Origin of the sequence: Agrobacterium bohemicum (assembly GCF_002896715.1) — a bacterium.
GTDB lineage: Bacteria > Pseudomonadota > Alphaproteobacteria > Rhizobiales > Rhizobiaceae > Agrobacterium > Agrobacterium bohemicum.
Map to the genome: position 1 here is coordinate 230685 of NZ_PGEL01000027.1, position 416405 is coordinate 647089.

General features: G+C 56.0%; 398 protein-coding genes, 9 tRNA genes and 11 pseudogenes (1 of these 418 only partly in view). 189 read left to right on the forward strand and 229 right to left on the reverse strand.

From position 1 onward, the window contains the following. The 12 genes from lipA to kdsA form a co-directional block, all read right to left on the reverse strand. Positions 1 to 49: the beginning of a lipoyl synthase gene (gene lipA / locus CUC55_RS16550; RefSeq protein ID WP_103088552.1), read on the reverse strand. The gene continues 923 nt to the left of window position 1, outside the view; only the first 49 of its 972 coding nucleotides appear in the window; the start codon lies at positions 47 to 49; the stop codon falls past the left edge of the window. A 29-nt stretch (positions 50 to 78) separates the two neighbouring features. After that, positions 79 to 327: a GlsB/YeaQ/YmgE family stress response membrane protein gene (locus CUC55_RS16555; protein ID WP_003502608.1), complete on the reverse strand. Its 249-nt coding sequence runs from the start codon at positions 325 to 327 to the stop codon at positions 79 to 81. Positions 328 to 342: 15 nt separating this feature from the next. Next, positions 343 to 597 carry a GlsB/YeaQ/YmgE family stress response membrane protein gene (locus CUC55_RS16560; RefSeq protein ID WP_067643105.1) on the reverse strand — a complete coding sequence of 85 codons (255 nt, stop codon included), beginning with the start codon at positions 595 to 597 and terminating at the stop codon, positions 343 to 345. A 55-nt stretch (positions 598 to 652) separates the two neighbouring features. Further along, a complete protein-coding gene (gene lpdA / locus CUC55_RS16565; RefSeq protein WP_103088553.1) occupies positions 653 to 2098 on the reverse strand; it encodes a dihydrolipoyl dehydrogenase in 1446 nt (481 codons plus the stop codon). A gap of 61 nt (positions 2099 to 2159) precedes the next feature. Continuing rightward, positions 2160 to 2804, reverse strand: a complete 645-nt coding sequence (locus CUC55_RS16570) for an SGNH/GDSL hydrolase family protein (RefSeq protein ID WP_067643112.1) — start codon at positions 2802 to 2804, stop codon at positions 2160 to 2162. A gap of 59 nt (positions 2805 to 2863) precedes the next feature. Then, positions 2864 to 4255, reverse strand: coding sequence for a pyruvate dehydrogenase complex dihydrolipoamide acetyltransferase (locus CUC55_RS16575; protein ID WP_103088554.1), 1392 nt, complete (start codon positions 4253 to 4255; stop codon positions 2864 to 2866). 2 nt (positions 4256 to 4257) lie between these two features. Next, positions 4258 to 4545 carry a hypothetical protein gene (locus CUC55_RS16580; RefSeq protein WP_170063903.1) on the reverse strand — a complete coding sequence of 96 codons (288 nt, stop codon included), beginning with the start codon at positions 4543 to 4545 and terminating at the stop codon, positions 4258 to 4260. 11 nt (positions 4546 to 4556) lie between these two features. Beyond that, on the reverse strand, positions 4557 to 5978 hold the full coding sequence (locus CUC55_RS16585; RefSeq protein ID WP_103088555.1) for a pyruvate dehydrogenase complex E1 component subunit beta: 1422 nt from the start codon (positions 5976 to 5978) through the stop codon (positions 4557 to 4559). A 19-nt stretch (positions 5979 to 5997) separates the two neighbouring features. Continuing rightward, a complete protein-coding gene (gene pdhA / locus CUC55_RS16590; protein WP_067643123.1) occupies positions 5998 to 7044 on the reverse strand; it encodes a pyruvate dehydrogenase (acetyl-transferring) E1 component subunit alpha in 1047 nt (348 codons plus the stop codon). 151 nt (positions 7045 to 7195) lie between these two features. Continuing rightward, positions 7196 to 7513: an FtsB family cell division protein gene (locus CUC55_RS16595; protein WP_103088556.1), complete on the reverse strand. Its 318-nt coding sequence runs from the start codon at positions 7511 to 7513 to the stop codon at positions 7196 to 7198. A 144-nt stretch (positions 7514 to 7657) separates the two neighbouring features. Further along, positions 7658 to 8932: a phosphopyruvate hydratase gene (gene eno / locus CUC55_RS16600; RefSeq protein WP_103088557.1), complete on the reverse strand. Its 1275-nt coding sequence runs from the start codon at positions 8930 to 8932 to the stop codon at positions 7658 to 7660. Between the two features lie 224 nt (positions 8933 to 9156). Then, positions 9157 to 10005 (reverse strand): 3-deoxy-8-phosphooctulonate synthase, encoded by an 849-nt coding sequence (gene kdsA, locus CUC55_RS16605; RefSeq protein ID WP_103088558.1) that lies wholly within the window; start codon positions 10003 to 10005, stop codon positions 9157 to 9159. Between the two features lie 270 nt (positions 10006 to 10275). Between kdsA and lexA the strand changes: the two genes are divergently transcribed. Then, the gene (gene lexA, locus CUC55_RS16610; protein ID WP_067643136.1) at positions 10276 to 10998 is read left to right on the forward strand and encodes a transcriptional repressor LexA; all 723 of its coding nucleotides are present in this window, start codon (positions 10276 to 10278) and stop codon (positions 10996 to 10998) included. A 384-nt stretch (positions 10999 to 11382) separates the two neighbouring features. Next, on the forward strand, positions 11383 to 12060 hold the full coding sequence (locus tag CUC55_RS16615; protein WP_103088559.1) for a glutathione S-transferase family protein: 678 nt from the start codon (positions 11383 to 11385) through the stop codon (positions 12058 to 12060). Between the two features lie 95 nt (positions 12061 to 12155). Here CUC55_RS16615 and CUC55_RS16620 read toward each other — a convergent pair whose 3' ends face one another. Further along, positions 12156 to 14375, reverse strand: coding sequence for a ComEC/Rec2 family competence protein (locus CUC55_RS16620; RefSeq protein WP_157940976.1), 2220 nt, complete (start codon positions 14373 to 14375; stop codon positions 12156 to 12158). Between the two features lie 522 nt (positions 14376 to 14897). Between CUC55_RS16620 and gltA the strand changes: the two genes are divergently transcribed. Together gltA and CUC55_RS16630 are read left to right on the forward strand one after the other, a co-directional pair. Beyond that, the gene (gltA, locus tag CUC55_RS16625; protein WP_103088560.1) at positions 14898 to 16187 is read left to right on the forward strand and encodes a citrate synthase; all 1290 of its coding nucleotides are present in this window, start codon (positions 14898 to 14900) and stop codon (positions 16185 to 16187) included. A 118-nt stretch (positions 16188 to 16305) separates the two neighbouring features. Next, a complete protein-coding gene (locus CUC55_RS16630) occupies positions 16306 to 16659 on the forward strand; it encodes a cupin domain-containing protein (RefSeq protein WP_067643145.1) in 354 nt (117 codons plus the stop codon). Between the two features lie 6 nt (positions 16660 to 16665). On the opposite strand, the gene CUC55_RS16635 is transcribed toward CUC55_RS16630, so the two are convergent. The 19 genes from CUC55_RS16635 to CUC55_RS16725 all read right to left on the reverse strand — a co-directional run bounded on the left by CUC55_RS16635 (position 16666) and on the right by CUC55_RS16725 (position 34719). Further along, entirely contained in the window at positions 16666 to 17397 is a 732-nt protein-coding gene (locus CUC55_RS16635; RefSeq protein ID WP_103088561.1) for an amino acid ABC transporter ATP-binding protein, read from the reverse strand. Continuing rightward, entirely contained in the window at positions 17375 to 18034 is a 660-nt protein-coding gene (locus tag CUC55_RS16640; protein WP_103088562.1) for an amino acid ABC transporter permease, read from the reverse strand. The genes CUC55_RS16635 and CUC55_RS16640 overlap by 23 nt, the downstream gene beginning before the upstream one ends. Continuing rightward, complete coding sequence (locus CUC55_RS16645; protein WP_067643154.1) at positions 18031 to 18702, reverse strand: amino acid ABC transporter permease; 672 nt, start codon at positions 18700 to 18702, stop codon at positions 18031 to 18033. Before CUC55_RS16645 ends, CUC55_RS16640 begins: the two co-directional genes overlap by 4 nt. Positions 18703 to 18773: 71 nt before the next feature. After that, a complete protein-coding gene (locus CUC55_RS16650; RefSeq protein WP_067643157.1) occupies positions 18774 to 19559 on the reverse strand; it encodes a transporter substrate-binding domain-containing protein in 786 nt (261 codons plus the stop codon). Between the two features lie 11 nt (positions 19560 to 19570). Further along, on the reverse strand, positions 19571 to 20275 hold the full coding sequence (locus CUC55_RS16655; RefSeq protein ID WP_067643160.1) for a GntR family transcriptional regulator: 705 nt from the start codon (positions 20273 to 20275) through the stop codon (positions 19571 to 19573). A 126-nt stretch (positions 20276 to 20401) separates the two neighbouring features. Beyond that, positions 20402 to 21607, reverse strand: a complete 1206-nt coding sequence (gene lpxB / locus CUC55_RS16660; RefSeq protein ID WP_103088563.1) for a lipid-A-disaccharide synthase — start codon at positions 21605 to 21607, stop codon at positions 20402 to 20404. Then, entirely contained in the window at positions 21604 to 22470 is an 867-nt protein-coding gene (locus tag CUC55_RS16665) for an LpxI family protein (protein ID WP_103088564.1), read from the reverse strand. Before CUC55_RS16665 ends, lpxB begins: the two co-directional genes overlap by 4 nt. Before the next feature lie 3 nt (positions 22471 to 22473). Further along, positions 22474 to 23286, reverse strand: a complete 813-nt coding sequence (gene lpxA / locus CUC55_RS16670; RefSeq protein ID WP_067643169.1) for an acyl-ACP--UDP-N-acetylglucosamine O-acyltransferase — start codon at positions 23284 to 23286, stop codon at positions 22474 to 22476. After that, positions 23283 to 23750, reverse strand: coding sequence for a 3-hydroxyacyl-ACP dehydratase FabZ (gene fabZ, locus CUC55_RS16675; protein ID WP_103088565.1), 468 nt, complete (start codon positions 23748 to 23750; stop codon positions 23283 to 23285). The genes lpxA and fabZ overlap by 4 nt, the downstream gene beginning before the upstream one ends. After that, on the reverse strand, positions 23743 to 24807 hold the full coding sequence (gene lpxD, locus CUC55_RS16680; RefSeq protein WP_103088566.1) for a UDP-3-O-(3-hydroxymyristoyl)glucosamine N-acyltransferase: 1065 nt from the start codon (positions 24805 to 24807) through the stop codon (positions 23743 to 23745). The genes fabZ and lpxD overlap by 8 nt, the downstream gene beginning before the upstream one ends. Positions 24808 to 24855: 48 nt before the next feature. Continuing rightward, entirely contained in the window at positions 24856 to 27180 is a 2325-nt protein-coding gene (bamA, locus tag CUC55_RS16685) for an outer membrane protein assembly factor BamA (protein WP_103088567.1), read from the reverse strand. Between the two features lie 201 nt (positions 27181 to 27381). Then, positions 27382 to 28515 (reverse strand): RIP metalloprotease RseP, encoded by a 1134-nt coding sequence (gene rseP / locus CUC55_RS16690; RefSeq protein WP_067643180.1) that lies wholly within the window; start codon positions 28513 to 28515, stop codon positions 27382 to 27384. Positions 28516 to 28542: 27 nt separating this feature from the next. Further along, positions 28543 to 29379 carry a phosphatidate cytidylyltransferase gene (locus CUC55_RS16695; protein ID WP_103088568.1) on the reverse strand — a complete coding sequence of 279 codons (837 nt, stop codon included), beginning with the start codon at positions 29377 to 29379 and terminating at the stop codon, positions 28543 to 28545. Next, positions 29379 to 30122, reverse strand: a complete 744-nt coding sequence (locus CUC55_RS16700) for an isoprenyl transferase (protein ID WP_103088569.1) — start codon at positions 30120 to 30122, stop codon at positions 29379 to 29381. Before CUC55_RS16700 ends, CUC55_RS16695 begins: the two co-directional genes overlap by 1 nt. Positions 30123 to 30183: 61 nt before the next feature. Beyond that, a complete protein-coding gene (gene frr / locus CUC55_RS16705; RefSeq protein WP_103088570.1) occupies positions 30184 to 30741 on the reverse strand; it encodes a ribosome recycling factor in 558 nt (185 codons plus the stop codon). 65 nt (positions 30742 to 30806) lie between these two features. Beyond that, positions 30807 to 31529: a UMP kinase gene (gene pyrH, locus CUC55_RS16710; RefSeq protein ID WP_103088772.1), complete on the reverse strand. Its 723-nt coding sequence runs from the start codon at positions 31527 to 31529 to the stop codon at positions 30807 to 30809. Positions 31530 to 31727: 198 nt separating this feature from the next. Next, positions 31728 to 32654, reverse strand: a complete 927-nt coding sequence (gene tsf / locus CUC55_RS16715; protein ID WP_103088571.1) for a translation elongation factor Ts — start codon at positions 32652 to 32654, stop codon at positions 31728 to 31730. 244 nt (positions 32655 to 32898) lie between these two features. Further along, the gene (gene rpsB / locus CUC55_RS16720; RefSeq protein WP_067643195.1) at positions 32899 to 33678 is read right to left on the reverse strand and encodes a 30S ribosomal protein S2; all 780 of its coding nucleotides are present in this window, start codon (positions 33676 to 33678) and stop codon (positions 32899 to 32901) included. Between the two features lie 192 nt (positions 33679 to 33870). After that, positions 33871 to 34719, reverse strand: a complete 849-nt coding sequence (locus CUC55_RS16725) for a cell envelope integrity EipB family protein (RefSeq protein ID WP_103088572.1) — start codon at positions 34717 to 34719, stop codon at positions 33871 to 33873. A gap of 115 nt (positions 34720 to 34834) precedes the next feature. On the opposite strand from CUC55_RS16725, the gene CUC55_RS16730 reads away from it, so the two are divergent. The 4 genes from CUC55_RS16730 (at position 34835) to CUC55_RS16745 (ending at position 37675) form a co-directional block, all read left to right on the forward strand. Further along, positions 34835 to 35305 carry a RidA family protein gene (locus CUC55_RS16730; RefSeq protein ID WP_067643199.1) on the forward strand — a complete coding sequence of 157 codons (471 nt, stop codon included), beginning with the start codon at positions 34835 to 34837 and terminating at the stop codon, positions 35303 to 35305. After that, positions 35302 to 36042, forward strand: coding sequence for a glycerophosphodiester phosphodiesterase family protein (locus tag CUC55_RS16735; protein WP_067643202.1), 741 nt, complete (start codon positions 35302 to 35304; stop codon positions 36040 to 36042). The genes CUC55_RS16730 and CUC55_RS16735 overlap by 4 nt, the downstream gene beginning before the upstream one ends. Further along, on the forward strand, positions 36039 to 37229 hold the full coding sequence (locus tag CUC55_RS16740; RefSeq protein ID WP_103088573.1) for a GNAT family N-acetyltransferase: 1191 nt from the start codon (positions 36039 to 36041) through the stop codon (positions 37227 to 37229). Before CUC55_RS16735 ends, CUC55_RS16740 begins: the two co-directional genes overlap by 4 nt. 26 nt (positions 37230 to 37255) lie before the next feature. Continuing rightward, positions 37256 to 37675 carry an HIT family protein gene (locus CUC55_RS16745; RefSeq protein WP_067643208.1) on the forward strand — a complete coding sequence of 140 codons (420 nt, stop codon included), beginning with the start codon at positions 37256 to 37258 and terminating at the stop codon, positions 37673 to 37675. 23 nt (positions 37676 to 37698) lie between these two features. Here CUC55_RS16745 and CUC55_RS16750 read toward each other — a convergent pair whose 3' ends face one another. The 6 genes from CUC55_RS16750 to cckA form a co-directional block, all read right to left on the reverse strand. Then, positions 37699 to 38649: a phosphatase PAP2 family protein gene (locus tag CUC55_RS16750; RefSeq protein WP_103088574.1), complete on the reverse strand. Its 951-nt coding sequence runs from the start codon at positions 38647 to 38649 to the stop codon at positions 37699 to 37701. Positions 38650 to 38702: 53 nt separating this feature from the next. After that, positions 38703 to 39050, reverse strand: a complete 348-nt coding sequence (locus CUC55_RS16755) for an AzlD domain-containing protein (protein WP_170063904.1) — start codon at positions 39048 to 39050, stop codon at positions 38703 to 38705. Next, positions 39047 to 39802: an AzlC family ABC transporter permease gene (locus CUC55_RS16760; RefSeq protein ID WP_103088575.1), complete on the reverse strand. Its 756-nt coding sequence runs from the start codon at positions 39800 to 39802 to the stop codon at positions 39047 to 39049. Before CUC55_RS16760 ends, CUC55_RS16755 begins: the two co-directional genes overlap by 4 nt. A 72-nt stretch (positions 39803 to 39874) precedes the next feature. Next, on the reverse strand, positions 39875 to 42379 hold the full coding sequence (gene clpA, locus CUC55_RS16765; protein WP_103088576.1) for an ATP-dependent Clp protease ATP-binding subunit ClpA: 2505 nt from the start codon (positions 42377 to 42379) through the stop codon (positions 39875 to 39877). Between the two features lie 10 nt (positions 42380 to 42389). Beyond that, positions 42390 to 42743, reverse strand: a complete 354-nt coding sequence (clpS, locus tag CUC55_RS16770; protein ID WP_103088577.1) for an ATP-dependent Clp protease adapter ClpS — start codon at positions 42741 to 42743, stop codon at positions 42390 to 42392. A 535-nt stretch (positions 42744 to 43278) separates the two neighbouring features. After that, entirely contained in the window at positions 43279 to 45870 is a 2592-nt protein-coding gene (gene cckA / locus CUC55_RS16775) for a cell cycle histidine kinase CckA (RefSeq protein WP_067643226.1), read from the reverse strand. 437 nt (positions 45871 to 46307) lie between these two features. Here cckA and CUC55_RS16780 point away from each other — a divergent pair, with 437 nt between their 5' ends. From CUC55_RS16780 to CUC55_RS16790, 3 genes are all read left to right on the forward strand, one after another. After that, positions 46308 to 47423: a flagellar biosynthetic protein FliO gene (locus CUC55_RS16780; RefSeq protein WP_425352869.1), complete on the forward strand. Its 1116-nt coding sequence runs from the start codon at positions 46308 to 46310 to the stop codon at positions 47421 to 47423. Between the two features lie 125 nt (positions 47424 to 47548). Further along, positions 47549 to 48487, forward strand: a complete 939-nt coding sequence (locus tag CUC55_RS16785; RefSeq protein ID WP_170063905.1) for a DMT family transporter — start codon at positions 47549 to 47551, stop codon at positions 48485 to 48487. An 84-nt stretch (positions 48488 to 48571) separates the two neighbouring features. After that, positions 48572 to 49699, forward strand: a complete 1128-nt coding sequence (locus CUC55_RS16790; RefSeq protein WP_103088579.1) for an S-(hydroxymethyl)glutathione dehydrogenase/class III alcohol dehydrogenase — start codon at positions 48572 to 48574, stop codon at positions 49697 to 49699. Positions 49700 to 49856: 157 nt separating this feature from the next. Here the strand turns inward: CUC55_RS16790 and CUC55_RS16795 are convergent, their stop codons facing one another. From CUC55_RS16795 to coaD, 6 genes are all read right to left on the reverse strand, one after another. Then, on the reverse strand, positions 49857 to 51005 hold the full coding sequence (locus CUC55_RS16795) for an aminodeoxychorismate synthase component I (protein ID WP_103088580.1): 1149 nt from the start codon (positions 51003 to 51005) through the stop codon (positions 49857 to 49859). Between the two features lie 27 nt (positions 51006 to 51032). After that, a complete protein-coding gene (gene tgt, locus CUC55_RS16800; RefSeq protein WP_103088581.1) occupies positions 51033 to 52163 on the reverse strand; it encodes a tRNA guanosine(34) transglycosylase Tgt in 1131 nt (376 codons plus the stop codon). Then, entirely contained in the window at positions 52163 to 53245 is a 1083-nt protein-coding gene (gene queA, locus CUC55_RS16805) for a tRNA preQ1(34) S-adenosylmethionine ribosyltransferase-isomerase QueA (protein WP_103088776.1), read from the reverse strand. Before queA ends, tgt begins: the two co-directional genes overlap by 1 nt. 74 nt (positions 53246 to 53319) lie before the next feature. Beyond that, positions 53320 to 53829, reverse strand: coding sequence for a peptidylprolyl isomerase (locus tag CUC55_RS16810; RefSeq protein WP_103088582.1), 510 nt, complete (start codon positions 53827 to 53829; stop codon positions 53320 to 53322). Positions 53830 to 53864: 35 nt separating this feature from the next. Further along, positions 53865 to 54434, reverse strand: a complete 570-nt coding sequence (locus CUC55_RS16815; protein WP_067643244.1) for a peptidylprolyl isomerase — start codon at positions 54432 to 54434, stop codon at positions 53865 to 53867. 27 nt (positions 54435 to 54461) lie between these two features. Beyond that, positions 54462 to 54956 (reverse strand): pantetheine-phosphate adenylyltransferase, encoded by a 495-nt coding sequence (gene coaD, locus CUC55_RS16820; protein ID WP_067644192.1) that lies wholly within the window; start codon positions 54954 to 54956, stop codon positions 54462 to 54464. Positions 54957 to 55387: 431 nt separating this feature from the next. Between coaD and CUC55_RS16825 the strand changes: the two genes are divergently transcribed. The 8 genes and pseudogenes from CUC55_RS16825 (at position 55388) to CUC55_RS16860 (ending at position 62819) form a co-directional block, all read left to right on the forward strand. Further along, positions 55388 to 55567 (forward strand): hypothetical protein, encoded by a 180-nt coding sequence (locus tag CUC55_RS16825; protein WP_067643247.1) that lies wholly within the window; start codon positions 55388 to 55390, stop codon positions 55565 to 55567. Positions 55568 to 55989: 422 nt separating this feature from the next. Beyond that, complete coding sequence (locus CUC55_RS16830) at positions 55990 to 57882, forward strand: peptidylprolyl isomerase (RefSeq protein ID WP_067643250.1); 1893 nt, start codon at positions 55990 to 55992, stop codon at positions 57880 to 57882. A gap of 23 nt (positions 57883 to 57905) precedes the next feature. After that, positions 57906 to 58920: pseudogene (gene trpD, locus CUC55_RS16835) on the forward strand (anthranilate phosphoribosyltransferase). Positions 58921 to 58929: 9 nt separating this feature from the next. Then, a complete protein-coding gene (gene trpC / locus CUC55_RS16840) occupies positions 58930 to 59745 on the forward strand; it encodes an indole-3-glycerol phosphate synthase TrpC (protein WP_103088583.1) in 816 nt (271 codons plus the stop codon). Next, the gene (gene moaC, locus CUC55_RS16845; RefSeq protein WP_067643258.1) at positions 59742 to 60224 is read left to right on the forward strand and encodes a cyclic pyranopterin monophosphate synthase MoaC; all 483 of its coding nucleotides are present in this window, start codon (positions 59742 to 59744) and stop codon (positions 60222 to 60224) included. Before trpC ends, moaC begins: the two co-directional genes overlap by 4 nt. A 29-nt stretch (positions 60225 to 60253) precedes the next feature. Beyond that, positions 60254 to 61468 (forward strand): molybdopterin molybdotransferase MoeA, encoded by a 1215-nt coding sequence (locus CUC55_RS16850; RefSeq protein ID WP_103088584.1) that lies wholly within the window; start codon positions 60254 to 60256, stop codon positions 61466 to 61468. Positions 61469 to 61494: 26 nt separating this feature from the next. Beyond that, complete coding sequence (locus CUC55_RS23755; protein WP_067643265.1) at positions 61495 to 62250, forward strand: bestrophin-like domain; 756 nt, start codon at positions 61495 to 61497, stop codon at positions 62248 to 62250. A 188-nt stretch (positions 62251 to 62438) separates the two neighbouring features. After that, positions 62439 to 62819 carry a pentapeptide repeat-containing protein gene (locus CUC55_RS16860; RefSeq protein ID WP_067643268.1) on the forward strand — a complete coding sequence of 127 codons (381 nt, stop codon included), beginning with the start codon at positions 62439 to 62441 and terminating at the stop codon, positions 62817 to 62819. A gap of 148 nt (positions 62820 to 62967) precedes the next feature. Here CUC55_RS16860 and CUC55_RS16865 read toward each other — a convergent pair whose 3' ends face one another. The 4 genes from CUC55_RS16865 to CUC55_RS16880 all read right to left on the reverse strand — a co-directional run bounded on the left by CUC55_RS16865 (position 62968) and on the right by CUC55_RS16880 (position 67142). Further along, complete coding sequence (locus tag CUC55_RS16865) at positions 62968 to 64596, reverse strand: CTP synthase (protein ID WP_067643271.1); 1629 nt, start codon at positions 64594 to 64596, stop codon at positions 62968 to 62970. Positions 64597 to 64753: 157 nt separating this feature from the next. Beyond that, the gene (secG, locus tag CUC55_RS16870) at positions 64754 to 65203 is read right to left on the reverse strand and encodes a preprotein translocase subunit SecG (protein WP_067644194.1); all 450 of its coding nucleotides are present in this window, start codon (positions 65201 to 65203) and stop codon (positions 64754 to 64756) included. A 102-nt stretch (positions 65204 to 65305) separates the two neighbouring features. Then, a complete protein-coding gene (tpiA, locus tag CUC55_RS16875) occupies positions 65306 to 66076 on the reverse strand; it encodes a triose-phosphate isomerase (protein WP_103088585.1) in 771 nt (256 codons plus the stop codon). 184 nt (positions 66077 to 66260) lie between these two features. Further along, positions 66261 to 67142 (reverse strand): phospholipase, encoded by an 882-nt coding sequence (locus CUC55_RS16880; RefSeq protein ID WP_103088586.1) that lies wholly within the window; start codon positions 67140 to 67142, stop codon positions 66261 to 66263. A gap of 173 nt (positions 67143 to 67315) precedes the next feature. On the opposite strand from CUC55_RS16880, the gene parE reads away from it, so the two are divergent. The 3 genes from parE (at position 67316) to CUC55_RS16895 (ending at position 71275) form a co-directional block, all read left to right on the forward strand. Continuing rightward, the gene (parE, locus tag CUC55_RS16885) at positions 67316 to 69382 is read left to right on the forward strand and encodes a DNA topoisomerase IV subunit B (RefSeq protein ID WP_103088587.1); all 2067 of its coding nucleotides are present in this window, start codon (positions 67316 to 67318) and stop codon (positions 69380 to 69382) included. Positions 69383 to 69594: 212 nt separating this feature from the next. Then, the gene (grxD, locus tag CUC55_RS16890) at positions 69595 to 69930 is read left to right on the forward strand and encodes a Grx4 family monothiol glutaredoxin (protein ID WP_067643283.1); all 336 of its coding nucleotides are present in this window, start codon (positions 69595 to 69597) and stop codon (positions 69928 to 69930) included. A 94-nt stretch (positions 69931 to 70024) separates the two neighbouring features. Next, positions 70025 to 71275 carry a multidrug effflux MFS transporter gene (locus CUC55_RS16895; protein WP_173645911.1) on the forward strand — a complete coding sequence of 417 codons (1251 nt, stop codon included), beginning with the start codon at positions 70025 to 70027 and terminating at the stop codon, positions 71273 to 71275. A gap of 67 nt (positions 71276 to 71342) precedes the next feature. Here CUC55_RS16895 and CUC55_RS16900 read toward each other — a convergent pair whose 3' ends face one another. From CUC55_RS16900 to CUC55_RS16920, 5 genes are all read right to left on the reverse strand, one after another. Next, positions 71343 to 72167 carry an inositol monophosphatase family protein gene (locus tag CUC55_RS16900; protein ID WP_067643286.1) on the reverse strand — a complete coding sequence of 275 codons (825 nt, stop codon included), beginning with the start codon at positions 72165 to 72167 and terminating at the stop codon, positions 71343 to 71345. A gap of 78 nt (positions 72168 to 72245) precedes the next feature. Continuing rightward, positions 72246 to 73073: an inositol monophosphatase family protein gene (locus CUC55_RS16905; RefSeq protein ID WP_103088588.1), complete on the reverse strand. Its 828-nt coding sequence runs from the start codon at positions 73071 to 73073 to the stop codon at positions 72246 to 72248. 46 nt (positions 73074 to 73119) lie between these two features. Then, on the reverse strand, positions 73120 to 73998 hold the full coding sequence (ttcA, locus tag CUC55_RS16910; RefSeq protein WP_067643292.1) for a tRNA 2-thiocytidine(32) synthetase TtcA: 879 nt from the start codon (positions 73996 to 73998) through the stop codon (positions 73120 to 73122). A gap of 71 nt (positions 73999 to 74069) precedes the next feature. Beyond that, positions 74070 to 74999, reverse strand: a complete 930-nt coding sequence (locus CUC55_RS16915) for a glutaminase (protein ID WP_103088589.1) — start codon at positions 74997 to 74999, stop codon at positions 74070 to 74072. A gap of 62 nt (positions 75000 to 75061) precedes the next feature. Next, positions 75062 to 76960, reverse strand: coding sequence for a L,D-transpeptidase family protein (locus CUC55_RS16920; protein ID WP_103088590.1), 1899 nt, complete (start codon positions 76958 to 76960; stop codon positions 75062 to 75064). 426 nt (positions 76961 to 77386) lie between these two features. On the opposite strand from CUC55_RS16920, the gene fumC reads away from it, so the two are divergent. Next, entirely contained in the window at positions 77387 to 78778 is a 1392-nt protein-coding gene (fumC, locus tag CUC55_RS16925) for a class II fumarate hydratase (RefSeq protein ID WP_067643298.1), read from the forward strand. A gap of 314 nt (positions 78779 to 79092) precedes the next feature. Continuing rightward, complete coding sequence (locus tag CUC55_RS16930) at positions 79093 to 80157, forward strand: GGDEF domain-containing protein (RefSeq protein ID WP_103088591.1); 1065 nt, start codon at positions 79093 to 79095, stop codon at positions 80155 to 80157. An 18-nt stretch (positions 80158 to 80175) separates the two neighbouring features. Here CUC55_RS16930 and CUC55_RS16935 read toward each other — a convergent pair whose 3' ends face one another. The 3 genes from CUC55_RS16935 to CUC55_RS16945 all read right to left on the reverse strand — a co-directional run bounded on the left by CUC55_RS16935 (position 80176) and on the right by CUC55_RS16945 (position 83073). Further along, complete coding sequence (locus CUC55_RS16935) at positions 80176 to 80784, reverse strand: pyridoxamine 5'-phosphate oxidase family protein (RefSeq protein WP_103088592.1); 609 nt, start codon at positions 80782 to 80784, stop codon at positions 80176 to 80178. 65 nt (positions 80785 to 80849) lie between these two features. Beyond that, the gene (locus tag CUC55_RS16940) at positions 80850 to 82667 is read right to left on the reverse strand and encodes a monovalent cation:proton antiporter-2 (CPA2) family protein (RefSeq protein ID WP_103088593.1); all 1818 of its coding nucleotides are present in this window, start codon (positions 82665 to 82667) and stop codon (positions 80850 to 80852) included. Between the two features lie 37 nt (positions 82668 to 82704). Further along, positions 82705 to 83073 (reverse strand): gamma-butyrobetaine hydroxylase family protein, encoded by a 369-nt coding sequence (locus CUC55_RS16945; RefSeq protein ID WP_067643309.1) that lies wholly within the window; start codon positions 83071 to 83073, stop codon positions 82705 to 82707. A 180-nt stretch (positions 83074 to 83253) separates the two neighbouring features. Between CUC55_RS16945 and moaA the strand changes: the two genes are divergently transcribed. The 5 genes from moaA (at position 83254) to mobB (ending at position 87645) form a co-directional block, all read left to right on the forward strand. After that, complete coding sequence (moaA, locus tag CUC55_RS16950; protein WP_245303785.1) at positions 83254 to 84243, forward strand: GTP 3',8-cyclase MoaA; 990 nt, start codon at positions 83254 to 83256, stop codon at positions 84241 to 84243. A 141-nt stretch (positions 84244 to 84384) separates the two neighbouring features. Beyond that, positions 84385 to 85287 (forward strand): DMT family transporter, encoded by a 903-nt coding sequence (locus tag CUC55_RS16955; RefSeq protein WP_067644203.1) that lies wholly within the window; start codon positions 84385 to 84387, stop codon positions 85285 to 85287. After that, positions 85284 to 86504, forward strand: a complete 1221-nt coding sequence (locus tag CUC55_RS16960; protein WP_103088594.1) for a multidrug effflux MFS transporter — start codon at positions 85284 to 85286, stop codon at positions 86502 to 86504. Before CUC55_RS16955 ends, CUC55_RS16960 begins: the two co-directional genes overlap by 4 nt. Next, positions 86504 to 87130, forward strand: a complete 627-nt coding sequence (mobA, locus tag CUC55_RS16965; protein ID WP_067643318.1) for a molybdenum cofactor guanylyltransferase MobA — start codon at positions 86504 to 86506, stop codon at positions 87128 to 87130. The genes CUC55_RS16960 and mobA overlap by 1 nt, the downstream gene beginning before the upstream one ends. Continuing rightward, complete coding sequence (gene mobB, locus CUC55_RS16970) at positions 87127 to 87645, forward strand: molybdopterin-guanine dinucleotide biosynthesis protein B (protein WP_103088595.1); 519 nt, start codon at positions 87127 to 87129, stop codon at positions 87643 to 87645. Before mobA ends, mobB begins: the two co-directional genes overlap by 4 nt. Before the next feature lie 49 nt (positions 87646 to 87694). Here mobB and CUC55_RS16975 read toward each other — a convergent pair whose 3' ends face one another. The 13 genes from CUC55_RS16975 to CUC55_RS17035 all read right to left on the reverse strand — a co-directional run bounded on the left by CUC55_RS16975 (position 87695) and on the right by CUC55_RS17035 (position 103407). Continuing rightward, positions 87695 to 89245 carry a peptidoglycan DD-metalloendopeptidase family protein gene (locus CUC55_RS16975; protein ID WP_103088596.1) on the reverse strand — a complete coding sequence of 517 codons (1551 nt, stop codon included), beginning with the start codon at positions 89243 to 89245 and terminating at the stop codon, positions 87695 to 87697. A gap of 342 nt (positions 89246 to 89587) precedes the next feature. Beyond that, the gene (locus CUC55_RS16980) at positions 89588 to 90229 is read right to left on the reverse strand and encodes a protein-L-isoaspartate(D-aspartate) O-methyltransferase (protein WP_103088597.1); all 642 of its coding nucleotides are present in this window, start codon (positions 90227 to 90229) and stop codon (positions 89588 to 89590) included. Between the two features lie 8 nt (positions 90230 to 90237). Continuing rightward, on the reverse strand, positions 90238 to 91014 hold the full coding sequence (surE, locus tag CUC55_RS16985) for a 5'/3'-nucleotidase SurE (RefSeq protein ID WP_103088598.1): 777 nt from the start codon (positions 91012 to 91014) through the stop codon (positions 90238 to 90240). A gap of 22 nt (positions 91015 to 91036) precedes the next feature. Beyond that, the gene (gene serS, locus CUC55_RS16990) at positions 91037 to 92320 is read right to left on the reverse strand and encodes a serine--tRNA ligase (protein ID WP_103088599.1); all 1284 of its coding nucleotides are present in this window, start codon (positions 92318 to 92320) and stop codon (positions 91037 to 91039) included. Positions 92321 to 92412: 92 nt separating this feature from the next. Next, positions 92413 to 93225, reverse strand: a complete 813-nt coding sequence (gene tatC, locus CUC55_RS16995; RefSeq protein WP_103088600.1) for a twin-arginine translocase subunit TatC — start codon at positions 93223 to 93225, stop codon at positions 92413 to 92415. Beyond that, entirely contained in the window at positions 93222 to 94028 is an 807-nt protein-coding gene (tatB, locus tag CUC55_RS17000) for a Sec-independent protein translocase protein TatB (RefSeq protein WP_067643338.1), read from the reverse strand. Before tatB ends, tatC begins: the two co-directional genes overlap by 4 nt. A 58-nt stretch (positions 94029 to 94086) precedes the next feature. Further along, entirely contained in the window at positions 94087 to 94308 is a 222-nt protein-coding gene (locus CUC55_RS17005) for a twin-arginine translocase TatA/TatE family subunit (protein ID WP_103088601.1), read from the reverse strand. Positions 94309 to 94467: 159 nt separating this feature from the next. Next, positions 94468 to 95199, reverse strand: coding sequence for an SMC-Scp complex subunit ScpB (gene scpB, locus CUC55_RS17010; protein WP_067643343.1), 732 nt, complete (start codon positions 95197 to 95199; stop codon positions 94468 to 94470). Next, the gene (locus tag CUC55_RS17015) at positions 95189 to 96034 is read right to left on the reverse strand and encodes a segregation and condensation protein A (RefSeq protein ID WP_103088602.1); all 846 of its coding nucleotides are present in this window, start codon (positions 96032 to 96034) and stop codon (positions 95189 to 95191) included. Before CUC55_RS17015 ends, scpB begins: the two co-directional genes overlap by 11 nt. A 49-nt stretch (positions 96035 to 96083) precedes the next feature. After that, a complete protein-coding gene (gene nagZ, locus CUC55_RS17020; RefSeq protein WP_103088603.1) occupies positions 96084 to 97100 on the reverse strand; it encodes a beta-N-acetylhexosaminidase in 1017 nt (338 codons plus the stop codon). A gap of 261 nt (positions 97101 to 97361) precedes the next feature. Next, positions 97362 to 100292 carry an SPOR domain-containing protein gene (locus CUC55_RS17025; protein WP_103088604.1) on the reverse strand — a complete coding sequence of 977 codons (2931 nt, stop codon included), beginning with the start codon at positions 100290 to 100292 and terminating at the stop codon, positions 97362 to 97364. Between the two features lie 66 nt (positions 100293 to 100358). After that, positions 100359 to 102116, reverse strand: coding sequence for an arginine--tRNA ligase (argS, locus tag CUC55_RS17030; protein WP_103088777.1), 1758 nt, complete (start codon positions 102114 to 102116; stop codon positions 100359 to 100361). A 73-nt stretch (positions 102117 to 102189) separates the two neighbouring features. After that, positions 102190 to 103407 (reverse strand): deoxyguanosinetriphosphate triphosphohydrolase, encoded by a 1218-nt coding sequence (locus CUC55_RS17035; protein ID WP_103088605.1) that lies wholly within the window; start codon positions 103405 to 103407, stop codon positions 102190 to 102192. Between the two features lie 177 nt (positions 103408 to 103584). Here CUC55_RS17035 and erpA point away from each other — a divergent pair, with 177 nt between their 5' ends. Further along, positions 103585 to 103914 carry an iron-sulfur cluster insertion protein ErpA gene (gene erpA / locus CUC55_RS17040; RefSeq protein WP_067643356.1) on the forward strand — a complete coding sequence of 110 codons (330 nt, stop codon included), beginning with the start codon at positions 103585 to 103587 and terminating at the stop codon, positions 103912 to 103914. Between the two features lie 95 nt (positions 103915 to 104009). After that, entirely contained in the window at positions 104010 to 104807 is a 798-nt protein-coding gene (xth, locus tag CUC55_RS17045) for an exodeoxyribonuclease III (protein WP_103088606.1), read from the forward strand. Positions 104808 to 104877: 70 nt separating this feature from the next. On the opposite strand, the gene exoR is transcribed toward xth, so the two are convergent. From exoR to CUC55_RS17075, 5 genes are all read right to left on the reverse strand, one after another. Beyond that, positions 104878 to 105672, reverse strand: coding sequence for an exopolysaccharide production regulator ExoR (gene exoR / locus CUC55_RS17050; RefSeq protein WP_067643362.1), 795 nt, complete (start codon positions 105670 to 105672; stop codon positions 104878 to 104880). A gap of 521 nt (positions 105673 to 106193) precedes the next feature. Next, complete coding sequence (locus CUC55_RS17060; RefSeq protein ID WP_067643365.1) at positions 106194 to 107438, reverse strand: OmpP1/FadL family transporter; 1245 nt, start codon at positions 107436 to 107438, stop codon at positions 106194 to 106196. 437 nt (positions 107439 to 107875) lie between these two features. Beyond that, the gene (locus CUC55_RS17065) at positions 107876 to 110719 is read right to left on the reverse strand and encodes a valine--tRNA ligase (protein WP_103088607.1); all 2844 of its coding nucleotides are present in this window, start codon (positions 110717 to 110719) and stop codon (positions 107876 to 107878) included. A gap of 152 nt (positions 110720 to 110871) precedes the next feature. Further along, positions 110872 to 111792, reverse strand: coding sequence for a PopZ family protein (locus CUC55_RS17070; RefSeq protein WP_103088608.1), 921 nt, complete (start codon positions 111790 to 111792; stop codon positions 110872 to 110874). 215 nt (positions 111793 to 112007) lie between these two features. Beyond that, on the reverse strand, positions 112008 to 112679 hold the full coding sequence (locus CUC55_RS17075) for a protein-L-isoaspartate O-methyltransferase family protein (RefSeq protein WP_103088609.1): 672 nt from the start codon (positions 112677 to 112679) through the stop codon (positions 112008 to 112010). A 247-nt stretch (positions 112680 to 112926) separates the two neighbouring features. On the opposite strand from CUC55_RS17075, the gene CUC55_RS17080 reads away from it, so the two are divergent. The 6 genes from CUC55_RS17080 (at position 112927) to CUC55_RS17105 (ending at position 116419) form a co-directional block, all read left to right on the forward strand. Further along, positions 112927 to 113079, forward strand: a complete 153-nt coding sequence (locus tag CUC55_RS17080; RefSeq protein WP_082760112.1) for a DUF3309 family protein — start codon at positions 112927 to 112929, stop codon at positions 113077 to 113079. 143 nt (positions 113080 to 113222) lie between these two features. Then, positions 113223 to 113296, forward strand: a tRNA-Cys gene (locus CUC55_RS17085). 180 nt (positions 113297 to 113476) lie between these two features. After that, the gene (locus CUC55_RS17090; RefSeq protein WP_067643377.1) at positions 113477 to 113764 is read left to right on the forward strand and encodes a hypothetical protein; all 288 of its coding nucleotides are present in this window, start codon (positions 113477 to 113479) and stop codon (positions 113762 to 113764) included. A gap of 73 nt (positions 113765 to 113837) precedes the next feature. Then, entirely contained in the window at positions 113838 to 114083 is a 246-nt protein-coding gene (locus CUC55_RS17095; protein WP_103088610.1) for a DUF982 domain-containing protein, read from the forward strand. Between the two features lie 563 nt (positions 114084 to 114646). Beyond that, complete coding sequence (locus CUC55_RS17100; RefSeq protein ID WP_067643382.1) at positions 114647 to 115414, forward strand: competence/damage-inducible protein A; 768 nt, start codon at positions 114647 to 114649, stop codon at positions 115412 to 115414. Positions 115415 to 115573: 159 nt separating this feature from the next. Beyond that, positions 115574 to 116419, forward strand: a complete 846-nt coding sequence (locus CUC55_RS17105) for a universal stress protein (protein ID WP_103088611.1) — start codon at positions 115574 to 115576, stop codon at positions 116417 to 116419. Between the two features lie 61 nt (positions 116420 to 116480). Here the strand turns inward: CUC55_RS17105 and CUC55_RS17110 are convergent, their stop codons facing one another. Continuing rightward, on the reverse strand, positions 116481 to 117857 hold the full coding sequence (locus CUC55_RS17110; protein WP_103088612.1) for a class II 3-deoxy-7-phosphoheptulonate synthase: 1377 nt from the start codon (positions 117855 to 117857) through the stop codon (positions 116481 to 116483). A 442-nt stretch (positions 117858 to 118299) separates the two neighbouring features. Here CUC55_RS17110 and CUC55_RS17115 point away from each other — a divergent pair, with 442 nt between their 5' ends. After that, a complete protein-coding gene (locus CUC55_RS17115) occupies positions 118300 to 119217 on the forward strand; it encodes a LysR family transcriptional regulator (protein WP_425352860.1) in 918 nt (305 codons plus the stop codon). On the opposite strand, the gene gor is transcribed toward CUC55_RS17115, so the two are convergent. From gor to rpiA, 3 genes are all read right to left on the reverse strand, one after another. Next, positions 119195 to 120583, reverse strand: coding sequence for a glutathione-disulfide reductase (gene gor / locus CUC55_RS17120; RefSeq protein ID WP_103088613.1), 1389 nt, complete (start codon positions 120581 to 120583; stop codon positions 119195 to 119197). The genes CUC55_RS17115 and gor overlap by 23 nt on opposite strands. Positions 120584 to 120689: 106 nt before the next feature. Further along, complete coding sequence (locus tag CUC55_RS17125; protein WP_067643393.1) at positions 120690 to 121295, reverse strand: DUF2059 domain-containing protein; 606 nt, start codon at positions 121293 to 121295, stop codon at positions 120690 to 120692. A gap of 17 nt (positions 121296 to 121312) precedes the next feature. Beyond that, positions 121313 to 122011, reverse strand: coding sequence for a ribose-5-phosphate isomerase RpiA (rpiA, locus tag CUC55_RS17130; protein ID WP_103088614.1), 699 nt, complete (start codon positions 122009 to 122011; stop codon positions 121313 to 121315). A gap of 191 nt (positions 122012 to 122202) precedes the next feature. Between rpiA and gph the strand changes: the two genes are divergently transcribed. Next, entirely contained in the window at positions 122203 to 122904 is a 702-nt protein-coding gene (gph, locus tag CUC55_RS17135) for a phosphoglycolate phosphatase (RefSeq protein ID WP_067643399.1), read from the forward strand. 199 nt (positions 122905 to 123103) lie between these two features. Here the strand turns inward: gph and rpsD are convergent, their stop codons facing one another. Further along, positions 123104 to 123721, reverse strand: a complete 618-nt coding sequence (rpsD, locus tag CUC55_RS17140; protein ID WP_067643402.1) for a 30S ribosomal protein S4 — start codon at positions 123719 to 123721, stop codon at positions 123104 to 123106. Between the two features lie 450 nt (positions 123722 to 124171). Here rpsD and CUC55_RS17145 point away from each other — a divergent pair, with 450 nt between their 5' ends. After that, on the forward strand, positions 124172 to 125155 hold the full coding sequence (locus tag CUC55_RS17145; protein WP_103088615.1) for a TerC family protein: 984 nt from the start codon (positions 124172 to 124174) through the stop codon (positions 125153 to 125155). A gap of 36 nt (positions 125156 to 125191) precedes the next feature. Here CUC55_RS17145 and CUC55_RS17150 read toward each other — a convergent pair whose 3' ends face one another. The 8 genes from CUC55_RS17150 to CUC55_RS17185 form a co-directional block, all read right to left on the reverse strand. Next, positions 125192 to 126709, reverse strand: coding sequence for a helicase HerA domain-containing protein (locus CUC55_RS17150; RefSeq protein WP_067644210.1), 1518 nt, complete (start codon positions 126707 to 126709; stop codon positions 125192 to 125194). 125 nt (positions 126710 to 126834) lie between these two features. Further along, positions 126835 to 127722 carry an EamA family transporter gene (locus CUC55_RS17155; RefSeq protein WP_067643407.1) on the reverse strand — a complete coding sequence of 296 codons (888 nt, stop codon included), beginning with the start codon at positions 127720 to 127722 and terminating at the stop codon, positions 126835 to 126837. A 43-nt stretch (positions 127723 to 127765) separates the two neighbouring features. Then, positions 127766 to 128401, reverse strand: a complete 636-nt coding sequence (locus tag CUC55_RS17160) for a LysE family translocator (protein WP_067643410.1) — start codon at positions 128399 to 128401, stop codon at positions 127766 to 127768. An 89-nt stretch (positions 128402 to 128490) separates the two neighbouring features. Beyond that, positions 128491 to 129006, reverse strand: a complete 516-nt coding sequence (locus CUC55_RS17165; protein WP_103088616.1) for a GNAT family N-acetyltransferase — start codon at positions 129004 to 129006, stop codon at positions 128491 to 128493. Between the two features lie 71 nt (positions 129007 to 129077). After that, positions 129078 to 129314 carry a DUF1127 domain-containing protein gene (locus CUC55_RS17170; RefSeq protein WP_082760113.1) on the reverse strand — a complete coding sequence of 79 codons (237 nt, stop codon included), beginning with the start codon at positions 129312 to 129314 and terminating at the stop codon, positions 129078 to 129080. 393 nt (positions 129315 to 129707) lie between these two features. Further along, a complete protein-coding gene (gene murI, locus CUC55_RS17175; RefSeq protein ID WP_425352870.1) occupies positions 129708 to 130511 on the reverse strand; it encodes a glutamate racemase in 804 nt (267 codons plus the stop codon). 1 nt (position 130512) lies between these two features. Then, the gene (locus CUC55_RS17180; RefSeq protein ID WP_067643419.1) at positions 130513 to 131343 is read right to left on the reverse strand and encodes an RNA methyltransferase; all 831 of its coding nucleotides are present in this window, start codon (positions 131341 to 131343) and stop codon (positions 130513 to 130515) included. A 76-nt stretch (positions 131344 to 131419) separates the two neighbouring features. Beyond that, positions 131420 to 131953, reverse strand: a complete 534-nt coding sequence (locus CUC55_RS17185) for a hypothetical protein (protein WP_103088618.1) — start codon at positions 131951 to 131953, stop codon at positions 131420 to 131422. Between the two features lie 213 nt (positions 131954 to 132166). On the opposite strand from CUC55_RS17185, the gene CUC55_RS17190 reads away from it, so the two are divergent. Both CUC55_RS17190 and CUC55_RS17195 read left to right on the forward strand, forming a co-directional pair. Next, complete coding sequence (locus tag CUC55_RS17190) at positions 132167 to 133381, forward strand: NADP-dependent isocitrate dehydrogenase (RefSeq protein WP_067644213.1); 1215 nt, start codon at positions 132167 to 132169, stop codon at positions 133379 to 133381. A 134-nt stretch (positions 133382 to 133515) separates the two neighbouring features. Beyond that, the gene (locus CUC55_RS17195) at positions 133516 to 134142 is read left to right on the forward strand and encodes a glutathione S-transferase family protein (RefSeq protein ID WP_067643425.1); all 627 of its coding nucleotides are present in this window, start codon (positions 133516 to 133518) and stop codon (positions 134140 to 134142) included. A 168-nt stretch (positions 134143 to 134310) separates the two neighbouring features. On the opposite strand, the gene alaS is transcribed toward CUC55_RS17195, so the two are convergent. Both alaS and recA read right to left on the reverse strand, forming a co-directional pair. Continuing rightward, positions 134311 to 136974 carry an alanine--tRNA ligase gene (gene alaS / locus CUC55_RS17200; RefSeq protein WP_103088780.1) on the reverse strand — a complete coding sequence of 888 codons (2664 nt, stop codon included), beginning with the start codon at positions 136972 to 136974 and terminating at the stop codon, positions 134311 to 134313. Between the two features lie 191 nt (positions 136975 to 137165). Then, complete coding sequence (gene recA / locus CUC55_RS17205) at positions 137166 to 138254, reverse strand: recombinase RecA (RefSeq protein ID WP_103088619.1); 1089 nt, start codon at positions 138252 to 138254, stop codon at positions 137166 to 137168. A 246-nt stretch (positions 138255 to 138500) separates the two neighbouring features. On the opposite strand from recA, the gene CUC55_RS17210 reads away from it, so the two are divergent. Further along, positions 138501 to 139439: a carbohydrate kinase family protein gene (locus CUC55_RS17210; RefSeq protein WP_170063908.1), complete on the forward strand. Its 939-nt coding sequence runs from the start codon at positions 138501 to 138503 to the stop codon at positions 139437 to 139439. A gap of 31 nt (positions 139440 to 139470) precedes the next feature. After that, positions 139471 to 140394 (forward strand): pseudouridine-5'-phosphate glycosidase, encoded by a 924-nt coding sequence (locus CUC55_RS17215; protein WP_103088621.1) that lies wholly within the window; start codon positions 139471 to 139473, stop codon positions 140392 to 140394. Positions 140395 to 140459: 65 nt separating this feature from the next. Here the strand turns inward: CUC55_RS17215 and CUC55_RS17220 are convergent, their stop codons facing one another. Beyond that, entirely contained in the window at positions 140460 to 142631 is a 2172-nt protein-coding gene (locus tag CUC55_RS17220) for an OmpA family protein (RefSeq protein ID WP_103088622.1), read from the reverse strand. A gap of 338 nt (positions 142632 to 142969) precedes the next feature. Between CUC55_RS17220 and CUC55_RS17225 the strand changes: the two genes are divergently transcribed. From CUC55_RS17225 to CUC55_RS17245, 5 genes are all read left to right on the forward strand, one after another. Beyond that, entirely contained in the window at positions 142970 to 143743 is a 774-nt protein-coding gene (locus CUC55_RS17225) for an ABC transporter substrate-binding protein (protein WP_103088623.1), read from the forward strand. A gap of 115 nt (positions 143744 to 143858) precedes the next feature. Beyond that, positions 143859 to 144662 (forward strand): ABC transporter permease, encoded by an 804-nt coding sequence (locus tag CUC55_RS17230; protein WP_103088624.1) that lies wholly within the window; start codon positions 143859 to 143861, stop codon positions 144660 to 144662. Further along, the gene (locus CUC55_RS17235) at positions 144659 to 145489 is read left to right on the forward strand and encodes an ABC transporter permease (RefSeq protein WP_067643446.1); all 831 of its coding nucleotides are present in this window, start codon (positions 144659 to 144661) and stop codon (positions 145487 to 145489) included. Before CUC55_RS17230 ends, CUC55_RS17235 begins: the two co-directional genes overlap by 4 nt. A 164-nt stretch (positions 145490 to 145653) precedes the next feature. Then, positions 145654 to 145920: an usg protein gene (locus tag CUC55_RS17240; protein WP_067643449.1), complete on the forward strand. Its 267-nt coding sequence runs from the start codon at positions 145654 to 145656 to the stop codon at positions 145918 to 145920. 75 nt (positions 145921 to 145995) lie between these two features. After that, a complete protein-coding gene (locus tag CUC55_RS17245) occupies positions 145996 to 146853 on the forward strand; it encodes a class I SAM-dependent methyltransferase (protein ID WP_103088781.1) in 858 nt (285 codons plus the stop codon). Between the two features lie 45 nt (positions 146854 to 146898). On the opposite strand, the gene CUC55_RS17250 is transcribed toward CUC55_RS17245, so the two are convergent. The 3 genes from CUC55_RS17250 to CUC55_RS17260 all read right to left on the reverse strand — a co-directional run bounded on the left by CUC55_RS17250 (position 146899) and on the right by CUC55_RS17260 (position 148686). Beyond that, a complete protein-coding gene (locus CUC55_RS17250; RefSeq protein ID WP_067643452.1) occupies positions 146899 to 147390 on the reverse strand; it encodes an Lrp/AsnC family transcriptional regulator in 492 nt (163 codons plus the stop codon). 66 nt (positions 147391 to 147456) lie between these two features. Beyond that, positions 147457 to 148098 carry a uracil-DNA glycosylase family protein gene (locus CUC55_RS17255; RefSeq protein WP_103088625.1) on the reverse strand — a complete coding sequence of 214 codons (642 nt, stop codon included), beginning with the start codon at positions 148096 to 148098 and terminating at the stop codon, positions 147457 to 147459. 9 nt (positions 148099 to 148107) lie between these two features. After that, a complete protein-coding gene (locus tag CUC55_RS17260; RefSeq protein ID WP_245417777.1) occupies positions 148108 to 148686 on the reverse strand; it encodes a thermonuclease family protein in 579 nt (192 codons plus the stop codon). A 107-nt stretch (positions 148687 to 148793) separates the two neighbouring features. On the opposite strand from CUC55_RS17260, the gene CUC55_RS17265 reads away from it, so the two are divergent. Continuing rightward, on the forward strand, positions 148794 to 150329 hold the full coding sequence (locus tag CUC55_RS17265; RefSeq protein ID WP_103088626.1) for a sensor histidine kinase: 1536 nt from the start codon (positions 148794 to 148796) through the stop codon (positions 150327 to 150329). Here CUC55_RS17265 and CUC55_RS17270 read toward each other — a convergent pair. Then, positions 150326 to 150745, reverse strand: coding sequence for a diacylglycerol kinase (locus tag CUC55_RS17270; RefSeq protein ID WP_103088627.1), 420 nt, complete (start codon positions 150743 to 150745; stop codon positions 150326 to 150328). The two genes, CUC55_RS17265 and CUC55_RS17270, sit on opposite strands and share 4 nt — an antisense overlap. 7 nt (positions 150746 to 150752) lie before the next feature. Beyond that, positions 150753 to 151775, reverse strand: coding sequence for a nicotinate-nucleotide--dimethylbenzimidazole phosphoribosyltransferase (cobT, locus tag CUC55_RS17275; RefSeq protein ID WP_103088628.1), 1023 nt, complete (start codon positions 151773 to 151775; stop codon positions 150753 to 150755). Positions 151776 to 151875: 100 nt separating this feature from the next. Here cobT and CUC55_RS17280 point away from each other — a divergent pair, with 100 nt between their 5' ends. Genes CUC55_RS17280 through CUC55_RS17290 form a run of 3 tightly spaced genes read left to right on the forward strand, consistent with a single transcriptional unit; the run spans position 151876 to position 153610 of the window. After that, the gene (locus CUC55_RS17280) at positions 151876 to 152694 is read left to right on the forward strand and encodes an adenosylcobinamide-GDP ribazoletransferase (RefSeq protein WP_103088629.1); all 819 of its coding nucleotides are present in this window, start codon (positions 151876 to 151878) and stop codon (positions 152692 to 152694) included. Positions 152695 to 152711: 17 nt separating this feature from the next. Beyond that, complete coding sequence (locus tag CUC55_RS17285) at positions 152712 to 152906, forward strand: DUF1289 domain-containing protein (RefSeq protein WP_082760114.1); 195 nt, start codon at positions 152712 to 152714, stop codon at positions 152904 to 152906. Further along, positions 152903 to 153610 carry a TIGR02281 family clan AA aspartic protease gene (locus CUC55_RS17290; protein WP_103088630.1) on the forward strand — a complete coding sequence of 236 codons (708 nt, stop codon included), beginning with the start codon at positions 152903 to 152905 and terminating at the stop codon, positions 153608 to 153610. Before CUC55_RS17285 ends, CUC55_RS17290 begins: the two co-directional genes overlap by 4 nt. A gap of 67 nt (positions 153611 to 153677) precedes the next feature. Here CUC55_RS17290 and CUC55_RS17295 read toward each other — a convergent pair whose 3' ends face one another. Beyond that, on the reverse strand, positions 153678 to 157130 hold the full coding sequence (locus tag CUC55_RS17295) for a YhdP family protein (RefSeq protein WP_425352861.1): 3453 nt from the start codon (positions 157128 to 157130) through the stop codon (positions 153678 to 153680). A 134-nt stretch (positions 157131 to 157264) separates the two neighbouring features. Between CUC55_RS17295 and bcp the strand changes: the two genes are divergently transcribed. The 13 genes from bcp (at position 157265) to CUC55_RS17360 (ending at position 170517) form a co-directional block, all read left to right on the forward strand. After that, positions 157265 to 157732, forward strand: a complete 468-nt coding sequence (gene bcp / locus CUC55_RS17300) for a thioredoxin-dependent thiol peroxidase (RefSeq protein ID WP_103088632.1) — start codon at positions 157265 to 157267, stop codon at positions 157730 to 157732. A gap of 86 nt (positions 157733 to 157818) precedes the next feature. Then, on the forward strand, positions 157819 to 159093 hold the full coding sequence (locus CUC55_RS17305; protein ID WP_103088633.1) for a M23 family metallopeptidase: 1275 nt from the start codon (positions 157819 to 157821) through the stop codon (positions 159091 to 159093). A gap of 162 nt (positions 159094 to 159255) precedes the next feature. Further along, entirely contained in the window at positions 159256 to 160833 is a 1578-nt protein-coding gene (locus tag CUC55_RS17310; RefSeq protein WP_483415409.1) for a DEAD/DEAH box helicase, read from the forward strand. Next, complete coding sequence (locus CUC55_RS17315; protein ID WP_103088635.1) at positions 160833 to 161252, forward strand: NUDIX domain-containing protein; 420 nt, start codon at positions 160833 to 160835, stop codon at positions 161250 to 161252. Before CUC55_RS17310 ends, CUC55_RS17315 begins: the two co-directional genes overlap by 1 nt. Before the next feature lie 136 nt (positions 161253 to 161388). Beyond that, positions 161389 to 162462 (forward strand): branched-chain amino acid ABC transporter substrate-binding protein, encoded by a 1074-nt coding sequence (locus CUC55_RS17320; protein WP_103088636.1) that lies wholly within the window; start codon positions 161389 to 161391, stop codon positions 162460 to 162462. 131 nt (positions 162463 to 162593) lie between these two features. After that, positions 162594 to 163271 (forward strand): ribulose-phosphate 3-epimerase, encoded by a 678-nt coding sequence (gene rpe / locus CUC55_RS17325; RefSeq protein WP_103088637.1) that lies wholly within the window; start codon positions 162594 to 162596, stop codon positions 163269 to 163271. A gap of 123 nt (positions 163272 to 163394) precedes the next feature. Continuing rightward, positions 163395 to 164702: an adenylosuccinate lyase gene (gene purB, locus CUC55_RS17330; protein ID WP_103088638.1), complete on the forward strand. Its 1308-nt coding sequence runs from the start codon at positions 163395 to 163397 to the stop codon at positions 164700 to 164702. 64 nt (positions 164703 to 164766) lie between these two features. Beyond that, positions 164767 to 165339 (forward strand): RBBP9/YdeN family alpha/beta hydrolase, encoded by a 573-nt coding sequence (locus CUC55_RS17335; protein WP_067643500.1) that lies wholly within the window; start codon positions 164767 to 164769, stop codon positions 165337 to 165339. A 445-nt stretch (positions 165340 to 165784) separates the two neighbouring features. Then, positions 165785 to 168025, forward strand: coding sequence for a bifunctional diguanylate cyclase/phosphodiesterase (locus CUC55_RS17340; protein ID WP_425352871.1), 2241 nt, complete (start codon positions 165785 to 165787; stop codon positions 168023 to 168025). A 303-nt stretch (positions 168026 to 168328) separates the two neighbouring features. After that, positions 168329 to 169093 carry a phosphoribosylaminoimidazolesuccinocarboxamide synthase gene (gene purC, locus CUC55_RS17345; RefSeq protein ID WP_067643505.1) on the forward strand — a complete coding sequence of 255 codons (765 nt, stop codon included), beginning with the start codon at positions 168329 to 168331 and terminating at the stop codon, positions 169091 to 169093. A gap of 17 nt (positions 169094 to 169110) precedes the next feature. Then, entirely contained in the window at positions 169111 to 169353 is a 243-nt protein-coding gene (purS, locus tag CUC55_RS17350) for a phosphoribosylformylglycinamidine synthase subunit PurS (protein ID WP_103088639.1), read from the forward strand. An 18-nt stretch (positions 169354 to 169371) separates the two neighbouring features. Beyond that, positions 169372 to 170043: a phosphoribosylformylglycinamidine synthase subunit PurQ gene (purQ, locus tag CUC55_RS17355; protein WP_067643510.1), complete on the forward strand. Its 672-nt coding sequence runs from the start codon at positions 169372 to 169374 to the stop codon at positions 170041 to 170043. A 60-nt stretch (positions 170044 to 170103) separates the two neighbouring features. Next, positions 170104 to 170517, forward strand: coding sequence for a hypothetical protein (locus tag CUC55_RS17360; RefSeq protein WP_103088640.1), 414 nt, complete (start codon positions 170104 to 170106; stop codon positions 170515 to 170517). A gap of 128 nt (positions 170518 to 170645) precedes the next feature. On the opposite strand, the gene CUC55_RS17365 is transcribed toward CUC55_RS17360, so the two are convergent. Beyond that, positions 170646 to 170855, reverse strand: coding sequence for a DUF1127 domain-containing protein (locus CUC55_RS17365; RefSeq protein WP_245303729.1), 210 nt, complete (start codon positions 170853 to 170855; stop codon positions 170646 to 170648). A gap of 181 nt (positions 170856 to 171036) precedes the next feature. Between CUC55_RS17365 and CUC55_RS17370 the strand changes: the two genes are divergently transcribed. The 3 genes from CUC55_RS17370 to CUC55_RS17380 all read left to right on the forward strand — a co-directional run bounded on the left by CUC55_RS17370 (position 171037) and on the right by CUC55_RS17380 (position 175074). After that, entirely contained in the window at positions 171037 to 172455 is a 1419-nt protein-coding gene (locus tag CUC55_RS17370) for an aminotransferase-like domain-containing protein (RefSeq protein WP_103088641.1), read from the forward strand. A 135-nt stretch (positions 172456 to 172590) separates the two neighbouring features. Then, entirely contained in the window at positions 172591 to 174825 is a 2235-nt protein-coding gene (gene purL / locus CUC55_RS17375; RefSeq protein WP_103088642.1) for a phosphoribosylformylglycinamidine synthase subunit PurL, read from the forward strand. Between the two features lie 15 nt (positions 174826 to 174840). Further along, a complete protein-coding gene (locus CUC55_RS17380) occupies positions 174841 to 175074 on the forward strand; it encodes a BolA family protein (RefSeq protein WP_062449602.1) in 234 nt (77 codons plus the stop codon). Between the two features lie 50 nt (positions 175075 to 175124). On the opposite strand, the gene CUC55_RS17385 is transcribed toward CUC55_RS17380, so the two are convergent. Together CUC55_RS17385 and CUC55_RS17395 are read right to left on the reverse strand one after the other, a co-directional pair. Further along, positions 175125 to 176273, reverse strand: a complete 1149-nt coding sequence (locus tag CUC55_RS17385; RefSeq protein WP_103088643.1) for a hypothetical protein — start codon at positions 176271 to 176273, stop codon at positions 175125 to 175127. 450 nt (positions 176274 to 176723) lie between these two features. After that, positions 176724 to 176808 (reverse strand) — tRNA-Leu (locus CUC55_RS17395). Positions 176809 to 176995: 187 nt separating this feature from the next. Between CUC55_RS17395 and lipB the strand changes: the two genes are divergently transcribed. Together lipB and CUC55_RS17405 are read left to right on the forward strand one after the other, a co-directional pair. Next, on the forward strand, positions 176996 to 177730 hold the full coding sequence (lipB, locus tag CUC55_RS17400; protein ID WP_067643528.1) for a lipoyl(octanoyl) transferase LipB: 735 nt from the start codon (positions 176996 to 176998) through the stop codon (positions 177728 to 177730). Positions 177731 to 177836: 106 nt separating this feature from the next. Continuing rightward, positions 177837 to 178901: an NAD(P)-dependent alcohol dehydrogenase gene (locus CUC55_RS17405; protein ID WP_103088644.1), complete on the forward strand. Its 1065-nt coding sequence runs from the start codon at positions 177837 to 177839 to the stop codon at positions 178899 to 178901. Positions 178902 to 179035: 134 nt separating this feature from the next. On the opposite strand, the gene CUC55_RS17410 is transcribed toward CUC55_RS17405, so the two are convergent. The 3 genes from CUC55_RS17410 to CUC55_RS17425 form a co-directional block, all read right to left on the reverse strand. After that, positions 179036 to 179248: a hypothetical protein gene (locus CUC55_RS17410; RefSeq protein WP_067643531.1), complete on the reverse strand. Its 213-nt coding sequence runs from the start codon at positions 179246 to 179248 to the stop codon at positions 179036 to 179038. Positions 179249 to 179867: 619 nt separating this feature from the next. Next, positions 179868 to 179943, reverse strand: a tRNA-Lys gene (locus CUC55_RS17420). Between the two features lie 161 nt (positions 179944 to 180104). Further along, complete coding sequence (locus CUC55_RS17425) at positions 180105 to 180356, reverse strand: GlsB/YeaQ/YmgE family stress response membrane protein (protein ID WP_045230352.1); 252 nt, start codon at positions 180354 to 180356, stop codon at positions 180105 to 180107. 157 nt (positions 180357 to 180513) lie between these two features. Here CUC55_RS17425 and CUC55_RS17430 point away from each other — a divergent pair, with 157 nt between their 5' ends. From CUC55_RS17430 to trmFO, 3 genes are all read left to right on the forward strand, one after another. Beyond that, complete coding sequence (locus CUC55_RS17430; RefSeq protein WP_082760115.1) at positions 180514 to 183087, forward strand: mechanosensitive ion channel family protein; 2574 nt, start codon at positions 180514 to 180516, stop codon at positions 183085 to 183087. 167 nt (positions 183088 to 183254) lie between these two features. Then, positions 183255 to 185768 carry a GcvT family protein gene (locus CUC55_RS17435; protein WP_103088646.1) on the forward strand — a complete coding sequence of 838 codons (2514 nt, stop codon included), beginning with the start codon at positions 183255 to 183257 and terminating at the stop codon, positions 185766 to 185768. Positions 185769 to 186010: 242 nt separating this feature from the next. Continuing rightward, positions 186011 to 187483, forward strand: a complete 1473-nt coding sequence (trmFO, locus tag CUC55_RS17440) for a methylenetetrahydrofolate--tRNA-(uracil(54)-C(5))-methyltransferase (FADH(2)-oxidizing) TrmFO (RefSeq protein ID WP_103088647.1) — start codon at positions 186011 to 186013, stop codon at positions 187481 to 187483. Here the strand turns inward: trmFO and CUC55_RS17445 are convergent. The 5 genes from CUC55_RS17445 to yajC all read right to left on the reverse strand — a co-directional run bounded on the left by CUC55_RS17445 (position 187432) and on the right by yajC (position 192273). Next, complete coding sequence (locus CUC55_RS17445) at positions 187432 to 187929, reverse strand: FHA domain-containing protein (protein WP_245303734.1); 498 nt, start codon at positions 187927 to 187929, stop codon at positions 187432 to 187434. The genes trmFO and CUC55_RS17445 overlap by 52 nt on opposite strands. 92 nt (positions 187930 to 188021) lie before the next feature. Then, the gene (locus CUC55_RS17450) at positions 188022 to 188870 is read right to left on the reverse strand and encodes a phytoene/squalene synthase family protein (protein WP_067643541.1); all 849 of its coding nucleotides are present in this window, start codon (positions 188868 to 188870) and stop codon (positions 188022 to 188024) included. Positions 188871 to 188884: 14 nt separating this feature from the next. Then, positions 188885 to 189277, reverse strand: coding sequence for an Mth938-like domain-containing protein (locus CUC55_RS17455; RefSeq protein WP_103088648.1), 393 nt, complete (start codon positions 189275 to 189277; stop codon positions 188885 to 188887). Further along, positions 189277 to 191841: a protein translocase subunit SecDF gene (secDF, locus tag CUC55_RS17460; protein WP_103088649.1), complete on the reverse strand. Its 2565-nt coding sequence runs from the start codon at positions 191839 to 191841 to the stop codon at positions 189277 to 189279. The genes CUC55_RS17455 and secDF overlap by 1 nt, the downstream gene beginning before the upstream one ends. Positions 191842 to 191916: 75 nt before the next feature. Beyond that, positions 191917 to 192273, reverse strand: a complete 357-nt coding sequence (gene yajC, locus CUC55_RS17465; protein WP_067644225.1) for a preprotein translocase subunit YajC — start codon at positions 192271 to 192273, stop codon at positions 191917 to 191919. 221 nt (positions 192274 to 192494) lie between these two features. Here yajC and CUC55_RS17470 point away from each other — a divergent pair, with 221 nt between their 5' ends. Then, positions 192495 to 193367 (forward strand): ATP-binding protein, encoded by an 873-nt coding sequence (locus CUC55_RS17470; protein WP_103088784.1) that lies wholly within the window; start codon positions 192495 to 192497, stop codon positions 193365 to 193367. A 186-nt stretch (positions 193368 to 193553) separates the two neighbouring features. Further along, positions 193554 to 194453, forward strand: coding sequence for a PhnA-like protein (locus CUC55_RS17475; RefSeq protein WP_103088650.1), 900 nt, complete (start codon positions 193554 to 193556; stop codon positions 194451 to 194453). A gap of 74 nt (positions 194454 to 194527) precedes the next feature. Here CUC55_RS17475 and CUC55_RS17480 read toward each other — a convergent pair whose 3' ends face one another. The 3 genes from CUC55_RS17480 to CUC55_RS17490 form a co-directional block, all read right to left on the reverse strand. Continuing rightward, a complete protein-coding gene (locus tag CUC55_RS17480; RefSeq protein ID WP_425352862.1) occupies positions 194528 to 195163 on the reverse strand; it encodes a lipocalin family protein in 636 nt (211 codons plus the stop codon). Further along, positions 195150 to 195608 (reverse strand): VOC family protein, encoded by a 459-nt coding sequence (locus CUC55_RS17485; RefSeq protein WP_280953216.1) that lies wholly within the window; start codon positions 195606 to 195608, stop codon positions 195150 to 195152. Before CUC55_RS17485 ends, CUC55_RS17480 begins: the two co-directional genes overlap by 14 nt. 119 nt (positions 195609 to 195727) lie before the next feature. Next, positions 195728 to 195802 (reverse strand) — tRNA-Glu (locus CUC55_RS17490). A gap of 515 nt (positions 195803 to 196317) precedes the next feature. On the opposite strand from CUC55_RS17490, the gene CUC55_RS17495 reads away from it, so the two are divergent. Together CUC55_RS17495 and gpt are read left to right on the forward strand one after the other, a co-directional pair. After that, positions 196318 to 197154, forward strand: a complete 837-nt coding sequence (locus tag CUC55_RS17495; RefSeq protein WP_157940973.1) for a GGDEF domain-containing protein — start codon at positions 196318 to 196320, stop codon at positions 197152 to 197154. A gap of 131 nt (positions 197155 to 197285) precedes the next feature. Next, complete coding sequence (gene gpt / locus CUC55_RS17500) at positions 197286 to 197783, forward strand: xanthine phosphoribosyltransferase (RefSeq protein ID WP_067643562.1); 498 nt, start codon at positions 197286 to 197288, stop codon at positions 197781 to 197783. 2 nt (positions 197784 to 197785) lie between these two features. Here gpt and CUC55_RS17505 read toward each other — a convergent pair whose 3' ends face one another. Further along, positions 197786 to 198541 (reverse strand): ArsR/SmtB family transcription factor, encoded by a 756-nt coding sequence (locus CUC55_RS17505; protein WP_103088651.1) that lies wholly within the window; start codon positions 198539 to 198541, stop codon positions 197786 to 197788. Between the two features lie 123 nt (positions 198542 to 198664). Between CUC55_RS17505 and CUC55_RS17510 the strand changes: the two genes are divergently transcribed. The 3 genes from CUC55_RS17510 to CUC55_RS17520 all read left to right on the forward strand — a co-directional run bounded on the left by CUC55_RS17510 (position 198665) and on the right by CUC55_RS17520 (position 205084). After that, the gene (locus CUC55_RS17510) at positions 198665 to 199564 is read left to right on the forward strand and encodes a DMT family transporter (protein ID WP_103088652.1); all 900 of its coding nucleotides are present in this window, start codon (positions 198665 to 198667) and stop codon (positions 199562 to 199564) included. A gap of 635 nt (positions 199565 to 200199) precedes the next feature. Further along, positions 200200 to 204015, forward strand: a complete 3816-nt coding sequence (locus CUC55_RS17515; protein WP_103088653.1) for a vitamin B12-dependent ribonucleotide reductase — start codon at positions 200200 to 200202, stop codon at positions 204013 to 204015. A 433-nt stretch (positions 204016 to 204448) separates the two neighbouring features. Then, positions 204449 to 205084 carry a hypothetical protein gene (locus tag CUC55_RS17520; RefSeq protein WP_067643576.1) on the forward strand — a complete coding sequence of 212 codons (636 nt, stop codon included), beginning with the start codon at positions 204449 to 204451 and terminating at the stop codon, positions 205082 to 205084. 220 nt (positions 205085 to 205304) lie between these two features. Here CUC55_RS17520 and CUC55_RS17525 read toward each other — a convergent pair whose 3' ends face one another. Continuing rightward, entirely contained in the window at positions 205305 to 206582 is a 1278-nt protein-coding gene (locus tag CUC55_RS17525) for an O-acetylhomoserine aminocarboxypropyltransferase (RefSeq protein ID WP_103088654.1), read from the reverse strand. Between the two features lie 86 nt (positions 206583 to 206668). Then, a complete protein-coding gene (locus CUC55_RS17530) occupies positions 206669 to 207103 on the reverse strand; it encodes a CoA-binding protein (protein WP_067643582.1) in 435 nt (144 codons plus the stop codon). 415 nt (positions 207104 to 207518) lie between these two features. Between CUC55_RS17530 and CUC55_RS17535 the strand changes: the two genes are divergently transcribed. The 3 genes from CUC55_RS17535 to rpsI all read left to right on the forward strand — a co-directional run bounded on the left by CUC55_RS17535 (position 207519) and on the right by rpsI (position 209536). Continuing rightward, the gene (locus tag CUC55_RS17535; protein ID WP_103088655.1) at positions 207519 to 208355 is read left to right on the forward strand and encodes a DMT family transporter; all 837 of its coding nucleotides are present in this window, start codon (positions 207519 to 207521) and stop codon (positions 208353 to 208355) included. Between the two features lie 246 nt (positions 208356 to 208601). Next, on the forward strand, positions 208602 to 209066 hold the full coding sequence (gene rplM, locus CUC55_RS17540; RefSeq protein ID WP_103088656.1) for a 50S ribosomal protein L13: 465 nt from the start codon (positions 208602 to 208604) through the stop codon (positions 209064 to 209066). Positions 209067 to 209068: 2 nt separating this feature from the next. Then, entirely contained in the window at positions 209069 to 209536 is a 468-nt protein-coding gene (rpsI, locus tag CUC55_RS17545; RefSeq protein ID WP_103088657.1) for a 30S ribosomal protein S9, read from the forward strand. 98 nt (positions 209537 to 209634) lie between these two features. Here the strand turns inward: rpsI and CUC55_RS17550 are convergent, their stop codons facing one another. After that, positions 209635 to 211587, reverse strand: coding sequence for an acyltransferase family protein (locus CUC55_RS17550; RefSeq protein WP_103088658.1), 1953 nt, complete (start codon positions 211585 to 211587; stop codon positions 209635 to 209637). Positions 211588 to 211727: 140 nt separating this feature from the next. Here CUC55_RS17550 and speB point away from each other — a divergent pair, with 140 nt between their 5' ends. The 3 genes and pseudogenes from speB to CUC55_RS23675 form a co-directional block, all read left to right on the forward strand. Continuing rightward, positions 211728 to 212681 carry an agmatinase gene (gene speB, locus CUC55_RS17555; RefSeq protein WP_103088659.1) on the forward strand — a complete coding sequence of 318 codons (954 nt, stop codon included), beginning with the start codon at positions 211728 to 211730 and terminating at the stop codon, positions 212679 to 212681. Between the two features lie 72 nt (positions 212682 to 212753). Further along, positions 212754 to 213680, forward strand: a complete 927-nt coding sequence (argC, locus tag CUC55_RS17560) for an N-acetyl-gamma-glutamyl-phosphate reductase (protein WP_067644233.1) — start codon at positions 212754 to 212756, stop codon at positions 213678 to 213680. Then, positions 213677 to 214399 (forward strand): annotated as a pseudogene (locus tag CUC55_RS23675) (aminoglycoside phosphotransferase family protein); the annotation flags it as partial. The gene argC and the pseudogene CUC55_RS23675, both read left to right, overlap by 4 nt. 156 nt (positions 214400 to 214555) lie before the next feature. On the opposite strand, the gene CUC55_RS17570 reads toward CUC55_RS23675, so the two are convergent. Beyond that, positions 214556 to 215656 (reverse strand): COX15/CtaA family protein, encoded by a 1101-nt coding sequence (locus tag CUC55_RS17570; RefSeq protein WP_210200688.1) that lies wholly within the window; start codon positions 215654 to 215656, stop codon positions 214556 to 214558. 162 nt (positions 215657 to 215818) lie between these two features. Here CUC55_RS17570 and CUC55_RS17575 point away from each other — a divergent pair, with 162 nt between their 5' ends. Further along, a complete protein-coding gene (locus tag CUC55_RS17575) occupies positions 215819 to 216031 on the forward strand; it encodes a DUF2842 domain-containing protein (RefSeq protein WP_067644237.1) in 213 nt (70 codons plus the stop codon). Between the two features lie 3 nt (positions 216032 to 216034). On the opposite strand, the gene CUC55_RS17580 is transcribed toward CUC55_RS17575, so the two are convergent. Further along, entirely contained in the window at positions 216035 to 216670 is a 636-nt protein-coding gene (locus tag CUC55_RS17580; RefSeq protein ID WP_067643606.1) for a tyrosine-protein kinase family protein, read from the reverse strand. Positions 216671 to 216871: 201 nt separating this feature from the next. Here CUC55_RS17580 and CUC55_RS17585 point away from each other — a divergent pair, with 201 nt between their 5' ends. From CUC55_RS17585 to CUC55_RS17605, 4 genes are all read left to right on the forward strand, one after another. Further along, positions 216872 to 217444 (forward strand): polysaccharide biosynthesis/export family protein, encoded by a 573-nt coding sequence (locus tag CUC55_RS17585; RefSeq protein WP_103088661.1) that lies wholly within the window; start codon positions 216872 to 216874, stop codon positions 217442 to 217444. Positions 217445 to 217762: 318 nt separating this feature from the next. Then, positions 217763 to 219316 (forward strand): undecaprenyl-phosphate glucose phosphotransferase, encoded by a 1554-nt coding sequence (locus CUC55_RS17590; RefSeq protein WP_103088662.1) that lies wholly within the window; start codon positions 217763 to 217765, stop codon positions 219314 to 219316. Between the two features lie 65 nt (positions 219317 to 219381). Next, positions 219382 to 219531 carry a hypothetical protein gene (locus CUC55_RS17595; protein WP_103088786.1) on the forward strand — a complete coding sequence of 50 codons (150 nt, stop codon included), beginning with the start codon at positions 219382 to 219384 and terminating at the stop codon, positions 219529 to 219531. 1085 nt (positions 219532 to 220616) lie between these two features. After that, positions 220617 to 220693: transfer RNA gene (locus tag CUC55_RS17605), tRNA-Pro, on the forward strand. 96 nt (positions 220694 to 220789) lie between these two features. On the opposite strand, the gene CUC55_RS17610 is transcribed toward CUC55_RS17605, so the two are convergent. Beyond that, a complete protein-coding gene (locus tag CUC55_RS17610; protein ID WP_067643617.1) occupies positions 220790 to 221368 on the reverse strand; it encodes a fused DSP-PTPase phosphatase/NAD kinase-like protein in 579 nt (192 codons plus the stop codon). Positions 221369 to 221472: 104 nt separating this feature from the next. Then, positions 221473 to 222060, reverse strand: a complete 588-nt coding sequence (locus CUC55_RS17615; RefSeq protein ID WP_103088664.1) for a YqaA family protein — start codon at positions 222058 to 222060, stop codon at positions 221473 to 221475. A gap of 466 nt (positions 222061 to 222526) precedes the next feature. Here CUC55_RS17615 and CUC55_RS17620 point away from each other — a divergent pair, with 466 nt between their 5' ends. After that, positions 222527 to 223174: an exopolysaccharide biosynthesis protein gene (locus tag CUC55_RS17620; protein ID WP_067643623.1), complete on the forward strand. Its 648-nt coding sequence runs from the start codon at positions 222527 to 222529 to the stop codon at positions 223172 to 223174. Here CUC55_RS17620 and CUC55_RS17625 read toward each other — a convergent pair. Continuing rightward, the gene (locus CUC55_RS17625; RefSeq protein ID WP_067644240.1) at positions 223161 to 223445 is read right to left on the reverse strand and encodes a hypothetical protein; all 285 of its coding nucleotides are present in this window, start codon (positions 223443 to 223445) and stop codon (positions 223161 to 223163) included. The two genes, CUC55_RS17620 and CUC55_RS17625, sit on opposite strands and share 14 nt — an antisense overlap. Before the next feature lie 175 nt (positions 223446 to 223620). Here CUC55_RS17625 and CUC55_RS17630 point away from each other — a divergent pair. Then, positions 223621 to 223695, forward strand: a tRNA-Asn gene (locus CUC55_RS17630). A 115-nt stretch (positions 223696 to 223810) separates the two neighbouring features. Then, positions 223811 to 224131, forward strand: coding sequence for a hypothetical protein (locus tag CUC55_RS17635; RefSeq protein WP_103088665.1), 321 nt, complete (start codon positions 223811 to 223813; stop codon positions 224129 to 224131). 32 nt (positions 224132 to 224163) lie between these two features. Here the strand turns inward: CUC55_RS17635 and CUC55_RS17640 are convergent, their stop codons facing one another. Continuing rightward, positions 224164 to 224499, reverse strand: coding sequence for a DUF2934 domain-containing protein (locus CUC55_RS17640; RefSeq protein WP_103088666.1), 336 nt, complete (start codon positions 224497 to 224499; stop codon positions 224164 to 224166). 134 nt (positions 224500 to 224633) lie between these two features. On the opposite strand from CUC55_RS17640, the gene CUC55_RS17645 reads away from it, so the two are divergent. Then, a complete protein-coding gene (locus CUC55_RS17645) occupies positions 224634 to 224864 on the forward strand; it encodes a hypothetical protein (protein WP_067643631.1) in 231 nt (76 codons plus the stop codon). A 15-nt stretch (positions 224865 to 224879) separates the two neighbouring features. Here the strand turns inward: CUC55_RS17645 and CUC55_RS17650 are convergent, their stop codons facing one another. Together CUC55_RS17650 and CUC55_RS17655 are read right to left on the reverse strand one after the other, a co-directional pair. Further along, positions 224880 to 225254: a TIGR02594 family protein gene (locus tag CUC55_RS17650; protein WP_103088787.1), complete on the reverse strand. Its 375-nt coding sequence runs from the start codon at positions 225252 to 225254 to the stop codon at positions 224880 to 224882. A gap of 382 nt (positions 225255 to 225636) precedes the next feature. After that, positions 225637 to 225903 carry a DUF982 domain-containing protein gene (locus CUC55_RS17655; protein WP_170063910.1) on the reverse strand — a complete coding sequence of 89 codons (267 nt, stop codon included), beginning with the start codon at positions 225901 to 225903 and terminating at the stop codon, positions 225637 to 225639. Positions 225904 to 226092: 189 nt separating this feature from the next. Here CUC55_RS17655 and CUC55_RS17660 point away from each other — a divergent pair, with 189 nt between their 5' ends. The 4 genes from CUC55_RS17660 (at position 226093) to sseA (ending at position 230890) form a co-directional block, all read left to right on the forward strand. Beyond that, a complete protein-coding gene (locus tag CUC55_RS17660; protein WP_103088668.1) occupies positions 226093 to 227541 on the forward strand; it encodes a cryptochrome/photolyase family protein in 1449 nt (482 codons plus the stop codon). 121 nt (positions 227542 to 227662) lie between these two features. Further along, entirely contained in the window at positions 227663 to 228700 is a 1038-nt protein-coding gene (locus CUC55_RS17665) for a cysteine synthase A (protein ID WP_103088669.1), read from the forward strand. Positions 228701 to 228713: 13 nt separating this feature from the next. Next, positions 228714 to 229451, forward strand: coding sequence for an alanyl-tRNA editing protein (locus CUC55_RS17670; RefSeq protein WP_103088670.1), 738 nt, complete (start codon positions 228714 to 228716; stop codon positions 229449 to 229451). 17 nt (positions 229452 to 229468) lie between these two features. Next, positions 229469 to 230890, forward strand: coding sequence for a 3-mercaptopyruvate sulfurtransferase (sseA, locus tag CUC55_RS17675; RefSeq protein ID WP_103088671.1), 1422 nt, complete (start codon positions 229469 to 229471; stop codon positions 230888 to 230890). A 55-nt stretch (positions 230891 to 230945) separates the two neighbouring features. Here the strand turns inward: sseA and CUC55_RS17680 are convergent, their stop codons facing one another. Continuing rightward, on the reverse strand, positions 230946 to 231830 hold the full coding sequence (locus CUC55_RS17680; protein WP_103088672.1) for a DUF4344 domain-containing metallopeptidase: 885 nt from the start codon (positions 231828 to 231830) through the stop codon (positions 230946 to 230948). A gap of 150 nt (positions 231831 to 231980) precedes the next feature. Here CUC55_RS17680 and CUC55_RS17685 point away from each other — a divergent pair, with 150 nt between their 5' ends. The 5 genes from CUC55_RS17685 (at position 231981) to msrQ (ending at position 236830) form a co-directional block, all read left to right on the forward strand. Then, the gene (locus CUC55_RS17685) at positions 231981 to 232448 is read left to right on the forward strand and encodes a DUF1203 domain-containing protein (RefSeq protein ID WP_067643651.1); all 468 of its coding nucleotides are present in this window, start codon (positions 231981 to 231983) and stop codon (positions 232446 to 232448) included. A gap of 92 nt (positions 232449 to 232540) precedes the next feature. Then, complete coding sequence (locus CUC55_RS17690) at positions 232541 to 232876, forward strand: PilZ domain-containing protein (RefSeq protein WP_067643655.1); 336 nt, start codon at positions 232541 to 232543, stop codon at positions 232874 to 232876. Between the two features lie 131 nt (positions 232877 to 233007). Further along, the gene (locus tag CUC55_RS17695) at positions 233008 to 234996 is read left to right on the forward strand and encodes a bifunctional 2',3'-cyclic-nucleotide 2'-phosphodiesterase/3'-nucleotidase (RefSeq protein ID WP_103088673.1); all 1989 of its coding nucleotides are present in this window, start codon (positions 233008 to 233010) and stop codon (positions 234994 to 234996) included. A gap of 230 nt (positions 234997 to 235226) precedes the next feature. Further along, entirely contained in the window at positions 235227 to 236168 is a 942-nt protein-coding gene (gene msrP / locus CUC55_RS17700; RefSeq protein WP_103088674.1) for a protein-methionine-sulfoxide reductase catalytic subunit MsrP, read from the forward strand. 2 nt (positions 236169 to 236170) lie between these two features. Then, a complete protein-coding gene (msrQ, locus tag CUC55_RS17705) occupies positions 236171 to 236830 on the forward strand; it encodes a protein-methionine-sulfoxide reductase heme-binding subunit MsrQ (protein ID WP_067643665.1) in 660 nt (219 codons plus the stop codon). Positions 236831 to 236879: 49 nt separating this feature from the next. Here the strand turns inward: msrQ and CUC55_RS17710 are convergent. Then, positions 236880 to 237209: pseudogene (locus CUC55_RS17710) on the reverse strand (ribosomal maturation YjgA family protein); the annotation flags it as partial. A 59-nt stretch (positions 237210 to 237268) separates the two neighbouring features. Here CUC55_RS17710 and CUC55_RS17715 point away from each other — a divergent pair. Beyond that, a complete protein-coding gene (locus CUC55_RS17715) occupies positions 237269 to 238147 on the forward strand; it encodes a DUF817 domain-containing protein (RefSeq protein ID WP_425352863.1) in 879 nt (292 codons plus the stop codon). A 14-nt stretch (positions 238148 to 238161) separates the two neighbouring features. Next, complete coding sequence (locus tag CUC55_RS17720; RefSeq protein WP_103088676.1) at positions 238162 to 238971, forward strand: carbon-nitrogen hydrolase family protein; 810 nt, start codon at positions 238162 to 238164, stop codon at positions 238969 to 238971. A gap of 109 nt (positions 238972 to 239080) precedes the next feature. Here CUC55_RS17720 and rplQ read toward each other — a convergent pair whose 3' ends face one another. The 31 genes from rplQ to rpsL all read right to left on the reverse strand — a co-directional run bounded on the left by rplQ (position 239081) and on the right by rpsL (position 258758). Continuing rightward, complete coding sequence (gene rplQ, locus CUC55_RS17725; RefSeq protein ID WP_042618511.1) at positions 239081 to 239506, reverse strand: 50S ribosomal protein L17; 426 nt, start codon at positions 239504 to 239506, stop codon at positions 239081 to 239083. A gap of 194 nt (positions 239507 to 239700) precedes the next feature. Next, entirely contained in the window at positions 239701 to 240711 is a 1011-nt protein-coding gene (locus CUC55_RS17730; RefSeq protein ID WP_067643671.1) for a DNA-directed RNA polymerase subunit alpha, read from the reverse strand. Positions 240712 to 240897: 186 nt separating this feature from the next. After that, on the reverse strand, positions 240898 to 241287 hold the full coding sequence (gene rpsK, locus CUC55_RS17735) for a 30S ribosomal protein S11 (protein ID WP_042618513.1): 390 nt from the start codon (positions 241285 to 241287) through the stop codon (positions 240898 to 240900). Positions 241288 to 241424: 137 nt separating this feature from the next. Then, positions 241425 to 241793, reverse strand: a complete 369-nt coding sequence (gene rpsM / locus CUC55_RS17740) for a 30S ribosomal protein S13 (RefSeq protein WP_067643674.1) — start codon at positions 241791 to 241793, stop codon at positions 241425 to 241427. A gap of 226 nt (positions 241794 to 242019) precedes the next feature. Next, positions 242020 to 242631, reverse strand: coding sequence for an adenylate kinase (locus CUC55_RS17745; RefSeq protein WP_067643677.1), 612 nt, complete (start codon positions 242629 to 242631; stop codon positions 242020 to 242022). Next, positions 242628 to 243968 carry a preprotein translocase subunit SecY gene (gene secY / locus CUC55_RS17750; RefSeq protein ID WP_103088677.1) on the reverse strand — a complete coding sequence of 447 codons (1341 nt, stop codon included), beginning with the start codon at positions 243966 to 243968 and terminating at the stop codon, positions 242628 to 242630. The genes CUC55_RS17745 and secY overlap by 4 nt, the downstream gene beginning before the upstream one ends. A 312-nt stretch (positions 243969 to 244280) precedes the next feature. Then, positions 244281 to 244760: a 50S ribosomal protein L15 gene (gene rplO, locus CUC55_RS17755; RefSeq protein ID WP_067643681.1), complete on the reverse strand. Its 480-nt coding sequence runs from the start codon at positions 244758 to 244760 to the stop codon at positions 244281 to 244283. Between the two features lie 16 nt (positions 244761 to 244776). After that, on the reverse strand, positions 244777 to 244983 hold the full coding sequence (rpmD, locus tag CUC55_RS17760) for a 50S ribosomal protein L30 (RefSeq protein ID WP_045230765.1): 207 nt from the start codon (positions 244981 to 244983) through the stop codon (positions 244777 to 244779). An 11-nt stretch (positions 244984 to 244994) separates the two neighbouring features. Next, on the reverse strand, positions 244995 to 245564 hold the full coding sequence (rpsE, locus tag CUC55_RS17765) for a 30S ribosomal protein S5 (RefSeq protein ID WP_103088678.1): 570 nt from the start codon (positions 245562 to 245564) through the stop codon (positions 244995 to 244997). A gap of 120 nt (positions 245565 to 245684) precedes the next feature. After that, entirely contained in the window at positions 245685 to 246047 is a 363-nt protein-coding gene (gene rplR / locus CUC55_RS17770) for a 50S ribosomal protein L18 (RefSeq protein ID WP_067643688.1), read from the reverse strand. Positions 246048 to 246059: 12 nt separating this feature from the next. After that, on the reverse strand, positions 246060 to 246593 hold the full coding sequence (rplF, locus tag CUC55_RS17775) for a 50S ribosomal protein L6 (RefSeq protein ID WP_067643690.1): 534 nt from the start codon (positions 246591 to 246593) through the stop codon (positions 246060 to 246062). A gap of 42 nt (positions 246594 to 246635) precedes the next feature. Further along, positions 246636 to 247034 (reverse strand): 30S ribosomal protein S8, encoded by a 399-nt coding sequence (rpsH, locus tag CUC55_RS17780; RefSeq protein ID WP_103088679.1) that lies wholly within the window; start codon positions 247032 to 247034, stop codon positions 246636 to 246638. 12 nt (positions 247035 to 247046) lie between these two features. Continuing rightward, positions 247047 to 247352, reverse strand: a complete 306-nt coding sequence (gene rpsN, locus CUC55_RS17785) for a 30S ribosomal protein S14 (protein WP_067643693.1) — start codon at positions 247350 to 247352, stop codon at positions 247047 to 247049. A gap of 33 nt (positions 247353 to 247385) precedes the next feature. Beyond that, positions 247386 to 247943 (reverse strand): 50S ribosomal protein L5, encoded by a 558-nt coding sequence (gene rplE / locus CUC55_RS17790; protein WP_103088680.1) that lies wholly within the window; start codon positions 247941 to 247943, stop codon positions 247386 to 247388. After that, positions 247936 to 248244 (reverse strand): 50S ribosomal protein L24, encoded by a 309-nt coding sequence (gene rplX / locus CUC55_RS17795; RefSeq protein ID WP_045230770.1) that lies wholly within the window; start codon positions 248242 to 248244, stop codon positions 247936 to 247938. Before rplX ends, rplE begins: the two co-directional genes overlap by 8 nt. A gap of 12 nt (positions 248245 to 248256) precedes the next feature. Further along, positions 248257 to 248625 carry a 50S ribosomal protein L14 gene (gene rplN, locus CUC55_RS17800; RefSeq protein WP_003495199.1) on the reverse strand — a complete coding sequence of 123 codons (369 nt, stop codon included), beginning with the start codon at positions 248623 to 248625 and terminating at the stop codon, positions 248257 to 248259. A 226-nt stretch (positions 248626 to 248851) separates the two neighbouring features. Further along, entirely contained in the window at positions 248852 to 249088 is a 237-nt protein-coding gene (gene rpsQ / locus CUC55_RS17805; RefSeq protein ID WP_103088681.1) for a 30S ribosomal protein S17, read from the reverse strand. A gap of 12 nt (positions 249089 to 249100) precedes the next feature. Beyond that, a complete protein-coding gene (rpmC, locus tag CUC55_RS17810) occupies positions 249101 to 249301 on the reverse strand; it encodes a 50S ribosomal protein L29 (protein ID WP_042618527.1) in 201 nt (66 codons plus the stop codon). Between the two features lie 12 nt (positions 249302 to 249313). Next, positions 249314 to 249727, reverse strand: a complete 414-nt coding sequence (gene rplP, locus CUC55_RS17815; protein WP_042618528.1) for a 50S ribosomal protein L16 — start codon at positions 249725 to 249727, stop codon at positions 249314 to 249316. A gap of 38 nt (positions 249728 to 249765) precedes the next feature. After that, positions 249766 to 250500: a 30S ribosomal protein S3 gene (rpsC, locus tag CUC55_RS17820; protein ID WP_103088682.1), complete on the reverse strand. Its 735-nt coding sequence runs from the start codon at positions 250498 to 250500 to the stop codon at positions 249766 to 249768. Further along, complete coding sequence (rplV, locus tag CUC55_RS17825; RefSeq protein ID WP_103088683.1) at positions 250500 to 250889, reverse strand: 50S ribosomal protein L22; 390 nt, start codon at positions 250887 to 250889, stop codon at positions 250500 to 250502. Before rplV ends, rpsC begins: the two co-directional genes overlap by 1 nt. A gap of 2 nt (positions 250890 to 250891) precedes the next feature. Beyond that, entirely contained in the window at positions 250892 to 251170 is a 279-nt protein-coding gene (gene rpsS / locus CUC55_RS17830) for a 30S ribosomal protein S19 (protein WP_067643709.1), read from the reverse strand. A 15-nt stretch (positions 251171 to 251185) separates the two neighbouring features. Beyond that, on the reverse strand, positions 251186 to 252022 hold the full coding sequence (gene rplB, locus CUC55_RS17835; protein WP_103088684.1) for a 50S ribosomal protein L2: 837 nt from the start codon (positions 252020 to 252022) through the stop codon (positions 251186 to 251188). Between the two features lie 45 nt (positions 252023 to 252067). After that, a complete protein-coding gene (locus CUC55_RS17840; RefSeq protein WP_103088685.1) occupies positions 252068 to 252361 on the reverse strand; it encodes a 50S ribosomal protein L23 in 294 nt (97 codons plus the stop codon). Continuing rightward, the gene (gene rplD / locus CUC55_RS17845) at positions 252358 to 252978 is read right to left on the reverse strand and encodes a 50S ribosomal protein L4 (protein ID WP_067643714.1); all 621 of its coding nucleotides are present in this window, start codon (positions 252976 to 252978) and stop codon (positions 252358 to 252360) included. Before rplD ends, CUC55_RS17840 begins: the two co-directional genes overlap by 4 nt. 12 nt (positions 252979 to 252990) lie before the next feature. Continuing rightward, the gene (gene rplC / locus CUC55_RS17850) at positions 252991 to 253632 is read right to left on the reverse strand and encodes a 50S ribosomal protein L3 (RefSeq protein WP_067643717.1); all 642 of its coding nucleotides are present in this window, start codon (positions 253630 to 253632) and stop codon (positions 252991 to 252993) included. 170 nt (positions 253633 to 253802) lie between these two features. Beyond that, complete coding sequence (gene rpsJ / locus CUC55_RS17855) at positions 253803 to 254111, reverse strand: 30S ribosomal protein S10 (protein WP_045024701.1); 309 nt, start codon at positions 254109 to 254111, stop codon at positions 253803 to 253805. Between the two features lie 357 nt (positions 254112 to 254468). After that, positions 254469 to 255644, reverse strand: a complete 1176-nt coding sequence (gene tuf, locus CUC55_RS17860) for an elongation factor Tu (RefSeq protein WP_067643720.1) — start codon at positions 255642 to 255644, stop codon at positions 254469 to 254471. A gap of 66 nt (positions 255645 to 255710) precedes the next feature. Next, positions 255711 to 257810: an elongation factor G gene (gene fusA / locus CUC55_RS17865; protein ID WP_103088686.1), complete on the reverse strand. Its 2100-nt coding sequence runs from the start codon at positions 257808 to 257810 to the stop codon at positions 255711 to 255713. A 27-nt stretch (positions 257811 to 257837) separates the two neighbouring features. Continuing rightward, complete coding sequence (gene rpsG / locus CUC55_RS17870) at positions 257838 to 258308, reverse strand: 30S ribosomal protein S7 (protein WP_103088687.1); 471 nt, start codon at positions 258306 to 258308, stop codon at positions 257838 to 257840. A gap of 78 nt (positions 258309 to 258386) precedes the next feature. Beyond that, the gene (gene rpsL / locus CUC55_RS17875; protein ID WP_103088688.1) at positions 258387 to 258758 is read right to left on the reverse strand and encodes a 30S ribosomal protein S12; all 372 of its coding nucleotides are present in this window, start codon (positions 258756 to 258758) and stop codon (positions 258387 to 258389) included. A 497-nt stretch (positions 258759 to 259255) separates the two neighbouring features. On the opposite strand from rpsL, the gene CUC55_RS17880 reads away from it, so the two are divergent. Continuing rightward, on the forward strand, positions 259256 to 259549 hold the full coding sequence (locus CUC55_RS17880) for a transcriptional regulator (protein ID WP_067643729.1): 294 nt from the start codon (positions 259256 to 259258) through the stop codon (positions 259547 to 259549). 34 nt (positions 259550 to 259583) lie between these two features. Here CUC55_RS17880 and CUC55_RS17885 read toward each other — a convergent pair whose 3' ends face one another. Together CUC55_RS17885 and CUC55_RS17890 are read right to left on the reverse strand one after the other, a co-directional pair. Further along, the gene (locus tag CUC55_RS17885; RefSeq protein ID WP_103088689.1) at positions 259584 to 259907 is read right to left on the reverse strand and encodes a type II toxin-antitoxin system PemK/MazF family toxin; all 324 of its coding nucleotides are present in this window, start codon (positions 259905 to 259907) and stop codon (positions 259584 to 259586) included. Next, on the reverse strand, positions 259904 to 260128 hold the full coding sequence (locus CUC55_RS17890) for an antitoxin MazE family protein (RefSeq protein ID WP_067643736.1): 225 nt from the start codon (positions 260126 to 260128) through the stop codon (positions 259904 to 259906). The genes CUC55_RS17885 and CUC55_RS17890 overlap by 4 nt, the downstream gene beginning before the upstream one ends. Before the next feature lie 233 nt (positions 260129 to 260361). On the opposite strand from CUC55_RS17890, the pseudogene CUC55_RS17895 reads away from it, so the two are divergent. Beyond that, positions 260362 to 260993: pseudogene (locus CUC55_RS17895) on the forward strand (CatB-related O-acetyltransferase). A gap of 175 nt (positions 260994 to 261168) precedes the next feature. Here the strand turns inward: CUC55_RS17895 and rpoC are convergent. The 12 genes and pseudogenes from rpoC to CUC55_RS17955 form a co-directional block, all read right to left on the reverse strand. Continuing rightward, positions 261169 to 265377: a DNA-directed RNA polymerase subunit beta' gene (rpoC, locus tag CUC55_RS17900; protein WP_103088690.1), complete on the reverse strand. Its 4209-nt coding sequence runs from the start codon at positions 265375 to 265377 to the stop codon at positions 261169 to 261171. 174 nt (positions 265378 to 265551) lie between these two features. After that, the gene (gene rpoB / locus CUC55_RS17905) at positions 265552 to 269691 is read right to left on the reverse strand and encodes a DNA-directed RNA polymerase subunit beta (protein ID WP_103088691.1); all 4140 of its coding nucleotides are present in this window, start codon (positions 269689 to 269691) and stop codon (positions 265552 to 265554) included. A 259-nt stretch (positions 269692 to 269950) separates the two neighbouring features. After that, on the reverse strand, positions 269951 to 270325 hold the full coding sequence (gene rplL, locus CUC55_RS17910) for a 50S ribosomal protein L7/L12 (protein WP_067643745.1): 375 nt from the start codon (positions 270323 to 270325) through the stop codon (positions 269951 to 269953). A gap of 59 nt (positions 270326 to 270384) precedes the next feature. Next, entirely contained in the window at positions 270385 to 270903 is a 519-nt protein-coding gene (gene rplJ / locus CUC55_RS17915; RefSeq protein WP_067643748.1) for a 50S ribosomal protein L10, read from the reverse strand. Positions 270904 to 271260: 357 nt separating this feature from the next. Beyond that, positions 271261 to 271956 carry a 50S ribosomal protein L1 gene (gene rplA, locus CUC55_RS17920; RefSeq protein ID WP_067643755.1) on the reverse strand — a complete coding sequence of 232 codons (696 nt, stop codon included), beginning with the start codon at positions 271954 to 271956 and terminating at the stop codon, positions 271261 to 271263. A 2-nt stretch (positions 271957 to 271958) separates the two neighbouring features. Continuing rightward, complete coding sequence (rplK, locus tag CUC55_RS17925) at positions 271959 to 272390, reverse strand: 50S ribosomal protein L11 (protein WP_067643756.1); 432 nt, start codon at positions 272388 to 272390, stop codon at positions 271959 to 271961. A gap of 215 nt (positions 272391 to 272605) precedes the next feature. Beyond that, the gene (nusG, locus tag CUC55_RS17930; protein WP_103088692.1) at positions 272606 to 273136 is read right to left on the reverse strand and encodes a transcription termination/antitermination protein NusG; all 531 of its coding nucleotides are present in this window, start codon (positions 273134 to 273136) and stop codon (positions 272606 to 272608) included. A 21-nt stretch (positions 273137 to 273157) separates the two neighbouring features. Then, complete coding sequence (gene secE, locus CUC55_RS17935) at positions 273158 to 273358, reverse strand: preprotein translocase subunit SecE (RefSeq protein WP_042618546.1); 201 nt, start codon at positions 273356 to 273358, stop codon at positions 273158 to 273160. 184 nt (positions 273359 to 273542) lie between these two features. After that, positions 273543 to 273618: transfer RNA gene (locus CUC55_RS17940), tRNA-Trp, on the reverse strand. A gap of 209 nt (positions 273619 to 273827) precedes the next feature. After that, positions 273828 to 274514 carry a glycosyltransferase family protein gene (locus CUC55_RS17945; RefSeq protein WP_067643760.1) on the reverse strand — a complete coding sequence of 229 codons (687 nt, stop codon included), beginning with the start codon at positions 274512 to 274514 and terminating at the stop codon, positions 273828 to 273830. A gap of 182 nt (positions 274515 to 274696) precedes the next feature. Then, positions 274697 to 275251 (reverse strand): annotated as a pseudogene (locus CUC55_RS17950) (EF-Tu C-terminal domain-related protein); the annotation flags it as partial. 40 nt (positions 275252 to 275291) lie between these two features. Next, positions 275292 to 276032, reverse strand: a pseudogene (locus CUC55_RS17955) (elongation factor Tu); the annotation flags it as partial. 349 nt (positions 276033 to 276381) lie between these two features. On the opposite strand from CUC55_RS17955, the gene CUC55_RS17960 reads away from it, so the two are divergent. Then, positions 276382 to 277011, forward strand: a complete 630-nt coding sequence (locus CUC55_RS17960; protein WP_103088694.1) for a TerC family protein — start codon at positions 276382 to 276384, stop codon at positions 277009 to 277011. A 229-nt stretch (positions 277012 to 277240) separates the two neighbouring features. Further along, positions 277241 to 277363: a hypothetical protein gene (locus tag CUC55_RS23335; RefSeq protein ID WP_280939994.1), complete on the forward strand. Its 123-nt coding sequence runs from the start codon at positions 277241 to 277243 to the stop codon at positions 277361 to 277363. Positions 277364 to 277377: 14 nt separating this feature from the next. Here CUC55_RS23335 and CUC55_RS17965 read toward each other — a convergent pair whose 3' ends face one another. Next, the gene (locus tag CUC55_RS17965) at positions 277378 to 277830 is read right to left on the reverse strand and encodes a PAS domain-containing protein (RefSeq protein WP_425352864.1); all 453 of its coding nucleotides are present in this window, start codon (positions 277828 to 277830) and stop codon (positions 277378 to 277380) included. Between the two features lie 265 nt (positions 277831 to 278095). On the opposite strand from CUC55_RS17965, the gene CUC55_RS17970 reads away from it, so the two are divergent. Continuing rightward, positions 278096 to 278344, forward strand: coding sequence for a hypothetical protein (locus CUC55_RS17970; protein ID WP_082760119.1), 249 nt, complete (start codon positions 278096 to 278098; stop codon positions 278342 to 278344). Between the two features lie 140 nt (positions 278345 to 278484). Here the strand turns inward: CUC55_RS17970 and CUC55_RS17975 are convergent. Further along, positions 278485 to 278558, reverse strand: a tRNA-Gly gene (locus CUC55_RS17975). Between the two features lie 25 nt (positions 278559 to 278583). After that, positions 278584 to 278668 (reverse strand) — tRNA-Tyr (locus CUC55_RS17980). Positions 278669 to 278980: 312 nt separating this feature from the next. Between CUC55_RS17980 and CUC55_RS17985 the strand changes: the two genes are divergently transcribed. Both CUC55_RS17985 and CUC55_RS17990 read left to right on the forward strand, forming a co-directional pair. Further along, positions 278981 to 279862: a TrmH family RNA methyltransferase gene (locus CUC55_RS17985; RefSeq protein WP_067643767.1), complete on the forward strand. Its 882-nt coding sequence runs from the start codon at positions 278981 to 278983 to the stop codon at positions 279860 to 279862. Between the two features lie 32 nt (positions 279863 to 279894). Next, positions 279895 to 280281: an acyl-CoA thioesterase gene (locus CUC55_RS17990; RefSeq protein ID WP_067643770.1), complete on the forward strand. Its 387-nt coding sequence runs from the start codon at positions 279895 to 279897 to the stop codon at positions 280279 to 280281. A gap of 14 nt (positions 280282 to 280295) precedes the next feature. On the opposite strand, the gene CUC55_RS17995 is transcribed toward CUC55_RS17990, so the two are convergent. Both CUC55_RS17995 and CUC55_RS18000 read right to left on the reverse strand, forming a co-directional pair. After that, on the reverse strand, positions 280296 to 281477 hold the full coding sequence (locus CUC55_RS17995) for a DUF1501 domain-containing protein (protein WP_103088696.1): 1182 nt from the start codon (positions 281475 to 281477) through the stop codon (positions 280296 to 280298). 5 nt (positions 281478 to 281482) lie between these two features. Further along, the gene (locus CUC55_RS18000; RefSeq protein ID WP_245417781.1) at positions 281483 to 283015 is read right to left on the reverse strand and encodes a DUF1800 domain-containing protein; all 1533 of its coding nucleotides are present in this window, start codon (positions 283013 to 283015) and stop codon (positions 281483 to 281485) included. Between the two features lie 166 nt (positions 283016 to 283181). Here CUC55_RS18000 and CUC55_RS18005 point away from each other — a divergent pair, with 166 nt between their 5' ends. Next, positions 283182 to 283586: a DUF2946 family protein gene (locus CUC55_RS18005; protein ID WP_067643782.1), complete on the forward strand. Its 405-nt coding sequence runs from the start codon at positions 283182 to 283184 to the stop codon at positions 283584 to 283586. Positions 283587 to 283636: 50 nt separating this feature from the next. Further along, positions 283637 to 285049, forward strand: a complete 1413-nt coding sequence (locus CUC55_RS18010) for a PepSY-associated TM helix domain-containing protein (protein WP_103088698.1) — start codon at positions 283637 to 283639, stop codon at positions 285047 to 285049. Positions 285050 to 285085: 36 nt separating this feature from the next. On the opposite strand, the gene CUC55_RS18015 is transcribed toward CUC55_RS18010, so the two are convergent. Continuing rightward, positions 285086 to 285550 carry a GNAT family N-acetyltransferase gene (locus CUC55_RS18015; protein ID WP_067643787.1) on the reverse strand — a complete coding sequence of 155 codons (465 nt, stop codon included), beginning with the start codon at positions 285548 to 285550 and terminating at the stop codon, positions 285086 to 285088. 197 nt (positions 285551 to 285747) lie between these two features. Between CUC55_RS18015 and uvrB the strand changes: the two are divergent. Together uvrB and CUC55_RS18025 are read left to right on the forward strand one after the other, a co-directional pair. Beyond that, positions 285748 to 288811 (forward strand): annotated as a pseudogene (gene uvrB, locus CUC55_RS18020) (excinuclease ABC subunit UvrB). Between the two features lie 74 nt (positions 288812 to 288885). Beyond that, positions 288886 to 289839: an alpha/beta hydrolase gene (locus CUC55_RS18025; RefSeq protein WP_103088699.1), complete on the forward strand. Its 954-nt coding sequence runs from the start codon at positions 288886 to 288888 to the stop codon at positions 289837 to 289839. 451 nt (positions 289840 to 290290) lie between these two features. Here the strand turns inward: CUC55_RS18025 and CUC55_RS18035 are convergent, their stop codons facing one another. Continuing rightward, entirely contained in the window at positions 290291 to 291235 is a 945-nt protein-coding gene (locus CUC55_RS18035; RefSeq protein WP_425352865.1) for a ParA family protein, read from the reverse strand. A 155-nt stretch (positions 291236 to 291390) separates the two neighbouring features. On the opposite strand from CUC55_RS18035, the gene CUC55_RS18040 reads away from it, so the two are divergent. Next, on the forward strand, positions 291391 to 291858 hold the full coding sequence (locus tag CUC55_RS18040; RefSeq protein ID WP_067643799.1) for a PRC-barrel domain-containing protein: 468 nt from the start codon (positions 291391 to 291393) through the stop codon (positions 291856 to 291858). A 226-nt stretch (positions 291859 to 292084) separates the two neighbouring features. On the opposite strand, the gene parC is transcribed toward CUC55_RS18040, so the two are convergent. Continuing rightward, positions 292085 to 294364 (reverse strand): DNA topoisomerase IV subunit A, encoded by a 2280-nt coding sequence (gene parC / locus CUC55_RS18045; RefSeq protein WP_103088701.1) that lies wholly within the window; start codon positions 294362 to 294364, stop codon positions 292085 to 292087. 225 nt (positions 294365 to 294589) lie between these two features. Here parC and CUC55_RS18050 point away from each other — a divergent pair, with 225 nt between their 5' ends. Beyond that, complete coding sequence (locus CUC55_RS18050) at positions 294590 to 295780, forward strand: hypothetical protein (protein ID WP_067643805.1); 1191 nt, start codon at positions 294590 to 294592, stop codon at positions 295778 to 295780. Between the two features lie 131 nt (positions 295781 to 295911). Here CUC55_RS18050 and aspS read toward each other — a convergent pair whose 3' ends face one another. Further along, entirely contained in the window at positions 295912 to 297702 is a 1791-nt protein-coding gene (gene aspS, locus CUC55_RS18055) for an aspartate--tRNA ligase (RefSeq protein WP_103088790.1), read from the reverse strand. Between the two features lie 301 nt (positions 297703 to 298003). On the opposite strand from aspS, the gene rnd reads away from it, so the two are divergent. The 3 genes from rnd (at position 298004) to CUC55_RS18070 (ending at position 301869) form a co-directional block, all read left to right on the forward strand. Continuing rightward, complete coding sequence (rnd, locus tag CUC55_RS18060; RefSeq protein WP_103088702.1) at positions 298004 to 299170, forward strand: ribonuclease D; 1167 nt, start codon at positions 298004 to 298006, stop codon at positions 299168 to 299170. Between the two features lie 203 nt (positions 299171 to 299373). Continuing rightward, positions 299374 to 300399, forward strand: a complete 1026-nt coding sequence (locus tag CUC55_RS18065; protein WP_103088791.1) for an adenylate/guanylate cyclase domain-containing protein — start codon at positions 299374 to 299376, stop codon at positions 300397 to 300399. 108 nt (positions 300400 to 300507) lie between these two features. Then, positions 300508 to 301869, forward strand: a complete 1362-nt coding sequence (locus tag CUC55_RS18070) for an esterase-like activity of phytase family protein (protein ID WP_103088703.1) — start codon at positions 300508 to 300510, stop codon at positions 301867 to 301869. 51 nt (positions 301870 to 301920) lie between these two features. Here the strand turns inward: CUC55_RS18070 and ppx are convergent, their stop codons facing one another. The 4 genes from ppx to CUC55_RS18090 all read right to left on the reverse strand — a co-directional run bounded on the left by ppx (position 301921) and on the right by CUC55_RS18090 (position 307660). Further along, positions 301921 to 303441, reverse strand: a complete 1521-nt coding sequence (ppx, locus tag CUC55_RS18075; protein ID WP_103088704.1) for an exopolyphosphatase — start codon at positions 303439 to 303441, stop codon at positions 301921 to 301923. Then, a complete protein-coding gene (locus CUC55_RS18080; protein WP_103088705.1) occupies positions 303438 to 305639 on the reverse strand; it encodes an RNA degradosome polyphosphate kinase in 2202 nt (733 codons plus the stop codon). The genes ppx and CUC55_RS18080 overlap by 4 nt, the downstream gene beginning before the upstream one ends. 150 nt (positions 305640 to 305789) lie before the next feature. Further along, the gene (hdaA, locus tag CUC55_RS18085) at positions 305790 to 306503 is read right to left on the reverse strand and encodes a DnaA regulatory inactivator HdaA (RefSeq protein WP_103088706.1); all 714 of its coding nucleotides are present in this window, start codon (positions 306501 to 306503) and stop codon (positions 305790 to 305792) included. 2 nt (positions 306504 to 306505) lie between these two features. Then, positions 306506 to 307660, reverse strand: a complete 1155-nt coding sequence (locus CUC55_RS18090) for an AI-2E family transporter (protein ID WP_067644259.1) — start codon at positions 307658 to 307660, stop codon at positions 306506 to 306508. Between the two features lie 238 nt (positions 307661 to 307898). Between CUC55_RS18090 and purM the strand changes: the two genes are divergently transcribed. The 4 genes and pseudogenes from purM to CUC55_RS23680 form a co-directional block, all read left to right on the forward strand. After that, the gene (gene purM / locus CUC55_RS18095; RefSeq protein WP_103088707.1) at positions 307899 to 308972 is read left to right on the forward strand and encodes a phosphoribosylformylglycinamidine cyclo-ligase; all 1074 of its coding nucleotides are present in this window, start codon (positions 307899 to 307901) and stop codon (positions 308970 to 308972) included. Beyond that, positions 308969 to 309628: a phosphoribosylglycinamide formyltransferase gene (gene purN, locus CUC55_RS18100; RefSeq protein WP_103088708.1), complete on the forward strand. Its 660-nt coding sequence runs from the start codon at positions 308969 to 308971 to the stop codon at positions 309626 to 309628. The genes purM and purN overlap by 4 nt, the downstream gene beginning before the upstream one ends. Before the next feature lie 60 nt (positions 309629 to 309688). Beyond that, positions 309689 to 309928 carry a type II toxin-antitoxin system ParD family antitoxin gene (locus CUC55_RS18105; RefSeq protein WP_067643828.1) on the forward strand — a complete coding sequence of 80 codons (240 nt, stop codon included), beginning with the start codon at positions 309689 to 309691 and terminating at the stop codon, positions 309926 to 309928. A 76-nt stretch (positions 309929 to 310004) separates the two neighbouring features. Beyond that, positions 310005 to 310213: pseudogene (locus tag CUC55_RS23680) on the forward strand (type II toxin-antitoxin system RelE/ParE family toxin); the annotation flags it as partial. Between the two features lie 2 nt (positions 310214 to 310215). On the opposite strand, the gene CUC55_RS18115 reads toward CUC55_RS23680, so the two are convergent. The 3 genes and pseudogenes from CUC55_RS18115 to CUC55_RS18120 form a co-directional block, all read right to left on the reverse strand. After that, on the reverse strand, positions 310216 to 310833 hold the full coding sequence (locus CUC55_RS18115) for an NUDIX domain-containing protein (protein WP_245303752.1): 618 nt from the start codon (positions 310831 to 310833) through the stop codon (positions 310216 to 310218). Between the two features lie 17 nt (positions 310834 to 310850). Then, positions 310851 to 311447 (reverse strand): NUDIX domain-containing protein, encoded by a 597-nt coding sequence (locus CUC55_RS23260; protein ID WP_067643835.1) that lies wholly within the window; start codon positions 311445 to 311447, stop codon positions 310851 to 310853. A 21-nt stretch (positions 311448 to 311468) separates the two neighbouring features. Continuing rightward, positions 311469 to 313658 (reverse strand): annotated as a pseudogene (locus tag CUC55_RS18120) (molybdopterin oxidoreductase family protein); the annotation flags it as partial. A 17-nt stretch (positions 313659 to 313675) separates the two neighbouring features. Between CUC55_RS18120 and CUC55_RS18125 the strand changes: the two are divergent. Continuing rightward, on the forward strand, positions 313676 to 314521 hold the full coding sequence (locus CUC55_RS18125; protein WP_103088710.1) for a 23S rRNA (adenine(2030)-N(6))-methyltransferase RlmJ: 846 nt from the start codon (positions 313676 to 313678) through the stop codon (positions 314519 to 314521). Positions 314522 to 314526: 5 nt separating this feature from the next. Here CUC55_RS18125 and CUC55_RS18130 read toward each other — a convergent pair. After that, positions 314527 to 315484 (reverse strand): annotated as a pseudogene (locus CUC55_RS18130) (lysylphosphatidylglycerol synthase domain-containing protein). A 295-nt stretch (positions 315485 to 315779) separates the two neighbouring features. Between CUC55_RS18130 and CUC55_RS18135 the strand changes: the two are divergent. Both CUC55_RS18135 and CUC55_RS18140 read left to right on the forward strand, forming a co-directional pair. Next, positions 315780 to 316421 carry a ribonuclease T2 family protein gene (locus CUC55_RS18135; RefSeq protein ID WP_425352872.1) on the forward strand — a complete coding sequence of 214 codons (642 nt, stop codon included), beginning with the start codon at positions 315780 to 315782 and terminating at the stop codon, positions 316419 to 316421. A 21-nt stretch (positions 316422 to 316442) separates the two neighbouring features. Then, the gene (locus CUC55_RS18140; protein ID WP_067643851.1) at positions 316443 to 317039 is read left to right on the forward strand and encodes a glutathione S-transferase; all 597 of its coding nucleotides are present in this window, start codon (positions 316443 to 316445) and stop codon (positions 317037 to 317039) included. Between the two features lie 114 nt (positions 317040 to 317153). On the opposite strand, the gene CUC55_RS18145 is transcribed toward CUC55_RS18140, so the two are convergent. Next, positions 317154 to 317813 carry an outer membrane protein gene (locus CUC55_RS18145; RefSeq protein WP_067643854.1) on the reverse strand — a complete coding sequence of 220 codons (660 nt, stop codon included), beginning with the start codon at positions 317811 to 317813 and terminating at the stop codon, positions 317154 to 317156. A gap of 368 nt (positions 317814 to 318181) precedes the next feature. On the opposite strand from CUC55_RS18145, the gene CUC55_RS18150 reads away from it, so the two are divergent. From CUC55_RS18150 to CUC55_RS18170, 5 genes are all read left to right on the forward strand, one after another. Next, the gene (locus CUC55_RS18150) at positions 318182 to 318949 is read left to right on the forward strand and encodes an SDR family oxidoreductase (RefSeq protein ID WP_103088712.1); all 768 of its coding nucleotides are present in this window, start codon (positions 318182 to 318184) and stop codon (positions 318947 to 318949) included. Further along, positions 318946 to 320988 (forward strand): excinuclease ABC subunit UvrC, encoded by a 2043-nt coding sequence (gene uvrC / locus CUC55_RS18155; protein WP_170063911.1) that lies wholly within the window; start codon positions 318946 to 318948, stop codon positions 320986 to 320988. The genes CUC55_RS18150 and uvrC overlap by 4 nt, the downstream gene beginning before the upstream one ends. Positions 320989 to 321089: 101 nt before the next feature. Next, on the forward strand, positions 321090 to 321677 hold the full coding sequence (pgsA, locus tag CUC55_RS18160) for a CDP-diacylglycerol--glycerol-3-phosphate 3-phosphatidyltransferase (RefSeq protein ID WP_103088713.1): 588 nt from the start codon (positions 321090 to 321092) through the stop codon (positions 321675 to 321677). Next, on the forward strand, positions 321677 to 321931 hold the full coding sequence (gene moaD, locus CUC55_RS18165) for a molybdopterin converting factor subunit 1 (RefSeq protein ID WP_067643865.1): 255 nt from the start codon (positions 321677 to 321679) through the stop codon (positions 321929 to 321931). The genes pgsA and moaD overlap by 1 nt, the downstream gene beginning before the upstream one ends. 3 nt (positions 321932 to 321934) lie before the next feature. Then, complete coding sequence (locus tag CUC55_RS18170) at positions 321935 to 322396, forward strand: molybdenum cofactor biosynthesis protein MoaE (RefSeq protein WP_067643868.1); 462 nt, start codon at positions 321935 to 321937, stop codon at positions 322394 to 322396. On the opposite strand, the gene CUC55_RS23685 is transcribed toward CUC55_RS18170, so the two are convergent. Beyond that, on the reverse strand, positions 322393 to 322728 hold the full coding sequence (locus CUC55_RS23685) for a LysR substrate-binding domain-containing protein (RefSeq protein WP_082760120.1): 336 nt from the start codon (positions 322726 to 322728) through the stop codon (positions 322393 to 322395). The two genes, CUC55_RS18170 and CUC55_RS23685, sit on opposite strands and share 4 nt — an antisense overlap. Further along, complete coding sequence (locus CUC55_RS18180) at positions 322668 to 323279, reverse strand: LysR family transcriptional regulator (RefSeq protein ID WP_103088714.1); 612 nt, start codon at positions 323277 to 323279, stop codon at positions 322668 to 322670. The genes CUC55_RS23685 and CUC55_RS18180 overlap by 61 nt, the downstream gene beginning before the upstream one ends. A 93-nt stretch (positions 323280 to 323372) precedes the next feature. Here CUC55_RS18180 and CUC55_RS18185 point away from each other — a divergent pair, with 93 nt between their 5' ends. Continuing rightward, complete coding sequence (locus CUC55_RS18185) at positions 323373 to 323780, forward strand: tautomerase family protein (protein ID WP_103088715.1); 408 nt, start codon at positions 323373 to 323375, stop codon at positions 323778 to 323780. Positions 323781 to 323923: 143 nt separating this feature from the next. Here CUC55_RS18185 and ndk read toward each other — a convergent pair whose 3' ends face one another. Both ndk and CUC55_RS18195 read right to left on the reverse strand, forming a co-directional pair. Next, positions 323924 to 324346: a nucleoside-diphosphate kinase gene (gene ndk / locus CUC55_RS18190; RefSeq protein ID WP_067643876.1), complete on the reverse strand. Its 423-nt coding sequence runs from the start codon at positions 324344 to 324346 to the stop codon at positions 323924 to 323926. A 102-nt stretch (positions 324347 to 324448) separates the two neighbouring features. Beyond that, positions 324449 to 325141, reverse strand: a complete 693-nt coding sequence (locus tag CUC55_RS18195; protein ID WP_067644263.1) for a glutathione S-transferase family protein — start codon at positions 325139 to 325141, stop codon at positions 324449 to 324451. A gap of 451 nt (positions 325142 to 325592) precedes the next feature. On the opposite strand from CUC55_RS18195, the gene CUC55_RS18200 reads away from it, so the two are divergent. From CUC55_RS18200 to CUC55_RS18215, 4 genes are all read left to right on the forward strand, one after another. Beyond that, positions 325593 to 326387: a GGDEF domain-containing protein gene (locus tag CUC55_RS18200; protein ID WP_425352873.1), complete on the forward strand. Its 795-nt coding sequence runs from the start codon at positions 325593 to 325595 to the stop codon at positions 326385 to 326387. Positions 326388 to 326449: 62 nt separating this feature from the next. After that, the gene (locus CUC55_RS18205; RefSeq protein WP_103088716.1) at positions 326450 to 328333 is read left to right on the forward strand and encodes an ABC-F family ATP-binding cassette domain-containing protein; all 1884 of its coding nucleotides are present in this window, start codon (positions 326450 to 326452) and stop codon (positions 328331 to 328333) included. A gap of 319 nt (positions 328334 to 328652) precedes the next feature. After that, positions 328653 to 329285, forward strand: coding sequence for a polysaccharide deacetylase family protein (locus CUC55_RS18210; RefSeq protein WP_425352874.1), 633 nt, complete (start codon positions 328653 to 328655; stop codon positions 329283 to 329285). A gap of 111 nt (positions 329286 to 329396) precedes the next feature. Beyond that, positions 329397 to 330323, forward strand: a complete 927-nt coding sequence (locus tag CUC55_RS18215; protein WP_067643887.1) for a Gfo/Idh/MocA family protein — start codon at positions 329397 to 329399, stop codon at positions 330321 to 330323. 4 nt (positions 330324 to 330327) lie between these two features. Here CUC55_RS18215 and CUC55_RS18220 read toward each other — a convergent pair whose 3' ends face one another. The 4 genes from CUC55_RS18220 to CUC55_RS18235 all read right to left on the reverse strand — a co-directional run bounded on the left by CUC55_RS18220 (position 330328) and on the right by CUC55_RS18235 (position 334438). Next, positions 330328 to 331356: a sensor domain-containing diguanylate cyclase gene (locus tag CUC55_RS18220; RefSeq protein ID WP_067643889.1), complete on the reverse strand. Its 1029-nt coding sequence runs from the start codon at positions 331354 to 331356 to the stop codon at positions 330328 to 330330. A gap of 409 nt (positions 331357 to 331765) precedes the next feature. After that, on the reverse strand, positions 331766 to 332377 hold the full coding sequence (locus tag CUC55_RS18225) for a LysE family translocator (RefSeq protein ID WP_103088718.1): 612 nt from the start codon (positions 332375 to 332377) through the stop codon (positions 331766 to 331768). 82 nt (positions 332378 to 332459) lie between these two features. Next, on the reverse strand, positions 332460 to 332909 hold the full coding sequence (locus tag CUC55_RS18230) for a DNA polymerase III subunit chi (RefSeq protein WP_103088794.1): 450 nt from the start codon (positions 332907 to 332909) through the stop codon (positions 332460 to 332462). 38 nt (positions 332910 to 332947) lie between these two features. Next, positions 332948 to 334438, reverse strand: coding sequence for a leucyl aminopeptidase (locus CUC55_RS18235; protein ID WP_103088795.1), 1491 nt, complete (start codon positions 334436 to 334438; stop codon positions 332948 to 332950). Positions 334439 to 334711: 273 nt separating this feature from the next. Between CUC55_RS18235 and lptF the strand changes: the two genes are divergently transcribed. The 6 genes from lptF (at position 334712) to rsmA (ending at position 342451) form a co-directional block, all read left to right on the forward strand. Next, positions 334712 to 335881 carry an LPS export ABC transporter permease LptF gene (lptF, locus tag CUC55_RS18240; protein WP_067643891.1) on the forward strand — a complete coding sequence of 390 codons (1170 nt, stop codon included), beginning with the start codon at positions 334712 to 334714 and terminating at the stop codon, positions 335879 to 335881. Continuing rightward, entirely contained in the window at positions 335878 to 336966 is a 1089-nt protein-coding gene (lptG, locus tag CUC55_RS18245; RefSeq protein ID WP_067643894.1) for an LPS export ABC transporter permease LptG, read from the forward strand. Before lptF ends, lptG begins: the two co-directional genes overlap by 4 nt. After that, positions 336966 to 339335 carry an LPS-assembly protein LptD gene (locus tag CUC55_RS18250; protein WP_067643897.1) on the forward strand — a complete coding sequence of 790 codons (2370 nt, stop codon included), beginning with the start codon at positions 336966 to 336968 and terminating at the stop codon, positions 339333 to 339335. Before lptG ends, CUC55_RS18250 begins: the two co-directional genes overlap by 1 nt. A 290-nt stretch (positions 339336 to 339625) precedes the next feature. Further along, positions 339626 to 340570 (forward strand): SurA N-terminal domain-containing protein, encoded by a 945-nt coding sequence (locus CUC55_RS18255; RefSeq protein WP_103088719.1) that lies wholly within the window; start codon positions 339626 to 339628, stop codon positions 340568 to 340570. Between the two features lie 16 nt (positions 340571 to 340586). Then, positions 340587 to 341606 (forward strand): 4-hydroxythreonine-4-phosphate dehydrogenase PdxA, encoded by a 1020-nt coding sequence (pdxA, locus tag CUC55_RS18260; RefSeq protein WP_082760139.1) that lies wholly within the window; start codon positions 340587 to 340589, stop codon positions 341604 to 341606. Then, positions 341606 to 342451: a 16S rRNA (adenine(1518)-N(6)/adenine(1519)-N(6))-dimethyltransferase RsmA gene (rsmA, locus tag CUC55_RS18265; protein ID WP_067643906.1), complete on the forward strand. Its 846-nt coding sequence runs from the start codon at positions 341606 to 341608 to the stop codon at positions 342449 to 342451. Before pdxA ends, rsmA begins: the two co-directional genes overlap by 1 nt. Here the strand turns inward: rsmA and vapC are convergent. The 10 genes from vapC to CUC55_RS18315 all read right to left on the reverse strand — a co-directional run bounded on the left by vapC (position 342448) and on the right by CUC55_RS18315 (position 351391). Then, on the reverse strand, positions 342448 to 342846 hold the full coding sequence (gene vapC / locus CUC55_RS18270) for a type II toxin-antitoxin system tRNA(fMet)-specific endonuclease VapC (RefSeq protein WP_103088720.1): 399 nt from the start codon (positions 342844 to 342846) through the stop codon (positions 342448 to 342450). The two genes, rsmA and vapC, sit on opposite strands and share 4 nt — an antisense overlap. Continuing rightward, complete coding sequence (vapB, locus tag CUC55_RS18275; RefSeq protein ID WP_067644274.1) at positions 342846 to 343079, reverse strand: type II toxin-antitoxin system VapB family antitoxin; 234 nt, start codon at positions 343077 to 343079, stop codon at positions 342846 to 342848. Before vapB ends, vapC begins: the two co-directional genes overlap by 1 nt. 76 nt (positions 343080 to 343155) lie before the next feature. Continuing rightward, positions 343156 to 343827 (reverse strand): guanylate kinase, encoded by a 672-nt coding sequence (gmk, locus tag CUC55_RS18280; RefSeq protein WP_103088721.1) that lies wholly within the window; start codon positions 343825 to 343827, stop codon positions 343156 to 343158. Positions 343828 to 343832: 5 nt separating this feature from the next. Further along, positions 343833 to 344717, reverse strand: a complete 885-nt coding sequence (locus CUC55_RS18285) for a YicC/YloC family endoribonuclease (RefSeq protein ID WP_103088722.1) — start codon at positions 344715 to 344717, stop codon at positions 343833 to 343835. Between the two features lie 58 nt (positions 344718 to 344775). After that, positions 344776 to 345996 carry an endolytic transglycosylase MltG gene (mltG, locus tag CUC55_RS18290; RefSeq protein WP_103088723.1) on the reverse strand — a complete coding sequence of 407 codons (1221 nt, stop codon included), beginning with the start codon at positions 345994 to 345996 and terminating at the stop codon, positions 344776 to 344778. Positions 345997 to 346243: 247 nt separating this feature from the next. After that, positions 346244 to 347512: a beta-ketoacyl-ACP synthase II gene (gene fabF, locus CUC55_RS18295; RefSeq protein WP_103088724.1), complete on the reverse strand. Its 1269-nt coding sequence runs from the start codon at positions 347510 to 347512 to the stop codon at positions 346244 to 346246. 243 nt (positions 347513 to 347755) lie between these two features. After that, positions 347756 to 347992 (reverse strand): acyl carrier protein, encoded by a 237-nt coding sequence (locus tag CUC55_RS18300; protein ID WP_006727438.1) that lies wholly within the window; start codon positions 347990 to 347992, stop codon positions 347756 to 347758. A 284-nt stretch (positions 347993 to 348276) separates the two neighbouring features. After that, positions 348277 to 349014 carry a 3-oxoacyl-[acyl-carrier-protein] reductase gene (fabG, locus tag CUC55_RS18305; protein WP_067643925.1) on the reverse strand — a complete coding sequence of 246 codons (738 nt, stop codon included), beginning with the start codon at positions 349012 to 349014 and terminating at the stop codon, positions 348277 to 348279. A gap of 29 nt (positions 349015 to 349043) precedes the next feature. Further along, positions 349044 to 349988 carry an ACP S-malonyltransferase gene (fabD, locus tag CUC55_RS18310; RefSeq protein WP_067644277.1) on the reverse strand — a complete coding sequence of 315 codons (945 nt, stop codon included), beginning with the start codon at positions 349986 to 349988 and terminating at the stop codon, positions 349044 to 349046. A 119-nt stretch (positions 349989 to 350107) separates the two neighbouring features. Next, positions 350108 to 351391, reverse strand: a complete 1284-nt coding sequence (locus CUC55_RS18315; protein ID WP_103088725.1) for an Nramp family divalent metal transporter — start codon at positions 351389 to 351391, stop codon at positions 350108 to 350110. Between the two features lie 238 nt (positions 351392 to 351629). Between CUC55_RS18315 and CUC55_RS18325 the strand changes: the two genes are divergently transcribed. The 5 genes from CUC55_RS18325 to rplI all read left to right on the forward strand — a co-directional run bounded on the left by CUC55_RS18325 (position 351630) and on the right by rplI (position 355416). Further along, complete coding sequence (locus CUC55_RS18325; protein WP_067643931.1) at positions 351630 to 352673, forward strand: aldo/keto reductase; 1044 nt, start codon at positions 351630 to 351632, stop codon at positions 352671 to 352673. A 285-nt stretch (positions 352674 to 352958) separates the two neighbouring features. Next, a complete protein-coding gene (gene rpsF / locus CUC55_RS18335; RefSeq protein WP_067643934.1) occupies positions 352959 to 353429 on the forward strand; it encodes a 30S ribosomal protein S6 in 471 nt (156 codons plus the stop codon). 12 nt (positions 353430 to 353441) lie between these two features. Continuing rightward, positions 353442 to 353690: a 30S ribosomal protein S18 gene (rpsR, locus tag CUC55_RS18340; protein WP_067643937.1), complete on the forward strand. Its 249-nt coding sequence runs from the start codon at positions 353442 to 353444 to the stop codon at positions 353688 to 353690. A gap of 158 nt (positions 353691 to 353848) precedes the next feature. Further along, positions 353849 to 354820, forward strand: a complete 972-nt coding sequence (locus CUC55_RS18345; RefSeq protein ID WP_103088727.1) for a DUF2232 domain-containing protein — start codon at positions 353849 to 353851, stop codon at positions 354818 to 354820. A gap of 14 nt (positions 354821 to 354834) precedes the next feature. After that, positions 354835 to 355416 carry a 50S ribosomal protein L9 gene (rplI, locus tag CUC55_RS18350; protein WP_067643944.1) on the forward strand — a complete coding sequence of 194 codons (582 nt, stop codon included), beginning with the start codon at positions 354835 to 354837 and terminating at the stop codon, positions 355414 to 355416. A 741-nt stretch (positions 355417 to 356157) separates the two neighbouring features. Here the strand turns inward: rplI and CUC55_RS18360 are convergent. The 3 genes from CUC55_RS18360 to CUC55_RS18370 all read right to left on the reverse strand — a co-directional run bounded on the left by CUC55_RS18360 (position 356158) and on the right by CUC55_RS18370 (position 359366). After that, a complete protein-coding gene (locus CUC55_RS18360; protein ID WP_103088728.1) occupies positions 356158 to 357225 on the reverse strand; it encodes an HlyD family secretion protein in 1068 nt (355 codons plus the stop codon). Positions 357226 to 357243: 18 nt separating this feature from the next. Beyond that, positions 357244 to 358902, reverse strand: coding sequence for an MFS transporter (locus CUC55_RS18365; protein WP_425352875.1), 1659 nt, complete (start codon positions 358900 to 358902; stop codon positions 357244 to 357246). 8 nt (positions 358903 to 358910) lie between these two features. Then, complete coding sequence (locus CUC55_RS18370) at positions 358911 to 359366, reverse strand: MarR family winged helix-turn-helix transcriptional regulator (RefSeq protein ID WP_103088729.1); 456 nt, start codon at positions 359364 to 359366, stop codon at positions 358911 to 358913. A gap of 330 nt (positions 359367 to 359696) precedes the next feature. Between CUC55_RS18370 and CUC55_RS18375 the strand changes: the two genes are divergently transcribed. The 15 genes from CUC55_RS18375 (at position 359697) to rarD (ending at position 373043) form a co-directional block, all read left to right on the forward strand. Next, positions 359697 to 361193 carry a replicative DNA helicase gene (locus tag CUC55_RS18375; RefSeq protein ID WP_067643954.1) on the forward strand — a complete coding sequence of 499 codons (1497 nt, stop codon included), beginning with the start codon at positions 359697 to 359699 and terminating at the stop codon, positions 361191 to 361193. Between the two features lie 192 nt (positions 361194 to 361385). Next, entirely contained in the window at positions 361386 to 362561 is a 1176-nt protein-coding gene (alr, locus tag CUC55_RS18380; protein ID WP_103088730.1) for an alanine racemase, read from the forward strand. 64 nt (positions 362562 to 362625) lie between these two features. Further along, on the forward strand, positions 362626 to 362883 hold the full coding sequence (locus CUC55_RS18385; protein ID WP_067643960.1) for a type II toxin-antitoxin system ParD family antitoxin: 258 nt from the start codon (positions 362626 to 362628) through the stop codon (positions 362881 to 362883). Positions 362884 to 362918: 35 nt separating this feature from the next. Continuing rightward, entirely contained in the window at positions 362919 to 363176 is a 258-nt protein-coding gene (locus CUC55_RS18390; protein ID WP_103088731.1) for a type II toxin-antitoxin system RelE/ParE family toxin, read from the forward strand. A gap of 5 nt (positions 363177 to 363181) precedes the next feature. Then, positions 363182 to 364582 (forward strand): DNA repair protein RadA, encoded by a 1401-nt coding sequence (gene radA, locus CUC55_RS18395; RefSeq protein ID WP_067643963.1) that lies wholly within the window; start codon positions 363182 to 363184, stop codon positions 364580 to 364582. A gap of 96 nt (positions 364583 to 364678) precedes the next feature. After that, positions 364679 to 365266, forward strand: coding sequence for a CvpA family protein (locus CUC55_RS18400; RefSeq protein WP_067643966.1), 588 nt, complete (start codon positions 364679 to 364681; stop codon positions 365264 to 365266). Between the two features lie 139 nt (positions 365267 to 365405). Continuing rightward, positions 365406 to 366899: an amidophosphoribosyltransferase gene (purF, locus tag CUC55_RS18405; protein WP_103088732.1), complete on the forward strand. Its 1494-nt coding sequence runs from the start codon at positions 365406 to 365408 to the stop codon at positions 366897 to 366899. Between the two features lie 71 nt (positions 366900 to 366970). Further along, the gene (locus CUC55_RS18410) at positions 366971 to 367711 is read left to right on the forward strand and encodes an SDR family NAD(P)-dependent oxidoreductase (protein WP_103088733.1); all 741 of its coding nucleotides are present in this window, start codon (positions 366971 to 366973) and stop codon (positions 367709 to 367711) included. A gap of 212 nt (positions 367712 to 367923) precedes the next feature. Then, on the forward strand, positions 367924 to 369309 hold the full coding sequence (cysS, locus tag CUC55_RS18415) for a cysteine--tRNA ligase (RefSeq protein WP_103088734.1): 1386 nt from the start codon (positions 367924 to 367926) through the stop codon (positions 369307 to 369309). Between the two features lie 82 nt (positions 369310 to 369391). Then, on the forward strand, positions 369392 to 369637 hold the full coding sequence (locus CUC55_RS18420; protein WP_067643978.1) for an antitoxin: 246 nt from the start codon (positions 369392 to 369394) through the stop codon (positions 369635 to 369637). Between the two features lie 14 nt (positions 369638 to 369651). Beyond that, positions 369652 to 370047: a type II toxin-antitoxin system VapC family toxin gene (locus CUC55_RS18425; RefSeq protein ID WP_425352876.1), complete on the forward strand. Its 396-nt coding sequence runs from the start codon at positions 369652 to 369654 to the stop codon at positions 370045 to 370047. A 2-nt stretch (positions 370048 to 370049) separates the two neighbouring features. Further along, on the forward strand, positions 370050 to 370532 hold the full coding sequence (locus tag CUC55_RS18430) for a GFA family protein (protein ID WP_067643984.1): 483 nt from the start codon (positions 370050 to 370052) through the stop codon (positions 370530 to 370532). After that, complete coding sequence (locus tag CUC55_RS18435; protein WP_067643987.1) at positions 370529 to 370993, forward strand: GFA family protein; 465 nt, start codon at positions 370529 to 370531, stop codon at positions 370991 to 370993. The genes CUC55_RS18430 and CUC55_RS18435 overlap by 4 nt, the downstream gene beginning before the upstream one ends. 9 nt (positions 370994 to 371002) lie before the next feature. Then, complete coding sequence (pip, locus tag CUC55_RS18440) at positions 371003 to 371959, forward strand: prolyl aminopeptidase (RefSeq protein ID WP_067643990.1); 957 nt, start codon at positions 371003 to 371005, stop codon at positions 371957 to 371959. A gap of 169 nt (positions 371960 to 372128) precedes the next feature. Next, on the forward strand, positions 372129 to 373043 hold the full coding sequence (gene rarD, locus CUC55_RS18445) for an EamA family transporter RarD (protein WP_067643993.1): 915 nt from the start codon (positions 372129 to 372131) through the stop codon (positions 373041 to 373043). Positions 373044 to 373062: 19 nt separating this feature from the next. On the opposite strand, the gene CUC55_RS18450 is transcribed toward rarD, so the two are convergent. Continuing rightward, positions 373063 to 373683: an LOG family protein gene (locus CUC55_RS18450; RefSeq protein ID WP_067643996.1), complete on the reverse strand. Its 621-nt coding sequence runs from the start codon at positions 373681 to 373683 to the stop codon at positions 373063 to 373065. A gap of 154 nt (positions 373684 to 373837) precedes the next feature. Between CUC55_RS18450 and CUC55_RS18455 the strand changes: the two genes are divergently transcribed. The 6 genes from CUC55_RS18455 to CUC55_RS18475 all read left to right on the forward strand — a co-directional run bounded on the left by CUC55_RS18455 (position 373838) and on the right by CUC55_RS18475 (position 380420). Next, positions 373838 to 375898 carry a LysM peptidoglycan-binding domain-containing protein gene (locus CUC55_RS18455; protein WP_103088736.1) on the forward strand — a complete coding sequence of 687 codons (2061 nt, stop codon included), beginning with the start codon at positions 373838 to 373840 and terminating at the stop codon, positions 375896 to 375898. Positions 375899 to 376016: 118 nt separating this feature from the next. Then, positions 376017 to 377903, forward strand: a complete 1887-nt coding sequence (locus CUC55_RS18460) for an ABCB family ABC transporter ATP-binding protein/permease (protein ID WP_103088737.1) — start codon at positions 376017 to 376019, stop codon at positions 377901 to 377903. A 191-nt stretch (positions 377904 to 378094) separates the two neighbouring features. Continuing rightward, positions 378095 to 378793, forward strand: coding sequence for a phosphatidylserine decarboxylase (locus CUC55_RS18465; RefSeq protein ID WP_067644005.1), 699 nt, complete (start codon positions 378095 to 378097; stop codon positions 378791 to 378793). Between the two features lie 23 nt (positions 378794 to 378816). After that, positions 378817 to 379674, forward strand: coding sequence for a CDP-diacylglycerol--serine O-phosphatidyltransferase (gene pssA / locus CUC55_RS18470; protein WP_103088738.1), 858 nt, complete (start codon positions 378817 to 378819; stop codon positions 379672 to 379674). Positions 379675 to 379855: 181 nt separating this feature from the next. Further along, the gene (locus CUC55_RS23340) at positions 379856 to 379990 is read left to right on the forward strand and encodes a hypothetical protein (protein ID WP_280939997.1); all 135 of its coding nucleotides are present in this window, start codon (positions 379856 to 379858) and stop codon (positions 379988 to 379990) included. A 220-nt stretch (positions 379991 to 380210) separates the two neighbouring features. Next, the gene (locus tag CUC55_RS18475; RefSeq protein WP_067644011.1) at positions 380211 to 380420 is read left to right on the forward strand and encodes a diguanylate cyclase domain-containing protein; all 210 of its coding nucleotides are present in this window, start codon (positions 380211 to 380213) and stop codon (positions 380418 to 380420) included. Positions 380421 to 380430: 10 nt separating this feature from the next. Here CUC55_RS18475 and CUC55_RS18480 read toward each other — a convergent pair whose 3' ends face one another. Together CUC55_RS18480 and CUC55_RS18485 are read right to left on the reverse strand one after the other, a co-directional pair. Continuing rightward, positions 380431 to 381180, reverse strand: a complete 750-nt coding sequence (locus CUC55_RS18480; RefSeq protein ID WP_067644014.1) for an SOS response-associated peptidase — start codon at positions 381178 to 381180, stop codon at positions 380431 to 380433. 3 nt (positions 381181 to 381183) lie between these two features. Beyond that, a pseudogene (locus tag CUC55_RS18485) lies at positions 381184 to 381470 on the reverse strand (YnfA family protein). A gap of 193 nt (positions 381471 to 381663) precedes the next feature. Between CUC55_RS18485 and CUC55_RS18490 the strand changes: the two are divergent. The 8 genes from CUC55_RS18490 to CUC55_RS18525 all read left to right on the forward strand — a co-directional run bounded on the left by CUC55_RS18490 (position 381664) and on the right by CUC55_RS18525 (position 386638). Further along, complete coding sequence (locus tag CUC55_RS18490; RefSeq protein WP_067644017.1) at positions 381664 to 382083, forward strand: NUDIX hydrolase; 420 nt, start codon at positions 381664 to 381666, stop codon at positions 382081 to 382083. 104 nt (positions 382084 to 382187) lie between these two features. Further along, the gene (locus CUC55_RS18495; RefSeq protein ID WP_245303801.1) at positions 382188 to 382571 is read left to right on the forward strand and encodes a TIGR02301 family protein; all 384 of its coding nucleotides are present in this window, start codon (positions 382188 to 382190) and stop codon (positions 382569 to 382571) included. Positions 382572 to 382675: 104 nt separating this feature from the next. Further along, positions 382676 to 382933, forward strand: coding sequence for a hypothetical protein (locus CUC55_RS18500; RefSeq protein ID WP_103088740.1), 258 nt, complete (start codon positions 382676 to 382678; stop codon positions 382931 to 382933). A 14-nt stretch (positions 382934 to 382947) separates the two neighbouring features. Further along, positions 382948 to 383691 (forward strand): hypothetical protein, encoded by a 744-nt coding sequence (locus CUC55_RS18505; RefSeq protein WP_103088741.1) that lies wholly within the window; start codon positions 382948 to 382950, stop codon positions 383689 to 383691. 72 nt (positions 383692 to 383763) lie between these two features. After that, positions 383764 to 384612, forward strand: a complete 849-nt coding sequence (gene ygfZ / locus CUC55_RS18510; protein ID WP_067644029.1) for a CAF17-like 4Fe-4S cluster assembly/insertion protein YgfZ — start codon at positions 383764 to 383766, stop codon at positions 384610 to 384612. A 2-nt stretch (positions 384613 to 384614) separates the two neighbouring features. Next, on the forward strand, positions 384615 to 385226 hold the full coding sequence (locus tag CUC55_RS18515) for an HD domain-containing protein (RefSeq protein WP_082760123.1): 612 nt from the start codon (positions 384615 to 384617) through the stop codon (positions 385224 to 385226). After that, positions 385223 to 385741, forward strand: a complete 519-nt coding sequence (locus CUC55_RS18520; RefSeq protein ID WP_067644031.1) for a tyrosine phosphatase family protein — start codon at positions 385223 to 385225, stop codon at positions 385739 to 385741. Before CUC55_RS18515 ends, CUC55_RS18520 begins: the two co-directional genes overlap by 4 nt. A 72-nt stretch (positions 385742 to 385813) precedes the next feature. Then, positions 385814 to 386638: a mechanosensitive ion channel family protein gene (locus CUC55_RS18525; RefSeq protein ID WP_067644034.1), complete on the forward strand. Its 825-nt coding sequence runs from the start codon at positions 385814 to 385816 to the stop codon at positions 386636 to 386638. Between the two features lie 41 nt (positions 386639 to 386679). Here the strand turns inward: CUC55_RS18525 and CUC55_RS18530 are convergent, their stop codons facing one another. The 3 genes from CUC55_RS18530 to CUC55_RS18540 form a co-directional block, all read right to left on the reverse strand. Continuing rightward, positions 386680 to 387480: an ABC transporter permease gene (locus tag CUC55_RS18530; protein ID WP_103088742.1), complete on the reverse strand. Its 801-nt coding sequence runs from the start codon at positions 387478 to 387480 to the stop codon at positions 386680 to 386682. Next, positions 387477 to 388265, reverse strand: coding sequence for an ABC transporter ATP-binding protein (locus CUC55_RS18535; RefSeq protein ID WP_067644040.1), 789 nt, complete (start codon positions 388263 to 388265; stop codon positions 387477 to 387479). The genes CUC55_RS18530 and CUC55_RS18535 overlap by 4 nt, the downstream gene beginning before the upstream one ends. A 177-nt stretch (positions 388266 to 388442) precedes the next feature. Next, a complete protein-coding gene (locus CUC55_RS18540; RefSeq protein ID WP_103088743.1) occupies positions 388443 to 389483 on the reverse strand; it encodes an ABC transporter substrate-binding protein in 1041 nt (346 codons plus the stop codon). A 282-nt stretch (positions 389484 to 389765) separates the two neighbouring features. Between CUC55_RS18540 and CUC55_RS18545 the strand changes: the two genes are divergently transcribed. The 4 genes from CUC55_RS18545 to CUC55_RS18560 all read left to right on the forward strand — a co-directional run bounded on the left by CUC55_RS18545 (position 389766) and on the right by CUC55_RS18560 (position 395699). After that, complete coding sequence (locus CUC55_RS18545) at positions 389766 to 391340, forward strand: VOC family protein (RefSeq protein ID WP_103088744.1); 1575 nt, start codon at positions 389766 to 389768, stop codon at positions 391338 to 391340. A gap of 45 nt (positions 391341 to 391385) precedes the next feature. Continuing rightward, positions 391386 to 394151, forward strand: coding sequence for a DUF2339 domain-containing protein (locus CUC55_RS18550; protein ID WP_103088745.1), 2766 nt, complete (start codon positions 391386 to 391388; stop codon positions 394149 to 394151). Positions 394152 to 394204: 53 nt separating this feature from the next. After that, on the forward strand, positions 394205 to 394846 hold the full coding sequence (locus CUC55_RS18555) for an HD domain-containing protein (RefSeq protein ID WP_103088746.1): 642 nt from the start codon (positions 394205 to 394207) through the stop codon (positions 394844 to 394846). 7 nt (positions 394847 to 394853) lie between these two features. Further along, entirely contained in the window at positions 394854 to 395699 is an 846-nt protein-coding gene (locus CUC55_RS18560) for an MOSC domain-containing protein (RefSeq protein ID WP_067644286.1), read from the forward strand. On the opposite strand, the gene CUC55_RS18565 is transcribed toward CUC55_RS18560, so the two are convergent. After that, entirely contained in the window at positions 395700 to 396464 is a 765-nt protein-coding gene (locus tag CUC55_RS18565) for a class I SAM-dependent methyltransferase (RefSeq protein ID WP_425352866.1), read from the reverse strand. Positions 396465 to 396547: 83 nt separating this feature from the next. Here CUC55_RS18565 and CUC55_RS18570 point away from each other — a divergent pair, with 83 nt between their 5' ends. Then, entirely contained in the window at positions 396548 to 397777 is a 1230-nt protein-coding gene (locus tag CUC55_RS18570) for an MFS transporter (RefSeq protein ID WP_103088748.1), read from the forward strand. 9 nt (positions 397778 to 397786) lie between these two features. Here CUC55_RS18570 and recO read toward each other — a convergent pair whose 3' ends face one another. The 11 genes from recO to rpoZ form a co-directional block, all read right to left on the reverse strand. Continuing rightward, positions 397787 to 398524, reverse strand: coding sequence for a DNA repair protein RecO (gene recO, locus CUC55_RS18575; protein WP_103088749.1), 738 nt, complete (start codon positions 398522 to 398524; stop codon positions 397787 to 397789). Between the two features lie 70 nt (positions 398525 to 398594). Beyond that, entirely contained in the window at positions 398595 to 398948 is a 354-nt protein-coding gene (locus tag CUC55_RS18580; RefSeq protein WP_103088750.1) for a response regulator, read from the reverse strand. A gap of 144 nt (positions 398949 to 399092) precedes the next feature. After that, on the reverse strand, positions 399093 to 399845 hold the full coding sequence (locus CUC55_RS18585) for a Crp/Fnr family transcriptional regulator (RefSeq protein WP_103088751.1): 753 nt from the start codon (positions 399843 to 399845) through the stop codon (positions 399093 to 399095). A gap of 77 nt (positions 399846 to 399922) precedes the next feature. After that, a complete protein-coding gene (gene era / locus CUC55_RS18590) occupies positions 399923 to 400870 on the reverse strand; it encodes a GTPase Era (protein WP_067644065.1) in 948 nt (315 codons plus the stop codon). A gap of 11 nt (positions 400871 to 400881) precedes the next feature. Continuing rightward, a complete protein-coding gene (gene rnc, locus CUC55_RS18595) occupies positions 400882 to 401601 on the reverse strand; it encodes a ribonuclease III (protein ID WP_103088752.1) in 720 nt (239 codons plus the stop codon). Further along, complete coding sequence (gene lepB / locus CUC55_RS18600; protein WP_067644071.1) at positions 401598 to 402344, reverse strand: signal peptidase I; 747 nt, start codon at positions 402342 to 402344, stop codon at positions 401598 to 401600. Before lepB ends, rnc begins: the two co-directional genes overlap by 4 nt. 120 nt (positions 402345 to 402464) lie before the next feature. Then, entirely contained in the window at positions 402465 to 402869 is a 405-nt protein-coding gene (gene acpS / locus CUC55_RS18605) for a holo-ACP synthase (protein ID WP_067644075.1), read from the reverse strand. Further along, positions 402866 to 403444: a DUF2062 domain-containing protein gene (locus CUC55_RS18610; protein ID WP_067644078.1), complete on the reverse strand. Its 579-nt coding sequence runs from the start codon at positions 403442 to 403444 to the stop codon at positions 402866 to 402868. The genes acpS and CUC55_RS18610 overlap by 4 nt, the downstream gene beginning before the upstream one ends. A gap of 122 nt (positions 403445 to 403566) precedes the next feature. Further along, positions 403567 to 403713 (reverse strand): DUF3563 domain-containing protein, encoded by a 147-nt coding sequence (locus tag CUC55_RS18615; RefSeq protein ID WP_077106133.1) that lies wholly within the window; start codon positions 403711 to 403713, stop codon positions 403567 to 403569. Between the two features lie 188 nt (positions 403714 to 403901). After that, positions 403902 to 406136, reverse strand: coding sequence for a RelA/SpoT family protein (locus CUC55_RS18620; RefSeq protein ID WP_103088753.1), 2235 nt, complete (start codon positions 406134 to 406136; stop codon positions 403902 to 403904). A gap of 139 nt (positions 406137 to 406275) precedes the next feature. Further along, a complete protein-coding gene (gene rpoZ, locus CUC55_RS18625) occupies positions 406276 to 406671 on the reverse strand; it encodes a DNA-directed RNA polymerase subunit omega (RefSeq protein ID WP_103088754.1) in 396 nt (131 codons plus the stop codon). Between the two features lie 271 nt (positions 406672 to 406942). Here rpoZ and CUC55_RS18630 point away from each other — a divergent pair, with 271 nt between their 5' ends. The 3 genes from CUC55_RS18630 to CUC55_RS18640 all read left to right on the forward strand — a co-directional run bounded on the left by CUC55_RS18630 (position 406943) and on the right by CUC55_RS18640 (position 411471). Beyond that, positions 406943 to 407515 carry a LabA-like NYN domain-containing protein gene (locus tag CUC55_RS18630; RefSeq protein WP_067644084.1) on the forward strand — a complete coding sequence of 191 codons (573 nt, stop codon included), beginning with the start codon at positions 406943 to 406945 and terminating at the stop codon, positions 407513 to 407515. A 175-nt stretch (positions 407516 to 407690) separates the two neighbouring features. Then, the gene (locus tag CUC55_RS18635) at positions 407691 to 409187 is read left to right on the forward strand and encodes a globin-coupled sensor protein (RefSeq protein ID WP_103088755.1); all 1497 of its coding nucleotides are present in this window, start codon (positions 407691 to 407693) and stop codon (positions 409185 to 409187) included. Between the two features lie 247 nt (positions 409188 to 409434). Further along, entirely contained in the window at positions 409435 to 411471 is a 2037-nt protein-coding gene (locus tag CUC55_RS18640; RefSeq protein WP_157940975.1) for a GAF domain-containing protein, read from the forward strand. Positions 411472 to 411521: 50 nt separating this feature from the next. Here the strand turns inward: CUC55_RS18640 and smpB are convergent, their stop codons facing one another. Together smpB and dapA are read right to left on the reverse strand one after the other, a co-directional pair. After that, complete coding sequence (gene smpB / locus CUC55_RS18645; protein ID WP_067644093.1) at positions 411522 to 412004, reverse strand: SsrA-binding protein SmpB; 483 nt, start codon at positions 412002 to 412004, stop codon at positions 411522 to 411524. Between the two features lie 109 nt (positions 412005 to 412113). Next, on the reverse strand, positions 412114 to 412998 hold the full coding sequence (dapA, locus tag CUC55_RS18650; RefSeq protein WP_067644096.1) for a 4-hydroxy-tetrahydrodipicolinate synthase: 885 nt from the start codon (positions 412996 to 412998) through the stop codon (positions 412114 to 412116). A 346-nt stretch (positions 412999 to 413344) separates the two neighbouring features. Between dapA and CUC55_RS18655 the strand changes: the two genes are divergently transcribed. Beyond that, on the forward strand, positions 413345 to 415417 hold the full coding sequence (locus tag CUC55_RS18655) for a lytic transglycosylase domain-containing protein (protein WP_170063913.1): 2073 nt from the start codon (positions 413345 to 413347) through the stop codon (positions 415415 to 415417). A gap of 157 nt (positions 415418 to 415574) precedes the next feature. On the opposite strand, the gene CUC55_RS18660 is transcribed toward CUC55_RS18655, so the two are convergent. Next, positions 415575 to 416405, reverse strand: an 831-nt coding sequence (locus CUC55_RS18660; RefSeq protein WP_067644102.1) for a porin, incomplete at its 5' end; no start/stop codon positions are given.

A 416405-nucleotide genomic window follows, 5' to 3' on the forward strand; every position in this document is an offset into this window, starting at 1 on the left:
GGCGAATGCGCTTTTCGTCCTGCGATGTCCTGTCGAGAATAGTGACCATAGAAACCTGCTTCTACCGCTTTAAACGGTTTAACGCCTGACGAGCTTGGCGAGAAATAACAGAAGGCTCGCGCCCAAGAAAGATGTGACGAAATATCCGAGCCTGCTATCCTGCACGAACACATCAAATGTGCGCAGCACAGCGACTGCCACGACCGAGCCTACGATGCCAAGAACGATGTTCATGAAGACGCCAAAGCGCATATCCATGAGCTTGCCCGCAAGCCAACCGGCCAAACCGCCGATGATGATTGCCGCTATCCAGCCTACACTTTCCATCCGTTATTCCTTTCGTCAGGCGATCAGTCTTGCGATGAGCGTTACGATGATGGCGCCCACCGTCGCATGGATGATCTGCACCACCAGCGCATTCTCGATACCGAGCGATATTCCAAGCGCGTTGAACAAATAACCGCCAACGAAGGCACCTATCACGCCGCTCAACAGGCATCCGATCAACCCGCCTCCGCCAACAATAAGGCTGGCGAGAAAACCGGCAACAAGGCCGATCAGCAGGAAGATGACCCAGGCTTCAGTTGCAATCGACATGAGTGTTCTCCTTTGCAGTCACTCCACTAAAGATTGGGAGCGANCGAGGTATTTATCAAGCGTTCAGCACGCGACCATAGGCATCGAGCACGCTTTCCTTCATCATTTCTGACAGGGTTGGGTGTGGGAAGATGGTGTGCATCAACTCTTCTTCGGTCGTCTCCAGGTTCATGGCGACGACAAAGCCCTGAATGAGTTCGGTCACTTCTGCGCCCACCATGTGCGCGCCGATCAACTCGCCGGTCTTTTTGTCGAAAATGGTCTTCACCATACCCTGATCTTCACCCAGCGCGATGGCCTTGCCGTTGGCCGCGAAGGAGTAGCGACCGACGCGGATTTCGCGGCCCTGCTCCTTGGCTTTGGCTTCCGTCAGGCCAACCGAAGCGACCTGCGGGTTGCAATAGGTGCAGCCGGGAATCTTCAAACGGTCCATCGCGTGAACATTCGGCAGACCCGCAATCNTTTCGATGCAGATCACACCCTCATGCTCGGCCTTGTGTGCCAGCATTGGCGGGCCAGCGACATCGCCTATGGCGTAGAGACCAGCGATATTGGTCTTGCCGTAGCCGTCGATCACCACGCAACCGCGATCCGTCTTGACGCCAAGCGCTTCCAGACCGAGATTCTCTATGTTGCCCTGCACGCCGACAGCCGAAATCAGGCGATCTGCGGTGATCTTCTGGACCTTGCCGTCCTTGGTTTCCACATGCGCCGTAATCGAGTCGGAACCCTTTTCGACTTTGGACACCTTGGCTTCGGTGATGATCTTCAGGCCACGCTTTTCAAGCTGCTTGCGGGCGAAGGCGGAAATTTCCGCATCTTCCACCGGCATGACATTGGCCATCAGTTCCACGACCGTCACATCGACGCCCATGGAGCGATAGAAGGAGGCGAATTCGATGCCGATAGCGCCGGAACCCATAACGACGATGGANTTTGGCATGAAGTCCGGCTTCATCGCTTCGAAATAGGTCCAGATCAGCTTGCCATCCGGCTCGATGCCGGGCAGTGCGCGCGGACGTGCGCCGGTGGCAACGATGATGTGCTTGGCGGTGTAGGTCCCCTCACCCAGAACGCCCTTCGGAACAGGGTTTTGCGGCTGGACGATGGGCTTGGAAATCTTGCCGACGACGATTTCGTTCGCCTTGGTCAGCTTCGCCTCGCCCCAGATGACGTCGATCTTGTTCTTCTTCATCAGGTAGGCCACGCCGCCATTGAGGCGCGCGGACACGCCACGCGAACGGGCGACGACTTCCTTCACGTCGGCTGTGATGGTGCCTTCCAGTTTCAGGCCGTAATTCTTGGCATGGTTGGAATTATCAAGAACTTCGGCGGAGCGAAGCAGCGCCTTTGTGGGAATGCAGCCCCAGTTCAGGCAGATGCCGCCCAGATGTTCACGCTCGACGATAGCCGTCTTCAGGCCAAGCTGTGCCGCACGGATGGCCGTGACGTAACCGCCCGGACCCGAACCGATGATGATGACGTCATAAGACTGAGCCATGTCTGTTTCCTGTCTTTGCTTCTTGAGGGCGAAACATGGTCGCCGCCTCAATCAATTTATTTTAAAGTCCAAGCATCATGCGAACGACGGGCTCGAGGCCTCGTCCGATTGCACGCGTATTCTCTGCATCCAGATGGACGCCATCAACCGGTGTGGTGACAGCAACGGATGCCGCATCAAAGAAGCCGCAGCCCTTTTCATCCGCCAGATCCCGGTACAGCGAACCCATCATCTGTGATTGCTCGATGGCATTGACGAACATCGCCGCAAACATTTCATTGCCCGTTTCGCAAATATGTGGCGCGGAAACGAGCAGGATTTCAGGCTGCTCATAACCAAATGGCCAGGCGTGCTGGCGAACCAGTGTCACAAGGCGCTCGACGCCCTTCACCGCGCCAACGGCAGACCCCGGGCCGATGCCCCGCTTCAGATCATTGGTGCCGAGCATGATGATGACGAGATCAACCGGACCATGGCTATGCAGCAGCGTTGGCAAGATGCGCGCGCCATTGCGGTCGCAGTCCGAAAGATGATCGTCATAAGCTGTGGTTCTGCCGTTCAGCCCCTCGGCGATGACATTGACCTCGGTGCCCAGCGCCTTTTGCAAGACGCTCGGCCAACGATCTTCAAAGGCATGACGGCCAAGATTCTCGGCGTCGAAACCCCAGGTTAGACTGTCGCCATAGCAAAGAACGGTTTTCGTCATGTCAGCCTCGCGAATGGAGCGAGCCGAAAACCGTCAACCGGTTTCCGGCTCAGCANTTTTTACACCAGCATGCCCATCGGGNTTTCGATGTAGCGCTTGAAGGCAGATGCGAGTTCTGCACCGAGCGCACCGTCGATGACGCGGTGGTCGAAGGCGAAGGTTGCGGTCATGACCGTACCCACTTCGATCTTGCCGCCGCGAACAACCGGCTTCTCGACGCCAGCGCCGATNGACACGATGGATGCCTGTGGCAGGTTGACGATCGACGTGAAGGAAGAAACGCCGAACATGCCGAGGTTGGACACAGATGTGGTGCCGCCTTGGTATTCCTCCGGCTTCAGCTTCTTGTCACGGGCGCGCTTGGCGAGATCCTTGACCTCGTTGGAGATGGCCGAGAGGGTCTTTGTCTCGGCATTCCGCACGATTGGCGTGATCAGACCATCCGGGATCGACACGGCAACACCAACGTCCGCGTGTTTGTGCAGAACGCGGGCCGTAGACGTCCAGGAAGCATTCGCCATAGGAACGTCACGCAGTGCAAGCGCCATCGCCTTGATGATGAAGTCGTTGACGGAAAGCTTGAAGGCCGGAACCTCGCCCTTTTCAGTCTTCTTCACCGGTGCAGACGCATTGATCTCGGAGCGCAGCTTCAGCATCGCATCGAGTTCGCATTCCATAGAGACCGTGTAGGAAGGAACGGTCTGCGTCGACTCGGTCAGGCGCGAAGCGATCGTCTTGCGCATGCCGTCATGCGGCAGCAGCTCGTAGGAGCCTTCCGCAAACAGCTTGAGCACGTTCTCGTCCGAAGGACCCTTGGCAGGCGCCGGAGCCGAAGCGCCAGCGGACTGAGCGGTCGCCGGAGCAGCCTTGGCTCCGCCAGAAGACACGGCCTTCTCAACGTCGGTCTTCACGATACGGCCATGCGGACCGGAGCCTGATACAGCCGACAGGTCGAGACTGGCTTCTTTTGCCAGACGACGCGCCAGTGGAGACGCGAAGATGCGCTCGCCGGAGTTGGAAACAGGCGCTGGTGTGGAAGGTGCAGCACCCTGATCGGCAACTGGCTTTTCAGCCTTTGCCGTTGCAGGCTCGCTCTTGTCTTCCTTCGGTGCTTCGGCCTTTGCGGCTTCCTGCTTTGGAGCTTCGGCTTTCGCCTCTGCCTTGGCAGGAGCGGCATCGCGACCCTTGGCAGCTTCCGCCACGTCTTCGCCTTCACCGGCCAGAATGGCGATCACGGCATTGACCTTGACGCCTTCGGTGCCAGCGGCAACGAGGAGCTTGGCAATGGTGCCCTCGTCCACGGCTTCCACTTCCATGGTCGCCTTGTCGGTCTCGATCTCGGCAATCACGTCGCCGGGACCAACCTTATCGCCTTCCTTGACCAGCCACTTGGAAAGATTGCCCTCTTCCATGGTTGGGGAAAGGGCAGGCATTGTGATGTTGATAGGCATGACTAGCCCTCCGCCCAAATGAGATTATACTGTTCCAGCTCTTCAGGATTTTCCGTCAGCGAACTTAGCTGCGACGGCGAAACTTCGATATATCCCGCAACATCACTCAGCCAATCGCTCACAGCGCCGATGACGCCGATATCCTCACGCGGGACACCGGCGACGACATCGCCCTCGCCGTCATTGATCACAGCCCAGAAGACGATACGCTCGAACTGAGGCGCGTCCTTTGATCCTAGAACACGATACCAGTTTTCACCGGCCGGGAGGATGTGTTTGATTTTACCCAAATTCTCCTCCTTCATTTGTAGCAAACGGTTTTGACGGCCTGAATGACTTCGCCGACATTCGGCAGAGCCAGCTTCTCAAGGTTTGCGGCGTAAGGCATCGGAACGTCCTTGCCGGCAATCGTCAAAATCGGCGCATCGAGATAGTCGAATGCAGCGCGCTGCACGCTGTTGGAGATGAAGTCACCAACCGATGACTGCGGGAAACCTTCCTCGACAATCACCAGACGGCCCGTCTTCTTGACGGATTCGATCACCGCTGGCAGATCCATCGGACGGATGGTGCGCAGATCGATCAGTTCGACATCGATGCCTTCCTTCTCGAGCTCGGCAATGGCCTTGATCGCGTAAGTCATGCCGATACCGAAGGAAACGATGGTTGCATCCTTACCCTTGCGGTGGATGCGTGCCTTGCCGATTGGCAGCACGAAATCATCCATCTTCGGCACTTCGAAGCTCTGGCCGTACAGAATTTCGTTTTCAAGGAAGACGACCGGGTTCGGATCGCGGATAGCGGCCTTCAGCAGACCCTTGGCGTCAGCAGCCGTATACGGCATGATGACCTTGAGGCCCGGAATATGGCTGTACCATGCGGCGTAACACTGCGAGTGCTGTGCGCCAACGCGGGCAGCGGCACCCGAAGGACCACGGAACACCATCGGTGCGCCCATCTGACCACCGGACATGTAGAGCGTCTTGGCGGCAGAGTTGACGATCTGGTCGATGGCCTGCATGGCGAAGTTGAACGTCATGAATTCAACGATGGGACGCAGACCCGTCATCGCCGCACCGACGCCGATACCGGCAAAGCCGTGTTCGGTGATCGGCGTATCGATAACGCGCTTGTCGCCGAATTCCTGCAGCAACCCCTGGGTAATCTTGTAAGCGCCCTGATATTCGGCGACTTCTTCACCCATGACGAAGACTTTTTCGTCAGCGCGCATTTCTTCAGCCATGGCATCACGAAGCGCTTCACGCACCGTCGTCATAACCATTTCCGTGCCTTCCGGAATATCCGGGTCGGCTGCAACTTCGATCTTCGGTGCAGCGGGAACCTTGGCGGCTTCCTTCTTGGCAGAANGCTCTTCGGCAGCTTCGCGGGTCTTGCCGCCAGCAGCGTCCGAATCGGAGCTTGCTGCTTCTGCCTTAGGCTCTTCTTTCTTAGGAGCAGCGGACATGGCGTCTGCGCTTTCGCCGTCCTGAAGCAGGATGGCGATTGCCGTGTTGACCTTGACGCCTTCGGTGCCGGCTTCGATCAGCAGTTTGCCGATGGTGCCTTCATCCACGGCTTCCACTTCCATGGTCGCCTTGTCGGTTTCGATCTCGGCAATCACATCACCAGACGTGACCGTGTCACCTTCCTTCTTCAACCACTTGGAAAGCGTACCTTCCTCCATGGTCGGGGAAAGGGCGGGCATAAGAATTTCTATAGGCATGATGTCTCCTTACCCCGGATCAGAGCAGAATGTCGGTGTAGAGCTCGGATACATCCGGCTCCGGATCGTTCTGGGCAAACTCCGCGCTGTCGGCAACGATGTCACGAACATCCTTGTCGATTGCCTTGAGTTCTTCCTCAGTAGACCAACCATTTTCGATCAAACGTGCCTTGACCTGCTCGATCGGGTCATGTTCGGCACGCATCTTCTGCACTTCATCCTTGGAGCGATATTTCGCCGGGTCGGACATGGAGTGACCGCGATAACGATAGGTCAGCATTTCCAGAATGATTGGACCCTTGCCGGAACGGCAATGTTCAAGCGCTTCATCTGCCGCAGCCTTGACGGCGCGAACATCCATGCCATCCACCTGCATGCCCGGAATACCGAAACCGGTGCCGCGCAGCGAGTAGTTGGACTGCGCCGTGGCGCGGGCTGTCGATGTACCCATGGCGTAATGGTTGTTCTCGACGATATAGATGATCGGCAGTTTCCAGAGAGCTGCCATGTTGAAGCTCTCGTAAACCTGGCCCTGGTTGGCAGCGCCATCACCGAAATAAGCGACGGAGACGCTGTCATTGCCACGATACTTGTTGGCGAAGGCAAGACCGGTTCCGAGCGAAACCTGGGCGCCGACGATGCCGTGGCCGCCGTAGAAATGCTTCTCCTTGGAGAACATGTGCATGGAGCCGCCCTTGCCCTTGGACAAGCCGCCGCTACGTCCGGTCAGCTCAGCCATCACGCCGCGCGCACTCATGCCAGCAGCCAGCATGTGGCCGTGGTCACGGTAAGCGGTGATGACCTGATCGCCTTCCTTCTGCGACATGTTCATACCTACAACGACAGCTTCCTGCCCGATGTAGAGGTGACAGAAGCCACCGATGAAGCCCATGCCATAAAGCTGGCCAGCCTTTTCCTCGAAACGACGGATCAGCAACATCTCGCGATAAGCGTGCAGCTCTTGGTCTTTACCAAAGTCCGGCGTGTTCTTGCCGGTGAATTCCTTGGTGGCTGTCTTTGCCGTAGTCTTGCGGCCGGATACGGTCGCGGTTTTTCGCGGCGCCATTCATCCCTCCCTGAGTTGCCATTAGAATGGTTGGATTGGGCGCACCATATGCAAGAAAAGGAAAAGCAGCAATGCCATAAACGCATGGCTCATATTCTGCCTAAGTCGCTGTGAATAAATTNAAAAAGTCGATTAACTGAAATTAAGTTAATCAGAAATATGTATTCATGATGACGATTTCGTNCGCGCGCGACATATTGAGCTGATAACGCGAGATTTCATCGATCATGTCCCGCTCAAGCGAGCCATCGCTCATCAATTCCACTTGCCGCTCCAGGGCGACACGGGCTTTGGTCAGCTTTGCAAGCTCGGCCGTCCTGGCAATACGTTGACGCTCCAACTGCTCGGTCGCCTGGAGCCCGAAATCACCATGGATGGAATGATATCCGAAATAGGAAAGGAAGGCGACGGTAATTGCCGGAACGACAAGACGGCCAAAACGTCTTTTCTTGTGATGCTTGGTCCACATACTCTGAAACAGCCTTAAAACGCGTTACTTGCTTCACCATAGACGCATTTGCTTAACCATCCGTTGACCTTAAATCCTCCGCCAATCGCATCGCACNAAAAAAGGCCCGCCGAAGCGAGCCTTTTTAAATATCGCGATGCAGTATCAGCCGCGCAGGATAGAGCGACCAGCATAAGCCGCCTGCGGACCGAGCATTTCTTCAATTCGTATTAACTGATTGTACTTGGCCAGACGGTCAGAACGCGAAAGGGAGCCCGTCTTGATCTGTCCGCAGTTGGTTGCAACCGAAAGATCGGCAATTGTCGAATCTTCGGTTTCGCCCGAACGGTGCGACATAACAGCGGTGTAGCCAGCCTTGTGAGCCGTCTCAACAGCATCGAGCGTTTCTGTCAGCGAGCCGATCTGGTTGACTTTTACGAGGATGGAGTTGGCAACGCCCATCTTGATACCGTCACGAAGGCGCGCGGAGTTGGTGACGAAAAGATCGTCGCCTACGAGCTGAACCTTGGAACCGATCTTGTCGGTCAGGTACTTCCAGCCGTCCCAATCGTCTTCGGCCATGCCGTCTTCGATGGAGATGATCGGGTATTTGGCTGCCAGTTCAGCGAGGTAATCCGCCATGGCTTCAGGTTCCAGCGTACGGCCTTCGCCTTCCATCTCATACTTGCCGTTCTTGAAAAATTCAGTCGAAGCGCAATCGAGAGCAAGTGCGACGTCGTCGCCTGGCTTGTAGCCAGCTTTTTCAACAGACTTCATGATGAAATCGAGCGCTTCAGGGGCGCTTTTCAGACCTGGAGCGAAACCGCCTTCATCACCGACGTTCGTATTGAAACCCTGAGCCGACAGTTCCNTTTTCAGTACATGGAAGATTTCCGCGCCGATTCGCACAGCGTCACGGATATTTTCCGCGCCGACCGGCATGATCATGAATTCTTGGAAATCGATCGGGTTGTCGGCATGCGCGCCGCCATTGATGATGTTCATCATCGGAACCGGCAGCAGATGCGCATTTGGGCCACCAACGTAGCGGTAGAGCGGCAGGCCAGTTGTTTCGGCTGCAGNCTTGGCAACAGCGAGCGACACGCCGAGAATGGCGTTGGCGCCGAGGCGAGACTTGTTCGGTGTGCCATCCAGTTCGATCAGAGTGTTATCGACATGAATCTGGCTTTCGGCATCGAAACCACCAAGAACGTCGAAGATTTCCGTGTTGACGGCCTCAACTGCCTTCTCGACACCTTTACCGAGGTAACGCTTGCCACCATCGCGCAACTCAACGGCTTCATGCGCACCTGTCGAGGCACCCGATGGAACGGCCGCACGGCCGAAGGAGCCGTCTTCCAGATAGACATCGACTTCAACAGTCGGGTTACCACGGCTGTCGAGGATTTCGCGTGCGATGATGTCGGTAATGGCTGTCATGATCTCTCCCTTGGGACTGGAACAGNTTTTTCAGCTGCCTGTCTTAAAGCGCATCCCGAACACTGTGAAGCGCTTTTCGGATTGGCTGCGCGATAAAACCGGTCGCCAGAGCTGCGAGTCGATTGAATGTCTTCAGTTGCTGTAGACGATGCAAAAGAAATTACAATGACAGCGCCCACTCAATGTGCCGGTTTTAGATAAAGGCCGATTGGGGCCAAAACCGGTCAGGCGGCTTTGGCGATGTCGTCGAAGGCCAACAGCTTCTCAAGAAGCTTCGGCATATCCTTCAAGTGAACCATGTTGGGTCCATCTGACGGAGCGTTGTCCGGATCTTCGTGCGTTTCAACAAAAAGACCCGCGATACCGACCGCGACAGCCGCCCGGGACAGCGTTTCCACGAACTCACGCTGACCACCGGTCGACCCACCCTGCCCGCCCGGTTGCTGTACGGAGTGGGTCGCATCNAAAACGACGGGCGCGCCAAGCGATGCCATGATTGGAAGTGAACGCATGTCGGACACGAGTGTGTTGTAACCGAAGGACGCGCCACGTTCACACAGGAGAACGTTCGGGTTTCCGCTTTCATTCAGCTTCGCCAGCACGTTCTTCATGTCCCATGGCGCCAGAAACTGGCCTTTTTTGACGTTTATGACGCGACCGGNTTTCGCGGCCGCGACAAGGAGGTCAGTCTGACGACTGAGGAAAGCCGGAATCTGTAGAATATCAACCACCGGCGCAACGATGCCGCACTGCTCTTCCGTATGAATGTCCGACAGCACGGGAAAACCAAACTGCGTCTTCAGCTCAGCNAAAATCTCCAACGCCTTATCGATGCCGATGCCGCGTTGGCCGGAAAGCGACGTACGATTGGCCTTATCGAAAGACGATTTGTAGACTAGCCCGATCCCAAGCCTGCTGCATAGTTCCGCGAGCGTTTCTGCAATCATGAACGCGTGGTCGCGGCTCTCCATCTGACACGGTCCGGCGATCAGCGAGAAACGTTCGGTATTGGCAAACGACACCGCCTTGGAGCCCTGCCCCGCCACAACTTTCAGATTGTTCGTCACACTCATCGTCTTCCCTCAGCATATAGCGGACGGTCTCGATGGCGTGCCACCGAAATAATCCCAAATCTGTATTGGGCATGCACTTAGCAGCAAGCTGTGCCGGAGTCACTGTCGAGGATATTCATGACGACTCCGGAATACGAATTTAATCATCCGAAAACGCTTAAATGAATTTGACGGAATTTTAAGGGATTGCAGAACACATATGGAACATATAGTGTTCGTTCTGTATTTGTTTCACGAATCTCCGCCTCGAATCTCCAAGGGTGTTTCTTCATGCTCACGCGCAAACAGCAGGAATTGCTTTTATTCATTCATGAGAGAATGAAGGAGTCTGGCGTGCCTCCATCTTTCGATGAAATGAAGGATGCACTCGACCTAGCTTCGAAGTCAGGCATCCATCGGTTGATCACCGCCTTGGAAGAACGTGGTTTTATTCGCCGGCTACCGAATAGAGCCCGCGCATTGGAAGTTATCAAACTTCCCGAATCATACTCTCCTCGAGCTAAACCGCAGCGTGGCTTTTCTCCGAGCGTTATCGAAGGTAGTCTGGGCAAGTCGAAGCCAGCGGAGCCAATAGCGCGTCCCGTTGCCACCAACGACAGCCTGTCCAATGCCGTGAGTGTCCCTGTGATGGGCAGAATCGCTGCTGGCGTGCCTATTTCTGCGATCCAGAACAACACCCACGACGTTGTCGTTCCGATGGATATGCTGGGCTCGGGCGAACATTATGCACTGGAAGTCAAAGGCGATTCGATGATCGAAGCCGGGATTTTCGACGGCGATACCGTTATCATTCGCGACGTAAACACCGCAAATCCGGGCGATATCGTCGTCGCTCTGGTCGACGATGAAGAAGCGACCTTAAAGCGGTTTCGGCGCAAAGGTGCATCTATCGCACTAGAGGCTGCAAACCCTGCCTACGAGACCCGCATTTTCGGGCCTGACAGAGTAAAAATTCAAGGCAAACTCGTTGGACTGATCCGCCGGTACCATTAAGAGTGTAAAGGCAAGCTTGAGCCTGATTTGCCCTTTTTTAACTTCAATCGAGCGGCTCCGTTTATCGTCATTATGATTAGGCGCCCAGCGACGGGTCGTGGCCGCGTTCAGCAATTCATTACAGCAACAAAACTTCTTTTTTTGTCTTCGGCGGCCTCCAACTTGTTATCCGGGTAATCATTTTTTAGATTGGCGACTGGAGTTCGATGGTCTTTGCCGAATTGGCAAGATGATTGGTAGCCCTCGCTTAATTGACTCNTTTGAAATTTGCTTTGAGTACAACCGAGGCTGTCCATCAAATAGTTTGATAAGCGTCATCGTCTCGACCGTCTGGATCATGCGGTATTCTCGCGCTAGGCATGCTGGGTAACGAGGGGAAATGCCATGTATGATCTTTATATAGCCAATAAGAATTATTCTTCGTGGTCGCTGCGACCTTGGGNTTTGATGAAAGAACTTGGGATTGCGTTTGACGAAAAGCTCGTGAAGTTTGGAACATCGAACGACAATTTTCTGGATTTCTCTCCTACAGGCAAGGTTCCATGTCTTGTCGAAGATGACCTAACTGTTTGGGATACGCTCGCAATCGCAGAATATTTGGCAGAACGCCACGATGGTGTATGGGCATCCGACGTCAAAGCGCGCGCATGGTCTCGCTCGGCCTCTGCCGAAATGCACTCCGGCTTTCAGAGCCTGCGCAATGAACACCCGATGACCGTCGGCTTGCGTATTCGTCCATCGGCAATCAATGAGCCTTTAATGAAGGACANTTTACGTATCGATGCGTTGTGGCGGCAAGGTCTGTCCTCGTTTGGAGGCCCATTTCTGGCGGGAGAGAAATTCACCGCTGTTGATGCGTTTTATTGCCCGGTCGCGTTCCGTTTCCAAACCTATAACACGCCGCTGTCGGTGGAAGCAGACGCCTATAAAAACCGGCTACTTTCACTACCTGCGATGCAGGAATGGCAAGACGCAGCCTTGCTGGAAACATGGCGGGATGCTGGCCACGAAGCTGAGGCCGGGGCAGTCGGAGAGTGGACGGAAGATCTGCGCGCAGAATAACGCAGAGGCGAACGCAGCTTTTTAGCATGGGTTACGGAAGACGGTGTCGACTGCGGCACGTAGCAGTTACANCCCCCCGTTTCTCCGTCAACGCGCTAAGGTTGGCGAGACAACATCTGCTCAATGTGAGCTGGAAGCNTTTGAGTGAACTCTCTGCTGCGCCAGTCGTAGCTGCGATGCATGCTCCATGAGCGGTTCTGACCATGCATCGCAGCACTTGCCCTCGCAACGGGTTCACCTTTGAAACCAAGCCAGATTTCCATGGAGCCGGTGCGTCGCAATGTTTCTTGAGTGATCAGAACTGCACCGGATCGACACGTCTCTAAGGATGTCCTGCGTGTGATAACGACGACGTCGGCAACATCGCATGCCGTGCCAGTCAGCGCCGTGTTGGAGACCACGGCGACAGTTACGCCGGTGCTCGACTTTCCCGCGCACCACATGTCTTTGCGGCAGGTGAAAATATTCATGTCTGCCGATGCTGCCTGCATCTCCTTCTTCATCTTCGATTTATCGAGGTCGGTCAGGCCGATAACACGGGATGATGAAGCATCGGTTCCAACACCATCGTCACCATCAGGTGACGTCAAACGCTCCAGCATTTTCGGCGGAATGTGACGCCCCGGTAGAGGCACCGCTCTTTCCCATTGCTCATAGACAAAACCGGAGGCGCGGGATTTGGTGGTCGCAACAGTGTCTTTAGACGTCAATGCCACAAGAGAACCGTCTTCGAAGATCAGCAGATCCGGCTTGTTGCGCGCCTGCTCCGTTACGAGTATGACGAACCCCGCTATTATGAATGGCAAGCCTATCAGGGCAAGCCGTGTCCGTAGAAGCGCCAAGAGCAGAAAGCCAGTGGTCGAGACGGCCAGAAACCACCCGTTCTGGCGTCCAATCGTCGCGTCTCCTCCCCAGCTAGACACTGTATTGGCAACCTCGATCACCATAGCCATGCCATAGCCCATAACCTTGATAAACGGAGCGTCGAGACCAAACGGCATCAACAACATGCCGACCAGAGCAAACGGCATGACAATGAGCGACATGATTGGCATCGCCGCCAGATTTGCAGCAAGCCCATAAGTCGTGATCCGGTGAAAATGTTCGATCGAATAGATCGCGGTCGAAATGCCACCGATCAGTGAGGTGACCACCACACCGCCGATGATCGTCGTGGCCTGTCCGCCCAGCGATAACCACCATGGCGGGCGAGCGATCACGAAGCGCTCTCTTGCCCCGCGCCATCGGCTCCAGAACGCATATCCTGACACCAGTGCGAGCGTGGCGGCAAAGGACATCTGAAAGCTTGGACCCATCACCTCATGCGGCGACAGAACGATGATGACGATGGCCGAGAGTGCGACGTTGCGCATGCTTATCGACGGCCTGTCGACCAGAACTGCGAAAAGCATGATTGACATCATCAACCAAGCCCGTTCCGCTGAGACTGCAAACCCTGAAATGAGGTAGTAGGCAAGTGTCATCAAGAGCGCTGCAAATGCCGATATTTTCTTTACGGGCCAGCGTTGTGAGAAACCGGGAAACAAGCTGAAAGCCATGCGCATTCCCACGAAGAATATGCCAGCGGCCAGCGCCATGTTCAGCCCGGAAATAGCAACGATATGCGCTAGACCGGAAACCCGCAGAGCCTCCATCGTCTCATTGGAAATCGCACGTCTCTCATCGGTGACGATTGATGCGGCAAAGGCACCTGCATCTCCACCGATCAGGTCGCGAATGCGCTGGGCGATGTGGCTGCGAAGCTGGTAAAGCCACGTATCTGCCTTTTGCGCAAGGCTGCCCGAGACCTCATTCAAATCCATNGGGATTGTTTGGGGCGGCCCATAGAAAAATCCCGTAGCACCAATACCGTTGAAAAAAGACGCAAACGCAAAGTCGTTAAGCCCCGGCAATGCGGGGCCGGAGGGCGGAGAGAGACGCGCTTTGCCGGTTACCGTCTGGCCGATGAGAATGGCATCATGGCGGCTTCGGGCCACCAGTGAAATTCGGCCCGGCGGCCTCGTAAGTTCCGGGCTGGACGTGGATTTCAAGGCAACGACGTACCGCCACGATCCCCGTGCATCGAGCTCACGGCGCTCGACGGTACCGGTTATTGTGGTTGTCACCGGCGTATCCAGCATGATGGTGCCTGCCCTACCCGTCTCCCAATCGGCAAGCAGCATGCCGAACAAGAACAAGGCTACGGCCTTCNAAATGGTAGATGTGGGGCTGGAGCGATAGAAGAGAGCGCAGGCCGCGAGAACGACGCAGCCAGCTTCCCAGAGAATGAACCAGCGCGATGGCGTCATCGGCATGGNAAACCAGAATGCGACACCTGCAGCGATNAAAACCGGAATGAACAGAAAATCTTGGCGGTGAGCAATCTCCTCTTCGATGCAAAGCGTGAGCCAAGTTCTCACCCGTGCAAGCGTGCCGCGAGGGGCTCTGTGTCTAGGGTCTTGAGACGGCAGTGTTTGTCTAGAGATGTGCAGCGGCAACAGCAAATCATCGAGTTCCGTTTGCTCAACGAAGCTCTTGTCCGCAGCGCGGAAATGCTGTTTTTCTTTCGCAATGCTCACATACCGGCGCCCCCTGCCGCAGGCATTTAGTTTGCAACCATGAAAAGCGGATTGCAACCACTTGAGCGATTAAGGAAGCATTGACCTAGAATGAAACACGGTGCCCGCGAAATGCCCCATTTCGGGATGTTGTCGTGTCGCAATGCACAATTTGCCTTTTGGATAGCTTGGCTTTAGCGCTCGGATCATATAGCTAAAACGCTGACGCTTAACTGGCTGATGCGTCCCCGCATCGCCTGGATATTTCGGAGGTATGGTATGACGGAAACTAGCGCTACAGTGACACTCGGCGATAAGAAGGTCGATCTTCCTGTCCGAGAAGGCACGATCGGACCAAAAGTTGTCGATATCGGTACACTTTACAAAAATACCGGTACTTTCACCTATGATCCGGGTTTCACGTCCACCGCCTCTTGCGAATCCAAGATCACCTATATCGATGGCGACGAAGGTGTTCTGCTGCACCGCGGCTATCCTATCGAGCAGCTTGCCGAACAGGGCGACTTCCTCGAAACCTGCTATCTTCTGCTCTACGGCGAACTGCCGACAACAGCGCAGAAGAAAGACTTCGATACCCGAGTAACGCGCCACACGATGGTGCACGAGCAGATGAGCCGCTTCTTCACCGGTTATCGTCGCGACGCCCACCCCATGGCCGTGATGTGCGGCACGGTCGGCGCTCTGTCTGCATTCTATCACGACTCCACCGACATTACCGATCCGCATCAGCGCATGGTCGCTTCGCTGCGCATGATCGCGAAGATGCCAACGATTGCGGCGATGGCCTACAAGTACCACATCGGCCAGCCCTTCGTTTATCCAAAGAACGATCTGGATTACGCCTCCAACTTCCTCAACATGTGCTTCGCCGTACCTTGCGAAGACTACAAGGTCGATCCGGTCCTGGCCCGCGCCATGGACCGCATCTTCATCCTGCATGCCGACCATGAGCAGAACGCATCGACATCCACCGTTCGTCTTGCCGGCTCTTCGGGTGCCAACCCGTTCGCATGTATCGCAGCGGGCATCGCATGCCTCTGGGGCCCTGCCCACGGCGGCGCCAATGAAGCAGCGCTTAACATGCTGAACGAAATCGGTTCTGTCGATCGTATTCCTGAATACATCGCCCGCGCCAAGGACAAGAACGATCCGTTCCGTCTGATGGGCTTTGGCCACCGCGTTTACAAGAACTACGATCCGCGCGCTAAGATCATGCAGAAGACGATGTATGAAGTGCTGGAAGCTACCGGTAATGGTGACGACCCCATCATGCAGGTTGCGTTGGAACTGGAAAAGATCGCTCTTTCCGATCCGTATTTCGTCGNAAAGAAGCTCTATCCCAACGTGGATTTTTACTCTGGCATCACGCTGAAGGCTCTCGGCTTCCCAACGACCATGTTTACCGTTCTGTTCGCGCTGGCCCGCACTGTCGGCTGGATCGCACAGTGGAACGAAATGATCGAAGACCCGCAGCAGCGCATTGGCCGTCCACGCCAGCTCTACACCGGCGCGGCAAAGCGCGATTATACCCCGGTTTCCAAGCGCTAAGTTCGGAAAAAGAGATAAATTAAAAAGCCGGGTCCAAGCCCGGCTTTTTATGNTTTCAACAGGCACAAAATCCAACCGCCTCCATTCATTCCGTTAGCGCAAACAGAGGACAGCAATCATGGAAAAGCAGCCAGCCATTCTCGATAGGTCAGACTGGTGCGACGGAGAGGATTTCTGGCAGGGGGAGTTCGAGGGGCGTACCTTTGGCACACAGGCTTCGGTCATGTTCTATACTGTGAACGAGATTGGCAAAGGCACGACACTTCATAAGCACCCCTATGATGAGATTTTCATAATGCGGAAGGGTAATGCGCTGTTCACCATCGGTAATCAGGAAATACGGGCGAGCGAGGGACAGGTCCTGTTCGGACCTGCCAATATTCCTCATAAATACATCAATCTTGGTCCCGGTCCCTTAGAAACAATTGATGTCCACGTTACAAACGTCTTCATCCAGGAAAACCTGGATTGATCCGTATTAATGCGCCGTCATGCCTAGGAATTGCTTCAGCTCGGGTGTTTTGGGAGAGCTGAACACCTCTTCCGGCGGACCGATTTCGTGGACTTTACCTTCGTGCATGAAGACCACGCGAGAGCAGACGTCGCGGGCGAATTTCATTTCATGCGTCACCATGACCAGCGTCATGCCTTCAGCTGCGAGTTCCCGTACAACGGCAAGAACCTCCGACACGAGTTCAGGGTCGAGTGCTGATGTAATCTCGTCGCAGAGAAGTGCGGTCGGCTGCATGGCGAGCGCCCGCGCAATGGCTACACGTTGCTGCTGCCCTCCCGAAAGCTCGTCGGGATAGGCTTCAAATTTGTGCGCAAGACCGACACGTTCCAGCATCTTGCGCGCCAGTGCTTCTGCATCCTGCTTCGGTGTTTTCTTCACCACTTTCTGAGACAGCATGACGTTTTCGCCGACGTTGAGATGCGGAAAAAGATTGAACTGCTGGAAGATCATGCCGACCTTCAAACGAAGCGCTTTGAGGTGTAGTTCGTCGTCGATGAACTGTGNCCCTGCAACAGAGATCGCGCCCGATGAGATTGTTTCGAGGCCATTGATACAGCGAAGAAGCGTTGATTTTCCCGACCCACTCTTGCCGATGATCGCGATCACCTCGCCGGGCTCGATGTCGAGATTGATGCCTTTGAGAACTTCGTTGCTGCCAAAGCTCTTGCGGACTTCAGTGATTTCGATGAGCGACATTTAACTTCCTTTCGAGAATCTGGCTGCTCTTCGACAGTGGCCAGCACAGCGCGAAATAAATGAGGGCAACGAGGCCATAAACGGTGAAAGGCTGGAAGGTGGCGTTGGTGACAATCGTACCGGCTTTGGAAAGCTCCACAAAGCCGATGATCGATGTCACTGCCGTTCCCTTGATGACCTGAACGGCAAAGCCCACGGTTGGCGGGATGGCAACGCGCATGGCCTGCGGCAGGATGACGTAGCGCATCTGCTGCAAGCGTCCCATGCCAAGGCTTGCAGATGCTTCCCACTGCCCCTTATTCACAGCCTCAACGCACCCACGCCATATCTCGGTGAGAAATGCTGCTGCCCNAAGGATGAGCGTCAGCCCCGCTGCCAGCCAGGCTGGAACATCGATACCAACAAGTCCCAGCCCGNAAAAAGCAATGAAGAGCTGCATCAAAAGCGGCGTCCCCTGAAATAGCTCCACATAATATTTGGAGATGACCCGCAGCGACTTCTTCTTTGAAATCCGCATGAACAAAAGGATGAGACCTACTCCAGCGCCGCCGAGAAAAGAAACCAGCGAAAGAAGCACGGTCCAGCGGGCGGATAAAAGCAGATTTCGTAAAATGTCCCAGGTGCTGAACTCAATCATCGTGCGCTCCTTCTGGGAAATATGAAACCGCCGACAACAACAAGCAGTTGCCGCAGCAGAATGGCCAGTGCGAGATAGATGACAGTCGAGACCATATAGGCCTCGAAGGCACGGAAGGTGCGTGACTGGATGAAATTGGCCGCAAAGGTCAAATCCTCAGCGGCGATTTGCGACACCACAGAGGAGCCAAGCATGACGATGACGACCTGGGATGACAGAGCCGGCCAAATGCGCTGAAGCGCTGGCACGAGCACAACGTGCCGGAATGTTTCAAACTTCGTCATCGCAAGACTAGAGCCTGCTTCGAACTGTCCCTTGGGTGTCGCCTGAATACCTGCACGAATGATCTCGCAGCTATAGGCGCCCAGATTGACGACCATGGCGATATTGGCTGCCGTCAATTCGTTGAGTTGCACGCCAAGCGATGGCAGGCCGAAGAAGATGAAAAATAGCTGGATGAGAAATGGCGTGTTGCGGATCATCTCGACATACACGGCAATCGGCGGACGCAGCCATGTTGGCCCCAGCGCCCTTACCCACGCACAGAAAATACCGAGCGCAATTCCCAGAACACCACCAATGGCAATCAACTGAAGCGTGATGAGCACGCCCTTCACGATTGCCGGATAATATTCGAGAAGCCACCCAAACTCGAAGGTGTAATTCACGACGGTTCCTTTCGAAAAAATACAAGGAACCGCGCCCTGCTCAACAACAGGGCGCGACTTTTAAAATCGACTTACAGGTCTTTCGGCAAATCGGTTTTCAGCCACTTTTGGGCAATCGCGTTAAGACTACCATCGGTTTTCGCAGCAGCGATGATCGCATCGACTTTTTCGCGCAGGGCGGGCTGGTCCTTGTTGAGACCGATGTAGCAAGGTGAGTTCTTGATAAGAAACTTCAGTTCCGGCCGCTTGGGTGGGTTCTTTTCCAGAATGGCAGCGGCAACGACGTTGCCCGTTGCCACGGTTTCCACCTGACCGGAAAGGAAGGCTGAGATTGTACCGTTATTGTCTTCGTAGCGCTTGATGGTGGCATCGGCAGGCGCAATCTTAGTCAGCTCGAGATCTTCTACAGCGCCGCGTGTCACGCCGATCGTCTTGCCAGAAAGGTCTTCCGCCTTTTCGATCTTCACGGCATCAGGAGCAAATACGCCATTGAAGAAGGGTGCGTAAGCAACGGAGAAATCGATCACCTTCTCGCGGTCGGCGTTTTTGCCGAGGCTGGAAATGACAAGGTCGACCTTGTTGGTCTGAAGGTAGGGAACTCGGTTTGCGCTGGTAACCGGCACGAGTTCAGTTTTCACGCCCAGCTTTTCGGCAATTAGATTGGCGACATCAATGTCATATCCGCGTGGCGCCATATCGACGCCGACGCTGCCGAATGGCGGGAAGTCCTGTGGTACTGCGACACGGATTGCGCCACGCGCAGAAATATCACTCAAGGCATCCGCAAAGGATGGGGCGGCAAAGCTGGCGCTGGCGGCAATAGCAAGGGTGGCGAAAAATATACGTCTGGTAAGCATGCTGAAATCTCCTAGGTGGTTGCTTGGAAGGGAGGAAGAGAAAGCGATTTGCGAAGATCAGAGTGACGGTCTCGGCGGCGCGTCAGATCGAGACCGGCTTCGACCTCATCCAGATGCGTGGCGGAGAGATCTGCAGCTTTCGAGAAGTCGCCCGCGTCCATTGCCTCAAACATGCGGCAATGGCCTTCGTGAGACTGGACGGCGTGAAAATCGGACTGGTAGAGCATCGAAATCAGAATCGTGCGCGCAGTCAGATCACGCAGCAAATCGATGATGATCTCGTTTCCGGCAATTTCGGCTATGCGAATGTGGAAGTCACCCATCAGGCAGGTGAGCAGCTGCCTGTCGGCAGCAGCTATTGCCTGTTTTTCTTCGTTCAGGTGATCGAGAAGAATTTGACGACCGTCAGCAGACAGTCTCGTCATGCTTCGCAAAAGACCGCACTCGATAATGCGGCGCGCCTCATAGACTTTCACGGCTTCTTCCGCCGAGGGCTCCACCACAAACCAGCCGCGACGCGGACTGACCTTAACGACGCCTCTACCGACCAACCGCATCAACGCCTCGCGTATTTTGGTACGGGAAACGCCATAAACTTCTGCCAGCTGGGTTTCGCCCAACCGCATACCGGGAAGAATTCGCGCCGATAGAATGCCCGAAACGATGGCCTTCTCTATCGCACTTTGGTCACTGTCAGCTGTATGTCTATCTTGCATACAAGATGAGTAAGCAAGCGATGTGCCAGACTGTTAAACGGCTAAATGCGGAGCAGCATCGTTGCAAAACGCGATGACAAGAGTGAGTTTTGATTATTATTTAATCGAACGCGATTTTGAAGCCGATCAAATATTATGCTCATNGGGATTCACGATCCCTGNTTTGGCTCTGTATACGGACAGCAATATTTCCGCTCCGACTTCGCCCGGTGGACGTTCGGTGTGCAAACGCTGTTGTACCAACGCAAAACCTTCCAGCATCGCCCGACGTTGGAGCGTATCGAATGACAGACGCTCCGCCCAACGCAGCATGGAGCCTGCGCGCACGACTTCGTTGATATATTCCGGCACCACGGCGTAGTCGGCAATCAGGTTCGGCAAAGCCCCCGTCCAGGTCTTTATCCGCCTGCTCAACATCGTAAAAATCCAATCCGTCTTATAGACCGAAACCACGGGGACATTCGCGAGTGCAAGCTCCAGAATCACCGTGCCAGAAGCCGCAATCGCCGCATCGGCTTCGGCAAACGCTCGCCATTTGAACACCGGCCCCACGTCGATCTGTGGACGGATATGATCCGGCCAGGACGAGGCAAGTTCGCGGATGCGGCTTTCCTGCCGCGGAACCGTCGGCAAGACAAATCGCGTTGGCCCGTTTCGATCGACAAATGCCTGTGCGGCGTGCTCGAACGGCTCCATCAACCGCGTGATTTCTGTCGATCGCGAGCCGGGCAGAAGAAGAATGGTTCGCGGCTCACCTTTGGCCGGTAGCGGCCGTGCTGCACGCTTCGCACGGACCTCCAGCAGGTCGGTGTCGACGCTCAACCGATGACCGACAAATGTTGTCGGTGGGCCGCCGAGGCGTTGCATGGTCTCAGGCTCGAATGGCAGCAACGCAAGAACATGGTCCACATAGGATAGCATGGCCGGCGCGCGCTGTTCCTTCCATGCCCACACGCTCGGGCAGACGTAATTCACGACCGGCAGGTCCGGCAAAGCTTTGCGGACACGTTTAGCGACGCGATGCGTGAAATCAGGGCTGTCGATAATCAGCAAAACATCCGGTTTTGCCGCGATAATTGCACGAGCCGTTTCTTTGATCCTTGCGATCATTTGCGGCAGTTTTTTCNAAACCTGCGTGAAGCCCATGATCGACAATTCGGAATAGTCGAACAACGAGACAAGGCCTTCCGCAATCAAACCCTCGCCACCGACGCCCAAAAGCTCTACGCGCCCCGGATATTGCAGCTTTAGAGCCCGAACCAGATCGGCGCCCAGCAGATCACCGGAAACCTCTCCCGCAATCACCGCCACTTTGAGAACGCTGTCGGTCACATCATCTCTCCCGCAAGGCCCACGTCTATACCACAGACGAACAGACCGGCATCATCGGCGATCCGCAACATCGACTCACCGTCAAGTATAAAAGCCCTACCCGCTTCAATCGCGATCCCCGCAAGCCCGGCTTTGGCAGCATTTTCAACAGTGGACGGGCCAATGGTCGGCAAATCGGCTCGGATATCCTGTTGTGGCTTACACAATTTGACCAGAACGCCCTTTCGGCGGCTGGAAATGCGGCCCTCCGCACGCAACGACGCGACGCGAGACAGCATCCCATCCGTGCCTTCGACACCCTCCAGTGCTACGAGACGACCGCCAACGGAGACAGATCCCTGCCCCACGTCTAGCGCACCAAGGGCCAGTGCCGCCTGGGCTGCCTTGGCAATGTCCCGCCGGTCCTCGTCAGTTGGTCCTATCTTTCCGAGAGAGCCTGTGGTGGCCAGCAAACCGGGCGCAATCTCATGCGCGCCGATCACACGTGCGCCCTGCGCCTCGATCAGCCCAATCACCATCTGCAGCACCGTATCATNCCCCCCGGACAAGAGCGTGCGGATGATGGATGGCATCTTCGCAATCANTTTGAAGTTGGGGCGTATTTCCCGCCACTCGGGTCGACGCGAAACGCCACCGGACAGCACGACGCGGTCAATGCCATGGCCAGACAGAAGTCTTCCGAGGGTAGACACATCACCCACGCTCACCGATGCGTTTTCGAACTTCGACCAGTCAAGATCGGCCTGGTCTTGCAAGCGAATGATGAAAGGCGTCTCTCCGGCGTCCGTTGCGGCCTCTGCCACGTAGTAGGGAAGAAAACCGCTACCCGCTATGATCGCCAGACGCCCCGCANTTTGTGACACAGGCTACTTTCCGCGATTGGGCGATGAGATAGCCCTATCGTTCGCAGTGGCGATGAAATCAATGATCTCAAGAGCCTGTGGGCAGTCCAGATATTCCTCGCGAATGGCAGCTGCGTTCGCGCGGACATTGCCTTCGCCTTCGAAGATTTGCTTGTAGGCGCGGCGAACCTTGTGGATTTCGGCGCGCTCGATACCTGCACGCGTCATGCCGACGATGTTCAGCCCGCTCAAAATGCCCGGATTGCCGTTGAGCATACCATAGGGAACCACGTCATAGCTGACAGCCGACAGGCCACCAATAAAGGCTTGGCGACCCACGCGTGTGAACTGGTGCACGGCAGAGCCGCCACCGAGAATGGCACGATCCTCGATCGTCACATGGCCAGCCAGCATGACATTGTTGGACAGGATGATATTGTTGCCCAACCGGCAATCATGGGCCACATGCGCGTAGGCTAGGAACAGATTGTTGTCGCCGACAACAGTGGTGCCACCATGCTCGACAGTACCGGTGTTCATCGTCACGCCTTCACGGATCGTGCAATTTTCACCGATGACCAGCGTCGTATCCACAGCACTGTGATGGGCGCTCTGCGAGTCTCCCCCGATAACGGCGGATGGCCAGATTTTCGTGCCCTTGCCCACCGTTGTGCAGCCCAGCACGACGACGTGGCTGACCAACTGAACGTCATCATGCAATGTGACCTTCGGGCCGACATGGCAAAACGGTCCGACAACGACGTTTTCACCGATGATCGCACCGTCTTCGACAAAAGACATCGGGTGAATTTTGGCCGAAGCCGCAATCTTGCTCATTGCTGATCCTCAGGGATCATCATTGCACCGATATCCGCTTCAGCCACTAGAACACCATCCACCTTAGCATCGCAATGGAACTTCCAGACATTGCCGCGCTGACGCTGTTTGACGACGTAGATCTCCAATCGATCACCGGGAACAACCGGCTTGCGGAAACGGGCGTTGTCAATGGTCATGAAATAAACGAGGTGGCCGCCGTCACCTTGCTTGCGCGCACAGATCGCGCCAGCCGTCTGTGCCATGGCCTCCACGATCAGAACACCCGGCATAATGGGGCGGTCCGGGAAATGGCCGGTAAAATGCGGCTCATTGACGGTCACGTTCTTGATACCGGTAGCCGAATTGTCTGCGTCGATATCAATGATCTTGTCGATCAGCNAAAATGGGTAACGATGCGGCAGCAGCTTCATCACCTCAAGGATGTCAGCCGCGCCAAGCGTCGTCTTCGTCTCTTCAGACATTCTTCTCTCCTGTCTTCTTGTCTCGTTCCTCGGCGCGGGCCAGCAACTCGGCCATATCGCGCAAGAAATGTCTTAAAGGCCGCGCGGGCACGCCGCCGTATTTGGCACCTGCTGGCACGTCGGCAACGACACCGCTCATCGCGGCGATTTGCGCGCCGTCTCCAATTGTAATGTGACCGTTGATGCCGCTGGCGCCGCCTATCATCACGCCATCACCAATGCGTGTACTGCCGGCAATACCCACCTTGCTGACGATGCCGCAATGGCGACCAATGCGCACATTGTGGCCGATCTGAACCTGATTGTCGATTTTTGTGCCTTCGCCAATCACCGTGTCATCCATCGTCCCACGATCAATGGTGGTATTGGCGCCAATCTCGACATGATCCTGAATGATGACGCGACCGACCTGCACGATCTTGATCATTCCGCGCNGGCCCGGTGCATAACCAAAGCCATCCTGACCGATGCGGGCACCGTTGTGGATGATCACGCCATTGCCAATCAAGGCAGACAGAATGCTGGCACCGCCCGCAATCGTACAATCTCGGCCAATTTGGACGTCTGCACCGATAATCGCGCCCGGACCGATGCGAGTCCCTGCGCCAATATGCACATTGGCACCAATGACAGCCAAAGGCTCAACAACGACACCCGCCTCCAACATTGCAGAAGGATCGATATGCGCAGCTGCTGAAATGTCCGAGCCTTGCTCGATGATTGCGGATGGCTTCATCGCAGATGCATGGAGCAATGCCCCAGCCTGAGCAAAAACCGTGTGCGCANTTTTTGCAATCAAAACCGGAATATGCGCTGGAACGAGACTGGAAAGCGCTGAATCGCAGATGATGGCCGCAGCTTCACAGGTCAGTAGTTCTTCGCGATTCTTGCGCGAAAGAATGTAGCAAAGCTGATCCGATTTTGCGCGGTAGACGGGTGCGATCGACCGGACCATGCGGTCGCCAGCGGTCTGATCAGACAGTTCCGCCCCAAGACGGTCAGCGATGTCTCTCAATCGCATGCCATCATGAGGCGGNAAAAAAGCGTTATATTCCATCAAACGGTACTCCAGAACGTTCAAACTCGCAGTTCTGGACTGCCGATATCAGAAAGTGTTGGACATGCCAAACCGGAAATTCTGCACTTCGTCGTAGTCTTCCTTCATGAACGGTACTGCGTAGTCTACGCGCAGCGGACCGAACGGTGAAGCCCACATCAGGCCGATACCAGCAGACGCACGGATCGAACTGTCGTCCTTCACACCTGCACTGTTAGCAACCTTGTTGCCGTAAAGCGTACCGGCATCGACGAAACCAGCGAGACGAAGACCAAAATCCTCGGGAACGCCAGGCATAGGTGCAGTCACTTCCGCAGAAGCAGCAAAGTACGTCGTGCCGCCGATTGCGTCATCGCCGATACGTGGGCCAATACCGTCGTTCTCGAAACCACGAATGACACGACCACCGATCTTGAACTGATCAAACACAAGCAGATTGTCGCCTGTCGGCGCTACATAACCAGCCTGACCGGTAAGCGAGCCGATGATATCGTATTCATCGGAAATCGTGTGGTAATAACGAACTTTACCGTAGANTTTGTAATATTCAGAGTCACCACCAAGTCCAGCAAACTCGTTTGTCAACGCGCCCTGCCAACCTTCACGAGGCATATTGCGATCATCAAGAGAATTGTAGCTTAGCGTGTTGGAAATAATTGACTGCGTCCAGTCTTCGCCACGGATCAAATCGCGATAAGGCGCAGCAAGATTGCCCGGTTGATCCCAGTCGCCCTTACCCTCATAGCTGATCTGCTTGTACGTGTACTTGAATGTCGTCGACAGATTCTCAGTGATTGGAGCCGTTACGCGAAGCGCAAAGCCCTGCTCATCGTAGTCATAGTAGTCTTCGCTTGAGCTCTGGCTCTTGAAAAGGTCGAAACCTGCAGCAAGACGGTAACCAAGGAAGTAAGGCTCTGTGAAGGACAGATTGTAGCTACGCGCATCATCCTGACCGGCACCAGCAGCAATACGAATGTACTGGCCGCGACCGAGGAAGTTCTTTTCTTCGATGGATGCTTCGAGAAGCGCACCATCGTTCTGCGAGTAACCAGCACCGATACCGAAGGAGCCCGTTGCCTGATCTTCAACATCAACAACGATCACGACGCGGTCAGGCGCGCTGCCCTGCGATGTGCCGATATTGACCTTGGAGAAGTAACCAAGTGCCTCAAGACGACGCTTTGCAGCTGTAACGATCGTCTGGTTGAAAGCATCGCCTTCGCTGATGTCGAATTCGCGACGGATCACGTAGTCACGTGTACGTGTGTTGCCGCGGATTTCGATACGCTCGACGTAAGCGCGCTCACCCTGATCAACTATATAGGTAACGCCAATGGTGTTGCCAGCCATGTCACGGTCGCCACGCGGCGTAACACGCGCAAAGGGGTAACCCTCTGCTGAAACACGCTTGGAGATGGCCTCCATGCTCTGCTGAACTTCCTTGGCGCTGTAACCGGAACCGGCCTTGGTTTCGACCAGACCCTGAAGCTGCGAACCATCAACGCCTGGAACAGTGGACTCTACGGCAACATTACCGAAGGCGTAACGCTGACCTTCGTCAACATTGATCGTAATCGTGTATTCGTTGGTCGCCTCATCCAGAACTGCGTCCGAAGACGTTACACGGAAGTCTGCATAACCGCGATTGTAATAGAACTGGCGTAGCGCCTCTTCGTCAGCGCGCAGCTTGTCCTCATTGTAGACATCCTTACGCGTCAGGAAGGACAGCATGTTGGATTTCTTGGTGTTGAGAACTGCGGCAAGACGGCCATCGCTGTAGGCGTTGTTGCCCACGAAATCGATACGCGCGATCTTCGTGCGCTCACCTTCGTTGATGACGAAAGCAAGGTTTACACGGCCCTGGCCGACGTTCACGACCTGCGTCGTAACCTGGATATCACTGCGACCAATCGCTGCATAAGCGTCTTTGATGCGCGCAATGTCTGCGGTTACGAGTGTCTGATCATAAGGACCAAGAGACTGCGTCTGAACGATGCCCTGAAGCTTGTCGTCCTTGATCTTGCGGTTGCCGTTAAACACGACCTGATTGACGAGGTTGTTTTCGCTGACCGTCACAACGAGAGTCTTGCCCGAAACGCTCATGCTGACGTTGGAGAAATAACCCGTCGCATAGAGACGCTTGACTGATTCATCAATGTCAGCGTTGGAAAAGTTCTGACCGGGAGCGATCGTGATGTTGGATCGCACGGCATCTGCACCGGCGCGCTGGGCACCACGTACATCAACCTTAGTGATGACTGCCGCATTGGCAACGCTGGAAGAGACGAGCACTCCCATAACTGCAACCGAAGAAACACCAGCAGACAGCGCAACCGCCGACACCGCGTTCAAAAATTTTGAACCAGCCTTCATTTTTAATTCTTACCNTTTCCCGTTGTCCCTCAGCGGGCGGAACCCGACTCCGGCCATCTGTCGTCGTTTTACCTGCTTTTCCTCTACAAGCAAGCCCGACCGTTAATTTCTGTTTACTTCGCAAGCCACCGTGGCTCAATCGCCACTTTGGCATCAAAACAAGGTAAACGCCCCGTTNAAAAATCATCTCTAAAGCCCCATTCAGCCAATCAAGCTGCTGATATCGTTCCACGTCGCAAAAACCATCAGACTGAAAATCATCACCATACCAATGCGGAAAGCGAACTCCTGAGCACCAGGTCCCAACGGTCTGCCACGCACGGCCTCGATGGCGTAAAACACCAGATGGCCGCCGTCCAGAATCGGGACCGGCATGAGATTAAGCAGGCCAATCGAGACAGAAAGCAAGGCCGCAAGCTGAATGACAGCTGCAAATCCAAGCGATGCCATCTGACCTGATGCCTGAGCGACACGCACAGGCCCACCCAACTGGTCTGCATTCATCCGACCTGTGACGAGGTTGCCGATATAGGCAAACGTGCCAGTAACGACATGGCCGGTCTCACGCACACCTTCAGCCAGCGCTTCGGTCGGCGAATAGGTGACATGACGGAAATTGCCTCGGGTCTGGTCAGTGACGATACCGATAATGCCCAGTTCCATCTTGTTCCCGAACTGATCCTTCGTCTCAGTTCTGGTCGGCACCATAGGCAGAACGAGATCCTGACCGTTTCTCTCGACGGTTACGGTAATAGGCGTGCCGGGGCGGACTGCGACGTATCGGCGAACATCCTCGAATGTCTTGACGGCTTCACCATCAATCGCGACCAGCCTGTCACCAGCCAAAACGCCGGCGGATTGAGCTGCACTGCTCTCGCGTACTTCGGAAACGATCGGGTCAGAAATCATGCGACCGTAAATGGCAAATAGCGACGCGAAAATAAGGATCGCCAGAATGAAATTCGCGATGGGGCCAGCAGCAACTGTCGCCGCCCTCTTCCACAATTTTGCGCCAACCAAAGTCTGCGCACGTTCTTCCAGAGTCAGGCCAGACAAATTCGCGCTGTCGGGTTTGCTTGCAACATCCTCATCGCCGAAAAATTTGACGTAACCACCAAGTGGAACAGCCGATATCTTCCAACGGGTGCCGTGCTTGTCGGTAAAACCCACCAACTCAGGACCGAAACCGATGGAAAAAGCTGTGGATTTAATGCCGCACCAGCGGCCGACAAGGTAGTGCCCCATCTCATGAACGAAAACGAGAAGAGAAAGCACAAGAATGAACGGCACCATGTAACCGGTCAAAAAACCAACCGTCGCCGTTACCATATCCATATTCCTAAAGCCTTTCGCTCAACGCTATCATCNAAATCCGGGCAGAATTCCGCCACCTGATCCTGGCACATCACCGGTTATCGCCGCGTGAACGACAGCAATGAGGAATACGGTAAAGCAGGCAAAAACAAGACCGTCAACCCGGTCCATAAAACCGCCATGCCCGGGGATGAGATGACTGGAATCCTTTACCTTGAAGCGGCGTTTGATAAAGGACTCGAACAGGTCGCCGATCTGGCTGAAAATGGACAAGGCCAGCGAAAGCGCCAGTACGACGATCCCGATACGNCCATGATAGACCGCGGCGACCGCACCGCCAGCTATGACGCCTGAAACCGTCCCACCGATAGCGCCGGACCATGTCTTGCCTGGCGATATGGAAGGCGCCAGCTTTGGTCCGCCGATGGCGCGACCGACGAAGTAAGCCAGAATGTCCGTTGCCCAGACGATGGCGAAAACGAACACCATTGCGACAAAGCCAGTCGGCTCTTCTCCACGGATGGCCGCAAGCGAGATACCGCTAAGACCGGCATAGATCATGCCACCGACGAGCCACCAGTTTTTACCGCGCAGTACGGGAAAAAGGGCCGCAGTCAACGTAAAACCTGAAAGAAGCGGAAGGTCGAGAGACGGTTCACCGAAAATCGTGTTGCCGCTCATCACTGCAATCGCAAACCAGCCCCAGGCATAACCAGTCGGGTTGGTGTCGGACAATTTGGTGATGGAGGTCCATTCGTAATAGATCAGCAGCGACAGAACGCCGGCGAAAAGGCGGAACATCATCCCGCCATACCAAGTTGCAGTCAGTATAACGGCAGCCAGCACAATGGCGGATATGATCCGCAGCTTGAGTTCGCGGCTCATTACGCGCCCGCCACAGCGACTTGATCCGGCAAACCGCCGAACCTGCGGTCACGCGTCATGTACTGATCGATTGCGGAAAAGAACGTCTTGCGGTCGAAATCAGGCCAGTAATCGGGAATGAAGAGAAACTCCGAATATGCAGCCTGCCACAACAGAAAATTGGACAGACGCTCTTCGCCGCTTGTGCGGATGATGAGATCCGGATCCGGAATTCCTGCCGTATCAAGACGTGCCGTAATGGCGTCCGGGGTAACAGCGGATACGTCGATTTTGCCAAGTGCCACGTCCCTGGCGAGAGAGGCTGCGGCGCGCGCTATTTCATCGCGAGAGCCGTAATTGAACGCAATGACCAGCGTCAGTGCCGTATTGTCGCGCGTCGTCTGCTCGGCTTCTATCAACAATGCGCTGATATCGTCGTTCAGACTATCACGGTCACCAATAACGCGAATGCGAACATTCTCTTTGTGCAGATCGGCAAGGTCTCGGCGAATGAACGCCTTGAGAAGACCCAAGAGATCGTTGACCTCGCTAACGGGCCTGCGCCAGNTTTCTGAGGNAAAAGCGAATAGTGTAAGATATTTGAGCCCGCATTCGCCAGCCGCCCTCACCGTCTCGCGCACCGCCTCGACCCCGCGCCGGTGCCCCATTATACGGGGAAGACCGCGCTGCTTGGCCCAACGCCCGTTGCCATCCATAATGATGGCAACATGCTCAGGCAGTGAGGAACGTGTAATGTCCGACATCTCGATCCAGTTTAGGCAACGCGGAAAATAAAATAATACACAGGGATGGCGATAACGCCACCTATACCTGCATGATTTCTCTTTCCTTCTCGCCAAGCAAGCGATCAATTTCCGAAATCGTATCGTCGGTCATTTTCTGAACCTTTTCAGACAGCGAACGGCTTTCATCCTGACCGATGTCACCATCNTTTTCGGCNTTTTTCAGACCATCCATCCCATCGCGGCGAACGTGACGGATCGCGACCTTGGCCTTTTCGGCATAGTCATGGGCGACCTTGACGAGCGACTTGCGGCGTTCTTCATTGAGTTCCGGCAAGGGAATACGCAAGTTCTGGCCATCGACAATCGGGTTCAAGCCAAGGTTCGATTCGCGGATAGCACGGTCGACTGCGCCAACCATCGACTTGTCCCAGATGTTGACGCCCAGCATGCGAGCCTCGGGAACCGTGATATTGGCAACCTGCGACAATGGTACGCGTGAGCCATAGGCATCAACCGTTACAGGGTCGAGGATGTTTGCCGAAGCGCGGCCCGTGCGAAGCGATGCAATATCGCTCTTGAAGGCGTTGATCGCGCCGTCCATGCGACGCTTGATATCGTTGATGTCAGTACCACTCATATTCATACTCCGTCAGTTCTGGCCTTGAAGGCCCAATTTCACACCGTGGAATCAGCGCCCGACCATCATTTGTCGTGCACGATGGTCTTGCGACCGCCGCCCGTCAATATTGCAGCAAAACCGCCCTTCTCATGGATTGAGAAGACGATGATGGGAATGTGGNTTTCACGGGCAAGCGCAACAGCGGCGATGTCCATGACCGCAAGTCCCTTGCCCAATACTTCCGAGTGAGTCAATTCATCGAAACGGGTTGCCGTGGGGTCTTTCTTCGGATCGGCCGAGTAGATGCCATCGACCTGCGTTCCCTTGAAGATTGCCTCAGCGCCCATTTCAGCGGCGCGAAGAGCAGCGGCAGAATCGGTTGTGAAGAACGGGTTGCCTGTACCGCCCGCGAAAATCACGACACGGCCCTGTGCCATGTGAGACAGTGTTGCGCGCTGCGAAAAGCTCTCACAAATTTCCGGCATGGCGATAGCCGAGAGAACGACGGTGTCTATGTCGAGCTTGCGCAGGGAGGTCGCGAGCGCCAGTGCGTTGATAACGGTGGCCAGCATGCCCATATGGTCGCCGGTGACGCGGTCTCCGCCTTTGGAGGCCACTGCCACGCCGCGGAAGATGTTACCACCGCCAACGACCACGCCAACTTCGACACCCATGGCTCTCGCCTCGGCGATATCGGAGGCGATCCGGTCTGCAACAGCGACGTCGATACCGAAACCCTGGTCGCCCATTAGGGCTTCGCCCGACGCCTTGAGAAGAACCCGTTTATAAAGCGGCTTGGAAGACATCATGACTCCTTGAAGCATGTCGCGCATCGTCAAATGCCTGTTTGCTATGACGCATGCGATAACCAGAGGAAGCTACACCGGCCAGGCAAATCCGAAAGACTGCCCTGCCCGCGCAGGATATAACCGGAACGCGGATACACGAAGGGCACCGCGTTGTCACGCGATGCCCTGTAGNTTTCCCAGGTTTGGGTAAAGAGATCAGCCCTTGGCGACCGCAGCAACTTCAGCAGCGAAGTCGCTCTCTTCNTTTTCGATGCCTTCGCCGAGCAGCAGGCGAGCCATGCCGACGACTTCGATCTTGGCACCAGCTTCCTTTTCGGCTTCCTTGACAGCATCGCCAACCGTGATGTCTGGGTTGATGACGAAGGCCTGCGACAGAAGGGCTACTTCTTCGAAGAACTTACGCATGCGACCGTCAACCATCNTTTCGATGATGGCTTCTGGCTTGCCGGATTCGCGAGCCTGCTCGATGAACACGTTACGCTCGCGCTCGGCAACTGCTGCGTCGACTTCTTCAGAGCGGATGGCAAGTGGGTTGGTCGCAGCAATATGCATGGCAATCTGACGGCCGATGGATGTCAGAACAGCCTTGTCGCCTTCGGACTGCAGCGCTACGAGAACGCCGAGCTTGCCGATGCCATCGCCAGCAGCGTTGTGAACATAGGTCGCGACAACGCCATGCTTGACTTCAAGCAGAGCAGAACGACGAAGCGACATGTTTTCGCCGATGGTGGCGATTGCGTCCTTGATGGTGTCAGAAACAGTCTTGCCAGTGGCTGGGTAGGTTGCAGCAGCAATCGCGTCAACGGAGCCATCAGTCGTCAGAGCAACCGACGCTACGCCGCGAACGATATCCTGAAAGGCATCGTTGCGAGCAACGAAGTCGGTTTCGGAGTTGACTTCAACGACAACGGCCTTATGGCCGGCGGAAGCAATACCAATGAGACCTTCAGCAGCAGTACGGCCAGACTTCTTGTCAGCCTTGGCGATACCCTTGGCGCGCAGCCAATCGATTGCAGCTTCCATGTCGCCGCCTGTCTCAGACAGCGCCTTTTTGCAATCCATCATGCCTGCGCCAGACTTCTCGCGCAGTTCCTTTACCATTGCGGCTGTAATTTCGCTCATTGTGTGCCTCTTGTCGGTTCGTCGGTCACGGCGCCATTGCGGCACGACCTAAATCGGATTTTGGGAACGAATGTACCCGGAACTGTGACAGCCTCATGAAAAGCCATCACGAAACATCGTTAGTTCACGCTCTGCCATAATGGACAGCGTGATTGAAACGAACAAGGCCGCCGAACTTTTCTAGTCCAGAACGGCCTTGTCTCGTCTCATGGAGAAGGCGGCATATCCACGCCGCCTCTAAGCTTTATTCGGCAGCTGTCTCGGCTGCTGCTTCTTCGAGAGCAGGCTCGATCGGAGCTTCTTCAGAAGCGCCGATGTCACGACCGGAAGAACCCTGCTGACGTGCGATACCGTCGATGGCTGCACGGGCAATCAGATCGCAATAGAGCGAGATTGCGCGCGACGCATCGTCGTTACCTGGGATCGGGAAGTCGATCTGGTCTGGATCGCAGTTCGAGTCGATGATCGCAACGACCGGAATACCAAGGCGCTTGGCTTCTTCGATCGCGATCTTTTCCTTGTTGGTGTCAACAATGAACATCAGGTCAGGAACGCCGCCCATATCGCGGATACCGCCAAGTGCCTTTTCAAGCTTCTCGCGTTCGCGCTCAAGGTTCAGGCGCTCTTTCTTCGAGTAGCCAGATGCGTCGGAGTTGAGAATTTCGTCGACCTTGCGCAGGCGCTGGATCGAGTTCGAAATCGTCTTCCAGTTGGTCATCATGCCGCCGAGCCAACGCGAGTTGACGTAGTACTGAGCGGAGCGCTTTGCGCTGTCTGCGATGATTTCCGAAGCCTGACGCTTCGTACCAACAAACAGAACGCGGCCGCCACGGGCAACCGTGTCAGATACGACCTGAAGGGCGCGCGACAGCAAAGGAACTGTCTGAGCCAAATCGATGATGTGAATGTTGCTGCGGTCGCCGAAGATATACGGCTTCATCTTTGGGTTCCAGCGGTGTGTCTGGTGACCAAAGTGAACGCCAGCTTCCAGAAGCTGACGCATAGTGAAATCGGGCAATGCCATGCCTTGTTATCCNTTTCCGGTTTAACCCCCGCGAAGCGAACAGCACCGACTAAACGGTACCACCGGGCGGAACGAACCGGATTTCTCCCGGAACATCCCAAGCTTCGCGTGTGGAATAGTGTGCCGCATACAGGCAGATTCTTCGAAAAGCAAGCTTTTATGCACAGAAACACAAAAACAGATCGATCCGTTTTAGCGGATCGGCTTGTTATCGCAGTTTTCCGCCTGGAGAATATCGAGCTTGGCAAGCTTGCCGGTCAAAACGAAATCGCCGTAATCCATGGTCAGGTCACGGGTGATTCCATTTTCATAGAGCTTGAAAGACATGCGGTATATTGGCAGAGAATCGGTGCCTGCCTTGTCGTTATAATACGCAATGGTAACCGGCCAGAAAGGCAGNTTTGCNAAATCTCCGGCCATGCTGACATCGGGGTCAGCGTCGTCATCTTTCGGCATCTGCTGCTTTCCGACCAGTGTGGACGTGATCAGGCTCTCATCGCCATCGTCAGATCCATCGAACACCCGCGATTCGAAAATGCGCTTCCCAAGCTTGGCGTTTTCTATGACCTGAAACATATGTTCCGTGGGAAATTCACCAGCGGCGAGATCGATCTTCTTTGCATCCGGCTTGGTAAGATCGATGGTCATGGCACCGTTGGCATCCTCTGCCGAACCGGTGACTTCCTTGTCCAGCTTGTCATCGGTAAAAGATTTGGTCTCGAACTTGAATGTCTTTGAGGCAGCATCTTCGAATGTCGTCGTCTGCTGGTCGGTCATACGCACCGCGTCGCCGGTACTGATCTGCGTGACGAAACGGAAATCCGTCTTGTAACCTTTGCAGGAAGAGCCGGTAAACTCGTACACCATTCTGCCCGTCATGCCTTCGATGCCAGAACGATCGGATGCGTCCTTCAACTCCAGGTCATAAACCGCACGGTGGGAAATCAGGTTTGGGATATTGGCAGGCACTGCACTTGCAACACCCGGAGCGACGATAAAAGCGCCGGAAGCGAAAGCAACTGCGAGGTTCCTGACAAACATTCAATATCTCCTGTTGGACTCACCGCTCATATTGTACAAGCAACCGCCCGGCTTTTGGACATCATGATCTGTCTGCCGGATTTTTGAAAGATTTACAACAAAAGCGGAGACGAAAATGTCGGATGCCATCGAAGCTCGCCTTAAGGACCTGGGCTACACCCTGCCCGCCGCCGCCGCACCTGCTGCAAACTATGTTCCGTTCACCATCAGCGGCAATCTGCTTTACATTTCAGGCCAATTGCCAATGGAATCAGGCAAGATTGCGGTCACGGGTCATGTGGGTCGCGATGTCGACGTACCGACCGCCCAACGCGCTGCTGAACTCTGCGCTGTCAACATTCTTGCACAGGTAAAGGCGGCCCTCAATGGCGACCTTTCCAAAGTACGTCGCGTTTTGAAGCTGAATGGCTTCGTTGCGTCCGTGCCTGAATTCACCGAGCAGCACCTTGTCATCAACGGCGCCTCAAACCTCATCGCCAATGTTCTGGGCGATGCCGGTAAACACGCGCGCGCCGCAGTGGGCATGGCGTCCCTGCCCTTCAATGCCGCCGTTGAAATCGACGCCATCGTGGAAATCGACGTATGACGCTGAAGCTCTCATGGTTGACGGAAACGCCGATCGCCCATCGCGGTTATCATGACCAGAACAAGCTGGTTTGGGAAAATACGCTGAGCGCGTTTTCCCGTGCCATCGACGCCGGTTTCGCCATAGAATGCGACCTTCAACTGGCTTCCGATAGTGTACCCGTCGTCTTCCACGACGATGAGATGACGCGGCTGACAGGCATAAAGGGTGATGTTCGGGAACGCACATCCGGCGAACTCGGCCTCTTGTCGGTTGGCCAGACAAAAGACAGGGTGCCGACGCTAAAGCAGCTCTTGAAGCTTTGCGCCGGGAAGGTCCCGCTCGTGCTTGAACTTAAGGGCCGCAAAGGTGCTGGCGTCGATGACGGCTTTGCCGAGGCGGTTCTGGAGGTGCTGGAGGGCTATGAAGGTCATGTGGCGCTGATGAGTTTCGATCACCATCTGCTGAAAGACCTCAAGACTGCCGGATCGCCCTGGCCGCTGGGCCTGACCGCCGAAGGGGCAAAGCCTGAAGACTTTTTCAAGCACGACGAAGCCACGCAAATCGGCGTCGATTTCATCTCATACGCTTGGGCACATCTGCCAAACAGCTTCATCGAAGCCCAAAGAAAACTCGGGATTCCTGTCATTACCTGGACGGTGAGGGATGAAAACGGTCGCGAGACTTCCTATAAATATGCGGACCAGATTACGTTTGAGGGCTTCGACCCAAAGAAAGGCGTCTCCGCCAGCGCATGAGCGATGAATATTCAATTCGCGTAGAGCAGTCCTTCAAGGATATTGATCCGGAAAGCTGGAACAGGCTTTCCGGAACATCTAAATCTACGCGAGCAGAAGTATACAACCCTTTCATATCTCATGCTTATTTGCTATCCATGGAAGATTCTGGATCGGCCACATCCAAGACTGGCTGGCGCGGCCACCATCTTCTGCTTGAGACAGGCGACGGAATCCTTTCCGGTGCCATACCGGCGTATTTGAAGAGCCATAGTCGCGGTGAATATGTTTTCGATCAGGGCTGGGCGGACGCGCTCGAGCGGGCTGGCGGAAACTATTATCCCAAGCTTCAATGTTCCGTTCCCTTCACGCCCGCAACCGGACCGCGGCTGCTGACCAGCGGTATTGATGATGCCGCCTTCAAGCAGGTGCTTGCTTCAGGTCTGCGGCAGGTTACGGAACATGTAGGTGTCTCATCTGCCCATGTGACCTTTGCACCAGAAGATGACATCCGTGCGCTGGAAGACGAGGGGTTTCTGATCCGCACCGATCAGCAATTTCACTTCATCAACAATGGTTACCGCGATCACTCCGANTTTTTGGAGGCTTTGTCATCGCGCAAACGCAAAACCCTGAAAAAGGAACGCCGTGCAGCCCTTGAAACCGGCATCAAGATCGACTGGCTGACCGGGAGCGATCTGACCGAAGATATCTGGGATCAGTTCTACGCCTTCTACATGGACACCGGCAGCCGCAAATGGGGTCGCCCTTATCTAACCCGCGAATTCTACTCGCTGATCGGCCAGCGGATGGCTGATGATATTCTTATGGTTATGGCCAAACGTGAGGGGCGTTACATTGCGGGTGCCATCAATTTCATCGGAGGCGACGCGCTTTATGGCCGGCACTGGGGCTGCATCGAGGACCACCCGTTTCTGCATTTCGAGGTCTGTTATCATCAGGCAATCGATTTTGCGCTGGCAAAAGGCCTGAGCCGTGTCGAGGCTGGCGCGCAGGGCGAGCACAAGCTTGCACGCGGCTACACCCCGGTGACAACCAAATCAGCCCACTTCATCACCCACCCCGGTTTGCNGGGCGCAATTGCCGACTATCTGGAGCGGGNAAAGAGAGAAGTCGAAGAAATCGGCGACTATCTTGATGACCATAGCCCGTTTCGCAAGGGTGAACGGGCAGAAGCCGACGAATAGCCAAGCAGCATACGAGGACGTTTTTCATGACCTACGACACCAACAATATCTTCGCGAAAATCCTGCGCGGTGAAATCCCATGCGTGAAAGTCTATGAAGATGAAGACACTTTGGCCTTCATGGATGTCATGCCGCAAGCTCCCGGTCATCTCCTTGTCATTCCCAAAACCGGCTCACGTAATCTGCTGGATGCCGACCCGCAGGTTTTGGCAAAAACCATCACCGTGGTTCAAAGGTTGGCTGTCGCCGCGAGGGCAGCGTTCGACGCCGACGGCGTTTACGTGGCCCAGTTCAACGAACCAGCCGCCGGACAAACTGTTTTCCACCTGCATTTCCATATCGTTCCGCGCAAGGAAGGCGAACAGACGAAGCCGCATAGCGGCGCGATGGCGGATGGAGAGTTGCTTAAGGCGCATGCGGAGAAGATAAAAGCCGCCCTCGCCTGAATAAGTGAAGCATGTCGAGGCGACTATTTCAGTGCCGTAGCTTTGGTTTCATATCTGTTGGGATTTGATCCGGACAGGCTCGACGACAGNTTTCCTGCAAGCGCATATGCGATCATGAACATCGCCACGCCGCCAAAGACATCACTGAGGTGATGGCCACCATGCACGAGAATGGCTGGTATCATGGCGATGTTGATCAGGACCGCAAATGGAAAAACCCACTTGAACCGTGCAAGAAACACGACTGCCATACACGCCATGACCGTGTGGAAAGACGGGAATCCTATTAGACCAAGCATGTTTGCCGGTGAAATATAGCTTGGTCCATCACGCCCAAGGCGCAGCAGTTCCTCGCCATATTGTGGTGTCACGCCGAGATCGATCTTGGATAAAATTTCGGGTGAAATCGCATAAAGCGTCGAGGGTCCAAATGTTGGAATGACGGTCCATATCCCGATACAGCCCGATACGCCAATGACGCCTGTTAGCAGAAAGTGCCACAAAGCGTCGGCTTTGCCAGAAAAGCCAAGCAACAAGACAACAAATGCAAGCTGTGGAAGTGAGCTGAAATACACTAAAAACAGTGTCTTGGACATGACAGGCCACTGCGCCACAGACGCTACTGCATCCGGCCAACGATAACCCAGCATCGCATCGAATTGGGCAAACATCTGATCAAACGGCAATGAGCGGATGGGTAGCAAAAGATAATTGAAGACTGACGCGACCAGCGTGAAGATGATGAAAAGCCCGGAAGCACTGAGTGCGAGCGCGATGCGCTCTTCGCCTCGCAAACCACGATAATATTGACCACCAGCGATAAGCGCCAAACCGACGAAAGTCGGCAGCGTGTAACCAAGCCAATCGACAACAACGCCCTTCACCATAAGAAGCGAAATATCCAGCGCTGCCATTCCAGCGATGACGAGAGCNAAAAAACGTTCAGCCGGCAACATCCGCATGGGCATCTCCATTGCGGCGACTTATACGTTGAAAGCCTGAAATTCACGTAAATGCGAAAGCTGCTCTATCGTAGATCCAAAGCCACCAAACCGAGTGTCAACAACACCAGCGGCACGATAACTCCAATTAAAACACGCTGCCCGGCCATCAGAAACACAGCAAACCCGACCGCCGCCGCGCCGATACGCAGCCACATTGGTGTTTGCTCCAGAACACCTGTCGGAAACACGATGAGNTTTGCGGTGACGGCCATGACAAGCGCGGTTGCCACGGCTCTGACCCAGTTCAGGATTTCCGACCCCTCTTTAAGGCGGTTTCCAGCGAGAACACCGAGCCAGCGCCAGATATCCGTCGCGATCCATCCTGCGATGGCGATGAAGAGATAAGGTGCCCACCATGCGTCGGTTATCATGGCTCACCCTCGGCAGTCGCAAGTTCAATTTTGCGACGAAACCAGAAGCGGTCAATGAGATAAGCCAGCGTTCCCCCGCCGATGCCCGCATAGAGAATGTCGAATTCCGGTTCGATGACGGCAAACAACGGACCGGCGATGACACCGATGACGAATGCAACCTTGACGACCGAGTGTCTGGCAGATGCCCAGATGGAGGAAACGAAATAGACCGGTGTCAGGNAAAACAGCACACCGGCAACCACGGGAGGAAAAGCGGCAACCACGCCGTAACAAATGGCAACAATCAGCGCATTGACCAGTGTCAGCGTTATGCCGAAGCCCCCGAACCATGCCACTCTCGCCTCACGCGGTACCTTGCTCAGGTTCTGGGTCGCAAAGACCCACGCGGTGATGGCAACGAAATGCGAGAGAAATAGCAATATCCAGGTCGACGTTTTTGCGGCGCGCATTTCCGGCACGATGGAAGCCACCATCGGCATCATGCGGATTGACGATAGAGTGACGACCAGAAAGCAGGTCGCCAACCCGGCCCCGCTGGTCATTGCGCCGATGAGAATCATCTTGGCTGGCAGTGCCCAGATCGTCAGCGTCATAAAGACCGCCTCACCGCGAGTGACGCCCGATTCGAGCGCAAAGGCGCTGAAGCCGACAAATGACGTCATGAGAATGAGGGATGGCAGCGAAAAAATGCCTCTCATTCCTCGGACAAACCAGAGATAGAGAGGTTCCGCTTCGGGTTCTGGGGGCATGTCGGTTTCCGGTATAGACGCCAAGAAAATGCCGGGCGCAAACCCGGCATTGATGTTTGATNAAAGGCTAGATCACTTTTTCTTTGGAACCTTGGGTACGGTGTTGGCCTTGCGACGCGGTTTGGCGTCTTCATCAGCCTTCTCAGTCTCCGCGGTAACGGTTTCCGCTTCCTGCTCCGCTTTGATGGCCTTCGCCTTGCTCTTGGCTTTGCCTGGAGATTTGGCAGCTTTCAACTCAGCTTCGGGCTTCGGCTTGACCGGAGCCGTCTCCGGCAAGACATTCAGCTTCAGGCCCTCGATACCATCATCGTTCTTGCCGACAAAAACGCTGACCACACCGCCCTTCTTGAGTTTTCCAAAAAGGATTTCGTTGGCAAGGGGCTTTTTGATGTGTTCCTGAATCACCCGACCAAGCGGACGCGCACCCATTTTCTCGTCATAACCCTTTTCAGATAGCCAAGCGATGGCATCTTCATGCAGATCGAAGGTGACATTGCGTTCGGAAAGTTGTGTTTCCAACTGCATGACGAACTTCTGAACGACTTTATGAATGACAGCGGTTGGCAGAGGCGAGAACGGAATAATCGCATCCAGACGGTTACGGAATTCCGGCGTGAACAGGCGGTTAAGTGCCTCCTCATCCTCACCGGTACGCTTGGACGAACCAAAGCCGATGGCAGATTTCGCCATTTCGGATGCGCCAGCGTTCGTCGTCATGATCAGGATCACGTTGCGGAAATCAATCTTCTTGCCGTTGTGATCCGTTAGCGAACCGTGGTCCATGACCTGCAACAGGATATTGTAAATATCCGGATGTGCTTTTTCAATTTCGTCCAGCAACACGACAGAGTGTGGATGCTGATCGACACCATCGGTCAGAAGTCCACCCTGATCGAAGCCGACATAACCAGGAGGTGCACCGAGCAAGCGCGATACGGTGTGCCGCTCCATGTACTCAGACATATCGAACCGCAGCATTTCAACGCCGAGAGATGCCGCAAGCTGCTTGGCAACTTCCGTCTTACCTACGCCCGTGGGACCTGAAAAGACGTAGGAACCAATCGGCTTGTTCGGCTCGCGAAGACCAGCACGGGCGAGCTTGATGGCAGACGACAGCGCTTCGATCGCGATATCCTGACCATAAACCACCGACCGCAATTCTTTTTCCAGATTGGCGAGAACCATCTCGTCATCTTTCGAAACAGTCTTGGCTGGAATGCGCGCCATCGTCGCTATCGTAACCTCGATCTCCTTTTCGGTGATCAGCTTGCGACGCTTGGACGGCGGCAGCAGCATCTGTGCGGCACCCGTCTCATCGATAACATCGATTGCCTTATCCGGCAGCTTACGGTCCGAAATATAGCGGGCCGAAAGCTCCACTGCAGCCTTTATGGCCTCGTTGGAATAACGAAGGTGGTGATAGCTCTCGAAATAAGGNTTCAGGCCCTTCATGATTTCGATAGCGTCTTCGATGGATGGCTCATTGACGTCGATCTTCTGGAAACGACGAACAAGCGCGCGGTCCTTCTCGAAGAACTGGCGATATTCCTTGTAGGTCGTTGAGCCGATGCAACGGATNGCACCGGAGGAGAGAGCAGGCTTCAACAGGTTAGACGCATCCATAGCGCCACCGGATGTCGCGCCTGCACCGATAACTGTGTGGATTTCATCGATGAATAGAACCGCACCCGGAAACTCTTCCAGTTCTTTGACGACCTGCTTCAAACGCTCTTCGAAGTCACCGCGGTAACGGGTACCGGCAAGTAGGGTGCCCATGTCAAGCGAGAAGATCGTATCGTTCTTCAGCGCTTCAGGCACTTTGCCTTCAACGATACGCTTGGCAAGACCTTCAGCAATCGCTGTTTTTCCCACGCCCGGGTCGCCGACATAGAGCGGATTGTTCTTGGAGCGGCGGCACAATATCTGAATGGTGCGGTTAACCTCAGCGTGACGCCCGATCAGCGGGTCGATCTTGCCGCCGCGCGCCTTGTCATTGAGATTGACGCAATAGGCCTTCAACGCGTCCTGCTGTTTCTTGGGTGCAGCACTGTCATCTTCAGAACCGGTGTTACGAACAGGTTTTGCTTCGTTTTCATTATCTTCCGCGCCGCGCGGTGTGCGGGTCTGGGACGTTCCGGGACGCTTGCCAATGCCATGGGAAATGTAGTTGACCGCGTCGTAACGGGTCATTTCCTGTTCCTGAAGGAAATAGGCAGCATGGCTTTCGCGTTCGGCAAAGATCGCAACCAGAACATTGGCGCCAGTCACCTCTTCGCGCCCTGAAGACTGCACGTGAATGACCGCCCTCTGGATAACACGCTGAAATCCCGACGTCGGCTTGGAGTCCTCGTCGTAACCTGTAACCAGATTGGACAATTCACTGTCCACGTAATCAACAACGGTCTTGCGGAGCGCATCGATGTCGACATTGCATGCGCCCATCACAGCCGCAGCATCTGCGTCTTCGATGAGAGCCAGAAGGAGATGTTCAAGCGTCGCATATTCGTGATGACGCTCATTTGCAAAGGTCAGTGCCTGATGCAGCGCCTTCTCTAGACTTGGGGAAAAAGTTGGCACGTTGCGATCCTCATTTCNTTTCCATGACGCACTGTAGCGGGTGCTGGTGCTGTCGGGCGAAATCCATGACCTGACTTACTTTTGTCTCCGCGACTTCATACGTGAATATGCCGCACTCGCCGACACCGTGCTGGTGCACGTGCAACATAACGCGGGTCGCGCCTTCCCTGTCTTTCTGGAAAAAACGCTCCAGAATGTGAATGACGAATTCCATAGGAGTATAGTCGTCGTTCAGCAAAAGAACACGGTAAAGATTAGGCTTTTTCGTTTTCGGTTTCGTGCGGGTAATAACGGAAGTTCCGCGGTTTGTGCCACCGTCGTCGCCTTCATTGTCGCCCTGCATGCGGATCGACTTCGCGATCATCTTTCATCATTCTCCAGATCGAACTCGCGCCGAACCTTGGGCGGCGAGCCAGAATTTCGCTAACCTTTATTTAGGTCGTTACAAAGTGATTTTAAGCCCCTCTCATCGCACTGCAATCACTAATCCGTTCACTCGCTATGAAACTGTGATGAGAATGGATCAATGGCGCTGGGGGATACCCGCATGACGCGCCANTTTCCGCCTTAGCATCACAGCAACCGCATGTTCGATTGTCGCCACTTGCATTTTCTTGCCGGTTGGAAGGTGCAACTTGCGCCGCGATTCTATAGAAACTTCCTCCATTTGCCGAAAGAAATAGGATTTTTCGCTCGATGGATGTCAGAGGTTTTGTTTGTTTTGTTCTGTTCTTGCAGATCCGATGTTTGTCCATTGAGCTTTGGTCTCTTCTTGAGTCAGATGAGGCCTGTCTCCAGAAAAGCAGATCATGCGCGGTGCAGTTAGTTGCGAATGTGCGCCGCTGTCTAAAACAGTTCGTCACCCAGGCATGGTAAAATACCAAGTCCGGTCGATAAACTCAGTTTTCGCTGTCCAGCATCTCGCGTACGGCGACGGCCAACTGCTTGAGCGAAAATGGCTTTGGCAGGAATCCGAATTTGGCATCGGCCGGAAGATTTTTAGCGAAGGCATCTTCGGCGTAACCTGACACAAAGATAAACTTCATATCAGGGTATGTTTTGCGAAGTTCCCGCAGCAGCGAAGGTCCGTCCATCTCAGGCATGACGACATCGGAAACGACGATGTCGACCTTGCCTTCCAGTTCCTCCAGCACTTCCAGCGCTTCCGTACCGGAACCAGCCTCGTGAACCGTGTAACCCCGCGTCTCAAGCATGCGCTTGCCACCACGCCTCACCGCTTCCTCATCTTCGACCAGAAGAACGACAGCCGAATTGCCGGTAAGATCCTGCGGCTCTTCCTTCATGATGGCTTTGGCTGCAGCATCCGCAGCCGCTTGAGCCGCCTCGCCCTCCAGAGGCTGCACTACTTCAATAATGTGACGCGGCAGGAAGATGCGGAAAGCGGTTCCTCTTCCCACTTCCGAATCCGGGTAGATATAGCCGCCTGACTGCTTGACGATACCGTAGACCATGGACAATCCGAGGCCCGTACCCTTGCCAACTTCCTTCGTGGTGAAGAACGGTTCGAAAATCTTGTCCATGATTTCGGGCGGAATACCCGTGCCGTTATCGGCAACTTCGATCATCACAAGGTCTTCGGCTGGAATATCAGACCGCCCGAGGGCAACGACTTCATCCACCGGCATATTGCGGGTGATGATCTTTATCTTGCCGCCCTGCGGCATCGCATCACGCGCGTTGACGCAGAGGTTGATCAAAACCTGCTCAAACTGGGAAAGGTCTGTTTTCACCGGCCAAAGATCGCGGCCATAATCGACTTCCAGCTTGACATTGGTGCCTGAGATCAACCGGTCGACCAGCATGCGCAGATCGCCAATAACGTCAGTCAGGTTCAGCACCGCAGGACGCATTGTCTGTTTGCGGGAAAACGCCAGCAATTGCCGCACCAAAACCGCGGCACGGTTTGCGTTGCGCTTGATTTCCATCAGATCGGCAAAACTTGCGTCTGCGGGCCGTGCTTGAAGAAGCAGGTGATCGGAGGACAGAAGAATGGCCGTCAACACGTTGTTGAAGTCGTGCGCGATGCCACCCGCCAATGTTCCCACAGCGTTCATCTTCTGAGTCTGCGCCATTTGCGTCTCGAGCGCCTTCTGCTCGGTCACCTCGATAGCATAGACGATCGCGACTTCCTCAGGCGCTTCGTCATCCTGATCGATGACGGCATGAACATAGAAACGGAAATGCCGTGTTTCGTCCGTGGGGTGGCGGGAATCGAACGGCGCTATATCGCCCTGACGATCCTTTGCGGCGTCGATAGCCTGCAGAAGCTTGGGTTTGTCGTTATCCAGCAGAACAGCGTCAAGAACGACGCCATTATCGATATCGTCACGACCGACCACGCCAGAGAACAGCTTCAAGAAAGGTGCGTTGGTGCGCAATATCCGACCATCGCCGTCCAGAGACGCAATTGCCATCGGCGTGTTGTTGAAGAAGCGCGTAAAGCGCATGGCGGATGCAGACTCGGCATTCTCCTTGCCTTTGGAGCGCATCAGAACAATCGTGCGGCTTTCACCCGGAGCGCCATCTCGCGTGGCGGTCACCTGATGGACCAGCCGCGCTGGCATGCTCTGGCCGTTGACGCGGCGCATATCGAGATCGAGCATCTCGGTGCGATTGGTGCCCGCATGCGGCTGAACAGATTCGATCAGGGCCATGCCCTCACCTGCAACGATATCCGAGACCGTCAGCGAACCCGGAGAGAACTGCGCCAGATCAATGCCCAGCCATTGCGAAAGCGTGGCATTGAGATAGACGATCTCACCCCTTTTACCGGCAGAAAAGAAACCGGCCGGAGCGTGATCGAGATAATCGATAGCGTTTTGCAGTTCGCGGAAAAACCGCTCCTGGTCCTCACGTTCGGTCGTGATGTCGGCAATCTGAAAGACATGCAGATCGTTGCCGCTGGCATCCTTCAAAAGACGCGCTTTCAGGCGGTACCAATGCGGACCGGACTGCGACTTCGTCTCGCTCAACGGCTTCAACAGGCGAAATTCTTCGTATCCGTCTTTGCCTTCACGCAGTGCATTGATCAGCCGATAAAGCGCCTCGGTCGATTCCCTGTCACGCGAGAGCAACGTCTCGAGGCTCTGAATATCGGTCGCCTTGGTTGCACCCGTCATCTGGCAGTAGGTCGCGTTAGCATAGACCAGCCGCCCCTTGGGATCGGTAATCAGAGTACCATCGGGATGCGACGAGAGAAACTGACGCGCCATTCCATCAGACTGGGACTGCGGCATCACCTCTATGAAGCCGATCGCCGAAGACACCAGAAAGAAAATGCCAAGCATCGCCAGAACACCGAGAATTCCGAGGACGACTTCATTCTCCAGCGAATTCTTGAAATAGACGAAAGCGACGGCTGCTGCGACGAGAACAACAGCTAGCAGTAAAATGCGCAAAAGGGTGCCGGATCTTGCCCGCCTGTCCACCAACGGAAAGTCATTGTCGCTGGCTTGGCTCACCTTGGTCATCGAGGCTCTCACCCTTGCAANTTTGCCGACCCTTGTACATTCGAAGACAAATACCCCGAACGGAATCGCTTTATCTATCCCTTGTAGCAATTCGCAGAAATATCAAAAAGCTCCACCCCACCATAAACCTTTGCCAATACACAACGAATACGCCCCATCTCGCACGATATCGGTCTCTGCGTGGCTGCTTTGCCACGTCAAAAGCGGACCACCCATTCAATATCGATGCGATTTCATCATGGAATGCTGATTAAAACTTGTGCTGAGCGCGAAAAAATCGTCTTTTCGCCTCAAAGCGCTTGNAAAAATCAGGATTGGCAATCACTTGCCCTCCNAAAGACTAAAGGACCGGCTCAATGATCGACAGTGATTTCATCAGCACGTATGGCAACAACCTGATCATTGCTGTTGTTGGTGTCGGCGTAGCACTTCTGCTGATGGCCATAATCCTATGGCTTATTCGTAGACGCGGTGGTTCATCTCCGTTCATTCGCGGCGGCAAGAACCGTCAGCCTCGACTACAGGTGCTGGACGCAACGGCCGTGGACGCCCGCCGCCGGCTGGTGCTCGTTCGCCGAGACAATGTAGAACACCTCGTCATGATTGGCGGCCCGACGGACATCGTCATCGAAAGCGGTATCGGAGCTATTCCGATCATGAGAGATGTTCGCGATCCACAGGACGACCTGCTCCCGTCTCCGCCTGCCGAAAAAGCCATTGCTTCTAACCGGCCAAGAGCTTTGACGTCTGCAAAGGAAGAAGAAATTCGCCCTGTGGCACCTGTTGCAATGCAGACCCCGGTTGCCGCAGTTGCCCCTCAACAGAAACCAGAGCCAAGACCGGCACCTGCTCCGACCCCGGCTGCGCCCCAGCGACCGGTCGTTGCTGCACAGCCAAAGCCGACGCCACCCGTTGCTGCACCCATTGTCGCCACACCTGCCCCTCCTGCTTCGCGCCCCGCAGTGCAGCCCACCGCACAAGCCGCGCCGGAGATTGTCTCTGTGCCGAAGCCGATGGCGAGAGAACCCCTTGCAGCACCTGTCACTCCCTCGGTCGTTCCCGCTGTGACCGCTGCTTCCCTCCAGTCGGAGCCGGTCGCAAAATCAAGCGTGCCCGAACCTTTCTCTCAAGAGCGCCTGCAGCAAAAGCCGTTCGTCATGACGCCGACGGCCATGTCTGCACCGGAGCCAGTCATCGACCAGAACAACGCCGTTGATTTTCTCGATGCCGCGCGCGAACGCGTACTACCAACATTCAGCAACTCAGCCCCAATGACTGCATCGGCCAACATTGCCAAACCGGAACCACTCGCTCCAGGCGAGAACGGTGCGGTCTTCGGCGATCAGTTGACCAGCGATTTCGAAAGCTTCCTAGAAGCCGAAATCGCCAAGAACAATGCTACCGATGCCCCCGATGTCAGTCTCGAACCGAGNAAACACCCAGAGTTCTCAGAGCCTGTCGCACCGCCCGCGCCCAGCGCCACCACGGATCAAGATGTCCAGAAGGAGATGGCGCGCATTTTCGGCGAGATGGCTGTCACGCGAGACAAGTAGGCGACGTTGCCACAGCTCGCGTCTTGCAGCGTAAAACGGCATTGCCTGGCCGGTTTCGGCTTACCGCCATTGCCATGCCTCCGCGACTCTGATCAACCTCGCAGGCAGGAACAAAGGGTGACCGAATGAACGGGGCGGCGACGAAATCTGCGACACTTCGGGGCATGCTGATCATGTCAGGCTGCATGATCGTTCTGCCGACAATGGATGCGATCGCCNAATATATGGCAGTCTCCGAAGGCATGTCGCCTGCTCAGGTGACATTTTATCGCTTCTTCTTCCAGCTCGTCTGCACCCTGCCCCTGCTGCTGGTGATTTCACCGCGTGCCTTGCTGTCTGCCAAGCGCCCATGGCTCAATCTGTTGAGAGGCGTATTGCATGCAGCTGCAAGTCTGACCNTTTTTGCAGCTGTCAAATACATGCCCTTGGCAGACGTCTTCGCGATCTACTTTGTCGAGCCGTTTCTTTTGACCATGATGTCGGCACTTTTTCTCGGGGAAAAAGTTGGCTGGATGCGCTGGAGCGCAATCGTCGTAGGGTTCGTCGGCGCGATGATCGTGATACAACCGAGTTTCGAAATCTTCGGATGGACTTCGCTCCTGCCGGTCGCTTGCGCGTTTCTCTTCTCGCTCTACCTCTTTCTCAACCGTGCCATGGGTGATGCGGATAGCCCGCTCGTCATGCAAACAATGGCGGGCATAGCCGGTACCGCGTTCATGGCCGTCGCTCTGTTGATCGGTCACGCAGTGGGCGATATCAATTTCGAAATGTCATTGCCGGGCTGGGGCCACGGCTTGGTGCTACTTGTTTTGCTCGGCTCCATATCGGGCTATATGCACCTGCTCGTTGTCAAGGCATTCTGGCTTGCGCCCGTGTCCCTGCTTGCACCGTTTCAGTATTTCGAGATCATTTCTGCGACTGCGCTCGGATATGTGCTGTTTTCAGATTTCCCGACAGCCTCGAAATGGCTTGGCATTGTCATCATCGTCGCGTCCGGCCTTTTCATCATATGGCGCGAGCGCAGAAGCGTACAACGGGCCACGTTGAGCGTCGCAGAAGTTTGACGAATATCGCCCGCCGCCCTTGTTCCCTCCGCCAAGGTCGGGCAAAAGTCTTTGCAAATTTGAGACGCACCTAAGGAGACGAAAATGGACGTTCGCGCCGCAGTCGCTGTTCAGGCAGGCAAACCCCTCGAAATCATGACGGTTCAGCTTGAAGGGCCACGGGCTGGCGAAGTGCTGATCGAGGTCAAGGCAACCGGCATCTGCCACACGGATGATTTCACACTGTCAGGCGCAGATCCTGAAGGTCTATTTCCAGCCATTCTCGGCCACGAAGGTGCTGGTATTGTTGTCGACGTCGGCCCAGGTGTGACATCGCTGAAAAAGGGCGATCACGTTATTCCGCTTTATACGCCGGAGTGCCGTGAATGCTATTCTTGCCTCAGCCGCAAAACGAACCTCTGCACCTCCATCCGCGCCACACAGGGACAAGGCTTGATGCCAGACGGCACCAGCCGCTTTTCCATCGGCAAAGATAAGATCTTCCATTATATGGGCTGCTCGACTTTCGCCAATTTCACGGTTCTGCCGGAAATTGCGCTGGCCAAGGTCAATCCCGACGCGCCTTTCGACAAGATTTGCTACATCGGTTGCGGCGTGACGACCGGCATCGGTGCAGTCATCAACACCGCCAAGGTCGAAATTGGTTCGACGGCCATCGTCTTCGGTCTCGGCGGCATTGGCCTCAACGTGCTTCAGGGTCTTCGCCTTGCCGGTGCCGACATGATTATCGGCGTCGATATCAACAATGACCGCAAGTCTTGGGGTGAAAAGTTCGGCATGACGCACTTCGTCAATCCAAAGGAAGTCGGCGACGACATCGTGCCTTATCTCGTCAATCTGACCAAACGCAACGGCGACACCATTGGCGGTGCGGATTACACCTTCGATTGCACAGGCAATACCAAGGTCATGCGCCAGGCGCTCGAATCGTCTCACCGCGGATGGGGTAAATCTGTGGTTATCGGCGTCGCCGGTGCTGGCCAGGAAATTTCGACCCGCCCGTTCCAGTTGGTCACCGGCCGCAACTGGATGGGCACCGCGTTTGGTGGCGCACGTGGCCGCACGGACGTGCCCAAGATCGTGGATTGGTACATGGAAGGCNAAATCCAGATCGACCCGATGATTACTCACACCATGCCGCTTGAAGACATCAACCATGGCTTCGAAATGATGCATTCGGGTGAGAGCATTCGCGGTGTCGTGGTTTATTGATTGAGTGATCAATCAACGCTGTCCTTCGGCGAGATGCGCCGAAGGACAGCGTTATGAGAAAAGTCGTTCCGACGTTGACCTTTGAGTCGTCAGATACCCGGGACAAGCCTGAGCATGACGTTCAGCGTGTGAGGCAATCGCGATTAGCGAAACACCTTTATCCCAGCCGTTTCTCACCCGTCGCGAACTTTGCTTTCAGCAAACACTCGTCATATTCCGCATCCGCCGTCGAATCGAACACGATGCCACCACCGACGTTGAAGATGGCGTTGCCGTCTAGGAACAACGTGATGGTGCGGATCGACACAGAGAACCGCATGTCACCATTAGGTGATATTATGCCAATAGCACCGCAATACGCGTTGCGCGGACCGGTTTCCAGATCGTGCAAAATTTCCATCGCCCGCATTTTCGGCGCACCCGTTATCGAGCCACAGGGGNAAAGCGCCGCGAAAATATCTCCAACCGTCATATCCGGCAAAAGCTTGGCTCGCACATGGCTCACCATCTGGTGCACAGTTGGATAGGTCTCTATTTCGAACAGCTTCGGCACATGCAACGTGCCAACTTCGGCAATGCGGGAAATATCATTCCGCAGCAAATCGACGATCATCCGGTTTTCGGCGAGCGTCTTCTCGTCCTTGAGCATCCCCGCGATCAACTCAGCATCGTCGGCTTCTGACGCACCGCGCTTGACCGTACCCTTCATAGGATGCGTTTCGATCCAACCTTCCTTCACCGAGAAAAACAGCTCTGGCGAACGTGACAGGATTACGGGACCGCCAAGATTGACGAACGCGCCATATTTCACTGGCTGCCGCTCGATCAGAGACCAAAATGCCGTGAGCGGATCGCCATGCCAGCGAGCATGGATCGGCATCGTCAGGTTCGCTTGATAACAATCACCTTGCCGCAGATGCTGGTGCAGTTTTGAGAATTGCGCGCTGTATTCTGCAAGCGTCCAGCCCGGCTTGATGTCGCTGAGAAAATCATCTGCGTTCACCAATGTATCCGGGGACAATTTCGCGTCATCACCGGATGGTGACGCGAACACCCCGAAGCACAATAAAGGCACGTCGCGCTTTACGTCAGCCAGCGGCGCCAACTTCNTTTCNAAAAGATATCCAGCCTCGTAGGACATATATCCGGCAAGATATTTACCGTCAGCGCGCGNCGCCTGCATCCGCTCAATCGCTGGAAGGAACTCCTGCGCCTCATGCGCAATGATCANTTCTTCCGGCTCGGCAAACAGCATTACCGAGCCAGTGGTATCATCGCGAAAAAGCGCATAGGGCGAAGTCAGCAAATCCGTTCGATCCGGCTAGAGACGATATCAGATGCGATCGATATCGCCTTTCGCCCACATTTCAATGGTCTCGGCGTAGAAATCCGCAAAGCGGTCTTCTTCGATGGATTTTCGAATGCCCTGCATCAGTTCCTGATAATAGGCGAGGTTGTGCCAGGACAGCAGCATGCCGCCGAGAGCTTCATTGGAACGGGCCAAATGGTGCAGGTATGCGCGGGAATAATCACGCGATGCCGGGCAGTTGGACTGCTCGTCCAGCGGTCGCATGTCTTCGGCGTGGCGGGCATTGCGAAGGTTCACCCGGCCGCGGCGCGTGAAGGCAAGGCCGTGACGACCTGAGCGGGTCGGCATGACGCAGTCGAACATATCAATGCCACGCGCCACGGATTTCAAAATATCATCCGGCGTGCCGACGCCCATCAGGTAACGCGGCTTTTCGGTTGGCAGAACCGGCAAGGTGATGTCAAGCATGCCGAGCATCACATCCTGCGGTTCACCCACGGCAAGACCACCAACCGCGTAGCCCTTGAGGTCGAGTTGCTTCAGACCTTCCGCCGAGCGAATGCGCAAGTCCGGCTGGTCACCGCCCTGCACGATGCCGAACATGGCCTTGCCCGTCTGCTCGCCAAAAGCGACGCGGCAACGCTCTGCCCAACGCAGAGACATTTCCATCGCGCGCTCGATTTCCTTGCGCTCGGCGGGCAGTGCAATGCATTCATNCAGCTGCATCTGGATATCGGAATCCAGCATCCCCTGAATTTCGATGGAGCGTTCAGGCGACATGTAGTGCAGCGAGCCATCAATATGACTTTTGAACGTCACGCCTTTTTCATCCAGCTTCCGCAGACCGGAAAGCGACATCACCTGAAAGCCACCACTATCGGTCAGGATCGGGTGTGGCCAGCGGATCAGCTCATGCAGACCGCCAAGACGTTGAACGCGCTCCGGGCCGGGGCGCAGCATCAGGTGGTAGGTGTTGCCGAGAATGACATCGGCACCCAGTTCACGCACTTGGTCGAGATACATGGCCTTGACGGTACCAACAGTGCCGACCGGCATAAAGGCCGGCGTGCGAATGACTCCGCGTGGCATGGCCACTTCGCCAAGGCGCGCGCCGCCGCTGGTTGTTTTAAGGGTGAAGGTGAAGTTCTCTTGCATCAAANTTTCCGGNAAAGCAGGCTGGAATCGCCATAGGAATAGAAACGGTAGCCGGTGGAAATCGCATGGGCATAAGCATTGCGCATCGTATCCAGCCCGCAGAACGCCGACACCAGCATGAACAGCGTGGATTTCGGCAGGTGAAAATTCGTCATCAGAATATCGACTGCCTTGAAGCGATATCCCGGTGTTATGAAGATGCCTGTTGGACCTGACCAAGGCTTGATCTGGCCTTCATCGGTCGCGGCACTCTCGATCAGGCGCAGTGAGGTGGTACCGACGCAGATGATGCGCCCGCCCCGCGCTTTGACGGCATTCAGCTTCGCCGCAGTCTCTTCGGATACATAGCCAATTTCAAGGTGCATCTTGTGCTCCTCGGTGTCGTCAGCCTTGACGGGCAAAAACGTGCCCGCACCCACATGCAGCGTCACGAAGTGGCGTTCCACACCGGCCTGATCGAGCTTCTCGAAAAGCTCTGGCGTGAAGTGCAGCCCTGCGGTTGGGGCAGCAACAGCACCTTTTTCGCGGGCATAGATGGTCTGGTAATCTGTCTGATCCTGCGCATCTTCGGGCCGCTTCGCTGCAATGTAAGGCGGAAGCGGAATATGACCGACTGAGGCGATGGCCTCGTCCAGCACGGGGCCGGACACATCGAACAGCAGGGTGATCTCACCCTCCTCGCCCTTCTCCTCAACCGTTGCCTCCAGAAAAGCCAGGCTGCAGGCGTTGTCGCGCTCGTAACCGAAGCGGATGCGGTCGCCCTGCTTGATGCGTTTTCCGGGCCGCGCAAAGGCCTTCCAACGGCTGGCGTCAGTGCGCATGTGCAGCGTGGCGGAAACGGCAGTCTCCGGCGCACCCTCGCGCAGCCGCACACCTTCAAGCTGGGCGGGAATGACGCGCGTGTCGTTGAACACCAGCGCATCGCCAGGCTTCAGGAAGCTCGGAAGATCAAAAACCTGATGGTCCGCCATGCTGCCCGCATTCGGATCGACCACGAGCAGACGCGCACTGTCACGCGGGCTGGCCGGGCGAAGCGCGATGTTGTCGTCAGGGAGGTCGAAGTCGAACAGGTCTACACGCATTGCCAGGCTCTCGAAAATATCAAAACCCGCCCCGCAGTTGCCTGCGAGGCGGGCCAAATGTCTATATCCTACGCTCAGGCTCCAGAAGCAAGGCGGATGGAGACGATGGAGTCGGGATCCTTCACAGGCTCGCCGCGCTTGATCTTGTCGATGGCTTCCATGCCTTCGATGACCTGGCCCCAGACGGTGTACTGCTTGTTCAGCCATGGGCTGTCGGTAAAGCAGATGAAGAACTGCGAGTTGGCAGAATTCGGGCTCTGGGAACGAGCCATGGAGCATGTGCCGCGAACGTGGGAAATGGCGGAGAACTCGGCCTGCAGGTCCGGCTTTTCAGAGCCGCCCATACCGGCACGGGCCGGGTTAAAACTTTCAGAACCCTTCTTGCCGAACTTCACGTCACCTGTCTGGGCCATGAAATCGGTGATGACGCGGTGGAAAACAACGCCGTCATAGGCCTGTTCGGAAACCAGTTCCTTGATGCGCGCAACGTGACCTGGAGCCACTTCCGGCAAAAGCTGGATGACGACTTTACCAGTCGTGGTTTNCATGATGAGGGTGTTTTCCGGATCCTTGATCTCGGCCATGGTATCTCTCCTTCTAGTGTGGCTTTCGCCCGGTTTTATTTGTTGCCGACGGTGACTTTGATCATGCGGTCGGGGTCGATCACTTCACCGTTTCCGCCCTTGCCGCGCTTGATCTTGTCTACGAATTCCATGCCGGATACGACCTTCCCGACAACCGTATATTGTCCGTTGAGGGATGCACCCTTGTCGAACATGATGAAGAACTGCGAATTGGCGGAATTCGGGTCCTGCGAACGTGCCATGCCAACCGTGCCGCGCTCGAACGGAACCTTGGAGAACTCGGCTGGCAGATCCGGCATATCAGAGCCGCCAGTTCCCGCGCGTTGGGCGCTAAAGGACTTCTCCATGTTGCCGTACTGCACGTCACCGGTCTGAGCCATGAAGCCCTGGATAACGCGGTGGAAAGCGACGTTGTCATAAGCGCCCTTTTCAGCCAGCGCCTTGATCTGCACAACATGTTTGGGAGCGACTTCCGGCATAAGCTGGATGACGACAGGGCCGTCTTTCAGCTGGATGGTCAAAAATTCGGCGGCGGATGCAAGGCTGCTGGCCGCGATCGCACTGATTAACATGGCGCCTGCAAAGGCAAATCGAAGCAGTTTCATTGGATTGGCTCCAGATAAAGGGCTGAATTATTTCTTCAGCTTGCTGTTAAGGGCTTCAAGCACGGCTTGCGGCACAAACGCTTCCACATTACCGCCCATGGAGGCGATCTGGCGAACCAATGTGGCGGTAATGGGCCGCGACGCCGTTCCAGCGGGTAGAAAAACCGTCTGAATGTCAGGCGCCATCTGCCTGTTCATGCCGGCCATCTGCATTTCGTAGTCCAGATCAGTACCATCACGAAGGCCACGAACAAGAAGGCTTGCGCCATGCTCACGGGCGGCATCAACCACAAGATTTCCAAAGGAAACAACCTTCAGACGGGATGCCGCGTCTGGCACCACGTCATTCAGAGAGCGGCGAATAAGCTCTGCGCGCTCTTCGAACGTAAATAGTGGCGCTTTGCCGGGATGAATACCAATCGCGACGATGAGTTCGGACGCCACATTCAACGACTGAATCAGAACATCGAGATGTCCGTTGGTCATCGGATCGAAAGACCCGGGATAAAAGGCAATCGTCATATCGCTCTCGATATTTACGCGCGGCGTGCAAATGAATGTGCCGCCTTTTGTCATGGAAGGCCGGGCTTCGCAAGGCCAATGGGTAGCAAGCCCCTCTCCGCAGACCCGTTGTTGGCGGGTGAACACGGCATGAATGGTCCATTCAGGGTGGCTTCAAAGCGCGTCACTATAAAGGTCACATCGAATGGCAACGGGGCCTGACGCCCCAATCGGAGACGGAAATGCTGGTTTTCATGATGGTCCTGGCAATCGCGACATCCTTCGTCGTCGAATATGTTTTTATGGATTGACGTGAACTGCCGATTTTCTGAACGCCAGATGAACGAAGCATTCAAGGAAGCTTCACAGGCGCAATGCTAATCGATTTTTAACAATTTAGCGGAACTGGATTCAGTATCGCGCGTTCAAATCCCAGGTTAAGGAACAAGCACATGTTTATCAAAGAAAAACAGTCTACTTCTGCGAAGATTGGCGTGATCAGCACAGCTTGGACAATGTTGGTAATCGCGATGTTGGCAACCACATTCAGCCTTTACGGACAAAAGCCGCAGCAGAACGGTCCTGATTACCCCCAGCTCACGTCTCGCACTCAGTACATGAATTACTACTGATCTAGCGGGAGTGATGTACTCGTCACTTCTGGAGTTATACTTCCATGCTTACATTCTTGACATTGCTAGCAGCCTTGATCAGCGTAATGTTTGTCGCATCAGTCATCTCAGTGGTGACGGAATCGCGAAAGGAAGATGAAGACTTCAGAGCGATGATCGAGCGCAGCAAAGCTTTCTGAAGGCTCTTGAGCGCCCCTATTTAGCACTTTCCACCCCNAAAACAGCCGCCTGATGAAAGGCGGCTTTTTCATGCGCGACCGACCTCCCATAAGGGAGAAGGCGTGTTAAAAGCCCGTTCCTCACGCCATCGTTTGCATATGCGCGCTTTTCAGCCGAATTTAGCCTTCAATTTCAAAGTGGTTTGATTTAAGGAAGCCCCATAGACCCGGCTAATGGGCAAATATTGTGAGGTTTGCATAACGATGCTCGATTCCCTGAGAAATGCTTCTCGAACTCTGGCGGCAAAGATTCTTCTTCTCCTCCTCGTCCTCTCTTTTGGCGTGTGGGGCGTTTCCGCTTCTCTGGTGTCGACAAACTCGCATGCCGTCATGACGGTTGGCGACCAGACCGTGACACCGAATGAGTTTCGTTTTGCCTATCAGCGCCAACTGGCAGATGTCGGCCGCCAATTCGGTACGCGTCTGACGACGGAGCAGGCGAAGGCTTTCGGCATAGACCGTCAGGTTTTCAGCCAGCTTTCGGCAGGGGCCGCACTGGATGAACTGGCATCTAATATGAACCTCGGCCTTTCTGAAGACCGACTGGCAACGTTGATTGCCGAAGACCCCGCTTTCAAGTCGCCCAGTGGCCAATTCGACCGCAACCTGTTCAGCCAGCGTCTGCGCGGTGCTGGTTTCAATGAAGACGATTATGTCAAGGAACGTAGCAAGGTTGCTGTCCGAGGACAGATCGTTGACGCCGTTTCGGATGGCTTCAAGCCACCGCAGGTTCTCGTTGACGCGCTGAAGCAGTATCGCGACGAGCAGCGGTCCATTGAATATGTACTTCTGTCCAATGCCAATATCGATCCGGTCAAGGCGCCGGGTGATGACGTGCTTGCTGCCTGGTTCGAGAAGAACAAGGCGCAGTACCGCGCACCGGAATATCGCAAGTTCACCTATGTGAAGCTTGAGGCGACCGACATTGCCGACCAGGGCGCGGTCACCGATCAGCAGATTTCCGAGTATTATGAGGGCCACAAGGATGCCTTCCGTACTGCCGGACGCCGCACAATTGAGCAGTTGACATTCGCGGACAAGGAAATGGCAGAAGCGGCGGCGGCGCAAATTCGCGCTGGCACCACGACTTACGACCAGGTCGTCAAGGACCAGGGCAAGCAGCCTGCAGACGTCATTCTCGGAGAATTCACCAGAGACACCGTCACTGATCCATCGATTGCTGATGCTGTATTTGCAATCCAGAAGGACGGCGGCGTTTCTCCAGTGGTCGACGGTGCTTTTGGTCCCGTCATCCTGCGTGTTACCGGAATCAAGAACGAAAGCATGAAGACGCTGGATGAGGCGAAAGAAGAAATTCGCACTACCCTTGCAACGACAAAAGCTGCCGAAGAACTGAACAATGTTCATGACCGATACGAAGATTTGCGTGGCGGTGGTACCTCGCTGACGGATGCAGCAACGCAACTCAACCTTAAGCCTGTTACCGTCAACGCCATCGATTCCAACGGCGGAGACGAAAAGGGCAACCCGGTTGAAGGTCTGCCGACCCCTGCCCTCGTTGCAGAGGTCTTCAAGGCTGAGCAGGGTGGCGATGCGCCCGCCGTCAATATCGGCCGCGACGGTTATGTCTGGTTTGACCTCCAGCAGATTACCCCGCCCCGTGACCGTACGCTTGATGAAGTCAAGGAGCAGGTCGTCGCTGACTGGACGGCGGAACAGCAGCGTACTGCGCTGGCCGCCAAAGCTGACGAGTTGAAGACACGCGCGGAAAAGGGTGAGGCGCTGGCCGCAATCGCCGGTGAAATGGGCTTGGGCGTTGAAACCAAGATGGGCCTTCGCCGCACCAGCGAAGATGCCGTATTGGGTCAGCAGGCCGTGTCTGCCGTCTTCGCCGGTGCGCAGGGCCTCGTTGGTACTGCGCCGGACACCGAAGGTTCCAGCCGCATTCTGTTCAAGGTCACAGAAGTCAACACGACGACGCCCACTGATGCCCTCGACAACAGCGACCAGCAGATCACAGCCATGGCAAATGCCGCTGGCGACGATATGCTCGATCAGATGGTCAACCGCCTTCAGAACGACTACGGTGTCACCATCAATCAGGCTGTAGCCGATCAGGCCATGACCGCTTACTAAGCCGTAACTGGAGACATGAGGACATGGCTGAGTTGAAGCCGTTGATTGCCAAGGTTGCCAACGGCGAAAGCCTGACACGAGAGCAGTCTCGCGAAGCCTTCGACATTCTGATGTCGGGTGAGGCAACACCATCGCAAATTGGCGGCTTCCTCATGGCTTTGCGGGTGCGCGGTGAGACCGTCGACGAAATCGTCGGCGCCGTTTCATCGATGCGCGCCCGTATGCTGCCAGTGACTGCGCCTGCCGATGCCATGGATATTGTCGGCACCGGTGGCGATGGGCTTGGGACCTACAACATTTCCACACTTGCCTCGATCATCGTGGCGGGCACGGGCGTTCCTGTGGCGAAGCATGGCAACCGGGCGCTCAGTTCGAAGTCGGGCACTGCTGATGCCCTCTCGGCGCTTGGCGTCAAACTCGATATTGGACCGAAGCTTATCAGCCGCTGCATAACCGAAGCCGGTCTCGGCTTCATGTTCGCCCAGCTTCACCACTCAGCCATGCGCCATGTCGGCCCAAGCCGAGTCGAGCTTGGTACACGCACCGTCTTCAATCTGCTCGGCCCTCTATCCAACCCTGCCGGTGCGAAGAGACAATTGCTTGGCGTATTTTCGCCGCGCTGGCTGGTGCCACTGGCTGAAGTTCTACGTGATCTCGGGTCTGAAAGCATCTGGGTCGTTCACGGTGATGGACTGGATGAGGTCACCACCACCGGTACAACGCATGTGGCGGCGCTCGAGAATGGCCAGATCAGAACCTTTGATCTGACGCCAAAGGATTTCGGCGTGGACATTGCCAGCATCAATGATCTCAAAGGCGGCGATGGTATCGCCAATGCGACAGCGCTTCGCGGCGTTCTGGGTGGCGCGNAAAAATCCTTACCGCGATGTGGCCTTGTGCAATGCCGCAGCTGCCCTCGTGGTCGCTGGTAAGGCCGAAACACTGATGGATGGCATGAAAATCGCAAGCGCCTCCTTAGATGACGGCAGAGCCTCTGCCGCGTTGGACAGACTGGTTATGGTCTCGAACGAAGAATAGGGTAAAGCCATGAGCGACATTCTGAAAAAGATCGAAGCCTATAAGCGCGAAGAAATTGCAGCGGCCAAAACCAAGGTTTCGCTGGCAGACCTCAAAGCCATGGCTGCGGACCAGACGGCACCACGCGGTTTTTACGAAGCGCTGAAGCGCCGCCGAGCCGATGGTACATTCGGCCTCATTGCCGAAATCAAGAAGGCCAGTCCATCCAAAGGTCTTATCCGCCCGGATTTCGATCCACCGGCTCTCGCGAAGGCCTATGAGACGGGCGGAGCGGCCTGCCTTTCGGTGCTAACGGATACGCCGAGTTTTCAGGGCGCACCAGATTTTCTGACCGCAGCTCGAAATGTCTGCACCCTGCCCGCACTGCGAAAGGATTTTATGTTCGAAACCTATCAGGTCCATGAAGCCCGCGCCTGGGGTGCCGATTGCATTTTGATCATCATGGCGTCCCTTTCCGACGACGAAGCAAAGCGTCTGGAAGATGAAGCCTTCTCACTGGGCATGGACGTTCTGGTGGAAGTGCACGACGAGGAAGAAACCGAGCGGGCGCTGAAACTCGGCTCTCCGCTGCTTGGTATCAACAATCGTAATCTGCGCACTTTCGACGTCAGCTTGGAGACCAGCGAGCGACTGGCCGCCATGGTTCCGGATGACAAGTTGCTAGTGGGCGAGAGCGGAANTTTCACATTTGAAGACTGCACGCGCCTTCAGGCATCAGGCATCACGACATTTCTCGTCGGTGAGAGCCTCATGCGCAAGGATGATGTCGCAGCCGCCACACGCATGCTCCTGAACGGCCAAACAGACAGCTTGGCTGCCGAATGAGTGCCGATCTGAACCTCACCCATATCGGCGCTTCAGGCGAAGCGCATATGGTGGATGTCGGCGACAAGGTGGAAACCGCACGCGTTGCAGTGGCCGAGGGTTTCGTGAAGATGAAGCCGGAAACGCTGACGCTGATCCGCGAAGGTAACGCCAAAAAGGGTGATGTTATCGGCACAGCCCGTCTCGCCGGCATCATGGCCGCAAAGCAGACGTCGAACCTCATACCTCTCTGCCATCCGCTAATGTTGACCAAGGTTGCTGTTGATATTTCAGAGGATGATGCCCTGCCAGGCCTGCGCGTGCAGGCCACCGTCAAGCTTTCTGGCAAGACGGGTGTGGAGATGGAAGCGCTGACGGCTGTTTCCATAGCCTGCCTCACCATCTACGATATGGCCAAATCTGCCGACAAAGGTATGGAAATCGGTTCGATCAGACTTTTGGAAAAGACCGGTGGAAAGTCCGGGCATTTCAAAGCTTGAGCAGCGCCGTCACAGGAAGAGGAACCACCATGAAGCCCCTCCTGCCCGTTGCCGAAGCCCAGGCTCGATTGCTGGGTGCTGCAAATCCCGTCACAGCTGTTGAGCTTGTGCATCTGACAGATGCCGATCAACGCGTCCTCGCCCGCGATCTGTCAGCGCGTCTAACCCAGCCGCCTTTCGATGCGTCGGCGATGGACGGCTATGCTTTGCGTGCAGCGGATGCGCCACAGATCGGCTCTGTTCTCACCGTCATCGGAGCGGCTGCGGCAGGTCACGCATTTTCAGGAATCGTCGGCAACGGCCAGGTCGTGCGTATCTTCACCGGCGCACCATTGCCGCAGGGCGCGGATGCGGTTCTCATTCAGGAAGATGCCGAAGTCCTGGATAACAGCCAGATACGCACGACGTTTCAGGTCACAAAAGGCAGACACATCCGTCCACGCGGACAGGATTTTCTGGAAGGTGAGGCAGTACTGAAGGCAGGAACTGAACTGACCTTCACGGACATAACGCTTGCTGCTGCAATGAACCATGCGGAGCTTTGTGTATATCGCAAGCCTGTCGTCGCCGTACTGGCAACGGGCGATGAGCTGGTGGTGCCGGGCGGCAAGCCCAATCCCGCTCAGATCATCGCGTCAAATACCTTCGGTGTTTCCGCCCTCGCCCGCAAGGCAGGAGCTGAAATNCTCGATCTCGGAATTGTGCCTGACGATGAAACGCTCATCCGGGCCGCAATCGACAAGGCCATCGCTGGGCGAGCCGATATTCTCGTCACGCTCGGCGGCGCATCTGTGGGCGATCATGATCTTGTGCAGGCGGCGCTGAAAGCGCAAGGAATGGTGCTGGATTTCTGGCGTATCGCCATGCGCCCCGGNAAACCACTGATAGTCGGTGCGATCGGAGAGATGCAGGTTCTTGGCCTTCCCGGCAACCCGGTCGCCAGCCTTGTTTGCAGCCTGCTCTTTCTGGAACCCCTGATCAAAAAACGCGGCCACCGCCAGATCGTCTCCCGCGAAACAACGGCCAAGACCGCCACCACACTCAAAGCAAACGACCAGCGTCAGGACTACCTACGAGCCCGAATCATCGGCCACGAAAACGACCAGCCCATCGTCGAAGCCTTCACCAAACAGGATTCCGCGATGATGAAGACCATGGCGCACTCGGATTGTTTGATCGTGCGCGCGNCGCATGCACCGGAACTTGAAGCTGGTGGGGAGTGTTTGATGGTGCGGTTAAGATAGTAAGGACAGCTTTTGGAGCGCGGTAAATGATCGACACCTTATTGGCTGCCACAGTCTTCGCGTGCCTCTTGTCCGCCTCGCTCGGCGCAATGATCATTTCTCCAAAACTGGCCGCTCATCACAAAGACGACGAAACGAATGCAGTCATCCGTCTTGTCGCCAATATTTTCGTTGTCATGACGTCGCTGGTCTTCGGTCTTATGATCAACTCGTCNAAAAATACGTTCGAAACAGTCAACGCCAACTCCCATTCATATGCCACCAATCTGATCCTGCTCGATCACTCGCTTCGGAGCTACGGAATAGGTGGCAGAGACGCTCGGAGCGCGCTAAGCGCATACATAGAAATGGCGATAGCGCACCCGGCGCGTGCCGTTGACAGTGTCAAGGGAGCGCCAGATCCAGCAGGGACAGCGCTAGACCGTTTGTCCGATACCCTCATGACTATTCAACCTGTAGAGCCGTATCACGCTGACCTCGCTTCAGACATACGGCGACAATTTCAGCGCTTGGTAGAACAGCGCTGGACAATCATCGAGCAATCGGAAGGCGTGATTCCGATGCCGCTTGTTGGCATAGTGGTGGCATGGCTTGTCCTGATTTTTGGAAGCTTCGGTTATCGAGCGCCGAAGAACTCCGTCGTCGTTATATCCTTCGTCATTGCCGCAGCGCTTTTTGCAGCAGCTTTTTACCTCGTGGTTGACATGGACATACCGTTCCAAGGGTTCATCCAGGTATCGGACGAGCCGCTTAAGCGAGCGCTTGCTGAAGTGAGATCATGAGCTATGTTTTGCGACCGAGATTTTATTTAAAAATCAGAACTGGTCATTTTGTCGCTAAATTTAGTTGTGCGACGAACGGCACGGCCGGAATTTGCTTGGCCATTTCTATTTCAGATTTGACGGTCGTAAATAATTGTACAGCCTGACATTATTTGGGTCACAATCATAATTGAACGGAGGATAAGAGAATGACCGCACCCCAAGAACACAATCAATTTGATGGCCCTCAAATGCAGGGAACGCATTACAAGCGCGCCGATATGTCACGCGCTAATTTCGACGGCGTAAACCTCGCAGATGCACAGTTTTACGCTGTTTTGACTAGGGCAAGGTTTACCGACACCAATTTAAGCGATGCGGTTTTTGACGATATCACTCTGGCAGACGCACGCTTTAATAACGTCAATTTGTCTGGAGCCACCATTACGAATGCAAATCTCTCGCGCTTAACCATAAGCGGCGTCACGTTGGCAGATTCTGAGATCAAAGACGCCGATTTAACGGGGATGCGGATCAACGGCGTTCTCGTAACTGATCTATTCATGGCCTATGAAAAAGCGAAAAACTAAGGCCATTTACTTCTTTCGCTAAAATGCCGATTCAAGCAACACCTGCCAGAATTTGCAACGACTGCAAATGTGTGCTGTGGCGTAAAGTAGACCTTAACAAGAAAAAGGCCGCATCGCTGCAGCCCTTTTCATTTTAAATTGCGTCCAATCAAACCAACCGGCTCCGCTCCAGTGCCGCTTCAATGAAGCTTGCAAACAGCGGATGCGGGTCAAGCGGGCGGCTCTTGAGTTCTGGGTGGTATTGCACACCAATGAACCACGGATGGTCGGGGTACTCGACGGTTTCAGGCAATACACCATCCGGCGACATGCCGGAGAAGACGAGGCCGCAGTTTTCGAGGCGATCCTTGTAGTCCACGTTGACTTCGTAACGGTGGCGGTGACGTTCGGAGATGTCCGTGGAGCCGTAGATTTCCGCGATCTTGGTGCCTTTCTTGAGCGATGCCTTGTAGGCGCCCAAGCGCATCGTGCCGCCGAGATCACCAGCTGCATTGCGCTTTTCGAGCTCGTTGCCCTTCACCCATTCAGTCATCAGACCGACGACAGGTTCTGGCGTTGTGCCGAATTCGGTGGACGAAGCCTGTTCGATACCGGCTAGATTGCGGGCCGCTTCCACGACTGCCATCTGCATGCCGAAGCAGATGCCGAAATAGGGCACCTGACGCTCGCGGGCATATTGGGCAGCGCGGATTTTACCTTCAGAGCCACGCTCTCCAAAACCGCCGGGAACGAGGATGGCATCGACCTTTTCAAGATAGGGTGCCGGATCTTCCTTTTCGAAGACTTCCGACTCGATCCATTCCAGATTGACCTTGACGCGGTTGGCAAAGCCTCCGTGATGCAGGGCTTCGATCAACGACTTATATGCATCCTTGAGGCCGGTATATTTACCGACGATGGCAATCGTCACTTCGCCTTCCGGCGTGTGGATGCGGTTGCAGACCTCTTCCCACTGCTCGAGGCGTGGCTTTGGCGCAGGCTCGATGCCGAAGGCTGCCAGAACTTCGTTGTCGAGGCCTTCCTTGTGGTAGGCAATCGGTACGTCATAGATGTTGGCCACATCAAGTGCCTGAATAACGGCGGATGGACGCACATTGCAGAACAGCGAAAGCTTGCGGCGTTCAGCTTCAGGGATTTCCCGGTCTGCACGCACCAGCAGAATATCGGGGTGAATGCCCAGCGCCTGCAACTCCTTGACGGAATGCTGTGTCGGCTTGGTCTTAAGCTCGCCTGCTGCGGGAATGTAAGGCATCAATGTGAGGTGAACGAATATGGCAGTGCCGCGTGGAAGATCGTTCTTCGCCTGACGGATCGCTTCCATGAATGGCATGGCTTCGATATCGCCCACAGTGCCGCCGATTTCGCAGATGACGAAGTCGTAGTCCTCGTTGCCCTCAGTCACGAAATTCTTGATCTCGTTCGTAACGTGCGGAATCACCTGCACAGTCGCGCCGAGATAATCGCCGCGGCGTTCCTTGTCGATGATGTTCTTGTAAATGCGACCCGTGGTGATGTTGTCGGTCTTGGTGGCCGAACGTCCTGTGAAGCGTTCGTAGTGACCAAGATCGAGGTCCGTCTCTGCGCCGTCGTCCGTCACGAAGACTTCACCGTGTTGGGTGGGGCTCATCGTGCCGGGATCGACATTGAGATAGGGGTCAAGTTTGCGAAGTCGCACCCGGTAACCACGGGATTGCAACAACGCTCCGAGTGCTGCAGCGGCAATGCCCTTACCAAGAGAAGAGACCACGCCGCCTGTGATGAATACATATCGCGCCATGGGATTCACCGGTTACCTTTNAATGAGTGATTCCGCCAGCCCAAAATTAACTAGAAGCGCATTCATCTGTTGATGACGCGACACGGCGTGGCAGGAATATGAACNAAAGAAAACCGGCAGGCTTTTGGCCTGCCGGAGTGTTATGCCTCAACCGGGTTTACTGGCCGGTCGGAACTGCGTTCGAATTGGCCGGGGCTGGCGTTGCCGGAGCCGGGGTCGCTGGTGCTGGTGTCGTTGTCGCCGGGGCCGCCGCACCGTTGGTCGATGATGGCACACCGTTCTGAGCCGGAGCAGCAGGCGTCGAAGACGATGGCCCCAGCGTATCAAGAATGCCGTTACCCTGACCCTGTGTCGCCGGAATGCGATCCAGAATATCCGTCGGGCGCGATTCGTAGCGTGTCAGAAGACCGAGGCCGAGAGACGTGACGAAGAACAGCGCGGCGAGAATGGCTGTTGCGCGCGTCAGCGCATTTGCCGTGCCGCGTGCGGACATAAACCCAGAGCCGCCGCCGATACCTAGGCCGCCGCCTTCGGAGCGCTGAACCAAGACAACGCCGACGAGCGCCAGCACGATCATGAGATGAATAACAATCAGTACGTTCTGCATGACAATCCATTCCATGCCCCGTTTGGAGCACAATGAAGAAGTTTGCGGCTCTTTACATGAGGCGAAAGCGTATTCCAACCCCCTGAGAGACGAAAGACGGCATCAGGCCGTCAATTGCTCATAAGCGGCGTAGATGGAGAGGAAATCGGATGCTTTCAAGCTTGCGCCGCCAATCAGCGCGCCATCGACATTTTCCACACCCATCAGTTCGAGAGCGTTTGTTGGTTTGACGGAGCCGCCGTAGAGAATACGCATGCCCTGCCCTTCCGCACCGAAGCGCTTGACCAACTCTTCACGCATGAAGGCGTGAGCCTCTCTCACGTCCTGCGTGGTCGGCGTCAGGCCGGTTCCGATGGCCCATACCGGCTCGTAGGCAATCACGGTGNTTTCTGCTGTCGCATCATCAGGCAAGGAACCGGCAAGCTGTCGCTTGAGAACATCCAGCGTCTGGCCAGACTTTCGCTCATCCGCCGTCTCTCCGATGCAGATGATGGCAACCAGTTCCGCCGCATAGGCGGCAGTGGCCTTGGCGCGGACCAGATGGTCGGTTTCTGCATGGTCGGTGCGGCGTTCGGAATGGCCAACGATGACATGAGTGCCGAAGCAATCGGCAATCATCTCGGCCGAGATGTCACCCGTATGGGCGCCCGACGGGTTCTGGTGGCAATCCTGCGCACCGATTTTCAGCGGGCTGTCATCGCTCAGAGCTGTCGCGACATACAGCAGTGTCGAGGGCGGGCAGATCAGCGCGTCCACCTTGTCCGAAAGCGGACCTTTGACACCCTCGGCCATCGCTTTGATCTGATCAAGCGAATCGCGCGTTCCGTTCATCTTCCAGTTTCCAGCGACGAGCGGGCGAACATCAGGGGTCATGGGCGATCTATTCCTCTTAACTTCAAAAGCGCTCAACAAAGTCCAAGCGCTCATAGCGGCCAGTTTCCTTTATGTCTTAAAGGCTAGCGATTGTATTTGGTACNAAAAAGAACGCTTTTGGTTCATAACATCGGTTAAAATCGCAGCATTTTGCTTGTTTTCGTCGTTTTGACGCCATCCTTGCTCAATGCGTGATCAAAAAATTCAGCACCGCGCGCCAATCCGTCATGCGTACCGGGGTACCGTGGGTGCCGGATTGATAGAGCGTGAAGCGTGTCGGCTGGCCAGCTTTCAACAATGTGCGGAACATACCCGCCTGCTGCTGAGCGGAATACACCTTGTCCTCACTGCCATGCGTGAACCAAAGGGGCTTTTTGGCCTTCACNAAAGCGCTTTTGGGAAAGTCCGGATCAACCGCACCGCCAAGGATTGCCATGCCCTTGAGATTCGATACGGCCTGCGCATCGCGGCTGATACCATAGCAAATGAAACTGCCCATAGACGCACAGGCGAGAATGACGGGACGCCCGCCAGACTTCGCGTTGGCATCAGCAATCAATGCGGCAATATCGGCCACGCCCTTCTCATCGAAGCTACGCACGCTCGGCGCATAATAGGTGCCGCCATTGGCAACCGCCAAATTCTTCAGCCGATTGAAATTGCCGCCGAAGGTGTAGTCATTCATGCCCAGCCTGCGATCACCGCCGCGACCGTGGATGAAAATCACCGTGAAGGCCTGACCAGTTGTTGCGCCAACGCGACCAACCTCCAGCGCCCTGCCCCCAACCGCGATTGTCTCAAGCTCTTGAAACTTCTTAGGCGCGAGGTCGACATATTGTCGCTTCACCCGTCGCTCTGGCGTATCGTCGCGCCCATTGATGTCATGCATTTCCTGATAGTCGATAATCTGCGATGCGCCATTGTCCCCTGTGGAGAGTACCGTCTGTGTTGAGAACAGCTCGTCCTTGAAAGGCTTAAGCGGCCCTCCTGCGCTTTGTGCAGAGGCTGGCACGATCGCAACAGACAGGCNAAAAAGAGTACNAAAGGTGAAGATAGCTGTGGACATGCCTTGAGGAACCATTTCATTTAAGCCACAACACTTGCCATCCGGGCAGGCGCGGCGCAATCCTTAGGACGACGCGAAAACCGATCATCCGTGCTTGAGTAGCAACATTTGGTTGCCGTTGTGGCAAATCATATGCCTGCTCGCATGGCCAAATTCTGACTGAACTGGGCACAATGGACGATAGCAACGATCNTTTTTCAAGCCAATCTACGGCAAAGCGTCAGGAACCGGAAACGAGTGAACCGGCACCTGCGCCTGTGGTGAAAGCTGTCGCCAGCGCCCCCAAGCCTGTGGTCGTGACAACCTCTTCCGAGCAGGAATATGGTGCGTCGTCCATTCGCGTGCTGGAAGGGCTTGAGCCCGTTCGCATGCGTCCTGGCATGTACATTGGCGGCACGGATGAAAAAGCGCTGCACCATCTGTTCGCCGAAGTCATCGACAACTCGATGGACGAGGCCGTCGCTGGTCACGCCAATTTCATCGAAGTCCATCTGGATACGCAAGGATTTCTGACTGTCAGCGACAATGGCCGCGGTATTCCGGTGGAAAATCACCCGCAGGTCCCCGGCAAATCCACGCTGGAAGTCATCATGACCAAGCTGCATGCGGGCGGCAAGTTCGACGGCAAAGCTTATGAAACGTCTGGCGGCCTTCACGGCGTCGGCGTATCAGTCGTCAACGCCTTGTCCGACCTGCTTGAAGTGGAAGTTGCCCGAAACCGCAAGCTTTATCGCCAGCGTTTTTCACGCGGCATTCCCATGGGCGGGCTAGAAGAACTGGGCGATGTGCACAATCGTCGTGGCACACGCGTTCGTTTTCATCCCGATCCGCAAATCTTCGGTGAACATGCAAAGTTCGAACCGGCACGCATTTTCCGTATGGCCCGCTCGAAAGCCTACCTCTTCGGCGGCGTCGAGATACGCTGGAGCTGTGATCCCGGCATGGTGCCACCGGACGGTGACATCCCGGAAAAGGCAGTTTTCCACTTTCCCGGTGGTCTGAAGGATTATCTGGCGGCAACGCTGGGCAAGGACTTCACGGTCACCCGCGAAATCTTTTCTGGGAAGACGGAAAGGACCGGCGGCCATGGCGCCATGGAATGGGCTGTCACCTGGTATGGTGGCGATGCCCAGTTGCATTCCTATTGCAACACTATCCCCACGCCTGAGGGTGGCACCCACGAGGCTGGCCTGCGCATTGCGTTGACCAAGGGGCTGAAAAACTATGCGGAGTTGACGCAGAACAAGCGCGCCCGCGAAATCACCACTGACGATGTGATGATTTCGGCTGTCGGTATGCTGTCCGTCTTCATTCGTGAGCCTGAATTCGTGGGCCAGACCAAGGACAAGCTGGCGACGGTGGAAGCGCAGCGCATCGTCGAAAACGCGCTTCGTGATCCGTTCGACCACTATCTGGCTGGTAACCCCAACGAAGCCGCAAAGCTTCTGGATTGGGTTATCGAGCGTTGCGAAGAGCGCCTTCGTCGCCGCAAGGAAAAGGAAGTCAACCGAAAGACCGCCGTTCGCAAGTTGCGTCTACCCGGCAAACTGGCGGATTGCTCCCAGAACACGGCAGAGGGTGCAGAGCTTTTCATCGTGGAAGGTGATTCGGCTGGCGGTTCCGCCAAGCAGGCGCGCAACCGCGCAAACCAGGCCATCCTGCCGTTGCGTGGAAAAATCCTCAACGTCGGCAGTGCCAGCCGTGAAAAGCTGTCTGCAAATCAGCAGATCGCCGATCTCATTCAGGCACTCGGTTGCGGCACACGCACGAAATATCGCGACGAAGATTTGCGCTACGAGCGCATCGTCATCATGACCGATGCCGACGTCGACGGTGCGCATATTGCCTCGCTGCTGATTACCTTCTTCTATCAGGAAATGCCCGAACTCATTCGTGGCAGCCACCTCTACCTCGCGGTGCCGCCGCTCTACGTCATTCGTCAGGGTGCCAAAACGGTCTACGCCCGCGATGACGTGCACCGTGCCGAATTGATGGAGACTGTCTTCAAGGGTAAAAAAGTCGAAATAGGCCGCTTCAAAGGCCTTGGCGAAATGATGCCTGCGCAGTTGAAGGAAACCACCATGGACCCTTCCAAGCGCACCCTTCTGCGCGTGGAAATCGATGATGTGGATTTCGAAGGCACCCGCGAAGCCGTGGACAACTTGATGGGCACCAAACCCGAAGCCCGCTTCCGTTTCATTCAGGATCGTTCGGCTTTCGCGGAAAATCTGGATATTTGACGACCTTTGGCATCTGCAAGAGATTTCGGACACTGAAACGGTGCGGATCATCTCTCGGCGTGTGGGCCACTGTCGCCTTATCATCAAACGCATAGACGATATGCGTAACCCGCTTGGANTTTTTGCCATTAACGGCTGGAAATCGCTCGCGACCATGTTATTTAAGAACAAACGAAGCAGCGGCCTTGAACCGCGTGTGAAAGGAAATTGCCATGAGCGGCATTCACGAAATGATCGACGGCGAAGTGAAGGGCAACGATGTCGTGCTTTTCATGAAAGGCACCCCTCAGTTTCCGCAGTGTGGTTTCTCCGGGCAAGTCGTACAGATGCTCGATTACCTGGGTGTGCAGTATAAGGGCATCAACGTGCTTGCGGATGCTGATCTACGTCAAGGCATCAAGGACTATGCCAACTGGCCAACCATTCCCCAGCTTTACATCAAGGGCGAGTTTGTCGGCGGCTGTGACATTATAAAAGAGATGTTCCAGTCCGGTGAGCTTCAGGACCAACTTCAGGAACAGGGTATCAGCGTCCGCGGAGCGGCCTGATTCCGGCCGGGAACCCCGGCCCCCCTATTATTCTAAAACTTGTCTAGGCGTTGCCCCCGGCAACGCCTTTGCCGTTCTTTTGGGGACAAAGTCTGTGACAAATCTTTCACAATCCGATCCAGCCCGCACCATCGCAATGGGGCGGACGGAATTCATTGCGCTTGCTGCCGCGCTGATGGCACTCAACGCGCTCGCTATCGACATCATGCTGCCCGGCCTGCAGGAAATCGGCGCATCGCTGGGTGTCGACAACGAAAACCACCGGCAATATGTCATTTCTGCCTATCTGATCGGTTTTGGCATTTCACAACTCGCCTACGGCCCGATTTCCGACCGTTTCGGGCGGCGCAAACCAATGCTGTTCGGCCTTGGTATTTATATTCTGTCGTCCATCGCCGTTGTCTTCGTGCCCTCTTTTGCGGGGCTTCTTGTTCTGCGTTTCATTCAGGGCATCGGTTCGGCGGCCACGCGCGTCATCACCGTTTCCATCGTTCGTGACATCTATGGCGGGCGCCAGATGGCCGAAGTCATGTCGCTGATCATGATGGTCTTCATGGTCGTGCCGGTGATCGCGCCCGGAACCGGGCAGATCGTACTGTTCTTCGGGGACTGGCATCTGATCTTCGCCTTCATGGCAGCCATTGCGGCCATCGTGACGGTATGGATGTATCTGCGTCTTCCCGAGACGCTGCATCAGGAAGACGTGCGTGAACTGACCACTTCATCCGTCCTGCAAGGCTTCAAGATAGTTCTGACCAACCGGGTCGCACTTTGCTACACCATTGCCAGCACGATCATCTTTGGTGCGCTGTTCGGGTTCATCAATTCGGCAGAGCAAGTCTACAAGGGCATTTACGACTTAGGCGCCTGGTTTGCGGCAGCCTTTGCTGGCGTTGCTCTGTTCATGGCGCTCTCATCATTCCTCAACTCTCGTCTTGTCGGGCGTTTCGGCATGAGAAAGCTGTCGCATGGCTCGTTGATCGGCTTTATCATCATCACCTTCGTATGGCTGATGCTGCAACTGTTCGGACCTCAGCCGATGCCGTTCTTCCTCTTTATCATAATGTTCGCCCTGTCGATGTTCCAGTTCGGCCTCATTGGTTCAAACTTCAACTCGCTGGCCATGGAGCCGCTCGGCCGCGTAGCAGGTACGGCATCATCTGTTATCGGCTTCATGAGCACGATCGGTGGTTCACTCATCGGCGCGGCCATAGGTCAGGCATTCAATGGCACCGCTCTGCCGATGGTTGCTGGTTTCTTCATCGTCTCAGTGGCTGGCCTCGGTTTCGTCCTGCTCGGTGAAAAAGGCGTTCTTTTTCAGCCACAGAATAAACCGACGCATTGAAAAAACTCACATAAAAAAGGCGCGGTTGAAAACATCCGCGCCTTTTGCATTTTGAGCTCGGCCTTGCTCAGACGGTAAAAATCTTCTCGCGCAGCAACTCCCACGTCTCTTCATTCGCCGCCAGCAGAAGCCCTCCGTCAACGTGGTGTGGCAGATAGGGCGAACCGTCGAGGCGTGCAGCGTAAGCGCCCGCTTCCTGCGAAATCAGTGTACCGGCGAGATGATCCCATGGCATCAGCTTGTTATACATCAGGAAGTGCATATGGCCGCCGCAGAAGATGCGGTACTCGTGGGCGGCACACCGGTAGCTGGTGAACAGGCGTACATCGGCCAGATTGTTCAGCAAACGGCGGCGTACATCGCCTTCGAAATAGCCGGTATTGGCAATGCCCACCATTTGCGAAAGCTCAGGCGCGGGTACAACGCTCATCTGGCTCTGCGATCCATCGGCACTGCACATCCATGCGCCAGAACCCTTTTCGGCAATCACCCAGTCATTACCCATCGGGTCGTAGATCAAGCCCGCAACCGTCTCACCCTTTGACACAACGCTCAGCATAACGCCGAAGAGTGGCAGACCAGCCGCAAAGTTGAAGGTGCCGTCAATGGGATCAACCACAACGGCCAGATCAACCTTACCCAGCCTAGTCAACAGCGACGGGTCAGCTGCTACCGATTCTTCGCCGACGAACAATGCGTCAGGCATGAATTCGGCCACCCGGTCGCGGATCAAACGTTCAGCTGCCTCATCGGCTTCTGTGACGAGATCGATGGCCTCTGTCTTTATCCGCACATCACCTTCGCCCAGATTGCGAAACCTTGGCAGAATTTCCACCGCCGCCGCCTCTTGCAGGGCGTTGGCAAGGGATGCGATGTCGAGTTCCACGGTCATGGGNTTTCCTTCCTCGGAAATTGTCGCGAAAAACTATGTGGCGGCTTTGCGCGACAGTCATTACAATAGTGACCAAAATCAAAGGCCAACGATTTCTCGGCGTAGCATCTTCCAGCTTTCCTTATCCGGCGCAGACAGAATACCGCCTGTCAAATCACCAGGTCTGTAGGGCGTTCCGTCGAACTTGGCGGTGTATCCGCCCGCTTCCTGATGCGTCAGCACACCGGCCAGATGGTCCCACGGCATCAGCTTTTCGTGGCCGATGAAGTGAATCTTGCCGCTGGAAACCAGCCAGTATTCATGCGCCGAGCAATTCAGCGAAAGCGCCATCTTGGCCTTGGTCATATTGGCGGCAATCACCGGACGGCGATCTTGGAAACTATGANCCCAGGNAAACACGCCGATCATCTGCGAGAGATCGACAGGCTTTGCCACTGTCAGNTTTGCTTCGCTGCCGTTCTTGCGTTTCAGCGTTGCGCCCGCACCTTTGACGGAAACAATCGTGTCACCCATGACAGGGTCGTGGATGATGCCCGCAACCGTCTCGCCCTTGATGGTTACGGCCAACAAAGTCCCGAATGCCGGCAGACCGGATGCGTAATTGAACGTGCCATCGATAGGGTCGATCACGAAGGCGAGTTCAGCATCGACCAAAGCCGGAATAACCGAATGGTCGGCATCATAGGCTTCTTCGCCAACGATGTGCGCTTTTGGGAAGCGGTCGAGCAAGGCAGCAGTAATGCGCNTTTCCGCCAGAATGTCAGCCTCGGTCACGAGATCAATAACGGACGNTTTTTCGGAAATGTCGGAAGCGCTCAAATTACGAAAGCGCGGAATGATGTCGTTTACCCCGGCGTCTGCAACAGTCGAGACGAAGAACTCAAGATCGGAATCGGAAAGTGTCATGAAGCATTTCTTTTAAAAATGGGAAGAGCTTCCACGACCTAATCTCCTAGCATGACGGATCGGTGACAGTCAGGCCTGAGAAATCAAAAAGCTTTGTGTCAAGCAGGTGTGATGGATTGACGTGAGACATGGCGCGCAGCATCACGTCCTTGCGGCCCGGCATCCGGCGCTCGATATCGGCCAACATGTCCTTCATGGCATTGCGTTGAAGCCCGTCCTGTGAACCACACAGATCGCAAGGAATAATCGGAAACTCCATCGCAGTTGCAAACTTCACCATATCTTCTTCAGCGCAATAGGCCAGCGGACGCAGCACCATCAGGTTGCCTTCGTCATTCATAAGCTTTGCCGGCATGGCGGCAAGCCGCCCGCCATGGAACAGATTCATGAAGAAGGTCTCGAGAATATCTTCGCGGTGGTGGCCCAACAACAGCGCGTCGCAGCCTTCTTCACGGGCGATGCGGTAGAGATTGCCTCGGCGCAGCCGCGAACAGAGCGAGCAATAGGTGCCGCCCGCCGGTACTTTTTCCTTCACGATGGAGTAAGTATCGCGATATTCGATGCGGTGCGGCATCCCTATTTTCGTTAGGTATTCCGGCAAAATATGCTTTGGGAAATTGGGCTGACCCTGGTCAAGATTACAGGCGATCAGTTCGACCGGCAGAAGACCACGCCATTTCAGATCCAGCAACAGGGCCAATAGTCCGTAACTGTCCTTGCCGCCTGAGAGGCCCACAAGCCAACGCTTTTGGCCTTTCAGCATGTCGAAATCATCGAAGGCTTGGCGCACATTGCGCAACAGCCGCTTGCGCAGCTTGTTGAAGGACACGGAGCGTGGCGCGTTGGCAAACAGCGGATGGGCACCAACGAGCTCTTCAGGCTCGACGCTTTCTGGCATGTCATCGATGTCTGCTGCAATGTTCATGGCAATCTCGCTTGGTCCTGAACGCGCGCAAGCGTTCCGGCTTCAGGGAATGCCCGCATCTGCCTTGAAGATCAAGCCCCGAATACGGACCACCCCATTTCGTTTGCCAACATTTCCAGCGCGACAGAACCCAGCGCCGAGTTGCCGACCTCATTAAGCCCCGGCGACCACACCGCGACGGAAGCCTTGCCCGGTGCCACCACAAGAATGCCGCCGCCCACGCCGCTCTTGCCCGGTAGACCCACATGATAGGCGAAATCGCCCGAGCCATCGTAGTGGCCGCAGGTCAGCATCAGCGCATTGATGCGCCGCGCGCGTTTTTCCGAAACGACGGAGTGGCCGGTCACGGGGTTGCGTCCGCGATTGGCCAGAAACAGCCCTGCCCGCGCCAGCTGCACGCAATTCATGGACAGTGCGCACTGGTGNAAATAAACGCCCAGCGTATGATCGACCGGATGGTGTAGATTGCCGAAACTGCTCATGAAATTGGCCAGTGCGAAGTTTCTATAGCCCGTCGTCTGCTCGGATTTCGCAACCCTGTTGTCGATGGAAATCGTCTCGTCATCGGCCAGATAGCGCACGAAACGCAGCACCTCGCCAATCGCTTCACGCGGTTGGTGGCCCGCCAGAACCATATCGGTAACCACAATGGCACCGGCATTAACGAAGGGATTGCGTGGAATGCCCATCTCCCGCTCCAGCTGAACGATGGAGTTGAAAGCAGAACCCGANGGTTCGCGCCCTACCCGCTTCCACACGCTCTCTCCGGTTTTGCCCAGCGCAAGCGTCAGCATGAAAACTTTGGAGATACTCTGGATCGNAAACTGCACCTTTGCGTCGCCAGCCACAAAGGTTTGACCGTCCACGGTGGTTACGGCAATGCCGAACTGCTTTGGATCGACCTTGGCAAGCTCGGGGATGTAATCAGCTACCTTCGCAGCACCAAGCCGCGGCAGCANTTTTTCGGTGATGGAATTGATAACCGTCTGAATGTCCCGCATTGCCCCTGCCCTCATAAAGAAAAAGCGCCCGTGAAGGCGCTTTTGATGTTGTAATATATGCCTTAGATCGAAGACGCACGCGCCTTCGTCGTCGTGTCGAACGCCTTCATGACATAGCTGTCGCGGTCATAAACGTCGTCGAAATACTGCACGTGGCCGTCCTTGTCCGGCCATGCCGTGAAGTAGGACACGTAGACAGGAACCTTGCCCGATACCTGAACAGCGCGGTTCTGGCCTGCGGCAATCTGCTTGTTCACATTGTCCATGGTCGTGCCGAGCACGGCGGCAGCCATGCGGCGTGGATCGACAAGACGAATGCAGCCATGGCTGAGGGCACGCATGTCACGGCTGAAGAAGCTCTTCGCAGGCGTGTCGTGCATGTAGATGGCGTGCGCGTTCGGGAACAGGATTTTCAGATCGCCCAATGCGTTATCGCTGCTCGGTGGTTGGCGAACGGAAACCGCATTGGTGGAGCCGTACCAGTTCACCTCGGAAGATGAAACCGACCGACCGTTGACCTGAACTTCATAGCCAAGGCGATCCAGATATGACGGGTCGCGGCGCAGCTTCGGCAGCATCTCGTTGACGATGATTGATTGCGGGACGCCCCAGTAAGGGTTGAACTCGACCGTCTGGATTTCGTCCTGGAAGAAGTAGGTCTGGTTCGTCTTGGAACCGATGACGACCTTCATGCCGAAGTCTTCGACGCCTTCATTATGGTAATAAGCCATGAAAGCAGGCTGGTTGATGAAGACAAAACGATCGCCGAGATCGGCAGGCAACCAGCGGATCTGTTCCATCGCCACTTCAAGCTTGGCAATTTTCGCTTCATTGCTATCGCCGGTCATGGCGCGCACGGTTGCGCGGCCAATAACGCCGTCTGCCTTCAGGCCGTTCTCGCTCTGGAAGGCCTTGACCAGATCTACCAGATCAGGTGTGTATTCTGGCGTTTGCTGGTAGCCCGACAGTGTCGTTGCATGGCCGGTCTTCAGGCTGGCCGACGAGCGATGCTCGATAGCTTTGACGACGGTAGCCATGTCGGCATTGTTTTCGCCGGGCTTGAGAACGAGATCCGCGGGCACGACTACCTTGTGGCTTGTGTCTTTGTCTTCATTGCGCAGCTTTGCGAGTTCAGCCTTCAACGCCTGATATTCGACGTTGGATGGCTCACGGCTGCGCAGATAGGCACCGACATCCGGGCTCAGGCTGGCAAGTTTTAGCACAGGCGTCAGATTGACCGTCTTGCGCTTGAAGTCGTGATATCCAGACAGCTTGTTCGGATCGACGCGGCCACGGGTGGTGTCCTGCACGTAGGCCAGGACCTTGGCAGAAAGTGCCAGTTCGAACTGCATCATCGCGGGAGGAATGACCCGCTGCTCTGTTACGGATGCGTTCTGCACCTCAGCCACTGGTTCCGCCGAAATGCTGGCAGTCACATCCTGCGATGGCGCGGAGATGCTGTAGTCTGCTGGGTTGAGGCCACTATCACCAACAGTTTCGAAAAATGTCAGAACGGCGCTTGCGCGCTCGTTCAGATCGCCGTTCGAAACCCAGATCGGCTGTCCGCCCGCATTGTAATAAGCTTCCAGCGCCTTGGCGATTTCGGGCGTTGCCGAGAGCTTCACACCGGCCAGACCGGCAGGGAACTTCGATGTATCGACAGTGCGCGCGCCATCTGCCTTGTAGGTATAATAACGAGGACCAGATACACGCGGCAAAGGCTCAGGGTCGACATCGCGTGCGGCGGCGTTCCCCTGCATTGTCGTAACACCTGGAAGTCCCCGATCCTGGCGCTCACGCTCCACTTTCCCCGGCCCACCACGAAGAAGGTCCATGAGGGTCACCGCGCCGGCTGTGCCCGGCATCGCCGCCGAAACGGACAGACCGAGAGCCAGTATCAATGCAGCCGATGANTTTCCTGATGTGATTTGCAATTTATTCCTCGCCGCATCCCGCGCCATCATTCATCGAGGCGCATATAATGAGTATGTGTCTGTCTAGCTGATTGGCCTGCTTTTGGAAAGAAAACGCACGAAGTCCGATCAAGTGCCAGAGATGAGTTTCCGTCGCGNAAAAATCGCTTCGGCATGCCCTCCACGTTTGGCGAGAATAGTTAAATTTCTCTTTAATTTCCTAACATTGCGCAAACAAGTTTTCGTCACGATGATAGCAAAACACAACAGATCCAGGCTTTCCAGCCACGTTACCCAAAAGCCACGCGTTCCGACTTTCGAGCGATACCGACAAAGCTTTGAAACTGGCGGTAAATGTTGAGGTCCGCCATACGACAGGCTTTCCATGATTGCGCTATCGCTTTATATGTCTGCGCGCGCAAGACTGGCGGATAAGCGGTCTTGGCGCTGGACCGCACAGGAGAGGCAGGACTGATGACAGCGACACGCACCGAAACCGACACATTTGGCCCAATCGACGTTGCAAGCGATCGCTACTGGGGCGCACAGGCACAGCGCTCACTTGGCAACTTCAAGATTGGCTGGGAAAAGCAGCCTGCCTCTGTCGTTCGTGCACTCGGCATCGTAAAGCAGGCCGCTGCTCGCACCAATATGGCGCTGGGCGGGCTGGATCCACAACTCGGCGAGACCATCATCAAGGCCGCGCAGGAGGTTATCGACGGCAAGTTGGACGATCACTTCCCGCTCGTTGTCTGGCAGACCGGCTCTGGCACCCAGTCAAACATGAACGCAAACGAAGTCATCTCCAACCGGGCCATTGAGATGCTCGGCGGCGAGATGGGTTCCAAGAAGCCGGTTCACCCGAACGACCACGTCAATATGAGCCAGTCGTCCAACGACACCTACCCGACCGCCATGCACATTGCGTGTGCGGAGCAGATCGTTCACCACCTGCTGCCGAGCCTCAAACACCTGCATGCGGCGCTGGACGCCAAGGCCAAGAGCTTCGCCCATATCATCAAGATCGGCCGCACCCATACCCAGGATGCGACACCCCTGACGCTCGGCCAGGAGTTTTCCGGCTATGCAGCTCAGGTTGCATCTGCGATCAGGCGCATCGAACTCACATTGCCAGGCCTTTATGAATTGGCACAGGGCGGCACTGCAGTTGGCACCGGCCTTAACGCACCGGTTGGCTTTGCCGAACAGGTGGCCGAGGAAATAGCCAAGATCACCGGCCTTTCCTTCGTTACCGCGCCAAACAAATTCGAAGCGTTGGCAGCTCACGACGCAATGGTGTTTTCGCATGGCGCGATCAACGCGGCAGCCGCAGCACTTTTCAAAATCGGAAATGACATTCGTTTCCTCGGCTCCGGCCCACGCGCTGGCCTGGGTGAACTGGCACTTCCTGAAAATGAACCTGGCTCGTCCATTATGCCGGGCAAGGTCAACCCCACGCAGTCTGAAGCCTTGACGCAGGTCTGCGCGCATATTTTTGGAAATCAGGCAGCGATCACCTTTGCAGGTTCGCAGGGTCACTTTGAACTCAATGTCTACAATCCGATGATGGCCTACAACTTCCTTCAGTCGGTTCAGCTTCTCGGCGACGCTGCGGTGTCCTTCACCGATAATTGCGTGGTCGGCATCGAAGCCCGCGAAGACAACATCAAGAAGGGTGTCGAAAACTCGTTGATGCTGGTTACGGCTCTCAACGGCAAACTGGGCTACGACGCCTGCGCGAAGATCGCCAAGACCGCCCACAAGAACGGTACGACACTTCGCGAAGAAGCAGTCGGCGGCGGATATCTTTCGAACGAGGAGTTCGACCAATATGTCCGTCCGGAAAATATGATCGGGCCTAAATAAAAGCGNAAAGTCAGAAACGGCCATTCAAGCCGTTTCTGACTCCCCATAAGATGCCGGACACATTTCAAAACATTCAGGAANTTTACATCGCTATAAGAAATTACCTCTATAAACTCACCTTTNAAATGATATGGGAATTTACCCCNTTTTTTTAGGCGATTCTAATTATAAAAATAAGTGTCCGAGAACGGATTGGGGTGATTATTGGTGTATCTGACCTCGTGAGTAATACTGACTTTCGTAAACTAAGATTTCTAAAAGAAATTTAGCTAAACGCACGATAAGATACTGAACGTATTTCCGGGAGTGACTTGATGAGCAAAGCATCAACGCCGAAGGCACCTGATGTTGCCGCGCAAATTCTATTTGCCATGCGCAATATGGGTGTTGTTCCCATTCCGCGAAACTACAACCTTTTCTATGAAGCGTATATCGGTTCCAATCCTGCATTGACGCGGGAACTGGCGGCGCTGGGCACCCGGGCGACACAGGAGGAGTTGGACGATCTCGGCTCACGCTATTTCGACCACACGCATGGCCAACTCATCGAGGCCGCCAGAGACAAGCTAAATTCCGAGTTGAGTGCACTTCTGGTCGTCTTGCAGCACGAACAGACGTGCCTTGNAAATTACAATCGCATTCTGGATGAAACCCGCGCAGGGATCGCAGACAAAAATCAGTCCAGTGCGCATTTGCTGCGGACAGCCATATCTATGCTGGTGGAAGCCACCGGTGACAAGATGACGGNAAATGAGACGACCTTCAAAAGCGTAGATCGTCACGCGGAAGAAATGCAGCAGGTTCGTCTCGAGCTCGATGAATACAAGCGTATCGCCAACACCGATTCATTGACACGTCTCGCCAATCGTCGAGCCTTTGATGACAAGCTGGCGTCTATGTACGACACAACGATGGGCCTTCAATTTTCCGCGCTCGTGCTGCTGGATGTCGACAATTTCAAGCGGATAAACGACACGTTTGGACATCCCGTAGGAGATAAAATTCTGGCAAGCGTCGCCTCCGTTATAAGGGGCAATATCCGAAATGATGGTTTCGTTGCACGCAGTGGCGGCGAAGAGTTTGCCGTTATTCTGGAAGGTAACAGCCAGGAGGAAGTTCAGGCCGTCTGCGAGCGTATTCGAACCGCTCTGGNAAAAACGCCGTTCCGAAACTCCAAGTCCGGCATCGACTACGGCCAGGTGACCATATCCATTGGTTGCTCAATGGCTTCGCAAGCTCAAAACCCTGGCGAGCTTTATGCTCGTGCCGACACTGCTCTCTATTATGCCAAGGAAACCGGCCGCAATCGCACTGTGTTCTTCGAAGAAGGAATGCAGAAAAACTATAGTGGCAAGAGCTGGCTTATCTACAAGCAGTGAGCCAACGTCACTTACTACTTACCACATGGTCTTGGCTGCTTTTTCCGGCCATTCCCGATCATAGGTATCCTTGTCGAAATCCGCTTTGGCAGCTTTCATCAGCGTACCCGGCGTCGGCAGAGATGCTGGATCGACAAAGTTTTCCGCATTCCAGAGTTCGGAGCGAATAAGCGCGCGGGCGCACTGGAAATAGACTTCATCGATCGTCACGACCGTGACCGTGCGCGGATGTTTTCCATCCATCTCGAAACTGTCGAGCAGTGCTGGATCTATCGAAACAACCGCTGTGCCATTGACGCGCATCGTCGTGTTGGAGCCGGGAACGAGGAACATTAGCGCGACGCGCGGATCACGGACGATGTTCAACAGCGAATCGATCCGATTATTGCCACGCCAGTCAGGCAGCAGCACCGNTTTGTCATCCTGAACCCTGACGACCCCACCCTTGTCACCACGCGGTGAGCAATCCATACCTTCAGGGCCGACCGTTGCCAGAGCCATGAATGGCGATGCTTCGATCATTAGCCTGTACTCGGCGGTCAGTGCTGGCGTGACCTTAACGAAAGAAGGTTCGGCGACGATGCCGTAAATCGCCTTCAAATCTTCCACAGAGTGAATGATGGTCATTATGCTTCCCTTTCTCTATCGGCTAGCTTGAAAAGCATTCATGCAACAACGATGTGACGACGGCACTAGTTTTGCTGTTCCGCCTCCTGCCTTGCTTCGCGTTCAGCACGCTCACGGGCCGTGCGTGCAGCGACGATGTCGGCAGGCTGAGCATTGCCGCGAATGAGAGAACGTCCGGCATAAACACCGCCCACGACCTCAAGCGCGAAACGCTCCTTGTCGACATCACGGAATTCTTCGACGAGCCGTTCAGCGATATCCGTCTCCTCACCGATTTCGGTCAGCACTTTTTCGCTGAAGTTCAAGGCGGATTCGTATGTTTCGCGGATCTGGTAATCAACACCGGCTTTCAGCAGATCAAGTGCATGACCTCGGTCAAAGGCACGTGCCAGCACCGGCACCAGCGGGAATTCATGCTTGACGATTTCAGCAATGCGAACCGCCGCTTCCTTGTCATCGACGCAAATCAACACCGCGCGGGCAGAGCCTGCGCCGGCGGCATGCAATATCTCGGAGCGAGACCCATCACCGTAGTAGACCTTGAAGCCGAAGCCAGCGGCGTCGCGCACGAAATCCGCATCCTTATCAACCAGGGACAAGGTGTAACCCCGTGCCAGAAGCGGCTGGCTGACGATCTGGCCGAAACGACCAAAACCAATCATCAAGATGCTGCCATCGACATTTTCCGGCAAATCCAGATCGTCGGTGTTGGGAGCTTTCTTCGGCACGATGCGATCGTGAGCGATCACCATCAACGGCGTGAGGATCATTGAAATAATAATCGTCGCAGTCAACACGGCATTGGCTTCAGCATCGAGAATGCCCGCAGCGACAGCTGCGGAATAGAGCACGAAAGCAAATTCGCCGCCCTGCGCCATCAGAACCGCACGCTCGATGCTTTCGCGCTGGCACGTCCCCAGCACACGCGCCACGCCGTAAATCAGCAACGCCTTGATGAGCATGTAAGCGACTACGCTCATCAACACCAACTGCCAGTTCGCAGCAATCACCGTAAGATCGATGGCCATGCCGACGCCAAGGAAGAAAAGACCAAGCAGAATTCCACGAAAAGGTTCGATGTCGGCTTCCAGTTGATGACGGAAGGAGGATTCTGACAACAGAACACCTGCCAGAAACGCGCCCATGGCCATCGAGAGTCCGCTGACCTGCATGAGCAGCGCCGATCCGAGAACCACTAGCAAGGCCGCCGCCGTCATGACCTCCCGCGCACCAGAGGCGGCCAGCAAGCGGAAGAAGGGATTGAGCAGATACCGGCCCGCAACAATCAACGCGACGATGGCGGCAAGCGCGATACCGATGGAGATCAGCCGTTCGTTCAGCGTTACCGCCTCTCCGCCCGCACCTAAAAACGCAACCAGCACCAGCAGAGGCACGATGGCCAGATCTTCAAATAGAAGAATGGCGACAATCCGCTGACCTTTGAGCGTCGACATGCTGTTCCGCTCCTGCAACATCTGCATCACGATGGCGGTGGATGTCAGCACGAAACCCGTGCCCGCTACAAAAGACGGGATGAGCGGGAAACCGAGCGCGANGCCAATCAGCGTTAAACCCACCATGCAGGTCAAAACCTGCAAGGCGCCAAGCCCGAAAATATCCTTACGCATGGACCACAGGCGCGAAGGCTGCATTTCGAGGCCGATGATAAAGAGGAACATCACCACGCCAAGTTCGGCAATGTGAATGATGGCTTGCGGATCGGAGAATGCACCAAAACCGAAGGGGCCGATGACCAGACCGGCGGCGAGATATCCCAGCACCGAGCCCAGCCCTATACGTTTGAAGATCGGGGCCGCGATGACGCCTGCCGCCAACAGGACGACAACTTGCGCCAGATCANTTGCATTTCCCTCGACCGCCAAGTGTCACCCCCGTAACGTCATGAAATATTGTCTTCTGCTACCGGATTTTACGGTCCCGGCTCAAGCCTTTTTCGGCCAGTTCCTGCTCATAGGCACTGAACAGAGTGTCACCCTTCTGCCCCAGCTCGAACAGATATCGCCATGTGAAAATTCCACTGTCGTGACCATCATCGAAGGCGATGCGCACAGCGTAATTTCCTGTCGCGACAACGGAGCGGATCGTTACGTCCCGTTTGCCAGGAACAGTTATCTTCTGGCCAGGCCCGTGCCCCTGCACCTCTGCCGAGGGAGACAAGACACGCAGCATCTCAGCCGGCAGATCGAACGACTGCCCGTTGTCGAATTCTACGACAAGATGCTGGCGATCTTTGGAGACCCACAATTCGGTTGGCCAGGGTTCATTCATCTCTTCATTTCCAAACCGTGATATATCCCGCACACTTACGACCTTGTCTGCACTGCGGCAAGGCATTACATGGTAAACACGGACAGCAGACACAGCGTCGAGTGTGACGGAGATTTCAGGTTGAACAGCTTTCTCGGGGCGCTCCAGCCAGCGACATCCTTGAACGAACGCACGAGCCCGATGGTTGACCCCTTCGGACGCGCTGTTACCTACCTGCGCGTTTCCGTCACTGACCGCTGCGACTTCCGCTGCACCTATTGCATGTCAGAGCACATGACCTTCCTGCCGAAGAAAGACCTTCTGACGCTCGAAGAGCTTAACCGACTGTGTTCCGCCTTCATCGCCAAAGGCGTTCGCCGTATCAGATTGACTGGCGGCGAGCCGCTGGTGCGCAAGAACATCATGCATCTGGTGCGAGACCTCGGTCGCCAGATCGATGCCGGGATGCTGGACGAGTTGACGCTGACCACCAATGGTTCGCAACTCGCGACCCACGCAGCCGAACTCTACGATTGCGGCGTGCGTCGTATCAATGTGTCCCTGGACACGTTGGACCCTGATAAATTCCGCCAAATCACCCGATGGGGGGATTTCTCCAAGGTTATGAACGGGATCGATGCGGCTCTTGCCGCTGGCATCAAGATCAAGCTCAATGCCGTGGCACTTAAGGATTTCAATGAACACGAAATCCCGAACCTAATGCGTTTCGCCCATGCTCGAGGCATGGACCTGACTGTCATCGAAACCATGCCGATGGGTGAGATCGAAGAAGATCGGACAGATCGCTACTTGCCGCTGTCGCAGGTTCGCGCGTCGCTTGAGGAGCAGTTCACCCTCAGCGATATCGCCTATCAGACGGGCGGCCCGGCGCGCTATGTCGAGGTCAAAGAGACCTCGGGACGGCTCGGGTTCATCACGCCGATGACACATAATTTTTGCGAAAGCTGCAACCGTGTTCGCCTGACATGCACCGGCACGCTGTACATGTGCCTCGGCCAGGACGATGCCGCCGATCTGCGCACTGCGCTTCGCGCATCCGACGACAATGCACTGCTCTCCCAAGCCATCGATGACGCCATTCTTCGCAAGCCCAAGGGCCATGATTTCATCATTGACCGCACCCACAAACGCCCCGCCGTCGCCCGCCACATGAGCGTTACTGGCGGCTGACGCTTTTCCATTCTGTCTTCTATAATAATTCGATTGAATTCAAATCCCCACCATGTCACCACCTCATATTAGAGGAGTGGGCGGAGTCGTCATATGTGCACCGCATGATGGCGTCTTTGNTTTGTATCTGGGATTGGAATGATGGCATTGACGGACAATACTCGCGGCGCGTTGCTCATGGCGCTCGCGATGGCATCGTTCACGATCAACGACGCATTCACCAAATCCGTCACACCTTATATCAACACCGGCCAGATCCTCTTCGTTCGCGGCATCATTACCTGTGTTCTGGTGTATTTTATCGCCCGCCACATGGGAGCATTGCGTCCTATCAAGACATTGCTACGGCCCATCATCGTGTTGCGGTGCCTGTGCGAAGTCTCGGCCTCCATTCTTTATCTCAAAACGCTGGCAATGATGGGCTTTGCCAACGTTTCCGCCATCATGCAATCGCTACCGCTGGCGGTGACATTGGGTGCAGCTCTATTCCTGAACGAGAAAGTCGGCTGGCGTCGGTGGACGGCCATTTTGGTCGGCTTTATTGGGGTTTTGATTATTCTCAGACCCGGCCCGGATGGNTTTACCTTCGGTGCATTGCTGGTGGTCGGCGCTGTCTTCGTGACAGCTGGACGCGACCTCCTCACGCGTCGCATGTATACGGATATACCGTCCTTGACTGTGACGATGACGACGTCCTTCGTCAACACCATGTTCGGCGCTGCGCTCATCGCACCCTTCGGCGGCTGGCAACCGATGGACGGATACGTCTGGTCACACCTATTTGCTTCGGCCGTGCTGGTCGTGATCGGGTATCAGGCCGTCATTCTTTCCATGCGCAACGGAGACATCGCGTTTGTCGCACCGTTTCGCTACACCAGCATGATCTGGGCCTTTTCGATCGGCTATTTCGTGTTCGGCGAGAGCCTGAATTCCTGGATTTTACTCGGCACGGCCATTATCGTCGCCTCGGGTCTTTATACATTCTATCGCGAGAGCAGACGACGCCAGCCGCCGATTGCCAAAACGTCCACGAGAATACAATGAGCGCTGCCCTCATCCTGAACAGATCGACGCCGCCGCATGTCGTCACCCTCGTTCTTATCGCGGGCGTTGCAGCGCTGTGTATGAACATTTTTCTGCCATCGCTTGCCGCCATGGCGGTGTATTTCGAGACAGATTACGCGGTCATGCAGTTTGCGGTATCCGGCTATCTGGCAACGACGGCGCTGTTGCAGCTCATCATCGGCCCGCTGTCCGATCTTTTCGGTCGTCGGCCCGTGTTGCTGGCAGGCTTTGCCTTGATGGTCGTCGCCACCCTCATCTGTGCATTGGCGCCCAACATAACCGTCTTCATGTTAGGGCGGATGTTGCAGGCGGTCGTTGCATCCGGTTTCGTGCTGGCACGCGCCATCGTCAGAGATATGGTTCCTGCAAACCAGGCCGCATCGATGATCGGTTACGTCACCATNGGCATGTCCGTGGTTCCCATGGTCGGCCCGACGATCGGTGGCTTTCTCAACGATTTCGCTGGCTGGCAGGCCAGCTTTGTGCTCGTCGCCTTTTGCGGCGCTGCCATGCTGATTCTCATTTTCTTCGATCTAGGGGAAACCAACCGCCAAAAATCCGCAAGTTTTTCGGCCCAGTTCCAAGCATGGCCGCAATTGCTGCGATCGACACGCTTCTGGGGATACGCGCTGACCTCCACATTCTCATCCGGTCTGTTCTTCTCCTTTCTGGGCGGCGCTCCTTTTGTGGGAAGCGTGCTCTATGGCTTGACACCGGCGACGCTCGGCATGCAATTTTTCTTCATGGCCAGCGGCTATATGTTCGGCAACTTCCTTTCGGGTCGTTACGCGCAGCACGTTGGCATTTCCAGAATGATGCTGGCCGGTAACGGCATTGCGGCGATGGGCATCATCGGTGCCATCGCCCTGCCCTATCTCGGACTGAGCAGCCATTACGAATTCTTTCTCCCACTGGCGCTCATCGGCATCGGAAACGGCGTGACATTGCCCAGCGCCAATGCGGGTATGGTCAACGTCCAGCCTCATCTGGCCGGTTCGGCCTCTGGCCTCGGCGGTGCGCTGACGATTGGCGGCGGGGCCGGTCTGGCGGTGCTTGCCTCCTCGCTCTTGTCGAAGGAAGCGGGTACAACGCCACTGCTGCTGGTCATGTTGCTGAACGCAATCCTCGCCCTTGCTGCAAGCATTTATACCGGCGGGCAGGAACGTCGCCATAACCAACAGCAAAGCGGGACGTGATGATCGTGTCTGACATTCCCGGCCTTATCCTGGCCGGTGGCCTTTCCCGACGTATGGGAACGAACAAGGTGCTGAGCCCACTCGGAGGCAAACCTCTGATGTCTCACGTCATAGACCGTGTTACGCCGCAGGTAACGACGCTGGCCTTGAACGCCTCCGAGAGCTGGGCGGACACCTTTGGGCTGCCACTCGTGCCTGACACAAAGGCGGGTCATGCCGGTCCCCTTGCGGGCATTCTCGCCGGTATGCGCCATTTCGAACGCCATGCGCCGCAAGCGACACATTTTTTGACAGTCCCGGCAGACAGCCCNTTTTTTCCGGCGGATCTGGCAGCGCGCCTTATCGACCATATCACCGGCGAAAACGCCATCGTCATCGCCGCATCGACTGGGCAGGTGCATCCAGTATTCGGGCTGTGGCCGATTGCAATTGCAGATGACCTGGAGGCCTGGCTTGGGGATGACCGAAACCGCCGTATCCGCAGTTTTCTGGCGCGTCACCCGACGATCGGCGTTTCGTTTCCGCCCATCGAAAGCCTGACGACCTCCATCGATCCNTTTTTCAACATCAATACGCCCGACGAGCTTGTGACCGCGGAAACCTTCTTCAAGAGCATGAGTGCATGACCCAGAAAGTATTCGGTATTTCCGGCTGGNAAAACTCCGGCAAGACAGGGCTTGCCGTTCGCATCGTCACAGAGCTGACGGCGCGCGGCTACCGCGTCTCTACCATCAAACACGCGCACCACGACTTCGATATCGACAAGGTCGGAGCGGATAGCTGGCGCCACCGCAATGCGGGCGCTCATGAAGTCACCATCGTATCGGGTACGCGCTTTGCCATCATGCACGAACTTCGTGGCGCGTCTGAGCCTTCATTCGAAGACATTCTCGCACGCATCGCGCCGTGTGATCTGGTGTTGATCGAAGGGTACAAATACGAACCAGTTCCAAAAATTGAAGCGCGCAGGCGGGATGCAGCGAAGACCGAACCGCTTGCACCCAGCGATCCGCATATCATAGCGATTGCCGCCGATCATGCCGTTCCCGGCACCACGCTTCCGGTATTCGATCTGGATGACACGACCAGCATCGCAGACTTCATCGAAAATACCGTGGGCTTGAGCAGGCCTGAAACATAAAAAAGCCGGGCGTTAACCCGGCTTTTTCTTACCCCTTGAAACGCAATACCTATTCAAGGAAAGAGGATGGGTTCACCGGTGTCGCATCCTTGCGGACTTCAAAGTGAACCTGTGGACGCTTGGCGCTGCCCGTCATGCCGGATGTCGCAACGGTCTGGCCGCGTTGAACCTTCTGTCCACGCTGAACCTCGAGATTTGCGGCGTTGCCGTAGACCGTGACCCGACCGTCATCGTGGCGGATGAGAACGGTGTTGCCGAGCTGCTTCAGACCGTTACCGGAATAGATGACGACGCCGTTTTCAGCGGCCTTGATCGGTGTACCCTCTGGCACGGAGATGTTGATGCCATCATTGCGGCTACCATCGACATTTTCACCNAAACCGGAGATCACAGCACCACGAACAGGCCAGCGGTATTTGCCGATACCGGTGGATTCCGGCGCGATGGAAGCCATATCAGACTTCTTCTCGACGTCGCTGACGCTTGCTTCGGCAGTTGGTGCCTTTGGCACTTCAGCCTTGGCAACGACTGGCGTCTCAACAGGCTTGGATGCGGCCGGTGCCTGATGCTGAACAGACGCCGTTTTGATACCGTCAGTGCCAGCGCCGGGAATTTTCAATGTCTGGCCGATGCGTACGCTTCCGTCGGTGATGCCGTTAGCAGCCTTCAGGTCAGCAACAGAAACGCCGTTTGCACGGGCGATCTTTGCAAGGCTGTCGCCTGACTGAACCTTGTAGCCACCTGTTGGCGGAAGCGGCTTGCCGCCTGGAGGTGTCAACTTTCCGGTTTCTGCCGAAGCCTTGTCACGAGCCGCGCTCTGAGATGGGAGAACGGCAACGTTCTGCTCGTGACCGCGTGTTGGTGCCGGGCCGTTGTTGTTCTTGCTCAGGTCGATATTGTCAGATGCAGCACGGGCAGCGTTGCGGGACTGACCGAACTTCGGAATGATGATCGAGCGGCCGGGCGCAGCAGCTGAAGCGCTGGAGAGACCATTTGCCTCAAGCAGTGCCTTTTCAGGGACGCCGTAACGCTTGGACAGCGTTGCAATCGTTTCGCCGGACTTCAGCGTTACGGACGACGCACCATNCGTGTGCCAGCCGGCCTGCTGTTTGATGGAGCCAGTCGAAAGCGTGTCTGCGCGGTCCGAGTTAGCCGGACGAGCAGCAGCCATGGATGGCGCAGAATTGCCTGTAGCCGACGGGAATGGCTGCTGCATCGCCTCGCGGCGCGTGGCTGGCTCGCGGCTGGACGAAGGCGACGGAGCGGCAAGCTCGGAGCGCTGGACTGGCGAAGAAGACGATGCTGCACGGGCCGAAGAAGGCTGTACCGAACCGTAACCACCGCCGTTGTTTTGCGGGTAAGGCTGGTTCATCGCGGTGTTCCGGTTTGCATAGCCGCCCTGCGGCGCTGCGTTGCCGTAACCACCGCTGCTCACATCACCTTGCGGGACCGGAGACTGCCCGTAAGCGCCTCCAGCATTGCGGGCTGGAATGGATGCCGTTGTCATTTGGTCAGGCCCACTGGNAAAGAGCCCGCCAAATCGCGTTGCATCGGAGCTGCACCCCGTTGCGACGCTTGCCAGCAATGCCGCTGCGAACATCTTTGCGATTGANTTTCCGANTTTAGGCGAATTACTCATACGCATGACTCGATCTACACTGACGCCAACCACCGCATCGGGATCGATCCGGCTGAAACTACACTCTGCAAGGCCCCTCTCCCTTGACGGGNAAACCATGCGTTGATGGAGATGATTAAAGCGCGTTAGTGTTACCACGCCGTTAAAACGTTAAGGCGTTCACGTGTTTTTTGACACTTCGATAACCATGAAGAGGCGGAAAAAGACGGAATTTTCGTGATTTTTTACAGAAAAATCTTTTTAAATCAATGATTTGATNAAAATCGTCATCCGCTCCCGNAAATGGAACGAATTTTCATTTCGCTACAAATAGCGAGCAATATGCGTTTCGATGGGCAGATAGGGCGTTTCGAAAAGCTCTTCCTGCTCAAACCGGCTGCCGGTCTTGGNAAAGCGGGTCATGACACAGCGACCGTCTTCCAGAATGATCGGTGCAATCATCATTCCGCCGGATACGATCTGCTCAGTGNAAAACCGTGGCATGGCGGTGAATGCAGCCGTGGAAACGATTCGATCGAATGTCCCCTCACCCACCAATCCGTTAGCGCCATCGGCCTGCCGAATGACCACGTTGCGAATGCCCAGATCGTCCATCCGATTCTGCGCCAGTTCCACCAGTGTCTTGTAGCGGTCGATGGAAACCACCCGCTCCGAGCGGCGACCGAGGATAGCTGTCATGAAACCGCTGCCGGTGCCGATTTCCAGCACACGTTGACCAGGCTTGACCTGTAGCCGCGCGACCGTTTTCACCACCATGTCGGCGCTTTCCATGAAGGCACCGCAGTCAATCGGGATGGTGCGGCTGGAATAGGCTTCCGCTGCAAACTGTGCTGGCACGAATTGCGAGCGCGGACACTGTTCAACGGCAGTCAAAAGGTCGATATCGGAGATACCTTCGGCTCTCAGCCGCAAGACCAGGGCTGCGAACCCCTCTTTCTCGACCATGACGGATTTCAAGCGCTCGCTCCCAGTCCAAGCGCTTTCGCCACGCGATCTTTCACCGTGTAGTCGGTAAGGTCAAGCTTCAGTGGCGTTACCGAAATCTGGCCATCCTTGACGGCGTGAATATCGGTGCCTTCCAGGAACGTACCCAGTCGTTCGCCAAAACGCAGCCAGTAATAGGGTAGCCCGCGACCGTCCTGACGCTGCTCCACAGTCATGCCGAAATCCAGCTTCCCCTGCCCCGTGACACTGACGCCCTTGACATCTGCGGGTACGCAATTGGGGAAGTTCAGGTTGAGGAACGTTTCGTTTGGAAGATCGACATCGATCAGTTTGCGAATGAGGTCTGGCGCATAGGTTTCCGCCACTTCCCACGGCACAACGCGTTCTGCATGGCCGGTGTAAGCAAACGCCTGACTGAGGGCAAAGGACCGAACGCCCTGTAATGTTCCTTCGATAGCGCCGGCAATGGTGCCGGAATAGGTTACGTCATCGGCCATGTTCGCGCCGGAATTGACGCCTGATAAAATGAGGTCAGGTTTGCCCGGCAGCACTTCGCGAACGCCCATAATGACACAGTCGGTCGGCGTGCCACGCAGCGCAAAATGCTTATCGGAAATCTTGCGCAGGCGAAGCGGTTCGGACAGCGTCAGAGAATGCGCCAGTCCGCTCTGGTCCGTCTCANGGGCGACGATCCAAACGTCGTCGGAGATCGTGCGGGCGATGCGCTCCAGCACCGCCAGCCCTTCGGCATGAATGCCATCGTCATTGGTCAACATAATCCGCACGACATTCTCCTCCCCGGCGTACTCAGGCTGCCTTTTCAATACGTGTCAAACCGCCCATGTATGGCAGCAACACGTCGGGAATCGTCACCGAACCGTCCTCGTTCAGGTAGNTTTCCAGAACTGCGATCAGGCAGCGACCCACCGCCGTGCCAGAACCGTTGAGTGTGTGGACGAACCTTGTCGCCTTCTCCCCCTTAGCCCTATAACGCGCATCCATACGCCGTCCCTGGAAATCCCCACACACCGAGCAGGAAGAGATTTCGCGGTAGGTGTCCTGTCCGGGCAGCCAGACTTCGAGATCGTATGTCTTGCGCGCACCAAAGCCCATGTCGCCGCCGCACAGCGTCATGGTGCGGAAATGCAGGCCGAGACGCTTCAGCACCTCTTCGGCACAGGCCGTCATGCGCTCATGCTCTTCAACGGCGCTTTCAGCATCAGTGATCGACACGAGTTCACACTTCCAGAACTGATGCTGGCGCAACATGCCGCGCGTATCGCGACCGGCCGAACCGGCCTCCGAGCGGAAGGACGGCGTCAGCGCGGTGAAGCGCAGCGGTAGTTTTTCCTGCTCCAGAATTTCACCGGAAACGAGATTGGTCAGCGTGACCTCGGCGGTTGGGATAAGCCAGTAGCCATCCGTCGTTCTGAACAGGTCCTCGGCAAACTTCGGCAGTTGCCCCGTGCCATACATAGCTTCATCGCGCACCATGAGCGGCGAAGACACTTCCGTATAACCATGTTCCGACGTGTGCAGGTCGATCATGAACTGACCGAGGGCACGCTCCAGCCGGGCGATCTGGCTCGTCAGCACAGTAAAGCGCGAACCGGACAGTTTGGCCGCACGATCGAAATCCATGTAACCAAGCGCTTCGCCGATTTCGTAATGTTCCTTGGCTGGATGATTCCACCCGGGCTTCTGGCCAACCACGCGGGCAACGATATTGTCGTGCTCATCCTTGCCCTGCGGTACGTCATCGAAGGGAAGGTTCGGAATGCGCGACAGTGCGTCGGTAAGTTCGGCGCTGACCTGGCGATCCTCTTCTTCCAATCGTGGCATGCTGTCCTTGATGTCAGCGACTTCAGCCTTCAGCTTTTCCGCAAGCTCGGTGTTCTTCTGCGCCATGGCAGCACCGATTTCCTTGGAGGCCGCGTTGCGGCGCGATTGCATTTCCTGCANGGTCTGAATCACGGACCGACGCTTCTCATCCAGCGCAATCAGCATAGCGGACTGCGGCTCTGCATTGCGGCGAGCAAGGCCTGCATCGAAAGCTTCAGGGTTTTCGCGTATCCATTTAATGTCGTGCATCGTGGTTCCAGACCGTAATTTGCATCATGTTTTNAAAAACAAAACGCCGGGACGAAGGGCCCGGCGTCTGAAGAAGATCCTGGCGGAAACCGTCAGTCGTCACTGGAATCTTCAAGCTCACGGCCTGCATTTTCCTCAGCGCGCTTCTTCTCCACGAGTCGAGCCAAATGTATGGAAATCTCGTAGAGAATGATTGCGGGCAACGCAAGACCGATCTGGGACATCGGGTCAGGTGGCGTTAGCACGGCCGCAACAACGAAAGCCGCGACGATGGCAAATTTCCGCTTTTCCTTAAGCCACTGGCTCGTCAACAAGCCCACACGTGCCAGAAGCGTGGTGATCACAGGTAGCTGGNAAACAAGACCAAAGGACAGAACCAGGGTCATAATGAGGCTGAGATATTCCGAGACCTTTGGCATCAACGAAATTGCAACTTCGCCGTCTTCAGGCAATTGCTGCATGGCAAGGAAGAACCACATGACCATGGGCGTGAAGAAGAAGTAGACAAGCGCGCCGCCCAGAAGAAACAACAGCGGAGAAGCAATCAGAAACGGCAGGAACGCCGCACGCTCATTCTTGTAAAGACCCGGCGCCACGAATTTGTAGAGCTGGGAGGCGATAACCGGAAAGGAAATCACAAGCGCACCGAACATGGCGACCTTGATCTGCGTGAAAAAGAATTCCTGTGGCGCGGTATAGATGAGCGACGACTTGGCAACGTCCAATCCGGCCCAGATCACCGCCCATTTGTAAGGAATGACCAGCAGATTGAACAGATGCTTTGCCACAGCGAAGCACCCCAGAAATGCGACGAAAAACGCGCCGATTGACCAGATCAGTCGGGTGCGCAACTCCATGAGGTGTACGATAAGCGGCTGCGGCTTATCATCAGTATCGGCGCTCATGCTTCACCCTTTTTGACCTTGGCCAATTTTGCTGTTTTGGCAGGTGCCGCTGTCGCCGTCTTTTCCGTGGTGGTCTTGCTCACCATAGCCTTGGCCTTTGCGATCACAGGCTTTCCAGCAGCAACGGTGGCTTTGGCAGCCTTGACCTTTGCGGACTTCGCGGCGACCTCGGTCAAAACAGACGGCTCACTAGAAGACGGTGCCACCGGTTTCGGACTGGCAGATGTTGTCGCCTTGGCGGAAACCGTCTTCGGTGCCCGTTTCGGCTTTACGGCGACCGTCTCCGCCTCAATTTCCTGAACGGACTTTTCTGCCGTTGGCTTACGAGGCCGCTTCGGTTTTTCAGTAGGTACCACGGTAGCAACTGGCGCAGTGGACGCGGCTGCCATTTCAACGGGCGCGGGTGCCATGATCGGCGGCCCATCCGGCAGCTTCATTTCCGGTTCGCTCAAGTTGACCGCAGGTGCCCCGACAGGTGCACTCGTCGCTGGAGAACTGGTTGACGTCACACCATTAAGATCGGAACGGATTTCATTGCCCAGTTCCCGAAGCGGGTTCATTGCATTGCGCAAGGAATTCGTCGGGTTGAGATTGCGAACGTCTGAAATCGTCTGGCGTACATCGTCCATGTCGGCCTCTTTCAAGGCCTCATCGAACTGCGAACGGAAATCACCCGCCATTTTGCGCAAACCGGCCATCGTCTTGCCAAAAGCGCGGATCATTGGCGGCAAGTCCTTGGGGCCCACGACCACGATCAGCACGATCGCAATAACGAGCAACTCGCTCCAGCCGATATCTAACATTACAATGCTCCTGACACGCGCGATAGTGCGGCCCGATTAGGCCGCGCCGCAAGATCAATTACTTGATCTCGTCAGCCTTATGGTCGANCGTCTTGGAATGCACAGTCGTGGTATCGGGGGTTGCCGGAGGAGGCGTCTGGTCTTCGTCAGCCATGCCCTTTTTGAAGCTCTTTATGCCCTTCGCAACGTCGCCCATGAGTTCGGGGATTTTGCCTCGACCGAACAGAACCAGCACGATGACCAGAACGATCAGCCAATGCCACACACTAAAAGAACCCATAACGCAAACTCCCTGAATTTTGCCTTGAACCGATGTAGGACGTTTGCAAAGCTTTTTCAAACACCAAATGGCTAGTCAACAAACGAAGAGAAACTATACGCCTACCCACGACACCGAATGCTGGCAACTCTTCGTGATCATCCCAGGCGTGACGCACCGTTACCGTTCGGGCTCGTCTCCGCTTGGAGCCAGAAGCCCCAGTTCTTCGAGGTCGAGTTGCGTGATCGGATCCTCGTCCTCGGTCAACTCGTCGCTCATGGATGGCAGAGGAATCCCAAAATTGGATGGGATGCGTCCAGAGAGCAATCCTGCCCCCTTCAACTCATCCAGCCCGGGTAAATCACGCAATTCCTCCAATCCAAAATGGTCGAGAAAATCGACGGTTGTTCCCATCGTTACCGGTCTGCCGGGTGTTCGGCGGCGTCCCCGAAAACGAACCCAACCGGCTTCCATCAGCACATCCAGCGTGCCGCGCGATGTTTGAACACCGCGGATTTCCTCGATTTCCGCTCGCGTCACCGGCTGGTGATAGGCAATGATGGCCAACACCTCCAGCGCCGCACGTGACAGTTTCTTAGGCTCTTTCTCATCAGTACGAATAACGAAGGAAAGATCGCTGGCGGTTCTAAAGGCCCAATTACCGCCAACCTGTATGAGATTTACGCCCCGATCCTGGTACAGAAGCTTGAGGTTTGCCATGAGAGCGGACACATCGACACCCTTGGGCAGACGCTCCGCTAAGAAAGCTTCGGATACGGGTTGGGCAGACGCAAACACCAGCGCCTCGGCAACGCGCTGGGCCTCATTCACCTGCCGCTCTGTGACCGTGGGTTCGGCCCCTACCCCATCTGTCGAAACGAGTTCGTCATCAATATCCAACTCACTCGACATCCTGTATCCNTTCGCCAGTATTGACGTCTCTGCCCATGCCCTTGCGCATGAAAAGCGGCTGGAACGCTCCGTCCTGACGGATTTCCAGAGACCCGTCTCTAACCAGTTCCAGTGACGCTGCAAAGGCGCTTGCCATCGCCGTGGCGCGCATGGCGGGATCAGCGACATATTGCAACAGATAGCGATCCAGAGCCGTCCATTCGCCGATATCGCCGAGCATCGACGTTAGCAATTCGCGCGCATCCACCAGCGACCAAACCTGACGTTTTTCAATCGTTACCTGCGTGATCGCCTGACGTTGGCGAAGAGAGGCGTAGGCGCTGAGCAGGTCGTAAAGGCTCGCCTCGAATGAAGACCGGCTTTTGTGTGGAATATGTTCAGGCGCACCCCGTGCGAAGATATCGCGACCCAGATGGTGGCGGTTCACCAGTCGTTCTGCCGCATCGCGCATAGCCTCAAGGCGCTTCAGACGGAACGCCAGCGTTGCCGCCATCTCCTCGCCGCTTGGACCATCATCCTTGCTTTGCTGCGGAATGAGCAGCTTGGATTTGAGGAAAGCGAGCCACGCCGCCATAACCAGATAGTCGGCAGCAAGCTCGATGCGCACACGCCGTGCCTGCTCGACGAAGATCAAATACTGCTCCGCCAGTGCCAGAACGGAAATGCGGGATAGATCGACCTTTTGCGTACGCGCAAGATGCAACAGGAGATCAAGCGGACCTTCGAAGCCCGCTACATCGATCATCAATGCCGCTTCGCCAGTGGCGCGCTCTGGTTTGATGTCTTCCCAGAGCTTTTCCATCGGCGCGCTGCCACGCGATTTGTCTATCGCCATTCTTCATCCACCGGGCAACCCATTATCAGGACGCCGGGCCGGGAAGCTATCAGGCAACCGTCAGCATGGCGTTGAACTCTTCTCTCAGCGCGGCCTCATCTGCGCCATCGGCCACCGGAAAACCGGCTTCGACAGCGGCAGCACGTTCAAGAGCACGACCAGAAAGAACGGGAACCTCTTTCACGACCTGAAGCATTTCACTCATCACACCATTGCAATGCAAGACTATATCGCAGCCACCAGCAACAATATTGGCAGCCCGCTCGCCAAGCGTACCCTGAAGCGCGTTCATGGAGCTATCGTCTGAGATCAGCAGCCCGTCGAAACCGATCATGCCACGGATAATTTCGTTTATCACCTTGGGCGATGTGGTGGCGGGCCGTTCGGGATCGATGGCCGTGNAAACCAGATGTGCACTCATCGCCATCAGTTCCCTGCTCAAGGCACGGAACGGCACAAAGTCATGCGCCTCAAGCTCAGCCAGCGGCACATCAACCACCGGCAACTCATGGTGCGAATCGACAAGGCCCCTGCCGTGGCCGGGAATGTGCTTCATGACAGGCAACATGCCGCCTGCCTTCAACCCGTCCGCCGCCGCCTGCCCCATCGCTGACACCAATGCGGGGTCGAAACCGTAAGCGCGGTTGCCGATAACGTTGCTGGCACCCTCCACGGGCACGTCCAGAACCGGCAGGCAGTCTACATTGATGCCGAGTCTCATCAGGTCGAACGCATGAAGGCGCGACATCAACCATGCCGCCCGCAAGCCTTGGTCCTTGTCACGCAGGTAGATTTCACCCAGCGCCTGCGCATTCGGGTAGGATTGCAACAAAGGTGAGCGGATGCGCTGAACACGCCCGCCTTCCTGGTCGATCAGAACAGGCGCATCAGGCCTGCCGACAGAATCACGCATCGAAGCGACGAGGTCTGTGATCTGTTTGATGTCACCGATGTTTCGCCCGAACAGGATGAATCCCCAAGGACGCTCTGCCTTGTACAGGGCGATTTCATCTTCCGTCAGGGTAAGGCCGCTGCAGCCAAGGATCATAGCTTTGGATTCGGTCATGGGTTAGTCCTACTTGGGATGAGGTTGGGCNGGGGGGCCGGGATCGATAACGGCCCCGGAGCAAGACCTCTCCCTCTCCACCGTCATCCTCGGGCYTGACCCGAGGATCCAACGAACCACGACGTCCAATGTGGGTAAATCCTCGGGTCAAGCCCGAGGATGACGTCGCAGGTGGGGAACGAAGCGGATTACTTGAAATCCTGCCATCAATAAAGCCGGGACAGCAATACCATCCCGGCTTTTCANTTTATCAAGTCTTGATCAGCGGGCGACCAGGCAGCTACCACCAGCGGAGCGGAAGCGCTCACAAAGTGCTGCGGCTTCGTTCTTGTCGCCAGCTGGAATGCGAACACGGTAGAATGTGCCTTTTCCCGCAATCTCAGCTGCCTTGATATCCACGCCGCGACCACCGATGACGGAGCCGAATTTGGTCGACAGGTTCTGATAGGACTTCTGCGCTTCAGCCTGGCTTGGCAATGAAGCAACCTGCACGTAGTAGCCGCCGGTGGACGAAGCGTTCGTCGAAGCTGTCGGAGCAGCAGCTGTTTCCTGCGCGGGCTGCGAAGGCGGCGCCGGGCGAACATTGCCCTGGTTCGTCACCGTCGCAACAACATTCGCTGGCTGTGAAGCCGGACGAGACGCTGGAAGCGGTGCTGCCGTCTGAGTTGGCTTTGGCGCAGCGGCGGCTGGTGCAGGAGCCTGCGTCTGGGTAGGCTGTTCAGGAGCGACCGGAACACGCGACGCTGCGATAACGGCAGGTGCACCTTCTGTGCGAGATGCCTGCGGTGCGGCTAGTTCTTCGACCTTGTCAGCTGTGGATGCAGAAGGGGCAGGAACTTCCTGCGCAACCAGTGTACCGTCAGGCTTGACGATCATGGTGCGGACCTTGCGCGGAGAAACGTTGACCGGAGATCCGGACTGGTTCTCTGCCGTCTGCGCTTTCTCTTGAGCCGACAGCAGACGTGGGTCTTCCGTTTCACCGACCGGTGTCGAAGAAATGGCATCGATCTCGTCGTTTTCACCTTCAAGCGGTAACTGCTCGGGGATCAGAGTGCGCTGAACCACATCAACCGGCTGCTCGCTGCTGGAAATAAGCGAAGGTTGCTTTGGATCAGCAGGCGCGCCGCCAGCAACACGGTCATAAACCGCCTTGTCCTGGTTCGGCACAACACGACCACCGGGATGGTCCGGCACAACTTTCGTCGGCTCGCTATCTGCAGCGATGATCACCGGTGCGCCGTTCGAACCCGTGCTCGATGAACCTCCGAACATAAGCGCGTATGTCCCACCACCGACGAGCACAACACCGAGAACGGCGGCGAACGGAACGAGCCAGCGACGGGCGCCACTGCGTTCTTCATCGCTGTAACGGACTGGCTGCGAGAGATCGGTTGGCGCAACTCTGTCGCCAGATGCACGGGTTTCTGCAGCCTCTTGCATGCTGCGGCGAAAATCCTGCTCCAGCGCGCGTTCGAATTCATCGACCTCATCCTGCGTGGGCTGAGGCTGACGTGTCGCAGCGGCATTCTTGTTGCGATCGAGCCCACCCGTCACAGCAGGTGTGAAAAGCGATGCAAGTTCGGTGTCGAGATCGAGATCTTCTTCATGACGGCGTGGCGCTGGCTTCGGCTCGAACACGCCAACCGGAAGTTCAGGCACTTCCATCTCGGTGATGGTTTCAGGTTGATCTTCGGTTTCACCAATCTGCGATGGGTCGAAAGGCAGGCTCTCCAGTGTCGCGGGAGGCGCAACAACGACCGGCGTTACCGGACGCGGTGCTTCCTGACGGACGACTGGAGGCGCCACGACAGGCTGAGGGCGCGGAGCAGCTGCCGCTGCAGGAGCGATCGTGGGTGTAACGACAGGCTTGGGCTGCATAGGCGCCTGAGCAACCGGCGCTGGCTGTTCAACAGGCGCAACTGCCACATCGATGTTGGCAATTTCCGACAGGTCGAGATCGAAATCGATATCGTCGAGCGCAAGTTCGAACTCGTCATCCTTGAACGTGTCAAAATCGCCGAAATCGGGCTCCGCTTTGGCAACGGGCTGCTGGAAGGATGGCTCAGCGCGTGGAGCAACAGACGCAACCGGAGGCATTGCAGCAGCGGGTGCGATAGCAGGTTTTACGGCAACAACAGGTTCCATTCTGGCAACTGGCGCGGCAGCACTGACATCCCTATTGCTGATTTCATATTTTGCCACGTCGTAAATCAGCTCGTCCATGGCCGACATCTTTTGTCCGACAGGCAGTGCTGGCTCGATGTGATTCGCAGGCGCCACCAGTGGCTGGGTGAACGACTGATCGACCGGAGCCTGGGCAACCAGTGGCTCTACAGGCTGAGCAACAACGGGTGTAGCGCGCGGCGCACCGAAATTGGCAAGCGGCAAACGCAGGCTGGAATAATCAAGCGAGGAACGACGTGCAATCGGCGGCGGCGCCTGAACGGGTGCGGCAACTTCCTCGGCCACAGACATTTCCAGCTCGCTGGCAAGATCGATCGCCACTTCGCCTGATGTCTCCGCCATGTGCTCCCAGTTCGGCTCATGGGAGACCTCTGGCGAAACATAATGCGGCTCTGATTCTTCGTGCACCGGGTAGGATGCAACCGGCTCTACGATCGCGGGCTGCTCGTGTAGTTCCGCATACTGCTCGACGTCCGTGTGGCTGATCGGCTCGACATAGGCTGGAGCTTCTTCATGGACAGGCTGATGGTGCGCCTGACGATGTCCGACATCGAACAGGGCAGCGACCGATTCTGGATCGTCACTGAAATCATCACGAAGATTGGACAGTGCCGCAGAGTCAGAAGCGTGTTCGGCAACAAGATACTCTTCAGCGTCCACAGGAGCATATTGCTCAATGGGCGCGAGCTCGGGCTCCTTGCGGGCAAAAACCGATTCGACACGTTGCATGAATTCATTGGCGGGAACGTATGAGCGAACATCGTTCGCCGCGTCCAGCGCTACCGGCTCATAGCGGGGTGCGTCGTATATCGCAAACTCGCGAAGCAATTCATCTTCAAGATTGAATTCGGGCTCCCTGCGTTCCGCCGGGTGCTGCGCAGCCGGGGGAGCAACATGGGAAGGACGATCCTCTTGACCAACCAGACGTGCCAGTTGCGCCAAAGGATCGTTGTCAGCGAATTCTTCTGCCCGGTCGTCCCGGTTATACGCGACANTTTTTTCGACCATTACGTGTTCCACCATCTACGCATCACAGCACTTGCCAGCGTATTGTGAGCAAATAATGGTGAGATGTTATCGCATTTCGTCAGGCGCGTCCGCTCCTAAAAGCGTCAATCCAGACTTCAGTACATTTGCGACAGCATTCACCAGCCCTAATCTGGCAACGCTTAATTCTCGGTTTTTATCGTTAACAAAACGTAATTCTGGCTGATCTTTACCTTTATTCCAATGCCCGTGGAACGAACTGGCCAGATCATACAGGTNAAATGCAAGGCGATGAGGCTCGTGATTGAGCGCCGCCGACTCGATCAGACGCGGGTATTCTGCAAGTTTAGCAATCAGCTGCAACTCATTGACATCATTAATCAAAGCCGCACCAGAAACCAACGTTTCCTTCGACACATCAAGGTCCGAAAACGCCTCGTTTGCCTGGCGGAATACTGACTTGCAGCGAGCATGCGCATACTGCACATAAAATACCGGATTGTCCTTGGATTGCTCCGTTACTTTGGCAAAATCGAAGTCCAGCGGTTCGGAATTCTTCCGATAGAGCATCATGAATCGCACCGGGTCACGCCCGACTTCATCCACGACGTCCCGCAATGTCACGAAATCGCCAGAGCGTTTCGACATCTTGACCGGCTCACCATCACGGAAAAGTTTGACGAGCTGGCAAAGCAGAACCGTCAATTTGGACTTTCCTTCGGAGACAGCGCGCGCAACCGCCTCAAGACGTTTGACATAGCCGCCGTGGTCGGCACCCAGAACATAGATCATCTCGCCGAAGCCGCGATCATACTTGTCTTTGAAGTAGGCAACGTCTGCCGCGAAGTAGGTATAGGAACCGTCGGACTTGATAAGCGCGCGGTCCATGTCGTCANCCACCTCGGTGGAGCGGAACAGCGTCTGCTCGCGATCTTCCCAATCGTCCGGCAACTCGCCCTTCGGCGGCGGCAGGGTGCCCTTGTAGACGTGGCCCTTGAAGGTCAGGTCGTTGATGGCAGACTGGATCGGTCCGCCATTGCCAGCATGCAGCGTGCGTTCCGAATAGAATACGTCGTGCTTGACGTTCAACGCGGCCAAGTCCTCACGGATCATCACCATCATCGCGTCGATGGCTTTGTCCTTGACGATAGGCAGCCATTGCTCCTCAGGCATCGCCCGCAGCTTTTCTCCGAATTCATCGGCCAGCGTCTGGCCGAGAGGCACCAGATAATCGCCCGGGTAGAGACCCGGCGGAATAGCGCCCACTTCTTCACCAAGCGCTTCGCGGTAACGCAGGAACACGGACCGCGCCAGCACATCGATCTGTGAGCCCGCATCGTTGATGTAATATTCCTTGGTGACCTCGTAGCCGGAAAACGCCAGCACGTTGGCAAGCGTATCGCCCACCACTGCCCCGCGGCAATGGCCGACATGCATCGGCCCGGTCGGGTTCGCGGAGACGTATTCGACGTTGATGCTCTTACCCGTACCGACCGTTGAGCGGCCGTAGTCGTCTCCCTGGCTGATCATGTTTGCCAGAAGACGCTGCCAGTACGCAATCGAGACACGGATGTTGATGAAGCCGGGGCCAGCAACATTGACGCTGTCCACATCCTCGTCTTGCTCAAGCGCTGAAACGATCAGCTCTGCCAAAGCGCGCGGATTGGTGCCGAGCGGCTTTGCCAACACCATAGCCGCGTTTGTCGCAACGTCGCCGTGGCTGGGATCGCGCGGGGATTCGACGGTGATGCGGCCGAAATCGACAGTATCGCGATGGGCTTTGACGAGATCGATCGTCTCAAGCGCGTTTTTGATTCTGGCATCGAAATCGGCAAAAAGGTTCATCATCATATACCTGCGCGAAAGGCTGTTATCTAAGTCCCGGCAATCCGGAAATCGGTTCCGCAATCGCCGCTGCCTATCGTAAATCCGGTGTGTGGTCAAACAGCCGCTGGTGGGCTTTCAGTGCATAACTATCCGTCATGCCAGCCAGATAATCCCCGACATGACGGGCTTTTGCCGCTTCACTCATGCCTGGAATGCTGTCCACCCAGTAGTGACTTTGCATTTCGGCAGGGCTTTCCATGTAGCGGTGGNAAAGGTCTGTCACGATCTGCGTCGCCCCTGCCCGGATGCGCATGATATCGGCATGGCGGTAGATATGTGCAAACAGCAGTTTCTTGATCTGCTTGTCCGTTTCCGCCATCTCCGGTGAGAACGCGGCAACAGTATAATCGGCAGCGCGAATGTCAGCGGCGCATGTCGGCTTGAGCTTCGCCAAGTTGTGCTGCGCAACGCCGATGACATCTTCTACCATGCGAGTGATCTGGCGACGCATAATCTCGTGCGCGAAGCGGTCGTCATCGAGCTTGGGGTATTTCGCCCTCACCTCGGCCATCAATCCGCTTAGAAATGGCACTTCCTCCAGCATGTCGAAGGTCAGATACTTGGCCCGCAAACCGTCATCGATATCGTGGGTGTTGTACGCAATGTCATCTGCAATTGCCGCGACCTGCGCTTCAAGGCTGGCAAAGGTGCCGATTTCCAGGTCCTGCAACTGGCAATATTCGAGGATCGGAAGTGCCACGGGACCATGACCGCCGTTCGCATTCTCGCCGATCAACGGACCGTTGTGCTTCACCAGCCCCTCCAGCGTCTCCCATGTCAGGTTGATGCCGTCATATTCGGCGTAGCGACGCTCCAGCTTGGTCACGATCCGCAAGGATTGTGCGTTGTGGTCGAAGCCGCCATAGGGCTTCAACATCGCATCCAGCGCATCCTCGCCGGTATGGCCAAAGGGTGTGTGGCCGAAATCGTGAACCAGCGCCACGCCTTCTGCCAGATCCTCGTCCAGCTTCAACGCTCGCGCCAAGGCCCGGGCGATCTGCGCGACCTCCACCGTATGCGTCAGCCGGGTGCGATAATGGTCACCGTCAGGGCTGATGAACACCTGCGTCTTGTGCTTCAGGCGGCGAAATGCGGTGGTGTGGACGATGCGGTCGCGGTCACGCTGAAAATCGGAACGGGTGAGGCTGGAAGCTTCTGGAAACAATCGGCCACGCGTCGTCCAGGGATCGGTGGCATAGATCGCCCTCTCTCCGCTTCCGAAACCCAGTGCACGTTGATCGATTATCATGACTTATCCTGCTGTGCGGCCATTGACCTTTTCATCTACCCTTCATACCTATCCTGAAGGTTGCCGCAAAGCGTCATCGCGACACGACAACGCTATAGACCGTTTATTTGACTGGTTTATAATGGACTTCACACAAAACTTTGCTCTCCGGTTCTTGAACCCGGCAGGAGNAAACAAATGACCACAGACATCACGCTTTCCGAATCCGCCGCAAAACGAATCGCCCAGATCGTCGCCGCCGAAGACGGCAAACAGGCGCTGCGCGTGTCCGTAGAAGGCGGCGGCTGCTCCGGCTTTTCCTACAAGTTCGATCTCGACAGCGACGCGACCGCCGACGACATCGTCATTTCCCGCGACAACGCCAAGGTTCTGATCGACAGCATGTCCGTCGTCTATATGGAAGGATCGGAAATCGACTTCGTCGATAACCTGCTCGGCCAGTCGTTCCAGATCAAGAACCCCAACGCCGTCGCAAGCTGTGGCTGCGGCACCAGCTTCTCGATCTGATCCCAGCCCTTATTACGCCTGTTGAAACAATGAAAACGGGTGGCATTCGCCAGCACTTGGTTTAAAACGGACTCCATCAAACAATGGAATGTCCGATGAAGATTGCCACCTGGAACATCAACGGCGTCAAGGCGCGCATCGNAAACCTCTGCCAGTGGCTGAAGGATTCGAACCCTGATATCGCTTGCCTTCAGGAAATCAAATCCGTCGATGAGAACTTTCCCCGTCAGGAGATTGAGGCGCTCGGCTACAATGTCGAAACCCACGGTCAAAAGGGCTTCAACGGCGTCGCACTTCTGTCCAAGATCAGACCGGACGAAGTCAATCGCGGCTTGCCGGGAGACGACGCTGACGAACAGGCTCGCTTTATCGAAGGCGTGTTCTCCGTTGCCGGCGGCGTCATCCGCGTCTGCTCGCTTTATCTGCCCAACGGCAACCCACCGGATGACCCGGTCAAATATCCCTACAAGCTGGCATGGATGGAGCGCCTGCATCGCTTCGCGCAGGATCGTCTTCTGCTGGAAGAGCCGCTTATACTCGCTGGGGATTACAACGTCATTCCCGAACCCTTCGATTGCTACGATCCAAGAGCCTGGGAAGGCGACGCGCTGTTCTTGCCTAAGACACGCGCAGCCTTCCGCAGACTGGAAAACCTTGGCCTGACAGACGCAAACCGCGCGACGACGGATGAGGCAGGACTGTATACGTTCTGGGATTATCAGGCCGGTGCCTGGCCGAAAAACAACGGCATCCGCATCGATCACCTGATGCTTTCGTCGGAAGCCTCAGACAGGTTGCAATCTGTCTCGATCGAAAAGCACGTCCGCGCCTGGGAAAAACCGTCAGACCACGTTCCTGTCTGCGGGTATTTTGANTTTCAACAAACGTCTTGATTATAGGGGGCTCCGCCCCACCGCCATCCTCGTGTAGCGGGTCACACCCAAGCCTGCCTCCGAGAACAGATCAGTCCGCGTCACCGGCCGAGATGTTCTGCGCCAGTGATATCGCAACGCGTCTGTCGTCCTCAGCAGCCACCGAAAATGCCTGTTCCTGCATGTTCTGAATCCACTTGCAGTTCACTGCGGAACACTTGTCCAGAGCAGCCGTCATGAAAGCGAGCCCGCGTACGGTCTGACCTTCCTGAAACAACAGGTTACCAAAAATCGACATCGCGCCTGCATGGCCGTGCTTGCGGGCCTGGTTCAGCCACTTCTTGGCCTGCTGCGCATCTGCGCGACCACCCTCACCCGCCAGGATCATCTGGGCAAGCTCGAACTGTGCCTCGGCGACACCAAAGGTAGAAGCGACCTGGAAATAGAGTTGGCGGGCCTGAGAAAGATCAGTCTTGACCGGGCTGCCGGGAATGCCGTGGCGGTAGTAGTCAGCTAGCGACAACAAAGCATTGACGAAAAAGCCCGTGTCTTCCGAGCCCGGCTCGACGCCTTGGCTGGCAATTTCGCTGTAGATCTTGAAGGCTTCGAAATCGTTTTTGGCAACACCGTCGCCGTAGGCGTACATGTTGGCAAGTGCCCAACGTGAACCTGTGTGGCCCTTTTCGGCGGCGTAACGATAGGCCTCGACGGCATCGTCCTTTTTACCGCTTTTGTAGGATTTGAAGCCAAACTTGAAAAGGTCGAAAGGGCCGGATTCTTTGGTAACGCCAGAATTGATATCAAATGCGGCAGCTGGCATTGCCAGTGCTGCAAGCAATAGTCCGGCCCACAGTGGCCTCAAAACATTGGTGTCACATTTCAGCATTTAAACCGACTTCTCTCACTCTTCCCGGCGTATAGCGAATACTCACGCAATACTGCAAAGCCAATTCAAACCCGGCCGCGTTTTTAGACCACACTGCGTCTTTCCAGCCGCACTTTTTAAGAGTGTTGCTGTGATCATCTGCGGCGATAAATCAGTCTTTGCATGNAAACAGATATAAGCGCCGTTTCCGGCAACATAACGGCGTTTGACCGCCGTCAGGATTGTGCCAAGCAAGACAGGAACATCAACTCCCGCATTTACTTGCTTAGACACTGAATCCACATCCGTTTTCACATTAACCACTTCCGCAGCAGCACCCTCGAAACCTGCATATTCTTCCACGTCCCGCGTTCTTGAAGACAGACAAGCAACTTGTTTGTGGCGGGAAATGGACAAATAAGCCCGCATTCTTACGCTACGTGAAGGTTGCAGAAATTTGTTGCCAAATCGTCACAATCTTTCATGCGGGCAATAAAAAACCCGGCCTTGTGAGGCCGGGTTAGAATTGGAGTGAATGAGGGTTAAAACTTTACTTTCACTGACGTTGTCACTGCAGCGACAATATCGTTACCAAAGTCATAAGACACATCGTTACCGTAAACGACGCCACCACGAGTAACCTGGCCCGAACTTCCGCTTGTGAGCAAACCAAGAGCGCCGCCGAGACGCCACTCGATGTTGTCGGTTACAGCATATTGCACGCCCGCGCCAAGTGTCCAGGTATCCGTCGAGGCTCCAACGCCAGTGCTCGTGCCACGGTCCCATGTGAGGCTGACGGCTCCGGAGAGCTTGTCGTTGAACTTGTGTCCTACACCGCCACTCACCGTCCAACCATCCCGATACAGGAGGTCAAGTGATGTGACACCTGTGGCCGGGCATGGGAAAGCGCCTTGCGTTTCACAGAAGCTGATGGACTGAATCACACTCCAATTCGTCCACTTGACAGAACCAAAGGCCAGCCAGTCGGGTGCTATCCCGCTTTGGACCTTCAATTCGAGAGAATCTGGAGCTTCAGCCGCTCCGAATACACTAAAGCGTCGTTGCACGTACGGATTACCCGGAACAGCAATTGAGGGTATCTGGGTTAGATCAAGACTACCCGTCAGGTCGTACTTCACTCTGCTATTGTAGAGAAGGCTGGCTCTGAAAGCATACTCCGGAATCTCATAAGCCACCCCTGCGCGCCAGCCCCAGGACTCGTCGCTCATGTTGAGTCGTCCCACTCCGCTATATACAGAGTTCAGGGGCGCCGGGAGTGGTACCACCAGACGAGTTTTAGAACCTTCGATTTCCTGATAAAACGCGCCGCCAATCACTCTGAATTGGCCTGGTCCTGCATCAAATTTATACGAGCAGGTCAAACCGTAGTTGTCGGTTCGAACCTTCGTTTCAATGTTATTTTGAGCGCCAGCCCACGTAGAACCCGGATTAAGATGAGCACCGAAGGGCTGTGAATAATCGACTAGGCAATCTACGTCCTCATAACCACCCTTAATACCGACGTATGGTATGGCGTAGTTCTCGGTGTCGTCAGCGGTAGAGCCACCGACAAACGCACCTCCTGCTGGACCATCCTGGACGTTTTTCAACTTTCGTTTTGGTGTGACGTAGGTGACACCGGACTGAAATGTAAACGGCGATGCATCAAAAAGTTGATCAATATTGTACCCACCCCGATCCAAACCACCCGCAAAAGCGGGCGTGATCGACGTCATACCGATAGCAAGGCCCAAAGCGCCACTTATAAAATGATTTTGTGTTGCCATCTCTCTCCCCAATCAAGGCAATATCCGTATGACGACCGTGCAGCGCTTTGNAAAAAAACACAATCTACCGCACGGCGGGTGACTTGTTTTGCAGTGCNAAAAAAATTTACGTAAAATGCTGATGAACCCGTCCTCAGCAGGACAAGTTGGGTCATTATTCTAATGAAGTGTGATTAATACCCTTATGGATAGCATGATATGCCAGCAACCGCGTAAAGTGTGTCCATCGCACCACATCCACAATTTTCACTCGGAAATGCCACGATTTCGCCGCCGTGGTTGGTTTCGGCATGGATATGGATCAGCGGCGTGAAGAGCGCAGAAGTTCCGAATCTTCAGCGGAAAGACAGCGGCGGAATTTGTGTGTCGGTATGGATGCACAAAAGGCGCTCTTCGGTATGAAGAGCGCCTTTCGTAATCTCCATATTGCCGCTTAATCAGCCAGCTTCGTTGACGCGTTGAAGCGCGATTTGCAGGCTCTTGATTTCCACTTCCAGCTCGGCTTTCCGCTCACGGTCGGCTGCGACCACGGCAGGGTCGGCATTGGCGACGAACTTCTCGTTGGAGAGCTTCTTGTCGATGCGTTCCATTTCAGCACCCGCCTTGCCGATGGCCTTGTCGAGACGCGCCTTTTCAGCACCGACATCGATCAGGTTGCCAAGAGGCACACAGACCGTTGCTTCACCCAGCACGATCTGCGCAGAGCCCTTCGGCGCCACATCGGCAGCCCGAATTTCATCCGCCCGCGCCAGACGGCGGATCGCCGCCGAGTGGCGGTCGAGACGCGATTCCGTCGTGGGGTTGGCACCGACGATCACCAGCGGCGCCATCGCGCCCGGTGGGACGTTCATTTCCGCGCGAGTCGATCGGATGCCGGACACCAGATCAACCAGCCAGTTGATTTCCGCCGCCGCCGCATCATCCCGGAATGTCGGGACCGGCCAATCAGTGTGGCACAACAGACCCTGGCGCACTTCGCCCTCGCCCACCGTGTGTTCCCACAGTTCTTCCGTCATGAATGGCATGAACGGGTGCAGCAGCTTGTAGATTTCTTCAAGAACGAACGCAGCGCAAGCCTGCGCTTCGGTCTTGGCAACTTCATCATCACCGCTGNAAACAGGCTTCAGTAGTTCCAGATACCAATCGCAGAACTGGTTCCATACGAAACGGTAAAGCGCACTCGCCGCGTCGTTGAAACGATAGTTCTCGATTGCCGTCGTCACCTCNTTTGCAGCGTCTGCAAGTTCGGTCAAAATCCAGCGGTTGATCGTCTGCGTCGTGGCTTCCGGCAGGAAATGCGGGTCTCGCTTCACGCCATTCATTTCGGCAAAGCGCGTCGCATTCCACAGTTTGGTGCCAAAGTTGCGATAACCGGCGATGCGGGCCGGATCGAGCTTCACGTCACGCCCCTGCGCCGCCATGATGGCCAGCGTAAAGCGCAGCGCATCCGCACCATATTCGTCGATCAGATCAAGCGGATCGATGACGTTGCCCTTGGACTTCGACATCTTCTGGCCGTTCTTGTCGCGAACCAGCGCGTGGATGTAAATCGTGTGGAATGGCTCGACTGGATTACCGGCGTCGTCCTTCATGAAATGCAGACCCATCTGCATCATGCGCACGACCCAGAACGGGATGATATCGAAACCGGTGACCAGAACGTTGGTCGGATAATAGCGCGCCAGTTCCGGGGTCTTTTCCGGCCAGCCCAGCGTGGAGAACGGCCACAGTGCCGACGAGAACCAAGTGTCCAGCACGTCTTCGTCACGCGTCAGAATTTCACCCGGCTTGAAGTTCTCCAGCTTTTCCTCGACCCAGGCCTTCCACGGACCTTCATGGGCGATGTAGTGCTGGATAGCGGCCTGAAGAGCTTCCTCTTCGCTCTTCTCAACGAAAACCTGGCCGTCGGGGCCATACCATGCCGGAATCTGATGANCCCACCAGAGTTGACGTGAAATGCACCACGGCTGAATGTTCTCCATCCACTGGAAGTATGTATTCTCCCAATTTTTAGGGACGAAGTTGGTGCGCCCTTCGCGGACGGAGGCAATGGCTGGCTTGGCAAGCGTTTTGTTGTCCACCCACCATTGCTCGGTCATGCGCGGCTCAATTGGCACGCCGCCACGGTCGCCATGCGGCACCATGTGCTTGTGCGGCTCGATCTTGTCGAGAAGACCTGACTCCTCGAAGATTTCGACAATGATCTTGCGCGCGGTGAAACGGTCCTGGCCTTCCAGCCTGTCCCAAGCGCCGTGCAGGGCTGCGGGATGATCAAGGCCCTCCAGGAAGTCCTCGTTTTCTTTGATGGTAACAGTCGCATCGATATTCAGAATGTTGATGGCACGAAGGCCCGCACGCTTGCCGACTTCGAAGTCGTTGNAATCGTGGGCAGGAGTAATCTTCACAGCACCCGTTCCGGCGGTCGGATCAGCATAATCATCTGCAACGATCGGGATTTTGCGACCGACGATCGGCAGAATCACATGCTTGCCGACGATGGATTTGTAGCGCCCGTCTTCCGGGTTTACGGCAATGCCGGTGTCTCCCAGCATGGTTTCCGGGCGTGTCGTGGCAACGACGATATAATCGCGGGTTTCGAATTCAGTCGGCTTGCCATCCTCATCGAAAGCGATTGGATATTCGTAGGTAACGCCCTTCTCCAGCGGATAGCGGAAGTGCCAGAGATTGCCCTTGACTTCCAGTTGCTCGACTTCCATATCGGAAATCGCGGTCAGCAGCTTGGGGTCCCAGTTCACAAGGCGCATATCCTTGTAGATCAGGCCTTCCTTGTAGAGCGAGACGAAGACTTCCAGAACGGCCTCGGACAAGCCCTCATCCATGGTNAAACGTTCACGAGACCAATCGCAGGATGCGCCCAGACGCTTCAACTGGTTGAAGATCAGCCCGCCGGATTCTTCTTTCCACTGCCAGACTTTTTCGATGAAAGCTTCACGACCCATCTCACGGCGGCCCGGAAGCTGGTTTTCCATCAGCTTGCGCTCGACAACCATTTGCGTTGCGATGCCGGCATGGTCCATGCCCGGCTGCCACAATACGTCCTTACCGCGCATGCGCTCAAACCGGACCATGATGTCCTGAAGCGTATTATTGAGCGCATGCCCCATATGCAGCGAGCCGGTGACATTCGGCGGCGGGATGACAATGGTGAACGTTTCCGCGTCCGGCTTCGCGTTCGCGCCAGCGCGAAACGCATTGGCCTCATCCCAAGCCTTGGCGATTTTGGGTTCTACGGATGCGGAATCGTAGGTCNTTTCGAGCATTTACTGGCCTGAATTCTAGAGTTCTGTGTAGATTTTTAATAAGGATGGGCGGTCGAGAGTCAACAAAAAGCGGATATTTTCCCGACCATGCTTATCAAACAAAAAAGCCGCCCCTGCTAGAGGAGCGGCTAATATTCCAATATCTCGTCTTTTTAACGACGTGGGCCGCGCGCGACACGTTCGATCTCTTCTCGTACCAGGCGCTCCACCAATGTCGGAAGATTGTCTTCCAGCCAGTCCTGCAACATCGGGCGCAACATGTCCTGAGCCATCTGCTCGACCGTGGGGCGTTCTACGCCATCAAACATTTCAGCGAGCTCTCCGAACGACTGGGCAATCTGCGCACCAGCGGCTGCGGAAATCAGGTTCAGCGAAAGGTTACTTTCTGGTTGAGTGACCTGCGGTGCTTGCTCTCTGGGCTGCTCCACGACGCGTTCTGGCTGCGCCTCCAAGACTTCTGGCTGCATCTGCGCCGGAGTTGGCTGTTCAGGCTCCACGGCACCGCGAAGCTCCAGACCTTCCCAACCCGGTAACGGGCGTGTTTGGAGAGCGGCAACCGGGGGTGTCGTCACTTGCGGCTGGCGAACAGGCGCTGGTGGCGCGACATTCAACAGCGGGCGCAAATCGTTGGGACGCTGCGCCTGTGGTGGCCGTTCCTGTTGGACTGCTGGCTGCGGAGCGCTCGGGGTTTCCACAAGCCGTTGGGCAGCCAGACCTTGCGGACCGAGGGCTGCATTGCGATCTGCGGCGGCGCGAACGCGGGCAGCAACATCTGCAAGCGACATCGTCTTTTCAGAGCCGTCCGCACCAGCCGTCTCGTCTCTTGCAGCAATGGAAAGATCGTGCGGCTGGCGTGCGCCATAGCCCTGGTTTGCGGCGGGAGGCACATGGGCTGGCGGGCTGGCGAGTTCTGCCGNAAATGATGAAGCAGCCTCTTCCTCTTCGTCGTAGACAGGANGCAACGTTGCCGAAAATGCATCGCCGGAAGCAGGCTCATTGCTTTCGATAATCCTGCGAATAGACGCCAGAATTTCTTCCATGGATGGTTCGCGCGCGACGTTGGGCTGAGCCATTTTTATCCCCGATTTCCACGTTCAAGACGGAACGGAGCAAATATCGACACTCCGAATCACCCGTACTGTAGGACAACGTCGGACGTAAATGAATCCATGGGCTTGCAGTAAGCTGCTTGTTACACAGCTTTATTTCTTAGCTCTCAAAAACGAAACAAAAATGCCGGACCTGAAAAGGCCCGGCATTGGTTGGTTGGCTGAGAGGTTTCCGATAATCAGAAAACGAACTCGCTTGCCTTTGCNAAACCAGGAACAGGCTTGACCGACGCATTGAAAAACGGTGTCGAAGAAGTGCCCTTGCCGTCGCGGCGATAGACCGTCGCCTTTGCGGAATTACCGTAACCTACAACGGCGATCAGACGTCCGCCATCGTGGAGCTGGTCGAGAAGCGCTGCCGGCACGTCCTCGACAGAGCCGTTGACGNAAATGACGTCATAGGGTGCTTCTGCGGCATATCCGTGGGCAAGCGCACCGCTGACGGTTACGACATTGTCATAACCAAGCGTCGAAAGTGTTTCTGTCGCACTAGCGCTCAGTTCCTCATCGGATTCAAGCGATACGACCGAACTGGCGAGCTGGGAAAGAATCGCAGACACGTAGCCTCTTCCACCACCAACTTCCAGAACGACATCATCCTTGGTGATAGCGGCCAGTTGCAACAGCTTTGCCAGCGGCGAAGCCTTCATGATGTAGCGCGGAGCAAGCCCGTCCCTTGCCGGACAGATCTGCAAATCCTCATCCGCATAGGCAATTTGCTTTACTCCAGCGGGAACGAATTCCTCGCGCGGCACAGCAAGAAACGCCTTCAGCACAGAATGCGAGGTCACATCGGTCGTGCGCAACTGGCTGTCGACCATTTTGCCGCGTGCGGTTTCGAAGTCCATCATGTCGTTTTCGCCTCAAATATAAGCTCGAACACAGCCTGAAATTCAGACCGCCGTGGGTTACCGTCTTAATTGCCTGCGCCGTTGCTTTCAAGCACAAGCACACGTCCGAAGCATGAAAAAGCCAAGTTGTGTCTTTCGTTGTCGACTTGACCGCCCGGGCCCACGCAAACCACCCTAAACGGGAACTTTTTATCCGCCTAATCATTGATAAGAAACTGGAAACGCTCAACAACATCTGGAGGCCAGCATGCTTGGCACAATTCTCGTCGTCCTTCTTATCCTGTTCTTGATCGGCGCCCTGCCAAACTGGGGCTATCACAATTATGGATATGGCCTTTCGGGAGGTCTCGGCCTAGTGCTCGTCATCGTACTGGTTTTGGTTCTTCTCGGTCGCATTTGACACTATCTGAAAAGCCGCATGGTCTCTGTGAGGGCGTGCGGCNTTTTCGTTCAAACTTCTTCAGCTTTTTCAAACCTACCCTATTGCGTGGAAAATGGATTCGTTCTAAATCCCCGCCATAGCTTGAGAGATCAGGCTCGTGAGGCCTCGTGGCGGAGTGGTGACGCAGAGGACTGCAAATCCTTGCACCCCGGTTCAATTCCGGGCGAGGCCTCCAAAACAAATCACCAATTTTTTCACGGATTTGCGACAATTTTTTAAAGTGGATTATCTTGTCCACTCGCGGATGCTTGCATCCAACTCCGAACCTTCTGGAACATCCTTCTCCGTTTTAAGTTTACCGTGCCAATGCTGCTGCATAATCAAGTGTAACCGGGCAGATTTTAGGGAGAAAACTATGCGAGTGATGACCTCAGTATTGAGCGCGGGACTGGCGCTCGTCTTAGCAGGGTGCACAACGCCAATCTCAGCCTCAAGCTATGATCCTATCCCTGGCAGCATAACCTACAACGGTCAACCTCGGACCAAGCTCACAAAATCGCCCATTGGCAGCACCTTCACGCATAATTTCCGCCGCTTCGATGATCGCGTAGTTGAAACTTATCAAATCCAGCCTGACCGTTCTCTAAAAATCGTTGACCGCCGGATCATTCGCAACTGGTCATTCTTTGGCAGAGACGACTGATAAATTGCCAATTGAATAGCGCTCGATAAGCCTCTAAACGCTGTTTAAACTCTTGAATCGTGCGGGAAACATCATGCAGACGCTTTGGGCAAAACCAGTTCTTATCGCTTTGGAAGAACCCGGCGTTTATGTGAGCATCGATTCGACACAGGCCGCTTCATGGGCGCTGATCGAAGATTGGCCGGAGGAAGATGGCGAGATGCTGGACAAGGCCCTCCTCGTTTTCGCGGCTGTCGATGCTGGCAAGAAAAAGCCGGAAGACGCGCGGNAAGCATTCGTTGATGCTGCGATTGAAGCTGGCCTCGATATAAAGTCATAATGACGCAGATGCGTTTCCACTCTTAAAATACAGGCTTTGTGCCTTTAATATAAGGCGCTGAAAGCCGAGGCACGAATACCAATGAAAAAGTTTGTCTTTGTTCTTATTCTGGGATGCCTGGCGCTGAGCATCGTTGGACACTGGATTTTTGCGCTCGTTGTGATGTGAGCAGGACCTGCTTATTTAAAGCATCTGTCTGATCTTAATAATTCACGCGCTTGTCACGGAACTTCGTTAAGTTTTGCACGTTCTTCTTCCACTAATGATGGAGGGTAAAGCGATGCGTGATGGTCTCAACAGTCTTCTGGAAGTGTCCTTGCTTGGTTTCGTCGTTGTTACTTGCCTGATGATGGTCAATCCCATAATCTGAAACCGGCGAAAATTCGTATGTCAACGGACGTTACTGAATAAGTAACGAAATAAAAATGCGGCCTTTGCGCCGCATTTCGTTCGTCGATCTGCTTCGGCAACATCAGTTTTCAAACATCTTTTTCAATCCAAGCCTTATTGAATTTGGCGCACAGAGCGCTAACCTGTTTGCATATTCATTGTGAGTGACCCCAATGCCTCCATCCTCCTCAACCATCATTTCTGCTGCCATGCTCGCTATTGGAGACGAGCTTTTGTCCGGGCGCACCAAGGACAAGAACATCGGCCATCTCGCGGATGTACTGACAATGTCGGGAATCGATCTGAATGAAGTCAGGATCGTGCCGGATGAAGAACCAGCAATCGTAGAAGCGCTGAATGCTTTGCGCGAGCGCTACGACTACGTCTTCACGTCCGGCGGCATCGGCCCGACCCATGACGATATTACCGCAGATGCGGTGTCAGTGGCGTTTGGCTTACCCTGTGAACATGACGCAGAAGCAATGCGCCTTCTCGGCGATATGTATCGTGTCCGCGAAATGGAATTCACGGATGCGCGAAAGAGAATGGCGCGCATGCCGCGTGGCGCGAAGCACATCACCAATCCGGTTTCGGTTGCGCCGGGCTTTATCGTCGAGAACGTCTACGTGATGGCTGGTGTGCCACAGGTGTTCCAAGCCATGCTCGATAACGTCATGCCATCGCTGCGCACCGGGTCCAGAATCCTGTCGCAAGCGGTCAGTTCGCCCTTTGGTGAAGGTGACATCGGAACACCGCTGAGCCTCGTTCAAAAAGCGCATCCAGAAACCAGTATCGGATCCTATCCGAAATATGACGGCCAACGTTTCTCGACAGAGATCGTCGTGCGCGCTCGCGATGCCAGCGCACTCGATGCTGCGGCCCAGGACGTCGCTTCCATGATCGCGACGATCACACGTGAGAAAGCGGCGCGCTCGGCGTGAACTCTTGAGCAGATCAAGCATTTAATATGGTCGGAACACGCGACACCATTTGATCGCAATCAAAGCCTTAAAGTTGGGATCGGAACATTCTGAGAGCTTGAAAAGAGGCGTTGCTTGTCGATTCCGGTGAGTGAGGCTATCACGATGAGGAGTCTGATCATGGGTTACAAGACCATACTGGCAGTGATGGATACGGCGGAAAACGCGCGCAAACTGGGAGAGTTCACAGCGTCCCTGGCCAACACATTCTCATCACATGTCATCGGCCTGCACATGGAATCATTCGCGACTGTTCCCCTGGTCGCGCCTATGGAAATGCCCGACCCTGCAACCGTTCAAGCGGTTCAGGAAGTTGCACATGAGGAAACGATGGATGTTGGCCTGATATTCAAGCAGNAAATAACCGGTGAGAATATTTCGAGCGAGTGGCGTAGTTTCGTTTCGTCGGTGGGATACTCGTCCAACACTGCAATACAAAGCGCCCGTTGTGCAGATATTGTCATTGCAAGGCAGACCAGTTCATCGGCGCTCTCCGACAGCCGTGCCGACCTCGATAACTTCCTCTATGAAATTGGCCGACCGATTTTACTTGTGCCACACGTCCTGGAGCAGCCGAAACCAATCAAACGGGTTTTGGTGGCGTGGAACGGTTCACGCGAGGCAACTCGAGCTACGTTCGACGCCCTGCCCTTTCTGCTTGCGGCTGACAGCGTGGAGATATTCTCGGTTGGTGCGGATGATGATGACACTCAGTCCGGGTCACTGGCAGGGTCAGAGATCGCTTCGACGCTTGCTNGACACGGCATCAATGTCACAGTGACATCGCAGGNAAAAAGTCATGGCGTGTCAGCCGAAAAAGCAATCGAAAACCGCCTTTCGGACAACAGCATCGACCTGCTCGTCATGGGCGCCTACGGCCACTCGCGTTGGTGGGAGATGCTGTTTGGAGGTGTGACCCGCACGCTGCTGGATAAAATGACCGCGCTGACATTGCTGTCACGATAGAACCAGACGCAAAAAAGCCGCCGGATCACTCTGGCGGCTTTTGTATGTCATTCNAAACATATCAGCCGTTGACGACGGCAAGACGCTTTTCGTCGCGACCGCTCTTCATGCGTTCGGACAGTAGGAACGCCAGTTCCAGAGCCTGATCCGCGTTAAGACGCGGGTCGCAATGCGTGTGATAACGATCGGACAAGGAATCCGCAGTCACAGTGCGCGCACCGCCCGTGCATTCGGTTACATCCTTACCGGTCATCTCGATGTGGATGCCGCCCGGATGTGTGCCTTCGGCGCGATGTATCTGGAAGAAGCTTTCGACTTCCGACAGGATACGCTCGAACGGACGTGTCTTGTAGTGGTTCAGCGTAATCGTGTTGCCATGCATCGGGTCGCAGGACCATACGACCTTGCGGCCTTCCNTTTCCACAGCGCGGATAAGCTTTGGCAAACCATCGGCAACCTTGTCATGGCCGAAGCGGCAGATAAGCGTCAAACGACCGGCTTCATTAGAAGGGTTCAGAGCATCGATGAGCTCGATCAGGTTATCGGGCTGCAAAGTAGGGCCACACTTCAAACCAATCGGGTTCTTGATGCCGCGGAAATACTCGACATGCGCGTGGTCCAGCTGGCGGGTACGGTCGCCGATCCACAGCATGTGGCCTGATGTCGCGTACCAATCACCGGAGGTCGAATCGATGCGGGTCAGCGCTTCCTCATAACCAAGCAATAACGCCTCATGGCTGGTGAAGAAATCTGTCTCGCGCAGGCTCGGCTGGNTTTCCGACGTGATACCGATGGCCTTCATGAAGTCCATGGTTTCGGAAATACGGTTAGCAAGCTTACGGTAACGGTCCGCCTGCGGGCTGTCCTTGACGAAGCCGAGCATCCACTGGTGCACGTTCTCAAGGTTGGCATAACCACCCATAGCGAAGGCACGCAGAAGGTTCAGTGTCGCCGCCGACTGGCGATAAGCGTCCAGCTGACGTTCAGGGTTTGGAATGCGCGAAGCTTCGTTGAACTCGATACCGTTGATGATATCACCACGGTAGGATGGCAAGTTGACGCCATCCAGCGTTTCGATGTTGGACGAACGCGGCTTGGCGAACTGACCGGCGATGCGACCGACCTTCACGACGGGAAGCTGCGCGCCATAGGTCAGAACGACGGCCATTTGCAGGAAGGCACGAAAGAAGTCGCGGATGTTATCTGCGCCATGCTCGAGAAAGCTTTCCGCGCAATCACCACCTTGCAGCAGGAATGCTTCGCCTTCGGCAACGCTGGCAAGCTGCTTTTTCAAGCGGCGTGCTTCACCGGCAAACACCAGGGGCGGATAGGTCGCAAGCGTTGCTTCCGTTGCAGCAACTGCAGTCGCATTCGGGTATTCCGGAACCTGCTGGATCGGCTTGTGTCTCCAGCTGCTTGGTGTCCAATTCTGTGCCATTGTGTTCTCGCTTGTGCAGCCGCTTTAGACCAGAGGCAGCAATGTTCCCTGTTAATCGCGCGCTTATAAACACTTTCATACCCGCTTGCAAAGGCGAAGTTCACCAGCAACGTCCCCCTCGATAGTGCTTTTTCGAGCTGAAAATCCAGGCCAGCCATTCAGGCATCGCGAAAACCACAGGGCAGCACGATCCAACCGCGTCGATGGCCAATGGTCCAACGGATCAGCAAGTGTCTTCCCGTCGCTCAACGACCGCATCTGCCGCATACGTTCCATGACGAACATCGTTTCCGGTAACATCTGGTAACCTCTCNTTTTCGGTATCAAGGAGGTATGGCCAGACATAAGGACTTCATAGATACGCAACTGAAAGGGGCATTTCATTCTTGCGCAGGTGCGGCGAATACTGGGTTAGCGTATAGTATCTGAGATCAGCAGGGTAATGGCCGTGAAAGATGTGAACTGGGACGACCTGAAACTATTTCATATTGTTGCCGCGCAAGGTGGCCTCGCTGGCGCGGCTGGCTTGACCGGTACCAGCGCCCCAACAATCGGACGAAGGATGCTTCTTCTCGAGCGGTCGATTGGTCGGACGCTTTTTATCCGTAGCCCACAAGGCTACAGGCTTGCACCTGATGGAATGACATTGTTCGAACGTGTTCAATCCATGCAGAAGGCAGCATCGGATATCAGCCAATGGCACGGCAACGCTTTTTCACTGCCTATCGTCTCTGTAGCGAGCAATATCTGGCTGATGGGTTTCGTGTCAGACAACGCTGCTGTCTTACGTGGGCCGCAAGACCCATTCCGGCTGTGTTGCAAATGCATTACCGAAGATGAAGACCTGACATTTCGCCGCGGTATGGTGGCGATTTTCGACACGGCACCCAAAAACGGAAATTTCGCCGTCCGCAAATCGGTGACGATGACGTATCATGCGTACCGCGCCGCCCACCTCTCNTTCAGCGATGACATGCCCTGGATATCAATCGGAACAGAAGTGGCCGTCTCAGATGCGGNAAAATGGGTATTCCGCAATCACGAGGCCACGATCCACACCTGGACCAATGCGCCGGAGCTGCTGCCGAAGCTGATTGCCAGCGGTGCAGGACGCGGTATCTTGCCGTCATTTCTAGGAGACGCGATGCCGGGTCTCGTTCGCAATGGCGAGGCGATAGAGGAACTGTCTCACCCGCTGTGGCTCACCGTCAACGACGATGATCGGCACACACCGGAAATGAGACTTCTGATAGATCGCCTCGCTGCGCTGTTGAAGCGCAACGAGGCTCNTTTTGATGGTACGCTGGGAGTAGAACGGGACCAAAGCGAAGGTTCGGTTATACCCTTTCACCGTTCTTGACCCGGTAGCTTGGCGTATACATCGTTACCAGCTCTTCGGATGCAGTCGGATGAACCGCCATGGTGGCATCGAAGTCATCCTTGGTGCAGCCCGCCTTTAGCGTAATGCCGAGAAGCTGCGCCATTTCGCCCGCATCGTGGCCGAGAATATGCGCGCCGACCACCTTGCGGTCTGCGGCATTGACGATGAGCTTCATGATCGNTTTTTCCGTGCGGCCGGAAAGTGTCGCCTTCATGGGGCGGAACTGTGCGCGGTAGACTTCGATCTCCTCGAATTTGGCAGCTGCCTCTTCCTCAGACATGCCGACCGTGCCAATTTCCGGCTGGGAGAAAACCGCTGTTGCGATGAGATGGTGATCCGGTTTGGTCGGGTTGTTCCTGAACTCGGTTTCGATGAAGCACATCGCTTCATGGATGGCCACTGGCGTCAGCTGTACCCGGTCGGTGACGTCACCCAACGCGAAGATACTAGGAACATTGGTGCGCGAGTAGTCGTCAACGACGATCGCGCCCCTTTCGTTGACTGTGACACCAGCGTTTTCGAGGCCAAGCCCCTGCGTGTTCGGATCACGCCCCAGCGCTAGCATGACCAGACCGACATTGAGGGAATGGCCCTGCTTGGTGCGCGCAACGAAACCGCCGGCTCCGTCCTTGCTGACCTCCTGAATGACGTCTTCGAGAAGGATGCGGATACCCTTTGCAACCATTGCCTCATGCAGGCCTTCGCGCATGTCCCTGTCGAAGCGTGACAGGATTTCCTTGCCGCGATAGATCAGTGTGGTTTCGACACCCAGACCATGGAAGATATTGGCAAACTCCACAGCAATGTAGCCGCCGCCCGCAATCAGAATGGATTTGGGCAGTTCATCCAGATGGAAAGCATCATTGGAGGAAATCGTCAGCTCGTAACCGGGCAAGGACACGTGCGGATTTGGTGTACCGCCAACGGCAATCACGATACGCTCTGCCGTAACCGTTTGTCCTGACTTCGACAGCTTGATCGTGTGGGCATCGACCAGCTCAGCGCGGCTGTCGAAAATCTCAGCCTTGGCATTCTCAAGTCCCTTGCGATAGAGACCTTCCAGACGATCGATTTCCTTGTCCTTGGCCGCAATCAGCTTTTTCCAGTCGAAGGTACTTGGCCCCACGGTCCAGCCGTAACCGGCAGCATCTTCGAAATGCTCTGGATATTGCGAGGCATAGACGAACAATTTCTTCGGCACGCAGCCTCTTATGACGCAGGTTCCGCCATAGCGGTATTCTTCTGCAATACCGACACGTTTGCCGAGCGAAGCGGCTACACGGGCACTGCGAACACCGCCGGATCCGCCGCCGATAACGAAAAGGTCATAGTCATAAGTTGTCATGGATCAGCCTCTGATGGTGTCGCACACATATAGGTGCTGCACCGCATAAATGAAAAGCCCGGAGTGTGATCCGGGCTTTGAAAAATTCTGAACTTAGCAGAAGTGATCAGGGCTTGGGCTTGGCAGCAGGTGCGGCTGGCGCAGGCACTGTGGATGCGCCCGGCGCACCACCGACGTTGGAATTGTTGGCTGGAAGCGGCTGAAGATCAGCGCCAGCAACCTTCTGAAGTTCCGTCATGCTGGATGTGTTCAGATCGCGGTTGATTCCAGCGGCCCAGATGTCGGCAGCCTTCATCAGTTCGCGGGTAGCGATAGGACCATCCTTCAACAGCTTCTTGCCAGCTTCGCTGCCGTAGAAAGCGGAGATTGCTTTCAGTTCATCAAGCGAAAAAGCGCGCGCATAGGTCAGGGCAGCTTCACGCTCCAGATCGGCGCGGCGCGGCGCAAGTTCAAGCGCCTTGGTATCGACGGTCTCGGTAATTGCGTCCTGAACGTTTGGCGAAGCCTGAATAAGCTCGGCCTTCAGACGCTCTGCGAGACCCGGCAGAATATCATCGAAGCGGTCGGTCACACCAAGCGTACCGATAGCCTGCTTTGCAGCATTGATATGCTCTTCTGAAATTTCCTGCGCACGAACGGCAGTGCCGAATACGATACCGGAAATGAGGATCGAAGCAGCGGCAGCTTTGCCTAGTCCCGCAAGTTTGATCATGAAATCTCTCGCTCCTGTTATATTTTCGCCTGCATTATGCGGGCGCCATCAGGCCCGGCGATAATGGCAAGCGATGCCAGATTAATGAAAAGTCCGTGCTCGACAACACCGGGTATGGTGTTCAGCTCGCGTGCCAGTGCTTCTGCATCAGGAATACGGCCNAAAGATGCGTCGAAAATGAGGTGCCCACCGTCCGTTTTGAAGGGACCGTCTTCAAGAGAACGCAGCTTCAAATCGCCCGAAAGGCCCAGCTTTGAAGCCAGCTTCTCTATGGCGATACAGGTTGCGACCTTGCCGAAAATATTGATCTCGATGGGCAGAGGAAACGCACCGAGTGTATCCACGACCTTTGTCTGGTCTGCGATCACAATGACGCGAGAGGATGCAGCCGCCACGATCTTTTCACGCAATAAAGCGCCACCGCCGCCCTTGATGAGACGCAGGCCATGGTCGACCTCATCCGCACCATCGATGGTCAGGTCCAGTTCAGGCAACTCGTCCAGCGACTTCAACGGAACGCCCAGTTCAACACACAGACGCGCAGTACGCTCCGACGTTGGAACACCCTGAACTCTGAGGCCGGACGATACTTTTTCTGCGAGAAGCCTGACGAATTCCTCTGCGGTGGAACCCGTACCAATACCGAGACGCATTCCGTCTTCGACATAGGACAACGCCGCTTCTGCGGCCTTGATCTTCATTTGGCGGGCATCCATTCGGCTGCAGACTCCGTGTTCTCTCGTCCATAAGCGCGTCGGTCNTTTTTTGGACCTCCTTGCTGGCGTGCTGTTTACACGGGTCGAATAGCAAACGGAAGCCCTTTCGAATAGCGACAAGCAACCGTCCAAAGGTTTCGTTGCAAATGCCTGCGCCTTTGCTTAGCCTTGGCGGACATAGTCAGTTCAACATGAGGCATTCCTTGACATCCACCCTCGTCATATTCGATCTCGACGGCACGCTGGTCGATACCGCTCCCGACCTTATCGACAGCCTGAATTACGCCATTGCCGCAGCCGGTCTCGCACCGACGACCTATGCGGACCTCAAGCATCTTGTCGGCCATGGCGCGCGCGTCATGATCAAGCGGGCTTTCGCCTTGCGCAATACAGAGCTTTCTGACGCCGATCTGGAGCCTCTTTACGAGCGTTTCCTCGACCATTATCTCGAACAGATGCCCGGACAGAGCGTCCCCTACCCCGGCATCGTTTCGGCACTCGACAGATTGACAGCAGCCGGCTTCACTCTGGCCGTTTGCACTAACAAGACGACTGCTCTTGCAATTCCGCTCCTCGAAAAACTAGGCTTGAGCCACTATTTCGCCGCGACGACCTGCGGCGATACATTCGAGTGGCGCAAACCGGACGCGCGGCACATCACCGGCACCATCGAAAAAGCGGGCGGCGATGCTGCCCGGAGCGTAATGGTCGGCGACAGCTTCAACGACATCGCATCCGCCAAGAATGCCAACATCCCCTCAGTGGGCGTCACCTTCGGTTATACGGATGTGCCGATGGTTGAGCTAGCACCTGATGTGATGATCGACAGCTACGACGAGCTGGATGCGACATTGATTGAACGGCTGATTTCGAAGCGGGTTGCTGCGGCCTGATACGCTGATAAATCCTGCAAACCTCTCCTCCGTCATCCTCGGCCTTGTGCCGAGGATCTAATGAACCCCGACATCGAACGTGGTTAGATCCTAGGGACAAGCCGTAGGATGACGGGGAGTTAGGCAAGTAAAATACAAAAACCGCGCAACAAAAAAGCCGCCCAGAAAGGCGGCTTTTTCAATGGATGCTACACGCAGATTAACGCGAGTAGAATTCGACCACGAGGTGTGGTTCCATGACGACTGCGTATGGCACGTCAGCAAGAGCAGGAACGCGAACGAATGTCGCTACCATCTTGTTGTGGTCAACTTCGACGTAGTCAGGAACGTCACGCTCTGCGAGAGCAACGGCTTCGAGAACTGTTACGAGCTGCTTGGACTTCTGACGAACTTCAACAACGTCGCCTGGCTTGCAACGGTAAGAACCGATGTTGACGCGAACGCCGTTAACCGTGACATGGCCATGGTTGACGAACTGGCGAGCAGCGAAAACAGTCGGAACGAACTTTGCGCGGTATACGATCGCGTCCAGACGGGACTCGAGCAGACCGATCAGGTTCTCGGATGTGTCACCCTTGCGACGGTTTGCTTCGTCGTAAGTTGCGCGGAACTGCTTCTCACGAACTTCACCGTAGTAGCCCTTGAGCTTCTGCTTGGCGCGCAGCTGCGTGCCGAAGTCGCTCATCTTGCCCTTGCGGCGCTGACCGTGCTGGCCTGGGCCGTATTCGCGACGGTTTACCGGGGACTTAGGACGACCCCAGATATTTTCGCCCATACGGCGGTCAATTTTATACTTAGACGATTCGCGCTTGCTCATCGTATTTCCTTTCAGAACGCTACACCGGTTTGTTACCAAACCGGATCAAGGAAACACGCCCTCCTCTGAGGTCCCGTTTTAGGACCTCTGACAGGTTTCTCACATTTGCGTACGGAGAAGCCACGGGACATGTCGGTGATGTCGATTGCCGAACGTCGTTCAAGAACCACAGGGCAACCAACTAAATACACCGAGCATTGCTGCCCGGTGTTGAGCGGCTTCTAGACACATCTCACAAATTTGTCAAACACGCCTGTCTGANTTTTTATTGCTATCGCCCTTGAAATGCAGTTGTGCCACATTATTTCCCGTCCGTGATCAGGACTCGGGCCCCTCTGGCGTACTACCGGACAATACGCGATGTCGAGTCTCTTAAGGTTGGGGCCACGTCTATGTCTATCACACGTTCCCCATCCGAAAAGCCAACCTCGTCCGGCCAAAGGTTGACTGATGGACTTTCTCCTCATTGANTTTCTCGGCANCCCCACATGGATGTGGGCTGTCTTCATTTCTCTCGTATTAGGTTTGCTGGCGCTCGATCTGGGCGTCCTGCATAAGAACTCCAAGGAAATCGGCATCCGCGAAAGCATGCTGATGTCCACCTTCTATATTGGTATTGGCTTGGCCTTCGGTGGCTGGATCTGGTATCAGTCCGGCCAACAGTCTGCGATGGAATACGTCACCGGCTTCGTGGTCGAAAAGAGCCTTGCGATGGACAATATCTTCATCATCGCGATGATCNTTTCCTACTTTGCCATTCCTCGCCAGTATCAGCACCGCGTGCTGCTCTGGGGTATTCTCGGCGTGATCGTCCTGCGTGGTATCATGATTGCCGCAGGCGCCGCGATCGTCGAAAACTTCCACTGGGTGCTTTATATTTTCGCGGCATTTCTGGTGTTCACCGGCCTCAAGATGCTGTTTTCGTCAGACCACGATGAAAACGATATCGGCAACAACAAGATATTGAAGTTCCTGCGCCGTCACCTACCGGTGACGAATGCGCTGCACGGCGAAAAATTCATCGTCAAGGAAGTCGATGAAAAGACCGGCAAGCTAAAGACCTTTGTCACGCCGCTATTCCTCGCGCTGATTATGGTCGAAATTGCCGACCTTATCTTTGCGGTCGATTCGATCCCGGCGATCTTTGCGATCACGACAGACCCGTTCATCGTCTACACGTCGAACATCTTCGCGATTCTTGGTCTGCGTGCGCTCTACTTCGCACTGGCTGCCCTGATCCACCGTTTTGCTTATCTGAAATATGCGCTGGCTGCGGTTCTGGTCTTCGTCGGTTCGAAAATCTTCCTGGCCGACATGCTGGGCATCGCCAAGATCCCGCCTGCCCTATCGCTTGGCGTAACGGTCGCTATCCTCGTGACGGGCGTGGTCGGTTCCCTGCTCGCGACCCGCAATGAAACGAAGACAATAGAATAAGCTGTATGTGAAGGCGGTGAAAGCCGCCTTCATACACTACTCGGCTGCAAATTTCGCAATATCCTCAGCCGCATCCGCATCTCCGGGTGCGGTTTTTGCGTCGAGATCGGGGAAGGCAACGATTCGTTTGCCGGAGAAATCGGCATGCACGACGACGAGTTCCTTCTCCTCGAAATAACCAAGCAACATGCGTGCCCGCCGCGCTGAATGCGTGCCATAAGCACGGGCGATCCGGGCGTCTGAAGGGCAAGGCTCTCCACTGAGTGCGGACTTGACCAGTAACAGGAAGACGCTCTGCAAATCGTCGGAGACATTCTTCGAAAGCGCCAGTGCCTTCTGCCAGTCCTCGCTTGCCGCCATCTCGGCATCCACACCGGAGCGGGTGATGGCCACTTGGCGACGGAATTCCGACAGCGCCATGGGCGTTCCGGGAATGCGGCGCATGCGGGCGCGCACCAGAAACTCCTGATAGAGCACGGCATCGGTGCGATAGGCCGATTGCGGATCGTCCATGATCTCGGAAAGCACGGCAGAGATTTTTTCGTCCCGTTCTTCCGCGGACATCTCCGGCTGGCTGCTGCGCTGTGGCTGTTGCGGCTCCGGCCCGCCAATGGCAGGCGTGGAGCGCGAAAGCTCTGCCAGAATATCCGTCGTCGGGCGTGGCGCCGGTGGTGTGCGGCGCACGGGACCCCGTGTGAACTCGTCCGGGTCAGGCGTAAAAATCAGCTCTTCCACATCCTGCGGCGAATCCGGCAGCGGCATCAGCTTTGGCGAAGACGAACGCGCGGATGTTTCGACAGCACCGATGATGATGGGTAGAGGACGGCGAGAGAGCGCTGGCCCAAGCGCCACGAAATTGCCGCGCTGCAAATCGCGGAACATTTCCGCCTGACGGCGGTCCATGCCGAGCAGATCTGCCGCACGTGCCATATCGATATCGAGAAAGGTGCGGCCCATAAGGAAGTTCGACGCCTCGGCAGCGACGTTCTTGGCGAGTTTTGCCAGACGCTGCGTGGCGATGACGCCTGCCAGACCGCGTTTTCGGCCACGGCACATGAGGTTCGTCATCGCACCCAGCGACATCTTGCGGGCATCTTCCGTCACTTCGCCGGCCACTGATGGAGCAAACATCTGCGCCTCGTCCACGACAACGAGAACCGGATACCAGAACTCTCTGTCAGCATCGAACAGGCCGTTTAGGAAGGCAGCGGCAGCTCGCATCTGCTGTTCGACGTCGAGACCTTCAAGCGTCAGAACACATGACACGCGGTGCTGGCGGATACGGTTGGCGATGCCGGACAACTCGCCTTCCGTGCGCTCGCCATCGACAACCACATGGCCAAACTTGTCTGCAAGCGTAACGAAGTCGCCTTCGGGGTCGATGATGACCTGCTGCACCCACGGGGCGGATTGCTCAAGCAATCTGCGCAGGAGATGCGATTTGCCGGAACCGGAATTGCCCTGCACCAGCAAACGTGTGGCAAGCAATTCTTCAATATCGAGCTTGGCTGGCTGCCCGCCCGATAGGGTTCCCATGTCGATATCGACCTGCAATGTCAAAGCTTCCCTGCACTGTGAATGGATATGGCCGATTCTCCAAGGAGACGGCGAACACGTCCTTTAGCAAACATTTTGGTCATTTCCCTGCCTGATAAAGACAATGCACAGGGAATTGAACATTATGAACGCGCAGACCTGAAACGCCCGAAGGAAATGCGCCGCCCGAAGACGTTGAGCGCCAGACCTGCAACGACCAGGCTGCTGCCGATGATTTCGAAAAGGGTGATTTCCTCATTGAATGCAAAGTAGGCACCCAGAAACCCCACGATCGGCACCAGTAATGAAAAGGGTGCAACCGTTCCGGCCGGATAACGTGACAGCAGATAGCTCCAGATGCCAGCGCCAACGATGGTTGCGCCATACGCCATGTAGATCACAACCATCGCCGTCATCGGCGACGCAAGGGCAAGCCCCTCCGCGATGGCTTGAGGGCCTTCGATCACCAACGACAAGATGACCAGTGGCAGCACTGGCACAAGGCTGGTCCAGGCGATAAAGGACACGGCATTGACGCGCCCGACCTTGCGATTGACGATATTGCCGATCGCCCAGCTGAATGCCGCACCGACGCACATCAGAAGCGGCACCATCGCGGTAATGTTCAATCGCTCAAGACCAATGACGGCCAAGCCGCCGAAGGCAACTGCGGCACCTGCAATATGAGATTTCAGAGGGATTTCGCCCAGCAGCGTTACCGCTAATGCCATGGTGAAAAACGCTTGCGATTGCATGACCAGTGATGCCAACCCGGCGGGCAGCCCCCACTTGATGGCGGTATACAACAGCCCGAACTGCGCGCAGCCCATAACCATGCCGTAGACGACCATATGTTTCCAAGGCACCTTGGGACGCGGCAGAAAGAAGACCAGTGGAACGGCGGCAAAGAAGTATCGCAACGCCGTCAGGAACAGCGGCGGCATATCCATGACGCCCACCTTGATCACCACGAAATTGAAGCCCCACAAAAACACGGTAATGAGGGCGAGAAAGATGTGCGGCACTGCCATTTTGNTTTTATCCAATCGGGCGCCGCACAAGATTGCAGCGTGGTTAGCCGGCGGAGCGCCTCCAACCCATGGTCAACAGGCCAGCCCCGATCAGCAGGCCGCCGCCCGTACGGTTGACGATGCGCTGAACTTTTGGCTTGCGAATGGAATTGCGGGCCGCACTTGCCATCAACCCATAAAGAGCCGCGTTGCAGGTGGCAAGCACAAGGAACGTCACTTCGAAGATCATCACCTGCGGCCAGAATGGCAGCGATGGCGTCAAAAACTGCGGCAGGAACGCCACGAAGAAGATGATGCTCTTCGGGTTCAAGGCTGTGACGATATAGGTGTGAAGGAAGATTTTAAGCGGACGTTCCTTGCCTGTGGCTTCAGACCTTCCAGCGCCCTCACTGCTCACCGGCGCGCGCCACAACTTGAAGCCGAGGTAAATCAGATAGGCGGCACCAACCCATTTCAACACGGTGAACAGCGCAGCTGAAGTCACCAGCAGCGCACCCAGCCCCAGCATGGACGCCGTCATCGCTGTAAAGTCCCCCAGCGCCACGCCAGCAACGGTTGCCGAACTCGCCTTGCGGCCATGGCCGAGCGCGTAAGAGATAACAAGCAGAATAGTCGGACCGGGAATGGCGAGCATTACGGCAGATGCGGCCACAAAGGCCAACCAGTTTTCAAAAGGCATTTTGAAGTTCCCTGATGATGATAATTTGGAGCAAGCCACCAAGCCGGACCTATGTCAATCAATGCCATCTGGCCCGGCGCTGGCGCGTTTCAAGGCGTTGGTATCGGCTTCAGCACGAGAGCCATAAGCACCTCGTCATGGTAGCTTTGCCCGATCTTCAGGGCGCGCTTCTCAAAGCCGTATTGCTCNAAACCCATTTTGAGATAGAGATTATAGGCAGCCACGTTCGATGCTCCGACGACGATGGTGACCTCCTCGACAATCGGCCCTGCATAGTCCAACACGTGTTTGATCAATGCAGCACCAATACCCGAGCCTCGCATATCTGGCCGCACATACATGCCCCAAATCGCGCCTTTGTGTTTGGTCTTTGACGCCGTGGGGATACGTAATCCAACCGCGCCTATCAACGCACCCGTGCCGGCACGGCGAGCGCCGAAGACGGCTCCTCCATTGAGGCGCTGTGCAAAATCCTCGACGGACAACAGTGATTCGTCGTCGAGCGAGGCACCGAAGGATTCCGGATTGTTGAAAAGGCCCTCCAAACGAAGATCGCGATAGTCTGCGGCATCCGCGCCCGACAGTTTGTTTATAGCAAATTGCATAGCAACCTCGATTTTTGACGCATATCACTTAAAAGGCTCCCCGCCGATAACAGGGCGGAGAGGCCTGACCATCAAAACCGTGGATACCAGGGTGGTATCAATGACTGATATGGCAAAGGTTTTTCAACAGGCAGACCGATATCACGACGCATGTAGTCTGACAGATGAGACACATGAGCCCGTGTTTGCTGACGTCGCCATGCGACAAACAGCATGGCCTTCACCGTGGTCCATGCTCCGAACTGGCTGAACAGTTCATCAACCGCTTCGGAAACGTTATTTACACGTAAAGATTGCTCTTTAGACATAGGAAGTCCGTCCCGGCGCGATCAAGCGACCAGGTCCTTTCATGATGGGAAAAGACGTGCGGGTACGACGGACACAGCTTGACGCTGCGACAACTACAAGACGACCGACACGTATGGATAAGAGTTAGAAGGCCTGTAAAGGCTGGGGAAAAGCTTAGACAGCGATTCCACGTCGAACAGATGGCATAATATTTGCGGTCATAACCGAAGCCATAAGTCGAACCACGCCAAAGAGGCCATGATAATTGAATGTGTTCATTACTACGCCTCCTGAGTTTGAGTTGCGGGCCTGATTTTTATGACACCGCTTCGATTCGATTTCAATAGGTTCAATCTCGAATTGCATCGAAGCATATTCATTGATGCAAAAACGCAACAATCTGCTTCGGGCGCCTATGACGTTGCGANTTTCAAACCAAATCCCTGCATCAGCCTTCGGGTGGTGAAATCAACTTGACCGGAGGTGAAGATAGCAAAATCGAAACCATCCGGATGCTCCGCACCGTGGATCAGTTCCACCTTGCGTCTTGCCTGTCGCGCAATTGCCTCTGCGGGGTCCAGCCAATCGACCGGCCATGGAGCAAGCCTGCGGAACACGTTGGCCAGGAAAGGATAATGCGTGCAGGCCAGCACAACAATATCCGTGCGTTTACCATCGGCCTCGATGAAGCACGGCGATATTTCAGCGAGCACGGCCTCATCGGAAACCGGTTCTCCTCTGATCCATGCCTCGGACATACGGGCCAGATTTTCAGATCCCACCAGACGCACATGGCACTGCGATGCAAACGACTGGATGAGGTCACGCGTATAGGCACGCTTGACGGTACCAGGTGTCGCCAGCACCGAGACGAGACCGGAACGGGTGCGTTCTGCCGCGGGTTTGATTGCGGGAACAGTGCCAACAAAGGTCATATCCGGAAATTTGGCTCGCAGGGCCGCACCCGCCAGCGTAAAGGCAGTGTTACAGGCAACGATGCAGATTTCCGGTTGGTGGGTTTCGATCAAACGCCCGAACAGGGCAAGAAGCCGCTCCGTCAACGCGCTTTCTTCCCATCCGCCATAGGGNAAACCCGCATCATCAGCGACATAGATAAAGCCCCGCTCGGGCATCAGCACCCTAGCTTCACGCNAAACGGTCAGACCACCGATGCCGCTGTCGAGAACAAGTACCGGCTTGAGTGTTGGCTGCACCATATCACGTGTCGTTGCGGTCATCTTCCTTCTTGCTCCCCTCAGCATATGGACCATTGCTGCCGCGTGGCGTCTGGCGACCATATTTATCGAATGTGCCGAAAACGCCACGTAACACGCTGATTTCCTGGGATGTCAACGCCCGACGCGAAAGAACGGCGCGCAGGTTCTCGATCATGCGCTGCCTCTTACCTTCGGGGCGAAAATAGCCACGCGCATTCAACGCTTCTTCCATCTGGTCGAACAGCCCATAAAGCTGCTCTTTCGTCGCCTGCTGCTGTTCCAGCGGCTCAAACGACGTTTCGCTCACGTCATCCATGCTGGACTTCATCCACTCATAAGACATCAGCAGCACGGCTTGCGCAATGTTCAGCGAAGCAAAAGCGGGGTTGACCGGGAAGGTCACGATCTCATCGGCCAGCGCCACCTCTTCGTTGGTCAAGCCCCAGCGCTCGCGACCAAACAGTATACCGGTCTTCTCGCCGGACTTGAATTTTGTGCGCAGGGTTTCTGCAGCAACCACAGGCGCACGCACCGGCTTGAAACCGTAACGCTCCCGCGCCGTGGTGGCATATGTGAACTGGAGGTCGGCCGTCGCTTCCTCAATGGTGTCGAAGACCCGCGTATGGTCGATGACGTGATCGGCTTTCGATGCCGCAGAACGGGCTTTCTCGCTCGGCCAGCCATCCCTCGGGTTGACCAGCCGCAGTTCCGCAAGACCGAAATTGGCCATGGCACGGGCCACCATGCCGATGTTTTCACCGAGTTGAGGTTCGACCAGAATGATCGCCGGGCCTTCTGCCAAAAGCTGAAGCTCGCTATTCGTGCCTGCCATGTTCGCCTTCCGANTTTTAGGCTTCACTGGCATAGATTTCACGACAAATCAAAGGCAGGCGCGGCGGATGACCGCATTATTCGCCCTTGATGATGTTTGCCATCTCTTGAAGCAGCGAATCCCTACCCTCGTCACCCACGCGGTGAATATCGTTGATCACTGGCTTGCCGTCTTCTTCGACAACATCGAAATTCACCTGATCGACCGTCGCCTTCATCTCGGCCTCGTCCATACAGGCCCAAAGCTTGAACTTGACGGTAACATCGGTCATTCCGTCTTTAGGCGGCGCAGGCGTAATGGTGACATCCTGCAACGGGCAGCCATCTTGCGAATTGGTGACGACATCATAACCGAACGGATCGCCCTTATCGCTATTCTCGACGTCAGAGGCAGGNTTTTTGGATGCTTCGCGGTACTGCGACGCGAAGGTCTTGCTGAACAATGTGCTCAGCAGATCCTCATCAAAAATGTATTTCCAATCATCCGCTTCGCCGGACCAGTTCTTGACGGTAATGTCCATCACCTTCTTGACCGGTTCTGTAGGGTCGGCTGCAAAGGCATTGCAGGAGAAAAGAAGGGCGGCGGTCGTGGCGAGCAGAGTTTTCCGCATAATGATGTCCTGAAGCAGAGCTTACCGAGTTAAGCGATTCGTCCGGACTTTAATTCGCCATTGCGTTTTGGCAATGCGCTTCCGGTTGTTTTAGAAAGTCCAAAAAAGCATGTGCATGGCTTTGCCTTGCGCGCTCACGATGCTATAGCGCCACGGGATANTTTTTGCATATCGCGCCCTCCCGGCGCAATCGTTCTCGAAGGTGAGGAATTCATGACAAAGATCAAGGTAGCCAATCCGGTCGTCGATCTCGACGGCGACGAAATGACTCGTATCATCTGGCAGCTCATCAAGGATAAGCTGATCCTCCCGTACCTCGATCTCGATATCGAATATTACGATCTTTCCGTTGAAAACCGCGATGCTACCAACGACCAAGTAACGGTCGACGCTGCCCACGCCATCAAGAAGCACGGTGTTGGCATCAAGTGCGCGACGATCACGCCAGACGAAGACCGCGTCAAGGAATTCAACCTCAAGCAGATGTGGAAGAGCCCGAACGGCACAATCCGCAACATTCTCGGCGGCGTTATTTTCCGCGAACCCATCATCTGCAAGAACGTGCCTCGCCTTGTTCCAGGCTGGACAAAGCCAATCGTCGTTGGTCGTCACGCTTTCGGTGACCAGTACAAGGCAACCGATTTCAAATTCCCGGGCAAGGGCAAGCTGACGATCAAGTTCGTTGGTGAAGACGGCCAGGTCATCGAGAAGGACGTGTTCGACGCGCCCGGTGCTGGCGTTGCCATGGCCATGTACAATCTTGATGAGTCGATCCGCGAATTCGCGCGTGCATCCATGAACTACGGCCTGATGCGCAAGTGGCCCGTTTACCTGTCTACCAAGAACACCATCCTGAAAGCTTATGACGGTCGCTTCAAGGACATCTTCGAAGAAATCTATCAGGCTGAATTCAAGGCGAAGTTCGACGAAGTTGGCATCACCTACGAACACCGCCTGATCGACGACATGGTTGCCTCCGCTCTCAAGTGGTCCGGCGGTTACGTCTGGGCGTGCAAGAACTACGATGGCGACGTTCAGTCGGACACAGTTGCGCAGGGCTTCGGCTCGCTCGGCCTGATGACCTCTGTTCTTCTGTCGCCAGATGGCCGCACGGTTGAAGCTGAAGCTGCGCACGGCACGGTGACACGTCACTACCGCCAGCACCAGAAGGGTCAGGAAACCTCGACCAACTCCATCGCGTCGATCTTCGCCTGGAGCCGTGGCCTCGCTCACCGCGCCAAGCTGGATGACAATGCAGAACTGGCGAAGTTTGCCGCCACGCTCGAAACCGTCTGCGTCGACACCGTCGAAGCCGGTTACATGACCAAGGATCTGGCACTGCTCATTGGCCCTGATCAGCCTTGGCTCTCCACAACGGCGTTCCTCGACAAGATCGACGAAAACCTCAAGAAGGCTATGGCTGCCTGATTGGCGACCTTCATAACTGACCACGAGAACCCGGCCTTTGCGCCGGGTTTTCTTTTGGCTCGAAAGCCTCTGTCTTGATCACGTCGCAGACGCAATGCAATTTCGAAATCAGNAAATCAGCGGGAGAAGACACCATGAGCGAACTGACATTCTACACCAACCCGATGTCGCGCGGACGCATCGTGCGCTGGATGCTGGAAGAAGCGGGCGCAACATACAAAACGGAGTATCTTGGCTACGCTGGCGAGATGAAGTCCGAGGCCTACAAAGCCATTAACCCGATGGGTAAGGTACCCGCCATCAAGCACGGCGATACCGTGGTGACCGAATGCGCAGCCATCTGCGCCTATCTTGCCGATGCATTCCCGCAGGCCAAACTTGCGCCGCAGATTACAGATCGTGGCACCTATTACCGCTGGTTCTTCTACGCGGCAGGTCCACTGGAAATGGCCGTCTCCACCAAGGCAATGGGCTTTGAAATCGGTCGGGACAAGCAGCGCATGGCAGGCTGCGGTGCCTATTCCGATGTCATGGACACCCTGGAGCACGCACTGAACGCCAACCGTTTTATCGCGGGAGACCAGTTCACGGCAGCTGACGTGTATATCGGCTCACAAATAAGCTGGGGTCTCCACTTCGGCTCCATCGAAAAACGCCAGCGCTTTGTGAATTATCTCGCCGATGTCCATGATCGCCCCGCCTACAAGCGCGCGACTCAGTTGGACGACGAGGCGGCAAAAGCGCAGCAAGCGGCTGAATAAACCGGGAAAGGAATGACGATTGAGAGCAAGAGCGGAACGCCTCTCCTTCGTCACCCTTGGGCTTGTCCCGAGGGTCTAACCACATTTCATCTGGTGGTTCGTTATATCCTCGGGTGAAGCCCGANGATGATGACCCACATTCAAAAACAACGCCCGCCTTTTATTTGCTCAACCAGCCAACACAGCCGCAACTGCTTCAATCGCCGCATCGGCCTTGTCACCATCAGGGCCACCGGCCTGCGCCATATCGGGGCGACCACCGCCACCCTTACCGCCGAGTGCAGCGGATGCGGTGCGCACGAGATCGACAGCACTGAAGCGGGCCGTCAGGTCTTCGGTGACGGCAGCAACGGCGCTGGCCTTGCCATCTTCAGACACCGCAATCAGCAACACGACGCCGGAGCCAAGGCTGGTCTTGGCTTCGTCGGCGAGACTTTTGAGATCTTTCGCATCGATACCCGACATGGATTTGGAAAGGAACTTCACTCCGCCGACGTCTTTAACGTCGCCAGCAGAACCTTCCACTGAGCCGCCACCCATGGCCAGTTTGCGGCGGGCGTCCGCCAGTTCACGTTCAAGCTTCTTGCGTTCATCCATCAGGCTTTCAACGCGGGTCAGGACCTCTGCGGGCTGAACCTTCAACGACGATGCCAGCGCCTTGACGCGATCATCCTGCTCGGCCAGATAGGCAAGAGCCCCTGCGCCAGTTACCGCCTCGATACGGCGCACACCTGCACTCACAGCGCTATCGCCGAGAACGCGCACGAGACCGATCTGGCCAGTCGCTGCAACATGCGTGCCACCGCAAAGTTCGACGGAATAAGGACGGTTGGCCTTGGCGCCGTGAATGCCGGTGCCCATCGACACAACTCGGACTTCATCACCATATTTTTCACCGAACAGCGCCATCGCACCTTCGGCAATGGCATCATCGACGCTCATCAGACGCGTGACGACAGGTGAGNTTTGCAGGATGATTTCGTTGGCCATATCCTCGACGATCTTCAACTCTTCCGCCGACATGGGCTTGGGGTGAGAGACGTCGAAGCGCAGACGCTCAGGAGCCACCAAGGAACCCTTCTGGGCAACGTGTGTGCCGAGCACTTCTCGCAGCGCTTCGTGCAGCAGGTGGGTGGCCGAATGGTTGGCGCGCAGACGCGAGCGACGGTCATGATCGACGGTCAATTCAACCTCGTCACCAACCTTGATGTTGCCCTTGGAGATGGAGCCGATATGCGCAAACAGGCCCTCGCCTTTCTTGTGGGTATCGGTGACCGTAAAGGTGCCCTCGTCGGACGAGATGATACCGGTATCGCCCATTTGTCCACCGGACTCGCCGTAGAACGGCGTCTGGTTGACGACGATCTGGACAGTTTCGCCATCAGAAGCGCTCTCCACCGACTTGCCGTCCTTGACGATGGCGAGAACCACGCCTTCTGCGGTCTCGGTGTCGTAGCCCAGAAACTCGGTGGCGCCGTGCTTTTCCTTGAGCTCGAACCAGACGGTTTCTGTCGCCTTGTCGCCGGAGCCGGTCCAGTGTGAGCGTGCCTCGGCCTTCTGGCGCTCCATCGCGTCGGTAAAGCCTGAGACATCAACGCCGATTTCGCGGGCGCGAAGTGCGTCCTGCGTCAGGTCTAGGGGGAAACCGTAGGTGTCGTGAAGCTTGAAAGCGGTTTCCCCGTCCAGCATATCGCCCTTATGGAGCGTCGATGTGGCATCGGACAGCAACGTAAGGCCACGCGCAAGCGTCTTGCGGAACCGCGTTTCTTCCAGTTTCATCGTTTCGGAAATCAGCGCCTCCGCACGTACCAATTCCGGATAGGCCCGGCCCATCTGCTGAATAAGTGCAGGCAGCAGCTTCCAGATTAGTGGCTCGCGCGAACCCAGCAATTCTGCATGACGCATGGCGCGGCGCATGATGCGACGCAGAACGTAGCCGCGACCTTCATTCGATGGCAGAACGCCATCTGCAATGAGGAACGCGGTGGAGCGCAGATGGTCGGCAATGATGCGGTGGCTCGCGCGGTTTTCGCCTTCGGCTGGAACGCCGGTCGCTTCGACGGAGGCCGAAATCAATGCGCGGAACAGGTCGGTGTCGTAATTGTCATGCTTGCCTTGAAGCAGCGCAGAAATACGCTCAAGCCCCATGCCGGTATCGATAGATGGACGCGGCAGGTTGATGCGCTCTTCCTTGGACACCTGTTCATACTGCATGNAAACGAGGTTCCAGATTTCGATGAACCGGTCACCATCTTCATCTGCGGAACCGGGAGGTCCGCCCCAGATATGATCGCCATGGTCATAGAAGATTTCCGAGCAGGGACCGCACGGACCGGTATCACCCATCGCCCAGAAATTGTCGCTGGTCGGGATGCGAATGATGCGATCGTCGGAAAAACCAGCGATCTTCTTCCAGAGGTTAAAGGCTTCGTCATCGGTATGATATACAGTCACCAGCAGACGGTTCTTGTCGATACCGAATTCCTTGGTGATCAGGTTCCAGGCGTGCGTGATCGCCTCTTCCTTGAAGTAGTCGCCAAAGGAAAAGTTTCCGAGCATTTCAAAAAAGGTGTGGTGACGTGCGGTATAGCCGACATTGTCGAGGTCGTTGTGCTTGCCCCCTGCGCGCACGCATTTCTGCGACGACGCTGCCGTGGAATAGGGGCGGCTCTCCAATCCGGTGAAAACGTTCTTGAACTGAACCATGCCGGCATTCGTGAACATCAACGTCGGGTCGTTGCGCGGAACGAGCGGGCTGGATGGCACGATCTCGTGACCGTTCTTCTTGAAGTAGTCGAGGAAGGTCGACCGGATTTCATTTACACCGCTCATCAGAAGTCCTTCATTTCCACGCGATACCGCGGCCATAGCATNAAAAACACTGGCTTTTATCGCTCGCCACCCTGCCTGTCCAGCCAAAGAGGGTGGGGTTACAGCACAAATAAAGGCCGCGCGACACAATCGCACGACCTTTGTCTTCAAACGATCAAATATTGCCTCACTCTACGTTCGGCAACGGCAGATCATGCTTCAGGATCAACACCGTCGGCATCCGCTTCAGGTCCACCATTCTGGAGGAACTTTTCAGCAATCAGACCAGCGTTCTGGCGAAGCGCCAGTTCGATCTCCTCCGCCACCGCTGGANTTTCCTTCAGGAAGGTTTTCGCGTTCTCACGGCCCTGCCCCAGACGTTGGCTCTTGTAGGAGAACCAAGCGCCGGCCTTTTCGACCAGACCGGCCTTCACGCCTAGATCCACCAACTCGCCGGTCTTGGAAACGCCTTCGCCATACATGATGTCGAATTCGACCTGCTTGAAAGGAGGTGCCATCTTGTTCTTGACAACCTTGACGCGCGTCTGGTTGCCAACGACTTCTTCGCGATCCTTGACGGCACCGATGCGGCGAATGTCAAGGCGTACCGAAGCGTAGAACTTCAGCGCGTTGCCGCCCGTCGTAACTTCAGGCGAACCGTAGGAAATGCCGATCTTCATACGTATCTGGTTGATGAAGATGACCATGGTCTTCGACTTGGAAATCGAAGCCGTCAACTTGCGCAGCGCCTGGCTCATCAAGCGAGCCTGAAGGCCCGGAAGACTATCGCCCATTTCGCCTTCAATTTCCGCACGCGGCGTCAAGGCCGCAACGGAGTCGATGACCAGAACGTCAACGGCACCGGAGCGCACCAGCGTATCGGTGATTTCGAGCGCCTGTTCACCTGTGTCCGGCTGCGAAATCAGCAGGTTGTGAAGATCGACGCCGAGCTTGCGGGCATAGACCGGATCAAGCGCATGTTCGGCATCCACAAATGCGCAAATACCGCCCTTTTTCTGCGCTTCAGCAATCGTCTGCAAAGCAAGCGTTGTCTTACCGGAGCTTTCCGGTCCATAAATTTCAATGATACGGCCCTTGGGCAGACCGCCAATACCAAGTGCGACATCAAGGCTGAGCGAGCCCGTAGAAATGGTCTCGACCTCGACGATACTTTCATTGGAACCGAGCTTCATGATCGATCCCTTGCCGAACGAACGTTCGATCTGGGAAAGCGCCGCTTCCAGTGCCTTGCTTTTATCCACTGCTTTGTCCTCTACAAGACGCAAAGAATTTTGTGCCATCTGAAAACCACCTTTAGGTTATTGAAGCCGCACAGGCAATGAAGCTCTCTGTGACCGTTTTGTACTTTATTTGTTCTCATGCCACAAGCCGGTAGCATCATATTGNAAACAAATATGGATAAGTCCTTTGTTCTACNTTTGTTTTTCTTTTCATCTTGTGGNAAAAATGACTGATATGGAACGGTTTTCAATACAAGAGATGCACGAATCGGAATGTCGGTCACCGATCCGGAGAGGAAGTTTGACGTGAATAAAATACTCGTTCTGGGCGGCGCGCATATTGACCGACGGGGCATGATCGAGGCGGAAACAGTCGCGGGCGCCAGCAATCCCGGCTCATGGATGGAAGAAGCGGGCGGTGGCGGGTTCAACGCGGCACGCAATCTGGCACGCCTTGGTTTCATGGTCAGGATTATCGCCCCACGCGGCGGTGATTCCAATGGCGAAACTGTTGCCGCTGCCGCACTCGAGGCAGGCGTGGAGGATACTCCTTTCACATTTCTGGATCGCAGCACCCCCAGCTATACCGCCATTCTTGAACGAGATGGAAATCTCGTTATTGCCATAGCCGACATGGACCTCTACAAGCTGTTCACACCGCGCCGCCTGCGCGTGCGCGCCGTGCGCGATGCCATCATGGCTAGCGACATCATTTTGTGTGATGCGAACCTGCCAGACGATACACTGCGCGCTGTCGGTGTTTCCGCGCGCGCTTGCGAAAAGATGCTGGCTGCCATCGCCATATNCCCTGCCAAAGCCGTGAGGCTGAAGGNCGCCCTACCCGATATCCACATGCTGTTCATGAATGAAGCTGAAGCGCGCGCGCTGACGGGTACCGACGTAAACGATGTGCGAGAGTGGCCGAGGCATCTCAGGGCGATTGGTCTACGCGGTGGTGTTATAACCAGTGGTGCCCGGCACGTCGTAGCGTTTTCTGAAAAGGAAACGGCCATTCTCCACCCGCCGCTCATTGAAGATGTGCAGGATGTAACAGGTGCCGGTGATGCCATGGCATCTGGTTATCTTGCTGCGATTGGGGACGGCAAATCAATTGGTGAGGCTCTGCGTCATGGAGCAGCGGCAGCGGCTATCACGGTACAATCACCTTACGCCACTGCAACAGAGCTTTCTGCTGCAACATTGAACGCCATGCTGGCTCTTGTGCCATCGGCCGAAATGTTGTGAAGAGATCGTTTAAATAAACCCGGATAAGACAATGACAAAATCACAGCCCGCGCTTCTTTCCATCGCCTATTCCAAAGAAGTTGCCGCCGCAAAACAGCGCGGCGCGCCTATCGTTGCGCTCGAATCCACCATCATTACCCATGGCATGCCCTATCCCGGCAACATCCAGATGGCCGAATCCGTGGAACAGATCATTCGTGACCAAGGCGCTGTTCCAGCAACCATCGCGGTCCTTCATGGTACGCTGCATATCGGGCTGGNAAAGCATGAACTGGAGGCACTGGCACAGACGACAGATGCAATGAAGGTTTCGCGCGCCGATATCGCTTTCGCCATTGCGGAGCGCCGCACCGGCGCGACGACGGTTGCCGCAACCATGATCGCTGCAGACTATGCCGGTATCAAGGTATTTGCGACAGGCGGCATCGGCGGTGTGCATCGCGGCGCGGAAGAAAGTTTCGATATTTCCGCCGATTTGACCGAGCTCGCCAGGACAGGCGTGATCGTTGTCTGCGCGGGCGCAAAGGCGATCCTCGATATTCCCAAAACGCTGGAAGTTCTGGAAACACAGGGCGTTCCCGTTGTGACGTTCGGCTCCACCGAGTTCCCAGCCTTCTGGTCGCGCGCTTCTGGCCTGAAAAGCCCGCTCTCGCTCAATAGCCCCGCTGCGATCGCAAACTTCCAGACCACCCGCGAACAATTGGGCATTGCGGGCGGCATGCTGGTTGCCAACCCGGTGCCGGAAGAAGATGAGATTTCCAGCGAGGAAATGGAATTCTACATTCAGCGTGCTTTGTCCCATGCTGAGGAAGACGAGATCAGCGGCAAGTCGGTGACGCCTTATCTTCTGTCCAAAATATTTGAGATTACAGAAGGCCGAAGCCTTGAAACGAATATCGCTCTGGTTCGCAACAATGCTCGCCTTGCTGCTGAGATTGCGGTTGCGCTAGGTTAAGCCTTCGACCACAAAAAAAGCCCGGAACCTCTCGGTTCCGGGCNTTTTTTGTGCGTACAGCCCGCTTAGTTCTGCGCGACAGGCTTCACGAGCGACGTGATACGACGGATCGTAACGCGTCGATTTTCCTGCGATGCTGCAAGCGTCTGAACTTTCAGGAAGCGCTCGCCGTAACCCTGCGTCGTCAGGTTTTCGGGCGGAATACCGTAAACATCAGTCATGACGTTGGCGACCGATGCAGCGCGTTCGTCGGAAAGAACGAGGTTGCTTTCATCGTTGCCCACGGCATCGGTATGGCCTTCGATGAGGAAGGTTTCCGCCGGATTGTTCTTCAGCACCTTGCTGATGGCGTCTGCCACCTTGCGCAGTGACTGCGCCTGGCTCATCGGAATTTCGGCACTACCAGTCGCAAAGGTAATCGTGTCGAGGTCGATACGGCGGACCTTGTCACGAATACGAGCAGAGTAGCGAACTTCATCCATGGTATACACACGCTCCACAGGCTCGACCGGAGGCTGTTCCAGGAAGCGATAATAATCGCGATCGGGTTCGCTGGACGTGTCGATAATGTAGTCGTCAACCGGAATACGCAGGCGCATCGGCGGCAGATCGAGGCCCGGGTCGCGATAGACGTATTCGCGGTCGGGCTGATCGACGAGTTCAGGCGCATAGAACAGCACATATTCACGACCACGGCTGTCAATACGCGAGCGCTGGATGACGTCGCCGTAGCGGTTACGCACGGTCACGACCTGCGTGCCATCGGGACGCTCGATGGTTTCGCGGTAACGATCATCTGGCAGACGTTCGTAGTACGGCTTGGCGCCATCACGAATGAAGCGGTCATTGTCGTTGCCACGAACGACGACACGGTCACCGAATTGCAGGAAGACGCGGTCGCCCATATCGCGGTCGCGTGGACCACCACGCGGCATATCACGCGGCTGCCACTCACGCACGCCATCCGGGCGATCGTATTCGGGGCGTTCGTTGATCCGCTCACCTTGAATGTTGGTGATGGCCTGAATGTTGATCTGCGGTGCANTTTTTTCGCCACGACGGGACTGGGCTTCGGCATCCGACGTCGGCACCTTGAAGTCCTGAACCGCTTCACGTTCCTGGCGACGCTGATCGCGGGACTGCTGGTTCCCAGAACGTTCCGCTTCCTTGTCGCTGTCTAGAACGGCAGCGCCCTTGTCTACCGGTAGAATAACCGTATCGGCGGATTTGGATGGGTCCTTGGCCACAGCGCGGGCTTTGTCCAGTTCCTGCTTTGTGGTTGGCGGCGCTTCCTGCTGAGGTGTTACGACTTGCTGGGGAACGGGTTCGCCTGCAGGGGCCTGCCCGGTGGCTGCACCANTTTCAAGTTTAGGCTCAGTCGGCAATGGCGGCTGCTCGCCGTTCTGGGCACGTGGTGGACGCTGCTGTTCGGAAGGCTGCTGGCCCGGTGCAGGGTTTGGTTGCTCNTTTGGCTCAGGGGCCTTGCCTGGTGTAGGTGGTTCGGTCGGCACCGGTGCGGCCTTGACGTCAGGCTCTGGCGCTGCGGGCTTCTTTCCCGGCGTCACTGGCTTTTCAGGCGCAACTTCACCAGCGGCTGGCTGTTTTGCCTGCGGGTCGCGCGGACGCTCTCCGTCTGCGGCAGGCTTTTGCTGTTCTTCGGCGGCTGGTGGCTGATCAGGCTTTGGACGACGTGGACGCTCTTTCTGCTGCTCGGGTTGAGCAGCGTCTTGCGCTGCTGCGTCAGGCTTGGGTCGACGTGGACGTTCCTGTTGCTGCTCTGGCTGTGCCTGCGCGGGGGCGGCGTCGGGCTGCGCCTCGCGGCGTGGTCGCTGCTGCGGTTCCTTCTGCGGCTCTGCTGCACCTTCAGGCGCGGCTTCACGGCGAGGACGTGGCTGTTCTGGCTCTGCCTTCGGCTCTGGCTGCCTCTTGGGTTCGGGAGCGGCCTCGGGTGCTGCTTCGCGACGCGGGCGGGGTGCTTCTTCCTTCGGCTGCTCCGCCTTCGGCTGCTCGGGCTCAGCCTGCTGTTCCTGCTGGCGCTTTTTGGGCAGCTCTTCCGGGGTCGGCTCAGCCTGTGCCAGCAGCATCTGGCTATTGCCGGTATGTGTTACAGCCTGCTGCGACGAGTATTGAGACGCGCCTGCGCCTGTAACAGATGCTGCAAATGCAGGATCTATTGCAATCGCNAAAGACATCAGGGGGAAAACCACCCCGGTCAGCAGCTTGTTCTTCTTCAGCATTATAGTACCTCACCTAGTGATCGTCTTTTATCGCTTGTATTGCAGCGTGCGAAAAACAGTCTGCACATGCAGGCGGTGAACAACGCCTGAACCGCAACGTTGTTCCCATCATGACCAACCCGGTCTGTACCGGAAATGAACAGATCTAGGCAATTTCGTGAAGCGATTGTGGCCTTTCTTGCACTGCGAAACGATTGGGGTTGCATTTTAAAGACAAGGGTAAGACTATCCGCCAAGCGTTGCCTCTACTCCCTTCGGGCGATTGGCTGCGCGAAACATTTACCGCTCAGAAAACACAAACAAACTGTGCGGAAGACTCGCCGAAAGAGAGGATCGAAATGCGTATTTCCACCCGTCTGCTCGCTGCTGCATCCATTGCCGCGATGTCGCTGTTCTCCGGCGCCGCCATGGCGCAGGACAAGCTGGTCATCGGCACGGAAGGTGCCTACCCACCCTTCAACGTTCTTGAAGCAGACGGCACACTGACCGGCTTCGACATCGACATTGCCAAGGCACTGTGCGTAGAAATGAAGACAGAGTGCACCTTCGTAACGAATGACTGGGACGGAATCATCCCTGCCCTCCAGGCCAAGAAGTTCGATGCCATCGTCGCCTCCATGTCGATTACACCGGAACGTCTCGAGAAGGTCGACTTCTCGAAGAAGTACTACAACACGCCTCCAGCGATCGCCGTACCNAAGGATAGCACCGTCAAATCGGTGGAAGACCTGAAGGGCAAGACCATCGGCGCGCAGGGTTCCACCACCCACGCAAACTATGCCGAAAAGCATCTGGCGGATTCGGAGCTGAAGCTCTATCCGACGGCTGACGAATACAAGCTCGACATCACCAACGGTCGTATCGATGGTGTCATCGATGATATCGTTGTTCTCAGCGAATGGGTGAAATCCGATGCAGGCGCTTGCTGCAAAATCCTCACGCCAATGCCTGTTGATGAAGAAATCAACGGTCAGGGCGCTGGCATTGCAGTTCGCAAGGGCGATACCGCGCTGGCAGACAAGTTGACCGCAGCAATTGCGGCAATTCGTGCTAACGGCGAATACNAAAAAATCAACGACAAGTATTTCGATTTCGACGTCTACGGCAAGTAAGCCATTTGCCTGTTGAAATATTGTGGCGGGAGGCTTGCCCTCCCGCCATTTTTGTTTGAGAACAAACAGATAAAATAATACGAGACAAGCGGCGAAGACCGCAGGGGAAATTGGCATGAGCGGAGCATTTTCCGCCATAGGTTCGTTCTGGACCTATTTGACGTATCTGTTCGATCCCCTTTGTGGGCCAGCTGGCATTTTCTCTCTCCTCGGCAACGGAACACTCGTAGCCTGCGGCGATGCGGGCTGGGGCGATGAAATCGCTTTCGGCGTCAAGGTCACCATTTCCGTGGCACTGGCGACCTTGCCTATTGGTCTCATCATCGGCTTTCTGATCGCACTTGCCGCGCAATCCGAAGAAAAGTCGCTGCGGCTGGCTGCTGGTATCTACACCACGATTTTCCGTGGCCTGCCGGAATTGCTGACGCTGTTCATCGTCTATTACGGCATCCAGATGCTGTTGCAGTCAGTCGGCAGTTACGTCGGAATCACCGGCCCGATAGAGATCAATGCCTTTGTTGCAGGCATGATCGCCTTGTCGGTTGTGTTTTCGTCCTATGCGTCGGAAGTGCTGCTTTCGGCATTTCGTGCCATTCCAAAGGGACAATATGAGGCAGGCGATGCGCTGGGAATTCCACGCAGCCGAACAATGGTTCTCATCATCATTCCACAGCTCGTGCGCATCGCACTGCCGGGGATGACGAACCTGTGGATGATTCTTCTCAAGGACACGTCCTACGTCTCGATAATCGGCTTGTCGGATATTTTGCGCCAGACGGGCATTGCAGCACGCGTCAGCAAGGAAGCCTTCTTCTTCTATGGCATCGCCTGCCTGCTCTATCTCGTCCTCGCGCTCCTTTCATCCTTCGGTCTTGGCTTTATCGACCGCTGGTCGCGCCGATCGGAGGCTNAACGATGAGCCACGCCGAGAAATTGATTCCACCCCGCCCTGCTCCACTATCGGTGGCAAAACCACTGTCGATTTCCAAGATCGCGGGTTACACAGTGACGGGGCTTTGGCTGTTGCTGGGTCTCGGCCTCTTGTATTCCATGATCGTTGGCTGGGATCTGGACAAATTCACCCGCTACGGTCCGCGTTATATCGATGGCCTGATCACCACAATAACATTGGTCGGTACGTCGATCGTTCTCGGCGCACTTCTATCGCTGCCGCTTGCCTTTGCCCGCATGTCACCAAACCGGATTATCGGTGCGCTGGCTTATTCCTATGTCTATCTGTTTCGCAGCACCCCGTTGCTGGCCCAATTGTTCCTGATTTATTACGGGCTCGGTAGCTTTCGGCCAGAACTGCAAGAGGTTGGATTGTGGTGGTTCTTCCGTGAAGCCTGGTATTGCGGACTTCTTTCCCTGACGCTGAATACAGCAGCCTATCAGGCGGAAATTCTACGCGGCGCGATCCAGAGTGTTCCAAGAGGTCAGCATGAAGGTGCCGCCTCGCTTGGTATCTCCAAGGCTATAACCTTCTGGAAAGTCGTCCTCCCGCAGGCCATGATCGTGGCGCTGCGCCCTTACGGCAACGAGATCATTCTGATGATCAAGGGCTCGGCTGTCGTCTCCATCGTCACTGTCTTCGACCTTATGGGACAGACCCGCTACGCCTTCTCGCGCACCTTCGACTATCAGGCTTACCTGTGGGCTGCGATTTTCTATCTCTCCATCGTAGAAATATTGCGTCACATCTGGGCAGCGCTGGAAGCTAGGCTGACACGGCATCTNAAAAGATAGACGGCTTAGGCAGCACTCTTTAAATTCGAGTGCTAACATATTGNAAATATGACAAATTCTTGACATATCTGCATAGCCGGTAAGGTTCGGTTAACCATGCCGTGTTCCCATGTTGATAGGCACCATTTGTGGCGCCAGCGACCAACAAAAAGGGAGCAGCCAGCATGAACCAAGATATGGAAATGATGCTGAAGGGCTACGGCATGACCACAGCCGAAATCTTGTACCGTATGCCGGACCATCCAGTCGTTCTGCAAACATACCTCTGGCAGAATTACGATCTGGCACCGGATTTTCCTGAAATGCGCGGCTTTCTCAAATTCTGGCAGGAAAAGCTGGACGGGCCACTGCATTCCGTTCGCTATGTCCACCGCAAACTGATTTCGGCCCAAGAGTGGCGCTCGCTGAAGGGCGAGTTCATTCTGCACTGACAAAACAAGGATTGCACGGCGCGGCGTTGCGGCTTAAGCAGGCTTCGAATTTTCACGAAAGCCCGGATGCCAGCTATGACGAACCAGAAGATCGATGAAGAAGCCTTAGCCGAAGCCTATAACCGTGCATTGGCACTGGAAAAGGCGGGTGACATTGACGCTGCGGTCAAGGCTTACGAAGAGGTTCTGGCTATCGATCCCGAAGATCATGGTGGTGCTGCCGTGCGTATCGCGTCCATGGGACGCGGCGATACACCGTCGAAGGCGCCGGACGCCTATGTCGAAACTCTATTCGACCAGCAGGCGGAAGCCTTTGAAGATATTCTGGTCGAGCAACTTGGTTATGCCGTGCCGATGATCGTTCGGCAGCGTCTTCAAGCGCGGGAACTCGGACCCTTCAAGCGCGTGCTGGACCTGGGCTGCGGAACGGGTTTGACCGGTGAAGCCCTGCGCGACATGGCAGACGATATTACGGGTATCGACATCTCTGNAAACATGGTCGAAATCGCCCATGAAAAAGAACTCTACGAGACGCTCTACGTCGCCGAGGTCGAAGACTTTCTGGAAGACAATGACGACGCGCCATTCGATCTGATCACCGCGACCGATGTCCTACCTTATCTCGGTGCACTGGAGCCGATCTTCTTTGGTGCTGCGGAAAACATGGTCGCAGGTGGCCTGTTCATTTTCTCTTCCGAAACGCTGCCGGAAGACGTTTTAGCTAACCGCTCCTACATGGTCGGCCCGCATCAGCGTTTCGCTCACTCCGAGACCTACGTCCGCGAACGGCTCGCAGCGACCGGTTTTGAGATCATCGAAGTGACCGACATCAATGTTCGCATGCAGGATGGGCACCCGACGCCGGGTCACCTGGTCATTGCGAAATTCAAGGGATGNAAACCAATCCGTCATGCCTGGCCTGCCCCGGCATGACGGTCGTTAAAAGAGTGCGCCATATTTGAAGAAGCGCAAACACGCTTACGAATCGTCACCGGACTTGGCGTTGTCCAATTGCATGTAGTCCAGCGGCAATTCCGTGGTGTATTTAATCTGCTCCATCGCGAAAACAGACGACACGTCACGGATTTCGATCTTCGCGATCATCCGCTTATAAAAAGCGTCATAGGCCGCAATATCCGGCACGACCACGCGCAGCAGATAATCAACGTCGCCGCTCATGCGGTAGAACTCGACCACTTCGGGGAATTCGGAGACGACTTCGGAAAAGCGCTTCAGCCACTCGATGGAGTGCGACGCGGTTCGAATGGACACGAACACCGTGACCTTGGTATTGACTTTGCCGGGATCGAGAAGTGCGACACGGCGACGGATGACACCGTCTTCTTCCATTTTCTGGATACGACGCCAGCAAGGTGTTGTGGAAAGCCCAACCTTCTTGGCGAGGTCAGCAACAGCCAATGTGGAATCTTCTTGCAGAATGCGTAGAATTTTACGGTCGAGACGGTCCAATCTTCTCTCCTCCGGAATTATTTTCCTCTTTCTACACGAAATAAAAGAGAAAAAAAGAAATTTGTTTCAGAAAAGAAGCCTTTCCACATCCTGACGCAGGATGGGCAAGAGATTTTCTTCGAACCATGGATTTTTCTTGAGCCACGCGCTGTTGCGCCAGCTGGGGTGCGGTAAAGGAAGAATCTGAATACCCTGGTTGGTGTATCGGTAGGTCTGCCAGTTCTGCACCGTTTCCGTCATCGTCTTCATCCGTCGCGACCCCAAATGCCAGCTTTGTGCATACTGACCAATCGCGATAACCAATTCGATTTGCGGCATCGCCTGCATGACAGTCTCGCGCCAGCGGGGCGCACATTCCAGCCTCGGTGGCAAATCGCTGCCCTTGGCATCATAGCCCGGNAAACAAAAGCCCATCGGCACGATGGCGAAGTTGTCGGCATTGTAAAACGTCTCACGATCGACGCTGAGCCATTCGCGCAAACGGTTGCCCGACGCATCGTTAAACGGCAAGCCGCTTTCGTGAACCCGCAGTCCGGGTGCTTGGCCCGCAATGAGTATTTTCGCGATACTGGAAATAACAGCGACTGGACGCGGCTCGTGCGGTAGGCGATCCGCATCGCCCTTAAGCGGCTCATCGCGGCAGATGCGACATTTGGCAACGGCCTGCCGCAAGACCTTGATCTGCTCTTGAGCTGGNTTTTTTGACATTGNAAAAGTCTACCAGCCAAGAATATGACGGACCAGTCCGATCACACCAGCGAGAGGAACCTCCATGTCAGCGGCTTTGTGCTCTCTGCGCCAGTCCCTTGGGNTTTCAAACGTTCCCGCCCAGACTCCTGCCCGCCGATTCTGCGCCGACGCCTGCTCACGGGNAAACAGGAAATATTCAGTCGTCACTGCAAACCCTGCCGCAACCATGTCGCCAGCGATGTCCTCGCCACCTGCCGAACATCGTACCAGCAGACGCTTATACCGGTCTTTATCNTTTCCGGAGCATTCGACCGTACCGGTTCGCAGCAGTGTCTTCAGATAGTCCTTGGCTTCAGGGCCACATGGCCACTCTGCGCCATCACGCATACAGCTTTGACCCATCTCCGGCGCATCGATACCGATGAGGCGAAAACGTTCGCCACCGAAGGCCAGAGTGTCACCATCCACCGCGTTGAACTGACCGGTAAAACGCTCCTGGCTCACGCCATCAAGCTTCGCGGCAATCAGCGTGCCCATCACCAGAATGAGAGCTGCGATGATGCCGTCCTTCAGAAATCGCAAGGGCTTACGTGAGGCCTCTCTCATGTACCAATAAACCCNTTTCAGAAATGGCAAACAAATCCTTTAACCGCAGCATCTTCTTAAGAATTTGCCACTAGGCTGCAAGTCTTTAGATCACCAGCGTTGTGTCGATGAGTAAAAGCGCTAGCACCACTGCGGACAAGAACATCGTCGACCGGTCACGGACGCGGCGCAACAAGGCCGTCTTCGAGACGGTGAAGTTGACGCGTGAGCGCTTGCAATATGGCCCCGTGGGTACTAACGTCTTCGAACGCGACATGCTGCAAATGCATATTGCGGAGACTTTGCAGAGCGCGACGATCATGCCTTTGTTCATCGTTCTCGCAACGGGCGTGGGCATCTACATCAGTCGTGACCCGCAAACTCTCGGCTGGGCCGTGCTGGCTCTAACAGCGCATGCGCTGGCGCTGATCTTTGCGCGCAGGGCTTCCCACCGGGAGGTCAACGCCTCCAATCTCCCGGCATGGCACAATATCTTTCTCACCACGCAAATCGTCATAGGTCTCGTCTGGGTCCTGTTTGCGCTCCAGACAATAGAGACGGGTGATGCGTCGCTCATTACGTTCTACAAGGGCGCGACCCTTCTGATCGCCCTATCGATTACCGCGACTTCAAACTTTCTGCTGCGGCGCGCGACTTTGATGACGTTTCTGCCTGTGCTCGTCGCGCTCAGCGTCACCGCCGCCCTGTCTCGTAACCCGATGGAAATCGGCCTTGCGTTGATGTTTGCTCTGGGAATGCTGTTTTGCCACCACGTAACGAAGCGGCTCTATCTGACCAACCTGAAGCTTCTATCGTTCCAGTCCGAAAAAGACGACCTGATTGCGGAGCTGGAAGTCGCGAAATCCATGTCGGATGAAGCCCGACNGCGCGCCGAAGAGGCCAATATGGCCAAATCCCGCTTCCTCGCTTCAATGTCTCACGAATTGCGGACACCGCTGAATGCTATTCTCGGATTTTCCGAGGTCATGGCATCGGAGGTTTTGGGACCGTTGAATAACCCCCTCTACAAGGAGTATTCCGGGGATATTCACCGCTCCGGTCAGCATCTATTGGACCTCATCAACGAAATCCTCGATCTGTCCCGCATCGAAGCGGGTCGCTACGATCTGCATGAAGAAGCCGTAGCGCTTCTGGAAATAGCGGATGATTGCGTCGGCATGATCCAGCTGAGGGCACGCGGCAAGAATATTCGCATTTCGCAGCAGTTCGAAACCACCCTGCCCCACGTATGGGCAGATGAAAAAGCAATCCGTCAGGTCATCCTCAACCTGCTGTCCAACGCGGTAAAATTCACCCCTCAAGGCGGGGAAATCCGTATCAAGGCTGGCTGGACGGCAGGCGGCGGGCAATATGTGTCGATTAAGGATAACGGTCCCGGCATTCCTGAAGAGGAAATTCCAGTCGTTCTGTCGGCCTTCGGTCAGGGCTCCATTGCAATCAAGAGCGCGGAACAGGGTACAGGCCTTGGCCTCCCCATCGTCCAGGCCATTCTGGCCAAGCATGACGGTCAGTTCGTGTTGAAATCAAAGCTGCGTGAAGGGACGGAAGTGATTGCCATTCTGCCGGCAAAACGCGTGCTGCAAAGTATTCCGGCCGTTGAAGACGTGCAGGTGGTTCAACCGCGCAAACGGTCTTTCGCCTAAATCGCAATGGATGAAAACAACATCGTGCTGACAAGCGAATAGAGGACAAAGCCGCCATTCGCCAGCAAAAGGCAAAATACCGCGAATGACCCGAGATCCTTGGCATGACGCGCCGCCGACGAAAATTCCGGCGAGACGCGATCAACGATTTCTTCGATGGCAGTATTGAGGGATTCGACGGAAAACAGCNAAAGCATCAGAACCGTGAATATCAGATAATGCGCAACTGGCGCGCCAATGACTCCCAGCAGCACAAGTCCGGCACCGAAGGCCAGAACCTCATGTCTGAAGGCCGCTTCTTTCCATAGGCGTGAAAGCCCCTGAGCGGAATAACGCGCTGCGGCGAAGAGATGTCGAAACCCGGTCTCCTTGTGGAAAACCGGTTCTGGCTGCTGTGGGGTGTTCGGCTTATCCATGGCGACCTCAGTGGTCTGTACGAGTATCGACACCCGCGGCGGCGAAGGTTGCCATACCGGAATGGCAGGCTGCTGCGGCTTTGACGATGCCAGCGGCAAGTGCTGCACCCGTGCCTTCGCCCAGACGCATTCCAAGTGCGAGAAGTGGCGTCTTGCCAAGCTTTTCGACAGCGGCCAGATGCCCNGGCTCGCCGGAGACATGGCCAATGAGGCAATGATCGAGCGCGGCAGGATTGGCCGCTTTCAAGAGTGCGGCGGCGGCGGTTGCCACATAACCATCGATCAGAACCGGGATTTTCTCGACACGCGCGGCCAGAATGGCACCGGCCATTGCCGCGATTTCACGTCCACCGAGACGGCGCATGATCTCCAGCGGATCGGACAGATGGTCTTTGTGGAACTCCACGGCTGCTTTCACAGCAGCAATCTTGCGCGCCATCACATCGCCTTCGGAGCCAGTGCCCGGTCCGGTCCACTCTTCCGCCGTACCGCCATAGAGTGCGAGATTGATCGCAGCGGCAATGGTCGTGTTGCCGATGCCCATTTCACCGATGCAGAGAAGATCGGTGCCACCGGCTATTGCTTCCATCCCGAATGCCATCGTGGCTGCGCAATCGCGCTCGGACAAAGCCGGCTCGGTGGTGATGTCACCGGTGGGGTAATCCAGCGCCAGATCGAAAATCTTCAGGCCCAGATCATGCGTCACGCAAATTTGGTTTATGGCGGCACCACCGGCGGCGAAGTTTTCCACCATCTGCTGTGTCACCGACGACGGATAAGGTGTGACGCCATGCCTGGTAACACCGTGGTTTCCAGCNAAAATCGCCACCAAAGGGCGGTTGACGGCAGGTGCACGACCGGACCACGCGGCCAACCACATGGCGATCTCTTCCAGACGCCCCAGCGAGCCAGCAGGCTTGGTCAGTTGCGCGTTACGCTCTTTGGCGGCCACGAGCGCGAAGGTGTCCGGGCCTGGAAGGTCGCGCAAAAGCGTCCGAAAATCGTCNAAAGGCAGTCCGCTCATGCTCATGATATCGGTCTTTCTGGTGGTGCCGGGCGCTTGTGTTTTCCGGCAAATCGGTCTTTGTTGCGCTTCTCATAATCGGGGATGCGCGGAGGAACAACCTCAAATGCAACAAGCGCCTCCTCAACTAAAGGAGAGACGATTGCGGGCCGGGGATTTTCTGACGGATATGATGCGCTCGCTGAGTTTTCTCAGCCGCATTCCCGTAAACGACATCTTCTTCGAAGACGACCAGCGCCCGCTGGGCCAGATGGTACGTGCCTTCCCCGTCGCGGGCTTTCTGATCGCGCTGCCTGCGGCCTGTTTGGCGGCATTTCTCACATGGCTGGATGCAGACCCGTTGATGTCCGCCGCCATCGTTCTTAGTGTCGCCACCTTGATGACCGGCGCACTGCACGAGGACGGGCTTGCAGACACAGCAGACGGTTTTGGTGGCGGCAGAACGAAACAACGCGCGCTCGACATTATGAAGGACAGCCGCATTGGCACCTATGGAGCGATTGCGTTGGTGCTGTCGTTCCTCATCAGGGCAGCAGCCATTGCCGCCCTGATGCGTGAACTTTCACCCCTTGCCGTAGCAGCCTGCCTGATTGCGACAGCCTGTTTAAGCCGTGGCCTGATGGTCTGGCATTGGCAGACGCTGCCGCCAGCCAGAGAAGGCGGCAGCGCGGCAATGGCGGGTCAGCCGGGCGAGCGTGAACGAAAGGGTGCGATCACTTACGGTTTCTGCATCGCAGTTTTTCTCTGCTTGTCCTTTTTCCAGCCCCTGCTTCTGGTCGTCGCACTCGCTGTCCCCTTCGGCGTCACCTATCTCTTCAACCGTCTGTGCGATCNAAAAATCGATGGTCACACCGGTGATACCATCGGCGCCACCCAACAGATCACAGAGATTGTGATGCTGATCGCACTTGCTCTCATTGCGTGACGTGCAGATATAAAGTGATGGAAACACCTTGTATCAACATATGCTCACTGAACACGCCTGATGGTTCCTGCGCTGGCTGCTACCGAAGCATTGACGAAATTATGAACTGGTCACGATACACGGATGATGAGCGGCGAAAGATCATGAACGATCTGCCCCGGAGATCGGACGGTAGACGCTCGGTGAACAACGAGGAGACTTTGATCGCATGAACAGACTGATCTTCGTTTTCCTCGTGCTCGGCATCGGTCTGGCGCTGCTTATTATCAATAATGACAGTGGCCAGACCTTCGGCATCAACAATGAGCAATTCGGACGCGCAGTCTATCTCGTGCCCATCGCAGCACNTTTTTCCGCAGGCATATTGGCAGGCAATCGCGGCGGTTTGGGACTGGTCGTGCGTCAACTCGCCATATGGCTCGTCATCATCCTCGGCCTCATTGCGATCTATCTCTATCGCTATGATTTCCAGCGTGTCNGTGAACGGGTTCTGGCGGGATTGATCCCAGGCCGCGCCGTTGTCGTCACGACTCNAAATGGCGAACAGGAAGTCATTCTCAACAAGTCCATGAGCGGACACTTCGAGACGGATGCCAAGGTCAATGACGGGACAGTGCATATGCTGGTGGACACANGGGCAAGCTCGGTAGTGCTAGCGAGAGCAGATGCCGAAGCGGTCGGAATCAATGTGGATAACCTATCCTATTCAGTCACGGTCATGANCGCCAACGGTCGCACGTCAGCCGCACCCGTGCGCCTGTCCGAAATCGCCATCGGCCCGATCGTGCGGCAAAACGTGTCGGCGCTGGTGGCACAGGAGGGGCAATTGGACCAGAGCCTGCTCGGAATGACGTTCCTCTCCACACTTGGTTCGCTCCAAATGCAAACCGACGAACTGAGACTACGGGATCGCTGACAACAGATCAGATGTGGTTGAACTGCTTGACGTCTCGCCTTTAGAGGATGATGCCCCGAGATGGGTTTTATTGAAACTCGAATATCTGGCGGAACACGCCGGGTGCAATCAGCGACAATGGGTTGATTGCCAGGCGTGGCGCATCCGTTTGACCCGTAAGCTTGAATGTGATGCCCAGCAAACCGCGATCCCGGCCATTGCCGAGGAAAATTCCGATGAAGGGTAACTCGGCAAACAGGCGGTTGAGACCATAGGCAGGCATGAACGTTCCCGTCATATCCATATTGCCATTCTGATCCTTCACGATGCCCTGAAAAGTCGCGCCAATCTGCTCTCCGCGGATCACGCCATTTTCGAGGGCAAGGGTTCCACTCACGTAAACCACGCGTGCGAACCCGCGCTGGAATTTTTCTGAACTGACATCGATGTTGCGGCGAACTGCCGTGTTAAGGCTTCGGCCATCCTGTCCAGTCGGCGTGGCGACGATATCCTGAAGCTTGGCTTCGTTGAGAACGGCGAAATTCCGCAAATCGAGAGAGCCGCTCCAGTCATTCCCATTGGCTGTCGTCAGCGCGAGGTTGAGCAAGCCGCCACGAACGCGCGAGTATAGGTTGGTAAAGCGGGCAAAGGAGCCTGCGTCACTGCTGGTGAGATTGATGGTACCGCCATCGCCGCGATTGATGGTTTGCGCCACCAGAGCCTGTCCCCGACTGGTGACTGCTTTCAGATCGATCGTGCGCAGCTTGCCATCGCGCAGATTGATGTCCGCATTGACGTTGCTCATCACCTCATCGTTGAAGCCGTAAATTTTGTCGAGCTGCGTCTTGATGGAGAACGAGCCAAAATCACCGTTGCCGGGTGATGATGGGGACGACGCTCCGCCGTTTTTCGCCGACGAACTGCGCAGCCGTGCAATAAGTGGCCTCAAGTCGGCAGACTTGCCGCTTGCGGTTACCGAATAGTTCTTTCGCGATGACGAGATGGCGACGGCGAAGTCATCCTGCGGTGACAGCTGGAAGCGCGTGAAATTTGCCGATGTCAGACCGGACTTATCGAATGCGAGATCACCGGCTGCGCCGAAACCATCACCTTTGAGAGAGAAGTTGCTGATCGAGGTACGTCCGTCGACTGCCTCCATCACGAAAGAGGCATTGGCAGGAATGCCCGCGCCCTTGGTCCAGCCAATACCGGGCAAAACTATGGAAGCATCGGATAGATCGAGCTTGACGGTCTGACGGCGCATGTCGCTGCTGTTGATTTCCAGCAGCGTCGTGCCACCCAGCAACTTGGTCAGCTCTGGCGCCAGCTTTGCAATCTGCCCTGGCTCAAGTGTCGCCTTTATCACCAGTTGTCGGGCAACCGTACTGGTCTTGCGGGTTGGTTGGACAAGGTCGAGGTCCATCGCAACATCGTCGATCCGTGCCTTGCCTTTCAGGCGAAGCGCTTCATTGTCGATGGAAAGCGGACCATTAATAGACGTGATGGCTCGACCGGCAAATGGCCGCGTCAGCGAGACGTCTGAGAGATCCAGTTTTGCAGTCCAGACCGGCGGCGGTGGCTGTTGGCTGGCGAGCAGGCCAATCGTTAATTTGGCATTCGCCTTAACCTGACCGGCGAAATCGCCCGGTTTGAATTCTGTATCCTTCAGTGCGTTGATCGGCTGGAACGTCGCCAGTTCCGCCACCGCATCCGCGTCCCCCGTCACGTTAAGATCGAGATCTGCCATCAACGGCTTGTCATAAACCGATTTTATCGAGAACTTGCTGTTATCCAGTGCAAGCGTGCGGCCCGATGGGAAGAAGGATGTCGCCTTGATGATATTGACGTCGANTTTCTCACCGACCAGCTCGAAATGCGCCGAAGCATCTCGCAGTGGCGGTATATCTCCCGCAACATTCAAGCGTGTGTTGTCCACGTCGAATTTTATCTGCAATTCGCTTGCGGCAAGTTCCAGCGGGCAGCCGGGTCCGCACATTCTGCCCTGCGGAATGAAGACTGCGATAGAGCCGTTTCTGATCGTACCACCGAACAGGTTTGCGACGACCCAGGGACGCGCCTTGCGCGCCATCCAGAACGGCCATAATTGCTTGACCGCTGTGGCCTCCATCTTTGCGATCTGTCCGCCGAAACTGATTTCCGGCGAGCCCTGCGCCAGGAAATGCACCTTCAGCGAGCCAGCCATGTCGCCAAGCGCGCTTCTTACATAAAGACCGGGAACATCAAGCTGGTGTGTCGTCTTGTCGAATGTTCCGTCAGCTTCGAGATTGAATGTCACCGGCGGTTCGCCGCCCGCCTCCGCAACGACGGTCGCCTGGTCCATGCGAATGCCAAGATCGAAGCCATCAGGATTATCCTTTATCTGGCCGCGAATGGGCAAGATGGTCGGCCCTAGTGTCAGACGGGAATTTTCGATGACGACGACCTTGTTGTCGAAATCGTAACGGGTGTTGATCTGGCCATCAGACACAGGCTGCGCATCACCACCAATGTAGAGTTTGCCATCGCCAATCGCGAGCGACACTGCAAGTGCCGGCTTTGTATCTGCCTGCTCCCGGGTTCCGGTGATGTTGAAGCCAGCTTTGACGTTGAGGCCCTGATGCATAAGACCTTCGGGGTCATGCTGTTCCAGAAGCGGCCCGACATCGAAGCCGTCGAGCCTTGCAGTAAAGCCACTGATGCTACCAGCAGCCCCTTGTGCAGCAAGCGAAAGCGTCGCTACTTCACCATTGAATGCGACATTTCCATCCAGCGAATATCCGCCAGCACCATCCGGGATGAGAGAAAGCTCTCGAAGGGAAATCGTCCGCATCCGCCCGTCTTCTTTTGGCGGCAGACGAATGGCGATATCCGAAAGATCTATTTCCTCTGTGCCGCTGCGCTCAAATGCCTGCGCAAAGCCATCCAGCTCAGTGAAGGCGATGTTCAGATAGGAGGGAATGTCATCGATACGCATTTTCGCAAGATCGATTCCCTTCCCCTTCGGCAAAAGCGCCGTGTCCAGTTCCATCCCACTAGCTTCGAGGCTTTGGACCGAGACCCGACCGGTCAAAAGTGCCAGAGGATTCAGCGCCATTCCAATGGCACGCGCCCGACTGAGATGCTGGCCCGTGTCCTGCTCGACTATATCGACATCCTGCGCCACGAGCGCGAGTTGAAAACCGGACGCAAAGCGCACGGATGTCGAGCCGATCCGGGCTTCGTAGCGAGAACCAAGCGCTTTTTCTAACGCTAGCTTTGCCTGACCTGACAGCGCACTATCGATAGAGCCTGTTTCGATGGAGAGGATAATGCCGCCGACAGATATGAAGGCCAGAATCACCAGTGCTACGAACACCTTTATGAGTGAGCGCAACATGGAACGCGGCCGCGGACAATCTACGATAATCGGGTCTTCGACCTGTGCGGACGGCATCGCATGCAGCGGCGTGATATCGCGCTTGCTGAAGCTAACCTTTTCGCCACGAATTTCCGCCATCCGCTTGTGCTTCCTCCCGGAATTGCCACGGCCTGAAACCACCATCAGGGCCTGTTCGGAGTGACGGTCTCAACCAATCACACCGTCTGACTCGCCACAAGACTGGACGAAGCTCTTATTCGGTATATATCGAATAGTGGCCCATTTACTCAACAATTCGGCGAATGAAAGGTCACCCCATGACAGATTTGAATGTAGGCGATAAGGCTCCGGATTTTACGCTTCCCCGGAACGGCAGCGGCGAGATCAGCCTGTCCTCCCTGAGTGGCAAGGCTGTCGTGCTGTATTTCTATCCGAAGGACGACACATCCGGCTGCACCGCACAGGCCATCGATTTCAGCGCAATGGGCGCGGAGTTCGAGGCCGCCAATGCCGTGGTAATCGGCGTCTCGCCCGATTCGGTCAAAAGCCACGACAAGTTCGCCGCCAAACACTCCCTCACCGTCATGCTGGCCTCTGATGAAGAACGCCAGGTTCTGGAGGCCTATGGTGTTTGGAAAGAGAAAAGCATGTATGGCNAAAAATATATGGGTGTAGAGCGCACGACCTACCTCGTTTCGCCGGATGGTAAAATCGCGCAAATCTGGAACAAGGTTAAAGTTCCCAGCCACGCGCAGATCGTTCTCGACGCGATCAAAGCTCTTTAAGAGCCAGCCGGTCCTATAAAGTCAAAACTTCGTTAACCTTAACAAATTACTATCCAGCCGAACGAGACTTGGCTGGAGGATGGATTTTGACGGGAGCGGGTAAAAACCTGGCATTTGGCNAAAAACGCCAGCAGCATGTTCTGATTCTCGCAAGTGGCGACAAGGTGCGCCACTTTACCATCCGTCCTTGGCTCGCCGCCACGGGCTTGTGCCTGGCTGGCCTGCTCAGCGTTGGTTACATCGGCTCAACGGCATACCTCATTCTTCGCGACGATCTGGTGGGCGCGACTATCGCCCGCCAGTCCCGCATTCAGCGAGAGTATGAGGACAGAATTGCTGCCCTGCGTGCGCAAGTCGATCGCGTGACGTCCAAACAGTTGCTGGATCAGCAAGCAGTGGAACGGAAAGTCGAGCGGTTGATGGCGCAACAACACGCCCTCACCTCGCGCCATGGCCGCATGAGTGAACTGCTGGAACGTGCTGAAAAATCAGGCTTATCCGACAACGCGCAAGACACACCTGCCGCCAACGCTTACCTGCCCGAGAAGAAGGCCAGCCTTTCTGGCGACGCGACCGGTGCTATCGACAATATGCTGGCATCGCAATCCGCTAGGACCGATCTGAAGGGCAGCCTTACATATGGATCGCGCAGCGAAAAACTGTCTGAACGCAGTCTCTCAAAAATGATCGCATCGCTGAGCAAGGTCGAAAGCGAACAACTGAGCCGAATCGCTTCTCTCACGACGGGTGCGGAAAACAAGGCTGACGCCATGGCGGATATCATCCGCAGTACAGGTGTCAAAGTCGAGAATACAGCAAAAGAAGGCATCGGCGGTCCGTTCGTTGAACCGGTAACGGACAGCGCAGGCACGTTCGAGACATCCCTGAGCAACCTCGACACCGCGCTGAAGCGGTTAGAGACAGTGCGTGGAACGGCGCAGGCACTTCCATTTGGAAACCCTGCCCCTGGTCGCGAGATTTCAAGCCGATTCGGAAACCGCATCGATCCATTCCTGGGACGCCTTGCTTTGCATGCCGGAGTGGATTTCGTGGCCACGACTGGCGCCGACATCCACACGACGGGCGCGGGAACCGTAACAAGCGCAGGTTTTTCCGGCGGTTACGGCAATATGGTGGAAGTGGATCACGGCAAAGGCATCACCACGCGCTACGGTCATATGTCGCAGATTCTGGTCAAGGAGGGCGACAAGGTAGGCCTCGGAGATATCATCGGAAAAGCTGGCAGTACAGGGCGCTCAACCGGCCCGCATGTGCACTATGAAATCCGGATAAACGATAACCCTATCGACCCCATGCGGTTTCTGGTTGCCGGAACCGAACTCAAAACATACCTTCAATAGTAGGTTCGCAACGGAAGTTACGCGATTGAATTAAGTCCGCACAATTGCCGGTCATGCCATTACATGTGCGGCAACCTGTATTATTTTGGGATAAATCCCTGTTTCCTTGACTTTCTGGCTAATTCGGCCTATTTCGCCGCTACAGTCTGCGGCGTCGCCGTTATGACAGCTAAGTGTTCTTTTCGAACCAACACGGAAACAGTTTTTCCTTTGACAACATTCTCTGATCTTGGCCTAAGCCAAAAAGTTCTTTCTGCTATCGAAAGTGCCGGCTACACGACACCGACACCTATTCAAGAAGGTGCGATACCGCCAGCGCTGGAACGCCGCGATATCTGCGGCATAGCGCAAACCGGAACGGGCAAGACGGCATCGTTCGTTTTACCGATGCTGACCCTCCTGGAAAAAGGCCGTGCGCGCGCAAGAATGCCGCGAACCCTGATCCTCGAGCCAACACGCGAACTCGCCGCACAAGTGGCTGAGAACTTCGAAAAATACGGCAAGAATCACAAACTCAATGTTGCACTTCTCATCGGTGGCGTCTCCTTCGATGAACAGGACCGCAAGCTGGAGCGCGGCGCAGACGTTTTGATCTGCACCCCCGGCCGCCTGCTGGACCATTGCGAACGCGGCAAGCTTTTGATGACCGGCGTCGAGATCCTCGTTATCGACGAAGCCGACCGCATGCTGGACATGGGATTCATTCCCGATATCGAACGCATCGCGNAAATGATTCCATTCACACGTCAGACGCTGTTCTTCTCGGCGACCATGCCGACAGAAATCCAGAAGCTGGCTGATCGCTTCCTGCAGAACCCGGTTCGCATCGAAGTCGCAAAGCCTTCTTCGACCGCGAAGACAGTCACGCAGCGTATCGTCGCCACGCATGACAAGGATTACGAGAAGCGCGCCATTCTTCGCGATCTCATCAATGCCCAGACAGACCTGAAAAACGCGATCATTTTCTGCAATCGCAAGAAGGATGTCGCGGATCTGTTCCGCTCACTCGAGCGTCACGGTTTCTCGGTCGGCGCTCTTCACGGGGACATGGACCAGAACTCGCGCACCAAGATGCTAGCGGGCTTCAAGGATAACCAGATCACCCTGCTCGTCGCTTCCGACGTTGCGGCACGCGGTCTCGACATTCCCGATGTCAGCCACGTCTTCAACTTCGACGTTCCGATCCATGCAGAGGACTATGTTCACCGTATCGGTCGTACAGGTCGTGCGGGTCGTTCCGGCGCTGCGTTTACGCTCGTCAACCGCCGCGATACCAAGTATCTCGACGCCATCGAAAAGCTGATCAACGAAAAGATCGAATGGCTGAGCGGTGACTTGACCGCGTTGCCAGCACCGATGGAGAGCTTTGCTTCCGAGCGCCCGCGCCGTGGCAAGGAAAAGGAACAACGCGGTCGCGGTCGTGACAGAAACCGCCGCGATGCCGCTCCTCAGACTCAGGTTCAGATTCAGGAAACGGTCACGCAGCCTGAAATCGAAGAAAAAATCATTCAGCCAGCCGCCATTGTGGAAATTGCGGCAAATGGAGGCGACAAGTTGAAGGCAGAACGCAAGCAAGAAAGAGCACCTCGCAATTTCGAGCGGAACCACAACGCGACACCGCCTGCGAACGACGATAATCGTCGCCGCCACTACCGCGACCATGATGATGGTCCGACGCCAGTTGGTTTCGGTGACGACATTCCCGCGTTCATGTTGATCGTGGCAAGCGCCAAAGCCTGATTATGAAGCCTGGTATCGATATTCCAGGCGTTGGCTCCGGACTTGTCATCGAGCGCGATGGCAAGGTGTTACTCTACAAGCGGGTCAAACCGCCGGAAGCAGGACATTGGAGTATCGTCGGCGGCAAGGTGGACCACATGGAAACCGCCGCTGCCGCTGCCAAGCGTGAGGCCGAAGAAGAAACCGGCCTTATCATCGGCGACGTCCGCTTTCTTTGCCTCAGCGAACAGATTATCCCGGCAGACGGGCAACACTGGTTGTCGCTCATCTATGTGGCAAATGACATCAAGGGCGAACCGAGCCTGACTGAGCCCGACAAATTGTCGGATATGGGCTGGTTCGACGTCGAAGCTCCTCCTCATCCGCTATCGCTTTTTGCCCAAGATGCTTTTCGGCACCTGCGGCAACATCGCTCGTGATGGGCTGTGATCAGCCTATATCGCTGAAAATGCCCGAAAATTTACGTCGATGCGTGNTTTCGAAGCCATTTCCTCTTTTGCAAACCGTCAGCTGTCGATACACATCGCTGCATAGAACGAGGAAACCGGCTGCACTATGCATTTAATTCGCCTGCTCACCATTGCTGCCAGCCTTGCTATGGCAGGCACCGCCAGCGCTGCGACGATTGGCGTTGTCGCACCGCAAAGTGGTGCCTATGAGCTGCTGGGCCAGCAGGTGCGCCAGGGTGTCAAGATTGCAGCAGCGAAAGCAGGCCTCGACGTGATGGAAATTCACGAGAGCTGCGAAGAAGGCAGCGGCGGTGCGATTGCCGATGGTTTGGTTGCGGCGAAGGTTAGTGTCGTCGTTGGCTTTCTGTGTACGGAAACCCTGGCTGACGCGCTGCCAACCTTAAAGGACGCCGCGATCCCAGCGATCACCCTATCGAGCCGGGCCTCCGGGTTGATGGAAGATGCTCTGAAACGTGGCTGGCCGCTTTTTCGACTTGCACCATCGGATTCGGCTGAATCGGACGCGGCAACTGAGACCATGCTGCGCGATTGGAAGGGCCATTCCGTTGGGCTTATCGATGACGGAACGATCTATAGCCGTGAACTGGTGGATCGCATCCGTGCCAAGCTGGAAGAATCCGGTCTTAAACCAACTCTCTCCGACACCTTACGACCTTCGCAGGAACAACAGGTGGCGCTGGTAAGGCGGCTGAGCCGTACCGGCATCACCCATGTGTTCATCGGCGCGGAGCGTAACGATGTGGCGATCATAGCGCGCGATGCGGCTGCGGAAAAGGCTCCTTTGACGATCCTTTCCGGTGACACGATGAGGGCGGCCAACAGCCCGGTGGCCCTGCAACCCGGTGTGCTTGCCATCGCTATACCCGATTATGCGTCCCTTCCCATGGCTACGGAAGCGGTCAGGGAATTGCTTGCGGCCAACGTCCAGCCGGAGGGGTACGCTCTACCCGCTTATGCCGTGACTCAGATTGCGGCAAAGCTTGTCGAGCTCGCCGAAGCGCAAAGCAAACCCGCACCCGCCGTCCTTGTCGGAACCACCTTCGAAACCGTCATCGGTCAGATCACATTCAACGACCGTCACGAGCTGCNAAACAATCCCTACCGCCTGCAGCAATGGAACGGCACCGCCTTCGTACCTTTGGAACGCGCCGAACGCTGACGACATTTGCTTCACCCCTGATTGTTGATCCGCCGCATCGGTGGTAAATGCGCGCAATAGAGATTGATGACTAAAGAAGGGAACGACTTTCTTCTGACAGTCTCATACCGTTANTTTAGGAGCTTTTGCAGATGTCTCTTCCCGTGCGGATCGCCCCCTCCATTCTGGCTGCCAACTTTGCAAAACTCGGGCAGGAAGTGGCCGATGTGACGGCCGCCGGTGCCGACTGGATTCACCTCGACATCATGGACGGTCATTTCGTGCCGAACATCTCTTTCGGTCCCGACGTCATCAAGGCGCTGCGCCCGCACAGCCAGGCTTTCTTCGATTGCCACCTGATGATTGCGCCAGCCGACCCCTATCTCGAAGCCTTTGCCAAGGCGGGCTGCGACGGCATCACCGTTCATGCGGAAGCGGGCCTGCATCTGCACCGCTCGCTGCAAACGATCCGCTCTCTCGGCNAAAAAGTCGGGGTCACGCTGAACCCGGCGACGCCGCTATCGGTTCTGGNAAACGTGCTCGATGACGTCGATCTTATCCTCATCATGAGTGTAAACCCCGGCTTTGGCGGCCAGAAATTCATTCCTGCCATGCTGGAGAAAATCCGTGCCGCCAAGTCCATGATTGGCGACAGGCCGATCGAACTCGAAGTCGACGGCGGTATTACCATCGATACGGCGGGAAGCGCGATTGCCGCCGGTGCCAACGTTCTGGTCGCCGGCTCTGCCATCTTCAAGGGCGACGGCGTGGACGATTACCGCAAGATGGTCAGCGCGGTGCGCGCTTCCGCAGAACAGGGCCGCAGCTAAGCGGCCCACAATGTGGCGGCTCCTGCCCTTCGCCACACCAGTCCGGCCCTTCAATGCGTTGAGATTGCCGGAACAGTTTGCTAAAGGGGCAGAAATATTCCTTCCTGAGAGAAAGTCATTGCCATGATCCCTCGTTATTCCCGGCCGGAAATGGTCGCAATCTGGTCGCCGGAAACCAAGTTCCGCATCTGGTTCGAAATCGAGGCACATGCTTGTGATGCTCTCGCCGACATCGGCGTCATTCCCAAGGAAGCAGCCAAGACCATATGGGAAAAGGGCGGCGCGGCCCAGTTCGATGTTGCGCGCATCGACGAGATCGAAGCCGTTACAAAGCATGACGTCATTGCTTTCCTCACGCATCTCGCAGAGTTTGTCGGTCCTGACAGCCGCTTTATCCACCAGGGTATGACATCGTCTGATGTGCTGGACACGACGCTGAACATCCAGTTGGTCCGCGCCGCCGATCTTCTGATCGCCGACATGGACCGCGTTCTCGCGGCCCTCAAGACCCGCGCCTTCGAGCACAAGGACACGGTCCGCATCGGTCGCAGCCACGGCATCCATGCCGAACCGACGACGATGGGGCTGACCTTTGCCCGCTTCTATGCCGAGATGGACCGCAACCGCGCCCGTCTGGTCAATGCCCGCGCTGAAATTGCGACCGGCGCTATCTCTGGTGCTGTTGGTACCTTCGCAAACATCGATCCTTCGGTCGAAGAGCATGTCTGCAAGGCACTCGGCCTTGCACCGGAGCCAGTCTCGACACAGGTTATTCCACGCGATCGTCACGCCATGTTCTTCGCAACGCTCGGCGTCATCGCGTCCTCTATCGAAAACGTCGCGATTGAAATCCGCCACATGCAGCGCACCGAAGTTCTGGAAGCGGAAGAGTTCTTTTCTCCCGGCCAGAAGGGCTCGTCGGCCATGCCACACAAGCGCAACCCGGTGCTGACGGAAAACCTTACCGGCCTTGCGCGTCTGGTACGCATGTCGGTCGTTCCGGCCATGGAAAACGTTGCCCTCTGGCACGAGCGCGATATCAGCCACTCCTCCGTAGAGCGCGCCATTGGCCCCGACACGACCATCACGCTCGATTTTGCGCTGAACCGTCTTGCGGGCGTTGTCGAGAAGCTGGTGATCTATCCAGACAACATGCTCAAGAACATGAACAAGTTCCGCGGCCTCGTGCACTCGCAGCGCGTTCTCTTGGCGCTGACGCAGGCAGGCGTTTCGCGTGAGGATTCCTACCGTCTCGTGCAGCGCAACGCCATGCGTGTTTGGGAAGAAGGCAAGGACTTTCTCGAAGAACTTCTGGCCGACGACGAAGTCCGTGCTGCATTGCCGGAAGNAAAAATCCGCGAGAAATTCGATCTGGGCTATCACACCAAGCATGTAGATACGATTTTCACCCGCGTTTTTGGCAACGCCTGATCAATTCCATCAAACAAACCGCCACGGTCTTGATTGTGGCGGTTCTGATACCGAGATACGCCGTATGAAAGCATCTGAAACAGATATCCTCATCGTTCCCGGCTATACCAATTCCGGTCCTGAACACTGGCAAAGCCGCTGGCAGGAAAAACTGTCGACAGCCCGGCGTGTCGAACAGGCAGAGTGGTCGAAGCCAGTCAAAGATGATTGGGTGGCGAAGCTGGTCGAAGAGGTGAACTCCTGCACGCGGCCTGTGGTGCTGGTTGCACATTCGCTGGGCGTGCCGACGGTCATTCACGCGCTACCGCAAATCAAGAACAAGATTGCCGGTGCCATGCTGGTGTCGCCGCCGGATGTCGCGAACCCGGCGATAAAGCCAAAGCATTTGATGACATTTGGCCCCTACCCGCGCGATCCACTGCCATTCCCTACGATTACAATAGCAAGCCAGAACGACCCATTTGGCACATACGAGCATGCCGGTGACATCGCCAATGCGTGGGGCTCGACATTGATCGACGCTGGCATGTCCGGTCACATCAACAGGGAATCCGGCCACGGTCCTTGGCCAGAGGGCACCATGGTGTTTGCTCAGTTTCTCAGCAAGCTGAAACGACCCGAAGGTTTCCCCGACTAAATTTACTAAAATACGGATTTAAAATTACAGGTTGGAAACGTCACGCTATCTTTTAATGCGGACTTAAGTCTGCGACAGTAATGTGAGGATTATACGCGCCCGTTCGTGTAAGATTTTTTCTAATAACATATGGCAGGATCGCGTGAATCAGGACCTGTTGCCGATAGAGTTTCTTGACGCCCTGCCAGTTCCCGCCCTTCACATCAACAAGAGCGGTAAAATCTTCTACGTTTCATCAAACCTTACTTTCGTTGCGTCAGATCACCAGGTTCATATTCTGGATTTCGTTCACCCGGATGATCACGGTAGCGTAACTGCTGCTCTTGGCAGTTTGGCATGTGGATCACCTGTAACGTTGGAGGTACGGCTAAACGGCGCTGAAGCGGCGGAACGGCACGCCGTATTGTCTTTTAGCAATATCGGCTCTGGTCGCAATTCCACTGTACTGGTGCAGTTGACTGACATCAGCGACCAGCGGGCGCGAGAGAAAGAAATAGCGTTCCGCGAAAGCCGCTGGAACAACGCACTCGTCAACTCGCTGTCCGGCGTATGGGACCAGAATTTCGTAACCGGCGAAATGTATGGCTCCGATACATGGCGCGCTATGCGCGGCTTGACACCTGACGAGCCGATCGAAACGGATTTCGACAAATGGCTGGAGTTGCTTCATCCCGATGATCGCGAACACACATTGTATTGCATCGAACGGCAGAACGCAGGTGATCCTGCCTATGTCTCCTTCCAGTATCGAGAACGTCATAAGCAAGGCCACTGGGTCTGGATCGAATGTCGCGGGGCCTGCGTAGAGCGCGACGAGAATGGCAGACCCGTCCGCATTGTCGGCACAGATATGGACGTATCCGAACGCAAAGCCAGCGAACATCAGATGGAGCGTATTTCGCGTCACCTGAAAGTGGCGCTCGAAGCGTCTCAGGTCGGCGTGTTCGAGGTGGATTTCGAAGCTGGCGAAACCACCTGGGACGGTCGCATGTACGAAATGTACAGCGTCGATAGAAGTATGCCCGTCAAGATTGGCGGGCTATGGGAATCGCGCGTTCACCCCGATGATCTGGGCAGGGTCGGAGACAACGTCTCGAACAAGATCGACAAACTTCAGCCANTTTCGGAAGACTACCGGATCATATTACCGGATGGCGCACTACGCTATATACGCGCGCGGTCGCTGCCCTTCATCGATATCGATGGCAGCAAGAAAATGATCGGAGTGAACTGGGACGTCACCGCAGATGTGCTTCTGCGGCAGGAGTTGGAGCGCGAGAAAGCACTTGCGGAAGCGCGTAACATCGACCTGGAAGAAGCAAGAGTCAGCATCGAACACAATGCGATGCATGATTATCTAACCGACTTGCCAAATCGCCGCTGTCTGGACGACGTGCTTGGCAAGCGTACCGCAGACTGCAGCGAGAGTCAGATGGGCATAGCAATCCTGCATATCGATCTTGATCGCTTCAAGCAGATCAATGACACGCTAGGCCATCATACGGGCGACGCGATTCTGAAACATGTCGCAGACATGTTACGTGACAACCTGAAACCCGGTGACTTCGCTGCGCGCATCGGCGGCGACGAGTTTGTATTTCTATCGCCCTTTTACGGCAACACGAGCGTTATCGCGGCGCTCGCCAACAGGCTCATCGAAGAGCTTCGCAAGCCCGTTCTTTACGAGGGGCACGAATGCCGGTTCGGTGCCAGCATTGGAATCGCCTGCGGCATCGGACCGAATCTGGATTACAAACAGGTTCTTCTGAATGCGGATATCGCGCTCTACAATGCCAAAAAGCGCGGTCGCAACAGATGTGAGTTTTTCTCGACCGATACGCAGGACTGGCTGATCAATACGAAACGTGTTTCCGACGAGATACTGACGGCACTGGAGCGAGACGAGTTCGTTCCCTACTACCAGTTACAGTTCGACGCGAAGACATTGGACATTTCAGGAGCGGAGACGCTAGCGCGGTGGAATCACCCGGTCGAAGGTATTTTGACGCCGGACAAGTTTCTCGCAATCGCGGAAGACCTCGATGCCGTAGCAGCCATCGATGGCGTCATTCTTGAAAAGGCGCTGGCGGATTTCAGGCGATGGCAGACGGCTGGCATTCCCATACCCAAGGTGTCAGTCAATGTGTCCGCACGGCGTCTGCACGACCCCGGCCTGATGGCAACGCTTGATGGCCTTCATATCCAGCCGGGAACACTGTCGTTTGAATTGCTCGAATCCATCTTCCTCGATGACAGCGACGACATCACCATTCACAATATGCAGAAGTTGCGCCAATTGGGCATCGACATCGAAATCGATGACTTCGGTACCGGTCACGCCTCGATCATTGGACTTTTGAGGGTCAATCCGAGCACATTGAAGGTGGATCGCGAGCTCGTACGTCTGGCGCCGCAATCGACCGAGCAACGCAAACTGCTGAGTTCCATTATAGATATCGGCCACTCGCTGGGTATCAAGGTGGTGGCGGAGGGCGTAGAGACGGCAGAGCATATCCGCATCCTGCAAGATATTGGCTGCGATTCGCTTCAAGGTTACGCTTTGTGTCGTCCACTCCCGGCCGATCAGGTGGGGGCGTTCGTTGCAACCGCCGGATGGCGGGAGGCTTCTCGTCACAGGTCACGGTCAACATCTGCCAAAGCCGTTGGCGTTGTTGCGCCCAAGTGAAGGCCCTTTGTCTATAGGCGTGGATATTGATGCCATATTTCAAGTTTCTTTTGCCCNAAACATAATTTTAACCCGGATATCATGGCGTGGTGTTTTTCTGTACCATGTGTCTATCGTTGTAAAATAAACCTGTTGAAAAGGCCTAGCGCGTGCTTCACCACCTCGTAGAAGCAACATGCAAAGGCCAGAATTGAAGCGAACGTGGCCCTGCCTCATTGTGGAATTGCTTCNTTTCCTTTATGGGACCGCTTCAACTGACGAAACGAACGCCGCCCACCGGCGCCAACCAAGAGATTTGTTAATATGAACCGTCGCCGCCGTATTTACGAAGGCAAGGCCAAGATCCTTTACGAAGGTCCAGAGCCGGGAACTCTCATCCAGTTCTTCAAGGACGACGCAACTGCCTTCAATAAGAAGAAGCACGAAGTCATCGATGGTAAGGGTGTTTTGAACAACCGCATCTGCGAATATGTGTTCACGCATCTCAATAAAATCGGCATTCCGACGCACTTCATCCGCCGCCTCAACATGCGCGAGCAGTTGATCAAGGAAGTGGAGATGATTCCGCTTGAGATCGTCGTACGCAACGTCGCCGCTGGCTCGCTCTCAAAAAGGCTTGGCATCGATGAAGGCGTTGTTCTGCCACGCTCAATCATCGAGTTCTATTACAAATCGGATGCACTCGAAGATCCGATGGTCTCCGAAGAACACATCACCGCTTTTGGCTGGGCGAACCCGGCCGAGCTTGATGACATCATGGCGCTCGCCATCCGCGTCAACGACTTTCTTTCCGGTCTTTTCCTCGGTGTCGGCATCCAGCTCGTCGATTTCAAGATCGAATGCGGCCGCCTGTTCGAAGGCGACATGATGCGCATTGTTCTGGCAGATGAGATTTCCCCTGATAGCTGCCGTCTGTGGGACATCGAAACGCAGGAAAAGATGGACAAAGACCGTTTTCGCCGCGATATGGGTGGGCTTGTCGAAGCCTATTCGGAAGTTGCGCGTCGTCTCGGCATCATCAACGAAAATGAACCAATCCGCGGCACCGGCCCGGTTCTGGTCAAGTGACATCAGGAGAGCATCAGGTGATCAAGGCACGGGTGACTGTTACGCTGAAGAACGGCGTTCTCGATCCGCAGGGTAAGGCAATCGAAGGTGCGCTTGGCAGYCTCRGTTTCGATGGCGTCGGCCAGGTCCGTCAGGGCAAGGTCTTCGATCTGGAACTGGATGCAGCCGACCCGGCGAAAGCCGAAGCCGACCTTAAGGCGATGTGCGAAAAGCTCCTCGCCAACACGGTGATCGAAAACTACTCTATCGCTATTCTCTGACGCTCAGGAGTCGACACCATGAAATCCGCAGTCGTCCAGCTTCCGGGCCTCAATCGCGACCGTGACATGATCGCGGCTTTGACACGGATTTCCGGCAAGGCTCCTGTCACCATCTGGCAGACCGAAACAGAGATTCCCGATGTGGACCTGATCGTCATTCCCGGCGGCTTTTCCTATGGCGATTACCTCCGTTGCGGTGCCATTGCCGCACGGATGCCGGTCATGCAGGCCATCCGCGAAAAAGCTGAAAAAGGCGTCAAGGTTCTTGGTGTCTGCAATGGCTTCCAGATATTGGTCGAAGCTGGCATGTTGCCCGGTGCGCTGATGCGCAATGCATCGCTCAAATTCGTCTGCCGCGAAGTGAAGCTCGAAGTCGTCAATAACGACACAGAATTCACCCGCGCTTATGACAAGGGCCAGATCATCCGCTCTCCCGTTGCCCACCATGATGGCAACTATTTCGTAGAGCCGGAGCAACTGAGGTCAATCGAAGACAAGGGGCAGGTCGTGTTCCGTTATGCCGAAGGCACCAACCCGAATGGGTCTCTGAATGACATCGCCGGTATCATCAATGCCAAGGGCAATGTTCTCGGCATGATGCCGCATCCGGAAAACCTGATCGAAGCCGCTCACGGTGGCAATGATGGACGCGCGCTGTTTGCGTCCGCACTGGGCGTGATCGCCGCCTAATTATTAATAAAGCCGGTTTATACCGGCNTTTTTTACATCCCACGTTTATGGATTGAAGCGATGAACCGCCTGCCCCGTCGTACCGCATTCAACATTGCAAACCTCGGCCTCATCGCGCTGTCTCTGGCGGCCTGCCAGTCCGNAAAAAAGCCAGCAGCTTCCTCGGCCTCATCGCAGGCAGCGCTGCCCGTCATGGAGCGTGTGGCGCTGGGTGCCAATGCCTGCTGGTTCAAGTCTGGCGATCCGGCGTTCAAGGCTTACCGCCTTGCACCTGAGCTCAATTCATTCTCCGGTCGCCCACGTATTTTGCTGGTGCCGCGCAACAGCCCTGAATCGCGCCCAATGTTGGTGGTTCAGGCGGAAGGCAACCCGGCCAAGGTTGACGCCTTCGGACCTGCCATGAATGAACCGCATGCGGCCCGTATCACTACAGACGTGAAGCGTTGGGTAAATGGCGGCAAGGGCTGCTCGTAAAGACNAAACCCCGCCAGCACCGGTTGGGACTGGCGCATGGCGGGTCTACCGACAACGGTGTGACACCTTGGGAACACAGCGTCACATTGCGGCGGAAAATTACGTTTCGCGTTAGATATCNAAAGATATCAAAGCGGCCGCGTCGGCCAGGATGGGAATGACGCCTTTTGCGCCTCATCCCGAGCCTGTTGTCTGCTGATGCCGATGTCACATAATTGTTCATCGGTCAGCTCGCGAAGCGCAAGCCTGCCAGCACGTTTGCTCTTCCAAAGCGCAATTGCCTCGATCAATCGTCCAATGAAACCGCGCGCTACCTTCAGTGACTGAGGTGCAACCATGTCGCCGCTATCCCGAAAAACCCGCTCGCGCTGATATCCGTCGGGATACATTGTTTCTATTGTACTGATATATTGATCCATCTTAAGCATATTGCACCTATCACCGCAAAGCGTCCCTCATTGAACTCGTGTTTATAGATACAATTGACGTGACAATGAATACAATGTAGAAATTGTCACCATGACAAATTGGATACCAAACCTCGCCGATGGTACAAGCCCGCTTTACATCCGGCTCGCTGACCAGATCGAAGCTGCGATTTCGGACGGCGTCCTTGCCGCTGGCGCAAAACTACCGCCTCAGCGAAATCTCGCTTTCGATCTAGGGGTGACAATCGGTACAATCAGCCGCGCTTATTCGCTCATTCACGAGCGTGGTTTGGTTAGCGGTGAAGTTGGACGCGGAACCTATGTGAATGCCAGCCAGACACCCAGCCCGGCCGCCAAGCCAGAACGAGCAGCCGCATCCTTCGGCGGCACGCGGCCTACTTCCGATACACCAAACAAGTTTCGCCTAAACACGACGGCTGCGCCTGATATCGGTCAAAACCTATTGATCGACCGGCATATCTCCGAGATCGTCAAGGAATGCTCGCTGCAGATCACCGACTATGCGCGGGCATTTCCGCAGGAATGGGCGCAGGCCGGTGTACGCTGGCTGAGCCAGGGCGGCTGGTCGCCCACGGGGGACAGCATTGTCCCTACCCTCGGCGCTCATGCGGCCATCATGGGTGTCATTACGGCCATGACATCGCCAGGCGATCGGATCGTTTTTGAGCCCGTCACCTATTCTCAGATTGCTAGAGCCGCGATTTTGGCCGGACGCCGCGCGTCTTTGGTGGAAAGCGATGAGCAGGGTATCATCCCTGAAGACTTCGAGCGGGTCTGCGCGCAGCAGCATCCGAAGATGANTTTCCTCATGCCGACGGGTCAAAACCCCACCTGCGCGACGCTTCCCGAAGATCGCCGCCGTACCATTGCCGATATCGCCCGCCGGTACAATGTCTGGATCATAGAAGATAACCTCTACGGCGCGATGGTCATCGACCAGCCGCCGATGATCGCTGAATTCGCGCCTGACCTCACTTTTGTCGTCGGCGGCTTGTCGAAATCCGTTTCGGCTGGCGTGCGTGGCGGCTGGGTGGCCTGCCCATCGAACTTCGCCTCGCGCATCCGCATTTCCCACGCCATGATGACCGGCGGCCTGCCATTCCTGCTGGCTGAACTCTGCGCCCGTATGGTCAATAGCGGCGATGCGCATGACATACGCAGCAACGTCACCGAAGAGATCAATGCGCGTGAGCAGATTGCCCGCAGCGCCTTTGCGGATTTCGAATTCAATTCGATGCCTGATATTCCTTTCCTGTGGCTCAAATTACCGGAACCTTGGCTATCAGGTACGTTCCGCAGTGCGGCCATGAAGGAAGGCATCCTCATAGATGACGAGGATGAGTTCAAAGCCGGGCGATCGGNAAAAATCTATCACCGGGTACGCATCAGTTTTTCCGCCCCCNAAACCCGCGACGAGCTTACCGAAGCCTTCGGCATACTACGACAACTGCTGGACAATGGCTCTGCCGGCTATGAAGGCGTAGCCTGACACGCGAGACAAGCTATGAAAATTGGGTTAAAGGCCGATTTTGCGGGGTACTCAGGACATTTTCCTGTCGCACGATGCCGTCTCTTGCGATAAAGAACCGGAAACTCCCGTACCGGCTCGAACCCCGTGAGACCTATGACACTTCCAAATCATATCCAGATCACCCCGGAACTCATTGCATCCCATGGGCTGAAGCCCGATGAATACCAGCGTATCCTCGACCTCATCGGACGCGAGCCGAGCTTTACCGAGCTTGGCATTTTCTCCGCGATGTGGAACGAGCACTGCTCCTACAAATCGTCCAAGAAGTGGCTGAAGACCCTGCCGACGACGGGTCCGCGCGTCATTCAGGGCCCTGGCGAAAACGCAGGCGTTGTGGATATCGATGACGGCGACGTCGTCGTCTTCNAAATGGAAAGCCACAACCACCCATCCTACATCGAGCCGTACCAGGGCGCAGCAACCGGCGTCGGCGGCATCCTGCGCGATGTCTTCACCATGGGTGCGCGCCCAATCGCCGCCATGAACGCGCTGCGCTTCGGCTCGCCGGATCATCCGAAAACCCGCCACCTCGTAGCTGGCGTCGTTGCCGGCGTCGGTGGCTACGGTAATTCCTTCGGCGTTCCGACAGTCGGTGGCGAAGTCGAGTTTGACGCGCGCTACAACGGCAACATTCTCGTCAACGCTTTTGCAGCGGGTCTCGCTAAGTCAGACGCGATTTTCTTGTCGGAAGCCAAAGGCGTTGGCCTGCCGGTCGTTTATCTCGGCGCAAAGACAGGCCGTGACGGCGTCGGCGGTGCGACCATGGCGTCGGCCGAGTTCGACGAATCCATCGAAGAAAAGCGTCCTACCGTTCAGGTCGGCGANCCCTTCACCGAAAAGTGCCTGCTGGAAGCCTGCCTTGAACTGATGAAGACGGGCGCCGTCATCGCCATTCAGGACATGGGCGCCGCTGGCCTTACCTGCTCTGCCGTCGAAATGGGTGCCAAGGGCGACCTCGGCATCGAACTCAACCTTGATCAGGTTCCGGTTCGCGAAGAACGCATGACCGCATACGAAATGATGCTGTCGGAAAGCCAGGAGCGTATGCTCATGGTTCTCGAGCCTTCCAAGGAAGAGGTCGCCAAGGCGATCTTCGTCAAATGGGGTCTGGACTTCGCCATCGTCGGCAAGACGACCGACGACCTGCGCTTCCGCGTTCTGCACAATGGCGAAGAAGTCGCCAACCTGCCGATCAAGGAACTGGGCGACGAAGCCCCCGAATATGACCGCCCATGGACGTCTGCCAAGGTGCCAGCACCTTTGGCGAAAGATGATGTGCCGGAAGCCGATATCGCCGACGCGCTTCTGAAGCTCGTCGGTTCTGCCAACAACTCGTCGCGTCGCTGGGTTTATGAGCAGTATGATACGCTAATCCAGGGAAATTCCTTGCAACTACCGGGCGGTGACGCCGGTGTTGTCCGCGTCGAGGGGCATGACAAGAAGGCGCTGGCTTTCTCCTCTGACGTTACCCCGCGCTATGTTGAGGCAGACGCCTTCGAAGGCGGCAAACAGGCCGTTGCCGAATGCTGGCGCAACATCACCGCAACTGGCGCGCTGCCGCTGGCCGCCACCGATAACCTGAACTTCGGCAATCCGGAAAAGCCTGAAATCATGAGCCAGCTCGTCCATGCCATCAAGGGCATTGGCGAAGCCTGCCTCGCTCTGGAATTCCCGATCGTCTCCGGCAACGTCTCGCTTTACAACGAAACCAACGGTCAGGCGATCCTGCCCACGCCAACCATTGGTGGCGTCGGCCTGATGGCCGATTGGGGCAAGATGGCCCGCATTCGCTTCGCAGCCAGCGATGAGGTCATTCTTCTCGCGGGCGCTCCGGAGGGGCTGGGCTCACACATCGCGCAGTCTGTCTATATGCGCGATGTCCATGGCCGCACCGATGGCCCTGCGCCGCATGTGGATCTGGCCCACGAAAAGAAGACCGGCGATTTCGTCCGCGCCATCATCACCGGTGGCCTGACCAGCGCAGTCCACGATTGCTCGTCCGGTGGCCTGGCACTTGCTGTTGCCGAAATGGCGATGGCGTCCGATATCGGTGCCACCGTGGATGCCGTCGAAGGACACAATCCTGTCCTGACATTCTATGGCGAAGATCAGGCCCGTTATGTGTTGACGGTCAGCCAGGAGAACCTTGAAACCGTCACCGCGCAGGCGGCAGCAGAAGGCGTTTCGCTCGTTGCTATCGGCAGGACCGGCGGCTCCTCCGTAAAGCTGGGTACGGCTCGCGCCGTCGAGATTAATGAATTGCGCTCGGCCCATGAATCGTGGTTCCCTCAGTTCATGGATGGCGAGTTTCTCGCCGCTGCAGAATAATCGAGGAGACATACCATGCCAATGAAGCCCGGCGACATTGAGGACATGATTAAGGCCGGAATTCCCGGAGCAAAAGTAACCATTCGTGATCTCGCCGGTGACGGCGATCACTACGCGGCAGAAGTCGTGGCAGAAGCCTTCAAGGGCAAAAGCCGCGTGCAGCAGCACCAGATGGTCTATGACGCACTAAAGGGCAATATGGGCGGCGTTCTGCATGCCCTCGCCTTGCAGACGTCCGCGCCGGAATAACCAAACGTCCTCAAGATCAAAGGCCTGCGCGAAACCTCGCGCGGGCCTTTTTACATTTGTGGCGGCTTGTCGGAGCGCAAGTCCGCGAAGGAGGCGACGGGCAACGGCCCTGCTGTCAGCAACGTGAAATCGAAGCCCGATTTGCGGTCAGAACCCAACACATATTGACGGTGCATGCGCNAAAAATTGCTCTTGNTTTTCCGGTAGCGCTCATCCGATAGCGAATGCTTAAAACGGATCGGCACGATCTTCGGCTGTCCGGCATCACCGTGCCCTGAAAGCTTCGCCGTATGACACTTGTAGAGATGGATGGGGTCGGTCAGGCACTGGATATCGAACCAATTCAGATCGCCATGACGCGCCATGACACCAATGCTCTGGCGCAGCCGCGACGCGCTGGATAGCAGCGCACATTGAAGGGCAGCGCCCCCCAGCGTGACGAACGAGACCTTTCGACTATCGAAGGCATCCGCCTTCAACTCCAGCACCCGGCCAGCAACGGCAAGCGCCAGACTTGCGCCCATGCTGTGGGATACGAACAGAACCTCGTCTGACCTCTGCTCCAGCGCCGTCAGTACGCGATGCGCCTTGTCCTCGATCCAATCCCTCGCCAACGGTTCGTCACGCCCTACCGCGAGCGCAAAACGCCAGTCCGCAAATAGGTGCAGGGTGTGAAACCGCTCCGAAAACGGCATCACGCCTTTTGCGAAGAAGAGGTAGCCAAGCGGAATGGTGAGAAGACAGAAAAGCGTGGAAACACCGATCAGCAGCGGCAGCGCCGCAATCAATAGAGCGGCAGCGATCCCCAGTGAGATGAATAGAAACGGGAATAGNAAAAACAGCCCGAATCGCCAGGCATGGCGGAAATAGGCGAAGGCTCCGCCCTCTCGGATGATGCCTGCACCAGCCTTGAAACCGAGCGCGATCTGTTTCCAGAGGGAAGCCGCGCGTAGCTGTGAAATAAGCGCATTATGATCATGGATGAAGATAGTGGACTGATTTGTATGGCCATCGTGTAGGGCCTCCACCTCCATACGGCTACCCGCTGCCGTTTGAGTGACACCGCCCACCGTGTAAGCGATACCAAATGTCTTGCCCGATTGCGTAGCACTGCGCTCATAGCGACGCTGGTGCGCTGCCGCATCGAGCGGATCGAAACCGGGGAAATAAAAGACGAGTCGCGACGAAACTTTCGTCATGAGAAGCAATCCTAGAGCGGGCAACCCCGAAAGATCGCTTGATGTTGGGTGCCGCACCTATATTATNAATGATGACATTTTATAGGCATGTGAGGCACAGTTGTCGAAAATCGTTGACCAGTTGATCAGTGGCGTCGTGAAAGGCGCAATGTCAGAAATCCTCAAGAAAACAGGTGTGCGACAAACACGGCGAACCAAACGTCGTGCGAAAGCCTCCACGTCAGTTTCAGGCGGCATCTTAGGCAGCATCATCAAAGCCGCCCTAGGCGATAAGGCGACGACTACGCGGAAGCCCAGAACACGTGTTGCGAAGAAACAGGTTAGCAAACGCCGCACCGCAGCAGCTCGAAGCCGCCAGCGTTAACAGGTTGCCGACGCCGGAGAATTCACATCAACAAACGCATGGAACATACTGTTTAAAAAGAAAAAACCCGCCGAAGCGGGTTTCTTTGGTGCGGTCGAGAAGACTCGAACTTCCACGGGTTGCCCCACAGCGACCTCAACGCTGCGCGTCTACCAATTCCGCCACGACCGCATCGTGGTAGAGCCGACTTGCGCCGACGAAGGTGCATGTACCAAAAGCACTTTGGGTGCACAAGAGCGTCATGACAGANTTTTGAAATTAAAAATCTGGCGCGTCGTTCCTATATGAAAGAAGCCCGCAAATGCCGGGCTTGCAGCCTGGAAATCATTCTGCGAGAAGGCTGTGGAAAGGACTTTTCATGCTAACACGCACCGATATCCAGACAGAAATGCTGGCAATTCCCGGCTCACCGCCCGTTCGCTGGCGAATCTCCGATGCGCCTGTGCCTTACGAACAGGCAAGCCAGGAGATGGAACGCGAAGTCGCGGCGATTGCAGATGGCAAAGCCAACGAACTGGTCTGGCTGCTGGAACACCCTCCCCTTTACACTGCGGGCACCAGCGCCAATTCCGCGGACCTGATACAGCCAGACCGCTTTCCAGTATACGCCACCGGGCGCGGCGGTGAGTATACTTACCACGGCCCCGGCCAACGCGTCGTCTACGTCATGCTGGATCTCAAGCGCCGCAAACAGGATGTGCGCGCCTATGTGGCCGCCCTGGAAGACGTCATCATCCGCACACTCGACAAGATGAATGTACGCGGAGAGCGGCGTGAAGACCGTGTTGGTGTGTGGGTACGTCGTCCTGAAAAACCTTTATTGCCGGATGGCGCCGTCAGCGAAGACAAGATTGCGGCGCTCGGCATCCGTCTGCGCAAATGGGTAAGTTTTCATGGTCTGTCGATCAATGTCGATCCTGATCTCTCGCATTTCACCGGCATCGTTCCCTGCGGCATCACGAAATATGGCGTGACCAGTCTTGTCGATCTGGGATTGCCGGTTATGATTGAAGACGTCGATATTTTCTTGCGCCAGGCCTTCGAAGAGGTATTTGGCGCGACGGAAAATGAAGCGGTTCGACACATGGGCTGATGCCCGGCCGCAACCTTCTGTATCGACCGACGTTTCCAACACGCAGACCTGGATATCCATCTAGCTGTCTGCCCCCATCCGATAAACCTAAGACAGGTGACATTTCATGTTCACGACATCAGCCTATGCCTGCGATGATGGCTCCTCCCCGCTGAAACTTTCCACGATAAAGCGCCGTGATCCCGGCCCGCGCGACGTCGAGATCGAGATTGAATTCTGCGGCGTTTGCCATTCGGATATCCACACCGCCCGCGCAGAATGGGCAGGCTCGCTTTTCCCGTGCGTTCCCGGCCACGAAATCGTCGGCCGTGTTGGCCGTGTCGGTGCCGAAGTCACCAAGTTCAAAACAGGCGACCGCGTCGGCGTGGGCTGCATTGTGGATAGCTGCCGCGGCTGTGACAGCTGCGCAGAAGGCCTCGAGCAATATTGCGAAAACGGCATGACCGGCACTTACAACTCACCGGATAAGGCCATGGGCGGCGATGCCCATACGCTCGGCGGTTATTCATCGCATGTGGTCGTAGACGACCGCTATGTGCTGAACATCCCCGAAGGCCTGGACGCTGCTGCAGCAGCGCCACTGCTGTGCGCAGGCATTACCACCTATTCGCCACTGCGCCATTGGAATGCTGGTCCTGGCACCCGTGTAGGCGTGGTCGGCCTCGGTGGTCTCGGCCATATGGCTGTCAAGATCGCCAGCGCCATGGGTGCGACCGTTGTCATGATCACCACCTCCCCCGGCAAAGCAGATGACGCTAAGCGCCTTGGCGCGCATGAAGTCATCGTTTCGAAAGACGCCGAGCAGATGAAGAAGGCTGCCTCCAGCCTCGATCTCATCATCGACGCCGTAGCAGCAGACCATAACATCGACTCCTATCTGGCACTGTTGAAGCGCGATGGTGCGCTGGTGCAGGTCGGGGCGCCTGAAAAGCCGCTCTCCGTCCACGCCTTCAGCCTCATCCCGGGCCGCAAGACTTTTGCAGGTTCCATGATCGGCGGCATTGCCGAGACGCAGGAGATGCTGGATTTCTGTGCTGNAAATGGAATCACTGCCGATATCGAGATGATCAACATCGACCAGATCAACGAAGCCTATGAGCGCATGATCAAGAGCGACGTCCGCTACCGTTTCGTCATCGATATGAACAGCCTGCCCAAACAGGCGGCGTGAACGAATTGAGCTACCCCGAATAAAACAAACCCGCCGAGCGATCGGCGGGTTTTGTGTTTACTGCGTGTTTCACACACGTTTGGATCGACTGGGCGCTTCTGATGAAGCAATCAGGTTCCAGGTGCGGTTTGCCCTCAGGACAGCAGACGGTCTTCCGTGAAGTCGTTTTCAGATACCTGACCGCTGACAAGCGCGACAATGGCCAGAACAGCATGTTTTCGGTCCCAACCTGCACCTTCGGCTTTCTCCAGAAGACCATGAATCGATGGCTCCAAGGCGAATTGGCATTCAGCCTGATAATCCATGGTGTCGACCGAAAGCGACGGGGAATTGATCAAAGCGCGCATTAAAGCACTCCATTCTTTCGCATTGTCCCGCTTCCAACGGCAAAACATGCGTACATTTACACATTCGAAAAGCCAGCCGCGATAAAGCGACAGGCGTTGGATCGAATCCCCCAGCGGCTGCAAAGTCGGCTATATGAATGCTAGTGTCAAGTTCAAGAGGCGCGATGAAACCGTGGNAAAGCCTTGTATGAGCATGAATCTCATCAAAATCCAAAACCTGGCCGGGAAACAACGGAGGGAGCACTACTTCCAGCAGTCCTGTCGCGGTTTCCGTCGCCAGATCAGCATTGCCATGACGAAGAGCGNAAACAGGATGAACCAGGCCAGCGGGAACGCCATGAAAACAGCTGCGTACCCGCAAGCCTCCTCAAGACATGAACGCGACTGACTGGCTTCCGCAACGACAGTGACGGTAAAAGCGGCGACAAGACCACTGACTGCAACTCCCGCGACCAGGATCAATATGTTGGTGACAGCTCTCATGTCACGCACTAAGCAGGAGAATAAGACCGCTTTGCGGAATCCAACGAAATTTTCGACTATAAGAAGATATTTGGGGAGAAGGCGCAACCGCAAAAAGCGGTAAAATTCAACAATGTCAATCTCTTGAAAGAAGATTTGGTGGGTGATGTAGGGCTCGAACCTANGACCCGCTGATTAAGAGTCAGCTGCTCTACCAACTGAGCTAATCACCCGCCGCCGCCGTGTCTGACGGTGTGATTGGCCGTATAAAGAGGATCATTCTGATTGTCCAGCGTGGAAATGAAATTTCTTCAANTTTCATGTTCGNAAAATCAAATCCGCGCTGGAAGAGACTGGAAACGCAGCCNTTTCAATCAGATTGTCNTTTTTGTCCTCAGCGCCGGAACGCTCTTGCGATGGCGATGAGAATGCAAGCACCGACGAAGCCTGCAATGAGATATCCGATCCAGCCCGTCAGGACCACGCCGAATACCGCGAGGATTGCGTTGGCGACAATGGCGCCCACGATCCCCAGAATGATGTTCATGAAAACACCCATATTGCTCTTCATGAACTGTTCAGCGAGCCAACCGGCGATGCCACCGATGATGATTGCGGCTATCCAGCCAATACCAGCAGATTCCATAATTTCCTCCTCGGTTACTGCATCATCATACTTGGCGATTCTGATAGTTTCTTCAAGGTGTCCTGCTGATGCCATTTTCCGGGGCGAAACGCTTGAAACCTTTTGGTCGCCAACTACTTTGGCGCAGTGATTCGGAAAGAGTAGAAGGGCGTTCACGATGACATTCTCCAAACGGCAGGGATGGCTGCTGCCTGTCCTGTTCGCTTTCATGGCTTTGTGGATCATTCCCGCGCAAACGGTTTTGGCGCAAACGCCAGATGCGGTCAGCGAGGATTCGGTTTTGCCGGTCGCGCAGAAGGCAGAAGCCCGACTTGTCAAAGACAAGGCGACTCTCGCCGATATCACCCAGCAGATCGACAACAAGGGCAATGACGACGCCAAGCTTGTCGATCTCAAAGGCAAAGCCGATGATCTCGCGGGCAACGCTGCCGCCACCGTTGCCCACCTTCGAACACGACTGGATGAAATCAGCACACGGGTCACGTCGCTTGGAGAGCCCCCCAAGGATGGCGCCCCTCCCGAGGCCAGCGTCGTCACTGACGAACGCAACAAGCTGAATGCGGAAAAAGCGCAGATTAACGCCGTCCTTGGTGACGCCGAGAACGTTTCGGCAAGCGCATCTCGTCTTTCCAACACCATCACCAATCTTCGTCGCAGTCTTTTTGCCGCCACCCTGTTCAAGCGCACGGAAATCTCGCTGCCGGTTCTGGCGGAAGCGGGAACAGAATTTGTCGGCGAGATTTCGTCGCTCAGCAATTCCCTGACAGGCTGGGCAATCTTCGTGTGGAATTACAAACGCCTATCGATGTTCGGGGCTGTGACACTATCCATCGTGGCGGCACTCCTGTTCATGGTGGGTGGTTACCGCTTTTTGGGACATCGAATGGAGCGGCGGGCGTTTTCGGGCGAGCCGTCCTATCTGCGGCGCTTGTCGGTAGCATTCTGGTCGACCACCGTGCAATCGATGTCCGTCTTCCTGTTCATGTCCGCATCTGCATTTCTTCTCGATAATTTCGGGGTTTTGCGACCGGATATCGCGCCGATCGTTTTCGTGGCGATGTCTGTCATCGCTTTCATCTACTTCGTGTCGCGCCTGACTTATGCGATCTTTTCGCCGACACAGTCTGAATGGCGCCTGCTCAAGGTTTCGACGCGCGGTGCGCATATCATCTCGTCCGCGATGCTCGTGATGGCGCTGGTCAACGGCCTCGACTACCTGTTCAGCACCATCAGTGAAACGCTGAATTCCCCGCTTATCCTCACCGTCGCCAAAAGCTTCGTCGCCTCCATCATCATCGGCATTATTCTGTTTGCCCTGTCTTTCCTCAAGCCGCTGGCCAGCACGGATATCGACGGAGATGGTCGTGACCAACGCATGCCGCGCTGGCTTTCTGCGCTTCTGCGTTTCGGCGGCTTGCTGCTGATTGGTGCTTGTTTGACCGGCTATGTGGGTCTGGCGCGTTTTCTGGCAACGCAGATCGTTTCGACAGGCGCCGTCCTGGCGACCGTCTATATCGGCATCCTCTCTGGCCGTGCCATCTCCAAGCAGGGCATCTTTGCAGAGACGCTCGTCGGACGTTACCTTGGCAGACGATTCGGGCTCGGGCCTGTGCCGCTCGATCAAGCCGGTCTTGCCGCGGGGCTTGGCATTTACTGCGCAGCCCTTGCGTTCGGCGTGCCGCTGGTTCTCTTTTCCTGGGGCTTTCAGCCGGGTGACATCGAAAGCTGGGCCTACCGCCTACTGACGGGTTTCTCCATCGGCAAGACGTCCATCTCGCTGATCAGCATCATCACGGGTATTCTCGTTTTCGTGGTCGGCTATGCGGTGACGCGCTGGTTCCAGAAATGGCTGGACAGAAACGTTATGGCACGGGGCCAGGTGGATGCGGGGGTACGTAACTCCGTTGGTACCGGTATCGGTTATCTCGGCGTCGTGGTTGCCGCCATATTTGGTATTTCGTCGGCGGGTCTCGATCTCTCAAGCCTAGCACTCGTTGCTTCCGCCTTGTCCGTCGGTATCGGTTTCGGTTTGCAGAATATCGTATCGAACTTCGTCTCTGGCCTCATCCTTCTGGTAGAGCGTCCGTTCAAGGTAGGCGACTGGGTGGTGACGGGTACGGTCGAAGGCACCGTCAAGCGCCTTTCAGTACGCGCAACCGAAATCGAGACATTCCGCGGCCAATCGATCATCGTGCCGAACTCGGAATTCATCAACTCCTCCGTCGGCAACTGGACACATCGAAATCGCATCCAGCGGGCGGAAATTCCCGTTTCCGTTTCCTATGACACGGATCCGCAGAGGGTTATGGATATTCTGCTGGAACTGGTGAAGAAGCAGACTCCGGTTCTTCGCAACCCGGAGCCCCATGTAGAGTTCCTGCGCTTCGGAGAATTTGCACTGGACTTCGAACTGCGATTCCATCTGGCCGATCTGAGTCATGGCCTCACCGTCAAGAACAATCTGCGCATGGAAATATTGAAGCGATTCCACCAAGAGGGAATCAGCATTCCCATGAAACAGCGCAATCTGAACATTCATGTCGATGGTGACAGTAATCCTCAGGCGCTGGCAGCTCTCATGGCTGACGAAGGCGACAAGAACCTCGTGTCCCAAACCGCCACCGCCGCCACGCCGAAGCCGGATATGCCCAAGCCAGATGATGTGGATAAACCCGCCAAGGATGCTGAAGTCGAGACAGCAAGAGCCTCCGTGCGCAACCGTAAAGCCTGACGCTCACAACACTTGNAAATCGTCAAAAGGCTCGCCGTCGCGGCGAGCCTTTTGCGTGTCGTAATCAGGCGTTTGGGCGACGGTGCGACATTGCATAGTCTGCGCCATATTGGTTGGAAAAAGTCTGCACAAATGCGGGCAAATATGCCTCAAGGGGAACTTGCATCATGAAGACACATGCGCGGGCGGTGGTGATCGGTGGCGGCGTCGTCGGTGTTTCGACGCTCTATCATCTGGCCAGAAAAGGCTGGAGCGATGCCGTTCTGATTGAGCGTAAGGAACTTACATCAGGCTCCACCTGGCACGCCGCGGGCCTGCTGCCGCTGTTCAACATGAGCTATTCGGTGGGTCAGATCCACAAATACTCGGTGAAATTCTATGAGGAACTTCAAGAAGAAACCGGCATGAATGTCGGCTTCTCCAAAGTCTCCAACATTCGTCTCGCCCGCACCAAAGACCGCTGGGACGAGTATATGTATTACGCCGGTATTGCCGAAACTATCGGCGTCAATTACAAGCTCTTGACACCGGAAGAGGTCAAAGAAATCTGGCCGCTATGCGAGACCGATGGCTTGCTCGGCGCAATCCAGCATCCTGACGACGGCTATATCCAACCCGCAGATCTCACTCAGGCGCTTGCCAAGGGCGCGCGCGACCGTGGGGCCACCATTTACCGCAACACCTCAGTCACCGCGCTGGAGCAGCTTGAGGACGGTCACTGGAAGGTGACGACGGATAAGGGTGAGATCATTGCAGAGCACGTCATTTCCTGTACCGGCAACTTCGCCCGCAAAACCGGCGAAATGGTGGGCATCAACATTCCCGTCATTCCGGTCGAGCATCAGTACATCGTCACCGAACCACATCCAGCCATTCTGGAACGTCGCAAACAAGGCCTGCCGGAAATGGGTGTCCTGCGTGAATCCGATAGCGCATGGTACATGCGCGAAGAGGCAGGCGGCCTCATTCTGGGCCCCTACGAAGTCGGCGCTCCCGTCTGTTATGTCGATGGTCCCTCGGACCAGAGCGAATACGAGCTATTCCAGGAAGAACTCGACCGTCTCATGCCGCATATCGAAGCGGCCATTGCCCGCGTTCCGGCCTTCGGCGAAGTTGGGATCAAGAAAGTCTATAACGGCGCCATTGCTTACACGCCTGACGGCAACCCTATTGTCGGCCCTGCCCCGGGTCTGAAGAATTTTTGGCTGAATGAAGGTCACTCCTTTGGCATTACCGCTGCTGGCGGCGCAGGCTGGCAACTTGCGGAATGGATCGTCGATGGCGAACCGACGCTCGACCTCATGGGCGTCGATCCCCGCCGCTTTGGCCCTTATGCGACCGAAGGCTACCTCATCGCCAAAAACGAAGAGGCCTACGCCAACGTCTTCACCATGCACTATCCGGATGAAGAGCGCTCCGCAGCCCGCCCCTTGAAGACGACCCCAATCTATGACCGACTGNAAAAACTCGGCGGTGTGTTCGGCAGCGTCTATGGTTGGGAGCGCGCCAACTGGTTCGTGCCGGATGGTTACGCTCTGAAGCCGGAGGAGCTTGGCGTTGGTGCCGACGTTCTCACCAACCACAACCACGCGCCCGCGTTGGATGATGGCCGCATCGTTGNAAAATGGTCATTCCGCCGTTCGAACTATTTCGAGCACGTCGGCAATGAGGTGAAACACGTCCACGAAAGTGTCGGCTTACTGGATATGTCCGCCTTCGCAAAAACGGAAGTTTCCGGCCCCGGCGCACGCGCATGGCTCGACAGCATTTTGGCAAATGCCATTCCCAAGAAGCGTGGGCGCATTGCCCTCACCCACCTCCTGACCAAGGATGGTGGCGTGAAGGCTGAATTCACGGTCTATGAGTGGGCACCGGGCCGCTTCTGTCTCGTGTCGGCCGGTGGTCTTGAAACGCATGACCAGGACGTCCTGCGCCGCTTGACACCAACTGATGGCTCGGTTGTCTTGCAGCCGATCACCCAGAAATACGGCGTTCTGGCGCTGGCCGGTCCGAAGTCGCGCGAGGTTTTGAAAAAGCTCACCCGCACGAGCCTCGACAACAAGGATTTCCCGTGGCTGACCGCCAAGGAGATCTCGGTCGGCGTGGCAACGGCCCACGCGTTGCGCGTCAACTTCGTTGGTGAACTTGGCTGGGAACTGCATCACCCTATCGAAATGCAGACCTATATCTTCGACCGCCTGATGGAAGCAGGGGCAGAATTCGGCATCAAACCTTTCGGTATCCGCGCCATGGTCTCCATGTCGCTGGNAAAATCCTACCGCAACATGGGCCGCGAACTGTCGGTGGAATATAACGCCTACACCTCCGGCCTCGACCGCTTTATCAAGCCGGAAAAGCAGTTCATCGGTCGTGACGCGGTGGTCGCTGGCAAGGAAAATGGTCTTAAGTGGATTTTCTCGACGCTTGTGGTGACGGGAAATACCACGGTGGACGCGCGTGGCTCGGAAGCCATCTATGATGCCACAGGCGAGGTCGTCGGCCGTGCCACATCTGGCGGCTTCGGATGGCGCATAGGCAAGTCGCTGGCGCTTGCCATGCTCTCACCGGATCATTCGGCGGTTGGCACAAAGCTCAAGATCAAAATCCTCGGCGATCTCTACGATGCCGAAGTCGTCGTCGAAAGCCCGTTCGACCCGGATAATGCGGTGCTAAGGGCTTAAATTTCGCTCTTCTCATCTCACTGGCGGCGTCAAAACTCTGACGCCGCCTCGTCCACTCTATCCTCGGACATTGCCCGAAGATGACCTCGGATATCTAACGCGACCACCGAAAAAGTTTGGCCTCCGGTCTGTCCCGTGGTACTTCATCCGCAAAATCGCCTCCTGAAAATGGCAGGCTCTCAAATCAGACAAACATGTCCGCCCGAATGCACTTCAGTGCTGTGGGGCGGTGCGGGTGCGTGATGCAAGACAAGACTTATTCTCCTATCCACGTCATTGGCGGTGGCCTTGCCGGCTCTGAAGCCGCATGGCAGATCGCTCAGGCCGGTATTCCCGTGATCCTGCACGAGATGCGCGGTGTGCGTGGCACGGATGCGCATCAGGGTGAATCCCTCGCCGAGCTCGTCTGCTCCAACTCTTTCCGCTCGGACGATGCGACCGCCAATGCAGTTGGCGTCATTCATGCGGAAATGCGGCTTGCCGGGTCGCTGATCATGGCATGCGCTGACAGACACAAGGTGCCAGCCGGTAGCGCGCTTGCCGTGGACCGCGATGGCTTTGCAGAAGCGGTGACGGCCGAACTCGAGGCGCATCCGCTGGTGACAATTGTTCGCGAGGAAATTTCCGGCCTGCCTCCGCAGGACTGGGACAACACCATCATCGCCACCGGCCCGCTGACATCCCCTGCTCTTGCCGCGTCCATTCAGGCCGAGACGGGGGAAGACGCGCTGGCTTTCTTCGATGCCATCGCGCCGATTCTGCACCGTGACAGCATCAATATGGATATCTGCTGGTACCAGTCGCGCTACGACAAGGTCGGTCCCGGAGGCAATGGCAAGGACTATATCAATTGCCCGATGGATGAAGCGCAGTATCATGCCTTCATCGATGCTCTCATCGCTGGCGATACGGTCGGCTTCAAGGAATGGGAGGGCACGCCCTATTTCGACGGTTGCCTGCCGATCGAAATCATGGCGGAACGTGGTCGTGAAACGTTGCGCCACGGCCCGATGAAGCCCATGGGCCTCACCAACGCCCATAACCCCACCGTCAAGGCCTATGCCGTCGTTCAGCTTCGCCAGGACAATGCGCTGGGTACGCTCTACAATATGGTCGGTTTCCAGACCAAGCTGAAATACGGCACGCAGGCCGACATTTTCCGCATGATTCCCGGTCTCGAAAATGCAGAGTTTGCGCGTCTGGGCGGCTTGCACCGCAATACCTATATTGATTCTCCGCGCCTGCTCGATCCGTCTTTGAGACTGAAATCACGCCCGTCGGTACGGTTCGCCGGTCAGATCACCGGCTGCGAAGGCTATGTGGAAAGTGCATCCATCGGCCTGCTGACCGGACGGTTTGCCAGTGCCGAGCGCAAAGGAGAGCCAGTCAGCCTGCCTCCTGCCACGACAGCGCTAGGCTCGCTGCTCAGCCACATCACCGGTGGTCACCTGTCTACGGACGAAGAACCTGGCAAACGCTCCTTCCAGCCAATGAACATCAATTTCGGATTGTTCCCTGAACTGGCACCCGGCTCCATCGTCCGGCCTGAAGGCCTCAAGCGCTTCCGGGGCAAGGACAAGACCATCATGAAGAGGCAACTGATGGCCCAGCGGGCATTAACCGATTGTGCGGCGTGGCTCGGTGTTCCGGCGCCGGTTTTCGCTCAGGTCGAGGCTGATGGCGATGGCGGTGAAGCAGCCTCGTCAGCGGCGTGATCGATCGGCGCACCGGGTTTCACCTCTGCGGCCTCAAGATAGCTCCCAAGCAGCCACAGCGAAACCTCCGCGGCTTCCCCGACCGTATTGAAACGGTACGCGCCGCTGTATTTCGGTGAATCTATAAAGGTGACGACAAATCCGTCACCGCTTTCCAGGGGCTCGACCTGAATACGCTCTGGATCAAGCATCATGCAGGCGTGATGCCTGCCCATATTGCGCATGAAGCCGGCCTTGTTGTCATGAAGGCGCACGAACACGGTCATGCCGTCGGATGTCATATGCAGACTGCGGATGGCTTCTGTCGGGAACGCACGCGAAAAATCGATGATCGCCTGACCGGTATCAGCGCGGTCGTCGTCGTCCGTGTTACGTCGCAAGCGCAACAGATAGTAGCCGAGCATGCCGACAGGAAAGAGGATGACGATCCAGATTGCGGGGTTCATAGACGTCGCTCCGTGCGGCTGCTCTCGATGGTGATAACATTCTCATGAGTGCCGAGTCTTAACCAGCAAGCCTTGCGCGAATATTGAGCGGGTCAAAACCGTCGCAGGAACGATGCCTTGGCAAGCTGCCATTGGCGGCGAAGCTGCGAGGGCTGTATATCCTGCTCAAAAAGCCGTGCCCCTGCCCGTCTGGCGTTTGCAATGACCGGTCCCGTCAGTGAAACAGGAATGAAGGCTGGAAACACGGATTTGGGTACCACCGCCATGCGTGCTTTCTCCAGGTGATCGAGTGCGTGTACGCAGAATATTTCGATGGCAGCAGCAATCCTTGCGGCATCCTTGCCTTCCAGAAAAGCCTCACGATCCAAACCAACTGCGGACAGCATATCCAGCGGAACGTAAACCTGCCCTCGGCGTCGGTGTAGCGGCATCAGCAGCAACATACCCGCCATCGCCTGGGCCACGCCCGCATGGCCGGCGGCTTCGGCATTGATAGCTGCGTCGGAAGGGGAAAGGACGATGCTGGAAAGCTGGATCAACGCTGATGCCGTTTCTCCAGCATAGCCTTCCAGCGCATTTCGATCGTCAAAAACGTCGTCGTAAAGATCAAAAATTCTGGCCTCGATCATATCGAGCAAGGTCTTGCGCGGCAGATTGTGCGTGCCGATAGCGTCAAGAAGAGCAGCGGCAATCGGGTTTGCAAGGCTTTCGCCGTGTGGCGTGCCTTCCAGAAGGTCCCGCCACCATTGCATGCGCACCTCACCGGGCAGCGGCTCGCGGACAAGGTCACGAATGCGGGCGATTTCCGCGTTGAAAGCGTAGAGCGCGGACAGAGCGGCGCGCTTGTCTTCAGGCGACAGAAGGCATGCCAGATAGCGATCACGATCCATGTCACGCAACATGGTCAGGCACGTGTCCTTGTCTCCCACCTGCTCCGCCATCAGTCTCCGCTCTTTCAGCCTTCCACTGCAATCAGGGCTGCCGCAACGGCACGCGATTCCGAAAGCATGATGTTGTAGGTTCGAACTGCGGCACCTGTACTCATAGGATCGACCGAGATGCCAGCTTCCTTCAAAGCCAACTTCAACTCCTTGGACAAAACCCGCATCGTGTCACCTGTGCCGACCAGCAGAAATTCTATCTCTCCTGCCTGCGCGATAATTCGGGNAAAGTCATCGACTGTCAGCGTCTTCGCGTCTACGGCGGTCCAGTCGTGAATGCCGGAGGGCAAGCACAGGATAGATCCGCGATGCGACATGTCGGCAAAGCGGAAACCGCCATTGCCGTAAGCATCAATGGGCGNCCGGCCGGGAAAATGGGCCGGGCGTATTTCGATACCGCTTGCCATCAGATGGCTGGCTTGCCGCCGATAGCGTCACGCTTAGCGTCGGCCTTTTCATCTTCGGTGTCATTGCCGCCTGGACGCAGCTTGAACGCGATAAGCACCGGTGCCGCGATGTAGACCGACGAGAAGACGCCGATACCGACACCGAACAGCATGGCGAAGGTGAAGGAACGAATGACTTCGCCGCCAAACAGGTAGAGCGACAGCAGCGCCAGCATAACCGTCAGACCCGTGAGAATCGTGCGCGATAGTGTCTGGTTTAGCGACAGGTCGATGATCATGGACAGCGGCATCTTCTTGTACCGCCGCAGGNTTTCACGAATACGGTCATAGATGACGACCGTATCGTTCAGCGAGTAGCCGATAATGGTCAGGATCGCCGCGATGCTGGTGAGGTTGAACTCGATGCCGAGGAACACGAACAGACCGATGGTGAAGACCACGTCATGGACCATCGAGATGATGGCACCGAGCGCGAACTGCCATTCGAAGCGCAGCCAGATATAGGCCATGATGCAGATCATCGCGAGACCGATACCGATCGTGGAACTGACCGTTAGGTCGCCCGAAACGGCGGGGCCGACCACTTCCACGCGACGGAACTCGTACTTTTCCTCAAGCTCTCCACGCACCAGCGTGATTGCGGACTGTTCGGCATTCTCGCCGCCGTCCTGCGCCTGAATGCGGATCAGCACATCCTGCGGCGTACCGAAGCCCTGCGCCTGGATTTCACCGAGGTTGAGCTGGCTCAAACGATCACGGATATCCGCGATGTCGGCATCGCCCTGCTTGGCCTTGACTTCGATGACCGAACCACCCTGGAAGTCGATACCCAGATTGAGGCCCTTGGTGACAAAGCCGCCAACGCAAATCAGCATGACGACACCACTGAGGATGAAGACGTAGCGACGGTAGCGCATGAAGGGAATGTCTTTCCCGTCAAACAACGCCGTGCGAATTCCCTTTGGCAGAGTCTTCGGGCGGCTGCGGCGAACCCAGACGCCAAACATCCACGCCGTCAGCGTATACGCCGTAAAGACGGTGGTGATGATACCGACGGCGAGCGTCACGGCAAAGCCCTTGACCGGACCGGTTCCCATGTAGAACAGAACGCTGGCAACAATCAGCGTCGTTATATTCGCGTCCATGATGGTGGCGAAGGCGCGGGTGAACCCGTTCTCCAGCGATGAAATCAGCGGTTTTCCGCTTCTTACCTCTTCACGGATACGCTCATAGATCAGAACGTTGGAGTCGACCGCCATACCGATGGTGAGGACAATACCGGCAATACCCGGCAAGGTCAGCGTCGAGCCGATAATACTGAGGACCGCCAACAGCATGACGATATTGACGATCAGCGCGATGTTCGCAAGCAGGCCGAAGAAGCCGTAGAAGATGAACATGAAGATCACAACGCCAGCGGCACCAATGGCGCTGGCCACAAGACCGGCATTGATCGAATCGCTACCAAGGCTTGGGCCGACTGTACGCTCTTCGACGACGGTCAAGGTTGCGGGCAGCGCACCGGCACGCAGCAGCACGGCAAGGTCGTTTGCGCCCTGAACGGAGAAATTACCGGAAATCTGGCCGGAACCACCGATGATCGGCTCGCGAATAACCGGCGCGGAAATAACCTGATTGTCGAGAATGATGGCGAATGGCTTGCCGACATTCTGCTGCGTTGCCTGAGCAAAACGCTGTGCGCCACGGCTATCGAAACGGAAGGTGACGACGGGTTCGTTGTTCTGCTGGTTAAAGCTTGCCTGCGAATCGACGAGATTGTCACCAGAAACGAGTGCACGGCGTTCCACAAGATAAGGAACCGGTGGATCGTCCTGCGAATACAATATTTCGGACGTCGCGGGTGGGCGGCCGTTCAACGCTTCCTGCACCGGCATGGAGGTATCGACCATGCGGAAGGACAGTTTAGCGGTCTGGTTCAACAACGACTTCAGACGCTGCGGGTCCTGCAAGCCAGGAACCTGCACGATGATACGGTCCGAACCCTGACGCTGGATCAAAGGCTCGGTCGTGCCAACTTCATCGACGCGGCGACGAACGACTTCGATGGACTGCGAGACAGCGGAAGACAGGCGGTAATTGATACCGTCATCGGTCAGGTTGAGGCGAAGCAGGCTGTCGCCAGCATCGGTCATGGTCACTTCCGTAATGGACGTGCCAACCAGTGTACCGGAAGAAACCGGCAACGTCAGATCGCGAAGTGCGGNTTTTGCAGCTTCGTATTGTGCAGGGTCGGTAATGCGGACCTGAACCTGCTGGCCGTTGCCTGCAAGGCCCGAATATTTGATGTTGGCGTCGCGCAGCTGGGTACGCACATCGCCCACGATCGTTTCGAGACGTTCCTTCACGATGTCGGAACGCTCGATCTTGAGCATGATGTGGGAACCGCCCTGAAGGTCGAGACCGAGTGTTACCTTATTATCCTTGTACCAATTCGGCATGCCTTCCAACTGTTTGTCGGTAAACAGGTTTGGGGAAGCGATAACGACGCTTATCAGCACGGCAAGCCAGATAAAGGCTGTTTTCCAGCGGGNAAAATGAAGCATTTAGGTCTCGGTCAAGGTTGGGTGTCAGAACCCAGGCTGCGTTTGCCGCAACCTGCTTTATGTGGGACGCGCTGATTACTTCGCGGCTGCCGGGGCTTCGGTCTTCACCGGCTCACCCTTGACGCGCACTTCTGCGATATAGGTGCGCGATGCACGAACCTTGACGCCATCGGCGATTTCAACTTCCAGCTCATTGTCGTCGATGACCTTCGTCACTTTGCCGACGATGCCGCCACCAAGAACGACCTGATCTCCACGGCGAATGGCCGTCAGTGTTTCCTGACGCTTCTTCAACTGCGCACGCTGCGGACGGATCAGGAAGAAGTACCAGACCACCATCAACGGGGCGAACAGGAAAAGCATCTCGAGGCCGGACCCGAATGCAGACGGTGTGCCCGTCGCGTCCTGGGCAAAAGCTTGGCTGATAAACATAAAAAACTCCTCAGATTTCGGGCGCAGTCTTAGCCACTGGCCGGCTTTCAAGCCGCCGGAATATAGTTGCGCTTCCTTAGAATGCAACAGACAGACGCCGTGCGCCGTACCGTTTCCACGCCTCATAACCTTTCAAGGCAACAAACACCATGCTAACCCGCAGAAATTCTACNTTTATGCGGGACGACGCTCGCCACCGATTGTTTGCAGGAGACTTTATGATGTCATCGGAAGAAACCAATACACTTCTGCTCGCAGAAGTACGACGTTTGGCCGATGCTCTGGAAAGACTGGCTGGTCCCGCACCTGCGATAAATGACTGGAATAGCGCGGATTGTTTCGTCTGGGTACCTGCTAGTGCCTGGCTTCAGCCGGTTGCTCGCCCCAACCGCATTGCATTGCAGCTCATTCGCGGTGTCGATCACGTCCGAGACATTTTGCATGNAAACACGGCACGTTTTGCGGAAGGCTTTGCGGCTAATAACGTGCTGTTGTGGGGTGCGCGCGGCATGGGCAAGTCATCGCTGGTCAAAGCCGTTCACGAAGACGTGCGAGCCTCGAGGGGCGTTTCATTGAAGCTCGTGGAGGTCCACCGTGAAGATATTCATACGCTTCCAGCTCTCATGGATATTATGAAGTCTTCGGATCATCGCATCATCGTCTTTTGCGATGACCTTTCATTCGACCACGATGATACCGCCTACAAATCACTCAAGGCAGCACTGGATGGCGGCATCGAGGGACGCCCCGACAATGTTCTTTTCTATGCCACATCCAACCGCCGTCATCTGCTACCACGACACATGATGGAGAACGAGCAGTCTACCGCCATCAACCCGTCAGAAGCTGTCGAGGAAAAAGTCTCGCTCTCGGATCGCTTCGGGCTGTGGCTCGGTTTTCACAAATGCAGCCAGGAAGACTATCTGACGATGATCGACAGTTATGCCGAATATTTCGACTTGGGCCTGCCGCGTGAAAAACTTCATCACGAGGCTTTAGCATGGGCTACAACCCGTGGTGGCCGGTCTGGTCGTGTTGCATGGCAATATATTCAGGATATCGCTGGTNAAATGCGTAAACAAATCAACCGCTGACATTATCAGCGGGTGTCTGTCTTTCAACAACGAAGAAAAAACCCCAAATGGTTGAAAATATTAAAATATAACGACGAACTTATTTTGTNAAAAACAATTNGGATTTCCTGTTTCGGCGCGGAACAAACCGATTATCCGCTCGTTTCAGCCGCATACGCCAATAGCGTTGTGTAACAGGAGAGCGAAATGACTGATCAGACCGTGTATACAACATCCCAAACAGGCATTCGTGCTCCTGTCTTAAGGGAATCCACTACGAATATTTCTTGGGGCAGCATANTTTCCGGTGTCGCAATCGCACTTGCCTTGCACCTCATCCTCAATCTTCTAGGTCTTGCAATCGGCGCTGGCGTCATCGACCCCGCGCAGAGCGATACACCAACTGCAGCTTCGCTTTCCATCGGCTCCATCATCTGGATGATCGTCAGCGGCATCATCGCTGCATTCTTCGGCGGCTATGTCGCAAGCCGTCTGTCCGGCCGCGTTGCTCGCACCACCGGCGCTCTGCATGGCTTGACGTCTTGGGCAGTAACGACGCTCGTCGTGTTCTACCTTCTGACAACATCGATCGGCGCTCTGGTTGGCGGCGCGTTCTCTGGCGTAACGAGTGTGTTCTCCGGCGCTGGCTCCACTATCGCAACTGCCGCGACCACCGCTGCACCATCGCTCGCAACTGCTTCCGATCCTGTTTCCTCTATTGAACAAAGCATTCGCCAAGCAAGCGGCGGCAATGATCCGCAGGCTCTGCGTGATGCAGCCGTCAGCGCCGTTCGCGCTGCCCTGACAGGCGATCAGGCTCAGGCTGAGGATGCACGCAACCGTGCTGCCGATGCTCTTGCCCGCGCTCAGGGCATTCCTGTCGATCAGGCTCGCCAACAGGTGACCGACTATGNAAACCAGTACAAGCAGGCCGTCGAGCAGGCCAAGGTCCGCGCAACTGAGGCTGCTCAGGCAACAGCAACGGCTGTATCCGCTGGCTCTTACGTCGCCTTTGGTGCCCTGCTGATCGGCGCGGTTGCTGCTCTCTTTGGTGGCAATATCGGTGCTGCCCATGCGCAGAGACGTCGTGATACGGTTATCGAATAACGCCATCAGCCGTTAGCCCAAAGAAAATGCCCGCGTATGACGCGGGCATTTTTGTATTTGGATAATGCTAGAGATCAGAATTTCGGAAACTCAAGTTTGCTTGTGTCATAACCGAGTTCCTTCGCTTTGCTTACCATCCGCGCCAGCTGGTTTTTGGAAGGAACGTTGCGAGCGTAGATCCAGAGGNTTTTCATATCGGGATCTGAGCTGATGAACCAGCTTCTGTCTGGCGAATTGTAAAGCACCCAGTAATTGAAGGTGATCAGCAGCGGATAACGCACCCTCAGCTTGGCCTTTGTTGTTTTCGAATCGGTCAACGTGCCGATACCTTCGATGGTCTTTAGCTTTCCTTGCGGAGTGCCCTCGCGACACCCGTCCTGCACCATAACCTGATTAGGGGCATTGCCAGGCGTGTAGACCGTAAAACCTGCCACACAACCATCTGTCAGCCACATGGGTGTTCTGCCGATTTCGAGCCATTTGCCTTGATAATGGGAGCGGTCGGTTTGAGCCACGGCTGGCTCTGCCTTGGCTTGGCCAACGGNAAACATACCAAGGCAAGATAATGCTGCGGCAGCGGTGAGCGATTGAATGAGACGGTTCATGGCAAGCTCCAACGGGGTCAGGGTTCGGACACAACGCCATACGCGGACGGCAGTTGCACCAAGCCTTATCAATCCACCGTGACCTGTCGGCTCACGCTCGCCCATCTGGATATTCAGCGGGCCCCTTGATCTCCAGCATGTTGCCGAAAGGATCGTATATATAGAAAGAGTGTCCCATTCCTCGTGCACCGCCGTGCATCGCCTCACGATGAATGGCAACGCCATGGCTTTCCAGATGCGCTCGCAACGCCTCATGTTCGAATGGCCCCGTCGCAATGCAGATATGGTCGACATTTCGCCCGCCTGCGACAGGCGGGCGCGCCTTCTGCCCACCGTGATGCGTTACGTCCCACAAGACAATCAGCGAAGCCCCGCACCACACCTGCTCCATGCCGAGCGCCGGATAGCTATATCCAGGACGGCAGCCCATCACCTCGTGATAAAAACCAAGAGCCTTATCCATATCGTCCACCAACAGAACGACATGATCTATCCCAACAAGGGNAAATGGTATGCTTGATGTCAATGAAGTCCCCTCCCGAATCTCCACCGTTAAGCTTCAGCTTAATTGCGGAACAAGCAACCCGGAATGAACAGGTTATATCTCAGCCGCATGACATCACAAAACGGACGCCTGATACGACATTGGATATTTCTGAGGGGAGNAAATGGTACGCCCTAGGGGAGTCGAACCCCTCNTTTCAGAATGAAAATCTGACGTCCTAACCGATAGACGAAGGGCGCGTACACTTGTCGTGTGGCGCTCTTATAGTCAGAGGNTTTCGATACCGCAAGCCGGAAAATGCGCCTTTTGACNAAAAAATGACGCACAGTCTTAAAGCCCTTGGAAATCAAGGATTATCCATTCAAAACAGAGACTTACTTTTTCCAACGAAACCGTTTTGTACGGGCGGAATGGATTATTCAGCGGTTGGTCTAGCGGAAAATATGTATGGGTAACGGTGTTTGATGACAAGAAGCCCGCTTGTCCAGGTACCTGCAAGCCATCGATGTTTGGAACATTGCTCTATGATGCAGGAGACCCTACTTAAGGTGGTGTGGGTGGATGAAAATAAGCATGAATTGCTTCATTCAATATCCTGGATTGAATTTCCATCTCCAAAAGGTGATGGACATTCCTCTATCGCCATTGAATTGCTTTCTTTCGACGCAGATTTCTAATTAAGAATTATCGAGACTATAAAAGGTTGAACATGCGGTCAGAAAAATCACGAATAATGCCGACGCTCGGACGGTCTTTGATCGCGAAAATTTTTCTGGTTTCATTTTTAAGTGTGCACGTTCCGCTTATCGCATTGATCATTCACCTGCTGAGTGGTTTCGACACGGGGCCTGTACCGGTGTTCACCTTGATACTGGTCGCGACGCTTGTTGGCACTGCTATATGCCTATTTGCCATCTGGCGCTTCATCCGCCCACTACACCATCTGGCAGAGGCATTGATGAAATATCCGCAGGATAAAAGCGTTTTGAAGCTTCAGTCCGAAGGTGCCGACGAAATCGCCATTGTGACCGACGTGACGAAATCCATGCTGTGGCAGGTGGAAGAACTCACCAAGAAGCTCAAGCATCAGGCTACGACGGATTTTCTGACCGGTCTCGGAAACCGTCGCTGGCTGACGGAACAATTGCCAGCTGCCCAGTCTCAAGCAGAGCGCTCCAACGAGCCTCTGTCCGTCATTCTGTTCGATCTCGATAAATTCAAGCACATCAATGATGAACACGGGCACGAGGTCGGCGACAACGTGTTGATGATCGTAGGAGAAATCGTAAAGGATTCACTCAGGCCTTACGATCTGGCGGCGCGGATCGGCGGAGAGGAATTCTGCATCATATTGCCGCGTACATCCGGAGAGGCTGCGCTCAGTATCGCTGAACGTTTGCGTGCCGCTTTCGAAGCGAGCTACCTCGACCCTCTCCCAATTGGTCGGGTAACCTGCAGCTTCGGCGTTGTGCAGGCTGGTCCGGACGAGCGATTACAACAATTGCTTCGACGAGCCGATACTGCGCTTTACAAAGCCAAGGCTGCAGGACGCAACACGGTGATCGGCGTATTTGCGGATAAAAACATCTAAGATGCGCCGCCGCCCTCTGGGGTCGCAGGTCTAGAAACCATCCGGGAAACTGCGTGATCCGCTTGCTTTTCACGCAATCTTGCCGCTATTAGCCAAAGCCATCGACAATTTGACCATATGGCAGACACCTCATGTCCCTTCCCGATAAAGCTTTCCCCGTCTCATGGGATCAATTTCACCGTGATGCACGCGCCCTAGCATGGCGTCTGGCGGGTCTGAACCAGGAGTTCAGCGCCATCGTCTGTATCACGCGCGGCGGCCTTGTTCCTGCTGCCATCATTTCCCGCGAGTTGAACATTCGCCTGATCGATACCGTCTGCATCGCCACCCGCCATGATTACGTCAACCAGGGCGATACGATGCTTCTCAAGGGCATTTCACCCGAACTGCTGGAAAAAGGCGGCGAAGGCATTCTTGTTATCGATGACCTTACCGACACTGGCAAAACCGCCATTGAAGTGCGCGAGATGCTGCCCAAGGCGCATTTCGCCTGTGTTTACGCCAAGCCTAAAGGTGTCCCGACAGTCGATACGTTCATTACAGAAGTCAGCCAAGATACGTGGATCTACTTCCCATGGGATCTGGGCTTCACCTATCAGGAGCCGATCGCAAAAGGCTCGCGCGGCTGATTTTACAAATGACGGCTCTCGCAGCCGTCATTTTTTGTTTCGGCGGGCAAAGACAATCGCCAGTCAACCGGCAATCCGAAAGCGGTGCGGAAGCCCACCTCTCCCGTAGGCGTAACGCGCAAAGCTCGCGTGTCAGGCATACGGGCAACCCACCCCAGCGCGGTGAACCGGTCTAATAAACCCGCGCCCAGTTTTCCTGCCAGATGCATGCGGCGTTCGCTCCAGTCCAGACAGGTCCGGCAAAGTGGCCGCTTCGAAGAGCTGTCGANTTTCAGATCGACGCCGAAGTCACAGAAGAACCGCTGCCCTTCCTCTGTCACCAGAGCAGCACCTTCCGATAGCATCACATAGGCTTTATCGCACAAGACGTCCGCGACGTTCACCGCCAGCTTGCCCGCCATATGGTCGTAACAGGTTCGGGCCAATCGCATGGATTCATCTTTGGGACCAACCGGGCGGTAACGTTTGGGGCCAGCAGATGCGACAGCCATCAGCGCATCGATGGCCTGCGCCACCTCTTGCGAGGCCAACCGGTAATAACGATGTCGGCCCTGCTTCTCCAGCGTCACCAGTTGGGCATCTGCCAGTCGCGATAGATGGCCGCTTGTCGTCTGCGCCGTCACCCCCGCATGGCGCGCCAGTTCGCCCGCCGTCAGGGCTTGCCCGCCCATGAGCGCGGCTAACATATTGGCGCGGGCTGCATCACCAAGAAGGCTCGCGACCTCTGCTATGGCATTACCAGAAGCAAAATTTGTCATGGAGCGAGCATAACAAAGCGGTTTCCCCTTGTCAGCCACGCACAGTTCGGGCACGGCCGAAGCATCTGTGCCGCTTTTGCGGCTACCACCGGCAGCAGATACCTGCAAGCCAAGGACAAAAGCATGCCAGCCGNAAAAAACATGACAACAGAATTCGCGCTTCTTCTCACACTCGCCACATTATGGGGTGCGGCCTACACCTTCATCAAGCTGGGCGTAGCCACGATACCGCCGATCACGCTGATCGCGGCGCGAACTCTGATTGCTGCGAGCGTGCTTCTCATCATCCTGCGTCTTCGCGGGCTGCGCTTGCCGAGCGATCCAATAATATGGCGTCGATTTTTCATTCAGGCCACGCTTAACACGGCGGTTCCATTCACGCTGATTGCGTGGGCAGAAACCACAACAGACGCCGGACTTGCCGTTATCCTGAATTCCACCACGCCGGTTTTTGCTTTTCTGCTGACAGCACTTCTCATTCGCCACGAGGCCATCAGCGGGCGCAAGATTGCAGGCATCGCCGCCGGGTTCAGCGGCATCGTCCTCATCGTCGGCGTTCAGGCCTTCAATGGTGTCGGCAAGGAGTTGCTGGCACAATTTGCTGTGGTTGCCGCAAGCGTGTGTTACGCTGGTGCAGTGATATTCGGTAAAAACTTCAAAGGGCTTGACCCGATGATTCCGGCAGCGGGTTCGCTGTTGTGCGGCGCAATCATGCTAGCGCCACTCAGCCTTGTCATCGACCAGCCATGGACCCTGTCGCCGTCGATCTCTTCGCTCTTCGCCCTCCTGGCGCTTTCGGTGTTTTCCACAGCCTTGGCCTTCGTCATCTANTTTCGACTCATTCACACGCTCGGTTCCGTTGGAACGACTGCGCAGGCCTATCTGCGCGTGCCTATCGGCGTTGGCATCGGCGTGGCATTTCTCGGTGAGAGCCTGTCATCTACGGCGTGGATCGGCCTCGTGCTGGTCGTTGGTGGCGTCTTTGCGATGACGCTTCCTGAACGCAAATCATCGGCGACGTGAATGGCCGAAATGGGAGCCGTCTCCTACGAGTTATCCCCAGTTCTCGTAGTGAGAATGTGTNAAACACAAAGTGTAGCCTTTTTGCCGCACCTCGCAAAAGCCCGGAAAACCGGCCTTACGTTACGGAAGACAAAGCGTAAGCCGACGAATTACCCTTGCCCAAGTGCCTGATATTTATAGCGGGTTTTTCTTTCCCCGNTTTCCACAGCCACCGCACACAATATCTGGTAGTTAATAAACCCTTTCAAACTAGGCCTTGACGGAATCACCACANTTTCCCAAGGTGCATTCATGTTGCGGCGGCAACAGAATCAGGTGTCTCACCTTCGGTTCTTTTCAGTTCCAGTTCACGCGTTGCCTGCGTTTCAACCATGAAGGGATGGAGCGTAGATGCCTGTTTGTGAGCTGAATTTCTGCCAAAAACATGATGCGGGATATGGCAAAAAGAAGCCGTTAATACTATATATAGTATTGATTGGTATCATTAGAGCCGAAATCACCACGAGATACAGGGATCGCGTCTGCGGATGACCATCCCATCTAGATCGGCGAAAACCAGCGGCGCGTACGAGGCGCGACGCAGGAGAGAATTTTTGCGCCCTGCTCACAGGCGCCACAAAACGAGGACTAAAACAATGCGCATTGAACGTCGCTTTACCAAGCCCGGCCAGTCTCCTTATGCGGAGATCGAATTCCGCAAAGGTATCAGCGAGATCAAGAACCCGGATGGCTCCATCGTTTTCCGTCTGGCGGATATCGACGTTCCCGCACAGTTCTCCCAGGTTGCGACAGACGTGCTGGCGCAGAAATATTTCCGCAAGGCCGGTGTGCCTGCGCGCCTGAAGAAGGTTGAGGAAAACGACGTTCCTTCCTTCCTGTGGCGGTCGGTTGCCGATGAAAAGGCGATGAAGGACATTCCGGAAGACGAGCGTTACGGTTCTGAAATCGATGCGCGTCAGGTTTTCGACCGTCTGGCCGGTACATGGGCTTACTGGGGCTGGAAGGGCAAATATTTCTCGACCGAAGAAGATGCGTCCGCCTTCAAGGATGAGCTTGCCTATATGCTGGCGACGCAGCGCGTCGCGCCAAACTCTCCACAGTGGTTCAACACCGGCCTGCACTGGGCCTATGGCATTGATGGCCCCGGCCAGGGCCACTTCTATGTCGATCCCTTCACGGGCAAGCTGACCAAGTCCAAGTCGTCCTACGAACATCCGCAGCCACATGCCTGCTTCATCCAGTCCGTAGCCGACGATCTGGTCAATGAAGGCGGCATCATGGACCTGTGGGTACGCGAAGCACGCCTGTTCAAATACGGCTCCGGCACCGGCTCCAATTTCTCCTACCTGCGCGGCGAAGGCGAAAAGCTGTCGGGCGGCGGACGCTCAAGCGGCCTCATGAGCTTCCTCAAGATCGGTGATCGCGCAGCTGGCGCCATCAAGTCCGGCGGCACCACCCGTCGTGCGGCCAAGATGGTCGTCGTCGATGCCGATCANCCCGATATTGAAGCCTACATCGACTGGAAGGTGAACGAAGAGCAGAAGGTTGCGGCCCTCGTGACCGGCTCCAAGATCGTCGCCAAGCACTTGAAGGCCATCATGAAGGCCTGCGTCAATTGCGAAGCTGGCTCTGAAGCCACGCGGGGCGATTGCTTCGACCCTGCCAAGAACCCTGCCTTGAAGCGCGAAATCCGCGCTGCCAAGAAGGACATGGTTCCTGAGAACTACGTCAAGCGCGTCATCCAGTTCGCCCAGCAGGGCTACAAGGAAATTGAATTCAAGACCTACGACACCGATTGGGATTCGGAAGCCTACCTCACGGTTTCGGGCCAGAACTCCAACAACTCCGTGTCACTGAAGGATGACTTCCTGCGCGCTGTGGAAGACAATGGCGACTGGAACCTCACCGCCCGCAAGGACGGCAAGGTCATGAAAACGCTGAAGGCCCGCGATCTCTGGGNAAAGATTTCCCACGCCGCATGGGCATCGGCTGATCCAGGCCTGCACTTCAACACCACCATGAACGACTGGCACACATCGCCAGCCGCAGGTCCCATCCGCGCATCCAACCCTTGCTCGGAATACATGTTCCTGGATGACACGGCCTGCAACCTTGCCTCGCTGAACCTGCTTCAGTTCAAGGACGCCAAGACCAAGAACATCGATATTGCCGATTACGAACACGCCGTTCGCCTGTGGACTGTCGTTCTCGAAGTCTCGGTCATGATGGCGCAGTTCCCATCCAAGGAAATTGCTGAACGCTCTTACGAATACCGCACGCTCGGCCTCGGCTATGCCAACATCGGCGGCCTGCTGATGTCCTCGGGCATTCCTTACGATAGCGATGAAGGCCGTGCGATTGCCGGTGCGCTCACCGCCATCATGACAGGCGTTTCTTACGCAACATCCGCCGAAATGGCTGGCGAGCTTGGCCCCTTCCCCGGCTTTGCACCCAACCGTGACAACATGCTGCGCGTCATGCGCAACCATCAGCGCGCAGCCCAGGGTCTGGCCTATGGTTATGAAGGCCTGTCGGTAAACCCTGTTCCGCTCATCCATGCAGATTGCACGGATCAGGACCTCATCACCCACGCGGTTGCCGCATGGGAAAAGGCTCTGGAACTTGGCGAAAAGAACGGCTACCGCAACGCCCAGACCACCGTTATCGCGCCAACAGGCACAATCGGCCTCGTCATGGATTGCGATACGACCGGTATCGAGCCAGACTTCGCACTGGTGAAGTTCAAGAAGCTGGCCGGTGGCGGCTACTTCAAGATCATCAACCGCGCCGTTCCTGAATCGCTGCGTTCGCTCGGCTATTCGGAAAGCCAGATTGCCGAAATCGAAGCTTACGCTATCGGCCACAGCAATCTCAACCAGGCACCGGCGGTCAACCCATCCACATTGAAGGCCAAGGGCTTCACCGATGAGAAGATCGAAACGGTCAACGCCGCGCTGAAATCCGCCTTCGACATCAAGTTCGTCTTCAACCAGTGGACACTCGGCGCTGACTTCCTCAAGGAAACCCTGAAGGTTTCCGACGAGCAGCTTTCCGACATGAGCTTCAACCTGCTCGAACATCTCGGCTTTGCCAAGAAGGATATCGAAGCGGCCAACGTGCATGTTTGCGGCGCGATGACGCTGGAAGGCGCACCGTTCCTCAAAGACGAGCATCTGCCTGTGTTCGATTGCGCCAACCCATGCGGCAAGATCGGCAAGCGTTACCTCTCGGTTGAAAGCCACATTCGCATGATGGCGGCAGCGCAGCCCTTCATCTCGGGCGCGATTTCCAAGACCATCAACATGCCAAACGATGCGACGGTTGAAGATTGCGGCGCAGCCTACATGCTGTCCTGGAAGCTGGCGTTGAAGGCCAACGCTCTCTACCGCGATGGCTCCAAGCTGTCCCAGCCTCTCAACGCTTCACTTGTCGAAGACGACAATGACGAGGATGCGCTGGAGGATCTGATCGCCCAGCCACAGGCAGCCCAGGCTGTCACCATCACCGNAAAGATCATCGAGCGTGTTGTCGAACGTGTCAGCCGCGAGCGTGAAAAGCTGCCGAACCGTCGTCAGGGTTACACCCAGAAGGCAGCCGTCGGCGGACACAAGGTCTATCTGCGCACCGGCGAATTCGGTGATGGTCGCATCGGTGAAATCTTCATTGATATGCACAAGGAAGGCGCTGCTTTCCGTGCGATGATGAACAACTTCGCCATCGCCATTTCGCTTGGCCTGCAATATGGCGTGCCACTGGAAGAATATGTGGAGGCCTTCACCTTCACCAAGTTCGAACCAGCCGGCATGGTCATCGGCAACGATGCCATCAAGAACGCGACCTCGATCCTCGACTACGTCTTCCGCGAACTCGCCGTTTCCTACCTTGGCCGTCATGATCTGGCCCATGTGGATACGTCGGACTTCTCGCAGACCGCACTCGGCAAAGGCATCGAAGAAGGCAAGACCAACCTCGTTTCCACCGGCTGGACACGTGGTTACAAGCCAACTCTGGTCTCCAACACCAGTGATCGCGCCTCGTCCGAGCCCAAGGGGTCGGCCACGGCAGCCCCTGCCCGTGCATCTGGAACGGTCACGCAGATCTCCGGCAACACGGTGCGCAAGCTCGAACCAACCGTTGCGATCTCCACTTCGGAAGTTGTCGCCTTCAAACGCGAGTATGAAGAACGCGCCAAGGAAGCAGTAGAAATCGTTGAAGAAGGCCTGGCCACCGAATCCGAACAGGCCGCCACCGCCCTCTTCTCCGACAAGGCAGCCGCCGACGCGGCTTCAGCCAAAACCGAAGCCAAGAAGAAAGAAGCTGAACGCCGCATTCGCTCGATTGCTCAAGGCTACACGGGCAACATGTGCGGCGAGTGCCAGAACTTCACGATGGTACGGAATGGTACTTGCGAGAAATGCGATACTTGTGGCGCGACGAGCGGTTGCTCGTAAGAGTTAGAAATAATCGCTGGATGGCCCCCACTAAAAATCACTAAGTGGGGGTAATAAGTCACAGACAGAAGAAAAACTGCAAGNAAATCTTAGGCCTAGTCNAAATCCAAATTTCTCAGGCGAATAGTTGCCTGAGAAATATTAAAGGGAACNAAACAAGAAACACCTCTCAGTAGCACTTACATTTCGACACTATCAATAATCATTTAATGTTCAAATTTGCCGCATCGCGAGCAAGAAAATGTTGTCACGAGTTGGTCTAAATGCNAAAAATCGGGGGCGGATATTCGAGTTTAACACTCCAGTGACCCGATGGCACTATCGGCTTCAATACATGCCAACAGGGTCCACGTCTGAGGTCAATTGCGGAACGAAAAAGTGATACTTCGGGTCGCATTAGGACTGCTTTGCGCTCTTCGAATAGGATTCAAACATGCTTGAATACTTTTCCGTAAGCGGCATTAAGCTCGGATGGGACACACTGCGCGGGCTATGGCGGTTCTCGCGCCGCAACAGACGTAACCTTACACCAACGAAACGGCTTGAGTTGAGGCAAAAATGGAAACCCAAGTTCGACGACTTCCTCCGGGTCAACACCTACAAAGAACTCAGCACCGAAGTTATCATCCGGAACATCAACCGTCTGGACGAATACCCGAATAACGTCAAGCTGAAACAGAAAAACGGCATCAGCCCATGGTTCAAAGTTCCTGTGGTACAGACATACGAGCGTGGTTTTATGGTCTGTCTAAGCATTGGGGAACTAGTATCAATCAGTGAGGATAAGTGGCGGTATCGGGACTGGCTGAAAGGTGAGGACGGCGAGAAATTCTGGTGTGTCGGCTTCGTCCCTTACGAAGGCATCGTGGATGTGGACTGGGAGGGCGACAAATACTATGACTACCCGCACGTTGTCTGCCATTTTGACCAAGCCCGGAACCAACCATACGAACGGATCATGCTTTGCCGCGAGTGGAAGTTCGACAAAGTGTCGCACTTCACTGAAGTCGTGGATATTGAAACCGTTCGGAAAGACAGCAAGAAGTATGGCCTGAGGTATTTTGGTTAAGCCACTTAAGCCAACTAGATACGACATTTACCCTGTACGTAAGCGTAGAACAGCATGTCTACAGTCCTGTAAGACATTGTGGCCCTTGGTCACCAAACGNCCCCCCCCTCACCTGACCAATCTATGCCTTAGCAAGGCTAAAATCATGATTTCTTCCTTCTCCAAAGCGAGAAAAAGCCTGCAACAGGCTAGATTCAACAAGCATCTGCCCTAATCACCCTCAACCCAGCGCCTGTTCCAGATCCGCAATAATATCCTTCACATCCTCGATACCAATGGACAGGCGCACAACGTCCGGGCCAGCACCGGCGGCGGCCTGCTGTTCCGGCGTTAGTTGCGCATGCGTCGTGGATGCCGGGTGGATGACGAGGGAGCGGGTGTCGCCGATATTGGCGAGATGCGNAAACAGTTGCAGGCCTTCAACCAAGGCCTTGCCGACTTCGTATCCACCCTTGACGCCGAAGGTGAAGACGGAGCCTGCTCCCTTGGGGGAATAGCGCTGTTGTAGCGCATGATTTTCGCTATCCTCCAGACCGGCATAATTGACCCAGCTGACTTTCGGATGGGCCTTCAACCATTTGGCGACGGCGAGCGCGTTGTCGGAATGGCGCTGAACGCGTAGCGGCAGCGTTTCAATGCCCGTCAGGATGAGAAATGCGTTGAAGGGGGCGATGGACGGCCCGAGGTCACGCAGCCCAAGCACCCGAGCCGCGATGGCGAAGGCGAAATTGCCGAATGTCTGGTGCAGGACCACGCCGGAATATTCGGGGCGTGGTTTCGACAAGGCAGGATATTTATCGCTCGCCGACCAATCGAAAGTGCCGCCATCAACGATGATGCCGCCCATGGAATTGCCGTGGCCACCAAGGAATTTCGTCAAGGAATGCACGACGATATCCGCACCATGTTCGATGGGGCGCAACAGATATGGGCTCGCCATCGTATTATCGACGATCAACGGAAGGCCGTGGCTGTGGGCGATTTCGGCAATAGCGGCAATATCCACGAAGGTGCCGCCGGGATTGGCAAGGCTTTCAATGAAGATGGCCTTCGTGCGGTCATCGATCTGACTTTCGAAACTGGCGGGATCTGTGGCGTCCGCCCATCGTACCTGCCAATCGAAGTTCTGAAACGAATGTCCAAACTGATTGATCGAACCGCCATAAAGCTGGCGGGCAGCAACGAAGTTGTCACCCGACTGCAAGAGCGTGTGAAAGACAAGAAATTGTGCCGCATGTCCGGAAGCCACGGCAAGTGCCGCCGTTCCACCCTCAAGGGCAGCGACGCGTTCCTCTAGAACAGCCTGGGTGGGGTTCATGATCCGCGTATAAATATTGCCGAATTCCTTCAGAGCAAACAGCGCTGCTGCATGATCCGAATCGCGAAACTCATAGGCGGTCGTTTGATAGATTGGGGTTGCCCGCGCACCGGTCGTAGGGTCTGGCTCGGCACCGGCATGAATTGCCAGCGTCGAAAAACCCGGATTATTCTCTGACATATGTCCCTCCACTATAATCTTACCTGCCCTTGGATCAGAGGGATGATAGCGTCCCCAGGGCGAAAGGTAAGTGCAACTTATGCCAACTATGATGCGATATTGAGACGCGGATACTCAATTGCCGGGCATCGGTCCATAACCATTTCTATTCCATAGGCCTCAGCCTTGGCGGCGGCATCATCATGACGGACCGACAGTTGACCCCAGATGACCTTGGGCCGTGGCGACATAAGAATGACCTCATCCACGACAGCGGGCAAATTCTCCGGCGCCCGGAACACATCGACCATGTCGATCGTCTCAGGAATATCCGCGAGTTTGGCGTAAACCGGTTGCCCCAGAATTTGCTTGCCCTCTTGCCCTGGATTGACGGGGAAAACTGAATATCCTTTGGAAAGCAGAAACTTCATGACGCCATGGCTGGGTCTGGCAGCGTTGGGAGATGCACCCAAAACAGCAATCGTCTTCACGTCTGTCAGAACGCGGCGAATATAGTCGTCGTCATATGCGTCGTGGTTCATGGTCAACCTTCCAAAAATCATTCACTTTAAGATGCTCTTTCGAGCAATGTAGGGATTGGAAACCCTTGCTACAAACTTCAAACTTCACGAAAATCAGCACAACCATAATGTTTGCGCTAACCTCTTAGACAATCCCTAATCGTACTTTCTTTGTACCGTGTCTGTTCATCAGCATTTTAGAAACTACTCATAGTTACATTAGAGAAATCTGTTTCACTTTGAAACTATTTACTCTGCGATCATCACCGAGGGAACTCGAGAAAATTGCTCCTCCTTCATAATAAAACGACCAAATTCATCCCGGTCAGCAGAATTCCAATCGGTTTATTTTCTCCGCGTGTCCGAACGCTTTCCAGTGCAACCGGCTACCAAAAGGCATAAGCACTAATCAAACGAAACAAATTGCGAGTCGCCCGTGCCGATTGATGTTCTGCTGCTGGTCTTGCTGGGTGCCGTCTTCCACGCCAGCTGGAATGCGCTCGTCAAATCCGGCACGGATAAGGCGCTGGACGCAACGTTGGTCGCGGCGGGTGCAGCCGCCTGTTCCATTCCGTTTCTGCCATTCCTGTCGCTACCAGGTGCAGTCGCCCTGCCCTTCCTCATCGTTTCAGCCGTCTTGCAATTCGCTTATTTTCGGCTTGTCGCTGCAGCCTACACCGTCGGTGATATCGGGCTCGTTTATCCCATCATGCGTGGGGTTGCGCCTCTCATCGTCGCGGCCAGCAGCAACCTGNTTTTAGGTGAGACTCTCAGCCCTGCTGCCATCGGCGGCATAGCGGTGATTTCCGCTGGCATTCTGACCCTTGCTTTCGAGGCAAGGCATGGCGGTAGGCACGCGATCTTGCTGGCGCTGGCCAATGCGGTGGTCATTGCTGGGTACACGTTTGTCGATGGTGTTGGCGCACGGCTTTCGACAAGCCCGATTTCCTATACGCTTTGGATGTCGTTGCTGCCGCCTGTCCTCCTGNTTTCCTGGGCGCTTTATCAAAGGGGCTGGGCACCTGTTTCAGCGCATGTCCGTCACCACTGGTGGCGTGGGCTTGCGGGCGGCGCGGGATCTATCCTGTCCTATGGTCTGGCACTTTGGGCCATGACGAAAGCCCCAGTCGCCGTCGTCGCGGCTCTGCGCGAAACATCCATCCNTTTTGCGATCGCCATCTCGGTTCTGATCCTCAAGGAAAAGGCGAGTGTGTGGCGCTATATTGCCGGTGCAACCATCGCTTTGGGCGTCCTGATCATGCGTCTTGGCTGATTTCGACCGTACTTTCTTGTGGTATTATAAAACCACATACGCAAATCATTGTTTTTTAACGACAATTTTTAAGGTGAGCTGTTTCCCCGCCGTTGACGCGGTTTCATCTACCGCCTATAAGCGCGCCAGACAGAATTTCCCAGGAAATACGGTCGTTCCGGCTGCGCGCATGCGATCAGCCTTAAGCAACAAAAAACGCCTGCATGCTCCTGTTGAGCGTGACGGGTCCTAGAGAAAGTTAAAAGAATGTCTACTTTCGTTCAGAAGCCCGCCGAGGTGGAGAAGAAGTGGATCATCATNGACGCCGAAGGCCTCGTTGTTGGTCGCCTCGCCACCGTTGTTGCAACTCGCCTGCGCGGCAAGCACAAGGCAACCTACACTCCTCACGTAGATGATGGCGACAACGTCATTATCATCAACGCGGAAAAGGTTGTCTTCACCGGCAAGAAATATTCCGACAAGAAGTACTACTGGCACACTGGTTACCCAGGTGGCATCAAGGAACGTACCGTTCGCCAGATCATCGAAGGCCGCTTCCCGGAGCGCGTTCTCGAAAAGGCAATCGAGCGTATGATTCCCCGTGGTCCTCTCGGCCGTCGCCAGATGAAGAACCTCCGCGTTTACGCCGGTTCGAACCACCCGCATGAAGCACAGCAGCCTGCCGTTCTTGAAGTGGCAACGCTGAACAGCAAGAACGTAAGGAGCGCCTGATAATGGCCGATCTTTCCTCCCTGAAAGACCTCGCCCCGGCATCGGAAGCTTCGGCTCCCGTGCACGTCCGCAAGGTTGACACACTCGGCCGCTCCTACGCGACCGGCAAGCGCAAGAACGCCGTTGCACGCGTATGGATCAAGGCCGGCTCCGGCAAGATCATCATCAACGGTCGTGACTTTTCCGCTTACTTCGCACGCCCTGNTTTGCAGATGATCCTGCAGCAGCCTTTGATCGCTGCGGCTCGCTCTGGCCAGTTCGACATCATCGCAACTGTTGCTGGTGGTGGTCTTTCCGGTCAGGCCGGTGCAGTTCGTCACGGCGTTTCCAAGGCTCTCACCTACTTCGAACCAGCCCTTCGCGGCGTTCTGAAGAAGGGTGGCTTCCTGACCCGCGACAGCCGTGTTGTTGAACGTAAGAAGTACGGCAAGGCCAAGGCTCGCCGTTCGTTCCAGTTCTCCAAGCGTTAATCGCCTACGGACTACAAAACCGAAAAGGCGGGGCTTTGGCTCCGCCNTTTTTGTTGGCTCTGGCGAACGACAAAATGTACTGATTCCGTTTCGGGATATCAGTTGATCTCAACGCCTGCGGGAGATTGTGTCTTCGGGTTTTGCATCTCATTCATCAGCTGATCGACAATCATCGCTGCGCCCGCCTTCGTGTAGTGGCCCCGGTCGGCAATATAGGCCACGCCATCCCGCCCAAAGAAGCACATCTCCTCTTGCGACCGATTGCAGAATATCTGCTCCGGGAAAACCTTTTTTACATTGTCTGGGACTGCGGCATCCAGCACTGAATAGGCGCGCGCGGTGTTGGTTTTGAAATCGGCTGTGGAGTATCCGAAATCCGGGGTCTTGTCCCCNTTTACGATACGTCCCGCCATGACCTCCCCCACCGGTTTGTTGAAGAGCGGGCTGGGGTAAACGATAACGACCCTCTTGCCACTCGCCTCCAGCGCCAGGACCGTGTCCCGCAGGCTCTTAGCGACGGCTGAAACGGGAGTATCGGTNAAAGAGTATTCGATATCGCCTATCTGCAAATAGGGAGAGTTGAAGAAATTGACCCAGGAGGCTGTTAGAACGACGGTATCGATATTGCTCTGCGTCAAATAGGCCAATGCGCGTTGATTGAACGTATCGCAATTTGCCGCTCCTTCATCCCTTGCCGTCGAAACACCGATAATGGGGGCACAGAAACCGTGGGTAAGCTGGATCATGCCCATATGGCGCAGCTTCAATGCTTCCAACAGAGCTGGTGAGATGGATGCACCGATGGAGTCACCCCACACAGCATATGTCTTGCCCGCTTTGGCATCGAACATACATTCCTCATTGGGAACAGCTGGAATACCATCCTTGACCTGAAACAGGCACTTTTCGCTCCATGTCGTTTCCTTGATGAAGTTTCGCACGTCAGGCGCCAGTCGGAATGGCAGCCCATCCTTCAGGTCACCCCAGGTTCCAAAACCGACGAGTATGAAAGCGCATACAGCACCGACGGCTGCGACTTTGCGGGTGCCGANTTTTTTGTATCTGAAAGGCTGCTCGATAAACCACCAGCTGAAAGCTGCAAGGGCAAGAACCACGAGAATCAGAACACACATGGCTGATTGCGATGGCGGTTCCGAACTCCTGATTCGCCAAAAAGCAAATACGGGCTGATGCCATAGGTAGATGCTGAAACTGATGCGGCCGATCCACACAAGCGGCGAAAAGGACAGCAAGCGACCTGGCCATGTCTCACTGGAAGCAAACAGNAAAAATGCGCATGTTCCCCCAATAGGCAACAATGCGGCAAACGAGGGAACGCGCGTCGTGGGATCGAACAGGAACACTGCAACCAGCACCATGACAAACCCGGCAAGGGCCAGCGGGCCGTTCAACCGTCTTGGCCTGCCGAATACGTAAAAGGCACACAGCGAGCCTGCCAGGATTTCCCATACTCGAGTGGGCAGAAGGTAATGATTTGCGGATGGAAAATGTCTTGCGCCGAATTCGCTCACGACAAGGCTTGCGATTGCAGCGGCAAGAAGGATTCTGAAAATCGTCCTGATTTTTAGCCTGAACAGAAAGAGCAGAGGAAAGAGTATATAAAACTGCTCTTCGACGCCCAGGCTCCAGGTATGGAGCAAGGGAACTTCAGCGGAATCGGGCGCGAAGTAGTCGGTCTTTTTCNAAAAGTAGATGTTGGAAAGGGAGAGCGTGGCCATCATCAGACTTTTGGNAAAATCCTCATAGGCATCCGGTAGCAGCCAAACCCAGGCGGCCGGCACTGTGCAAAGCAAGACGAAGAAAAGCGCCGGCAAAATTCGTCTCGCCCGGCGCTCATAGAAGCCAAGAAGCGAGAACGTGCCTTTGGCATATTCGTCAAGAATGACAGTCGTTATCAGATATCCGCTAATGGCGAAAAAGACATCAACGCCGAGAAATCCGCCGCCAAAAACGGAAAAGTTCGCGTGCGCCAACACGACGCTCAGAACGGCGATGGCGCGCAGGCCATCTATTTCGGCTCTATACTTCATGAAAATCCACGGGTAGTGCACGCGTTCTAAGCAACGCCGAATGAGAACGTTCCATGGCGTGAATAACAGATAAGCAGCTTATCCCGAACAGCTTAATGCGTTATTGAAGACGGCTAAAGCCGTTCGTACAGGGGTGCTCCATGCCATCNAAATCGATCGATCACGCGTTTACTGCCTCATCTTTGACGTCTGCATCAACCGACCCTACCCATGCCGGTGTCCTGTCTTTCATGCGCCGCAGATTTACGAAGCACCTGGAAGGCGTATCGACGGCGATCTGGGGCATTCCNTTTGACGCCGCAACCTCCAACCGTCCCGGAGCGCGATTCGGCCCACAGGCCATCCGACGCGCTTCGGCTATTTTCGACAATGACCCGCAATATCCATTCGGACGTGATCTGTTCGAGACGATGCCGACGATTGACTATGGCGATTGCCTGCTGGATTACGGCAATCATTGGCTAANCCCGCAAACGATCGAAGACGAGGCGAGTGNAATTCTCTCCAAGGTGGATTATCTTCTGACACTGGGCGGGGATCATTTCATCACATGGCCGCTCCTGAAAGCGCATGTCGCNAAACATGGACCGCTCGCGCTGGTGCAGTTCGACGCCCATCAGGACACATGGTTCGATGACGGCAAGCGGATCGATCACGGTTCCTTCGTGGCACGGGCGGTGCGCGACGGGTTGATAGACCCCGACAGGTCGATCCAGATCGGTATTCGCACACACGCGCCGGAAGATTGCGGCATCAGGCTCATCTACGGCCACGAAGTGGAGGACATGCGGGCAAACGATATTTCATCTTTAATCGTCGAACACACCGGCGGGCTTCCGGCCTATCTGACATTCGATATAGATTGCCTTGATCCCGCCTTCGCCCCCGGCACCGGCACACCCGTCGCAGGCGGGCCATCGAGTGCGAAAGTGCTGGCAATTCTTCGCGGGCTTGGTCAACTGGATATCCGCGGCTCCGACGTGGTTGAGGTCGCCCCGGCTTACGATCATGCGGATATCACCGCCATTGCGGGAGCAACTGTAGCAATGTATATGCTAGGCCTGCGTGCTGAGCGGCTTGCGAAAACAAGCTGACAGATTGATTCAAGTGCATGGCNAAATGATTCCGCCTACACCCGTAACCTATTGAAAGTTCAGGACAAGGACATGACAGCGAAAATCTTCATCGATGGCGAACACGGCACCACAGGCTTGCAAATTCGCACCCGCCTCGCCGACCGCCGCGATATCGAACTGCTGTCCATTCCCGAAGCGGAACGGCGTAATGCCGCGATGCGTGAGGACATGCTCAACAACGCCGACATCTCGATTCTATGCCTGCCAGACGACGCCTCCAAGGAAGCGGTCTCGATGGTATCTGGAAACAACAAGGTCCGTATTATCGACACCTCGACGGCTTACCGCGTCGACCCGAGCTGGGCCTATGGCTTTGCCGAAATGGAGAAGTCGCAAGCCGAGAAGGTGCGCTCCGCGCGTTTTGTTACGAATCCGGGCTGCTATCCCACGGGTGCAATCGGGCTTATTCGTCCGCTACGCGCTGCTGGCATCTTGCCTGATGGCTACCCTGTCAGCGTCAACGCCGTATCTGGCTACACCGGCGGCGGCAAGCAGATGATCGCGCAGATGGAAGACCAGAGCCGTGATGACTCGATAAAGGCCAACAATTTCCTTTATGGTCTGACGCTCAAGCACAAACATGTGCCGGAAATGAAAATCCACGGTCAGCTTGATCGCTCGCCGCTGTTTTCGCCATCCGTCGGTCGTTTCGCACAGGGCATGATCGTGCAGGTGCCATTGTTCCTGGCCGACCTGAATGAAGGCACAAGCGTCGAGACTGTCCACGCCGCGCTTGCAGCGCATTACGCAGGACAGAACATCGTTCAGGTCGTTGCGCTGGAAGACAGCAAATCGCTTGGCCGTATCGATGCGGAAGAACTTGTCAATCAGGATACGATGAAGCTTTTCGTCTTCGGGAACGACGAGCATATTAACCTCGTCGCCGTTCTGGATAATCTCGGCAAAGGCGCCTCCGGTGCTGCTGTGCAGAACATGGAACTCATGCTTTCGGCATGACCGGGAACCAAGCCTCAATCTGCATTCCGGATGAACTTGTAGGGCGGTGGAGCATTTCCTCCGCCTTTCTTATTGCCGACACACCATCAAGTCTTGTCTACCGCGTTACCCTCGCTGATGCGTCCAGCGCCATCGTCAAAATCTTGAAGCCGAACGGTATGGGCGAATTGCCGGGCATGGCGTTTCTGGAACGGCGGGATGGTCTGGGAGCGGTTCGATTGATCGATCGCGCGGACCATATTTGTCTTCTGGAAGACGCTGGTGATTTGAACCTGCGTACATATCGGCTGCTGCATGGTGAAACGTCCAGCAATGCCGTTATCATAGACGTCCTTGCCAAACTCCACTCAGGCAGTGGCAGCGCGTCGCCCGAATTGATGCCCCTACGGCAACACTTCGCGGCCCTGTTCAAGCGGGCTCAGCATGAAACGGACGCTGAGTTATCGCCAATATTACGTCATGCCGCCAGTATCGCGGATGATCTGCTTTCGCACCAGACGAATATCCGTCCGTTGCACGGTGATCTGCACCACGACAATATCATTCACAGCACTGATCGCGGTTGGTTGGCCATAGACCCGCAAGGACTGTTGGGCGATCCAGCTTATGATGTCGCGAACGTGTTCGGAAATCCGCTAGGGGCTTTTGACGACATCATCGATGTGGCGCGGATTTCAAATCTGATGACGCTGTTTTCAACCTCTCTCGGCTGCAGTGAAGAGAAAATACTGCGTTACGCGCTGGCACATGCCGGAGTGTCTATCTGCTGGTCTTTGGAATCGGACGATTCAGTATCCAACAAACAGAACGCCTTGGAACGCGTCGTTTTGTCAATGTCGCAGCCAGCCTTCTGTAGACGGCGTCCTTCAATAAGATCAGCCCCTGAGCTCAGCCTGTACGGTGAGCGGATACTCACCGATAAAACCGCGCCAATGCGCAATCGCAAAGGCCAGCACCAGAAGTGCCATGCCCTGATGTGCCAGGGCGACGTGGATGTCCACGTGCATGAGCAGCGTCGTTATTCCAAGTGCCGCCTGTATGCAGACCATGACGAAGAACAAGACGGATCGGCGCGCATGCGGCGTTTTGGGAAGCAAACGCGCCATGCTGACCATATGCCAGAGCGTTATTGCGAAAAGCACGTAGGCACCGAGACGATGCACGAATTGCACAGTCTTCGGGTTTTCAAACAGGTTGATCCACCAGGGTTGCTGAATAAACAAATCGCCCGGAATCAGCGAGCCATCCATCAACGGCCATGTGTTATAAGAAAGCCCCGCATTGAGACCCGCAACAAGCGCGCCAAGATAGATCTGGAACAGACAGAGACACGCGAGCAAGGCAGCAAAGCCCCTGCCCNTTTTTTCATTTGCAGCTTCTGTCGAATGCAGGGAAAGACCACGTAAAATCCACATGCACCCCGCAAAAATCAGGCAAGCAATGGTCAAATGCGTAGCGAGGCGATACTGCGAGACATCCGTGCGGTTGACGAGGCCGGAAGACACCATCCACCAACCGACGAAACCCTGAAAGCCACCCAGCGCCAACAGGCCCACCAAAGGCAGCTTCAATCGTTTTTCGACGCGCCCCGTAAACCAGAAATAGGCCAGCGGCAGCGCGAAGATCAGGCCTATCGCACGTGCCAGAAGCCGGTGCGCCCACTCCCACCAGAAGATGGTCTTGAACTCCCCTAGCGACATACCTTTGTTGATTTCCTGATATTGCGGAATGCGTTGGTAAAGCTGGAACTCCTCTTCCCACTCTGCCACGGAAANGGGGGGAATCGCACCATGGATCGGTTTCCATTCCGTGATGGAAAGGCCCGATTCGGTCAGGCGCGTTGCGCCCCCAACCAGCACCAGACAGAAAAGCGTAAACAGCACCACACGTAGCCAGATGCGCAGAAGGCGACGGTTGTTTTCCTGTTTATCCAACGCCGCACGGCGCTGTTCGACAGAAGTTTCAGCCGTAGCCATCGTATTCGCCTGCATTCTTGACACTCCACCAGTCATTGCCTTGGTTTGCAACAACAGACCGTGCAAAACAAGCCCTCACGGCCCTACCCTTCGGCATAAAGCTTTGCGGCATTGGGTCGCGGCTGTATAAGTGAACCGAAGATTCAGAAAATGGAATATGGCATGCCCACGCGCCTCAAATCATTCATCGGCACCATCGTCATCATCTGTTTGGTGGTGGTTTATGCGGTGGTGGCCACCAGTTTTGCTTCGGCGGCACTGGCTACGCAACCATGGTGGGTGCATCTCGCATATTTCGTGGGTTCCGGGTTGCTTTGGATACTGCCGGCAATGCTCGTCATCAAGTGGATGGCGGGCCACAAGCAGCAAAAATAGTGATCAGGCCGCAGTTCGATCAGCCACATGCGAGCCGCTCATTATGACGACATTGGAATATCCGAGTGTCCGTAACTCCAGAAGCGTTTCACTTGCCAGTTGGCCGTCTCCATCTGGCAAAGACACGACGATCTCTGCGTCAATATATTTCAACAACCTCGTGACGCCCTCCATGTCTGCGGCACCGAACTCCAGAAGAACGGTATCGTAGGTATCTGCAAGTGCGTTCAGGACCATTGTCAGCCGCTCCAGAATACCCGCCGTGTGAATTGGAGGTGCGTTGCCCTGCGGCACCAGATGAGCGTTCGAAAGACGGTCATGATGGATGGTTTCACCGAAAGGCGTGTCGCCAAACAAGAGATCGGAAACGCCAGCAAGCTCGGATTCCTGCGCCATCAACTGCGTCGGGCACCCGGAAACGGTCATGTCCACCAACACAACAGACCGACCGAGCTCTGCAATGGATCTGGCCAGCATGACGCTGGCTGTTGATCCATCATCGCCACTGGGTGAAAGTAGCGAAACGGTCGGCTTTGCACCGCGCATTGAGAGAAAATCCGCAACGCCATTCACAGAAAGGCTGAAGCGATCTTCTGCTACGTCATCGAAATCATCTTCATGAGGAGCATTTTCGGTCACGGAATTTCTCTGTTTCGTTTGGAAATAACAAGGTCAATGTCGACGGAGACTGTACTATCCTTCGGTAACGCAAGCGTTAAACTCGGCCCACGCGCGAACGAAAACATATCAAAGCAACATCGAAAATTCATTTGTTTACCGGCTATTAACCATGAAGGCCTGATAAGCGAATGAAGAAATGTCTTTGGAGCATGATTGCGGATGACGTTCGCTGCCCAACGTTTAATAACCGCCATGATCATCGTTCTTGCAGCGATGCTGACCGGTTGCTCGGCTTACAAGCCAGCACCCCGCGCCTTCAACGAGGCAGCGCTTCAACCCTATAGGCTCGATAGCGGAGACCGTCTGCGCGTCAACGNTTTCGATCAGACGGGCCTGACAAACACCTATACGATCGATCAGGCTGGCTATGTCGCTTTCCCGTTGGTGGGACAAGTTGCTGCACGCGGCAAAACTGTCGCTCAGCTTGAGTCGGGCATCGCGCAAAAGCTGAGACAGGGTTTCCTCAAAAATCCAGACGTGACGATTGAAATCGATCGTTACCGTCCTGTGTTCGTCATGGGTGAGGTCGGCAGACCGGGCCAATATTCATACGTACCCGGCATGACCGCGCAAAACGCCATTGCCATAGCTGGCGGCTTCACATCTCGTGCCAATCAGCGCGACGTAGATGTCACTCGCAAGATCAACGCCAATGTACTGACCGGCAGAATCATCATATCGGCTCCGGTTATCGCCGGCGATACGATCTATGTCCGTGAACGCTTCTTCTAAACCGCAACCTACTCTGACACAGCAACTCACCCACAACGATTTTCTATTAGGTTTACAGCCTGAAAGCGCGGCATCAATGACGCCGCAGCCTAACGGCTCACAGCTGCGGGTAAACAAGTATTGCGTATCCCGCCCCCCNTTTTTTCACGAATCCACGCCGAGAAGCAGTTGCCCTATGAAAACGCCATTGTGAGNTTTAGAAAAGGCATATATACACTGCATGCTGGTGGAAAGAGATGCTTTCAGGCGCTTTAGCCTAAGCGTTTCTTAGTAAGTTCTTTGTAAGATCACCAGCATTGAAGACTGCGGAAAGACACGATGAGCAAGACCGGCGGCGAAAACGACCCGATCGATCTGGACGCTTTACGCAAGAAGCTTTCCCGCAATTTTGGGAATAGCGGCGNAAAAAAGCGTGAAGCTGTCAAGCTCAACCCTCTGGCGCTGCAAGTCGCGAATCAACTCCGCGCAACAAGTCATTCGCCTAACATTGTCATCGGCCAGTTGCGACTTTTTGATTTCGTGATTCTGACGCTTCTCGGGATACTCATCAACGCGTTTGAAGCCCCGGATGCATTTGGCTCGCGGGTGGCACTGATCGCGATCTGCTTCTGGAACGGTGCCCTTTGCTCCATTGCGTTGCAAATCGCAGATTCCTACCAGCTTCCTGCCCTTCGCCGCTCGATGGAATCGATGCCACGAATTCAGGCGTCGATTTTGGCGTCGTTTGCTCTCACCGTCTTCCTGACCGCAGCTCNTTTGCCANGGGATAGCTACTCATGGCAAACTTGGGGGAGATGGTACGGAGCAAGCGCCGGCTTCATCCTGATCGAGCGGGTCATTGTGGAGCTTGTTATGCGGCATTGGGGCCGTAACGGCGTTATGGAACGGCGCGCGGTCATTGTCGGCGGTGGTCAGGCGGCCAAGGATCTCATTCGTTCGCTGGAACATGATGACAACGACATCCGCATCTGCGGCATTTTCGACGACAGGNAAAGCGCACGCTCTCCCGAAGTGGTTGCCGGCTATCCCAAACTTGGCACATTCGCAGAACTGGTCGAATTCGCTCGCCTGACCAAGCTCGACATGTTGATTATCTCTATCCCGATGAGCGCCGAGGCGCGCATATTGGAGCTTATTCGACAGCTATGGGTGCTTCCGGTCGATATCCGGATTGCCGCACACGCCAACAAGCTGCGTTTTCGTCCACGCTCCTATTCCCACATCGGCAGCTTGCCGATGCTTGATGTGATGGACAAACCACTGCGTGACTGGGACTCGGTGGCCAAGCGCGCCTTTGACGTCGTATTCAGCGTGCTTTGCATTGCCTTGCTCTGGCCGATTATGATGGGCGCGGCGATTGCTGTGAAAAGTACGTCCAAAGGTCCGATTCTGTTCAAGCAGAAAAGGCATGGCTTTAATAACGAAACCATCAACGTCTGGAAGTTTCGTTCCATGTACACCGATATGAGCGATCCTACGGCCAAGAACGCCGTGACCAAAAACGATCCACGTGTCACGCCGGTTGGCCGGTTCCTTCGCAAATCTTCTATCGATGAACTTCCACAGCTGTTCAATGTTCTTGCAGGCGACCTTTCGCTTGTCGGCCCACGCCCCCACGCTGTCCATGCGCAAACAGGGGATCTGAAATACACTGAGGTCGTCGAGCATTANTTTGCACGTCACAAGGTTAAACCCGGCGTTACCGGATGGGCGCAAATCAATGGATGGCGTGGCGAGATCGACCATGGGGACAAGATCAAAAACCGCACGGCGCATGATCTTTATTACATTGAGAACTGGTCTCTCTGGCTTGATTTGAAAATCTTGGTTCTGACACCAATCCGCCTGCTCAAATCCGAAAACGCCTACTAAACGTCGCGGAACCTCTTGCGATTTCATGCGTTTGGTTGATGCAGATTTTTACACAGGGGAACTCCATGACTCAGACAAACAACCTCTACCTCATTATCGGTGCGCTCATCGTCGCCCTCGTGGGCGTTGGTGCCTATGTGTGGCACGAGGAAAGCAAGCCTACGGGTATCGAAATGAACATCGGACCCAACGGAGTTTCCGTACAGGAGAATTGATCGTCTCAAGCTTCGCGCAGGTTGAGAAATTTAGACCGGTTTGTGTCAGNTTTTTTACATGACAGAAACCGGTCNTTTCATGAGAGAAGGCCAACAAGAATGCTCGCTTCAAGGAAGCGAAAGCGGTGGCGCAGATGAGATGCGACATGCGTAGATCAGGAAATCGTTGGCGATGGTCTCGAGACTCGTTTCTCACGTACAGCTTATTTCTACAGAACTCGCGCTAAAAGCGATTGAGAAGCAGCAGCAGGTGGCGCAGGAGTATCCAGAGCCCGCTGCACTCATCACCTCGCAAGACCCGCATGTTTCGCTCCCTGTGACCACCACGGACGNCCCTGCTCTGCCTGAAACAAGGGGAACTCTGTCGCTTGTTCCGCAAGTTGGCAATTGCGAAGCCGAGGCCGACAGTGCGGTCGTCACCTTTATGGAAACTCTCAAGGCTTGGCTTGCCGAATTGGCGGTTGACCCGGCAAGCGCCCTTCAGGGNAAAGCCATGTCACAGGCACTGACCTCTGGCGTTCTTAAGGTTTTCGATCCGATCGATGGAGTTGTTATCCCGGCTTGGGACGTCGCCGCCATCCGGCCACGACAAAACCAGAGCGAAAGAATAGATGCTATCGGCTGGAGTGAGTTCCTGAAGCAACGTGTCAAGCGCGCGGACGGCTTTTCCTATGCCAAGGATCCGGATGGAAGCTACTTGGATGCAATGACTGGCGAGAGTGCCTTCTTCGGCGCAGTCGGAAGCAAGTTCCATTACTTCACATGGCCGAGAATAGACATCGAGACATAACGTCGAAGAAAATGGGAGACCCGCCGCTGTCCCACCAGCAGTTGGCGGGTCTCAACCTTTTACCCCTCCAGTCAGGGCATTCGCATAGAAACACGCTATCGNAAATACGGCAAGATCATGGCACTCANTTTGAGTAAAATTTGTTCACTTTGCTTCAAAAACAGCCTCAGCGAGCATTTATGAGAGCATTGCGATCTTTATCGGCCTCGTAAATCTGTTCTACCGGCGTTTTTCTCCACGCTGCAACTTTCCGCTTGCGCATGAAGAGCCATCTATATAAACGCATTTCCTGTGTCGGAGCGTAGCGCAGCCCGGTAGCGCACTTGACTGGGGGTCAAGGGGTCGTGGGTTCGAATCCCGCCGCTCCGACCANTTTTTCCCGAGATATCCCCCATATCTCGATCTCCCGNAAATATGAAAACGAATGAAACTGGCTTGTGCCGTTTGCTGTTGCTTGCCGATCTAGCCTCATAAAACGATCTGGGCCGGAACGCTGGCAGTGCCTTCGATGTCTTCCCATGTTCTGTCCATCGCATAGGCAGATGACAGATACGGGATGCCGACATGGCCAAACCAGATGGAAAGCTGTTGTTCGGCGGTGTCTTCGTTCATCCCTGCTACGCGGTTGACGTAGATGGCAGCGGCAAGGCCTGTGCGGTCGGCACCGGACTTGCAGTGGAGAAGGATGGGCTTTGGCGCATCCCGCATGATCTGGATGAGTTTCGCCACGCGCTCCGGTCCGAGTTGCTTGTAAGCCGACATTCCAAAATCGACGTGTTGAACTCCGAGCTTCTCAGCTGTCGCAGTTTCGTTTCGATACCATGCGGACTGTCCATTTTCACCGCGCAGGTTGATGATGGTCTTGATGCCGTTTGCCGTGACGTAATCGGATAGTTGTTTTTCTGTCAGTTGGCTGGAGCGGTACAGTTGCCCTGCGATGACCTCATGGAAATTTCCCGACATTTGCAGAACGCCGAAATAGACACCAAAGGCCAATGGAGCAGCAACAAGCCACAAAACACCGCGAAACAAAATATTGCGTATCATCATANTTTCCTGTTCGTCTGACAGGNAAATGAAGGTGAATGCTGACACTACGCTGAATGATGCTCTGGCCCGGTTGCCGAACGGTCAGATGTGAGGCTTCACTGTCACCGGACGAAGACATAAGTGGCGTAAACGGCGATCAACGCCGCTGCGACAAAAGCGGCGATCATGCCGAGGCGCTTTTCAATGAAATGCCTGATCGGTTCACCATAACGCTGAAGCAGCCCGGCGAGAATGAAAAAGCGGGCAGCGCGTGTGACAACCGCTGACAGGATGAAAAGACCGAGGCTGATGTTGGCCGCGCCCGATAGTATAGTCACCACCTTGATCGGTGGCAGGTGGGCGATCCCTGACGTTACCAGCAGCAGCAGGATCGTTTCATAATCCACGGAGGCCTTGAGGTGTTCGAAGCTGTCGAGCTTGCCATAAAACTCCAGAATGGGCCGCGCGATGCTCTCAAACGCATAATGACCGAGGTACCAACCTGCTATANCCCCCAGAACGGATGCAACAGTCGCCACCAACGCATAAAACATGGCACGCTTCGGCCTCGCCAGAACCATGGGTATGAAAAGCACATCTGCGGGAACGACGAAAACAGAACTTTCGACAAACGCGACGATGGCCAGCCACCAGACGGCCGNTTTTTTCGCCGCAAGCGCCATCGTCCAAGCGTATAATCCTTTGAGCATTTCGCACCCCTTCGCCGATCGGATTTAACCTCACCTATCGGCTATGGCAAATGTTGCGGGGCGATATTGAGGCATGCCGACAAAACAACGACCGCAACGCAACATCAGCTGTCGCGGCAGNTTTCAGCATGCCTAGCTTGCCAGTGGTGCAACGCAGCATAAAATCAACTTATACTAGTAAAGATCGTGCATCGGATGTAGAATGCAAGCGGGATACATGGAGGAGGAAATAGTTATGGACTATGTCGGCTTCGTTACTTCGCTAAACCCATTCATCATCGGACTTCTTTTCCTGGTGCTTCTGGCGGGGGCATACAGCTCCTGGGTTTCGCACTGAGGAATTGTGATGCCAACGCTTCAGACTATCACGGCGTGAACGCAATTGCCGCAAGCGGTTGCGTTTGCCATAGGCGTGACATTTCTTGAATGTTATCTATCCCGAATTGAAATAGCTTCGGGATAAAGCATGTCGCAGAATTTTACCTTCACGGATACGACCGAAAGCCTCAGCGCTGTTTTGCAACGGCTTATTGGCAATTTGAGCGGAAAAACGATTACCTTGCGTGAATTGATGGAAGCAATTGGCGAGCAAGGGCTGTTGTTGATGTGCGCCATAGCCTGTTTGCCCTTTCTTATTCCGGTGTCAATTCCCGGCGTCAGCACGGTGTTTGGCGCGGCAATCGTCATGATCAGCCTGGCAATCACGCTGAACAGGTTACCTTGGCTGCCCAAACGCATTCTGGATAAGCAGATGGAAACCGCGCGGCTTGTTCCTGCTTTACAGAAGGGCGTGAGCATCGTTTCGAAGCTGGACCGTTACATGCGCCCTCGTCTGCCGGCTTTTACCACAGGAACCATCGTGGCGCGGGTCAATGGCATCGCCATCATGGTTGCAGGCATTCTGCTGATGATGCCGCTCGGNTTTGTGCCGTTTTCCAATACGCTGCCTGGCGTGGCAATCCTGCTGTTCTCTGCCGGCATGATTCAGCGCGACGGAGCGACCGTCCTGGGCGGCTATCTCTTCCTGATTCTGACTATGATTTACTTCGCAGCGTTGGGCTATGGAGCGTTCTGGGCCGGACAGGGGCTCAGCAACTCTCTCACGAGCGCGTAATGCCTCCACGGCGCGCTTCCCTGGCGCGCCGCTTCCTTGCCCACCAAACCGCCAAGCGTCTGCGCTGGCGCCGCACATAGGGCAAATCCTGCGAAAGGACCAAAAGCCCCAACGGCACCATCCAGAAACCGAGAATGGGTAAGAACCCGAGCAGCCCACCGATGATCAGCAAAACACCGATGACAATGCGCCCGACTCGCGACCGCGGCATCGGCATGCTCCATTTGCCAAGATGAAGACGACCTGTTTGGGGGTGAAGACCAAAAGTCATTTCAATATGCCCCTCGCCGGAACTGCTGTGCCAATTANTTTTGAGATCAACATGCCCGGNAAATGGGGACTTCAGTGGATAAAACAAGAGGAATTCANTTTTTTTGNAAAAACCGCTTGGCAAATCGTAAAAGCATTTGTATTACCCCGCTCACACCGCGCCAAGCAGCGCACGTTCCCTGGTAGCTCAGCGGTAGAGCATTCGACTGTTAATCGACAGGTCGCCGGTTCGAATCCGGCCCGGGGAGCCATTTCTTCTAAAGAGTTGGAATGGTTATGTTGCACGAAGACATGCAACGTCATCGCTGCAAAATCTCATGGCATCTACAGATATCCATAGCACCTTCGTCACAACAGGATTGTGTCATGCATATTGATTGGGCGCTGATACAGCGTGATTGGGATTGGGCCGGTCATATGCTCGAAGCCATCATCATGGCTGCGATAGTATCGCTGCTAGCGCGCAGCTTCGTTAAATGGCGCGATGCGGTTATCGTTGGTTTGGCCTTCGCCGCTGGTCACTTTCATGGACGTGAGAAGCGTGACTACGAGGTGTCGGTGCATATGCAACCGCCTCATCTGGAAGGGTATTATTTCTGGAACTGGTCCTGGGATCAAGCAACCGATTTTTGGCCAGCGGCGCTGCTTTGTGTCGCTCTGCTGCTATGGTGGATCAGNAAAAATTAATGGCGTCTTGTTGAAGCAAGACGCCACTTTCTTTAACGCGATTTAGCGGAATTCCTATTCTTGCCTGNCCCGCCGGATACCGTCGTGGAGGTGGCGGACACTGGATCGCTCGCAGGGAAGCTATCTTCCAAGCCCTCTTCCAGATCAGCATCGGCGTCTGCATCGTGCGTGGTGGCTCGCTCGTTGTTAAGGGACTCAGCTGCAGGAGATTCCCTGCCATCATTAGGCTGGGAACCATCCTCTAAGTCGGTGTTCAACTCATGTTCGGCTTCCGCCCAGTGGCGATCGTGATTGCCTTCATGACGACCTTCACTTTCCCANTTTTCATAAGCNTTTTTGCGGATTTCAGATTCGCGGTCAGATGACATATTGCTTCTCCCATCAGGTTGGTTGGGAAAGAAACCATCAGACGCAATATTTTGTTCCTGCCGGATACAACAATCCTGCACGGAACTTCGCGGTGCACGTCCTCGTTATCTAAAGATAACTAAGGAGTTCTGACATGGACGATAAACATACAAAACCGCTCGATATCGATGACAAGGATGTCGCAGATTTTCACACTGAACGTGAATTGAAGGGCGATCCCGAAGAGATCGATCCAGACGAGGCGATAAATCTGCGGGCGCGNCGTCAGGCGGCACGTCAGCATGAGGATGCCTTCATCGTCGCAACTGATCTGGAAGATGACGACCAGCGCGATGCTGCTCCCGGAACACGCGAGCAGCCTTAAGTTTGGAACTGGAGCTTAGCGGCGAACCGAAACGATCGATTTGCGGCTGAAATTTGACACTTGAACGCGCCCCGACTGGTTTCCACCCAAAATCTGGGCAGTCCCCTTGCCCATGCTTTTCAAGATACCGGCATGGTAGCGCTTGCCGGTTCTGACAACAACGACATCTCCGGGTTTCGCGGCCGCAGTTGGAACGGCGTAACCNAAGGATGTCCAGGACTTTGCGATTGCCGAGGACTTTGGTGGCTCTCTTCCAGACTTTGTTGCCACAACACTGAGAAAATGTCCGCACCAAGGTGTTTTGCGAGGATTGACCCCGAGAATCGCTTTCAGCGTTTTGTTGTTTTTTCCTTCGTGAAGTCCGGAATATCGTTCCGCTTGATTGAGCATGCCAGCCGATGCAGATGCAGGTGCAGTGAAAGCCGCGCAAAGAGCAGCGGCCAGAACGTACGCAGTTACTTTCAAATTCTCGCCCTTTAGAAGCACACGGACTTCGCCTCTGCCCCGTCAGAAGTCCAGATGTGCATATTCAAAGTGTAACAGTGGAAGACGGTAACCTTGGCTACCCGTCGCTGCCGAGTTTTGATCTAATCGCCTAATTCAGCGACAATTTGACGAGATATAGGCAAAAATTAGAACAAAAGTTACCAAAACCTTACAAAATTTTTCTACGAAACATTGGTTTTGGGCATTTTTAGTGGNAAATCAATATCTGNAAACACGAAAGCCACCCGTGGTGAAGCGGGTGGCTTTGGCAATATGGGCGGAGCGATCAGGATGCGAGTTTGTGTGTCTCAACGAGGCAATGTGCGTCGCGGCTCGCCTCGACGAATGCGGTGCGAGCTATCTCGCCACCGACGCTACCCATCAACGACGCCCGGCATAATCTCAACGCCTGCTCGTAGACCTTACCCTGACGGCTGGGCCATTCGTGTTGCNAAAAATCGAAGGCTTCGTAAGCGCCACTGAAAGTTCTGGGGGCACCGTTTTCCAGAGAGATAACCACTGGAGTTTCCCATTTGACGTCGTTCAGCATCATTGATTGGACTTCCATACTCAATTAACCCGCCACTAACGTTGAACCCGGCATATGGTTCCGCCTGTTTTGGTTTCAAGATACAATTACTCTTCTCCCGAATCCGGTTCTATTTCATTGGCTTATTATAACCACGTTGCGGGAACAAAGCTCTTCAACAATCATTCAACCTGAAGTGAACCCGGTGCACATATGGCTGACAATAAAAATCCCGTTATTCTTTGGTTTCGCAAGGACTTACGTCTTGCAGACAACCATGCGCTTTCAGCTGCGGTCGANCATGGCGGGGCCGTTATTCCAGTCTATATCCGAGATGAGAATAACGGTTCAACCGGTGCACTTGGAGGGGCTCAAGCGTGGTGGCTGCACCACTCTCTGGAAGCATTGTCCGCAGCACTGGAAAAGGCTGGCAGCAAGCTGATCCTGCTCAGTGGCGATGCGGAAAAAGTCCTGNAAAAACTTGTATCCGACACCGGAGCTACCAGCGTTTTCTGGAACCGTCGTTATGATCCGCAAGGGATAGAGATCGATAGCAACATCAAAAAGAACTTTCGCGATGAGGGACTGGAAGTCGAAAGCTTTGCAGGGCATCTCATCCATGAACCATCCAGACTGAAGACAAAAACGGGTGGTCCATACCGCGTCTACACGCCGTTCTGGCGGGCGATCGAAGCAGGTGACGAACCTGACGAGCCGCTGTCCGCGCCGTCCAAACTGGCATCCCCCTCCAGATGGCCGAAATCAGAAGAGCTCAAAGACTGGAAGCTGTTGCCGACGAAGCCGGATTGGGCAAAGGAGTTCTCTGACGTATGGGCGCCGGGAGAAGCAAGTGCTGCGGAAAAACTCGAAACTTTTATCGACACCTCCCTGAAAGGATATGAGGAAGGCCGTGACTTTCCCGCCAAGCCCGCGACGTCGATGTTGTCCCCGCACCTTGCAATGGGCGAAATATCACCTGCTCAAGTCTGGCATGCAACGCGCGGGCTCCCGCACAACATTCCGTCCCACGATCTAAGCCGTTTTCGCAAGGAAATCGTCTGGCGCGAATTCTGTTACCATCTTCNTTTCCACTTCCCCAAACTGGGTACAAAGAACTGGAATGACAGCTTCGATGCTTTCGAATGGNAAACCGATACGGCAAAATTCGACGCGTGGAAGACAGGCATGACAGGCTATCCTGTCGTGGATGCCGGCATGCGCCAGCTCTGGAGGCACGGTATCATGCACAATCGTGTACGCATGATCACGGCGTCTTTCCTCATCAAGCACCTCCTGATCGACTGGCGTGAGGGAGAGACATGGTTTCGCGATACGCTGGTGGACGCAGATCCAGCATCTAACGCGGCCAATTGGCAATGGGTCGCTGGCTCCGGTGCGGACGCGTCGCCGTTCTTTCGCATTTTCAACCCTATCCTTCAGGGAGAAAAGTTTGATCCGTACGGCGAATATGTAAAAACCTTCGTACCAGAGCTATCCAAACTCGACAGGAAGTTCATTCACAAGCCGTTCGATGCGCCGGGGGAAGCCTTACGAAAGGCAGGCGTCGGGCTAGGCAAGGATTACCCGAAACCGATTGTCGATCACAACCAGTCCCGACAACGGGCTCTTGCGGCCTACTCGACGATCAAGAAAAGTGGGTAAAACGGGGTATCAGTAAAATTTTGCGTGTCGCCCCCGTTCACTGGAAGAAAATTTCTTGTCACAACGGGCAGAGGCGAGGAGATAACGGCATCTATTCGCGGACTGAACGAGAAGGCCAATCATGACCATTCATACCTCTGTGCTTACCGCAATCGGAAATACTCCGCTCATCCGCCTTAACGCGGCATCAGAGGCGACGGGTTGCGAAATTCTCGGCAAGGCCGAATTCATGAACCCCGGCCAGTCCGTTAAGGATCGAGCGGCACTCTACATCATTCGCGATGCGGAGCGTCGTGGACAATTGCGCCCCGGTGGCACCATTGTTGAAGGCACGGCAGGCAATACCGGCATTGGCCTTTCTTTGGTTGCCAATGCGTTGGGCTATAAGACGGTCATCGTCATTCCTGAAACGCAAAGCCAGGAAAAGAAGGACGCGCTCAAGTTGTTGGGCGCGCAGCTGATCGAGGTTCCGGCTGCCCCCTATTCCAACCCCAATAACTATGTGAAGCTTTCCGGCCGCTTGGCAAAGCAACTGGCGGCTACCGATCCTAACGGTGCGGTATGGGCAAACCAGTTCGACAATATTGCCAACCGGCAGGCTCACATTGAAACGACGGCACCGGAAATATGGGACCAGACGGACGGTAAAGTCGATGGCTTCATCTGCGCTGTCGGGTCTGGTGGTACGTTGGCTGGCGTGGCTGATGGTCTTCGAGACTTCAACCCCGACATCAAGATTGGACTCGCCGACCCCGAGGGTGCCGCACTGTTCGAATTCTACAAGAACGGCGCGCTGAAATCCGAAGGCTCCTCCATCACCGAAGGCATCGGCCAGGGTCGTATTACCGCCAATCTTGAAGGGTTCGAACCGGATTTTTCTTATCGAATCCCGGATGCCGAAGCTCTTCCGGTTGTTTATGATCTGGTCACGACGGAAGGTCTTTGCTTGGGCGGTTCCAGCGGAATCAATGTTGCCGGTGCAATTCGGCTTGCCCGCGACCTCGGTCCGGGGCATACAATCGTGACCATACTTTGCGATTACGGCAACCGCTATCAGTCGAAGCTTTTCAACCCTGATTTCCTGCGGTCCAAGGGACTTCCCTTACCGACATGGTTGTTGGNAAAGCGAGAGGTCTCGGTCCCGTACGAAACTGTTTGAGGTCGATGCCCATATGCCTGTGAATGCCCTGTTTCGTGACGATTTCTATCTTTCCACATGCGAAGCGGTGGTGACAAAGGTCCATGAGGACGGCGGCATAGAGCTGGATCAGACCTGCTTTTATGNCACCTCCGGCGGCCAACCCGGTGACACCGGTTATCTCGAAAGAGCCGACGGCTCTAGTATCCTCCTTGGAGCCACCAAGCACGGTGCAGACAAAAGCATCATCATCCATGTCCCCACCGAGGGACAGCCGTCTCCTGACATTGGGGAAAAGTTGACGCTGCAAGTCGATTGGACCCGTCGCTACAAGCTGATGCGCATGCATACCGCCTGCCATCTGCTGTCCGTCGTTTGTCCGTGGCCGATTACTGGAGCAGCCGTTGGCGAAGAGGAATCGCGCGTCGATTTCGATATGTCCGATACCATCGACAAGGACGAGGTTACCGCCAAACTGATGGCGCTGGTCGAAGAAAACCACCCCGTTTTCCTGAAATGGATCACGGATGAAGAACTCGCAGCCAATCCCGATATCGTCAAATCTAAGAACGTCCGCCCGCCTCTTGGTCTGGGGCGTGTCAGCCTCGTCTGCATTGGCGAAAATTCCGCTGTTGACAGCCAGCCTTGCGGAGGGACTCATGTTGCCGAGACGCAAGAAGTGGGCGAAATCCACATCGCCAAGATCGAAAAGAAGGGCAAGGAGAATCGCCGTTTCCGAATTCGTTTCGGTAAACCCGAAACATCCGCCTGATTTCTGGGAGAACTATCGTGAGCACGGATAAGAGCCGTTTCGTCGTTTCGGCGGACTGGGTTGAGCAGCAGCTTGGCACCCCACATTTTCGATTGGTCGATGCCTCCTGGTATTTGCCTGCGCATAAGCGAAACGGAAAAGAAGAATTCGAAGCGGGCCATATTCCCGGCGCGGTCTTCTTCGATCAGGACGTAATTGCCGACCACAATACCGGCCTGCCCCACTCCCTGCCCTCACCACAATTTTTCGCGGATGAAGTTGGGAAGCTTGGGCTTGGCGAGAGTGACACGATCGTCGTCTATGACGGCCCGGGCTTCTTTTCCGCGCCACGCGTTTGGTGGATGCTGCGCGTGATGGGTGCTGAGACGGTCTATGTGCTGGATGGTGGTCTCGATGGCTGGAAGGCTGCAGGCAAGCCGGTGGAAGCAGGTACACCGCGCATCGAGCCCGCTAGCTTCGAGCCCCANTTTGATGCCAAGCGCGTCACCTCGNTTTCTCGTATGCTGTACCTCGTGGACGGGGGCGAAGATCAGATTGCCGATGCACGCGGCGCCGGTCGTTTCACCGGTGAGGAAGCAGAGCCACGCGCTGGCATGCGCTCTGGCCATATGCCGGGTGCACGCAATCTGCCCGCCACCGCCNTTTCCGAGAACGGCCACTTCAAAGACCTGCCAACAATCCGCAAGATGATATCAGATGCGGGCATCGACCTGACCCAGCCTGTTGTGACCAGCTGTGGTTCGGGCGTGACGGCGGCAGTCATCACACTTGCGCTGGAATCACTCGGTCACACCGATAATTCGCTCTATGACGGCTCATGGGCAGAATGGGGATCGAAGCCTGACACTGCCATTGCCACCGGCCCTGCCGAACCCGTGCCGACGCCGCCGCAAGGGCCAATCAAGGCGAATGTCACCCAGCTGGAAATGACGTCCGCGCCCAAGGTCAGCCTTGCTGTGCCGGTCAACATCCAGACCGCGATCATGCGCACGACTGATATACCGCTGCATTTCTATCGCTATCTATACTGGCGCGTTGGAAAACGCTGGCACTGGCAGGCGCGCATGCGCATGAACGATGCCGAACTGACAACGCTTCTGCGTGATCCCAGAAGCTGTGTGACCGTTCTCTACATGAACGGCGCCCCGGCTGGCTTCTTCGAACTGTTCAAAACCAGCGAAGATGTCACGGATCTTTCCTATTTCGGCCTAATGGAAGAGGCCATCGGTGCAGGCGTGGGCAAATGGTTCCTGCTGCAAGCTCTATATCAGGCATGGCAGGACAACCCGCAGCGGGTCACGGTTTCCACCAACACGCTCGACCACCCACGCGCGCTTCAGCTTTACCNAATGATGGGTTTTTCGCCCGTCAGCACCTACGAGACATGGATCGAGCCGCTGACGGACAGCGAATTTCTGGAAATTTCAAGACGGGGCTAACCTCTTGACTTCATTATCCTCGGGCTGGTCCCGAGGATAATGCTTCAGCNAAAACCTACAATTCCTGCCCCATATTCACTGCTGTCGGAATTTCCTTGGCGGGCTCGCTTTCCTTCTCCGCACCACCAGCCGCGAGATGAGCGGCGATAAGCTCTCCGTGGAACTTGGCCATTTCATAGCAATAGGTGATTTCGCGCTTTTCAGCTGACCAGTAGACATCCGGTCTTCCACATGCGCGCGNCGTCAGCTTGACCTCGCCTTTGAGATCATAGGCGCTAAAGCTGCGGGCAATGAGATCCAGTACCTTCGATTCTTTAACGATGGTCGCGTAAATATCCAAAAACGGATCACGGGCAGGCTCGTAACGGGTGACGAATTTCGTGGTCCCAGCTTTGGCGGCATGGGGCTTCAGCGTTTCGTTCCAGTAGGCAACTGTTTGCGGATAGGCCGCTTCACACGCCTTCCATTCAGCTTTGGGCAGTCCCATCATATCAGCCAGATCACCGTAACCACCGGCATCCTTGCCCACCATCAGGCAGGCCATCTGGCTGTCACGCGTCTTGTCGGGAACAAGGGCCGAATAAATTGGCGTGTTATGCTCCGGCAAAGCCTGCGCAGAGCGGGCGAGATACCAGCTGTCGGTGGCATTGACGATGGCCGTATCAAGCCACTCCTCATTCGCCTCCAGCATCATCGTAGCCGAGAGTTGATCGGCGGTGTCNTTTACAGCTCCCGTTTCGGGCAGGGAAAAATCTGAAATCAGCATCCGCGAGGCCTCGTGGTAGAGGCTGAAAATCGCGTTTCCGATGACGAAATTCACCGTCTGCTGCAATTGTTCGTCGGATAAATCATCAAGCGCAGGCGCTGTTTGCGCGTGGGCGGCAGGTATCGTGAAAGAAAAAACGGTGACCAGGGTAGCGGTCATCAACCTGCGCAGCATTTACGTCAACTTTCCNAAATGAGGACGTTTGATTGATCGCTAAACTGAACGGCACAAGCAATGGGGTAGTTGCCTGCTGACGCAAGAAACGGGTGGATACACGAATGTTTGAAAGGCATAGCGACAAACAAGCAACGCAAGGGAGCCGCTATGACCAAGATCGTATTTACCGCCATGACTGCCAAAGATGCGGAAGCCTTTCGCAATGGAAACCCGGATGCCAACGGCCAGAAACCGGAGCGCTCAATCGCGACAGGAACCTACCCCTGCCGTGTTTGCCTTGGTCAGATAGAGGACGGCGAAGCCATGCTTCTCCTGGCCTACCGCCCATTTCCGAAGCTGCAGCCATTTGCCGAAACCGGACCGATTTTTATTCATGCCGAGGCGTGCAGCCGTTATGAAGCAAGCGAAATTTTACCACCCATGCTCGAGAGCCTGGACTACATCGTTCGCGGCTACGGTTTCAATGACCGCATCGTCTACGGCACGGGTGCGGTTACGCCGACCGACGGGATATCCAGATATGCGCAAGAGCTTTTTGCCAGAGAAGACATCGCTTATGTGCATGTCCGCTCAGCCCGCAACAATTGTTATCAGTGCCGAATAGACCGTATCTGAAACGGCAATTGCACGTAANTTTACCGNAAATCATAAATGCGTTTCAAATCTTCCGTGCAAGTCTGGTACGGGAGACAATTGGGGAGCGCCACATGACCGGTCATCTGAACATGCAAAATCGAAGCGCAGGCCGCAGCCAGACACGCATTTACGGTACAGTCCAGTACTTCAATCAGTCAGTCAGGGGCCGCGTGGTCGACCTTTCGGCCACCGGCATGGCGCTGGAGCTCGACGGCTCTTTTGCTGCGGCCAAAGGAAGCCGCGTGAAGGTCCAGAGCGACGATCTCGGTTTCATAGAAGGTACGGTGCAATGGCAGCACATGAACCGCCTTGGCCTGCAATTGAAGCTTTCGACAAACACATTGGCACAGCTTTCCTCATACTTCCGCTTTTTCCATGAAGACGTAAAGCCGACACTGGCACGATGAAATTANTTTTTACCGGACGGTTTAAAATTCAGGGACAAGTCATAACCCTGTTATTTTGATGATGGACTCCTCAATAATTCGCTCTAGGCTGCGGTCATTTCGCACAGCCTGAATTCATTCGAGGTGTTTCCATGTCTTCGCTTATCGGCCTCCACCCCATTACCCGCCGTTCTCTGCTNGGGGGCATTGCCGCCTCCTCCGCATTCGTCATGCTGCACCCCTTTGCAGCTCGCGCGCAGGGCAATCAAGCCCATCTGCGCATCATGGAAACAACGGATATTCACGTCCACGTCTTCCCGTATGACTATTATGCCGACAAGCCAAACGACACGCTGGGTCTGGCGCGCACAGCCTCCATCATCGATTCCATCCGCGCAGAAGCCGGAAATTCCATGCTGGTCGATAATGGCGACTTCCTTCAGGGCAACCCGCTGGGCGATTACATTGCTTACGAGCGCGGCATGAAGGCGGGCGACAAGCACCCCGTCATCAATGCCATGAACATGCTGGGTTACGATTGCGGAACGCTTGGCAATCACGAGTTCAATTACGGGCTCGACTTCATGTTCAACTCGCTGGGCGGAGCCGGCTTCCCTTATGTCTGCGCGAACCTGACAAAGGGCCAGCTCGCTTCCGACCCTAAGAAGGATGACCTTTTCTTCAAGCCCTACGTCATCCTCGAAAAGCAGATCAAGGACGGTTCTGGCGCCACCAGCCCGGTCAAGGTCGGCATTATCGGCTTCGTGCCACCGCAGATCATGATGTGGGATGCCAAGAATCTCGAAGGCAAGGCGCAGACTCGCGATATCGTCGATGCGGCCAAGGCCTGGGTTCCGGTTATGAAGGAACAGGGTGCCGATATCATCATCGCGCTGTCGCATTCGGGTATCGAAGGCAAGGGCCAGAGCGACCGTATGGAAAATGCCTCGCTCTATCTGGCCGGCGTCAAAGACATCGATGCCGTCTTCACCGGCCACCAGCATCTCGTCTTCCCAGGCCCCAAGACCTGGGATGGTATCGAAGGTGCCGATCCGGTCAAGGGTACGTTGATGGGCAAGCCCGCTGTGATGGCCGGTTTCTGGGGCTCCCATATGGGCCTCATCGACCTGCTGCTGGNAAAAGATGGCNAAAACTGGAAGATCGTGGACTTCACCACCGAAGCGCGCCCGATCTACCACCGCGACGATAACCGCAAGATCGTCGCCGACGTGAAGGACAAGCCGGAGATCATCGCGGCCGTCAAGACGGATCACGAAGCCACCCTCGCCTATGTCCGCCGCCCCGTGGGCAAGACATCCGCGCCGCTTTACTCCTANTTTGCACTGGTCGCGGATGATCCATCCGTACAGATCGTATCCAACGCCCAGACCTGGTACATCAAGGACATGCTGAAGGAAGGCCAGTATAAGGACTTGCCTGTGCTCTCAGCGGCTGCCCCTTTCAAGTCTGGCGGACGTNGGGGGGCTGATTATTACACGGATGTCCCCGCCGGTGACATTGCCATCAAGAACGTTGCCGACCTCTACCTTTACCCCAACACCGTTCAGGCCGTGCTGATCACGGGGGCGCAGGTGAAAGACTGGCTGGAGATGTCGGCGGGCATGTTCAAGATGGTGGAAGCCGGTGCGAAGGACGCACCGTTGCTGAACAATGACTTCCCGTCCTATAATTACGACGTCATCGACGGCGTGACCTATCAGATCGATGTGTCGAAGCCACCGAAGTTCGACAAGGACGGCAAGTCGATCAACCCTGACAGCAACCGCATCGTCGGCCTGCAATTCGAAGGCAAGCCAATCGACCCCGAACAGAAATTCGTGGTGGCGACGAACAATTACCGCGCCAGCGGCGGGGGCAAGTTTCCAGGGATCGCGGCCGACAAGATCATCTTCGTCGCACCGGATACAAACCGCGATGTCATCGTGCGTTACATCATCAGCCAGGGTACCATCAATCCAGCTGCCGACGACAATTGGTCATTTGCGCCCGTTGCCAACACAACGGCAATCTTCGAAACTGGTCCGAAGGCACGCCAGTACGCCAAGGACGTGAAGGGCGCGAAGATCGAGGAAGCTGGAGATGGCGCAGAGGGCTTTGCGAAGTTCCGCCTGATTCTCTGACATNAAAACGATCTGTGGCGCGCTTTGTGAAGCGCGCCACACCCTCTCGCAGAGTTTACCGATAGCTTCCATATTATTTCAGGCATTGCCGATCTTCGTCGCAAATCCGCCGCCCACAGAGCGCGACATGCTTTCAATATTTTTTACTCGTCACGAGAAACTTCTCTTACGCGTTCTACGTAATGGGTATTGAATAGCTTTTGTTCGCTTTAGCTCCGCAGGAGGTTTTGATGCCCGTTTACCATCCGCCCCGTATCCCATCATCTGAAATCANCCCGCGCGGCGTCTATCTTTCCAGACGAAACTTTCTTGGAACTGCCGCTGGTCTTGCGGCTGTCGGTCTCACGGGTCACGGCGCGCTCGCAGCCCCTCTGACTGCGAAGCCCGGCGCCTACAAGCTGGATGAACCGTTGACGCCGCTCGATGCCGTGACCAGCTATAATAATTTTTACGAGTTCGGCACTGGTAAGTCAGACCCCAAGGAAAACGCTGGAAAATTCAAACCTACGCCATGGACCATCAGAGTGGATGGGCTCGTCGGGAAGCCGCAGGAATTCAACATTGAAGACCTGCTGAAATATCCACTGGAAGATCGCACATACCGCATGCGCTGCGTCGAAGGTTGGTCCATGGTCATTCCCTGGATCGGCTTCCCTCTTTCTGCACTGCTGGATAAGGTCGAGCCACTGGGCAGCGCAAAATTCGTATCCNTTGAAACGGTTGTCCGCCCCGAAGAAATGTCCGGACAAACCGGGCTGTTTCAGGCACTCGACTGGCCTTACGTGGAAGGCCTGCGTCTGGATGAAGCCCGGCACCCGCTGACCATTCTCGCCGTCGGCCTTTATGGCGAAACCTTACCCAACCAGAACGGCGCACCCATTCGCCTCGTGGTGCCTTGGAAATATGGCTTCAAAGGCATCAAATCCATCGTCCGTATTTCGTTGGTGGAGAAGCAGCCGGAAACCACGTGGAAGAACTCAAACGCCCGCGAATACGGTTTCTACTCAAACGTCAATCCGAAGGTCGACCATCCGCGCTGGAGCCAGGCGACAGAACAACGCATTGGTGAAGGTGGTTTCTTCAGCACGCAGAGACGGCCAACGCTGATGTACAATGGCTATGACGAGGTGGCGAGCCTCTATACAGGCATGGATCTGAAAGCGAATTACTGACCATGGCGTTTGCGTTTTCGCTTCCCTCCTTGCCGAAACGGTATCAACCAGCGGCCATCTCGGCGCTGTATGTTATTGGCCTCTCGCCGGGCGTCTGGTACTTCTACCTCGCAGCCACCGGTGGGCTGGGCTTTAATCCCGTCAAGGAATTCGAGCATCTACTTGGCACCTGGGCGCTACGTTTTCTGTGCATCGGCCTTGTCGTCACGCCGTTACGTGATTTGTTCAACGTCAACCTCATCGCTTACAGGCGCGCACTTGGCTTGATCGCGTTCTATTATGTCCTGGCGCATTTCGCGGTCTATATCATACTGGACCGTGGCCTCGTTTTCAGTTCCATTCTCTCTGACATTCTCAAGCGNCCCTACATCATGTTCGGCATGGCAGCTCTTGTCATGCTCATACCCCTCGCATTGACCTCCAACCGCTGGTCGATCCGGCGTCTCGGCTCGCGCTGGAACACGTTGCACAAACTGTCCTACTTCATATTGATCGCCGGTGTCCTCCACTTCGTGCTGGCACGAAAATCCCTGACGCTGGAGCCTGTTTTCTATCTTTCGGTGATGTTCATCCTGCTCGGCTATCGTGCAATCCGGCCGGTCATCATGGCGCGAAAGCGCGCCCGCAAGGCAACTATGTCTTCCAGAAACGCCACTCGATGAGCGCGGCCACTCCTATGCCAACGAGATAGCAGGTAATATTCCACGGCTAAAAGACACGACCGAGCAGTAACGCTCCAGCCGTCGTCGCTCTGAATGCATCAAGTGCCGGNAAATGAACAAGCCTGATAAGCTCGACGATGATCGAAAACGCAGCCGCGGTGGCAGTGACCAGATGTCTTTTGTGACGCGGCATCAAGGCTGCCACAAGCAGATAGACCATTGATCCCCACAGCAACGACCCACCATATTTCACGACGGTGAATGATAACCCGACTGCGTAACCATATCCGCGCAGCGCTAGTCCTGCCAAGATCACGAGACAGGCGGCGGTTAAAAGGCCAACCGACCTGAGATAAAATGGCTGCGACGTTTTGATCATCATGTCGCTTTATTTCCAGTCTTGTGTAGACATGCAATCCTGCCGAGCAAAAAGGATTTATGGCTGTGACGACCGAAACCGCCTACCCCGCCAGCCGCCTGTCGTCACTCGATGCTCTTCTGTGCGATAAACAGCCATGGGGCGAGTTGGAAGGCGCAAAGCGTTTCATCGTCGAGTTTCTTTATTTCGGCATCAAGGAAGCAAGAGCGTGCATGTTTGCAGGCCTGTTTTTCATATCCATCTTTCTGGTTCCACGTGTCGGCCTTTTTGGCCTACCGCGTTACGATGTGCTGCTTGTCATCGCGCTCGCGATCCAGTTCTTCATGATCTGGAGCAAGCTGGAGACGCTTGACGAAGCAAAGGCTATCCTTCTCTTTCACATCGTCGGCTTTGCGCTCGAGGTGTTCAAAACATCAAGCAGCATCCAGTCATGGTCCTATCCCGACTTTGCCTACACCAAAGTCCTCGGCGTGCCACTGTTTTCCGGCTTTATGTATGCCGCTGTCGGCAGTTACATCATNCAGGCCTGGCGCCTGCTGGATGTGCGCATCAAACACCATCCCAGTTACTGGATGGCAACGTTGATTGGCCTTGCCATCTACCTCAACTTCTTCACCCATCACTATATCGGGGATTACCGTTGGTACATCGCCGCCTGCGCCGTCGGCCTCTACGCCCGCGCCACCGTCATCTATCGCCCCTATGATCGCCACAGAAAAATGCCACTACTGCTCTCATTTATCCTCATCGGATTTTTCGTCTGGCTGGCAGAAAACATCTCCACCTTCTTCGGCATTTGGAAATATCCAAACCAGCTAGGCGCGTGGTCCGTGGTCCACATCGGCAAATGGAGTTCGTGGTCCCTCCTCGTCATCATGACGTTTACGATTGTGTCGCATCTGAAGCATATTAAAAGCCGGATTTCGGTGCCGGAGTGACGGAGGCATCTCCAATGATAATCGCCGCCGCACAGAGCGTCGTGAGCAAGGATATCGCCGAAAACNGGCGCACGATAAGAGATTTGATAGCGCAGGCCGCAAACGAAGGTGCACGCCTCGTCAACTTCTGTGAGGGCTCGTTATCAGGTTATTCCAAAGGGCAGATCGCTGCACCGGAAGATTGGCTCAATGTAGACTGGCGCCTCCATACGGCTGAACTCGAATCAATCGCGGGAACTTGCAAAAAACATAAAATTTTCGCATCGATAGGCTCCGCGCATCCGCTCGGCGCCTCACATCCGCCCTTCAACAGCCAACATGTCTTAAGCGACACGGGCGAATTGTTGGGACGATACGACAAACGCTATCTCTCGAACTCGGAGCTTTCAGGCTGGTTCACACCGGGATCAGAGCCTTTTACCTTTGAGGTCGATAGTTATAAATTCGGTTGCCTCACTTGCATTGAGGTTCATTTCCCTGAACTTTTCATGGAATATGAACGCCTCAACGTCGATGCGATCTTGNTTTCATCATATGGTATCAGAAGCTTTTTCCAGATCGCGCTTCGGGCCCACGCAGGATTCAATTGCCTTTGGATTAGCGGCGCGACGCCTGCACAGACAGCTGGCGAGGGACCAGCCAGTATTATCGGTCCAGACGGTAAGATCGTTTCACACTGTGCCACCGAGCGGAGAAATGAGTTAGCATTTGCCACTCTTGATCGAAACGACCCCGTTTTTGACATTCCACTCAAGAAGGCTCGTCAATGGCGAAGGGAAGCAAGGCGCGGTGAAATTTACAGAGNAAAGCAGATCGAGAAATGATCTGCGGGTTCGCATAGCATTTTTGAATACCGAATTTGAACTGAAAACAAAAAAGCCGGGTGATCGTTCACCCGGCTTTTTCGTACTTGGCGCTGAGAAGCGCCAGACCTTATGCAGCTTCAGCAGCAGCGTTTTCTGCAGCAACGCGAGCCTTGTCGGCTGCGCCCTTGGCGTCTACGTCGCGCTCTACGAACTCAACGACGGCCATAGCAGCGTTGTCGCCCTGACGGTAGCCAGCCTTCATGATACGCAGGTAGCCGCCGTTACGGGTGGCGTAACGTTCAGCGATGGCATCGAACAGCTTGCGAACTGCGTCCTGATCCTTGATCTGGGACACGGCCTGACGACGAGCGTGCAGGTCGCCGCGCTTGCCGAGAGTTACGAGCTTTTCTACGATCGGGCGAATTTCCTTCGCCTTCGGCAGTGTCGTTACGATCTGCTCATGGGTGATGAGCGAAGCAGCCATGTTGGCAAACATTGCCTTGCGGTGGCTGGCGGTTCTATTGAGCTTGCGGCCTGAATTTCCGTGGCGCATTGCTATTCTCCTTTAATGCAGGTTCCCTATCCGGGCCTGCCGTTTCCTGGCACATGCAGGCGACCCAATCTTTTTCACGGGGCCTGCTGTTTGACGGGGAAAGGCAGTCTGTAACGGGTCTGCCTTCTTATCTGGGTTCTTGTTGATCCAGCCGGTGAGAGGAAAACCGCTGACGCGACTTTCCTCAACGCGGCTTAGTACTGGTCTTCGTAACGCTTTGCGAGATCTTCGATGTTCTCTGGCGGCCATGCGGGCACTTCCATGCCGAGGTGCAGACCCATGGAAGCGAGAACTTCCTTGATTTCGTTCAGCGACTTGCGGCCAAAGTTCGGAGTACGAAGCATTTCGGCTTCCGTCTTCTGAATGAGGTCGCCGATATAAACGATGTTGTCGTTCTTCAGGCAGTTTGCCGAACGAACGGACAGTTCCAACTCGTCGACCTTCTTGAGAAGCGCCGGGTTGAATGCCAGTTCGGTCACAGACTCTTCTTCTGCTTCCTTCTGCGGCTCGTCGAAATTGACGAACACACCAAGCTGGTCCTGAAGAATACGAGCGGCGAAGGCAACGGCGTCTTCGCCGGAGACCGAACCATTCGTATCGATCGTCATGATCAGCTTGTCGTAGTCGAGAACCTGGCCTTCACGGGTGTTTTCCACCTTGTAGGACACTTTCTTGACCGGCGAATAAAGGCTGTCCACCGGAATAAGGCCGATTGGTGCATCTTCTGCGCGGTTACGCTCTGCAGGCACATAGCCCTTGCCGTTGTTGACGGTGAATTCCATGCGGATTTCAGCGCCTTCGTCCAGCGTGCAGATAACGTGGTCGGGGTTGAGGATTTCGATGTCGCCAACCGTCTGAATATCACCAGCGGTAACGGAACCTGGACCCTGCTTGCGCACGACCATGCGCTTGGAATCGTCACCATCCATCTTGATGGCGATTTCCTTGATGTTCAGAACGATGTCTGTCACGTCTTCCCGAACGCCGGGAATGGACGAGAACTCGTGCAGAACGCCATCAATTTGCACTGCTGTTACAGCAGCGCCACGCAGAGAAGACATCAGAACGCGACGAAGCGCATTACCGAGCGTCAGACCAAAGCCGCGCTCCAGCGGTTCAGCAACCAGCGTCACCTTGGTGCGGCTGGAAGACGTGAACTCAACCTTGTTCGGCTTGATCAGTTCCTGCCAATTCTTTTGAATCATCTTTAAACCTTCCGTTCGCCGCCACCATCCAATCGTGGCGGACCGAGCATCATCACCGAGAGGAACCAATGGTTCATCGGAGGGTTCTAAGCGTAGGAAAACCGGCTACGCCGGCAGGCCAAACGCCACATACGCGAAAATTCCGCCAGACCGAGGGAAAGGCGGAATTCTCAAGATACGGTCGCGTCAGACGCGGCGCTTCTTGCGCGGACGGCAACCGTTGTGTGGGATCGGCGTAACGTCACGGATCGAGGTGATCATAAAACCGGCAGCCTGGAGAGCGCGAAGTGCAGATTCGCGACCGGAACCCGGACCGCAAACTTCAACTTCCAACGTCTTCATGCCGTGTTCCTGAGCCTTCTTGGCGGCATCTTCAGCAGCGATCTGGGCAGCAAATGGTGTCGACTTACGCGAACCCTTGAAGCCCTTGGCACCAGCAGACGACCAGGCAATAGCATTGCCCTGTGCGTCGGTGATGGTGATCATCGTGTTGTTGAAGGTCGAGTTAACGTGCGCAACGCCCGTCGTGATGTTCTTACGTTCGCGACGTTTAACGCGAGTGGCTTCCTTGGCCATGGTCTACCTTTCATTGATCTCTGCACCGCCGTAACACCAGCGGCTACACCGGCGATTGGCTTCCACGAAGCCTCTCGCCAAACTCAGAAAGGCTGGTGCGGCTTGCACCAGCCTCCCCTCTCCGGAGAACCGGNAAATTACTTCTTCTTACCTGCGATCGCCTTCGCTGGACCCTTGCGAGTACGAGCGTTGGTGTGCGTGCGCTGACCGCGTACGGGCAAGCCGCGACGGTGACGCAGACCACGGTAGCAACCGAGGTCCATAAGACGCTTGATGTTCATCGAAGTTTCACGACGAAGATCACCCTCGACGCGATAATCGCGGTCGATTGCTTCGCGGATCTGAAGGACTTCTGCATCCGTCAGCTGATGAACGCGCTTTTCAGCCGGAATACCGACCTTTGCTACGATTTCTTGCGCGAATTTCGTGCCAATCCCGTGAATATAGGTCAAGGCGATAACAACGCGCTTAGCCGTCGGGATGTTGACGCCAGCGATACGTGCCACGTCTATTCTCCTTGCGTTCCAGTTGCCATCCGGCAAGTGGTGCTTTCATTTGAGCGGCACTCTTCTGCCGCCAGTTCAAAATTCGTGTTCGTCACAAGTCAAAACGACTGAACCCGGACTTTCCTTCCCTTGAGGAAAATCCGCGCCAGTCGCTTGGGATGTCGCGAGTTGGCGCGGTTTAACGGAATCGGTTCAAAAAAGCAACCTGCCCCGTCAAGATTCTTTATTAGCGTGCGACAGATGCCTCAGCGCCGGGTGCTTTTTCCAGCACAGCTTCGATAGCCGTGGTCACCTGATCGACGTGGGCCATGCCATCAAGCACGACCAACTCGCCCTGTTCCTCGTAGTGCTTAGACAGAGGAGCCGTCTTTTCGCGGTATTCGGAAAGGCGCTTGCGAAACGATTCGGGATTGTCATCAGAGCGAACCGTTCCACCGGCAGCAACCGTTTCGGCAACGCGGTTTTCGATTCGCCGCACAAGCGCTTCTTCGTCTACCTTCAGTTCGATAACGGCATCCAGGACGAGGTTCTTCGCGCGCAGATTTTCGCCAAGCACTTTAGCCTGCGGAACCGTGCGAGGGTATCCATCAAGAATAAACCCCTTCTCACAGTCTGGCTGTTCAATACGCTCAGATACGATCTGGTTGACGATATCGTCCGATACGAGACCACCAGCGTCCATTACCTCCTTGGCGCGCTTGCCGATCTCAGAGCCGTCATTGACAGCCGCACGAAGCATATCGCCAGTGGACAGCTGGGGTATCCCATACTTGTCCGTCAAGCGCTTGGCCTGTGTCCCCTTGCCTGCTCCTGGCGGTCCCAAAAATATCAGTCTCATCGTCCCCTCTTTCCTCCACGCAGTTTCGATTTCTTGATCAGACCCTCATACTGCTGGGCGATCAGGTGACCCTGAATCTGTGCCACAGTATCAAGGGTTACACTGACTACGATCAAAAGCGAAGTACCACCAAGGGCTAATGGGATACCTGTCCGAGCGATAAGCGTTTCGGGAAGAATACAGACGAACACGAGATAGATCGCGCCGATCACGGTTATGCGGGTCAACACATAATCGATATATTCAGCCGTACGTTCGCCTGGACGAATGCCGGGAATAAACCCGCCATGCTTTTTCAGATTATCGGCCGTGTCCTTCGGATTGAAAACAATCGCGGTGTAGAAGAACGCAAAGAAAGCGATCAACATGCCGTAGAACAACATGAAGAGAGGCTGACCGTGCTGCAACGAAGCGATGATAGCTGTCGCCCACGGTGGCAGGTTCGTGCTGTTGGTAAAGCCAGCGGCAGTCKCAGGCAGCAGCAGCAGCGAAGATGCGAAGATCGCAGGAATGACGCCAGCCGTGTTCAGCTTCAGCGGAAGATGCGACGTATCCCCCTGGAACATCCGGTTGCCGACCTGGCGCTTCGGATACTGGATCAACAGACGACGCTGCGCACGCTCCACGAACACGATCAGTGCAATTACACCGATGGCGACGAGGACTACGGTCAGAATAAGAGCAGTGGACAACGCGCCGGTACGACCGAGTTCCAATGTTCCAGCCAGAGCCTTAGGTAGCCCAGCTGCGATACCAGCGNAAATGATCAGCGAAATACCGTTGCCGATACCACGCGAGGTAATCTGTTCACCCAGCCACATCAGGAACATCGTGCCGCCAAGCAGCGTGATGACTGTGGAAATACGGAAGAACAAGCCAGGATCGACGACGAGCCCTGCACCGCTTTCAAGACCAACGGCAATGCCATAGGCCTGAAGCGTACCGAGCAACACCGTGCCGTAGCGGGTGTACTGATTGATGATCTTGCGGCCCGCCTCACCTTCCTTTTTCAAGGCTTCGAGCGAAGGTACGACCGAGGTCATCAGTTGCACGATAATCGATGCGGAAATGTAAGGCATGATGCCGAGCGCGAAAATCGCCATGCGCTCTACAGCGNCGCCCGCAAACATGTTGAAGAGACCGAGAATACCGTTGGCCTGGCCTTGGAAAGCCTGAGCATAGGCTTCCGGGTTCAGACCGGGAAGCGGAATATGCGTACCGAGACGGTAAACGAGAAGTGCGGCAAGGGTAAACCAGAGGCGCTTTTTCAGATCTTCGGCTTTAGCGAAGGTCGAAAAATTCAGGTTTGAGGCCAGTTGTTCCGCTGCTGAAGCCATAAATTTCTCCGCATGACCCTTGTCCAGCGGCACGGAAACCGGCAATTCCGGAAAAGGTCTNAAAGATACTGGTTTAAAAACCGGGCTTCGGACGGATGCCAGCTATCAAGCCGAAATCATGCCTCACCCTTGTTTTCGTTGGTCCTGTCAGCGTTCATTCGAACACCTAAGAACCGTGAGGCTCTCCCCGCTTCGCTCTCGCGCCGCTTGAGAGTTTCCGCATAAGCTTTTAATCGATTAAGATTCAAAGACTTACGCAACTATGAGTGCGAACGNCCGGAATGAAGCACCCCGGGCGTTCGAAGTCTTATATTACTCTGCAGCTTCCGCTGCAACAACCAGAAGCTTGATAGAGCTACCAGCCTTCTCGATCTTTTCAACAGCAGACTTGGAAGCGCCGGCAACTTCGAAGGAAACCTTCGTCGTCAGCTCGCCGTCGGCAAGAATACGAACGCCGTCCTTGAGGCGACGAATAACGCCAGCAGCCTTGAGAGCAGCAGCATCAATCGTTGCGTTGGCGTCGAGCTTGCCTGCATCGATAGCAGTCTGAACGCGACCAACGGACACTTCAGCATATTCCGAAGCGAAAATGTTGGTGAAGCCACGCTTAGGCAAACGACGGTAGATTGGCATCTGGCCGCCTTCGAAACCGTTGACTGCAACGCCCGAACGAGCCTTCTGACCCTTGACGCCGCGACCACCGGTCTTGCCCTTGCCAGAACCGATGCCGCGACCTACGCGGATGCGATCCTTGGTGGAACCTTCGTTGTCTTTAATTTCATTGAGTTTCATGATGACTTCCTCCGTCTCACTTCTCGTCTACGACGCGAACGAGATGCTGGACAGCACGGATCATGCCACGAACAGCTGGAGTATCTTCCAGAGTGCGCTGACGGTGCATCTTGTTGAGACCCAGGCCGATCAGCGTCTGGCGCTGAACTGCAGGGCGGCGAATTGGGCTGCCGATCTGTTCGACCGTAACAGTCGTCTTGGCTTCAGTAGTCTTCTTGGCCATGATACTGCTCCTTATTCTTCAGCAGCGTTGCCGGAAGCGGCGCGGCGGGACTGAAGGGTCGCATACTTAAGACCGCGCTGTGCAGCAACGTCCTTAGGATGAACCTGGTGCTTCAAGGCGTCGAACGTCGCACGAACCATGTTGTATGGGTTCGAGGAACCGGTCGACTTGGCGACAACGTCATGAACGCCGAGCGTTTCGAAAACAGCGCGCATTGGACCGCCGGCGATGATACCGGTACCAGCCTTTGCAGAACGTAGCAGAACCCTACCAGCGCCGTGACGACCGTTAACATCATGATGCAGCGTACGACCATCGCGCAGAGGCACGAAGATCAGATCGCGCTTTGCGCTTTCGGTAGCCTTGCGGATCGCTTCTGGAACTTCACGAGCCTTGCCGTGACCAAAGCCAACGCGGCCCTTCTGGTCACCAACGACGACGAGAGCAGCAAAACCGAAACGACGGCCGCCCTTAACAACTTTGGCGACGCGGTTGATAGCAACCAGCTTGTCGACGAATTCGCTATCGCGCTCTTCGCGGTTCTGGCGGTCGTCGCGAGAACCTCNTTTTTCCTGTGCCATTGTCCTTTTCCTTTTTCTTTTGCGGGTGGAACGGCAAACAATAATGGACCACCGGCTTCATTGCTGAAGTCCTGATGATCCGGTGAAATCCGCCCGGAACGTTGCCCGGGCGGAAAAGTCTTAAAAGTTCAGACCGCCTTCGCGGGCAGCTTCAGCCACAGCCTTGATACGGCCGTGGTAAATGAAGGCGCCGCGGTCGAATACGACATCCTTGATACCAGCCTTGCTGGCACGTTCTGCAACGAGCTTGCCAACAGCGGCAGCTGCTGCAACGTCCGCACCCGTCTTCAGCGACGAACGCAGACCAGCATCGAGTGTGGAGGCAGACGCAAGCGTCTTGCCGGCCACGTCATCGATGACCTGAACGTAGATGTTCTTCGACGAGCGATGAACCGACAGGCGCGGGCGACCGTTAGCAACCGCCTTGATCTGGCGGCGCACGCGGTTGGCGCGACGTGCAAGTGCTTCTTTCCTGCTAGCCATTTCGCTTGATCCTTACTTCTTCTTGCCTTCTTTGCGGATGATCCGTTCTTCAGCGTACTTGACGCCTTTGCCCTTGTAGGGCTCGGGACCACGGTATTCGCGGATTTCCGCGGCAACCTGACCGACCTGCTGCTTATTGATGCCGGAAACGATGATTTCAGTCGGCTTCGGAACGGCGATAGTGATGCCGACCGGAGGTTCGTAAACTACATCGTGAGAGAAACCGAGAGCCAATTGCAGGTTCTTGCCCTGCAAGGACGCACGATAACCGACGCCGTTGATTTCGAGCTTGCGCTCGTAGCCGTCCTTGACACCCTTGAAGATGTTCTCGACCATCGTGCGGGACATGCCCCACTTGGAACGAGCTTCCTTGGTGTTGTTGGCTGGCTGTACCGAAACAGCGTTATCTTCCAGCTTGACCTGAATTTCGTCGTTTGCAACGAAGAACAGTTCGCCCTTAGGACCCTTGGCAGTAATCTTCTGGCCGTCGACATTGGCCGTCACACCTGCAGGAACCTGAACGGGCTTTTTACCGATACGAGACATATTTCTATCCTGTCTGTCCGTTAAGGAGATCCCTGCTCAGTCTTAGAAGACCGAGCAAAGAACCTCGCCACCAACGTTCTGTTCACGAGCCTGGTGATCAGCCATCACACCCTTCGGAGTCGAAAGGATTGTGATGCCAAGACCATTCGCAACCTGCGGGATGGACTTCACCGAGACATAAACCCGGCGGCCCGGCTTGGAAACGCGACCGATTTCACGGATCACGGACGCGCCTTCGTAGTACTTCAGCTCGATCGTGAGTTCGGACTTGCCGTTCTCGAAATCAACCTTGGAATAACCGCGAATGTAGCCTTCAGCCTGAAGCACGTCGAGAACGCGTGCACGAAGGCTGGAAGCAGGTGTGTTCACCGAAGACTTGCGACGGGCTGCACCATTGCGGATGCGGGTGAGCATATCACCCNAAGGATCAGTCATTGTCATGTGCCCGTCTCCTTACCAGCTCGACTTGACAATACCCGGCACCTTGCCGGAATTGCCCAACTCACGAAGCGCAATACGCGACATTCCGAGTTTGCGGTAGAACGCGCGCGGACGGCCCGTTACTTCGCAGCGGTTGCGGACACGCGTCTTCGAGCCGTCACGCGGCAGCGAAGCGAGCTTCAGAGTTGCCTGGAACCGCTCTTCGATCGGAAGGGACTGGTTCATAACGACTGCCTTAAGGGCGGCACGCTTGCCGGCCTGCGAGGCAACCGTCTTGCGGCGGCGCTTGTTCTTTTCAACTGCGCTTGTTTTCGCCATATCGTAGTTCCTTTTCTACGCTCGTCGTTACGGTTATTGACGGAACGGGAAGTTGAACTCTGTCNAAAGAGCCCGAGCTTCGTCGTCCGAAGTCGCCGTCGTGCAAACGATGATGTCCATGCCCCACATCTGATCAACCTTGTCGTAGTTGATTTCTGGGAACACAATGTGTTCCTTGATGCCCATGGCGAAGTTGCCACGGCCGTCAAAGCTCTTCGGGTTCAACCCGCGAAAGTCGCGAACGCGCGGAAGCGCGATGTTGATCAGACGGTCAAGGAATTCGTACATGCGTGCGCCACGAAGAGTAACCTTCGCGCCGATTGGCATGTGTTCGCGAACCTTGAAGCCCGCGATAGAATTGCGAGCCTTGGTGATGACTGGCTTCTGACCGGCGATAGCAGCCAGATCGCCAGCGGCGACTGTTGGCTTCTTCGAATCGGCAGTAGCTTCGCCAACACCCATGTTGATGACGATCTTATCCAGCTTGGGGATCATCATTACGTTTGAGTAGGAGAACTTCTCCTGCATTGCGCCGCGAATACGGGAAACGTATTCAACCTTGAGACGCGGCTCGTACTTGGACTCAGCCATCGATCACTTCTCCCGAACGCTTGGCAACGCGGACTTTCTTGCCGTCTACAACCTGGAAACCAACGCGAGTTGGCTTGCCATCTTTATCAGCGATAGCGAGGTTGGAGATGTGCAAGGAAGCTTCCTTGTTGATGATGCCGGCTTCCTGGCCCTGGGTCTGGCGCTGGTGACGTTTCACCATGTTTACGCCACTCACAAAAGCCCGGTCTTCTTTCGGCAAGACCTGTGTTACTTCGCCGGTACGGCCCTTGTCCTTACCGGTCAATACGACAACCTTGTCGCCTTTACGAATTTTCTGCATCGCTATCGCTCCTTACAGTACTTCTGGAGCCAGCGAGATGATCTTCATATGGTTCTTGGCGCGAAGTTCGCGCGGAACCGGTCCGAAGATACGGGTGCCGATCGGCTCTTTCTTGTTATCGATAAGAACAGCTGCGTTGTTATCGAAACGGATGACGCTGCCATCAGCGCGGCGGATGTCCTTAGCGGTACGCACAACAACCGCCTTCATCACGTCGCCCTTTTTAACGCGGCCGCGCGGAATTGCTTCCTTGATCGAAACGACAATAATGTCGCCAACGGAAGCATACTTACGCTTCGAGCCGCCCAGCACCTTGATGCACATGACACGACGTGCGCCGGAATTATCCGCCACGTCGAGGTTTGTTTGCATCTGAATCATGTCAGGTCGCCTTCTTGTTGTTACCGGACCGGTTGGGCAAAAACGGCCCCCTGTTCCAGCTTATGAAATGTCTCTGTTTTCGCGCGGAATAAACGTGACAGGGTGGTTTCCTAACGGACCTTCCGTGCGCATCAAAGCAAAAGAACGCCCGTGAACGAGCGTCCTTGCGCTGCTTCATACAGACTTTCGCGCATATAGCAAGGCGCCGCGCGAATTTCTGTCGAAATTAAGCCTGGGCGGAGATAACCGTCCAGCGCTTGTCCTTGGAGATAGGCGCGCATTCCTCGATGGAAACGGTATCGCCGATCTTGTATTGATTGTTTTCGTCGTGCGCCTTGTANTTTTTCGAGCGACGAACGGTCTTCTGAAGAAGCGGGTGAGCGAATCGACGCTCAACACGAACTACGACAGTCTTCTCGTTCTTGTCGGACACAACGACGCCCTGCAGAATGCGTTTAGGCATATTATTCTTCCTTTAGGCCTTGGCTTCTGCCGCCTTCTGGCGGGCAATGGTTTTCACGCGGGCGATGTCCTTGCGGACTTCGTCGATGCGCGAGGACTTTTCCAGCTGGCCGGTTGCCTTCTGAAAGCGCAGGTTGAACTGCTCCTTCTTCAGGTCGGCAAGCTTGTCCTTGAGCTGATCGGCGCTGAGGCCGCGAACGTCTTCGGCTTTCATGGTGCCTGCTCCTTACTCTGCGATGCGCTGAACGAAGCGCGTCTTAACCGAGAGCTTGGCAGCGCCGAGACGAAGCGCCTCGCGGGCGATCTCCTCGGAAACACCGTCGATCTCGAACATCATACGACCGGGCTTGACCTTGCATGCCCAGTATTCAACAGAACCCTTGCCCTTACCCATACGAACTTCGGTCGGCTTCGCCGTAACCGGAGTGTCTGGGAATACGCGGATCCACACACGACCAGCGCGCTTCATGTAACGCGTGATCGCGCGGCGGGCCGCCTCGATCTCGCGCGCGTTAACGCGGTTCGGTTCCTGCGACTTCAAGCCGAATTCACCGAATGCCAGGTCAAAGCCGCCCTTGGCCACACCCTTGATGCGACCCTTAAACTGCTTACGGTACTTAGTACGCTTTGGCTGCAACATTTTCTAACTTCTCCGAGCTTATCTTTCGCCAGCGTCAATCAAGCGTTTTCGCGGCGACGGTCGCCACGATCACCGCGCTGCTCACGGCTTGCAGGGCCCTGTGCATCGCCTTCTAGACCACGACGTTCAGAAGCCATCGGATCGTGCTCAAGGATTTCGCCCTTGAAGATCCAGACCTTGATGCCGCAAATACCGAACGCCGTTGTAGCTTCTGCTACACCGTAGTCGATGTCTGCACGCAGCGTGTGCAAAGGAACGCGACCTTCGCGGTACCATTCGGTACGAGCGATTTCAGCGCCGCCAAGACGACCACCGCAAGTGATCTTGATGCCTTCGGCACCCAGACGCAGTGCGGACTGAACAGCGCGCTTCATGGCGCGGCGGAAAGCCACACGACGTTCGAGCTGCTGAGCAATCGACTGTGCAACGAGTGTTGCGTCGATTTCCGGCTTGCGCACTTCAACGATGTTGAGGTGCGTTTCAGAAGCAGTCATCTCGGAAATCTTCTTGCGAAGCTTTTCGATGTCTGCACCCNTTTTGCCGATGATCAGACCCGGACGAGCCGAGTGGATGGTCACGCGGCACTTCTTGTGCGGACGTTCGATGACAACCTTGGCGATACCAGCCTGCTTCAATTCCTTGATCAGGTAAGCACGGATTTTCAGGTCTTCGTGCAGAAGCTTGCCGTATTCGGCAGTGTCTGCATACCAGCGGCTATCCCAAGTGCGGTTGATACCGAGGCGGAAGCCGATTGGATTGATTTTCTGACCCATTATGCGGCCTCCCCNTTTTCTTCCACTTCACGAACGACGATCGTGAGGTGAGAGAACGGCTTTTCGATGCGCGATGCACGACCACGGCCACGAGCGTGGAAACGCTTCATGGTGATGGACTTGCCAACATAGGCCTCGGCGACGACGAGAGCGTCGACGTCGAGATCATGGTTGTTTTCCGCGTTTGCAATTGCCGATTCCAGCGTCTTCTTGACGGTGGCAGCAATACGCTTGCGGGAAAATTCGAGCTCGGCGAGAGCGCGATCGACCTTTTTACCACGGATAAGAGCGGCAACTAGGTTAAGTTTCTGGGGGCTGACGCGAAGCGTACGGGCAATGGCCTGAGCCTCATTGTCCTTCAGCCGGCGTTCGGTCTTAGCCTTCGCCATGATTACTTCCTCTTTGCCTTCTTGTCCGCACCATGACCGTAATAGGTCCGGGTCGGAGAGAATTCACCGAACTTGTGACCGACCATGTCTTCGTTGACAGAGACGGGTACATGCTTGCTGCCGTTGTAGACGCCGAATGTCAGACCAACGAACTGAGGCAGGATCGTGGAGCGACGGCTCCAGATCTTGATCACTTCACTGCGTCCGCCTTCGCGTACCTTCTCAGCCTTAGTGAGAAGATAACCGTCAACAAACGGACCTTTCCATACTGAACGAGCCATTTGAGAGTTCCTCTCTTACTTCTTGCGCTGATGGCGCGAACGCATGATGAACTTGTCGGTCGACTTGTTGGAGCGAGTCCGCTTGCCCTTTGTGGGTTTACCCCACGGAGTCACCGGATGGCGACCACCAGACGTACGACCTTCACCACCACCATGAGGGTGATCGACAGGGTTCATCACGACACCGCGAACGTGAGGCTTCTTGCCGCGCCAGCGTGAACGACCGGCTTTGCCGTCGTTGATGTTGCCATGATCGGCATTCGAGACAGCACCGATCGATGCAAGGCAAGAACCATGCACCAGACGCTGCTCACCGGAGTTCAAGCGAAGGATCGCCATCCCTGCATCGCGACCAACGAGCTGAACATACGTACCGGCGGAGCGAGCGATTTGACCGCCCTTGCCTGGCTTCATCTCGACGTTGTGGATGATCGATCCGACTGGGATGTACTGAAGAGGCATTGTATTGCCTGGCTTCACGTCCACCTGCNTTTCGGAGGCGATCACCTTGTCACCGGCAGCGAGACGCTGTGGCGCGAGAATGTAAGCCTGTTGGCCGTCCGTGTATGTCACGAGCGCGATGAATGCGGTGCGGTTAGGGTCATATTCCAGACGCTCGACCGTACCTTCAACGTCGAACTTACGACGCTTGAAGTCTACCAGACGGTAGGTCCGCTTGTGACCGCCGCCCTGAAAACGAACGGTGATCCGGCCCTGATTGTTACGGCCACCCTTCGAGCTGAGGCCCTCTGTAAGAGCCTTTACCGGCTTGCCCTTGTAGAGCGAAGACCGGTNCACGATAACCAGCTGACGCTGGCTTGGCGTGGTCGGATTGAAACTTTTCAATGCCATTTTATTTGTTCCCNTTTGGGTCTTTGCCCGCTTGGGCCTAACCTTTTAGAGTCCGGTGGACACGTCTATGGATTGACCTTCGGCCAGCGTGATGATGGCNTTTTTGACATCCTTACGCTTACCAGCGAATCCACGGAAACGACGAGTCTTACCCTTGCGGATAAGCGTGTTCACTGCCGTGACCTTGACGCCGAAGAGTGCTTCGACTGCAGCCTTGATTTCAGGCTTCGAAGCGTCTTTGGCGACGTTGAATACGACCTGGTTCTGTTCAGAGACCAGCGTCGACTTTTCCGTGATCGAAGGAGATACGATCACATCGTAGTGGCGAAGATCCGTCATTTGAACCGCTCCTCGAGGGCTTCAACCGCAGCCTTGGAAAGCACGAGCTTGCCGCGACGCAGTATGTCGTAAACATTGATGCCCTGGATCGGCAGAACGTCCACGTTAGGGATGTTCTGAGCTGCGAGCTTGAAGTTGCCATCAAGTTCTGCGCCGCCGATAACGAGAGCGTTGGTCAGGCCAAGCGTTGCGAAGTGGCCAAGCAGTCCCTTTGTCTTTGCATCGGTCGCAACGAGCTGATCGACGATGATCAGTTCTTCGGACTTCATCTTGGCAGACAAAGCGTGACGGAGAGCAAGCGCGCGAACCTTCTTTGGAAGGTCATGAGCGTGGCTACGAACGACTGGGCCGTGGGCCTTGCCGCCGCCGCGGAACTGCGGTGCGCGAGCCGAGTGGTGACGAGCGCGGCCCGTACCCTTCTGCTTGTACATCTTTGCACCCGTGCGGGAAACTTCCGAACGGTTCTTGGATTTGTGCGTTCCCTGCTGCTTCTTGGCGAGCTGGTAACGAACCATGCGTGCCAGGATATCCTGGCGTGGGTCGAGGCCGAAAATTTCGTCCGACAGGGATACCGTGCCGGCGTCTTTTCCCTCGAGGGTTTTGACGTTCAATTCCATGATGAGGCTCCCTTACTTCGCTGCCGACTTAACGGCGTCGCGGACGATGATCCAGGAACCCTTGGAACCGGGAACGGCGCCCTTCACGAGGATCAAACCGCGACCCTCATCGGTCAGAACCACTTCCAGATTCTGGGTGGTGACGCGTGTGTGGCCCATGTGACCAGCCATGCGCTTGCCCTTCCAGACCTTGCCCGGATCCTGGTTCGAACCAGTCGAACCATGGGCACGGTGCGAGACGGAGTTACCGTGCGATGCGCGGCCACCACCGAAGTTGTGGCGCTTCATCGAACCGGCAAAACCTTTACCGATCGTTGTGCCGGTAACGTCTACCAGCTGGCCTGTCTGGAAATGATCTGCGGTCAGTGTTGCACCGACGTCGATGAGGTTCTCGGGAGAAACCCGGAACTCAACGAGCTTTGCTTTCGGCTCGACGCTGGCAGCGGCAAAGTGACCGCGGAGTGCCTTTGTCGTATTCTTGACCTTGGACTGGCCTGCACCGAGCTGAACTGCGGTGTAGCCATTCTTGTCTTCTGTGCGCTGGGAAACAACTTGCACGTTGTCCATACGCAGTACCGTTACTGGGATATGCTCACCGGCGTCGTTATAGACCCGGGTCATACCCACTTTCTGTGCAATCACACCTGAACGCATTGGTTCAATCCTCTTGCGAGCCTTGAAGGGNAAACCCTCTGTGGCCTTTGTTAAGGAGTTCCCTTCGACATCTCACGACGTTTCCGGTCTCCGGATTGGAAGACGTTGGATTGCTCCACGTACCTTCCTTGTTATATCGGCCCTTACTTTCGCAAGGTCAGGCCGAGGTCTTAGAGCTTGATTTCCACGTCAACGCCTGCAGCGAGGTCGAGCTTCATCAAAGCATCGACAGTCTGCGGAGTCGGGTTAACGATATCGAGAAGACGCTTGTGCGTCCGCATTTCGAACTGCTCACGGCTCTTCTTGTCAACGTGAGGAGAGCGGTTAACGGTAAACTTTTCGATGCGGGTAGGCAATGGAACCGGGCCGCGAACGCTGGCGCCGGTGCGCTTGGCGGTCGACACGATTTCACGGGTAGAGGCATCGAGGATCCGGTGATCAAACGCCTTGAGGCGGATACGGATATTCTGGCCGTTCATTCGTCTTGTCCTTGTTCTTTGTCTTTGGATTTCCGCACGCGGAAATACATGAACCTGTTGATCGTGGCGCCGCAGANTTTCAAAAATCAAGAGGAGCGCGAAGGGCACTCCAATCATTTCGTTAGTCTGTAATGTCGAAAACACCGGGCTCCGCGACTTATTGCGAATCCAACTGGTGAGTGTGAGTGCGCGTTTACGCGCTTTCACCGAAATTTTCAAGCCTTAAAAATGCAACGCCATGACGCTTTTTATAAAACGTCCGATGGCGGTGCTTTTCACACCGCCATCGTCCACTATCCAACCGCCGGACCAAAGCCCGGCGCTATTGCCGCGATGCCACCAGCACCGCCTGCCCTATTACTCTACGATCGAAGCGACGATGCCGGCACCGACGGTACGGCCGCCTTCGCGGATCGCGAAGCGCAGCTTTTCTTCCATCGCGATTGGAACGATCAGTTCGACTTCAACGGTCACGTTGTCGCCTGGCATAACCATTTCCGTGCCTTCTGGAAGCGAAACGATACCGGTCACGTCAGTCGTACGGAAGTAGAACTGTGGACGGTAGTTCGTGAAGAACGGCGTATGACGACCGCCTTCTTCCTTCGTCAGAATGTAGGCTTCTGCGATGAACTTCTTGTGCGGCTTGACAGAGCCCGGCTTGCAAAGGATCTGACCACGCTCAACGCCATCGCGCTGCACGCCACGGATCAGCGCGCCAACGTTATCGCCAGCCTGGCCCTGATCGAGCAGCTTGCGGAACATTTCAACGCCGGTAACAGTCGTCTTGGTCGTGGCGCGGATGCCGACGATTTCAACTTCTTCACCAACCTTGACGATACCGCGCTCAACGCGACCCGTCACAACCGTACCACGACCAGAGATCGAGAACACGTCTTCGATCGGCAGCAGGAACGGCAGGTTGATCGGACGCTCTGGCGTCGGGATGTAGGCGTCAACCTGAGCCATCAGCTCGCGGATGGCGTCTTCGCCGATCTTCTTGTCAGAATCTTCAAGAGCAGCAAGAGCCGAACCCTTGACGATTGGAATATCGTCGCCCGGGAAGTCGTAGGACGACAGAAGTTCGCGAACTTCCAGTTCTACCAGTTCCAGCAGCTCTTCGTCGTCAACCTGGTCAACCTTGTTGAGGAACACGACGATCGCAGGAACGCCAACCTGACGAGCCAGCAGGATGTGCTCGCGGGTCTGTGGCATCGGGCCGTCGGCGGCCGAGCAAACCAGGATCGCGCCGTCCATCTGGGCTGCACCGGTGATCATGTTCTTCACGTAGTCGGCGTGGCCGGGGCAATCAACGTGCGCGTAGTGACGAGCAGGCGTCTCATATTCAACGTGTGCCGTCGAAATCGTGATACCGCGTGCCTTTTCTTCCGGTGCAGCGTCGATCTGGTCGTACGCCTTGAACTCGCCGAAGTACTTCGTGATCGCAGCAGTCAACGACGTCTTGCCGTGGTCAACGTGACCGATCGTGCCAATGTTGACGTGCGGCTTGTTGCGCTCAAACTTGCTCTTTGCCATTCGTGGCTCTCCATTCCTGTCCCGTAAAGGGAATAAACTCTAAATTTCGTTTGGGGCGTACCCCGATCACTTCTGACCGGAGTACTTTGCCTGGATTTCCTGAGCAACGTTGCTTGGAACCGGCGAATAGTGATCGAAGGTCATCGAATACTGTGCGCGGCCCTGAGACATGGAGCGCAGGTTATCGACGTACTTGAACATGTTGGCCAGCGGAACGTGCGCGTTGATAACAACGGCAATACCACGGCTTTCCTGACCCTGGATCTGACCGCGACGCGAGTTCAGATCGCCGATCACGTCACCGACGTAATCTTCAGGGGTTACAACTTCAACCTTCATCATCGGCTCGAGAAGCTGTGCACCAGCCTTCTTCGCTGCTTCGCGGAAGCAGGCACGCGATGCAATTTCGAACGCCAGAACCGAGGAGTCAACGTCGTGATATGCGCCGTCGATCAGGGTTGCCTTGACGCCGAGCATCGGGAAGCCGGCCAGAGGACCGGAAGACAGAACGCTTTCGATACCCTTCTGAACGCCCGGGATGTATTCCTTAGGAACAGCACCGCCGACGATCTTGGATTCGAACTTGAAGTCTTCGCCTTCTGGGTTCGGTTCGAAGACGATCTTGACACGAGCGAACTGACCGGTACCACCGGACTGCTTCTTGTGTGTGTAATCTTCTTCGTGCTGACGTGTGATCGTTTCGCGGTAGGCAACCTGCGGAGCACCGACGGTAGCTTCAACCTTGAACTCGCGACGCATACGGTCAACGAGAATGTCGAGGTGAAGTTCGCCCATGCCAGCGATGATCGTCTGACCGGATTCTTCATCCGTCTTGACGCGGAACGAGGGATCTTCAGCTGCCAGACGGTTGAGCGCGAGGCCCATCTTTTCCTGGTCGCCCTTGGTCTTCGGTTCGATCGCGATCTGGATAACAGGCTCAGGGAATTCCATGCGCTCGAGGATAACCGGCTTCAGAGGATCGCAAAGCGTATCACCTGTTGTGGTTTCCTTGAGGCCGGCCAGAGCAACGATGTCGCCGGAGAAGGCTTCTTCGATGTCTTCGCGGGAGTTGGAATGCATCTGAAGCATACGACCGACGCGCTCGCGCTTGTCCTTGACCGTGTTCAGAACCGATGTGCCCNTTTCGAGCTTGCCGGAGTAGATGCGTGCGAAAGTGAGCGAACCAACGAATGGGTCGTTCATGATCTTGAACGCAAGCATGGAAAGCGGCTCGCTGTCGTCGGGGTGACGCTCGATTTCAGCTTCGGTCTTGAAGTCGATGCCCTTGATCGCAGGAATGTCCAGCGGCGAAGGCAGGTAATCGCAAACGGCGTCGAGAAGTGGCTGAACGCCCTTGTTCTTGAACGCAGTACCGCAGAACATCGGGTGGAACTTCACGTCGATGGTACCGCGGCGAACGAGTTCACGAATCTTCTCGTTGTCAGGCATTTCGCCGTTCAGGTAAGCTTCCATTGCTTCTTCATCGATATCGACGACCTGTTCGATCATCNTTTCACGATATTCAGCAGCCTTTTCCTTCATGTCGTCAGGAATTTCAACGACATCCCACTGGGCGCCGAGAGATTCATCACGCCAGATCAGAGCGTTCATTTCGATCAGATCGATAACGCCCTTGAATTCTGTTTCCGCACCGATCGGGAGCTGCATGACAACAGCGATGGCGCCGAGACGGGTCTTGATCATCTCTACCGAGCGGTAGAAGTCCGCGCCGGTCTTGTCCATCTTGTTGCAGAAGATCATGCGTGGAACATTGTACTTCTCAGCCTGACGCCAGACAGTTTCCGTCTGCGGCTCTACACCGGCGTTGGCGTCGAGAAGAGCGATCGCACCGTCGAGCACGCGCAGCGAACGTTCTACTTCAATCGTGAAGTCAACGTGGCCGGGGGTGTCGATGATGTTGAAACGACGCATCTTGCCATCGCGACCCTTCCAGAAGGTCGTCGTAGCAGCGGAGGTGATGGTGATACCACGCTCCTGCTCCTGCTCCATCCAGTCCATCGTGGCTGCGCCATCGTGAACTTCACCGATCTTGTGCGACTTGCCGGTGTAATAAAGAATACGCTCGGTTGTTGTCGTCTTACCGGCGTCGATATGCGCCATGATACCGAAATTGCGGTAGTCTTCGATTTTATATTCGCGAGCCATAACGGACTGCCTTTCGGATCGGTTAGATTACCAGCGGTAATGCGAGAATGCGCGGTTGGCGTCGGCCATCTTGTGCGTGTCTTCGCGCTTCTTGACTGCGGAGCCACGGTTGTTCGCTGCATCCATGAGTTCGCCGGAAAGGCGATCGACCATGGTTGTTTCGTTGCGCTTGCGCGCAGCAGCGATCAGCCAGCGGATCGCGAGAGCCTGACGGCGCTCTGGGCGAACATCGACCGGAACCTGGTAGGTTGCACCACCAACGCGGCGCGAACGCACTTCAACGTGCGGAGCAACGTTGTCGAGGGCCGAATGGAAGATGCCGAGTGGCTCTGCCTTTGCCTTACCCTGAACGACGTCGAACGCGCCGTATACGATGCTTTCTGCGACCGACTTCTTGCCGTGAAGCATGATGGCGTTCATGAACTTGGTAACGATCAGATCGCCGAACTTCGGGTCCGGATTGATCTCACGCNTTTCTGCACTATGGCGACGGGACATACTATTTGTCTCTCAATTGTTAGGGACGCTTTACCACGCGGAGAACCTCGCGCAGCGCCTGAATTTGTTTAGACCGAATTACTTCGGACGCTTCGCGCCATACTTGGAGCGGCGCTGCTTGCGGTTCTTGACGCCCTGGGTATCGAGAACACCACGGATGACGTGGTAACGAACGCCCGGCAAGTCCTTTACGCGACCGCCACGGATCATGACAACGGAGTGTTCCTGAAGGTTGTGACCTTCGCCAGGAATGTAGCCGATGACTTCAAAGCCGTTGGTCAGGCGAATCTTGGCAACCTTACGAAGAGCCGAGTTAGGCTTCTTAGGGGTCGTTGTGTAAACGCGTGTGCAAACGCCGCGCTTCTGTGGGNTTTCCTGAAGAGCAGGAACCTTATTTCGCTTTACCTGCGCCTGGCGTGGCTTACGGATCAGCTGGTTTACGGTAGGCATATAACCATCCCTTGCAAAAACTACTTTAGCCACCCTCACGGATGGCGGTTATACCGTTTCCGGCAACGACGCACGCATGGTTTCATGCATAAATCGTGGCCCGATCCGGTTTCCACGGATGGACCACCAAGAGCAGAGGACGTAAATCCTACGTCTTGCATGCAACAATCGTGTCTCGTACGTGTTTTTGGACCCTTGTTTGAGGCGATCTCCAGAACGAGTCGTTCCAGACAGCCAAACCTCACATTGGTTCCGATGGCGGGCGTACTACTGTTTTACCCCGCTTTCGTCAAGGGTGATTCAGTATTTAGTACCCGCGCGGCCTCCTCCAGCCGCCTTGGCATCGATGAATTACAGGGCGTTTTAACATAATGGCCCTCCCCTTGCACGCTTTTACCAATCGGGCCTTTGGCTTTTCATAAAAGCCGTCTATTGATTCCCAAAAGGCGGGAGTTTGCTCGCCGCCATACAATAATAACCAGNAAAGGAATCGCGTCATGATCACAGAACCAGACAACGACAACGGACGCGACGATCCCATGGTCTTCATCGTCATCGGCAAAGCCTATGAACGTGAAGGCGACGAAGGCATCGACATCCACATCATCCTACGCGCGCCAGACGACGACACCGCCGTTCGCGAAGCCCTTAACGCTCTCTCCGAAGAAGGCTTCCTCGAAGCCGACCTCGACCAGATCGGCATGCTGAATGATGTTCCCGACGAGGAGCCGCATGCGTCGGCCTATCAGGGTGCACTTGAGGGTGAAGTGGCGATTATCAAGTTTGCTTGAAATGAGAATGAGCGCGCTGCTACTGCTGGCGCGCTCAGGCAATACCGACAAAGATGGCTAATGATCTCGTGATCGAAAGCATCATGTCGTCGTCAAGGCGACCGAATACTGGCCCTAACTTGTGTCGCAGCACAGTCATAGACTTATCGACCATCACCTGAGACGGTTTGGTCAACCCANTTTGAGGTGATGGCTGAACTGTAAGGCGTATGAACGGCGCTTCAACAAGTGTTCCAGAAAGCAACAACACTGTAACCGTTGCTGTTTCAGAGAAATAGTCTGACTGGATAATCAGAGCGGGCCTTGGCTTTCCGAAATCGCCCGATACGGCAACAGTGACAAGATCACCTCGCCTCACTTAGAAACCTCTTCATCCATGTCAGCCAATGCGTCATCCGCGAATGCGTCGAACTCCGTGTCGAGCGCCTCTGACGCCGAGACCACCTTTGACTGACGGCGGCATTCTTCAGTAAAGCCAGCCCGCCGGGTATCAGGAACCCATATTTGCACGGGGCGCAGACCAGATGCACGCAAGGCGTCACGTCGCTTTTGTACTCTATGATTGACTGAGGTCGCCATAACGCTATCCAATATTTGTTACATGTNACAATATAGGAGTGCTTTCATTATGTAAAGCTTTTCAGTCCTCCCTCCGCGTAGATATCTGACGCAGAATCTTCCCTATCNAAACTATTCATTGGAGCGATACGAGGGACATGATGGATTTCATTGCTAAGAGCCAATAACCTGATCGTAGCGAAGTCAGCAGCAAGCTTTCACCAATGCGCTGGCAGTATATTTGAAAGNTTTCCATGGCCCTTCTTGATGCGAATGCCGTTAATCCCATTACATTACCCGATGGTAGCTTGTATCGGGACACCGTGTATCTGAAGAACGTGATAACCCACCCACGCATGGAAATCGGCGATTTCAGCTATTACACGCATTCTGGACCGCCAGAAGAAACGGCAACTATTCTGGCCCCCTTTCTTGGTCATGGTGTTCGCGAGCGGTTGGTGATCGGCAAGTTTGTTCAGATTGCCAGAGGTAGCTATTTTATAACCAGCTCGGCTAATCATCCGATGACCGGCTTTACAACGTACCCGTTCCGAATCTTCAAACCAGAGACGTTTGGCTATAAAGACCTGCCCGTAAGGACACGGTTGTCGACCACGACGTATGGATTGGCCAAAACGCGGCAATTATGCCGGGAGTCCACATAGGCACTGGCGCAATTATTGCGGCGGCCTCGGTCGTTACCCGTGACGTACCGCCCTATGCAGTTGTTGGAGAAAATCCAGCATCTATTATCCGAATGCGTTATTCCATTGAGGTCGTCAGCGAGCTTCTTTGTATCGCCTGGTGGGACTGGCCCATAGATNAAATCGAAGCCAACTTAACAGCGCTTAGCAACGGCGATATGGCCACACTCAGACTGGCCTGAACGATAAACACACACCCAGACACATTGGCGATGAGCACCACTCAGACTGCTCATCAGCATTTCATTGTTGACCAATCAGCAACACTAACCCTGAACAAAAAAACGCCCGGATCACTCCGGGCGTTTCCATTTAGACCAGACGGAACCTCTTACGAGGCCCCTGCCCTGACCACCGTTATTCGGCAGCTGGAGCCTTGTCTGTCATGTCTTGCAGCATGTGGTTTGCGGAAGACGAGCCGGTGCTCTTCTTGCGCTCTTCGATGATGAGCTCGTCGCGGTTTGTCGCGATGCGGCGGATCTGGGTCATGGTTCCGCCGGTACCGGCCGGGATAAGGCGGCCGACGATGACGTTTTCCTTCAGACCCTGCAACGTGTCGGTCTTGCCGGCGATTGCAGCTTCCGTGAGAACCTTTGTGGTTTCCTGGAACGAAGCAGCCGAGATGAACGAAGGCGTTTGCAGCGATGCCTTGGTGATACCCAGAAGAACCGGGTCGCCGTAGGATGGCTTCTTGCCTTCGTCGATCAGACGATCGTTGTTGTCTTCCATCTCAATGCGATCAACGCTGTCGCCAACGATGTAATGCGAGTCACCTGCATCGGTGATTTCCACCTTCTGCAGCATCTGACGCACGATGACTTCGATGTGCTTGTCGTTGATGACAACGCCCTGCAAGCGGTAGACTTCCTGGATTTCGTTCACGAGGTAGGAAGCCAAAGCTTCTACGCCCCTGATCGCCAGAATGTCGTGCGGTGCCGGGTTACCATNGAGAATGTATTCGCCCTTCTCGATGTAGTCGCCTTCCTGAAGGTGGAAGGGCTTGCCCTTCGGGATCAGGTATTCGACGGGCTCGACGCCATCCTCCGCAGGCTCGATCTGAACGCGACGCTTGTTCTTGTAGTCGCGGCCCAGACGGATCGTACCATCGATTTCGGCGATGATAGCGTGATCCTTCGGACGACGCGCTTCGAAGAGTTCGGCAACACGCGGCAGACCACCGGTGATGTCCTTGGTCTTGGCGCTTTCCAATGGTGAACGTGCAAGCACGTCACCCTGGAAGACCTTCTGACCAGGCTCGACCGAGAGAATAGCGTCAACCGAGAGCTGGAAGCGGGCTTCACCGCCACGAGCAAGCTTCAGCACCGTGCCGGAAGCATCCTTGATGATGATCGTCGGCTTCAGGTCCGAACCACGTGGTGTCGAACGCCAGTCGATAACCTGACGCTTGGTGATACCGGTGGACTCGTCGGTCGCTTCCAGAACGGAAAGACCATCGACCAGATCTTCGAAGTGAACAGTACCTTCCACTTCCGTCATCATTGGACGTGTGTAAGGGTCCCACTCTGCCAGACGCTGGCCGCGCTTGACCTTGTCGCCATCATCAACGAACAGCTTGGAGCCATAGGCTACGCGCTGCGAAGAACGCTCTACGCCACGCTCATCGAGAATGGTGACGGACATGTTACGGCCCATCGCGATGAGAATGNTTTCAGAGTTGCGCAGGCTGTTGCGGTTCTTGATCTGAATCGTACCTTCATACGACGCTTCCAGGAACGATTGGTCGACCACGTTCGCCGTTCCGCCAAGGTGGAACGTACGCATGGTGAGCTGCGTGCCCGGTTCACCGATGGACTGAGCGGCAATAACGCCAACCGCTTCGCCCATGTTGACAGGTGTACCGCGTGCAAGGTCACGACCGTAGCAGACGCCGCAAACACCAACCTGGATTTCGCAGGTCAGAGCAGAGCGAATGCGAACGGACTGGATGCCCGACTTTTCGATCGCAGCAATATCTGCTTCGTCCATCAACGTCCCAGCCTTGACGATGTTTTCGCCCGTGACCGGGTTGTCGATATCATCAAGAGCCGTACGTCCAAGGATACGTGCGCCGAGCGAAGCCACAACCTGACCGGCATCGACGATGGCAGTCATGGTGAGGCCCTTTTCAGTGCCGCAATCCACAGAGTTGACGATGCAATCCTGCGCCACGTCAACGAGACGACGTGTGAGGTAACCGGAGTTCGCCGTCTTCAAGGCCGTGTCTGCAAGACCCTTACGGGCACCGTGCGTCGAGTTGAAGTACTCGTTAACGGTCAGACCTTCCTTAAAGTTGGAAATGATCGGCGTTTCGATGATCTCACCCGATGGCTTGGCCATGAGGCCGCGCATACCACCCAGCTGACGCATCTGGTTCGGAGAACCACGCGCACCGGAGTGGCTCATCATGTAGATGGCGTTCATCGGCTTCTGGCGACCGGTCTCTGGATCGAACTCAACGGCCTTAATGCGGGCCATCATGTCTTCAGCGACCTTTTCGGTTGCCTTGCCCCAAGCGTCTACGACCTTGTTGTACTTTTCGCCCTGAGTGATCAGGCCGTCATTGTACTGCTGTTCGTATTCCTTGACCAAAGTTTCGGTGTCGCCAACGATCTTTACCTTGGTTTCCGGAATGATCATGTCGTCCTTGCCGAACGAGATGCCGGCGCGGCAAGCATGGGTGAAGCCGAGCTGCATGATACGGTCGCAGAAGATGACCGTGTCTTTCTGGCCGCAATGACGGTAGACCGTGTCGATCATCTTGGAGATGTTCTTCTTGGTCATTTCCTGGTTGCAAGTTTCGAAAGGCACGTTGACGTTCTTCGGCAGAAGCTCGCCAATGATCATACGGCCAGGTGTTGTGTCGTAGATCTTGGAAACCAGCTTACCATCAGCATCCATGGTCTTGAAACGGCCGCGAATTTTCGCGTGCAGCGTCACAACCTTGTTTTCCAGCGCATGGTGCAACTCGCCCATGTCGGAGAATGCCATGCCTTGACCTGGCTCGTTCTCGTTCATGATCGACAGATAGTACAGGCCTAGAACCATGTCCTGCGAAGGAACGATGATCGGCTGACCGTTTGCAGGGTGGAGAATGTTGTTGGTCGACATCATCAGCACGCGTGCTTCCAGCTGCGCTTCAAGCGACAGAGGAACGTGAACGGCCATCTGGTCGCCGTCGAAGTCGGCGTTGAAGGCCGTGCAGACGAGCGGATGCAGCTGAATAGCCTTGCCTTCGACCAGCATGGGTTCGAAAGCCTGGATACCCAAGCGGTGAAGTGTCGGCGCGCGGTTCAGGAGAACCGGGTGCTCGCGGATAACCTCGTCGAGGATATCCCAAACTTCCGGCTTTTCCNTTTCAACCAGCTTCTTGGCCTGCTTGACGGTGGAGGAGTAACCCTTTGCGTCAAGGCGGGCATAGATGAACGGCTTGAACAGCTCGAGCGCCATCTTCTTCGGCAGGCCGCACTGGTGCAGTTTCAGCTCAGGACCGGTCACGATAACCGAACGACCGGAATAGTCGACGCGCTTGCCGAGAAGGTTCTGACGGAAGCGGCCCTGCTTGCCCTTGAGCATGTCGGACAGCGACTTCAGCGGACGCTTGTTGGCACCCGTGATGACACGACCGCGACGGCCGTTATCGAACAGCGCATCGACGGATTCCTGCAACATACGCTTTTCGTTGCGGATGATGATGCCAGGCGCACGAAGCTCGATCAGGCGCTTCAAGCGGTTGTTACGGTTGATGACGCGGCGATAGAGATCGTTCAGGTCGGACGTGGCGAAACGGCCACCATCCAGCGGAACCAGCGGACGCAGGTCCGGTGGAATGACTGGAACAACCTTCATGATCATCCACTCGGGACGATTGCCAGATTCCATGAAGTTCTCAACGATCTTGAGACGCTTCATGAACTTCTTCTGCTTCAGATCCGATGTGGTCTCGGCAAGATCGGTGCGCAGGTCGCCAGCGATCTTTTCGAGGTTCATCGAAGCCAGCATTTCGTAGATGGCTTCAGCGCCGATCATCGCAGTGAACTGGTCTTCACCAAATTCATCGACGGCGATCATGTATTCTTCTTCGTTCAGAAGCTGGTTCTGCTTCATCGAAGTCAGACCAGGCTCGGTCACGATGTAGTTTTCGAAGTAGAGAACGCGCTCTACATCTTTCAGCGTCATGTCGAGCAATGTCGAGATACGCGAAGGCAGCGACTTCAGGAACCAGATGTGGGCAACGGGTGCTGCCAGTTCGATATGGCCCATGCGCTCACGGCGAACGCGCGACAACGTCACTTCAACGCCGCACTTTTCGCAGATGATGCCCTTGTACTTCATACGCTTGTACTTGCCGCACAAGCATTCGTAGTCCTTGATCGGTCCAAAAATGCGCGCGCAGAACAGACCATCGCGCTCAGGCTTGAACGTACGATAGTTGATGGTTTCCGGCTTCTTGATCTCGCCGTACGACCACGAAAGAATCTTTTCCGGGCTGGCAATCGAAATCCGGATGGAATCGAAGTGCTGCGCCGGTACCGACGGGTTGAAAAGGTTCATGACCTCTTGGTTCATGCCTGTCTCCTTAGGGGTTTGGCCCCTTGCTTGCATCTGGCACAGTGAGTCCGCATCACCAGCCAATGCCTAAAACATGATTAACCGCAAAATGCGGCGGAAGTTTCTACCCTTGGGTTTGACCCGAAGGGCGAAACAGGCAGGCACTTTATGAGGTGCCTGCCCTTCTGTTTCTTATTCCGCCGCGTCAGGCAGTTGAGCCGCTGCGTTGGCTTCATCGAGCTTCGAANTTTCGAGTTCGACGCTGAGACCGAGCGAGCGCATTTCCTTGACGAGAACGTTGAAGCTTTCAGGAATACCGGCCTCGAAGGTATCGTCACCACGGACGATCGCTTCATAAACCTTGGTGCGGCCCGCCACGTCGTCAGACTTGACGGTGAGCATTTCCTGCAGCGTGTAAGCAGCGCCGTAAGCTTCCAGAGCCCAGACTTCCATTTCCCCGAAACGCTGTCCGCCGAACTGCGCCTTACCACCAAGCGGCTGCTGGGTAACAAGCGAGTACGGACCGATCGAGCGAGCGTGGATCTTGTCGTCGACAAGGTGGTTCAGTTTGATCATGTACATGTAGCCGACGGTGACCTTACGGTCGAACTGTTCGCCTGTACGGCCATCATACAGAACAGACTGACCCGAGTCATGCAGACCGGCTCTGGTCAACATTTCAGCAACGTCAGGCTCATGCGCACCGTCGAAGACCGGCGTCGCAATGGAAACGCCCTTTCTGGACTGTTCAGCAAGCTTGATCAGCGAGTCGTCGTCGAAGTGTGCAACTTCGTCTTTCGCCTCACTGGCATAGACTGCCGTCAGCTCATTCTTCAGGTCGGTGATGTCCATCGTCTTGCGATATTCATCAAGCATATCGCCGATCTTCTTACCCATGCCGGCGCAAGCCCAGGCAAGGTGAGTTTCGAGGATCTGACCGACGTTCATGCGCGATGGCACGCCCAGCGGGTTCAAGCAGATGTCAACATGCGTACCGTCTTCCAGGAACGGCATGTCTTCAACCGGCACGATACGTGACACAACGCCCTTGTTACCGTGACGGCCAGCCATCTTGTCACCTGGCTGGATCTTGCGCTTCACAGCAACAAAAACCTTGACCATCTTCATGACGCCAGGAGGCATTTCATCGCCGCGCTGAACCTTCTCGACCTTGTCCATGAAGCGCTGTTCAAGGCGCGACTTGGATTCGTCGTACTGACCACGAAGCGCTTCCAGCTCGGACTGAGCCTTCTCGTCTTCGACGGCAAACATCCACCACTGCGAGCGGGGATATTCGGAGACGACGGTGTTCGAAAGCTCGACGCCCTTCTTGAAGCCCTTTGGACCGGCGATGGAAACCTGTCCGCGCAGCATCTCGATCAGACGGCCGTAGACGTTACGGTCAAGAATGGCCTGTTCGTCGTCGCGGTCCTTGGCAAGACGTTCGATTTCTTCGCGTTCGATCGCCATTGCACGTTCGTCTTTTTCGACGCCGTGACGGTTGAACACGCGAACTTCAACGACCGTACCAAACGTGCCCGGAGGCATGCGCATGGATGTATCGCGAACGTCGGAAGCCTTCTCACCGAAGATGGCGCGCAGAAGCTTTTCTTCCGGCGTCATCGGGCTCTCACCCTTCGGCGTGATCTTGCCGACGAGGATATCGCCAGGCTGAACTTCCGCACCGATGTAGACGATACCAGCTTCGTCGAGGTTCTTCAGCGCTTCTTCCGAAACGTTCGGAATGTCGCGCGTGATTTCTTCAGGACCAAGCTTGGTGTCGCGTGCCATCACTTCGAATTCTTCGATGTGAATGGACGTAAACACGTCGTCGGAGACGATGCGTTCGGACATCAGAATGGAGTCTTCGTAGTTGTAACCGTTCCAAGGCATGAACGCGACGAGCGCGTTGCGGCCAAGTGCCAAGTCACCGAGGTCAGTCGAAGGACCGTCAGCGATGATATCGCCCTTGTTCAGAATGTCACCGACAGAGACCAGCGGACGCTGGTTGATGCAGGTATTCTGGTTGGAGCGCTGGAACTTCTGCAGACGATAGATATCGACGCCGGACTTGCCTGCATCAAGATCTTCCGTCGCACGGATAACGATACGGGTCGCATCCACCTGATCGACCACGCCACCACGACGCGCCGCAATGGCAGCACCGGAGTCACGCGCAACGATCGGCTCCATGCCGGTTCCGACGAACGGAGCCTCGGCACGCAGCAGTGGAACGGCCTGACGCTGCATGTTCGAACCCATAAGGGCGCGGTTGGCGTCATCGTTTTCGAGGAACGGGATGAGAGCCGCAGCAACGGAAACCAGCTGCTTTGGCGAAACGTCCATCAGGTTGATGTTGTCACGCGGTGCCAGCATAACTTCACCGGAGTGACGGCAAACAACGAATTCTTCGGTGAATGCGCCTTCAGCGTCCAGCTCGGCATTGGCCTGTGCAACGTAGTACTTGGCCTCTTCCATAGCGGAGAGGTAGATCACTTCGGTCGTGACCTTGCCGTCAATGATCTTGCGGTACGGGCTTTCGATGAAACCGTATTTGTTGACGCGGGCAAAGGTCGCGAGAGAGTTGATCAGACCGATGTTCGGGCCTTCCGGCGTTTCGATCGGGCAAATACGGCCATAGTGCGTTGGGTGAACGTCGCGGACTTCGAAGCCTGCGCGCTCGCGTGTCAGACCACCTGGTCCAAGAGCCGAAAGACGGCGCTTGTGAGTGATTTCCGAAAGCGGGTTCACCTGGTCCATGAACTGCGACAGCTGCGAGGAGCCGAAGAATTCGCGAACGGCAGCAGCAGCAGGCTTTGCGTTGATCAGATCCTGCGGCATCACGGTGTCGATTTCGATCGAGGACATACGTTCCTTGATCGCACGTTCCATGCGCAGCAGACCCAGACGATACTGGTTCTCCATCAACTCACCGACGGAGCGAACGCGACGGTTACCGAGGTTGTCGATATCGTCGATCTCGCCCTTGCCGTCACGCAGTTCGACCAGCATCCTGACGACGGCCAGAATGTCTTCCTTGCGCAGCGTGCGCACGGAATCTTCCGCATCGAGATCAAGACGCATGTTCATCTTCACGCGGCCAACGGCAGACAGGTCGTAACGCTCGCTGTCGAAGAACAGCGACTTGAACATGGCTTCGGCCGAATCCATGGTCGGTGGTTCACCCGGACGCATGACGCGGTAGATGTCGAACAGAGCTTCCTGACGGTTCTGGTTCTTGTCCGCTGCCAGCGTGTTGCGGATGTAGGCACCAACATTGACGTGGTCGATGTTGAGGACAGGAATCTCGTTGAAGCCAGAGTCAAGAATGAGCTTCAGCGTCTTCTCGTCGATTTCGTCACCGGCTTCGAGATAGATTTCACCTGTCTCATAGTTGACGATGTCTTCTGCGAGGTAGTTGCCGTAAAGCTCTTCGTCGGACGCCTTGAGGAACTTGAGGCCCTTGTCGGACAGCTGACGGATCAAACGAGGCGTCAGCTTCTTGCCAGCTTCGACAACGACTTCGCCCGTGTCGGCATCGACCAACTCGGTGATGACCTTGGCACCCTTCAGCACGTCTGGCTGATAAGGGTAACGCCAGCCTTCGCCGTCACGCTCGTAGCTTGCCTTGGTGTAGAAAGTCGACAGAATTTCTTCGCCGTCCATGCCGAGAGCCATCAGCAACGATGTTGCAGGCAGCTTGCGACGACGGTCGATACGCGCGTAGACGACATCCTTGGCATCGAACTCGATATCGAGCCACGAGCCACGATAAGGAATGACGCGGGCAGCAAACAGAAGCTTGCCGGATGAGTGGCTCTTGCCCTTGTCGTGGTCGAAGAAAACGCCTGGCGAACGGTGCATCTGCGAAACGATAACGCGCTCAGTACCGTTGACGATGAACGTGCCATTGTCTGTCATCAAAGGCATGTCGCCCATGTAGACGGACTGTTCCTTGATGTCCTTGATGGACTTCGCACCCGTATCTTCGTCAATATCGAACACGATAAGACGCAGCGTCACCTTGAGCGGCGCTGCGTAGGTCAGATCGCGCTGACGGCATTCTTCGGTGTCGAATTTCGGCGGTTCGAATTCGTAAGACACGAATTCGAGCATGGAAGCGCCCGAAAAGTCGGTGATAGGGAACACGGATCTGAATACCGCGTTCAATCCCTCGTCAGGACGCCCGCCTTCGGGCTCCTTGACCATGAGAAACTGGTCATACGAAGCCTTCTGAACCTCGATGAGGTTCGGCATTTCCGCTACTTCTGGAATTTTGCCGAAAAACTTGCGTACGCGCCTGCGACCGTTAAACGAAAGGGTCTGAGCCATCGTCGCTCCTTTAAAATTGCATCCGGGCCTGCAACGGACGGGAACCGCTGGCCAGTCGATCCCGTCAATCCAATGAGTGTCTTCAATCTCGTTTCACATCCCGAAGTGCAAGGCCGGATTGCCTCTACAGCGCGGTTCGAAACTATTCTCTTGAAGAACCCATTACCCNAAAGCCATTTTCACGCGGCTTTTGGGTAATAAGTTCGGGAGAAATGTGAGCAGGAGGCGGTGCGGACACCGCCTCCCGAACATTTCAAGATTACTTGACGTCAACCTTGGCGCCAGCTTCTTCAAGCTTCTTCTTAAGGTCAGCAGCTTCAGCCTTGGAAACAGCTTCCTTAACAGCCTTAGGAGCGCCTTCAACGAGGTCCTTAGCTTCCTTCAGGCCGAGACCTGTGATTGCGCGGACTTCCTTGATGACGTTGATCTTGTTTGCGCCAGCTTCAACGAGAATAACGTCGAATTCTGTCTTTTCTTCTTCAGCAGGAGCTGCAGCAGCGCCGCCAGCAGCAGCAACTGCTACAGGAGCAGCAGCGGAAACGCCCCACTTTTCTTCGAGAAGCTTGGAAAGCTCAGCAGCTTCCAGAACTGTCAGAGCGGAGAGGTCGTCAACGATCTTTGCGAGATCAGCCATGTTATAGTTCCTTTAATTCGGTTCGAACCGGTTTGAATATTTACAGCGNAAAAACCGCCTTAAGCGGCTTCGTCCTTCTTTGAGTAAGCCGAGAACACGCGAGCAAGCTGGCTTGCTGGTGCTGCAACAACCGTAGCGATGCGCGTTGCAGGAGCCGCAAAGAGGCCCAGCAGCTTGCCACGCAGCTCGTCCAGCGAAGGCAGGGTCGCAAGCGACTTGACTGCATCTGCGTTGAGCGTGGTTGTTCCCATGGCGCCGCCCAGAACAACGATCTTGTCGTTGGTCTTTGCGAAATCCATGACGACTTTCGGAGCAATCATAGGGTCAGTGCTGTAAGCAATCAGCGTCTGTCCCTTGAAGAGATCGATGATCCCTTCCGACTCCGTACCCTGAAGAGCGATCTTGGCCAGGCGGTTCTTCGCGACCTTGACGGTGCCGCCAGCAGCGCGCATTTTCGAACGAAAATCGTTCATCTGCGCAACTGTGACACCAGCATAGTGGGCCACGACAACTGAACCAGAAGCCTTGAAGACTTCATTCAGCTCCGTGACGAATTCGCGTTTTTCCGCTCTTTCCACTGTCTGTCTCCAGTAGATGAGAACACATTGAACTGTGAACCCATCGGGTTTGCCTTTGCCTCAAGAGATCTTGTTACCNAAATCTCAAGCGACGCTTGAGGATCCTGTCCCCCGCTCTGTCGCCGCAAACGGCTTCAGGCACAGGCACATCAGGTTCGAACCGGATTATTAAGCATCCTTGGATGCGAAAATCCGGGCCTTACCCGTCTCATGTAGGCTGAATGATTAAGGCCNAAATCCCGAGGGAAATGAGCCACCTACAATCTCGGACAGGAGTTCCAGGTTGCCCTGGAAATTCCCGACCCTTGCGAGCCGGAAATTGAGGTTGCCGCGCCTCTAGCGAAGCGCGGCGAATGATTATGCAGTGACCGACGAAGGCTCGATGCGAACGCCTGGACCCATAGTCGAGGAAATCGCTACGCGCTTGACGTAGTTGCCCTTGGCACCAGCTGGCTTTGCCTTGATGACGGCATCAGCGAAAGCCTTGATGTTTTCTTCGAGCGCCTTGGCGTCGAAGGAAGCCTTGCCAATACCAGCGTGAACGATACCGGCCTTTTCGACGCGGAATTCAACGGCGCCGCCCTTGGAAGCCTTAACAGCTCCAGCGACGTCCATCGTAACCGTACCAACCTTAGGGTTAGGCATCATGCCGCGTGGGCCGAGAACCTTACCGAGACGACCGACGAGCGGCATCATGTCAGGTGTCGCGATAACGCGGTCAAAATCGATCTTGCCGCCCTGAACGATTTCGAGCAGGTCTTCAGCACCAACGATGTCTGCGCCTGCGGCCTTGGCTTCATCAGCCTTGGCACCACGAGCAAAAACAGCAACGCGAACGTCACGGCCTGTACCGTTTGGCAGGTTAACAACGCCGCGAACCATCTGGTCTGCGTGACGTGGATCGACACCGAGGTTCATCGAGACTTCAACAGTTTCGTCGAACTTGGCGATAGCCCGTTCCTTGACCATCGAAATGGCGTCGGTCAGGACATAAAGGGTCTTGGGATCAACGCCTTCGCGGATCTTCTTTACGCGTTTTGCAAGCTTTGCCATGATCAACCTACCACTTCCAGGCCCATGGCGCGGGCAGAGCCCTCAACCATCGCCATTGCGCCTTCGATATTGGCGGCGTTCAGATCCTTCATCTTGGCTTCAGCGATCGTCTTGACCTGAGCCTTGGTGATGGAACCGACCTTGGCACCCTTACCAGGTGTCTTGGAACCGGCAGTGATTTTTGCTTCCTTCTTCAACCAATAGGTCATGGGCGGCTGCTTCATGACGAAGGTGAAGGACTTGTCCTGGTAATAGGTAATGACGACCGGAATCGGCATACCCTTTTCCATTTCCTGCGTGGCGGCATTGAACGCCTTGCAGAATTCCATGATGTTAACGCCACGCTGACCAAGCGCCGGGCCGATTGGCGGGGACGGGTTTGCCGATCCTGCCTTGACCTGAAGCTTGAGCTGGCCTGCAACTTTCTTAGCCATATCTCTCTGCCNTTCGAATAGAACCGGTTTCCCGGCTCACTTGCCGGAAATTCCGGCGGCTGCGGTTGCGTGGTGCGACCTCTGACCCGGCTTAAGAGTTCAGAGTATCTTCCACGCGTTTTGCGGCTATGCCGCATCACATCAGTTATAAAAGCAATGACTTGCGATCATATCCTGATGTATTGAATCGAAGGCGGTTCGCCTTCGGAAACTCGTCAGACTTTTTCAACCTGCGCGTATTCTAGTTCTACAGGCGTTGCACGACCGAAGATCGAAACCTCGACCTTCAAGCGCGAACGCTCCTCATCGACGTCCTGCACCACACCGTTGAACGATGCAAACGGACCATCGGAAACGCGAACCTGCTCGCCGATTTCGAACGACACCGAAGACTTCGGACGCTCGACACCCTCTTGAACCTGACCGAGAATACGGTCTGCTTCAGCGTCAGGGATCGGAACAGGCTTGTTATCGGAACCCAGAAAACCCGTGACCTTCGGGGTATTCTTGATGAGGTGATAAGCCTCGTCCGTCAGGTTGGCGCGCACAAGCACGTAACCCGGGNAAAACTTACGCTCGCTATCGACCTTGCGACCGCGACGCACCTCAACGACCTTTTCGGTCGGAACCAGAATCCGTTCAAAAAGATGATCAAGACCCTTCTGACGAACCTTTTCTTCAATCGACTCAGCGACCTTCTTTTCGAAGTTCGAATATGCCTGAACAATGTACCAACGCGCTGCCATCTTTACTCTCCGCTCAATTCGTTACCGGCCAACGCTCAGAACGAGACTGAGCAACCAGCCGATGAGCTGGTCAGCCGCAAAGAAGAACAGTGCCGCGAAGATCACCATTACCAAAACCATGGCCGTGGAAATCATTGTCTCGCGGCGCGACGGCCAAGTGATCTTCGACGCTTCGGCGCGAACCTGCTGCAGAAACGTAAACGGATTGGTTTTGGATGCCATTGACTGCCCACGCAATTACGGCACGTAAAGTCGAAATAATCGACCCCACGCACCGCGTGTCTATTTTGACCTACATAAACATCGATTCCCTCTTTAACAAGGGGAAATCGACATTTGGCGAATTTCACCGGTAAACCGGCACCTCACCTGCCTTGCAGCGAGACCGCGCTTGCGGATGAGGAAATGGCAGGGGCAGTAAGGCTCGAACTTACGACCTGCGGTTTTGGAGACCGCCGCTCTACCAACTGAGCTATACCCCTACAACGAACATTCCGGCTAACGTCTTGTGTCCGCCATGGTCCGTGACGCCCGTTTAAGGCCACGAATCTTTATTGGCAAGTGNTTTTTTTAATTTTCACAGACTTGCATGAGGAGCGGAGAACGGGGCTCGCAAAGATGCCTGCGTGAGCCACCCAAACAGAGAATGCGCCAGAAGGCGCATTCCNAAATACCGTGTCGAGAGTGCCTGTTACGCGCGTTGGACAACCGTCAGCATACGCTCTCTGGCTGCGAACCACTCTTCGGCGTAATCGTCATTCTTGTATTCCTCGAAATACGGCCCACCGTCGGTAAAGTGGACATTATCCGCATCGGGATTGTGATCATATTCGTTAACGAGCCAGTTCCAGGTCGCTGGTATTTCGCCAATCTGGTCATCGGATTCGAGCCATTTGAACTGGTGGAGCTGAAGGCCGGTTGCCGTGTTGACATAGTCCTTGGTCAATGCCTTGCACTTGGCGTTATTGAACAGAATGAAACTCGACCAGTTCTTCTTTTCATATTTGGTTTGAGTCTGCCCGAGAAACTTCGTTTCCACTTTCGGCACGTAGTCATGCTTGACGCACATGGCCGCATATCGATCATCACGCAGGCTCCACAGCTTGGCGATATCCGTGCGCATCAGCATGTCGCAGTCCGCGAAGATCGACCATCCCTCGTAGTTGCTCAGATAAGGCACGAGAAAACGCGAAAATGAAAATTCCGTCGTCTGAAGCTGGTTACGTTCGCGCGTGAAGAGACCGCCGAGATTATTGAGAGCAATGGGCGTAAACTCGACCGGAATAGAACTCTTCTCCTGAATGCTCTGGCAGAATACGTGGTAGGCGACAACTTCCTTGCTATCGAAGCCTATAAAAATACGAGCAGTATCAGACATGGTTACTCCAGTAATTTACCGATTTTGGACAGTGTTGAATAATTGTAGCGCGAATTAGTCCACTTTATGAACGGATTCGTCAAGTTTGCTTATCGCCACGCTCTAGAACTGGTTANTTTCCGTNAAAACAAAAAGCCCCGCTGTTGCCAGCGGGGCTTCTGAATATCCCTTCCGGGATAAAATTACTCGACGATCGAAGCGACGATGCCGGCGCCGACGGTACGGCCGCCTTCGCGGATCGCGAAGCGCAGCTTTTCTTCCATCGCGATTGGAACGATCAGTTCGACTTCAACGGTCACGTTGTCGCCTGGCATAACCATTTCCGTGCCTTCTGGAAGCGAAACGATACCGGTCACGTCAGTCGTACGGAAGTAGAACTGTGGACGGTAGTTCGTGAAGAACGGCGTATGACGACCGCCTTCTTCCTTCGTCAGAATGTAGGCTTCTGCTATGAACTTCTTGTGCGGCTTGACAGAGCCTGGCTTGCAAAGGATCTGACCACGCTCAACGCCATCGCGCTGCACGCCACGGATCAGCGCGCCAACGTTATCGCCAGCCTGGCCCTGATCGAGCAGCTTGCGGAACATTTCAACGCCGGTAACAGTCGTCTTGGTCGTGGCGCGAATGCCGACGATTTCAACTTCTTCACCAACCTTGACGATACCGCGCTCAACGCGACCCGTCACAACCGTACCACGGCCCGAGATCGAGAACACGTCTTCGATCGGCAGCAGGAACGGCAGGTTGATCAACGCCGGTAACAGTCGTCTTGGTCGTGGCGCGAATGCCGACGATTTCAACTTCTTCACCAACCTTGACGATACCGCGCTCAACGCGACCCGTCACAACCGTACCACGGCCCGAGATCGAGAACACGTCTTCGATCGGCAGCAGGAACGGCAGGTTGATCGGACGCTCTGGCGTCGGGATGTAGGCGTCAACCTGAGCCATCAGCTCGCGGATCGCGTCTTCGCCGATCTTCTTGTCAGAATCTTCAAGAGCAGCAAGAGCCGAACCCTTGACGATTGGAATATCGTCGCCTGGGAAGTCGTAGGACGACAGAAGTTCGCGAACTTCCAGTTCTACCAGTTCCAGCAGTTCTTCGTCGTCAACCTGGTCAACCTTGTTGAGGAACACAACGATCGCAGGAACGCCGACCTGACGAGCCAGCAGGATGTGCTCGCGGGTCTGTGGCATCGGGCCGTCGGCGGCCGAGCAAACCAGGATCGCGCCGTCCATCTGGGCWGCACCGGTGATCATGTTCTTCACGTAGTCGGCGTGGCCGGGGCAATCAACGTGCGCGTAGTGACGAGCAGGCGTCTCATATTCAACGTGTGCCGTCGAAATCGTGATACCGCGTGCCTTTTCTTCCGGTGCAGCGTCGATCTGGTCGTACGCCTTGAACTCGCCGAAGTACTTCGTGATCGCAGCAGTCAACGACGTCTTGCCGTGGTCAACGTGACCGATCGTGCCAATGTTGACGTGCGGCTTGTTGCGCTCAAACTTGCTCTTTGCCATGTGAATTGCTTCCTGTGAACGTGAAGTCGATTTCCCGGCGAACCGGTTTGGTGTCGCCGTTTACGGCTTTGCAAGCGAATGCGCAAGACTTAATTGTAAGCACGCATGTTGCATCGCCAAAAGCGACGTGATGACCGCAATATGGGGCTATATTCCATGAATTCAACGCGTCGTGGCGGAGGATTTAGGGTTTTACTGCCACACGCACTCTTTACGAAGAAGTGATTTCCGTCATATTGACAATCGAATTGGCCCACGGAAACCGGAATCGATAGTACCGGTTTATTAACGTCCGTCTTCACAACCGCTCTCTCCCCGACACCAATTCGTGTCTGCTTCAGGATCTGTCATGGAAATTTTTACGGCTGCGGGNTTTACGGCATTTCTTCAGGTCATTGCGATCGACCTTGTTCTTGCAGGCGATAATGCCATCGTCATCGGTCTTGCCGCCGCCGGCCTTCCGGGACACCTCCGCCGAAAGGCCATCCTTGTCGGTATTATTGCGGCAACCGTTCTTCGTATCGCCTTCGCTGCTCTGACCGTACAACTCCTCGCCATTGTCGGCTTGCAGCTTTTCGGCGGCCTTCTTTTGGCGTGGGTTTGCTGGAAGATGTGGAGTGAACTGCGTGCGCGGGGCAAAGCGGGAGACGAGGTCACCGATGATGAAGCCGATCTGACGAAGGGGAACAAGACGTTCTTCCAGGCAGCTGTTCAAATCGTCATTGCTGACGTATCGATGTCGCTTGATAACGTCCTGGCCGTTGCAGGTGCCGCGCAGGNAAACATCACCGTCCTCATCATCGGCCTGATCNTTTCCATCGCACTGATGGGCCTTGCCGCAAATTACGTGGCAAAGCTGCTGCACCGTTACCAGTGGATTTCCTATATAGGCCTTGCAGTCATCGTCTACGTAGCGCTCAACATGCTCTACCACGGCGGCGTCGAAGTCTGGCCTTACATCCAGCCGTATTTCAACTAAAGCGGCCCGCCATACCGACTTTTAACAGCCCGGAGATCACGCAGATCTCCGGGCTTTTTTAATAGAAAACCCGGTTAACGTACGATCCCTATGAAGGGCAAATCACCCCACCGTGAACGACAACTGGTAAAATTCGCCTATACATTTTTATTGTTGCCGTCAGCGTCGGGCAAGCTTAGACACCCAATACTTTAGACATAACAAAATTATTATAAAGGCTGTCTGAACAATGGCTTATGACTGGACGGGCGGACGTGTTCGCCGTTTCCGCCAACTCAAGATCGGCATGACCCTTGGCGGCTTACTGATCACCCTACTCGTCTTGGGAACTCTCTACGGTACGACGATATAAGAGCGCACGTTCGCCTAGGTGATTGAAGCAGGCTGGTTGACGTTGGACGCATCCGCTTCGCCCGTATAAGGGCTTTCGAAAACAATGCCGCTGAAAAGCGTCGCGACGCCGTCAATGTAGCGATAGCATTTTCCGATTTCGGTTATCTTTGTGAAGCCCTCTCCTCGGCGCACCCTGTAGACCATTTCAAATGCTTCCCCAGCCAGCACAGANTTTTTTATTCCCTCCACAACGTAGGGCCGGTCATCTTCGTGGATGATTGGCATCATCCGCTCTACCGGCAAGCCACCGTCCATCTCCTCGGAGGAAAACCCCATGATCTTGGCGAATGTATCATCCGCCCAGAAAAGGTTCTGCTGGACATCCCAGACATAAAATCCACCAAGGTTGACGGCGACGTAACGTTGGATAGGTGTCTTATCAGGCATTCTCAATCCTGGGTTTATATTTCGCAATAAAACTACCATATGCGGTATCTGGAAACCGCACAATAAGGCAAAACTGTGTTTTCAACCAAACGGTGAGTGCTTAGGAATCGTTCCGCCTGACGAGCAATATTTTATGGCACTGCTCCTCCACACACAGCTAGTTATGGGAGGCCAATTCATANTTTCAGAACTTCGGGGAAGGCCAACCAGTTAACCGTGAATCAAAGACTTAAATCGTTTCATTGCAAACGGTGGAACCGGGACAGGAACTGAACGTTACAAACAGCATTCAGGAGAGAGAAAAATGAAACTTGTCACAGCAGCACTATGCTTCTTATCAGTAGGCGTTCTCAGTGGTTGCGTCGATGATCGTGGGTACCGAGGCGCTGGTTACGCGTCTACCGGCGTCTATTACAGGACCTATGATCGTGACCGCCATTACCGTGATTATGATCGTCGCGACTGGCGTGATCGTAGAGGAAACTGGCGGGATAACGACCGTGGGCGCTATCGCGGAGACAACCGCGTCATCTACGGCGTGATTCAGCGCTAGTAACGATTACAAGAGCCAAGAATTAGCGAATGACATAAGCCTTCGGTCGCTGCCGGAGGCTTTTTCGTGTCCGATNAAACAAACATCGACAGAGACTCTCGAAGAGAGTGACATGGCTTGTGGAAAATTCTGGAGATTGTTGGAGCGGGTAGCGGGAATCGAACCCGCGTATTCAGCTTGGAAGGCTGCTGCTCTACCATTGAGCTATACCCGCGGCGGTGATTTCGATCCGTGCAGAATGGTGGAGGAAGTTGGATTTGAACCAACGTAGGCTGAGCCAACGGATTTACAGTCCGTCCCCTTTAACCACTCGGGCATTCCTCCAGTATTCTGCGAGGATCAAGCGACCAAGCTTAACCAGATTTCTAGTCCGGCGCTTTGCCGTTCCGTCGTCTGTGGCCGCGTATATGACTGCCCTCGCCGCGTCTGTCAACACGATGCGTGACGAAATTTCACGAAAAATGCGAACAGAGTCATAGGCCTGTGGATGAGTGTGCATCCGGCGTGAAACGCTTCAGCGGTTTTACATGACGGCATTCAAAAACGATGCGAGATGGTAATCCCTATGCCCAACGGAAAGGTCGCGAAGCGTTACAGGGTACTGGTGCTGGGGCGGCGCTAAAGATATAAGACGGCATGAGCAAAGACGATCCCAATGATAAATCCACCCGCGACACTCACTATGCAACGCTGCGCCGTCAGGTACGCGATGCCAAGAGAGAGCGTGGCGAAATCCCCACCCCCGCATTTCAGAAGCGCAGGCCGCGTGGCGGCGAAGACTGGAAGGCACCGCAACTGGCGCCGGATCAGGTCCATCTCTATGGCCTGCACACGGTACGCGCGGCACTTTCCAACAAGGAACGTGAGATCGTAAAGCTGTCTGTAACGCTGAACGCGTTGGCACGGCTGGAAATCGGCACGGCGGAAGAGCAGCCTTTCCCGGTCGAAATGGTATCACCGCAGGATATCGACAAGGTGCTTGGGCCAGACGCCATCCACCAGGGCATCATGCTGGAAACCAAGCCCCTGCCCGTCAAGAAGCTGGGCGCATTGAAGAATAGCCCGCTGATTCTCGTCCTCGATCAGGTTACAGATCCACACAATGTCGGCGCCATCATGCGTTCGGCAGTCGCCTTCAATGCCGGTGCGGTTATCACCACCATGCGTCACAGCCCGACCGAATCAGGCGTTATGGCCAAATCCGCATCCGGCGCGCTGGAAATGATCCCCTACATTCAGATCGGCAATCTGGCCGACGCGCTGGGCGAGTTGCACAAGCTCGGCTTCACCTCCATCGGGCTGGACTCAGAAGGCCCTGCCCCGATCGAGGGAACATTCAGCGGCAAGAAAATCGCGCTCGTTCTCGGTGCCGAAGGCAAGGGCCTGCGTCAGAAGACGCGTGAAACCGTCTCTGCGCTGGCACGTCTCGATATGCCCGGTGAAATCAAATCGCTGAATGTCTCGAATGCAGCCGCCATCGCGCTGTACGCCGCTCGCCAATTTCTCGCNAAACCGTAATTTCCCAATCCGAATCATTTCGTGGAGCACCAATGACAGACCTGACAAAACCCACCGGCGAACTCACACTTCGCACGCTTGCCATGCCGACAGACGCAAATCCGGCGGGCGATATTTTCGGCGGCTGGGTTATGTCACAGATGGACTTGGCGAGCGGCATTCGTGCCGCAGAACGTGCCCGCTGTCGCGTGGTCACGGCAGCGGTCAAGGAAATGGCGTTCGAACTGCCCGTGAAGATCGGCGATACACTGTCGATCTATACGGATGTTGCTCGCGTAGGCCGAACGTCGATTACCCTGACCGTCGAAGCATGGGCGCAGCGCTCACGCTATAACGCCATGGAAAAAGTAACTGCTGGAACTTTCATCATGGTGGCGATGGACGGAAACGGTAAGCCGACTCCTATCTCGCAGGCCTGAACTGCTCGCTCACCTCACACTTTCAGATATGCCGATGATCTGTCGAAGCTGAGGCCAGGGAACACGCCGTTGGTCAACGCTTCGCTGCCGACATCGAACTGACGGTAGAGCATGGCTGCGGCGAGTTCGCGGACATCACCCGTGGGCATCAGGTCACGATCATCAAGCAGCTTGCCATCACCAAGCCCGGGCCACTTGCCCAAGACGCGGCCACCATCGATGCCGCCACCGGCGAGAATAGACACACCACCGGTGCCATGGTCTGTACCAGCAGTGCCGTTCTCACGAACCGTTCGCCCGAATTCTGTCATCGCCAACACGACAGTCTTTTTCCAGACTTCCGGCCCCAACGCATCTTTCAGCGTCGTGAGCGCAATCGTCAGGTCTTTGACCGTTCTGGCAAATTGGCCTTTCTGGCCCGCATGCGTATCCCATCCATCAATGGNAAAACTGGCGATGCGGTAATCTTCGCGCAGCAGACCGCCTGCAAGCTTGGCCACATCGCGAATGCCCTGCCCGCGTTTTTCGTCCTGAAAAAGCTGCTCTGCCGACATGTCCGTGCGCAGGGCTTCGGCCAATACCCGGCTGAAATCCGCGTCATTCGCATACAGCCGCTTGAAGAAGGCCACGTCATCGGCCGCCATCGTCATGTCTGAGGTCGAAGCCCAGACATCGGNCTCATTGGGGCCTGCCAGAATGAGCTCCATCGACGTGTTGATGTCGATGGCCTTGCGTTCCTGCGAACGTGGGATGGATGAGAGCGCGCGGTTGAGCCACCCGGTGCGTTCGCCATGCACATGTTCAGCGCCGCTCTCCAACATGTCCTGCCCATCGAAATGGCTGCGTTGGTCGCGATAGGGCGTGGAAACCGCATGTATGAAGGCAAGTTCTTTCGCCTGAAACAGTGGCATCAATGGTTGCGCCGCCGGATTCAGTCCGAAATGCCCATCGAGATCGATCAGGCCGGTATCTGGTGTTAATGCCAATGTCGGGCGAAAACCGGCAAAGGCTGCATCGCCGTAAGGCTGCACCAGATCGAGCCCATCCATCGCGCCGCGCAAGACGATCGTCACGAAACGATTTTCACCGGGCATGGCAGCAAAGCTGACCGGAGAGAATACCGGCAACGCCGCTGCGCAACATGCGGTGGCAAGAAAGCTGCGACGACTGATCAGCATATCCTGAGAGAAGGCCATGGTTCCTATCTCCTGTTGAATTCAGGCGACGAAAGCGCCAGCGTCATACCGCTGATGCGGCTCGGGGCTTGGCTTACGACGCGAATGGTGTCGTCCCGTGCCAAATCGGCCATGGCGGTTTCCAGAAGCCTTTTAGGCTCTGTGTCACCACCCAGTGAACTGGATGCCTTGCGCGCCCATAAAATGCGCTCGCTCATTTGGCTCGGGGAAAGCCACGATGCGACACCTTCTTCAAATCCGGCAGGACTTGGTGGTTGCCATACCGGTTGCCCCATGCGTCGCAAGGACGCAAGGGTCAGGGTGCGCGCCAGATTTTGCTTGGGCTTCGGCTTTTGCATTGTTGCATCCGGCTTCATATCTGCCATCGGCTTTTCCATTTTCATCTCGTTGCCCGGTGCTGCCGCAGCATTGTCTTTCGGTGCCATTTCTCCCACCATGGGGAAAGGCGCGACATCATAGTCACCATCTGGAGACATTCTGCTCTTCCAGTTTTTCTGGTTGATCCCAAATGCGCGCAGACCTGATACGACATAGTCGAACGGCAGCTTCATCTTACGCCCCGGTTCAGTCCAGGCGCGGGGATGATTGAGCATAGCGGCGTAGACCTTAACCAGATGTCCGTTGCTGGCTTTCCACTCATTCGTCATCGCCGTCACCAGCTCCGGTGGCGCTTCATCGGAAATGAAATGCGCTGCCAGTTTGCGACAGACATGGGTGGCGGTTTCAGGCCGCATGGCGAGATCGTCCAGCAAACTCAGACAATCATCCGCCGTGCGTTTGTCCCCACCATAGGAAACGCCAAGAACCTTTATCTCTCCGGGCTCAGCCATACGCGGGCGAAACAACATCTCGTAGCGCTCGTCCACGGTCATCCCGGTCAAGACCAGCGCGGCGGAGCGCACATCGGTCTGCGTATAACCGCTGCCAGCTCCCATGGTATGGAGTTCCAGCAATTCGCGGCCGAGATTTTCGTTCAGCCCCGCTTTGCGGTTTTCCGCGGCCCGGGATTCTGGCCCGGCAGATCGGTTCTGGTCCAGATAGATCAACATGGCTGGGTGCAGAACCGCGGCCTGCAAAAGGTCACGAAACGGTCCGGCCAGATGCGGACGGATTGCCTCGACCTCATAAAGGGGTGTGATGGCGCGCATGGGAACTGTCTTGCGCGCATTGACGGAAAAATGGTCGCCCCAGAACGAAGCCAGCCTTTCGTGAAAACCGTAAGGTGAGAAGACCGCCTGCATCACCCGCGCCATGCTGTCGCGTTGAAAACTCTGTTCGGCTTTGCGCTGCAAAACCATACGCGCAGCGCGGTCGGGCCGATCACCNTTTTGAGCGGGGCGGATAGCGATGAGCCCGTCAGCAAGATCATCAGACCGCTGCCTCCCCTCCACCGCCCCGCCGATTGGGAAGAACGGCTCTTTCAATGGCGCGTCGGCGAGCTGCACCAGCAGCTCATCCGCATTCCGGTTCATCACCTGGCCGGGCGAAAGCCCATAGCCATAGCGGATCGCCGCCATCGTTGGAGAAAAAGGAACCATTTCCAGCACTCCTGCCAAGATTGACAGACACGACAATCCCCGCCAATTCCGGCNAAAAAGTCGCCAAACCGTGGCCTTTTCCCGACATGGACAATTTGTAATTCAACGATGGCAGCCACACCGTGCCGCAGTGACAATGAGAAAATTCTGTGGCACAGGACCAATTATGAGGTTTATTCGCAAAATCATGCAGGATCGCAGTTCGGCTGGCGCTATCGCCACGCTGGCGCTTCTGTTGTTTTTGCTTCAAGGCCTCACCAATGGCGTTGCCAACGGCAACATGGCAGCGATGGCGCTGGCATCGGATGGCGTCATCTGTTCCACCCACATGCCGGATGGAGCGACCGGTAAACAGGACCCCGCCGGCAAGCTTGCCAACAATTGCTGTGGTACGCTTTGTCGTCTGGCTGCAAACGCCGCTGTTGCGGTTGTTGAGGCGCCAGTTGAACTCGTCGCGCCAATTGTCCCGAAGGCCGAAATCGGCTTCATCGCGGCCTATGCGAAACCCGCGCCACCGCCTCCAAACCACGAATCGCAACCCCGCGGCCCTCCTCTCCGCTCGCATTCCTGAGATAATCGATCCGGCCTGCCGGAACCCTCATCGTCTTGCGGAGACAATTCATGTCCGTCACCTCGTCTTTCGAGGAGGAGCGCCAAGCTGTGCAATCCTCCTCCGTCAATCTTTACCGCGCCGTCTGGCGCTGGCATTTTTATGCCGGTCTTCTCGTCCTGCCGTTTCTGATAACGCTGGCCATCACCGGCGGGCTTTACCTCTTCAAGACCGAACTGGATGCCCTTATCCATGCCGATCTGAAGCAGGTGGAAATCGGCCAGCAGCACGTGGCTGCATCGCAGATGCTGGCTGCAGCCCTTGCCGCCCATCCCGGCACTGCCGTCAAATTCACCGATCCGCCAACACAAACGTCATCGGCAGAAATCACCGTCAACACGCCGGATGGTAAACTTGCGGTCTATGTGAACCCTTATTCCGGCACGGTCCTCCGCTCGCTGCCGGATCGCGGCACCGTCATGTGGACAATCCGCTATCTCCACAGCCTGAAGTATTTCGGCACCTATGCGCGATATGCCATCGAAATAGCCGGTGGCTGGTCCATCCTGCTGGTCGCAACCGGTATCTATCTCTGGTGGCCGCGCAACCAGACCGGCGGTGTCGTCAGCGTTCGCGGCACGCCTNAAAAACGCGTCTTTTGGCGCGATACCCATGCCGTCACCGGCATCTTCGTTGGCTTCTTCATCGTCTTTCTTGCCATCACNGGCATGCCCTGGTCCGGTGTCTGGGGCGCCAAGGTCAATGAATGGGCCAACGGCAGCAACTTCGGATATCCGGCAGGCGTGCGTGTAGACGTTCCCATGTCCGGCAATCACCTCAACGATGTCGCGAAGACCTCATGGTCACTGGAACAGGCACAGATTCCGCAATCCAGCACCCACGATCACGACCAGCATATGGAGACCGCCGTTGCACCCCTCCCCATGGACAGCAACCCCACCATGCAGCCGATCGGTATCGACAAGGCTATCGCCCGCTTCAACGAACTCGGGCTGAACCCAGGTTACGCGGTGGCATTGCCGAGCACGCCAACAGGCGTTTACAGCGGCTCCGTCTACCCTAACGACCTATCGAAACAACGCGTCATCCACCTCGATCAGTATAGTGGCGAACCACTGATCGATATGGGCTATGCCGATTATGGTCCGCTCGGCAAAGGTCTGGAATGGGGCATCAACGTGCATATGGGCCAGGAATTCGGCTTAGCGAACCAGATCGTGCTGGCAATCGTCTGCCTCGCCATCATCCTGCTTGCCGTCTCTGCGGGCATCATGTGGTGGAAACGCCGTCCCAAAGGCTCACTTGGCGTTCCTCCCATGCCGCACGACCGCACAGTCTTCCGCGGTCTTCTCCTATTGCTCATCATCGGCGGCGTCATCTTCCCGCTCGTGGGCGTCAGTCTTATAGTGATGCTGGCGTTGGACTGGCTTTACCTGAAGCTCAGACCAGCACGTCTCGCGTGATGCAAAAGCGGTCCGGGTATCATTCGGATCGCTCACCTAAGCACTCACCTCAAACATCTTGCATACCAAACCCTCCGGTGTGCGATATGTCCTGAAACCCATCGCCTCGTAATAGGCCTGCCCGAGCGCATTATCCGCCCCGATGCTGGCATCGATCTTCGCCAGCCCAAAGGTCTTTGCCGCATCCAGCGTCGCGCGAAACAAGCCGGAGCCAACGCCTTTGCGCGCCGCATGCGGGCTGACATGGGTGCCGATAATGCCCCAGCCCTCCGCCACGCCGTAGGGATTGCCAGTCCGCGCATAACGCAGCGATTGAAAGCCCATAATACGCCCATCATCATCGACGGCCACGAAGCAGCCGATGCGATCCGTCTCGTCGATGTAGCTGGCCATCACCTGCCTGATATCGCCCGGAGCCTTTCGCAGCCCCGCCGCGAATATCTCGTCGTGAACGGTCTTCATGCCTTCCGCATCGGAGGGCGTCGCGGGTCGAATATCCANTTTTTACCTCACCTGCAATAAAGTATGCCCCTGATTATATGGTGACATCACCGCGTAAGGGAACATCTTGAAGCTTACAGCGTATTGCTTACACAGCCAAAAAGCTGAACAGGCAGAACGTAAAATGTTTCCTGTTTGTACTCTCNTTTTCCTCCGCACCCCTTCACTTTCAATTGGACTCTCTCCATATTCCGACCATGGCAAGATCACCGNAAAAATCCCCCGACAAGACCTCCCGTTCCGATGGCTTCGCGGAAATGCCACAGGCACCGTTTGAAGGCGCGCCGCTGTCCGGCAGCGTTTCCGATTGGGTAAAGCAGTTGGAGGCAGATGCGGAAGCGTCATCGGTGGAGACCCAGCGCGAGGTCGCGTCGAAAGCAGGCAAGCACCGCAAGAAGATCGAGATCGAGGCACGCAAACAAGCCATCGAAGAGGCCGAGAAGGCCAAGAGCGGCGGCAGTGTCAACAAAAAGGCCACCGCCCAGAAAACGTCCCGTGGCGTGTCCATCGGAGCGTCCAACGATCCGAAAACCCGCGCCGCCGCCGGTCTGAACCCGGTTGCAGGCATGGATGTCAGTCTTGAGGATGCCGAAAACCTCGCCACCGGCGCGGTCACCGCGACAGTCGAGGCACTGTCCGCGCTGATCGAAAGCGGCAATCCGCTGTTCAAGGACGGCAAGATGTGGACGCCGCACCGCCCTGCCCGTCCGGCCAAATCCGAAGGCGGCATTACCATCCGCATGCAGTCGGATTTCGAACCGGCGGGCGATCAGCCCACGGCGATTGCCGATCTGGTCGAGGGCATCAATTCCGGCGAGCGCTCCCAGGTTCTGCTCGGCGTTACCGGCTCCGGCAAGACCTTTACGATGGCCAAGGTCATCGAAGCCACCCAGCGCCCCGCCGTCATTCTGGCACCCAACAAAACGCTGGCCGCGCAGCTTTATTCGGAGTTCAAGAACTTTTTCCCTGACAATGCGGTAGAATATTTCGTTTCCTATTACGATTATTACCAGCCGGAAGCCTATGTGCCGCGCTCGGATACCTTCATCGAAAAGGAATCTTCGATCAACGAGCAGATCGACCGCATGCGCCACTCTGCCACCCGCTCGCTGCTGGAGCGGGATGATTGCATCATCGTCGCCTCGGTGTCCTGCATTTATGGTATCGGCTCGGTGGAAACCTACACCGCCATGACCTTCCAGATGGCAATCGGCGACCGGCTGGATCAGCGCCAATTGCTGGCCGATCTCGTGGCCCAGCAATATNAACGCCGCGATATGGATTTCCAGCGCGGTTCCTTCCGCGTGCGCGGCGATACCATCGAAATCTTCCCCGCCCACCTGGAAGATGCCGCCTGGCGCATCTCCATGTTCGGAGACGAGATCGACTCGATCACTGAATTCGATCCGCTCACCGGCCAGAAGACCGGCGATCTGCAATCGGTCAAGATTTACGCCAACTCGCACTACGTCACCCCGCGCCCGACGCTGAACGGTGCCATCCGCTCCATCAAGGAAGAGCTGAAGGGCCGCCTTGCCGAGCTGGNAAAAGGCCGGACGCCTGCTCGAAGCCCAGCGGCTGGAACAGCGCACCCGCTACGACATCGAAATGCTGGAGGCCACAGGCTCCTGCGCGGGCATCGAGAACTATTCACGTTATCTCACCGGCCGCAGCCCCGGCGAGCCGCCGCCGACCCTGTTCGAATATATCCCTGACAACGCCCNTTTGTTCATCGATGAAAGCCACGTCTCCGTCAGCCAGATCGGCGGCATGTACCGGGGCGACTTCAGGCGCAAGGCGACGCTGGCCGAATATGGCTTCCGCCTGCCCTCCTGCATGGATAACCGCCCGCTGCGCTTCGAGGAATGGGATGCCATGCGTCCGCCGACGGTCGCCGTGTCGGCCACCCCCGGCAATTGGGAAATGGAACAGTCCGGCGGCGTTTTTGCCGAACAGGTCATCCGCCCCACAGGCCTCATCGATCCGCCGGTCGAAATCCGCTCTGCCCGCAGCCAGGTGGACGACGTGCTGGGCGAAATCCGCGAAACGGCGCAGGCCGGATACCGCACCCTCGTCACCGTCCTGACCAAGCGGATGGCCGAAGACCTAACGGAATATCTGCATGAACAGGGCGTGCGCGTGCGCTACATGCACTCGGATATCGACACGCTGGAACGCATCGAAATCATCCGCGACCTGCGCCTTGGCGCATTCGACGTGCTTGTCGGTATCAACCTGCTGCGCGAAGGTCTCGACATTCCCGAATGCGGCTTCGTCGCCATTCTCGATGCTGACAAGGAAGGCTTCCTGCGTTCCGAAACCTCGCTCATCCAGACCATCGGTCGAGCCGCCCGTAACGTCGATGGCAAGGTCATCCTCTACGCCGACAAGATCACCGGCTCGATGAAGCGCGCCATGGAAGAAACCAGCCGCCGCCGCGAAAAGCAGGTGGCCTACAACACCGAACACGGCATCACGCCCGAATCCGTCAAGGCCCGCATCTCGGATATTCTCGACAGCGTCTATGAGCGCGACCACGTCCGCGCCGATATTTCAGGCGCATCGGGCAAGGGCTTCGCCGATGGCGGCCACATGGTCGGCAACAATCTTCAGGCCCACCTCAACGCGCTGGAAAAATCCATGCGCGACGCCGCCGCCGACCTCGACTTCGAAAAAGCCGCCCGCCTGCGCGACGAAATCAAACGCCTCAAAGCCGCCGAACTCGCCGCCATGGACGACCCGATCGCGAAGGAAGAGGCGAAATCGCTGGAAGGTGGAAACAACGGCAGACCCGGCAAAAGAGGTGGCCCGAGCNGCCGCTCCAAGTCGATCTCCCCCCTTGAGGGGGAGATGGGCGGCAGCCCAGAGGGGGGTGAGCCAAACCCACAAGCCTCTAAATCCCTCTTCGCCAAACCCACCCTAGACAACATGGGCCCCGGTACCGACACCGCCAAACCCCTGTTCCGCAAAAACAGCCTCGACGAAATGACCGTCGGCCGCACCGAAAAACCGGTCAAGGGAGCGACACCGGCCAAGCCGAAGAGCGAAGATGGCAAACGCTTCTCCCCTCTTCTGGAGGGCCAGCCGGAGCGCACGGACTCCGCTTCTAGCTCTCCGTCATCCTCGGGCTTGACCCGAGGATCCAGCGACGACCCCCGCCCCATCGCCCGTGGCAAGGTCGGCGTCGGCTCCTATGAGGATCCCGGTGAGCAGAAGAGGAAGGGCCGCACGAAGGGCAAGACCGGCAGGCCGGGACGGTAAGCCTCATGTTACTGTTTGAATTCATAAACGGATTTTGAAACAGCAGCGACATAACGGGAAGGTTTGAGGTGAGCATGCGCACCAAACTGTTGGCGTTTTCCATGATGGCCCTCGTTTTGGCAGCCTCCGCCCGCGTGGCGGGTAAGCTTGCAGATGCCACCTTCCACAGCAAGGCCTTGAACACCGATCTGCCCGTCAACATCTACCTCCCGGATGGCGATCCGCCGGACAATGGCTGGCCGGTCGTTTACCTCCTGCATGGCCATGATGGCGATCAGAACAGCTGGCGCGATCTCGGCAATATCGAGAAAACGCTGGATGGCATGATCGCATCAGGCACAATCCGCCCTGTTGTCGTCGTCATGCCGGGCGTGAAGAACAGTTGGTATGTAAATTCCGCCGATGTCGGCGGCCCCGGCAATTACGAGACGGCGCAGACGGGCGACCTGCGGGTGCATGTGGAAAAGACGCTGCCCGTGCGCAAGGACAGACAGGGCCGCGCCATTATCGGCCTATCCATGGGCGGCTTCGGCGCACTGCATCTGGCCTACGCCCATGAAGACCTGTACGCCGCCGTCGCCAGCCTCTCAGGCGCGATATGGCAGAACGTGCCCGCCACCGATCTCGACAAGACGCCAGAGGAACTGAAGCTCATCCAGGACAGCGCCTTCTTCCACCGCGTCGACCGCACCACCATCACCAGCGGCATCGTGCTTCCCTCCACCGGAGATCACTTCTCCGGCTCCTTCGGCACACCCTTCGACGCCAGACGCTTCAACGAACNAAACATCTTCACGACAGTCGCCCAGCACGTCGTCAAAAAACAAGACCTCCCCGCCACCTACCTCACCGTCGGCGACGATGACCGCTTCTCCCTATGGCGCGGCGCCATCGCCCTCCACGAAACCCTGCAAGCCGACAACCGCAAATCCGAACTGCGGATTACAGATGGGGACCATGTTTGGGATGTTTGGAAGGTGTCGATTATTGATGCGCTGAAGTTTGTGGATGGGGAGTGGGATCAATGAACTTTTGAGAGATCATTCAATGTTGTCACAGACCTATTACCGGCCTCTCACAGCTTTGGAATTTAGCCGTGAACCGATAAGCGATTCAACGATTTTTTGCTGCAACCTCGACACGCTATCCTGCTTCAAAATAGGAAGATCTAGAAAACGGCTAAACTGCTCAAGCTCTAGCCGTGACATTCCAATTGAAGTCAAAATCGCGAAACCCTGCTCTGTAGTGTCTGCACCCGTCAAAGCTTCCCTCAGCTTCTCCCACTCCAATACCGCTGGTCGANCCTGATCATCATTGCTTCGGCCTACATCCGCTGCTGAACCTAACGAAAGCTTGAGCTGAGTTTTTCCTGAGACCAGATCATCGATCTCCGAAGCTGTTAGAGACGCTAGAAACTTGCTTACAATCTTCAATATTGAGATTGTCTGAGTTTTTGGCGCGCGCTTCGAAGTAGCCATCCTATAATCCTACTGCTGTTACGAAATTGTCAGTTACACCCTCCAAACCATCTACGACGCTTTGGTGGCTATTGCTAGTGTAACCATTAAGCACCACAGGTATTCCGTAGACTGGGGCATCTGCNAAAAGAGAGTCGTTCCTCTTAATATACCGTGAGAATACAGGGATTGTTTTGCGGCGGAGCTGTTGAATAAAAGCTCTCTGTGCTGCGATTGGGCCACCATCATATTCTTGGATCATTGTGAACACGATCCCTACGGCNTTTGGATCAATTTTGTCTACCTGATCACCCGTGTCTAGTTCGGCGTAATCGTTGAAATCTTTCGTTAACTTCTCAACGTTTCGCATCAGATAATCAATACCTAAGGTCGAAAGTTGATCAGGTCGAGTTGGGACTAGGATATAATTACTAGCAACAATTGCAGTTTTTGTAACGATGTTAAAGTTAGGAGGGCAATCAATTAAAATGACATCATACGCTTCAAACGCTGACTCTTTTAGGCCGTCAGAAAGACGATTATGAATAGATATAAAATTAGCTTTGGCTTGAGCCAAGCTCGCCCCACCTAGCTTTACAGCTAAATCCAAATCCACATTTATAAGGCCAAGATGGGAGTAAATTAAATCTAAACTACCTTTGCCAGAAAGTTTCTCTTTTATTCTTGACGGTTTATCAATCAGGTTAGAAAGTTCTATCGGCTTTCCTTTTTCGAAGGCGTCAAACCATGATTTAATGGTCTTATTGTCCGCAAAATTTTTAAGCCAGTCCTCAGGCGTTATGAATGAAAATGTAAGGGATGCCTGCGCGTCTAGATCGATCAGAAGAACNTTTTTGCCTCTCCAAGCAAGCTCCGCACCAAGATTCGCGGTTAAGGACGTCTTACCCANCCCTCCCTTATAATTTATGATCGATACAACTTTCACAACAANCCCCTCTAAATTCATCTATTACGCAAATAAATGGTTTTCGCGTAAAAAGCGAGTCAGTANTTTAAACTCGCCTCCGATACTTTATAAGCTGATTACACCCGGAACCAAACCCACCCCAACCCGTTCTTCCCCCGGACACCGTGTCCGATACTGNAAAGGGAAGAAACATTATGAAAAACAAGGTTTTCGCACTGGCTGCTGCTGCGGTTCTGACATCTTCTGTCGCGTTTGCGCAGACAGCGACGACGGCTCCTGCTGCAGCACCGGCTGCTGGTGCTGATGCGATGCTTTCGGGTCCTGGGATTACCATGGGCACCAAGGCAAATGGCCCTTTGAAGTTCGTCAACGTGCAGAAGACTGACCTCACTGCTTCGCAGCTGGATGGCATGGACATCTACAATGCGAAGAACGAGGAAATCGGTGAAATCGAAGACGTCGTAATCGGCGATGGCAAGTCTGTAATCGGTCTGGTTGCCAGCGTCGGCGGCTTCCTCGGCATCGACAAGAGCTACGTGGTCCTCGACCCTGCCTCCGTTGCCATCAACAATGACAATGGCACATGGAAGGCCTATGTCGACACGACCAAGGAAGCGCTCGAGGCTGCTCCGAAGCTCGACTACGACAAGCTGGACGACTGATTTATGAGATAGGCGGTATTCTTCCGCCGGTCTTCAAGCCCACCGATTGTTTGGTTCGCTCCAACAGTCGGTGGGCNTTTTTGTGGGTATGGGTGGAGGGGAACTTGGCTGCACGGGCAAAGGGTATCTGGCCCGTTTTGCTCGCGGTGATGTGGTTAGATCCTCGGGTCAAGCCCGAGGATGACGTTGAAAGGCGGCTGCCGTCACGAGAGAGAGGGCTGCGCCCTTACCCACCGAACTTGCCGCTACGCGGAAAACCCTTTGGCACGGTGCGGCCTGCGGTGGCGCGGTCTGCCATCCATTCCAGCAGCTCGTCACCCACCTTGGAGAAGGAGCGCCCGGCGCTGTCTTCCCATGTCAGGCCAGTTGCCAGCGCAAAGCACTTCACGTCCGAAATGCCGCCATCCTTGTAGCGTTGCAGGCGCACACCCTTGCCGCGTGACATTTCCGGCACTTGCGAGAGCGGGAAGGTCAGCATCTTGCGGTTTTCGCCAACGACGGCGACATGGTCGCCCGTCACAGGCACGACCAGCTTCATTTCGTCGGGCATGGCAACGTTCATGATCTGCTTGCCCTTACGGGTATTGGCCACCATTTCCGTTTCCGCCACCACGAAGCCGTTTCCGCCGGTGGAGACGAGCAGCAGCTTGCGTGAGGGATCATGGACGAAGGCGGTCAGAATGTCCTGATCGTTCTCCATATCCACCATGATGCGCACCGGCTCTCCATGACCGCGCCCGCCGGGCAGCTTGTCCGCGCCCAGCGTGTAAGCCTTGCCGCCCGTCGTCACCAGCAGCAGCTTGTCCGTGGTCTGGGCAAGGAAAGCCAGTTTCGGGCCATCGCCTTCCTTGAAGGTCAGCGCCGATGTATCTGTCATGTGGCCCTTCAACGCCCTGATCCAGCCCTTCTGGGAAATCACGATCGTGACGGGTTCNTTTTCGATCATCGACTGCTGGATGGCATCCATATCGGCGGTGGGCGCCATGGCAAACATGGTGCGACGTGCGCCGAGCTTGGTCACTTTGGCGTATTTCTTTTTGACCTCTTCGATTTCCCAGGCAACCGTCTTCCACTGCTTGTCCGGAGATGCCAGCAGCGACTCGATCTCGGCCTTCTCGCTGCTCAAGCCTTCGAATTCCGTGCGGATTTCGAATTCTTCCAGCTTGCGCAAAGAGCGCAGGCGCATGTTGAGAATGGCTTCGGCCTGAATGTCGGTAAGGTTGAAACGGGCCACCATGACCGGCTTCGGCTCGTCTTCCTCGCGGATGATGGCGATGATCTCATCGATATTGAGATAGGCGATGAGGAAGCCGCCCAGAATTTCAAGACGACGGTCGATGGCGGCCAGACGGAAGCGCGAGCGGCGCAGCAGCACGTCGCGGCGGTGGTCCAGCCACTCTTTCAGCACCTCGTTCAGCGCCATGACCTTGGGCACACGGCCCATGGACAGAACGTTCATGTTCAGTGGAATGCGGTTTTCCAGATCGGACAGGCGGAACAGCGATTCCATCAGCAGCGTGGCATCCACGGTGCGGTTCTTCGGCACCAGCACAACGCGCACGTCTTCTGCGGATTCGTCGCGCACATCTTCCAGCAGCGGCAGGCGGCGCGCCAGCAAAAGCTCGGCAATCTTTTCGATCAGGCGTGATTTCTGAACCTGATAGGGAATTTCGGTGATGACGATCTGGTAGCCGCCGCGGCCAAGGTCTTCGATCTCCCACTTCGCCCGCACGCGGAAACCACCGCGACCGGTCTTGTAAGCGTCGAGCATGCTTTCGCGGCTCTCGATGATGATGCCGCCCGTGGGCAGATCCGGGCCTTCGATGCCGCCCTTTTCCGGGTGAGCGGGATCGAACATCAGATCCTCGACGCTCGCCTCCGGGTTCTTGATCAGCCGCAGGGCCGCATCGCATAGTTCATGGGCGTTGTGCGGCGGAATGGACGTGGCCATGCCCACGGCAATGCCGGATGAGCCGTTGGCGAGAAGGTTGGGGAACGCGCCGGGCATGACGACCGGCTCTTCATCTTCCTCGTTATAGGTCGGGCGAAAATCGACCGCGTCCTGCTCGATGCCTTCCAGCAGAAGGGCGGCAACATCCGTCATGCGTGCTTCGGTGTAACGATAGGCCGCAGCGCCATCGCCATCGATGTTACCGAAATTGCCCTGCCCGTCCACGATGGGATAGCGCTGGGAGAAATCCTGCGCAAGCCGCACCAGCGCATCATAGACCGACTGGTCGCCATGCGGGTGGAACTTACCGATGACGTCACCGACGATACGGGCGCATTTCTTGAATGCTGAATTGGGGCGAATGCCCATCTCGCTCATGGCATGAATGATGCGGCGATGGACCGGCTTCAGGCCGTCACGGACATCCGGCAGTGCACGGTGCATGATGGTCGATAGCGCATAGGCCAGATAGCGCTCTTCGAGCGCCGCCTTCAAATCGATCGGTACAATATTGTCGTCGTCTCCGCCGGACGGAGGAACAAGANTTTTTGCCATGGCGCTTGACTAGCGGAAATGCCGGTTCCGGGCAAGGAATCGGGGCTTTTCCGCTGTGGATGACACTCATCAGGGGTCTATTTTTCGTTAACCTTGTTTTTATGCCGCAATTCAGCCATGCGTTGCACCGTAGGAATGCAGTAGACCGTCGCTCTGCCTCGGATATAAATACGTGATTCCAGCTTTTAACATGACAGTTTTCGTACCTACGAGGGAAGAGATAGAATGAGACTTCAAACAACCCGGAATTTTCTGTTTGCGAGCGCCGCTGCTGTAGCCTTTGCGTCACCGGCATTCGCACTTGACGGTGCGGACGTGCTCAAGAAGATCAACGCCGCCTATCACGTTCAGGGTGCGGAAATCGCTGCGAAGTCGATTGCTGTCAACGGTTCGACCGTCACGTTCAGCGGCGTCACCTTCAATGCGACCACAGCCAAGGAACAGGTCATTCCCGTTGGCGATGTTACGCTTGATGGCGTCGAGGAAGACAATGGTGGCTACACCATCGAGAAGATGAGCTTCGACAACGTCAAATACGCTCAGGAAAACGTCGCCATCGATGTGAGCGACATCTACGTGTCCGGCATTGTCGTTCCCGCTGACGCAACCACCGGCAAGCTGGATTCGATGATGCTGTATGACGAGGCCCACAGCGGTCCCGTCTCCGTCAAGGTGGATGGCAAAGAGGCTTTCGCCCTCGAAGAGACAACCACGACGCTGACCAAGAGCTCAGATGACAGCACCATCAGCTTCGATCTGAACGCCACCGGCTTCAAGGCCGATCTCAGCGGTGTGACCGATCCGAAGACGAAGGACGCCATTGACAAGCTGAAGGTTCAGCAGCTTAGCGGCGAGATGACCATGAACGGCTCCTGGGAAATCGCGCCCGGCACCATGACCATCGATGAATACGCCCTCGACCTCAAGGACGTTGGCCGCCTCAACATGGCGTTCAGCTTCTCCGGTTACACGCTGAACTTCATCCAGTCGATGCAGGAAGCCGTCAAGGCGCAGGCCGCCAATCCAAACAAGGAACAGGCCGATCAGGCCGCGGGCCTTGCCATGCTCGGCCTCATGCAGCAACTGAGCTTTGTCAGCGCCGAAGTCAGCTTCGAAGATGCCAGCATCACCAAGCGCGCAATCGATTACGCCGCTGGCGAACAGGGCATGACAGGCGAGCAGCTGTCGCAGACCATCAAGGGCATGGTTCCGTTGATGATGGCGCAGCTGAACGTTCCAGAACTGCAGAACGCCGTTTCTGCTGCCGTGAATGCTTATATCGATAATCCAAAGAACTTCACGATCTCGGCTGCACCGGCAAAGCCTGTGCCCTTCCCAATGATCATGGGCGCGGCCATGGGTGCACCCAACACCATTCCGCAGGTCCTGGGCGTTACGGTTACTGCCAACGAATAGTCTTTGAAGATTGAACTTCAAGCCGCCCTGTGAACCCTTCGCAGGGCGGNTTTTTATTGCGCGTATGATCGCGACAAACAAAAAGGGCCAGCGTTTCCGCCAGCCCTTTTCTTAATTCTGGATAACCAGCATCAGTCCTTCTTCGGCGTCGGAACGACGCGCAGCGCCAGTTCGCGAAGCTGCGTTGGCGTAGCTGGTGCCGGAGCGTTCATCAGGAGGTCCTGCGCCTGCTGGTTCATCGGGAACAGCGTAACTTCGCGCAGGTTCTTGGTGCCGGTCAGCAACATCACCACGCGGTCCACGCCAGCGGCCATACCGCCATGCGGAGGCGCGCCGTACTGGAAGGCCCGGTAGAGGCCGCCGAAGCGATCTTCCACGTCCTGCTGGCTGAGTCCAACCTTTTCAAAGGCCTTGACCATCAGTTCAGGCGACTGGTTACGGATGGAGCCGGAAGCGATTTCGTAACCGTTGCAGACCATGTCGTACTGGTACGCCTTGATCGTCAGCGGGTCCTGATTTTCCAGCGCGTCCATTCCGCCCTGCGGCATGGAGAACGGGTTGTGGGCGAAGTCGATCTTCTTTTCTTCTTCGTTATATTCGAAGAACGGGAAGTCGACGATCCAGCACAGCTCGAAGCGGTCGCGGTCAACGAGGTTCAGCTCTTCGCCTGCACGGGTGCGGGCTTCGCCTGCGAACTTGTAGAACTTGGCAGGATCACCGGCAACGAAGAAGGACGCATCGCCTGCCTCGAGACCAAGCTGAACGCGCAGCGCTTCGGTGCGTTCTTCGCCGATGTTCTTGGCAAGCGGACCGGAACCAACAACCTTGCCATCTTCTTCTTTCCAGAAGATGTAGCCGAGGCCCGGCTGGCCCTGGCCCTGCGCCCATGCATTCATGCGGTCGCAGAACGCACGGCTACCGCCGGTCTTGGCAGGAATGGCCCATACTTCGACCTTCGGGTTGGACGCGATCATGTTCGCGAATACCTTGAAGCCGGAACCGGCGAAATGGTCTGTCACCGCCTGCATCTCGATCGGGTTACGCAGGTCCGGCTTGTCGGAACCGTAGGTACGGATCGAATCGTCATAGGCGATGCGGCGGAAGTTCTGGGTTACTGGCTTGCCTTCGGCGAACTGCTCGAACACGCCGCGAATGACCGGCTCCATGGTTTCCCAAACGTCCTCCTGCGTCACGAAGCTCATTTCGAGGTCGAGCTGGTAGAATTCACCGGGCAGACGGTCTGCACGCGGGTCTTCGTCGCGGAAGCAGGGAGCGATCTGGAAGTAGCGGTCGAAACCGGCCACCATCAGAAGCTGCTTGTACTGCTGTGGAGCCTGCGGCAGGGCGAAGAACTTGCCTTCATGGATACGGCTCGGCACGAGAAAGTCGCGCGCGCCTTCCGGCGAAGATGCCGTCAGGATCGGTGTGGAATATTCTGCNAAACCGATATCGCCCATGCGGCGGCGCATGTCGGAGATGATCTGAGTGCGCTTGACGATGTTCTTGTGCAGCGTATCGCGGCGAAGATCGAGGAAGCGGTACTTCAGGCGTACGTCTTCCGGATAGTCAGGCTCACCGAAGACCGGCAGCGGCAGTTCCTTCGAAGCGGCCAGCACTTCGATTTCCTGCGCGTAAAGCTCGATTTCGCCGGTTTCCATGGTCTTGTTGACCGTGTCTTCCGAACGCGCCTTGACGAGGCCATCGATGCGGATGACCCACTCGCCACGAACGACTTCCGCCGTCTTGAAGGCCGGGCTGTCCGGGTCTGCCACCACCTGCGTGATGCCGTAATGGTCGCGAAGGTCGATGAAGAGAACGCCGCCATGATCTCGCACACGGTGAACCCAGCCGGACAGGCGAACGGTTTCGCCGACATGCGACTTGCGGAGAGCGGCACAGGTGTGGCTGCGGTAACGATGCATTTTATGATCCTGAAGATGCAGCGGCAAATGGTCTGCCGCTCTTTCGAAAATTGGCCGGAAAAGCGCATGACTGACCCGATTTGTCAAGGTAAAGCGCATCTTCCATGCCCCTCTTTGCACCCGTGTCACCGAGAGCGCAATCACCATTCTGCATGACAAGTCGGCCAAATTTCCAGTTTGAGGCCACAGAAGGTGCGGGAAAGACCATACAAAGAACCAGGAAACGCCTCGTTCATATTGACATGCGCTTACCAAAGGGAAAGTAAGACGGATCGATTTCTGTGACTGGCTGAATGACGCAATGATTGAGACGACAACAGCACTCGCCGATGCCTGCAAGGAACTGGCGAAATCCGAATTCATTACTATTGATACGGAATTTCTTCGCGAGACGACTTTCTGGCCGGAACTCTGCCTCGTGCAGATGGCAAGTCCGACACTGGAAGTGCTGGTCGATCCGCTGGCGAAGAATATCGATCTGACGCCTCTATTCGAACTGATGGCTGATGCCAATGTCATCAAGGTGTTCCATGCGGCGCGCCAGGACATCGAAATCATCCACCATCTGGGCNGCCTCATTCCGCACCCCATTTTCGATACGCAGGTCGCCGCCATGGTGTGCGGCTTCGGCGACTCGATTTCCTACGACCAGCTCGTCCAGAAGATCAAGAATGTCCAGATCGACAAGTCTTCGCGTTTTACCGACTGGAGCCGCCGTCCGCTGACTGAAAAGCAGCTGGATTATGCGCTGGCCGATGTGACCCATCTGCGCGACGTCTACCTCGCACTGAAAGCGCAGTTGGAGCGTGAAGGCCGCTCCTCGTGGCTGAAGGAAGAGATGGATGTTCTCGAATCGGTCGAGACGTACGATATGCACCCTGATGATGCCTGGCTGCGGTTGAAATCGCGTCTTCGCAAGCCGACCGAACTCGCAATCCTCAAATTCATCGCCGCATGGCGTGAGCGTGAGGCACGGTCGCGCAATGTTCCGCGTTCGCGTGTTCTGAAAGACGACGCTATTTTTGAGATCGCCCAGCAGCAGCCGAAGGATACCGAAGCCCTGTCGCGTCTTCGTACCATACCCAAGGGCTGGGAGCGCTCAGGCTCCGGCACCGCTATCATCGAAACAGTCAATGCGGCACTGGCATTGCCGAAAGGCGAGATGCCGACGGCACCGCGCCAGAGCCATTCGCCGGAAGGTTCGGGGGCTGCCGTCGAACTCCTCAAGGTTCTGCTGAAACTGACGGCAGACAAGCATAGCGTGGCTGCAAAGGTCATCGCCAACAGTGAAGATCTCGACAGGATCGCGTCGGACGGTGAAAGCGCCGCAGTCCCTGCCCTATCCGGCTGGCGGCGTGATCNTTTCGGAGAGCCCGCATTGAAGTTGATCCGTGGCGAAGTGGCTTTGCGTTTCGCGGGCAAGAAGGTTGAAGCGCTGGAGCTTCCGCAAGTCGAAGCTCAGGACTAGCGGCTTTCGCGCCGTAACCACTGGGTGTGCTTGAGAGGACCGATGCAAGTCGGCCACATCCGGCATCCATCGGCGCTACATTACCGAAACATCACTTTTTGGCCGGGCGTTTCCACAATAAGGTCGCAACCGGCGGGAATCAGATGTCTGTCTCCAATCATGGATGGCAGCGTCCAACCGACCTGTTTGCAAAAAAGAGCCCGATGAGAAAAATTCTCGCAATGCTGGACTATGTCATGTTGTTTCTGGCGGTTGCCGGCAGCGGTGTGGCCTATGCATTTCTGGAATATGGCGGCGGCGCGCTGATTGGCGCGACCTATGCTCTGTTTGCATGCGCGCCTATTCTCGCATTCGAGCGCGGTTACATCATGCCGGGGCTTTCACGCCGTATCAGCATGCTGCCGACACCCGCCTATATCGTCGTTGGTTTGTTCATCTATGCCATCCTCGTTTTTTGTGGCTTTGGCTTCGGTGGAACGATCCTGTGGGCGACTGGCGTCCTGCCCATGGGTTGGCGCAGAGCCGTTCATGCCGAAATGCAAACGCTTGTCTTCACCCTGGGTGTCTGCGCCGTCATCGTCTTCATCATGCGCGTGCGCGAATTGCTGGGTCGCGATATTTTCATCGACCTCATTATCGGCCGCTATCGCCGCCCCGTCAGCGAAGAGCGTGTCTTCCTGTTCATCGATCTCGTGGGGTCGACATCCNTTGCCGAAACCAACGGCGATCTGCGAGCGCAGGAATATCTCGGGGAACTGTTTTCCACCTATGCCGCTCCTGTCAGGCGCCATGGTGGCGTGATCGATGATTACATCGGCGACGCGGCCATCATCACTTGGCCCTATCACGTGGCGATCCGCCGTGCCGCCTGTATCAATTGTGTCTTCGATATTCTTGCCACGATCGAAACCAGCCGCGACGAATGGCTTGCGCGTTTCGGTACCGTTCCAAAGCTGCGTTTCGCGATTCATGGCGGACCGGTCATCACCGCGGAAATCGGTGTGGATCATCACAAGATCACCTATTTCGGCGATACGGTGAACACCACCGCTCGCCTTGAATCGCTGAGCAAGATGCTGGGCTATCCCGTTCTCATCTCGTCCGATCTTGCCCACCAACTTCTACTGCCGAAGGGCGTGAGAAGCGAGTATCTGGGCGAACATGCCGTAAAGGGACGCGGGCAGACGCTGGGTGTCTGCGCACTCAGCCGCCATCCCGTCGCGGCTTGACAGAACCTGCTTTATAAGCGTCATGAAATCTTCAAAGCGGCATTATGCTGATGTCATAAAGCATGCCTATCGGTGCCTGCATCTACACGCAAACCGACAGGTATTTCCATGAAGAAGACCCTCCTAGCTTCCGCCGCAATCCTTGCTCTCGGCACCACGTGCGTCTTCGCTGCGGAGAAGGAGTTTCCCGCAAAGCTCGTGTCTCAGGCCGTGCTTCCGGCCAACACAATCATCAAGGCTCCGGACGATGCGCCAGAGCATCTGAAGACATCTGCCAAGTTCACAACGCCGGACCGCAAGCGCGCTGAAGGTTTGGGCACCGTGCCCGGCAAGGATGGCATTCGCACCACAGGTCTGTCCATGCCATTCGACGGTCAGGCCATGCAGGGCTTTTCCGGCATCAAGACAATGGAAGACGGAACTTTCTGGAGCCTGTCCGACAATGGCTTCGGATCGAAGCTGAATTCCAGCGATGCAATGCTGATGCTACACCACCTCTCGTTCGATTGGACTGCGGGCAAAGTCAAGGCGCTGGAAACGGTGTTCCTGTCGGACCCGGACAAGAAGGCACCCTTCCCCATCGTCATGGAAGGCTCGGACAAGCGTTATCTCACCGGCGCCGACTTCGACGTCGAATCCATCCAGCCGGTTGCCGATGGCTTCTGGGTCGGGGAAGAATTTGGCCCTTATATTTTGAAGTTTACCCGTGACGGCAAACTGACCGATGTCGTCGCTACCAAGGCTGGCGATATCGAAGTGAAGTCGCCTGACCATCCAACGCTTGGCCTGCCGGGCAATCCGACACAGAAAATGCCTTCGTTCAACCTGAAACGCTCCGGCGGCTTTGAAGGCATGGCGATGTCCAAGGATGGCTCCAAGCTATACGGCCTTCTGGAAGGCCCGCTTTATAATGCCGAGGGTCAGGTCGAAAAAACCGAAGACGACGCCACAGGCCTGCGCATCATCGAACTCGATGTCGCCTCCAAGTCCTGGACTGGTCGCACATGGCTTTATCCGCTGGCAGAGGGTAGCGAAGCCATCGGTGACTTCAACATGCTGGACGAGAGCACCGCTATCGTCATCGAGCGCGATAACGGTGCTGGCACGGCAGACAAGGCTTGCGCTGATCCGAAAAAGCCTGAAGCGAACTGCTTTGCCGTTCCTGCCAAGCTGAAGCGCATTTACAAGATCGAGTTCAACGATGCCAACGTCGGCAAATCGGCGCGCAAGATCGGTTATATCGACCTTATGAAGATCGCTGACCCCGACAAGAAGGCCCATCAGGGTAGCAGCAACGGCACCTACACGATGCCGTTCGTCACCATCGNAAATGTCGACCGTGTTGATGCCACGCACATCATCGTTGGCAACGACAACAACCTGCCCTTCTCGGCCGGTCGTGCGCTGGATAAGGCTGATGACAACGAGTTCGTTCTGCTTGAGGTAAAAGACTTGCTGGACGCGAAGTAAGCATTCGAGATGAAGCCTGCAACGCAAATTGCAGGCTTCACTCTCTATGTCTCACTCGAACACAAATGCCAGCTTCTTGCCCGTCAGCTTGGACAATTGCTGAAGTCGGCCTTCAAGCCGCTCGCCGGCGAAATCGCAATATTCATGCGGCACGACAAATTCCAGGTCGATATCGTTCCGCTCCGAGCGGCGGAACTTGAGATGATCGACGACCCCCGGCATGGACGCCGAAAACAGGTAAACCACTCGCAGCAGCCCGCCCAACAGCTTGGCAAGCACCTGCATTCTCTCGCCCGCAATGGTCGTCAAATGCTCAGTCGTGCCATTATCGTTCAAACCTTCGAAGCGATAATAATTGGCCAGCGCGATATAGGCTCGACCGGGATGCGTGATGGCGATGAACGAGGAGTGCGCGATGATGTTCAACGCCTGCAAGCCACGATAATCGGGATGCGCGCGCCAACTGATATCCGCCAACAGGCAGGCAGCCTGGCGATATCGCGCCTCGTCAGGCGTCTCATCGATACCAAAGATCGGCACAGTTCGTCCGCTCCAGTCCGCAAGCTCGCGCGCATGTTCAGGTGAACGGGCGCGCAGGATAGCCAGCTCATCGGCAACGACCAGCAGAGGGTCGGCATTCTGCTCGGCTTCGGGCAGCAGCGAATAGAGATAACCCTCACGAACGCCTTGTGCCGAAAACGCGATCTTGGCGGGTTTCATCGTTACCAGGACTTCGCGCATGGCGACGGCACCGAATGGCAAAAGCGTCCGGCGGTTCTTCGATACCGCCTGCCAGGCCGGGTCCTTGCTATCCTTGGACGCGATGACCTCATCCAGAAAGCTCAGCATATCCGGCAGAGACAACTCGTATCCCTGCATCATATGCAGTGGGTAGCCGGTAATTTCCATGTGCAGCTTGGCGATATTGCGCCATGTGCCACCAACCGCATAAAAGGTACGCCCCTCACCCTTGGCGAGCAGCTTTGCAGTCTTCACCTGNTTTTTTGTAAAGCTCGCCGCTTTGTCAATCGAGCCCCCGGAATACTCGGACAACCGCAATCCACCCAGAGGCAGGGTGATGCCCTCGCCGCAGGNTTTGCCTTTGATGTCGATAAGCTCAAGTGAACCGCCGCCCAGATCGCCCGCGATGCCGTCGGCATCGTGGAAGCCGCTGATCACGCCATAGGCGGAATAGAGCGCTTCTTTCTCGCCGGAGAGAACCTCTATCTCGCAGCCCAGAATGGCTTCCGCATCACGGATGAAGTCCGGGCCGTTCGAGGCTTCACGCGCGGCAGCCGTTGCCAACACGTAGAGTTGCTGCGCCTGCGCCTGTTCGGACAAAGCGTGGAAACGGCGCAGTGCAGCCAGTGCACGCGTCACGCCTTCCTCATCCATGCGGCCCGTCAGGGCCAAACCCTTGCCGAGCCCACACAGGACTTTTTCATTGAAGAGCACCGCANGGGCGCGCGAGAGACCTTCATAAACAACGAGACGAACGGAGTTCGAACCAATATCTATGACGGAAACGGGGGCGAGACCGGTAAGCCGCCCCTGTGCTTCTGATCGTGTCATTCAGCCTGTTTCTTGCGGGATGATATCAGCCCAGCAATCAGTTTAGGCGCACTGGATTTCAGAGCTTCACCACGGCCCGAAAGGCTAGGATTGGTCATGAAATAGTGCTGCGCGTTGAACGGTTCCTCGCCTTTGCGCACCTCGATGCGCTTCGACGTTCCGTCCGGCAGTATCTCGTAGCTCTGCTGGTTGTCAATGAGATTGCCAAGCATGATCTGTGAAAGAACCTGCTCGTGCACGGTTGGATTGACCAACGGCACCATCGTTTCAACGCGGCGATCAAGGTTTCTCGGCATCATATCGGCTGAACCGATGTAGACCAAAGCCTTGTCGGAAGGCAGGCCGTAACCATTTCCGAAACAGAAAATACGGCTATGTTCGAGGAAGCGTCCGACGATGGATTTGACGCGAATATTGTCGGACAGGCCCGGCACTTGCGGACGCAGGCAGCAGATACCACGAATGACAAGATCGATCTCGACACCAGCTTCGCTGGCCCTATAAAGCGAATCGATGATTTCCGGGTCCACCAAGGAGTTCATCTTCATCCAGATCGCCGCAGGCGCGCCGTTTCTGGCATGCTCAGCCTCATCATTGATGTGCTTGAGAATGCGCGAGCGCATCGTATAGGGCGAAACGGCAAGCTTCATTCCCTCTTCCGGCTCACCGTAACCGGTAATGAAGTTGAAGATGTTCGCCATGTCATGGGCAATCTTCGGATTGCAGGTAAAGAACGACAGGTCGGTATAAATCTTTGCCGTTACCGGGTGGTAGTTGCCGGTACCAAGGTGGCAATAGGTGCGCAGCTTGCCGTCTTCGCGGCGCACGACCATCGACATCTTGGAGTGCGTTTTCAGTTCTATAAAGCCGAAGACGACCTGAACGCCGGCGCGCTCAAGATCTCGAGCCCAGCGAATATTCGCTTCTTCATCGAAGCGCGCCTTCAACTCCACAAGCGCCGTCACCGACTTGCCGGCGTCGGCAGCATCGATCAACGCGCGGACAATGGGGCTATCGTTGGAGGTGCGGTAGAGCGTCTGTTTGATGGCGAGAACGTTGGGGTCACGCGCCGCTTGCAGCAGGAACTGCACGACAACATCGAAGCTCTCATAGGGATGGTGGACCACCATGTCCTTTTCGCGGATGGCTGCAAGGCAATCGCCCGCATGTTCGCGCACACGCTCCGGGAAGCGCGCGTTATAGGGCTCGAACTTCAGATCGTCGCGGGGTGCCTTGACGAGTTCGGAAATGGTGTTGAGCGCCAGAAGACCCGGCAGCACGGCGACGCGATTATCAGGCACGCCCAATTCGTGAACAACGAACTGGCGCAGCGACGGCGGCATTTCGCTATCGGTTTCGATGCGGATGACCGAGCCACGGCGGCGGCGCTTCAATGCGCTTTCAAAATAGCGGACCAGATCTTCCGCCTCTTCTTCAAGCTCGATATCGCTGTCACGGATGATGCGGAACGTGCCGAAACCGCGAACCGTGTATCCGGGATAAAGCTGATGGATGAAAAGGCCCACCACGTCTTCCAGCGTGATGTAGCGAATGGCATTCTTGTCGTCCGGCAAGCGGATGAAGCGGTCCAGCGCTGGCGGCAGACGTAAAAGCGCTGTCATCGGCTCGCGACCGTTGACGCTGTCCAGTTGCAGACCCATCGNAAAACCCAGATTGGGAATGAAAGGGAACGGGTGCGCAGGGTCGATCGACAAGGGCGTCAACACCGGGAAGATCAATGCTTCGAACTCGTTCTCCAGCCAGACGCGGTCCTGATCCGAAAGCGATGCCGGGCGAACGATATAGATGTCTTCCTTGGCAAGGTATTGCTGAAGAACAGCCAATGAAGCCTGTTGCTCCATTTGAAGGTTGTCGATTTCTTTCAGAATATTTTCAAGCTGTTCGGCAGGCGTCTTGCCGTCAGGCGTCTTGACAGTCACATTCTGGCGGACCTGTCCTTCCAGACCGGCAACACGAACCATGAAGAATTCATCAAGGTTGGCAGCCGAAATAGACAGGAACCGCAGTCGCTCCAGCAAAGGGTGATCGGTGTTGAGCGTTTCTTCCAGAACACGACGATTGAATTGCAGCCAGGAGAATTCGCGGTTTATGAAACGCAAGGGGCTGTCCCAGAGGTCTTGAACCTCGGTTGCCGTTTGCGTGCTTTCGTCCACACCGTCCTGCACTACCGAATCCATCGAATACTCCGCCCTTTAATAGATTCAGACCGATGGCTGGCATACAGGACAGGCCTGCGCAGCTTCAGGTCTTGTTAAGACATCGGCGATCCAGACCGCGTTTCGATGCCGTTATGGCCGTATAACAGTTTGACGACGGAACTGTGACAGTCAATCCTCGTCCACGTCGCTGCCAAGCTCTTTCAGCACCTCTGCTGCCATTGCCCGGCTGATGCGCGTTCCCCGTGACAGGCTCAGATGATCGAGTTTTTCGACAATCGTCTGCGCCGTGTTGAGGGATCGCTCCATACGCGTAACGATATAGCTGACAATTTTGTCATCCATGTAAAGCTGTCGGTCGGCAAAGAGCTTCATCAATATCTGCCCGAGCAAATCCTCGTCCGGCTCACCGATTTCCACCACAGTCGCAGCTTTCAGGCGCGAACGAAGGTCAGGCAGTTTTACCGGCCATGCGGCGGGCCAGTCTCGTGTGGTGATCAGCAGCGATGTGCCANTTTCACGTACGCTGTTGATGACGTGAAACAATTCCGTGTCATCGAAGCCATCGCTATCCGCGTCCTCGAAAAGGACCGGGCTGTTTTCGGCCGCGCGTGCGGCATCGCCCCCCGCCTTTGGCCGGATTTCCACCGCACCACTGGTATTTTTCCAGATGCTGGCAAGATGGGANTTTCCAGACCCCTGCGGCCCGACGAGGATGACAACCGGCGAAGGCCAGCTCGGCCACTCGTCAACAATGCTGACAGCGGCACGCAGAGGTGCTGCCACAAGCAAATCTTCGCGACCCGTTGCAGTCTGATGCGAAAAGGCAAGCGGTAGCTGCTCGGCCTTGGACCTGCTGGCACCGGGTTTGTTGNTTTCAGTCATCTTCAGCTCTGGGAATCGATCTTTTTCGGCGGCAACGCCTCTATCTGTGCGCCTTCCCCCTCCCAAGGCAGATTGGCGGCGCGGCCATGGTACAGATCGCTCTCGAGATAACGTGACAGCGCAAAGCGCACCAGCACCCCAACCGCCGCTGCAGCAGGCACCGCGACCAGCAGGCCGACGAAGCCGAACAGCACGCCAAACGCAAACAGCGCAAACATCAGCCAAACGGGGTGGAGGCCAACGCTGCTGCCGACAAGTTTCGGCTGCAAGATGTTGCCCTCGATGAATTGGCCAGAGAAGAAGACCGCCAGCACCAGTATGACGTTGACGTAATCCGGCAGGAACTGAACCAGCGCAACGCCAACCGCCAGCACGAGGCCGATCATGGAACCGACATAGGGAATGAAGCTGATTGCGCCCGCGAAAAATCCGATCAACAGCCCGAAATTCAGCCCGACGAGCGAAAGGCCTACAGCGTAATAAACGCCGAGAATGAGGCAAAGCGAACCCTGTCCGCGAATGAAGCCTGCAATGGTGCTGTCCATATCACGGGCAATCTGGCGCACGGTAGCCACATGGTCACGCGGTATCCAGCTGTCGACTTTTTCGATCATGCGATCCCAGTCCAGCAGCAGATAAAATGCCACCACCGGCGTCACCACCAGAAGCGAGATCACATCGACGAGCGACTTGCCGGAGTTCCAGATTTGCGTCAGGAGGGTGCCGATGAAGCCCGCACCTTCGCTCAACAGTTTGGAAAAGTTTTCTTTCACCGAATCGATTTGCGAACTGACCCAGCTTGGAAGCAGATTGGTATCGGCACCGGCGATCAGTTGCTGCAGCGACGAGATATATTGCGGAATGCGGGTGATGAACTCCGACGCCTGCGCGACGATCAGCGGTATGATGATGATCAACGACAGCGCAAACAGCAGAACGAAGGAAATGAGAATCATCACGCTTGCCATCATCCGGCTCAAGCCGCGTCGCTCCAGCCAATCGGCGATCGGATCAAGGAAATAGGCCAGCGCCATGCCGGCAACGAACGGCAGCAGGATGGAGCTGAAGACCATCAGGAAAACGACGAAAAATACGAGAGCACCCAGCCAGAAAAAGATCTGGCGTCTCAGGTTGAGGCCTCTGATATGTGGTTGCATCGTCTGCTCCTTATCAGCGCTATAGAGTGTCACGCCATCGCTAGGAGATAGGATGTGCGCACCGGGCTGGTCAAGTGTAGCAGCTTTGCCAAATTCGTAACCGCTGATCTTTCCCATGACAATAGGACAAAAACATCCAAAAGGCGTGAAAAACCTGCCTTTTACCGCGCTCATACTTGCATCGGCACCCGTCTCATGCGAATGGCGACGCCATACGGAACCAGTGGAGACAAGAGCCATGAGCCAGTCAGGCAAGAACGGTCTTACCTACAGCGATGCAGGCGTGGATATCGACGCCGGAAACCTGATGGTCGAGAAGATCAAGCCAGCCGTGCGCTCCACCCGCCGCCCCGGCGCGGATGGTGAAATCGGTGGCTTTGGCGGCTTGTTCGATCTGAAAGCCGCTGGCTTCACAGACCCGGTCCTGGTGGCTGCCAATGATGGCGTTGGCACCAAGCTCAAGATCGCAATCGATGCGAACTACCACGACACTGTCGGCATTGACCTCGTTGCCATGTGCGTCAACGATCTCGTCGTTCAGGGCGCAGAGCCACTGTTCTTCCTCGACTACTTCGCAACCGGCAAGCTGGACCCGGATCAGGGTGCGGCGATCGTTACCGGTATCGCGGCAGGTTGCCGCGAATCCGGTTGTGCGCTGATCGGCGGCGAGACCGCTGAAATGCCCGGGATGTATTCGGATGGCGACTACGACCTTGCTGGCTTTGCCGTGGGTGCCGCCGAACGTGGTCAGCTTCTGCCGGCAGGCGATATTGCCGAAGGCGACGTCATTCTCGGCCTTTCTTCCTCAGGCGTTCACTCCAACGGTTTTTCGCTGGTGCGCAAGATCGTCTCGATCTCCAGTCTCGACTGGGACGCCCCCGCCCCCTTCGCCGATGGCAAGAAGCTGGGCGAAGCTTTGCTGACTCCGACGCGCATCTATGTAAAGCCGCTTTTGAAAACCATTCGTGAAACCCGTGCCCTCAAGGCATTGGCGCACATCACCGGCGGCGGCTTCCCGGNAAACATTCCACGCGTTTTGCCAAAGCATCTGGCGGCTGAAATCGATCTCGACGCTATCAAGGTTCCCGCCGTTTTCTCATGGCTTGCCAAGACCGGCGGCGTTGCCCCCAACGAAATGCTGCGCACCTTCAACTGCGGCGTCGGCATGATTGTCGTCGTTTCCGCAGAAAACGCCCAGACCGTGACCGATGCGCTGACTGCCGAAGGCGAAACCGTTTTTGCCCTCGGCCGTATGGTCGCTCGTGCGGAAGATGGACATGGCACGATCTATAAGGGCACGCTCGGTCTATGAGCCCCGCCCCTGCCCGCAAGCGCGTCGTTGTTTTCATTTCCGGCAGCGGCTCCAACATGATGGCTCTGGCGCAGGCGTGCCAGGACCCGGANTTTCCGGCGGAAATCGCCTGCGTGATTTCCGACAAGGCAACGGCAGGCGGGCTTGCGAAGGCTCAAGAGTTCGGCATTCCCACGCTCGTCTTCGAGCGCAAGACCTATGCAGACAAAGCGGAACACGAGGCGTCCATCTTGGCGGCGCTGAGCGAAATCGCCCCCGACCTCATATGCCTCGCCGGTTACATGCGCCTCATCTCCGGCGATTTCATCGCACCCTATGAAGGCCGCATCATCAACATCCACCCTTCGCTACTTCCCCTATTTCCCGGCCTTCACACCCATGAACGCGCCATCGAAAGCGGCACGAAGATCACCGGCTGTACCGTGCATTTCGTAACTGAAGGCATGGACGAAGGCCCGGTCATCGGCCAGGCTGCGGTGCCAGTTCTGGCAGGCGATGACGCAAATACCCTCGCCGCACGTGTTCTAACCGTGGAGCACCAGCTTTATCCTCTGGCGCTCAAGCTGCTCGCAGAGGGCAAGGTGCGGATGGAGGGCGGCAAGGCCATTCGTGGCGACGATGCCTATGACGCCGCGCAGCAGCTTATTTCGGTCTGAACGGCATTTCCTTGATTACCAANTTTTGGTACATTCGGCCTCCCGGATAGGAGACCGCCCTTGGGAAAGAACACGTCAGTTAATCTCAACGATCATTTCGACGCCTTCATCGAACAGCAGATCGAACAGGGCCGCTTTACGTCGGCGAGTGAAGTCGTTCGCGCTGGCTTGCGGCTCTTGGAGGAGCGAGAGGCGGAATTGAGCAACTTAAGAGCTGCCCTTATTGAAGGAGAAAATTCCGGTTCTGCTGCCCCATTTGATTTCGATACATTTGTTCAGCGAAAGAAAAACGCTGGATGAGGACTTATCTTCTTACACCGAAAGCCCAAATCGATCTGGAGTTGATCTGGGACTACACGGAGAAGAACTGGGGCGNTTTTACAAGCCGAAATCTATGTTCACTTGATACGTAAGACAATCGAAGGGCTCACCGATGGGTCAATTATCTCTCAGTCCGCCGAACACGTTCGCACAGATTACCGCAAAACGCTTGCTGGCTCGCATGTCATTTTCTTCAAGGAAAACAGCAGGACGGTCAATGTCGTTCGTANTTTGCATCAACGGATGGATACGGGACGGCTTTAAGCTCACAGTCTCGCCCGGTTCAGCATCGCCCACTGCAACAGGATAATCGTCTTCGCGTCGGTGATTTCACCTGTCGTGATCATATTGAATGCCGTGTTCAGCGGAATGGACAGGACCTCGATGTCCTCGCCTTCCGTATCCAGACCACCGCCAATCCCGGCTTTTTCCTCCAGATTGACCCGAGCGTAAAACAGTCCGACTTTCTCGGTCAACGTGCCAGGGCTGGCATATGTCTCGAAGAGATACTGAACGTCTTTCACCGCATAGCCGGTTTCCTCCATCGCCTCGCGGCGGATGGCTTCGTCGGGCTGGTCGTCATCGATGAGGCCTGCGGGGACTTCCAGCATGAAGCTGGGATCGCCATTTACGAAGGCGGCGGGGCGGAATTGGCGGACCAGAACAACAGCGTCTCTCGCGGGATCGAACAACAGGATCGCGGCCGCGCTGCCGTGGTCGTGCACTTCGCGGTCGATGTGGATCACGCGGCCATCCGGCATCCGCTGATCAAACACCAGCGTCTGCAGGTGGACGAAACGCTTCCAGACGGTCTCTTTCGAGATCAGCTTGACCCTGTCGTCGTCACGGGGTCTCGCCAATTTGTCAGTCGCTATCTCGTCCACATCAAACTCCATCGATTTCACTGCGTCAGGGACGCCCGGTTAAGCGCTGCCCATTGCAACAGCATGATGGTCTTGCCATCGCAGATATCACCGTCTTCGATCATCTTCATGGCGTCTGCCAATGGAATGACAACGACTTCGATGTCTTCGTCTTCATGGGCGGCACCACCGCCTTCTTCTACACGGTCGGTCGCATCGACAATCGCAGCAAAGAAATGCAGAACTTCCGTGACCGAACCCGGCGACATGAAGGATTTGAACAGGAAGCGTGTGTCGCGCAGCTTATAGCCGGTTTCCTCCATAACCTCACGGGCAATGGCATCTGCCGGGTTATCGCCATCCAGCAAGCCTGCGGGCGTTTCCAGCAGCCAGCCGTGATAGCCATTCACATAGGTTGGCACACGGAACTGGCGAACCAGAATCACGCTGTCTATCTTCGGGTCGTAGAGCAGAATGGTCGCGCCGTTGCCGCGATCATAGGCTTCGCGCTTCAGTGTTTTCGTTTCACCTTTGGAGTTTGTGTAATTGTAAGTGATGTTGCGAAGGTGGTACCAGTTTTTTGAAAGCGTCTCGTCTTTCAGAATTTCAATCGTCGCATTGCCGAATTTCTGCATTCCATAGTCCTGTTNAAATGTCTTAAGCCAAACCTTGTTGTCGTGAAATGCCGCGCCGCCATAGGGCGCAACGGCGTCTCCACCCGTCAGCACGTTAATGCCCTCGCCATCCAGATGCGCCTTGTTCGGCCAGAGCCCTTCGGCGATCAGGACACCTGCCTTCGCACCCTCCACGATCTTCGCGTGAATGCGCAACTGTCCGCGTCCATTGCCGATCTGCACGACATCACCATCCGCTATGTTCAAGCGTTGGGCATCGGCAGGACAGATCATCAGTTCCGGCCGTCCTTCTTTCTGAACGGACGTCTTCGTCTCGGCAAATGTTGAGTTCAAGAAGTTACGGGCAGGTGATGTCGCCAGCCGGAACGGATGCTCGGCATCGGCCATTTCAATGACATCCACCTGATCCGGGAATTTCGGAAGTTCCGCCACCGGTCCCATGACAGGCACATTCTTAGGCGGCTTGTTGGGTGAAGGGCCGCTCTGCCAATCCGGGCTGAAGCGGAATTTTCCATCCGCATAGCCGAAGCCTTCGAGATAATGCGCGACTTCGAACGGCGGCTGCGCGTCGATCCATTTCTCCTCGGCAAGGCTGTCNAAATCACCCCACCCACCCGGGTTCAGAATGAGATCGATATGCTCACGCTCCGTCATGCCGAAGCCCGGCATATCGGAGACGCCGAGGCGCTTCGCCAGTTCCTCGATGACGAAGAGGTTGGTACGGACAGTTTCGGGCGGCTCCACCAGTTTTGGGCCGAGCAGAATATGGTTCTGGCCACCGGCGCGGTAGATATCGTCATGTTCGAGGAACATGGTGGCGGGCAGCACGATATCGGCCAGCTCTGCCGTCTCGGTCATGAACTGCTCATGCACGGCAACGAACAGATCGTCGCGCATGAAACCCTGTTTGACCAGCCGCTGCTCCGGGCAGACATTGACCGGATTGGTATTCTGGATCAGCAGCGCCGTCACCGGCCCACCATAGCGCAGAGCCTCGGCATCGCCGGTCAGCACACGACCGATCTGTGATTGGTCGAGCTGGCGCACGTTAGGGTCGGCGTAAGCGGTGCCCATCAGTTCCGCCTTGTTCAGCCGGAAGATGTCGCCATTGTTGTGAAACGCACCACCGCCCTCATACTGCCAGGAGCCCAGCACGGTGGCGATGGACAATGCCGCATGCATGGCAACGGCACCGTTGCGCTGGCGGGCGAAACCGTAACCGAGACGGNAAAAACTTTTCTGCGTGGTGCCGACGAGCTTTGCAAAAGCTTCGATTTCTTCCACCGAGAGCCCGGTAATATCAGCGGCCCATTGCGGTGTCTTGGATGCAAGATGTGCTTCGAGCCCCGAGGGATCATCCGCGAATTTCGCCATATAGGCACGGTCGGCATAGCCATCGCGGAAGGCGATGTGCATCACGGCGCAGGCAAGGGCCGCATCCGTGCCGGGACGCACGATCAGCTTCATATCTGCCTGTTTCATGGTCGGGTTGTCGTAGATATCCACAACCACGATTTTTGCGCCGCGCTCCTTGCGGGCTCTGATCGCATGGGTCATGACGTTGACCTGCGTGGCAACGGCATTGGTGCCCCAGATGACGACCACATCGGCCTTCGCCATCTCGCGCGGGTCAGGGCCACGTANGGCACCGGTGCCCATCACGTAACCCGTCCAGGCCATGTTGGTGCAGATGGAGCCGAAGAAGCCGGAATATTTCTTGGCGTGGCGAAGCCGCTCGATGCTGTCGCGCTGCACCTGCCCCATGGTTCCGGCGTAGAAATACGGCCAGATGGCTTCCGCACCATGCTTTGCTTCCGCCTTGACGAAAGCGTCGGCAATCTCATCGAGAGCGTTCTCCCAATTGATCTCCTGCCAGTCCCCCGCGCCTTTTGCGCCCTTGCGGCGTTTCGGGGTCAGCAACCGGCCCNGATGGTAGATCCGCTCCGAGTAGCGTGCCACCTTGGCGCAGATGACGCCAGCGGTGTAGGTGTTGGCATTGGCACCCCGCACACGGCCGATTCGGCCATCGGCGGTGATGTCCACCTCCAGCGCGCAGGCGCTTGGACAGTCGTGTGGACAGACGGTGTGACCGATGCTGACGGCACCAGTCACGGCTTTGGCGGAAATCGGGGTCGCATCATTCATGACNTTTGTATATTGCAAAGGTAATCCGGCCAAAAGGGCCAAGTGACGACCATCAAGAATATTCATAAAAGGCATCGGCGCGCATGAACTATCGGCACATCTATCACGCTGGCAANTTTGCCGATGTTCTCAAACATGCGGTCATGGCGCGGCTCGTGCGCTACTTGCAGAACAAGGACAAGGCGTTCCGCGTTCTGGATACGCATGCGGGCATCGGTCTATACGATCTGTCCTCCGTGGAAGCGCAGAAAACCGGCGAATGGCAGACCGGCATCGGCAAATTGCTGGACGCAGACCTGCCGCCAGCGGTGGCCGAACTGTTTGAACCCTATCTGACGGCGGTCAGAGACCTCAATCCTGACGGCGGCATCCAGTTTTATCCCGGCTCGCCGAAGCTTGCGCGTATGCTGTTTCGCCCGCAGGACCGGTTATCGGCCATGGAACTGCACCCGGATGATTTCCGTGCGCTGTCACGTCTGTTTGAAGGTGACTATCAGGCACGCGTGACGGAACTCGACGGCTGGCTGTCGCTTGGCGCGCATCTGCCGCCCAAGGAAAAGCGTGGCCTCGTGCTGGTCGATCCACCANTTGNAAAAGACAACGAATATGAGCGACTGGCCGATGGCTTTCACAAGGCCTATCGACGGTTTTCGACCGGCACCTACTGCCTGTGGTACCCGCTGNAAAAAAGCGCTCCAATCAAGGACTTCCACGAGCTTCTTCAGTCCTACGAAATCCCGAAAATGCTGTGCGCCGAGCTTTCCGTTCGCAGCGACCGGGTGGAAGGCCTCAGTGGCTCCGGCCTCATCATCGTCAACCCGCCCTTCACGCTGAAGGATGAGTTGCACACGATTTTGCCGGTTCTCAGAGCCACGATGGCGCAGGACCGGTATGCCTCGCACCGCGCATTCTGGCTGCGCGGCGAGTAGCTGCGCTACTTCAGTTCCGCCTGCCGCTCTTCACGCTCCGCCACGGCCAGTTGTGACCTCTCGNAAAAGAGGATGATAAACAGGCCGATGATGAAGGGAATAATAAGGTAGAACAGGCGGAAAACCAACAGCGCCGCGATAACATCTGCCGGGTTCATGTCCGGCAGGCCGGTGACGAAGACCAGCTCCAGCACCCCCAACCCGCCAGGGGCGTGCGATATCAGAGCTGCGGNAAATGATATCAGAAAGATGCCCAGAATCACCATGAAGCCGGGATTTCCCGCTTCAGGCAAAGCGAAATAGATGATGCCCGCGGCACCCAGCAGCTCGATGGGGCCGATCACCAGTTGCTGTATGACGAGGTGCGGCGCTGGATAGAAGAGCGTGAAAGAACCTATTCTCAATGGGCGGAGCTTGAACAGGCTGCCAAGCAGATAAAGGCCCGCGATTCCCAACNAAATAACGCCAGTCGTCGCAGATGCCTCGACGGGCNAAAACGCCGACGAAGCGCTCGGTTATCTCAGGCTCGTACACCAGAATAAAGCCGATGAGCATGATGGTGCCGATGGCAAAGGTGAAAGAGCATAGGGCTACCAGCACTCCGATTTCCGAAACGCTGAGACCTCTGGAAGTATAGGCACGGTAGCGCACGACGGCACCGGAGAACACCGATGCGCCAACATTGTGCGACAGGGCGTAGGTGGTAAAAGACGTCAGCGTGATGAAGAGCCAACCGACCTTGCGCTTGAGATGTTGCAGGGCAATCCTGTCATATCCTGCCAGTGCGGCATAGGCGACGAGTGTGCAAAGCCCCGACATCAACCAGTGATGCGGATTGATGGCAGCGAGACTGCCCCAAACGTCGTCCAGTGAAAGGTGCTTCAGTTCCTTATACAGCAGCCAGACGGAAAACCCGATGGTCGCCACGCCCACGACAGGCCAGATGTACTTTTTCAATTTCATACGGGCATGCCTGGACTTACTCCTCCACCCGGGCGCGTGGCATTTTGCCGGATTCGTTCAGCTTATTCGTTATACAAGCTCCGTTTCAACAAAGACTATCATCGATGTTTCANTTTTCGGTCGCCTGTTTGCCACAAGCGCGGGATGGTATAAAAGCCGATACCGATCAAGACTTCGTCATCACCGGCACGGAAAGACAATTGGCCCAATGAAACAATATGCCGGTTTTATTGCATTGGGTGCCCTCGCCTTGGCTGCGGCAGGTTGGGTCATCTTCGATGTGAAAAGCCCGGAAATGCCACAGCAGCCAGTCACAGTTTCGGTAACTGAGCCTGTGACTGTGCAAACGCCACAGCCGCCCGTTGGTTCAGGNTTTGANTTTTACGTGCTGTCATTGTCGTGGTCACCCGCATTTTGCGCCAGCGACGTTGGACNAAACAGCCGCCAGCAATGCGGCAGCAATCGGAAATACGGGTTCATCGTCCACGGCCTTTGGCCGCAGAATGACAGTGGCTATCCCGAANTTTGCGGCAAGGACAAACAGGAGCTTGTGCCTGATAGCCTTGGCCGCAGCATGTTCGACATCATGCCGTCCATGGGTCTCATCGGCCACCAATGGCGCAAGCATGGGTCGTGCAGCGGTCTCTCGCNAAAGGATTATCTCGATACGATCCGCGCCGCCTATCAGCGCGTGAAACTGCCAAAAGACATATCATCCGGCGCCAGCAGCAAAACGCTCTCCGCAGATGCCGTCGAAAGCGCATTCGTTGCGGAAAATCCTGGCATGACGAAACAGGGTCTCGCCATAAGCTGCGAAGGGTCGAGGCTGGAAGAAATCCGCATCTGCATGAACAAAGACCTCGGCTTTCGGACTTGCCCGGAGGTAGATCGCAAAGGCTGCCGTTCAAACACCACTGAAATCATACCCATCCGCTAAAACCCCAAAGGTAGAATACCCATGGAATTGCTCTATTCGCCCGCCTCCCCCTACTCCGCGAAAGTTCGTATGGCCGCGCGTTATCTCGACATCGACGTGACCAGTATAAGCGTCGACACCAGCGCCCAACCGGCAACCCTGATGGACAACAATCCTCTGGGCAAAATCCCGGTGCTGATTCTGGATGAAGGTGGCTCGGTCTATGATAGCGTCGCCATCATGCATTATCTGGACCGTCTTTCGGGCGCAAAGCTCTACCCGAAAAAGGGCGAGAAGCGCACCGAAGCGGAAGTGTTGGAGGCGCTGTGTGATGGCATCATGGATTGCCTTCTGGCCATCGTCTACGAGCGCCGCTCCCGCCCCGAGGACAAGGTCCACCAGCCATGGATCGATAAGCAGTGGAGCAAGGTGGTCAAGGGCTTGGACTACCTCAATGCGAATCTGCCCAAGACAGGCAAGAAGCTGCATGGCGGTCACTTCGCGCTTGCGGCGATGATTGGTTATCTCGATCTGCGTTTCGCAGGCGAATGGGCTGGCGGTCGCAAGACCTTGGCGGATTGGCCTGAGACATTCGGCAAACGCTTCAAGGATTATGCCGAGATGAAAGCACCAGCCTGAAACAAAACACGGGGCGGTTTTATCCGTCCCGCCACATCTGNTTTTTGCGACCGTAAAACAAAAACGAAAAAAGCCGGGGCGAACCCCGGCTTTTAACATCCATCCCTGATGGGATTAGAACTTTACGCCGATACCAGCCTTAACGCTATGATCGTCGAAGCCGCGAGATACGCTACCGGTATCCAGCGAGTAGTCCTTATCCTGGTAGTCGCTGTAGCGGTATTCGACGCGAGCCGTGATGTTGTTGGTCACCATGGCTTCTACACCGGCACCAACTGTGTAGCCGAGTGCTGTTGCGCTGTCGCTGGACGTGGAGTTGCTAACCTTCTGGTCAGCGATGGCCAGACCGCCTGTACCGTAGAGCAGGAACGGGTTCATGTCGTAACCGACGCGGGCGCGGATCGAACCGTTGACGCCCTGCTTGCCTTCGAGAGACTCGCCGAGATTGCCAACTCCAGCAGAACCCTTGTTGTCGCCGAGGTTGACGTCAGCTTCTGCACCGTAAACCAGCTGGCCGCTCTGCCAGTTGTAACCACCATAGAGACCGCCACCGAAGCCGTCGGCATCACGATCGCCGCCGTTACCGGTGAAACGACCCCAGTCGTAGTTGGCGGTCGCACCGAGGTACGCACCAGACCAGTTGCTGATAGGGGCTGGCTGCTCGTAAGCGACAGGTGCCTGCGGCACTTCGTTTACAGCGTCGGCTGCCTTTGCTGCTGAAAACGCTGCAGCTGCCATTGTGGTCGCCATAAGTGTTGCAACGATAGTACGCATGCTATTCTCCNTTTCATACCCGCNGGGTGCTCAAACACATGTTCCCAACGCGGTGTAAAACAGTTTGTTCCCTTGCCCGACTGATGATCNAAATGATGGGTGATTGAGGAGATCACACAGCCAAAATGTGAATTGATTGGGGCAGCGACGTGACAGAAATGGGACGTTGCTAAAATGACACAAAAATCTATTAAGGATAATGAACGGTTAACTTAAGAAGAGCGGNTTTTTACATGTATTTAAATTAAATTACTTCGAACGCATCGCGTCTGGATAATTCTGTATAATCANCCCTCGTGCTGTGCAAAACTCAACCTTTGGACCTATATCCCTCGTTACCAGAGGCATAAGCAGGGCGTAGATTAGCTTTGAAAGAGATTATACCGAAAACCGTATTGATTACCGGGGCCGCGCGCCGCATGGGTCGCGCGATAGCGGAGTATCTTGCTGCGGAAGGCTTTGCGATAGCCCTGCATGCACGCTCTTCTCTGGCTGAAGCTGAAGCACTCGCTAACACAATAAGGCNAAAAGGTGGAAAAGCGGCCGTCGTACAGGCCGACCTCGAAAATTCGGACTCGACGGAAAAATTGATGGAAAGCGCAAATTCTGCGCTTGGACCCATTGGAATCCTCGTCAATAACGCATCCGTGTTCCGTCATGACAGTGCTGATGAGTTCGATTCCTCGGCCTTCGACGCGCATTTTGCCGTTCATGTCCGTGCACCCTCGATTCTCGGAGCCGCGTTGGTGCGGCAATTGCCGAAGGATGCGTCGGGCCTCATCGTCAACATCATCGATCAGCGCGTTCTGGCGCTTACGCCCCGTTTCTATTCCTACACGCTGTCGAAATCAGCCATGTGGACGGCCACGAAAACCATGGCGCAGAGCTTCGCGCCGCGGGTGCGGGTCAACGCCATCGGCCCCGGCCCGTCGTTTAAAAGTGAAAGACAGGAGCCTAAGCACTTTCAGGCGCAGATCGACGCCCTTATATTAAAGCGTGGCCCGCAACCGGATGAGTTCGGTCGGACCATTCGCTTTTTATATGACACGCCGTCGATGACCGGCCAGATGATCACACTCGACGGTGGCCAGCACCTTGGCTGGGAAACCCCGGATGTGGCGGAGATACCTGAATGAACGGAAAGAAGCTGCCCGATGGCGGTGTTCTCTTCGATGACAACGACGATGATGAAGACGATGTAGCCCCCTCCACCGGCGAGGCAGCAGGGGAATATTCGGCTGCTGCCATGGACTGGAATGCGGGCTGGAAAAACGAATCCGGCCTGAAGGGCATGGATCTCATCGGCGAGTTCGTCAAACACCTGCCCAACAGNCCCGGCGTCTACCGCATGTTCAATGAGGCCGGCGACGTGATGTATGTCGGCAAGGCGCGCTCCTTGAAGAAGCGCGTCGGCAATTATGCGCAAGGACGTTTCCATTCCAACCGCATCGGCCAGATGGTGCGGCTGACGACCCATATGGAATTCGTGACGACCCGCACGGAAACCGAAGCTTTGCTGCTGGAAGCAAACCTCATCAAGCGTCTGCGCCCACGCTACAATGTTCTGCTGCGCGACGATAAATCCTTCCCCTACATTCTGATCACTGCTGATAACCGCGCTCCTGCCATTTTCAAGCATCGCGGCGCGCGGGCGCGCAAGGGCGATTATTTCGGCCCGTTCGCATCTGCCGGTGCCGTTGGCAGGACGATCAATTCGCTACAACGCGCCTTCCTCATCCGCACCTGTACCGACAGCGTGTTCGAAAGCCGCACTCGCCCCTGTCTTCTTCACCAGATCAAGCGCTGTTCCGCACCCTGCACCCATGAGGTCAGTGATGAGGGCTATGCCGAGCTGGTAAAAGAGGCGAAGGACTTCCTTTCCGGCAAAAGCCAGAGCGTGAAGGCCACAATCGCGTCCCAGATGAATGAAGCGTCCGAAGACCTCGATTTCGAACGCGCAGCCATCTACCGCGACCGCCTGGCTGCGCTTTCGCATGTGCAAAGCCATCAGGGCATCAATCCCTCTGGCATCGAGGAGGCGGATGTTTTCGCTATCCACCATGAGGGCGGCGTGTCCTGCATTCAGGTGTTCNTTTTCCGCACCGGCCAGAACTGGGGCAATCGCGCCTATTTCCCAAAGGCAGATCCCTCCCTACCCGGCTCTGAAATTCTCAACGCCTTCCTGGCCCAGTTTTACGATGACAAGCCGGTGCCGAAACAAATCCTGCTGTCAGAAACGGTTGATGAGCAGGAATTGCTGGCGGCAGCCTTGAGCGAAAAGGCGAACCACAAGGTCACCATCTCCGTGCCACAGCGTGGAGAGAAGAAGGACGTAGCCGACCATGTTCTGGCCAATGCCCGCGAGGCGCATGGCCGCAAGCTGGCTGAAACCTCTTCACAGGCCCGACTGCTGAAAGGTTTTGCCGAGACCTTCGCCCTGCCCTATGTGCCGCGCCGCATCGAGATTTACGACAACTCCCACATCATGGGTACGAACGCCGTAGGCGGCATGGTCGTGGCGGGGCCGGATGGCTTTACCAAAGCGCACTATCGCAAGTTCAACATCAAATCGACCGACATCACGCCCGGCGACGACTTCGGCATGATGCGCGAAGTGATGACGCGACGCTTTTCACGGCTGTTGAAAGAAGAAGGAAAACCGGATCGCAACAAGAGCGTTTCGCCGGAAGATGCAGCCGACATGCCCTTCCCTGCCTGGCCGGACGTCATCCTCATCGATGGTGGCCAAGGCCAGATGTCGGCGGTGCGCNAAATCCTGGACGAGCTCGATATTCGTGACTGCGTCACGGCCATCGGCGTGGCGAAAGGCGTGGACCGAGATGCCGGTCGCGAACGCTTCTTTACCGATACCCGCAGCGATTTTTCGCTGCCGCCCCGCGACCCTGTTCTCTATTTCCTCCAGCGCATGCGCGATGAAGCGCACCGTTTCGCCATCGGCTCCCACCGCGCCCGCCGCAAGAAGGAAATGATCAAAAACCCGCTGGATGAAATCGCCGGCATCGGCCCCGGTCGCAAACGGGCGCTGCTGCAACATTTTGGAACGGCGAAAGCAGTATCTCGTGCGGCATTGAGTGACCTCATGGCCGTTGGCGGCATTTCCGAGACGGTGGCGCGAATGGTTTACAATCACTTCCACGAGAGCAGCAAAGACTGATGCCCGCGCTTTCGGGCAACACCCGCNAAAAAACATAATAGGGTGTTGACGCTTGCCTCTCAGGGCTGCATCAACGTTCTATACAGACTGACAGGTTCCCCATGGCTTCGCGCGCGTACAACATCCCCAATCTCCTGACCTATGGCCGCATTCTGGCGGTCCCGGTCATCGTTTTGTGTTTCTTCATCGAAGGAAAGCTGGAAAGTTCGGATTTTGCGCGCTGGACGGCTCTATGGCTGTTCGTCATTGCGTCGCTTACCGATTTTCTCGATGGCTATCTCGCACGCATCTGGAACCAGACGTCGAATATCGGACGTATGCTGGACCCTATCGCAGACAAACTGCTGATCGCATCGATTCTGTTGCTCCTGGCGGCAGACGGCACTATCGCAGGCTGGTCTCTCTGGGCGGCGATTACCATTCTTTGCCGTGAAATTCTGGTGTCCGGTCTGCGGGAATATCTGGCGGCGCTGAAGGTTTCCGTCCCGGTCACACAGATCGCCAAGTGGNAAACCACCATCCAGATGGTCGCCATCGCCTTTCTGCTGGCGGGTCCTGCGGGAGATCAGGTTCTGCCCTACACGACTGAAATTGGCATTGGCCTGCTCTGGCTTGCAGCAGCGCTGACGATCTACACCGGTTACGATTATTTCAAGGCTGGCCTCAAGCACATCGTGGATGCCGATTGATGGTTCACATCGTCTACTTCGCATGGGTGCGTGAGCGGATCGGAAAATCCGAGGACGATATCGATCTGCCAGCAGAGGTCACCACGGCGCGTGAATTGATCACCTATCTCACTACGCTTGGCGAAGAGTACGAGGCAGCGTTTGAATTTCCCGATGTAATCCGCGTTGCAGTCAATCAGGAACACATCGACCATGATGAGAGCATCGTCGGCGCGCGTGAAATCGGCATTTTCCCGCCCATGACGGGTGGTTGACCGGTGACTGTCGAGCCTACCATCCGCGTCCAGGTCGAGGATTTCGATGCGGCGGCAGAAGCACGGTTGCTCACACAGACAGACAAGAACATCGGCGCAGTCGTAACCTTCACCGGCCTTTGCCGTGATGATGGCGGCGCGCTTTCGGCACTGGAACTGGAGCATTATCCCGGCATGGCGGAAGCGGAAATGCTACGCATCGCCAAACTCGCCATCGAGCGCTTCCAGCTTCTCGGCCTCACCGCAATCCACCGGCATGGCCGCATAGACACCGGCGAAAACATCGTCCTCGTCATCGCCGCCTCCCGCCATCGCCAGGCCGCTTTCGATGGGGCAAATTTCGTCATGGACTACCTCAAGACCGCCGCTCCGTTCTGGAAAAAAGAACATGCCAAGGACGGCACGGCGGGTGACTGGATTGCCGCCAAGGATGCTGACGATACGGCAAAGGACAAGTGGCTTTAAGGCGGCGCGGGAAACTCAGCAATTGCGTCTCTTAGCCATCCGATAAAGTGCTCCGCCTTGCGCCGTCCAGGGCGCTCAACCTTCACGACATATCGATATTCGCTCTGCAAGAAGCCATAAGGCGCGACCAGGCGACCACATTCAATGTCTCCGGTGACCAGATGCCATGGCACGATCGCCGCACCCAAACCGTTGAGGACCGCCTCAATGGTCAGGTGATAGTGATCGAAAATTCTCGTTCTTGCGACAGTGCCATGCTCTTCTTCGCCGGTCAGCCGAGCCCACTCTTTCCATACATGCGGGCGCGTTCTCGTCTCCAATCGAGGCAGCATTGCACCGTCGGGATGGACGCCGCTTGCCCTATCATTCGCAATTTCGGGGCGATAATGAGCCCGAGCTGCTCCTGAAACAGAGGCGAGCAGNTTTCCGGCAGCGCAATATTCGGTGCTAAAACCAAGATCTGAACGTCAATCTGGGTTCGCGGCAGGCGATCGTCGGTTGCCAGACGAACATCATAGCGAGGATATTTCGCTGTGAAATCGTGAAGGCGCGGAATGAGCCAGCGCATGGCAAATGTGCTGAGGCAGGCAACATCTAGAATACTGTCATCGCCGCGCCCGACGATACGCAGCGCATCCTCCATCTGATCGAACGCCGCCGTCAGCGCAAAGCCGAACACTCGACCTTCGGCGGTCAGCTTCGGTCGGTTTCTTGGCCCCTCGAAAAGCTCCGTACCGATGAGCATTTCCAGCTGGCTGACATGTCGGCTGATCGCTCCGTGCGTGACAGACAGTTCCTCAGCCGCGGCAGTCAACCGCCCGTGACGTGCAGCAGCTTCAAAGGCACGCAGCGCTGCCACAGGTAAGTTCTTGCGATTTTTCATGTGAGTTTAACTCACATTGAATCGGCTATAACGTCAATATAGCGTTGTTCTCCTATGTGATATTTCCTCGCATCACTCATAAGGGAAACGAACATGCCATTTGTCAGAACAGCGGTACCAACAGGAATCGAGCCATCACGTAAGCGGGATATCGTCAGAAGCATTCATGACGCGCTGGTCGAAGGTATCGGCATGCCCCAGGATGAGTTGTTCAATCTGGTCAGCGAGTACCGCGATGGCGAGTTTTTCTTCGACCGCAGCTTCAATGGCATTGCGCGTTCCGAGAACGTGATCGTCGTTGAGATCACCCTGCGTAGAGGACGAAGCGATGCCATGAAGCGTGCGCTGTATGCGGCTATCACTAGAAATCTGGAAGCAAACGCATCCGTATCTCCGAAAGATGTCTTCANTTTCATGCACGAAAACGACTATTCGGACTGGAGCGTCGGCAACGGTGTCTTCGCCATGACAATCACCCAGCAGCGCGGCACCGACGGTTAATCTCTTCACAAAAGCCCACCNAAAAGCAAAAGCCCGCAGATCGTTACCTCAATAAAGAGGTCGTATCTGCGGGCNTTTTTGAATGATCTCAATCAGTTGAAGCGTATGCCTGAGATGGCGATTCCGCTTCCTGCCAGATTGAATCAGCCGACGATTTCGGTTTCTGCGAACCAGTAGGCGATTTCCTGAGCTGCGGTTTCAGGGGCGTCAGAACCGTGAACCGAGTTGTCACCAATCGAAAGAGCGAACTGCTTGCGGATCGTGCCTTCGTCGGCGTTGGCCGGGTTTGTTGCGCCCATGATTTCGCGGTTTTTCAGGATTGCGTTTTCGCCTTCCAGAACCTGAACGATGGTCGGGCCGGATGTCATGCCTTCAACCAGTTCGCCGAAGAAAGGACGTTCCTTGTGAACGGCGTAGAAGCCTTCGGCTTCGCGCTTGCTCATCCAGACGCGCTTGGACGCGATGACGCGCAGGCCGTTGTCTTCAAATACCTTGGTGATGGCGCCAGTCAGATTACGCTTGGTTGCGTCCGGCTTGATCATCGAAAATGTGCGTTCAATCGCCATGTGTCCGTATCCTTGTCCTTGAAAGAAAGTGGGCGGTGTTTAACCGCCCGTAGGCCTGNAAACAAGGGGGATGCCCGGATTTGCCCACAGGGGCGGCACATTTCATGCCGCTGTCACACTGCGCCCCCGTGCGCCATGCAGGTCGAGGCAGCGGTCAAACCAGCCACGAACAGGGTCTTTCTGGCCAAATAGATCGACGCCAGCGGTAATGCGCGCCCATTGCAAGGCACCAAACACGATATAATCGGCGAACAAAGGGCTGTCCCCACCGATAAACGGCTGGATGTTCAACATGCGGCGGATCGGCTCCAGCTTCGCTGGAAAGGCGCCAATTTCCGCATCGCGATGGGCAATCACCTCTTCCAGCGTTCGCCCAAGCGCCTTCGTGCGGCTTTCACGGAAATACGCCCGGTCCGTTTCATCCAGCATGTCGTGGATATCGAGCACCGCAATTTTGACGATGGCCGGGTGCAGCTGCGTCTGCGACCAGTTTTCAACAAAGCGGGAGAGAGCTTTACCACCCTCCCCGTTGAAAAGGGTCGGCGCGTCCGGGTAGGCCTCATCCAGATAGAGTGCGATTTCGAAGCTGTCTTTTATCAGTTGATCACCATCGCGAAGAACCGGCACAGTTTTGGAGAACCCGTTTTCCACACCTGGAATGGCCGTGAAGGCCAGCGGACGTTCTTCGAACTCCAACCCCTTATGCGCCAGTGACAAAACGGTTTTCCAGCAATGGGGAGAAAAGGGACGCGCGTCGTCACTACCGCACAGCGAATAGAGGGTTCTCGATGTCATGGCCGATCCTTCCAATAAGTGAATGTGCAGCACCATAAAACCAGCGAACCACACCACAATCNAATGATGAAAAGTGATGAGAGGCATCACTCCTTCACATGGCTGCACCACCAGCAATTGGTGCAACATATTTATGGTATTTTAAAGTGTCGTGCACAATAGATGTCGATGAGCTTATGGTGCCGTCGGACAACGGCAGGTCATGTGTGTGGAGATGTGGGACATGACACTACCCGTCAATAACAAAAGCGGCATCATCGTCACCAAGGTTACGCAGTTCATCACCAAGATGAACCTTGCGCCGCTGCCGCGCAATTATGAACTCTTCTTCGAAGTTCTTGCCGGACACAATACCGCCATGGGACGCGATATTCTGGAGCTCGGCAATTCGCCACAACAGCATGACATCGATATGATCGGCCAGAAGCATAACCTGCCGAGCTTTTCACGCATGGCCGCGGCCCATGCGGCGACAGAAGCGACAAACACGATCGACCAGATATCGACACGGCTTTCCGCTTCCCTCGAACGGTCCGATGCGCTGCTTGCCTCTATCTCCGAGCGTCCCGCATCAGACACGACCGAGGAATATCTTGCAGAACTGCTTGCGGATATTCATCACGAGCAGGCAAGCCTCCACAATTTCGTGCGCCAGGGCCTGGNAAAAATCCGCGAGCAGGNAAACAGTGCCCGCAGGCTTCAGACAGCATCTCTGAAAGACGCCCTCACTGCATTGCCCAACCGCGCCGCGTTTCTGGCAAAGCTGACCGAGGNTTTCCAGAATGAAACCGACGCCTCCGTCTGCCTCGTGCTGGTGAATGTCGACCGTTTCAGAGATATCAACGAGAAATACGGCTCTGCGGCTGGCAACAAGGCGTTGCGGCGCCTGGCAGCCCTTTTCCGCACGTCGATCAAGAAGGATGACTTTGCGGCACGTATCGGCGGCAACGACTTCGCTTTCCTGTTTTCCAACGTATCTCAAAACACGGCACAGAGCATCGCAGAGCGGTTGCGCCACACCGTTGAGAATTTGCGGTTCGCCACCAAGGAAGGCGATGGCGAACATCTGACTGTTTCAATGGGCGTCGCTGCGTCCGAAGGCACAGTGAGTGCTGCGGAGTTTTACGGCCATGCCGAGCTTGCGCTTCTTGCAGCCCGCGGCGGCGCGCGCAATTGCGTCATTCCCTATGGTCGGGAAGTGGCGCAACGTTCCCGCGACAGCTACCTGATGCAGATCGGCGCATAAACCGTTGAAGCTGTGGCTTTCGCGCTCTTGCGTTCAGACATGAGTTCGGCCAAAACGGCGCCATGATTACCANTTCAGACGTTTCCGCCCGTATTGCCGGGCGCTTGCTCCTTGATCACGCCAGTGTCTCGCTTCCCGCGGGCACGAAGGCCGGCCTTGTTGGCCGCAACGGCGCAGGCAAATCCACCCNTTTCCGCATCATCACCGGCGACCTTGGCGCGGAGACCGGCGAGGTCTTCATTCCCAAGAATGCCCGCATGGGACAGGTGGCGCAGGAAGCACCGGCCACGGAGGAAAGCCTGATCGACATCGTGTTGGCTGCCGACAAGGAACGTGCCGCGCTGATGCTCGAATCCGAGACGGCAACCGATCCGGGCCGCATTGCCGATATTCAGATGCGTCTGGTCGATATCGACGCGCATTCCGCCGAAGCACGCGCGTCCAGCATTCTGGCCGGTCTCGGCTTCGATCAGGACGCCCAGCTTCGCCCTGCCTCGTCCTTCTCGGGCGGCTGGCGCATGCGCGTGGCGCTGGCGTCCGTTCTGTTCGCAGAACCGGACCTTTTGCTGCTGGACGAACCAACCAACTATCTCGACCTTGAAGGCACCTTGTGGCTGGAAGACTACATCCGCCGCTATCCCTACACCGTCATCATCATCAGCCATGACCGCGATCTGCTGAACAACGCCGTCAACGCCATCGTGCATCTTGACCAGAAGAAGCTGACCTTCTATCGCGGCGGCTACGACCAGTTCGAGCGCCAGAAGGCCGAAGCCGACGAGTTGCAGACCAAGGCCAAGGTCAAGAACGACGCGGCCCGCAAGCATCTGCAAAGCTTCATCGACCGCTTCAAGGCCAAGGCTTCCAAGGCCAAGCAGGCGCAAAGCCGCGTGAAGGCACTGGAGCGCATGGGGACTGTTTCGTCGGTCATCGAGGATCACGTCCAGCCGATCACCTTCCCGGAACCGGAAAAGCAGCCTGCCTCGCCTATCGTCGCCATCAATGGCGGCGCTGTCGGCTACGAGCCGGGCAATCCGATCCTCAAGGGTCTCAATCTGCGCATCGACAATGATGACCGCATTGCGCTGCTGGGCTCCAACGGTAACGGTAAGTCCACCTTCGCCAAATTCATCTCGGGCCGTCTTGCGCCTGAAAGCGGCGATCTGCGGCTGGCACCATCGTTGAAAATTGGCTTCTTCGCCCAGCACCAGCTTGATGACCTCGTGCCGGAAGACAATCCGGTCGAGCATGTGCGCAAGCTGATGCCGCAGGCACCGGAAGCCAAGGTCCGCGCTCGCGTGGCGCAGATGGGTCTGGCGACGGNAAAGATGGCGACGCCTGCCAAGGACTTGTCCGGTGGTGAGAAGGCACGCCTGCTAATGGGTCTGGCTGCATTCCACGCGCCGAACCTGCTGATCCTCGACGAACCGACCAACCATCTGGACATCGATAGCCGTCGCGCCTTGATCGAAGCATTGAACGACTATAACGGCGCCGTCATCCTCATCTCGCATGATCGCCACCTGATCGAAGCAACCGTCGACCGCCTCTGGCTCGTCAACAACGGCACTGTGACGACATTCGAAGGCGATATGGATGAGTACCGCGACCTCATTGTCTCCTCGGGTNAAAAAAAAGACGAAAAAATTGAAGTCGTCATAGATGGCGCTTCAAAAGCGGACCAGCGCAAGGCGAATGCCGAAAAGCGCGCCTCGCTGGCTCCGCTTCGCNAAAAGATCAACGAAGTCGAATCCTTGACGGCAAAGCTTGAGAAATTGATTCAGGCACTGGACAAGGAACTCGGCGATCCCACCCTTTACGAAAAAGCGCCCGCCAAGGCGGCGCTGAAGGTGAAGGAACGTGGTGAGGCCGCTGCCAAGCTGGCCGACGCGGAAGAGCACTGGCTGACACTTTCCAGCGAATATGAAGAGGCGATGGCGGGTTAGTCCTTCCGCCTCGCTATCGAAGCCTAGTTTTCGTAACGCCACAGTAACCAGCCATTAACCATAATCGTAGAAATTCTCGGCAGTTTCATTCCTGCATTTTCCGAGAATCACCATGGNTTTCCGCCACCTTTCTGCCGCTTCACTCGTTGCGGCATGCCTCACCGGTTGCGCCGGNAAACCACAGCCTGAAGGCTCCCTGAAAACCGCATTTGCTGCGACCATGCCTACTGCGCCATCGGTCAGCGGCGATGCCGTTGCGCTTTCGCCAACGGCATGGATGCATCCGCGCAACCCCAGGGGACTTGCCGGTCGCGATATCATGGTATCATCCCTGAAGGACATCGCGCTCGCCAACAAGGAAGTCGTGCTCAGCTTCGATGACGGCCCGGTTCCTGGCAGGACGGAAAGCATTCTGGCGACGCTGGATGAATTCGGCGTCAAGGCCACGTTCCTGATGGTCGGGCAGATGGCGCAGGCGCATCCCGAAATCGCCAGAAAAGTCGTTGCTGACGGTCACAGCGTCGGCAGCCACACCTTCAGCCACCCTAATCTCAGAGCCATGTCGTTTGATCGCGCGCTAGCAGAGGTATCCAAGGGATCAAAAGCCGTTGCCAAGGCGACAGACACCGATGCCTCTTTCTTCCGCTTTCCCTACCTCGCCGACACCGGCCGCTTGCGCAACATGATTTCGGATCGTGGCATGGTCATCATGGATGTGCAGATCGATTCGAAAGACTATTTCAAGGATTCCCCAGCCGTCGTCGCCTCGCGCACCGTTGCCGCTCTTCGCCATCGCGGCAGCGGCATCATCCTGATGCACGATATCCACAGGCGCACCGCCGCCATGCTGCCCGCCTTGCTGACGCAGTTGCGAGCGGAAGGCTATAAGGTCGTCCATCTCATCTACAAAAAACCGGCGCACAAACCATTGCTCGTCGCCTCGCTGGACTGATGAAAAGGAAAACGCAAAGGCGGCTGCCCCGGCCTTGCCGATGCCGATGTTTCTGATAGAACTCGATAAAGTACTATTATTCGAGTGAAACATTCAGACGGGTTTTCTTTCATGTCAGCTACCAAGCTCGCCATTGTCGGCGTCGGCAAAATCGTTCGCGACCAGCACCTTCCAGCCATCGCCGCCAATCCGGATTTCGATCTGATTGCCACCGCCAGCCGCCATGGTACCGTTGATGGCGTGCCATCCTACGGCACCATCGAAGCGCTGCTTGAAGCCGTTCCGGACGTGCAGGCCGTGTCGCTCTGCATGCCGCCGCAATACCGCTACACCGCAGCATACGCCGCGCTGAATGCGGGCAAGCACGTCTTCCTGGAAAAGCCACCCGGTGCGACGCTATCTGAAGTGCAGGATCTGGTTCGTCTGGCCGATTCCAAGGAACTTTCGCTGTTTGCTAGCTGGCATTCTCGTTACGCGCCTGCTGTCGAAGCTGCNAAAAGCTTCCTCGCCTCCACCAGGATCAACAGCGTTCACGTCATCTGGAAAGAAGACGTGCGCCACTGGCACCCGAACCAGGAATGGATCTGGCAGGCAGGTGGTCTCGGCGTGTTTGATCCCGGCATCAACGCGCTGTCGATCATCACCCACATCCTGCCGCGCGCACTGTTCGTGACCAAGGCCACGCTGGAATTCCCTGAGAACCGCGATGCACCGATTGCAGCCGACATCCAGTTCTCCGATGTGACGCAGATGCCTGTGCATGCCGAATTCGACTGGCGCCAGACGGGCAAGCAGAGCTGGGATATCGTGGCTGAAACCGAAGCTGGTCAGATGGTTCTGTCAGAAGGCGGCGCGAAGCTCTCCATCGCTGGCGAGCAGAAACTGTCCGAACCGGAGCGCGAATACCCTGCCCTCTACGAACGCTTCGCAGAGATCATCAAGGCCAGAACCTCCGACGTCGACCTTGCACCGCTCACGCATGTGGCCGACGCATTCCTGCTCGGTCGCCATAAGTTCGTGGATTCGTTCTTCGATTGATCGGTCAGATGGCGCGGCTGACGAAACGGTCGCGCCCATCCTTCTTGGCCTGATACAGCGCTTCATCCACACTCTGCAGCAGCGACAGGCAATCCTGCCCTGACTGCGGTGCAATCGCGCCGCCGATGCTGAGCGGCGCGCTGATGAGGCGACCATCGATGTTGAAAGGCTGACGGAAAGCTTCCAGCAGCCGCTCTGCCAGCTTTGAAATGACGTCAGAACCGGCTGGTCGCGGAATGAACACCGCAAATTCGTCTCCACCCATGCGCACGGCAATGTCTTCGGCGCGGATGACATCGCGAATGCGGCAGGCAGCCTCGTGCAGAACACGGTCGCCAACGCCGTGGCCCAGCGTATCGTTGATCGTCTTGAAACCGTCCATATCCAGATAAAGCGCACCGAAGGTCTCATTGGACTGCAAGGCCGCATACATCTGCGAATCCACCAGGCCACTCAGCGCCTTGCGGTTATAGAAACCCGTCAGCGGGTCGGTCATGGCAGCATCGCGCAAGGCACGCTCGGCAAGGCTCATGGTGAAGTTGGCTTTTTGCAGTCGCAACAGCGCCCCTGCCAGAACCGCAAAACGCTTGAGGCTTTCCACTTCGGTCGGCTTCAACTCACGCGGAGACGTATCCAGAATGCAAAATGCCCCGACCGTCAGCCCCGGCTCCAACTCGATGGGCGCACCGGCGTAAAACCGGAATTTCGGCCCGCCTTCGACATAGGGAAAGCCGCGTAATTCCGGATGCGCACTCAAATTCGGCACGACAAGAACATCATTGGAAAGCACCACGCGGGTGCAGATTGAGATATCGCGAGAGCATTCGCTGACCTGAATGCCCGCCTGATGCGCAATCCGCAACCAGTCTTCATCGACGATATGGATGGCNGCGCGCGCCATATCGAACACGCCTTTTGCCAGCTCGGAAAGCGAAGCCAGTTCCGGTGTCGGGCCAGATCCCAGAGACAGGATGGACCGGACAGCAACTAGACGCTCTGTTTCGTTGACCGGCCACGGGGCGGATTGACCCATTTCATTCTCCTCGGCTGTCGCGCAACGCTCCGTTCGTTGAGTGTTGCATACAGCATGTTTGTTAACGCACTACATTAGCAAGACCTAGGCCGACAATCGGCGCAGACTTCAAATCATGTTTTCGTTGCCCATTTTGCGAGCCCGCTTATCATCACCAGCCTTCCGTTTTAGAAAATGTTGATATCCAGAGAAACTGAGCGGAAAGAGTCGCTTATCGCGGGGTCTTCAGAAGAGACTACGTGTTTTCCAGCGAATGACCCGGCGATTTTATTTGGATTTTCTGTCTAGGATATCTCGGCAAGGACTGAGTTTGCTACAACCATCGCTTTGGTAAGTCTGCGTCACCTCTAATGTCGCGGCCTTTAAGACATTTGCGTGACCAGCGGTCGGATAGTAACTCCTAACCTCCTCAGCGTGTGGCGATCGCGGCAGCCGCCAAAGCCATAGCTGCTCCGCTCACTTGATTAATCCGGCGGATAGCGCGGCTATTTCGAAGGAACGTTCTTGCCTTCGACGCGAGGAATACCCACGAAAGATCAACGGCGACCAGGGTTACAAGCAGGGTCAGGACCAATTGTAACCATCCCATTGCCGTCACACCTTTCATATCGATGAGCGAAGGCATGAGAGTGAGGTAGAACAACATGTTTTTGGGATTGCTGATCGAAATGGAAAGCCCGGACATAAAGGCGCTAAAGCCTTTTCCTTTTGTTGACGGCTCAGGGTCGCCAACCTCTGGCTGACTGGTGAATAGTACCCAGGCAAGATNAAACAGGTATGCCACGCCTATCCATTTAATGATTTCAAAAAGCAGATGGAAAGAAGCAGCCAGGGCGGCAAGCCCTGCAAGCGCAACACTGAGCCAAATGGCCTCGCCTATCCATATTGCGATCAGAAAGGGCAGGACATTGCGCACACCTTGCGATAGCACTCGTGCGACCAGCGCCGCAACAGTCGGCCCGGGGCTGACAGAGTCAGCAATCAAAGCCCCAGCAAAAATCAGCAAAGCCATCAGTGTCATAATTTCGATCCCCCAAGAACGATAACCACCCCAATATTGCAGAAATCCCGCCTAAAGGTAGAGTTTACGGCGTCGCGCGCCCTCAAGCCTTCTTCTGCCAGCGACCTTCCGGGGATTGCTGCCAATAGGTCAGCGTATGGCCCTCGCCTTTCAGCTTTTTCCACTGCGCACGCGCGCTCTCAAGTTGCGCAGCGTCATAGCCGTCGAACATGNAAACGATGCGCTCATAGGCTTCGAGCGGTGGTGGCTCGGCGCCATCGACGATGAAGCGTACATTCGCGGCGTTGGCANTTTCGGCCGATATCGTCAGCACCACAGGCTGGGCAGCGGCGTTTTCCGCCGCATCTGTTCCATGCGGCATGAAGCTGTCATCCCGAAATGTCCAGAGATGAACGTCGAGAGCATCGCGGCGCTCTTCACTTGCCGTCTGGACCGCGACCTTCCAGCCGCGTTCCAGCGATTTTTCCAAAAGAGGCGGCAGGGCGTCTTCCAGTTTCGATTCCGTTAGATGGTAGAAAAGAACTTCCGTCATCGGAACGCCCATGCTTCATTGATATTATAGTGCGCAGCTCAGTCTTCGTAATGAGCGCGAACGAGTTCGTTCAAAAGGCGCACGCCATAACCCGAACCCCAGGACTGATTGATTTCCGTCAGCNGGGACCCCATCGCCGTGCCAGCGATGTCCAGATGCGCCCAAGGCGTATCTCCCACAAAGCGCTTGAGGAACTGTGCGGCCGTGACCGACCCCGCCAGACGGCCCGAGCTGTTCTTCATATCGGCGAACTTCGAATCGATGATCTTGTCGTAATCCTTGCCCAGCGGCATGCGCCACAGCTTTTCCTGGGTCGTATTACCCGCGCTCGTCAGGCGCTCCGCCAGTTCGTCATCGTTGGAAAACAGACCGGCCTGAAGATTGCCGAGGGCAACGGTAATTGCACCCGTCAGCGTTGCCAGGTTGATCATGAACTTCGGCTTGAAGCGATCATTGGTGTACCAGAGCGCATCCGCCAGCACGAGGCGGCCTTCGGCATCGGTGTTGATGATTTCGATGGTTTGGCCGGACATGGAGGTGACGATATCACCCGGACGCTGCGCATTACCATCCGGCATGTTTTCCACAAGGCCGATAACGCCGATGACATTGGCTTTCGCTTTGCGCGCCGCCAGCGTGTGCATGAGGCCGGTCACAGCAGCAGCGCCGCCCATGTCGCCCTTCATGTCTTCCATGCCCGCACCGGGCTTGAGCGAAATGCCACCGGTATCGAACACGACACCCTTGCCGACGAAGGCGATCGGCTCATCTTTCTTGGAGCCGCCCTTCCAGTGCATGATGGCCAGACGCGGCGGGCGGACGGAACCTTGGGCAACGCCAAGCAGAGCGCCCATACCAAGCTTCTTCATTTCCTTTTCGCCAAGGATTTCAACCTCGACGCCGAGCTTCTTCAACTCCTCGGCCTTTTCGGCAAACTCGACCGGACCCAGCACATTCGGCGGCAGGTTGACGAGATCGCGCGCAAGAACAACGCCCTGCGCTTCAGCCTCGGCTGTTACGAAAGCGTGCTTTGCCTCTGCGTGGGCGGCGGTTACGATGATGACCTCGACATTTTTCGGAGTCTTGTCGTCGTCGGACTTCNTTTTTGTCTTATAGGTGTCGAAGCTATAGGCACGAAGCAGCAGGCCGAGAGCAAAATCGGCAGCGGCTTTGCCATCGACATCGATACCAAGCGCGTCGAGATAGATGACGACCTTTTCGGCCTTCTTGAAATTGGCCGCAGCCGTTCCACCTGCCCGCAGCCAGTCATGGGCCGTCAGCTTGGCAGCTTTCCCAAGACCGATAACCGTGATTCGATCCGCGTCAGAGCCTTGCGGGGCCAGGACATCCAGAACGCTCATCGACTTGGCGGCAAAGCCTGAGACCTTGGCGGCCTTCGCCAATATGCCTGCGGGATCAACCTGCGCCTGACCGGCAGGAGCATTTTCGCCGGACGCCTGCAGCAAAATAGCGCTGGCGTTCTCAAGCGTGGCGGAGCTGGCAAAAGAGATATCGAATTTGGCGGACATGTTCTCGCTCATCACTATATTTCAGGATGCGCGGGATCATCACGTTTTCCGTCTCCGGCGCAACCCTGCAATCGGTTTCAGGCATGGCAATTTTATGAATCAGTCATGCCGATATCAAAAAAGACGTCACCAACAAAAAGACACAGGGTTAAGAAAAATTGCCGCACAAGACAGATTTGTGAGTGTCGCGGAGTCGCCATTCTCGCTTCTTGCAGCTAGATAGAAAAAGTTCCCGCGAAGGGAACGAAATGGAAATACCTCATCAGGGATCGAATGACGCTTCTTGAACGATACATATTGCGACGCACGACGCAGATGTTTCTGGTCGCGCTTATGCCTGTTCTGGCCATTATCTGGACGATTCAGGTTCTACAGAGAATCAATCTGGTCACCGATACCGGCCAGTCCATGGGCTCTTTCGTCACGTTGGCCACCATGTTGTTGCCGACGCTCATTCCCGTTGTGCTGCCCTTCGCCCTCGTCATTGCCATTACTCAGACGCTGACGGCGATGAACACCGATTCGGAGCTGGCGATCATTGATGCGTCCGGCGCGCCTCGCACGATCATTTTCAAGCCGGTCCTGATTCTCGGCGCTGTGATGAGCCTTGTTTCCTTCGGAATCACCAATTTCGCAGAGCCGCCCGCGCGTACCGCCGCAAGGCAGATGGTGGCCGCGGCCTATGCCGACCTCCTGTCGTCGGTCATCGAAGAGAAAACATTCCGCACCATTCAGGACGGACTTTATGTGCAGATCGGTGAGCGTCAGGGGCGCATCCTTCGCGGCCTGTTCGTCGCAGATCGCCGTGACCCGAATTACGATCTCATCTATTATGCCAAGGAAGGCATGATCGATGAAGGCGGCGCATCGCTGACCATGCGCGATGGCGAAGTGCAGCAGAAGACCCCTGATGGCAAAGTCTCCGTCGTCAAGTTCCTCTCCTATGCGTTCGATCTTTCCACCATGTCCGAAAAGGGCGATAGCGAGCCTTCCATTTCATCCAGCGATGCCAGCCTGGCATTTCTGCTCTCGCCGGACGAGAATGTAGACAGCTATAAAAAGGCACCCGGCGCGTTTCAGTCGGAACTTCATCGCCGTCTGGTGGACTGGATGTTCCCCTTCGTTTTTGCGCTGATTTCGCTCGTGGTCGCAGGCGACGCCCGCTCCCACCGCGAGGCCCGATTGCATCCCATGGTGGCGGCACTCCTCACCGCATTCATGCTGCGCTGGCTCGGCTTCTACTTTACCAATCAGGTCAAGCAGAGTGCTGCGTTCATACCGCTCGTCTATGCGGTTCCAGTGGTCAGCGGTGGCATTTCCATCTTCCTGCTTTTGACCGGCCAGAAACTGCGGATGCCCCGCGCCTTCGGCAATGCGTTGCTGAACATTCAGAAGCGCTTTTCGCCCCCTAAAGCATCCGGTACCGGAGGGCAAAGCACATGATGTTTGGCACCCTCGCACGCTATTTCCTCCGACGCTACGCCATGACCACCTTCTGGTTCCTGCTTGGCGTCTCCGCGATCATCTTTCTTGCCGACTTCAGCGAGACGGCGCGACGCATGTCGGGCCTACCCGGATATTCCGTTCCGGCTGCCCTTGGCCTCACAGCCCTGCGTCTACCTCTCATCCTTCAGCAGACGATCCCGTTCGTCGCTCTCTTCGTGGGCATGACGACGTTGATTTCGCTCAACCGTCGTTATGAACTGGTGGTGACGCGCGCTGCCGGTATTTCCGCATGGCAGTTCATTCTACCCTTCGTCGGTGGTGCCATTCTTCTCGGCATTCTCTCCATCACGGTGCTGAACCCGATAGCAGCTTGGGGCGAAAGCAAATCGCTGGCGGTCGAATCGGGATGGCGCAACGAAGGCGGCGCTTCACGCCAGCAGCAGGTTCTTCCATGGCTTCGCCAAAGCAGCGGCGGGCAGGATACGATCATCGGTGCAAAGAGCTTCGAAGACAACGGCACCCTGCTCAAGGATGTGGTGCTTATACACCTCGACAAGGACGGTAACATCCTCCTGCGTCAGGATGCACAGTCGGCTAAGTTGGAAGATGGTTACTGGCTTCTTAACAACGTTGCCGAGATCCGCCCGGGTCATGTACCAACGCGGGAAGCAACGGCGAGAATCAGTACCAATCTGAGACAGGAATTCGTTCAGGAGCGTCTGACGCAGCCGGAAACCGTTGCTTTCTTTGATCTTTCTCACAAAATCGAGGTAGCGCAGTCTTTCGGAATCTCTTCGAAAGCACTGGAGACACAGTACCACTTCCTGTTGTCCATGCCCTTTCTTCTCGTGGCGATGACGTTCATTGCCGCGACTGTTTCATTAAAGTTCAGCCGNTTTGCACAATCCCGTTCAGTGATTCTGGGTGGAATCGTTTCCGGCTTCGTGCTTTATGTAGTAACCGTGCTCGTAAGGGCATTCGGGAGTAGCGGCGTTGTCCCTCCCTTCGTTGCGGTCTGGGTTCCAGTTGTCGTGGCGTTGGCGTTGGGTGCAACCATTCTGCTTCATCAGGAGGACGGCTAGTGGCGGTATTTGACCGCGGGAATATCAGACGGCTTACGACAGCCCTTCTGACTGGTGCTGCTGTGTGCGCATATGTTGCAACCGCTTCCAGCGTTTTAGCTGAAGACGGTGTCATCGTAGGTGACCCTCAGGACCAATCGAAACTCCTGCTTACAGCGAACGAACTTACCTATAATAAGGATGCCGAACGGGTCATCGCGACCGGTGGTGTGCGACTGCACTATTCCGGCTACCGCATGGTCTCCCAGCGCGTCGAATATAACCAGTCGACTGGCCGTGTTCTTGCGCGTGGCAATATCGAACTGATCGAACCGGGCGGCAATCGCATCTATGCGGATGAACTCGACGTTACCGACGATTTCGGCCAGGGTTTCGTCAATGCTCTTCGTGTGGAGACAACGGACAATACGCGCATCGCCGGTGAAAGCGCCGAGCGTCTTTCGCAGGACGTGATGGTTCTGAACAACGGTGTTTACACCGCATGCCTTCCCTGTGCCGAGCGGCCAGAAAAAGCGCCTCTGTGGCAGGTAAAGGCAGAACGCGTCATTCAGGACGGCAAGACCCACACCGTGCGTCTGGAGAAGGCTCGTTTTGAACTGTTTGGTAAGTCGATAGCCTATCTTCCGTTCATCACCGTTCCCGACAATACGGTCAAACGGAAGTCCGGCTTCCTGTTTCCGCGGATGAGCGTGACGGACAATCTCGGCTTCGGCATCGGCGTGCCCTATTTCCAGGTGCTGTCCGACACCGCTGACGTCACCATCACGCCAACCTATTATACGTCACAGGGTCTGCTGCTCGAAGGTGAACTGCGCCAGCGTTTCGAAATGGGAACGCATACGGTGCGCGCGGCTGGCATCAACCAGATGAACCCCCAGGATTTCGACGCCAATACAAGCGATTCCCAGAACGATACGCGCGCCATGATCGCCTCCAAGGGCGAGTTCAACATCAATCCGCGCTGGGCGTTCGGCTGGGATGCCATGGTGCAGACCGACAATAACTTCTCACGCACCTATGAGCTGAAGGACTACAAGAACTCCGTTCAGACCAACAAGCTGTACCTGACCGGTCTCGGTGAACGTAACCATTTTGATGTCAGTGCTTACTATTTCAACGTCCAGGACAATGATGATTCGGAAGCGCAGGAGCGTAGGCAGGCTATTGTCCACCCTGCTCTCGACTACCGCTATTTCATGCCGGATCCAGTGTATGGCGGCGAGCTTTCGCTGACGACCAATTTCACCAGCCTCACACGTCGCAACCAGGATGCTTATAATCTCGGTCCGTCCGTGCGCTATAATGGTCTGGAAGGAAACTATACGCGCCTGTCCACGGAAGCTGAGTGGAAGCGTACCGTGACATTTGACAGCGGGCTGCTGCTGACGCCTCTTCTGGCTGCACGTGGCGATGCCCTGTGGAATGACATGTCCGCAAACTCGTTCGGCACGTTCGCCTATGATGGTACGATCAACAATGACGCAAGCCTGCGCGGCATGGCGACATTCGGTCTTGAAGCGCGCTATCCGGTTCTCTTCACTGCTCTGCACAGCAGCCACGTGATCGAGCCTATCGCCCAGATTTTCGTTCGTCCGAATGAAGGCTATTCCGGCGAGTTGCCAAACGAAGATTCTCAGGCCTTCGTGTTCGATGCGACCAACCTGTTCGAGCGTGACAAATTTTCAGGCTTCGACCGGATCGAAGGCGGCACACGCGCCAATCTCGGCTTCCGATATAACGGCACATTCGACAACGGTTACGGCATCCGCGCCATTGCTGGTCAGTCGTATCACCTTTCCGGCGAAAACTCTTTCGCCTCCAATGATCTGGTCAATGTCGGTGCAAATTCCGGCCTGGAGACGGATCGTTCCGACTACGTTGCCATGGCTGCCATCGACGCTCCAATCGGCCTGTCGCTGTCATCCAGCTTCCGGTTCGACAAGGACAATTTTGAGGTCAATCGCTCTGAGACCGCCGTTGCCTACACCGACAACCGCGTGTCAGGCAAAGTCAGCTACACACAGGTCGAGGCGCAGCCAGAGTATGGCTACGACCGGAAACGCGACATCATTCAAGCATCGGGCAAACTGCGTCTGGATGATAACTGGGCTCTGTTCGGCGCGATCAATTATGACGTGAACAACAAGTTCTCCAGCGAGCGGCGTATCGGCTTTCTCTACCAGGATGAATGCACCATCTTCACCGTCAGCTATTCGGACGTTGGCAACATCAACACGGTCAACGAAGCCGCGAATGACTGGTCGGTCAACGCCCGCCTTGCCTTCAGAACGCTTGGCGACATCAGCGTCGGCTCCGCGAACAAGGACTGGAGCGACGCCGATATCGGCTGGAAGCCAAATAACTACTGATTTCAAGCAGCGGCGAAGTGAAAACTTCGCCGCNTTTTTTGAAAGAGCGTGATTGGCAGCATCCCTGATACGCCACTGTTTTGCCGCATCGTATATTCAATGTGGGGCATCGTAGCGATTGTCGTTTTGCCGATTTCGGTGATATATACGGTCGCGCCCACAGTAAAACCGCAGCAAAATCTGACTTCTTGGTTGACGAGCGAGGATATCCGCTTCATCCGGTAGTTTGAGATGTTTAAAAGCAAAGTCGTCGCCAGTGCGAAACGACGTGTCGACAGGGAGAGAACAGGATGAATTTCGGAAAGACGGCGTTGCGCAGTGTTGCATTCGCCTTTGCGATTTTCGCAGTTCCTATGGTCATCGCGCTTCCAGCGCAGCAGGCCGCGGCCGCAACCACCGTCAAAGTCGTGGTCAACAAGACAGCGATCACCAGTGACGATATTGCGAAACGTGCTGCTTTTCTGAAATTGCAGCGCCAGTCCGGCAACCTCCCTGCAAAAGCCCGTGAGCAGTTGATAGATGAGGCGTTGAAGCGTGAAGAAATCGCGCGCGTCAAGATGTCGGTCAGCACCGCAGACGTCGACGCGTCATTTGCCCGCTTCGCTTCCACGAACAAGATGACCACGGATCAGTTGACCAAGGTTCTCGCCCAGGCCGGTGTCGGCGCTGAGCATTTCAAATCCTTCATTGCCGTCCAGATGAGCTGGCCTCGGCTGGTCAACGCCCGTTATGGCGGTCGAAACAAGATGTCGACGCAGGATTTCGTGACGCGGTTGAAAGAACGCGGCAGTAAACCTGTGACGAACGAGTATTTCCTGCAGCAGGTGATTTTCGTTATTCCCGAAGCCAAGCGCAATTCCATTACCGGCAAACGTAAGTCGGAGGCCGAAGCTTCCCGCAAGCGCTATCCCGGCTGCGAACAGGCAAAGACCTTTGCAGCGACGATGCTGGACGTGTCGATCAAGGATCTCGGGCGCATGCTCGAGCCGGAATTGCCACCAGACTGGAAGCCTCTGGTTGAAAAGACGGCTGAAGGTGGCACCACTGGCACACGCGTGACGGAAAAAGGCGTGGAGTATCTGGCCGTCTGCAAAAAGCAGCAGGTGTCTGACGATTACGCGGCGGAAGTCGNTTTCCGTTCGGAAGATTTGATGAAGGCTGAAAAGGGCGAAAATCCCAACGAGAAGAAATATCTCGAAGAGCTGCGGAAGAAAGCCCAGATTACCAGCACCTGACGTGAAAGTGCCTTTTGTGACCTCGCAACAATTGCCTATCGCCCTCACCCAGGGCGATCCCGCCGGGATCGGCCCGGATATTACTCTTGTCGCTTGGGCAAAACGTAAAGAGTTCGGCCTGCCGCCTTTTATTCTGGTCGGCGATCCCGATGTCATTGCCAGCAGGGGCCATCTTCTCGGCATCAACGCTAACGTGACAATTTGCGAGCCCGAGCAGACAACGTCCATTTTCCCTGATGCCTTGCCCGTGTTTCCCATTCCTGTCGGCTTTGAAGTACAGGTCGGTCAACCGCATGTCGGCGCGGCACTCTCCACCATCAAGGCGATCGAGACAGCGGTTTCGCTGACCGTTGAAAAACGCACGTCGGCAGTTGTCACCAACCCAATCGCGAAATCGGTGCTGTATGAGGCGGGCTTCGGTTTTCCCGGCCATACCGAATTTCTGGCAGAGCTTGCCAACAAGCTGACCGGTCGGGTCTGTAAACCCGTCATGATGATAGCCGGGCCGAAGCTGCGCGTCGTGCCCGTGACAATCCATATCCCGGTCAAAGACGTCCCAGCCGCACTCACGGAAGAACTGATCATCGAAACCTGCCGCATTATTGCTGCTGGTCTTAGAGACAAGTTCGGTATCGAAGCTCCTCGCCTCGCAGTCGCAGGCTTGAACCCGCATGCGGGTGAAGACGGCGCAATCGGCATTGAGGATCGCGACATCATTCATCCCGCCACGATCCAACTGCGCAAGGACGGCATCGATGCATTCGGCCCTCTTCCTGCCGATACGATGTTCCATGAGGCTGCCCGCAGGCGCTATGACGTGGCGGTCTGCATGTATCACGATCAGGCGTTGATCCCCGCTAAAGCGCTGGGGTTCGATGATTCCGTCAACATTACACTCGGCTTGCCCTTCATTCGAACATCGCCCGACCACGGAACGGCTTTCGGCATCGCCGGACAAGGCATTGCCAACGAGTCCAGCCTCGTTGCAGCCTTGAAGATGGCGTCTGAGATTGCGGCACGTCAGGTGACAGCGTAATGGCGGCTATCGACGGCCTTCCGCCACTGCGCGATGTCATCCAGCGCCACGGCCTCGATGCGAAGAAATCGCTCGGTCAGAACTTCCTGCTCGATCTCAATCTGACGCAGAAGATTGCGCGCACAGCAGGCCCTCTCGACGGCGTTACCGTATTTGAGGTCGGCCCCGGCCCCGGCGGACTAACCCGCGCCATCCTGTCGCTCGGTGCNAAAAAGGTTATTGCCGTGGAACGCGATAGTCGCTGCCTGCCCGCGCTTGCCGAAATCTCAGATCACTATCCAGGCCGCCTCGAAGTCATCGAGGGCGATGCGCTCAAGGTTGATTTCGAGACCTTGGTGCCCAAGGACGAACCCGTCCGCGTCATCGCAAACCTTCCTTACAACGTCGGAACCCAACTGCTGATCAACTGGTTGCTGCCAAAACAATGGCCGCCCTTCTGGCTGTCACTGACCCTGATGTTTCAAAAAGAAGTCGGACAGCGAATCGTGGCGGAAGAAGGCGACAATCATTACGGTCGCCTCGGCGTTCTCACAGGCTGGCGTACGGTGCCGGAGATGGCCTTCGACGTACCGCCCCAAGCCTTCAGCCCGCCGCCCAAGGTGACGTCGACCGTCGTGCACCTGCTGCCCAAGGACAAACCGTTTCCTTGCGACGTGGCCAACCTCGAAAAAGTCACCGAGGCCGCCTTCGGCCAGCGCCGCAAGATGCTGCGCCAAAGCGTAAAATCCATCGGTGGCGAGGCGTTATTGGAAAAAGCAGGGATCGACCCTACGAGACGGGCCGAGACATTGTCGGTGGAAGAGTTCGTGAGACTGGCGAATATGCTTGGTCAGACTGGAAACTAAACCCAGTTTTCCACTCGCAGCCCCGGCATGCGTACAAATTCCCGCATATTATTGGTTACGACGATGAGGCCTTCGCTACGCGCGTGACCGCCAATCTGCATATCGTGCACCCCGCATGGCGTTCCGGCACGCGCCAACTCAGCTCTGATTTGTCCGTAATGCGCAGCTGCCTTATCGGCAAATGGCNAAACATCAAGCCTCGATACAAAGTTCTCTATCGCAACCAGATTTTCATTTCGGCGGGCTGATTTCTCCGCCCCGTAACAAAGCTCGCCCAAGGTGATGCTCGATATGCACAACTGTTCCGCTATAGCGTTGAACTTGTCCCTAAGCTCAGGCGGATATGTTTTCATGACGTAGATGCAGATATTTGTATCGAGCATGTATGTCAGCATCAAAAGGACTCGCGCTCTTCGGATGACGGCTGCTCACGTTCGGTCAGAAAATCGTCGCTTGCTCTTGGTCCAGATGCAAATAAATCATCCCATCTCTTGCCGTGAGGTACGATGACACGCGCGCGGCCAATTTTAAGGATGTCCACCTGATGCACGTCTTCAGGAAAAGCGACGGCTTTGGGCAGCCTTACCGCTTGGCTTCGATTACTGAGGAAAACCGTAGAAGTCGTCATGGCAAGGCTCCGTATATCCAGCATGGATATACATAGACTTCCATCTACAAAAATTCAAGCGATCGATGCGGGCCGCCTACCGCACAGGCAACGCTGGCACTTCTTCCAACAACTCGCGCACGAAATCGAACATGCCATGGCGGCGGTCGCGGCGGACGCGTTCGGCTTTGACGATGGCTTCGATCGCTTCGAATGCGGCCTGCAAATCGTCATTGAGGATGACGTAGTCATAGTCACGCCAATGCTCGATTTCGGAGCGGGAATTGGCAAGGCGGGTCTGGATAACTTCTTCGGTGTCTTCAGCGCGGCGGTGAAGGCGTGATTGCAGCTCGGTCATCGTCGGAGGCAGGATGAAGATCGAAACGACGTCCGCTTTCATCTTGTCCTGAAGTTGCTCGGCGCCCTGCCAGTCGATGTCGAACAGCATGTCCTTGCCTTCGGCCATGGCGACTTCGACTGCTTCACGTGGTGTACCGTAATAATTGCCGTGCACTTCCGCCCATTCCAGCAAAGCCTCGCTGTCGCGTAGACGCTCGAACTCGCGCTTGGAAATGAAGTGGTAGTGAATGCCGTCAATTTCGCTCTGACGCCGCGCCCGGGTGGTGACGCTGACCGACAGGCTGATATTCTTGTCCTTCTCCAGCAGGTTGCGTGCAATGGTGGATTTGCCTGNCCCCGACGGTGACGAAATAACCAGCATCAGGCCCCTGCGGGCGATATGGACGGGAGGAATGCTGGCGGACGCCATGGGGTCTACTCCAGATTTTGGACCTGTTCGCGGAATTGATCGATCACGACTTTCAATTCGATACCAGCAGCGGTTACAGCACTGGCATTGGATTTGGAACAGATTGTATTCGACTCCCGGTTNAATTCCTGTGCAAGAAAGTCCAACTTGCGTCCAACTGGCACGCCGCTGCTCAAAAGCTCTCGCGCGGCAGCCACATGGCCCATCAAACGGTCGATTTCTTCGCGCAAGTCAGCCTTGGTCGCGAGCAGAACGGCTTCCATGTGCAGGCGGTCGCTATCAAGGGCATTGCCGTCACCAATCAAGGCGATCTGGGTCGCGAGGCGCGCTCTGATCTGCTCAGGCTGACGGGAGGGGTCTGCCTCGATGATTCCAGTCAGTTGCTCTATTTTATCGATGTGGCTGGCGAGAATGCCAAACAGAAGATCGCCTTCGCGCTCACGCATCGTCTTCAATGCGGCAACCGCCGCCGTGAAGCCATCGACGATATCGCGATTGCGGGCTTCCTGCGCGTCTGCACCCTCTTCCGGCTCTCGAAACTCGACCAGGCCACGCACCGAAAGCAGCGTATCGAAGCTCAAGGGCGCGTCGCTGACAGCATCGCCAAGATCACGCTTGAGCGCCAGAACGGCATCAAGAGCGTCGCGATTGACCACTGCTTCCATCTTCACTTCGGATGCGGATGCGCTCAGTCCTGCCTGAATGTTGCCGCGAGAAAAGCTCTTGGATGCAATGTCGCGCAACGCCATCTCCAGTGCTTCCATGCCCGGTGGCAATCGCAGGCGCAGATCGAGCCCTTTTCCATTGACGGAGCGGAGCTCCCACGCCCAGCGATAACGCCCGCACGCCCCTTCGGTCCGTGCAAAGCCTGTCATGGATTGCAATGCCATTGAATATATCCCCAAATGAAAAGCTGCCGCCCCATCGGGGCAGCAGCGGTCGTTCAAATCAATTACTGCGAGGCCGTTCCGCCTGCGATCCATCCGGCTGACCATCCACCACCGTTTCAGGCACGCCGCCATTGGCAGTGCGCTCAGCCTCTATCTTGCGCCAGCGTCGGACATTTGCGTTGTGCTCGTCCAGCGTCTTGGCAAAGGTGTGACCGCCAGTCCCATCTGCAACGAAATAGAGGTCGTCGGTGCGCCAGGGATTGGCCGTCGCTTCGAGCGCTGCACGTCCCGGATTGGCAATCGGATGCGGCGGCAGGCCACGGATGATGTAGGTGTTGAAAGGTGTCTCNTTTTGCAGATCGGACTGGTAGATCGGCCTGTCCGCAGGTTTACCCTCGCCGCCGAACAATCCGTAGATGATGGTCGGATCGGACTGCAGGCGCATGTTCTTTTTCATGCGATTGTAGAACACCGATGCAACATGACCGCGCTCGTCATCCTTGCCGGTTTCCTTCTCCACGATGGACGCCAGCGTGACGAATTCTTCAATGGTCTTGATCGGCAGATCCGGGTCGCGACGTTCCCAGGTCGCCTGAACAAGCCGCGTCTGGGCGGCGCGCATCTGGTTGACGATTTCTTCGCGCTTGGTGCCACGCGTGAAAGGATAGGTGTCAGGCCGCAATGAGCCTTCTGCTGGCAGTTGCGCTGGCAAATCGCCCTCAAGCGTCGTGTCAGCCGCAAGACGCGTGAACATCTGCTTGACGGTCAGGCCTTCCGGCATGGACACAGAGTAGAGAATGGACTTGCCGGATTCCAGCAGTGCCAGAATGTCCTTCATCGATGTGCGGGCTTTGACTTCATATTCGCCGGGCTTCGGCGTCTGGCTCGGCGACATGTAACGGTCTGCCATCAGGCGGAAGATGCGGGCATTGGAGATCGCGCCTTCGCGCTCCAGATTATTGGCGATTTCGACAAGACCGGCGCCGTTGCGAACCGTAATCGTCTTATTGAGTTCGAGCGGACCCGGCTCATGAAACGAATTGATCATGTAATAGAAGGCGGCAATACCGACCACGCAGACGGCAACCACCAGCGTCATGAGGAAGTTGAGGAAAATCACAAGCTGGCTATGGGCCTTGCGGGAGCGCTTCGGCGGGGCCGGAACACGCTCGGGTCTCAGTGCCTCTGTCGGTGATTTCGGAATGATCGGGCCGCCTTTGCTCTCACTCGAGCCTTCACGTCCATAAGGGGCCTGTTTGTCATCTCTCGTATCGCTCACCGGCGGTCCTTTTCAGTTCGGCATTACAGCGGCTTATGTGAGCAGGCAATGCGGCNAAAACAGGTTCGGCAGGCTAATCTGCACTTGGTACATAAGGAAACATCGATGCATGCCCTTTGCAGGGACAAGCGCGTTTCCAAAATTTGAAGCCGCCTGAACAGGCAGCACGGCAATTATCCCGGTTGTTACACCGGGAAACAGGATGGTTTTCTGCGATTCCTGACGAAACGGCAAGAGCCGATCGACCTCAAGCTTCGTAACGGCGAAGAACCAGCGACGCGTTGGTGCCGCCAAAACCGAAGGAATTGGACAGCGCGACATTGACGGTACGCTTGCGCGCCTTGTGCGGCACCAGATCGATTTGTGTCTCGACATCGGGATTATCGAGATTGAGTGTTGGCGGCACGATGTTGTCGCGAATGGCGAGAACGGCGAAAATTGCCTCGATGGCACCGGCTGCACCCAACAGGTGGCCCGTTGCCGACTTGGTGGAAGACATGGAAATCTTAGACGCCGCATCGCCAACCAGACGCTCCACAGCGCCAAGCTCGATCGTGTCGGCCATGGTCGATGTGCCGTGGGCATTGATGTAGTCGATATCAGCAGGCGTCAGGCCGGCTCGCTTCAACGCCATGGACATGCAGCGGTAAGCGCCTTCACCATCTTCTGATGGAGCCGTGATGTGGAACGCGTCACCGGAGAGGCCGTAGCCGACGACTTCGGCATAAATCTTTGCACCGCGTGCCTTTGCATGTTCCAACTCTTCCAGAACAACGATGCCAGCACCTTCGCCCATGACGAAACCATCGCGATCGCGGTCATAGGGGCGTGAAGCCTTTTGCGGGTCGTCATTATGCTGGGTGGACAGCGCCTTGCATGCGGCNAAACCGGCAAGCGAGATGCGGCAGACAGGCGATTCCGCGCCACCTGCCACCATGACATCCGCATCGCCCCACATAATCAGACGAGCGGCATCACCAATGGCATGTGCGCCGGTGGAGCAGGCCGTGACGACGGAATGGTTGGGTCCGCGCAGCTTGTGGCGAATGGAAACCTGACCGGAAATCAGATTGATCAGACGGCCTGGAATGAAGAAAGGAGAGATGCGGCGTGGGCCCTTGTCGCGCAGCGTATAACCAGCCTCGACAATACCTTCGAGGCCACCAATGCCGGAACCGATCAGGACACCTGTCATGATCTGATCTTCGTCGGTACCGGTCATCGGGTGCCAGCCCGCATCANTTAATGCCATCTCGGCTGCGGCCATGCCGTAAACGATGAAGGGGTCGACCTTGCGCTGCTCTTTGGGCTCCATCCAGTCATCGGCATTGAACGTTCCATTGGAACCGTCACCGACGGGAATGCGGCATGCAATTTTCGCAGGGAGATCTTCGACCTCGAACTCGGTTACGAGACGAGCACCGTTCTGGCCAGCCAAAAGCCGTTCCCAGGTAATTTCCGTTCCGCATCCAAGAGGAGATACCATGCCGGTACCGGTGATAACGACACGTCTCATCGCCAATGCTCCGCCCTAACCCTATCATCGCTAGCGCATCGGCCCGAAAACCAGAAGCGATTTTCGCAAGAGGCAATGCGTAGATTTCGTAATCGCGCGCGTCCATATGCCTTCAGATGAAAGCATGGCGCCTCGACCTTGCAACGCCCCTTTATAAAGCAGAGCATCTCAAGATNAAATATTGGCCCGGACTGGCCGGGCCATATCGGGAAGGCAGATGCCTTCCCTTGGCATTTCAAGCGATTAGGCCTGAGCCTTTTCGATGAACTTGACAGCGTCGCCCACAGTCAGGATCGAGTCAGCTGCGTCGTCTGGAATTTCAACGCCGAATTCTTCTTCGAACGCCATAACCAGTTCAACGGTGTCGAGCGAGTCGGCGCCCAGATCGTCGATAAAGCTTGCGCCCTCGACGACTTTTTCGGCGTCAACGCCAAGATGATCAACTACAATTTTCTTTACGCGTTCTGCGATATCGCTCATGTCGGTTTCCTCGACCTTTACTTTGAAAGGAATGCCCTCTTCAGACACCCTGCCCTGTTAAAATCCCCAAATACCNTTTGGAGGTACCGTGGGCAAACCCGTTCAACCCGGATCAAGCTAAACATCGCGCTAAGAAATCGCAACGGTCGCCTTTGGTTCCGGGACGACTGTTCACAGTCTTCGCCCGCTTAACACGGTTTCCTGCGGGAAAAAAGCCTTNAAATAGTGCTAACCATCTTGCTCTACAGGCAATTTTCCAACACCGCACCCAGACGGGACGATTCTTAAATCATCGCCATGCCACCGTTAACGTGCAACGTCTGGCCAGTCATATAGCTTGCTTCGTTGGAGGCAAGATAAAGAACGGCAGAGGCGATTTCCGCGCCGGTGCCCATGCGCTTCATGGGAATGGCACCCATGATGGCTTCTTTCTGCTTATCGTTCAACTTTCCCGTCATCGCACTTTCGATGAAGCCGGGGGCAACGCAGTTGACGGTGACGTTGCGTGTGGCGATTTCCTGCGCCAGCGACTTGGACAGGCCAATCATGCCAGCCTTGGACGCACAGTAATTCGCCTGGCCGGGGTTACCCGTCACGCCGACGATGGAGGTGATGTTGATGATGCGGCCGAAACGGCGGCGCATCATCGGGTGCGTCAGTTCACGCGTCAGGCGGAACATCGAGGTCAGGTTGACTTCGAGAACGTTGTCCCAGTCCTCATCGCTCATGCGAACGAACAGGCCGTCCTTGGTGATGCCGGCATTGTTGACGAGAATGTCGACGCCACCCAACTCGGCTTCTGCCTTTTCGCCCAGCGCCTTCACTTCAGCGCGGTCGGCAAGGTTGGCCGGAAAAATCTTGACGCGGTCGCCAAGTTCGGAGGCCAGCGCCTCCAGCTTTTCGACACGTGTGCCGTGGAGGCCGACGATAGCGCCCTGCGCATGCAGCGTGCGGGCAATTTCTTCGCCAATGCCGCCGGTGGCACCTGTAATGAGAGCCTTGCGGCCTGTCAGATCAAACATGATGTTTATCCTTTGTCTATCTTTAGAACTCAGCCGAGAAGTGTTGTCAGAGCGGCATCGATATCGGCAGGCGTATTGATAGTAATGCCATTCACCGTCTTGTCGATACGGCGGGCAAGACCGGTCAGCACCTTGCCTGAACCGATCTCATACAATGTCGTCACATCGTTTGCCGCAAACCATTCCACCGTCTCGCGCCAGCGAACCTGGCCCGTGACCTGCTCGACCAGCAGCTTTGCAATCTCGTCCGCATCCGATACCGGAGCGGCACGCACATTGGCGATGACTGGAACGACCGGGTTGTGCTTTTCAACGCTGGCCAGAGCTTCGCGCATCGCTTCGGCGGCAGGTGCCATCAGGGCAGAATGGAAAGGCGCCGATACCGGCAGCATGATGGCGCGCTTGGCACCTTTTTCTGATGCGAGTGCCGCTGCTTTTTCGACAGCATCTTTTGAGCCAGAGATGACCAGCTGGCCACCGCCATTGTCATTGGCAATCTGGCAGACGCCACCGACGGCAGCTTCCGTGCAGATAGCATCGACATCACCATGCTCCAGGCCGATGATGGCAGCCATCGCGCCCTGCCCGACGGGAACGGCAGCCTGCATGGCATTGCCGCGAATGCGCAGCAGGCGCGCTGTATCTGAAAGGGAGAATGTTCCGGCAGCACACAGCGCTGAGTATTCGCCCAGCGAATGGCCGGCAACATAGGAGACTTTATCCGCAAGCTTCAGGCCACGGGCTTCCAGCACACGCATGACGGCAATGGAAACCGCCATCAATGCTGGCTGCGCATTTGCAGTCAGCGTCAGCGTTTCCTCTGGACCGTTCCACATGATGTCGGAAAGCTTCTGACCAAGCGCCTCGTCAACCTCGTCAAAAACCGCGCAGGCCTCTGCGAAATTGTCGGTAAGCTCCTTGCCCATACCGACAGCCTGGCTGCCCTGACCTGGAAATGTGAATGCAATAGCCATGGGATCCATCCCTTCTCTTATGTTCTTNGGGACTTCCATTCACACTCCGTCCCGCAGAGTCAAGGCTTTGCGGGGTGCGCCAAGTGTCTGTCCACCTCTCACACCCCGTAATCGACGCTTCACCGCGTAAACAGCCCGACCACTTCACTGATGCACAGAACGATGAACAGCAGGGCAGAAATACCAAGCAAACCGTTGGAAAGCCAACCGCTACGCCACTCCTTCGGCACTCGCGACGAGTTGAGCAGCCAGATCAGCGTTAGCGCCAGAAACGGCATGAAGAAGGCTCCGAGCGCACCATAGATAATGACGAGCAGGAACGGACGCCCGAGGAACAGCAGCGTCATGGGCGGGATCGTCAGCCAGAAGAGATAGAAACGGAAGGCAGGCGTCTTTTCCAAGCCTTCGCGAGAGCCGGTTTCACCCTTGATGCCGCGCACGAAATCCGCAAACAGCATGGACACGCCCTGCCAGACGCCCAGCACCGACGAGATCGCAGTCGCGAAGAAACCGATCAGAAACAGTGTCGACATGGTGCTGCCGAATCGCTCTTCCAGCACACGGTCGAGATCGAGAAGGCCACGATCACCCGTCGAAAGCGCAATTTGCGACGCATAGAGCAACTCGGCGCCNATGATGAGCATGGCGACGACGAACATGCCGGTGACGATATAGGCGACACGGTTATCCAGCCGCATCACACCCATCCAGGCCGGTGTGCGCCAGCCCTTGGCATTTACCCAATATCCATAGGACGCCATGGTGATGGTGCCGCCAACGCCGCCGATGAGGCCAAGTGTATAGATGGCCGATCCCTCGGGTATGGACGGAATAAGGCCCGTCACGGCTTCACCCACATTCGGCGAGACCATGATGGCAATGCCGATCACGATGACGAACATGATGCCGATGAAAATCTTCATGACGGTTTCGAATGCGTCGTAGCGATTGAAGGCCACGAAGGCAGCGCAGGAAAGCCCGGTCAGCACGGCCCATATCCNAAGCGGCACGGAAGGGAAGAAGACAGCGAGCGGCAATGCCGTGGCACTCATGGCCGTTGCGCCATACACGAAACCCCAGACCATGATGTAGATGCCAAAATACCAACTGGTCCACTTGCCCAGCGACCGCCAGCCTTCGAGCATGGTGGAGCCAGTCGCCAGATGGTAGCGGGCGGAACCTTCAGCCAGAGCGATCTTTACGATGCAGCCGATAACGGCGGCCCACAACAGTGCATAGCCGAATCGGGAACCGGCAATCAGCGTGGCAACGAGGTCGCCCGCGCCGACGCCAGTTGCCGCGGCCACAATGCCGGGACCGATCAGTTTCCATCGTCCGGTCGTTGGTGGTACGGCCTTATCGTCAAGGGTTGCCGGTGGCGCACTTGCTGCGTTGTCTGTCATTCACGGTCCTCCGCGCTGGTTTGATGATCGAAACCCCAATGCATGCCGTGGAAGATGGTTGCGCGCAAAAAGGGAAAAGCATCCCCGTTTTTGCAATAAAAAGAGCTGAATTGCTACCCTTGAGCGTCAAAACGTTCCGCAAGAGATGTAACTATGGAATTAGTGGATTGTTTTTCCTTGCGCTGGCCCAATTCCGCACTACTTTCCACCCACCTTCCAAGCAAAACGAGACATTTCCATGAAGCACAATACGTTAGGCACCACGGGTATCTCCGTGTCCGAAATCTGCCTTGGCACGATGACATGGGGTACGCAGAACAGCGAAGCGGAAGCCCATGAACAGATGGATTATGCCATCGAACATGGCGTCAACTTCTTCGATACGGCCGAGCTTTATCCAACGACACCAGTCTCTGCGGAAACACAGGGGCGCACCGAGGAATATATCGGCACATGGTTCGAGAAATCCGGCAAACGCGCCGACGTCGTTCTGGCTACCAAGGTCGCCGGCTCGGGGCGCGATTATATCAGGGGCGGTCGCGATATCGATGCAGCCTCGATTCGCGAAGCCGTCGATACCAGCCTTGCACGGCTGAAGACCGACTATATCGACCTGTATCAGATCCACTGGCCCAACCGCGGTACATATCATTTCCGCGGTGTCTGGGGTTTTGACGCCTCGACGCAGAACACCGAAAAGACGCTGTCCGAAATCACCGAAAAGCTGGAAACACTGGGCGAACTGGTCAAGGCTGGTAAAATCCGCGCCATCGGCCTTTCCAATGAAAGCGCATGGGGTACGCAGAAATACATCGATATCGCGAAAGCGAATGGTCTTCCGCGCGTCGCATCCATCCAGAACGAATATAACCTGCTATACCGGTCGTTCGATCTGGACCTGGCCGAAGTGTCCCACCACGAAAATGTCGGCCTTCTGGCATACTCGCCATTGGCTGGCGGCATTCTGACCGGCAAGTATCAGAACGGTGGCCGCCCCGAAGGGTCGCGCGCTAGCATCAACCAGGATATCGGTGGACGCCTGCAACCATTGCAGGAAGCGCCGGTCAAGGCGTATCTGGAACTGGCCTACCAACACGGTCTGGACCCGGCGCAACTCGCCATCGCCTTCACGCTGTCACGCCCGTTCATGGCGTCCTCCATCATTGGTGCGACGACAATGGAGCAGTTGAAGACGGATATCGCAGCGGCGGATGTCACGCTTTCGGATGAGGTCCAGAAGGGCATTGCCGACATTCACCGGCAATACCCGATGCCGATCTAACAGCACGCAAACCGTGCNTTTTCGGGCAGCGCGCTTGCATTACGGTGAGAAATCCGTATAAGCGCGCTGTTCACAACACCCGGTCCAATTGGCTGGTGGCTGAACGGAGGGCTGGTTTCGGCGACGAAACAGCAGGACCATAAGGTTTCCGGCCTCCCGTGTCTCCGCTCTCGACCGTCTCGAACAACGCTTTTCTTGCCCTTGGCTTTTGCCGAACAGGAGCAGTCGTTGAGGCTTAGCGCCGTTGCCGGGTGATGAATGAAACGCAAGAAAGGCAAAGCTTAAATGGCTCTTTACGAACACATCTTCCTTGCCCGGCAGGATATCACTGCCCAGCAGGTCGACGCACTTGTCGAGCAGTACAAGGGCGTTATCGAATCGTACGGCGGTAAGGTCGGACGCGTCGAAAACTGGGGCCTCAAGTCCCTGACATACCGCATCAAGAAGAATCGCAAGGCTCACTACGCTCTGATGGACATCGATGCTCCGGCACCGGCTATCCACGAAATCGAGCGCCAGATGCGCATCAACGAAGACGTTCTTCGCTACATGACCATCTCCGTGGAAGCCCACGAAGAAGGCCCATCTGCAATGATGCAGAAGCGCGACCGTGACGACCGTCCGCGCCGCGATGGCGACCGTCCTGACCGTGGCCCGCGTGAAGGCGGCTTCGATCGTGGTCCTCGTCCACCTCGCGAAGGTGGCTTCGGCGACCGTGAAGACCGTCCGCGCCGTCCGCGCGAAGACCGTGCATAAGGAGCATATATAATGGCTGACGCATCTTCTTCCCAGGCACGCCGCCCGTTCCACCGCCGTCGCAAGACGTGCCCTTTCTCCGGCGCAAACGCTCCGAAGATCGACTACAAGGACGTACGTCTTCTGCAGCGCTACATTTCCGAGCGTGGCAAGATCGTTCCTTCCCGTATCACAGCTGTTTCACAGAAGAAGCAGCGCGAACTCGCTCAGGCGATCAAGCGCGCTCGTTTCCTCGGCCTGCTGCCATACGTTCTGACCTAATCGACTTTACGAGGCTGCGCTTTTGCGCGGCCTCGTTTCCTCCATGACGACATCCTTCCGCGTTGGGCGTGGATCGATCTTGAAATGNAAACCCATGTTGGGGACGCGGTTCTGACGGACCATCCTCTAACTGCTACAAAGTTCAGCAGGACAGCGAATTGCCAAAATTGAACCAGACAGTGCTGATTCCCGGCATTCTAGCCGGCATATGCGCAGCGTTCCTAACGCTCGGCGCAACCGCACAGTCGTCCATGTCTTTCCTGCTTTATGCCGCCTCCGCCATGCCGGTTCTCGTTGCCGGGCTGGGTTGGGGTAATGTCTCTGCCATCATCGCCATTCTGTCGGCAGCTTTCCTCGGCGCCCTCGCCGTCTCTCCCATCTTTGCCGTGACGATCGCGATTTTTACGCTGATCCCGGCTGGCTGGCTGTCTCACCTTGCCAATCTGGCGCGTCCGGCATCAGAGTTGGGTGGCCCTGACGATCTGATGGCATGGTATCCACTTTCTGGCATCGTTCTGCATCTCTGCGCGCTCATCACCGTGTCCGTTATCGTCCTCGGCACGATGATCGGTTATGGCCCAGACCTCGTCTCGCAGTTGGTCGATATGATGATGACTTCGGTGCAAACGCGCGAATCATCTTTCACACCGGATGCGACGGCACTTGCGCAGACGAAAACACTTCTGGTGCTGATGCTGCCGATGGTTCAGGGCGGTCTCTGGGTCATGATGCTGTTTGCGGCCTATTATTTCGCCAGCCGTGCGGTTCGCTCCTTCGGCAAGGGCCTGCGCCCGCGTGAAGATATCGCAGCGGCACTGCGCATGCACCGCAATGCGATCTTCANTTTCCTCGGCGGCATTGTCCTGACCTTTCTCGGCGGCACCGTGGCGATGGTTGGCGCTGTCGTCTGCGGCACCTTCGGCGCAGGCTTCGTCATGGCGGGCTATGCCTCCCTGCACCATCGTTCCAAGGGCAAGGACTGGCGCTGGCCGGTTCTGGTTCTGGCTTACATATCGGCGGTCTTCGTCTTTCCGCTGCTCATCATTCTTGTGCTTGGTTTGAGCGACGTGCGCAGCACGATCTCCCTCACGCCACCACGGAACCCTGACAATAAAGAAACCAAACCCTAGAAAGGATCAAGAAGATGGAAGTCATTCTTCTCGAACGCATCGCAAAGCTTGGCCAGATGGGCGAAACCGTAAAGGTTCGCGATGGCTACGCACGTAACTTCCTGCTGCCACACGGCAAGGCACTTCGCGCCAACGCTGCCAACAAGACCCGTTTCGAATCCGAGCGCGCAACGCTCGAAGCTCGTAACCTTGAGCGCAAGTCCGAAGCACAGACCGTTGCCGACGCATTGGCTGGCAAGAGCTTCATCGTTGTTCGTTCCGCTGGCGAAACCGGCCAGATGTACGGCTCTGTTGCTGCCCGTGACGTTGTTGAAATCCTCGGCGCTGAAGGCTTCAACATCGGCCGCAACCAGGTCGAACTCAACACACCGATCAAGACCATCGGTCTGCACAACGTAACGCTTCACCTGCATGCCGAAGTCGAGCTTCAGGTTGAACTGAACGTTGCCCGTTCGGCTGAAGAAGCAGAGCGTCAGGCCAAGGGCGAAAGCCTCACATCCGCTGACGCCATCTACGGCGTTGACGAAGACGCTCTTCGCCCAGAAGACTTCTTTGATCCAGACGCAGAATTCAACGGCGAAGGCGACGACGAATAATCGTCTCTGGCCTGATTGACTGAAACAGAAACCCCGGATGGCAACATCCGGGGNTTTTGGGNTTTAGGGGGGATGTTGGCGGGTAGCGGGTGGGGCCTANCCCCCTCTGCCCTGCCGGGCATCTNCCCCACAGGTGGGGAGATCAAATCGCGGCAACCTCCCGGCCATCTCTAGCGTCGAGAGTGAAGGGGTGTCAGAGCGCCCAGCCGATCTCCCTCCTTGTGGGGGAGATGTCCGGCAGGACAGAGGGGGGTGAGCCCCATCCGGCACGGCAACAATTGATGTAATAAATCGGCTCAACCGAAAACCAAGCTTCGCCATTCACGCGGCGCTCTGCACCCGTGGCTTGCTTTACCTCGACCCGAGAACACACGCAAATGCGGATATGTCTTTGGTTTGGTGTTTGTCGTTGGCTCCGCATTTGCGTGGCCCCTGTCGTCTTGCTCAAGCCGGATCGTACATGACCCGGCTTGAGTTTGATATGCAGTCTCCGGTGAAACCTGACCGCCTCGAGTTTCCGAAGCCGTGAATGGTCCTCGGGTCGAGGTGGCTGGGTCCACCGTTCCTAGTGTCTGGCTGCACGTCTACAGCCAGCCACCACGCCGCTCCGCCAAATGTTTCGCGACACATTGCGGCTGCGGACGTGGAGAGATTGTAGTCATGGGTTGATTGAGCGTGGAGAAAACTTTTTTTATTTTTTGAGTGGGATGTTGTGACGTTGCCGGATACCCCACCCGGCCGCTATTTCCGAACCGTTTCAGCACCGGCCGGTGCGACGCCCTTATCGACTCGCACCACCACGGACATGCCCGGCGAAAGCTCGGCAGCCAGCGGCTGGTCCGGATCAATGGAGATGCGCACGCCAAGACGCTGGGCGATCTTCACGAAGTTGCCCGTGGCGTTATCCGGTTTGATGACCGCGAATTCGGAGCCAGCAGCGGGGGCGAAGCGCTCTACCTTGCCCGTCAGCTTCCTGCGGTGCAGGGCATCGACGGAAATCGAAACCACCTGCCCTGCTTCCATTCCGGCAAGCTGCGTTTCCTTGAAGTTGGCAACGACCCAGATATCATGCGGCACGACCGCCATCAGCTGCGTACCGGCTGCAACATACTGGCCTACGCGAACGCCGACTTCGCCGAGCTTGCCGTCCCTTGGCGCATGGATTTCCGTATTTTGCAGATCGATCTTGGCCAGCTCGATGGCTGCGTCCGCATTGGCGACGGCCGCCTGCAACGAACCTCTGTTAATGATGATGGTCTGGAGATCCTGTCGTGCAACCTCGAGCGCTGCCTTGGATTGGGAAAGACCGGCGCGCGCTTTATCCAGATTGGCCTGCGCTTCTTCCTGCACGCTGGATATTCCCGCACCACTGCGGACAAGACTATCCTGACGGTCAGAGGCAAGCTGCGCCTGCTTGAGAGAGGCTTGTGCGCCATCGACTGCCGCTTCACCAGAAGCGATATTAGCCTTTGCCGCTATCTCCTGCTGGCGGGAGTTGTCGAATGCTGCCTTCTGGCTATCCAGAGATGCTTGCGCCTGTGCCAGCTTCTGGCGGAAGATGCGGTCATCGATCTTCGCCAGAAGGTCCCCTTGCTTGACCTCCTGATAATCCTTCACCGGCACATCGACGACATAACCGCTGACCTGCGGGCTCATGGTCGTGACATAGCCGCGCACATAGGCGTTATCGGTCATTTCCACGGAGCTGGAAAACGGCGGCAGCCGCCATGCGTAAAGCACCAGCGCCACACCGGCGACGCCGCCCAGAAGAACGATGAGAGTAAGAGGCGTGAATANTTTTTTCAGCATTTTTATATCTCGGGACAATCAGGATTGAGGTGCGGCCACGGTCTCGTCTTCGCTTTTCAGCAGAGACTTGAGACGTAACCATGCAAGATGAAGCNAAAGCATGACAAGAGCAGCAGCGGCACAAACTGAAATCAGCAGGAACGTGTCGTTATAAGCCAGAATATAGGCCTCGCGCGTAACCTGCGCGCCAAGCAAAGAAAGACCTTCTGCCTTCAACAATGCCGCATCGGTGATGACGTGGCTGTAGCCGGCAGACAACTGGCTGACGCGTTGCGCCACCTGCGGGTTCTGCAACAGAATGCTTTCCACCAGAATATTCGAATGGAATTTTTCCCGCAGCGTCACGAAGGAACCGAGAAGACCGGTTGTCAACATGGAGCCCGTAATCTGCGTAAACAGGAAGATGGTGATGAAGTTGACCAGGTAAGGTGGGCCCTTCGCCAAGGCTGCGCCAAACCCCTTCGCCATAACCGGCGGCAGGAACATGGCCGCACCGAAGGCTATCATGGCCTGGCTCAGATACATCTGTTCTGGCCGCACGACATTTGTCAGACCGCTATCCATGAAGGCACCCAATGCAATCAGCGTCAACGCGATGACATGGGCGGTATCGACATATTTCGTCAGCATCAACAGCGCGCACAGACCACCGCCGAGCAGTGTCGCCACAATGATGAGCGCATAGAGCCCCCCAGTCTGCTCGTTCAGGATGCCCAGTTGCTGGTAGAGGCTGACAGCGGTGGAGGATTGCTCCGAGGACACAGCACGGTAGATCAACAGGATCGCGATCAGATGCAGGTTGGTGCGGGAGAATATCCAGCGCAAATCCAGCATCGGANTTTTTCGGGGAAGCTCGATCATCGTCATCAGGGCAAGAAGGCCGATGGAGGTCGCCAACAGGACGCCAAGCCACCACGTTTCGAACCACCAGTAGAAGCGGCCGAGCGTGAGGAATACCGCGAGACAGCCGAGGCCACCGGCAAACAGCAGGTAACTCACTATATCAATGCGCTCTATGACCTTGGCACGCGGTGGTGGCGTTAGCGGCNAAAGATAGATGATGGGCAGCACGGCCAGAGAAAGCCCGACCTCCATCGTATAAAGTGCCTTCCAGCCATCGATATCCAGTAATTCAGGTGAAATAATGCGTGCGAGCGGTGCGGAGAGAAGCGTGCCTGTCAACGCGATGCTGAGGCCCAGCGTTAGCTTGCGCTGTACAGGAAACGCTTCGAGAATATAGAGAAAGCCGAGCGACGACAGGGGTGCTGCCGCCATGCCGCTGACGAAACGCACGACGATGGCGGAATGCAGATCCGTCACGAAGAGGTTGAGACAGGAGGCCAGCACGAAACAGATGATGCTGATTTCCGCAAAGGGACGCAGCCCATATTGCTGGCGCACCTTGAACAGCGCGATGGAGAAGGTGGCGTAAGGTGCCATATAGGCCGCCGACAGCCAGGCGACTTCCGCAATCGTTGCCGAAAACTCGCCCTGCAACTGGTAGATATTGGCCATGACTATGTTCATGCCCATGCCCTGCGTTACGAAGAACGACAGACCGGCGGCGATGTAAAGCAGCTTCGCGAAGAAGGATTTTTCCGCAGGTGGCGCGGGTGTGGCCGGTGCTTCCGGCACCTGTTCAGATACCTCGTCTTGAGCGTCCTGAATGTTCGAAATGGCATTGCTCACGACTGCACCTTTTCGCCAGCGAGGTTTTGCAGGTTGGCGGACAGGCGGCGAACGACGTCCAGGGCGGCGCTGATGTCGTCGGTCGAAACATCGGCAGCGATGTCGGCGCGCATGGATTTCGCCTGCATATGCACATCCTCGAATGTCGTTACACCATCTGGCGTCATGTGAATGCGCTTTGCCCGGCGGTCGATCTCGTCAGAACGCCGCTCAATGAGGNTTTGTTTCTCCATCGCATCCAGCACGCGAACGAGCGTTGGCGTCTCTATTTCAAGCTCCTCGGCAAGCTCCNTTTGCGTCAGCGGTCCTCGGCGCGACAGAGCAAAAAGCGCCCGGGCGCGGGCAAGTGTCAGCCCCTGCTCCGCCACTCTGGCATCGAAGAAGGATCTGAGCTTTCGGTTGAACGCCGCCATCTCATCGAAAAGCTGCTCNTTTTCAGTCGCACGGGACAAGTAATTAGACCTTACAATTAGCACGCTACCTATTTCATCCCTATTTATTTTCGTGATCAGGAATATGCAAGAGGCTTTGTTGAAATAGCAGCCATGCCGTAAACTCATGGCGGGTGGAAACCGATTCGTTTCCGTGGTCATGACGCTCACGGATCAGCCTGTGGATTACTGTTGACAACACAATTTGTGAGGCCGCTTGCTACCGTTCCGGCAAGCCTGCACGCCACTGTTGCCGCATTGTCCTTGACTGCCGCTGCCGCTCGCTTCAAACCGGCAGGCTTGCAAGAAACGAAGGCTCCGAACCAGCCTCAAGGGAGATCACAGNAAACCATGAACGACGCTGTGAGGAAGATCACCCCCGCCCCGGCTGCTGAACCGCTCTACCGCGAAGCGCCGAACAACATCGAAGCGGAACAGGCACTGCTGGGTGCCATTCTCGTCAACAACGATGCCTATTACCGCGTTTCCGACTTTCTGAAGCCCGTGCATCTCTACGAGCCGCTTCACCGCAAGATTTTCGAGGTCGCTGGCGATATCATCCGCATGGGCAAAACCGCCAACCCGGTTACCATCAAGACGTTCCTGCCCGCAGACGGCAAGATCGGCGACCTGACGGTTGCGCAGTATCTTGCGCGCCTTGCGTCGGACGCAGTCTCCATCATCAACGCCGAAGATTATGGGCGCGCCATTTACGACCTCGCGCTACGCCGTGCGCTGATCCAGATCGGTGAGGACGTCGTCAACATTGCCTATGACGCGCCGCTGGATATGCCGCCGCAGACGCAGATCGAAGATACCGAACGCCGCCTGTTCGAGCTGGCTGAAACCGGTCGTTACGACGGCGGCTTCCAGTCGTTCAACGATGCTGTTTCTCTTGCCATCGACATGGCCGGTGCAGCATTCGAGCGTGACGGCAATCTCTCTGGCATCTCCACCGGCATCCACTCTCTGGATGGCCGCATGGGTGGCTTGCAGCGCTCCGACTTGATCGTGCTTGCGGGACGTCCCGGTATGGGCAAGACCTCGCTTGCCACCAACATCGCCTATAATATTGCCGCCTCCTACGAGCAGGAAGTGCAGCCGGATGGCTCTTACAAGGCGAAGAACGGCGGCGTTGTCGGCTTCTATTCGCTCGAAATGTCGTCCGAACAGCTGGCAACGCGTATTATTTCCGAACAAACCGAGGTGTCGTCTTCGAAAATCCGCCGTGGTGAAATCACTGAGGCCGATTTCGAAAAGCTGGTGGCGTGCAGCCAGATGATGCAGAAGGTGCCGCTCTATATCGACCAGACCGGTGGTATCTCTATCGCCCAGCTCTCCGCCCGTGCGCGCCGCCTCAAGCGCCAGCGTGGCCTCGATTGCCTGGTGGTAGACTATATTCAGCTGATGACGGGTTCCGGCAAGGGCGGCGAAAACCGCGTGCAGGAAATCACCCAGATCACCACCGGCCTGAAGGCGTTGGGCAAGGAACTCAACGTTCCCATCATCGCGCTCTCACAGCTCTCCCGTCAGGTGGAAAGCCGAGAAGACAAGCGCCCGCAGCTTTCCGACCTTCGTGAATCGGGCTCCATCGAGCAGGACGCGGACGTGGTGCTGTTCGTGTTCCGTGAGGAATATTACGTCAAGAACATGGAACCGCGCGATATTTCCGACCCGAAATATGCCGAATGGGAAGCTCTGTTCGACAAGGTCAAAGGCACGGCCGACGTCATCATCGCCAAACAGCGTCACGGACCGACGGGCACGGTGAAGCTTGCGTTCCAGGCGGAGTTCACCCGCTTTGCGGATCTGGCCGATCCATCGTTTACGCAATACGAAGAACATTGATCCGAACACTGCCCCGCTTTAGCCAGAGTGGGGCAGAGTCATTTCAGTGGCTTGGCCATAGCGGCTCACAATTGGATTCCACAAACGTCGTGACTCGAGACATTGTGGATAGACGAAATTTGACCAGATCCGTCATGAGCGTCTTCAACAACACTGATAGATCATGGCCATANTTTTCAGCGGTGCAGAATTATGACAGACGACTTCGACGACAGCTTTTCCGAGACTGAAACCGATGCGTTCGACACCGCGCCGCTTCGTGTGACCGTTGATCTTGTCGCGCTTGCCGATAACTGGCGCGCCATGTCCAAACGTTCCGGAAAGGCGCGGGCCAGTGCCGTGGTCAAGGCGGATGCCTATGGCATGGGGATCGAGGATTGCGGTGCGACGCTTTATCATGCGGGTGCGCGGGACTTCTTTGTCGCCACCGTTGCCGAGGGCGAAACGCTGCGTCCACATGCACCGGAAGCACGCATTTTCGTCCTTTCCGGTATATGGCCGGGACAGGAGCGGCAGGNTTTCAACAATGATCTCGTGCCGGTCATAGCATCGGAAGAACAGCTTTCCTTCTGGATGGGCACACTGGCGGAGCGCGGAGACCACCCCTTCGCACTGCATGTCGATACGGGCTTCAACAGGCTCGGCCTGCCGCTGCATGATGCGCTGTTTCTGGCCGATGATACGACGCGTCCTGCCAGCTTCGATCCTGTCCTCGTGCTATCGCATCTGGCGTGCGCCGACACGCCATCATCCCCCATGAACAAGGCACAGCTTCAGTCATTCCGGCAGGTTAGCGCCGCCTTCGAAGGAATCGAATCAAGTCTTTCGGCCTCCGCTGGCATCTTTCTGGGGCCAGACTATCACTTCGATCTTACCCGTCCGGGTATCGCGCTTTATGGTGGTGAAGCCGTCAGCGAGATGGCCAACCCGATGCGCCCGGTTGCAAAGGCCGAAGCGCGCATCATTCAGATCCGTGATGCCGGTGAAGGCCAGACTGTCAGCTATGGCGGCACCTTCATTCTAAAGCGCGCCAGCCGATTGGCGATTGCATCCGTCGGTTATGCGGATGGCTACCACCGCTCCCTTTCGGGTTCCGGCATTCCCCTGCGCGAAATGGGCTATGGCGGGGCTTACGGCTTCATCAATGGCTACGAGGTGCCGGTTGCGGGTCGCGTAACGATGGACCTGACGATTTTCGACGTCACGGACGTGCCGCCAAACGCCATNCGCGCNGGTGATTACATCGAACTTTTCGGTCCCAACGTGCCTGTGGATGAGGTGGCGCGGGCGGCAGGAACCATCGGTTACGAAATGTTGACGGGACTTGGATTGCGCTACGAGCGACAATATCTGATCGAAGACGAGTGAAGCTTTTCTTGCCCCTTGGAAAGCGCCGAAGACCTGTGCTATACGAGAACAAAAGGAGATCGAAATGACCGAAATCCATCTCAGCGAGCAGGATCGCAAGTTCATTGATGAGCAGGTGAAGGCTGGCGCATTCGAAGATGCGGATGCTGTGGTTCACGCGAGCTTGCAGTTACTTGGAAGTGAACAAGAAGAACTCAAGCGAATGATTGCGGACGCGGACGCGCAGTTTGAGCGTGGGGAATACCTCACGTTCACCACCGCAGACAATTGGGCTGATTCCATTATAAAAAGAGGAATGAGCCAATTAGACCGAAGCAGCTAATTTACTCCCCTCTCGCTGATCAAGACCTTCTTGAGATGTTTCTTTGGATAGCGGCCGACGACACGATGACGGCTGCTGCATTCATCAGAGACCTAACGAGAAAAATAGAATGGATTGCGGCCAGTGGTTTTCCGGGACTACCGCGCGATGAGCTTTCCCAAGGACTGAAAGCGCTGCCTTACAGGCAACGCTGCATATATTTTCGTATCGAGGCCGATACCGTACGCANTTTGCGTGTCATGCATGGCCGCAGACACCTGTCTCCTAAAGACTTCAAACAAGAAGAAAACTGACATTTATGGCCAAAGCCAAGACACAATTCATCTGCCAGAACTGCGGCACCGTTCACACTCGCTGGGCGGGTAAATGCGAGGGCTGTGGTGAGTGGAACACCATCGTCGAGGAAGATCCGATGGGCGGCATCGGCTCTGGTCCGGGCAAGACGCCGAAAAAGGGGCGGCCTGTGACCCTCACCTCGCTGTCCGGTGAAATCGAGGAAGCGCCGCGCATTCCCACCGGCATGAGCGAGCTGGACCGGGCGACCGGCGGCGGTTTCGTGCGTGGGTCTGCGGTGCTGATCGGTGGCGATCCCGGCATTGGTAAATCCACGCTGCTGATGCAAGCGGCGGCAGCCCTTTCTCGGCGCGGACATCGCGTCGTCTATGTCTCGGGCGAAGAGGCGGTGGCGCAGGTTCGGCTGCGGGCTCAGCGTCTGGGTGCTGCCGATACCGATGTTCTCTTGGCAGCCGAGACGAATGTCGAGGATATTCTGGCGACGATTTCCGAGGGCAAGCGGCCGGATCTGATCATCATCGACTCCATCCAGACACTTTGGAGCGATACGGCTGATTCCGCACCCGGAACCGTGACCCAGGTGCGCACCGGCGTTCAGGCCATGATCCGTTTTGCCAAGCAGACGGGTGCCACCATGGTTCTCGTCGGCCACGTCACCAAGGACGGGCAGATCGCAGGTCCGCGTGTGGTCGAGCATATGGTGGATGCGGTGCTGTATTTCGAAGGCGATCGCGGCCATCATTACCGCATCCTGCGGACCGTCAAGAACCGCTTCGGCCCCACCGACGAAATCGGCGTGTTCGAAATGTCGGACAAGGGTCTTCGCGAAGTCTCCAATCCGTCCGAACTGTTCCTGGGCGAACGTAACGAGAAATCGCCGGGTGCCGCCGTCTTTGCGGGCATGGAGGGAACGCGCCCGGTGCTTGTCGAGGTACAGGCTCTGGTCGCGCCCACATCGCTTGGTACGCCGCGCCGCGCCGTGGTCGGCTGGGATTCGTCGCGGCTGGCCATGATCCTTGCCGTGCTGGAGGCCCACTGCGGTGTGAAGCTTGGAAGCCACGATGTTTACCTGAATGTCGCGGGTGGCTACCGCATTTCAGAACCGGCGGCAGATATGGCGATTGCCTCTGCACTGGTTTCATCGCTTGCCGGTCTTGCCCTGCCCGCCGATTGCGTCTATTTCGGCGAGGTCAGCCTGTCGGGCGCGGTCAGGCCCGTGTCGCACACGGGGCAACGGTTGAAAGAGGCCGAAAAACTCGGTTTTTCCACCGCATTTTTGCCGTCGGCCTCTGCTGAGTTGCCGAAGGGTTCCAAAGGGCGCTGGACCGAGATTGAAAGCCTGCCGGACCTTGTCTCTCGCATCGCGGGTTCAGGCAATCGGTTCAGACAGGTTGAGGAAGACTAAGATTGATCCTTTCGCTGGCTAAACGGCTAGTGTAAGAGGAACGAAAGTTGGCACAGTGGCGCTTCCATTCAGTGTCGCGANCTCCGGAGTTGGTAAATGCCCATTACGATTTTCGACGGCATCGTTCTCGCCGTTGTCCTGTTCTCCGCTGTTCTCGCCATGGTGCGAGGGTTTTCGCGTGAAATTCTGTCCATCGCCAGTTGGGGTGGTTCGGTCGCAGCCGCCTATTATCTCTATCCGATGCTGTTGCCCTATGCGCGCAACTACACGGATGACGACAAGATCGCGATTGCCGGTTCTGCCGGTGTCATCTTCCTCGTCGCGCTCATCATCATTTCGTTCATAACGTCGCGCATTGCCGATTTCATCATCGACAGCCGCATTGGCGCACTGGATCGCACTTTAGGCTTCCTGTTCGGCGCAGCACGCGGCATTCTTCTGTTGGTGGTCGCCGTTGCCTTCTGGAACTGGCTGGTCGATGTCAGAACGCAGCCGACATGGGTGACGCAGGCAAAATCCAAGCCGTTCCTGGATGGCCTGGTCGCCAAGCTGGAAGCGGCGTTGCCTGATAATATCGAACCGCAAATCCGCGCACGCATTCTCGGCAAGCCGCCGGAGGGTGCCACCGAACAGACACCTGCAGACGATGCTCCGGCAACGACCGCGCCGACCACGACGAATTGACATCAAGCGCGCCTTGCAATGCATGCAGGGCGCGCTATTTGTGCTAGACATTCACTTCAAGCAGCAGACAGACCACACTGGTAGAATAACGCTCACCAGCGCGGTTTTTGTTTTTGGTACTTAAGCAAAGGCAAGCCAGATGAACGAGCCGCTTTCGCATTCCACCCTCAACGACATTCTCGATGGCGATACGTTGCATGAAGAATGCGGCGTATTCGGCATTCTGGGGCACCCGGATGCGGCGGCACTGACGGCACTTGGTCTGCATGCTCTCCAGCATCGCGGTCAGGAAGCCGCAGGCATGGTGTCGTTCGATGGCAAGCGTTTCTACCAGGAACGCCACATGGGCCTCGTCGGCGATCACTACACCAACCCGGCTACCCTCGCCCGTCTGCCTGGCTCGATCTGTATAGGCCACACGCGCTACTCAACGACTGGCGAAGTGGCGATGCGCAACGTACAGCCCCTGTTTGCCGAGCTGGAAGAAGGCGGCATCGCGGTTGCCCATAACGGGAACTTCACCAATGGTCTGACGCTTCGCCGCCAGATCATCGCAACCGGCGCCATCTGTCAGTCCACCTCGGATACGGAAGTCGTTCTGCATCTCATCGCCCGCTCCCGCCATTCCTCCACGGCCGATCGCTTCATCGATGCCATCCGCCAGATGGAAGGTGGCTATTCGATGCTGGCCATGACGCGTACCAAGTTGATTGCCGCCCGTGACCCCACGGGCATCCGCCCACTTGTCATGGGTGATCTCGATGGCAAGCCGATCTTCTGCTCGGAAACCTGTGCACTTGATATCATCGGCGCTAAGTTCGTGCGCGATGTGGAGAACGGCGAAGTTATCATCTGCGAGATACAGCCGGATGGCTCTGTCACCATCGATGCCCGCAAGCCGGTCAAGCCGCAGCCCGAGCGTCTGTGCCTGTTCGAATATGTCTATTTCGCCCGTCCCGATTCCGTCGTGGGCGGACGCAACGTCTACACGACCCGCAAGAACATGGGCAGCATTCTGGCCCGCGAAGCGCCGCTCGAAGCCGATGTCGTTGTTCCGGTGCCGGATGGCGGAACACCTGCGGCTCTTGGCTTTGCTCAGGAAAGCGGCATTCCGTTCGAATATGGCATCATCCGCAACCACTATGTCGGTCGTACCTTCATCGAGCCGACGCAATCCATTCGTGCGTTGGGTGTGAAGCTGAAGCATTCCGCCAACCGGGCGATGATCGAAGGCAAGCGCGTCGTTCTGGTGGATGACTCCATCGTGCGCGGCACAACCTCGGTCAAGATCGTGCAGATGATCCGCGAAGCCGGTGCCAAGGAAGTTCACATCCGCGTTGCCAGCCCGATGATTTTCCACCCGGATTTCTACGGCATAGATACGCCTGACGCCGACAAGCTGCTGGCCAACCAGTATGCAGATGTTGCTGATATGGCGAAATTCATCGGCGTTGATTCTCTGGCGTTCCTGTCCATCAACGGTCTCTATCAGGCCGTTGGCGGTGTGGATCGCAACCCGGCTCGCCCGCAGTTTACCGACCATTATTTCACCGGTGAATATCCGACCCGCCTGCTCGATAAGAACGGCGAGTCCATGGGCAACAAGANTTCCATGCTGGCCAGCAACGGCTGATCCACGTTCGCCCGCGCGCCATGCGCGGGCTTTCGGCCCATGGCCGCACGACATCATTCTCGGGGGAGACAATGACGACAGACCTCAAGGGCCGCATCGCGCTCGTTACCGGCGCATCCCGCGGCATTGGCTATTTCACGGCGCTGGAACTGGCAAAAGCAGGCGCGCATGTGATTGCCTGCGCCCGCACGGTTGGTGGTCTTGAAGACCTCGATGATGCGATCAAGGCTGCGGGTGGCACCGCGACATTGGTGCCTTTCGACCTGGCAGATATGAATGCCATCGATGCGCTCGGTGCTTCCATCAACGCGCGCTNGGGCAAGCTGGATATTCTCGTCGCCAATGCCGGCGTTCTCGGCGTCATTTCGCCTGTCGGCCACATCGAAGCGAAGGTGTTCGAAAAGGTGATGACCATCAACGTCACCGCCACATGGCGGTTGATCCGCTCGGTTGAGCCACTTTTGCTGAAATCAGATGCTGGGCGAGCGCTGATCCTGTCATCCGGTGCACCGCATTCCTGTCGCCCGTTCTGGGGCGCTTACTCCACCTCCAAGGCCGCCGTCGAAGCGCTGGCCCGCACATGGGCGGCGGAAACGGAAAAGACGGCGCTTCGCGTCAACAGCATCAACCCGGGTGCTACGCGCACCGCAATGCGTGCGCAGGCCATGCCCGGCGAAGACCCTGATACCCTGCCCCATCCATCCGAAGTTGCCGCAGCCCTTCTGCCGCTGACTTCACCGGCGCTGACGGAAACAGGCAAGATTTATGTTGTCAGAGACCGTAAATTTGTCAGTTACCGCGCACCGGAATGACGATAGCGAATGGTGCGCTGCCTCTGCACCATCGCTCTTGACCAAATCCGCCTGCCGTTTCATAACGCAAGCCATGAAAACAACGATCTGCTGCTGTTGCTGAGTTAAATTTTGCTGGTCTCACACCCGGCCAGATCGTTTTCGTCTCCCGAAAGGTCAAAAGCAGACAAACGTTCCGGCTGGGAAACTGATTGCCCTTAAGGAAGTGCCACATGTCCTTGCGCCTGAAACTTCACAACACGCTGACCCGCGAAAAGGCTGATTTTCAGCCGATCGACGCCGACAATGTCCGCATGTATGTCTGCGGCCCGACAGTCTATGATTTCGCCCATATCGGCAATGCCCGTCCTGTCATCGTTTTCGACGTGCTCTATCGTCTGCTACGCCACGTCTATGGCGATGCGCATGTCACCTATGCGCGCAACATCACCGACGTCGATGACAAGATCAACGCTCGTGCGCTGCGCGATTACCCCAACCTGCCGCTGAACGACGCCATCCACGCGGTGACGGAAAAGACGGCGCAGCAGTTCCATGACGACGTCGCCATGCTCGGCTGCCTTGAGCCAACCGTCGAGCCCCGCGCCACCGACAACATTCCTCAGATGATCGAGATCATCGAAAAGCTGATCACGCGCGGCCATGCCTATGTCGCGAGCGGTGAAGTGCTGTTCGATACGAAATCCATGGGTGATTACGGCCAGCTTTCCAAGCGACCGCTGGATGAGCAGCAGGCTGGTGCGCGTGTCGCAGTCGAGGTCCATAAGAAAAGCCCCGGCGATTTCGTGCTTTGGAAACTGTCCAGCCACAACGAACCCGGCTGGGAAAGCCCGTGGGGTCGCGGTCGTCCGGGCTGGCATATCGAATGCTCGGCCATGGCCGGACGTTACGTCGGCGAGGTCTTCGACATTCACGGCGGCGGGCTGGACCTGATCTTCCCGCACCATGNAAACGAGATCGCCCAGTCCCGCTGCGCCCACGGCACGCAGGTCATGGCCAATGTCTGGATGCATAACGGCTTCGTGCAGGTCGAAGGCCGCAAGATGTCGAAGTCGGATGGCAACTTCATCACCATTTACGAGTTGCTGCACACGGAAAAATTCGGCGGTCGCCAATGGCCGGGCGAAGTGCTGCGCCTTGCGATGCTGATGACGCATTACCGCGAGCCGATCGATTTTTCGGTGAAGCGGTTGGAGGAGGCCGAACGCCTGCTGGCCAAGTGGCCTGCGGCTGACGTTGGTGATGTCGAACCAGACGAAACCATTCTGGACGCGCTGGCCGACGACCTCAACACCGTAGCTGCCGTGCAGGCTCTGCATGCACTTGCCCAAGCCGCCAATTCCAACCCGGAAAAACTGCCTGCATTCGCTGCAAGTGCAGAATTGCTGGGTGTTTTACCGAAAAAGGCGGAGGTGGATGAGGCTATTGCCGATGCCATAGACTCACTTGTCGCCATGCGTCTTGAAATGCTGAAGGCGAAGAATTTCGCGGAGGCAGATCGCATCAGGGACGAGCTTTCTGCCAAGGGCATTCAGTTGAAGGATGGCAAGGACAAGGAGAGTGGTGAGCGGGTGACGACCTGGGAGATCAAGCGGTAGCCTCAATCTGTTATGATCGCTTTCTTGCGTCCTCCTGATATTAGGCCTATGCTGAAGCATATGCCTAATAATTGAGGTTACGATGAGCGCGGAGCGACACGTCAAGCTATTCCGAAACGGACGCAATCAGGCGGTTCGTATCCCCGTGGAATTCGAACTTCCTGGTGACGAAGCGGTCATGCATAAGGATGGTGACCGCCTGATCATTGAGCCGACTGATAGTCGCAAGGGCAATATCATCGAGTGGTTGCGGCAGCAGGACCCGCTTGAGGAAGATGTCCCTGAATTTGATCTCGATGAACCGCCACCGAGGTCTGTTGATATATGACGACAGCGCGCTACATGCTGGACACCAATATCGTGTCCGACGTTGTCCGAAATCCATTCGGACTCACCGCAGAAAAGCTTTATCATCTCAACCAAGATGACATCTGTATAAGCTCAATCGTTCTCTCAGAAATTCTCTTCGGCATTAAGCGCAAGGGATCAGCAAGGCTTTCGCATCTGGTCGAAGGGCTGCTCAACCGAATAGCGGTTGTCGATTACGATGCACCTGCAGCCCGACATTATGCCGATATAAGAACGTCTTTGGAGCAACGCGGCACACTGATTGGCACAACAGACANTTTCATAGCAGCGCATGCACTCTCACTGGGTATCATTCTCGTCACCAACAATATCAGGGAATTTTCTCGCGTAGAGGGACTAAAGCTCGAAAACTGGATCAAAGGGAGCTAGTCATGACACATTCCATCCACACCGGTGGCTGCCAATGTGGTGCGATCCGTTTTCGTGTCGAGGGCGACCTGAACGACGCATCCATCTGCCATTGCCGCATGTGCCAGAAGGCGTTCGGGGCTTATTATGCGCCGTTGGTTTCCGTGCGTGGTGCCGACTTCACATGGACGCGGGGCGAGCCGAAGCGGTTTCGGTCTTCCAGTGTCGTGAGCCGTGGTTTTTGCGCCGATTGCGGCACGCCGCTGACCTATGAGGCGCCTGACGGTATGGCGGTTGCAGCGGGGGCGTTTGACGACCCCTCGGCTTTTGCGCCATCAATGCAATGGGGTATCGAACGGAAGATCGGCTTCGTGGATACTCTCCATACCCTNCCCGCCGTGCCGACGGAAGACGATTTGACATCGGTGGACTATCTAGCCGACCTTACATCCTATCAGCATCCCGACCACGACACGCAGGCGTGGCCACAGGAGAAAAATCAATGAGTGAAGCGGGTTATTCCGGTGGTTGCCAGTGTGGCGCGGTGCGGTTTCATGCGGGCAAGATTGGCCGCCCCTCCATCTGCCATTGCCGCATGTGCCAGAAACAGTTCGGCAATTTCTTCGGTGCGCTGGTCACGGCGGATCAGGCGCATCTGACATGGACGCGCGGGCAGCCAAGTCTTTTCCGCTCCTCTGCCAAAATCCATCGCGGCTTTTGCAACAAATGCGGCACGCCACTGACCTATCATCATCCCGGCGGCGTCGAGATTGCTATCGGCGCATTCGATCATCCGCAGGAGATCGAGCCGCAGGTTCAGGTCAACGTGCATATGCAGATGCCGTGGATCAAGACGCTATTCGACAAGCCACATGCGGAGCAAAGCCTGGATGAGAACACCATGGTCTCTTACCAGCACCCGGACCATGATACCGAGGTTTGGCCACCTGAAGACAGTGTGAATTGAGGACAATAGATGAGTGACACCTTGCGCAGCTTTTATCCAGAGATCGAACCCTTCGAAACCGGCATGCTGGATGTGGGTGATGGCCATGTGATCTACTGGGAGCGTGTCGGCACAAAAGGCGGCAAGCCTGCGGTTTTTCTGCATGGCGGCCCCGGCGGCGGAGTCACCCCTACGCACCGGCGCGTGTTCGACCCGGCCCTTTACGACGTCATCCTGTTCGACCAGCGCGGCTGCGGACGCTCCACGCCGCATGCGTCTCTGGAGGCCAATACCACATGGCATCTGGTGGCGGATATGGAGAAGCTGCGGGAAAAATTCGGCTTTGCGACATGGCAGGTGTTTGGCGGTTCATGGGGCTCGACGCTGGCGCTTGCCTACGCGGAAACGCACCCGCAGCGTGTGAGCGAGCTGGTACTGCGCGGCATCTACACCCTGACCAAGCCTGAACTGGACTGGTATTACCAGTTCGGCGTCTCCGAAATGTACCCGGACCGCTGGGAAACCTTTATCGCGCCCATTCCCGAGGCCGAGCGCCACGAAACAATGGCGGCCTATAACCGCTATCTGACCGGCACGGATGAAAAGAAGAAGCTGGAATGCGCCAAGGCGTGGAGCCAGTGGGAAGGCGCGACGATCTCACTGGTGACGGACCAAGGCCGTGTGGATGAGTTCGGCGAGGACCAATATGCAATCGCCTTTGCACGCATCGAAACCCATTACTTCGTCAATGCCGGATGGTTCGAAGACGGCCAGCTTCTGCGCGATGCCTATAAGCTCAAGGATATTCCCGGCGTCATCGTGCATGGACGCTATGACATGCCCTGCCCGCTGAAATATGCCTGGCAGCTTTCCAAGGCGTGGCCGAAGGCCGATCTGCACATCGTGGAGGCCGCAGGCCACGCGCTCAGCGAACCCGGCATTCTCGATCAGCTCATTCGCGCAACGGATCGCTTTGCAGGCAAATAACGCGAATCTTTACAAAGCAATAGCAACGCCGCCTGATATTTCGATTCAGGCGGCGTATCCANTTTTTCAGCAGATGAAGCTTTTTTCACCAGATTCTTCACACGAATGAATTGGTATATAACGTCAAAGAAGAATAGGCCGGTGCTTTCCTGTTCAACTGGCGGCTCCCATGGCAATGAACCAGACAATTCCCGCCCCGCAATCTGGCGATAGCACACGCGGGTTTGTATATGCTCTCGTCGCCTACATCCTGTGGGGCTTTCTGCCGTTTTACATGAAGGCGGTGGCGCATGTGTCGCCCTTCGAGATCATCGCGCATCGTGTCGTCTGGTCGGTGCCGATTGCAGCCGCCGTGCTGATCATCCTTGGCCGTACCACCGAAATCAAAAAGGCGCTGACCACACCGCGCATGCTGGCCATGGCCAGCCTCACAGCGTCCATCATCAGCATCAATTGGGGCATTTACATCTGGGCCATCGGCACGGGTCGCGCGCTGGATGCTGCCCTTGGTTACTTCATCAATCCGCTGTTCAGCATCTTTCTGGGTGCCGTGCTTTTGAAGGAAAAACTGAGCCGCGTGCAGATTTGCGCGATCATGCTGTCGGCGTCGGCGGTTGGCTTGCTGACCTGGCATGCGGGCAGCCTGCCATGGGTTTCCGTTGCGCTGACGGTATCCTGGGGCTTTTACGCCTTCTTCCGCAAGACACTGCCGATTGGGCCAACGCAAGGCTTCCTGCTGGAAGTGCTGCTGCTCACCCCGCCTGCGCTGGCCTTCATCATCTATCTCATGAGCACCGGTCAGGCGCATTTCATGGCGGGAACGCCGACGGATACATGGCTGTTGATTGCCAGCGGCATCGTAACAGCCACGCCGCTGATCTTTTACGGCAATGGCGCAAAGCTGCTGAAGCTCTCCACAATCGGCATCATGCAGTACATCGCCCCATCGATGATCTTCATCATCGCCATCTTCGTCTTCCACGAACCGTTCGATACGGTGCGCCTCATCGCTTTCATCATGATCTGGTTGGCACTGGTGATCTATACCGTGCCGGGCCTGATACGAAGCAGAGCGTCGAAATAGGCTTTGACGCTCTGAAGTCTCACAACTGCGAGATGACCGATGGATCGCCTTCCGGGTTTTGCTGCGCTTCGGCGCGTTCGATGATGGCGGGAACGATATTGGCGATATCATCGATGACGAGCGGGTTCAGAAGATGCGCGCGGTGGATGAAGCCCTGATCACGCATATGGCGGATCAGTTCCAGCATCGGGTCCCAGAAGCCGTTGATATTGGCGAAGACCATCGGCTTGGCATGACGGCCAAGCTGTGCCCATGTCATGATCTCTACGATCTCTTCGAGCGTGCCGATGCCGCCAGGCAAGGTGACGAAGGCATCTGAGCGCTCGAACATCATGTGCTTGCGCTCATGCATGTCCTTGGTGATGATCAACTCGTTCAATTGTCCGAGAGAATGGCGTGTTGCTTCCATATCCACGAGGAAATCCGGTATGATGCCGGTGACTTCGCCGCCGTTGGACAGCACGCCGCTTGCAACGGCACCCATGATGCCCTTTGTGCCGCCGCCATAAACGAGGCGAATGCCGTTTTCGGCGATGGATTTTCCGAGAAGGCGTCCCGCTTCCATATAGGCCGGATCACGTCCGGGTTGGGAGCCGCAATAAACGCAGATGGATCGAATCGGTGTATTTTCTTCAGTCATGGCACGAAGGAACTATGGGCTGGCCGATCCGTCAAGAAAATTTGGGGACTGACAGCCCTGAAACACCGCTTTTGCAGGGGTGCCGCTTGTGCGCGCANGACTTAGACGCTAGCTATCGCAACGTAAAGACAAGAACGTTACCCGGAGATAGATAATGAACAACAAAAGGGCCGGACTGCTGGCACTTATCGTGCTCGGTGTCGCGACGCTGCTCATGGTCTTCTTCGTTCTTCCACGCATATCGAGCGACGACAAGCCGATTGGTGATGTGATCAATCAGGCTGGCAACGACGTCAAGAACAGCGTGGAGATGGGTGGCGAAAAAGCCGGCGACCTCCTGTCGGATGCTGCGAAGGATACCGCCAACATCGCCGAAAAGGTCGGCCGACTGGCTGAATCGGCAACGCAGTCCATCAAGGACATGACCGGCCGTTTTGCAGACAACAAGGTTCCGTCCAACGAAGAGTTCGCCGCCGCCCGCAAGCGCGTCGAGGACTCGCTGAAGGAACTTGATAATGTCGATATTCCTGAATCTCTCGATGAGACCACCTCGCGGCTGATCACCACGGCGCGCACCGCCGCTGAGAGAACAATGGCCTTCCTGCGTGGCTTGCCAACGGATGCAACCGCGGCCGCAGCCGAGGTTCGTCGTCTTGCTGGCGTCTTTGCCGGCACCGACGATGGTGCGCCAATACCGGAAAAACCGGCGGCAGCGCCTACGGGTCCAGCAACCACGCCTGCCCCGGCATCGGCACCTGCCGATGCGGCGAAGGTGCCAACCTTCGATGTGCTTCGCGTTGAGCCGGATGGCTCCGCCGTTATCGCGGGCAAGGCTGTTCCCGGTTCGAGGCTTGAAATCGTCAACAACGGTCAGGTCATCGCGCAGACGACGGTTGAGGGAAGCGGCGATTTCGTTGCCGTTCTCGACAACCCGCTGAAGCCCGGCGATCACGAAATCATTCTGCGCTCAACCGGCAAGGATGGCGCAACAGTACAATCTCAGGAAACGGCAACTGTCGCCGTGCCAGCACAGAAAAACGGCGAGCTTCTTGCCATGGTGACGACACCGGGCAAGGCAAGCCGCCTGATGAGCGTGCCTGACGCCGCACCGGGTGCAACGCCGCCTGCGGAAACCACACCAACGCCAGCACAGCCGCAAACGGCAAATGCTGCGCAACCGCNAAATAATGCAACGACGGCTCCCGCAAGCCAGGCGCCTGCTGCCACGCCGCCATCCGAAACCGCTGCTATCCGTGTTCTGGCCGTGGAATTCGAAGGTTCGAAGATCTTCGTCGCGGGCTCAGCTCCCGCCGGTGCTGCCGTGCGCGTGCTGGTGGATGACAAGCAGATCGGCAATGGCAAGGCGGAAGCGTCCGGCAGTTTCGTGATAGAAGGCGATGTCGATCTCGCAGTCGGCAATCATATCGTCACGGCGGAAGCCTTGGATGCGGCTGGCAACGTGACCGTTCGGGTACGTGTGCCGTTCGCCCGTCCCGAGACGGATCAGGCCACCGTTGCCATGCNAAAGGCACCGGCCGAGCCATCTGCCGATACCAATGCCGCTGCTGCCCAAACGCCGGGCGCTGTCAGCGATCGCTCCGCATTCGAAGCACTGCGCATCGACGTGACGAAAGCGTTCTCCATTCTTTCCGGGCTCTACAAGGACGGCAAAACGCCTGCTCTGGAAGAGGTGGCCGCAGCGAAATCGGCAACGGCGATCGCGCTGCGATCCCTGTCTGAATTCCGTACCGCCGCTACTGCGGACACGGCGTTTACGACTTTCACCGGTGACATCGCCGCCAAGGCGCGCGCGCTGTTCACGATCATCGATGGATTGCCAGCAAACGTCGCGGCAGTTGGCAAGCAGATTGCCGGACTGGCAGATCGCTTCGCAGAACTGAATGCCCCCGCACCAGCCTCTGCCGATGCCCCTTCGGCGCAGGCGCAGACACAGGCGGCGCCGGGTCCCAAAACGTTCGAGCAGGCACCTCTGGCCCACAGCGATAGCGCTGTCATCATTCGTCGCGGCGATACGCTGTGGCAGATTTCTCGCCGCGTTTACGGCCAGGGCGTGCGTTACACCACCATTTATCTCGCCAATCAGGACCAGATCAAAAATCCTGATCTCATCGAGCCGGGCCAGATTTTCGGCGTTCCTGAAAATGCCTTGCCGAATGCGGAAGAACTTCATCGCAAACGGTTGATGCGAAACTAAGTCATGCTCTCGCAACACTGCGAGTGTTATGTGCCATATTATTTAATGTCAGAACGGCGGCTCGGATCAGTGGGCCGCCGTCTTGCTGTCTGCCGCTCGGCAGACGCCGGAGCATGTTATGACCGACCAGAAAAAGACGATTTCAGCGGATGCGGGCAACCCGCTGCAGACCATCATCAATCTGTGGCCCTACATGTGGCCGCAGGGCAGACCCGACCTCAAGATGCGTGTGGTCTGGGCAACCGTCTTTCTGATCGTTGCCAAATTCGTGCTGATTTCCGTCCCCTATTTCTTCAAATGGGCAACGGACGCGCTGAACGGCAAGCTGGATATGGCGGGCTTCGTTCCCGTTTTCCTGCTGGGTGCCGTGGCTTTGGTTCTCGCCTATAATCTGACGCGCCTCATTCAGATCGGTCTGAACCAGTTGCGCGATGCGCTGTTTGCCAGCGTCGGCCAACACGCTGTTCGCCAACTGGCTTACAAGACCTTCGTGCACATGCACCGGCTGTCGCTGCGCTTCCATCTGGAGCGCAAGACCGGCGGTCTGTCCCGCGTTATCGAACGCGGCACGAAGGGGATCGAAACCATCGTCCGCTTCACTATTCTTAACACCACACCAACGATCATCGAGTTCCTGCTGACGGCCGTCATCTTCTGGCTGACCTATGGTTTCTGGTATGTCGCGGTGACTGTCGCAACCGTGTGGGCCTATATCTGGTTCACGATAAGGGCCAGCAACTGGCGCATCGGCATTCGCCGCTCCATGAATGACAGCGACACAGATGCCAACACCAAGGCGATCGATTCGTTGCTGAATTTCGAAACCGTCAAATATTTCGGCAACGAGCAGATGGAAGCCAATCGTTTCGATGCCTCCATGGCAAAATATGAGAAATCTGCGACCGCGATCTGGACATCGCTCGGCTGGCTCAACTTCGGCCAGGGCGTGATTTTCGGCATCGGTTCGACGGTGATGATGGTCATGTCGGCGATGGCCGTACAGCGTGGTGAGCAGACCATCGGCGACTTCGNTTTCATCAACGCACTTCTGTTGCAGCTTTCCGTACCGCTCAATTTCATCGGCTTCGTCTACCGGGAAATCCGTCAGGGCCTGACCGATATCGAAGAGATGTTCGACTTGCTGGAAGTGGAGGCGGAAGTCGTGGATGCGCCGGATGCCAAGGAGCTGCACATCGGCACCGGTGCGCTCTGNTTTCGCGATGTACGATTTGCCTATGACCCCGAACGGCCTATTCTCAAGGGCATTTCGTTCGATGTTCCCGCGGGCAAGACGGTGGCCATTGTCGGGCCATCCGGTGCGGGCAAGTCTACGCTGTCGCGCCTCCTCTATCGCTTTTACGATATCCAGAGTGGCTCGATCACTATCGACGGGCAGGACGTTCGCGATGTGACGCAAAAAAGCCTGCGCTCCGTCATCGGCATGGTGCCGCAGGACACGGTACTGTTTAACGATACGCTCGCCTATAACATTCACTACGGGCGGCCGGATGCAACCGAGGCGGACGTGATGGCGGCAGCCGATGCCGCGCAGATCAGCGGCTTCATCGCCAAGCTGCCAAACGGCTTCCAGACCATGGTCGGCGAACGCGGCTTGAAACTTTCCGGCGGCGAGAAGCAGCGTGTTGCCATTGCCCGCACCATTTTGAAGGCACCGCCCATTCTCATTCTCGATGAAGCGACGTCGGCGCTCGATACCCATACCGAACAGGAAATTCAAAGCGCACTGGACGTGGTGTCNAAAAACCGTACCACGCTCGTCATTGCCCACCGGCTTTCCACGGTCATCGGTGCGGATGAAATTATCGTCCTGAAGGACGGCATGATTGCCGAACGCGGCACCCACGCATCGCTCATTGCATCCAGCGGGCTTTATGCCTCCATGTGGAGCCGCCAGCGCGAGGCCATTCAGGCAGAGGAACGGTTGCGCGAAGTGCGCGAGATGGACGATCTGGGCGTCGTGGACCGCGGTGAACCCGCGCATTGACCGGTATAACAGCGCTTGCGCACTGCGACACATTGCTCCGGGCGCTATTTGCCTGTAGTCACCAATGCGTGTTTTGTCGCGTCAGGACATGTATATTGTCGTTGAGTGACTATATGCAGCATGTCGCGCAAAACTGTGCAGCGGNTTTGCGACAATGAGCAACCGACCATAATTTCGGAGAAGAATGATCAATGAATCTGTTCGACACAATTCGCAACACCATCGTGCCAATCCATAAGGAAGGTTATGTTTTTGTTGCCGCCTTTTTCGTGGCATCCCTGGTGCTTGGCTGGATAGCCGAACCGCTTTTCTGGGTGGGTCTGGTTCTGACCGCATGGTGCGCCTACTTCTTCCGCGACCCCGAGCGTGTGACGCCACAGGATGACGATCTCATCATCAGCCCTGCCGATGGTAAGGTTTCTGCCGTGATGACCGTCGTACCGCCGCTGGAACTGGAACTTGGCAAAGAGCCTATGGTTCGTATTTCCGTGTTCATGAACGTGTTCAACTGCCATGTGAACCGCGCACCCGTGCGTGGCCGCATCATCAACGTTGCCTACCGCCCCGGCCTGTTTCTCAACGCCGAAGTCGACAAGGCCTCCGAAGACAATGAGCGCAATGGCCTCGTTATCGAAACAGCACATGGCAAGGTTGGCGTCGTGCAGATCGCAGGCATGGTTGCCCGCCGCATCGTCTGCTGGGTAAAGCCGAACGAGCCCGTCGATGCCGGCGAACGTTTCGGTCTCATCCGTTTCGGCTCACGCCTCGACATCTTCCTGCCGGAAGGTTTCCAGCCGCGCGTTTCCATCGGCCAGACGGCCATTGCCGGTGAAACGGTTCTGGCGGAGTTCGGCTCGGCCAAGGGTCCGCTCGTCAGCCGTCGCGGTTGATCAAACGACAGGGAAGCAGCACCATGGAAACGCCGACGTCCGAAGCAAGCGCCAACGGCAAACCTGAGATCACCAATGACAGCGGACGTGGGCCGCGCTTGCGGGAAATCCCGTTGCGGCTCGTCATTCCCAATCTCGTCACTGTCCTTGCAATTTGTGCAGGTCTGAGCGGCGTTCGCCTCGCCTTCGAANGCCGGTTCGAGCTGGCAGTCGCCATGGTTTTGCTGGCTGCGTTCCTTGATGGTGTCGATGGACGTCTGGCGCGGATGATGAAAGCGACGTCCAAGTTCGGCGCACAAATGGATTCGCTGGCCGATATCGTGAATTTCGGCGTTGCCCCTGCCCTCGTAGTTTACGCGTATCTGTTGGACCAAGCCCGTTCGCTGGGCTGGATCGCCGCCCTCATCTACGTCATCGCGGCTGGTCTTCGCCTGGCACGCTTCAACGTCATGACCGAGCGCGAAGTCAAAGCGCCCTGGCAGAACGAGTTCTTTGTCGGCGTTCCCGCCCCAATGGGTGCCATGCTGGTTCTCTTACCGGTCTATCTCGGCTTCATCGGAATAGAACCCGGCAAGACTTTCGCTTATATTTCGGCGGCTTACACTGTCTTGATCGCCTACTTCCTCATCAGCCGCCTGCCCGTCTGGTCTGGCAAGTCCGAAAGCCGCATCCGCCGTGACCTCGTGCTGCCCGCAATCCTCATCGTCGTGCTTTATGTCGCGCTGTTGATGAGCTTCACATGGGAAGTGCTGGTTCTAACGGTTCTCGCCTATCTGGTCTTTCTGCCGTTCAGCGCCCGTATCTGGCACAAGCGCTATGGCACGCTGACCATCGAGGATGTCCATGATGACCACGGCGGCGGCATGGACCGAGGCNNTTAGTTCACTCGAACAACCGCCAGCTTCATTGCGGCGGTATGATGTCTGTGAGTGAACACGNAATGTCGCAGTCTGTAGTTTTCAATTGATTAAAATTGCCTCGAATTCGTCATGATTTCCTTCGAGAGAGGTTTCCAGGAACGGCGTCAGATCGACGCGTTCAAGGGGAACATCGGAGACAAACATGAGCGAGACACAGAAGACGGAATCGGCGGTGAAGCCAGACCTCAACAGCCATTACAGACCGCTCGGCCTGAAGGCTGTCGCAGCAGCTGCAATGATGCTGACACGCAAGCCCAAGGCACCAAAAGCTGCCTGATTGCCAGCGGTACAGCTTTCGTAAACACCGCGTTCGAGCATTTCGTTACTCGCTCATCTCCAATAGAAACGGCACCTTTTCAGGTGCCTTTTTTGCGTGTTTCTTTCGTCAACGAATGGATAACGCCGTTGAAACTCACGTAAAGGCCTGCTGTTCACGCCGAGTAAAAACTATTGGAAGCCTTTCCACGATTATATTTTCGCGATTCNTTTTTGGATAATTGTTTCTGCCCCATCTGTTGCGTCTGGAAATAGAGCGCAATGGCCAGGCCTTAAGCAGTGCCGATCTGGCACTGACGATTTCCATTGGCGTGGTGGAAGTCGAGAAAGACGGTTCAATCGACCAACACCTGACGGCCGCCGACCAGTTGCTCTATATTGCCAAGGCCAATGGGCGAAACAGCGTCTATTCGAATCTCGAAACGAGATGATCAACCGCAATTAAAACAAAGACAGTTGTACATCGTCTCTCGGCGCGGGAGCCAGCACTTCCGCAACCGGTTCCAGCAGGTCGGGGCCGGTATTTGCGACCTTGTTGACCTTGCCGGACACCGGAATCATCTCGAAAAAGTCCTCGTCTGCGGCTTTCATCAGATCGAGAACGTCGCGAGGCTCCTGCGTCTTGCAATCCAGCCAACGGCTGAAATCCTCTGGCGAAATCACCACCGGCATACGGTCGTGAATGCGCGCGATGGAGCGGTTGGCGGCGGTGGTCAGTATCGCGCCGGTATCCACCTCGGAGCCATCGGCGGAAGACCATGTTTCCATCAAGCCTGCAAATGCGATGATGCCGCCCTTCCTGGGCTTGATGTAAAAAGCCTGCGGTTTTCCGCCCTCTTCCTTCGCCGGTCTGCGCCATTCGTAAAATCCCGTAGCGGGGATGAGAACGCGTCGGTGGCGCATCGCGGCGCGGAAAGAAGCCTTGCCGATGGCCGTTTCAGAGCGGGCGTTGATCAATAGCGGAAATTCCTTGGGGTCTTTTACCCAGCCGGGCATGAAGCCCCAGCGCACCAGCATAGCCTGCCGGTTCGGCAGGTTGCTTCCCGGTTCGGGCTGCGCGCCTTCCACGACAATGAGAATCGGTTGCGTCGGCGCTATGTTGAACCGTGCCGGAAAATTCTCCAACCCGATCAGGTCCAGATAGTCCGCCACCTCTTCCGGGGTCACATTCAATACAAACCGACCGCACATGGCCTAACCCCTCGGTCCGAACAGAATGAGCGAAGCCCCGGCAATGCAGATGACGCCACCCGCCACATCCATATCAACGACGCGACAATATAGATGCCGCCATAAGCCGCATAGGCCCTGCCCGCTGCCTCCGTCGGAACAAGGGTCAACAACCACGCGAAAGCCGCAAGAGCAACCATTCCCGGCACCAGCCAGCCGACGGATTTACCCATGCGCAGCCACGCCCAGAATGCAAAACATCCGGCAATTTCCGCTAAAGCCGCTGCGACATAGATGAGATAGAGTTTCATTTCAATTTACCCGCGAACGTAGATATGGAGTTTGCGATTCCTTCGGCGCATCATATCCGAAGCAATCCAATATTGAATGCCGTGCCTGAAGCCCGCCCCTATTCTCGGTATTTTCCCTACAACGGGAAGATGCCGCCACGTTTCCTGCAAGGTTGAGCGCATAATGGGATGTCTAACCTTATGAGGACACCGCATGCCGCTGCCCCAACCAGCCTCTTCCGCAATCGTCCGCCGGGGCGACCGTTTGCTCCTCGTGCGGCGTATCAACCCGCCATCGCAGAATATGTTTGCATTTCCCGGAGGCAGGGGTGAGCCCGGAGAAACGCCGGAAGAGACGGCCCTTCGTGAACTTCAGGAGGAAACCGGCATTGTTGCGCGTCATCCACAGCTTTTCGCAACATATGATTTGCCGACATTCGACGCAGCAGGTGTGCTGACGAGCCACTTTTTCCTGTCTGTCTTTACCGTGGAAGCGGACGAAGACACGGCTGTGGCGGCGGCGGACGATGCTATCGACGCTGGCTGGTATACGCTCATAGAAATCCGCGCGCTGCCTGCGCCCGACAGCGTTGTGGAATGCGCTGAACGTTTGCTGGGCCAGTTGCAATGCTGAGCAGAATCGCGGCTAGTTGGTGCCAAGTTGTTGAAACGACATGTCGGGTAATGCGTAAACTGATGAAACGACGGATTTTGCTCTCTCTTCTTTGTGGCCTCGGCATGTGCTTGCCGTTGGCGTCGCAGGTTGGCGCGCAGCCGTCCGTAAAGTCAGTGCCGCCGCCAGCGCCGGTCGACAAGCCCGCGCCCTACGATAGCCAGATGGCTCGGCTGTCGGAAATTCTGGGGGCTGTCCAATATCTGCGAACGATCTGTCCGGCGTCCGGTTCGGAAGAATGGCGCAAATCGATGAACGATCTGCTTGCCGCAGATACGGCCAGCGAACCACACCGCAAACAACGCATGACCGCCGCTTTCAATCGCGGTTACCGTACGTTTGCGGCGGTGCACACGGCCTGCACGCCCGCTGCAATCGCAGCAGAAGAGAAATACCGTAACGAAGGCGCAACACTGGCACAAGAAATAGCGTCTAGGTTTGGAAATTAGAGGTTTATTAACCTCTTTTGGCTGCAGGCCGTGCCGNTTTGATAAAAGACTGTTAGAGTTGTTAACAGGGTGGTAACGAGTTGCCTGCCTGTCGAGGATGAAAGATGCAAACAAGCCGTAACGAAATCCACGATATGATCGTGCATGNAAAAATGCAGGTCGCGCTGGAACATCAGAACGAAGCATGGGCCGATGGTATGGCCGATGGCATCGAGCCGGAGATCATCGCCGACGCCGCTATTGCTCTGGCCATGCGCGAAACCATCCGTATGCATGGCGAGGCAGGCGCTGAAGCGATGCTCGAATCGCTGCGCCAGCGCATGCTCGAGGGCGAATTCTCTCCTCTTCGTATCATTCAGTAAGTCGGGGTTCATTCATGTCTTGCTCCAGCAAGAGGCTTTTGCGGTCTTCTGCCGCGCTTTGCTTGATGTTTTCGCTGGCATTCGTCAGCGTTCCCCATAGCGCCTATGCTCTGTCCGAGCTTCGACCAGCGCCGGACGCCGCAAGCGAGAACGAAAAGCCGACAGAAAAGCAGCAGCCGGTCGAGCCTGAAGCAGTAGAAGGCGATTCGGATGGCATTCCCATGCCGGACCCGCTGGTAAACCGCTCATCCGGGCAGCAGGCAGCGCCTGACAAGCCCGACGCGCCGGCGATTTCAACACAGATCGAGCATAACATCAGCAAGGCACCAGAGCCGGTTCGCCGTCTGCGCCAATTGATCATCGACGCTGCCTCCACTGGAGACATTGAAAAACTGCGCCCGCTCGTCAATCCCGGCCCCAATCAGGCGCGTGTGGATGGCGACAGTGGCAATGACCCGATTGCCGCGCTCAAAAGCNTTTCCGGCGATCCAGATGGGCTGGAAGTTCTGGCCATCATCATCGACCTCCTGTCCGTTGGTTACGCGCATGTCGACGTCGGCACGCCTGACGAGATGTATGTCTTCCCCTATTTCGCCGGAAAGTCGCTCACCACCCTGACGACCCCGGAAAAGGTGGAACTGCTGCGCATCATCACCGCTGGCGATCTGGCCGACATGCAGGAATACGGCAATTACAGCNTTTACCGCATCGGCATATCGCCTGACGGCCAGTGGAAGTTCTTTACCGCGGGCGACTAGCCGCTTACGCTTGCCGTAGCGCGTCAAAAACCCTAACTGTTCGGGTGACAACAAACCCGAACGGTAACGCCCATGCCCTCCGCCTATTTACCAGATCGCAGATTCATCCGTATTTCCGGCACCGGAGCCACGGATTTTCTGCAGAACCTGATTACCCCCGATCTCGAATCGCTCCCTGACGGTGAAGCTCGCGCCGGTGCGCTGCTGACACCGCAGGGCAAGATCATGTTCGAATTCCTGATCTGGCGCGATGGCGTTGACTATGTTCTGGAAACCGGCGCAGATCAGCAGGATACCCTGCTTCGCCGCCTGACCATGTACAAGCTGCGCGCACCTGTGGATTTGGCGGTAGGTGACGTTGAGGGTGTGAGCGTATTCTGGGATGAAAGCGGCCCGGAGGGATCCGTCAAGGACAGCCGCTTTGCAAAAGCGGGTATCGACCTTTACCGGGTTCCGGGTTCCGGCGCATCCGGTGAAGCATCCACATATGATGCGTTGCGCATTGCCAACGGTGTGGTCGTGGCAGGCGCCGATTACGCGCTGAACGATGCCTTTCCGCACGATGTGCTGATGGACGTGAATGACGGCGTTTCCTTCCGGAAGGGTTGTTTCGTGGGGCAGGAAGTCGTCTCACGGATGAAGCACCGGGGCACGGCAAGACGGCGTGTGGTGACCGTCACCGCCAGCGCAGACCTGCCAGCAACCGGCACCGAAATCATCGCAGGTGGCAAACCCATCGGCACCCTCGGAACCGTTCTCGGAACAACGGGGCTCGCCATCATCCGCACGGATCGCGCTACCGATGCGATGGCGTCGGGTGCCGACATCACCGCAGGCGGCGTCACCGTTATCGTCACCCTGCCCGCATGGAGTGGCCTCAGCTTTCCCGCCACAGACCCGACAGCGAGCGCGGAGGACTGAGGGTGGCGGCTGCGAAAACTCCGCGTGCGTGGCAACGCATGCTGTCCGGCCGCCGACTGGACCTGCTGGACCCCTCTCCTCTCGATGTCGAGCTTGCCGATATCGCCCACGGCCTTGCGCGCGTGGCACGCTGGAACGGCCAAACCCGCGGCGACCAGGCCTTCTCGGTGGCTCAACACAGCCTGATCGTCGAGACCATTTTCTGCCGCATGGATGCAGGGGCTACGCCCGAGCACATGTTGATGGCGCTGCTGCATGACGCGCCGGAATATGTCATCGGCGATATGATTTCCCCCTTCAAATCGGTGGTGGGTGGCGGATACAAGAGTGTGGAAAAGCGGCTGGAGGCGGCCGTGCATCTGCGTTTCGGCCTGCCGCCGCATGCCAGCCGCGATCTGAAAGACCGCATCAAGAAGGCAGACACGGTGGCGGCTTACTTTGAGGCGACCGAGCTTGCCGGGTTTTCGATGGTGGAGGCGCAGAAGTTTTTCGGACTGCCACGCGGCATCACCAAAGACATGATCGACATCGACCCGATGCCGGCGCTGGAAGCACAACGCCGTTTCGTCGAACGCTTCGAGACCATCGAACTGCTAAGAAAAGAAAAGCCATGAGTGCTATCGTTGTGTCGCCGCTTTCCAGAATTGCGGAAATGGCTGTTCGTCACAAATCACGCGAAATGGTGACGCTGATCGCCAAGGAGCAGGCTTTTCACCGCCCTGCCGTCATCGCTGCCGAGCGCCATCTGACGCTGCAAATGAACGATATTTCCTTCAAGGGCACCGACAAGCTGATCGCACCCGATGACGTGCATGTGCAGCAATTGATCGACTTCGCTCATGGCTGGGATCAATCCGCGCCGCTTTTGGTCCATTGCTGGATGGGCATTTCCCGCTCCCCGGCAGCGGCCGTCATCGTCTCGCTGACGGTCCACCCGGAACAGGACGATGCTGTTCTGGCCGCGCGGCTTCGCAGCGTTTCCCCCTTCGCCACGCCCAACACCCGTATTATTGAAATCGGCGACCGTTTGCTGGGTCGTGGCGGCGCGCTGATCGCGGCGATCAAGACGATAGGGCGCGGTGCGGATACCGATGGCAACGTACCTTTCGTTTTGCCGCTTCAGGCGTGATCGCNAAAAAAGCGGAACTCTGCCGGGTATCGTTCGTTACGAAATTAAACACATTGAACAGAGGCAGTTTTTATGGACCAGCAGGCTACCGATATCCTCGTCGCATCTCAGGCGGCATTGCGCCAGGCAAGCGCACTGATGGTTCAATATTCCTTCTCGATCGTCGGGGCTATCCTTCTCCTTATCGTCGGCTGGATTGCCGCAATGCTGTTGCAGCGCTGGTCCTTTGAGGGTCTTTCGCGCATACGCGGTTTCGATGAAACGCTGGCACGGTTTTTCTCAGGTGCTGTCAGATACATCGTCCTCATCCTCGTCCTGGTCATGGTTCTTGGACAATTCGGCGTACAGACCGCCTCGATTCTGGCCGCGCTCGGTGCAGCCGGTCTGGCCGTTGGTCTGGCACTTCAGGGCACGCTGCAGAATATTGCGGCAGGCATCATGCTGCTGGTTCTGCGTCCTTTCCGCGTCGGCGAATATATCGAAACAAGTGCCGTAACTGGTACGGTCGTTGAAATCGGCCTGTTTGCCACAGAGTTGAAAACCAGCGACGGGCTTTACCGCCTGGCACCGAATTCCACCTTGTGGAACGTGCCGATTACCAATTACAGCCGCTTTCCCACCCGTCGTCACGAGCTGAGTGTGACGGTACCGAAGGGCGAGAGCCTCAAGGAGACGCAGGATATGCTGTTGGACATCGCTCGTTCGGACAGCCGTGTGCTGCTTGACCCGGCACCCACGACGTTCATCGATACCGTCACCAATGACAGTGCGACCCTGACCTTGCGTTACTGGGCGCGCAGCGAAAACTTCTTCGTGACAACGCGTGCGGTGACGAAGTCACTGAAGCTGGCATTCGACGAGAGGGATGCGCAGATCAGCGAACAACCCGCGCAGTAGAACATGCAACAGGAGGCCGATCATGACCGGCCTTTTTGTGATTACTGCCCCATGGTCGAGCGGTGTGCCCAGCCGGTCATGCGTTTTTCGATCCAGGCCATGACCGCGTACATGGCAATGCCTTCCACCGCCAGCATCAGCAGGCCAGCGAACACCAAGGGAACGTTGAACTGGCTTTGGGCTGAGCTCATCATATTGCCAAGGCCGTAATTGGAAGCAACGGTTTCCGAGACGACAGAGCCGACGAAGGCTAGTGTGATGGCGANTTTCAGCGAGCCAAAGAAATAGGGCATGGAGCGCGGAATGCCCACCTTCAGCATGATGTCCATCTTCTTGGCCCCTAGCGCCCGTAGCACATCTTCGGTCTCAGGCTCGATGGTGGCAAGACCGGTGGCGACATTGACGACGATGGGAAAGAAGGAAATTAGAAACGCCGTCAGCACCGCAGGCACGGTGCCAATGCCGAACCAGATGACGAGAATGGGCACCAGCGCAACCTTGGGAACGGCATTGAAACCGATCATCAGCGGGTAGAGCCCGGCATAAATGGTTTTTGACCAGCCGATGAAAAGGCCAATAGCGAGACCTGCAACGACCGCAAGCGCAAAGCCGAGCGTCGTCGTATAAAGCGTTTGTAGCGAATTCTTCCAGATCGGCGACCAGTATTGAATGATGGCCTGCCCGACGCGCACCGGCGATGGCAAAATGGTCTGGGGCATTTTCAGCGCGTAGACCGACAGCTCCCAGAGCAGAAACAACGTCAGCGTATAAAGCCAGGGCGCGGCCTTCACCCAATTGATGCGGTCCATCAGCGGCTTGTTTGGCTGGGCTGAAGCGCTCATGCAGGCACCCTCGCCTGCGCAATTTCACCGTGAAGGCGCTGGACCATGTCGTTGAAGTCCTTCTCATACATGAGATCAAGCTGGCGCGGGCGTGCGAAAGGCACATGATGTTGCGCCAACACCCTGCCCGGCCTCGCGCTCATGACGAAGACCTTGTCAGCCAGGAATGTCGCTTCGCGCAAATCATGCGTCACGAGGATGATGGTGACACCCTGGGCTGCATGCAGATCGCGAATCACGCACCAGAGTTCTTCGCGTGTGAAGGCATCCAGAGCGCCGAAGGGTTCGTCCAGCATCAACAGTTCCGGTTCATGGATCAGCGCACGGCACAGATTGGCGCGTTGCTGCATGCCGCCTGACAATTGCCATGGAAATTTCGAGCCGAAGCCTTTGAGGCCGACGATATCAAGCAGGTGCTCAGCCTTGGCGACATATTCCGCCTTGTTCGCCCGTAGCCTGCGACGGTGCTTTTCAACGATTTCCAGCGGTAGCAGAATGTTTTCCAGCGTCGTGCGCCATGGCAGCATGGTGGGGTTCTGAAACGCCATGCCGACGATCGACACCGGCTTCGTTACCTGGCTGCCAGCAACGATGACGTGGCCCTTTTGCGGAATATGCAGACCGGTAACGAGCTTCATCAAGGTTGACTTGCCGCAACCTGAAGGGCCGACGACGGCGGCGAACTCACCCTTGTCAACGGTCAGATCGAGGCCCGACACGGCAAGTGTTCCGGCAGCGCCACCGTAGCGCATGTCGACACCATCGATTTCGACGAGATGAGGCATGCCTGTTCCTATAGTTCCAATTTTCAGTGCGTTTAGGAGGTGTCGGAAACGTTACCCGATATTCTACGTCATCCTCGGCTCTGAGCCGAGGATCCAACCGTCGAGACAAACGCAACGATTAGTCGGGTCAAGCCCGAGCATGACGAGCGGGGCGGTGTGTGGGCTACCCTTATCCAATCAAGGCAGCATGCGCTCTGTCTTCGGCGGCAGGTAGCTGGCGTCGAAGACCTGTTCAGCCTTCACATTGCCCTTCAATCCAACCGAGACTTTCAGCGTTTCGATGGAAGCTGCCAGACGGGCAGGATCAACCCCGCCCATGCCGTTTTCGATGACATAGGGTGTCTTGATGTTCATGGCATTGGCCATGTTCAGGCGCTGCAATTCGATGTCGGTGTTGAGCGTTTCATTGCGCTTCAAGACCGCTGCTACGCCCTCTTCCGGGTTCTTGACCGAGTCGGCAAAGCCCTTTGCCAGCGCCTTCAGGAAGCCTTTCACGGCTTGCGGGTTTTTCTCTGCGAAATCAGTGTTTACCAACACGGAGTTGCCATAAAGATTCAGACCATGTTCTGCCATCAGAATGGTGGAAATGTCGTCATCCGCAATGCCTTGGGCCTTCAGGTTCAGGATGACCGAAAAGGCAAAGCCGAAAACGGCGTCCACATCGCCTTTCGCCAGCATCGGCTCACGAACCGGAAAGCCGATGGACTGGATGTCGATCTTGCTGTCGTCGATCTTCGCGACCTGCTTGAACGCCTTCCACTGAGCAAAGGCGCCATCCGGCGGCNGCGCGCCGAGCTTCTTGCCTTCCAGGGATTTCGGATCGCCCGTCACACCCAGGGATTTGCGACCGACGACCGCGAATGTCGGACGCTCATAGACCATATAGACGGCCTTCACCTTTTGGGTGGGGTCTTCGTCCAGAAACTTCATGACGGAATTGATGTCACCGAAGCCCATCTGGTAGGNCCCAGTCGCGACACGCGGAATGGCTTCAACCGAGCCGTTGCCGCTGTCAATGGTCACGTCAAGCCCTTCGGCCTTGAAGTAGCCCTTGTCCAGCGCCAGCAGGAAACCGGCAGATGGACCTTCGAATTTCCAGTCCAATGTAAATTTGATGGGTGTTTCCGCGTAGGCTGGCGCTGATGGTATCGAGATACCTGCGAACATACCAAGAGCGGCCATAGCCGCCGTTCTTGCAAACAGCCTACGCTTCAACATCCGATACTCCCCCTGGAGGCANTTTTTATATTGAGGCCATACAACTCAATTTCTTCCGGGATGGCAAGCGCTAATAGCGTANTTTTTGATCACGAAAAAGATATGATTAAATTATAGTCTCATCGCTGCTTTGATGAGCGTTAGAAGGGTGTATTTGAGCAAATCGTCATCATCGTCACGCGATTGTTCACAATGGAGACGCATCGTTCTCAAATCACGGGATTGCGAAAAACCCCGCGCCGAAGGACATAGGATGCAGACAGAGACACGGGAGACAAATTCATGGCATCAGGCCTTGGCATCCACCACATCACCATGATTACCCGCAAGGTGCAGGCCAATGTGGATTTCTACGCGGGCTTTCTCGGCCTGCGGTTGGTCAAGCGGACTGCCGGTTTTGAAGATGCCATGCAGCTTCACCTGATTTACGGCGATCACGCCGCCTCGCCCGGTTCTCTCATGACCTTTCTCGTCTGGGAGGACGGCGCGCGCGGCCGGGTTGGCTATGGCCAGACGCTGGAGGTCTCGCTTGCCATCGACCCCGCCAGCATTGGCTTCTGGCTGACACGGGCACTTTCTGCGGGCATCCGCACCGAAGGTCCGATGGAGGAATTCGGTGAACCCGTCATTCGTCTGAAAGACCCTGACGGCCTTATTCTCAAGCTGGTCGGCACCACCGCCTTCCCTATCGCAACGCCACACGAAGCGCCCGGCATTCCGCTGGAACATGCCATTCGTCGCATCCGTGGTGCGACGATGTTGAGCGAAGTGCCGGAGGAAACCGAGCGCTTTCTGGCGCGGTATTTCGGCTATGAGCGCAACAGCCAGCACGGCGCCATTCGCCGTATGGCGTCAGCAACGGGCGACATCATCGATATCCGGGATGCGACGGGCTTCTGGTCCAGCGCGCCCGGCACCGGCACGGTCGATCACATCGCTTTTCGTGCCGCTGATATGGATGAGTTGAACGAAACGCTTCGGGCGCTGAAATCCCTCAACTCCTCCACCACCAACGCGCATGACCGCAAGTATTTCTCCTCTCTCTACGTCAGAGAACCCGGTGATGTGCTGATCGAAATGGCGACCGATGCGCCTGGCATGACGGTGGATGAACCTTTGGAAACATTGGGAGAGGAACTGTTCATCCCGCCGCTTTTCATGCGCGACGAAGAGGATGTGCGCGTGGCGTTACCGCAGTTTTCGATGCCCGGAGAAGAACGCGTCATCTATCGCGACCTGCCTTTCGTGCACCGGTTCTACACGCCTGCCGAGCCGGATGGCAGCACAATCATTCTGTTGCACGGTTCCGGCGGCAGTGAAACCAGCCTCATGGCTCTAGCTCACAAGGCCAATCCGCATGCGACGCTGCTCGGCGTTCGCGGACGCAGCACGGAAGAAGACATTGCTCGCTGGTTTCGGCGCTTTGCCGATTCGACCTTCGATCAGAAGGACATCGTGGCGGAAGCGGAAGCCTTTGCCGCCTTCATGGATGATGCCCTGCGCGTTTATGATATCGATAAGGCAAAGCTGCGCTTCATCGGCCATTCCAACGGCGCCAATTTCCTCGCCGCCTTCTTTGCGCTTTACCCCGAATTTGCCGCAGATACCCTACNTTTGCGACCAATGCCGGTGCTGACGCACTGGCCGGATGCCGATCTCTCCGGCAAACGCCTGACACTGGCGGCGGGCAAAACGGACCGCTACCGCGACAGAGCCGACGCGTTGAGGGAGCACCTGATCCGCAGCGGCGCCGATGCCGAAGTGACGGTTCTGCCGCTGGGACATGAACTGGGGCTGGACGATGTCGAACTTGCCAAGCGGTGGATAAGTGCGACACCCACAACCGGCCTTGCATAAGCCGTTAGAAAAGGCTTNAAAAACAGGACCATATTCGGGGTTCTTATGACACTGTTCCTGTTTCTGCTTATCGTTGGCTACGTCGTTGCCTTCNTTTACACGTTGAATGCCAGCATCAAAAACTCCAGACGGCTTTTGCTTGTCGAATCGGAGTTGACGAAGCTGAAAGCGCAGATCGCTGCTGGCGGGGTGGTCGCCCTCCCCACGCAGGACGCGCCAGCCGTAGAAGAACAGGAAACTTTGCCCGCAGCGTTCCAGGCTGATGTTGCGCCACACGATGCATCCGAAGAAACCCCGGTTGTTGCCGCACAGGCTGTCCCTGATGAGAAGCTGACGGAAGAAGACGCTGAAACCTTCACGCTTCCAGCAGCCGCTCGTCCGAAGGAAAGCTTCGAGAGCAAGCTCGGCGCACGCTGGGCGGTTTGGGCTGGCGGTCTGGCGCTGGCGCTCGGCGGCATTTTCCTTGTCAAATACTCCATCGAGAGCGGTCTTATCAGCCCTGCCGTCCGCCTTGCCATGGCGGCAATCTTTGGCATCTTGCTGGCCGCGGCCGGCGAAGCGATCCGTCGCAAGGCGGTTCCCGGCATTGCCACCGCATACTCCAACGCGATGATACCGGGGGTATTAACGGCAGCGGGCGCACTGACCCTGTTCGGCGTTACCTATGCCGCCTACGGTATTTACGACTATATCGGCCCCACGACCGCGTTCATCCTTCTGGCGCTGGTCGCCTTCGCAACGTTGGCCCTGTCGCTGTTGCATGGTCAGGCGCTTGCCGGGCTCGGCCTTCTCGGCTCCATGGTCACACCGGCGTTGATTTCCACCGAAAGCCCGAATATCTGGGCGCTGTTCGGCTTTCTTACCGTGTCATGGCTTGCCACAGCGGCTGCCTCCCGTACACAGCGCTGGCACTTCGTTCCCGCACTTGCCAATGTCGGCCTTGGCCTTTGGGCCGTTGGCTACATGATATTTACGCCGGTTATCGAGGCGGAACCCGTCATCGCCAGCCTTGTTGCGATGATTGCCGGTTCGATATGGGTCTGGCCCGGNAAATACCACGGCCAACCCCGCAACCTCAGCACGTATGCGCCCCGTTCGGACAGCTATTTCCCCGCTATCGCGGAATTGCTGAGCAGGCCGCCGTCCAATCTCAACGTAACCCTATCTCTGGCCATCGTGTTACCGGCTCTCGCATTTTCTGTCATAGAAACCGGTGTAACGATGCATCCGGCCTTTGCAATGGCGGTTCTCGTTCTGGGTCTGGCAGCAATGGGTGCGGGGCGCAACCATGCCGTCTGGCCCGCCATCTTCGCATCGCTGGCAGCTCTTGGCTGCGCCAATCTGCTGGCAGGCTTCGGCGTCAATTACCTGCCGACGCTGGGTGATGGTACTACGACGCTGTCCGCCGTCGGTATCAACGATGCGGTGCAGGGACCCGTGACCCGGATCATGGGCATTCTCTTTCTCCTGTTTTCCTTCGAGGCGATACGACGGAAGACATCGAAAGACCCCTCTTTCGGAACTCTCTGGGCCATCATCGGCGCGGTCGTTCCGCTGGGTCTCGGCATCATCAGTTTCGTGGAATTTGGCAATCTTACCCGCGACTGGCTGCATGCGGCCTATGGTTTATCGATCGGCCTGGTGCTGCTGGGTGGCGCCTACCGGCTGGACCTGAAACGGGATGACGCCTTCATCGCGCCCATCAATGTCATGGTTCTCGGCTCCTTCCTGGCTTTCACCTTCACCGTTCACACGCTGACGTCAGGGCTTGCCACCACCCTTCTCATTCCCGTCATTGGCTTTGCCTATGTGCTTGGAGCACAACGCAGTTCCTGGGCGGCATTGCCGTGGACCATGGCGCTGGCCTGCCTTTTCGTACTGGGCCGCATCGCCTGGGAGCCGACCATCGTCGGTCCGCAGAACCTTGGGACGACGCCTGNTTTCAACGCGCTTTTGCCGGGATACGGCGTTCCGGCCCTGCTTGCCATCGCATCCGCATGGTTGCTGCGCGGCTGGCCCGGCGTGCGTGTGCGCAACTTCCTGCAAGCCATTGCCAGCCTCATGGGGCTATTGGCTATCGCCATCCTCGTTCGCCATGCCATGAACGGCGGCGTTCTGTCAGATACCGTGCCGACGCTGGGCGAACAGTCGATCTACACGCTGCTGACCATCGGCATGTCCGGCGTGTTGATGACGCTTGATATGAAAAGCCCAAGCCCGATTTTTCGTTACGGCTCGATGCTAGCGGGCGTCATCGCCATGTTCAATGTGCTGGTGGCGCATTTCTTTGCCCTCAACCCTTACTTTACCGGTGAAAGCACCGGGCCGTGGCCGCTCCTCAATCTGCTGCTGATCGGCTACCTGCTTCCGGCGGTGGCCTATGGCGGTCTGGCCTGGTATGCACGCGGCAAACGCCCTGCGCTTTATGTCACGCTGCTGGCGCTTTCCGGTGCGGCACTCGGCTTTGCGTGGGCAACACTGTCGGTTCGCCGGTTCTGGCAGGGCGAAAACATAGCGGACTGGAAGGGCTTCCTTCAGGGAGAAACCTATAGCTATTCCGTCGTCTGGCTGGCCATTGGCGTGTTGCTGCTCATTCTCGGGTCGCGCTTCAATGCGAAAAGCCTGCGGCTGGCCTCGGCGGCTCTGGTGTTTCTTGCCGTCGCCAAGGCTTTCCTGATCGATATGAGCAATCTGGAAGGCGTGCTACGCGCTTTGTCCTTCATCGGCCTCGGCGTCGTGCTGATCGGCATCGGTCTTTTCTACCAGAAGATTTTGACCGCCCAACCCAAAGCGGAGGAAGCGCAAGGGTAATTGCGCCTGCTTTCCTCGCGTCTTAAAAGCAACGGTCAAGACGGGGGAATCACATGCAGGCAAATGCCTTTGCGCCTTACGAGCAGCTTGCCGAAACGCTGATACCGCATGCGGCTGAAGGTGATGACGGATCGCATGATCTGGCGCATATCCACCGCGTGTTCCGCAATGCCATGCGCATTCACACACAGGAGGGCGGCAATGGCGTGGTGCTGGCAGCAAGTGNTTTGCTGCATGATTGCGTTGCCGTCGNAAAAAATTCGCCGTTGCGAGCACAGGCCTCTAGGCTTGCGGCGGAAAAAGCTTCGGGCATTCTGCGTGATATGGGCTGGAACGATTCGGACATCGAAGCTGTCGCACACGCCATCCTGACCCATAGTTTTTCCGCCAATATCCCGCCTGAAACTCTGGAGGCNAAAATCCTTCAGGATGCGGACCGGCTGGATGCCATCGGCATGGTGGGCGCTGCCCGCTGCTTCTACGTCGCCGGACGTCTGGGGTCAGCACTTTACGATCCCGCCGATCCCCTGGCNAAAAACCGTCCGCTTGACGACCGGCGCTTTGCCATCGACCATTTCGAGAACAAGCTGTTCAAACTGACGGAAGGTTTCCAGACAGAAACCGGACGACAGATCGCCGAAACGCGGCACGAACGGTTGCAGCAGGTGCTCGACCTGTTTCTGGATGAGATATGAGGCCATGATGCGCATTACCGAACTCAACATCTACCCACTGAAAAGCGCTCGTGGCATTTCGCTGGCCGAGAGCCAAATCAGCGCCGAGGGCCTGCCCGGCGACCGACGCGCCATGCTGGTCGATCCCGCCGGGCGCTTCATCACCCAGCGCGAGTTGCCACAAATCGCCACGCTCACGGTGAAAACCGGGCAAGAAGGCCTCCATCTTTCCATCGATGGCAAGGGGCATCTAATCGCCACGCCCTCTGACACGCGCATCGATGCAACGGTGTGGAACTCCATCGTCAGCAGCGCCGTGGCAACCGATGACGTCAATGCGGCGCTGTCCAGCTGGTTTGGCCGGGATATGAAGCTGGTCTTCTTCGATGAGCAGTCCAGCCGCACGGCAAATCTCGAATGGACCAGCAACGACACGCCTGTCACTTTCGCAGATGGATATCAGATCCTCGTCACCACCACCGCATCGCTGACTGCACTCAACGAAAACATGGCCGCCAACGGTGAAGACAGTGTCGGCATGGAGCGCTTTCGCCCCAATATCGTGCTGGAAACCGATGATCCCTGGGCCGAGGACCGCTGGGCGGCAATTGCCATCAACGGCATCCGCTTCGATCTCGTCAAACCCTGCGCGCGCTGTATCATGACCACCCAGGACCAAAAAACCGGCTCCCGCGAAGGCCCATCCCCCATGAAAGCCATGGGCCGCCTGCGCATGTCCGCCGACCGCCGCGTACCCGGACCGCTATTCGGATGGAACGTGACCCCGCGCGGCCAGGGATCGATCGCGGTGGGGGACGTTGCGACGATTGTCGAGGAACGCCCGGAAGGCTGGGCGTTCAAGAGGCGCGGCTGATCAGGGCTTTCTGGCTGCCACGATCAGGAAGATCGGGCNGCGATTTTCGTTTGCCATGTCCGGTCGCTCCGCAATCAAGGCCGCATCGGCCTTGGGTTCGGCCAGTTTTTCAATCGCGAAACCAGCGGCGATCAGCCCGTTGACGATACTCGACACCGTCCGATGATACTTGACGATATCATCCGCCATCCAGTTGGAATGGCGCTCGCCCTCCTGTTGGTAGTTGTCCAGCGGCCAGTGCAACACCTCGCCGTCTTTCCCGTAGTACCAGTCCTGCTTTTCCAGCGCCGTGAACACCGGATGCTCGATGGAAAAGACAAAAGCGCTCTGCGGTTTGAGCACGTCGAAGATTGTCTTGAAGCTTTCCTCGAGGTCCCGCACGTAATGCAGAGCAAGCGAGCTGAGGACGATATCGAAACTCTCTGATGGAAAGCCGATATCCTCTATGGCCCCAAGCCGGTATTCGATATTTGGTCCACCGTTGATCTCTGCTGCGCGCTCCAGCATGTTCTCCGACAGATCGACGCCGACCACCCGGCTTGCTCCTTCCGTCATGGCATAGCGACAGTGCCAGCCAAAACCGCACCCCAGGTCCAGAACTTCCTTGCCTTCGAAGGACGGCAGCATCGCGCGCAGCTCATGCCACTCCCCTGCCTGCTCCAATCCTCCGGTAGAGCGCGGCATCGCGCTGTAGCGGGAGAAGAAACCCGGATCGTCATAGATGTTCTGTTTCATCGCGCATTCTCCAACATCAACATTGCTCATCAATAGCCTTGATATAGGGGTCAAGAAAAGTCGTTGGTGAAACACTTCGGCAAAATGTAAACTTCATTTCCTGTCTGGAGATAATGCCCTTGTCCCGTATCGCCGCCTCTTCCACCAACCCGATGCCGTGGCTCATCATAACGACTGGTTCGCTGATTGCGGTTTTGACCTTTGGTCCCCGTTCGGCGATGGGCTTCTTTCAGCTACCGATGCTGGCCGATACGGGTTGGGATCGCTCCACCTTCGGTTTTGCTATGGCGCTGCAGAACCTTTTCTGGGGGCTGGGACAACCGTTTTTCGGGGCGCTGGCTGACAAATACGGGACTGGGCGAGTGCTGGTACTCTCAGGCCTGGTCTATGCTGCAGGGCTTGTCTGCATGTCGATCGGCACTTCACCCTTGTGGCTACATATTGGCGGCGGCGTGCTCGTCGGGCTTGGCATCGCTGCGGGTTCCTTCAGTGTGATTCTCTCGGCTTTTGCGCGTCACGTCACGCCGGATCAACGCTCCATGGCGTTCGGTATCGGCACGGCTGCCGGGTCTGCGGGCATGTTCATCTTTGCACCCATCAGCCAGGGATTGATCACCAACTATGGATGGTCTGACAGCCTCGTCTGGCTAGCGGCGATGATGTTGCTTGTGCCACTGCTGGCATGGCCGTTGCGCGGCAACTCCTCATCCGGCACACAATCTCAGGCTCAGTTTCAGCAGACGGCAGGACAAGCATTAAAAGAAGCGCTGGGACACAAAAGCTATCTGCTGCTGGCGACGGGCTTTCTGGTCTGCGGCTTTCAGGTGGCATTTATCACTGCGCANTTTCCGGCGTATCTCGGCGATATTGGTATCGAGCCACGCTATGCTGTCATCGCCATGGCCCTGATCGGTTTCTTCAATATTGCCGGATCGCTGGCAGCAGGTTTTATTGCCCAGCGATATTCCAAGCCCTATCTTCTGGCATATATCTATATCGGTCGTTCGATTGCCGTTACCGCATTTCTGCTTTTGCCGCAGTCGCCACTATCGGTCATTANTTTCGCGGCTGTGATGGGTATTCTCTGGCTTTCCACCGTGCCACCGACAAATGGCCTTGTCGCCATCATGTTCGGCACACGCCATCTCGGCATGCTCGGCGGCGTGGTGTTTCTGTCGCACCAGATCGGCTCGTTCCTCGGCGTCTGGCTGGGGGGCTTTCTTTACGACAAGCTTGGCTCCTACGACATAGTGTGGTGGCTGGGCGTTGCCATGGGACTTTTTGCCGCCGTGGTGCATTGGCCGATTGAGGAACGGGCGGTCGTCAGGCCAGCAATAGCATAGAAACGGTCGTCAGCCGGCCTTGTCCAACGCCTTCAATGCCGCCTGAACGAAACCATCACGCGTGGAATTCTCGTTAAGGCCTCGCGGTTCGTACACGTGTCGATTGAGNAAATATGCTGTCAGGCGAAAGGCCGCGGCGAGGCTTTCGCTGTTTGCTGCCTTGGAATGCTCATCGCTTAAAAACTCCGGCAGCGCCAGCATCCTGTCAGCATAGGGTGCACCCGCAGTGCGGCACACCGCCCTGCCGGTTTTTGGCGAAACATAGACCAGATCGTTGCGCAATCCGGTTGCTGCGCATTCCTTCAGATCCAGCCCGAAGCCAAGATCATCCAGCACGGCAAGCTCAAAGCGCACGAACAGTTCACCCGCATCGGCAGGATCGGAGAGATTGTCGAGGATGACATCGAGGGCTTCGAAAAGATGGGGGTGCGGATCGCGTTCCGGCAAAAGGCGCAACAGGGCGGCCATGGCCTGCACGCCGTAAACGGCGGTCGCGGTTTCCATCAGCTGACCAGCCCTCAATTGCAAAGGTTCTATCCGGTATTCGCCCAAGTGATCGTCCAGTCGCGCACGCCAGATGACATCCACCCTGTTTCCCGGCTGAAGCACGGGCTGCATGCTGCGTGAGCGCCCCGCGCGGACGAGGCCGAGATAGCGCCCGCGCGTGCGCGTCATCAACTCGGCGATAACACTTGTTTCGCCGTGACGCTTTACGCCAAGAATGATTGCATCGTCCTGCCACTGCATGGGATTGTTTTGCTCATATGCCGATTCACGCCCGACTATATCAGGTGCGGTGCAGGAGCGCTTGGTTTCGTTATGCCATGATTTTCGTAACGAATGCTCGCAACTCCAGCTCGCCAAACGGCTTGTCCAGAAGGTGGCAGTCAGCGAAATCCGGAGGAAAGCCGCTGGTATCTCCATACCCGCTGACGAAGCCGAACGGTATCGAATATTCTCTCAAATGACGTGCAAGCTCATAGCTCATGCCATCCGAAAGGCTGACGTCAAGCAGCACGCAGTCAGGTTTCGCCTTCAGAAGGACTTCCTTGGCCTGAAACAAGGTGGTGGCGATATCGATGGNTTTTACGCCCATGGATTGAAGAGAGCTTTCGACATCCATGGCAACCAGATACTCGTCCTCTACGATGAGAACCCGTTGAGGCAACATATTTTATCTTTCTCTGGCCACGCATGGCGTGGCNAAAAAATCCGTGAACATTCACGGAACCAATTCCTATGACATCGCAGATCACTCTGCCTACGTCATTTNAAAAAGACATATCAAAAAGGAACGGATTTACATCAGGTTTTTCTAAATAAACGGCCTGGAATTGCGGAAATCCGGTTCCCAGCCGGCTGTTTGCGCCAAGGCTGCATCATCCAGCACGATACAGCCTTTGTCAGTCCAGCGAATCAATTCCCGGTCTGCGAGCTTGCGCAACGTCTTGTTGGTGTGAACGATGGACAGTCCGAGTGTATCTGCGACGTGCTGCTGTGTGACCGGTATAGGACCATTCNTTTCCAGAAGCCCTACCCTGACAGCCTTGTTGTAAAGAAAAACCAGAAGATAGGCAGCCCGCTCCAATGCCGTGCGTCGTCCGATGCTGAGCAAGTGATCGTCCAGCATGCGTTCTTCGCTGGCCGCGATCCAGGTGATGTCATAGGCAAGCGAGGGATGGTCGCCGAAAAGGCTGTTCAGTCGTCCGCGCTCGAAAACGCAAAGCGTGATGGGAGACAAAGCCTCGACGGAGTGCTGCATTTCACCCATCACCGTACCCTGCAAGCCTACGAGATCGCCCGGCATGAGATAGTTGAGGATCTGGCGGCGACCGTCTTCCAGTGTTTTGTAGCGAAAGCCCCAACCTTGCNAAATCGTATAGAGATGGGCGCTGTGAGAGCCTTCCATCAACACGATCGCGCCCGGCTCCACGGAAAGCTCACCGGTTTTGAAGCGGGAGACGAAATCCAGCTCCGTGGGCGTGAAGTCACGGAAATATTTGAGGCCGCGCAAAGGACACTGCTCGCAGGGCGTAGTCGACATTCCGTTTGGCTTTTTGGGCGACATGATGATCCATAAACAACGAAATCAATAAGGCTATCAGAGCATTCACCCGGAAACCGAACCGGCTCCGCCGTGGACAATCAGTTCCGCGGAAACTCGAGACCCATTTCACGGAAACGTTCCGGGTCATCACCCCAATTCTCGCGCACCTTCACAAACAGGATGAGGTGTACGGTCTGTTCGAGAATTGCCGAAAGTTCCTTGCGCGAAGATGACGAGATGGCCTTGATGGCATCGCCGTTTTTGCCAAGAGCGATCTTCTTCTGGCTTTCGCGCTCGACATAGATGACCTGCTCGATGCGCACCGAGCCATCCTTGCGCTCTTCCCACGTTTCCGTTTCGACGTGGGATGCGTAGGGAAGCTCCTGGTGCAGCCGCAGAAACAGCTTTTCGCGGGTGATTTCAGCAGCGAGCTGGCGCATGGGCAGATCGGAAATCTGATCTTCCGGATAATACCAAGGACCCTCCGGCAACTCGTCTGACAGATAGTTCATCAGGTCGTCGCAACCCGAACCATTGGTCGCAGAAATCATGAAGGTGCGGTCGAAATTGACGATCTCGTTTGCAGCAGACGCCAGCTTCAGCAAATCCTCACGCTGGACCTGATCGATCTTGTTCAGGCAGAGAATTTTCGTCTGCTTCACATCCTTCAGGCCTTCGAGGATGGTCTGTGCATCGCCCTTGAGGCCGCGCTCGCTGTCGATCAGCAGGAGAATGATGTCGGCGTCCTTGGCACCACCCCATGCGGACGTGACCATGGCGCGGTCCAAACGGCGGCGGGGCTTGAAGATGCCGGGCGTGTCCATGAACACGATCTGGGCGTTGTTGTGGATCGCGATGCCGCGCATCACGGCGCGCGTCGTCTGCACCTTGTGGCTAACGATGGAAACCTTGGCGCCAACGAGGTGGTTCACCAGGGTCGACTTGCCCGCATTTGTCGGGCCGATCAGCGCAACGAAGCCGGAATGGGTCGGTCTGGTTGCAACGGTTTCTTCTGACGGCGTCGCGTCAATCTCATGCTCGGTCATNGGGTATCCAATCAGTTTGCGGCAGAGGATTTCTGCCAAACGCCTTCGCGTTCCAATAATTTCGTCGCAGCAACCTGCTCGGCAGCGCGTTTGGAGCGATCAACGCCCGTTTCCGGCTTCACGCCGGGCACTTCCACCGTCACCGTGAAGCTTGGATCGTGATCCGGTCCGGTGCGGTCGTCAATCCTGTAAAGGGGCGTGGCTGCGAATTTCGCATGCGCCCATTCCTGCAGTTCGGTCTTTGCGTCACGGCGTCCAGCATCGACGCTGGTGGCACGCTTGTTCCAGTATTTCAAAATGAAGGCGCGTGCTGCCTCCAGACCACCATCGATGTAAATGGCGGCGATGAGGCTTTCCACCACATCGGCGCGCACGTTCAGCATAGCCTTGCCGGTCAGTTTCTTGACGTCGGCACCGGTGCGAATGAACAGATGCAGACCCATCTCATCGGCAATAGCTGCGCAGGACTCGGCGCTGACCAACTGGTTCAGACGCACGGAAAGCTCGCCCTCGGTGGCGTTGCGGAACGTGGTGAACAACAGTTCGGCAACGCACAGGCCCAGCACGCGGTCGCCGAGAAATTCCAGCCGTTCGTAATTTCCGGTTTTGNCAGCGCTNGCACTTGCATGGGTCAAGGCCCGGTCGAGCCGGGCCTTTTCCTTGAATTCATATCCGATAAGGGCTTCCAGACGGCCGATTTCCTCCGCCGAAAGCGACTTGACCTTGCTCATTTCACGCCCTTGAACAGGCGGTCCCAGCGCATATTGGCGGGCCAATCCCAGACTCGGCTGAATGGCGTATCGTTGCCAAGCGAGAAGAAGATGACGCTTGCGCGGCCAATCAGATTTTCAGCAGGCACGAAACCAACGTCGAAGCGGCTGTCCAGCGAATTGTCGCGGTTGTCGCCCATCATGAAGTAGTGACCTTCGGGGACCAGAAACTCGCGCGTATTGTCACCACGGGAGTCAGGGGACTGGTCGAGCGTGTCGAACGTCACGCCATTATCGAATGTTTCGCGGAAAACCGGAACGTTTGCGCCCGGATCAGCACGATAGTCAGACGTGAATGCGCCGTCTGCCTGCTTCGGAACTGGAGCACCGTTGATGAACAGCACGCCGTTTGTGACCTGAATGCGGTCGCCCGGCAGACCGACAAGGCGCTTGATGTAGTCAACATCGGGATTTGGCGGCAGGCGGAACACCACCACGTCGCCACGCTTTGGCTCGCTGAACTGCAAAATGCGTCCGGAGAAAAGATCAGGCGAAAACGGCAGCGAATATTTCGAATAGCCGTAGGAGAACTTGTTGACGAACAGGTAGTCACCCACCAGCAGCGTCGGCATCATGGAGCCGGACGGGATGGTAAAAGGCTGGAAAAGGACGGTGCGGATGACCATTGCCAGGAGCAACGCCTGCACGATGACCTTGACGTTTTCCCAGAGGGCGCTTTGCTTCTTTTCAGCTTTTTCGGACACTTAAGACCTGCCTGCTCGTTCTTCATTTTCGACGGACTTCTCTAGAACCTTTCAAGGGTAAAGGGAAGCGTTTCCATCGTATGCACTAGGCCTAAACCGCCTTGGCGACGGAATTTGACGTTATTTGGTTACCGGGAGAGCCTCGATAATCACAAACGCCTGCGCATAAGGAAATTCATCGGTGATGGTGAGGTGAATAACCGCCTCGTGTCCGTCCGGCAAAAGCTTTGAAAGATGTGTTGCCGCGCCATTGGTCAGCCGCATCGTCGGCTTGCCGCTCGGCAGGTTCACGACACCCATGTCTTTCCAGAAAACGCCCTGTGCAAGCCCTGTTCCAAGCGCTTTCGAACAGGCCTCCTTCGCAGCGAAACGTTTGGCGTAAGACGCTGCCCGGTTCTTCCGTCCATCGGACTTGGCCTGTTCGATGTCTGTGAAACAACGTTGGGTGAAGCGGTCGCCAAATCGCGAGAGAGAGGTTTCGATGCGCCTGATGTCGATGAGGTCGCTGCCCATGCCTATGATCATTCACTTGTACCCAATGCCGCTTGTCGGGTTGCCACGTGCTGCGTCAGCATCTGGTGCTTTTGCGCTCTGACCCCGCGAATGATGGCGTAAACGCTGAAATAAGCGACGGCGGCAGACAGCGTTCCAGGAATTAGTGCGCCAACCGTCATGGGTTCCAGCACCGGGCCCCACAAATGGAGAAAGTTCATGTGGCTGAAAATGGAGACAAAATCCAACTGCCCGGCAACATTGTCACCGTTACGCCCGAGCATGACATGGCCGAGTTCCCATGTCGCGGCCCAAATCAGCGGAAATGTCAGAGGATTTGCAAAGGTCGTGCCGAGAGCGGCAGCAACAAGGTTGGCGCGCAAAACGAAAGCAATCGCCATGGCGATGATGATGTGCACGCCCAGAAACGGCGTCCATGCGACTGCCACACCCACCGCAACGCCCGCCGCCACGGAGTAGGGAGATGCCGACAGCCGCACGAGCCTCAGCTTCAGATAACGAAGCGAACGGCGAAAGCCCATGCTCGGCCAGAGAACGGCGCGCAGTCTTTCAAGGGGTCCAACGGGTTTACGGCGACGAAACGGCATAGGCAGAACTTATTGCATCGTTTCGATTACGCCAAGGGCGAAACCACTGCTTAAATCCGAAGAGCGCATTTCATATGCGCTCACCCTATTTCACACCGACATAGCCGGTATGCATTTTTGCATTACTTGCGGAACATGCCACGATCGACTTCGCGCTGGCGGAACTCCAGGTCAATGCGCGATACGGAATCGCTGAGGTAATCGAATTCACGTTCCTGAGTCGTCTTGCCACGAACAGCGCGGGCGATCTTACGGAGAGGTCCAAACATCTTGTTTTCCTTTTCAGATTGAACGGCCACATCTTCGGGTCATGCCCGGCGAGCCGTTTGTTTTCTCTTGATTTCTGAAACTGAAAATAGTCCGGTTTATCGCCTTTGACTACAGACAGGACAAGGCCGCTGCCATGCGCTCAACGCATAACGACGACCTCATTGATCGNTTTCTAAGCAAATTTGNCTCAATCGAAGGCACGTTTGACCGTAGAGACGCAGTCTAGGTCTTTCATCTGCGACAGAAGCTGGTTGAGTTGGCGCAAATCCCATACTTCGATGTCGAGTGCCAATTCGGAAAAGTCGGTGCCGATGCGCACCATGTTCAAACCGCGAATGTTCACGTCCAGCGTTGCGATGGATTGCGCGACGGAGGCGAGCGTACCCGGTTCGTTCAGCGCATTGATCATCACACGAGCCATAAAGCGTGACTTGTTGGCCTCGTCCAGATCCCAGCGCACATCGATCCAGCGTTCCGGCTCGTCATCGAACCGTTGCAGCGCGGGCGACTGGATCGGATAGATCGTGATACCCTTGCCTTTTTCCATGATACCGACGATGCGATCTCCGGGAACAGCACCGGCTGCGCCGAAATGCACCTGGACATTATCGGAAAGACCACGGATCGGCAGTGGATCGGGATCATCGATGACCTCGGCGGCGCCGTCATCTTCCAGAACTGAACGCGACTTGCCCGGTATCTTGAAAATCATGCCGGACGCGCTGCGCATGTTGAACCAGCCGTCATCACCGGTCATCTTCACAGTCACGCGCTCATCCTGATAATCAGGATAGACCGCACGCAGCACATCAAGCGACGATACTTCGCCGCGACCAACCGCTGCGATGGCGTCTTCGACGTCCTTCTGCGCCAGGCGGTGAAGCACGGGCTTTAGCCCTTCGCGTGAAAACGGCTTGCCGGCGCGCTCGAAGGTGCGCTCCAGAATTCGGTAGCCCAAGCCCGCATATTGCTTGCGGATGGCCATGCGGGTGGCGCGGCGAATGGCGGAGCGCGCCTTGCCTGTAACCACTACCTCTTCCCACGCGGCAGGCGGAACCTGCACGCCGGAACGGATGATCTCCACCTCATCGCCATTGTTCAGGCGCGTGACCAGCGGCATGATCCGCCCGTTGATCTTGGCGCCAACCGTGGTGTCGCCAATATTGGTGTGAACGGCATAGGCGAAATCGATTGGCGTGGCACCTCGCGGCAGCGCGATGAGCTTGCCCTTGGGGGTGAAGCAGAAGACCTGATCCTGGNAAAGCTCGAGCTTGGTGTGCTCCAGAAACTCTTCCGGGCTGTCTCCATCGGCCAAAGCCTCGATGGTGTGGCGTAGCCAGGAATATGCGTTGGAATCGGGTGATAGCACGTCGCCATTGCCGATCTGCCCGTCCTTGTACAGCGAGTGCGCGGCGATGCCGAATTCGGCGATTTCATGCATCCGCTTCGTGCGGATTTGCAGCTCGATACGCTGACGCGACGGGCCGACGATGGTGGTGTGGATGGAACGATAGTCGTTTTGCTTGGGCGTCGAGATATAGTCCTTGAACCGCCCCGGAACCACACGCCAGCGGGTGTGAACGATACCGAGCGCCCGGTAGCAGGCGGGAAGATCGGGCACGAGAATACGGAAGCCGTAGACATCGGAAAGCTGCTCGAAGGACAGTGACTTCGATTGCATCTTGCGGAAAACCGAATGGGGTTTCTTCTGCCGTCCCTTGACGTAAGCGCCCTCGACACCATTGGCGACAAGCAGTTCACGCAATTCGTCTTCGATCTTCTTGATGAGGCCCTGATTCTGCTCTTCCAGACCCTGAAGGCGCTTGGTGACAGTCTCGAAAGCTTCAGGATTGAGGTAGCGGAACGAAAGGTCTTCCAACTCGTCGCGCATATCCTGCATGCCCATGCGGCCCGCAAGCGGCGCATAGATTTCCATCGTTTCTTCGGAGATACGGCTGCGCTTGTCCTCCGGCATATGCTCCATGGTGCGCATATTGTGAAGGCGGTCTGCCAGCTTCACGAGAAGGACGCGCACATCATCGGAAATCGCCAGCAGCAGCTTGCGAAGATTTTCGGCCTGTTTGGCCTTCTTGGTAACGAGGTCGAGCTTCTTGAGTTTCGTCAGACCTTCAACGAGCCGACCGATGTCTTCGCCGAAGAGTTCATCGATTTCGGCGCGCGTGGCGCTGGTGTCCTCGATCGTGTCATGCAGCAAGGCAACCGCAATCGTCGATTCGTCCAGATGCATTTCGGTGAGAATGGCCGCGACTTCCAGCGGATGCGAAATATACGGATCGCCGTTTGCGCGTTTTTGCTGACCATGCTTCTGCATGGCATAGACATAGGCCTTGTTCAGCAAGGCCTCATTGGCTTCAGGCTTGTATTTTTGAACCCGCTCAACGAGTTCGTACTGTCGCATCATGTATGGGATGCCCCGNAAAAGAAAGCGCGCCAATCGTTAGATCGGCGCACACTGCTGCATAATCTGGGTCCAGATTATGACGACAAAGCTTTACAGAGCGTAACCTGACAGTACCCTGCCCGGCTTTGCGTTGATAAAATCAATAATCGTCGTTCTTTTCTGGCGGCACAAGGCCTTCGATACCAGCCAGAAGATCTTCTTCCGTCATCTGGTCGAAGTTCACTGTCTCCGGTGCGTCGTCATCTTCTGCGTCGGCAGAAGAACCGGAAGCAGCAATCGAAACTGGATCGGGTTCTGGCTCGTCCACTTCAACATGCTTCTGCANGGAGTGGATGAGGTCTTCCTTAAGGTCGTCTGGAGACAGCGTTTCGTCAGCGATTTCGCGCAGCGCAACCACTGGGTTCTTGTCGTTATCGCGATCGATCGTGATCTGCGATCCCTGCGAAATCTGACGCGCACGATGGCTGGCGAGAAGAACCAGTTCGAAACGGTTGTCTACTTTATCAATGCAATCTTCTACGGTGACACGGGCCATTGCCTGTCCTTTGCGGTCTTAATGTCGCGGATTACCCGTCCCGATACAGGCATTGACGAAAGATTTCAAGTTTTTCCTCACCTGCACGTTTCGCAAGCACGAATTCGTCATTTGGATTAAACTTTACACATAATTTTCATGAGGGGCTGGACTGGCGAACCATGACACTTATATGAATGCTTAATAATGTACCGTATGACGCGCCTATATTCGCTAACCGATACTGTTTAAATTATTGGCGGCCCGTTCGCCTAGGGAGGATTTTGTTTCTATGTTTGATCCACGTGAGAAAATTGCGCTCTTTATCGATGGTGCCAACCTTTATGCTGCATCCAAAAGCCTCGGCTTCGATATCGATTATCGNAAACTTCTGAAGGCCTTCCAGAAGCGCGGATATCTGCTGCGCGCCTATTATTACACCGCCCTTATCGAAGATCAGGAATATTCCTCGATTCGTCCGTTGATCGACTGGCTGGACTACAACGGCTATAAGGTCGTGACGAAGCCAGCGAAAGAATTCACCGACGCCATGGGTCGCCGCAAGATCAAGGGCAATATGGACATCGAGCTTGCCGTCGATGCCATGGAGCAGTCCGAGACCGTCGACCACCTTGTCCTGTTTTCGGGAGATGGTGATTTCACGACGCTCGTTGATGCACTGCAGCGCCGCGGCCGCAAGGTGTCCGTCATCTCGACCATGTCGACACAGCCACCGATGATTGCCGATGATTTGCGTCGTCAGGCTGATCACTTCATCGACCTGCTGTCACTCAAGGCGGAAATCGGTCGTGACCCAAGCGAGCGCACTCACCGCGTGGTCGAAAATACTGAGACTGTCGAGTAAACGTTTACATCGTTACGAACGATTGAAGCACGGGCACCTTGACGGTGCCCGTGCNTTTTTTGGTATTGGTGTACGCATCCACCAAATTTAGCAGTTCGTTAAGTATAAAAGTGTTCTCTTGAGTCCAATTCGGCGCGGTGGGGATCGCGTCTTGCGACTTCAGGGGNTTTACGGAATGACGGGACAAAAGAGCGCATATTATCTTAATGAGAGGCTTGATTTTATCGGCCTTGGCGTTGAGCAGAGGCGCGATCTTGCTGCGCTGAAGCCCGTCATCACTGCTTCGCTTGATGGGTCGCTGGATGCATTTTACAAAAAAGCGAAGGTTACGCCTGATACCGCGAAGTTCTTCGCGAACGAGGCCCACATCCAACACGCCAAAACCATGCAGGTCAAACACTGGTCTCGCATCGCTTCTGCGGCATTCGACAGCGAATATACCACGGCAGTGACCGCCATCGGGCGCACCCATGCACGCCTTGGGCTTGAGCCGCGCTGGTATATTGGCGGTTACGCCCTTGTTCTTGAAGGCATCATCAATGCCGTGGTCGAATCCCAGCTTAAAGGGTTCATGGTCGAGAAGAAGGGTAAAAAGGTTGCCAAGGACATCACCGTTGCAGTCAAAGCGGCGATGCTGGACATGGACTACTCGATTTCCGTTTATCTTGAAGCACTTGCCGAGGAGCGCGCCAAGGTGGAGCTCGAACAGGCCCGGATGAAGCAGGAACAGGAACACGTTCTGTCCTTGCTGAATACGGCGCTGAACCACATGGCGCAGGGCGATATGACATCCCGCCTAGACGGCGATCTCCCTGCCGAGTTCGACGGTTTGAAAAACAATTTCAACACTGCGCTTGCCAAGCTTTCCGGCGCATTTTCCGAGATTATCGAGGAATCTCAGAAGATTTCAGACAACACCCGCGAACTGACTGCTTCGACGGATGACATGGCGCGCCGCACCGAGCAGCAGGCCGCATCGTTGGAACAAACCGCCGCGTCACTTGAACAGATAACCACGATTTCCAGACAATCCGCTCAACGCACCGAACAGGCCCGCGATATCGTCAAGAGCTCCGCCGAAGAGGCCGCGCGTTCCCGCCATATCGTAACGGAAACCGTCGAGGCCATGAGCGCCATCGAGCAATCCTCGCNAAAGATTGCCCAGATCGTCAGCGTCATCGATGAAATTGCTTTCCAGACGAACCTTCTGGCACTCAATGCCGGTGTTGAGGCAGCGCGCGCCGGTGAAGCGGGCAAAGGCTTCGCCGTTGTGGCGCAGGAGGTCCGTGAACTGGCGCAGCGTTCCGCCAATGCCGCCAAGGAAATCCGTGTCCTCATCGACAAATCCTCGCAGGATGTCACGTCCGGCGTGTCACTGGTCAGCCGCACGGGCGAAGCGCTGAACTCGATCGGTGAAAAGGTGGATCATATTCAAGACCATATCGGCGCCATTACGCAGGCAGTGCAGGAGCAAGCCGTGGGCATTCGCGAAATCAACTCGGCGATCAGCAGCATGGACCAATTGACGCAGCAGAATGCCGCCATGGTGGAAGAAACCAACGCGGCAACCCATGGCCTGAGTGACGTCAGCAACAATCTTGCCGCTCTGGTCAGCCGTTTCAACGTTCAAAAAACCATGAGCCATCAGCAGACGATGTATCGCGCAGCCTGAAAGGTCTGGGGCAGAGACGCGGACATTCTTGATTCGATAGAAAAAAGCGCCAGCGTGGTTCTCGCGGACCAACTGGCGTTTTTTGCTTGTATCACGCAATTTTGCGCGGCCTTTTTGGCACGCCAGAGTCACAATTTGGTGCTTGGNTTTTTTCGTTTGGGAATGGCGCAAAGTATTGTATCAAATGGGCTAAATGATCGGCTGCGTCGAGCCGACGCGGCATAGAAGCTCCAGATATCAAAGGCCCATGGAAGGTATTACTTCTAAAGAACAGCGCCGGTTGGCCGCACTCGAGAGCTACAACATCCTCGATACGCCGCGCGAGCAGGATTTTGACGACATTGCCCAGCTTGCATCGGCGATTTGCGGCACGCCTATTGCTGTCGTCAATCTGATTGGTGATGGCAGGCAGTTCTTCAAAGCCGAAGTGGGTTTGGGCGTACGCGAAACGCCTCTGGACAGTTCGTTCTGCGCAAGAGCCATCCTGGAGCAGGACTTCATGGTCGTGCCGGACGCGACGAAAGACCCGCGCTTCGAGTGCAATCCGCTCGTGACCGGCCAGCCACATATTCGCTTCTATGCNGGCGCCCTTTTGAAATCCGATGATGGTCTGCCTATCGGCACGGTCTGCGCACTTGGCTACGAGCCAAAGGAACTGACGGACGTACAGAAGGCTTCGTTGCAAGCACTGGCCCGTCAGGTGATGTCACAGCTTGAGTTGCGACGAACCTTGCATGCAGTATCATACGATCTTACGCTCGAGCGTCGTCTTTCGGCGAAAAGGCAGATCCGCGCCAGCAAGGTCGGCGCCAAGGCGGAAGCGTTACGGCTGAAGGATGAGCGCTCAAAAGCCGCGCATGACGCAGGCCGTATCGGCANTTTCGAAGTCGATATCGAAACCGACGAGATGATTGNTTCGGACGAATTCTGCCGAATTTTCGGAGTGCCGGAGCAGCAGAACTACAAAGCTTCGGTGTTCCAAGACCTGATCGTCGATGGTGACAGGAAAACCGCGTCTGAAGCCGCCAGCCGCGGTGCGGCCACTGCGCCCTTAAGCGTGGAGTACCGGGTGCGGCGCGGCAACGACCAGCGTGTGCGCTGGGTAGCGCGGCGGGCGCAGTTCGTGGAGGATGAGCGCGGCAAGCCTGTGAAGATGATCGGTGTTGTCATCGACATCACCGATTCCAAACGCAAGGATGCGCGCATCGCAGCCCTCCTGACCTTGGGCGACAGGTTGCGTGTGGGCAAGACGGTGCAGGATATCTCCCGGATCACATCGGAAATTCTCGCCGAGGGTCTCGGCGTCAACCGTTCCGGATATTCAACGATAAACAGTGCGCTGGATAGCTTGTATGTCGAGTTCAACTGGCTCGCATCCGGCACAACATCCATTGCCGGCCACCACCCGCTCAGCCTTTTTCAGGCGACGACCAAGCGCCTTGAACTCGGTGATACGCTGGCTGTCCCGAACATCAATGCCGCCAGTTGGCTTGACAGTGACGCGGAGGCCTATGCCGCCATGGGCGTGCGGTCCTTCGTCAAGGTTCCTATCATCGACAGAGGCGCGCTGGTTGGCGTGCTGTTTGCACATGATTCGAAACCGCGCTTCTGGAGCAAGCTAGAGCTTGATTTTGCCTGGGGCGTCGCCGACCGTGCCTACGCGGCGATTGCCAGACTGAATGCGGAATCCGAGCAGCGAATTCTCAATCAGGAACTCAGCCACCGTCTCAAGAACACGCTCTCCATCGTGCAGGCCATTGCTGCGCAAACACTGAAAAACGTCACCGAAAAAGATGCGGTTGCTGCCTTCAATGGTCGGTTACAGGCGCTCAGCTCCGCGCATGATGTGCTGCTTCAGCAATCCTGGTCGACNGCGCGCCTTCGTGAAGTGATCGGCAGGGTCATGCATCTGCATGCTGGCGATGGCAAAGTCGTGATGTCCGGCCCCGAGGTTCCGCTTGGGCCCAAGGCCGGTCTCTCTCTATCGCTCTTGCTGCATGAGCTTGGCACCAACGCCATAAAATACGGCGCGCTATCAACAGATGCTGGTGTGGTCGATATCAGCTGGCATGTTTCAGACGATTCCGAACGGCCCATTTTGACGCTGAAGTGGGAAGAAAAGGGCGGCCCGCCTGCTGCAGAACCGGAACGAAAAGGTTTCGGTTCGCGCCTCATTCGCATGGGAATTGCAGGGACTGGCGACGTGGAAAAGAACTTCACCCAAAGCGGGTTGATCGCGACGTTCCGCGCGCCTTTGTCTCTCGTCATGGAGTTGGGAGAGTAATCTCTCGACAGCATCAGACCTGACCTAAAGCGGCCTTACGCGACNAAAAATCAGCCCGCGCTGCCTTTAAGAATACGCGATTTCTGGCGGTTCCAGTCGCGCTCCTTCTCCGTTTCACGCTTGTCATGCAGCTTCTTGCCTTTGGCGATGGCTAGCTCAAGCTTCGCGCGACCTTTTTCGTTGAAATAAATCTTCAACGGAACGAGCGTCATGCCCTCACGATTGATGCCGATCCGCATACGGTGAATTTCGCGTTTCGAAAGCAAAAGCTTGCGACGACGGCGTGGCTCGTGGTTGAAACGATTGGCCTGCAGATATTCCGGCAAATGCGAATTGATAAGCCAGATTTCACCATTCTCATCAGATGCGTAGGATTCGGCGATATTCGCCTTGCCTTCGCGCAGCGCTTTAACCTCCGTGCCAGTCAGAGCGATACCTGCCTCGTATGTATCGAGGATTTCATAGTTGAACCGAGCCTTGCGGTTTTCCGCAACGATCTTGTTCACGACACGCTGACTGCCTTTGGGGGCCATTTTTCAATCCGTTTTATTCGCCCGCAAACTGGCTGCGGCTCAACCCCTATGTAGTGGCGGGGTTGCCAAAAGTGAAGATGCGCCGTTTCCAGCGCATCTACGGTCTGTATCAGTTGATAAGGCCCGCATGTTTCAAAGCCGCGTCAATGGCCGCTTCCGTTGCAGGCTCGAGCGTATCCATCAAAGGCGAACGCACCGTGCGGCTGCCATTACGGCTGCGTGAAAGCGCATATTTCGTGCCGCAAACGCCGGGCTCCAGGAAGATGGCGCGGTGCAACGGCATCAGACGGTCCTGAAATTCCAGCGCCAATGCGTAATTACCGGCCAGCATCGCAGCCTGGAAATCTGCACAAAGGCGCGGCGCAACATTGGCAGTCACAGAAATGCAACCCACGCCGCCATGCGCGTTAAACCCAAGTGCCGTGCCATCTTCACCAGACAGCTGGACGAAGTCTTTGCCACAGGTGATGCGCTGTTCGGACACACGATCCAGCTTACCGGTCGCATCCTTCACACCGACGATGTTCTTATGCGCCTTGACCAGCGCGCCCATGGTTTCCGGCGACATATCGATGACGGAACGCGGTGGGATATTGTAGATCACGATTGGTAATGTCACCGCTTCGGCGATTGCCGAGAAATGTGCAAAGAGGCCTTTTTGCGTTGGCTTGTTGTAATATGGCGTGACAACCAGCAGCGCGTCTGCACCCACTTCCTGCGCATGCAGGCCAAGCTCAATGGCTTCGCGCGTATTGTTGGAACCCGCACCAGCGATGACCGGAACCCGTTTGCCCGCCGTTTCCACGCACAGTTCAACGACCCGTTTATGCTCGTCGTGCGACAGGGTTGGAGATTCTCCGGTCGTTCCGACGGGCACGAGGCCACTGCTGCCTTCAGCAATCTGCCACTCCACATGGGCGGCAAACGCTGTTTCGTCCACGGCGCCCTGCGCGGTGAACGGCGTAATGAGGGCGGGAATGGATCCCTTGAACATGCNAAACTCCTTGCGGTGAGCCAGTCCATGCTTCAGCCGCATTCCATGATTAAAACGAAGTCACATTAGAGTGGGGTTAAGCCACCGACAAGCTGTTAACGGCTGCTTTTGAACGCGAAAATGCAAATAATTGCAGCATTGAAGGCAAAGCCGAAATGACATCAGGAACTGGCTGCCAAAGCCGTCGAGCAGAGCCCCACCTGACTGAAATTTGATCGAATGCGAGGCTTTTGTTTAAGGTTTCGTTAATGCTGAAAGCGGCTAATGGAGGCATGTTATCTGCCGTGAGGTTTGAACAGGAACGTGGACAGGCGCCGGCAGTCATTCCAAAGTCGCGAGTACGGCCATGAAGAAAACAGCTTTGAGCTTGGTGGCAGCGGGTCTTGCCGCAACGGTGTGGAGCGCGTGGGCGGGTCCGTCCCCGGACGGCATGGCACCCCTGCCCTTCGTCAAGCCGAATGCGCCGTCCTCCCAGGTGTTTCCACTCGCCACACCCGAAGTGACGGGGTCGATTATTCGCCCCAATACGCCTCTCGACGTTTCCGATTTGAAAGCTGGGCTCGATGCGCTCTCTAGTCGTGATGCTTTGCGCGCCATTTCCATTCGCGACGCTTTGCCACCCACCAACCTGGACCGCCATATTCTGACCTGGGCAATTGCCATTTCGGGGCAGCGCGACGTGGCGTCGAGCGAAATCGCGACCGCTCAACGCGAGTTGAAGGGCTGGTCGGGAACTGCGACTTTCCGTGCAAACGCGGAACGCGCCTTACTGAGAGAGAGCCCGCCCCCTGCGCAGGTCATCGCATATTTCGGAACAGCCACCCCAGAAACTCCCGAAGGCACCATCGCGCTGGCGCAGGCGCTGAACGCTTCGGGCAATGCGGCCCAGACGCAAAAGCTCATACAGCAACTGTGGGTCAGCGAAGGTATGGACACGGTCCTGGAAGATCGTGTCATGTCCCAATTTCCGGGCGTTCTCTCTGCCGCTGATCACAAAGCGCGGATGGATTTCCTGATGTATCGCAGCCGTGTCAGCCAGGCGAAACGTTTTGGTGACCTTGGCAAGGCGCAACCACTCTATGCCGCATGGTCCGCCGTTCTGCAGAGAGCGAAAAATGCCCCTGCTGCCCTGAATGCAGTCAGCGGCCCGATGCGCGCCGACCCGGCCTATCNTTTCGCGCGGATCGAAAACCTGCGTCATCAGCAGAAATATGAGGACGCCGCAAAGCTTCTTGCGCAAGCACCCAAGGAGCAGGCCAAGCTGGTCAACCCCGGCGAATGGTGGAACGAGCGACGGATCGTGGCGCGAGGCCTGGCTGACCTTGGTCATTTCAGCGAAGCCTACCGCATCGTTGCCAACCATTCGGCCACCTCGCCTGTCGATATTGCCGACGCGGAGTTTCACGCTGGTTGGTATGCTCTGCGTGCCTTGCAGGATCCGGCCTCTGCCGCCAAGCATTTCAATGCGTTGCTGGAAACATCGAACCGCCCGCTTTCCGCCTCCCGCGCCTATTACTGGTTGGGACGCGCTGCGGAAGCAGGCGGGCCGGGCGATGCACGTGCGTATTTCACCAAAGCCGCCGCCAATCCGGGCACCTTTTACGGGCAGCTTGCGGCGGCGCGAATTGGCAGCACGACGATCAACGTCACCTACCCTTCCCCGACGGACAGCGACAGGCAGCATTTTGCAGACCGCGAAGCGGTTCGTGCCATCGAGCGGCTTGAAGCTGCCGGTTACAGCTGGCGCGCCGATGGACTTTACCGCGCTCTGGCCGAACAGATCGACAGTCCAGGCGAGCTTGCAATCCTCGCAACCCGGGCGGAAAAGAACAACAATCATCAGGTCTCGCTTCAAATCGGCAAGACGGCATTCGGACGCGGCATAGATGCGGCGGCGCTTGCCTACCCGATCGGCGTCATACCCGGTACGGCCAATATTTCAGGCTCCGGCATGGCACTCGCCTATGCCATCGCGCGACAGGAAAGCGCTTTTAATCCAGCCGCAGTCTCTCCCGCCAATGCGCGCGGCCTGTTGCAGCTTCTGCCGGGAACAGCCAAAGGCGTCGCCAGCCGCCATGGCATGGATTTCACTCAGGCCAAGCTGACGACGGATGCCGGATACAACGCCACTCTCGGCGCGCATTATCTGGGCGAACAGATCGACAGTTTTGGCGGCTCCTACATCCTCACCTTCATCGCCTATAATGCAGGACCAAAGCGCGTACCGGAATGGATCAGCCGATACGGCGATCCACGCGGCAAACCCATCGATGACGTGGTAGACTGGATCGAACGCATCCCCTTCCCCGAAACCCGCAACTATGTGCAGCGGGTGATGGNAAATTATCAGGTCTATAAGACACGGCTGGGCCAGAAGGCGGATATTGTTGCCGACTTACGTGATGGCCGTTCGGGGTGAGTCGGACATAGATTATAGAAAGTACGAAAGCGCCGTCTTACCGGCGCTTTTTCTTTACCCAATGTAACCCGCAAAGGGCCGCCGCAGCACAGCGGCCCAAACATAAAAAGCCCGGCTCTAAAGCCGGGCTTTCCTAACCAACCGAAGTTAGATCAGATTAGAACGAACGCTGAAGGCGAACGAAACCAGTGACTTCGTCGCCACGGTTGTCTTCGTCGTAGTAGTTTGCAGTGATCTTGGTAGCAAGACCGTCAGTGATCTTGTAGTCAACCGTCAGACCAGCAGTCCAAGCATCGTTGGAGCTGAAGTCGGCGTTTGGCGAAATGCCTGCGCCATAGATCGAGCCATCAAGACCGCGAGGACCTACGTTGCCGAGGTACTGAGCAGCAGGCGTGATCGTCAGCTTGTCTGTTGCCTTGATTGCGTATTCAGCAGCAACTGCCCATTCGGACACTGCGTAGTAAGAATTCGCGCCGGAAGCCCATACGCCGGAAAGACCAAGTGTGCCAGGACCGACGTCAGCAAACAGGATACCGCGGATGGCACCATCTTCGAGGTCTGTGTCATAGCTACCTACGACAGTCGCGCTGACTGCGCCGAACTTGGCAGAAACTACACCGGTGATACCAACGTTGTTGTCACGTGTAGAAAGCGTACCTTCAAGTTCGTCAACCGACAGAGTGGCCGCGAACGAGCCAGCGTCGTATGTGTAACGAACAGAGTTGAACAGAGTGTTGGTGGACAGGATGTCTGTTTCGCCGTTCAGGTCGTTATCCCATTCACTGTAAACTTTACCAACAGTGAGACCGCCGAGAGAGATGAAGGCCTGATCAACGAATACGCTGGAACCAGCAGCAGAACCATTGTCAGCATTGCCACGGAAGCCGATGAAGCCACGCAGAGCGCCGAGTTCGGTGTCTGTCTTTGTGTCAACTTCGAACTGAGCGCGTGTGAACGAATCCCAGTCAGAAGTGCCAGAAAGGTCACG

Coding starts and splice junctions, on each gene's coding strand:
- CUC55_RS17625 (WP_067644240.1), bottom strand. CDS start 223,445: ATGACTTTTGGTCTTCACCCCCAAACAGGTCGTCTTCATCTTGGCAAA.
- CUC55_RS23340 (WP_280939997.1), top strand. CDS start 379,856: ATGAGCGAGACACAGAAGACGGAATCGGCGGTGAAGCCAGACCTCAAC.
- gpt (WP_067643562.1), top strand. CDS start 197,286: ATGTCCCTTCCCGATAAAGCTTTCCCCGTCTCATGGGATCAATTTCAC.
- CUC55_RS16945 (WP_067643309.1), bottom strand. CDS start 83,073: ATGAATGAACCCTGGCCAACCGAATTGTGGGTCTCCAAAGATCGCCAG.
- fabG (WP_067643925.1), bottom strand. CDS start 349,014: ATGTTTGATCTGACAGGCCGCAAGGCTCTCATTACAGGTGCCACCGGC.
- scpB (WP_067643343.1), bottom strand. CDS start 95,199: ATGTCGAGTGAGTTGGATATTGATGACGAACTCGTTTCGACAGATGGG.
- yajC (WP_067644225.1), bottom strand. CDS start 192,273: ATGTTTATCAGCCAAGCTTTTGCCCAGGACGCGACGGGCACACCGTCT.
- CUC55_RS17100 (WP_067643382.1), top strand. CDS start 114,647: ATGCCTCCATCCTCCTCAACCATCATTTCTGCTGCCATGCTCGCTATT.
- CUC55_RS18195 (WP_067644263.1), bottom strand. CDS start 325,141: ATGACATCGAGAACCCTCTATTCGCTGTGCGGTAGTGACGACGCGCGT.
- tuf (WP_067643720.1), bottom strand. CDS start 255,644: ATGGCAAAGAGCAAGTTTGAGCGCAACAAGCCGCACGTCAACATTGGC.
- CUC55_RS18615 (WP_077106133.1), bottom strand. CDS start 403,713: ATGTTTGGACCTCTCCGTAAGATCGCCCGCGCTGTTCGTGGCAAGACG.
- grxD (WP_067643283.1), top strand. CDS start 69,595: ATGAGCGGCATTCACGAAATGATCGACGGCGAAGTGAAGGGCAACGAT.
- CUC55_RS16830 (WP_067643250.1), top strand. CDS start 55,990: ATGCTCGATTCCCTGAGAAATGCTTCTCGAACTCTGGCGGCAAAGATT.
- radA (WP_067643963.1), top strand. CDS start 363,182: ATGGCCAAAGCCAAGACACAATTCATCTGCCAGAACTGCGGCACCGTT.
- rplK (WP_067643756.1), bottom strand. CDS start 272,390: ATGGCTAAGAAAGTTGCAGGCCAGCTCAAGCTTCAGGTCAAGGCAGGA.
- CUC55_RS23685 (WP_082760120.1), bottom strand. CDS start 322,728: ATGCTGCCTCGATTGGAGACGAGAACGCGCCCGCATGTATGGAAAGAG.
- CUC55_RS17690 (WP_067643655.1), top strand. CDS start 232,541: ATGACCGGTCATCTGAACATGCAAAATCGAAGCGCAGGCCGCAGCCAG.
- ygfZ (WP_067644029.1), top strand. CDS start 383,764: ATGCCCTCCGCCTATTTACCAGATCGCAGATTCATCCGTATTTCCGGC.
- pdhA (WP_067643123.1), bottom strand. CDS start 7,044: ATGGCGCCGCGAAAAACCGCGACCGTATCCGGCCGCAAGACTACGGCA.
- exoR (WP_067643362.1), bottom strand. CDS start 105,672: ATGCTGAAATGTGACACCAATGTTTTGAGGCCACTGTGGGCCGGACTA.
- CUC55_RS18140 (WP_067643851.1), top strand. CDS start 316,443: ATGGAATTGCTCTATTCGCCCGCCTCCCCCTACTCCGCGAAAGTTCGT.
- CUC55_RS17060 (WP_067643365.1), bottom strand. CDS start 107,438: ATGGCAACACAAAATCATTTTATAAGTGGCGCTTTGGGCCTTGCTATC.
- CUC55_RS17080 (WP_082760112.1), top strand. CDS start 112,927: ATGCTTGGCACAATTCTCGTCGTCCTTCTTATCCTGTTCTTGATCGGC.
- CUC55_RS18385 (WP_067643960.1), top strand. CDS start 362,626: ATGACCGAAATCCATCTCAGCGAGCAGGATCGCAAGTTCATTGATGAG.
- era (WP_067644065.1), bottom strand. CDS start 400,870: ATGACCGAGCATGAGATTGACGCGACGCCGTCAGAAGAAACCGTTGCA.
- CUC55_RS18005 (WP_067643782.1), top strand. CDS start 283,182: ATGAGGTTTATTCGCAAAATCATGCAGGATCGCAGTTCGGCTGGCGCT.
- rplQ (WP_042618511.1), bottom strand. CDS start 239,506: ATGCGCCACGGAAATTCAGGCCGCAAGCTCAATAGAACCGCCAGCCAC.
- rplR (WP_067643688.1), bottom strand. CDS start 246,047: ATGGCTAGCAGGAAAGAAGCACTTGCACGTCGCGCCAACCGCGTGCGC.
- CUC55_RS18375 (WP_067643954.1), top strand. CDS start 359,697: ATGAACGACGCTGTGAGGAAGATCACCCCCGCCCCGGCTGCTGAACCG.
- gph (WP_067643399.1), top strand. CDS start 122,203: ATGAGGCATTCCTTGACATCCACCCTCGTCATATTCGATCTCGACGGC.
- CUC55_RS17575 (WP_067644237.1), top strand. CDS start 215,819: ATGCCCACGCGCCTCAAATCATTCATCGGCACCATCGTCATCATCTGT.
- lexA (WP_067643136.1), top strand. CDS start 10,276: ATGCTCACGCGCAAACAGCAGGAATTGCTTTTATTCATTCATGAGAGA.
- rplI (WP_067643944.1), top strand. CDS start 354,835: ATGGAAGTCATTCTTCTCGAACGCATCGCAAAGCTTGGCCAGATGGGC.
- ndk (WP_067643876.1), bottom strand. CDS start 324,346: ATGGCGATTGAACGCACATTTTCGATGATCAAGCCGGACGCAACCAAG.
- rplP (WP_042618528.1), bottom strand. CDS start 249,727: ATGTTGCAGCCAAAGCGTACTAAGTACCGTAAGCAGTTTAAGGGTCGC.
- CUC55_RS18325 (WP_067643931.1), top strand. CDS start 351,630: ATGAAGCACAATACGTTAGGCACCACGGGTATCTCCGTGTCCGAAATC.
- cckA (WP_067643226.1), bottom strand. CDS start 45,870: ATGACCAAGGTGAGCCAAGCCAGCGACAATGACTTTCCGTTGGTGGAC.
- CUC55_RS17125 (WP_067643393.1), bottom strand. CDS start 121,295: ATGATCAAACTTGCGGGACTAGGCAAAGCTGCCGCTGCTTCGATCCTC.
- rplF (WP_067643690.1), bottom strand. CDS start 246,593: ATGTCTCGTATCGGTAAAAAGCCCGTTCAGGTTCCTGCAGGTGTGACG.
- moaC (WP_067643258.1), top strand. CDS start 59,742: ATGAGTGCCGATCTGAACCTCACCCATATCGGCGCTTCAGGCGAAGCG.
- CUC55_RS16860 (WP_067643268.1), top strand. CDS start 62,439: ATGACCGCACCCCAAGAACACAATCAATTTGATGGCCCTCAAATGCAG.
- CUC55_RS17160 (WP_067643410.1), bottom strand. CDS start 128,401: ATGCCTTTTGAAAACTGGTTGGCCTTTGTGGCCGCATCTGCCGTAATG.
- rpsN (WP_067643693.1), bottom strand. CDS start 247,352: ATGGCGAAAACAAGCGCAGTTGAAAAGAACAAGCGCCGCCGCAAGACG.
- rpsD (WP_067643402.1), bottom strand. CDS start 123,721: ATGAGCAAGCGCGAATCGTCTAAGTATAAAATTGACCGCCGTATGGGC.
- rplL (WP_067643745.1), bottom strand. CDS start 270,325: ATGGCTGATCTCGCAAAGATCGTTGACGACCTCTCCGCTCTGACAGTT.
- CUC55_RS18435 (WP_067643987.1), top strand. CDS start 370,529: ATGAGTGAAGCGGGTTATTCCGGTGGTTGCCAGTGTGGCGCGGTGCGG.
- CUC55_RS17610 (WP_067643617.1), bottom strand. CDS start 221,368: ATGATACGCAATATTTTGTTTCGCGGTGTTTTGTGGCTTGTTGCTGCT.
- CUC55_RS17890 (WP_067643736.1), bottom strand. CDS start 260,128: ATGGCGACCTCAGTCAATCATAGAGTACAAAAGCGACGTGACGCCTTG.
- CUC55_RS18480 (WP_067644014.1), bottom strand. CDS start 381,180: ATGTGCGGTCGGTTTGTATTGAATGTGACCCCGGAAGAGGTGGCGGAC.
- CUC55_RS18490 (WP_067644017.1), top strand. CDS start 381,664: ATGCCGCTGCCCCAACCAGCCTCTTCCGCAATCGTCCGCCGGGGCGAC.
- CUC55_RS16555 (WP_003502608.1), bottom strand. CDS start 327: ATGGAAAGTGTAGGCTGGATAGCGGCAATCATCATCGGCGGTTTGGCC.
- tatB (WP_067643338.1), bottom strand. CDS start 94,028: ATGTTAGATATCGGCTGGAGCGAGTTGCTCGTTATTGCGATCGTGCTG.
- fabD (WP_067644277.1), bottom strand. CDS start 349,988: ATGGCTATTGCATTCACATTTCCAGGTCAGGGCAGCCAGGCTGTCGGT.
- rplA (WP_067643755.1), bottom strand. CDS start 271,956: ATGGCAAAGCTTGCAAAACGCGTAAAGAAGATCCGCGAAGGCGTTGAT.
- moaA (WP_245303785.1), top strand. CDS start 83,254: ATGGTTGACCCCTTCGGACGCGCTGTTACCTACCTGCGCGTTTCCGTC.
- CUC55_RS16815 (WP_067643244.1), bottom strand. CDS start 54,434: ATGAAACTGCTTCGATTTGCCTTTGCAGGCGCCATGTTAATCAGTGCG.
- CUC55_RS17180 (WP_067643419.1), bottom strand. CDS start 131,343: ATGGCAGGCACGAATAGCGAGCTTCAGCTTTTGGCAGAAGGCCCGGCG.
- rplX (WP_045230770.1), bottom strand. CDS start 248,244: ATGCAGAAAATTCGTAAAGGCGACAAGGTTGTCGTATTGACCGGTAAG.
- dapA (WP_067644096.1), bottom strand. CDS start 412,998: ATGTTCAAGGGATCCATTCCCGCCCTCATTACGCCGTTCACCGCGCAG.
- acpS (WP_067644075.1), bottom strand. CDS start 402,869: ATGATCATAGGCATGGGCAGCGACCTCATCGACATCAGGCGCATCGAA.
- rpsK (WP_042618513.1), bottom strand. CDS start 241,287: ATGGCCAAGGAAGCCACTCGCGTTAAACGTCGCGAACGTAAGAACATC.
- CUC55_RS16650 (WP_067643157.1), bottom strand. CDS start 19,559: ATGCTTACCAGACGTATATTTTTCGCCACCCTTGCTATTGCCGCCAGC.
- rpsR (WP_067643937.1), top strand. CDS start 353,442: ATGGCTGACGCATCTTCTTCCCAGGCACGCCGCCCGTTCCACCGCCGT.
- argC (WP_067644233.1), top strand. CDS start 212,754: ATGACAGCGAAAATCTTCATCGATGGCGAACACGGCACCACAGGCTTG.
- CUC55_RS17410 (WP_067643531.1), bottom strand. CDS start 179,248: ATGCGCGCTTTGATCAATTCCCCGTCGCTTTCGGTCGACACCATGGAT.
- CUC55_RS23335 (WP_280939994.1), top strand. CDS start 277,241: ATGGCTTATGACTGGACGGGCGGACGTGTTCGCCGTTTCCGCCAACTC.
- trmFO (WP_103088647.1), top strand. CDS start 186,011: ATGCAAGACAAGACTTATTCTCCTATCCACGTCATTGGCGGTGGCCTT.
- CUC55_RS17195 (WP_067643425.1), top strand. CDS start 133,516: ATGAGCGAACTGACATTCTACACCAACCCGATGTCGCGCGGACGCATC.
- rpmC (WP_042618527.1), bottom strand. CDS start 249,301: ATGAAAGCCGAAGACGTTCGCGGCCTCAGCGCCGATCAGCTCAAGGAC.
- fumC (WP_067643298.1), top strand. CDS start 77,387: ATGACAGCGACACGCACCGAAACCGACACATTTGGCCCAATCGACGTT.
- CUC55_RS17090 (WP_067643377.1), top strand. CDS start 113,477: ATGCGAGTGATGACCTCAGTATTGAGCGCGGGACTGGCGCTCGTCTTA.
- CUC55_RS17595 (WP_103088786.1), top strand. CDS start 219,382: ATGACTCAGACAAACAACCTCTACCTCATTATCGGTGCGCTCATCGTC.
- CUC55_RS17155 (WP_067643407.1), bottom strand. CDS start 127,722: ATGGCAGTGCCGCACATCTTTCTCGCCCTCATTACCGTGTTTTTGTGG.
- CUC55_RS17365 (WP_245303729.1), bottom strand. CDS start 170,855: ATGGTTGCACCTCAGTCACTGAAGGTAGCGCGCGGTTTCATTGGACGA.
- lptF (WP_067643891.1), top strand. CDS start 334,712: ATGACGCTTCTTGAACGATACATATTGCGACGCACGACGCAGATGTTT.
- CUC55_RS17335 (WP_067643500.1), top strand. CDS start 164,767: ATGAAAGCATCTGAAACAGATATCCTCATCGTTCCCGGCTATACCAAT.
- CUC55_RS17745 (WP_067643677.1), bottom strand. CDS start 242,631: ATGAGACTGATATTTTTGGGACCGCCAGGAGCAGGCAAGGGGACACAG.
- CUC55_RS17450 (WP_067643541.1), bottom strand. CDS start 188,870: ATGGCGGAGCAGGTGGGAGACAAGGACACGTGCCTGACCATGTTGCGT.
- CUC55_RS17880 (WP_067643729.1), top strand. CDS start 259,256: ATGATCACAGAACCAGACAACGACAACGGACGCGACGATCCCATGGTC.
- CUC55_RS18420 (WP_067643978.1), top strand. CDS start 369,392: ATGAGCGCGGAGCGACACGTCAAGCTATTCCGAAACGGACGCAATCAG.
- rpsF (WP_067643934.1), top strand. CDS start 352,959: ATGGCTCTTTACGAACACATCTTCCTTGCCCGGCAGGATATCACTGCC.
- coaD (WP_067644192.1), bottom strand. CDS start 54,956: ATGACGATTGCCTTTTATCCCGGGTCTTTCGATCCGATGACCAACGGA.
- vapB (WP_067644274.1), bottom strand. CDS start 343,079: ATGACGACTTCTACGGTTTTCCTCAGTAATCGAAGCCAAGCGGTAAGG.
- CUC55_RS18050 (WP_067643805.1), top strand. CDS start 294,590: ATGAGACTTCAAACAACCCGGAATTTTCTGTTTGCGAGCGCCGCTGCT.
- CUC55_RS17945 (WP_067643760.1), bottom strand. CDS start 274,514: ATGTCTGATACTGCTCGTATTTTTATAGGCTTCGATAGCAAGGAAGTT.
- CUC55_RS18450 (WP_067643996.1), bottom strand. CDS start 373,683: ATGACTGAAGAAAATACACCGATTCGATCCATCTGCGTTTATTGCGGC.
- CUC55_RS16630 (WP_067643145.1), top strand. CDS start 16,306: ATGGAAAAGCAGCCAGCCATTCTCGATAGGTCAGACTGGTGCGACGGA.
- CUC55_RS17530 (WP_067643582.1), bottom strand. CDS start 207,103: ATGAACCACGACGCATATGACGACGACTATATTCGCCGCGTTCTGACA.
- CUC55_RS23260 (WP_067643835.1), bottom strand. CDS start 311,447: ATGCAGAAATTCGGCAATGCGACGATTGAAATTCTGAAAGACGAGACG.
- rpsB (WP_067643195.1), bottom strand. CDS start 33,678: ATGGCATTGCCCGATTTCACTATGCGTCAGCTTCTGGAAGCTGGCGTT.
- CUC55_RS17380 (WP_062449602.1), top strand. CDS start 174,841: ATGCCAATGAAGCCCGGCGACATTGAGGACATGATTAAGGCCGGAATT.
- purQ (WP_067643510.1), top strand. CDS start 169,372: ATGAAATCCGCAGTCGTCCAGCTTCCGGGCCTCAATCGCGACCGTGAC.
- CUC55_RS18040 (WP_067643799.1), top strand. CDS start 291,391: ATGAAAAACAAGGTTTTCGCACTGGCTGCTGCTGCGGTTCTGACATCT.
- CUC55_RS17970 (WP_082760119.1), top strand. CDS start 278,096: ATGAAACTTGTCACAGCAGCACTATGCTTCTTATCAGTAGGCGTTCTC.
- CUC55_RS17730 (WP_067643671.1), bottom strand. CDS start 240,711: ATGATTCAAAAGAATTGGCAGGAACTGATCAAGCCGAACAAGGTTGAG.
- CUC55_RS18400 (WP_067643966.1), top strand. CDS start 364,679: ATGCCCATTACGATTTTCGACGGCATCGTTCTCGCCGTTGTCCTGTTC.
- rpsJ (WP_045024701.1), bottom strand. CDS start 254,111: ATGAACGGCCAGAATATCCGTATCCGCCTCAAGGCGTTTGATCACCGG.
- smpB (WP_067644093.1), bottom strand. CDS start 412,004: ATGGCCCCCAAAGGCAGTCAGCGTGTCGTGAACAAGATCGTTGCGGAA.
- CUC55_RS17285 (WP_082760114.1), top strand. CDS start 152,712: ATGGAAACACCTTGTATCAACATATGCTCACTGAACACGCCTGATGGT.
- CUC55_RS17425 (WP_045230352.1), bottom strand. CDS start 180,356: ATGGAATCTGCTGGTATTGGCTGGATAGCCGCAATCATCATCGGTGGC.
- pip (WP_067643990.1), top strand. CDS start 371,003: ATGAGTGACACCTTGCGCAGCTTTTATCCAGAGATCGAACCCTTCGAA.
- CUC55_RS16730 (WP_067643199.1), top strand. CDS start 34,835: ATGTCGGATGCCATCGAAGCTCGCCTTAAGGACCTGGGCTACACCCTG.
- CUC55_RS18535 (WP_067644040.1), bottom strand. CDS start 388,265: ATGCCTCATCTCGTCGAAATCGATGGTGTCGACATGCGCTACGGTGGC.
- CUC55_RS17240 (WP_067643449.1), top strand. CDS start 145,654: ATGAACCAAGATATGGAAATGATGCTGAAGGGCTACGGCATGACCACA.
- CUC55_RS17990 (WP_067643770.1), top strand. CDS start 279,895: ATGACAGACCTGACAAAACCCACCGGCGAACTCACACTTCGCACGCTT.
- CUC55_RS17190 (WP_067644213.1), top strand. CDS start 132,167: ATGACAAAGATCAAGGTAGCCAATCCGGTCGTCGATCTCGACGGCGAC.
- rplC (WP_067643717.1), bottom strand. CDS start 253,632: ATGCGTTCAGGTGTGATTGCACAGAAAGTGGGTATGACCCGGGTCTAT.
- secG (WP_067644194.1), bottom strand. CDS start 65,203: ATGCAGAACGTACTGATTGTTATTCATCTCATGATCGTGCTGGCGCTC.
- CUC55_RS18145 (WP_067643854.1), bottom strand. CDS start 317,813: ATGCGTACTATCGTTGCAACACTTATGGCGACCACAATGGCAGCTGCA.
- rpmD (WP_045230765.1), bottom strand. CDS start 244,983: ATGGCCAAGAAGACTACTGAAGCCAAGACGACTGTTACGGTCGAACAG.
- CUC55_RS17445 (WP_245303734.1), bottom strand. CDS start 187,929: ATGAACCCCGCAATCTGGATCGTCATCCTCTTTCCTGTCGGCATGCTC.
- CUC55_RS18090 (WP_067644259.1), bottom strand. CDS start 307,660: ATGCAACCACATATCAGAGGCCTCAACCTGAGACGCCAGATCTTTTTC.
- CUC55_RS18525 (WP_067644034.1), top strand. CDS start 385,814: ATGGACCAGCAGGCTACCGATATCCTCGTCGCATCTCAGGCGGCATTG.
- moaD (WP_067643865.1), top strand. CDS start 321,677: ATGGTTCACATCGTCTACTTCGCATGGGTGCGTGAGCGGATCGGAAAA.
- rpsS (WP_067643709.1), bottom strand. CDS start 251,170: ATGGCTCGTTCAGTATGGAAAGGTCCGTTTGTTGACGGTTATCTTCTC.
- CUC55_RS17170 (WP_082760113.1), bottom strand. CDS start 129,314: ATGTCTAAAGAGCAATCTTTACGTGTAAATAACGTTTCCGAAGCGGTT.
- CUC55_RS17520 (WP_067643576.1), top strand. CDS start 204,449: ATGCTTGAATACTTTTCCGTAAGCGGCATTAAGCTCGGATGGGACACA.
- CUC55_RS18465 (WP_067644005.1), top strand. CDS start 378,095: ATGAATCTGTTCGACACAATTCGCAACACCATCGTGCCAATCCATAAG.
- lpxA (WP_067643169.1), bottom strand. CDS start 23,286: ATGAGCAAGATTGCGGCTTCGGCCAAAATTCACCCGATGTCTTTTGTC.
- CUC55_RS18560 (WP_067644286.1), top strand. CDS start 394,854: ATGCGCATTACCGAACTCAACATCTACCCACTGAAAAGCGCTCGTGGC.
- CUC55_RS18210 (WP_425352874.1), top strand. CDS start 328,653: ATGGTATCATCCCTGAAGGACATCGCGCTCGCCAACAAGGAAGTCGTG.
- ttcA (WP_067643292.1), bottom strand. CDS start 73,998: ATGAACATTGCAGCAGACATCGATGACATGCCAGAAAGCGTCGAGCCT.
- CUC55_RS16745 (WP_067643208.1), top strand. CDS start 37,256: ATGACCTACGACACCAACAATATCTTCGCGAAAATCCTGCGCGGTGAA.
- CUC55_RS16570 (WP_067643112.1), bottom strand. CDS start 2,804: ATGACGAAAACCGTTCTTTGCTATGGCGACAGTCTAACCTGGGGTTTC.
- rplO (WP_067643681.1), bottom strand. CDS start 244,760: ATGAAACTCAATGAAATTAAAGACAACGAAGGTTCCACCAAGGATCGC.
- CUC55_RS16560 (WP_067643105.1), bottom strand. CDS start 597: ATGTCGATTGCAACTGAAGCCTGGGTCATCTTCCTGCTGATCGGCCTT.
- CUC55_RS17430 (WP_082760115.1), top strand. CDS start 180,514: ATGACATTCTCCAAACGGCAGGGATGGCTGCTGCCTGTCCTGTTCGCT.
- CUC55_RS16655 (WP_067643160.1), bottom strand. CDS start 20,275: ATGCAAGATAGACATACAGCTGACAGTGACCAAAGTGCGATAGAGAAG.
- CUC55_RS18300 (WP_006727438.1), bottom strand. CDS start 347,992: ATGAGCGATATCGCAGAACGCGTAAAGAAAATTGTAGTTGATCATCTT.
- rplN (WP_003495199.1), bottom strand. CDS start 248,625: ATGATTCAGATGCAAACAAACCTCGACGTGGCGGATAATTCCGGCGCA.
- rarD (WP_067643993.1), top strand. CDS start 372,129: ATGGCAATGAACCAGACAATTCCCGCCCCGCAATCTGGCGATAGCACA.
- CUC55_RS16735 (WP_067643202.1), top strand. CDS start 35,302: ATGACGCTGAAGCTCTCATGGTTGACGGAAACGCCGATCGCCCATCGC.
- CUC55_RS16825 (WP_067643247.1), top strand. CDS start 55,388: ATGTTTATCAAAGAAAAACAGTCTACTTCTGCGAAGATTGGCGTGATC.
- erpA (WP_067643356.1), top strand. CDS start 103,585: ATGACCACAGACATCACGCTTTCCGAATCCGCCGCAAAACGAATCGCC.
- CUC55_RS18610 (WP_067644078.1), bottom strand. CDS start 403,444: ATGCCGTTTCGTCGCCGTAAACCCGTTGGACCCCTTGAAAGACTGCGC.
- rplD (WP_067643714.1), bottom strand. CDS start 252,978: ATGGAATTGAACGTCAAAACCCTCGAGGGAAAAGACGCCGGCACGGTA.
- CUC55_RS16865 (WP_067643271.1), bottom strand. CDS start 64,596: ATGGCGCGATATGTATTCATCACAGGCGGCGTGGTCTCTTCTCTTGGT.
- purC (WP_067643505.1), top strand. CDS start 168,329: ATGAACCGTCGCCGCCGTATTTACGAAGGCAAGGCCAAGATCCTTTAC.
- CUC55_RS18495 (WP_245303801.1), top strand. CDS start 382,188: ATGTGCTTGCCGTTGGCGTCGCAGGTTGGCGCGCAGCCGTCCGTAAAG.
- CUC55_RS17685 (WP_067643651.1), top strand. CDS start 231,981: ATGACCAAGATCGTATTTACCGCCATGACTGCCAAAGATGCGGAAGCC.
- lipB (WP_067643528.1), top strand. CDS start 176,996: ATGCTAACACGCACCGATATCCAGACAGAAATGCTGGCAATTCCCGGC.
- CUC55_RS18520 (WP_067644031.1), top strand. CDS start 385,223: ATGAGTGCTATCGTTGTGTCGCCGCTTTCCAGAATTGCGGAAATGGCT.
- CUC55_RS16900 (WP_067643286.1), bottom strand. CDS start 72,167: ATGACCGTGGAACTCGACATCGCATCCCTTGCCAACGCCCTGCAAGAG.
- rseP (WP_067643180.1), bottom strand. CDS start 28,515: ATGGATATGGTAACGGCGACGGTTGGTTTTTTGACCGGTTACATGGTG.
- secE (WP_042618546.1), bottom strand. CDS start 273,358: ATGGCATCCAAAACCAATCCGTTTACGTTTCTGCAGCAGGTTCGCGCC.